At 72.1% G+C, this 343,238-nt stretch carries 282 protein-coding genes, 1 tRNA gene and 16 pseudogenes; 172 read left to right on the forward strand and 127 right to left on the reverse strand.

Annotation, left to right across the window (positions count from 1 at the left end; translation table 11 throughout):
* The 3 genes and pseudogenes from ACF1ED_RS20670 to ACF1ED_RS20680 all read right to left on the reverse strand — a co-directional run.
* A pseudogene (locus ACF1ED_RS20670) lies at positions 1-246 on the reverse strand (IS5/IS1182 family transposase); the annotation flags it as partial.
* Positions 247-256: 10 nt separating this feature from the next.
* The gene (locus tag ACF1ED_RS20675; RefSeq protein ID WP_391762429.1) at positions 257-691 is read right to left on the reverse strand and encodes a hypothetical protein; all 435 of its coding nucleotides are present in this window, start codon (positions 689-691) and stop codon (positions 257-259) included.
* Between the two features lie 292 nt (positions 692-983).
* Positions 984-1,349, reverse strand: coding sequence for a DoxX family protein (locus ACF1ED_RS20680; protein ID WP_391762431.1), 366 nt, complete (start codon positions 1,347-1,349; stop codon positions 984-986).
* 60 nt (positions 1,350-1,409) lie between these two features.
* Here ACF1ED_RS20680 and ACF1ED_RS20685 point away from each other — a divergent pair, with 60 nt between their 5' ends.
* Together ACF1ED_RS20685 and ACF1ED_RS20690 are read left to right on the forward strand one after the other, a co-directional pair.
* On the forward strand, positions 1,410-2,291 hold the full coding sequence (locus ACF1ED_RS20685) for a LysR family transcriptional regulator (protein ID WP_391762433.1): 882 nt from the start codon (positions 1,410-1,412) through the stop codon (positions 2,289-2,291).
* A gap of 1,769 nt (positions 2,292-4,060) precedes the next feature.
* A complete protein-coding gene (locus ACF1ED_RS20690) occupies positions 4,061-4,516 on the forward strand; it encodes a hypothetical protein (protein ID WP_391762435.1) in 456 nt (151 codons plus the stop codon).
* 191 nt (positions 4,517-4,707) lie between these two features.
* On the opposite strand, the gene ACF1ED_RS20695 is transcribed toward ACF1ED_RS20690, so the two are convergent.
* Positions 4,708-5,010: a hypothetical protein gene (locus tag ACF1ED_RS20695; RefSeq protein WP_391762437.1), complete on the reverse strand. Its 303-nt coding sequence runs from the start codon at positions 5,008-5,010 to the stop codon at positions 4,708-4,710.
* A gap of 307 nt (positions 5,011-5,317) precedes the next feature.
* On the opposite strand from ACF1ED_RS20695, the gene ACF1ED_RS20700 reads away from it, so the two are divergent.
* Both ACF1ED_RS20700 and ACF1ED_RS20705 read left to right on the forward strand, forming a co-directional pair.
* Positions 5,318-5,524, forward strand: coding sequence for a hypothetical protein (locus tag ACF1ED_RS20700; protein ID WP_391762439.1), 207 nt, complete (start codon positions 5,318-5,320; stop codon positions 5,522-5,524).
* Positions 5,517-5,774 (forward strand): hypothetical protein, encoded by a 258-nt coding sequence (locus ACF1ED_RS20705; protein ID WP_391762440.1) that lies wholly within the window; start codon positions 5,517-5,519, stop codon positions 5,772-5,774. The genes ACF1ED_RS20700 and ACF1ED_RS20705 overlap by 8 nt, the downstream gene beginning before the upstream one ends.
* Before the next feature lie 30 nt (positions 5,775-5,804).
* On the opposite strand, the gene ACF1ED_RS20710 is transcribed toward ACF1ED_RS20705, so the two are convergent.
* The 8 genes from ACF1ED_RS20710 to rhaI form a co-directional block, all read right to left on the reverse strand.
* Entirely contained in the window at positions 5,805-7,907 is a 2,103-nt protein-coding gene (locus ACF1ED_RS20710; protein ID WP_391762934.1) for a serine/threonine-protein kinase, read from the reverse strand.
* A 774-nt stretch (positions 7,908-8,681) separates the two neighbouring features.
* Entirely contained in the window at positions 8,682-9,113 is a 432-nt protein-coding gene (locus ACF1ED_RS20715; RefSeq protein WP_391762442.1) for a VOC family protein, read from the reverse strand.
* A 181-nt stretch (positions 9,114-9,294) separates the two neighbouring features.
* Positions 9,295-9,936: a lactate utilization protein C gene (locus tag ACF1ED_RS20720; protein ID WP_391762444.1), complete on the reverse strand. Its 642-nt coding sequence runs from the start codon at positions 9,934-9,936 to the stop codon at positions 9,295-9,297.
* Positions 9,933-11,381 (reverse strand): LutB/LldF family L-lactate oxidation iron-sulfur protein, encoded by a 1,449-nt coding sequence (locus ACF1ED_RS20725; protein ID WP_391762446.1) that lies wholly within the window; start codon positions 11,379-11,381, stop codon positions 9,933-9,935. Before ACF1ED_RS20725 ends, ACF1ED_RS20720 begins: the two co-directional genes overlap by 4 nt.
* Positions 11,378-12,133: a (Fe-S)-binding protein gene (locus ACF1ED_RS20730; protein WP_391762448.1), complete on the reverse strand. Its 756-nt coding sequence runs from the start codon at positions 12,131-12,133 to the stop codon at positions 11,378-11,380. The genes ACF1ED_RS20725 and ACF1ED_RS20730 overlap by 4 nt, the downstream gene beginning before the upstream one ends.
* Complete coding sequence (locus tag ACF1ED_RS20735; RefSeq protein ID WP_391762450.1) at positions 12,133-13,656, reverse strand: rhamnulokinase family protein; 1,524 nt, start codon at positions 13,654-13,656, stop codon at positions 12,133-12,135. The genes ACF1ED_RS20730 and ACF1ED_RS20735 overlap by 1 nt, the downstream gene beginning before the upstream one ends.
* Positions 13,657-13,992: 336 nt before the next feature.
* Entirely contained in the window at positions 13,993-16,032 is a 2,040-nt protein-coding gene (locus ACF1ED_RS20740) for a bifunctional aldolase/short-chain dehydrogenase (RefSeq protein WP_391762452.1), read from the reverse strand.
* A gap of 347 nt (positions 16,033-16,379) precedes the next feature.
* Positions 16,380-17,546 carry an L-rhamnose isomerase gene (gene rhaI / locus ACF1ED_RS20745; RefSeq protein ID WP_391762454.1) on the reverse strand — a complete coding sequence of 389 codons (1,167 nt, stop codon included), beginning with the start codon at positions 17,544-17,546 and terminating at the stop codon, positions 16,380-16,382.
* Between the two features lie 422 nt (positions 17,547-17,968).
* Here rhaI and ACF1ED_RS20750 point away from each other — a divergent pair, with 422 nt between their 5' ends.
* From ACF1ED_RS20750 to ACF1ED_RS20825, 16 genes and pseudogenes are all read left to right on the forward strand, one after another.
* Positions 17,969-19,498 carry a sugar ABC transporter ATP-binding protein gene (locus ACF1ED_RS20750; RefSeq protein ID WP_391762456.1) on the forward strand — a complete coding sequence of 510 codons (1,530 nt, stop codon included), beginning with the start codon at positions 17,969-17,971 and terminating at the stop codon, positions 19,496-19,498.
* A complete protein-coding gene (locus ACF1ED_RS20755) occupies positions 19,495-20,550 on the forward strand; it encodes an ABC transporter permease (RefSeq protein ID WP_391762458.1) in 1,056 nt (351 codons plus the stop codon). Before ACF1ED_RS20750 ends, ACF1ED_RS20755 begins: the two co-directional genes overlap by 4 nt.
* Positions 20,543-21,580 carry an ABC transporter permease gene (locus ACF1ED_RS20760; RefSeq protein ID WP_391762460.1) on the forward strand — a complete coding sequence of 346 codons (1,038 nt, stop codon included), beginning with the start codon at positions 20,543-20,545 and terminating at the stop codon, positions 21,578-21,580. Before ACF1ED_RS20755 ends, ACF1ED_RS20760 begins: the two co-directional genes overlap by 8 nt.
* Positions 21,581-21,721: 141 nt before the next feature.
* Positions 21,722-22,807, forward strand: coding sequence for a rhamnose ABC transporter substrate-binding protein (gene rhaS / locus ACF1ED_RS20765; protein WP_391762462.1), 1,086 nt, complete (start codon positions 21,722-21,724; stop codon positions 22,805-22,807).
* A 169-nt stretch (positions 22,808-22,976) separates the two neighbouring features.
* A complete protein-coding gene (locus ACF1ED_RS20770) occupies positions 22,977-23,297 on the forward strand; it encodes an L-rhamnose mutarotase (RefSeq protein ID WP_391762464.1) in 321 nt (106 codons plus the stop codon).
* A 71-nt stretch (positions 23,298-23,368) separates the two neighbouring features.
* Positions 23,369-24,394: a LacI family DNA-binding transcriptional regulator gene (locus tag ACF1ED_RS20775; protein ID WP_391762466.1), complete on the forward strand. Its 1,026-nt coding sequence runs from the start codon at positions 23,369-23,371 to the stop codon at positions 24,392-24,394.
* Positions 24,395-24,746: 352 nt separating this feature from the next.
* A complete protein-coding gene (rsgA, locus tag ACF1ED_RS20780) occupies positions 24,747-25,802 on the forward strand; it encodes a ribosome small subunit-dependent GTPase A (RefSeq protein WP_391762936.1) in 1,056 nt (351 codons plus the stop codon).
* Between the two features lie 17 nt (positions 25,803-25,819).
* The gene (locus ACF1ED_RS20785) at positions 25,820-26,566 is read left to right on the forward strand and encodes an SAM-dependent methyltransferase (protein WP_391762468.1); all 747 of its coding nucleotides are present in this window, start codon (positions 25,820-25,822) and stop codon (positions 26,564-26,566) included.
* 318 nt (positions 26,567-26,884) lie between these two features.
* On the forward strand, positions 26,885-27,991 hold the full coding sequence (locus ACF1ED_RS20790) for a peptidoglycan-binding protein (RefSeq protein WP_391762470.1): 1,107 nt from the start codon (positions 26,885-26,887) through the stop codon (positions 27,989-27,991).
* 544 nt (positions 27,992-28,535) lie between these two features.
* Positions 28,536-29,063 carry a GNAT family N-acetyltransferase gene (locus tag ACF1ED_RS20795; RefSeq protein WP_391762472.1) on the forward strand — a complete coding sequence of 176 codons (528 nt, stop codon included), beginning with the start codon at positions 28,536-28,538 and terminating at the stop codon, positions 29,061-29,063.
* A gap of 259 nt (positions 29,064-29,322) precedes the next feature.
* Positions 29,323-29,838 (forward strand): SMI1/KNR4 family protein, encoded by a 516-nt coding sequence (locus ACF1ED_RS20800; RefSeq protein WP_391762474.1) that lies wholly within the window; start codon positions 29,323-29,325, stop codon positions 29,836-29,838.
* Positions 29,831-29,928: pseudogene (locus ACF1ED_RS20805) on the forward strand (IS5/IS1182 family transposase); the annotation flags it as partial. The gene ACF1ED_RS20800 and the pseudogene ACF1ED_RS20805, both read left to right, overlap by 8 nt.
* A 515-nt stretch (positions 29,929-30,443) precedes the next feature.
* Entirely contained in the window at positions 30,444-30,800 is a 357-nt protein-coding gene (locus tag ACF1ED_RS20810) for a DoxX family protein (RefSeq protein WP_391762476.1), read from the forward strand.
* 340 nt (positions 30,801-31,140) lie between these two features.
* The gene (locus tag ACF1ED_RS20815) at positions 31,141-32,184 is read left to right on the forward strand and encodes a permease (protein ID WP_391762478.1); all 1,044 of its coding nucleotides are present in this window, start codon (positions 31,141-31,143) and stop codon (positions 32,182-32,184) included.
* Complete coding sequence (locus tag ACF1ED_RS20820; RefSeq protein ID WP_391762480.1) at positions 32,181-33,044, forward strand: TIGR03943 family putative permease subunit; 864 nt, start codon at positions 32,181-32,183, stop codon at positions 33,042-33,044. The genes ACF1ED_RS20815 and ACF1ED_RS20820 overlap by 4 nt, the downstream gene beginning before the upstream one ends.
* A 218-nt stretch (positions 33,045-33,262) precedes the next feature.
* Positions 33,263-33,673: a Fur family transcriptional regulator gene (locus ACF1ED_RS20825; RefSeq protein ID WP_391762482.1), complete on the forward strand. Its 411-nt coding sequence runs from the start codon at positions 33,263-33,265 to the stop codon at positions 33,671-33,673.
* A 152-nt stretch (positions 33,674-33,825) separates the two neighbouring features.
* Here the strand turns inward: ACF1ED_RS20825 and ACF1ED_RS20830 are convergent, their stop codons facing one another.
* Positions 33,826-35,025, reverse strand: a complete 1,200-nt coding sequence (locus ACF1ED_RS20830; RefSeq protein ID WP_391762484.1) for a YncE family protein — start codon at positions 35,023-35,025, stop codon at positions 33,826-33,828.
* Positions 35,026-35,119: 94 nt separating this feature from the next.
* Here ACF1ED_RS20830 and ACF1ED_RS20835 point away from each other — a divergent pair, with 94 nt between their 5' ends.
* The 12 genes from ACF1ED_RS20835 (at position 35,120) to ACF1ED_RS20890 (ending at position 48,379) form a co-directional block, all read left to right on the forward strand.
* On the forward strand, positions 35,120-36,106 hold the full coding sequence (locus ACF1ED_RS20835) for an ABC transporter substrate-binding protein (RefSeq protein WP_391762486.1): 987 nt from the start codon (positions 35,120-35,122) through the stop codon (positions 36,104-36,106).
* A 95-nt stretch (positions 36,107-36,201) separates the two neighbouring features.
* Positions 36,202-37,137 (forward strand): FecCD family ABC transporter permease, encoded by a 936-nt coding sequence (locus ACF1ED_RS20840; RefSeq protein ID WP_391762937.1) that lies wholly within the window; start codon positions 36,202-36,204, stop codon positions 37,135-37,137.
* A gap of 44 nt (positions 37,138-37,181) precedes the next feature.
* Positions 37,182-38,240 (forward strand): FecCD family ABC transporter permease, encoded by a 1,059-nt coding sequence (locus ACF1ED_RS20845; protein WP_391762488.1) that lies wholly within the window; start codon positions 37,182-37,184, stop codon positions 38,238-38,240.
* Between the two features lie 152 nt (positions 38,241-38,392).
* The gene (locus ACF1ED_RS20850) at positions 38,393-39,190 is read left to right on the forward strand and encodes an ABC transporter ATP-binding protein (RefSeq protein ID WP_391762490.1); all 798 of its coding nucleotides are present in this window, start codon (positions 38,393-38,395) and stop codon (positions 39,188-39,190) included.
* Between the two features lie 82 nt (positions 39,191-39,272).
* The gene (amiA, locus tag ACF1ED_RS20855; RefSeq protein WP_268256605.1) at positions 39,273-39,386 is read left to right on the forward strand and encodes a streptamidine family RiPP; all 114 of its coding nucleotides are present in this window, start codon (positions 39,273-39,275) and stop codon (positions 39,384-39,386) included.
* 84 nt (positions 39,387-39,470) lie between these two features.
* Positions 39,471-40,325: a hypothetical protein gene (locus ACF1ED_RS20860; protein ID WP_391762493.1), complete on the forward strand. Its 855-nt coding sequence runs from the start codon at positions 39,471-39,473 to the stop codon at positions 40,323-40,325.
* A gap of 26 nt (positions 40,326-40,351) precedes the next feature.
* Positions 40,352-41,833: a CocE/NonD family hydrolase gene (locus tag ACF1ED_RS20865; protein WP_391762939.1), complete on the forward strand. Its 1,482-nt coding sequence runs from the start codon at positions 40,352-40,354 to the stop codon at positions 41,831-41,833.
* Entirely contained in the window at positions 41,830-43,209 is a 1,380-nt protein-coding gene (locus ACF1ED_RS20870) for a YcaO-like family protein (protein WP_391762495.1), read from the forward strand. Before ACF1ED_RS20865 ends, ACF1ED_RS20870 begins: the two co-directional genes overlap by 4 nt.
* 6 nt (positions 43,210-43,215) lie before the next feature.
* A complete protein-coding gene (locus tag ACF1ED_RS20875) occupies positions 43,216-44,310 on the forward strand; it encodes a SagB/ThcOx family dehydrogenase (protein ID WP_391762497.1) in 1,095 nt (364 codons plus the stop codon).
* On the forward strand, positions 44,307-46,046 hold the full coding sequence (locus tag ACF1ED_RS20880) for an ABC transporter ATP-binding protein/permease (protein WP_391762499.1): 1,740 nt from the start codon (positions 44,307-44,309) through the stop codon (positions 46,044-46,046). The genes ACF1ED_RS20875 and ACF1ED_RS20880 overlap by 4 nt, the downstream gene beginning before the upstream one ends.
* Entirely contained in the window at positions 46,043-47,788 is a 1,746-nt protein-coding gene (locus tag ACF1ED_RS20885) for an ABC transporter ATP-binding protein (protein WP_391762501.1), read from the forward strand. Before ACF1ED_RS20880 ends, ACF1ED_RS20885 begins: the two co-directional genes overlap by 4 nt.
* Before the next feature lie 141 nt (positions 47,789-47,929).
* Positions 47,930-48,379 carry an acyl-CoA thioesterase gene (locus ACF1ED_RS20890; protein ID WP_391762503.1) on the forward strand — a complete coding sequence of 150 codons (450 nt, stop codon included), beginning with the start codon at positions 47,930-47,932 and terminating at the stop codon, positions 48,377-48,379.
* Positions 48,380-48,607: 228 nt separating this feature from the next.
* Here the strand turns inward: ACF1ED_RS20890 and ACF1ED_RS20895 are convergent, their stop codons facing one another.
* Entirely contained in the window at positions 48,608-49,078 is a 471-nt protein-coding gene (locus tag ACF1ED_RS20895; protein ID WP_391762505.1) for an SsgA family sporulation/cell division regulator, read from the reverse strand.
* 310 nt (positions 49,079-49,388) lie between these two features.
* Between ACF1ED_RS20895 and ACF1ED_RS20900 the strand changes: the two genes are divergently transcribed.
* Positions 49,389-50,198, forward strand: a complete 810-nt coding sequence (locus tag ACF1ED_RS20900) for an alpha/beta hydrolase (protein WP_391762507.1) — start codon at positions 49,389-49,391, stop codon at positions 50,196-50,198.
* A 44-nt stretch (positions 50,199-50,242) separates the two neighbouring features.
* On the opposite strand, the gene ACF1ED_RS20905 is transcribed toward ACF1ED_RS20900, so the two are convergent.
* Positions 50,243-53,005, reverse strand: a complete 2,763-nt coding sequence (locus ACF1ED_RS20905) for an AAA family ATPase (protein ID WP_391762509.1) — start codon at positions 53,003-53,005, stop codon at positions 50,243-50,245.
* A gap of 522 nt (positions 53,006-53,527) precedes the next feature.
* On the opposite strand from ACF1ED_RS20905, the gene ACF1ED_RS20910 reads away from it, so the two are divergent.
* From ACF1ED_RS20910 to ACF1ED_RS20925, 4 genes are all read left to right on the forward strand, one after another.
* Positions 53,528-54,505 (forward strand): hypothetical protein, encoded by a 978-nt coding sequence (locus tag ACF1ED_RS20910; RefSeq protein WP_391762511.1) that lies wholly within the window; start codon positions 53,528-53,530, stop codon positions 54,503-54,505.
* Positions 54,480-55,316, forward strand: a complete 837-nt coding sequence (locus tag ACF1ED_RS20915) for a prephenate dehydratase (RefSeq protein WP_391762513.1) — start codon at positions 54,480-54,482, stop codon at positions 55,314-55,316. The genes ACF1ED_RS20910 and ACF1ED_RS20915 overlap by 26 nt, the downstream gene beginning before the upstream one ends.
* A gap of 98 nt (positions 55,317-55,414) precedes the next feature.
* Positions 55,415-56,080: an HAD-IA family hydrolase gene (locus ACF1ED_RS20920; RefSeq protein ID WP_391762515.1), complete on the forward strand. Its 666-nt coding sequence runs from the start codon at positions 55,415-55,417 to the stop codon at positions 56,078-56,080.
* Positions 56,077-56,994 (forward strand): TIGR03619 family F420-dependent LLM class oxidoreductase, encoded by a 918-nt coding sequence (locus ACF1ED_RS20925; RefSeq protein ID WP_391762517.1) that lies wholly within the window; start codon positions 56,077-56,079, stop codon positions 56,992-56,994. The genes ACF1ED_RS20920 and ACF1ED_RS20925 overlap by 4 nt, the downstream gene beginning before the upstream one ends.
* 148 nt (positions 56,995-57,142) lie before the next feature.
* Here ACF1ED_RS20925 and ACF1ED_RS20930 read toward each other — a convergent pair whose 3' ends face one another.
* On the reverse strand, positions 57,143-57,631 hold the full coding sequence (locus ACF1ED_RS20930; protein ID WP_391762941.1) for a TetR/AcrR family transcriptional regulator: 489 nt from the start codon (positions 57,629-57,631) through the stop codon (positions 57,143-57,145).
* A gap of 237 nt (positions 57,632-57,868) precedes the next feature.
* Between ACF1ED_RS20930 and ACF1ED_RS20935 the strand changes: the two genes are divergently transcribed.
* The 4 genes and pseudogenes from ACF1ED_RS20935 to ACF1ED_RS20950 form a co-directional block, all read left to right on the forward strand.
* Positions 57,869-59,542: an MDR family MFS transporter gene (locus ACF1ED_RS20935; RefSeq protein WP_391762519.1), complete on the forward strand. Its 1,674-nt coding sequence runs from the start codon at positions 57,869-57,871 to the stop codon at positions 59,540-59,542.
* A 449-nt stretch (positions 59,543-59,991) separates the two neighbouring features.
* Complete coding sequence (locus ACF1ED_RS20940) at positions 59,992-61,404, forward strand: FAD-binding oxidoreductase (protein ID WP_391762521.1); 1,413 nt, start codon at positions 59,992-59,994, stop codon at positions 61,402-61,404.
* A 277-nt stretch (positions 61,405-61,681) separates the two neighbouring features.
* A complete protein-coding gene (locus ACF1ED_RS20945; RefSeq protein WP_391762523.1) occupies positions 61,682-62,575 on the forward strand; it encodes a Bax inhibitor-1/YccA family protein in 894 nt (297 codons plus the stop codon).
* Between the two features lie 163 nt (positions 62,576-62,738).
* A pseudogene (locus tag ACF1ED_RS20950) lies at positions 62,739-63,122 on the forward strand (transposase); the annotation flags it as partial.
* A gap of 22 nt (positions 63,123-63,144) precedes the next feature.
* On the opposite strand, the gene ACF1ED_RS20955 reads toward ACF1ED_RS20950, so the two are convergent.
* The 6 genes from ACF1ED_RS20955 to ACF1ED_RS20980 all read right to left on the reverse strand — a co-directional run bounded on the left by ACF1ED_RS20955 (position 63,145) and on the right by ACF1ED_RS20980 (position 69,147).
* Entirely contained in the window at positions 63,145-63,873 is a 729-nt protein-coding gene (locus ACF1ED_RS20955; protein ID WP_391762525.1) for a DUF6193 family natural product biosynthesis protein, read from the reverse strand.
* 199 nt (positions 63,874-64,072) lie between these two features.
* Positions 64,073-64,789 (reverse strand): flavodoxin family protein, encoded by a 717-nt coding sequence (locus ACF1ED_RS20960; RefSeq protein WP_391762527.1) that lies wholly within the window; start codon positions 64,787-64,789, stop codon positions 64,073-64,075.
* Between the two features lie 305 nt (positions 64,790-65,094).
* Positions 65,095-65,991 carry an alpha/beta fold hydrolase gene (locus tag ACF1ED_RS20965; RefSeq protein WP_391762529.1) on the reverse strand — a complete coding sequence of 299 codons (897 nt, stop codon included), beginning with the start codon at positions 65,989-65,991 and terminating at the stop codon, positions 65,095-65,097.
* 233 nt (positions 65,992-66,224) lie between these two features.
* Complete coding sequence (locus ACF1ED_RS20970) at positions 66,225-67,070, reverse strand: creatininase family protein (protein ID WP_391762531.1); 846 nt, start codon at positions 67,068-67,070, stop codon at positions 66,225-66,227.
* 64 nt (positions 67,071-67,134) lie between these two features.
* Complete coding sequence (locus ACF1ED_RS20975) at positions 67,135-68,202, reverse strand: alpha/beta fold hydrolase (protein WP_391762533.1); 1,068 nt, start codon at positions 68,200-68,202, stop codon at positions 67,135-67,137.
* Between the two features lie 441 nt (positions 68,203-68,643).
* Positions 68,644-69,147, reverse strand: coding sequence for a TetR/AcrR family transcriptional regulator (locus tag ACF1ED_RS20980; protein ID WP_391762943.1), 504 nt, complete (start codon positions 69,145-69,147; stop codon positions 68,644-68,646).
* Between the two features lie 192 nt (positions 69,148-69,339).
* On the opposite strand from ACF1ED_RS20980, the gene ACF1ED_RS20985 reads away from it, so the two are divergent.
* The 3 genes from ACF1ED_RS20985 (at position 69,340) to ACF1ED_RS20995 (ending at position 72,919) form a co-directional block, all read left to right on the forward strand.
* Entirely contained in the window at positions 69,340-70,782 is a 1,443-nt protein-coding gene (locus ACF1ED_RS20985) for an aldehyde dehydrogenase (RefSeq protein WP_391762535.1), read from the forward strand.
* Positions 70,783-71,223: 441 nt separating this feature from the next.
* The gene (locus ACF1ED_RS20990) at positions 71,224-72,159 is read left to right on the forward strand and encodes an SDR family NAD(P)-dependent oxidoreductase (RefSeq protein WP_391762537.1); all 936 of its coding nucleotides are present in this window, start codon (positions 71,224-71,226) and stop codon (positions 72,157-72,159) included.
* Between the two features lie 58 nt (positions 72,160-72,217).
* The gene (locus ACF1ED_RS20995) at positions 72,218-72,919 is read left to right on the forward strand and encodes an alpha/beta hydrolase (RefSeq protein WP_391762539.1); all 702 of its coding nucleotides are present in this window, start codon (positions 72,218-72,220) and stop codon (positions 72,917-72,919) included.
* 228 nt (positions 72,920-73,147) lie between these two features.
* Here the strand turns inward: ACF1ED_RS20995 and ACF1ED_RS21000 are convergent, their stop codons facing one another.
* Positions 73,148-73,945 carry a matrixin family metalloprotease gene (locus ACF1ED_RS21000; protein ID WP_391762541.1) on the reverse strand — a complete coding sequence of 266 codons (798 nt, stop codon included), beginning with the start codon at positions 73,943-73,945 and terminating at the stop codon, positions 73,148-73,150.
* A 403-nt stretch (positions 73,946-74,348) separates the two neighbouring features.
* Between ACF1ED_RS21000 and ACF1ED_RS21005 the strand changes: the two are divergent.
* Positions 74,349-74,606: pseudogene (locus ACF1ED_RS21005) on the forward strand (IS5/IS1182 family transposase); the annotation flags it as partial.
* Between the two features lie 103 nt (positions 74,607-74,709).
* Here the strand turns inward: ACF1ED_RS21005 and ACF1ED_RS21010 are convergent.
* Positions 74,710-75,060 (reverse strand): hypothetical protein, encoded by a 351-nt coding sequence (locus ACF1ED_RS21010; protein WP_391762543.1) that lies wholly within the window; start codon positions 75,058-75,060, stop codon positions 74,710-74,712.
* Between the two features lie 1,048 nt (positions 75,061-76,108).
* Here ACF1ED_RS21010 and ACF1ED_RS21015 point away from each other — a divergent pair.
* From ACF1ED_RS21015 to ACF1ED_RS21035, 5 genes are all read left to right on the forward strand, one after another.
* Positions 76,109-76,891, forward strand: coding sequence for an SDR family oxidoreductase (locus tag ACF1ED_RS21015; protein WP_391762545.1), 783 nt, complete (start codon positions 76,109-76,111; stop codon positions 76,889-76,891).
* Positions 76,892-77,138: 247 nt separating this feature from the next.
* Positions 77,139-77,564 carry an Ohr family peroxiredoxin gene (locus ACF1ED_RS21020; protein ID WP_391762546.1) on the forward strand — a complete coding sequence of 142 codons (426 nt, stop codon included), beginning with the start codon at positions 77,139-77,141 and terminating at the stop codon, positions 77,562-77,564.
* 153 nt (positions 77,565-77,717) lie between these two features.
* Positions 77,718-78,164: a VOC family protein gene (locus tag ACF1ED_RS21025; protein WP_391762548.1), complete on the forward strand. Its 447-nt coding sequence runs from the start codon at positions 77,718-77,720 to the stop codon at positions 78,162-78,164.
* Between the two features lie 108 nt (positions 78,165-78,272).
* Positions 78,273-79,712: a dihydrolipoyl dehydrogenase family protein gene (locus tag ACF1ED_RS21030; RefSeq protein WP_391762550.1), complete on the forward strand. Its 1,440-nt coding sequence runs from the start codon at positions 78,273-78,275 to the stop codon at positions 79,710-79,712.
* A 126-nt stretch (positions 79,713-79,838) separates the two neighbouring features.
* Positions 79,839-80,333 (forward strand): GPP34 family phosphoprotein, encoded by a 495-nt coding sequence (locus ACF1ED_RS21035; RefSeq protein ID WP_391762552.1) that lies wholly within the window; start codon positions 79,839-79,841, stop codon positions 80,331-80,333.
* An 80-nt stretch (positions 80,334-80,413) separates the two neighbouring features.
* On the opposite strand, the gene ACF1ED_RS21040 is transcribed toward ACF1ED_RS21035, so the two are convergent.
* The gene (locus ACF1ED_RS21040; RefSeq protein WP_391762554.1) at positions 80,414-80,971 is read right to left on the reverse strand and encodes a hypothetical protein; all 558 of its coding nucleotides are present in this window, start codon (positions 80,969-80,971) and stop codon (positions 80,414-80,416) included.
* Between the two features lie 503 nt (positions 80,972-81,474).
* On the opposite strand from ACF1ED_RS21040, the gene ACF1ED_RS21045 reads away from it, so the two are divergent.
* Positions 81,475-82,110, forward strand: coding sequence for a hypothetical protein (locus tag ACF1ED_RS21045; RefSeq protein WP_391762556.1), 636 nt, complete (start codon positions 81,475-81,477; stop codon positions 82,108-82,110).
* A 72-nt stretch (positions 82,111-82,182) separates the two neighbouring features.
* Here ACF1ED_RS21045 and ACF1ED_RS21050 read toward each other — a convergent pair whose 3' ends face one another.
* The 3 genes from ACF1ED_RS21050 to abc-f form a co-directional block, all read right to left on the reverse strand.
* Entirely contained in the window at positions 82,183-82,743 is a 561-nt protein-coding gene (locus tag ACF1ED_RS21050) for a CGNR zinc finger domain-containing protein (protein WP_391762558.1), read from the reverse strand.
* Positions 82,744-82,819: 76 nt separating this feature from the next.
* Positions 82,820-84,478, reverse strand: coding sequence for an ABC-F family ATP-binding cassette domain-containing protein (locus tag ACF1ED_RS21055; protein WP_391762560.1), 1,659 nt, complete (start codon positions 84,476-84,478; stop codon positions 82,820-82,822).
* A gap of 77 nt (positions 84,479-84,555) precedes the next feature.
* Positions 84,556-86,190, reverse strand: coding sequence for a ribosomal protection-like ABC-F family protein (abc-f, locus tag ACF1ED_RS21060; RefSeq protein WP_391762562.1), 1,635 nt, complete (start codon positions 86,188-86,190; stop codon positions 84,556-84,558).
* 815 nt (positions 86,191-87,005) lie between these two features.
* On the opposite strand from abc-f, the gene ACF1ED_RS21065 reads away from it, so the two are divergent.
* Both ACF1ED_RS21065 and ACF1ED_RS21070 read left to right on the forward strand, forming a co-directional pair.
* Positions 87,006-88,625, forward strand: a complete 1,620-nt coding sequence (locus tag ACF1ED_RS21065) for a tannase/feruloyl esterase family alpha/beta hydrolase (protein WP_391762564.1) — start codon at positions 87,006-87,008, stop codon at positions 88,623-88,625.
* A gap of 43 nt (positions 88,626-88,668) precedes the next feature.
* A complete protein-coding gene (locus ACF1ED_RS21070) occupies positions 88,669-89,274 on the forward strand; it encodes a DUF308 domain-containing protein (RefSeq protein ID WP_391762566.1) in 606 nt (201 codons plus the stop codon).
* A gap of 262 nt (positions 89,275-89,536) precedes the next feature.
* Here the strand turns inward: ACF1ED_RS21070 and ACF1ED_RS21075 are convergent, their stop codons facing one another.
* Positions 89,537-89,743, reverse strand: a complete 207-nt coding sequence (locus ACF1ED_RS21075) for a hypothetical protein (RefSeq protein WP_391762568.1) — start codon at positions 89,741-89,743, stop codon at positions 89,537-89,539.
* Positions 89,744-90,659: 916 nt separating this feature from the next.
* On the opposite strand from ACF1ED_RS21075, the gene ACF1ED_RS21080 reads away from it, so the two are divergent.
* A complete protein-coding gene (locus ACF1ED_RS21080; RefSeq protein WP_391762570.1) occupies positions 90,660-90,986 on the forward strand; it encodes a hypothetical protein in 327 nt (108 codons plus the stop codon).
* A 74-nt stretch (positions 90,987-91,060) separates the two neighbouring features.
* Here ACF1ED_RS21080 and ACF1ED_RS21085 read toward each other — a convergent pair.
* From ACF1ED_RS21085 to ACF1ED_RS21095, 3 genes and pseudogenes are all read right to left on the reverse strand, one after another.
* Positions 91,061-91,762 (reverse strand): annotated as a pseudogene (locus ACF1ED_RS21085) (IS5 family transposase).
* A 260-nt stretch (positions 91,763-92,022) separates the two neighbouring features.
* On the reverse strand, positions 92,023-92,451 hold the full coding sequence (locus ACF1ED_RS21090) for a hypothetical protein (protein ID WP_391762572.1): 429 nt from the start codon (positions 92,449-92,451) through the stop codon (positions 92,023-92,025).
* Between the two features lie 410 nt (positions 92,452-92,861).
* On the reverse strand, positions 92,862-95,666 hold the full coding sequence (locus ACF1ED_RS21095; RefSeq protein ID WP_391762574.1) for an AAA family ATPase: 2,805 nt from the start codon (positions 95,664-95,666) through the stop codon (positions 92,862-92,864).
* Between the two features lie 965 nt (positions 95,667-96,631).
* Here ACF1ED_RS21095 and ACF1ED_RS21100 point away from each other — a divergent pair.
* On the forward strand, positions 96,632-97,975 hold the full coding sequence (locus ACF1ED_RS21100; protein WP_391762576.1) for an MFS transporter: 1,344 nt from the start codon (positions 96,632-96,634) through the stop codon (positions 97,973-97,975).
* Between the two features lie 548 nt (positions 97,976-98,523).
* Here the strand turns inward: ACF1ED_RS21100 and ACF1ED_RS21105 are convergent.
* A complete protein-coding gene (locus ACF1ED_RS21105; RefSeq protein WP_391762578.1) occupies positions 98,524-99,183 on the reverse strand; it encodes a response regulator in 660 nt (219 codons plus the stop codon).
* 75 nt (positions 99,184-99,258) lie between these two features.
* Complete coding sequence (locus tag ACF1ED_RS21110) at positions 99,259-99,819, reverse strand: cysteine hydrolase family protein (protein WP_391762580.1); 561 nt, start codon at positions 99,817-99,819, stop codon at positions 99,259-99,261.
* 548 nt (positions 99,820-100,367) lie between these two features.
* Between ACF1ED_RS21110 and ACF1ED_RS21115 the strand changes: the two genes are divergently transcribed.
* Entirely contained in the window at positions 100,368-100,775 is a 408-nt protein-coding gene (locus ACF1ED_RS21115) for an SsgA family sporulation/cell division regulator (protein ID WP_391762582.1), read from the forward strand.
* 185 nt (positions 100,776-100,960) lie between these two features.
* Here ACF1ED_RS21115 and ACF1ED_RS21120 read toward each other — a convergent pair whose 3' ends face one another.
* The gene (locus ACF1ED_RS21120; protein WP_391762584.1) at positions 100,961-102,358 is read right to left on the reverse strand and encodes a CHASE3 domain-containing protein; all 1,398 of its coding nucleotides are present in this window, start codon (positions 102,356-102,358) and stop codon (positions 100,961-100,963) included.
* Between the two features lie 773 nt (positions 102,359-103,131).
* Complete coding sequence (locus ACF1ED_RS21125; protein ID WP_391762586.1) at positions 103,132-104,121, reverse strand: NAD(P)H-dependent oxidoreductase; 990 nt, start codon at positions 104,119-104,121, stop codon at positions 103,132-103,134.
* Positions 104,122-104,304: 183 nt separating this feature from the next.
* Here ACF1ED_RS21125 and ACF1ED_RS21130 point away from each other — a divergent pair.
* A pseudogene (locus ACF1ED_RS21130) lies at positions 104,305-104,630 on the forward strand (sigma factor); the annotation flags it as partial.
* Between the two features lie 144 nt (positions 104,631-104,774).
* Here the strand turns inward: ACF1ED_RS21130 and ACF1ED_RS21135 are convergent.
* The 3 genes from ACF1ED_RS21135 to ACF1ED_RS21145 form a co-directional block, all read right to left on the reverse strand.
* The gene (locus tag ACF1ED_RS21135; protein WP_391762945.1) at positions 104,775-105,125 is read right to left on the reverse strand and encodes an ankyrin repeat domain-containing protein; all 351 of its coding nucleotides are present in this window, start codon (positions 105,123-105,125) and stop codon (positions 104,775-104,777) included.
* A gap of 53 nt (positions 105,126-105,178) precedes the next feature.
* Positions 105,179-106,645 (reverse strand): catalase, encoded by a 1,467-nt coding sequence (locus ACF1ED_RS21140; protein WP_391762588.1) that lies wholly within the window; start codon positions 106,643-106,645, stop codon positions 105,179-105,181.
* 210 nt (positions 106,646-106,855) lie between these two features.
* Complete coding sequence (locus ACF1ED_RS21145; protein WP_391762590.1) at positions 106,856-107,047, reverse strand: hypothetical protein; 192 nt, start codon at positions 107,045-107,047, stop codon at positions 106,856-106,858.
* Positions 107,048-107,285: 238 nt separating this feature from the next.
* On the opposite strand from ACF1ED_RS21145, the gene ACF1ED_RS21150 reads away from it, so the two are divergent.
* From ACF1ED_RS21150 to ACF1ED_RS21160, 3 genes are all read left to right on the forward strand, one after another.
* Positions 107,286-107,435, forward strand: coding sequence for a hypothetical protein (locus ACF1ED_RS21150; RefSeq protein WP_391762592.1), 150 nt, complete (start codon positions 107,286-107,288; stop codon positions 107,433-107,435).
* Between the two features lie 420 nt (positions 107,436-107,855).
* Positions 107,856-108,029 (forward strand): 50S ribosomal protein L32, encoded by a 174-nt coding sequence (gene rpmF / locus ACF1ED_RS21155; protein ID WP_391762947.1) that lies wholly within the window; start codon positions 107,856-107,858, stop codon positions 108,027-108,029.
* 161 nt (positions 108,030-108,190) lie between these two features.
* Positions 108,191-109,138: an alpha/beta fold hydrolase gene (locus ACF1ED_RS21160; protein ID WP_391762949.1), complete on the forward strand. Its 948-nt coding sequence runs from the start codon at positions 108,191-108,193 to the stop codon at positions 109,136-109,138.
* Between the two features lie 95 nt (positions 109,139-109,233).
* Here ACF1ED_RS21160 and ACF1ED_RS21165 read toward each other — a convergent pair whose 3' ends face one another.
* Positions 109,234-109,617, reverse strand: coding sequence for a DUF6009 family protein (locus ACF1ED_RS21165; protein ID WP_391762594.1), 384 nt, complete (start codon positions 109,615-109,617; stop codon positions 109,234-109,236).
* Between the two features lie 100 nt (positions 109,618-109,717).
* Positions 109,718-111,172, reverse strand: coding sequence for a phage/plasmid primase, P4 family (locus tag ACF1ED_RS21170; RefSeq protein WP_391762596.1), 1,455 nt, complete (start codon positions 111,170-111,172; stop codon positions 109,718-109,720).
* Positions 111,173-111,631: 459 nt separating this feature from the next.
* Here ACF1ED_RS21170 and ACF1ED_RS21175 point away from each other — a divergent pair, with 459 nt between their 5' ends.
* The 5 genes from ACF1ED_RS21175 to ACF1ED_RS21195 all read left to right on the forward strand — a co-directional run bounded on the left by ACF1ED_RS21175 (position 111,632) and on the right by ACF1ED_RS21195 (position 116,041).
* The gene (locus tag ACF1ED_RS21175; RefSeq protein WP_391762546.1) at positions 111,632-112,057 is read left to right on the forward strand and encodes an Ohr family peroxiredoxin; all 426 of its coding nucleotides are present in this window, start codon (positions 111,632-111,634) and stop codon (positions 112,055-112,057) included.
* 77 nt (positions 112,058-112,134) lie between these two features.
* A complete protein-coding gene (locus tag ACF1ED_RS21180; protein ID WP_391762598.1) occupies positions 112,135-112,335 on the forward strand; it encodes a hypothetical protein in 201 nt (66 codons plus the stop codon).
* A 417-nt stretch (positions 112,336-112,752) separates the two neighbouring features.
* Entirely contained in the window at positions 112,753-113,385 is a 633-nt protein-coding gene (locus ACF1ED_RS21185; RefSeq protein WP_391762951.1) for a hypothetical protein, read from the forward strand.
* A 211-nt stretch (positions 113,386-113,596) separates the two neighbouring features.
* The gene (locus ACF1ED_RS21190) at positions 113,597-114,529 is read left to right on the forward strand and encodes a hypothetical protein (RefSeq protein ID WP_391762600.1); all 933 of its coding nucleotides are present in this window, start codon (positions 113,597-113,599) and stop codon (positions 114,527-114,529) included.
* A 349-nt stretch (positions 114,530-114,878) separates the two neighbouring features.
* Positions 114,879-116,041, forward strand: a protein-coding gene (locus ACF1ED_RS21195; protein ID WP_391762602.1) for an IS3 family transposase whose coding sequence is annotated in 2 segments (ribosomal slippage) — positions 114,879-115,163 and positions 115,166-116,041 — 1,161 coding nt in all. Because the reading frame shifts where the segments join, the coding sequence is not laid out codon by codon here.
* A gap of 265 nt (positions 116,042-116,306) precedes the next feature.
* Here the strand turns inward: ACF1ED_RS21195 and ACF1ED_RS21200 are convergent.
* The 4 genes from ACF1ED_RS21200 to ACF1ED_RS21215 all read right to left on the reverse strand — a co-directional run bounded on the left by ACF1ED_RS21200 (position 116,307) and on the right by ACF1ED_RS21215 (position 119,353).
* Positions 116,307-116,477, reverse strand: a complete 171-nt coding sequence (locus tag ACF1ED_RS21200) for a hypothetical protein (RefSeq protein WP_391762604.1) — start codon at positions 116,475-116,477, stop codon at positions 116,307-116,309.
* 254 nt (positions 116,478-116,731) lie between these two features.
* A complete protein-coding gene (locus tag ACF1ED_RS21205; RefSeq protein WP_391762606.1) occupies positions 116,732-117,316 on the reverse strand; it encodes a hypothetical protein in 585 nt (194 codons plus the stop codon).
* A 441-nt stretch (positions 117,317-117,757) separates the two neighbouring features.
* The gene (locus ACF1ED_RS21210; protein WP_391762608.1) at positions 117,758-118,312 is read right to left on the reverse strand and encodes a hypothetical protein; all 555 of its coding nucleotides are present in this window, start codon (positions 118,310-118,312) and stop codon (positions 117,758-117,760) included.
* Positions 118,313-118,582: 270 nt separating this feature from the next.
* Entirely contained in the window at positions 118,583-119,353 is a 771-nt protein-coding gene (locus ACF1ED_RS21215; protein ID WP_391762610.1) for an MBL fold metallo-hydrolase, read from the reverse strand.
* Between the two features lie 414 nt (positions 119,354-119,767).
* Here ACF1ED_RS21215 and ACF1ED_RS21220 point away from each other — a divergent pair, with 414 nt between their 5' ends.
* From ACF1ED_RS21220 to ACF1ED_RS21260, 9 genes are all read left to right on the forward strand, one after another.
* Entirely contained in the window at positions 119,768-120,301 is a 534-nt protein-coding gene (locus ACF1ED_RS21220) for a sigma-70 family RNA polymerase sigma factor (RefSeq protein ID WP_391762612.1), read from the forward strand.
* Between the two features lie 609 nt (positions 120,302-120,910).
* Positions 120,911-121,630 carry a molybdopterin-dependent oxidoreductase gene (locus ACF1ED_RS21225; protein WP_391762614.1) on the forward strand — a complete coding sequence of 240 codons (720 nt, stop codon included), beginning with the start codon at positions 120,911-120,913 and terminating at the stop codon, positions 121,628-121,630.
* Positions 121,584-122,270 carry a cytochrome b/b6 domain-containing protein gene (locus tag ACF1ED_RS21230; RefSeq protein ID WP_391762616.1) on the forward strand — a complete coding sequence of 229 codons (687 nt, stop codon included), beginning with the start codon at positions 121,584-121,586 and terminating at the stop codon, positions 122,268-122,270. Before ACF1ED_RS21225 ends, ACF1ED_RS21230 begins: the two co-directional genes overlap by 47 nt.
* Positions 122,267-122,389, forward strand: coding sequence for a hypothetical protein (locus tag ACF1ED_RS21235; protein ID WP_391762618.1), 123 nt, complete (start codon positions 122,267-122,269; stop codon positions 122,387-122,389). The genes ACF1ED_RS21230 and ACF1ED_RS21235 overlap by 4 nt, the downstream gene beginning before the upstream one ends.
* Before the next feature lie 619 nt (positions 122,390-123,008).
* Positions 123,009-125,747 (forward strand): ATP-binding protein, encoded by a 2,739-nt coding sequence (locus ACF1ED_RS21240; RefSeq protein WP_391762620.1) that lies wholly within the window; start codon positions 123,009-123,011, stop codon positions 125,745-125,747.
* 181 nt (positions 125,748-125,928) lie between these two features.
* Positions 125,929-126,762: an alpha/beta fold hydrolase gene (locus ACF1ED_RS21245; RefSeq protein WP_391762622.1), complete on the forward strand. Its 834-nt coding sequence runs from the start codon at positions 125,929-125,931 to the stop codon at positions 126,760-126,762.
* 34 nt (positions 126,763-126,796) lie between these two features.
* The gene (locus ACF1ED_RS21250) at positions 126,797-127,270 is read left to right on the forward strand and encodes a DNA starvation/stationary phase protection protein (protein ID WP_391762624.1); all 474 of its coding nucleotides are present in this window, start codon (positions 126,797-126,799) and stop codon (positions 127,268-127,270) included.
* Positions 127,271-127,315: 45 nt separating this feature from the next.
* A complete protein-coding gene (locus ACF1ED_RS21255; protein WP_391762626.1) occupies positions 127,316-128,461 on the forward strand; it encodes a serine hydrolase domain-containing protein in 1,146 nt (381 codons plus the stop codon).
* 422 nt (positions 128,462-128,883) lie between these two features.
* A complete protein-coding gene (locus ACF1ED_RS21260) occupies positions 128,884-129,723 on the forward strand; it encodes an alpha/beta fold hydrolase (RefSeq protein ID WP_391762628.1) in 840 nt (279 codons plus the stop codon).
* 346 nt (positions 129,724-130,069) lie between these two features.
* Here the strand turns inward: ACF1ED_RS21260 and ACF1ED_RS21265 are convergent, their stop codons facing one another.
* Together ACF1ED_RS21265 and ACF1ED_RS21270 are read right to left on the reverse strand one after the other, a co-directional pair.
* Positions 130,070-130,930, reverse strand: coding sequence for a Bax inhibitor-1/YccA family protein (locus ACF1ED_RS21265; RefSeq protein ID WP_391762630.1), 861 nt, complete (start codon positions 130,928-130,930; stop codon positions 130,070-130,072).
* A 224-nt stretch (positions 130,931-131,154) separates the two neighbouring features.
* The gene (locus ACF1ED_RS21270) at positions 131,155-131,622 is read right to left on the reverse strand and encodes an SsgA family sporulation/cell division regulator (RefSeq protein ID WP_391762632.1); all 468 of its coding nucleotides are present in this window, start codon (positions 131,620-131,622) and stop codon (positions 131,155-131,157) included.
* Positions 131,623-132,858: 1,236 nt separating this feature from the next.
* On the opposite strand from ACF1ED_RS21270, the gene msrA reads away from it, so the two are divergent.
* Positions 132,859-133,374 (forward strand): peptide-methionine (S)-S-oxide reductase MsrA, encoded by a 516-nt coding sequence (msrA, locus tag ACF1ED_RS21275; RefSeq protein ID WP_391762634.1) that lies wholly within the window; start codon positions 132,859-132,861, stop codon positions 133,372-133,374.
* Between the two features lie 89 nt (positions 133,375-133,463).
* Here the strand turns inward: msrA and ACF1ED_RS21280 are convergent, their stop codons facing one another.
* Entirely contained in the window at positions 133,464-133,910 is a 447-nt protein-coding gene (locus tag ACF1ED_RS21280; RefSeq protein ID WP_391762636.1) for an SsgA family sporulation/cell division regulator, read from the reverse strand.
* A 157-nt stretch (positions 133,911-134,067) separates the two neighbouring features.
* On the opposite strand from ACF1ED_RS21280, the gene ACF1ED_RS21285 reads away from it, so the two are divergent.
* Complete coding sequence (locus ACF1ED_RS21285) at positions 134,068-134,826, forward strand: TetR/AcrR family transcriptional regulator (RefSeq protein WP_391762638.1); 759 nt, start codon at positions 134,068-134,070, stop codon at positions 134,824-134,826.
* A 141-nt stretch (positions 134,827-134,967) separates the two neighbouring features.
* Here ACF1ED_RS21285 and ACF1ED_RS21290 read toward each other — a convergent pair whose 3' ends face one another.
* The gene (locus ACF1ED_RS21290) at positions 134,968-136,065 is read right to left on the reverse strand and encodes a transcriptional regulator (protein ID WP_391762640.1); all 1,098 of its coding nucleotides are present in this window, start codon (positions 136,063-136,065) and stop codon (positions 134,968-134,970) included.
* Between the two features lie 226 nt (positions 136,066-136,291).
* On the opposite strand from ACF1ED_RS21290, the gene ACF1ED_RS21295 reads away from it, so the two are divergent.
* From ACF1ED_RS21295 to ACF1ED_RS21315, 5 genes are all read left to right on the forward strand, one after another.
* Positions 136,292-139,339, forward strand: coding sequence for a S8 family serine peptidase (locus ACF1ED_RS21295; protein WP_391762642.1), 3,048 nt, complete (start codon positions 136,292-136,294; stop codon positions 139,337-139,339).
* Between the two features lie 183 nt (positions 139,340-139,522).
* Positions 139,523-139,888, forward strand: coding sequence for a response regulator (locus ACF1ED_RS21300; RefSeq protein ID WP_391762644.1), 366 nt, complete (start codon positions 139,523-139,525; stop codon positions 139,886-139,888).
* A gap of 306 nt (positions 139,889-140,194) precedes the next feature.
* Complete coding sequence (locus tag ACF1ED_RS21305) at positions 140,195-140,602, forward strand: SsgA family sporulation/cell division regulator (protein WP_391762646.1); 408 nt, start codon at positions 140,195-140,197, stop codon at positions 140,600-140,602.
* A gap of 146 nt (positions 140,603-140,748) precedes the next feature.
* A complete protein-coding gene (locus ACF1ED_RS21310; RefSeq protein ID WP_391762648.1) occupies positions 140,749-142,308 on the forward strand; it encodes a GMC family oxidoreductase in 1,560 nt (519 codons plus the stop codon).
* 941 nt (positions 142,309-143,249) lie between these two features.
* The gene (locus ACF1ED_RS21315) at positions 143,250-144,527 is read left to right on the forward strand and encodes a PQQ-binding-like beta-propeller repeat protein (protein ID WP_391762650.1); all 1,278 of its coding nucleotides are present in this window, start codon (positions 143,250-143,252) and stop codon (positions 144,525-144,527) included.
* A 656-nt stretch (positions 144,528-145,183) separates the two neighbouring features.
* Here ACF1ED_RS21315 and ACF1ED_RS21320 read toward each other — a convergent pair.
* From ACF1ED_RS21320 to ACF1ED_RS21345, 6 genes and pseudogenes are all read right to left on the reverse strand, one after another.
* Positions 145,184-145,822, reverse strand: a complete 639-nt coding sequence (locus ACF1ED_RS21320) for an SMI1/KNR4 family protein (protein ID WP_391762652.1) — start codon at positions 145,820-145,822, stop codon at positions 145,184-145,186.
* Between the two features lie 157 nt (positions 145,823-145,979).
* The gene (locus tag ACF1ED_RS21325; protein WP_391762654.1) at positions 145,980-146,549 is read right to left on the reverse strand and encodes an SMI1/KNR4 family protein; all 570 of its coding nucleotides are present in this window, start codon (positions 146,547-146,549) and stop codon (positions 145,980-145,982) included.
* Between the two features lie 624 nt (positions 146,550-147,173).
* The gene (locus tag ACF1ED_RS21330) at positions 147,174-147,593 is read right to left on the reverse strand and encodes an HIT family protein (RefSeq protein ID WP_391762656.1); all 420 of its coding nucleotides are present in this window, start codon (positions 147,591-147,593) and stop codon (positions 147,174-147,176) included.
* A 144-nt stretch (positions 147,594-147,737) separates the two neighbouring features.
* A pseudogene (locus tag ACF1ED_RS21335) lies at positions 147,738-148,010 on the reverse strand (leucine-rich repeat domain-containing protein); the annotation flags it as partial.
* Positions 148,011-148,022: 12 nt separating this feature from the next.
* A complete protein-coding gene (locus ACF1ED_RS21340) occupies positions 148,023-148,457 on the reverse strand; it encodes a leucine-rich repeat domain-containing protein (RefSeq protein ID WP_391762658.1) in 435 nt (144 codons plus the stop codon).
* A gap of 67 nt (positions 148,458-148,524) precedes the next feature.
* Positions 148,525-149,178 carry a hypothetical protein gene (locus ACF1ED_RS21345; protein WP_391762660.1) on the reverse strand — a complete coding sequence of 218 codons (654 nt, stop codon included), beginning with the start codon at positions 149,176-149,178 and terminating at the stop codon, positions 148,525-148,527.
* 105 nt (positions 149,179-149,283) lie between these two features.
* Here ACF1ED_RS21345 and ACF1ED_RS21350 point away from each other — a divergent pair, with 105 nt between their 5' ends.
* A complete protein-coding gene (locus ACF1ED_RS21350) occupies positions 149,284-150,054 on the forward strand; it encodes a transposase (RefSeq protein WP_391762662.1) in 771 nt (256 codons plus the stop codon).
* Between the two features lie 669 nt (positions 150,055-150,723).
* Here ACF1ED_RS21350 and ACF1ED_RS21355 read toward each other — a convergent pair.
* The 3 genes from ACF1ED_RS21355 to ACF1ED_RS21365 form a co-directional block, all read right to left on the reverse strand.
* On the reverse strand, positions 150,724-151,497 hold the full coding sequence (locus ACF1ED_RS21355) for a glycosyltransferase family 2 protein (protein ID WP_391762953.1): 774 nt from the start codon (positions 151,495-151,497) through the stop codon (positions 150,724-150,726).
* Positions 151,498-151,734: 237 nt separating this feature from the next.
* Positions 151,735-152,082: a hypothetical protein gene (locus ACF1ED_RS21360; protein WP_391762664.1), complete on the reverse strand. Its 348-nt coding sequence runs from the start codon at positions 152,080-152,082 to the stop codon at positions 151,735-151,737.
* 446 nt (positions 152,083-152,528) lie between these two features.
* On the reverse strand, positions 152,529-152,948 hold the full coding sequence (locus ACF1ED_RS21365; protein WP_391762666.1) for an Imm10 family immunity protein: 420 nt from the start codon (positions 152,946-152,948) through the stop codon (positions 152,529-152,531).
* A gap of 54 nt (positions 152,949-153,002) precedes the next feature.
* On the opposite strand from ACF1ED_RS21365, the gene ACF1ED_RS21370 reads away from it, so the two are divergent.
* The 5 genes and pseudogenes from ACF1ED_RS21370 to ACF1ED_RS21390 all read left to right on the forward strand — a co-directional run.
* A complete protein-coding gene (locus tag ACF1ED_RS21370; RefSeq protein WP_391762668.1) occupies positions 153,003-153,251 on the forward strand; it encodes a hypothetical protein in 249 nt (82 codons plus the stop codon).
* Positions 153,252-153,731: 480 nt separating this feature from the next.
* Complete coding sequence (locus ACF1ED_RS21375) at positions 153,732-154,454, forward strand: hypothetical protein (RefSeq protein WP_391762670.1); 723 nt, start codon at positions 153,732-153,734, stop codon at positions 154,452-154,454.
* On the forward strand, positions 154,451-155,152 hold the full coding sequence (locus tag ACF1ED_RS21380) for a DUF4166 domain-containing protein (RefSeq protein ID WP_391762672.1): 702 nt from the start codon (positions 154,451-154,453) through the stop codon (positions 155,150-155,152). The genes ACF1ED_RS21375 and ACF1ED_RS21380 overlap by 4 nt, the downstream gene beginning before the upstream one ends.
* Before the next feature lie 408 nt (positions 155,153-155,560).
* Positions 155,561-156,028: a hypothetical protein gene (locus ACF1ED_RS21385; protein ID WP_391762674.1), complete on the forward strand. Its 468-nt coding sequence runs from the start codon at positions 155,561-155,563 to the stop codon at positions 156,026-156,028.
* 46 nt (positions 156,029-156,074) lie between these two features.
* Positions 156,075-156,344, forward strand: a pseudogene (locus ACF1ED_RS21390) (transposase); the annotation flags it as partial.
* Between the two features lie 146 nt (positions 156,345-156,490).
* Here ACF1ED_RS21390 and ACF1ED_RS21395 read toward each other — a convergent pair.
* Entirely contained in the window at positions 156,491-156,661 is a 171-nt protein-coding gene (locus tag ACF1ED_RS21395; RefSeq protein ID WP_391762676.1) for a hypothetical protein, read from the reverse strand.
* A 213-nt stretch (positions 156,662-156,874) separates the two neighbouring features.
* Here ACF1ED_RS21395 and ACF1ED_RS21400 point away from each other — a divergent pair, with 213 nt between their 5' ends.
* Positions 156,875-157,738: an alpha/beta fold hydrolase gene (locus tag ACF1ED_RS21400; protein WP_391762955.1), complete on the forward strand. Its 864-nt coding sequence runs from the start codon at positions 156,875-156,877 to the stop codon at positions 157,736-157,738.
* A 23-nt stretch (positions 157,739-157,761) separates the two neighbouring features.
* Positions 157,762-158,658 carry a helix-turn-helix domain-containing protein gene (locus ACF1ED_RS21405; protein ID WP_391762678.1) on the forward strand — a complete coding sequence of 299 codons (897 nt, stop codon included), beginning with the start codon at positions 157,762-157,764 and terminating at the stop codon, positions 158,656-158,658.
* Positions 158,659-159,295: 637 nt separating this feature from the next.
* On the opposite strand, the gene ACF1ED_RS21410 is transcribed toward ACF1ED_RS21405, so the two are convergent.
* From ACF1ED_RS21410 to ACF1ED_RS21425, 4 genes are all read right to left on the reverse strand, one after another.
* The gene (locus tag ACF1ED_RS21410) at positions 159,296-159,799 is read right to left on the reverse strand and encodes a GNAT family N-acetyltransferase (RefSeq protein WP_391762680.1); all 504 of its coding nucleotides are present in this window, start codon (positions 159,797-159,799) and stop codon (positions 159,296-159,298) included.
* A 297-nt stretch (positions 159,800-160,096) separates the two neighbouring features.
* Positions 160,097-160,492 (reverse strand): hypothetical protein, encoded by a 396-nt coding sequence (locus ACF1ED_RS21415; protein ID WP_391762682.1) that lies wholly within the window; start codon positions 160,490-160,492, stop codon positions 160,097-160,099.
* A gap of 21 nt (positions 160,493-160,513) precedes the next feature.
* A complete protein-coding gene (locus ACF1ED_RS21420; RefSeq protein ID WP_391762957.1) occupies positions 160,514-160,834 on the reverse strand; it encodes a hypothetical protein in 321 nt (106 codons plus the stop codon).
* A 400-nt stretch (positions 160,835-161,234) separates the two neighbouring features.
* A complete protein-coding gene (locus tag ACF1ED_RS21425) occupies positions 161,235-161,639 on the reverse strand; it encodes a hypothetical protein (protein ID WP_391762684.1) in 405 nt (134 codons plus the stop codon).
* Between the two features lie 174 nt (positions 161,640-161,813).
* Here ACF1ED_RS21425 and ACF1ED_RS21430 point away from each other — a divergent pair.
* Positions 161,814-162,148 (forward strand): annotated as a pseudogene (locus tag ACF1ED_RS21430) (GntR family transcriptional regulator); the annotation flags it as partial.
* Between the two features lie 6 nt (positions 162,149-162,154).
* Here the strand turns inward: ACF1ED_RS21430 and ACF1ED_RS21435 are convergent.
* Together ACF1ED_RS21435 and ACF1ED_RS21440 are read right to left on the reverse strand one after the other, a co-directional pair.
* Positions 162,155-162,583 (reverse strand): hypothetical protein, encoded by a 429-nt coding sequence (locus ACF1ED_RS21435; protein WP_391762976.1) that lies wholly within the window; start codon positions 162,581-162,583, stop codon positions 162,155-162,157.
* A gap of 177 nt (positions 162,584-162,760) precedes the next feature.
* On the reverse strand, positions 162,761-163,552 hold the full coding sequence (locus ACF1ED_RS21440; RefSeq protein ID WP_391762686.1) for a hypothetical protein: 792 nt from the start codon (positions 163,550-163,552) through the stop codon (positions 162,761-162,763).
* Positions 163,553-163,580: 28 nt separating this feature from the next.
* Here ACF1ED_RS21440 and ACF1ED_RS21445 point away from each other — a divergent pair, with 28 nt between their 5' ends.
* The gene (locus tag ACF1ED_RS21445) at positions 163,581-164,051 is read left to right on the forward strand and encodes a hypothetical protein (protein WP_391762688.1); all 471 of its coding nucleotides are present in this window, start codon (positions 163,581-163,583) and stop codon (positions 164,049-164,051) included.
* Positions 164,052-164,252: 201 nt separating this feature from the next.
* Here ACF1ED_RS21445 and ACF1ED_RS21450 read toward each other — a convergent pair whose 3' ends face one another.
* Positions 164,253-165,857, reverse strand: a complete 1,605-nt coding sequence (locus ACF1ED_RS21450; protein WP_391762690.1) for an ABC-F family ATP-binding cassette domain-containing protein — start codon at positions 165,855-165,857, stop codon at positions 164,253-164,255.
* Between the two features lie 605 nt (positions 165,858-166,462).
* Here ACF1ED_RS21450 and ACF1ED_RS21455 point away from each other — a divergent pair.
* A complete protein-coding gene (locus ACF1ED_RS21455; protein WP_391762692.1) occupies positions 166,463-166,717 on the forward strand; it encodes a hypothetical protein in 255 nt (84 codons plus the stop codon).
* Positions 166,718-166,905: 188 nt separating this feature from the next.
* Here the strand turns inward: ACF1ED_RS21455 and ACF1ED_RS21460 are convergent, their stop codons facing one another.
* Positions 166,906-167,382, reverse strand: a complete 477-nt coding sequence (locus ACF1ED_RS21460) for a hypothetical protein (RefSeq protein ID WP_391762694.1) — start codon at positions 167,380-167,382, stop codon at positions 166,906-166,908.
* A gap of 819 nt (positions 167,383-168,201) precedes the next feature.
* Positions 168,202-169,647, reverse strand: a complete 1,446-nt coding sequence (locus tag ACF1ED_RS21465) for a hypothetical protein (protein ID WP_391762696.1) — start codon at positions 169,645-169,647, stop codon at positions 168,202-168,204.
* A gap of 1,018 nt (positions 169,648-170,665) precedes the next feature.
* On the opposite strand from ACF1ED_RS21465, the gene ACF1ED_RS21470 reads away from it, so the two are divergent.
* On the forward strand, positions 170,666-171,163 hold the full coding sequence (locus ACF1ED_RS21470) for a hypothetical protein (RefSeq protein WP_391762698.1): 498 nt from the start codon (positions 170,666-170,668) through the stop codon (positions 171,161-171,163).
* A 170-nt stretch (positions 171,164-171,333) separates the two neighbouring features.
* On the opposite strand, the gene ACF1ED_RS21475 is transcribed toward ACF1ED_RS21470, so the two are convergent.
* On the reverse strand, positions 171,334-171,855 hold the full coding sequence (locus ACF1ED_RS21475) for a hypothetical protein (RefSeq protein ID WP_391762699.1): 522 nt from the start codon (positions 171,853-171,855) through the stop codon (positions 171,334-171,336).
* 390 nt (positions 171,856-172,245) lie between these two features.
* On the opposite strand from ACF1ED_RS21475, the gene ACF1ED_RS21480 reads away from it, so the two are divergent.
* Positions 172,246-172,476 carry a chaplin gene (locus ACF1ED_RS21480; protein WP_391762701.1) on the forward strand — a complete coding sequence of 77 codons (231 nt, stop codon included), beginning with the start codon at positions 172,246-172,248 and terminating at the stop codon, positions 172,474-172,476.
* A gap of 173 nt (positions 172,477-172,649) precedes the next feature.
* Here the strand turns inward: ACF1ED_RS21480 and ACF1ED_RS21485 are convergent, their stop codons facing one another.
* The gene (locus ACF1ED_RS21485) at positions 172,650-173,066 is read right to left on the reverse strand and encodes an ATP-binding protein (protein WP_391762703.1); all 417 of its coding nucleotides are present in this window, start codon (positions 173,064-173,066) and stop codon (positions 172,650-172,652) included.
* 248 nt (positions 173,067-173,314) lie between these two features.
* On the opposite strand from ACF1ED_RS21485, the gene ACF1ED_RS21490 reads away from it, so the two are divergent.
* Positions 173,315-173,488: a hypothetical protein gene (locus tag ACF1ED_RS21490; protein WP_391762705.1), complete on the forward strand. Its 174-nt coding sequence runs from the start codon at positions 173,315-173,317 to the stop codon at positions 173,486-173,488.
* A gap of 178 nt (positions 173,489-173,666) precedes the next feature.
* On the opposite strand, the gene ACF1ED_RS21495 is transcribed toward ACF1ED_RS21490, so the two are convergent.
* Entirely contained in the window at positions 173,667-176,156 is a 2,490-nt protein-coding gene (locus ACF1ED_RS21495; protein WP_391762958.1) for an MMPL family transporter, read from the reverse strand.
* A gap of 175 nt (positions 176,157-176,331) precedes the next feature.
* On the opposite strand from ACF1ED_RS21495, the gene ACF1ED_RS21500 reads away from it, so the two are divergent.
* Entirely contained in the window at positions 176,332-177,504 is a 1,173-nt protein-coding gene (locus ACF1ED_RS21500; RefSeq protein WP_391762707.1) for a sensor histidine kinase, read from the forward strand.
* The gene (locus tag ACF1ED_RS21505) at positions 177,479-178,141 is read left to right on the forward strand and encodes a response regulator (RefSeq protein WP_391762709.1); all 663 of its coding nucleotides are present in this window, start codon (positions 177,479-177,481) and stop codon (positions 178,139-178,141) included. Before ACF1ED_RS21500 ends, ACF1ED_RS21505 begins: the two co-directional genes overlap by 26 nt.
* A 338-nt stretch (positions 178,142-178,479) precedes the next feature.
* On the opposite strand, the gene ACF1ED_RS21510 is transcribed toward ACF1ED_RS21505, so the two are convergent.
* Both ACF1ED_RS21510 and ACF1ED_RS21515 read right to left on the reverse strand, forming a co-directional pair.
* Entirely contained in the window at positions 178,480-178,809 is a 330-nt protein-coding gene (locus tag ACF1ED_RS21510) for a hypothetical protein (protein ID WP_391762711.1), read from the reverse strand.
* 736 nt (positions 178,810-179,545) lie between these two features.
* Complete coding sequence (locus ACF1ED_RS21515) at positions 179,546-179,785, reverse strand: hypothetical protein (protein WP_391762713.1); 240 nt, start codon at positions 179,783-179,785, stop codon at positions 179,546-179,548.
* A 296-nt stretch (positions 179,786-180,081) separates the two neighbouring features.
* Here ACF1ED_RS21515 and ACF1ED_RS21520 point away from each other — a divergent pair, with 296 nt between their 5' ends.
* From ACF1ED_RS21520 to ACF1ED_RS21540, 5 genes are all read left to right on the forward strand, one after another.
* Positions 180,082-180,717, forward strand: coding sequence for a hypothetical protein (locus ACF1ED_RS21520; RefSeq protein WP_391762715.1), 636 nt, complete (start codon positions 180,082-180,084; stop codon positions 180,715-180,717).
* 1,105 nt (positions 180,718-181,822) lie between these two features.
* Entirely contained in the window at positions 181,823-184,474 is a 2,652-nt protein-coding gene (locus tag ACF1ED_RS21525; RefSeq protein ID WP_391762717.1) for a S8 family serine peptidase, read from the forward strand.
* A complete protein-coding gene (locus tag ACF1ED_RS21530; RefSeq protein ID WP_391762719.1) occupies positions 184,474-187,437 on the forward strand; it encodes an FG-GAP repeat domain-containing protein in 2,964 nt (987 codons plus the stop codon). Before ACF1ED_RS21525 ends, ACF1ED_RS21530 begins: the two co-directional genes overlap by 1 nt.
* Before the next feature lie 545 nt (positions 187,438-187,982).
* Positions 187,983-191,462 (forward strand): ATP-binding protein, encoded by a 3,480-nt coding sequence (locus tag ACF1ED_RS21535; protein WP_391762721.1) that lies wholly within the window; start codon positions 187,983-187,985, stop codon positions 191,460-191,462.
* 208 nt (positions 191,463-191,670) lie between these two features.
* Positions 191,671-192,330 carry an MSMEG_1061 family FMN-dependent PPOX-type flavoprotein gene (locus tag ACF1ED_RS21540; protein WP_391762723.1) on the forward strand — a complete coding sequence of 220 codons (660 nt, stop codon included), beginning with the start codon at positions 191,671-191,673 and terminating at the stop codon, positions 192,328-192,330.
* A gap of 191 nt (positions 192,331-192,521) precedes the next feature.
* On the opposite strand, the gene ACF1ED_RS21545 is transcribed toward ACF1ED_RS21540, so the two are convergent.
* Genes ACF1ED_RS21545 through ACF1ED_RS21560 form a run of 4 tightly spaced genes read right to left on the reverse strand, consistent with a single transcriptional unit; the run spans position 192,522 to position 194,718 of the window.
* Complete coding sequence (locus ACF1ED_RS21545) at positions 192,522-193,337, reverse strand: ABC transporter permease (protein WP_391762725.1); 816 nt, start codon at positions 193,335-193,337, stop codon at positions 192,522-192,524.
* 34 nt (positions 193,338-193,371) lie between these two features.
* Positions 193,372-194,193 carry an ABC transporter permease gene (locus tag ACF1ED_RS21550; RefSeq protein ID WP_391762727.1) on the reverse strand — a complete coding sequence of 274 codons (822 nt, stop codon included), beginning with the start codon at positions 194,191-194,193 and terminating at the stop codon, positions 193,372-193,374.
* Positions 194,194-194,242: 49 nt separating this feature from the next.
* The gene (locus ACF1ED_RS21555) at positions 194,243-194,545 is read right to left on the reverse strand and encodes a hypothetical protein (protein WP_391762729.1); all 303 of its coding nucleotides are present in this window, start codon (positions 194,543-194,545) and stop codon (positions 194,243-194,245) included.
* Positions 194,545-194,718 (reverse strand): hypothetical protein, encoded by a 174-nt coding sequence (locus tag ACF1ED_RS21560; protein WP_391762731.1) that lies wholly within the window; start codon positions 194,716-194,718, stop codon positions 194,545-194,547. The genes ACF1ED_RS21555 and ACF1ED_RS21560 overlap by 1 nt, the downstream gene beginning before the upstream one ends.
* An 893-nt stretch (positions 194,719-195,611) precedes the next feature.
* Here ACF1ED_RS21560 and ACF1ED_RS21565 point away from each other — a divergent pair.
* The 9 genes from ACF1ED_RS21565 (at position 195,612) to ACF1ED_RS21605 (ending at position 213,799) form a co-directional block, all read left to right on the forward strand.
* On the forward strand, positions 195,612-196,946 hold the full coding sequence (locus tag ACF1ED_RS21565; RefSeq protein ID WP_391762733.1) for an ABC transporter substrate-binding protein: 1,335 nt from the start codon (positions 195,612-195,614) through the stop codon (positions 196,944-196,946).
* Positions 196,947-197,022: 76 nt separating this feature from the next.
* Complete coding sequence (locus ACF1ED_RS21570) at positions 197,023-197,967, forward strand: carbohydrate ABC transporter permease (RefSeq protein ID WP_391762735.1); 945 nt, start codon at positions 197,023-197,025, stop codon at positions 197,965-197,967.
* 4 nt (positions 197,968-197,971) lie between these two features.
* Positions 197,972-198,961, forward strand: coding sequence for a carbohydrate ABC transporter permease (locus ACF1ED_RS21575; protein ID WP_391762737.1), 990 nt, complete (start codon positions 197,972-197,974; stop codon positions 198,959-198,961).
* 121 nt (positions 198,962-199,082) lie between these two features.
* Positions 199,083-200,693: a glycoside hydrolase family 13 protein gene (locus ACF1ED_RS21580; protein WP_391762739.1), complete on the forward strand. Its 1,611-nt coding sequence runs from the start codon at positions 199,083-199,085 to the stop codon at positions 200,691-200,693.
* 299 nt (positions 200,694-200,992) lie between these two features.
* Positions 200,993-203,038, forward strand: coding sequence for a glycosyl hydrolase family 28-related protein (locus tag ACF1ED_RS21585; protein WP_391762741.1), 2,046 nt, complete (start codon positions 200,993-200,995; stop codon positions 203,036-203,038).
* A gap of 123 nt (positions 203,039-203,161) precedes the next feature.
* A complete protein-coding gene (locus ACF1ED_RS21590) occupies positions 203,162-204,172 on the forward strand; it encodes a LacI family DNA-binding transcriptional regulator (protein ID WP_391762743.1) in 1,011 nt (336 codons plus the stop codon).
* Positions 204,173-204,564: 392 nt separating this feature from the next.
* Positions 204,565-207,945 (forward strand): CARDB domain-containing protein, encoded by a 3,381-nt coding sequence (locus ACF1ED_RS21595; RefSeq protein WP_391762745.1) that lies wholly within the window; start codon positions 204,565-204,567, stop codon positions 207,943-207,945.
* Between the two features lie 80 nt (positions 207,946-208,025).
* Complete coding sequence (locus tag ACF1ED_RS21600; RefSeq protein ID WP_391762747.1) at positions 208,026-212,318, forward strand: discoidin domain-containing protein; 4,293 nt, start codon at positions 208,026-208,028, stop codon at positions 212,316-212,318.
* Positions 212,319-212,413: 95 nt separating this feature from the next.
* A complete protein-coding gene (locus ACF1ED_RS21605) occupies positions 212,414-213,799 on the forward strand; it encodes an ABC transporter substrate-binding protein (protein WP_391762749.1) in 1,386 nt (461 codons plus the stop codon).
* A gap of 200 nt (positions 213,800-213,999) precedes the next feature.
* On the opposite strand, the gene ACF1ED_RS21610 is transcribed toward ACF1ED_RS21605, so the two are convergent.
* Positions 214,000-214,671 carry a hypothetical protein gene (locus tag ACF1ED_RS21610; RefSeq protein WP_391762751.1) on the reverse strand — a complete coding sequence of 224 codons (672 nt, stop codon included), beginning with the start codon at positions 214,669-214,671 and terminating at the stop codon, positions 214,000-214,002.
* A gap of 397 nt (positions 214,672-215,068) precedes the next feature.
* Here ACF1ED_RS21610 and ACF1ED_RS21615 point away from each other — a divergent pair, with 397 nt between their 5' ends.
* Both ACF1ED_RS21615 and ACF1ED_RS21620 read left to right on the forward strand, forming a co-directional pair.
* On the forward strand, positions 215,069-216,316 hold the full coding sequence (locus ACF1ED_RS21615; protein WP_391762753.1) for an FG-GAP repeat domain-containing protein: 1,248 nt from the start codon (positions 215,069-215,071) through the stop codon (positions 216,314-216,316).
* 194 nt (positions 216,317-216,510) lie between these two features.
* Positions 216,511-216,792 (forward strand): hypothetical protein, encoded by a 282-nt coding sequence (locus ACF1ED_RS21620; RefSeq protein ID WP_391762755.1) that lies wholly within the window; start codon positions 216,511-216,513, stop codon positions 216,790-216,792.
* 371 nt (positions 216,793-217,163) lie between these two features.
* Here the strand turns inward: ACF1ED_RS21620 and ACF1ED_RS21625 are convergent, their stop codons facing one another.
* On the reverse strand, positions 217,164-218,048 hold the full coding sequence (locus ACF1ED_RS21625) for a hypothetical protein (protein WP_391762757.1): 885 nt from the start codon (positions 218,046-218,048) through the stop codon (positions 217,164-217,166).
* A 507-nt stretch (positions 218,049-218,555) separates the two neighbouring features.
* On the opposite strand from ACF1ED_RS21625, the pseudogene ACF1ED_RS21630 reads away from it, so the two are divergent.
* Positions 218,556-219,311 (forward strand): annotated as a pseudogene (locus ACF1ED_RS21630) (transposase family protein).
* Positions 219,312-219,432: 121 nt separating this feature from the next.
* Positions 219,433-220,059 carry an SUKH-4 family immunity protein gene (locus ACF1ED_RS21635; protein WP_391762960.1) on the forward strand — a complete coding sequence of 209 codons (627 nt, stop codon included), beginning with the start codon at positions 219,433-219,435 and terminating at the stop codon, positions 220,057-220,059.
* A 5-nt stretch (positions 220,060-220,064) separates the two neighbouring features.
* Here the strand turns inward: ACF1ED_RS21635 and ACF1ED_RS21640 are convergent, their stop codons facing one another.
* Together ACF1ED_RS21640 and ACF1ED_RS21645 are read right to left on the reverse strand one after the other, a co-directional pair.
* On the reverse strand, positions 220,065-220,442 hold the full coding sequence (locus tag ACF1ED_RS21640) for a hypothetical protein (protein WP_391762759.1): 378 nt from the start codon (positions 220,440-220,442) through the stop codon (positions 220,065-220,067).
* Between the two features lie 684 nt (positions 220,443-221,126).
* Complete coding sequence (locus ACF1ED_RS21645; protein WP_391762761.1) at positions 221,127-223,226, reverse strand: SpoIIE family protein phosphatase; 2,100 nt, start codon at positions 223,224-223,226, stop codon at positions 221,127-221,129.
* An 843-nt stretch (positions 223,227-224,069) separates the two neighbouring features.
* On the opposite strand from ACF1ED_RS21645, the gene ACF1ED_RS21650 reads away from it, so the two are divergent.
* The 5 genes and pseudogenes from ACF1ED_RS21650 (at position 224,070) to ACF1ED_RS21670 (ending at position 228,826) form a co-directional block, all read left to right on the forward strand.
* Positions 224,070-224,717 (forward strand): sigma factor-like helix-turn-helix DNA-binding protein, encoded by a 648-nt coding sequence (locus ACF1ED_RS21650; RefSeq protein WP_391762763.1) that lies wholly within the window; start codon positions 224,070-224,072, stop codon positions 224,715-224,717.
* A gap of 1,221 nt (positions 224,718-225,938) precedes the next feature.
* Positions 225,939-226,838, forward strand: coding sequence for a DUF2637 domain-containing protein (locus tag ACF1ED_RS21655; RefSeq protein WP_391762765.1), 900 nt, complete (start codon positions 225,939-225,941; stop codon positions 226,836-226,838).
* A gap of 333 nt (positions 226,839-227,171) precedes the next feature.
* Positions 227,172-227,885, forward strand: coding sequence for a hypothetical protein (locus tag ACF1ED_RS21660; RefSeq protein ID WP_391762767.1), 714 nt, complete (start codon positions 227,172-227,174; stop codon positions 227,883-227,885).
* A 204-nt stretch (positions 227,886-228,089) separates the two neighbouring features.
* Positions 228,090-228,275 (forward strand): annotated as a pseudogene (locus tag ACF1ED_RS21665) (ISAs1 family transposase); the annotation flags it as partial.
* Between the two features lie 170 nt (positions 228,276-228,445).
* Positions 228,446-228,826: a hypothetical protein gene (locus tag ACF1ED_RS21670; protein ID WP_391762978.1), complete on the forward strand. Its 381-nt coding sequence runs from the start codon at positions 228,446-228,448 to the stop codon at positions 228,824-228,826.
* 189 nt (positions 228,827-229,015) lie between these two features.
* Here the strand turns inward: ACF1ED_RS21670 and ACF1ED_RS21675 are convergent, their stop codons facing one another.
* Together ACF1ED_RS21675 and ACF1ED_RS21680 are read right to left on the reverse strand one after the other, a co-directional pair.
* Positions 229,016-230,098, reverse strand: coding sequence for a hypothetical protein (locus ACF1ED_RS21675; RefSeq protein WP_391762769.1), 1,083 nt, complete (start codon positions 230,096-230,098; stop codon positions 229,016-229,018).
* 712 nt (positions 230,099-230,810) lie between these two features.
* Positions 230,811-233,222 (reverse strand): ricin-type beta-trefoil lectin domain protein, encoded by a 2,412-nt coding sequence (locus tag ACF1ED_RS21680; RefSeq protein ID WP_391762771.1) that lies wholly within the window; start codon positions 233,220-233,222, stop codon positions 230,811-230,813.
* Positions 233,223-233,769: 547 nt separating this feature from the next.
* Here ACF1ED_RS21680 and ACF1ED_RS21685 point away from each other — a divergent pair.
* Positions 233,770-236,715 carry a PQQ-dependent sugar dehydrogenase gene (locus ACF1ED_RS21685; RefSeq protein WP_391762773.1) on the forward strand — a complete coding sequence of 982 codons (2,946 nt, stop codon included), beginning with the start codon at positions 233,770-233,772 and terminating at the stop codon, positions 236,713-236,715.
* Between the two features lie 188 nt (positions 236,716-236,903).
* Entirely contained in the window at positions 236,904-238,655 is a 1,752-nt protein-coding gene (locus ACF1ED_RS21690) for a ThuA domain-containing protein (RefSeq protein WP_391762775.1), read from the forward strand.
* A 355-nt stretch (positions 238,656-239,010) separates the two neighbouring features.
* Here ACF1ED_RS21690 and ACF1ED_RS21695 read toward each other — a convergent pair.
* Together ACF1ED_RS21695 and ACF1ED_RS21700 are read right to left on the reverse strand one after the other, a co-directional pair.
* Positions 239,011-239,724 (reverse strand): annotated as a pseudogene (locus ACF1ED_RS21695) (transposase).
* Between the two features lie 419 nt (positions 239,725-240,143).
* Positions 240,144-240,581: a hypothetical protein gene (locus ACF1ED_RS21700; protein WP_391762777.1), complete on the reverse strand. Its 438-nt coding sequence runs from the start codon at positions 240,579-240,581 to the stop codon at positions 240,144-240,146.
* 1,498 nt (positions 240,582-242,079) lie between these two features.
* On the opposite strand from ACF1ED_RS21700, the pseudogene ACF1ED_RS21705 reads away from it, so the two are divergent.
* Positions 242,080-242,494: pseudogene (locus tag ACF1ED_RS21705) on the forward strand (transposase); the annotation flags it as partial.
* A gap of 33 nt (positions 242,495-242,527) precedes the next feature.
* Here the strand turns inward: ACF1ED_RS21705 and ACF1ED_RS21710 are convergent.
* Together ACF1ED_RS21710 and ACF1ED_RS21715 are read right to left on the reverse strand one after the other, a co-directional pair.
* A complete protein-coding gene (locus ACF1ED_RS21710; protein ID WP_391762778.1) occupies positions 242,528-242,902 on the reverse strand; it encodes a hypothetical protein in 375 nt (124 codons plus the stop codon).
* A 133-nt stretch (positions 242,903-243,035) separates the two neighbouring features.
* Positions 243,036-243,299, reverse strand: coding sequence for a hypothetical protein (locus tag ACF1ED_RS21715; RefSeq protein ID WP_391762780.1), 264 nt, complete (start codon positions 243,297-243,299; stop codon positions 243,036-243,038).
* A 977-nt stretch (positions 243,300-244,276) separates the two neighbouring features.
* Here ACF1ED_RS21715 and ACF1ED_RS21720 point away from each other — a divergent pair.
* Entirely contained in the window at positions 244,277-245,377 is a 1,101-nt protein-coding gene (locus ACF1ED_RS21720; RefSeq protein WP_391762782.1) for a DUF5954 family protein, read from the forward strand.
* 416 nt (positions 245,378-245,793) lie between these two features.
* Here the strand turns inward: ACF1ED_RS21720 and ACF1ED_RS21725 are convergent, their stop codons facing one another.
* Both ACF1ED_RS21725 and ACF1ED_RS21730 read right to left on the reverse strand, forming a co-directional pair.
* Positions 245,794-245,961 carry a CGNR zinc finger domain-containing protein gene (locus tag ACF1ED_RS21725; RefSeq protein ID WP_391762784.1) on the reverse strand — a complete coding sequence of 56 codons (168 nt, stop codon included), beginning with the start codon at positions 245,959-245,961 and terminating at the stop codon, positions 245,794-245,796.
* Between the two features lie 414 nt (positions 245,962-246,375).
* Entirely contained in the window at positions 246,376-247,386 is a 1,011-nt protein-coding gene (locus tag ACF1ED_RS21730) for a quinone oxidoreductase family protein (protein WP_391762786.1), read from the reverse strand.
* A 210-nt stretch (positions 247,387-247,596) separates the two neighbouring features.
* Between ACF1ED_RS21730 and ACF1ED_RS21735 the strand changes: the two genes are divergently transcribed.
* Positions 247,597-248,211: a hypothetical protein gene (locus ACF1ED_RS21735; protein WP_391762788.1), complete on the forward strand. Its 615-nt coding sequence runs from the start codon at positions 247,597-247,599 to the stop codon at positions 248,209-248,211.
* Here the strand turns inward: ACF1ED_RS21735 and ACF1ED_RS21740 are convergent.
* Together ACF1ED_RS21740 and ACF1ED_RS21745 are read right to left on the reverse strand one after the other, a co-directional pair.
* Positions 248,168-248,428: a hypothetical protein gene (locus tag ACF1ED_RS21740; RefSeq protein WP_391762790.1), complete on the reverse strand. Its 261-nt coding sequence runs from the start codon at positions 248,426-248,428 to the stop codon at positions 248,168-248,170. The genes ACF1ED_RS21735 and ACF1ED_RS21740 overlap by 44 nt on opposite strands.
* Positions 248,425-248,736: a DUF6247 family protein gene (locus ACF1ED_RS21745; RefSeq protein WP_391762792.1), complete on the reverse strand. Its 312-nt coding sequence runs from the start codon at positions 248,734-248,736 to the stop codon at positions 248,425-248,427. The genes ACF1ED_RS21740 and ACF1ED_RS21745 overlap by 4 nt, the downstream gene beginning before the upstream one ends.
* A 738-nt stretch (positions 248,737-249,474) precedes the next feature.
* Between ACF1ED_RS21745 and ACF1ED_RS21750 the strand changes: the two genes are divergently transcribed.
* Positions 249,475-250,188, forward strand: coding sequence for a BTAD domain-containing putative transcriptional regulator (locus ACF1ED_RS21750; protein ID WP_391762794.1), 714 nt, complete (start codon positions 249,475-249,477; stop codon positions 250,186-250,188).
* Positions 250,189-250,382: 194 nt separating this feature from the next.
* Here ACF1ED_RS21750 and ACF1ED_RS21755 read toward each other — a convergent pair whose 3' ends face one another.
* The 4 genes from ACF1ED_RS21755 to ACF1ED_RS21770 are packed head-to-tail and all read right to left on the reverse strand — an operon-like array spanning position 250,383 to position 253,827.
* Positions 250,383-250,889 carry a S26 family signal peptidase gene (locus tag ACF1ED_RS21755; protein ID WP_391762796.1) on the reverse strand — a complete coding sequence of 169 codons (507 nt, stop codon included), beginning with the start codon at positions 250,887-250,889 and terminating at the stop codon, positions 250,383-250,385.
* Positions 250,886-252,739: an ABC transporter ATP-binding protein gene (locus ACF1ED_RS21760; protein ID WP_391762798.1), complete on the reverse strand. Its 1,854-nt coding sequence runs from the start codon at positions 252,737-252,739 to the stop codon at positions 250,886-250,888. The genes ACF1ED_RS21755 and ACF1ED_RS21760 overlap by 4 nt, the downstream gene beginning before the upstream one ends.
* The gene (locus ACF1ED_RS21765; protein WP_391762800.1) at positions 252,736-253,266 is read right to left on the reverse strand and encodes a TlpA family protein disulfide reductase; all 531 of its coding nucleotides are present in this window, start codon (positions 253,264-253,266) and stop codon (positions 252,736-252,738) included. The genes ACF1ED_RS21760 and ACF1ED_RS21765 overlap by 4 nt, the downstream gene beginning before the upstream one ends.
* A gap of 9 nt (positions 253,267-253,275) precedes the next feature.
* Positions 253,276-253,827 (reverse strand): MauE/DoxX family redox-associated membrane protein, encoded by a 552-nt coding sequence (locus ACF1ED_RS21770; protein WP_391762802.1) that lies wholly within the window; start codon positions 253,825-253,827, stop codon positions 253,276-253,278.
* Positions 253,828-254,004: 177 nt separating this feature from the next.
* Between ACF1ED_RS21770 and ACF1ED_RS21775 the strand changes: the two genes are divergently transcribed.
* The 3 genes from ACF1ED_RS21775 to ACF1ED_RS21785 all read left to right on the forward strand — a co-directional run bounded on the left by ACF1ED_RS21775 (position 254,005) and on the right by ACF1ED_RS21785 (position 257,794).
* Complete coding sequence (locus tag ACF1ED_RS21775; protein ID WP_391762804.1) at positions 254,005-254,202, forward strand: hypothetical protein; 198 nt, start codon at positions 254,005-254,007, stop codon at positions 254,200-254,202.
* Positions 254,203-254,274: 72 nt separating this feature from the next.
* The gene (locus tag ACF1ED_RS21780; RefSeq protein WP_391762806.1) at positions 254,275-257,070 is read left to right on the forward strand and encodes an FtsX-like permease family protein; all 2,796 of its coding nucleotides are present in this window, start codon (positions 254,275-254,277) and stop codon (positions 257,068-257,070) included.
* Between the two features lie 4 nt (positions 257,071-257,074).
* Positions 257,075-257,794, forward strand: coding sequence for an ABC transporter ATP-binding protein (locus ACF1ED_RS21785; RefSeq protein WP_391762808.1), 720 nt, complete (start codon positions 257,075-257,077; stop codon positions 257,792-257,794).
* Between the two features lie 259 nt (positions 257,795-258,053).
* On the opposite strand, the gene ACF1ED_RS21790 is transcribed toward ACF1ED_RS21785, so the two are convergent.
* Positions 258,054-259,226, reverse strand: coding sequence for an FAD-dependent oxidoreductase (locus ACF1ED_RS21790; protein ID WP_391762810.1), 1,173 nt, complete (start codon positions 259,224-259,226; stop codon positions 258,054-258,056).
* A gap of 256 nt (positions 259,227-259,482) precedes the next feature.
* On the opposite strand from ACF1ED_RS21790, the gene ACF1ED_RS21795 reads away from it, so the two are divergent.
* The 4 genes from ACF1ED_RS21795 (at position 259,483) to ACF1ED_RS21810 (ending at position 265,076) form a co-directional block, all read left to right on the forward strand.
* Positions 259,483-260,034, forward strand: a complete 552-nt coding sequence (locus ACF1ED_RS21795; RefSeq protein WP_391762812.1) for a TetR/AcrR family transcriptional regulator — start codon at positions 259,483-259,485, stop codon at positions 260,032-260,034.
* Positions 260,031-261,563: an MFS transporter gene (locus ACF1ED_RS21800; RefSeq protein WP_391762814.1), complete on the forward strand. Its 1,533-nt coding sequence runs from the start codon at positions 260,031-260,033 to the stop codon at positions 261,561-261,563. Before ACF1ED_RS21795 ends, ACF1ED_RS21800 begins: the two co-directional genes overlap by 4 nt.
* A gap of 318 nt (positions 261,564-261,881) precedes the next feature.
* A complete protein-coding gene (locus tag ACF1ED_RS21805; RefSeq protein ID WP_391762816.1) occupies positions 261,882-263,645 on the forward strand; it encodes a phosphatidylglycerol lysyltransferase domain-containing protein in 1,764 nt (587 codons plus the stop codon).
* A gap of 69 nt (positions 263,646-263,714) precedes the next feature.
* Positions 263,715-265,076, forward strand: a complete 1,362-nt coding sequence (locus tag ACF1ED_RS21810; RefSeq protein ID WP_391762818.1) for a cytochrome P450 — start codon at positions 263,715-263,717, stop codon at positions 265,074-265,076.
* A 175-nt stretch (positions 265,077-265,251) separates the two neighbouring features.
* On the opposite strand, the gene ACF1ED_RS21815 is transcribed toward ACF1ED_RS21810, so the two are convergent.
* Positions 265,252-266,277, reverse strand: a complete 1,026-nt coding sequence (locus tag ACF1ED_RS21815) for an alpha/beta hydrolase family protein (protein WP_391762820.1) — start codon at positions 266,275-266,277, stop codon at positions 265,252-265,254.
* A gap of 154 nt (positions 266,278-266,431) precedes the next feature.
* Here ACF1ED_RS21815 and ACF1ED_RS21820 point away from each other — a divergent pair, with 154 nt between their 5' ends.
* Together ACF1ED_RS21820 and ACF1ED_RS21825 are read left to right on the forward strand one after the other, a co-directional pair.
* Positions 266,432-267,067, forward strand: a complete 636-nt coding sequence (locus ACF1ED_RS21820; RefSeq protein WP_391762822.1) for a GNAT family N-acetyltransferase — start codon at positions 266,432-266,434, stop codon at positions 267,065-267,067.
* A 35-nt stretch (positions 267,068-267,102) separates the two neighbouring features.
* Positions 267,103-267,948, forward strand: a complete 846-nt coding sequence (locus ACF1ED_RS21825; RefSeq protein ID WP_391762962.1) for a PaaX family transcriptional regulator C-terminal domain-containing protein — start codon at positions 267,103-267,105, stop codon at positions 267,946-267,948.
* A 109-nt stretch (positions 267,949-268,057) separates the two neighbouring features.
* On the opposite strand, the gene ACF1ED_RS21830 is transcribed toward ACF1ED_RS21825, so the two are convergent.
* The 4 genes from ACF1ED_RS21830 to ACF1ED_RS21845 form a co-directional block, all read right to left on the reverse strand.
* Positions 268,058-269,464, reverse strand: coding sequence for a cation:proton antiporter (locus ACF1ED_RS21830; protein ID WP_391762824.1), 1,407 nt, complete (start codon positions 269,462-269,464; stop codon positions 268,058-268,060).
* Between the two features lie 290 nt (positions 269,465-269,754).
* On the reverse strand, positions 269,755-270,969 hold the full coding sequence (locus ACF1ED_RS21835; RefSeq protein ID WP_391762826.1) for an FAD-dependent monooxygenase: 1,215 nt from the start codon (positions 270,967-270,969) through the stop codon (positions 269,755-269,757).
* Positions 270,970-271,295: 326 nt separating this feature from the next.
* Complete coding sequence (locus ACF1ED_RS21840; protein WP_391762828.1) at positions 271,296-272,651, reverse strand: flavin monoamine oxidase family protein; 1,356 nt, start codon at positions 272,649-272,651, stop codon at positions 271,296-271,298.
* 747 nt (positions 272,652-273,398) lie between these two features.
* Positions 273,399-273,953 carry a TetR/AcrR family transcriptional regulator gene (locus ACF1ED_RS21845; protein WP_391762830.1) on the reverse strand — a complete coding sequence of 185 codons (555 nt, stop codon included), beginning with the start codon at positions 273,951-273,953 and terminating at the stop codon, positions 273,399-273,401.
* A gap of 586 nt (positions 273,954-274,539) precedes the next feature.
* Between ACF1ED_RS21845 and ACF1ED_RS21850 the strand changes: the two are divergent.
* Positions 274,540-274,764, forward strand: a pseudogene (locus ACF1ED_RS21850) (proprotein convertase P-domain-containing protein); the annotation flags it as partial.
* A 114-nt stretch (positions 274,765-274,878) separates the two neighbouring features.
* On the opposite strand, the gene ACF1ED_RS21855 reads toward ACF1ED_RS21850, so the two are convergent.
* A complete protein-coding gene (locus ACF1ED_RS21855) occupies positions 274,879-275,763 on the reverse strand; it encodes a LysR family transcriptional regulator (protein WP_391762832.1) in 885 nt (294 codons plus the stop codon).
* A gap of 159 nt (positions 275,764-275,922) precedes the next feature.
* Between ACF1ED_RS21855 and ACF1ED_RS21860 the strand changes: the two genes are divergently transcribed.
* Positions 275,923-276,915, forward strand: coding sequence for an aldo/keto reductase (locus ACF1ED_RS21860; RefSeq protein ID WP_391762834.1), 993 nt, complete (start codon positions 275,923-275,925; stop codon positions 276,913-276,915).
* Positions 276,916-276,999: 84 nt separating this feature from the next.
* Here ACF1ED_RS21860 and ACF1ED_RS21865 read toward each other — a convergent pair whose 3' ends face one another.
* Positions 277,000-278,469 carry an MFS transporter gene (locus ACF1ED_RS21865; RefSeq protein ID WP_391762836.1) on the reverse strand — a complete coding sequence of 490 codons (1,470 nt, stop codon included), beginning with the start codon at positions 278,467-278,469 and terminating at the stop codon, positions 277,000-277,002.
* 156 nt (positions 278,470-278,625) lie between these two features.
* Here ACF1ED_RS21865 and ACF1ED_RS21870 point away from each other — a divergent pair, with 156 nt between their 5' ends.
* Positions 278,626-279,273, forward strand: coding sequence for a TetR/AcrR family transcriptional regulator (locus ACF1ED_RS21870; protein ID WP_391762964.1), 648 nt, complete (start codon positions 278,626-278,628; stop codon positions 279,271-279,273).
* A gap of 391 nt (positions 279,274-279,664) precedes the next feature.
* Here the strand turns inward: ACF1ED_RS21870 and ACF1ED_RS21875 are convergent, their stop codons facing one another.
* Positions 279,665-281,533 carry a glycosyl hydrolase family 18 protein gene (locus tag ACF1ED_RS21875; protein WP_391762838.1) on the reverse strand — a complete coding sequence of 623 codons (1,869 nt, stop codon included), beginning with the start codon at positions 281,531-281,533 and terminating at the stop codon, positions 279,665-279,667.
* A gap of 626 nt (positions 281,534-282,159) precedes the next feature.
* Here ACF1ED_RS21875 and ACF1ED_RS21880 point away from each other — a divergent pair.
* From ACF1ED_RS21880 to ACF1ED_RS21920, 9 genes are all read left to right on the forward strand, one after another.
* On the forward strand, positions 282,160-285,432 hold the full coding sequence (locus tag ACF1ED_RS21880; protein WP_391762840.1) for an amino acid adenylation domain-containing protein: 3,273 nt from the start codon (positions 282,160-282,162) through the stop codon (positions 285,430-285,432).
* Positions 285,429-291,272 carry an amino acid adenylation domain-containing protein gene (locus ACF1ED_RS21885; RefSeq protein ID WP_391762842.1) on the forward strand — a complete coding sequence of 1,948 codons (5,844 nt, stop codon included), beginning with the start codon at positions 285,429-285,431 and terminating at the stop codon, positions 291,270-291,272. Before ACF1ED_RS21880 ends, ACF1ED_RS21885 begins: the two co-directional genes overlap by 4 nt.
* Entirely contained in the window at positions 291,269-292,846 is a 1,578-nt protein-coding gene (locus ACF1ED_RS21890) for an AMP-binding protein (RefSeq protein ID WP_391762844.1), read from the forward strand. The genes ACF1ED_RS21885 and ACF1ED_RS21890 overlap by 4 nt, the downstream gene beginning before the upstream one ends.
* Positions 292,843-295,956 (forward strand): amino acid adenylation domain-containing protein, encoded by a 3,114-nt coding sequence (locus ACF1ED_RS21895; RefSeq protein ID WP_391762846.1) that lies wholly within the window; start codon positions 292,843-292,845, stop codon positions 295,954-295,956. Before ACF1ED_RS21890 ends, ACF1ED_RS21895 begins: the two co-directional genes overlap by 4 nt.
* A complete protein-coding gene (locus ACF1ED_RS21900; protein ID WP_043220546.1) occupies positions 295,953-296,177 on the forward strand; it encodes an MbtH family NRPS accessory protein in 225 nt (74 codons plus the stop codon). The genes ACF1ED_RS21895 and ACF1ED_RS21900 overlap by 4 nt, the downstream gene beginning before the upstream one ends.
* Positions 296,174-296,563, forward strand: a complete 390-nt coding sequence (locus ACF1ED_RS21905) for a phosphopantetheine-binding protein (protein ID WP_391762849.1) — start codon at positions 296,174-296,176, stop codon at positions 296,561-296,563. The genes ACF1ED_RS21900 and ACF1ED_RS21905 overlap by 4 nt, the downstream gene beginning before the upstream one ends.
* 62 nt (positions 296,564-296,625) lie before the next feature.
* Positions 296,626-298,026, forward strand: a complete 1,401-nt coding sequence (locus tag ACF1ED_RS21910) for a condensation domain-containing protein (RefSeq protein WP_391762966.1) — start codon at positions 296,626-296,628, stop codon at positions 298,024-298,026.
* Positions 298,027-298,091: 65 nt separating this feature from the next.
* A complete protein-coding gene (locus ACF1ED_RS21915; RefSeq protein WP_391762968.1) occupies positions 298,092-299,933 on the forward strand; it encodes a N,N-dimethylformamidase beta subunit family domain-containing protein in 1,842 nt (613 codons plus the stop codon).
* 256 nt (positions 299,934-300,189) lie between these two features.
* The gene (locus ACF1ED_RS21920) at positions 300,190-300,393 is read left to right on the forward strand and encodes an EF-hand domain-containing protein (protein WP_391762851.1); all 204 of its coding nucleotides are present in this window, start codon (positions 300,190-300,192) and stop codon (positions 300,391-300,393) included.
* A 340-nt stretch (positions 300,394-300,733) separates the two neighbouring features.
* Here the strand turns inward: ACF1ED_RS21920 and ACF1ED_RS21925 are convergent, their stop codons facing one another.
* Complete coding sequence (locus ACF1ED_RS21925) at positions 300,734-301,498, reverse strand: transposase family protein (protein ID WP_391762853.1); 765 nt, start codon at positions 301,496-301,498, stop codon at positions 300,734-300,736.
* 493 nt (positions 301,499-301,991) lie between these two features.
* Between ACF1ED_RS21925 and ACF1ED_RS21930 the strand changes: the two genes are divergently transcribed.
* Positions 301,992-302,420 carry a peptidoglycan-binding domain-containing protein gene (locus ACF1ED_RS21930; RefSeq protein WP_391762855.1) on the forward strand — a complete coding sequence of 143 codons (429 nt, stop codon included), beginning with the start codon at positions 301,992-301,994 and terminating at the stop codon, positions 302,418-302,420.
* Between the two features lie 206 nt (positions 302,421-302,626).
* On the opposite strand, the gene ACF1ED_RS21935 is transcribed toward ACF1ED_RS21930, so the two are convergent.
* Positions 302,627-303,793, reverse strand: a complete 1,167-nt coding sequence (locus ACF1ED_RS21935; protein ID WP_391762857.1) for a helix-turn-helix domain-containing protein — start codon at positions 303,791-303,793, stop codon at positions 302,627-302,629.
* Positions 303,794-303,873: 80 nt separating this feature from the next.
* Positions 303,874-304,935, reverse strand: coding sequence for a helix-turn-helix domain-containing protein (locus tag ACF1ED_RS21940; protein WP_391762859.1), 1,062 nt, complete (start codon positions 304,933-304,935; stop codon positions 303,874-303,876).
* A gap of 262 nt (positions 304,936-305,197) precedes the next feature.
* Here ACF1ED_RS21940 and ACF1ED_RS21945 point away from each other — a divergent pair, with 262 nt between their 5' ends.
* The 5 genes from ACF1ED_RS21945 to ACF1ED_RS21965 all read left to right on the forward strand — a co-directional run bounded on the left by ACF1ED_RS21945 (position 305,198) and on the right by ACF1ED_RS21965 (position 310,470).
* The gene (locus tag ACF1ED_RS21945) at positions 305,198-305,653 is read left to right on the forward strand and encodes a peptidoglycan-binding protein (protein ID WP_391762861.1); all 456 of its coding nucleotides are present in this window, start codon (positions 305,198-305,200) and stop codon (positions 305,651-305,653) included.
* 282 nt (positions 305,654-305,935) lie between these two features.
* Complete coding sequence (locus ACF1ED_RS21950; RefSeq protein ID WP_391762863.1) at positions 305,936-308,368, forward strand: glycoside hydrolase domain-containing protein; 2,433 nt, start codon at positions 305,936-305,938, stop codon at positions 308,366-308,368.
* A 1-nt stretch (position 308,369) separates the two neighbouring features.
* On the forward strand, positions 308,370-309,050 hold the full coding sequence (locus ACF1ED_RS21955; RefSeq protein WP_391762865.1) for a hypothetical protein: 681 nt from the start codon (positions 308,370-308,372) through the stop codon (positions 309,048-309,050).
* Positions 309,051-309,234: 184 nt separating this feature from the next.
* On the forward strand, positions 309,235-309,738 hold the full coding sequence (locus ACF1ED_RS21960) for a hypothetical protein (protein WP_391762867.1): 504 nt from the start codon (positions 309,235-309,237) through the stop codon (positions 309,736-309,738).
* A 324-nt stretch (positions 309,739-310,062) separates the two neighbouring features.
* Complete coding sequence (locus ACF1ED_RS21965; RefSeq protein ID WP_391762869.1) at positions 310,063-310,470, forward strand: peptidoglycan-binding protein; 408 nt, start codon at positions 310,063-310,065, stop codon at positions 310,468-310,470.
* Positions 310,471-310,594: 124 nt separating this feature from the next.
* Here the strand turns inward: ACF1ED_RS21965 and ACF1ED_RS21970 are convergent, their stop codons facing one another.
* Entirely contained in the window at positions 310,595-311,368 is a 774-nt protein-coding gene (locus ACF1ED_RS21970) for a transposase (protein WP_391762871.1), read from the reverse strand.
* A gap of 105 nt (positions 311,369-311,473) precedes the next feature.
* Between ACF1ED_RS21970 and ACF1ED_RS21975 the strand changes: the two genes are divergently transcribed.
* The 5 genes from ACF1ED_RS21975 to ACF1ED_RS21995 all read left to right on the forward strand — a co-directional run bounded on the left by ACF1ED_RS21975 (position 311,474) and on the right by ACF1ED_RS21995 (position 313,813).
* On the forward strand, positions 311,474-312,127 hold the full coding sequence (locus ACF1ED_RS21975; protein ID WP_391762873.1) for a hypothetical protein: 654 nt from the start codon (positions 311,474-311,476) through the stop codon (positions 312,125-312,127).
* A 293-nt stretch (positions 312,128-312,420) separates the two neighbouring features.
* Complete coding sequence (locus tag ACF1ED_RS21980) at positions 312,421-312,573, forward strand: hypothetical protein (RefSeq protein ID WP_391762875.1); 153 nt, start codon at positions 312,421-312,423, stop codon at positions 312,571-312,573.
* A 16-nt stretch (positions 312,574-312,589) separates the two neighbouring features.
* A complete protein-coding gene (locus ACF1ED_RS21985) occupies positions 312,590-312,931 on the forward strand; it encodes a hypothetical protein (RefSeq protein ID WP_391762877.1) in 342 nt (113 codons plus the stop codon).
* A gap of 170 nt (positions 312,932-313,101) precedes the next feature.
* A complete protein-coding gene (locus ACF1ED_RS21990; protein ID WP_391762970.1) occupies positions 313,102-313,626 on the forward strand; it encodes a recombinase family protein in 525 nt (174 codons plus the stop codon).
* Between the two features lie 113 nt (positions 313,627-313,739).
* Positions 313,740-313,813, forward strand: a tRNA-Met gene (locus tag ACF1ED_RS21995).
* A gap of 466 nt (positions 313,814-314,279) precedes the next feature.
* On the opposite strand, the gene ACF1ED_RS22000 is transcribed toward ACF1ED_RS21995, so the two are convergent.
* Together ACF1ED_RS22000 and ACF1ED_RS22005 are read right to left on the reverse strand one after the other, a co-directional pair.
* Positions 314,280-314,510, reverse strand: a complete 231-nt coding sequence (locus ACF1ED_RS22000; RefSeq protein WP_391762879.1) for a hypothetical protein — start codon at positions 314,508-314,510, stop codon at positions 314,280-314,282.
* A gap of 225 nt (positions 314,511-314,735) precedes the next feature.
* On the reverse strand, positions 314,736-315,998 hold the full coding sequence (locus ACF1ED_RS22005; RefSeq protein WP_391762881.1) for a hypothetical protein: 1,263 nt from the start codon (positions 315,996-315,998) through the stop codon (positions 314,736-314,738).
* A gap of 47 nt (positions 315,999-316,045) precedes the next feature.
* Here ACF1ED_RS22005 and ACF1ED_RS22010 point away from each other — a divergent pair, with 47 nt between their 5' ends.
* Entirely contained in the window at positions 316,046-316,240 is a 195-nt protein-coding gene (locus tag ACF1ED_RS22010; RefSeq protein ID WP_391762883.1) for a hypothetical protein, read from the forward strand.
* Between the two features lie 30 nt (positions 316,241-316,270).
* On the opposite strand, the gene ACF1ED_RS22015 is transcribed toward ACF1ED_RS22010, so the two are convergent.
* Positions 316,271-316,669 carry a hypothetical protein gene (locus ACF1ED_RS22015; protein ID WP_391762885.1) on the reverse strand — a complete coding sequence of 133 codons (399 nt, stop codon included), beginning with the start codon at positions 316,667-316,669 and terminating at the stop codon, positions 316,271-316,273.
* A 54-nt stretch (positions 316,670-316,723) separates the two neighbouring features.
* Entirely contained in the window at positions 316,724-317,947 is a 1,224-nt protein-coding gene (locus tag ACF1ED_RS22020) for an FG-GAP-like repeat-containing protein (protein WP_391762887.1), read from the reverse strand.
* Positions 317,948-318,278: 331 nt separating this feature from the next.
* Here ACF1ED_RS22020 and ACF1ED_RS22025 point away from each other — a divergent pair, with 331 nt between their 5' ends.
* From ACF1ED_RS22025 to ACF1ED_RS22035, 3 genes are all read left to right on the forward strand, one after another.
* A complete protein-coding gene (locus tag ACF1ED_RS22025) occupies positions 318,279-318,536 on the forward strand; it encodes a transposase (RefSeq protein WP_391762888.1) in 258 nt (85 codons plus the stop codon).
* Positions 318,537-318,829: 293 nt separating this feature from the next.
* On the forward strand, positions 318,830-319,444 hold the full coding sequence (locus ACF1ED_RS22030; protein WP_391762890.1) for a hypothetical protein: 615 nt from the start codon (positions 318,830-318,832) through the stop codon (positions 319,442-319,444).
* 171 nt (positions 319,445-319,615) lie between these two features.
* Positions 319,616-320,110: a DUF6301 family protein gene (locus tag ACF1ED_RS22035; protein ID WP_391762892.1), complete on the forward strand. Its 495-nt coding sequence runs from the start codon at positions 319,616-319,618 to the stop codon at positions 320,108-320,110.
* A gap of 60 nt (positions 320,111-320,170) precedes the next feature.
* On the opposite strand, the gene ACF1ED_RS22040 is transcribed toward ACF1ED_RS22035, so the two are convergent.
* The 5 genes from ACF1ED_RS22040 to ACF1ED_RS22060 form a co-directional block, all read right to left on the reverse strand.
* A complete protein-coding gene (locus ACF1ED_RS22040) occupies positions 320,171-322,336 on the reverse strand; it encodes a pentapeptide repeat-containing protein (RefSeq protein ID WP_391762894.1) in 2,166 nt (721 codons plus the stop codon).
* A 720-nt stretch (positions 322,337-323,056) separates the two neighbouring features.
* A complete protein-coding gene (locus tag ACF1ED_RS22045; protein WP_391762896.1) occupies positions 323,057-323,293 on the reverse strand; it encodes a hypothetical protein in 237 nt (78 codons plus the stop codon).
* Between the two features lie 84 nt (positions 323,294-323,377).
* Entirely contained in the window at positions 323,378-323,500 is a 123-nt protein-coding gene (locus tag ACF1ED_RS22050; protein WP_391762898.1) for a hypothetical protein, read from the reverse strand.
* A gap of 62 nt (positions 323,501-323,562) precedes the next feature.
* The gene (locus ACF1ED_RS22055; protein WP_391762900.1) at positions 323,563-323,997 is read right to left on the reverse strand and encodes a hypothetical protein; all 435 of its coding nucleotides are present in this window, start codon (positions 323,995-323,997) and stop codon (positions 323,563-323,565) included.
* Between the two features lie 607 nt (positions 323,998-324,604).
* Positions 324,605-324,997: a hypothetical protein gene (locus ACF1ED_RS22060; RefSeq protein WP_391762902.1), complete on the reverse strand. Its 393-nt coding sequence runs from the start codon at positions 324,995-324,997 to the stop codon at positions 324,605-324,607.
* 427 nt (positions 324,998-325,424) lie between these two features.
* On the opposite strand from ACF1ED_RS22060, the gene ACF1ED_RS22065 reads away from it, so the two are divergent.
* Positions 325,425-326,219 (forward strand): TIGR04222 domain-containing membrane protein, encoded by a 795-nt coding sequence (locus ACF1ED_RS22065; RefSeq protein ID WP_391762972.1) that lies wholly within the window; start codon positions 325,425-325,427, stop codon positions 326,217-326,219.
* Between the two features lie 538 nt (positions 326,220-326,757).
* On the opposite strand, the gene ACF1ED_RS22070 is transcribed toward ACF1ED_RS22065, so the two are convergent.
* Positions 326,758-327,909 carry an ISL3 family transposase gene (locus tag ACF1ED_RS22070; RefSeq protein ID WP_391762904.1) on the reverse strand — a complete coding sequence of 384 codons (1,152 nt, stop codon included), beginning with the start codon at positions 327,907-327,909 and terminating at the stop codon, positions 326,758-326,760.
* Between the two features lie 250 nt (positions 327,910-328,159).
* Positions 328,160-328,360, reverse strand: a pseudogene (locus tag ACF1ED_RS22075) (ISL3 family transposase); the annotation flags it as partial.
* 672 nt (positions 328,361-329,032) lie between these two features.
* Between ACF1ED_RS22075 and ACF1ED_RS22080 the strand changes: the two are divergent.
* From ACF1ED_RS22080 to ACF1ED_RS22095, 4 genes are all read left to right on the forward strand, one after another.
* A complete protein-coding gene (locus ACF1ED_RS22080) occupies positions 329,033-329,416 on the forward strand; it encodes a VOC family protein (RefSeq protein ID WP_030229414.1) in 384 nt (127 codons plus the stop codon).
* Positions 329,413-330,288 (forward strand): sigma-70 family RNA polymerase sigma factor, encoded by an 876-nt coding sequence (locus ACF1ED_RS22085; protein WP_391762906.1) that lies wholly within the window; start codon positions 329,413-329,415, stop codon positions 330,286-330,288. The genes ACF1ED_RS22080 and ACF1ED_RS22085 overlap by 4 nt, the downstream gene beginning before the upstream one ends.
* Before the next feature lie 115 nt (positions 330,289-330,403).
* Positions 330,404-331,651, forward strand: coding sequence for a helix-turn-helix domain-containing protein (locus ACF1ED_RS22090; protein WP_391762908.1), 1,248 nt, complete (start codon positions 330,404-330,406; stop codon positions 331,649-331,651).
* A 245-nt stretch (positions 331,652-331,896) separates the two neighbouring features.
* Positions 331,897-332,775, forward strand: coding sequence for a barstar family protein (locus tag ACF1ED_RS22095; RefSeq protein ID WP_391762910.1), 879 nt, complete (start codon positions 331,897-331,899; stop codon positions 332,773-332,775).
* 39 nt (positions 332,776-332,814) lie between these two features.
* Here ACF1ED_RS22095 and ACF1ED_RS22100 read toward each other — a convergent pair whose 3' ends face one another.
* Positions 332,815-333,303, reverse strand: coding sequence for a DUF4265 domain-containing protein (locus ACF1ED_RS22100; protein WP_391762912.1), 489 nt, complete (start codon positions 333,301-333,303; stop codon positions 332,815-332,817).
* The gene (locus ACF1ED_RS22105) at positions 333,300-333,872 is read right to left on the reverse strand and encodes a hypothetical protein (protein WP_391762914.1); all 573 of its coding nucleotides are present in this window, start codon (positions 333,870-333,872) and stop codon (positions 333,300-333,302) included. Before ACF1ED_RS22105 ends, ACF1ED_RS22100 begins: the two co-directional genes overlap by 4 nt.
* 33 nt (positions 333,873-333,905) lie before the next feature.
* Between ACF1ED_RS22105 and ACF1ED_RS22110 the strand changes: the two genes are divergently transcribed.
* From ACF1ED_RS22110 to ACF1ED_RS22120, 3 genes are all read left to right on the forward strand, one after another.
* Positions 333,906-334,742 (forward strand): S1 RNA-binding domain-containing protein, encoded by an 837-nt coding sequence (locus ACF1ED_RS22110; RefSeq protein WP_391762916.1) that lies wholly within the window; start codon positions 333,906-333,908, stop codon positions 334,740-334,742.
* A gap of 309 nt (positions 334,743-335,051) precedes the next feature.
* Positions 335,052-335,279, forward strand: a complete 228-nt coding sequence (locus ACF1ED_RS22115; RefSeq protein ID WP_391762918.1) for a hypothetical protein — start codon at positions 335,052-335,054, stop codon at positions 335,277-335,279.
* 154 nt (positions 335,280-335,433) lie between these two features.
* Entirely contained in the window at positions 335,434-336,240 is an 807-nt protein-coding gene (locus ACF1ED_RS22120; RefSeq protein WP_391762920.1) for a transposase family protein, read from the forward strand.
* A gap of 217 nt (positions 336,241-336,457) precedes the next feature.
* On the opposite strand, the gene ACF1ED_RS22125 is transcribed toward ACF1ED_RS22120, so the two are convergent.
* On the reverse strand, positions 336,458-337,456 hold the full coding sequence (locus ACF1ED_RS22125) for a methyltransferase domain-containing protein (RefSeq protein WP_391762922.1): 999 nt from the start codon (positions 337,454-337,456) through the stop codon (positions 336,458-336,460).
* A gap of 136 nt (positions 337,457-337,592) precedes the next feature.
* Here ACF1ED_RS22125 and ACF1ED_RS22130 point away from each other — a divergent pair, with 136 nt between their 5' ends.
* Positions 337,593-338,024 carry a peptidoglycan-binding protein gene (locus tag ACF1ED_RS22130; RefSeq protein WP_391762924.1) on the forward strand — a complete coding sequence of 144 codons (432 nt, stop codon included), beginning with the start codon at positions 337,593-337,595 and terminating at the stop codon, positions 338,022-338,024.
* A gap of 142 nt (positions 338,025-338,166) precedes the next feature.
* Positions 338,167-338,922 (forward strand): annotated as a pseudogene (locus tag ACF1ED_RS22135) (transposase family protein).
* Between the two features lie 58 nt (positions 338,923-338,980).
* Here the strand turns inward: ACF1ED_RS22135 and ACF1ED_RS22140 are convergent.
* From ACF1ED_RS22140 to ACF1ED_RS22160, 5 genes are all read right to left on the reverse strand, one after another.
* Positions 338,981-339,904 (reverse strand): class I SAM-dependent methyltransferase, encoded by a 924-nt coding sequence (locus ACF1ED_RS22140; protein WP_391762974.1) that lies wholly within the window; start codon positions 339,902-339,904, stop codon positions 338,981-338,983.
* A gap of 8 nt (positions 339,905-339,912) precedes the next feature.
* Positions 339,913-340,557, reverse strand: a complete 645-nt coding sequence (locus ACF1ED_RS22145) for a cysteine hydrolase family protein (protein WP_391762926.1) — start codon at positions 340,555-340,557, stop codon at positions 339,913-339,915.
* Positions 340,554-341,687, reverse strand: a complete 1,134-nt coding sequence (locus ACF1ED_RS22150; protein WP_391762928.1) for an isocitrate/isopropylmalate family dehydrogenase — start codon at positions 341,685-341,687, stop codon at positions 340,554-340,556. The genes ACF1ED_RS22145 and ACF1ED_RS22150 overlap by 4 nt, the downstream gene beginning before the upstream one ends.
* A complete protein-coding gene (locus ACF1ED_RS22155; protein ID WP_391762930.1) occupies positions 341,684-342,220 on the reverse strand; it encodes an EF-hand domain-containing protein in 537 nt (178 codons plus the stop codon). The genes ACF1ED_RS22150 and ACF1ED_RS22155 overlap by 4 nt, the downstream gene beginning before the upstream one ends.
* Before the next feature lie 427 nt (positions 342,221-342,647).
* The coding region (locus ACF1ED_RS22160; RefSeq protein ID WP_391762932.1) for a transposase at positions 342,648-343,238 on the reverse strand (591 nt) is incomplete at its 5' end.

The raw sequence follows: 343,238 nt of genomic DNA on the forward strand, positions 1-343,238 counted from the left end.
ATGCTCCGGTCCGCCGCCGACTTCGAGACCGCTGAAAAGCGGGGGGAGCCGGCGCATCGTGAGGTTCGTCCGCGACCAGGCCGCGACCAGAAGGGGCCGGTTCTCCAGCGGCAGGCTCCACAGCCGGCCCCTGCGGACCGCGCCCCCACACAGCAGAACCCTCACCAGCCTCCCGAACTACCCCGGACCCAGCCCGAAGACCGGGACTATCCAGAACGGCTCCAACGCCACGACCACACCAGCCACCACAAGATCATCACATCAGGGTCAGACGGAGGTCTCCAGCCCAGCTCTCGCAGCGGATGCGACCGCGGGGAAATGAGAACTCCAGGGCAACGCGTCCGGTGTTCGGTTCGTGCTCTTCCCGCACCGCCAGAATGCTTTCCCCGATGTGATCCGCGAACGGTGTCTCGTTGCCGATCGCTCCCACAGTGACGCGTCCCGAATCGCCCATGTCGTAGCCGGTGTGGGGCCCCGACTCCTCGGCGATCAGGCACCCGTCCGATCCAGTCGTTACGTGAACGGCTGCACCCAGGTCATCGATCAGCCACACGTCCAGCGGCGCCGCGAGATCACCGCCGCCATATATGTGCCGCGAAGCGACGACCTCCCCGAGCAGGCGTCCCACGAGACTCTGGGCATCCGCCCCACCGCCGTGAAGCGGGCATTCGTTCGGCTTCTCCGACTCCATCGGCCGACAGTACCCCCAGCCGACCTACCAGCTCACAGCCTCATACGGGGCAGCCCTTAGCACTGGTCTCCGGTGCTGAGGGGGTGAATCGGGGAGTCAGAGGGGCGTGGGGGTGTGGGGTGTTCGGTCGGTGGGTGGGGGTTTTCAAAACCGGGTTTTGAAGACAGGCGTCGATTGCCGTCTTCGGTACGAGCGTGAGGACTGGATGTCCTGGCTTCGCGAAGCTCAGTGGGCCGAGGCAGCGGGTGGTTCGTTCGTCGCAGGGAGGGGCGGGTGGGGAGTGGGGGCGTTCTCAGGAGGACGCGGTCAGTGCCAGGGTGGCGAGGGCGGTGGCGAAGTAGAAGCCGGGGAAGGCGAGGTTGTAGAACACGCGGGCGCGCAGGTGGAAGGTGAGTGCGCCCAGGTAGAGCAGGACGAGACCGGTGGCCGCAGCGGTCCCCAGCAGGGGCGGCGCGGCGTCCGAGAGGCCGAGGAGGAGGCCTGCCGCGCCGGCCGCTTTGAGCGCGGCCAGCCGGGGCAGCCAGGACGGGGGGACGCCCACCTCCGCTGAGTTGGCCAGCACGAAGCGCGCCCGAGCGAGGTCGGCGGCGGCCATGGCGATGTTGATGGCGGCCGTGAGCAGCGTGACGATGAGGAGCGTGAGCGGAGTATCGGTCATGCCTTCAGGTTCTGCGGGCGCTGTGGCACTGTCCAATACCTCCTTCTATAACCTGAGGGCATGGACGTGGACACGCGTTTGCTTCGGTACTTCGCCGTGGTGGCGGAGGAGGGCAGTCTGACGGGGGCGGCGGAGAGGCTGTTCGTCTCGCAGCCTGCGCTGACCAAGCAGATCCGGCGCCTGGAGGACGGGCTCGGGGTACGGCTCTTCGTGCGTTCGCGGTCGGGGATGGCGCTGACCGAGGCCGGTCGTGAGCTCGCCGCGCGGGTGGTTGTACTGCTGGACGGCTGGGACGAGGCGGTGGGGGCGGTCGGCCGGGCGGCGCGGGTGCTGTGCCTGGGGTTCCTGGATGCGGGCGCGGTGGGTGACGTTCCCGAGGGCATCGCGGAGTTCCGGCGGGCGCGGCCGGAGTGGCGGGTGGAGTTGCGGCAGTTCGACTGGTCGGACCCGAGCGCCGGTCTGGCGCGGGGTGAGGTGGACGCGGCGGTGGTGCGTTTGCCGTTTCCGGGGCAGGAGAAGTTCTCGGTTCGGGAGCTGTTCGTCGAGGAGCGTGGGGTGCTGCTGCCGGTCCGGCATCCACTGGCGAACAGCGAGACGGTGGAGTTCCGGGAGTTGTTGGACGAGCCGTTCGTCTCGGCGGGGGCCGCAACCGGCGCCTGGAGGGAGCACTGGCTGGCGGTGGAGGAGCGCGACGGGCGCCCCGTGCGGGTCGGTGCCGTCACCAGCCGCCCCGACGAGTGGATCGGAGCGGTGGCCGGCGGCTGCGTGGCGCTGGCTCCCGCGTCGGCGGCTCGCTTCTACTCCCACCCGGATGTGGTGTTCCGTTCCGTCCGGGGGGTCTCGCCCAGCCGGGTGGGACTGGCCCGGCCTCGGGAGCGGACGCAGGCGGTGGTGTTGGACGAGCTGCTGGAGGCCCTCACTCGGCGGTTGAGCCGGAGCTGACGGTGTGGTTGGCGAACCTTTGGCGGCTGGCTGGGTGGATCTCGACGCTCTGGCTTTTGGGGGCGGTGGTGTCGGACTGCTTGCTCAATACGAGCGAGAGGTGGGGTGACCGCGTCGGCCGGGGCAAGGCGGGGCGCAGGGTGGGGAGGACAGAGGGAAGGCTGCGGCTGGTTTGGACGGCCTGCTTCCCGTCCGTGTTGTGGGGTCGGCGCTGGGGCGGGCTTGTCGAGGCCGTCGTTCGGTGGGGTGCTGAGCTGGAGTTCCTTTCGGGTTTGGGTGCGGGTGCGAATGGGGGTGCGGGTTTGGGGTCGGGGTCGTAACGCGACTCGACGAAGAAACATGCGTGGGGTGGGCATGTATAGGGCTTCAAAACCCGGTTTTGAAGCTGCCTTGTGTCCTGTGCGCTGTCGCTTCAAAACCGGGTTTTGAAGCTGGCCCCCCTCCCGCGCGCCGTTGCTTCAAAACCCGGTTTTGAAACCGGCCCCCCTCCTGTGCGCCGTGGTTTCAAAACCGGGTTTTGATGTCCCGTCTCAGCCGGGGGAGTCGCACGGGGAGCACCTGCCGACCTCTCTCGTGGGATGGTCCGCGACTCCTCCCTCCGTGCTCCTGGATCCGGAATCGCAGGACGTGGTTGCAGCCTTGGCGTGGCAGCCTTGGTGCTCTTCGGGGCGAAGGTGCTGCGGCGGTCGCCTCAAGTGCGGCACCCTGCAGCTCGCTTTCGGTACCAGATAGCCTGCGAAGGAAGCAGGTCGCCAGCCGTCGGGCTGTCACCAGAGAGGTGCTGCGGTTGTCACGCATGGGCGACCCCTGGGTCGTACGGGTACCGGTGCGGAGCATTCCTCGCGAGGAGCTCATCGCCATGCTTCGCGAACAGACGCCGGCTTGTGGACCTGCCCGCGACGTCTTGGCGGCCGGAGGCGTCTTCGAAGTCTTCGACGGTCTGGTCCCCGCCAGTCGGCACGCGGGGGTGTTCGCGATTCGTATGCGCACCGCCGCTCGGCGCGGGCGCACGGTCGGGGGCCTTGCCGCCTCTGTCGACATCCTCCGGCAGACCGGGGGAGAGCTTGTGCGTACCGGTCTCATCTACACAGCGGACAGGTCGTCCGTGTTCACGGTCTTCCTGAACTCCTCGGCGACAGAGGTGTTGGCCTGCGCGGGCGGACTCCGGCCCGGACCCCCGCAGCTGCCGGCAGCTGCCCTCGAGTGACAACACGTCGGCCGTTGTGCCGTCCATCGTGCTTCGGCTCAGCACGAGACCTGCGATCCGTTTCGGCGAAGTGGGTCCACGTGGCCCACGCGATCCGGTCCACGCAGGGCAGGGGCATGCTGACGACCGACTTCGTTGAGACGGGACATTTGAAGCGACGGATGTGGTGCTGAAGATCGCCGGGACGGGTGTTCAGGGGGAGGCGAGCCCTTTCGGCGGCAGAACGGCATTGCGGCCGGCACCTAGGGGTGGGGCGAGGTGGTGGGTGGAGGGCGGTCGGCTGGGTGTGGGGACGGGAAGGGAAGGGGGCGGGGGGGTCCGCAGCGTGGTGAGGACGCCGTTCCATGGGCGTGTAGATCGGGGTAGGCGTCGGGGAATCAAGCCGGCCTTGGGGCGGGGGAGAAGCGTGAGGAGTCCTGGGCTTGGCTCGTCGCGTGGATAGGTACTGTCTGTGGTCATTGAGCGCCGCTCAGGATGACAGGTCCGGCGGGGCGGTTGGGGATGTCCGGTCTGGCGTCGCGGCTGGGGAGCGGGCGGTGCGTCGGTGAGGGGGGCGGGGAGAGTGTCCGAGGCGGATGTCCTGCGGCAGGAGCCGGTGTTGTTGGTGGCGGCGAACGTGGTGGCCTGGCGTCGGTGCGGAGTCGGCGGCCAGGAACTGCGGCCGGGGACGAAGTTCTTCAAGGGCGGCGCGAAGGTCTACGTGGCCGATGTGTACTGGGGCCCGGGAGGTGAGCGGCTCACGGTGGTCGGACGTGAGCGGCACACCAGCCGGTGGATCGTCATCGACACGGCGACACGGCACCTCTACGGCTTCCGGCCGAAACTCGTCCACACCCCGCGCCTCTTGGAGCGGCTGCGTGAGACGGGACGCGGAGGCGGGCTCAACGCGGACTACGCGGCGGACGTCTCCGCGACGCTGGAACGGTACGCACGTCAGTACCGCGCCCAGGTCGCGCCGCGCTCCCCCCACCCGGACCGATGCCTGTGCCACGCCTGCCTCACCGGCGAAGCAGGGTGAAGCGTGCCCCCCGAACCGGCCCGGGCGGGCGCCGGAGCAGGCCCACCGCTGTTCTTCGCCGGCCGCGCCTCCTCCTCGCGTGTCGTCCGGTCGCAACTCCGGCGTTCCCGGGGGACCTTCGCCAGGGTCGACCAGGTGCAGGGGAGGGCGGGGCCAGTCGATTGCCCTGTGTCTTTTCCGGGGCGGGGTGGTCAGGTGGTGCTGTGGAAGCGGTTCATGTGGTTGTTGATGCTCTCCCTCGCTCCGCGGTAGCCGCAGCCTTGAGGGCACTCCTGCCACATTCCTTCCTCGACCGCCTTCTTGGTCACGGACTTGTCGCCGCTGGAGTCGTAGCCGTGGGCGTGGAGCATCTGCGCGACGCTGCCGTCGTGGTGGAGGGCGAGGAAGGCTGCCTCCGCCGTCTTGTCGTGGCCGGCGGCGAAGAAGCGGCCGTATCCGATGGCCTTGCCGCATCCGCAGTAGCAGTGTCCTGTGGGCTGCACGGTGTCCGTCATGCCGTCACGGTAGTGATTCGGCGGGCCTCAAGGCAATCCTTGGATGCCCAAGGACTTCCTTGGATAGCCATGGGTTTCCAAGGATTTCGCTTCCGTGGGCCGCGAGTGCGGCGATCCGGGGCCGGATCTTAGGATCGTTCCTGGAGAAGTTGTTGATTGTTGAATCAGTGGTGGATCGGTGTGCTCGGAGACCGCCAGGACAGCGTCTTCTACGACTTGGCTCTCCGGGCGGTTTTCTCGTGGCCGCTCCGGGAGCTGTGCGGCTGCGCTAGCCTCGGAGTCGTACCCGACTCGCAAGGGGGCCGTTGTGGCGCACCTGGTCTTCAACGAGGCTGAGCAGCGTGAGCTGCGGGAGGCCGCGCGTGCCGAATTCGCCGGCAACCCGGCGCTGGCGTACGTCCTCGAGAACCTTGCCTCCGAGGGCATCGACCTGGACCGCTGCCGGGACTGGGACGACATCCGCGTCGAGCGGGGCGTACCCGAACCGAGCGGGGAGACCCCGCACGTTGCCTAGGCACTCCCGCGGCAGGCGTCCCCGCATCGTCTTCATCGAGCCCGCCGGGACTCAGACCCGCGGCCTCACCGTCGAGCAGACCCTTCGACTCGACGCCGCCCTCGACGCGGTTGCCGCCGCCCCGGACGAGGTCAAGCCGCATGCCACGGCTTCCGCCCTGCGCGACTACCGGCACGACGGCATTCGCGTGATCTTCTACGCCACGGCCTTGGGCAGCATCCTCATCGTCACGTACGTCGAGGTCGGCTGAACCGCACGCGCTGTGCCGGGGATCCGGGGATCAGCCCCCGGGGCAGGTTCCGGAGTCGAGGATCTGCTTCTCGCCCTCGTCTCCCCAGTACAGGGCGACGACGTAGCGGTCGTACTGCCAGCCGCTGTTCTTCTCCGCCTCCGCCAGCAGCTTTCCGCAGCCGGTCTTCTCGACGATGTCCGTCAGATGCGACTGCTGTGCGCGCCCGCCGAGAGGTCCGTAACCGTCCTCGTGCGCCCAGACGTACATCGCGTGCTCCACGGGATCGAACCCGAGCTGGACGGCGCCCGCGTCGAGCGGCTCCAGTCCCGCCTCGCCCGCCCTCGCGTCCCACGCGGTCTGGAAGGCCTTCACCGTGCTGTCCGCGACCCGGATCTCGTCTCCGGCGCTGCTGGGGATGCCGGCGGTCACCAGGCCGAAGGTGTCGCCCGTCCAACGGCCGGCGGTCTCGCGGGAGCAGCCGTCGGCGGCGTCCCCGAAACCCAGCACCGGCGCGTCGCCCGCCTGCTCGCCGTACAGCCAGTGGACGGAGAACCGCCCGTACGGCCAGGTGGCGGGGTGTTCCCTCAGGTGGCGGGAGGCCACCGTGCAGGCGGCCATCTCGCCGATGCGGCGGAACATGTCCTGGTGGTCTTCGGGGATCTGCGGGACGGGGCCCGAGGTCACCACGATGGTCTGCGCCTCGTGGTGGAAGGTGACCTCGGGTGTCGACTGCTGCCAGCCCTTGGTGGAGAGCATCGCCTGGGCGAGGTCCCGGATCTCCCGCGCCGCCGCCGTCTCCTCCGGGGTCTCGGCACGCGTGCTGGCCGCCCATTCGCCGGGCAGGGGCTGGGTCTCGTCCTCGGCGCGGGTGTAGGCCGGATCGGGGACGGACGCCAGCGCCTCCCGGACGGACCGGGGGGTGAGGGGAGCGTCGGTTTGAGCGGTGGGGGTGGGGGTGGTGGCGGTGTCGGTGCTGGTGCCGGGGGCGGTGTCGTTGCTGGGCGTGAGTGTACGGCCAGGGGGTGTCGGGGTCGGGGTCGGCGTCGGGGTCGGCGTCGGGGAGCTGGTTGCGCTGCTCCTGTTCTTGTCCGTGCTGCCGCTGTCGGGGGAGAGGGCGAGGGCTCCGCCCACGGCTCCGCCGATGAGGCTTCCCACGGCGATCGCGGCGATGGTCACCCGTTTGCGGGAAGCGGAGTGCCGGCCGTGCCAGGCGGGGTCGTCCAGCGCGGGTATGTGCCACTCGGCCTCGATGAGACTGCCGACCAGGGTCGGTTCCGTGGCCGCTGCCGTGCCCGTGGCCACGGGCAGGACGCGCGTGGTCTGGGCGGCCAGGAGCGCGACGCATCGCTCTGCCGCCTCGGGGGCGGAGGGCCGCTCGTCCGGATCCTTGGCGAGGGCCTGCCCCACCAGCTCCCGCAAGGGGTGAGGGACGCCCGCGAGTTCAGGCGCCTCGGACATGACGCGGTACGCGACGACGTCCGGGGTGCCGGTGCCGAACGGGAGCCGTCCGGTGGCCGCGTACGCGACGAGCGCGCCCCAGGCGAACACGTCCCCGGCCGGCCCGGCGGTGCCTGTGCGGTAGTGCTCGGGGCTGATCCAGCCGGGTGTCCCCGTCATCACACCGGTCCGGGTGACGGAGGTGCCGTCGGCCGCGTGCGCGATTCCGAAGTCCAGGACGCGCGGGCCGGCGGGGGCGAGGATGACGTTCTGCGGCTTCACGTCCCGGTGCACCACTCCGGCCTGGTGGATCGCGGCCAGGGCCTGGGCGGTACCCGCCGCGAAGGCGTGCAGGCTTCCGTCGGCGAGGGGGCCGTGGGCGGCCAGGTGCTGGTTCAGGGTCGGCCCCGGCGCGTACGCGGTGGCCAGCCAGGGGGAATCGGCCTCTGTGTCAGCCGCCAGGAGCGGGATCAGGCACGGGCCCGTGACGCGGGAGGAAAGGGCGACCTCGCGGCGGAACCGGGCCCGGAACTCCGGGTCCTCGGCTTGTGCCGGGTGGATGACCTTCACGGCGACCCGCATCCCATGGGGGTCGAGTGCGGCGTGGACGGTCCCCATGCCACCTGTGCCGAGACGGCCGACGACCCGGTACGGGCCCACCTTCTTGGGGTCGCCCGGGCGGGCGGGGAGGATCCGTACGCCGGAGCCGGCCATGGTCACGGGGTTGGTTCCTCCGGCGTCGTCGAACTGTGGAGAGGGGCGGGAGAGGCGGGAGGGCGCGTTCGGTGGTGGACCCCGCTCGTCCCTCCGGCCTCAGGGCGGATGCTATCCGGGGATCGCCCTCGTGGGACGGCTGATCGCAAGAAGAAGGGGGCGGCGCCCAGGGGCAGTTCTGCGGGGCCGGTGACGACGCGTCCGCGTGTGTGGCCGTTTCCCGCGCACGTGCGGGGACGCGGGAAGCGGCGTCACACGGAGCGGCCCGTCCTGTGGGCGTCCGTCATGACCGTACGGCCCCGCACGGCCGCGCGCAGGTTTTGTTGCCCCGTCTGGTCGGACGCTGTCCGGGTGGGCTCTGACCGGCCGTGGGACTCCGCCCGGTCCTGGGCGTACCGCGGATCGTTGGTGTCTCCGCCACCGCCACCGCCACCGCCACCGCCACCGCCACCGCCACCGCCACCGTCACCCTCAACCTGCGCACCGGTTTCGCCGGTTCCGGCGCGTCCTTCACCCCCGGCGGGCACCAGGGCCCCGTCCTCGCCCAGTTGCTCGACCAACTGCTCGCCCGGGCCGGGGCACTCGCCCGGATCCGTGCCGTCGGGGCCGTAGTCATCGCCGACCGCGAGGCGGGCGTTGGTGGAGCGGGCGTTGATGGAGCGGGCGTTGGCCAGGCGGGCCTCGGCGGGGCGGTGATCGGGGCAGCCGACAGCGGCTGCCCCGATGTTCCCCGCGGGCGGAGGCGGCTCCCCGCCTCGCGGTCTCGGGGGAGACTCAGGCGAGGCAGAACTCGTTGCCCTCGATGTCCTGCATCGTGATGCACGACTCGTTGACGCCGTCGGCGCGCTGCGTGAGCACGTGTTTCCCGCCGAGCGCCATCAGCCGCGCGCATTCGGCCTCGAGCGTGGCGAGCCGCTCCTCGCCCACGAGCCCGGCGCCGGCCCGCACGTCGAGATGCACCCGGTTCTTGACGACCTTGCCTTCGGGAACTCGCTGGAAGAGCAGGCGCGGGGCCGCACCCGAGGGGTCGGTGCACGCGAAGTAGATCTCGTCCTCGGGCGGCAGCGAGCGGTGGTGCTCCTCCCACGTGGCGAAGCCCTCCGGGACCGCCGGCATGACGTACCCCAGCACCTCGCACCAGAAGGCGGCGAGGCGTGCGGGCTCCGCGCAGTCGAAGGTCACCTGGAACTGTTTGATCGTTGACATCGGCGCACGATAACAGGGCCCTGCTCGTCTTCCCAGGTCGGGAGGCCCACACGCGGTCGGGAGGCCCACACGCGGCCGGGAGGAGGCGTCTGCTCCCCACTGCCGTGCCGTGCTGACGCAGCTCGGCCGAGGGACGCCCCTGACGAGCCGGTGCGTGAGGGCGGAACGGACGGACGTGGTCTCAGCCCCGGGTCAGCAGCACCACCTGGAGCACGCGTGGACCGTGCACGCCCTCGACCCGGTCGAGTTCGATGTCGCTGGTGGCCGACGGGCCCGAGATCCACGTCAGGGGGCGGGCCGGGTCGATCCGGGGCAGTGCTCGGGGCACGGAGGCCACGATCCGGTCGGCGGCGTGGACGACGCAGATGTGCACGTCGGGCACGAGGGTGAGGGCGCGGCGGCCCTGGCCCGGGCCGCCGTCCAGGACGATCGTGCCGGTCTCGGCGATGGCCAGGGCGCAGCCGGTGACCACGGCGTCCGTGGTGTCCAGGTCGTGCGGGGTGAGGGGGGTCTCCTCGTCGTGGCGCTGTTCCGCGGTCGTCCCGGACAGCCAGGGGGACGGGAGTCCGGGCGGGACGGCGACCGTGCGGGCGCCGTGCCGGTCGAGGATTTCCGCGATCAGGGCGGGGAGTTCGCTCTCCGTGGCGCGGTGCACGATCGCGCGGTAGTCGGCGAGGTTCTCGTGGAGGAGGTCCAGGAGCGCGGCGGGGTCCTCCGGGGCGTGGGAGGTGAGGTAGTCGCGGGCGGGTTCCGCCGCGCGGGGGGTGTCGGCGAGGGCCCGGCGGATGCGGCCCAGGACGCGTTCGCGGGAGTTCTGGCTCACGGACGGTCTCCTGTGGGATCTCCCGCGCGGTTCTTCTTCCACCAGTCGCGGAACGGTTCGGCGGGCATCTCGGGAAGGTCGCGGCTCTCGGTCCACTGGCGGGCGCCGGGGCCGGGCAGCTTCTTCGGGTGCAGGGCGCGGGTCTTCGACGCGACGCGTTCGCCCGCCGCGAGGGCGGCGGGGTGGTCGAGGATCCAGCCGGCCGCCTTGATGGCGGCCTTCTCCAGGCGGTGGCCCGGCCCGCCCTGGTCGGCGACCTTCTCGCGGAGGTGGACGAGGACTTCGGGGATGTCGATGGCGACGGGGCAGACGTCGTAGCAGGCGCCGCACAGGGAGGAGGCGTACGGGAGGGAGGCGTCGACCTCGCTCTGCGTTCCGCGCAGCTGCGGGGTGAGGATCGCGCCGATCGGGCCGGGGTAGACGGAGCCGTACGCGTGCCCGCCGGCGCGTTCGTACACCGGGCAGACGTTGAGGCAGGCGGAGCAGCGGATGCAGCGCAGCGCCTGCCGGCCGACCTCGTCGGCGAGGGTGTCGGTGCGGCCGTTGTCGAGGAGGACGAGGTGGAAGGCGCTCGGGCCGTCGCCGTCGGTGGTGCCGGTCCACATGCTCGTGTACGGGTTCATGCGCTCGGCGGTGGAGGAGCGGGGGAGGGTCTGGAGGAAGACCTCCAGGTCGCGCCAGGTGGGCACGACCTTCTCGATGCCGACGACGGAGATCAGGGTCTCGGGGAGGGTGAGGCACATGCGGCCGTTGCCCTCGGATTCGACGACGACGAGGGTGCCGGTCTCGGCGACCATGAAGTTGGCGCCGGAGATGCCGACCTTGGCGCGCAGGAACTTCTCCCGGAGGTGGAGGCGGGCCGCTTCGGCGAGTTCGGCGGGGGTGTCGGTGAGGCCGTCGGGGGCCCCGCGGCCCCACTTGGCCATCTCGGAGGCGAAGATGTCGCGGATCTCGCCGCGGTTGCGGTGGATGGCGGGGACGAGGATGTGGGAGGGCCGGTCCTCGCCGAGCTGGACGATGAGCTCGGCGAGGTCGGTCTCGTAGGCGCGGATGCCCTCGGCCTCCAGGTGCTCGTTGAGGCCGATCTCCTGCGTGGCCATCGACTTGACCTTGACGACCTCGGTCTCGCCGGTGGCCTTGACCAGGTCGGTGACGATCCGGTTGGCCTCGTCCGCGTCCGCCGCCCAGTGCACGGTGCCGCCGGCGGCCGTGACCGCCTCCTCCAGCTGGACCAGGTAGTGGTCGAGGCCGCTCAGGGTGAGGTCCTTGATGCGCTTCCCGGCCTCGCGCAGTTCGGCCCAGTCGTCGAGTTCGGAGACGGCCACCGCCCGCTTGTCGCGGATGGTGTGGGTGGCGTGGCGCAGGTTCGCGCGCAGGGTGGTGTTCCGTACGGCGTCGTGCGCGGCCTTCGGGAAGGCCGGCATGCCGATGAAGGTCCCGCTCATACGAAGGGCTCCTCTTCCGTGCTCGCGAGGATCTCGGCGAGGTGCAGGGCGCGCTGCGGGGCGTCCTGGCGGCGCAGCATGCCGCCGAGGTGCATCAGGCAGGAGTTGTCGGCGCCGCACAGGACCTCGGCGCCGGTGGACAGGGAGTTGCGGATCTTGTCGGCGCCCATCGCGGCCGACACGTCCGGGTTCTTCACCGCGAAGGTGCCGCCGAAACCGCAGCACTCCTCCGCCCCCGGCAGGTCCACCAGTCTCAGGCCCTTCACCGCTTCCAGGAGGCGGCGCGGGCGGTCGCCCAGGCCGAGCATCCGCAGGCCGTGGCAGGACGGGTGGTAGGTCACCTCGTGGGGGAAGTACGCGCCCACGTCCGTCACGCCGAGGACGTCGACGAGGAACTCCGTCAGCTCGTACGTCCGCGGGACGAGGGAGTCGGACGCCCGGACCAGCGCGTCGCCGCGACCCTCGGCGCGCGCCTTCGCCCCGATCCTGGGGTAGTTGTCGCGGACCATGGCCACGCAGGAGCCGGACGGGGTGACCACGTGGTCGTAGCCCTCGAAGGCGCGGGCCATGCGGTGGACCAGGGGTTCGGTCTCGCGGCGGTAGCCGGTGTTGTACTGGGGCTGGCCGCAGCAGGTCTGGGCGGCGGGGAAGTCCACCTCGACGCCGAGGCGTTCGAGGAGCTTCACGGTGGCGACGGCCGTGGACGGGTACACGGCGTCGTTGACGCAGGTGGCGAAGAGGGCGACGCGCATCAGGAGTTCCTCGGGGCGGAGTCGAGTCGGGCGGCGGCCGCGTCCCAGGCGGCGGCGTCGCCCCGGGGGGCGTAGTGCCGCAGGTGCTGGGTGGAGGCGACCAGCCGGCGCATGTCGGCCAGGTCCCCGACCAGGCCGGCTGCGCGGGCCTGCACGAGGATATTGCCCAGCGCGGTGGCCTCGGTGGGGCCCGCGACGACGGGAAGGCCGGTGGCGTCGGCGGTGAGCTGGCACAGCAGGTCGTTGCGCGAGCCGCCGCCGACGAGATGGATCCGGCCGATGTCGCGGCCGGCCAGTTCGGCGGCCTGCCGCAGCGTACGGCGGTGGGCGAGGGCCAGGCTCTCCAGGATGCAGCGGACGACCGCGCCCTGGCCGCCGGGCACGCGCTGGCCGGTGCGGGCGCAGTGGTCGCGGATGCGGGCCGGCATGTCGCCGGGGGCGAGGAACTCCGGGGCGTCCGGGTCGACGAGGGAGGCGAAGGGTTCGGCGCGGGCGGCGTCGGCGAGGAGGGCGGGGAGGTGGGTGGGCAGGTTCTCCTGCTCCCAGGTGCGCCGGCACTCCTCCAGGAGCCACATGCCCATGATGTTGCGCAGGTAGCGGATCGTGCCGTCGACGCCGCGCTCGTTGGTGAAGTTCGCCGCCCGGGACTCCTCGCTCAGCACCGGGGCGTCCAGTTCGAGACCCGCCAGCGACCAGGTGCCGCACGAGATGTAGGCGAAGTCCGGCTCGGTCGCGGGCACGGCGACGACCGCGGAGGCGGTGTCGTGCGAGGCGACCGTCGTCACCGGCGTCCGGGGGTCGAGCCCCGTGTACGCGGCTACGTGGGGCAGCAGGGTGCCGGCCGGGTCGCCGGGGGCGCGCAGCGGCGGGAAGAGGCCGGGGTCGAGGGAGAGCCGGCTCAGGAGTTCGTGGGACCAGGTGCCGGTGCGGGCGTCGAAGAGGCCGGTGGTGGAGGCGTTGGTCTCCTCGGCGCCGATCGAGCCGGTCAGCCAGTGGATCAGCAGGTCGGGGACGAGGAGCAGGGTGCGGGCGGCGTCCCGCTGGACGGTTCCTCGGCTGGACGCCAGCTGGAAGACCGTGTTGAACGGCAGGTGCTGCAGGCCCGTGATGCCGTACAGCTTCTCGCGGCCGATCTCGGCCCGGACGCGTTCGGCGACTTCGTCGGTCCGCTCGTCGCGGTAGTGGAAGGGGTGGCCGAGCAGGGCGCCGTCCGCGTCGAGGAGACCGTAGTCGACGGCCCAGGTGTCCACGCCGATGGAGGCGACGCCGCCGGAGCGGGCTGCCTCGCACAGTCCGTCGAGGACGCCCTGGAAGAGGGCCAGGACGTCCCAGCGGAGCCCGTCGGGCAGACGCACGGGGGTGTTGGGGAAGCGGTGGGCCTCGGTCAGGTCGAGGTTGTCCGGGCCGACCCGGCCGAGGATCACGCGCCCGCTGGTGGCGCCGAGGTCGACCGCGGCGAACGCGGAGGAGAAGGCGGAGGAGGGGGAGGAGGGGGAGGCGGAGGTCGGGGGAGTGGTGGTCACGGGGGCTTCCTCCGCGGGGCGGGTGGTTCGTCGGGGTGGGAGAAGGAGGGAGGGGGAGGGAGGGCTAGGGGGGTGGAGGGGGAGGAACGGGGAGGGAGGGCGAGAGGGAGGAGCGGGGAGGGAGGGGGGAGCGGGAATCGGGGAGGACGGGTGGCGGACCGGCGGCGAGGGGCACGGCGTCAGGGCGCCGGAGTGTTGGCCGTGCCCGTGCGGATCGCGCCGTCGGGCCGCTACCCGTGCGGATCGCGCCGCCGGGCCGCCACCCGTGCGCCTGGGACCGGCGGGGTGGTTCCGGGGCGGGTGCGTCAGTCACCCGCCCCGAAACGATCAGGGGCCTCAGCGCAGGAAGGCCGCCGCCACGCCGGCGTCGACGGGGATGTGGAGGCCGGTGGTGTGGGTGAGGTCGCCGCCGGTGAGGGCGAAGACCGCGTTGGCGACGTGCTCGGGGAGGACCTCGCGCTTGAGGAGGGTGCGCTGGGCGTAGAACTCGCCGAGCTTCTCCTCCTCGATGCCGTAGGTGGCGGCGCGCTGGGCGCCCCAGCCGGCGGCGAAGATGCCGGAGCCGCGGACGACGCCGTCGGGGTTGACGCCGTTGACGCGGATGCCGTGCTCGCCCAACTCCGCTGCCAGCAAACGTACTTGGTGGGCCTGGTCGGCCTTGGTGGCGGAGTAGGCGATGTTGTTCGGTCCGGCGAAGACCGCGTTTTTGGAAGCGATGTAGACGATGTCGCCGCCCAGGTTCTGCGCGGTCATGATCCGGGCGGCCTCGCGGGAGACGAGGAAGGAGCCGCGGGCCATGATGTCGTGCTGGAGGTCCCAGTCGCGGGCGGTGGTCTCCAGGAGCGGCTTGGAGATCGAGATGCCGGCGTTGTTGACGACGAGGTCGACGCCGCCGAAGGCGAGGACGGCCTCCCGGAACGCGGCGCCGATCTGCTCCTCGTCCGTCACGTCCACGGTCACCGCGACGGCCTTGTCCGGGCCGCCCAGCTCCTCGGCCACGGCGCCGGCGTTCTCGCCGTTCAGGTCGGCGACGACGACGCAGGCGCCCTCGGAGACCAGCCGGTGGGCGATGGCCTTTCCGATGCCGGAGCCCGCGCCGGTCACCAGGGCGACGCGGGTGGCGAGGGGCTTCGGCTTCGGCATGCGCCGCAGCTTGGCCTCCTCCAGCTCCCAGTACTCGATGCGGAACTTCTCCGCCTCCTCGATGGGGGCGTAGGCGGAGACGGCCTCGGCGCCGCGCATGACGTTGATGGCGTTGACGTAGAACTCGCCCGCGACGCGCGCGGTCTGCTTGTCCTTGCCGAAGGAGAACATGCCGACGCCGGGCACCAGCACGATCGCCGGGTCCGCGCCGCGCATCGCGGGGGAGTCGGCGGTGGCGTGCCGCGCGTAGTAGGCGGCGTACTCCTCCCGGTACTCCGCGTGCAGCTCCTTCAGCCGGGTCACGGCCTCGTCCAGCGGGGCCGTGGGCGGCAGGTCCAGGACGAGCGGCCGGACCTTGGTGCGCAGGAAGTGGTCGGGGCACGAGGTGCCCAGGGCGGCCAGGCGCGGGTGCTGGTCGTGGGCGAGGAAGTCCAGGACGACGCCGGAGTCGGTGAAGTGGCCGACCTGCGGGCGGTCCTGCGAGGCCAGGGAACGGATGGCGGGGGCGAGCGCGGCGGCCCGCTCCCGGCGCTCGCTGCCGTCCAGCGCCGCGTACCCCTCCAGCGGCGCGCCGAACGGCTGCTCCTTGCCACGCTCGGCGAGGAAGGTCTCGGCCGTGCGGATCATCCACAGGGCGTTGGCCCCGCATTCCTCGGAGGTGGCGCCCCAGGCGGTGATGCCGTGCCCGCCGAGGACGACGCCGACGGCCTCCGGGTGGGCTTCCTTGATCGCCGCGATGTCCAGGCCGAGCTGGAAGCCCGGGCGGCGCCACGGCACCCACGCCACCTTCCCGCCGTAGCACTCCGCCGTCAGCTTCTCGCCGTCGGCGGCGCAGGCCAGCGCGATGCCGGAGTCGGGGTGCAGGTGGTCGACGTGGGCCGCGTCGACCAGGCCGTGCATCGCGGTGTCGATGGACGGGGCCGCGCCGCCCTTGCCGTGCAGGCAGTAGTCGAACGCGGTGACCATCTCGTCCTCGCGCTCCACCCCCGGGTACACGTCCTTGAGCGCCCGCAGCCGGTCCAGACGCAGCACGGCGAGGCCGTCCTCGGTCAGCGTGCCGAGGTCGCCGCCGGACCCCTTCACCCACATCAGCTCGGTGTCCGAGCCGGTGACCGGGTCGGTGACGGTGCCCTTCGCGGAGGCGTTGCCGCCGGCGTAGTTGGTGTTGCGCGGGTCGGAGCCCAGCCGGTGCGCGCGGTCGAGGAGCGCGGCGACTTCGGGGTGGGTGGCCATGTGCGATCAGTCCTTCGGGGGTCGAAGAGTCAGGGGGAGGGAGCGTCCTCGGGGGCGGGGCCCTGTCGGGGCGCGGGCCTCGTCAGGTGCGGTCCCGACGGGGCGCGGGGCCCGGCACGGAGCAGGCCCCGCCAGGGCGCGGACTTCGTCGGGCGCGCCCCCGTCGGAGTGCGGGCCTCGCCAGGGCGCGGGGCCTCGTCGGGCGGGGTCCCGACGGGGTGCAGGCTCCGACGGGACGTGGGCTTCGTCGGGCGAGGCCCCGACGGGGCGCGGGGTCTCGTCAGGGCGCGGCCCCCCGACGGGACGCGGGGCCTCGCCAGGGCGCGGTGCCCCGTCGGCCGCGTAGGTCAGGCGCCCCAGCCGGCCTGCTCGCCGCCGACGCGTTCGGCCGCGATCCGGTCCTGCCAGCCGGAGGCGGCGTACGCGGCGACGGGGTCGGGGTGCAGGCCCCGCTCCTCGCGGACCTCCCGCAGGAGCGGGCGCACGTCGGTGTTGTACGCGTCCATCAGCACGGCGTTGGCGGCGAGCACGTCGCCGTCGCGCTGGGCGGCGGCGAGGGCGTCGGTGTCGACGAGGAGGGCCTTGGCGGTGGCCTCCTGGACGTTCATCACGGAGCGGATGACGGCCGGGATCTTCGCCTCGATGTTGTGGCACTGGTCGAGCATGAAGGCCACGTCCGTGGCCGGGTCCAGACCGCCGTTCTTGGCGACCTCGTGCATGATCCGGAAGAGCTGGAAGGGGTCCGCGGAGCCGACCATCAGGTCGTCGTCGGCGTAGAAGCGGGAGTTGAAGTCGAAGCCGCCGAGCTTCCCCTCCCGCAGGAGGAAGGCCACGATGAACTCGATGTTGGTGCCCGGCGCGTGGTGGCCGGTGTCCACGACGACCTGGGCCCTGGGGCCGAGCCTGAGGCAGTGGGCGTACGAGGTGCCCCAGTCCGGCACGTCGGTGGTGTAGAAGGCCGGCTCGAAGAACTTGTACTCAAGGAGCAGACGCTGCTCGTCGCCGAGCCGCGCGTACACCTCGGCCAGTGCCTCCGCCAGCCGCTCCTGGCGGCCGGCGATGTCGTCCTGCCCGGGATAGTTGGTCCCGTCGGCGAACCACAGCTTCAGGTCCGTCGAACCGGTGGCGTCCATGATGTCGACGCACTCCAGGAGGTGGTCGACGGCCTTGCGGCGGACCTTCGCCTCGGGGTGGCAGACGCTGCCGAGCCGGTAGTCGTCGTCCTGGAAGGTGTTGGAGTTGATCGCGCCCAGCTCCAGGCCGCGGTCCTTCGCGTAGGCGCCCAGCGCCGCGTAGTCGTCGACCTTGTCCCACGGGATGTGCAGCGACACCTTCGGCGCGACGCCGGTGAAGGCGTGCACCTGGGCGGCGTCGTCCAGCTTCTCGTACGGATCCCGGGGCACGCCCTCCCGCGCGAACACCTTGAACCGGGTGCCGGAGTTTCCGTAGCCCCAGGACGGAGTCTCGATCCGCTGGCCGGAGAGTGCGGCCTTCGCGGCGGCGATGTCGGACATGGGTCACCTCGGGATGACTGGGAAGGCGGGGAGCCCCGGGGGTGGGGTCGGCGGGCACGGAACCGGTCGAGTGAATCGATTCATTCCGAAGAGGAAGCTAACCCCCGTGAAGGTGTCCGTCAAGGTGCCGCACAAGGTGCGATCCGTGCCCCGATCCGCGTTATCGAATCGTGCCGTTCGGGCTTCACCTGCCCTGAACTGCCCGATCTTCACGCAGTTCAATGGCGATCGAAGCGCGCCCGGAGGGCCTGGAGGGCGCACCCGGCGGCCGGGGGCTCTTGACCGGCGCGGCGGGCGGGGTTAGCTTCCGGGCAACCCGAATGAAACATTTCACCCCGGGTGACTACTTCGGCGCCTTCCTTCGCGCCCCGCCGACGCGCCCACCCCCTCCCGCAGTCCCTGCCACACCCATGGAGAACGCAATGACGCACTCTGAGCCGGAGAGCACTCCGGTGCTCGCGCTGGAGGGGGTGAGCAAGTCCTTCGGCGCCGTCCGGGCGCTACGCGGCGTCTCGCTGCGGCTGTACGCCGGAGAGGCCCACGCCCTCGCCGGCGAGAACGGCGCCGGCAAGTCGACCCTGATCAAGACCCTCGCGGGCGTACACCGCCCCGACACGGGCACCGTGCTGCTCGACGGCCAGCCCGTCGACTTCCACAGCCCGGCCGACTCCCGCGACGCGGGCGTGGCCGTGATCTACCAGGAGCCGACCCTCTTCCCCGACCTGTCGGTGGCGGAGAACATCTTCGTGGGGCGCCAGCCCCGCCGCTCGCTCCGCCGCGTCGACCACAAGGCCGTCAGGCAGGCCGCGGCCGGCCTCTTCGCCCGCCTCGGCGTCGCCCTCGACCCCGACCAGCCCGCCCGCGGCCTGTCCATCGCGGACCAGCAGCTCGTCGAGATCGCCAAGGCGCTCTCCTTCGACGCGCGGGTCCTGATCATGGACGAGCCGACGGCCGCGCTCACCGGCAGCGAGGTCGCCCGCCTCTTCCGCGTCGTCAAGACGCTGCGCGAGCAGGGCGCGGCGGTGCTCTTCATCTCCCACCGCCTGGAGGAGATCTTCGACCTCTGCCAGCGCGTCACCACCCTGCGGGACGGCGCCTACGTCGCCAGCGAGCCCATCGAGGGCCTCGGCGAGGACGACCTGGTGCGCCGCATGGTCGGCCGCGACCTCGACGAGCTGTACCCCAAGCAGGAGGCCGAGATCGGCGAGGTCGCGCTCAGCGTCCGCCGCCTCACCCGGGAGGGCGTCTTCACCGACGTCTCCTTCGAGGTCCGCCGCGGCGAGATCGTCGGCCTCGCGGGCCTGGTCGGGGCCGGCCGCAGCGAGGTGGCCCGGGCCGTCTTCGGCGTCGACCGCTTCGACGGCGGCGAGGTCGAGGTGCTGGGGAAGAAGCTGACGCCGGGCGCGCCGAGCCTGGCCATGGCGGCCGGCATCGCGCTCGTCCCCGAGGACCGCAGGGCCCAGGGCCTGGTGATGGACATGTCCATCGAGCGGAACATCGGACTCACCGGCTTCGCCGACACCTCCCGGGCCGGACTGATGGACCGCCGCGCCGAGCGCAGCCGGGCGGTGGACTGGGCGGTGAGGCTCCAGGTCAAGTACGCCCGCATGGCCGACGTCGTCGGCACGCTCTCCGGCGGCAACCAGCAGAAGGTCGTGCTCGCCAAGTGGCTGGCGACCGCCCCGGACGTCCTGATCGTGGACGAGCCGACCCGCGGCATCGACGTGGGCACCAAGGCCGAGGTGCACCGGCTGCTCTCCTCGCTCGCCGCCGACGGCGTCGCGGTGCTGATGATCTCCTCCGACCTCCCCGAGATCCTCGGCATGGCCGACCGGGTCCTCGTGATGCACGAGGGCCGGCTGACCGCCGAGATCCCGAGGCCGGAGGCGACCGAGGAGACCGTGATGGCAGCGGCGACCGGCCGCGGCGACCGAGGAAGGGAAGCGGCATGACGACGACCGCAGGCCCGGTGCGGGCCGAGACCGCACCCGCCCCCACCGCCTCGCGCGGCCTGGTCGGCAAGGTGCTCAAGGCCCGCGAGCTGGCCGTGGCAGCCGTCCTCGTCGTGATGCTCGGCGCCACCCAGCTGGCCAACGGCGAGTTCCTCTCCGAGCAGGGCGTCAAGGACCTGATGCTCAACGCGACCATCCTGGTCCTGGTCGCCACCGGCCAGGCCGTCGTGGTCATCACCAGGAACGTCGACCTCTCCGTCGGCTCCGTGCTCGGCATCTCCGCCTTCGCCGCGGGCCTCTACCTCCAGGACGGCGGCGACCCGGTCGTCGCGCTCCTCCTGGCGACCGCCCTCGGCGCCCTCTTCGGCCTGCTCAACGGAGCGCTCGTCAGCCTCGGCAAGGTACCCGCCCTGGTCGTGACCCTGGGCACCCTCTACATCATCCGCGGCATCGACTCGATCTGGGTCGGCTCCCGCCAGATCACCGCCGACGCCCTGCCGCAGGGCTTCGTCGACTTCGGCCACGACGGGATCGGGGTGGTGCCCCACCTCGCCCTGCTCGCCGGCGCCGTCCTCGCCGCCGTCGCCTACTACCTGCGCAACTACCACAGCGGACGCGACATGTACGCGCTCGGCTCCAGCCCCGAGGCGGCCCGCCTCGCCGGCGTCCCGGTCACGAAGCGGATCACCACCGCGTACGTGCTCTGCGGCGCCCTCGCCGGTCTCGCCGGCGCGCTCTACCTCGCGCGCTTCGGCAACGTCGACTCCGCCACCGGCACCGGCTACGACCTCACCGTCGTCAGCGCCGTCGTCGTCGGCGGCGTCGCCTTCACCGGCGGCTCCGGCACCGTCTACGGCGCCGCCCTCGGCGCCCTGCTGCTGACCTCCATCAACAGCGTCCTGCCCGCCCTCGGCGTCAGCTCGGTGTGGGTCACCGCGATCAACGGCGTCCTGCTGCTGCTCGCCATCGCCGTCGACCGGATCCTGGCCCTGCGGGTGGCCGCGTCCCTGCGCAAGAAGGCCGCACAGATGAGGAGTGCCCGCCATGCCTGACACCATCCAGCAGCCCCCGCCGCTCGCCCGGCTCCAGGGCGCGCTGCGCTGGGACACCGTCGTCGCGGCCCTCCTGCTGACGCTGCTGATCTGCTCCTTCTCCTTCGTCGACAACTTCGGCAACGCGCTGAACCTGTCGTTCCTCATCGGCAACACCCTGCCGATCGCCCTGATCGCCCTGCCCATGACCATGCTCGTGGTCTCCGGCGAGATCGACCTGTCGGTCGGTTCCACCGCCGGACTCTCCGGGGCCGTGATGGGCGCCCTGTGGAACGCGGGCATGGCGATCGAGACGATCATCCCGATCTGCCTGCTCCTCGGCGTCGTCTGCGGCCTGGTCAACGGCCTGCTCGTCACCCGCCTCGGCCTGCCGTCCCTCGCCGTCACCATCGGCACCATGGCCGCCTACCGAGGCATCGCGCAGATCGTGCTCGGCTCCGACTCGGTCACCGACTTCCCCGCCCAGTACCTGGACTTCGGCGCCGGACGGATCGGCGACACCTTCATCCCGTACGCCGCCGTTCCCTTCACCGTCCTCCTCGCCGTCGCCGTCGTCGTCCTGCACGCGACCCCCGTCGGGCGGTCGCTGTTCGCGACCGGCGCCGGCGAGGAAGCCGCCCGCTTCGCCGGCATCCGGGTCAAGCGGCTCAAGCTGTCGATGTTCGTCACCACCGGCGTGCTCTCCGCGCTCACCGGCGTCTTCTGGGCCCTGCACTACGCCAGCGCCCGGTACGACAACGCCACCGGCCTGGAGATGGCCGTCATCGCCGCCGTCCTCCTCGGCGGCGTCGACTTCGACGGCGGCAAGGGCACCCTCGGCGGCGCCGTCGCCGGCGTCTTCCTCCTCGGCACCCTCCAGAACGTCATGAGCCTGGTGAACGTCTCCGCCCAGTCGCAGACCATCGTCACCGGCGTCCTCCTCGTCGTCTCCGTGCTCGCCCCCCGCGTCGGCCGCCGGATCTCCCGGGCCCGGGCACGCGGGAAGACGACCGCGCCGCCGCCACCGGGCGCCGCCGTCACCACCACCTGACGCCGCGAGAGCCCGTACCGCCCCGGCGCTCCTCGGAGGCCCCTCCGGAGCCGCTCCGCGCAACCCCGCACACCCCCTCCACCCCGGGCGTCCGCCCGGCCGTGCCCCGCTGCCCCCGCAGCGAGAGGAAGAGAGAGCACCATGTACGCCACCTCCGCCAGAAGCCGCCGCCTCACCGCCGCGCTGGCCGTCACCGCCACCCTCGTCCTCGGCGCCACCGCCTGCTCGGGCACCACGAAGGACTCCGCGAAGACGGAGTCGGGCCCGGCCGCCACCGGCAAGGCGGACGCCGGCGCGGCGACCAAGAAGGGCCTGACGGTCGCCTTCCTGCCCAAGCAGGTCAACAACCCGTACTTCACCACCTCCGACAACGGCGGCAAGAAGGCCCTGGAGCAGCTCGGCTCCACCTACAAGGAGGTCGGCACCAGCAGCGGCACCGACACCGCCGGCCAGGTCTCCTACGTCAACACCCTCACCCAGCAGCAGGTCGACGGCATCGCCGTCTCCGCGCAGGACCCCGGCGCCCTGTGCACCGCCCTCAAGCAGGCCATGAAGAACGGCATCAGCGTCGTCACCTACGACTCCGACACCCAGGCCGACTGCCGCCAGGTGTACGTCTCGCAGGCCAGCACCGAGGACCTCGGCCGCACCCAGGTCCAGCTGCTCGCGAAGCAGATCGGCGGCAAGGGCGAGATCGCGATCCTCTCGGCGGCCCAGACGGCCACCAACCAGAACACCTGGATCGACTTCATGAAGAAGGAGCTGGAGAAGCCGGAGTACAAGGACATCAAGCTCGTCAAGATCGCCTACGGCGACGACGACGCCCAGAAGTCCTTCCAGCAGACCCAGGGCCTGCTCCAGGAGCACCCGAACCTGAAGGGGATCATCTCGCCCACCACGGTCGGCATCAAGGCGGCCGCCCAGTACCTGTCCGGCTCGCAGTACAAGGGCAAGGTCAAGCTGACCGGCCTGGGCACCCCCAACGACATGCGCGCCTACGTCAAGGACGGCACGGTCGAGGGCTTCGAGCTGTGGGACCCGGCCAAGCTCGGCGCGCTCGCCGCCCACGCGGCCGTCGCCCTGGAGTCCGGCCAGATCACCGGCGCCGAGGGCGAGACCCTCAAGGCCGGCGACCTGGGCACCTTCACCATCGGTGCCGACGGCGTGGTCTCCCTCGGCAAGCCGACCGTCTTCGACGGGACCAACATCGACCAGTTCCACTTCTGACCGGTCACGCCGGGCCGGGGCCGCACCACGAGCACGAGGTGCGGCCCCCCCACGTCCCCCACCCCCGTCCCCACTCCCGCCCCCGTCCCCACTCCCGCCCCCGTCCCCACTCCCGCCCCCGTCCCCACCCCCGCCCCCACTCCCACCCCCACCACGAGCGAGGTCGTCCGTGCAGCGCGTCTGCTTCCTGCTGAAGGTCCGGGCCGAGAAGGTCACGGAGTACCGCGAACGCCACCGGGCCGTCTGGGCCGAGATGCTCGACGCGCTGTCCGCGGCCGGCTGGCACAACTACTCCCTGTTCCTGCGCGAGGACGGTCTGCTCGTCGGGTACCTGGAGACCCCGGACTTCGACCGGGCGCGTGCCACGATGGACGCCACCGGGGTGAACGCGCGCTGGCAGGCGGAGATGGCCGGCTTCTTCGAGGAGCTGGACGGCCGGGCGCCCGACGCGGCCATGCGCCCGCTCACCGAGGTCTTCCACCTCGCATGACGCATAGGATGACGCCTCCCGGCGGCGCCGCGCTCGGACGAGCACAGAGCAGGACGGACCAGGTGGGACGGATGAGGGATTCGGCACGGACGGTCAGCATCAAGGACGTGGCGCGCGAGGCCGGGGTCTCCGTCGGCACGGTGTCGAACGTGATCAACCGGCCCGACCGCGTCTCCGACGAGACCCGCCGCCAGGTGCGGGGCGCCATCTCCCGCCTCGGCTACGTGCGCAGCGAGTACGCCCGCCAGCTCCGGGCCGGCAGCAGCCGCATCGTGGCCCTGCTCGTCCTCGACATGGGCAACCCCTTCTTCGTCGACATCGCCCGGGGCGCCGAGCGCGCCGCCCGCGCGGCCGGCCTCGGCGTCATGGTCTGCAACAGCGCCCAGGACCCCCGGGAGGAGGCCGACTACCTGTCCCTCTTCGCCGAACAGCGGGTGCGGGGCGTCCTCGTCACCCCGGCCGACCCGGGCGGCCCCGGCCTCAGGGAGTTCCGCCGCCAGGGCATCCCCTACGTCCTCGTCGACCGGGTGGCGGCCGACGAGGACGCCTGCTCGGTCTCCGTCGACGACGTCGTCGGCGGTTCCCTGGCGGTCCGGCACCTGACCGCGGCGGGCCACCGCTCGATCGCCTACGTCAGCGGCCCCGCCCATCTCCAGCAGGTGCGGGACCGGCGGGAAGGCGCCCTCATCGCCCTCGCGGAGGCCGGGCTTCCGGCCGACGCCCTCCAGGAGGTGCCCGCCGAGCGGCTCGACGTCGCGGCCGGCCGGGACGCGGGCGCCCGGCTCCTCGGCCTGTCCACCCGCCCCACCGCCGTGTTCTGTGCCAACGACCTGCTGGCCCTCGGCGTCCTCCAGTCCCTCTACGCGGCCGGCGTCCGGGTCCCCGACGACATGGCGATCGTCGGCTACGACGACATCGAGTTCGCCGCGGCGGCCACCGTCCCGCTGACCTCGGTGCGCCAGCCCGCCCTCACCATCGGGTCCATCGCCGCCGGCCTGCTCCTCCAGGAGACCGGCGAGAACGCCCACCTCCACGAGCACGAACGCGTCATCCTCCAGCCGGAACTGGTGGTCCGTCAGTCCAGCCTCGCCCGCTGAGCGCGCCGAAGCGGCGCAGCCGGCAGGCGAGCGTCCGGATCAAGCACGTCACGACCGCCCGGTGGCCCGTCGTGTTATCGTCGGATCCGGAGTGATGATCATTTCGCTCATGGAGACCGAAGGAGGTGTGTTGATGACTGTCGTGGAGACGCACGCTGTGCGCGGTGCCCGGTTCATCCTCACCTCCCGGGCCTCGTCCTGACCTTCGCCTGCCTTCCTCCCCCGGAGGAGTGGTTCCGGCACGCATGCCGTCCGGCGAGGCCCCTGTTCAAGGGTCTCCACGTTGTTTCGTCAACCCCTGTCCTTCCCGTCTCCTTCGTCCCTCCTCCCCCCTTCCGCGCGCGTCGTGACACTGGCCGGTTACGGCTGGGACACCGCACGTGAGCGCTCCTTCACCCCGTCGCGTGCCGCCGGACTCGTTCCGGGCCGCGTCGTGCGGGCCGAGCGCGGCCGGTGCGACGTCGTCGCCGAAACCGGCCCCGTCCGCGCGGTGGTCGTGCCCTCCGCCGGCGCCGGTGACGGACCGGCGCCGCACACCGGCGACTGGGTGGCCGTCCGGCCGGCCGGCGCGACCACCTCCGCGGCGGTGGTCGAGGTGCTGGAGCGCAGGACCGTCGTGGTCCGCTCCACCGTCTCGCGTACCTCCCACGTCCAGGTGCTGGCCGCGAACGTCGACACCGTGGCGGTGGCCGTCAGCCTCGCCGACCCGCTCAAGCTCGGGCGCGTCGAACGGATGCTCGCCCTGGCCTGGGAGAGCGGCGCCACGCCCGTGGTCGTCCTCACCAAGGCCGACCTGTGCGCCGACCCCGCCTCGGCGTCCGCCGAGGTGGCCCGGGCCGCCCCGGGAGTGGAGGTGCTGGTCACCAGCGCCGCCACGGGCGAGGGCGTGGACGTCCTCGCCGCCGCCCTGTCGGGCACGGTCGTCCTGCTCGGCCCCTCGGGCGCGGGCAAATCCACCCTCGGCAACCGCCTGCTGGGCGAGGACCGCCTGGCCACCGGCGCGGTGCGCGACAGCGACGGCAAGGGCCGGCACACCACGGCCTGGCGGGAGCTGCTGCCGCTGCCCCGGGGCGGGGTCCTGCTGGACACCCCGGGCCTGCGTGCCGTGGGCCTGCACGACGCCGAGGACGGGCTGGAACAGACCTTCGCCGACATCACCGCACTCGCGGAGGACTGCCGCTTCGCGGACTGCGCCCACACCACCGAACCGGACTGCGCCGTTTCGGCCGCCGTCGAGGACGGCTCCCTCACCCGGCGGCGCCTCGACAGCTACCACCGGCTCCACCGCGAGAACGACCACGCCCTCGCGCGCACCGACGCGCGGCTGCGCGCCGAACTGGAACGGCCCAAGAAGCAGATCGCGCGCCACGCGCGCGCCCTCAAGCAGTCCCCCCACTTCAAGGCATGACGGAAAGGAACCCGGTCATGGACCTTCCCCGCATCTTCACCGTCCGCGAGAGCGGCCACCGCATCCACAACCCGCTGACCGCCGACCAGTTGGCCACCCTGGGCGCGTCACTCCGCCTCCCCGCCGGCACCCGGGTGCTCGACCTGGCCAGCGGTTCGGGCGAAATGCTGTGCACCTGGGCACGCGACCTGGCCTTCACCGGCACCGGGGTCGACATCAGCACGCTCTTCACCGGGCAGGCCCGGGCCCGCGCCGCCGAACTCGGCGTGGCCGACGAGGTCGAGTTCCTCCACGGCGACGCCACCGGCCACGTCTCGGACGAGCCCGTCGACCTCGCCGCCTGCGTCGGCGCCACCTGGATCGGCGGCGGCGTCGCAGGAACGGTCGAACTGCTCCAGCGCAGCCTCCGCCCCGGAGGACTGATGCTGATCGGCGAGCCGTACTGGCGGCGGACGCCCGCCGACGACGAGACCGCCAAGGCCTGCCACGCCACCTCCACCGCCGACTTCCTGGAACTCCACGACCTGATCGGACAGTTCCAGGACCTCGGGTACGACGTCGTGGAGATGGTGCTCGCGGACCAGAACAGCTGGGACCGCTACGTCGCGGCCCAGTGGCTCAGCATGCGCCGCTGGCTCGACCAGAACCCGGACGACGAACTCGCCGCCGAAGTAAGGGAAGAACTCACCACCGAGCCCGCCCGCTACGCGCGCCACGGACGCGAGCACCTCGGCTGGGGAGTCTTCGCCCTCATGAAGCGCTGACCCCCCGTCCGGTGCGGGGTCCCGGCGTGATCACGCCGGGACCCCGCACCGGACACCCTCCCCCGCACGCACCGCTCGGACCTCGGCGGGAGAGAGCGGCGTCCGCAGGCGTCGTCGAACAGACACACACTCCCGAAGATGTCGAGAACACGTCACCGACTGATGCCGCTTTCCCACGACGCTGGGCGACGGCCGGAATGCCTGGCAACGTGATGCCGCGCCGGGAGCCGCAGCAGGCTCCCGGCCAACAACCCACGACGCAGGCCCTGTTCGACCCATCCGGCCCGCGCTCCACACCAGAGCCACTACGGGGGAAGCATGTCTTTTCGCAGCCGACTCACCCGCCGCGCCCAGCTCACCGTCATGGGCGTCACCGCGGGCGGCGTCGCCGCCGCCGCGATCGCGGTCGTACCGTCGCTCGTCGGCAGCACCTCCCCGGCGCCCGTGCCCGTCGCCGCCGAGACCGCCTACGGACCCGAGCCCGAGGCCGACGGCAAGCTGGTCACCCGGCCGAACGAGCTGACGACCATGGCCACGGCCGCGCTCTCGCCCGACACGATGATCAACCGGGCGCGCGCCTGGCTCACCGCCAACAACGGCAAGCCCGTCCCGTACAGCATGGAGCGCGTCTGGAAGGACGGCTACCGCCAGGACTGCTCCGGCTACGTCTCCATGGCGCTCGGCCTGGGCAAGCCCGGCCTGAACACCGTCGGCCTGGCCGACTCCCGAAGCGGCGTCACCAAGCGCCTCGGCAGCGTGAGCCAGCTCCAGAAGGGCGACCTGCTGATCGACCACCGCACGGACGACGGCGACTTCCGGCACGTCGTGATCTTCGAGAAGTGGGCGAACTCGTCGCACAGCGCCTACTGGGCCTACGAACAGCGCGGCACCTACGGCACGACCCACCGGCAGCTCAGATACGGACTCGGCAACGACAACTACGACCCCTTCCGCCCGGTCAAGCTGGGCGGCGGCAGCGGTGGCGGTGGCGGTGGCGGCGGGCAGCTGCCGGCCCCCAGCGTCTCCTGGCCGGTCCTCAAGAGCGGCTCGCAGGGCGCCGACGTACGGACCGCCCAGCACCTGCTGTCCTCGCGGGGCCACGCGCTCGACGCCGACGGCGCCTTCGGCACCAAGACCCGCGCCGCCGTGATCGCGTTCCAGAAGTCCCGCTCCCTGGCCGCCGACGGCGTCATCGGCCCGAACACCTGGTCCCAGCTGGTCAAGACGGTCCAGTACGGCTCCTCCGGCCAGGCCGTGAAGGCGGCACAGGCGCAGCTGAACGTCTATGGCTACGGCCTCAAGGTCGACGGTGCCTTCGGCGCGAACACCAAGGCGGCCGTGATCGCCTTCCAGAAGAAGCATCGCCTCCAGGTCGACGGCGTCGTCGGCCCGCAGACCTGGCGCACCCTCCTCGGCAGCCGCTGACCGGCCGCTCCCCCCGCCACCACGCCCGACGGCCCCTCCCGCACGGCCCCCTCCCGCACGGCGCACGGCGGGAGGGGGCCGTCGGACGCGGCCGCCCTGGGCCGTCGCCTCGGAGGCGCTGGTCGGTCGTCGCACCACTCAGGAGCCTTCTGGGCCGTCGTGGTCGGGGCCGTCGACGACGAAGCGGTCACCGAACGACGAAAGACCCCGCTCCGAGGAGGGGCGAGGGAAACGGGGACACGCGGCGAACGGCAACAACGAGAACGAGCCGCACGTCCGGTCCGTCCGCGGGACGGGCGCAAGCTTCGTCTTGCCCGCCGAGATGAACTCCGCTGGGGCCCTACCCCACGACGAACCGATGAGGGGCGCGGTGCTCCTCGGCGCGATGCTTGGCGTCGGGTGGCTGTTCGGGGTGCTCGGTGAGCACTTGCCCAACGGGCCACGATCAGCACGGTGTCCTTGCGGACCCGCTTGCGCACCGGGTTCGCACCCTGTCCCGCAGAATCCGATGGTGCGACGCGCTTCCGGCGTCAAGAATCACCGGATGCGTGAAGTGAAGCTGTCCGACGGGATCGTCACTCTGTCGCCCCTGCGCCTGGACGACGTGGAGGCGCATCTCACGGGGGAGGACGAGCAGCTCGTTCGCTGGCTCAACGGCGGCCCCGGCACGCGCGAGGGCGTCGAAGCCTACATCCGGCACTGCCGGGAACAGTGGGACACCGCAGGGCCGCTCCGCGCCTTCGGTATCCGGGTGGGTGCCGACGACGTGCTCGTCGGGACGGTCGACCTGCGGTTCACAGGAGAAGGCCTGTCCCCCGGCCAGGTGAATGTCGCCTACGGCCTCTATCCGTCCTGGCGGGGGCGCGGTCTGGCTACTCGCGCGGTCCTCTTGGCGACCCGGTACGCGGCGGGTGAGGGCGGGACGGAGGCGGTCATCCAGGTGGAGCCGGAGAATCCCGCGTCTGCCGCAGTCGCGTGGCGGGCAGGGTTCACCCCCGGCCAGCAGACACACAGCAAGGACGGCACACACTTCGACCGGTACACCCGGGACCTGCGCGCCGCCGCCCAGTGAACCTCTTTCATGAAGAGGTTCGGCAGACGCCGCGTTCTCGGCATGGGCGGGGCTTGTCGGCGGTCGCCTCGTCCGTGTGACGCCCCCACCCTCGTGTGTCAGCGGCAGGCCGTACACTCCGAACGCATCCAAAGGAAAGATCGCAGCGAGTCCGTGCCTGGGCCCTGGACGAGCACGACGGGTTGCAATTCTGCCGACACGGAACTTCAGCAGGGGCTGTTCGGACGGGCTGGTGCATCGGCACGTAAATGGGGAGAGAATGGCGACACTCGAGGAAATCAAGGCACTGCTGGGGGAACCCTGTTTCGGTTGGTCCGATCCTGCCCCTTGGGTCCAACTGGAGCAGGAACTCGGGATTTCTTTTCCCGACGACTTCCGGGCCATAGCCGATGCCTATGGTCCGGTGGTGATCAACAAGGGATTGCGCCTCTACCACCCTGGGCATTCGATCAGGAACCTGGGGGAAGAGATCAAGGATTCGATCGAGTTCTGGCTTGAAGAAGATTCCGCGGATTTCCTTCCCCGTGGGGCAGGGTCTCGCCCCGGAGAGCTGTTGCCGGTTGCGACGGGCACATCAGCAGAGACTGTCTTCCTGCAAGTGCCGTACGAGCCCTCGGCCCCATGGGCCGTATGCGTGCAGGAAATGGACAGCGGGGAATTTGTGTCCTACGAGATGACGTTCGGCGACTGGTTGCTGGCGTACCTTAAGGGCGATGATGTGATGGCGGGTTCCTCTGTCCCGGATCACCCGTCCTATGAACCCCTGGATTGCTGAGCCTCTTTCATCTGGCACACCGCTGTGGTTCACCCGCGCCGCTCCAGGCAGGACTCACGAGCTGACCGCGGCCGGGCCCACGGCGTCGTCGTGAGGAGGGGGCGGGTCACCCTCCGTGCCGGGAGGCGCCGGGGGCGGGGGTGGCGGTGAGCTCGGAGGTCCACCGGCGTACCACCGGCCAGGAGGTCCGGCAGGACGCCGACGGGTGGGGCGACGTCTTCGTGGCGGGTGTCGGTACCGGCGGCGCGCTCATCGGAGTCGGGCAGATCCTCAAGGAGAAGAACCGCGTCCTTCCCGTCTCGGTCGAGGGAGTCCGTTCGTGCGGGAGTTCCGGCACGAGGGCGCCGTCGTCGTGGTGATCGTGCCCGGCACCGGCGGGCGCGCCGCCCTGGATCGCGGTGCCGGCGGTTCCGCTGACGTCGTGGCGCACGGCGGGGACGGTGGGCGCGGTCCGAAGGGGCGCGGCCTCGCGTTCACCGGATCTGACCGGGGCGCCCGGTCGTGTCCCGGAGGGCTCCTGTGGGCGGACGTGTCACATCGTGAGGCGCTGTGCGGTCAAGGAGGCGGACACCCGTCATCGTTCTTGAACAGGAGAAGGAGCCTCCGTGTTCGCCACCTACGTCGTCGTCACCGTCCTGACCTCGGTCGTCAACGGTCTCGCCGCCATCGCCAACCTCATCGGCCACGACCATCCCAAGAGCCAGGCGGACAAGATGGACGTTCCCCGGTCCTGGATGCCTCTGCTGGGCGTGCTGCTGGGCTCGGGGGCGGTGGGGCTGGTGGCCGGGTTCGCCGTGCCGCTGTTGGGGGTGGCCGCCGCCATCGGCCTGCTGCTGTACTTCCTGGGTGCGCTGTGGGTCCATCTGCGGGTCGGTGACTACCAGCTGGGTGCTTGGGCCGTGTTCTTCTGTCTGCCCGCGGCCGCTCTCGTCCTGAACCTGGCCCACCACGGCGCCTGGTGACCGGAGTGCGACGGAAGCCGGAAGCGGGGGCTCGCCCTTTCCGTGGGCCGTGCCCCGGGGCGGAACCCGCGCCCGGGTGCGGGGGAGCCCTCCGCGAACACGGGGCGGCGGAGCGCGTCGTACCGCCGGCCGGGCCGCCCGCCAGGTCCGCGAGCACGCTGCCCTGCGACCCGGACGGGAAGCGGACCGCGACCTGACCCCGTGTCCCCGGCCCGCCGCAGGACGGTCTAGATGAAGATGATTATCATCGGCTAGTGTGTGCCCGCTCGCGCCGGGTGACCTCCGGGGCGGGCTCGATCGTTCCGCCGGACCCTGGCGGACTGGAGCGAGGGGGCGCGGTATGGCCGAGGTCTCGGCGAAGGCGACGACGGCACCACCGCGACACCTCGGGCCTCCGGTCGGAGGCGGCGCGCGCGGGAAGCCGCACCCGCGCGGCGGCCGGCCGGGTGCGGTGCTGGTCGCGGTGACGGTGGTCGCGGTACTCGCGGGGCCGTGGCTGGAGGGGCTGTTCGGGATCGCGGCGCTCGGCGCCTGGCGGACGCTGCTCATCGCCGTCGTCGTCCAAGGCGTACCGTTTCTCCTTCTCGGTACCGTCGTCTCGGCGGCCATCGGCGCCTTCGTCCCCGCCCGGGTCTTCTCCAAGGTGCTGCCCCGCAACCCCGCTCTCGCGGTTCCGGTCGCCGGGGCCGCAGGGGTGGTCCTCCCCGGGTGCGAGTGCGCCTCGGTGCCGGTCGCGGGAAGTCTGATGCGGCGAGGGGTGGCCCCTGCCGCCGCTCTGACCTTCCTGCTCGCCGCGCCCGCCGTGAACCCGGTGGTCCTCGTCTCGACGGCCATCGCGTTCCCCGGCAGCCCGGAGATGGTGGCCGCTCGGTTCGGCGCCTCGCTCGTCACGGCGGTCGCCATGGGCTGGCTGTGGCTCAGGCTGGGGCGCGAGGAGTGGCTGCGGCTGCCGACGGGCGAGGCGGACCGTGCTCCGGGTACGAGCCGGCTGGCGGCCTTCCGGCGCGGGCTGCAGCACGACTTCCTGCACGCGGGCGGGTTCCTGGTGGTCGGCGCCATGGCGGCGGCGACGTTCAACGTGCTCGTGCCGCCCTCCGTTCTCGAGGTCTTCTCGGGCTCGCCCTGGCTGGGCGTCCTCGTGGCGGCGGTGCTCGCCGTCCTCCTGTCGGTGTGCTCGGAGGCGGACGCGTTCGTGGCCGCCTCGTTCACCGGCTTCTCGCCCACCGCCCGCCTCGCGTTCATGGTCGTGGGGCCGATGGTCGACATGAAGCTCATCGCCCTGCAGTCGGGAGCCTTCGGGCGGGCGTTCGCGGTGCGCTTCTGTGCCGCCACGTTCGTCGTGGCTGTCCTGTGCTGCGTATGCGTCGGAGGCGTGTTCCTGTGACCGGACGACCCATCCCCGCGCGCGCCCCGCGTCCGCCGGCCGAACTCGCCCTGCCCGTCCTCCTGGTGCTCACCGGCGCGGCCCTGCTGCGTGCCACCGTCCGCAGCGACGTGTATCTCCGGTACGTCAAGGAGGGGTTGTGGCCCTACCTCGTCGCCTCCGGCGTCCTGCTGGTCCTGCTGGGCCTCGCCGGCACCGGTGCCGAGGTGGCGCGTCGCCTCCGCCAGCCCGTGCTGAGGAGGGACGCCTCCGGCCGCGGGTACTGGCACGACCCGTCCGACGGCCACGCGCAGGCGCACGGAGGACACGGAAGCGGAGACGGACACGGAAGCGGAGGCGGACACGGGCACGGGCACGGCGGTGCGCCGCGGGTCGCCTGGCTCCTCGCCGTTCCTGCCCTCACCCTGCTCTTCGTCGCCCCGCCGGCGCTCGGTTCGTACACGGCCTCGCGTGACGGCGCGGGGGCCCGCGTCGAACGCTCCGTCTATGAGGAGCTGGCGGACGGGCCGACCACGCCCATGGCGCTGGAGGAGTTCATCGGACGCTCTGCGTACGACTCGATGGCGCTGCGGGGGCGCAAGATCCGGCTCCTCGGGTTCGTCACCGCCGGTGAGAGCCCGGGCACCTGGCACCTCAACCGCCTGAAGGTCGGCTGCTGCGCGGGCGACGCCCGGACCCTCCGCGTGGAGATGCGCGGAGCGCGGGCGCCCGGCGAGGACGTCTGGGTCGAGGTCACCGGTGTCTGGCGCCCCGGTGACGTCGATCCCGACCGGCCCGTCCCGGCCATGGACGTCGGCGAGCTGAAGCTCGTCGCCAAGCCCCGCAACCCTTACCAGGACGCTCCGCCCGCGGGCGACTGAGCCGGGCCTCGGGGGCGCGTCCGGCCTCGTCGCCCGGGGCCGCCCGGATCGGTTGGGCGTGGCTTCGTCGTGCCCCGTATCCCGTACCCCGTGACCCGCTTCCGCGCCGATCCCCTCGATGGGGCCCGGCGATCAGGAAGCGTCACGTTGTGAACATGGACATGAATTTCATGAGCATCTACGCTCTGTGTCGTCACGTGTGAGAGGAGTGGTCCGAGGTGACCGAGAGGTCGACACGGCAGCGGGCGGCGGTCGTCGCCGCCTTGACGGAGTCCCTGAGGTTCGTCTCCGCCCGGCATCTGCACGGCTTGCTCTCGGAGGCCGGGGCAGGGGTGGGCCGCACGACGGTCTACCGCGTGCTCCGGCACCTGGAGGTCACGGGCCGCGTCGATGTCGTCCAGGTCCAGGGCGGGGAGCGGTTGTTCAGGCTGCGCGGCAGGGAAGGCCACCGGCACCACCTCATCTGCCGGCTCTGCCGCGTCAGCAGGGCCGTCGACGCGCGTTCCGTCGAGCGCTGGGCGGTCGAGGTGGCCGGCGAGCGGGGCTTCACGGCGGTGGAGCACACGGTCGAGCTCGTCGGTGTCTGCGGTCCCTGCCACGCGCGCCGTCCGCGGGTGGCGTCCCCGTAGGCGCGTTCGGCCCCGCCCCGATTGCCGACCGTTGGCCGCCGACCATGGGCCGTTGGCCGCCGACTGCCGACGGCCAGCCGCCAGCCGCCGACCGCCGACCGCGCGACGCGCGCCCGGTCAGCGGTCGGCGGTCGGCTGGTGGTCGGGTGGGGTCAGCGTCCCACGGCGTCGCGGTCCGGGCCACCGGGCTGGGGGAGGAGGACCGCGTGGCCGCCGTGGTGGAGGGGCGTGTCCAGTACGACCCGGTGTGCTTCCTCCCCGGTCCCGGCGTCGATGAGGTGCACCTCGCCGTGGCCGCCCCGGGTCACGGCCACCCAGTCCGCCTCGGGGGAAGCGGCCACCGCGCGGCGCTGTACGCCCTCCCAGGGGGTGTGGCCGCGGCCGGGTGCCCCCTCCATGGCCGGAAGGGGGACCTGACGGAGCGTCGAGTCGTCGTCCAGGAGGAGCAGTTCGTCGCCGTCGGGGTGGATGCGGGCGAACGCGGTGGCGGCGCGGGAGAGGGCCAGCCGGAAGACGAGTCCCGGTCCGAGCTCCGTCAGGGTCGTGGTGCCGGCGTCCAGCCGGTGGCACCATGCCCGGTTGGTCCACTCCGGCCAGCGCAGCGGATCCGTCGGCCCGCCGCGCAGGGTGGACCACAGGGCGCGCCTGCGGGGATCCAGCCGCAGGTACCAGCCGCGCGCGGCGGTGACCCCCCACGGGATCGGCTTCTCCATGACGAGGCCCTCGCCCTCCCGGCGTGCCCGGTGGACGCCCTCGGCGGTGGCCGCGAACACCCGCTGGGCCGACGGGTCCTGGGCGTCGCCGTGTCCGTCGTCCGGCAGGGGGTGGGACGCGATCGGCGCGACCGGGGGGCAGCCGGGCGGTGCGTCGAGGAGCTCGGCGAAGCGGTGGACGGCCAGGGCCCCCGGTTCGCGGTGCCGCAGGACGACGAGGGGGGCGTCGGAGCCCAGCACCGTGACGCCGGGCTCTCCCGGCCGGGTGCGGACCCGCGCCGCGTCCCCCGTCGCCAGGTCCACGACGGTGATCAGGTCGGACCACGGGGAGCTGTTCTTGCCGAGGCCCGTCGTGACGGCCACCCACCGGCCGGAGGGGTCGCTCGCCAGGTGTTCGGCCGGCACGGCCACGGGGATCGCGGACTCCACCGGCTCCCGGCCGTACGGGGCGAGCACGAGCAGCTCGCCGCGCCGGTCGTCGACGCAGGCCACCCGGCCTCCCGGCAGGGGCAGGAAGCCGGCGTGCTCGGAGAGGTGGCGGCCCGGTATCCGTCCGACCACCGTGCCGTCCGGCACGGTCACGAGGTGGACGGCGCCGTCCACGTGGTCGGAGACCAGGAGCAGGGGGTCGGTGGTCATCGGGGTTCCTCCGTGGGCATCTTGGAGCATGATGAAAATGATTATCATGTATGGTCGGTGCGTTTTCCGACCCCTACACGAAACGAGGGCACCGATGCCGCGTTCACTCCGCAGACGTACACGAGGCGGACTTGCCGCACTGATCATGGGATCCGTCCTGCTGGGATGCGGTACGGCCGCGGAGTCCCCGGCCGAGGGGGCCGGGGCCGAAGGGACCGGCGCCGCCGTCACCGAGGTCACGGTGAAGCCCATCGAGGAGACGCTCCGGCTGACGGATGCCAGAGGCGTCGAGGTCGCGCCGAAGCGGAAGCCCGAGCGCATCGTCTGCCTCGTGGCGCTCTGCGACGACATCCTGACCGAGCTGGGCATCGTCCCCGTGGCCACCAACAGCAAACTCCTCGCCCACCCGGGCTTCCTGGGGAAGGAGAAGGCCGGGAAGGTGGCGGTCGTCCCCGGTGGCTTCATAGCCCCTGAGGTGGAGGCGGTCCTCTCCCACCGGCCCGACCTCGTCATCGGGCTCCAGGACACCCATGGCAAGCTCGCCCCCGCCCTCGAGGGAGTGACCACCTTCTGGCCCGTGCAGCCCACCACGTGGGAGGAGAGCGTCGGTTACCTTCGGGACGTCGCCGCCCTCACCGGCCGCACGGCACAGGGAGAGAAGGCGGAGCGGACCTTCCGTACCAAGCTGGCCGAGGCCGAGCGGACCAGGAGCGACAGGACGGCGCTGATCGTCTACGGCAGCGACGAGAACTTCGGAGTCGCCACCCCCGGCACCGACGTGGTCGCGGGTCTGTTCCCCAAGCTCGCCGACTACCCCTGGAAGTCCCGTGGGGTGGAGGGCAGTTACAGCCTGGAGGAGATCCTCGCGCAGGGCGTGGACGTGCTGTTCGTCGAGACGATGAGCTTCGGCCCGCCGGACGGGCAGCTGTCGGAGAAGCTGGCGAAGAACCCGCTCTGGGGCAAGATCCCGGCCGTCCGGAACGGAGACGTCCACGAGGTCGACCCCGAGGTGTGGGCCAAGGGACGCGGCACGCGTTCGATGGGTCTGGTCCTCGACGAGGCCACGGCCGCGCTGAGGTGAGCGGGCCCGTCGAGACCGCGGCGCCGGCAGGCCGCTCTCCCTCCGCTCCGGGGGAGGGGCGGGCCGCGGTACGGGTCTGGGCGCAGCCGGCGGCGCTGGTGGCCCTCCTCGTCGGCGCCGCGTGGTGCGCCCTGTGCCTCGGCACGCCGTACGTCCCGCCGCACCGGCTCTTCGGCGGCGGGGACGAGATCGCCAGGGTCGTCGTCACCGAGCTCAGGGTCCCGCGGCTGGTGCTCGCGCTCGTCGCCGGAGCCTGTCTCGGGGCCGCCGGACTCGTCCTGCAGGAGGCCCTGCGCAATCCCCTGGCCGTGCCCGAGATGCTCGGCGTGTCCTCGGGCGCCGCCCTCGGAGTGGCGGCCCCGCTGGTCCTCGCCGTGTCGGTGCCCGCCGCCGTCGAGCCGCTGCTGGCCCTCGGCGGGGCGGCCCTCGGCGGCGGGCTGACCCTGCTCGCCGCCGGTCTCGGCCGCAGCCCGTCCGCCGTCCTGCTCACCGGGGCGGCGGTCGCCGCGGCGCTGCAGGCCGCCCTCCTCGTGCTCATGGTGATGGCCGACCAGCTCGACCTCCAGCTGATCTACCGGTACCTCCTCGGTTCGCTCTCCGCGCGCACGTGGGAGGACGTGACGGGGCTGTGGCCGTGGCTGCTCGTCGCGGTCCCCGCCCTCGTCCTGTGCGCACCGGTGCTGGCGGTGCTGCGCCTCGGCGACGACGACGCGGAGGCGCTCGGCGTGCGCGTGCGGCGGGCGCGGTTCACCGCTCTCGCCGTCGCCGTCGTCCTCATCGCCCCGGTGACCGCCGTGTGCGGCCCCGTGGCGTGGGTCGGGTTCCTCGCCCCGCACCTGGTCCGTCGCCTCAACCCCCGTTCCGACGCGGTGGGCTGGCTTCCCTGGTCGGCGGCGTGGGGCGCGGCCGTGGTGGCCGTCGCCGACGTGCCGGCCCGGCTCGCCCTGGCGCCGGTGGAGACGCCGGCCGGTGCCTGGACGGCGTTGCTCGGTGTCCCGGCCGGGGTGGCGCTCCTGCGGAGGCGGCGATGACGGAGAGTTCGAGATCCGCGACGACGGAGATTCCGAGGACCGGGATGACGGAGAACCCGAGGAGCGCGACGACGCCGCGGCGGCCTGCGAAGACGGTGCGCCGGTACGCGGTGCTGGGCGCGCTGCTCGTCCTGGCGGCGGGCGCCTCGCTGCTCGCGGGCCGCGCCCTCTCGCTGGGCGCGGTCGTGGACGTGCTGTCGGGCGGGGGGGACGCGCTGGCCCGTCACGTCTTCCTCCGGCTGCGGTTGCCGCGCATGCTGGTGGCCCTCGGCGCGGGGGCCTGCCTCGGTGCGGCCGGGCTGGTCCTCCAGTCGGCCCTGCGCAATCCGCTGGCCGGCCCGGAGGTCACCGGAGTGACCCCGGGCGCGGTGCTCGGGGCGGTCGCCGCCACCGGGCTCGGGCTCGCGGGGTGGCAGTCGCCGTTCGCCGTGGTCGTCGCGGCGTACGCGGGCGGCTGCGCGGGAGCGGGGCTGCTGTGGCTGCTCGGCGGACGGGGCGGGGGCGACCCCGCGCAGACCGTGGTGCACGGCGTGCTGGTCTCCGCGGTTCTCGGCGGGCTCACCGCGATGGTGCTCCTGGTCGCGCCCGGTGAACTCGGCAGCGTCGTGCAGTGGCTCGTCGGCAGCACCGAGGGACGGGTGTGGGAGCACTGGCACCTGCTCTGGCCCTGGGCACTGCCCTGGCTCCTCGGCGCGTGGCTGATGACGGGGCCGCTGACCCTGCTGCGCTGCGGCGACGAACTCGCCTCGGCGGCCGGCCTGTCGGTCGCCCGGGCGCGGACGCTCGCCCTGGCGTGCGCGGTGGCGCTGACGGCGGGGGCCGTCGCCTCGGTGGGCGCGCTGGGGTTCGTGGGGCTGCTCGTCCCGCACCTCGCGGTGGCGCTCTTCGGCGCCGACCTCCGGCTCGCGTTGCCCGGCGCCGCGCTGCTGGGCGCGGTCGTGGTGTGCGGGGCGGACGCGGTGGCCCAGGCGGCCTCGCGGCTGCTCGCGCTGGCCGGGGGCGAGGCGGACCGGATCACGCTGCCCGTCGGAGCGCTGACCACGTGCGCCGGCGCCGTACTGCTGCTGGTCGTGGTGCGCCGGACGGCGGACCGGAGTTCCTAGGGCTGCCCGGCGGACCGGGGTTCCTGGGGCTGCCCGGTGGACCGGGGTTCCTGGGGCTGCCCGGTGGACCGGGGTTCCTGGGGCTGCCCGTCGGATCGTGCCGGGTCCGCTCCCGGGTGGTGTTTCCCGAATTCGGATGTGAAGGACAGATGATGAGCGAACCCGTCGGCGTCCATGTCGAGGGCGTCCACTTCGGATACGCCGGGCGGCCCGTGCTGCGCGGTGTCGACCTGACCGTCGGGCCGGGTGAGCTCACCGCACTGGTGGGCTTGAACGGTTGCGGCAAGTCGACCCTGCTGAGGCTCGCGGCCGGGCTGCTGCGACCCGGGGAGGGGCGGGTGCTGCTGGGCCCGCACGACCTGGCCCGGCTCTCCCGCCGGGCCGCCGCCCGGCTCGTGGCGCTGCTCCACCAGTCCGCGCCCGCGGTACCCGGCATGACGGTGCGTCAACTCGTGCGGCAGGGGCGTTACGCGGCCCGCGGCCCGCTCGGCATGCTGCGGGAGGGCGACGACGCCGTGGTGCGCCGGGCGCTGGAGGACGTCGGGGTGGGGGACTGGGCGGAGCGGCCCGTGGAGGCGCTCTCCGGCGGGGAGCGGCAGCGGGTGCGGCTCGCCATGGCGCTGGCGCAGGACACCCGCGTCCTGCTCCTCGACGAGCCGACCACCTATCTGGACCTGCACCACCAACTCGATGTGCTGCGCACGGTGGTGCGCCTGCGCGAGGAGCGCGGGCTGACCGTCGTCATGGTGTTGCACGACCTCGCCCACGCCGCCCGGTTCGCCGAACGGATCGTGGCGCTGCGGGACGGCCGGGTGGTGGCCGACGGGACGCCGAAGGACGTGGTCACGCCGGCGTTCCTGGCCGACGTGCTGAAGGTCTCCGGCCGGGTCGGCAGGGACCCCGAGGGCGGCTGGCCGGTGTGTTACCCAGATCACCCTCTGGCCCACTAGTAAAACGATAATCATATTCATTAGCGTTCAGGTCGTGGCGCTCGACCGAACGCCGCAACTCCCTTGCGAAGGAGGAACGTTCATGGAGAACGAGCAGGTCTTCTCTCCGATCGTCGACCCGGGCCAGCTGGCCCACGACTCGGCGTCCCACTCCAACGCCCTCGTCGAGAACCCGTTCGAGGACACCGAGGAGTAGTCGAGGGTCCGCCCTCGCTCGCGGGCCCGTCCTCCGGGGCGGGCCCGCGCCCCCGTTCCCCACCCCGACCCGTAGGAGAACCCCGTGTCCCGCACCCAGCTCGCACCCGGCGTCGAGGTCATCGCCGTCGACGAGGGCGGACTCGCCGTCCGCACCGCGGACGGCGAGTTCCTCCGGGTCCACACGGGCGACGCGGACGGGAACGCCCTCCGCTCCCGTCTGGCCGGGGCGGCCGCGACCCGCGCGGACGCCGGAGTGGACCGGCTCGTCTCGGCCTTCGACGCGGCCGGCTACCTGACCGGGAGCGGCCGGCGGACCGCGGAGGGAGGGGCCTTCGACGCGGCCCCGGCGTGGCCCGCGGAGCGCCGCGACGTCCTGCTCCTCGGCGACCCCGCCCTCACCGGGCCGCTCGCCCGGCAGCTGCGGGCCGCTGGGGCGTCCCCCCGGCCCGGCACGCCCGGGGACACGACGGCGCGACTGGACGCCGCCGCCGTCGTCTGGTGCCTCGACGGCCCCGTGCCCGACGGCCTGTGGGACGAGGCGGACCGGCTGCCCGAACGGGGAACCGCCTGGCTGCGGTGCCACCGCGAGGGCTGGCAGGCGTACCTGGAACCGGTCGCGGCCGCCCCCGGAGACGTCACCTCCGCCCACGTCCGCGCCCGCCGCCTCGCCGTCACCCCCGCCCACCGCGAACTCGCCGCCTACTGGAGGGGACCGCGCACCCGCGGCGTCCCCGTCCCCCTCACCACGCCCGCGGCCGGCCTGCTCGCCGCACTCCTCGCCGACGACCTCGCCCGGTGGGCCACCGACGTGCCCGACACCGGGGAGCTCCCCGCCCGGCGCCGGCTGCGCCGCGTCGACCTGCGCACCCTGACCGTCACCGAACACCCGGTCCTGCCCGTCCCCGACGTCGCGCGGACACCGACGGGCACCCCGTGACCACCCCCACCGCCCCCACCACCCCCATGACCACCCGCACCACCTCCGTGAACGGCCTGGCCACCGACGTCCGCCTCCCCGAAGGCCCCGGCCCCTTCCCGACCGTGCTCATCCGCACCCCCTACGACCGCCGGGCACACGGCGCCGAACTGCGAAGCTGGGCGCGCAGGGGATTCGCCGCCGTGGCACAGGACGTCCGCGGCCGCCACGCCTCACCGGGGGAGTGGCGGCCCTACACCCACGAGACCGCCGACGGCGCGGACACCGCCCGCTGGATCCGGGACCGGCCGTGGAGCGACGGCCGCCTGGTGGCCGTCGGCTCCTCCTACGCCGCCCACTGCGCCCTCGCCCTCGCCCTGGAGGCGCCCGGGGACGCACGCCCCGACGCCGTCATCGCCGCCGTGCCCGCCCTCGGCATCGCCGACACCGCCCGCGAACCCGCGGGAGTGGAAAGGCTGCTGACCCGGGCCGGCTGGTGGGCGGCGCACGGCGACCGCGCCGACTCCGACGACGCGGCGCTGGCGAACGCCCTCGCCGCGGACCCCGGGGCACTGGCCCGTCTCCCCCTGCTCGACCTGCCGCGGCGGCTCGGCCGCCCCCTGCCCTCCTGGCCGGAGGTGTGGCGCCGCCACGACCGGGGACGCCTCCTCGCCCGCGCCCCGGGAGCGGGGATGCCGCTGCTCGCCGTCGGCGGCCACCACGACCACTTCGCCGAGGAGACGGCCGGCCTGTGGCGCCGTTGGGGCGGCCCCTCGGCGCGCCTGGTGATGGGGCCGTGGGGGCACGGCCTCACCGCGGCCCCCGGCCCGGACGCCGCCCCCGCCCATCACGTGCGCCTCGGCGACCTCTACGCCCGCTGGACGACCGCCGCGCTCGCCGGAGCCCTCCGGCCGGGCCGGGCAGGAGCGGTGGCCCTCGGAGGCAGTCCGCTGTGGACGGCGGCGGGCGTCGAGGGCGACCCGTGGGCGCCACGCCTGTTCCCGCTGGGCGACCCCGTCTTCACCGCCGATCCGGAACGCCCGGTCTCCTCGGCCGGGCTGACCGTGCCGGCCGACGGGGAGCGCGACCGCTGCGTCCTGGTCTCCGCGCCCCTGCCCCGGCCGCTCGACCTCCTCGGCCCCGCCAGGCTGCGGCTGCGCGCCCGCGCCGACACCCCGTCCGCCGACTGGTTCGCACGCCTGGTCGCCCTCGGCCCCGACGGGCGTGCCGAGCGGCTCGCCGTCGGCGCCGCCCGCCGCACGGGACCGCCCGGGCACACCGCGGAGCTCACCGTCCCCCTGGGCCGGCCGGCCCGACGCCTGGCGGCGGGCACCCGGCTCCGGCTGGAGATCACCGGCCACCACTTCCCGGCGCACGCCCGCAACCCGCACACCGGCGAGGACCCGGTCACCGCGACCCGGCTCCTCGCCTCCCGTCGGGAAGTCGATCCCGCGTCCGCCCAACTCGTGCTGAGCGCGCTCCGCACCCGACCCGTCCCCATCGATCCCGCGGAGGAGATCCTGCGATGACACCGCTGCCCATGGAAGCCCTGGTGGATCCCGTCTGCGGGATCATCCGCAAGGTCAAGCCCGTCGAACACCCCGAAGGCGCGCCCCCCCGCTACACGGCGATGACGGCCGAGGTCGCCGACGCCCGCAGGCTCGGCCTCTGGCCCGCCGACCGCGTCTCCCTCGGCACCTCCTTCGGCGACCCCCGGACCGCCCGCGTCGCGGCCATAGCCGAGGGCGTCGAACGCTACTGCGGCAACCGGGTCCCCCCGTCCGGGCACCCCGACGCGCCCCTGCGCGCCACCGCCGCCGAGCTCACCGCCCGGGGCCTGCGGACCTACGGACCCGACCGGCTCCCCGCGTACGCCGACTGGCAGTACACCCGCCCGGGATTCCCCTACCGCCCCCTCACCGACGACACCCCCGCCCTGTGGGCCCGGGGAACCGAGCGGCTGCCCGGCGGGGCGAGCGCCGAGGTGTGGGCCCCCGTCGCGCTCACCCACCTCAACTGGCGGCAGGGCGAACTCCGCTCCCTGCCCCGCACCCACCACCTCAACTACGCGGGCATCGCCACCGGCCAGGGCCTCGACGACGCCGTCGAACGGGGCCTGCTCGAGATCGCCGAACGCGACGCCCTGGAACTTTGGTGGCACCTCGACGGCCCCGCCCGCGGCATCGACCCGCGGACCGTGCCCGGGCTCGCCGACGACCTCGCCGGATCCGGACTCCGCGTGTGGCTCGTCGAGATGCCCTCCGAGTTCGCCCCCTGCGTGGCCGCCCTCGTCCACGACCCGCGCCTCGACCTGTACGCGGCGGGCTTCGCCTGCAAGTACGACCCGGCCGAAGCCGCCCGCAAGGCCGTCCTCGAAGCCGTGCACACCTGGGTCTTCACCCAGGGACTCACCGACCCGGACGGCTGGGTCTTCCAGGCCGTCGAAGCCGGGCTGCTCGCCAAGGGGCTCTACCTCGACCACCGCGAGGACCGCCGCTACCTCGACGCGTGCGGGGACCGCTTCGAGCACGTCAGGGACCTGGGCGCACACGTACAGGTGTGGCTCGACCCCCGGATGGCGGCCGAGGCACGGCGGTTCACCGACCCCGCCCTCGGCACCGTCGCGCTCGACGCCGTCCCGCCCGGCAGCCGGGAGCGGATGGACCACGCCCTGGAACGGGGCGGCCACCGGGTCATGACCTTCGACCTCACCACGGAGGACGTCGCCGAGACCGCCCTCCGGGTCGCCCGCGTCCTCGTCTCCGGGCTGATCCCCAACGCCCCCTCCGCCTTCGGGTACTTCGGCTGCCCCCGCCTCGCCGACGCCGCCGTGGCCCGCGGCTGGCGTCCCACGGCGCCGCACGCCCCCGAGGACTTCACGCTCGCCCCGCCGCCCCACATGTGAGCCCCCATGGACCTCGTCACCGCCCTCGCCCGCGCCCGCGGGGCCGAACCGCCGGGCCCCGACACCCCCGCCGGCCCCCCGGTCCCCGACTGGCCCGGCCCCGGACGCGCACTGCCCCCGGCCGGCCCCGGACTGCTCGACCTGGACGGCCTGCTGCGCCTGTCACTGGCCGCCGCCGACCCCACCGGACGCCTCCGCCCGACCCCGTCGGCGGGCGCGCTCCACCCGGTCGACACCACCCTCCTCGTCGGCGACGGCTGCTCCCTGCCACCCGGCCGGTACGGCTACGACCCCCTGCGCCACCGCGTCCACCGCCTGTCTCCCGCACCCCACGCCGCCGCCGGGGCGACCGTCGAACTCACCGTCACCCCCCGGCGAACCCTCAGCCACTACGGCCACCGCGCCTGGCCCCTGATCCTCCTCGACACCGGACACGCCGTCGCGGCGCTGCACCTGGCCGCCCTCGCCCTGGCGTCCGGCCCGGTCGCCCTCCGCCTCGACGGCACCACCGGCGGGCCGCAGGCCTCTCTGCGCATCCCGCCGCCGGCCACCGGCGCCACCCCACCGGACCCGGACACCGCCACGGCCTCCGACCTCCTGTCCCGCCGCAGCGCCCGGCCGCCGCTGACCGGCACACCCGCGCCGAAGGACCTGCACGACCTCCTGTCCGTCGCCCGCAGGGCAGGCGACGGACACCTCAACTGGTGCGCCGCCGTCGGCGGGCCCGCACCGGCCATCGTCGAAGCCGGGACCGACGGCACCCTCCGGCGGCTCGCCGCCGGAGACGCCCGGCCCGCCCTCGCCGCCTGGGCGGCCGGACAGGGCTGGATCGCCGGCGCGGGCGCCGTCCTCCTCGCGTACGGCTGCCCCTCCGACGCCGACGCCCGGCGCGTCCGCCGGGACCACCTGCACGCCGGCTACGCCGTCGGACGCGCCCAGACGACGGCCGTCCGGCGCGGCCTCGCCGCCCGGGCGGTCGGCTCCTGGCAGCGGGCCGACCTGGGGGCGGCGCTGGGCGGCGAACCCGAACGGAACTGGATCGTCCACGGCCTGGCACTCGGCACCGAGTCCGCGGGCCCACCCGGGAAGGGGAACTCGTGATCATCCACCCGGAGTTGCGCCGCGCCGCCGGCCACGCGCGCCGCACGCTCCTCGCGGCCACCTGCCTCCAGGGCGCCGTCACGCTCGGCTGGCTCGCCCAAGCCGTACTGCTCGCCCTCGCCCTCGCCGCCCTCGCCCGCGGCGAGACCGGCTCCCTCCCCGCCCTCCTGGCGGCGGCCGCCGCCGTCGTGGTCGTCCGCGCCGCGTTCGGCCTCGCCCAGCGCCGTACCGCCGCCCGCGCCGGCGCCCGCGCCCGGATCCGGCTGCGCGACGAACTCCTGACCCACCTCGGCCGGCTCGGCCCCGCACACCTGACCACCGCCCGGACCGGAGCCGTCCGCACCACCCTCGTCGACGGCGTGGAGGGCGTCGACGCCTATGTCTCCCGCTACCTCCCCCAGCTGGCCGTCACCCTCGTGGTACCGCCCCTGCTCCTCGTCGTGGTGGCGTTCGTCGAGCCCACCGCCCTGCTCGGACTCGTCCCCGCCCTCCTGCTGGCCCTCGCCGGCCCGCGGGCCTGGGACCGGCTGCTCGCCCAGCGCGGCAAGGAGCACTGGGACACCTACGAAGGACTCGGCGCCGACTACCTCGAAGCGCTCCAGGGCATGCCCGCGCTGCGCGCGGCCGGCGCCGTCGGCCGCACCCGGCGACGCCTCCAGGAACGCTCGGCGCACCTGCACCGCGCGACCGTCGCCAAACTCCGCGTCTCACTGGTCGACACGGGCATCACCGACCTCGCCGTCCAGGGCGGCACCACCGCCGCCGCACTGCTGGCCTGCTGGTCCGCGGCGACCGGATCCACCACCCCGACCGGCGCCTACCTCACCCTCCTCCTCGCCGGCGAGTGCTTCCGACCCGTCCGCGACCTGGCGCGCGAATGGCACGCCGGGTACCTCGGCGTCTCCGCCGCCGACGGCATCGCGGCCCTCCGCACCGCCACCCCCGCCGTCGCCGACACGGGAACGGAGCCGGCCGACTGGGGCCGGGCCCCCGAAATCCGCTTCCAGGACGTCGGATTCGCCCATCCCGGCGCCGCGGAACCCACGCTCCGGGGAGTCACCTTCACCGCCGAGGCCGGCCGGACCACCGCCATCGTCGGACCCTCCGGCGCCGGCAAATCCACTCTCCTCGCGCTGCTGCTGCGCCACCACGACCCCGGGCACGGCCAGGTCACCGTCGACGGGCGGAAGACGGCGGCCTACGCCCTCGACTCCCTCCGGCGCGGCGTCGCCGTCGTCTCCCAGGAGACGTACCTCTTCCACGCCCCCATAGCGGAGAACCTGCGCCTGGCACGCCCCGGCGCCACCGACGGAGAACTGGAGCGCGCCGCCCGCGCGGCGGGGATCCACGACGAGATCGCCGCCCTTCCCGACGGCTACGCCACCGTCCTCGGCGAACGCGGCGCCACCCTCTCCGGCGGCCAGCGCCAGCGGCTCGCCCTGGCCCGCGCCCTGCTCGCGGACGCCCCCGTCCTCGTCCTGGACGAGGCCACCAGCTCCGTCGACGAACGCAGGGAGGCGGACATCGTCCGTGACCTGACGGCGGCCGCACGGGGCCGGACCGTCCTCGTCGTCGCCCACCGGCTCGCGGCCGTCCGGCACGCCGACCGGATCGTCGTCCTCGACCAGGGACGCGTCGACGCCGTCGGCGACCACCGCGGCCTCCTCGCCGCGGGCGGACTCTACGCCGAGCTCGCCGCGGCGGGCCGCACCGATCAGGAAGGTCTCGCCGCGTGAACCCCACCGACACCACGCTCCCCGGCAGGGGCGCGCTGCGCGCCCTGCTCCCCGCGCTCACCGGGCACCGCGTCATGATCGCGCGGACCTGCGCCGCCGCCCTCGTCGAACAGGGCTCCCTGGTCGCCCTCGTCACCCTGGCGGCCCACGCGGTCGGCACCGCGATCACCACCGGACGCGCGCCCTCCGCCACGACCGTCGCCGCCCTCTGCCTCCTCGTCCTCCTCCGCGCCCTGATGACGTGGCGGGAGATGGACCTCTCGCACGACCTGGCCTACCGGGTCCTCGCCGAGCTGCGCGTACGCGTCTTCGACGGGTTCGCGCGCAGCGCCCCCGCCCGGGTCGCCGGCCGGCGCAGCGGTGACCTGGCCGCGACGGCGATGGCCGACGTCGAAGCCCTGGAGTTCTTCTACGCGCACACCACGGCCCAACTCCTCGCGTCGGCCACGGTCTTCACCAGCGGTACGGTCGTCCTGGCCCGGCTGGAGCCCTGGCTCCTCGCCGCCCTCCTGCCGGTCGCCCTCCTGCTGGTCGTCGCCCCCTTCGCCGAGGCGGCCGGCCGCACGGCCCGGGGCGCGCGCACCCGGCGCGCGGCCGCCGAACTGTCCGCCGACACCGTCGAGACGGTCGACGGCCTGCGGGAACTGCTGGCCTTCGACGCCCTGACCGAGCGCAGGAACCGGCTCCGCACCAAGGGCGGACACCTCGGGGAGGCCCAGCGGGCGGAGGTCACCCGGGAGTCCCTCGCCGCCTCGCTGCGCGAACTGCTCATCGTCCTCGCCGTCCTCGCCGTGGTGGCCGCCACCGCCCGGGCCGTCCACGCGGGGCGCCTCGACGCCGTCTGGGCCCCGGCCGTGATGACCCTCGCCCTGTCGGTACTCGGCCCGGTCGCCGAATCGGCCAGGTCGCTGAGCCAGGCGATGGGCCTGCGCGCCGCCGCCGCGAGGGTCGACGCGGGCATCAGGGCTCCCGCCCTCGCCCCGGAACCCGCCACGGCCCGTCCGCTGCCCCCCGGCCCGCTCGGCGTCCGGCTGCACGACCTGAGCTTCGGCTACGACGACCGCCCGGTCCTGCGGAACGTCGCCCTCGACCTCCCGGCGGGCCACACCCTCGCCCTGGTCGGCGCCTCGGGCGCGGGCAAGTCCACCTGCGCCCACCTGCTGGCCCGGTTCTGGGACCCCCACGAGGGCGCGATCCAGCTCGTTCCGGGCTCGGGCGACCCCGTGGACCTGCGCGAGCTCACCGACGCCGATCTGCGCCGTGCCGTCGCCGTCGTCGGCCAGGACACCCCCCTCTTCCACGGCACCCTCGCGGAGAACCTCCGCCTGGCCGCCCCCGGCGCGGACGACGGCCGACTGGCGGAAGCGGCGGAGCTGTGCGGACTCGACCGCTTCGCCTCGCTCGACACCGTGCTCGGCGAACGCGGCGCCACCCTCTCCGGGGGCCAGCGCGCCCGCGTCGCCCTGGCCCGCGCCCTGCTCGCCGACCCCCGCGTCCTGGTCCTCGACGAGACCACCGCCCACCTGGACAACACCGGCGACGCCGAACTCGCCGCCGTCCTGGCGAGGACCCGGGCGCAGCGCACCACTCTCCTGATCGCCCACCGGCCCGTCACCATCCGCAGGGCGGACCGGATAGCGGTCCTGGAATCAGGCCGAGTGGCCGAGACGGGCACCTGGGAGGAACTCACCGCCCGCCCGGGAAGCGCCTTCACCCGCCTCCTGGGCGCCGACGCGGCGTGAGCGGACGACGGACCGGCCCGCCTCCGCCAGGGCGGCCGCCCCTCGCTCGACTTCCGGAGTGAACCCCAGCCGTGTCGCGGCTCGTGCAGGGAGCAGAGCGGCGATGGGACGATGACCACGGCGCGGAAAGGGTGATCCTCCATGTCCGAAGTGTCGGCGAGATCGTTCGAAGTCCGTTGGGACGACGTGGACGTCAACGGCCATCTGCGCAACACGCGGTACCTGGAGTACGCGTCCACGGCCCGGCTCGCCTTCCTCGTCGGGGCCGGGTGGACGCCGAAGGACCTCATGAAGGCGGGGGTCGCCGCCGTGTCGCTGGGGGAGGAAGCGCGCTACCTGCGCGAGGTGCTCCCCCTGCAGACGGTGACCGTCACCTCCCGTGTCGTCGGGCTGAGCCCGGACGGGGCGCGGTGGAGGTTCGAGCACGGCTTCACGCGCGAGAGCGGGGAGGAGGCCGCCGTCGTACGGACGCTGGGAGCCTGGATCGACATCGGCGCCCGCAGGATCGCCGCCCCGCCGGCCGGTGTGCTGGCCGCCCTCGAAGCGGTCCGGAGCGTCGACTGCGAGGTGCTTGCGCCGGCGAGGGCCTGAGCCGCCGTGCCCCGGGCCCGGAGGGGGCGGGGCGGGAAGACGCGGGCGACGAGGCGCCGGCCGGGGAACTCGCCGCTTCCGGCCGCAGACAACACACTCCGTCTGTGGGAGCATGGGTATGAGCACATGTGTGAAAGAGAAAGAAACATGTTTCGCACGGACGCCGCTTCGGAGCCTTCATGTCCACACCGCCTTCCAGGACGCCGGGCCGTGCCGCGTACCAGCCGCTCAGTCGCACTGTGCGCGGCGGCGGGCGGGCAGCGGATCGGCGGTGGCGACGCCCCAGTCCACCCCGGCCAGCTCACGGGCCGCGGGGACCAGCCCGTAGGTACGCTCCAGCCAGGCCGCGAGCGGTGGTACGGGCAGCTCGAACAGGGCCGCCATGTCACCCGAGCACAGCTGGAGCCACGACGTCGCCCGCTCCTCCAGGTTCGACGGCCACATCTGGACGTCGCCGAGGCCGCTCATCGAGTGCAGCCCCTGCTGGAGCAGCTCCCGTCCGATGCGCCACCGCGTGCGCGGACCGCCTGCCACGAGAAGCTCCACGGACACGGCCCAGGGAGCTTCCGGACTGAACCGGAACTCCGCCCTGACCGCCTGCCGGGCGGAGACGCCCAGCACGCGCTCGATGCCCAGGCTCAGGACGAGACCGCCGTTCGGCGCCGTGGGGTGCTGGACGTCGGAGTGGTTGCGCTTCATGGCGGGTCGGTCCTTCCCGGTGGCATGCGGTGGCGGGCTCCACTCTCGTCGCCGCGACGGTGACGTACATAAGTAACTTGACCGTCGGTCTTCGCCCGTCATGACGGTGGCCTACGGGCGCGCCCGGCGGTATGCCCGCTCCTGCCCGCTTTCGCGGTGCCCCCGCGGCGCCCTCCGCGCGCGTCCGTGCCGCCGCCCGCCGGTGAACATTCAGTCATTCGACTGTCGTCCGGGGCCCCTGGCCGAACGACCCTGGAACAGTCGCCCGTGTGCCGGTGCCGGGTGGTCGTCGTGCTCGGAGGAACCAGCCGTGAACCGTACTCCCGTCGTCTTCATCCACGGCGCGTGGCTGCACGCGCTTTCCTGGGAGGCGTGGGCGGAACGCTTCGCCGGCCGGGGGTTCCTCGCCCTCGCGCCGGGGTGGCCGGGGGAAGCGGCCACCGCCCGGGACACGCGCCTGTCTCCCGGGCCGCTCGCGGACCTCGACCTGGACACGCTGACGGACCACTACGCCGGCATCGTGCGGTCGCTCGGCGTACCGCCGGTGATCATCGGGCACTCCGTCGGCGGACTCGTCGCGCAGCGCCTCCTCGCCGACGAGGCCGGGCGGGCGGCCGTGGCCATCGCGCCGGCCCCGATCAACCAGGTGCCGCTGCCCGGGGCGCCGGTCACCGCGCGGACGCCCGGCGGTGACGGCGCCGACGGTCCGTTCGCCGCCCTGTCGCCGGAGCGGTTCCACGAGGTGCTCGCGAACACCGTGTCCGCGGAGGAGGCCGGCCGGCTCTTCGAGCGCTACGCCGTGCCCGTGCCGCGCCGTCTGCTGGCCGGTCTCGGCTGCGACGGAGCGGCCCGCAGCCCGCTCGCCCGGGTGGACACCGGCAACGCGCGCCGCGGGCCGCTCCTGCTGATCTCCGGGCAGGAGGACCTGCTGGTCCCCGACGCCGTCACCCGCGCCGTCTACAAGGAGTACGGCGACTCGACGGCCGTGACCGATCTGAAGCAGTTCGCGGACCGCGCCCACTCACTGGTCGTCGACGCCGGATGGCGTTTCGTCGCCGACTACGTGCTCGGCTGGCTGGACGAGCACGGCGTCCGCCCCCTCACCGGGGAGACCGGCTGACACCCCAGGGGCTGAGGCGCCCAGGAGCTCAGGTGGTCCGGAGCTCAGGCGTTCCGGTCGCTGGGGAGCCTGCCCAGCGCGTCGCGGAGCGCGGCCCGGGAGGTGATGCCGAGCTTGGGGAAGACGCGGTAGAGGTGGGAGCTGACGGTACGGGGGGACAGGTGCATCCGCTCGCCGATCTCCTTGTTGGTCAGGCCGCCGGCGGCGAGGTCCGCGATCCGGCGTTCCTGCCAGGTGAGGGCCGACAGGTGGGCCGAGGGGGCGGCGGGGGCGCCGGCCGTGCGCAGTTCGGCCTGGGCGCGTTCGGCCCAGGTGGGGGCGCCGAGCCGGCGGAAGGTGTCGGAGGCGAGGGTGAGGGGATGGCGGGCGGCTTTCCGTCCCCGGGCGTGCCGCAGGCGGATGCCGTGGGCGAGGTGGACGCGGGCGAGTTCGAAGGGGAAGTGGGCGGCGTCCGGGTGGGTTTCGGCCCGGCGGTACATCTCGTCGGCCTCGGTCTGGTCGGTCGCGGTCATGGCGAGGGCGCCGTAGGTGGTGAGGGCGAGGCGGGGGGAGACCTCGGGCAGGCCGGCGTCGCGTGCGGCGAGGGCGTGGGCGCGGGCCTGTTCGGCGCGGCCGGTGTGGAGGGCCGCTTCGACGAGGTCGAGGAGGGTGCGGCTGGCCTGGTGCGCGTAGGGACGGAAGGTGCCGGGGGGCGTGATGCCGATGGCGTGGAGGTACGCGGCCTCGTAGTCGCCCTCCGCGAGGGCCGCGGTGGTGCCGACGGCGTCGGTGATCTGCGTGAGGAAGCCGACGCCGCGGGGACGGGCCCAGGCGTCGACGGACGCCTGGAGCTCCCGGGCGCGTTCGGTCCGGCCGCGCAGGGCGGCGAGCAGGCCCAGGTAGGCCCGGGTGTGCTGGACGAACAGGCCGTGCCCGTGCGCCGCCGTCAGCTCCAGGCTGCGCTGCCCGGTCCGCTCGGCCTCGTCCCACTCGCCGACCGCGATCTGGTCCAGCATGACCAGGTGCTGCATCGTCATGGCGTCGGCCAGGGCGCCCGTCTCCATCTCGCGGTCCATGGTGCGCTGGATGAGCGGCCGGTACTGGCTGAGTACGTCCACGTGGTAGGCGGCGGCACCCAGCCGCGTGATGTCCCACGGTTCGAGCCGGCGGAGGTCGGAGAAGGCCCGTTCCACGCGCAGGCGCACGCCCGCGCCGCGCCGCACCACGTCGCCCCACGCGTCCTGGTAGACGCGCGAGTACGGGGACACCAGGTCGCCCAGGGGGGCCAGCAGCTCGTGCGTCCGCTCCCAGGCGCCCGCGTCACCGGCGTACTGGTTGATGGCCAGCAGCAGGTCGATCAGCCTGGTGAGGGTCTCGTCCGGCTCGCGCACCCCCTCGGCGCGCATGTTCTCGATCGTCGTGAACACCTGGCGCCGCGAGGAGCGCACGTCCCCGTCCTCGAAGAACGCGACGTAGCCCGAGGCGATCACCGACGCGGGGGATTCGTGGCCGCCCGGGCCGGTGTCCGAGTGGACCAGCTGCCGGGCCTGCCCGAGCAGGCCGGAGTGTCCGGCGACGTAGGCGGCGCTGCCCAGCCGCCGGGACCGCTCCGCGGGGCTCTCGCTGAGTTCGGCGGCCCGGGTCAGCCAGGCCACGGCGGCCATCGCGCCGCCCTGGAGGGTGGCGGAGTCCGCCGCCGCCTCCAGCGTGGCGGCGACCTCCTCGTCGGGGTCGACCGTCGACGCCGCCAGGTGGGTGGCACGGCGTTCCAGGTCGTCGTGGTGGACGCGGGCGAGCGCGGCGTGTGCCGCGCGCCGTTCGTTGGGGGTCGCCATCTGGACGACCGTCGAGCGCACCAGGGGGTGGCGGAAGACGAAGGTGCCGCCGGCCGGGTCGAGGTCCAGGAGCCCGCGGGCCGCCGCCTCGTCGACGTCCGACATGCGGTAGCGCGTACCCCTGGTGTGACCGGAGGCGGAGCCCGCCTCGACGCCGTCCAGGGCGCCGCGCAGCAACTCCGCGCGCACGCCGGCCTCCAGGCCCTCGATGCGCGAGCCGTACACCTGCTGGAGGCGCTGGGGCAGGGTGACGCCGCGGATGCCGAGTGCCGCCTCGGGTCCGCGTGCCCGCTGGGCGCCGCGCACGTACGGCGGCAGTTCCAGCAGGGCCAGCGCGTTGCCCCGGGCCTCGTCCAGCACCAGACGGCGGGTCCGGGGGTCGAGGTCCGGGTGGCGCGTGTGCAGGAGTTCTTCCGAGGCACGCGCCGACAGCGCGGGCACGGTCAGCTCGGACAGCGCGGCGGTGTCGAAGCCCGACGGCACGTCCGAGCGCAGTCCGACGACGAGCCTCACGGAGCTGCCGGTGAGCCGGCGCCCCACGAAGCCGCACACCTCCGTACTGGAGGAGTCCAGCCACTGACCGTCGTCGAGGACCAGCAGGAGGGGTTTCTCCGAGGCCGCGAGCGAGAGCAGGTCGAGCACCGCGATGCCGAGGGTCATGACGGAGGGGGGTGAGCTCTCGCTCCTGCCGAAGACGACGTCGAACACCCGCCGGTGCACGTCGTCCAGCCGGTCGATGTGGGAGAGCAGCGGGTACAGGAACTGGTGCAGGCCGGCGAACGGGAGTTCCGACTCGGCCTCGACGCCGGCCGCCCGCACCACCCGGTGCCCGTGGGTGTGCGCGAGACCGGCTACGTGTTCCAGCAGGGTGCTCTTGCCCACGCCGGCCTCGCCCCGCAGGACGAGGGCCTGGCCTCCTGGCGCCGTGACGAACTCGGAGAGCACCTTCTGCTCCGGTTCACGGCCGATCATGGTCCTGCCGGTCGACTCCATGGTCCCCCACTCCCTTCACCGCCGAGCCGGTACCCGGCCCGGACGCCGCACCGGTGCACGTGGATCGCCGGCGCCATGGGGAGGGTACGTCGTCGTTCCGCCGCGCCGTGGTGGCGGGTTGCTCCGGGCCGGCCGTGTGTGTGGAGCCGTGTCCGTGGAGCCGTGCCACCATCGCGGCCCACTCGACCAGCAGACTAAGCGCCAGGGACATTCCCGTCACCCGGAATGGCTCAAAAGCTTCTTGTTGCGCACTCTTTCGCGAGGACGAGCGTACTGCGGCACCATCGACACATGTGTGCCGGATGACATACATATATGCTTTGTGTGTTTCTGGCGGCGCGGCAGGCGGAGCCCGGTGGGCGGGACACGCGGAAGCGGCCTGAACCCGTCCGGCCGCGGGCCGGCCCTTCGGCGCCCGCCCACGCGGCACCGAACCACAAGAACCGGAAGAAGTTGATGCACGATGCAGGACGGCGGCAGGACCGTCTCGCTTCCCGTGTCCGACGGCCAGCCGGCCTGAGGATGCCGACCCCCACGCACGGCGTCCCGCCGCGGACGCTCGGACCCGAGAGCGGACTCGCGCAGGTGCTCGAGTCCGGTGAACGGCAGGGCCACCGCGACCCCGCGGCGGCCTGGCAGACCTTCACCCGCACCTGGAACTGGGCCGCGCCCCTCACCACGGCCCTCCCCCTCACCACGGCCGTCCCCCGCACCGGCCTCCCCGGCCTCTCCCGGACGCCCGCGGCCCGCCCGGCCGCCGAGGGCTTCGCGCTGTCCGGACAGTGGCGGCTTCCCCGGCGCGGGACACCCGCGAACTGGGTGGCCCTGCCCCTGGCCGACGGCTCACGGGCGCACGCCCACGGCGCCGCCGGCCCGGACCTGTTCGTGGTGACGGGCGGCAGCCTCACCGGCGCGGCCCCGGCCGGCGGGGACGACCGCTCCGCTCCCTCCGGGCCGGTGCTGCGGCTGGCCGGCGCGCACGTGCCCGCCGGGTTCGTCACGTACACGGCCGCCACCCCGCTGACGGGCGGGGACGCCCCCTTCCTCTGGACGTCGGTCGCCGCCCTGGCGCTGGGCGCGGCCCGGCGCGTCACCGACGAGCTCCCGGGCGCCACGGGCGCCGGCGGGCCGTGGGAGACGGGCGCGGCCGGCGCCCTGCGCGCGGAACTGGCCGGGATGCTGCACGACGAGCGGCTGGGTCTGGCAGCGGCCCTGCACGGCGCCCCGGCCGCGCGAGCGGGTCTGCCCGCGGGCCTGGAGGAGCGGCTGGCCGCACGGGCCGGCCAGGTGGCCAAGGTCGTCCACCACGTCCTGGCGGCGGCGTACCAGCAGGTGCTGGCGGAGAGCGGCGGCGCGGGCGGGCACCCCCTGGTGAGCGTCATCGAGGCGAGCACACCGATACTTCAACAGGCGCGGTACGCAACGGAGCTTCTGCCGCCCGACGACAGAAACCCCCGCAGGAAGGCAGGACACGGTGACGACCGTCGCATACCAGGGTGAGCCCGGATCCAACTCGGCGACCGCCGCGCGCGCTCTCCGTCCCGGGAGCCGCGAGCTGCCCTGTACCAATTTCGAGCAGGCTCTGGACGCCGTGACGCTCGGGGACGCCGACGTCGCCGTCATCCCGGTGGACAACTCCGCGGCCGGACGCGTCGCCGACGTCCACCACCTGCTGCCGGAGTCGGGGCTGTTCATCGTCGCGGAGTACTTCCTCGCCATCCGGTTCGACCTGATGGGCGTGCCCGGCACCACCGAGGACCAGGTGGAGTGGGTCCGCAGTCACGTGCACGCCCTCGGACAGTGCCGGAAGGTGCTGCGGGAGGGCGGCTGGCGCACGCTGGTCTGCGACGACACCGCCGGAGCCGCGCGCGAGGTGGCGGAGCTCGGCGACCCGCGGCACGCGGCCCTCGCCCCGCCCGCCGCCGCGGCCCTCCACGGCCTCGACGTCCTGCGGGCCGGGGTCGAGGACGACCCGGACAACACCACGCGGTTCGTGGTCCTGTCCCGGGACCCCGCCCCGGCCCCGGACGCGGCGGAGCCCACGATGACGAGCCTGTTCTTCACCGTGCGGAACATCCCGAGCGCGCTGTACAAGGCGCTCGGCGGCTTCGCCAGCAGCGGGGTGAACCTCACCAAGATCGAGAGCTACCAGATGGGCGCCGGGCTGGGCGCCAGCCGCTTCTACGTCGAGATCGAGGGCCACCCCGACGACGAGCGCGTCGGCCTGGCCCTGGACGAGCTGCGGTTCTTCTCCTCCGAGGTGCGCGTCCTGGGGGTGTACCCGGCACATCCGCACCGGCTGGGCGGCTGATCCGCGCGGCGGCCGCTCTGGGGGAGCACGCACACGTGCGGCGAGAAACATGTCGACCTGGTGTGCGGCCGGAATCAGACACCTTCTAAGGTGTGAGCATGACTCAGTACCGCAAGGGCCTCGTCCTCGACTTCGGCGGTGTGCTGACGACTCCTCTGCTCCCCGCCGCCCTCGCCTTCGAGAAGCGCGAGGGGCTGGCCGAGGGGACGCTGCTCGCCGGTCTCCACCTGGACCCCGAGGGAGTCCGGCTCACCGAGGAGCTGGAACGCGGCACACTCACGCAGACCGAGTGGAACGAGGCGGCCGGCCGTCTCCTCGGCATCCCGCCGGACGGCCTGATGGGCCGGATATTCGCCGGCCTGCGCCCCGAACCCGCCCTGATCGCCGCGGCGGCGGCCGCACGCCGGGCCGGGGTGAAGGTCGGGATCCTCTCCAACTCCGTCGGCCTGGCCCCGTGGAACCTGTACGACGGGTACGAGCTGGAACGGCTCTACGACGCCGTGGTGGTGTCGGAGGTCCACGGCACGCGCAAGCCCGAACCCGGGATGTACCGGCTGGTGCTGGACGGACTCGGCCTGCGGGCCGAGGAGTGCGTGTTCGTCGACGACACCGAGCAGTACCTGCCGCCCGCGGCGGAGCTGGGGTTCGCCACCGTCCACGCCGTCGACCCGGCCCGGACGGTCGCCGCCCTGGAGGCCCTGCTCGGCATCCCGCTGACCGTCGACGGCCCGCACCGGGTCACGGCCCGAAGGAGAGACGCATGAGACTGGGACTGGCCCTGCCGACCTTCGGACCCGACGCCGGCCCGGAAGGCATCCTGCGTGTCTCCCGCACAGCGGAGGACATGGGATACGACTCGCTGTGGACGGGGGACAGGGTCCTCGCCCCGCTGGTGCCCGGAGCGCCCTACCCGAGCGCCGACGGCCTGATGCCGCGCGCCTACGAGAACCACCTCGACCCCCTGGTCGCCCTGACGTTCGCCGCGTCCCACACGACCCGGGTCCACCTGGGCACCAGCACACTGAACGGTCTGTGGCAGCCGCCCCTCATGCTGGCCCGTTCGCTGACCACCCTGGAACTGCTCAGCCGGGGACGTCTGGTGGTGGGGCTCGGCCTGGGCTGGATGCCGGAGGAGTACACGGCCGTCTCCGTGCCCTGGAAGGGCCGGGGCGCACGCCTCGACGAGACGCTGGAGATCCTGGAGAAGTACTGGGCGCACGACGTCTTCTCCCACGAGGGTCCGCTGTTCACCATCCCGGAGACCGTGGTGGGGCTCAAGCCGAGCCGGCGGCCCGGCCCGCCCGTGCTGCTGGCCGCTTTCACGCCCAGCGGTCTGCGGCGGATCGGGCGCCGGTTCGACGGCTGGCTGCCCGTGGCGCTGCCGCTTCCGCAGCTCCTGGGCCTGTGGGACGTCATCCTGAAGGAAGCGGTCGGGGCGGGGCGCGATCCGTCCGCCCTGCGGATGGCGCTGCGCGTCAACCCGGAGCTGACCGGCACGAGGACCGGCGCGGACCGCATGCCGTGGGCGGGCACGCTGGGACAGTACGTCGACTACGCGCGGACCGCCGCCGAGGCGGGGGTGCACGAGCTCTTCGTGGACTTCGGGCAGACGCCCGCCACCCTGGAGGAGCGGATCGACCTGGCCGGCCGGTTCCTCGAAGGCGTCCGCCGCGGCTGACGGCCCGGGCGCCGGGTCCTGACGGCGGGGAGCCGGGTCCTGACGGCGGGGAGCCGGAGGACGGAAGGCCGGAAGACCGGAAGGCCGGAAGGCGCGGATCCCCCTGGGGAGCACACGGATCGTGTGCTCCCCAGGGGGATCTTCCGCGTCAGGGGGTCCCGAGGCCGCGCAGCAGGGTGTCGACGACGACGTCCGCCGCCCGGGCGGCGGACAGCTCCGGGAGCTGTCGTGCCACCAGGTGCATGAGCTGGGGCAGCAGGGCGCTCGCCCAGCCCTCCGGGAGTCCGGAGCGCAGCAGGCCCTCGTCCGTGGCGCGGCCGAGGAAGACGTCGACCTCGTGGGCCAGGGCGTCGCGGCGGGCCCGCACGGTGTCGTCGGCGAGCATGTGGGCGAGGTCCACGGGCCAGGTGCGGTTGACGCCGATGATGTTCTCGACGTAGCGGTGCAGGGCGACGGCGACGGGCGCCTCGCGCAGCCGGGCGTCCTCGATCGCCTCCTCGATGGCGGCGAGACGCGCCGCGTAGACGGCGGCGAGGAGATCCTCGCGGGAGGCGAAGCGCCGGTAGACGGTGCGCCGGTCCACGCCCGCCTCGGCGGCGATGCTCGCGATGCTCACCCCGGGGTCGGCGGCGAGCATGCGCGCCCCGGTGGTCAGTACGGCTTCGAGATTGCGTGCTGCGTCGGCTCTCACCTCACCGATCCTACCCGCGGGCTGTGACCCCTCCTCCATTTAATGCCCCCTCGAAGGGGATGGTCTCCCTCTAAGTGCTACATTGAAGTGACAAATAAGGAAGTTAGTGGCAGTGGAGTGTGGCGCCGGCGCGAGGCGCGTCCGGCGCGGCACTCCCGCCGCGTCGAAGGGAAAGGCACGTCGATGCCGAAGACACCGCCCGCGTCACCGCCGGAGGGCCGGGTCGCCGCCGCGATGAGCGCGCTGATCCTCGCGGTCCTGCTGGCGTCCCTGGACCAGACGATCGTCTCCACCGCGTTGCCCCGGATGGCCGAGGACCTCGACGGGTTCGACGACATCGCGTGGGTCAGCGCCGCGTACCTGCTCGCGTCCACGGCCGTGACGCCGCTGTGGGGCAAGCTCGGCGACATGTTCGGCCGCAAGCGCCTCTACCTCGCCTCGACGACGGTCTTCCTGATCGCCTCGGTGGCCTGCGGACTGGCGCGGAACCTCCCCGAACTGATCGGCGCGCGGGTGCTCCAGGGCGTGGGCGGCGGCGGCATGATCGTGCTGACCTTCGCGCTGGTCGGCGACATCGCCGCCCCGGCCCGGCGCGGCCGGTACCAGGGCATGTTCGGCTCGGTCTACGGCGTCGCCAGCATCGTCGGCCCGCTGCTGGGCGGCGTCTTCACCGACCAGCTCTCCTGGCGCTGGGCCTTCCTGATCAACCTGCCCGTCGGCGCCGTCGCCCTCGTCATCGCCGCCCGCGCCCTGCCCCCCGCCACCCGGGGCGCCAAGGCCCGGATCGACTACGCCGGCGCCACCGTCCTGGCGGCCGTCGCCACCGGCCTGGTCCTGGTCACGTCCTTCGGCGAGCGCTGGGGCTGGGGCTCGCCCGCCATCGTCGGCCTGATCGCCGCCACCCTCGCCCTGGCCGTCCTGCTGGTACCCGTCGAGCGCCGCGCCGCGGCCCCCGTCCTGCCGCCGGCCCTGCTCGGCTCGCGGACCGTGGTCTTCTCCTCGCTCATCGGATTCTTCGCCAACGCCGCGATGTTCGCCGTCCTGGTCTACCTGCCGACCTACCTCCAGACCGTCCACGGCGTCTCGGCCACCCTGTCCGGCATCCACATGCTGCCGCTGGTCGCCGGCCTGGTCGTCAGCCAGTCCCTGGCCGGACGGTGGGCCGCCCACGCCGAGCGGCGGCGGACGGTCCTGCTCGGCGGGCTGGCCGCCAACCTCGCCGGACTGCTCCTGCTCGGCACCCTCGGGAGCGGCCCCGGCACCCTGACGCTGAGCGTCTGCTTCCTGATCACCGGCGTCGGCATCGGCATGGTCCCCATGGTCGTGCTGACCACCGTCCAGAACAGCGTCCCCGCCGCCGACCTGGGGGCCGCGAGCGCCGTGGTGACCTTCGCCCGCTCCATCGGCGCCGCGTTCGGGGTCGCCGTCTTCGGCACCCTGCTCAACACCGGCTTCGCCGACCGCGCCCGTGCCCTGCCGACGGGCGGCGGCTTCGACCCCGCCCGCCCCGACACCATCGGCCACCTGCCCGCCGCCCCGCGCGACGCCGCCCTGGACGCCTTCGCCCACGCGACGGCCTCCGGCTACCTCTGGATCGCCCCGGCCCTCGCCGCCGGCATCCTCCTCGCACTCTTCCTGAAGCCGTCGGGCGAGAACGGTAAGAACGTCAAGAACGGCGAGAACGTCAAGAGCGGCGGAAACGTCAAGAGCGGCGAGAACGGCCAGAACGGCCAGAACGGCCAGAACGGCCAGAACGGCCAGAACGGCCAGAACGGCCAGAACGGCGAGAGCGGCCTCCCCGGGAGCACCACCCGCCCCACCGCCCCCCGCGCCGAGGAATCCGCCCCCGCCGCCTGAGACGGGCCACCGGCGTCAGGGCTACCCGGCCGCCGGCGTCAGCCCCGCCCGGCCACCGGCATCTGCTCGGCACCGGGAAGGGACAGCGCCCGCTCGAAGAGGACCACGGACTCCTCCCCCCCCCCCCCCGCGTGGTCAGCGCCTCGCCGGCCAGCACCGGCAGCTCCAGCCGGGGCGACAGCTCGGGCATCGCCGCCGCCCGCATCGACGCGGCGTGGGCCGCGGCCTCGGCCTCCCGGCCGGTGCGCACGGCCGCCTCGTCCGATGCACGTCCGACGTACGTCCGAAGGTGAACGTCCGAACGTGAACGTCCGGGCGGGGCCGGCTCGTATCAGAGACGTCAGAGGTCGCCGCCCCGCCCCGCCGTCCGCGTCACACCGCGTCACACCGTGCCGCGGACGGCGGGGCGCGGAGGCGTCCCACGGGTGCGAGCGAAGTGGTGTGACAGCGTGAGTGCGGACGAACCCGTGAGGGACGGGAAGCTGCGTGCCGAGGACGTCGCCGCTCTGCGGCGGGCCGTGTCGGGACCGGTCCTGGAGCCGGGAGCGCGGGAGTACGGGGCGGAGTGCGCCACGTACAACCTGACCTGCGGACTGAGGCCGGCCGTGGTGGTCGGCGCGACCGACGAGCGGGACGTACGGGAGGCGGTCCGGTTCGCCGCGGACCACGGCCTGCCCGTCGCCGTGAAGTCGGCCGCCCACCAGGTGGTCGCGCCGGCCGAGGGCGGGCTGCTGATCACGACCCGGCGGATGCGGGGCCTGGTCGTCGACGCCGGGAACCGAACCGTGCGGTGCGAGCCGGGCCTGCGGTGGAGCGACGTGATGGCGAGGACGGCGGAGCACGGTCTCGCCCCGATCGTGGGATCGGCACCGGACGTCGGCGTCGTCGGCTACACCCTGGGAGGCGGGCAGAGCCCGCTGCTCGGCCGCGGTCTGGGGTACGCGGCGGACCACGTGCGGCGGCTGAACCTGGTCACGGCCGACGGAGAGCTGCGCCGCGTGACCCCCCGGAGCGAGCCCGACCTGTTCTGGGCGGTGCTCGGCGGCAAGGGCAACTTCGGCGTGGTGACCGAGATCGAATTCGACGTGTTCCCGGTCACCCGCTTCTACGGTGGCGGCGTCTACTTCCCCGGCGAGCACCTGGCCGAGGTGCTGGAGGCATGGCGGACCTGGCTCCCGACGGTCGGCGAGGACATGACCTCCTCCGTCGCCGTCCAGCGCCTGCCCGACGTACCGGCCCTGCCCGAACCGCTGCGCGGCGCCTTCGTGGTCCACCTGAGGATCGGGTACCTGGGAACGGCGGACGACGGCGCCGCACTGATCGCGCCGCTGCGCGCGGCCGCACCCGTGCTGATCGACCTGGTGGAGGAGAAGCCCTTCACCGCGATCGGGGAGATCCACCGGGATCCGGTGGACCCGATGCCGTACTTCGACCGCAGCCTGTGCCTGGAGTCGTTCGACGAGAAGACGGCCGAGGCGCTCGTGGACCTCACGGGCCCGGGGTCGGGGTGCACGCTCGCGAACGTCGAGATCCGCGCGCTCGGCGGCGCCTTCGACCGCGAACCGGAGGTGCCGAACGCGGTGCCCAGCCGTGGCCTGCCGTTCGTGGTCTTCGGCTTCGCGGTGGGCGCCCCCGAACAGGCCGGGACGCTGCGGGCCGAGCTGGCCCGCCTCGTCGACGGACTGGCGCCGTGGACGGCGGGGAGGAACATGGTGAACTTCCTGTCGCCGGACGAGGCCACCGACCCGGCGGGGGTGCGGGAGGCGTACGGCGCGGAGCGCTACGACAGGCTCGCCGCCGTCAAGAGGCGGTACGACCCCGCCAACGTCTTCCGCCTCAACCACAACATCGCGCCCGCCTGAGCCCCCGGGGACCCGGCCCGCGTGCGCACACGCCGCACGCGGGCGCTGGGGGGCGACCCGGGGGGCGACCCGGTGGTGCCCCGAGGGCGCCCCGGTGGTGCCCCGGTGGTGACTGCCGTCGGCGCCCGCGGAGCCCCCCGGTCCCACCGTCAAGTGACTGATGCGCGCGGTTTGTCCGCCGGGGCACGGTGGAAGCGTCGTCCGACACCTCCGGCGGGCCCATCAGCACCGGGCACACGAGAACGCCGGTACGTCCGCCCGGAGAAGAGGAACTGGCGTGGCACTGGTCGAACAGCCGACGCTCAAGAGCAGCAACCCGATACTTTCCCGGCCCCAGTTCGGGCGGAAAGGCGGACAGAAGACGGCGGTCAGGGACCCGCGCACCGGAATCCCCGTCGCGCGCGACCGGATCGCCGCGGGCAAGGAGCCGCCGGAGCAGGACCACCGGGACGGCACCACCGCGCTGCCGTTCCTCGTCGGCGACCTCCTCACCCTGGACGCCGTCCTGCCCCGCGCGGCGGCCTCGCTCGGCGTCACCGCCCTGACGGCCGTACTGGCGTGGACGGTGCCGCCGTTCACCCGGATCGGCGCGGCCGCGTCGTACGGAATCGCCGCCGCGGCGGCCGTCCTCGCCACGGTACTGGTGGTGACGCAGCGCCGCCGGAACCTGCCGTCCCCGTCCCGCACCCTCGGCTTCGCCGCGGCCCAGGGCCTGTTCCTCGGCACGCTCTCCGCGACCGTGTCCGGCCACCTGTCGCCCGGCGTCCTCGTCCAGACGGTGCTCGGGACGATCGCGGCCTCAGCGGGCGTCCTCCTCGCCTGCCGGCTGCGCTGGATCCGGGCCGGCCGCCGCTTCCCGGCCTTCGCCGGCGCCGCGCTGCTCGGCCTCGGCCTGCTGGCCCTGGCCGACTGGCTGCTGCTCCCCCTCATGGGCCCGGACGGCCTGGGCCTGCGCCCCTTCGGCCTCGGCGTCTTCACCGGGCTGGTGGGCATCACCCTCGGCGCCTCCTTCCTCCCCCTGCACCTGCGACAGGTCGAGAGGGCCGTCACCTACGGCGTTCCCCGCGACCAGTCCTGGCCCGCCGCCTTCGGCCTCACCCTGACCCTCGTATGGCTCTACGTGGAGACCGCCCGGCTCCTCACCCTCTACCAGGGCGACGAGTTCTACTGACCCCACCGGCACGCGCCCCGCACCCAGAGGAACACCCCACAGGGCCTGCGCGCCCGCTCCCGCCGACCGGACGCAGCCCGTGGAGTACGCCCCAGGCCAGGCCAGGCCATGAACCTCTTCACCGGCGCCCGCGAGCGAAAGAGGTGAGACTTCGACTGGGGGGATACGTCCGCAGGGCGGTGGCCGGCACCGGGCGGGTGACCGTGAGGCCCTGGCCGCGATCATCTTCGTGGCGACGACGGACTGCACCTGACGGCAGCTGCCGCCGGTGTCCGGCCCGGCCTGGCCCACGGTCTACCGCAGGTTCGCCCGGTGGAGCCGGGACCGGGCCGGGGCCAGGCTCTACCGTGCGATCTTCGACGAACCCGGGGCACGGGGCGAGCTGGACCGACACCACTGGGCGGTCGAGAGAACCGTGCCCTGGCCGGCCGGCTGCCGAAGGCCCCACCGCCGCTACGAGCGCAAGGCAGAACACTTCCTCGCCTTTGTCGGCATGGCCGCAACCCTCATCGCCTGCCGTCGGCTCACCGACCAGACCAGTGTCTGACCCCTTGAGATGCCAGACCCCGTCACCGGGCGTCGTCAGGTCCGGCGACGGCAGGGCCGAGCCCCGCTGGAAGGTGAGCAGTTGCCAGAGCGACAGCCTCATCAGCCGTCCGGGCCTCACCGATCACGCGGCCGTCGTGAAGGAACTCCTGAACCCGGTAGGGGCGGCCGCCGCACGCGGGGACGACGGCGACCTCCACCTTGGACGAACGGCCAGTGCTGGCGCTGAAGCCCAGCGTCCAGTGACTGGAGAACGCCGACAGCCGCCTGAGCCGCGGCTCGGCATACGCCGCTTCCACCAGCAGGCCGAACTCCGGGAACCCGGGCTCACCCGCTGCCTGTTCCTTCAACAGCCGCCACTGGAGGTCCACCACCGCCGCCGGACCGCGTTCATGCGCCTTCGCGCGCTCGTCCGAGGACATGAAGGGAAAGAGCTCGTGCAGCTCGCTCAGGCTCCTGCCCTCTCCCCAGGCCACTGCCGCCAGCACCACGTCCCTGAGGTCTGTCGTCGACCCTCTGATGAGTTCGACCCCTCGGCTCCTGCCCCACAGCAGGAACATGCGCTCCTTCGCTCCGAGAGCAACGGCCAGGGGCCGGCGGAAGGGCACGGGGGGCGGACTGATCGCCGAGACGGACGCCCCCCAGCCCTCGGGCACCACTTTCACGTCCACGGCCAGTTCGACTGCCACGCGTTCCAGAGCGGCGGCCAAGGTGCCCGCAGCGGCCAGGTCGGGATAAAGGTCGGGGTTCACCTCAGCAGTGTGGCGCCTCGGGACAACGAAAAGAAACGGTGTCTCGAGGCACCCGCCAAGGGTGCGTCACCCAGTCCGAAGCGAACGCCCGGGCATGGGGGCAGGGGATACACGCGCACCAGGGAGGGTTCCAGGAGCGGGGAGGGCCGCCGCTCGCCTGTGACGGGGCCCAAAGACCTTCGGCCGCTCCGGCCCGCCCTCAACGGTGCTCGGGGTTCTCGAAGTCGAACCGGCAGCCGGCGTCCCACTCGGAGCGCTGGTTTCCGTGGGCGGGGATGCCACCGGCGTCCCTGAGCATCTTCGCCAGGTGGAGCTGGTTCCAGGTCATGAAGGTCGTGTTGCGGTTCGTGAAGTCGTTGTCCGGCCCGCCGGAGCCGGGGTCGAGGTACGACGGGCCTGGGCCGGCCTCGCCGACCCAGCCCGCGTCCGCCTGCGGCGGGATGACGTATCCGAGATGCTGGAGGCTGTAGAGGACGTTCATCGCGCAGTGCTTGGCGCCGTCCTCGTTACCGGTGATCAGGCAGCCGCCCACGCGGCCGTAGTAGGCGTACTGGCCCTGCTCGTTGAGGATCGACGAGCAGGCATACAGACGCTCGATCACCTTCTTCATGACGGAAGAGTTGTCGCCCAGCCATACGGGTCCGGCCAAGGTGAGGATGTCCGCGGCCATCACCTTCGAGTAGACGACGGGCCATTCGTCGGTCTCCCAGCCGTGCTCCGTCATGTCGGGCCACACACCGGTCGCGATGTCGAGATCCACCGCGCGCAGCACCTCGACCTCGACGCCCTGGCGCTCCATGATCCCGCTGTTGATGTCGATCAGCCCCTGAGTGTGGCTCCGCTCCGGCGAACGCTTGAGCGTGCAATTGATCACCAGGGCGCGGAGACCGCGGTAGGACGTGCCGGTGTCGGTCATGGTTGCGTTCCCCTGCGGACGAGTGGGCGGGCGGGCGGCGGAACGCGCCCGGCTGCCGACGTCGACAGGGCTCCGGGTCGGGCCGGCCGAATGTCCCGCCTACTCTCTCGCCTCGTTCGGACGGAATGACCGAACGCCACTCCCGCGCTGACGAAGTCGTCCATCCGATCACCCGCGCGGCCTCACAGCCATGACACGTATCGCCGGATCAGGCGGGGCCGGCCCCTGCCGGAATGTTCGGGGTCTCCGGGGTCGCCGGGGTGGGGAGGTGGGGGGGACGGCGTGTCCGCGTGCCCGCCAGGGGGTCAGTGGGCGGTGGTGTGGGCGGCTTGTTCGATGATGTCGGCGACGAGGTGGGGGTGGGAGACGGCGACGGAGTGGGAGGCGGCCACCTCGGTGGTGCGGGCGTGGGCGCGTTCGGCCATGAAGCGCTGGGCGGCGGCGGGGATGTTGAGGTCGCGCGTGGTGACGACGGCCCAGGAGGGCTTCGTCTTCCAGGCGGCGGAGGTGGCCTTCTCCTCCAGGGCGGCCTGGGCGATCGGGCGCTGCGCGGCGGCCATGAGGGCGGCCTGCTTCGCGGGGACGTCGGCGGCGAACTGCCGGCGGAACTTGTCCTGCTGGATGTACAGGTCGGTGGCGGCGGAGCCGTCGGCCTGCTGGTAGGTGACCGGGTCGAGGGCGTCGGGGAGGGTGGAGCCGGGGAACTTGCCGGTGAGTTCCAGCGCGCTCTCGCCGGGGGCGGGGAGGAAGGCGGCGACGTAGACGAGGGCCTTGACGTCGGGGTCGTCGGTGGCGGCCTGGCTGATGACGTTGCCGCCGTAGGAGTGGCCGACGAGGATCTTGGGGCCCGCGACGTGGTCGAGGACCGTGCGCAGGGCGGCGGCGTCGGCCGAGGGGCCGCGCAGGGGGTTCGCGGCGGCGACGACCGGGTAGCCGTCGGCGCGCAGTTCGGCGATGACACCGTTCCAGCTGGAGCCGTCGGCGAAGGCGCCGTGCTCCAGGACGATGGTCGGCTTGTTCTTGTTCTTGGTCTTGTTCTTGGCCTTGGCGTGCTGGACGGTGTCCACCGCCTCGGTGGCGGTGTCGGCGGACGCGCCGTTGGCGGTGCCGCTGAGGGCGAACGCGCCGAGCGCGAGCCCTGCCGTGAGCGTCGAGACCACGCCCGTCACCAGTCGCTTGCGTCCACCCTTGTTGCTGACCACGGTGTTTTTCCTTCCAGTGCTTCGACAACGGGTACGGAGCGGCTTCGCCGCCCCTTCGTCACCGTTCTGACTGGTGACGAATTTGTCAGGCGATTCGTCACCTGTCAAGGTGGTGACGAGATTGGGGGGTGCGGGATCGGGGTCCGGCGTCGGGCCGCCGGCCGCCCTCCCCGCACCGGGGATCCCTCGTGGGGCGGCCGACGAGGTGTGTTCCTGGTGGGGGCGAGGTGCGTTCAGCGCGTCGTCGGGGCCCCTATCCCCGCCCGGGCCCCTGCCCCCGCCCCGGCCCAGGCTCCGGCCCCCGCTCCGGCTCCGGCCTCGTCCTTCGTCCACGGGTCCCGCACGATGATGTCGGCCAGTGCCCGCGCGCAGCCGGACAGGAGGCGTTCGCCCTTCTCGGGGCTCGCCGTCCGGGCGTCCCCCGCGACACCGGAGCCGGTGACGCGGTCGAAGGTCACGGCCATGAACACCGGCTCGGTGGACTCGGCCGGGAGGACGATCCGCGGCCCGTGCGCCTCGGGCAGGTGCTCGGTGCGGATCAGCTCGGGGAAGACGGCCATCATCATGGACGTCTCGCCCTCGCAGGCGTGCATCAGGCCGTCCTGCGCCTCCAGGGCGTCCCGGACCGCCTCCCGGCCGGCGCCGAAATAGCTGGCGAAGGCGATCGGCGTCCCCAGCTCCACGGTCAGTTCCGTGGTGAGGGCGTTCAGCGCGGTCATGTTCCCGCCGTGTCCGTTGACGATCAGGATCCGGGAGAAGCCCGCCCGCGTGACGGACCGGCAGATGTCCCGCAGCAGGGCGTGCAGCGTGGGCAGGCCGAGGGTGAGCGTGCCGCCGAACGGCATGTGGTGCTCCGACAGCCCGATCGGGACCGAGGGGGTGACCACCACGCCCGTGTGCCCGGACGCCAGCGCCGCCGCCCTTCCGCACACCTCCGACGCCAGGAAGTCGTCCACGCCGGTCGGCAGGTGCGGGCCGTGCTGTTCCGTGGCTCCCACCGGCAGCAGCACCACCGCGTCCCGCGCCGCGAGCTCGCGCAGTTCTGCGGCGGTGAGACGGTTCCACTGGACTTCGCTCATCTGGGACTCCTCCTGGAGGTGCCGGCGCCGACACGGGGCGGCGGGCCGGTGTCGGGCGCGGGGATCAGAGGCGGTCGGCGTCGACGACCGCCTGCGCGAAGGCGGTGGGCGCCTCCTGCGGCAGGTTGTGGCCGATGTCCGCGATGGTGCGGTGCGCGTAGGGGCCGGTGAAGTGGTCGCGGTAGCCCGTACCGTCGCCGGGCGCGGTGAAGGGGTCGAGGGCCGCGTCGAGGGTGACGGTGGGAACGTGGATGGAGGGCCGGGCGGACAGCGCCCGCTCGTAGCGGTCGTAGCGGGCCTCCCCGTCGACCAGCCCGATGCGCCAGCGGTAGTTGAACAGCACGATCGACGCGTAGTCGGGGTTCGTGAACGCCTCGGCGGTGCGCTGGTACGTGGCGTCGTCGAAGTTCCAGTTGGGGGAGACCAGGGTCCACACGTAGCGGCACAGCGCGAGACGGTCCTCGACGCTCTCCATGGCCTTCTTGCCGCGGTCGGTGGCGAAGTACCACTGGTACCACCAGTTGTGCTCGACGGCCGCGGCCGCCGGCTCCAGTTGCGCCTTGCGGTCGGTGATCAGGTAACCGCTGGTGGAGACCAGGGCCTTGACGCGTTCGGGCCGCAGGGCGGCGATGATGTCGGCGGTGCGCGAACCCCAGTCGAAGCCCGCCAGGACCGCCTTGTCGATCTTCAGGGCGTCCATCAGGGCGATGACGTCGAGCGCGATGGCCGACTGCTCCGCCGTACGGGGGGTGCGGCGGGACAGGAAGCGGGTGCTGCCGTGACCGCGCAGGTAGGGGACGATGACGCGGTAGCCCAGGCCGGCGAGGAGCGGGGCGACGTCGACGAAGCTGTGGATGTCGTACGGCCAGCCGTGCAGGCAGAGGACGACCGGCCCGTGGGCGGGGCCCGCCTCGGCGTAGCCGACGTCGAGGACGCCCGCCTTGACGTGCTTGAGCCTGCCGAAACCGGTGTGGGTGCCGGGTGCGATGTCCGGCACCGTGGGCACCGGCGCGCCGCCCGGCCGGTGTGAGGGGGCGGCCGCCGCCGCGCTGCTCCGCAGCCCGGTCAGCGAGGCCGCTGCCGCGCCCGTGCCCAGGCCGACGGCCATGTTGAAGGTGCGCCTGTTGATCATGTGAAGCCCTCCGTCGCGTGGTTGCGGTGGCCGGCTCGCGTCCGGGGCCCGCCGCGCACAGCCGCGGTACGAGAGGGCCGCGGCGTGTCAGCGCGTCAGCACGTCAGCGTGTCAGCGCTTCGACACTTCGACACTTCGGCGCTTCGGCGCTTCGGCGCTTCGGCGCTTCGGCGCTTCGGTGTGATGACGCTCGCTCACACGTGGTCCCGCCGCACAGGTGGCGGGCTGATGTGCCGTACGAGTCCCGGACGCGGTCCGGCGTCGGCGCGGGTCTGCCCGACACCGTGCCGGCGCCGGGCCGACGCCCACATTCTGGATCGCGGCGAAAGCGGACACATCCGTCAGATGACGGTCCGGGCCGAGCGGTCCGGGGGAGGGCCGCGCCCCTCGGCGGCTTGGGTCATTCGACTGATCCGCCGGTCCGTGACGCGGACGGGTCCCTCACCGGCCTTCGGCGGGGGCGGCTCCCACCCCGTGCAGGAAGGTCTCCACCACGACGTCGGCGGCCTCGCCGGGGGAGAGGTGGGCCTGCCGGTGCGACGCCAGTCTCATCAGTTCGGGCAGCAGCGGCCCCGCCCAGCCCTCCGGCCGGTCCTGGCGCAGGAGGCCCTCGTCGGTGGCCCGCCGCAGGAAGGCGTCGACCTCGGCGGCGCAGGCGTCGCGGCGCCGGCGGACGCCGTCGTCGGCGAGCATGCGCGCCAGGTCGACCGGCCAGGTCCGGTTCACGGTGACGATCCGCTCGACGTAGCGGTGCAGGGCGACGGCCACGGGCGCCTCGCGCAGCCGGGCCTCCGCGATGGCCGCTTCGATCGCGGAGACACGTGCTTCGTGGACGGCGGCGAGGAGGTCCTCGCGGCGGGCGAAGCGCCGGTGGACGGTGCGCCGGTTCACGCCCGCCTCGGCGGCGATGCTCGCGACGCTCGCGCGCGGGTCGGTGGCGAGCATGCGCGCCCCGGTGGTCAGCACGGCTTCGAGGTTGCGCGCGGCGTCGGCTCTCATGCCTTAAGCGTACCTAGAGTGAGAAGGAAAGGAGATTGAGAAGTCTCGCTTATGCGAAGTTAACCAACACAAGTGCTACATTGAAGTGACAGTTTGGTAAGGGGTCCGCACGACCGCAGCAGGGAAGAGAGAAAGCGCATGATCACCTACGACAGGCTTTTCATCGGTGGATCCTGGACCCGGCCGAGCAGCCCGGAGCTCCTCGACATCACGTCGCCGCACGACCGGTCGGTGGTCGCCCGGGCCGCCCAGGCGCGGCCCGCGGACATCGACCGCGCCGTCGCCGCGGCCCGCGAGTCCTTCGACCGGGGCGCGTGGCGGCTGACCCCGCCCGCCGAACGCGTCGCGGTCCTGCGCCGGTTCAACGCGCTGCGCGAGGAGAACGCGGAGAAGATCGCGCACCTGATCTCGCTGGAGAACGGCTCGGCGGGGTGGTTCACCCGGGCCGGCCAGCCCGGGCTCTCCCGGCAGGCCAACGCCTACCTGAAGGCCGCGGAGGAGTTCGGCTGGGAGGAGACCCTGGTGCCGTCCGACCCGTCGGCGACGGTGCGCAGCGTGGTCCGCCGCGAGGCGGTCGGCGTCGTGGCCGCGGTGATCCCGTGGAACTCGCCCTTCTCCTCCGCCACCTCGAAGATCATCCCCGCCCTCGTCGCCGGGAACTCCGTGGTCCTCAAGGTCTCTCCCGAGAACTCGCCGAGCATGGGCTTCCTGGCCGAGCTGCTGGAGCGCACCGGTCTGCCCGAGGGCGTCGTCAGCGTCCTGCCCGCGGACCGCGAGACCAGCGAGTACCTGGTGTCCCACCAGGACGTCGACAAGATCGCCTTCACCGGTTCGACGCGCGCCGGACGACGCATCGCCGCCATCGCGGGCGAGCAGCTCAAGCGCGTCAGCCTGGAGCTGGGCGGCAAGTCCGCCGCGATCATCCTGCCCGACGCCGACATCGCGAAGGCCGTCGCGGGCGTCAAGTTCGGCTCGCTGCTCAACAACGGCGAGTCCTGCATCGCCCAGACCCGCATCCTCGCCCCGCGCAGCCGGTACGAGGAGGTCGTGGCCGGGCTGAAGGAACTGGTCGAGTCGCTCAAGGTCGGCGACCCGGCCGACCCCGACACCTTCATCGGCCCGATGATCCGCCCCGACCAGCAGGAGCGGGTGCGTGACTACATCCGGCTCGGCATCGAGGAGGGCGCCCGCCTGGTCACCGGCGGCCCGCAGGTCCCCGAGGGCCTGGAGAAGGGCAACTACGTCACGCCCACCGTCTTCGCGGACGTCGACAACTCCATGCGGATCGCCCAGGAGGAGATCTTCGGCCCGGTCCTGGTCGTCATCGCCTACGACGACGAGGACGACGCCGTCCGCATCGCCAACGACTCCGAGTACGGCCTCTCCGGCGGCGTCTGGTCCGCCGACGAGGAGCACGCCCTCGCCGTCGCCCGCCGCGTGCGCACCGGCACCGTCACGGTCAACGGCGCCTCCGTCGCCTTCGACGGCCCGTTCGGCGGCTTCAAGGCCAGCGGCATCGGCCGCGAGTACGGCGCGGTCGGCCTCGGCACCTACACCGAGTACAAGACCATCACCCTCTGACGGGCAGGGCGCAGGTGTGCGCCCGGCTTCCCGCGCGCGGGCGTCCGGGTCAGGCACCCGAAGGAGACTGCCCCTCACGCCCGCCCCCCCCGCACATGTATTCCCCGGAGGAGGGGCGCCCCCTCACACACCTCGGGTCTCCCGGCGAGGGCGACATGTATGAACACGTTGTATGGTTGCCGCAGCACGGCCCCCGGCCGCCGCGGGCCCCCGGGGCGTCGCGGGCCCCGGGGCGTCGCGAGCCCCCAGCCCCGTCGCGGCCCCGTCGCAGCCCCCGCACCCGTCCCTCCCGGCCCCGCCCGGGCCCCACCCCCATCCGTCCCGGCCCCGCCGGGTCGGCACCCGTCCCTCCCGGCCCCGACCCGGGCCCCATTCCCATCCGTCCCGGCCCCGACCCGACCCGGGCCGGCACCCCGTCCCTTCGCGAAGACAGGCGCAGGCATGACACTGAAGACCACGCCGTTCGGCACGCGGACCACCGCCGCCGAGGTGCTCCGGGGAGTCGACCTCCGAGGGCGACGGATGATCGTCACCGGAGGGTCCTCCGGTCTCGGCACCGAGACGGTGCGCGCGCTCGCCGGAGCGGGGGCCGAGGTGACCATCGCCACCCGCGACCCGGCCGCGGCCGACGCGCTGGTCGGGGAACTCCCGGGAACCCGGGCGGTCGCACTCGACCTCGCGGACCTGGCCTCGGTCCGGGCCTTCTGCGCAGGCTGGCGCGGGCCGCTCGACGCCCTCGTCGCCAACGCAGGCGTCATGATGCTCCCCGCCCGGCGGCTCACCGCCGAAGGCTGGGAGGCACAACTCGCCACCAACTACCTCGGCCACTTCGCGCTGGCCGTCGGCCTGCGCGACGCGCTCCAGCGGGCGGAGCGGCCGCGCGTGGTCACGCTCAGCTCCGGTGCCCAGCTCAGGGCGGGCTTCGACTTCGAGGACCCGCAGTTCGAGCGCCGGCCCTACGACCCCTTCCTCGCCTACGCGCGGTCGAAGACCGCCATGGCGCTGTTCGCGGTGGGGATCAGCCGCCGCTGGGCGGAGTACGGCATCGTGGCCAACTCCTGCGCCCCCGGATGGATCCACACCAACCTGACGCGCCACCTCGACAGGGCGACCATGCAGGCCCTCGGAGCCATGGACGCGGACGGCGGGCTCCTCACCCCCGACCACTACAAGACCCCGGCCCAGGGCGCCGCCACCACCGTGCTGCTGGCCGCCTCCCCGCTCCTCGACGGGGTGAGCGGGAGGTACTTCGAGGACAACCAGGAGGCCGAGGTCGTCGACGGCGGCCCCGACCCGATGGCGGGCGTCGCCCGGTGGTCGGTCGACCCCGCCGCCGCGGACCGGCTGTGGGACCTCTCGCTCCCCGTGGCGCGCTGACGCCCGCCGGCCACGGGGCACCACCGCGCGTCACCGAACGACAGGACGAGGAAAGACGATGAACGACACCGGACGCACCCCCGAGTTCCTCCTGGTGCACGGCGCCTGGCACCGCTCGTGGTGCTGGCGCGAGCTCCAGGGCGCCCTTTCGGCGCGCGGCTGGACCAGCCACACCGTCGACTTGCCGAGCGTCGTCGACGAAGGGGCCCAGGGCCGTCTGCCCGGCCTCCTCGACGACGCGCGGGTGATCCGCGAGAAGATCGCCGCCATCGGGGGTCCCGTCGTGGTCGTCGGCCACTCCTACGGCGGCGCGCCGGTCACCCAGGCCACCGCGGGGGCCGCGAACGTCGCCCACGTCGTCTACGTGGCCGCCTTCGTCCTGGACGAAGGCGAGAGCCTGATGACCTGTTTCGGTGGCGAGCAGCCGGACCTCGCGACCGTGGAGGGCGTCATCCCCGTACGGGAGAACCCAGCGGAGACCCTCTACAACGACGTGCCCGGGGACGAGCGGGACGCGGCCCTCGCCCGTCTGCTGCCGCAGAGCGCGCTCTCGTTCGCCGAGCCGGTGAACCGGGCCGGCTGGAAGGCCCTCCCCACCAGCTACGTCCTGTGCGACGACGACCAGAGCCTGCCCCCGTCGTACCAGCAGCCGTTCGCCGAGCGGACCGGCGCCACGTACCACCTGGCCAGCGGCCACAGCCCGCTGCTCTCCATGCCCGGGGAACTGGCCGGACTGCTGGACCGGATCGCGCGGCGGTGAGGCACGGGGCGCGGGACGGACCGCCGAGCGGGCCCGCACGCGGACCGGAGGCGCCGCCGAGCCCCGTGCCCCGACGCCGGACGGCCCGTCACGCCGCGCGTCCCCCGCGCCACGTCCTACGCGCGCTCCACCGGCGAGCCGGACGTGCTGGTGCGGCTCACCGGCGAGCCGAGGGAGTCCCCGCCGCCCCCGGCCCGGCACCGGGCCGGGGGCGGCGGGCCGGGTCCGTCAGGTGCCGGCCTTCGGGTAGAGCAGGTTCAGCACCGAGTAGTCCTGGGACGACGGGTGCTGCGGGAACTCGGGAACCGACATGCAGCTGTTGGTCGACCCGTTGTGGTCCAGCCCCAGCGCGTGGCCCATCTCGTGGCACGCGACGCTGCGCCGCGCCGCGTAGGTGTTCGGCGTGACCTGGTCGTTGAGCCTCACGACGACCGAACCGTCCACGAAGTACCCGCCGGAGGTGGTGTACGAGGTCTGGCCGTACCAGTCGGTTCCGTAGCTGCCGCTGTAGGTGTGCACGCAGTGGCGGCCGCTGGGGCAGCCGGCTGTGTACCAGCGGTAGTAGGCGTCGATGCCGGGCGACTGGTACCAGTCGACCTGTGCGTCGCTCACCGGCCAGCTGTCGCTGGTGTGGTCGAGGAAGTACACCTGCGGGTCGTTGTAGGCCCCGTAGGACCACTTGGCGCCGCACAGCGCGGACGCGGTCCCGACGACCGGGGAACAGCCGAGCGTCCCGATGCCGGCCGTGGCCGCCGGTTCCGCGTCCTGCACGCCTCGGACGCCTTGGCGCCGCAGTGACGCCCTCAGCTCGTCGGGCGTGACGCCCGCCGCGGGCTCGTAGATGGAGGTGTGGACGGTGCCGTCCTCTCGTTCCTGCACGACGTACACCGCTTCGTCGTGCTGGACGGCGGCGGGCCTGGGGTCCGCGCCGCGCGACGGGCCGGCGGCGGCTTGTGGCGCCGCCAGTCCCGCCAGCATCAGTACGAGGCCGGCCAGTCCGACCATGGATCTGGTTGCTCGGAACATGTGGGTCCCCCCATTTCGACGCCCTCGACCGCGTCCGCGATCGAAGACACGGCGCCGCAGGGAGCAGGCTGGCATGTATGCGTCAGGGGTGGGGACCCCATTTTCGGGCGATCGGTCGCAGAGTGGCCCAAGGGGCGGTTGTCGCCGGTGTTGTGCGTGCCGCCGTGCCCGGTGGAAGGGGACAGGCGGTCGGCGGCCCTGGGCGAAGCACGACAAGCGGAACGCCCCAGGGCCCGGCGGGTCGGCCGGTTCCCTGGGGCCGGTGGGGGCCTTCCGACCGGGCTGCCGGGCGGGTCTGCCGGTGGGGCCGGCGGACAGGCGAAGCCGCTGGTGGAGGGGGTCCCGACCAAGGAATCCGCCCCCACCGGCGGCTTCGTACGCTCGTCACCCGTCCGGCTTCGGGGTGTCCAGTTCTGCCCCACGCCCCCTGCCGGACCGGCTCGGCCGGCGCCGCGAGGAGCTCGGTACCGGGCGGAGACGGCTGTACGCGGGGCGGCAGGCCCTGCTCGCACTCGCACACCTCCGCGAGGCACGCCCGTATGCCCGGCTCGCGGGCGGACAGGGCGCCGGGACCACCATCACCCGGCGGTACGCCACCGAGGCCGCGGCCCTCCTGACCGCCCTCGCCCCGACCCGCGCGGAGGCGGGTATGGCCGTGGCCCGCTCGCCGTGGGGCCGTCAGCGCCCCGAGACGCCTTGCCTGCCCGGCACGTGAGGCCCGGCGTCGGCGTCGTCCCCGACGGTGCCGTGGGTGCGGCCGGCGGTCAGACGCCGACCACCCGGTAGCTCGGCTCGGGGAAGGGGAGGTTGCTCTGGGCGAGGGATCCGCTCGCCCAGGCCTGACCGGTGCAGCCGGCTCCGGAGTACAGGACCACGGCCGCGGAGCCGTTGACGACCTGCAGGGAACGGGCCGGCCGCGTCAGGTCGTGGCAGGTGCCGACGTCGGCGAGGTCGACCTTCGTCACGGTGCCCGTTCCGTTCGCGCCGGAGTAGAGGTGGGCGCCCTCCGACAGCGGGGGCCAGCCGGTGGCGCTCGCCGTCCCGGCGCCGAGGGCGGTCAGGGCCGCCGTCATGGCCGCGGCAGCGGTGCGGAGCGTGGCCGAGCGGGTGAACATACGGTCCGCCTCTCGTCTGGTGTGCCGGCGCCCGAGGGGCGGCGGTATGAATCGGTCGACAGATTATTTCGTGTTCAACCATTCTGGGGGAGGTCGAAATCGAGCCACATTGGTACGTGTGGGGGGGAGCGGGGCGCTCGCCCGCGTCACACGTGTGGCCCTTGACGGTGTGTGCCGCCCCGTCGATCCTCGTGACCTGTCGGAGCGGTGACGAATCGGGTGTGCGGGTCTCCGCACGGCCCCACCCGAACGCGGGGAACGGCATGCTCAGCAGGCGGAGGCTGGCCGGGAGCATCACGGCGGCGGTGGCGGGAGCCTCCGTCCTCCACGGGGCCGGCGGGGCGACGGCGCACACCGGCGCCAGCTCGCCCGGACCGGCCGCGCGGGGCCTCGGACCGGTGCGCCGGGTGCGTACCGACGTGCTGGAGATCGCCCACCACGACGTCGGGCCGGCCCACGGCACGCCCGTGGTCCTCCTGCACGGCTGGCCCTTCGACCCCGTCGGCTCCTACGCCGAGGTGGTCGCGGAACTCGCCCCGCGCGGCTACCGCTGTTACGTCCCCTACCTGCGCGGCCACGGCGGGACCCTGTTCCCGGAGGCCGGTTCCCCCCGGTCCGGACAGCAGGCGGCGCTCGGCGCGGATCTGGTCGCGTTCATGGACGCGCTCCGCGTCCCCCGGGCGCTGTTCGCCGGGCGCCGGACACAACCTGCCCCAGGAGAAGCCCGGAGCCTTCGCCGCGGCGGTGGCCGAGGCCGACGGCATGGGGTGACCGGCCGGCCCGCCGGCGCCGCCCGCGTCAGACACGTGTGCCAGCCGAGGGGCACGTGGCTGCGTGGGTCACGTCGGTGCGTCGGTGCGTCGGTGCGTCGGTGCGTGGGCGCGTGGGCGCGTGGGGTACGTGTGAGTTCGGGGGGGTCCGGTAGTACGGTTGAGCGGCACGGCGGCTCGGACCCCGCCCCTCGTGGGTCCTCGTAGCGCCGCGGCACCGGAAGCGCCCGGTTCCACGGGCGCGCGCGGCACGGCCGCGCGAGGCAGAAGGGCCCACCATGGACTTGCGTTTGTCCGGCCGCACCGCTCTCGTCACCGGGGCTTCCCGGGGCATCGGGGCGGCGGTCGCGGAAGTACTGGCCGAGGAGCAGTGCGACCTCCACCTCGCCGCCCGTGGCGGTCCGCTCCTGGAGGAGACGGCCGCCCGGCTCCGCTCGGCCCACCACGTCAAGGTGACCACCAGCGTCGTGGACCTCAGGGATCCCGGTGACCTGGCCGGGCTGGCGGCGAAGGCCGCGGACGTCGACATCCTCGTGAACAACGCGGGAGACGTCCCGGGCGGCACGCTCGACGCCACCACCGAGGAGAGCTGGCGCCACGGCTGGGAGCTGAAGGTGTACGGCTACGTCAACCTCACCCGCCTGCTGTACGCGGAGATGAAGCGGCGCGGCAGGGGCGTCGTCGTCAACATCATCGGCAACGCGGGGGAGAGCGTCGACAGCCGCTACCTGGCGGGGAGCACCGGGAACGCCGCCCTCATGGCGTTCTCACGCGCCCTCGGAGGCACCAGTCTCGCCGACGGCGTCCGCGTGGTGGGAGTCAACCCGGGCCCGGTGGCCACGGAAAGGATGGTCCAGCACCTGAAGAACGCGGCGCGGACCGCCCTGTCGGACGAGAGCAGGTACGCCGAACTCACCGCCCACTACCCGCTCGGCCGGCCGGCCGAGCCGCGGGAGATCGCCGACCTCGTCGCCTTCCTGGCCTCGGACCGGTCGAGCTACACCAGCGGGACCGTCTTCACCGTGGACGGAGGAGCCACGTCCGCCACGTCGCTCTACTGAAGGCGCGGCCGGTCCGGGCCTGCCACGCGGAACGTGTCACTCGATGCCGTGGCGCGTCCGGGCGCGTCACAAGAGCGACGGCGCGGCGGGTGGGCGTGTGCCGACGAGCAGCCCGGCACACGTGCGTCACCGTCTTGACGGGTGACGCGTGAGGCTGCCATGCTTGCGTCACCGCCTCAACCGGTGACGACAGGTCCCGGTGGGAAGGCGTTCCACGATCCTTCGACCCCGATGGGGAGCACCCGCCATGGCAGTCACCTACACCGCCGTTGTCGACGTCGACGGGGAGGGCCGCAACGGCGGCCGTGTCCGCTCCTCCGACGGCCTGCTGGAGACCAGCCTCGCCCTGCCCGAGGAGCTGGGCGGTTCCGGCGCCGCGACCAATCCCGAACAGCTCCTGGCCGCCGGCTGGGCCGCCTGCTTCCTCGGCGCGCTGCGCCGCGCCGCGTCCCTGCGCAAGGTCCGGCTGACCAGCACCACCATCACCGCCGAGATCACCCTCACGCACGGCGACGACGACCAGTTCTCCCTCTCGGCCGTCCTGCGTCCCGTCCTCGGCGGCGTCGACCGGACCACCGCACAGGAACTGGCCGACGCCGCCCACCAGATCTGCCCCTACTCCAAGGCCACGCGCGACAACGTCCCCGTCGTCATCGTGGCCGACGCCGCCTGACGGCCCCACAGACCGCGGGCCCCGTGCTCTCCACACCCCCCCGCGGGCGACGTGGTCCGTCCGGTGTCCGCGCCGCACTGCCGTGTCCGCCCCCGGAAGCCGGCATCCACATCACGGTCCGAACCCGGACCACCGACCAGCAGGAGCACAACCATGGACATGAAGCTCGAAGTCGTCGTTCTGCCGGTGTCCGACGTGGACCGCGCCAAGGACTTCTACGCCGGACGCCTCGGGTGGCGTCTCGACGCGGACTTCCCGATCCACGACGGTTACCGGATCGTGCAGGTCACCCCGCCGGGCTCCGAGTGCTCGGTCATCTTCGGGGAGGGCGTCACCCTGCAGGAGCCGGGCACGCTCCACGGCCTGCAGCTGACCGTCACCGACGTCGTCGAGGCGCGGAAGGAGCTGGAGTCCCGCGGCCTGGCGGTCTCCGGGCCGTTCCGCGACGAGACCGGCGCCTTCCGCCACGCCGGGGGCTCCCACCGGGTTCCCGGCCCCCACCCCGAGCGGGCCAGCTACGGCACCTTCGCCGCGTTCACCGACCCCGACGGCAACGAGTGGTTCCTCCAGGAGGTCACCGAGCGCGCCCCCGGCCGCTGAGACCCGGTCCCGGCGCGGCACCGTCCGGCCCCGCCGCGCCGGGACCGCCCCTTCCGGCGGGCGCCGCCACCCGCCCGCCGGCCCCTTCCCACCCCCTGGAGGAGACCCGTGACGACCGAGGACACCCGCACGTACGACGTCATCGTGATCGGCGCCGGACCCGTCGGCGAGAACGTGGCGGACCGCACCGCCGCCGCCGGCCTGAGCACCGTCATCGTGGAGAGCGAACTGGTGGGCGGAGAGTGCTCGTACTGGGCGTGCGAACCCAGCAAGGCCCTGCTGCGCCCGGCGCTGCTCCGCGCCGACGCCCTGCGGGTCCCGGGCATCGACCCCGCCGTCGGGAACCCGCTGGACGTCGACGCCGTCCTCGCCCACCGCGACCGCATGTCGGCCGGCTGGCAGGACGACGACCAGGTCGCGTGGGTCGCGTCGGCCGGCATCGACCTGCTGCGCGGCCACGGCCGTCTCGCGGGGGAGCGCGAGGTGTCGGTGCGGACCCCGGACGGCGACACGGTACGCCTGCGGGCCCGGCACGCCGTCGCGGTGTGCACCGGCAGCCGCGCGGCCCTGCCCCCGCTGCCCGGCATCGCGGAGCTCAGGCCCTGGACCAGCCGGGAGGCGACCAGCGCCCGGAAGCCGCCCGGCCGCCTGGCGGTCGTCGGCGCGGGCGTGGTGGGCGTCGAGATGGCCACCGCCTGGCAGGCGCTGGGCAGCCGGGTGGTGCTGCTCGCCCCTGGGGAGGGCCTGCTGCCCCGCATGGAGCCCTTCGCGGGGGAGCTGGTCACCGAACGGCTGGGGGAAGCGGGTGCCGACGTACGCTTCGGCGTCTCGGTCGTGGCGGCGGAGCGCGTACCCGACGGAGCGGCCCGCCTCACCCTGTCGGACGGCACCGGCGTCGTCGCCGACGAGGTCCTCTTCGCCACCGGCCGCGCCCCGCGCACCGAGGACCTCGGGCTGGACGCCCTGGGGCTGGTTCCGGGGGAGTGGCTCGCGACCGACGACAGCCTGACGGTCACCGGGGCCCCCGGGGAGTGGCTGTACGCCGTCGGCGACGTCAACCGCCGCGCCCTCTTCACCCACCAGGGCAAGTACCAGGCCCGCATCGCCGGTTCCGTCATCGCCGCCCGGGCGCGCGGCGAGCGGCCCGACCCGGGACGCTGGACGCCGTACAGCAGTACCGCCGACACCGAGGCCGTACCCGGTGTGGTGTTCACCGACCCCGAGATCGCCACCGTGGGCCTGACCACCGCGGAGGCCGAGCGCACCGGCCGGGACGTCGAGGTCGTCGACTACGAGCTCGGCCGGCTCGCGGGCGCCGTCCAGTACCGTCCCGACTACCGGGGCAGGGCCCGCGTCCTGATCGACCGCGACCGGCAGGTCGTCGTCGGAGCCACCTTCGCCGGGCCGGGCGTCGCCGAACTGCTGTACTCGACGACCGTCGCCATCACCGGAGAGGTGCCCGTCGAACGCCTCTGGCACGCGGTGCCCGCCTTCCCCACGATCAGCGAGGTGTGGCTGCGCCTGCTGGAGACCCGGAGGGACTCGTGACCACGGCACGCGATCTCGCGCTCATCGCCCCGGGCCTGCCCGCCGGCCGGGCCGTGGAGCGGGACGGCCTCTCCCTCGCGCTGGCCGGGGCCGCCGACCTGCTGGCCACCGGGGCACTGACCCTGGATGGCGACCGGCCGCCGGACGGCCCCCGGCGACCGCCTGCTCGCCCGGGCACTCGCCTCCGCCGTCGCCGGAGGGCCCGGGGAGACGGTCCGGGACTGGCTGTGGCGCCGGGGCGAGGAGCTCGCCGCCGCCTACGCCCTGGAACTGCAACGGGCCGGCCCCACCGCCCGCCCGCGCGGGTACGGGCCGCTGCCGCGGTCCGTACCGACCGCGCCGGCCGACCCGCCGGAGTACTTCCGTGCCCGGGAGCGCCTCGCCTCCGGTGACCCGGTCCTCATGACCCTGGCGGCCGTCCTGGCGATCGGCGGCCTCCCGCCGGACACCGGCGGGGGGAACGGCCCGGACGGGTACGGCCCGGACGGGTACGGGCCGGACGGGGACGACGCCGTCGCCACGGTGCCGGCGGCGGTGGGGGAGGCGGTGACGGAGCCGGAGGCCGTACGACTGCGCCGGAGCGTCGAGACCGACGCGTTCGACAACACGTGGCGCGGCTGACCGCCGCCCCACGGCGCCGGGCCCGCCACGCGGGCACAGCGCTCACACGTATCGCGACGGAGGAAGGGACGAGGGAGGCGTCAGCCCTCCGAGCGACCGCCGATCACGGTGTACATCACGGAACGCTGCTCCTTGTGGCGCCGGACCCGGCCCTTGGCGACCAGCGACTCAAGGGTGTTGCGCACCACCTGCGGGGTCGGGTCGCGGTCCGGGTGCTTCGCCATCAGCTCGTCCCGCAGCTCCTTCGCGGGCCGGGGCCCGTCGTGCCGGCCGAGCAGTTCCAGCAGGAGGTCACCGAGCAGGATCCGGCGCGACTTCCCCTTCGCGCCCGCCTTCGACGAGGCGCCCGCCGGAGCGGTCCGGGCCGTCCCCGCGCGTCGCGCCGCCGTACCGGCGGACGCGCGCTTCGCCTTCGGGAGGACGGGCTCGTCCTGCAGCTGCTCGGGCAGCCGGGACGGGTCCGCGAAGCCCTCGTACCGCTGGGCGAGGTCCAGAATGCCCGTCAGGAGGGCTTCCTCCTGCCGCAGCACCGCGATCCGCTCCGTCAGTTCCTGCTGACGGCGGCGGTTCTCCTCCAGGTCCGACGCGGCTTGGTCCACCAGCCGCGACCGGAGCGTGCCGGTCGACTCGTCTGTCACAACCGTTTCACTCCCTCGATATGGATGTCGCTGCGCATGGTACTCACGGTGAGCCCCCTGTGCAGATAAGTGTCGACGCCGGACGGTACGCCGGGCATGTTCACCTTTCACGATAAGCGCCGGTGTGCCCGCGCACGCAGCCGATGGCGGCATTCGTTCGTCCGTGCGGGGCGTGCGACCTGTGCCGCCCGGTCGGGGACGCGGCCCCACCGTGCGCCCGGGAGCCAGGGCGCGTCGCGGTCGCCGGGCCCCCGCCCGCCCGGGGCCCCGGCGGACAGGGCCGCCATATGCCACATGTATGTCAACTCATCGCACGCGTGGTGTGCCACGGGCCGGCCTGGCCTGCCGGGCCGGCCGCCATGTGTCTGCAAACCGCCCGACAGGGCTTTGACAGGCGACATGTGTGCCGGGATGCTGAGAGCGTCGGGCGGGCGGGGAGGAACCCGCGGCCGACCGGACGACTCGCCGCCACGAGCCGCCGTACTGGTGAGGGGAGGAGTCCGGTGTACGCGTTGGTCCCCGACGATCCCGTGTTCTCCGCGAAGTTCCAGAGCCTTGAGGAACCGCTTCTCCGTCATCTCCACCGGCTCCACGCCGCCGGGCTGGAAACCGACGACGGACGGATCATCTCGGACGCCTACGACAGCTGGGTGCAGGTCCTGCTGAAACTGCCCCTGTGGCAGGAACGGCACACGGGCAGGACCGGCCCCGCGTCCGGCGGGCCCGCCGGGTACGTGCTGTACGGCACGCGGGGCGAGCGGCTCACGAGCCTGTACCCGATCGAGGTGACGGCGGTCGAACTGGCGCATCTGACGGCCTGCCTCGACCTGTTCGCAGCGCGCGACCGCGCGCTGCCCGCGACGCCGGGCCGGGCAGCGGCCCGGCCGGGCGCCGGGCAGCCGGACCGGGACCGGGGGCCGGCCGACGTCTTCCGCCGCGTCCTGCAGGTGCTGTTGCTGCCGCCGCCGCGAAGACTCCTCGCCGCGCTGCGGCACGTCGCGCTCCCGGCGGCCGACGGGCCCGTGACCCTGCCCGCCGAGCGGGAGCGGGAGTACCGGCGCTTCTGCGAGGACATCGTCACCGTCCTCAGCTCGGGCGACGCCTCCGCCCACCGCGGCCCCTGGGCCCCGTGCCCCTGAACGCCTCCGGACCGTCCGCCGCCGGCACTCGGGCGGCGGGACCGGGACGGCGCATCCGGGGTCAGGCCGTCGTCACGCGCCCGCGCCCGCCGTGGTCTTCTTGCGGGCGCGGTAGGCGGCGGCCTTGTGCTTGTTGCCGCAGGACTCCATGCCGCACCACTGGCGCCGCATGCCGCGGGACCGGTCGATGTAGACGCGGGTGCACTCGGGGTTGCCGCACTCCTTCAGCAGGGGCACGTCCGGGCCGCTGAGCAGCTCGACGGCCTGCCGGGCGACGGTCGCCAGCGCCTGCTCGGGAGTGGCCTCGGTGTGCCGGCCCGTCACGGTGAGCTGCGGCGTCACGGGGATCCTGCGCGCCGCTCCGTTGAGCAGGGCGAGCGCCTCGCGGTCGTAGTCCTCGCCGAGGCGGCGGTCGGTGATCAGCCGGTAGAGGGCCTCGCGTACCGTGATCGCCTCCCGGACGTCCTTCTCGTCGCCGGGGGTGATGGCGTCCACGAGTCCGGACTCCAGGTACCAGGCGTTCAGCCGCTCCGGGGTCACGAACATCTCGAACCGGGTCGACCGCCGGGCCCGGAGGGTGGCCGCGAAGTCGAGCGCCGGGTGTCCACAGACGAAGGCATGGTCAAGATTCACGTCACCATCTTGACAGGTGACTCCCTCGGGGCGCAAGGGACGGGCCGGGGCCCGTGCCTCCCGGGGCGCACGGGCGTCAGGACCGGGCCGGTGCCTCCTCCTGCCGGGGGGCGCGGACCGGCTCCAGCCGGAGCTCGCGGCCCTGCCAGCCGCGGCGCAGCCACCGGTCGTGGCTGGCCACCACGATCGCGCCCGAACCGGTGCCCAGCGCCTCCTCCAGTTCGTCGCACAGGCGGGGCGAGAGATGGTTGGTCGGCTCGTCGAGCAGCAGGAGCTGGGGCGGGCGGGCCACGAGCAGCGCCAGTGCCAGCCGGCGCCGCTGCCCCACCGACAGGTGCCCGACCGGCCTGCCCAGGTCCGCCTCGTGGAGCAGTCCGAGGGAGGCCAGCGGCACCCGCTCGGCCCTCGCCGCGCCCACCGACAGCTCGTAGGTGTCGCGCACGGTGCGTTCGGGGCGGTCGAACACGGTGTCCTGGGTGAGCAGCCCCACCGTCAGCCCGCGCCGCCGGCGCACCTCGCCCCCAGCCGGGAGACGGTCGGCGAGCACGCCGAGCAGCGTCGACTTGCCCGCCCCGTTGCCTCCCGTGACCAGCAGCCGGTCGGCCGCCGCCACCTCCAGGCCGTCCAGTGCCAGCCGGCCCGGGACCCGTACGTCGCGCAGGGCCACCAGCGGCCGCGGGCCCTCCTCCGACCCGGCCGCCAGGTCACCGCCGGCGAACCGCAGGGGGCGCGGCGGCTCGGGCACCTGGGCCCGCTCCAGTTCTTCGAGGCGCCGGGTGGCGTTGCGCACCCGGCGGGAGATCTGGCTCTGCACCCGGCCCGCCCGGTGGCCGTAGCCCATCTTCTCGTTGTCGACGCGGCCCCGGTCCGGTGCGAGCCGGTGCGCGGTCACGCCCGCCGACCGCCGCAGTTCCTCCAGTTCCTCCTGCTCCTCGGCGTACCGCCGTTCCCAGCGCTCCCGTTCGGCGCGCTTCCCGGACAGGTAGGCGCTGTAGTTCCCGCCGTAGCGGACCGGGCCGTCCACCGCCGGGTCGAGGTCGACCAGGTCGGTGCAGACGGCGTCGAGGAACGCCCGGTCGTGGCTGGCGACCACCACGGCGCCGGGCAGCGAGCGGACCTGCTCCTCCAGGAACGCGGCGGCCCCGTCGTCGAGGTGGTTGGTGGGTTCGTCGAGGAGCAGGGCGGAGGGGCGCCGGACGAGCAGCGCGGCCAGGGCGAGCCGGCCGCGCTGCCCGCCGGAGAGGGACCCGAGCGGGCGGTCGTGCGCCACCGCGCCGAGACCGAGGCCGTCCAGCACCAGGGCGGCGCGGCGGTCGGCGTCCCAGGACTCCCGGTCCTGGGTCCGCTCCAGCCGCCTGCCGTAGGCGTCGAGGAGTTCCCGGTGGCCGGGGTCGTCCTCCGGGGCCCGGGCGAGTTCCCCGCCGAGCCGGTCCAGCTCCGCGAGGTCCTCGCGGGCTTCGCGGAGTGCCTCGTCGAGCACGGCGGCGAGGGTCGAGGCGGCGTCGAACGGCATCTCCTGGTGGAGGAGGCCGAGGTCCGCCGGGCGGGTGACGCTTCCCGCGTCGGGTTCGTCGACGCCGGCGAGCACCCGCAGGAGGGTGGACTTGCCGACGCCGTTCTCCCCGATCAGGCCGATCCGGTGGCCCGGGGAGGCGGTCAGGGAGACGCCGTCGAGGACGCGTCGGCCGCCGAGGCTGCGGACGAGGTCGTGGGCGAGCAGGGCGGGTGGGGGCACGGGAGTCCGTCCGGGGTGGTCGGTGGTCGGCCCGCCGGGCGCGGAGCCTCGGGCGGGCCAGGTCGCACGCCGGCGGCTCACACCGCCGGGGCTCCCGTCTCCTTCAGCACCCCGTCGGCCAGCCGCAGCCAGCGGTCGATCCCGATCTCGGCGAGGAACCGCTCGTCGTGGCTGATGACGATGAAGGCGCCCTGGTAGGAGTTGAGGGCGCTCTCCAGCTGGCCCGCGCTGACGAGGTCGAGGTTGTTCGTGGGCTCGTCGAGCAGCAGGAGGTGCGGGGCCGGTTCGGCGCACAGCACGCAGGCCAGGGTGGCGCGCAGCCGCTCGCCGCCGGAGAGGACGCCGACCGGGAGGTGGGCGCGGGGCCCTCGGAAGAGGAAGCGGGCGAGGAGGTTCATGCGCTCCGCCTCGGGCCGTTCGGGGGCGAACGCGGCGAAGTTCTCCGCGACGGTGAGGTTCAGGTCCAGCAGGTCGAGACGCTGGGAGAGATAGGCGACGCGGCCGTCGTTCCGCTTGATCTCCCCGCCGTCCGGGGCGAGGTCACCGGTGATCAGCCGCAGGAGGGTGGTCTTCCCGGCGCCGTTGGGGCCGGTCAGCGCGATGCGCTCCGGGCCGCGGACCGACAGGTCGACGCCGCCCGCGGCGAACACGTCCGCGTCACCGAGCCGGACCCGCATCCGCTCGCCGGTGAACAGGTTGCGGCCGGCGGGCACGTGGGTGTCCGGCAGTTCCAGGGTGAGGCGCGCCTCCTCGCGCAGCGCGCGCCCCGCCTCGTCCAGGCGGGCCTTGGCCTCGCCGACCCGGGCGGCGTGCATCGTGTTCGACTTGCCCGCCGCCTCCTGCGCGCCCCGCTTCATGTTGCCGGCGAAGATGCGCGGCAGGCCGGCGTTCTTGAGGTTCTTCGAGGCGTTGCTGGCCCTGCGGTCGGCGCGCTCGCGGGCCTGCTGGGCCTCGCGCTTCTCGCGCTTGAGTTCCTGTTCGGCGTTGCGGACGTTCTTCTCGGCGATCTCCTTCTCGGCGCGGACGGCCTCTTCGTACGCGGTGAAGTCGCCGCCGTAGAGGCGGAGTTCGTCGCTGCCGAGTTCGGCGATGCGTTCCATGCGGTCGAGCAGCGCGCGGTCGTGGCTGACGAGGAGCAGGCAGCCGTTGAAGTCCGACAGGGCGTCGTAGAGGTGGTGGCGGGCCTGCGCGTCGAGGTTGTTGGTGGGCTCGTCGAGGAGGAGGACGTCGGGGCGCTTGAGCAGCTGGGCGGCGAGGCCGAGGGAGACGACCTGGCCGCCGCTGAGGGTGCCCAGGCTGCGGTCCAGGGTGAGGTCGGCCAGGCCCAGCCGGTCGAGCTGGGCGCGGGTGCGCTCCTCGACGTCCCAGTCGTCGCCGATGGTGGTGAAGTGCTTCTCGTCGACGTCGCCGGACTCGACGGCGTCCAGGGCGCGGATCACCTCGGCGATGCCGAGGACCTCGGCGACGGTGAGGTCCCCGGTCAGGGGCAGGCTCTGCGGGAGGTAGCCGAGGACGCCGCTGACGTGCACGGATCCAGTGGTGGGCTTGAGTTCGCCGGCGATCAGCCTGAGCAGGGTGGACTTGCCGGAGCCGTTGGGCGCGACCAGGCCGGTGCGGCCGGGGGTGACGCTGAAGGACAGGTCGTGGAAGACCGGGGTGTCGTCGGGCCAGACGAAGGAGAGGTTCGAACAGACGATGGCTGCGTCGGACATGAGAGACCTCGAAGGAGCTGAGGGCAGAGCTTGGGCCCCTGCCCTGGGAAGACGGTGGAAAAGGGGTACGACGAAACGGACCACTTCGGCGGCAGCGCTTCCGAGCGCCGGCCGGTGGCCGTCAGATCCGGATCTCACCCGGAGATGTCGTCTTCACCCACCACGTCTGTGACTCCTCGATCGACAACCTGTCTCCCTTTCACCGTACCAGCCCGGCGGAGCCGGGCGGGCGGAACACGGGCGGGCCGTGCCGGGAACCACGAAGAAGTGTGGAGCGGGTGTGCGGGCGTCCGGCCCGTTGCGGGCGACGGGATACGTGTCGTACGTGTCAGGGGAGTCGCCCGTCGGACCGGTGGTGGACGCCGGTGCCCTGTGGCCGTGGACCGCGAGCGGGGCCCGAACCCGGCGCACGGCTTAACACGTTTCACGCATGACGGGTGCCGTGCGCGCCTGGAGCCGACCGTCAACTGACTGTTCTCCCGCGCTCGGCGAGGCGCCAGGCTGGGCTTGCCCGTCGCCGTGGCGGGTGGAACCGGAGGGGTGACCGGATGGGTCCACCTCCCTCTTTCGTCACCGGTCTAACCGGTGATAAGGTTCCGATCAGTCTTCGGCGCACCGCGAGTTCCGATCTTTTGGGCTCCATTTCCGAGCCCGAGCTCCGAGTTCGGAGTTTCGAGCTTCGAGTTCGGAGTTCAGAGTTCGAAGTTCCGACTTCGAGCTTCGAGCTCCGGTCCACGCCTCCTCGCCTCCTCGCCTTTCGTTCACACGTGTCGCGACGCGACCAAGTGCACTCCTACCTCCTGGACGGACTTTCAATGAGACGACGACTTCTGGTTGCTGTCGCGGCCGGTGTGCCGCTCGCCGCGGCCGTGTACCTCCCGACCGCCTCGGCGGAGACCGAGACCTCCACCGCCTCCACGCCCCTCGACTGCCGGACCGTGCCGGTGAAGGCCCCGGCCGGCACCGAGGTGGAGTCCGTGACGGCGGTCCGACAGGCGGGCGGCACCATCAAGGGCTCCGGTCTCCTCGGCGGCGAGGTCAGCGGCGTGCCGGCCTTCTGCGAGGTGACCGTCACCCTCACCCACCCGGGCGACGGCGACCACGCCAAGATCAGGACCTGGCTGCCCGAGCAGGGCTGGAACGGGCGCTTCCAGGCACTCGGCGGCAGCGCCTACCTCGCCGGGGACAACGGCGTCGGGCTCGGCACCGCCGTGAAGAACGGCTACGCCGCCACCACGACGGACGCCGGAGTCGGAGACGTCCTCGACGTGAGCTGGGCGCTGGACGGCGACGGCGGGGTCGACAAGGCGCCGCTGGAGAACTTCGCCTCCCGCTCCCAGCACGAGGCCGCCGTCGTCGGCAAGGCCGTCGTCGCCTCGGTCTACGGCAAGCGCGCCTCGTACGCCTACTTCACCGGCTGCTCCACCGGCGGCCGCCAGGGCTACATGGAGGCGCAGCGCTACCCGGACGACTACGACGGCATCCTCGCCGACGCGCCGGCCATCAGCTGGGACGAGTACGAGGTCGCCACCCTGTGGCCGCAGGTCGTCATGAACAACGAGAAGACCTACCCGACCGGCTGTGAGCTGGACGCCTTCACCGACGCCGCCGTCAAGGCGTGCGACAAGCTCGACGGGGCCCGGGACGGGCTGGTCAACGACGCCTCCCGCTGCGACTTCGACCCGCGCCGGCTGATCGGCACGAAGGTCGTGTGCGAGGGCGAGGAGCTGACCATCTCCGCCGCCGACGCGGCCGTCGTCCGCAAGATCTGGGACGGCCCGCGCACCACGACCGGCAAGAAGCTGTGGCCCGGCGTCCCCGTCGGCGCGGACCTGAAGGGCCTGGCCGGCACCGTCGTCGACACCGACGGCACCGTCAAGGGCGCGCCCTTCCCGGTGCCCGCCTACTGGCTCACCCACTGGGTGAAGAAGGACCCGTCCTTCGACCTCTCGACCGTCACGTACAGCCGGTTCACCGAGCTGTTCCGGCAGTCCCGGGCCGAGTACGACGAGATCATCGGCACCGACGACGCCGACCTGTCCGCCTTCCGCGACTCCGGCGGCAAGCTGCTGACCTGGCACGGCGGCGCCGACCAGTTCATCCCCACCCAGGGCACCGTGAAGTACCGCCAGCAGGTCGAGCGGAAGACGGGCGGCGCCGGGAACGTCGACGACTTCTACCGCCTGTTCCTCGCCCCGGGCACCGACCACTGCGGCCTGAACGGCCAGGACGGCTCCACCGACGGCCTCGCCGCCCTCACCGCCTGGGTCGAGCGGGGCAAGGCGCCCAGGACACTGCCCGCCACGCTGGTGAACGCCGACGGCGAGCAGGTCGAGCGCAACCTGTGCCGCTACCCCCAGGTGTCCCACTACAAGGGCTACGGCGACCTCGCCGAGGCGACCAGCTTCCGCTGCGTCTCCCCGTCCCGGTACTGAACCCGCGGCCTGATCCGCCGAACCGAGAAAGGCCGGACCCCTCATGAGCACGCAGACCCCGACCGCCCCGACCCCGACCGCCCCGACCTCGGCGGCGGCCGGTGAACGCTCCTCCCTGCTGAGGCTGTACCTGGGCCGTGGCGTCCTCGCCGTGGCGTGGGCCCTCGCGTTCGCCGGAGCCCACGAGGACGTCGACGCCGTGGCGATCACGCTGCTGGTCGCCTACCCGCTGATCGACGCGGTGTCCTCGCTGATCGACCACTGCGCCGTCCCCGACGGCCCCGAGCGCCGGGTCACCGCCTTCAACGGCGTACTGAGCACGCTGGCCGCCGTCGCGATCGGCCTCGCGGGGGCGGGGGGCGAGGCGCCCGTGCTCCACGTGTTCGGTGCCTGGGCCGTCGTCTCCGGGGCGGCCCAGGTGATCGTCGGAGTGCGGCGGCGCGGCCCCGAACTGGGCGGGCAGTGGCCGACCCTCATCTCGGGCGGACTGTCCTTCGTCGTCGGCGTTTTCTACAACATCCAGGCCGCGGGCGCCGATCCCTCGCTCGACGTGCTCTCGGTGTACGCCACCGGCGGCGGAGTCTGGTTCATCCTCCAGGCCCTGCTGCTGGGCCGGAAGTCCCGCCAGGCGCGCACCCGGCCCGCCTGACCCGCACCGCACCACGCCGCGCCCCGGCCCCCGACGAAGGACGCCGCAGGCCGGTCCCGCCCCCGCCGGACGACATCCGGCGGGGGCGGAGCGCGCGGTACCGCCGGCACCTGGGGAACGGTCCGCGCGGCAGGTGCCGCAGGCCGGCCCGCCGGTCTGTCGTCACGGTGACACCGCCCGCGCCGCGACGGAAGAACTCCCGCCCGCCGTGGACGGGGGACGTGACACCGCGGGCGGGGGAGCGGGTGGGGCGCCGGGGCCGTCAGGTCACCGGGGCGAGGCCGGGGCCGGTGAGGCCGGGGCCGGTGGTGCCGAGCCGCTCGCGGGCCGCCACCGGGGGACCGGCCAGGTCACGCCCGGCGGCGGCCGGCAACGAGGCCGGAGGCCCGTACAGCGGGGGCTGGGTGCCGTCCGGGATCATCGAGGCCCACGCGACGCCCTCGGTACGGTCCTTGAACTCCTGCTTCATCGCGTCCAGCGGTTCCGCCTGCTCGATCAGGCAGATCGCGCCCGCCGCCAGGCAGCGCGCGGCGGACGGCGTCGCCTGGTGGCCGACGTGGGTGCCCGCCGTCGCGGTGGCGCCCCTGGTGTGGTTCGGGATGCCGGGGGCGGGCAGGCCGCGGAGAGCAGCACGGCGGTGGGAGCCTGCCGGCTGATGCCGGCGGTGTAGGCCGCCAGGCCGCCGGTGCAGGCCGTCGGCGGGTGAGGCCGGTCGGCATGCCCACCTCGGCGCACCCCACGATCTTGTCGCAGAGGACTTTGGCGCGGGCCGGGCTGCCTCCGCGGACGAAGAACCAGATGGAGCACATGTCGGGGGTCACGTCGGGCGCGCCGCCGCCGTGCCCGGAGGCGCCGAGAAAGGCGTCGACGCCGTCGTACACGCCTTCCTTCACCGCGTAGGCCTTGCCGACGAGCTGTTCCTCGCCCGCGCCGAGGCAGTTGTGCGCGTCGCCGTGGCCGGTGCCGCAGGTGGGTCCGTAGGCGTCGTAGTGGTGCACGAGGGGATCGTGGACGGCCATGCCCTTCTTCTGCGACAGACCGGGGAGGGCGTCGTACTGGGCGTCGAGGCCCATGACGGGGCCGTACGTGCCGTGCGTGCCGTACGTGGCGACGAACGCGGCCGGGAGGCCGGCCGGGCCCCACCGGACCGTGAAGCCGTGCTGCTCCAGCAGCCTGGCGTGGGCGGGGGACGGCTTCCACTCGCGCAACGACAGCTCCGCGTGCTGCCACACCTCGTCGCTCACTGATGGTTTCGGAGTGAGGTCCGGAGTCGGCAAGGACCTGCCCGGGCTGCCCCATGCAGCTTTGTCTCGCGGCCTGACCCACGACGACCGGTGGCCGTACAGGCTCGCCCGTTCGGCCTACGCGCCGTGCATAGTGTGCTCATGGATCGATTCGTGGGTCAGGGCCGCCTCGAATGGTGGGCCAATCACTCGACTTGCCTTGAGATGTACGACATCGACATCACCGTCACTGTCGACGCGGTCGGCAAGTGGCGGGCAGCCGGTCGGCATGTCAACGTCCTGGACACGACCCAGCGCGAGGGCTGGGACTTCCTCATGGAGATGGATCCCCACTTCTCCCTTGCGTTTCCCGGCGAGGATCGCGGCGCCATCATGGTGCGAGTCGGCGAGGCAGAGGATGGAACCCTCACGCTCACGGAGGCACCAGGCTGGGACGGCTCTGGGAGCGTCACCTTCGACCTCACCTGAGTTCAGCGTCCGAAGGCGAGGAGCCTACTCGCTGCCCTGCCACCGACTCCGGCGTGTCGCCCCTTACTGATCTTTCAGAACGAGGTTCGTAGGCGACGCAAGCAGATGATGCTGCAGGCGAGTTGGAGCAGTCCGAGGTGGAGGTCCGCTCGACGACCCAGCGTGTCCTGCCCAGTCCGGAACCGTGTGGGACGCCGCGTCGGGCGATCTTCGGTGCGATGCCGCGAACTCGGAGGATGCGGCGGTACTTGCCGTAGTCGTAGCCGCGGTCGGCGAACAGCCGGCCTGGCCGGTGCCGAGGCCGCGCGCGAAGTCCTCGGATGCGGGGGATCAAGTCCAGCAGCGGCGTCAGCTGCGTGACGTCGTGCCTGTTTCCGCCGGTCGGGGGCACGGCGAGGGGTGTGCCCTGGCGGTCGACGATCAGGTGGTGCTTGCTGCCCGGCCGGGCGCGGTCGACCGGCGAAGGTCCGGTGTGAGCCCCCCTTGAGGGCCCGGATGTGCGAGCCGTCGATCGCGCAGTCGTCCATGTCGAGCAGGCCTGCCTTGCGCAGCTCGGTCAGGAGGACTTCGTGCGGGCGTGGCCAGACGCCGGCCTCGGTCCGGTCCCGTGGCCGCCGCCAAGCGGTCACCCCGCTGCAGCCGGTCCGTTCGGCGGGTACGTCTCTCCAGCTCACGTTCTTGCACAGCACGTACGTGATGCCCCGCAAAGCAGCACGGTCGTCCGCCGGCAGACGCCCCGGATACCGGTGTCGCCTCGGCGGTCGGGGCGGCAGCAGTCGAGCATCTTCAGCAGACGTCTGCGGCCGGGGTGTAACTCGTTCACGTCGGTTCCGTGCTCGGGGCGTGAGGGAGAGCCGGACGTGGACGTCGGCTCGATGACATGTCGTCAGACGCGTCGTTGGAGAGCGTACGTGTCGAAGCGCGAGCAGGCGTGGGTTTCTGGTGGATCAGGAGTACGGGGGCGTGCTTAGGTGTGAGCGGGGCGCTCAGGGCCCGGGTGCGGCCGGAGGCCGGCGGGCGGGGCCGCCGGTCCGGTTCACTTGCCCCGTAGGGGCGCCGCGAACGACTTGCGCAGGGACGACGGCGCCACCAGCGGCAGCAGCGAGGCGAGCATCTTGCCCTTTACCGTGCTGGGCCGCCGCGTCAGCTCGACGTCGACCCGGGTGCCGCCGTCCTCGGGGGTCATCCTGAAGACCCAGCCGCCACCCGCGCCGAAGAGCTTGGAGTCGAGGGTGGTGATGGTGACGGTGTCGCCGCCCGGCGTCCACTCGTAACGCGCGCGTTCCCAGGCGGCGGCGGTGCCCTCGGTGACCTCCGCCCAGGTGTCGCCCAGCTCGTGGATCTGGAAGTGCTCCGCGTCGATGGTGGGCCAGGCGTCCGCGCGGGAGGGGCCGAAGTCGGTCAGCACCCCCAGCACGTCCTGCGGGCTGAGCTGGGAGACGAGATGGAACCGCACGACTGTCATGGGACTTCCCTCATTAGTGGGTAACCGTTCTGACCGGTGACGGGAGGCTCCCATGTGTCATCGTCACCTGTCAAGGCGGTTACGTGGAGCGGCGCCCCCGGTGAAGAGGCTGCGGCCCGGGGATGCCCGAGCCGCCGGGAAGAAGGTTCCGCCCCGTGAACCCGGGCGGGGGTGCCGTCCGTTACCTGCTCGGGAAGCACCTTCGGCCGCCGCTGACCGGCGCCGGCCGAGGTGAGGGCCCGGTTCTCCGCTCATGTCGTGGGGGCGGGGAACCGGGCCCGGCGGGCGGTTCGGGGGATTTGGGCGGTCCCGGCGGTCACGCGTCCCCGGCCGTCGTCCGGGCTTCCCCCGGGACGCTCCCGCGAACGCACCCCTCGGGCCCGCAGGGCGGGGCCACGGCGCCCGTCGCCTCAGGGGTCCAGCCGTCGCAGGGCGTCCCGCAGGGCCACCCGGGACGCGATGCCGAGCTTGGGGTAGATCTGGTACAGGTGCGCGCCGACGGTCCGGTGCGAGATGAACAGCCGTTCCGCGATCTGCTTGTTCGTCAGGCCGGTGGCGGCCAGCTCCGCGATCTCGCGTTCCTGCGCGGTGAGTGCGGCCCCCGTCCCGCCCTCACCGTGCGGCACGACCCGGCCGGCCGCGCGCAGTTCCTTGCGCGCGCGCTCCGCCCAGGCGGTGGACCCGAGGTGCTCGAAGGTCTTCAGCGCGGCCGTCAGCGGCGCCTTGCAGTCGGACAGCGCCCGGGACCGGCGCAGCCGCTCCCCCTGGGCGAGGCGCACCCGGGCCACCGTGAACGGCCACCGCTCCGCGTCGGCGGCGGCCGGAGCACCTGCGAACAGGCGGGCCGCCTCGGCGTCGTCGCTCGTGACGAGCGCCTCGGCGGCGTCCGCGAGCAGGCCCAGCCGGGGCGAGAGCCCGCCGATGCCGGTCTCCTCGCGCAGGGCGCGCACGTGTGCCACCGCGGCCTCCCGCCGGCCGGTGCGCACGGCCGACTCCACCAGCTCGAAGAACACCCACGACGCGTGCGCGACGTACGGGGGGAACTCGCCGGCCGGGCTGATGGCGGTCACCCGGCCGAACGCCGCGTCGAAGTCGCCGTCGGCGATGTCCGCGAGGGCGTGCACGTGCAGGGCGCAGTGGGCGGCCTCCCGGATGCCGCGGGGAGCCGCCCAGTTGATCATCGCCTCGGCGAGCGCGTGCGCCGTCCCGGTGTCCCCGCGCGACGCGGTCACCAGGCCCTTGGTGTACTGGAAGAACCAGGTGCACACGGTGTACCCGGACTCCGCGCACTGCGTCAGCCCCTCCTCGGACAGCTCCAGGACCGAGTCCCACTTCCCCCGGTGGTAGTCCTCCAGGCACAGGTGCAGCAGGGCGCCGATGTGCCGGCGCACCGCACCGCCGTCCCGGCCCTGCCGCACCAGCCGCCAGGCCGCCTCGCGCACCCCCGCCAGCCGGTCCGGGTACAGCGCGGCGGTCCCCACCCGGACGATCCGGGCCGGGTCGGTCTCGTCGGCCGCGCCGGCGACGATCCCGTCCAGCTCCCGCAGGGTCGCCGCGTCGGCGTGCGCCGGGTCGCCCCAGGTGCGGGCGGCCACCAGCAGCAGCGGCGGGGGAGCGGGCCGCAGCCTGGCGACGGCGGCGTAGTACGGGACCCACAGCTCCTCGCGGGCCCCGTAGTTGCACAGCAGCAGCAGGAAGTGCAGCGCGTCGACCAGCGCCGGGTCCTCGGCGTCGAAGCCGTGGTCGCCCTCCTCGATGGCGCCGACCAGCAGCCGGTGCGCGGTCGCCAGGTCACCGTCGCTGTTCAGCACGAGCTGCACCGCCGCGGTCGCGGACCGCAGCGAGGCGCCGTGCCGGGGATCGGCCCGCCGGGCGTCCTCCAGCAGTGCCGACGCGCTGCTCAGCGCGCCGATCGCCTCGGCGCCCACGTACGCGGCCTCCGCCAGCCGCCGCGCGCGGTCGGTGTCCAGCGGGCTGAGGTCCGCGGCCCGGGTGAGCGCGGCGATCGCGGCGACGGCGTCCCCGCGGTCCTGGATGCGCCGCGCCGTCCGCTCCAGCAGGAGGGCGACCTCCTCGTCGGGTTCGAGCGTGGCCTCCCCCAGGTGCCAGGCCCGCCGCTCCGGTTTGTCGGCCAGCACTCCCGCCAGGGCGCGGTGGGCCGCGCGCCGGGCTCTGCTGGTGGCCTCCCCGACGACGGCCGACTTGATCAGCGGGTGGCGGAACACCAGCCGGCGCGGGGAGTCCTCCACCCGTACGAGCCCGTCCACCTCGGCCGCGTCCAGGTCGCCCAGGTCCGCGTCCCGGTCCGTGGCGCGCGCGGCGGCGGACAGCACGCCGAGGTCGCCCGTGTCGTCCAGGGCGGCGAGCAGGAGCAGGGTGCGGGTCGCGGCGGGCAGGGAGCGGACCCGGGTGGCGAACAGCGACCGCAGGCGTTCGCCCAGCGGCAGGACGGCCGGGAGGACCTCCCGGGCCCGGCGCTGGTCCGCGCGCAGGGCCCCGGGGAGTTCGAGGAGTGCCAGCGGATTGCCCTGCGCGTCCTCCAGGAGCCGCCGGCGCACCGGCTGCGCGAGGTCCGGGAAGCGGAGGTCCACGAGACGGGCGGCGGCCTCACGGTCCAGGGCGGGCAGCTCGTAGGACGGCAGCCCGTTGCCGTCGAAGAAGCTGCCCACGCCGGTGCGCGAGGCGGCGAGGAACCGGACGGGGAGGCCGGACAGCCGCCGCGCGAGGAAGCCGAACACGGCGGCGCTGGCCCGGTCCACCCACGGAAGGTCGTCCACGACGAGCAGGACGGGCCCGTCCTCGGCCGCCGACCGCAGCAGGGCGAGCGCGGCGTTGCAGACCACCAGACGCCCGGGCGCCGCCCCGGCGCCGAAGCCCAGGGCGACGCCCAGGGCGTCCCGGCCGGGGGCGGCGAGCCGGTCGAGGACGCCGTGCAGCGGGAGGAGGATCTGGTTCAGGGCCGCGTAGGCGACGTCGGCCTCGAACTCGGCGCCGGCGGCGCGCAGCACCCGGACGCCGTCCCGCGCGGCGGCCCCCGCCAGGGCGTCCAGCACCGCGGACTTGCCGACGCCGGGCTCCCCGGACAGCAGCAGCGTGCCGTCCGAACGCCGCCCCAGCAGTTCACGGACGCGGTCCAGGTCCTGTTCGCGCCCCACCAGGGAGGCGGTGGGGTCCGGGCGGGCGGTGTCCCGCGGGGAATCAACGACGTAGCGCACCGGGCACCCCCTTCTCCAGACCGCCTCCGACAGCCGAGACGGCACCACGTACGGCTCCGCACGGCACGCTTCCCGGCGCCCCGCGAGGCGCCCCGGGAGGCGGCACCGGGGCGGGGGCGCGTCGCACCGGACCGGTCGTCCGTGTCCTCGCGAAACGTGCCATCTGCGTCCTCCGTCGGTGCCGGGCCATTGTAGGAGCGCCCGATCAACGGTGCGTGCGCACCGCTTCGTCCCCGGTGCGCACGGCGCCGGACGCGCTCGCCGAAGCGGAGGGGGATGCCGCGGGGCTCGTCGAGGGGGGGCGCGGTCCGGTCCGCCGAGGAGGCGTCGTCGGGCCGTACGCGACGTCGCCCGGGCCGTAGCCGCCGGTGCCCGCGAGCGCCGGCTCCCGGCCGTCCCGCCCCCGGTCGCCATGGCCGGAGACGCGGAGGTCCCCGGGTAGCCCGGCCCGGCGCGCGGCCTGGCCGCCCTTGGCTGACGGTGGGTAGGCGGGACCGAAGCCGACGGTCGTAGGCGGGACCGACGCCGACCGTCGCGGGTGGGTCCGACGCCGACTGTCGCGGGCGGGTCCGAGCGAACGGACGAGGACGTGCCGAGGACGTGCCGAGGGCGGTGGCGGCACTGCCGGAGGCCGGCCACAAGGCGCAGGGCGTACCGTTCGGCCCGGGCCGGTGGACTCTCACGAGCGCCGGGCGGACGCGTTGCCCAGGTGCGCGCGGTGGTCGCGCACCTGTCCGGGGTCGGGGATCTCCGGCGGGCGATGTGGCCGGCACACCTGCCACCGGCATACCGGCCACCGGCATACCGGCCATCTGCCACCGGCACACCAGCCGCATCGAGATCAGCTGGCCCATCCGGCCCCTTCTGTTCCGGCCCGTGGTCGACAATCCTGCAATGACCGAAGGCGACCGCCGCGAGGCACCCCCGCGTTCCTTCCCCGCACGTGCGGCCGGACGGACGTGACCATGGCGACCGAGGACACCACGCCGGTGGCGGAGCCGGCGCCGGCCGTGACGTCCAAGCGCCGTTGGCGCGGGCTGCTGACGAACCGCGACTTCATGATCGTCTGGGGCGGGTTCACCGTCTCGTCGGTGGGCACGGCACTGTCCAACCTGGCCGTGCCGGTCCTCGCGCTCGGCCTCTCCGGTTCCCCCGTCATGGCCGGCCTCGTGGGGGCGGCCCGGCTCGCTCCGTACCTGCTGCTGAACCTCCTGGCCGGCGTGTTCATCGACCGGTGGGACCGCCGCCGCGTCATGCTCGTCGCCGACCTCGGCCGTTTCGCCGCACTGGCGACGGTCCCGGTCGCCTACGCCTTCGGCAGCCTGACGATCGCGCACCTGGCGGCGGTCGCCTTCCTGGAGGGCGTCGGGCACGTCTTCTCGGCCGTCGCCCACCTCTCCGCCCTGTCGAAACTGGTCCCCGAGGAGCAGCTGGCCTCCGCCAACGCCCTCAACGAGGTGGCCGACTCGGCGGCCGGCGTCGGTGGATCCGCCCTCTCCGGCGTCCTGATCGGCCTCGCCAGGAACTCCACGCTCGGTGCCGTCTGGAGCTATGCCGTCGACGCGGTCACCTACCTGCTCTCGGGGGCCTCGCTGCTGTTCGTGCGCGGGTCGTTCCAGGAAGAGCGGCCGGCCGACGGGCGGCGCTCCGTGACGGCCGACCTCAAGGAGGGGATGTCGTTCCTCTGGAGGCAGCGCCTGCTGCGCCTGCTCATGCTGATGGTCACCTCGATCAACTTCCTCCAGGCGCCGCTCCATCTGGCCACCATCGTGCTGGCCACCGAGGACCTCGGCGTCAACGCCGGGCTGATCGGCCTCCTCCTCGCGGGGGTCGGTCTCGGCACGGTGGTCAGCGCGTTCGCCGCGTCATGGCTGCGCGAGCGCGTCAGCCTGCGCACCCTGGCGCTCGGCTCCGTCGCCCTGTGGGCCGTCGCGGCCGCCGCGACGGCCGCCGCGCAGTCGGTCCTCCTCCTCGCCGTCGGCGTCCTGCTCACGAACCTCCTGTGGCCGGTCTTCGCGGTGTCCCTGGTGACCTACCGCCTGTCGGTCACACCGGACCACCTTCAGGGCCGCGTCAACAGCGCCTTCCGTACCCTGTCGTTCGGCGTGGAACCCCTGGGACTGGCCCTCGGCGGTGCCCTGATCGCCTCCCTGGGCCCCCGTTCCCTGTTCTGGGGGGCGGCAGCCGGTCAGTTCGTGATCCTTCTGGGCAGCGCCGTGGCGTGGCGGAGGAAGCAGGTACCGAGAACGGGCGCCGCCCCACTGGAGGACGCCCGAGGGCCCGGCCGGAGAGCCGACGGCGGTCCCTGAACACATGTGCCGGTGGTCCGGCCGGTATCAGTCCTTGCGTGTGTTTGTTCACACGTGTTTGCGTAAGGGGGCAGTGCCGTCATTCCGCTCCGCATGGAAGGAACCGAGACGATCGACAGGCGTCCCGTCCTCCGTACCGGTGGTGTCGCGGCGGCCGGCGCACTCGCCGCCGTCCTGCCGGCCCCCCCGCCGCCTTCGCGGAGCCTTCGCGGAGCCGTCCCGTCCCGGCCGGCGGGACCACCCGTACCCTGCTCCAGGAACACCCCTCGCCCGCCGAGGGATGGGAGCCCGTACGGACACTGGTCCGGATCCCGGTGCACAAGGAGTCCGGCCGGCACAGCCGTCCCGGCGTGGAGGCCGGCTCCATCGTCCGGGGCGACGCCCTCATGGAGTTCGACGACCGGCCGCCCCCGCGCCTGCGCCCGGGCGACCCGTTCTTCATCCCGAGCGGCGTGATCCCCAACGCCCGCAACGTCGGCGGGGTGACGACGGTGATGCTCTCCCCGTACGTGGCCGACGAGACCGAACCCCTGGTGACCGCCTCCCCGTCACTGCCCGAGGTAGCGCAGCACCGCCAGCACCCGCCGGTGCTGGCCGGACGCCGCCTGGTTGAGGCCCAGCTTCATGAAGATGCCGGTCACGTGCCGCTCCACGGCGGCGACGCTGACGAAGAGCTGTTCGGCGATCCCGGTGTTGGAGTGGCCCTCGGCCATCAGCGCGAGTACCTGCCGCTCCTTCGGCGTCAGACCGGCCAACGGGTCCTCGGGACGCTTGCGGCCCAGCAGCGCCGAGATCACGTCAGGGTCGAGGGCGGAGTCCCGGGCGACGACCCGTTCGACGGCGTCGATGAGGAGCTGGGGGTGGGCCACCTTCTCCTTCAGGAGGTAGCCCACCCCGCTCGGATCGTCTCCGACCAGGTCGAGCGCGTAGGAGGCGTCGAGGAACTGGGACAGGACGATGACGGCCGTCTCCGGACGCGCGGCACGGATCTTCCGCACGGCGTCCAGGCCGTCCGCCTCCAGGGCCGGCGGCATGCGGATGTCGGTGATCACCACGTCGGGGCGGTGCTCATCGGCCGCGCGCACGAGGTCGACCGCGTTGTCCACCGCCGCGACCACGTCGATGCCCGCCGTGCGCAGAATGGTCGCGATGCCTTCGCGGACGATCGGCTGGTCCTCACCGAGTACCGCCCGACGTGGTTGCTTCATGCCGGCATCCTAACGCGCACACGTATGGCGGTCGTTCGAAGCCGGGACACCGGCCGGCCCGCCCCGTGGGGCGCGTCACCTCGAGACGGCGAGAGCGCCCAGGACTTCCTTGGTGCCGCCCGTCTCGGCGAGGCGCGGATAGACCTTCGCGACGGTGTGGTCGTGGGCGGCGCCGTCCGTGTCGGTCACGGCGTCGAGCGCCACCGTGACGTTGTACCCCCGTTCGTGGGCGTCGCGGACGGTGGACTCCACGCCGCCGCTGGTGGCGATGCCGGAGACGACGAGCTGGGTGACGTCCCGCTCGCGCAGCCACCCGTCCAGGCCGGTCCCGGTGAAGGCGCTGCGCGCGTGCTTGGTCACGAGGTGGTCGCCCTCACCGGCGTTCAGCTCGGGGACCAGCTCGGTCCGTCCGGCGCCCGCCTCGGGGAAGCCCGCGCCGAGGTCGTTGCGTCCGGTCGGTCCGCCCGCGACGTTCACGAGCACCACGGGCAGGCCCCGGCGGCGGAACGCCGCCAGCAACTCGGCGTTGCGGGCGAGGACATCGGCGGCCGGGTGCGCGAGGGGCAGCCCGACGACGCCCTCCTGGAGGTCGACGACGATCAGGGCGGTCTTCCGGTCCACAGCGGTGACGGACACGTCTCTCCTTGATGGCTGAACCCCCGTGCGGGCGCGAGGGGGACGGCAGGGGTGAAGGGGACAGGCGGCTCGGCGCGGGCACCCTCCCCCCAAGCGGGCCCGGCTCCCTCGTGCGCGAGGCCGCCCAGGGTCCGCGGGCCGGTCGGGAGCGTCACGGGAGGGCGTGCCCTCCGGCCGGTCCGCGGCCGTGACCGATGCCCTCAAACTAACACGTATGAAGGTAATCGACTGGATAGGTGTGTAATCGGTGATGGATCGCCGTGCGACGGCCCGGGATGGGCGGGGCGGACGGGGCGGACGGGACGGGTGCTCCGGCGGCTGGTCCGCCCGCGGGACGGCGTGGGGTGTGCCCTACGCCGGCGCGGGGGAGCCCCGAGGAAGGCCGAGGGGGCACACGACAGACCCCGCCCCGGCCCCGGGCCGAAACTTGGCGCCAGGACGAGGACGCCCCGCGCGTACCGCCCACCCGCGCCGACGAACGGATGTGGTCATGGAACGGCTGGAAGCCGTCCGGGCCGGCAGACCGGCTGAGCCCCTTGGAGGCGACCGTGAAGAAGTGCCACCTCACCCTGGCGATCACCCACTGGGTGACGTCCGAACTCGCCCTGGACCTGAACTGCGAGCTCGGCTACGACACCGGCGACCCGCTGGCCGTCACCCTGGTCCTGGACAGCGACGGGGAACGGCCGGTGCGGTGGTTCCTCTGCCGTGAGCTCCTGGCCGACGGCCTGGCCGCCCGCGCCGGCGAGGGCGAGGTCGTGCTCTGGCCGCTGTTCGACAGTGACGGCGAGCGGTCCTCCTTCTGCGTGCGGGTGGGAGGAGGCGACCGTACGGCGCTCTTCGAGATCCCCGCCGAGCCGGTCGGCCGGTGGCTCGCCCGCACCTGGGAGATGGTGCCCCGGGGGACCGAACTGGAGGGCGTCGACTGGGACGAGCTCGTCCAGCTGGCGGAGTGACGCGAGGCGTTCCCGGTCACCGGTTCACGGTCATCGGTTCACGGCTTACAGCCATCGGTTCCCGGTCCCCGGTCCACGCTGACCTGTCCATGCTGACCGGTCCACAGTGACCGGTCCACGCCGACCGGTCCTACGCCCGTCCGCCCGGGCCCGCGAGACCGCGCCGCCCCGGGCACCGCCCCCCCTCAGTCCCGTACCGGGATCTGGATCAGCAGGGTGGTGCCCCGGCCGGGCGGGGAGTCGATGGTCAGCTTGCCGTCGAAGGCCGCCACGCGGTCCGCGAGGCCGGTCATCCCGCTGCCCGCGGTCGCCTTGCCGACGCCGCCGATCCCGTCGTCGGCGACCTTGAGCCGCAGCACCTCCCCGAACTCCACGAAGACGTCGATCCGGGACGCCTGGGCGTGCTTGACCGCGTTGGTCACGGCCTCGGCCACCACGAAGTACGCGTTCGACTCGACCGTGGAGGGGATCCTGCGTTCGTCCCCGCACTCGACGACCGTGGGCACCGGGCACCGGGCCGCCAGGTCCCTGACCGCCGGCACCAGCCCCTTGACCGTGAGCACCAGCGGATAGATCCCCGAGGCGAGCTCCCGCAGCTCGTTGATCGCGGTCTGCGCGTTGTCGATCGACTGGTCGAGCAGGTCGGTCGCGGCCTTCTCCGTCCCGGGGACGAGCTCTCGCGCCAGCCGCAGGCCGATCATCAGGCTGACCAGTCGCTGCTGCGCCCCGTCATGCAGGTCCCGGGCGGTGCGCCGGTGGACTGCCTCGGTGCTCTCCATGATCCGCCGGCGACTGTCCTGGAGGGAGGCGGCCATGCTGTTGAAGGAGCCTCCCAGCGCCCCGATCTCCGCGATCCTGCTGGGGGCGACCCGCACGCTCAGGTCGCCCCCCGCCAGCTCCTGCGCCGCTGCCGCCGCCCCGCGCACGGGCCGTACCACCGCACGGTGCTGGAGCACCGTGAAGACGGCGAACAGCGCCATGGACGCCGCGAGGCCGACCGCGGCGGCGGTCACCGCCTGGTGGCTGTTCGCCCCCGCGGCGTCGGTGCGCTCGGCGAGATGGACGCGCTCGTCGGACACGTACTCGTCGAACTGCGCCCGCAACGCGTCCACCCGCCGCTTGCCCTCGGCCGCCACCTCCAGCGAGCCGGCCGTGGGGTCGCCGCCGCGGACCTTCGCGATCAGCGGGACCGAGTAGTCGTCGAGGAAGGACCGGACCCCCAGCGTGATCCGCTCGGCGGTACGCCGCTGCTCCCGGGAGGTCGTGCTGTCGGTGAACTGCCGGGACTCCAGCGGCAGCGCCTTCCGCGCCGCCTGCCACGGTTCGAGGAACTCCTCGTTCCTGGTGATCACGAAACCGCGCTGGCCCGTCTCCAGGTCGATGAGGAGCTGCTCCATGCTCCCGGCCCTGACCAGGGCCGTGCGCGAGGCGCGTCTGGCCGAGATCGAGTTGTTCGCGTCGTTGATCGCCCACAGGAGCACGGCGAACGCGACACCGATCAGCAGGGCGAGCAGGCCGCTCGCCGCGACCGTGAGGCTCGTCAGGCCCAGTGTCCGACGCCTGTGGTCACGCTCAGCACCCATGGATCCGCCCTGCCCCCGCGAAGAAATGTGACAGGCAAAGTGTGCAACGTATCCTGGCCCGGCAGAAGACATGTCCGGAAAGTGAACGCCGGGAGGGCGCCGGACCGTGCCCATGCGGCGAGGGGCCCGGAGTTCACATGTGACCGGACCCGGCCGGTCCGCACCTCACACCTGCCGACAGCGGCCGCCCAGGCGGGGAACGGCGCGGTCCCCCCGCCAGACTGCCGGTGGACGCGTGCGGCGCCTCCACGGCCCCGGGGCACGTAGTTCCGTGCGGCGCGGGCCCCGGCGGACCGGCCCCCCGCCGATGACAGGAAACTCCCGACGGCGGCCAGCCGCACCCCCGCGAAGTCGAAGCGGTCGGCCGATCGGCCGGTGAGCCACTCGTAGAAGGGAACGGCCGCTTCGAGGTCGTCGACGCGCTGTCGTGCGATCACGGAGTCGATCTTCACTGCCATGCCGAGGTACCTCTCTCCGGTGGTCGGGCGGCGTCAGCCATGAGGACAGGGGTGGTCGTGACGACACGGACGGCCGCCCGCGGCACGCGGCCCGCCCACATGGCACGAGGCCCACCCACACGGCACCCGGTCTGCCCTCGCCACACGGTCTGCCCGTGGCACGCGGCCCGCCCACACGCCACGCGGCCCGCCCACACGCCACGCGGCCCGCCCACACGCCACACGGCCCGCCCACACGCCACACGGCCCGCCCACGCCACACGGCCCGCCCACGCCACACGGCCCGGGCGGCGCGGGCGCACGGCTCCGCCGGTGTCACGGTTCGAGGTCGACGAGCCCTTTGCCGCCCGGGATGTCCAGCGGCACGGAGACCTGGTCGTGCGTGATCAGCCATGCGCCGTCGGTCTTCCGGAAGCAGAAGGTGGCCCGGACCCACATGCCCCCCGCCGCGGTCCCGTCGGGCAGCGTGCCGCCGAGGCGGCCGAAGCCGTGCGTGAACGCCAGGTCCTCGCCCACCGTGGGCACCAGGTCGCGCACCTCGTAGGACACCTCCTGGAAGTGAGCGAACACCTTCGCCCAGTTCTTGAGCTTCGCGTCGATCCCCACGTGCTGGAGCGGCGGATCGATGTCGAAGGACACGACGTCCGGCGAGTAGAACCGCCTCAGGCCCTCGATGTCCTTGGCCCGGATCGCCTCCTGGATCCCGTCGACCTGGCGGCGGACGGCGGCTTCGTCCGTCTCGCGCCGCGCGGGCGTCTCCGTCGGTCCCTCCCCGCTCCGGGCGACGACGTGGTCCAGCAGGGTGTCCAGAGCGCCGGCGTGGTGGGCGCCCGGCGTGAACGTCGCCTGGTCCTCGAAATCGGTGTGCAGGGACAGCGACACCTGCGGGGTCACCACCCCCATCCGCAGGAGTTCGCACAGGGTCCGCAGCTGCCGGGCCGCGCGGACGCCGCCGGCGGATCCGTAGGACACCAGCCCGACGGCCTTGTGGGTCCACTCCGCGTGCAGGTAGTCGATCGCGTTCTTGAGCACGCCGGGGACGGACGCGTTGTACTCGGGGGTGACCATGACGAATCCGTCGAAGCGGGCGATGGTCTCCGCCCAGGACCGGGTGTGACCGTGCCGGTACCGCCCGGTGAGCGCGGGCAGCGGCTCGTCCAGGTGCGGCAGCGGGTGGTCGAGCAGGTCGATCACCTCGAAGGCGGCGTCGCCCCGGCGGGCCGCCCGTTCGTGCACCCAGCGGGCGACCTGCTCGCCCTTGCGGCCGGGGCGGGTGCTGCCGATGAGTATTCCGATCCTGGTCATCACTGTCTCCTGAGGTGTCCCGCCCGGGTGCTCCGGGCCGATCGCGTCGGTGGGGATGTGCCGGTGAGAGACATGACGAGGTGACCCCGCGAAACGTCAGGGCGGGCCGAGGACCTGACGATCGGACGTGCTGTTCCGTCGGACCGGCGAGGGACGATCCGACACCAGGGAGCCACCGGAACCATGACCGACCACACGGAGGCGCGGCACGACGCGTCCGACGCGGGCCTGGACGCGATCGTCCGCGAGCGGCGGCGGCTGGTCGGTCTCGCCTACCGGCTCCTCGGTTCCCTGACCGAGGACGAGGACGCGGTCCAGGAGGGCCGCACCCGCTGGTACGCCATGTACTGGCAGCAGCGGGACGCCATCGAGTTTTTTTTGGCGCCTGGCTGACGACGGTCGCCCCGCGCGCGTGCCTGGACCTGCTCCGTTAGGCACGGGCGCGGCGCGAGCGCTACGTGGGCGAATGGATCCCCGAGCCGCTGCCCGGGCGGACCGGCTGGATCACGTGCGTCTGGGCGATGCGCCCCCCCCGCAGACTTCGCCCGTGGACGGCGGCCTCACATTGGTGATCACTCACCGGACGGACCCTTCCCATCAGGGAGGGGACCGCGGCGCCCGGCCTTCCCCGCCCCGCAGGGCGACCGGGCGGGTCAGGGCCGGCCGGCGAGCAGGTGCGCGCGGCCGAAGAGGGCCGCGGCGGCGCGGGCGGTCGGCGTGCCGGCGTCCGGATCGGCGCCCGCGTCCCGCAGGACCGTCACCACCTCGTCCGCGCCCTTGAACAGGGCGCCGGCGAGGGGCGACTGGTCGCGCGCGTTGCGGGCGTCGGGGTCGGCGCCGAGCGCCAGCAGGGCCCGCACGGTGTCGGCACGGCCGTGGTAGGCGGCGAGCATGAGGAGGGTGTTGGCGCCCGGGTCGGCCGCCTCCACCGGCAGCCCGTGCCGTACGAACTCCACCAGCTCCCCGGTCCTGCCCTCCCGGGCCAGGTCCAGGGCGATCTCCACGACGCGGGCCCGCTGCCCGGCGCTCGGCCCGCCGCCGTCGCGGCCCGACGGCTTCACGAGGGATCGCCGGCGGCCAGGGCCTCGATCGCCTCGCGGACGCCCTCGCCGTAGGCCGGGTCGGCCCGGGTGCAGTTCTCGATGTGCCGTTCGACGGTCCGGTGCGAGGCGCCGCGGATGGCGCGCGCCGTGTTCTCGAAGAGGGCCTGCCGCTGACCGGGGCTCATCAGCCGGAACAGGTCGCCGGGCTGCTCGAAGTAGTTGTCGTCGTCCTCGCGGAAGTCGAAGCGGCCGGCGAGGGCCCCCACCGCCTGGACCGGCTCGCGGTAGGCCGGCTGCTCCTGCCAGCGGCCGTACGAGTTGGGTTCGATTCCCGGGACCGCGCCCTGGTTGCCGTCGACCCGCATGGCGCCGTCGCGGTGGTAGGAGTGCGCGGCGTTCCTGGGGGCGTTGACGGGGATCTGGTGGTGGTTCACGCCGAGGCGGTAGCGCTGGGCGTCCCCGTAGGCGAAGAGCCTGCCCTGGAGCATCCGGTCGGGGGAGAAACCGATGCCCGGCACCACGTTGGCGGGGGAGAAGGCGGCCTGCTCGACCTCCGCGAAGTGGTTCGCGACGTTGCGGTTCAGCTCCCACTCGCCGACCTCGATCAGCGGGTAGTCCTTCTTCGACCAGACCTTGGTGAGGTCGAAGGGATGGAAGCGGTAGCCGTCCGCGTCGGCCTCCGGCATGACCTGGACGAACAGCTTCCACCTGGGGAGGTCGCCGTTCTCGATCGCGTCGAACAGGTCGCGCTGGTGGGATTCGCGGTCCTTGCCGATCAGGGCCTCGGCCTCGGCGTCCGTCAGGTTCCTGACGCCCTGCTGGGTGCGGTGGTGGAACTTCACCCAGAACCGCTCGCCCTCGGCGTTGACCATGCTGTAGGTGTGCGAACCGAAGCCGTGCATGTGCCGGTACGAGGCGGGGATGCCGCGGTCCGACATGATGATCGTGACCTGGTGCAGCGACTCGGGGAGGCCGGTCCAGAAGTCCCAGTTGTTCTCGGCGTCGCGGAGGTTGGTGCGCGGGTCGCGCTTCACCGCGTGGTTGAGGTCGGGGAACTTCAGCGGGTCGCGGAAGAAGAAGACCGGGGTGTTGTTCCCCACCAGGTCCCAGTTGCCCTCCTCGGTGTAGAACTTCACGGCGAAGCCGCGGATGTCGCGCTCGGCGTCGGCGGCGCCGCGTTCGCCCGCGACGGTGGAGAAGCGCGCGAACAGCTCGGTCCTCTTGCCGACCTCGGAGAACATCGTCGCCCGGGTGTACCGGGTGATGTCGTGCGTCACCGTGAAGGTGCCGTACGCCCCCGAGCCCTTGGCGTGCATCCGGCGCTCCGGGATGACCTCCCGGTCGAAGTGCGCGAGCTTCTCCAGGAACCAGACGTCCTGCAGGAGCATCGGCCCGCGCGCGCCCGCGGTCAGCGAGTTCTGGTTGTCGGGCACGGGGGCGCCGGCCGCGGTGGTGAGCCGCCCAGGGGAATTCTCGGACAAGGTCGTCTCCTCGGTGGGTCTTCGATGGGGCCGTGGTGGGGACGCGGCGGGTCCTCGGTAGGTCCTCGGTAGGTCCTCGGTACGTGTGTGCCGCCGCGTCGCGAGCGGTCCGGCCGCGCGGCGGCGCCGCGCCCCGTGCGGCCGGTCACGCCCCTCGTGCTTCCGTTCCACGGCGGCCGGCGACAGCCCGCTCCGTGGCGGACCGGGCCGCTACAGGCCCAGGTCGAGGGCGACGCACGAGTAGAACTTCCACGCGCTCTCGGGGTTGTAGCCGCCGTTCGCGCCGGCCGGGTCGACCTCGGTCTCCAGGGTCATGTCCTCGGGGCGGACGCGCTCGGGCAGGGTGCCGAAGCGGGCGAGGCGGGCGAGCGCGTCGGGGTCCGTGGCGGGGCTGTCGTTCATGGCCATGCTCCACTTCGTCGGTCGTGGATCGCGTCATGCGGTCGTCCTCGGACGACCGGTATCAGCGTGCATCGCCTAGCGTCACCTGTCAAGGCGGTGACGAATGGCGGGCGTGACGGCCGGGGGAGCCGCTCATGTGTGAGTCGATGAGATATGTGTGCAGCTTATGCGTGATCGGCGGAGTGCGGAGTGCGGAGCGCGCAGTACGGAGAGTGGAGAGTGGAGAGTGGAGTGCGCAGTGCGCAGTGCGCAGTGCGCGGTCTGGAAGGTGCCGGTGCCCGTCGTGGTGACCTGCGCCAACACCGCCTGCGGTCTGAGGATCCCGCCCCCCGCTGCCTGCCGGCACTGCGGGACGCTCCGGGGCGGCCAGGTGCCGCCCCGGGCCTGACGCCCCGCCACAGTGTGCTTGCCCCCTCACGTGTGTGCGCGAGGAACACGTGGCGGTGACGAAGTGCGTTGCGGCCACCTCCGGCAGTTGCCGGCCTCCTGGGCGTGCTGATCGAAGTCGACAGAGCCTAGCCTGAGCCCCGCCGCCCGTCGGCCCCGGTCCAGGCGTATCTGACGAACCCCTCACCCGGACTCCGGCGGGGCGGACGTGTGCTCACCGCGCTCCAGCCCAGCGGCTCCGACCTTCATCGGCCTTCATCGACCTTCATCGGCCTTCTTCCGTCGGCCCCCGCACCAGGCGGCAGGACCCTGTGTCCGCCCCCCGGAACACCGGTGTGTTCCCTCTGCGTGCCCTTCCGTCGGCCTGTGCCGTGCCCGTGAGGTCGGAGCGATGTCCCACGGAAACGGATCCATCGCCATGATGCACAAGAAGTCCCGCGCGCGGACGCGCCACCGCCGAGCCCATGGGAAGGCCGCGGCGCCCCTGTTGGCGGCGTGCGCCAACCCGGCCTGCGGTCTGCCTGCCACGCCCCACACCGCCTGCCGGCACTGCGGCACGTACCGGGGCCGTCAGGTGCTGCCTCCGGCGGTCTGACGCCAGGACGGCGCCCCTGTTCACCGGATCCCGCCGCCCGCCGCCCGCCGGCTTCCGTGGCGGCGGGATCCGGCCCTCCACCCCCGGCACCAGCACGTGAGGCGGATCACGGGCGGAAGCGTGAACTCCACCGCCCGCCGGGCCGCGTGTCGGTGTCAGGAATCCGTACGTCGCAAGGAGCTCCAGATGGACACGTCGAGCACGCACACCACCCCCTCGCCCCCGGCACACACGTCTACCGGCTCGCCGGTCTCGCTCAGCGGTACCACGTCCACGGCAGCGGACCGGTCTGCCTGGCACTCTCCGGGGGGCCCGGCATCTTCTGGGAGTACCTGCGCATGCCGGCCCTCGAAGCGCACCTGACCATGGTGTACGTCGAGCTCATCGGCATCGCGGAGGACAGCCGTCTGCCGTCGCACCCGCACGGCTACACCCGGGAGCGGTACAGCGGCTTCCTGGAGATCCTCATCGGCCGGCTCGGCGTCCCGGAGGTCCATCTGCTGGGGCACTCGCACGGCGCGTTCATCGCCGCGTACCACGCCCTGAACTGCTCCGAGCAGCTGGCGGGCGTCGTGCTGTACGAGGGCTCCCCGGTGACCGGGCCGGAACACGGCGAGGAGGCGGGCCGCCTGGTCGAGGCGTTCGCGGCCAGGCACGCCGGCCACCCGGGCCTGCCCGATGTGCTCGCCGCGTTCGGCGCGATGCCGGGCATCTCCGACGACGAGCAGACCGAGGCGGTCGCCAAGGGTGTGCTGCCCTCGTACTTCGCCGACTTCTGGAACCACGAGGAGCGGTACGCCCCGCTGCGCGACGCGATCCGGGCCACGTACATCTCGGGGCTGGACGAGCACCGCGTGCCCGAGACCATCGACGACCGCGCCGCCCTCAAGGAACTGGCGGTACCCGCGCTGGTGATCGTGGGCCGGCACGACGTCATCTGCGGGGTGCGCTGGGGCACCGAGCTGAGCGAGCTGATCCCCGACGCGCGGCTGCTGGTCCTCGAGAACAGCGGTCACTTCGGGCACGTGGAGGAACCCGAGCCGTTCGCCGACGCGGTGAGCCGCTTCGTACGGGAGACCGCCCGCCCCTTCCGGGCCCGCACCCCGTAGCCCCGTAGCCCCGTGGCCCCGTAACCCGTAGCCGGTAGCCCTGTGGGGGAGGTCCCCGCTCACCGGGGTTAGCGGGCGGGCACGTACGCAGGGATTCAGGGGGCCGGCGTCCCAGCCGCCGCGGAGCCCCGCTGCGACCGGGGGGTCTTCGTCCCCGGCTTCCCCGGGGCGATCGTGCGCGGGTCGACGGCCTCCCCCGGGGCGCCCTCGCGGTACAGGCCGTCGGGCAGGCTGTCCCGGTCGTGCGACAGCAGGAAGAACACCCGGCGCCGGTAGAGACCGCTGTCCGGGTCCGGGGCGGCCCCCACGTCCAGGAGCGCGAAGCCCACCATGCGGCCGTCCCGCGCGTAGGGCGGTGTGGTGTCGCGTCGTTTCGTCTTGTCCAGCGCCTGACGCACGTAATCGAGCCGTTCGTGGTTCTCCAGCCACACCACCCCGGCCTCGTGGACCAGGTCGCTCTCCGCCAGCAGGGAACTCATGGCAGCATCCTCTCCTTCGTCTGCGCACGCTCCGGCTGCCCGGCTGCCCGGCTGCCCAGCCGCCCGGCTGCCCAGCCGTCCGACCGGAACGACGGCGCCCTCAGGGACAGCTCGTGAGCAGCGCGATGCGCGGGTAGTACTTCCGGCCGTTCGACTTGAGCATCTCGTCCGCCGATGCCACGCCCACTTCCTGCCGGACGCGGTGCGCGAAGGCGCGGGGAGTCGCGGGCCGCACCCCCTCGCCCGTACGGCACCAGGCGCTGTACTCCGCGTAGAGCAGCCCCTGCTCCACCCTCAGGTCCCGCATCCCGGCGTCGCCCCGGGTGCAGCGCTCGCCCAGGAAGCGGCCGATGTGGTCCTCGGTCGCGGCGTAGGCCGTGGTGGCCATCCGGACCCTCGCGGGGCCTTCCAGCGGGTCCCTCGTCCGCAGGTAGTGCCGCGCCCCGTCGACGAGCCACTGGAGGATGCCCGGCCCCTCGTCGCGGACCAGCTCGAAGGCCAGGTTGTCGATCCTCCGGTGCGCCGGAACCGTGCGCGTGAAGGGCAGCAGACGGATGCGCCGCCAGAACGCGAAGCCGCCCGTGGAGACCTCGGGGTGGTGGTTGCCCAGCAGCCACAGGTGGTGGGTGGGGGTGAACGAGAAGTAGTCCTGCCGCATGCGCCGGGCCTTGATCCGGTCGCCACCCGTCAGCAGCCGGACGCGGGCCTCGTCGAACTTGTCGCTCGGCTTCAGCTCGCTGCACACGACCAGGCGGCGCCCGTGCAGTTCGGCCAGCTCCGTGGAGTGTTCCGGGACGGCGCCGCGGTCCATCAGGAAACCGGGCGGGGCGGCGTCCGCGTAGTCCCCCAGGATCTGGATCATGAGGTCGAGCAGCACGGACTTGCCGTTCCTGCCCGCGCCGTGGAGGAAGGGCAGCACCTGGGCGCCCACGTCGCCCGTGATCGAGTAGCCGAGCAGCAGGTGCAGGAAGCCGATCATCTCCCGGCCCTCGTCGTCGTCCCCGAAGGTGTCGGTGAGGAACCGGTGCCAGCGGGGCGTCTCCATCGCCAGGGGAGCCACGCGGGTGGCGCGGGAGTGGAGGTCACGGGCGGGGTCGGGCTCCTGGACGCGTCCGCTGCGCAGGTCGACCACACCGGCGGGAGTGCACAGGGCGTACGGATCCCCGTCGAGCCTGTCGGGGGTCGTGGAGAGGTCCGGTGACGCCTTGGCCTGGGCCAGGAGGGCCTTCAACCCGGAGGTCGACAGGGAGCGTTGCCTGTGCCGCGCGAGTTCGCGGTCGCTGTAGAGCCCCGTCGGGTCCGTGGAGGGAACGGCCTCGGCCATGGCCCCCGCGGCCCACAGCGCGGACTCCTCCGCCCCGGTGCGTCTCCACCGGTGCCCGTTCCAGGAGAACCAGCCCAGCCCCTCCACGTGGCGGAACCGGTTCCGGTGCCGTTCCGCGAAGAGGCGCGCGTTTCCCCGGTCCGAGAGGGACGGCGGCAGCGACGAGGAGGAACGCCACGGCGGTGAGGGGGCCGGCGCGCGGTGCGGCGCCGATGCCTCGACGCCGCTCATATGAGACCGACGGGGGAGCGGCGGGCGAGAGAGCGCAGGGCGAGAGGGTAGAGGGTGAGGGGGTGGAGGGCGAGGGAGCGCGGGACGAGGGGAGTCACGGGCCCGGCCGTGCGGGGTGCCGGGACGGTGCCCTGCCGCCGGCCGTCGCCCACCCCACCGTGTTTCACATGTCTACGCAGCACGGAGATCGTCCTCGTCGCTTCTTCCGCCCGGTCAACTCGTGTACCTGACCTGGGGATTCATTCAGACCAGGGACTGAAGGGACCCTGATGCGAGATGAGTGTAGAGCCCGAAACGTAAAACATGTATCTCGTGACCGTAAACATGTTTCTGTTACGTCACCGCCTTGACGGGTGACGCGTGAGGCTGCCATGCTTGCGTCACCGCCTCAACCGGTGACGACAGGTCCCGGTGGGAAGGCGTTCCACGATCCTTCGACCCCGATGGGGAGCACCCGCCATGGCAGTCACCTACACCGCCGTTGTCGACGTCGACGGGGAGGGCCGCAACGGCGGCCGTGTCCGCTCCTCCGACGGCCTGCTGGAGACCAGCCTCGCCCTGCCCGAGGAGCTGGGCGGTTCCGGCGCCGCGACCAATCCCGAACAGCTCCTGGCCGCCGGCTGGGCCGCCTGCTTCCTCGGCGCGCTGCGCCGCGCCGCGTCCCTGCGCAAGGTCCGGCTGACCAGCACCACCATCACCGCCGAGATCACCCTCACGCACGGCGACGACGACCAGTTCTCCCTCTCGGCCGTCCTGCGTCCCGTCCTCGGCGGCGTCGACCGGACCACCGCACAGGAACTGGCCGACGCCGCCCACCAGATCTGCCCCTACTCCAAGGCCACGCGCGACAACGTCCCCGTCGTCATCGTGGCCGACGCCGCCTGACGGCCCCACAGACCGCGGGCCCCGCGTCCCCCCGCGCGGGACCCGCGTCCCTCCCCACCGGAGAGCGAGGACAGACCATGGAACCCGGAACGCGCACACCTTCCGACGGGTACGGCCGTCCGGCCCCCCGCCGCGCCCCCGAGGCGGCCGGCGAGCCCACCTCCCCGGTCGCGGAAGGCCCCGCCGAGCGGGCGTGGCCCACGGACACACAGGTGTGGGACTGGGCGCGGGGCGTGGCCTTCGCCGGGTACGGCCCGTCCCCCTCCGACTTCCTGTGACCGGTGGACCCCGGCAGGACCGCGAGAAGACCCGCACCCCGCAACCGGCCCCGGGACACATGACACGACCGTCGGCGCCGAGAACGACCACGGACCGATCGGCGCCATCGCGCTGACGGCACGCCGACGGCGTGGCGGGGCGGGCAGCCGGGGACGGCCGTGCGGACGGTGCCGCTGCTGACGTGGTGGTCGCGGACGGGAGCGGCGATGGACCGGCCTTTCGAGTATCGGCAAGATTCGAGTATTCGACTGTGCGGAATAGCGTCCGTGAACTCACCGCAGGGTGGTGTCGGCGTACACCAGCACCTGTTCAGGACGGTATGAAGGTGCTCAGCTCCCATGGCAGAGACGAGGTGCTCGGCGTAATCGGGGGGCGGTACGGGCGCGGGATGCGGAACACTTCGCCGGGTGATCGTGATGCAGCCCGTCCTGGAGACGTACGCACCTGACGGCTTCGACCTCTGGCCTGTCGCCAAGGTCCAGTCGTTTGCCTTCCTGCCTCTCAGCGGTGAGCTCTCGCCCGCGGAGGTCGGGACGGCCCTGATGCGCATCGCCGACTGCAACGACATCGACCCCGACGGCGATCGGCCGCCTCGTCCGGCCAACCCACTCGACTCGTTCCTTCACGGACTGCTGACGTTCGACAACCTCTTCGCGGCCGGCGGTCTGCGGGTCACCGACAATTCCACAGGCGTCACCTTCATGCCTGGTTGCTGCGATGGGCTGGAGGACTGGCGCGACTGGCACCAGTTCGTCGACGAGGGCAGTCTGCTCGGATTCGGCCACGATCCCGTGTCACCGATCGCGGAGCGCTTCGGCGACACCGTCCGGCTCACTGTCAACGCCGAGCAGAGCGACAGTCCGGTGATCGAGCTGTCCGTCGCCGAGCTCCGCCACCTGCTCGCCGGTGCCGAGCGCGACCTGGCCGACTTCCTAGCGCTGGCTGTCGATTGGGCCTCCAAGCTCCTGCCTGGCCACTGTGCTGCCGTCACAGCCGCCCTTGCCCGCGTTCTCGACCTTCCCGCGTCGGCCATGTCGCCGGAACCGTAGGACGGCACCGGCTTTGTCGACCACGACGGCGGGCCCCTGGATTGTCATCGTGTGCGACGCGGTGAGCTTGTGCGTATGCACCTGCCTGGGCACCGACGTGTACGCCGGCAGGTGGCTGTGCGACGCCGGGGCGATGCCTGTTCTGGCATCAATACACTCCTCTCATCAGCGCTTACGTTCGGGTGCTGCGGTCCGAAAGCAGGGGGATGTGGTGTCGACGGTCAACGTGCAGAGGATCTGGAAGCCATCCGTAACGGACCTCTGGGCGGGACGACGCCCTCTGTGGTGGAGCGTTGGCCCGGCAGGGGAGCTGGCTGTTCTGCTCGTCCATCGGCAGTACCTACGCCGAAGCCGCTACGTGAAGGGTTGGGTGGGATGGGGCCCGCAGGTCCCCTTCGATGCGGTGCTCGTGATTCGCCAGGTTGACGGGTCGCTTCAACGTCGACTGATCAAGGACGTTCCGGTCAGGCCGAGCCACATCGCTCTTCTCCCGGTGGCCCGGCTTCTCATCGCAAGCGGTCGAGCGGGCAAGGAAGAGTCGGGAGCATGGAGCCCGAACGCCGTGGTGTTCTCTCTGGAAAGTGGTGACCAAGAAGCCACCTTCTGCATCGGCGACGACATCCCTGCTCTGGTGACCGATCGCGGGGGATCGATCTGGACGGCTTACGGAGACGAAGGCATCTACGGAGGGCATCCGGAGTCCGCGGCCGGTCTTGCCGGCTGGAGTGCAGATGGTCGGGCAACCTGGGCTCCGGGAGGTCGCCTTCCTGACGTGCCTTTGGAGGGATGCGCCGCTGCCACCGAAGGGGACCGGGTCTGGCTGATCTGGTATTCAGGCAGTCGGCGGGGAGGCACGTTCTTGACGCGGATCACCCCGTCGACCGGCGAGGTGACCAGTTGGCCCAGCCCCGTACGTGACCCGGACGGGTTTGCCGTGCGTGACCATCGAGCGGTCCTGACCAAGCGCGTTCACAACCAGCGGTCAACCGAAGTGGTGCGAGCCGAGCTGGATGGTGATGCCTGGAGTGTGACCGAGCGGCGCAAGATTCGAGTGCCCGGACGGGTGGTCATGCGCTGCGGTCAGGGTCGCGACGGTCTTCTATGGCTTCGCGCTGGCGACACGTGGCTTCGCATCGAAGCCTGATAGCGGCCGAGAGCGGGCAGCTCCCGACCGACGGGCCACCTCGGCTGCGAAGGCCATTCTGACCGCGCCGGCAGACCATCGTTCGGCCGCCATAGGGCTGATACCGAGCAGCCGTTGCAGCACGGCCGGTGGCATCTGTGTGCAAAGGTCGAGCAGGGCGGCGCATCGGCCGGCTTCGGACGGAAGGCCGATGTTCCGCAGACGGGTCGCGAGCCGGCTGCTGGTCAGTGCGCGGCCAGGACGCTGGGTCGGGAACAGCCAGGGCGCGTTTGTCTCGTTGGGGTCTGATGCACGATCGGGTGACATCTGAACTGGCTTGCCCTGTGGGGCAGGTGGGAAGGATGTCGCTGTGCCCAAGCCCTATCCGGAAGAGTTCCGCCAGGACGTCGTGCGGGTTGCGAGGAACCGTGGCCTGGGTGTGACGGTCGAGCAGGCGGCCACCGACTTCGGGGTCCACCCGATGACGTTGTGGAAGGGGATGCGCCGGGCGGACATCGATGACGGCTCCAAGCCCGGGACCTCCAGTCAGGAGAGCGCGGAGCTGCGGGAGGCGCGTCGGCGGATCAAGCTGCTGGAGCAGGAGAACGAGGTCCTGCGCCGGGCCGCGGCCTATCTGTCGCAGGCGCATCTGCCGGGAAAAGGATCTACCCGCTCGTGAAGGAGCTGGCCAGGGACGGGGTGCTCGTCACGGTGACGTGCCGGGTGCTCAAGCTCGCCAGACAGCCCTGCTACCGCTGGCTCGACAAGCCGGTGGCCGACGCTGTTCTCGAGGAGGCGTATCGCGCGAACGCGTTGTTCGGTGCCCACCGTGAGGACCCTGAGTTCGGCTACCGCTTCCTGGCCGACGAGGCCCGCAGCATCGGGGCCGCGATGGCTGATCGGACCGCGTGGCGGATCTGCCGGGACAACCGCTGGTGGAGCGTGTTCGGCAAGAAGCGAGGCCGGGGCAGGAAGGCCGGCCCGCCGGGGCACGACGATCTCGTGCGTCGTGACTTCACCGCGGCCGGCCCGAACCGGCTCTGGCTCGCCGACATCACCGAACACGCCACCGGCGACGGCAAGCTGTATCTCTGCGCGATCAAGGATGTCTTCAGCAACCGGATCGTGGGCTGCTCCATCGATACGCGGATGAAGTCCCGTCTGGCCGTGACCGCCCTGGACGACGCCGTGGCCCGGCGTGAAAACGTCGACGGGTGCATCCTGCACACCGGTCGCGGCTCGCAATTCCGGTCCCGGAAGTTCGTCCGGGCGCTCGACCGCTACCGGATGGCCGGGTCGATAGGGAGGGTCGGGGCAGCCGGTGACAACGCGGCCATGGAGTCCTTCTTCAGCCTGCTGCAGAAGAACGTCCTCGACCGCAGGAAGTGGGCCACCTGCGAGGAACTACGGATCGCCGTCGTGACCTGGATCGAGCGGACCTACCACCGCCGTCGCCGGCAAGCCGCACTCGGCCGACTGACCCTCGTCGAATTCGAGACCGTCATGACCACACCGGCCCTCCAGGCCGCGTGACTCAACCTGTCACCCGAACCTGCATCAGACCCAATGACACTGATCAAATCAGCAGGTCAGAGCATCTAGCGAAGCGGGCTCCGGCAGCAGAGACCCTGGCTACACTTCCTCCAGCACTAAGGGATTCGGCGCCTGCTCCTCGCGCATCTGATGCAATTCCCCGGGGTCTACGCGGCACGCACGTCGGCGGTCTTCGCGGCCACCACGGCGGGCCTGCGCTCGCCCTTGCGGCCCTTGGCCTCGGCGGCGCGCGGTCCGGCCCGGCTCAGAGCGGCTCGCGGAACTCCGGCCTCTGGAGCGGGCGGAGGCGGCCGGAGGTGTCCGGGTCCTCCTCGGAGACGGCTGGGCCCTCGATGCCGGTCCCGTCCAGGACGAGGACCTGCCGGGCGGTGGGCCGCCGGTCGGTCGAGACCCGCTGGTAGACCAGGTTCGCCACTCGCGGGGCCCCTTCCGTACGGAGGACCGGGCCCTGTCTGTCGTCGCCGTCGTGTGACGACAGACAGCTGACCGTCGCATCCGGCTGGGTCCGGCCGCATCTGGCCGCATCCGGCCGGTCCGGTTGCTGTGCCCCCGGGGCCCGCCGCCCTGGCGGGTGAGGCGGGCCTGCGGGGCCGCGACCGGCGTCGGCGGTGAGACCATGCCGGGTTCGGGCGAGGCCATGGAGTTGGCCGAAGGGGCTGACCAGCGGCTTCACGCCTCGACGACGATGGTGCCTATGGCCGATTCAGGGCCGGGCCCTTCCGGACGGTCGACCTTCCACCAGCCCAGCACGTCCTGGTACTCCGGCTGCGGGACCGCACGTCCCTCGGCAGTCATCAGGCGCCCCTGATACGCCTGAGCGTAACGTGCCCGAACCGAGTAGACGCCGGGCTCGTCGGGAACGACGAGGTCACACGACACGCTCACCCACTCCGCCGGACCCGGGTTGTCTTCCGCCAGCGCCTCGACGTGCGTGCCGGCATTGACCACCTTCACGCCGCCCCCGCTGCGCTGCTTGCCGTTCCACACCGATGCCTGGGCCCGATCCTGGCCCGCCAGACCGACGATCACCTGGTTGACGGCGTTGCCGCACTCCGAGCAATCGTGCAGCACGTCGAAACTGACCTCGTGCGAACCCCCTCCGCGGACGTGTGCCACGGCGGCCCGGCCATCGATCTTCACGTTGCGGATCTTGAACCGAAATCCCGTCCCGCCTCCGTACGGCTCGACCATCTCGGCGCCGGGAGCGAGAGCCATGGCTCGGTGGACATCGCTGTGACTCGTCTTGTCGGTCATATGACAAGTAAACAGGTGGCCACTGACAAGGGCGGGGCCGCCGTGCGACGAGGTCGACACGTGAACGCCGGAACACGGCTTCTGAGCCGTCGCACGGGACATCCCGCTCGGGCCCGACATGTACCGCGTGATGCCCCTGGACCCGTGCACGGCCTGGGGCGGTGTCCGCGAGGCGGTGACGCCGTCCGCGACGCCGTCCGCGACGGCGACACCGTACTGCTACGGCTCGGAGAGTCACCCTCACCGATGCCCGCCCGGCAGCCGGCCTGCTGCCGGCGCACGTCGCACCCCGCGACGGGGGCCACGGAAGGCCGCCAGCCGGCTTGACCCCTCGGGAACCGGCGACAGACCGGCGACAGCCGGTCAGGCGAACCCACCAGGACCGGGGCCGGGGATGTGCGGCGAGCGCGGTCCCGGCACCGTGTGGATCACCCCGTGACCTCAGGTGGCGGAGCCCGGCTCGACGAGCGTGTACATGACGGAGCGCTGCTGCTTGTGCCGCCGGATACGCCCCTTCGCGACCAGGGCCTCAAGCGTGTTCCGCACCACCTGCGGGGTCGGGTTGCGGTCGGGGTGCTGCGCGAGGAGCTCGTCCCGCAACTCCTTCGCGAGACGGGGTTCCTCGTACGCGCCGAGCAGTTCCATCAGAAGGTCGCCGAGCAGCGGCCCGCGGGCCTTCGTCTTCGTGCCGGCCTTGCGCGTGTGACCCGCAGCGGCGGTCCGGGCCGGGGCCGAACGGCGGGCGCCGGCACCGGTGGACGCCCGCTTCGCCTTCGTGGCGGCGGCGCCGGGCTCGTCCTGCAGCTGCTCCGGCAGCCGGGACGAGTCGGTGAAACCTTCGTACTGCTGGGCGAGGTTCAGGATGTCCGTCAGGAGGGCTTCCTCCTGCTGCAGCACCGTGATCCGGTCCGTCAGCTTCTGCTGCAGCCGGCGGTTCGCCTCCAGGTCCGACGCGGCTTGGTCCACCAGCCGGGTGGCGGTTGACTGGGTGGTCACAAGGCTTCACTCCCTCGGTACGGACGTTGCTCCGCATGCTACCCAGGCCCGGAGTCCCCGTGCAGATAAGTGTCGGCGCGCGAGGCCGGGACGGATCGTGTGTCCTCTCACGATAAGCGCCGACGCGGCCGCGCACACGCGGGACCGCGACCGTTCCTGGTGCGGGAGGCGGACGCCCGCCACCGGGACGTCCCGTCGTGACGTCCCGTCGGGAGGCCGCCGGACAGGTGTGTCGTCGAAGCCCCGCCCCGTCACCACCCCGCTCGCCCGTCAGGTGTGGGCCGGGGCGCGGTCGCGGGCCGTGGCCGCGGCCTCCTTCGCGGTGCCGTGGTGCACGGGGCCGTGGCCGGGGAGCAGGACCTCGGCGTCCACGCCCTCCAGTACGGCCAACGACGCGAGGGCCCGCGGACGGTCGGCGTGGAACATGCCCGGAAGGAGCTGCGGTCCACCGGTCCGGGAGGTGGGGTGCGCGGTGACCAGGGCGTCGCCCGTGATCAGGATCCCGCTGTGCGGCAGGTGGTAGGCACAGTGGCCGCGGGTGTGTCCCGGCGTGTGCAGGGGCACGGGGCGGCCGGGGAGGTCGAGCGGCCCCGCCGAGGGGAAGGGCCGGGGTTCCGGGACCGGGACGTGGGCGGTGCCGCCGGCCCGCAGGGCGCGGACGGCCCAGGGGAGCACACCGGGCCGCCACGCCCGCGCCAGGACCTGACCGGCGGAGACCTGGTCGAGGAAGTCACGACGGGCGTGGGGCACCTCCTCCCCGTGCATCAGCACGGGCACGCCGTACGCGGTGCGCAGGTGCCCGGCCGCGCCGATGTGGTCGTTGTGCGCGTGCGTGACCAGGAGGGCCGTCACCGCCCCGGGGCCCAGCCCCACGGCCCGCAGCGAGGCCAGCACGGCCTCGCGGTCACCGGGATAGCCGGCGTCGACGAGCGTGCAGCTGTCGCCGTCCTTCACTATCACCCAGTTGGTGTCGCTGCCGGACACCGAGTAGACGTCGCCCGCGACGCGGACGATGTCGTCGTCGCGCAGAACCTTCGCCATGACCGTGCTGATCCTCTCCCGCACGCGGACCACGGGGCTCTCCCGCCGGGGCTCCGGTGACTCCGGCCCATGCTGCCATGTGTGTACGAGAGAGAGGAACGTGTGCCCATCGGACCGCTCCGCCCGTGATCCTGGCCCCGCCCGGGGCGGCCTCCGCAGCCGGGACCGCCAGGCGGCGACCTCTCACACAGCGGTGACCCACTCACACGTATGTCACTATGGGCACATGCGAAGACGGCTCGGCGCATGTGATATGTGACTCATGAGTGTGTGCCGGAGGGAGAAAACGCGTCACACTGGACAACACGGAACGAGCGGTCTTCCGGCGCTCTCCGCGCCCGCGGTTCCCGTGCGGCGGCCGCATCCGGCCTTCCGTCACCCACATGACAGAGAACCAGGATGGTTCAGAACACTATGGCTACGCCCCTCACGGCCGCGCCCCTCACGGCCACGTCCCGATCAGAGCTGCTCGGCGCGATCATGAGGGAACACCGGAACGCCCTCGTCTCGTACGCCGAGAAGATGCTGGGCGACCGAGGACTCGCCGAGGACATCGTGCAGGAGACCGCCATCCGCGCCTGGCGGAACATCGACCGCCTGATAGGCATGGAGGGATCGGTCCGGGGCTGGCTCTTCACCGTCACCCGGCACCTGGTCATCGACTGGGTGCGCAAGCCCCATGCCCGGAGGGAGGCCATCGGAGTCACCTACACCGACCCCGCCTCGGGCTCCGACGACCCCGAGGCGGTGCACGACGTCCTGGTGGTCGCACGGCTGCTGCGCGGGCTGTCCCCCGAGCACCGCGCCGTCCTGGCCCACATCTATCTCTGCGACCGCAGCATCCAGGAGACCGCGGGCATCCTCGGAGTGCCGACGGGCACCGTCAAGAGCCGCCATCACAACGCCCTGCGCAAACTGCGCGCGGCCGCGGTGCCCGAGGCGGCGTAGGGGGAAGGGCGCGACGGATCCGAGCCGGAGGCTGAACCTTTCCCCGCGCCGTCCCGTTGTCCTGGTGGAGGGGCCGCCGCTTCTGACCGGCGGCGGAACCGGGACGGGACTTCCGGGAGTTCGGCACCACGCCGTGACCGGACCCCGTCCCCGCGCCGGCGGTCGGATTCCCCGTATCGCGGACCGCCGGCGCGCTCACACGCCCTGTCCGCCGGGCGGCGAAGGACTCCTCCTCGCCGGGCGTGACCGTGCCCACGGGCCCGGGCCCCAGGCACCGGACGTCGAGCCGGGCCGGGCCAGCCGGGCCAGGCTAGGCCAGGTCGCGAGCATGAACATCCCGCACCGAATCACCCTTCTGCCCGGTGATTTCAGCTTGCCGAAGAAAACTGCCGTCCGTAAGGACCCGCGTCCGCTCGCGCCAATGTCCGCCTCTCCTCCGCTGGGTGCGCGGTATCCGCGTCGTTGACAGTCCATGAACCGCATGTCACGATCGTCACCAGTTGAATAGGTGATTCTGGCGGGCTCGGAGACACTCTCACACGTGTCGACGACATCGCGCGCGTCCGCCCATCGCCGGGGATTCCGCACCACGTGAGGAGCACACGGACCATGGCACGAAAGTCGAAACCCGATGCCGGGGGCGGCGCGCCGATGGGGCGGCGGGCGATGCTGGGCATGCTGGGAGCGGGAGCCGCCTCGCTCGCCCTCGCGCCCCCGCTGCAGCGCGGCTGGGAGAAGTTCCTCGCCACGGCCTCCCAGGCCGACTCGACCGGACTGACCGGTCTGCTGCCCAACCCGGGCGGCTTCCGCTACTACAGCGTCGTCGGATCGGTCCCGCGCAAGGGCGAGACCGACTACGCCCTCACGGTCGGCGGCCTCGTGGAGAAGCCGAAGACCTACACGCTCGCCGACCTGCGCGCGATGCCCCAGACCCGGGTCGTCGCCGACGTCCTGTGCACGGACGGATGGCGCGTGGACGACACCCCCTTCGAGGGCGTGAAGCTGGCGGACCTCCTCGACGCCTCCGGGGTGCGCTCCCCGGGCGCGGCGGTCCACTTCACGTGCTTCGACGGTGCCTACACCGAGAGCCTCACCCTGGAACAGGCGCGCCGCTCCGACGTGCTGGTGGCACTGAACATGCAGGACAAGCCCCTCACCCACGAACACGGCGGCCCCGTCCGCCTCTACGTGGCGCCCATGTACTTCTACAAGTCGGCCAAGTGGCTGTCCGGCATCTCGGTCACGGACGAGGTCGTCCCCGGGTTCTGGGAGGAGCGTGGATATGCGATCGACGGCTGGCTCGACGGCGCCGACCGCGGCGCGGCCTGACCCCTCGGGCCGCGTCCGGCGCTTCAGCACCGCCGAACGCATGGTCCACCGCGCCACCGGCTACCTGATGCTGGTGTGTCTGACCACCGCCGCCTGCCTCTACCTCGGTCCGATCGCCCAGCTCGTCGGACGCCGGCACCTGATGGCCACGCTGCACGAGTGGTCCGGCATCCTGCTCCCGGCGCCCCTTCTGCTCGGTCTGTTCTCGGCGGACTTCCGCGCGGACCTGCGCAGGCTGAACCGGTCCGCCCCGTACGACCGGCAGTGGCTGGCGGCCGCACGCGGGCGCCGGACCTCGCCGGAGGACCGGCCGGCCGGCAAGTTCAACGCGGGGCAGAAGCTCTACGCGGGCTGGATCGCCGGCGCGGTCCTGGTGATGATGTCCACCGGTCTGCTGATGTGGTTCATGGGGCTGCTGCCCTTCGTCTCGCGCACCAGCGCGATCTTCGTCCACGACCTGGTGGCCTGGCTGATCACCTTCGTCGTCATCGGGCACATCCGCAAGGCCCTGGAGGATCCGGAATCGCGGCTCGGGATGCGTACCGGGTACGTCAGCCGGTCCTGGGCCGAGCGGCACCACTCCCACTGGCTGCGGGAGGAAGGCGACGCCGGCACGGCCGGAAGAGCGGACGGGACGTGACACGTCCCCCGCGACGGGGCGATGCCGGCACGTACGACGGCGAGGACGGCCGACGGCTCACCCGGATCGATGACCGGCTGGCCACCTCGCCGACCGGTCTGCGGGCCGCCGGCGCGTAATCGATCTGCCCCGGCTGTCGAATTGGCTGTCGGACAGCGCTCGGACAGCGCTCGGACGGCGATCGGACAGCGCTCGGACAGCGCTCGGATGGCGGTCGCACGTCGCGAGCACGCGGAGACGGCCGTTCCCCGCGGCCCTGGCCGGAGTCTCTTGACGTCACGGATGAGGACCCGCGGGCCGGACCGAGCAGGCCCTGGACGCGGGGGCCGGACGCGCGGCCCGCCCCGTGCCGGTAGAGACGCCGCGGGAGCCGAGCGGCGTCGCCACCGGTGGCCAGGATCGTGGGCGTGGGCGTGGGCGTGGGCTTGGGCTGGGTTTGGTGGGGTTCTCGCCCAGGCGTCCCAGGCGTCCCAGGCGTCCCAGCCGGGCCAGCCGGGCCAGGCGGCCCAGCCGGCCGCAGCGGTGCCCCCCGTCCCGGCGGCGGCTCGGTTTCGCGCATGCGGACCGCGGTCATTCCCGCTCGCCAGCGTGCATACCATTGCATGAACGGCATCCAGGCCAGGCTTTCAAGCCGCCCACCAGCGGAGATGCCGCCAGGTCGTCTGGTTCCGCGAGGACGCGGAGCCGTCGGGTGCTGGGGAGGTACAGAGAAACGGGGGGTGCGGCATGCATCGGCGGGTGCTATTGGGTCGCGATACGGAGCGCCGCACGCTGGCTGCCCTGGTCGAGCAGGGGGCCGCCGGTTCGGGCGGGGCCACGGTGATCACCGGGGCGCCGGGGATCGGCAAGTCGGCGCTGGTCGCGGAGGCCGCGGGCGCGGCAGCACGCGGCGGGACCCGTGTGATCACCGCTGTGGGGGTCCAGTCGGAGGAAGACCTGCCCTGTGCGGGCCTGCACCAGTTGGTTCACCAGCTGAGGGACGGAATCGACGACTTGCCGGGACGTCAGCGCACCGCGCTGCTCGCGGCCGTCGGGCTCGTCGACGAGGCCGTACCCGATCTGTACCTCGTGGGCCTGGCCGCGCTGACCCTGCTGACGGACGCGGCGGCGAAGGCGCCCCTGCTGGTGGTCGTCGAGGACGCCCACTGGATGGACCGTGCCAGCATCGATGTGCTCGGGTTCGTGGCGCGGCGGATCGAATCCGACCCCCTCGTTCTGGTCGCCGTCACCCGGCGCCTCGACGACCGCCTCAGCAGTGCCGGCCTGCCCGTGCTGCACCTGGGCCCGCTGACGGACGAGGTGTCGGGGGAGGTGCTGGACGCGGTGGCCCCCGGACTGGGACAGCAGGTCAGACGGCGGCTGTTGGAGGAGGCCGCCGGGAACCCGCTGGCGCTGACCGAGTTGCCGGTCGCGCTGCGGTCGGTCGGCGGGGCGTACGCGCTCAATCCGGGTCCGCTGCCGCTGACCGCACGGCTGGAGCGGACGTTCACGGCACGGGTCTCCCGCCTGCCGGCCGACACCCGCGCGGTCCTGCTCCTCTCGGCCCTCAACGGTGACGGGACGATGGAGGAATGCCTCGACGCGGCGACCCGGATGCTCGGGACGGCGGTCGACGTCGGTGCTTTCGAGGCGGCGATCGGCGCGGGCCTGGTGGAGGCCCAGGGGCTGGCCTTCAGACACCCCCTCGTCCGCTCGGCGATGCACCACGCCGCCACCGCCGTGGAACGCCAGGCCGCGCACGCCGCACTGGCCGCCGCGCTCCACGGGCAGCCCGATCGGCAGGCGTGGCACCGTGCCGCCGCCACCGCCGGTCTCGACGAGCGAGTGGCACGGGATCTGGACTCCACCGCCGGCAGAGCCCTGCGGCGAGGCGGTGTCGCCGCGGCCCTCGCCGCGCTGAGGCGGGCGGCGGAGCTGACGAAGGACCCCTCCGCGCGGGCGGACCGGCTGCTCCGGGCGGCGGAGCTCGCGCTGGAGTCGGGCCAAGGAGACGTCGCGACGCACCTGCTGACCCAGGCGCGCTCGCTGGACCTTTCGGCCCGGGACCGAGGCCGCGCGGCCTGGGTCAGCATCGCTCTGGCCGAGGGGACGCGGGGCGAGGGCGCCGCGACCGCCGAGCTGGCCGAGCTGGCGGTCGAGATCGCCGCCGGCGGCGAGTCGACCCTGGGGCTGCGCATGCTGTGGGGCGCGGTCCTGCAGTGCTTCTGGGGAGAGCCGGGCCCGGCCGCCCGCGAGCGGGTCGCCGCCGCTGCCGACCGGATGCCGGTGCCCGCCGACAACGCCGACCTGGTCGCTCTGCGGGCGTACTCGGTGCCGGTCGAGCGCGGGGAAGGGGCTGTGGAGGGCCTGGCGGGTCAGCTGGAGCGCTCCTCGGAGAACGCGGAGGGGGACCAGCTCCTGGGTGCCGCCGCCGTGACGGTGGGCGCTCCCGCCCTGGCGAGCCGGTTGACGGCGAGGTCGCTGGACGCCCTGCGAGCGCAGGGCAGGCTGTCGATGCTGGCCCGCGCCCTCTGCGTCCAGGCGGGGAGCGCCGCACGGCTGGGTGACGTGCGCGCTGGTTCTCTCGCCGCGGAGGAGGCCGCGTCGCTCGCCCGCGAGACCGGTCAGCCTCTCGTGCACGCGATGGTGAACGCGATCCGCGCGCAGCTGGCCGCCGTCAGCGGCGACCCGGCGGCAGAGGCGTGGGCGGCGGAAGCCGAACGCGAGGCCCTTCCCAGCGGGGGGCGCCCGGTGCTGGCCATCATGCAGATGGCCCGCGGGCAGGCGGCCCTCTGCCAGGGCCGCTACGGCGACGCGTTCGGCCACCTGCACCGCGTCTTCGACCCGGCCGACCCCGCCTTCCACTCCTGGCTGCGCTTCTACGCGGTCGCGGAGCTGGTCGAGGCGGCGGTGCGCAGCGAATCCGCGGAGGTGGCACGCGACATCGTGCGGGAGCTGACCCCGCTCGGGGAATCGACGTCTTCGCCCGCCCTGCTCTGCGGGTTGCGGCTGGGCCGGGCCCTGCTGAGCCCGCAGGACGCCGCCGAGCCGCTGTACAGGGAGGCCCTCGACGCCGTCCCCGCGGACTGGCCGTTCGAGGGGGCGCGGGCGCGCCTCGCCCTGGGCGAGTGGCTGCGGCGCCACCGGCGGCCCGCGGAGTCCCGCGTCGCCCTCCAGGCCGCACGCGAGATCTTCGACGCCCTCGGCGCGTCGGCCTGGGCGGAGCGGGCCCGGCAGGAGCTGCGCGCCGCGGGCGCGTCGTCCCCGCGCCAGGATCCGGCCGCGGCCGATCGGCTGACCTCGACCGAGCTGCACGTCGCCCAGCTCGCCGCGCAGGGTCTGACGAACCGGGAGATCGGCGAGCGCTTGTACGTCTCGCCCCGGACGGTGAGCACCCACCTCCAGCGGATGTTCCCCAAACTGGGGGTCACGTCCCGCGGCGAACTCGCCGCGGTGCTCGGCGGCACGACGACGTACCCCGAAAGCGCGGCGCCATGACGTACGCGGAAGATGCAGCCTCATGACGTACGCGGAAGACGCAGCATCATGACGTACGCGGAAGACGCGGCCCGATGACGTACGGCGAAACCGTAGTCCGACGGACGCGGCCCGACCCGCTTGATTCCTAGGTTTGTGCCATGCCCGGTCCGCACACGGCGGACGGGCGGGAAGGCACACCATGGGAACCATCACCGTCGGCACCGAGGGCTCGACCGGCATCGACCTCTACTACGAGGACCACGGGACGGGGCAGCCGGTCGTCCTGATCCACGGTTACCCGCTGGACGGGCAGTCGTGGGAGAAGCAGACCGATGCGCTGGTCAAGGCCGGCTACCGCGTCATCACCTACGACCGCCGTGGCTTCGGCCGGTCGAGCAAGACCATGACGGGCTACGACTACGACACCTTCGCCGCCGACCTGGACACCGTACTGACCCGGCTGGACCTGCGGGACGTGGTTCTCGTCGGGTTCTCGATGGGCTCGGGCGAGGTCGCCCGCTACCTCGGTACCTACGGCTCGGAGCGGGTGGCGAAGGCGGCGTTCCTCGGTTCGCTCCAGCCGTTCCTGCTGCAGACGCCGGACAACCCCACCGGTGTGCCGCAGAGCGTCTTCGACGGCATCGCGGAGCAGGCGGAGGCCGACCGCTACGCCTGGTACGAGAGCTTCTTCGTCGACTTCTTCAACACCGACGAGACGCTCGGGTCGCGGCTCAGCGAGGCCGCGCTGCGGGCGAACTGGGCCACCGCCATCGACTCGGCGCCCATGGCGGCCTACGCCTGCGTCCCGGCGTGGCTGACGGACTTCCGGTCCGACGTGGAGCGCATCGACGTGCCGTCGCTCATCCTGCACGGGACCGCCGACCGCATCCTGCCGATCGACGCCACGGCCCGCGAGTTCCGCCGCCGCCTGCCCGAAGCGCGGTACGTCGAGATCGACGGCGCTCCGCACGGCCTGCTGCTCACCCACGCGGCCGAGGTCAACGCCGCCCTGCTCGACTTCCTCGCCGCCTGAGAGCCGGCGCTCCTCACGAAAGGACCGCACTCCTGTGCCGGTTGTCAACCACCCTCTGCCCGAGCGCGACCGCGAGACCGCGGGTGCGGCGCTTCAGGCGACCCTGACCGACCTCCTCGACCTGTCCCTGGTGGCCAAGCAGGCCCACTGGAACGTGTACGGCCCGCGCTTCCGCTCGGTCCACGTCCAGCTCGACGAGGCCGCCACCGTCGCCCGGAACCACGCCGACACGGTGGCCGAACGCGCGGCCGCCCTGGGCGTCAGTCCGGACGGGCGGGCCGGGACCATCGCGGGAGCCAGTGGCGTGCCCGGCCTTCCCCCGGGCTGGACCAAGGACAGCGACGCCGTCGAGGCCTTGGTGCACGCGCTCTCCGCCGTGACCGCAAGGCTGCGTGAGCGCATCGTCGCGATGGGCCCGGTGGATGTCGTCACCGAGGACCTCCTCGTCGGACTGACGGCCGATCTGGAGAAGCAGAGCTGGATGTTCCAGGCGGCGAACCGGGCCTGATCAGGGGCCGGAGCCCCACAGTTGTCGTCCGAAGTGGAGAAGAGCATGGGTGTCGAGGGAACGAGCACAGACCGATTCGAACCGGTACGGGAGGTGTTGGGGGCGCACCTCGAAGCCGGCGAGGAGTTGGGGGCGTCGATCGCCGTCGACGTGGACGGGGTCATGGAAGTCGACCTGTGGGGTGGCCACGCGGACGAAGCACGGACCGTTCCGTGGCACCGGGACACGTTGGTGAACATGTGGTCGACGACGAAGACCCTCACCAACCTCGCGGCCCTCATCCTCGTCGACCGGGGCGCGCTGGATCTGCGCCGCCCGGTCGCGCACTACTGGCCCGAGTTCGCCGCCCGGGGAAAGGAGCACGTCGAGGTGCGTCACGTCCTGGCTCACACCTCGGGACTCTCCGGCTGGGAGCAGCCCTTCTCCATGGAGGACCTCTACGACCGGCCCACCGCGAGCGCCCGGCTGGCCGCGCAGGCACCCTGGTGGGAGCCGGGCTCCGCCTCCGGCTACCACGTCCAGACCCAGGGGCAGTTGGTGGGAGAGCTCGTCCGGCGGGTCAGCGGCCGCAGCCTGACGGAGTTCGTCGCCACCGAGATCGCCGAACCGACGCAAGCCGATGTCCAGATCGGCGCGCGACGGGCCGACTGGCCGCGCATCGCCGATCTGGTGACCCCCTCGCAGCCGGGCGGCATACCCACGGGTCCCGATCCCGAGGGGATCTTCACCAGGACGCTGCTCGGAAGCCCCGCGCGCGACGAGCACGTCGACACCCCGCGGTGGCGCTCCGCCGAACTCGGAGCCGTCAACGGACACGGCAACGCACGTGGCCTGGCCCGGGCGCTCTCCGTCATCTCGCGGCGCGGCCGGGTCAACGGCCGCCGGCTTCTCTCCGAGGAGACGGTGGACAAGGTGTTCGACGTACAGGCCGACGGAGTCGACCTGTTCCTGGGCGTCCCCGTCCGCTGGGGCATGGGCTACGCGCTCGCCGATCCGAGGACGATGCCGCACATGCCCACCGGGAGAATCTGCTTCTGGGTCGGCCGGGGCGGGTCGATCGTCATGATGGACCTCGACCGGCGCGTCACGTTCTCGTACACGATGAACCGGGTGGGCGACGGGCTCCTCGGCTCGGAGCGCACGCACCTCTACCTCAGGCACGTCTACGAAGTCCTGGAGGGCACCGGCTGAGATGTGGCCGTGGGCTCCGCGCGGGAGAGCCCACGGCACGCCGCCGAACGGGCCGCCCACCGCGCACCGCCCTCCACGTCCGCGAACGAGCGGTCCGCCGGCGGCTGAACCGGTCCGGTCGCCCCAGGACGACGGCGCTCCTCGCCCGCTGGAAGGGCGAGGCCGAAGCCTCAGGACCACCCCCGGGCCGCAGCCCGGGCCACCCCCGGGCCGCAGCCCGGCAGCCGCTCTCCGGGCCGCTGCCGGCCGCTGCCCACCAGCGCTCCGATCCGCGCTGCCCACCAGCGCTGCCCACGCGGCGCGGACGGACGCCCGTCCATCACGCACCGGCGAGACGAGCCGGTACCCGTTCCTCGACGCACCCGGCGGCCTCGCCTTTCGGTCCGTCGAGCACCATTCATCGAACAAGAGGGATTCCACCCATGCGCAACACCCGCCTCGCCCGTCCGGGCGGCAGATCCGTACTGATCGGTGTCGCCGCGGCCGTCGGCCTGTCCGTGGCCGCCGTCACCCTGCCGGCCGCGGCCGACGCCACGCCCCGCCACCCCGTACGTCCGACGATCGTGCTGGAACACGGAGCGTTCGCCGACGCCGCGAGCTGGGACGGTGTCGTCGCCCGGCTGCAGCGCGCGGGCTACCCGGTGGTGTCCGCCGCCAACCCGCTGCGTGGTCCGGCGAGCGATGCCGCTTACCTGCGCAGCGTCCTCGACCACATCGACGGGCCCGTGGTCCTGGTCGGCCACTCCTACGGCGGCACCGTCATCAGCCAGGCCGCTGCGGGCCTCGAAGACAAGGTGAAGGCACTGGTCTACATCGCGGCGTTCCTGCCGGACGAGGGCGAGAGCTCGATCGGCCTGACGGACAAGTTCCCCGGCAGCACCCTCGGCCAAGCCGTCGAGTCCGTCCGCTACGCCCTGCCTGACGGTGATCAGGGCGCGGACGTGTACATCAAGCCGGAGAAGTTCCGCAGCCAGTTCGCCGCAGACGTGCCCAAGGAGAAGGCCGGGCTCATGGCCGCGGGGCAACGTCCGATCGCCGCCGCCGCTCTGGAGGAGAAGTCCACCCGGGCCGCCTGGAAGACGATCCCCTCCTGGTCACTGGTGACCACGGAGGACCGCAACATCCCGGTGGCTGCCCAGCGCTTCATGTCGGCCCGCGCCCATGCCCGCACGACGACCGTCGACGCCTCACACGCGGTATCCGTGTCCCGCCCCGAGGCCGTCACCCGCATCGTCGAGGAGGCGGCCCGCACGGTCCGGTGACCGAGGGCCCCGCCCCGTCGCCCCTCGCACGTTCCCGCACGGCGGGTCTGACGCACCACCTGCCCGTCCTCATCGAAGACCGGCCGGGGGACGACGCCCCGACTCGGGGTGTCTTCCCGTAGCCCGGTCGACGACCCGGTGCCGGCCGCCCACTCGCCGGCCGAGGAGGGCCGAGCGGGGCGAGCGCGGGGCGAGCGAGAGGCGAGCTTCGGCGGCTGGAGCGGAGTCCTCGGGTGCCGGGTGCCGGGTGCCGGGTGCCGGGTGCCGGGGGACGGGGGCCGGGTGCCCGGTGCGGACGTGCCGCAGGGGCACGCGTGCGGCGCGTGCCCCTGCGGCGTCGGTGGACTCAGTTGTCGCTGTTGAAGATCGTCAGCAGGTTGAGCACCTCCAGGTAGATCCACACCAGCGTCAGGGTGAGGCCGAAGGCGGCCAGCCACGCCTCCTCGCGCGGGGCGCCGTAGGCGACCGCGTCCTCGACCTGCTTGAGGTCCAGGGCCAGGAAGGCGGCGCCGAGCAGGATGCCGACGACGCCGAAGGCGATGCCGAGTGCCCCGCTGCGGAAGCCGAGGCCGTTGCCGGCGCCGAACGCGGCGAAGAGGGCGTTGGCGACCACCAGCAGCAGGAAGCCCGTCGCGGCGACGAGCACGAAGCCGGTGAACCGCCGGGTGACCCGGATCCACCGCATCCGGTACGCGAGGAGCGTGGCCCCGGAGACCGCGAAGGTGCCGAGCACCGCCTGGACGACCACGCCCGGCGCGATGTACGTCGACAGCGTGCTGGACAGCACCCCGAGGAACACGCCCTCCAGCGCCGCGTACCCGAGGACGAGGGCCGGGGACGGCTTCCGCCGGAACGTCTGCGCGAGCGACAGGACGAAGGCGCCGAGCGCGGCGCCCAGGGCGATGCCGTAGGACCGGCCGAGGTTCGCCTCGTCGACGGGCAGCAGGACCCAGGAGAGGACGGCGGCCAGCACCACGGTGCCGAGGGTCGTGGCCGTGCGGACGACGACGTCGTCCATGGTCATCGCGTTCGGGCCGGCCTGGTGGGCGGTGCCGGCGGGGGAGGCGTAGGGGTTGGTCGCGTAGTCGTTCCCCGTCCGGCCGCCGGCCGCGGCTCCCACCGGTTCGCGCTCGTACGCGCCTGCCGGACCGGCGTCACGCGTCGCGCCCCAGCGGGAGAAGATCGGGTTGCTGGTCCTGGTCCTCACGTCATTCCTCCTCGTCCGCCGCGGGTGCGGCCTGCCGCGAAGGGGTGTGGCGGGGCCCGCATCGGCACATGTGTGCCGATGCCGCCGGCGTACCGGACGACACCTTCGCGTCACCACTTTGACAGGTGACGCCGGGGAGGGCAAGTGCCGCCGGGCGGATCGAGTGGATCGAGTGGATCGAGCGGGTCGAGCGGGTCGAGCGGGTCGGTCAGCGGGTCGGCCGGTCAGCCCGCCGGTGCCTCCGGACCGCCGAGGAGGCCCCGGAGGAACCCGTCCCAGTTCAGGCCGTCCATCTCCACGTCGGCCGCGACGATGCGGTACGTGGCGTCCAGCCACTCCGCCAACGGCTCGGCCGGCACCTCGAACAGGGCCTCCACCTCCTCGGACTCCAGGAGCAGCCACGACGAGGGGCGTTCGCGGTCCAGCGTCGGCCACATCCGTACCTCGCCGGTCCCGCTCATCGACGTGACGCCCAGGTGGAGCAGTTCACGCCCGATGTGCCAGATGAGGCCGGGGCCGCGTTCCGCGAGGAACTCGACCGTGATCACCGCGGCCATCTCCGGGTCGAAGAGGAACTTCGCGCGCATCGGCACCCGCGTGAACTCGTCGAGCATCTGGTCGAGGCCCAGGAGCAGCGGCGGCACGAGTTCGGGCGCCGAGCGCGCACGCAGGGACGGCTGGTCACGATGCATGGTGGGTTTCCCTCCGTGGGGCGAATTCTGCGTCTCCCACTCTTCGCCGGAGGCGGACACCCCGCATCGGTCAGTTGACGGTCGACGGGCCTTCCCGCTCCCGGCGCTCGACGGCACCGGAAGGCGCGGCCCCCGCCGCGCCGGCCGTGTCGTCAGTCAATCTTCTGTACCCCCCGGAGGCGGGTGGACCGCGCCGCCGCACCAGGCCGGGGTCATCGTGCCCCCGTCGACCTGACCATCGCACGTCACCCGTCAGAGCGGTCAGCGTAGCGAGTCGACCCGACCGGCCGACTCGCCAGGGGGGCAGTGTGAGACACATGTTTTCCCTGCGGGGGCGCCGCCCTCGACTTCGCCGGCGCCTTCCGGCGGGGCTGGCCGGCGCGCGGCCCCGGGGAGACGGGCCCTTCCGGCGTGAACCCGGAGGGGGTGCCGCACCGTTCACCGGTGGGAAGCGTCCGACGCCGAGCGCACAGCGGCGTCGGACGGGGCGGGGAACCGGTCTTCGTTCGAGTGAGGCGAAGACCTGGCCCAGCCGTCGGCGCGGCGACCACACACGTCGTGCCGACGGCGCTTCCCTCTCCGGAGGTCCTGTCTCGTTCCCCCGTGCGAGACAGGACCTCCCGCGAACGCGTGTCTGCAGTGGGCGGAGCGGGGCCGATCGAGCCGACCTGACCTGACCCGGCCCGACCCGACCCGGTGGGGTCCGGTCCGGTCCGGTCCGACTCGGTCCCCTCGCCGCCCGAGCGCCGACCTCACCCGCTCTGATCCCAGGGCAGCCTGTCCAACGCGTCGCGGAGCGCGGCCCGGGAGGTGGTGCCAGCTTCGACGGCGGGCTGAGGGCCACCTGGGCGCCGTCGCGGGGGCCGTCCCGCGTCCCGCGCGGACGGATCCTGCTGTCCTGGGCGCAGGCGGCCTTCGGCCGCACGGACGTCACGGCCCGCCCGGGCTTCGCGGGGACCCCGGTCCTGATCACGTTCTGGCCCGGACTGCGCGGCGAGTGGTCCGGCGTCGTCCGTCCCACGGTCGTGGAGGTGACCGAACCGCGCACGGCGCTCCGCCTGCCGACCAGAGCCCGCGACCACCGGCCCGGCCTAACGACCGGCCCGGCTGAGCCGGCAGCGCAGCCGAAGGGCCGGTCCGGCCGAGCGACCGGCCCGAGACCCGCCAAGCCATTCGTCACCTGTCAAGACGGTGACTATACTGGGGGTCGGTCATCGAGAAGAGGAGCGCGCGAACATGAGCACAGCCGAGGAGAGGGCCCTGCTGGCGGGCGGATGCTTCTGGGGCATGCAGGAGCTCATCCGGTCGCTGCCCGGAGTGGTGCGCACCCGGGTCGGCTACACGGGAGATGACACGAAGCCCCACCCCACCTACCGCGACCACGGACGGCACGCGGAGTCGATCGAGATCGTCTTCGACCCCTCGGTCACCGACTACCGCACGATCCTGGAGTACTTCTTCCAGATCCACGACCCGAGCACCCGCGACCGGCAGGGCAACGACGTGGGGGCCGACTACCGCTCCGCCATCTACTACACCGACGACGAGCAGCTCCGCGTGGCCCGGGAAACCATCGCCGACGTCGACGCGTCCGGTCTGTGGCCCGGCCCGGTGGTGACGGAGGTCGAGCCGGCCGGCGCCTTCTGGGAGGCGGAGCCGGAACACCAGGACTACCTCCAGCGCTACCCGGACGGCTACACCTGCCACTTCCCGCGCCCGAACTGGCGGCTGCCCCGGCGCGAGGCGTCCTGAGACCGGCGTGAGACCGCGAGCGGCCGGAAGGAGCGAGGCTCCTCCCGGCCGCTCGGCGTCCCCGCTTCCCCGCGCTCGCCGACCGGACGTCACCCGCCGCCCCGGACGGCGGCGTCCCAGTCGACGCCGGTGAACTCGGAGCCGGCGGGGACCAGCCGGTACGTGCGGTCCAGCCACGCGGCCAGCGGCGGCGCGGGCAGCTCGAACAGGGCCGCCATGTCGCCGGAGGCCAACTGGAGCCACGCGGCGGCCCGTTCCCCGGCGCTGGACGGCCACATCCGTACGCTGCCGAGGCCGCTCATCGAGCTGAGCCCTTGCCGGAGCAGGTCACGTCCGATCCGCCACGAGGCGCGGGGACCACCTTCGACGAGGAACTCCACGCACACGGCCGAAGGGGACTCCGGGTCGAACCGGAACTCCGCCCGGACCGGCTGGCGGGCGGCGACGCCCAGCACGCGCTCGATGTCCAGAGTCAGCGGGAGCGGACCGTGCGCCGCGCCGCGGCGGGCCTGTGCTCCAGATCGTTTGCCGCTCATGTACGGAGGGATCCTTCGCTGTGGTCGGGTGGGCGCGACGACGAACCGGCCGAACGGAAGGGCTCGTTGACGGACCTCCCGTGCGGCGAATCATCGATCCATGATGGAAGATACCACCGGAACTATCAATGATTCGCCAGACTGATATCGTTGATTCATGGTCATGGAGAGGGAGCAGGAAGAGGGGGGACCGACGCCGCGGCAGAAGATCGTCCTCGCCGCCGCGGAGCTGCTGGAGAGCGAGGGACTGGAAGCGCTGTCGACCCGGGCGGTCGCCGCGCGCGCCGGCGTGCCGGCGCCCACCATCTTCCGGCTCTTCGGGGACAAGTACGGCCTGCTCGAAGAGCTGGCACAGCACGGCTTCGAACGGTACCTCGGCAGGAAGGCCCGGTTCTTCACCGCCGGCGACCCGGTGCAGAACCTCCGGGACGCCTGGGACCTGCACGTCGACTTCGGGCTGAGGCACCCGGAGTACTACTCCCTCGTCTACTGCCAGGTCCGCCCCGGCTACATGCCGCAGGCCGGGCACGCGGCCGCCGCCGGTCTGCGGCACATGATGACCAAGGTGGCCGCCGCCGGCCGCCTGCGGATGGGCGTGACGAGGTCGGCCGAAGTGATGCACTCCGCCGGAATGGGCACGGTCCTCACCCTCACGGCCCTTCCCGAGGACGAACGGGACCTCCGGACCTCCCACGTCGCCCGGGACATGGTCATCGACGCCTTGACCCTCCCGGCCGAGAAGCAGAACGGGGGAGCCGCTTCGAACGGCCTCCCTTCGACCGGCCTCGCACACAGGGCCGTCGCCCTGCTCGCGACGCTCGAACAGGGCGATGACGCCGCCGTGCTCAGCCCTGGCGAGCGCACCCTGCTGTGCGAGTGGCTCAACCGGCTGGCCGACTCCGGCCAGAGCGCCTGAACCCGGCACACGTACGCGTCACATACGCATACACATGCACATACACATACGCGCAGTCGCAGTCGCAGTCGCAGCCCGGGTCCGCGCCGCCACGGTGTGAAAGCGGACCGGCTGCGGGTGCGACCGGGCCCGGACGCCGGTTCAGAGCAGGCCCCGGGCGGCGGCCCTGGCCCCCGCCTGGAATCGGGTGCCGGCACCCAGCTTGGCCAGGACCGCCGCGACGCGCCGGCTGGCGGTCCGGGTGCTGCATCCCAGCTGCCGTGCGATGGCCCGGTCCTTCAGCCCCGCCTTGAGCATGCCGAGGAGCGCCATGTCGTCCGCGTCGAAGGAGCCTTCCCCGGCGGCCTCGACGGACCCGATCGGCCCGGCTGGCCCTGCGGTCCCGGCTCCCCCCTCGGCCCCCTCGGACCCGGCTGCCCCCGCGGACCCGGCGGCCCCCGCGGTCCCCGGGGCCCCCGCGGCGACGGGCCCGAGGGGCACGGCGCGCGCCCAGTAGGCCTCGTACAGCTCCATCAGCGCGTTCAGCATGCCGGACGGGTGGATGACGACGAGGTCGTCGTAGACCGGCCCGGACAGCGGGACCAGGGCCACCTGCCGGTCGATGATGTGCAGCTTGAACGGCAGGGAGGGCAGCACCCGGGACCGCTCGCCCCGCTCGGCGAGGCCGAGGAGCGCCGCGAACCGGCCGGGGCGCTCCATCGACTGCGGACAGTAGATCGACCGCACGTCCACGCCGCGCTCCAGCCACGCGCTCGTGATCGCCACCTCGTCCTCGTTGCTGTGCTGCAGGCCGTCGGACCGCCCCATGTAGGGCGGACGGTCCAGCGCCCACACGTGGCTGCTCGCCGACCTGGTGAGCTGGTCGACCCGCTCGATGACCGCCTCGCGGTCCGACAGCACCTCCACGAGATTGCGCGGATCGGCGCGGAGCCGCCCCTCCCGGTGCCGTTCGGCGATCCGGGCGATCTCCGCCCCCGCCGAGGAGAGCGCGCTCTCGGCCTCGAACCGCCGCCTGGCGAGCAGGGGGACGAGCGCCGACTGGGGGTCCGTCGGCCGGTAGGCGCCGTCCCCGGCCGGGCGCAGCAGCCCCAGCTCTTCGAGGCGGGCCACGGACCGGTGGACGTCCCGCTCCGGCACGCCGAGAGCCGCGGCGACGTCCGGGACGGCTGCCCTGTCCCGGTCCAGGAAGCGCCGGTAGACGCGTTCCTCGCCCCCGGATATGCCCAAGGCCGTGAGCACGTGTGCGTACCTCCATCGCCTGATGCGCGGCATGTTGCCACGTGAGTCGTGGGTGTCATCAGTGTCATGTGCGTCATGTGCGCCATGCGCGTCATGTGTGGCGTGGACGGCCACGCGTCCAAACACGCCAACAGAGTATCTGGACACCTTTCCGGAGAACAGCGTTCACTTTGCTCGCCGCGACGCCCGGTCGCGTACTCGTCGCTCTCTTCCCACGGAGGAACGTGTGAGAACCACGCTCCGCAGATCCACCGCCTCCTGGGCGGCGGTGGTCTGCGCCGTCTCCCTGAGCGTCGTCTGTTCCGGACCACCCGCACAGGCGGGCCCCGGCCAGTCGATCCCCGCCCCCGCCCCCACTCCCACTCCCGCTCCCGCCCCCCTTCCCGTCCCCGTCCACACGACCGGAAACGCTCCGGCCGCCCGCTACATCGTCACCCTCGCCGACGCACCCGTCGCCCTCTACCGGGGCGGTACGGACGACCTGGCCGCCACCGCCCCCGCACCGGGCGCCAAGGTCGACGCGGGCAGCCGCGCCGCGCGCCGGTACCGGGACCACCTCCAGGAGCGGCAGAGCGAGGCCGCCACCTCCGTCGGCGCCAGGATCCGGGGGCGCTACACCGTGGCCGTCAACGGGTTCACCGCGGACCTGACCGTGGCTCAGGCCGCCCGCCTCAAGGGCAGCCCCGGCGTCCTCGACGTCAGCCCGGACGGGCGGGTCGAGGCGACGGACGACTCCCGGTCGACCGACTTCCTCGGCCTGCCGGGCCCGCGGGGGCTGTGGGCGAGGCTCGGCGGCACGGAGAAGTCAGGCGAGGGCGTGGTGGTCGGCGTGATCGACTCCGGGATCTGGCCCGAGAGCGCGTCGTTCGCCGGCGCCGCCCTGGGCACCGCGCCCCCCACCGCGAAGGACCCCCACCGCCCGTACCGCGACGGCGACGCGATCGTCATGCGGAAGGCCGACGGCTCCACCTTCACCGGCGCCTGCCAGGCCGGCGAGCGGTTCACCGCCGACGACTGCAACACCAAGCTCGTCAGCGCCCGTTACTACAACGAGGGCTGGCTCGCCGCGACGCCCGAACCGCAGCGGGGCGACTTCCTCTCCGCCCGCGACAGCAGCGGCCACGGCACCCACACCGCCTCCACCGCGGCGGGCGACGCGGGCGTGAGGGTCTCCGTCGACGGACACGACCTGGGGGAGACCTCCGGAGTGGCCCCGGGCGCCGTCGTCGCCGCGTACAAGGCGCTCTGGACCGAGAAGGGCACCACCAGCGCGAGCGGCTACGACTCCGACATCGTCGCGGCCGTCGACCAGGCCGTCGCGGACGGCGTCGACGTCCTCAACTTCTCGGCGGGCAAGGACCGGGAGTCGAAGCTCGACATGCCGGTGCAGCAGGCGTTCCTGGCCGCCGCCCGGGCCGGCGTGTTCGTGTCGGCGGCAGCCGGCAACTCCGGCGCCTCGACCGAGACCATCGACAACACCGCGCCCTGGACCACCACCGTCGCGGCCTCCACGATGGCGCCCACCGAGGCCACCGTGGAACTGGGCGACGGCCGTGCCCACGTCGGCGCCAGCAACACCGTACGGACGGTCTCCGGACCCGTGCCCCTGGTCCGCGCCCAGGACGTGCGGGCGGCCGGCGCCTCGGAGGACGACGCCCGGCTGTGCCGGGACGGAAGCCTCGACCCGGCCAGGACGACCGGCAAGGCCGTGGTGTGCGACCGCGGCGTCACGCTCCGCCCGACGAAGTCGGCCGAGGTGGCCAGGGCCGGCGGCGTCGCCATGGTGCTGGTGAACACCGAGGACCTCGACGTCGACAGCGACCTCCACGCCGTGCCCACCGTGCACCTGAACGTTCCGGGAGCCTCGGAGGTACGCGCCTACGCGGCCGCGCCCGGCGCGACCGTGACGCTGCGCACGGGCGGGTCCACGGGCACCCCGTACCCGCAGATAGCGCCCTTCTCCTCGCGCGGCCCCTCGGTGGAGAACAAGGGCGCCCTGATCAAGCCGGACATCGCCGCGCCCGGCGTCAGCGTCCTCGCGGCCGTCTCGCCGCCCGGCGACTACGGCCGCGAGTTCGACTTCATGACCGGCACCTCGATGGCCGCGCCCCAGATCGCGGGTCTCGCCGCGCTCCACTTCGGCGTCCACCCCGCCTGGTCGCCGATGGCGGTGAAGTCCGCCATGATGACCACCGCCGTCGCCACCAGGACCGCCTCGGGCGGCGTGAACACCGACGTGAACCAGCAGGGTTCCGGCCAGGTGAATCCCGCCGCGATGCTCGACCCCGGTCTGGTCTACGACTCGACGGCCGAGGACTGGCTCGCCTACGAGGAGGGGCTCGGCATCGACACCGGCACGGGCGTCGCCCCCATCGCCCCCAGCGACCTGAACTACCCCTCCCTCTCCGTGGACCGGCTCCTCGGCTCGCGGACCCTCACCCGCACGCTGACCGCGACCCGCCCGGGCGCGTACCGGGCCTCGGCGGAACTGCCCGGGTTCCGCGTCGAGGTGACACCGTCCACCCTGCGGTTCAGCCGCGCCGGACAGAGCGCGAAGGTCACGGTGAAGCTCACGCGCACCACCGCGCCCTCCGGCGTCCCCGTCACCGGGAACCTGACGTGGACCGGCCACGGCCACCTCACCGTGCGCAGCCCCCTCGCGGTCACCCCCCGGATGCTGGAGGCTCCCGGCCGGATCGCCGCCGCGGCCACGGAGGAGGGAAGCCTCGCCTACTCCGTGACCCCGGGCACGGAGAAGCTCGCGCTGACCGCCTACGCCCCCGTCGCGGGCCCGCCGGTCACCGGCGAACTGGCCACGGCCCGGGGCGACGTGCAGGAGTACGCCGTCACGGTTCCCGAGGGGAACAAGGCGACCGAGTTCTTCGTCAGGACGGACGCCCCCGACGCCCGGACGTGGATGTACGTGGCCTCGCTCTCGGCCGACGGCCAGCCCGAGACACTGCTGGACTGGTCCTCGACGGGTTCGACCACCAGCCTCAGCCCGAAGCTCGCCCCGGGCCGGTACCTCCTCACCGTCGTGGCCTCGGCCCACAGCCCGGGCACCTCCTCCACCGGCTTCACCCTGCGCACCAACCTGGTCAACGCGGACTCGCCCGTGACCGGAAGCTTCGACGTGTCGCCGGCACGGCCCGAGGCGACGCCCTATGAACCCTTCTCGGTCACCGGCAGGTGGTCCGGCGTGACGCAGACCCCGGCCACCGCGTACGTCGAGTACCCGGACGGCACCGGCACCGTGGTCAGCATCGGCGGCTGACCGCGCACTTCCCTTCCCCCTTCCTCCCCCTCTCCCTTCTCTCCCCTCCCTCCGGCGTCCCCTCCTCGCGAGGAGGGGACGCCGGAGCGGCCACGTGGGGGGACCTGTCCATACGTGAGTGGTACACAAACCGTAGGGCTCCCCCTATGGTCCACTCGCGCGACCGTTGTGCATGCTGAGATCATGTGCATCAACATCGTCGTCGTCGACGACGACCCCGAGTTCCGCCGCATCGTCACGACGCTGCTGACGGCACGGGGCCTGCGTGTCGTGGCGGAGGCCGGGGACGGTGCCTCGGCCCTGACCGTGGTGCGGGCACATCGCCCCCATGGACTGCTGCTCGATCTGCACCTTCCCGACATGAACGGCCTGAGCGTGGCCCAGCGGCTCACCGAAGGCGAGGTCCGGCCGCGGATCGTGCTGACCTCCACCGACGGGGCGTTGTGGTCCCAGGAGGAACTGGAGGCGGCGGGCGTCGCGGGCTTCGTGGCCAAGGACAAGCTCTTCGACGCCGACCTGCGGAGCCTGTTCGCCTCCTCAGCTCCCTGACGGGCCGGGACGCCGCCGCCCACGGTCGTGAGGGTGTCTCCCACGGCCGTGACGGTGTCTCCCACGGCCGTGACGGTGTCTCCCACGGCCGTGACGGTGTCTCCCACGACCGTGACGGTGTCGCCCACGACCGTGACCGTGTCTCCCACGGCCGCCGGGACGTGGGGCAGACCCCACAGAAGGGTGGGGGAGCCCCGAGGAAGGCGGAGGGAGCGCACGACAGACCACCGGACCGCCCCCGGCCGAGACTTGCCTCCCGGGCCGGATCCGCCGGCCCGGGACCGGCCGAGTCACCAGGAGGCGTCCATGAAGAAGTGCCCTCTCTCCCTGGAGATCACCCACTGGGTCACGTCCGCACTCTCCCGGCGGCTGAAGTGCGAGTTCTCCTACGACACCGGTGACCCCCTGGCCGTCACCCTGACCCTGGACACCGACGGGGAGCGTCCGGTGCGGTGGAACCTCTGCCGGGAACTGCTGGCCGACGGCATGGTGGCCGAGGCCGGCGAGGGCGAGGTCGTGCTCTGGCCGCTGTCCGACGGCGAGAGCGGGTACTCCTCCTTCTGCCTGCGGGTGGGCGGGGGAGACCGCACGGCGCTCTTCGAGATCCCCGCGGAACCGGTCGGCGAGTGGCTCGCCCGCACCTGGGCCGCGGTCCCCCGGGGAACCGAACTGGACGGCGTCGACTGGGACGAGCTGCTCCAGCCGGCGGAGTGAGGGAGACGGACGACGAAAGCACCGCCCCCAGGGGCCACGGCGCTCGGTCTCCTCCACGGCGGAACGACAGATATGTTTCCATGTGAATCCGAGATACATATCTAGGGAGCCCTTGAAACATGGATCACCGGCGCACACCCCACCCGATGCCTTCCGTCGACCCGGAGCGCGCGGAAGACCGGGGCTACGACGTCATCCTGGTCGGAGGCGGCTCGGCCGGCTGCGTCCTCGCGGCCCGGCTCACCGACGACCCCGACCTGCGCGTCCTGCTCCTGGAGGCGGGAACGGCGGCCCCGGACCTGCCGGACGCCGTGGCGGTTCCGCCGGCCTGGCCCGCCCTCGCCGCGACGGAGGCGAACTGGGGCGACACGACGGTCCCCCAGAACGGCGGTTCCCCGTCCGCCCGGACCGGACCCGGCATCGCGCTGCCGCGCGGCCGCGGCATCGGCGGTTCCTCCGCCATCAACGCCATGGTCTTCGCCCGCGGCCACCGCACCAGCTACGACAGGTGGGCCGGCCACGGAGCCGGGGGCTGGGGCTTCGACGACCTCCTCCCCTACTTCCGGCGCAGCGAGACCGCCGTCAGCGGCGGCCCCGGCCGGGGTACGTCAGGCCCGCTCACCGTCGGCCCGACGACCGACCCCAACGAGGTGCTGCTCGCCTGTCTCGCCGGAGCGGTCGAGACCGGACAGCGCCGGGCGACGGACATCAGCGGCGGTCTGGAGGAGGGCTTCGCACCGGTCGACCTCAACATCGTCGGAGGCCGGCGCCAGAGCGCCGCCGACGCCTACCTCACCCCGGTGCTGAACCGTCCCCGCCTCGACGTCGTCACCGGCGCCACCGCCCACCGGCTGCTCTTCGAGGGCACACGCTGCGTCGGCGTGGAGTACGGCGTCCAGGGCCGCGTCCACACCGCGAGGGCCGCCCGTGAGGTCGTCCTGACCGCCGGCACCCTCGGCAGCGCACAGCTCCTGCTGCGCTCCGGGATCGGCCCCGGGCGGGAGCTGCGCGAGGCCGGGGTGGAGCCGTTCCACGCGCTGCCCGGCGTGGGCCGCAACCTCCACGACCACCCGCTGGTCAACCTCGTCCACCGCACCCGCCGCACCGTGCCGGCGGCCCGGGGCAACCACGGCGAGATCATCGGCCTGCTGCGCAGCACGCCCGGACTGGACGGCCCCGACCTCCAGATCCTCTTCGTCGACGTCCCGTTCCCCAACCCGGTCGCCCCGGTGGACAACGGCTTCACCATCGGCGTCTCCCCGATGCTCCCGTTCAGCCGCGGCACCCTGAGGATCGCCTCGGCCGACCCGTACGCGGCGCCGGTGATCGACCCGGCCTACTTCACGGACGAACGCGACGTGCGGGCCGTCCTGTCCGGCATCGCCACCGCGCGCGACATCGCCCGCTCCTCGGCGCTCGCCCCCTGGGGCGTCGAGGAGGTCGCCCCCGGCCCCGACGTCACGGACCGGGAGTCGCTGGGCCGGTACGCCCGTACGGTCTTCCAGTCCTACTGCCACCCCGTCGGCACCTGCGCGCTCGGCGAGGACGAGGACTCCGTGGTCGACTCCGAACTGCGGGTCCGGGGACTCGCGGGCCTGCGCGTCGCCGACGCCTCCGTCATCCCCTCGATCCCGTCGAACAACACCAACGCGACGGTGTACGCCCTCGCGGAACGAGCCGCCGCCCTCCTCCACGACGCTTCCTGAGGGGAGCTGCGGGGCCGGGGAACGCTCGGTTCCGCAGCCGCCGACAGGTGACCACCATCGCCGCCGGTGCCCCGGGCGGCCCGACCCCATGGCCGGCCCGGCCGCACAGCCCGTCGTCGAGTCCGCCTTCATCCCCCTCCAAACCTCAGGCCACATCGCGCACCGCACATCGCGCACCGCACATCGCGTACCGCCTGCTCACCCACCCCAGCGCCCAGCGTGACGCACGGGCCGCCCTCCTCACCCGATACGCGCAAGCCCTGACCGATCACCATCGGGGGGTCCGGCCCGGTCCTGGCACGGAGCCCACCGCGCTGCCGCTCTCCAGCAACCTGCCAACGACATCGCGTCGGGCAGCCCTGCCTGCCCGACGCGCCGCCCCCGACGGCCGCCGCGAGGCACCTCGTTTCCATCGGCACCGGGCCGCCCCCCCCGAGAAGGAAGCGACGCGCTCGTCCGAGCCCTGGTGAGGCATGGCATTGCCACTGATCCTGCGCGGAGTTCCGCCCTCCGGCGGATGAGCCCGGCCGTCACAGGCGACGAGGCACGCGGCGCTCTCCGGCGCGCGGGACCGACGGTCGGAACGGGGGGCGCGGCCCATGCCGGCCGGCATCGCGGCGAACTCCACCGGGATCGCCGCCATCGGCGACGAGCTCGTACGCGACGTCGCGTACGACACCGAGCGCGGCAGGACACGGAACCACCAGGCCCCTGCCCCCTCACCACCCCGACTGACCGGCCCCTCCCACCCTCCAGCACAGGATGAAAGAGCCTCGGTGGTGTCCCGATCGGTTCACGAAGCCGTCCCGATCGGTCACCGGCGGTGCCTCCGGCCCCTGACGGCGGATAACGTTCCGGGCCGCGGGGCCGTACGTCTGTACGGAGTGGCGCCGGCCCGCGACGCATCTTTCGGATCGACGACTCCACGGAGGTACAGCGACATGACCACGCGACGCGACGACGTGCTGGACGGCGGATTCTCCCGGCGGCGCGCACTGCGGCTGGCCGGCGGCGGGGGCGCGCTGGCCGTGCTGGCGGCGGGCGCGGTCGGCTGCCGCGATGACGGCGCTGCCACCGGCGGCCCCAGCCACCCGGGCAGCACCGATGAGCCCGGCGGCTCCGGTCCCGACGAACCGGCCGGCGGCGACACGCCCGCCGAGGGCGGCGGCAAGGACGGTGGGGCGCCCGAGCCGCTGTGGACGAAGACGACAACCGCCCAGACCTACGGTGACAACGACGAACTCGTGGCCACGAGCGGCGTGGTGATCGCCAGCGGTGAACCGCTGGCCGCCCTGGACGCCGCGACGGGCGGGGAGCGGTGGTCGCTGGAGGACGGCGCGGTCCCCGGAGCACCGATGCTGCTCGGCAACGGCACGCTGTACCTGGCGAGCGCCCGGTACGACGGCACCGTCTCCGGCTACGACCCGGCTTCGGGCAAGGAGACGTGGCGCAGCCACCTGGGCAAGGGCTACCGGCAGCCGAGACCGATCGCGGTGGACGACCGGCAGGTGTACGTCATCGCCGAGATCCTGGAGGCCGACGGCTCGTCCAAGACCAATGTGATCGCCGCCCTGCACAGCGGTACGGGCAAGCTCGCGTGGAAGGAACGGCGCGACTTCGGCACCGAGGGGAACGGCATACACGCCCACGCCGGGGGCCGCTACCTCGTCTACACCGACTTCAAGAAGAACCTCACGGTCCGCGACACCGCCACCGGCAAGCAGGTGTGGACGCACAAGACCACCAAGACCAACTACGGCTTCTTCGCCGTGCACGAGAGCCTGGTGATCGTTCCCCAGGGGCCGAAGCTCCAGGCCTTCAGCCTGGCCGACGGATCGCTGAAGTGGTCGGTGCAGACGGCCGAGAGCTACGTCGGCTTCAAGGAACCGGCCATCCTGGACGACGTGCTCTACATCGCCGACAGCGGCCGCACCCTGTGGGCCCTCGACCCCCGTACCGGCAAAGAGGTCTGGAAGTCGGAGGCGCTCGCCGACGCGGACCTCACGGTGCCCCGGCAGTACGTGAAGGCGGGCGGTGTCCTGTACGCGGCCACGGACCTGGACAAGCGGGGCGGTGTGATCGCCATCGACGCGAAGAACGGTGCCGTGCGCTGGACCTTCAACGACGGATCCGGTGACTACCACTCCTGGCTGGTGGCCACGGACGGGAAGAGGGTGTTCGCCCTGCACGGCAAGAAGCTTCACGCGCTGCCCGTCTGACACCTGCGCACGAAGGGCGTTCCGTCGCGAACTGTCAGGGAGGAGGGGGCTCGTGCCCGAGAAGACCGGCGCGGTCCTCCGTAGCCGGGCTGTACGTCCGGTGACAGAGCACCGCGCGGAGTACTCCTCCTCGAAACAGACGGGGCTGAAGGCCGCGGCACGAACCTCGCGGGCCGGGTGCGCTCCGGCAGGCCCGTCCCACGTGTCCGCGGCCCGCACCGCGACCGACGCCCTGGCCGAGGACGAAGATCGTGAGCCGGCACGCCCCGGTCAAGCGAGACGTGGAGCTGGTCGACGCACCACAGGGACGGCCTTGTGACGCCGAACCCGCGAAGGCAACCCCGTGGGGCGCGACCAGCCCCTCCACCACTCTCCTCCACCACTCCCATCCACCGCTCGGATGCCGGCTCGCCGACATCGGCGCCTCCGCGTCGGCGCATCCGCGTCGGACAGTTCGTGACCTGGGCGGACGACCGCCTCCGGACGACCCTGCGAACCGCCTCCCGCCCTCGCGGCGCGAAGGAATCAGTCGTCCCGCCCCGCAGCCGGAAGGCGAGCGAACGACCGGCCGGATCATGAACGTCCCCTGCGACGTCCGCGAAGGCATCCGCACGACGTGGTGGTGAGGGGTGGGGGAAAGGCACAGCTCGCCACGATCAGCGTCGGATCTCCCACTCGACACAGTGACGACCTGACGCGTCTTCGTGGCTCGTGGGCGTGTACTGCAGGAAGGGGCGACCCGACTCCAGGGCGTCGGCCAGTGCCTGGAAGAGTTCTGTCAGGCTGGTCGCCCAGAGCGTTCCGCTCAGGTCTCCCGACCCGATGCCCATCTCGTACACGTGCCCGTACGAAGCGCCGGGACGATGGTCGACGAAGGCGACACCGCCGTCGTTGGGAAGGGCGAACGGCACACACCGGTGCAGGTTCACAGCCAGCGCGTCTTCCTCCCAGAGGTCGGCTTCGATGTTGTCCTCGCCGACGTCCACGAGCACGTCGTACATCATCACGATGTCGTCCACACCACTGAGCCGGTGTCCCGAGGGTAGGAACTTGCCCGCAGGCAGGACCGTGCGGGAACCCGGATCGGCAACAGGCTCGGCGGCCCCGTCGTGCAGTTCCAGGAGCGCCTTGAGCTCTGGATGCAGGGCGAAGCCCAGCCGTGACTCCAGGCCGGCGAGCTGCTCATGCCCCGCCGGCCCCCGCAAGGCCGCGTGATCTGCAGGCGAGTGCGACGCGAGCCACGAATCAAGACGAGCCCACGCAGGGCCGAACGCCGCACCATCTATCTGGGTCATACACCGAAGATAGACGGCCGCACTGACAGCCAGGTCCCGCACCCAGCAGGGCTCGATTTGCGGGGTCAAGAACACCCACGGAAGAACCCCCGGGCCGTCACGCCGTCACGCCGTCATGCCGTCATGCGGTCATGCCGTCATCCGGTGGGGAGCCGTCTCACGACCAGACGAGCCGGCCTTCGACGAACCGACTGGTCCGGGAGCTTCCACCGGCGATCCTCGTCAGCGTCTCCGCCACGGAGTCGAAATACCGGGCCATCGATTCGTACTCGCCCGTGACCGTGGGGTCACCCACGAACCAGCTGCCGACGCGTCCGTCCCGCACATCGACGAACTTTCCCATCCAGCCGTCCTGGTCCGACAGGAACGGGATCCACTCGTTACGCCAGAACGGATCGTCCGGCTGGTCCGGAGGATCGAATCCGCAGGACGTGAAGCGGTTCGTGTAGAGCCTCTCCATCGCCCGTATGCCCAGAAAGAAGCTTCCCTCGTCAGGGAACCCGTCGAAGCCGCAGCACATCACGTCGTCGTCGAAATCCTCCTCCGGCGGATCCAGATCGTTCTGCAACAGCCAGGCCCGCAGGTCCCCATGAAGGGAGATCCCCATCCGTTCCTCGGCTGCCGCGAGCATCTCCTCCGTAGCGGGCCCCGGCAGATCCGCGTGATCGGCCGGCGCGTGCTCCTGAAGAAGACTCATCACACGCGACCAACTCTCAGCCACACTCATCCCCTCATCCCCCCTCATCCCCATCTACCCTCTCTGCATAAATGCCTCCATCCGACCGCGCCACAACGAAGGTTGCGAAGCGCCCACCGGAGAACCTTGCGGGGATGCTACTTCGAGCATGCCTCCCCGCCCCCACGCCCGGCTTCCGCTCCCCCACGCCCGGCTTCCGCCCCGAAGCACAGGGCCAGCCCTCAAAGAGTTGGCCGCCCGCCGCCCTTCCCAGACACCCCGCTGTGCCCGGCGGGCCGGCCGAGGAACCTCCAGTACACCAGCGAGGGCCACGACGACCAGCACGAGAACCCGCGACGGCCGCGTAGCGAGGCCGTCGCGTCCCCAGACCGAGCCGCCCTGATCTCCGGACGACCGAACACCAGGCCACCCCACGGGCCGCGCCGACGCCCACGCACGGCCCAGCCGGCACCTGCCTCCAACCGGTCGGCGGGAGGACCCGCGAGGCGCCTCCCGTTTTCTGCCCCTGACACGACTTCAGCGGCAGACGCGAGCCGCGGCGGATTCGTTCACGTTCAGCGACAGCATTCGTTGACGGGTTTCAGCAGCGTTTGATGATCAACTCGCTCGTGCTTGTTCACGAGAAATGGCTCTGGCGTAACTTCTGTGGAGTGGTTACGTCTCGTGAGTGGCCGACATGGCGTTGGCGAGCTGTGTGACAGGGTCGCCGGCGATCTGGTGTCGGGACTGCTGCGTGGGCCAGGTGGAGAAGGCGTCGTCCGACCAGCGCGGAACCACGTGGAAGTGCAGATGGGGCACTGACTGCTCCGAGCCGGGGCCGCTGGCGCTCAGGATGTTCACGCCTTCGGCCTTCAGTACGCTCCGCATCGTCCCAGCAAGGCGCTGGACCAGCGTCATGACGTGCGCCAAAACCTCCGGTGGAGTGTCGAAGATGTCCGTCCGGTGGGACGTGGGAATGACCAGGGTGTGCCCTGGCGCGAGGGGATCCAGCGGAGCGAACGCGCTGACCACGGGCCCGCGCGTCACCCACCGGCCGGCGCCGTCCCGTACCAGTCGGCAGAAGGTGCAGTCCATGAGGTCAGACCTTGTCAGAACCATCACGGTGCCGACCAATCGTTTCGGGAGCAGCGGGAATCCGCAGCAACCACTTGTGAGCGCTCCACAGAAGTTGTGCCAGAACCCGAGAAATAGCAGCACTGACGCGGCGGGTCGTCGCTGTCAGGTCAGGACGACGCACCCCAGCCCCTCCAGCTTGCTGAGGAGCGGTAGGGAGGGATCGATCTTGTTCCAGCGCAGGTCCAGTTTCTCCAGCGAGGGCATCAGGGCGAGCCAGTCGGGCAGCCGGCCGAGGTTGTTGCTCCGCAGGTCGATCTGACGCAGTCGCGGGAGGCCGGAGAGTGAATCCGGCACTTCGGCTAGGGAGTTCTCGCGTAGGTCCAGGTGACGCAGTTCGTGCAGGTTGGCCGTTGACGGCGGCAGGTGCTCGATCGCGTTTCCCCGGAGTCATAGCTCACGCAGGCTGTGGAGCCGGCCGATGGCGTCGGGCAGGGTGGTGAGCTGGCTGTGCTGCGCTCTGAGCTCGATGAGGCCGCTCATCCCGCCGATGGTCTCCGGCAGGGAGGCGAGGGGGTTCTCGCCGACGTTGAGGTAGCGCAGACGGGCCAGGTTTCCCAGAGAGTCGGGGAGCCGGGACAGCTGGTTGTCGTGCAGGTAGAGGCAGTCGCTGAGCTCGGTCAGCTCGCCGAGTTCTTCGGGCACCGACGTCAGCGCGTTATGGCCGAGGTCCAGGGTTTTCAGCCGGCGGAGCTGCCTGATGTCCGGCGGGAGGGCCGTGAGTCCGTTGTCCGCGAGGATCAGCACGTCGAGCTCGGTCTGTCGCCAGACCGACTCGGGCACCTCTCCGAGATCTTGACGCCACAGGTCCAGTGTGTGCCTCACGGCCATCTCCCCTTCATCAGCGGACTGAGGGCTGTCCCGTAACTGCCAGGGGAGTTAAGCGTCGTGCTCAGACTCCCTTGTGGTCTGCTGCTGCGGCCCAGCGACGGATGTGCGGGTCGGGATGGACCCGGGCGGATGCGAGTGTGCTTTCAAGTAGTTCGTGCAGGGGTGGCGGGTATGCCTCGCGGGCGGTGGGCAGGTCCAGCAGGGCGCGGTGGCGCATCTTCAGGTCGGTGGTTTCGGCGAACACCCGCAGGGATGCCTCCAGCCAGGCGTCCTTGATGTCTTGTGACTCGTCCAGCGCGGGATCACGTATCCCGCCGGGTCCGTACGCCGGAGACCGATCTGCACGCAGCGGCACATGGGCGCTGTACCAGGCCCGCACGGCACCGGCTCGCTCGGCATTCGTGCCGACCTGCAGGTAGTCGACCAATGCCGCCATCACACGGCGGCGTCCGAATGCGTAGACCGCCGGCTCGACGAACCAGCGGCAGAAGCTGGGATCCGGGTCGTACACGGCTGCCGCCATCAGCGGGACGAACCACTCATCGGGCAGACTTGCACGTTCGAGCAGGGGCTTGCGCACCGCATGGGCAAGGTGGCGGGCACGCCGGTCCGTCTGCTCCACACCGACGTCTCCGACGCCCAGCAGCCGGGCCACTTCTGTCACGCATGTCAGGAATGAACGCGGTTCTATGCCGCTCTGCTCGTCTTCGGCCACGGCAGCATTCTGGACTGCCCGGATCGGCAAGCACAGATCCGATGGCCGCTGGTACTTGGACGGAAGAGCGCTTGCTCGGCCTTCCCCGGGTGGAACGATCATGGTGTGGCTGGTGTGATCACGGCGTCGGAGCCGTCCTGGATAGCCCCATTCTCCGGGCTGAGCCCTCGCGCTTTCGGGAAGCTGGTGACCGTGCTGCGACGTGAAGGTGCGGATGTGGTCCGCAAGGGCCGGCCGTGGAGCCTCCCGCTGGAGGACCGGGCCCTGCTGGTGGCCGCGTACTGGCGCACGAACCTGACCATGCGCCAGCTCGCCCCGCTGTTCGGGGTGTCGAAGTCGGCGGTGGACCGGATCATCGACCGCCTCGGCCCGATGTTCGCGCTCCAGCCCCGCAAGCGGTTCGCGAAGGACACCGTGCTCATCGTGGATGGGACCTTGGTTCCCACCCGGGACCACACCATCGCCGAGCGGTCGAAGAACTACCGGTACTCCACCAACCATCAGGTCGTCATCGACGCCGACACCCGGCGCGTCGTCGTGGTCGGCCGACCGCTCGCCGGGAACCGCAACGATTGCAAGGCATGGGCGGAATCCGGCGCCAAGTCCGCCGTCGGCAAAACTCTCGTGATCGCCGACGGCGGCTACCCAGGCACCGGCCTCGTCATCCCACACCGCCGGCAGCGCGGCCAGATCGAACTGTCCGCCTGGAAAGAAGAACACAACAAGTCCCACAAGCAAGTCCGAGCCCGCGTCGAGCACGTCTTCGCCCGCATGAAGACCTGGAAGATCCTCCGCGACTGCCGCCTCAAGGGCGACGGTGTCCACCAGGCCATGCTCGGCATCGCCCGGATGCACAACTTCGCTCTCAGCGGATAGACCAACGGGCTCCACCGGGATCAACCATGCCCGAGGCGACCCGAAGATCATTTACGGGACAGCCCTTGGGCTCCGATTCTCGTCCGGGACCTTCCTCGTCACCCGGACTCTGGCACACATTCCGTGAAGCCCTACCGCTCCTCGGTCTCCGAGGTCCGCGACCCTGGTGAAACAGCAGGTCAGCAGCTCGCCCAGAAGCCTCCGCGAGCCGCGGCCTGCGTGGATTCACGGAAGTCGTGCCAGAAACCGAAGCGAGCGTGTATTGATTCTTCAGTCGCTTCAGTCGCTTCAGTCGCTTCAGTCGCTTCAGTCGCTTGGGGCCGCTGCCGGCCGTGGAGGCGTGATGAGGCGGCGGCGGGCGGGTTGCGTGAGCGGCTTGCGGCTGTGCGCCGCTCCCCGCGCACGTGGGGCCGACCCTCCGGCGGAAGGAAGCCGAAGGCGCGCGTCCTCGACGAGGGGGCCGGCGTCGGCGGGGTCCGCAGCCGGACGACTCTGCTGATCCACATCTCGCGGTCAACGGCGAAGCCGCCTACGACTGGGCCGGCAAGCTCCGCCACGACATGGCGATCAGGATGATGGATCGGTTCGGCACCCGCCAGACCGAGCTGAAAGCCCGATCCAGAAGTATCCGCCGACGGAGGCTTCCGCCGGCGGCCGGCCGGACAGACCCTAGATCCGCGAGTTGCGCAGCGACTGCCACGCCGCGCCGGCCAGCGCCCGCGCCGACCGGGGGACCGACAGGTGCTCGTGCTCGCGGTACAGCTCCCAGTTGTACTTGACCAGGGACGCCTTGTTGGAGGACAGGGAGTTCGCCTGATGGGCCCGGTACACCGCGAGCGGTTCGGCCAGACCGCGGGCGTCCGCGCCGTCCCGCATGATCGACAGCCAGAGGGCGTAGTCCTGGCGCTTGCGCATCTCCGGCATCAGCCTCGTGCCCAGCACCTTGCGGTCGTACATGGCGGTGAGCGCACCGATGTAGTCCCGGACCAGCATCGCGCGGTAGTCCACGTGCTCGCGCGCGTGGATGATCCGGCCGTTCGGGACCCAGTCGGTGCTCTCGCCGGCGTGGTCGGCGTCCATCTTGAAGTAGGAGGTGAACGTCAGCGGTGCCGTGCCCTCGGCGGCGAAGGCGAGCTGCTTCTCGGTCTTCTCCGGGAGCCACATGTCGTCGCTGTCGAGGAAGGCCACGTAGTCCCCGCGGGCCCGCTCGATGGCGAGGTTACGGGCCCGGCCCGCGCCGCCCCGCTCGGGCGCCGACCGCGGCAGGACGCGCTCGTCCTGCTCGGCGAACTCGCGGAGCAGGTCCATGGAGCCGTCGGAGGACTGGTCGTCGGTGACCAGCAGCTCCAGATCGGCATGGGTCTGCGTAAGCACTGACCGGACGGCCGCGCCGAGGGTGGCTGCCGAGTTGTACACGGGCATCACGACCGACACCAGGGGCACAGCGCTTCTCCTTACAAGACCAGGAACGACGGTCCATTCAAACATCACCATCGAGCGGCAACCGCCACGCAGACTGTTGTCGCTGGTCAGAGCCACGTAGTACGTCCGCCGGCTGTACGTCCCGCGGGGGCGGACCGCGACGGCGCGGGGGAAGCGGCCCTCCTCCTGGGGGTGGCGGATCGCCGGCTGTCCGGGCGCGGTGGAATCCTTCGATCGCATGGCCCGGGAGCTGAACGGTCATGCCTTCGGCGTGCTGCTCGCTGACGCCGGGCCGTGCTCGTTCTCGGCGGGGGAGTCGTGATGGCCGGCAAGGCCGCCACGAAACGCCTCGATCCGGCCGATCGCGCCGTGCTGCACGTTCTCGCCGGTGACCTGCCGGGCCGTCCCCGGCTCTGGAGCCTCGATCGCGTACTGGCTTCCGGGCGCCCCGCGTCCGTCGTTCTGGAGGCGGTGGCCGGCACGGGCGGCGTACTCGTGACCATCGACGTGGGGGATGGGCCGGGGCCGCCGGTGCCGCGCGAGCCGGTGGCCGTGCCGTCCGTCGAACGGGAGCGCGTCGGTGAAGGAGAACGGTGCCGGACGCATTGTGGTGTCGGCCCTTCGTGCGCTCAGAGGGCAGCGAGCGGATCTCTATTGCCTGGCACGGGCGGGTGCTGACGGCAACGGTGCCACTGCCACTGCCACTGCCACCGCCACCGCCCCGCCACCGTCGACGGTGGCGCCGACGGCACGGACCACGTCCGCGTCCTGCGCGACAACAGCCTGCAGAACCCGCGCCGTGATCGTTCTCGCTCCGCGCCCACCCACGGGCGGACAGCGGCGGTGGCGCACCCGGCTGTCACACCTGCCCGAGGTCTCCGCCGTCCGGCCTCCGGCCTCGGTCACGTGCCACGGTGGTGCCGGGCTCTTCGCCCTTGCCGCCCTCTGCGACGGCCGGCTGTTCCTGCACCCCGAACCGACCCCTGTCCGCCTCCTCCTCGACGGCCCTCGCTCCGGAGCGCCAACGCTGAGAACGCTCCGGGTCCGGGGCTTCAGAGGCCGGTCATGACCGGCAGCGCGTCGGCGCGGCCGTAGGTGAGGATGCGCCGGAGTGCCTCTCTCATGCGGGCTATGTCATCGGCCGGCGCCTGCAGGACCGCTTCGACCACTGGGTCGCCCAAGCCCAGGTCGTCCAGGTGGGCGGGGTCGAACGTCACCCGCAGGAGATTGCCTTCCAGCTCGACCGCGCGCAGACATCCGTAGGCGGTGTTCTGGTCGGGAGTGACGACGCAGTACGAGTCCATGCCAAGGCGAATGTTCTGCTCGTCCGGTTCTTCCGAGTCGCCCTGGAACTCGAGCGCGAAGCCTCTCTCGTCCTCCGACTCGGCGACTCCGGCGAGCGGGACGTAGACGCCCGGCGGAAAGTTCTCGTGCCATCCGTAAGCGATGGTCGCAACAAACCTGTAGGTCACACGCGCGTTCTATCAGACCTGCCGCGGCCGACGATGTCCGGCCGGTGCGTCAGCTTGGTCGACCAGTGCTTTCTCGGCACCCGGCCAGAGCGCGACCGGGGCGTGGTGGAGATCATGAGCGGCGGTTGCTTCACGAGCGTGTGTGCGGACCTTCTCGACCCGGCCGCCCCCGTCTTGTTCTTCGACTGCGACATCGCCTCGGCAGACCCCGACGCCGCGTGGACGGTGCGGGCACACGTCCCGAAGCCGAAGCCGAAGCCGAAGCCGAAGCCGAAGCCCTGTGGCCGGGTGCCCGCACCCTGATCACCTGCCCCGCCGGCATCGACCGCTGCACAACCGGCCACCTCGTAGAGGCGTCATCCGCTCGGCCGACTACGACCTCGACGGCGCCTGTCTGCCCGCGGTGGCGGAAGCATTCGATCGCGCGGCCGTTCACCGGGCTTCCCACCCGTCGGAAGGGCCGGCGGATGCTGACGGGGCGGCCCACCCGCGGTAACCGTCAGGGACGTCCGTCCCGCCGCCGGTCGGTTCCGCGCCGGGGCGGGGCATCCGGGTACGGCGGGGGTGCAGGCGGTTGCGGCTGCTGGTCCTGGCGGTGCTGCAGCGAGTGATCTCGGCGGTCGTGGAGTGCTGGGGCTCGGGGCGGGTGCCGCGGACCGGCGACGCTCGCAGAGCCGTTCGAAACCTTCGCCAAGAGGTTCTTGAGCGACTGCTCAAGAATAGGTACTCTCCCCGTGGGGGCCATTTTGAGCGATCGCTCAAAAAGGGAGAGGGGGCGAGGTCGTGGGGCTCTACGTCGAGGCACGTATCCGCGGCGACCTGGATACGCTGTGGGGGCGGACCCAGGACCCCGTCGAGCACCAGCGGTGGGACCTCAGGTTCACCGAGATCGTGTATCTGCCGTCCGCTCCAGGGGAACCCCGGCGGTTCCGGTACGCCGTCCGCCTCCTGCCCTTCCTGGCTGTCGCCGGCACCGGTGTCTGCGCGGGGGAGCGCCACCGGGCCGGTGGCGAGCGGGTCTCCGCCCTGCGCTTCGCCTCCCCGGACCCGCTGTCGCTCCTCGCGGAGGGCAGCGGCTACTGGCGCTACGTGCCGGAGCGGGACGGCATCCGCTTCCTCACGGGTTACGACTACCGGCCCCGCTGGGGCCGCTTCGGGCAGGTCGTCGACCGCCTCCTCTTCCGACCCCTGATGCTCTGGGCCACGGCCTGGTCCTTCGACAGGCTGCGGCTGTGGTGCGAGAACGGGACCACGCCCGAGCACGCCCGCACCCGCTGGCTGCTCGAACTGGGCGCCCGGCTGCTGCTCGCGGGAGTCCCGTTCTCCACGGCCCCGCTGCTGCCGGGGGCGGCCTCGCTCGCGGCGGCCCCCTTCGCGGTCCTCGGTCTCTTCGCCGCCTTCTTCCTGCCGCCGGCGCCTGGCACCCCCGCCGCCCGCCGCTGTCTGCGCACTCCGCCCCGCCGGAGCCGAGCACCCCGCCTTCTCGCCACCCTGGAGCAGCCGTGACCTCGATCTTCCGCACCGCCATGGGCGACGCCGCCTTCGGACGGCTGCATCCGGAACTGCGACGGCGCTTCTCCGTCGGGCTCGACAGCGGCGAGTTGTGCGTCGGACGCGGGGTGATGGACCGCATCTGGCACGGCAGGGGACCGGTCGGTCCGCTCATCCGGCCGTTCCTCGCGCTCGGCGGCACCCGCAACATCCTGCTTCCGCGCACCGGCCGGAACATCCCCTTCACCATCGAGAACGTTCCGTACCGCGACTCGTACGGGCGCGAGACCGTCACCTTCGTACGGACCTTCCAACTGCCCGACGGCCCACGCCGCTTCGACGCGACGATGGTGCACAGCCCCGACCGCGGCTGCGTGCTCGACTACCTCGGGACCCACCAGCACCTGGCGAGCGAACTGCGCCTGACGGCCGAACCCGACGGCTCGCTGCTCATCCGTTCGGGCGAACACCGCTTCCGTGAGGGCCCGCTGGACCTCCGGGTGCCCGATCTGGCCGGCGCCGACGCCGAGGTGCGCGAGACCTTCGACGAGGACACCGGCCGCTTCCGCTTCCGCATTCGGGTCCGAGTCGTCAACCGCTACGTGGGGCCGCTGTTCGGCTACGAAGGCTCCTTCACCGCTTCGTACGCCTCCGTCCAGGAGTGCGGGATCCGGCCGGGGCTGCGCCCCGTGCGCGAGGAGGCGAGGGCGTGAGCGTGGAGGACGCCCGGCGCGGTCTTGTTCCCGTACCTGTCGACCATGCCGGGGGATAAGCCGAGTCCATAGGCGTCCAGGCCCAGTTCGTGCGGCCTGTCCGTCAGATGCCCGGCCCGCACCCGACGTGCGCTGTCCGCTGTCCGCGGGTTGCCCGTCACCGACCGGCGATCTCGACGGTCCACCGGCGATCCGCAGGGACCTGGTTCCGACGCGGCGGTCGGCCTGGCAAGTGGTGAAGGGGCGGCACGTCGGCATGATGTGTTTCTGCTCCGGTCCGTCGAAATTTCCCCTTCAACCGTGGAGCGGCTCGCAGGGTGCGAGCCGCTGCACTCGGACGTCATCCCATTCGGTGAGTCCGTGCGACGATGCGTCGGCCGGTGGGAAGTCGTGAGGGGGTGGAGGTCGATGGAGTACGTCGATCTCGATGCGCAGGTCGGTGACCTGTCAGGGGTCCTGGACCCGGCTCGCTATCTGAGCCGCCTGCCCTCGATCTCCGGTGACCTGCCGCCGGGCGCCAGGGCTTTCGCCACGGACGCGGACCACTACGACTTCCGCAGCAGGCGATGCGTGAAGGATCTGACGCTTCGGGCCGTCCGGGGCGCCGGCGGTGAGGAGACGGAGGTCGAGTTCCGGCACAACTGCTGGAAGCACGACCAGGACCTGCTGATCCGCTACGTAGGGGTGTCCAGTTTCATCATCGATCCCGCCGACGAGGACCGAGGAACGGACCTCGGGACTGTGATCCTCGACGAGATCCTGCCGCACGGGGACGGTTGCAGCCACGAGATCACCTGCTGGGACGGCACCCTCCTCGTTGTCTGCCGCGACTTCCAGGCGACCTGGATCGGGACCGACTGCTCCACCAAGCCGTAGGCGCGACAGTCACGGGGGTCGTCGAGCGGCTGGTGCTGGATGAGCTGTGGAGCTGTGGGAGCTGTTCCAGCGGGTGGTGCCGCAGGCGCCGTCGCGACCTCGGGGCGGTGGTCGGCGTCGGCACGGTGACAGGGAGGTGCGGGGCAGCGATCGTGTTCGTGGCCACGTCGGCCTGTACGTGGCAGCAGCTGCCGACAGCGTCGTTCGGGCTGCCAGGGCGACTGCGCATCGGCGGTTCGCCGAGTGGTCGAAGGCCCGGGTGGGGACCAGGCTCCACCGTGCGGTGCTCGACGAGTTCGGTGCCCGCTACTCCCTCGCCCCGACCGCCTCGGCCGGATCGCCACCGCCCTCCTCACCCTCGCCCCCCAGGCCCGAGTCCTGATCCTGATCCTGATCGAACGCCGCTGCGAGCCCCCGCGGGCGTCGCCAGAGGCACGACGTGCGTCGGCGAAGAAGGCGCCCTCATGCGGCGGTGGCACCGCCGGCGTCGTTGCCCGGCATGGCGAATACGGTCGCGGCCTGTGCGGCGAGCGCGGTGAGCGCGGTGATCGCGGTGATCGCGGCGGCGAGGAACGCCGGCGTGGCGATCGCGACCAGCGGGGCGGCCGTCGGCAGCTGTGCGCAAGGAAGCAAAGCCGGATGGCGTCGATCGTGAATTGTTCGCCGCGGTTCCAGGAAGACGGCCGGGTGACGAACGTCGGGCTCGCCGAACGCGTCGGGCTGACACCACCACGCGTTGACGGCCGCGACCCGGAAGGTCGCCTCGTGGCGAACGGCGAGCTCGTCGTACCGCGTGACGACATTCGTACAAGACCGAGGGGCGGCAGCCCAGGCATTCTCCCGCGCATGGGTATCTACGACGGTAAGCACCCGCACGGGATGCACGGGATGCACGGGATGCAGGGGATGCAGGGGATGGACGGGATGCAGGGGATGCACGTGGTCCACGACGGCCCCCGGGAGGCGCCGCCGCTGGTGCTCATCCACGGATCGGGGGCCTCGGGCAGTTCCTGGGGTCCGGTGGTGCCGGCACTGGCAGGCCGGTATCACGTCGTCCGGATCGACCTACCGGGCCACGGCCGGTCCGCGCCCGCCCGGTCGTACGACGTGTCTGAGCAGGCAGCCGGCCTGGCCGCGGTGCTCGATGAGCTCGGCCTCCGTCCGGTCACCGTGGCCGGGCACTCCAGCGGCGGATACATCGCCACCGCGCTCGCCGAACAGCGCCCGGACCTGGTGGGTTCGCTCGCACTGATCAGCAGTGGCCCGAGTCCCGACGCGCTCCTTCCGCAGCCCGCCCTCCTTCGGGCCCTGCTGGCCCCGCCGCTCGGCCCGTTCCTGTGGAGAGTCCGCTCCGACGCGATGCTCCGCCGAGGGGTGACCGCGGTGTGCAACCGGCCGGTGGACGTCCCGGACGACCTGGTCGCCGACGTACGCGGCATGGGCTACCGCACGTTCAGGACGGTGCTGCGCGAGAACGGCGCGTACATCGCCGAGCGGAGCGTACCCGCGCGCCTGACCGCACTCGACGTCCCGGTCCTGGTGGTCTTCGGCGCTGCCGACCCCCGCTGGGACCCGTCTTCGGCACACCACTACGACACGGTGCCGAACGCGCGGGTCGAGCAGCTGCCCGGCGTCGGGCACTTCCCCATGCTCGAAGCACCCGAGCCGACCGGCGAGTTGCTGCTGCGCTTCGCGGCGACGACCCGCTGACCCCCACCGTCTACCCTGCTGCCGTGAGGTCCACCGAACCACCACACGACTGGGCGACGGTGGAGGTCGCCGTGCCCCGGCGGCCGGGCCGGCTGCCGGGGGTCACCATGGCCGGGTTCCGCCAGCGTGTTCCGGCGAGCGCGGACATCACCATGGTCGCGCATCCCTCGGTCACCCTGTTCGTGGACCTGAGCGACGGAGACGGCCTCGTCTACGACTCCCACTCCCACGGCTGGCGCGAACGCGGCAGCACGGCCGTGGGACTGGCACCGGGCGGCCTCCGGCTCGGAGGCCTGGCTTCCGGGGGGATCGAATGCCTCCAGATCCGGCTGTCACCGGTCCTGGCGGTCGCGCTGCTCGGCGGATCGGCCGACCTCAGCGGGACGGTGGTCTCCCTGACGGATCTCTGGGGCCGCGACGCCGGGCGAGCCGAGGAAAGGCTGCGGGCCGCCGCGTCGTGGGACGAGCGGTTCACGATCGCAGAGGACGCCCTCGGCCGGCGGATGAGCGCCCGCCCGTCGCTCGACCCGGAGGTGGCCGCCGCCTGGGGCATGATGCTGACCAGCCGGGGACGGGTGCGCGTCGACAGCCTGGCGAACGAGCTGGGATGGAGCCGTAAACGCCTGTGGTCCCGCTTCCGGGCCCAGATCGGCCTCACCCCCAAGCACGCCGCCCGGCTGGTGCGCTTCGACCACGCCGCCCACCTCCTCGCCGCGGGTGACCCCGCCGCCCGGGTGGCGGCAGCGAGCGGCTACGCCGACCAGGCCCACCTCCACCGCGAGGTCAAAGCGTTCACCGGGGTGACACCCACCGCGGTAGCCGCTGCGCCGTGGCTCGCCATTGATGACGTCGCGTGGCCGGCCTCGCTCGCGGGCCCGGCACCGTCTACGTCCCCGATCCACCAGGTTCGGGCGAAGTGAGCCGTCCCGTCGAAGTCACCGGGCGGATGGCGAGCCGTTGACCTGCTGGGACGCCAGGTCGTTCGGGAGAACGGAGGCGCGGGGGTTTTCGGACGACCTTGCTTCCACGGAAGCCGTGGTCTCGCTAGATGGAGGCAGAACCTCCGGTAGAGGGCGTCCTGGGTTCCGAGCACGGTGCCGATCCGCGCGAACCGCCGGCTCAGCCTGATGGCCGCCGCCATGCCGAGGACGTGTCTGATCTGCTGGTGATGGCGGGGGAGCCGGTCGAGTCGCCGCTGCCTCTGAGCAAAGCCGTTCTTGTGGTCCTATCACCGCCTCTGCGAGCGCATCTGCGTCCGAGTTTGCGATTGCCTCTACGATCGCCTCTGCATCTGCCTCCGCGACCGCCTGGAGGGCGTTCCGCTCCTGGGGCATCAATCCGCACGACACGGCGGGCGACGGGCGACGGGCGAGCGGAAGCCGACGCGCCCGGGCACGTACGACAAAGACAGCAGCGCCGCCGGGAACCACTCGCAACGGGGCCGCACCCCCGAGCCACCAGGAGGCCCTGCTTCCACGTGCGGAAACCGCCGCGGTCACCCGGTCGGGACTCCCGCCCGCACCGACGGCCTTCGCGATCGGTACGGGCGAGGACCGCTTACGCGCCGGGGTGCTGCGGCAGGGCGAGCCAGTCCGACCAGGAGATCTCATTGCCGAGGAAGCGCGGCTGCTCGAACGGCCAGTCGGCGGCGATCCACTGCGGCACCAGCGCGTCGAGGGCCTGCTCGACCTCGCTGCCCACCAGCTCGTCCACCACCCACCAGGAGATCTCGCCGTCCGCGCCGGCCCTCTCCGGCGGGTCGATGTAGACACAGCCGAGCAGAGCGGTCTCCGCCGCGTCGAACAGCGCGTAGTTGAAGGACTGGTGCGCGGCGATCTCCTTCTCGTGCCGCAAGAGGTCGGCCCGGTCGGCCTCGTAGGTCATGGTGTCCGCGGGCCAGCCCCAGACCGGCCCGAAAATGGTCCACAGCCGCTCGCGCGAACCCATCACGGCCGGATAGTCGAGCGGGGCGTCCGCCTCCCGGATCGGCCGCAGGTGATGACCACCGCCCGGCAGCGGTACCAGGACGGGGTGGACGAAGTCATCGGGAAGCCAGCTCATGGAGCCCGACCGTAGCAGCGCACGGCCGTCCGCTCCCTTGGATTTCCCCCGCACACCGTCAGGCCCTGCTCTCCTGCCGGACAAGGCCCACGATCACCCGGCCGAGACCCCCGTCCGACCGGCGGACTCCACGATCGGCATGGCAACGGCTTCTCAGGCGGAGGTCCCTCGCGCGTGCGGGGACGGTGTCGGCCGACGGCGGTCTCAGGTCTGTGTCGTTCCCCCGGGCTGCCCCTCGGGCTGTCCCGCGGCCTGTTCAGCGGGCCGTCCAGCAGGCTGCACCGATGCCCGGGGACGTCAGAGACCTGCTTCCGGGCCCCTCCGCTCCACCCACTCGCGCACGGTTACCGCCCGCTCGATGCGGCTGACGACGTCCTTCTTGGAGACCTGGTCCAGGGTCTCCGGGATCTTGTCGAAGGTGTCGGGAAGAACGTCGAGCAGGCCCCAGATCTGTTCGCCGGTGCTGACGGTCAGCAGTTGCTGACACCGCCACTGCAGCGGTGTCTCGGGACGGTGCGTAAGCCGGTGCACGAGCGTCGGGAACAGGTAGTGCGTCGCCTCGACGGCGAGGTGCTCTCGGAGCCAGTTGACCGGGAGCCGCTGGCTGAAGCCGTGCGTTGCGGCCTCCTGGGCCAGGGCCAGGAGATGAGCTGTGTCGACGGCTCGGACGGTACGGGGAAGGGCCGGGGTCATGCAGCGATGATGCCAAGACGCCTATGCGGCGCCGAGAGGCCGGCTGGGCCGGGACGCGATCCGCTGGCGAGCGGGACCCCAGACTTCCTCGAACTCCTCGGAGGTGAGGGGTTCGGGGTTGTGGCCTTCCCATTCCGAGACGGGCAGCTCGGCTGTGATCCCGAAGCTGCTGTCGTACTCTTCGAGGCGGCCGGCGTCGTGGGCCCGCTGCCGTTCATCGAGGGAGGCCGCTGCGACCGGGGTCCGCTCAGGCCCTTCGAGTTCGACCTGCCGGACCACCCAGCCTGCGGCATCAACCTCGAAGTAGAACCAGATGTCTTCCTCATCCCAGTGGCAGCGCATCCATGTGGTCACCAGGCCATGATGCCGGGCCAGTCTCACGGCGATGTCGTATCCGACGTAGTTCTGGCGCCGTTCCGGCACCGCTCCGGCATCGGCCATGAGATTCCGCCACGGAAACTGAGATCCCACAGCTCGGAAGGCCTCCCGGACGCGTGGACGGCCCCCCGGCCGCACTCGCCTTCGAGCGCGGCGCGGAAAACCCCCTGCGGGCACGGGAAGGCCCCGCGCGCGGAGGCGCCTCACGGCCGGACCCGTGGCGCCCAAGCCGCCGAGGGGGGCCCCTGCGCGTGGGACCCCACTCGTATGGGGACCCCCGCTCGTGCGGGGACCACGTGGCCGGTCCGTGCGGGATCCCTGGACCCGGCAGGTGGGACCGGCCCTCTGGCGCGGGCGGAAGCTTTCAGCGTGCGTCGAACGCTTCCCGCATCGCCCCGGCCGAGGGGGCGATGACAACCGCGTCCTCTCGAAGGTCCGCAGGAAGGTGTCGGCGCTCCTTCTCGTGGAAGATCAGCGCCCCGCCGCTCTGGGGGATGATCGAGGCTCCGAGGGCTGCCCCCAGCCGGGCGAGCACGCCGAGCATCGCGCCACAGGCGAAGTGCGTCGCTGTCACGCACCTCATCCCGTGTTCGTCATGGGTCTCGTGGTAGACGTCCGCTTCGCCCCCGTCCTCCGCGCGGAGCATCGAGAAGCCCTCCTCCGAACCGCCTGCCACGACGTACGGCTCCGTGACCTGCCGAAACCGTTCGGCGTCCAATCCGACGACCTCACCGTCGACGAATCGGAGCAGGAAGATGCTGTAACTCACGGCCCCACTCTGCCACCGTCATGATCCGCTGGACAGGACCTCGCCGTGGCCGTGGCCGTGGCCGTGCCCGCATCCGTGGCCGTGGCCGTGGCTGTGGCCGTGCCTGCATCCGTGGCCCAGTACTGCTGCCCGCGCCGGCGGATTGGCCCTGCGGCCAGGATTTCGGTGTTCGTGGAGGGGCGGTCGACGCAGTTGTCGAAGAGCTGGGAGCCGTACGCCCCACCGGCGGGACTCTCGACCTTCTTCCCGAGGGCGGTCCGCATGCCGAGGCAGGCGTCATGAACCGCGTGGCGGGGATCGGGGGCGCGGCCAGTCATCCCGCCGAGCAGCCGGAGCCGCGGCAGGCGACCGCTGCGGGAACGTCACCCCTCGGGACCCAGAAGGCCGCGCTCGCCACGCACGCCCAGCGGACCTACTGCAGCGACCAGAGCCGGCCCGTGGAGCCGGCGGACGTCGTCATCCCCTCCGCCCACTGCGAGATCGTCCACGAGATCCCGATCAACTGGTGACGGGGCTCAGCCCTGCGGCTCTGGCCAGCCGTCCCGGTGGGAGCAGCTCTCGAAGCAGTACAGGGTCGAGCGGTCCCACTTCTCGTCGAGGGCCAGCTCGTACGCCCTGCCCGGTACGTACAGGAGCCATTCACCGTCATGCTCGCTCGAGGCGTACGGGGCGAACTTGTCGACGTCGAAGAAGACGCTCTCCCACTGGTTCTGCGCGGTGTCGTGCAGCGGCAGATTGCGCAGGCCGGTGGCCCGCGCGGCCCGGTTTCGGTCCTCGGCTCGGGTCCGTTGGCAGTGTCGCGGCACGCGTGCTGCGGTCGACATGTCGGGGGTGTCGGTGGTGTCGGGGGCGTTGGTGGTGTCGGGGTGTTGGTGGCGAAGCAGGTAGGCGACGAGGGGAGTCAGACAGATTTCCAGGACGGCGTCGAACAGTTCCCGAGGCACGGGCACGTACCCGGGCCGCGCCCGGCGAAGCGCCTGGGTCGGGGAAGGTGCCTTCGCTGATGCGCGAGCTCGCGGCGAGCTTTGCGTAGGTGGTGTGCTCGCGCGGGTGGACGAGGGCGATGAGGCCGGGCTGCGAAGGTCGCGGCTTGCGTCGGCGGTCGCCCTCGCGGGTGACGGTCAGCATCGTGACCCACTCCACGCGCGCGTGTGTGCGCGTGGCAGGTCGAGTGGGGCAGGATGGATGATCAACGTGGGCTTCTGGCACGGTGGTTGAGCGTCAGAATCCTCGGGCCACTGCCCGAAGGCCCCGCCCGCTGTCCGCCCCCGGCCGTCACTCGACCGGTGACCGCGCTGAAGATCCTCAGTGGGTGTCAGGGGATGACGAGCGGCTCGGTTCGGGTGGCCTCGTCTGATGCCCGGGCCAGTACCGCGCGGGCGAAGAGGTCGCCGACGTCGTGGGCGTCCGGCGGAAGCCCGGGAAGCGGGGGGACAGGTCGGTGCAGCCGATGAGCAGGGAGACCCCTTTCGTGGTCCACGGCTGGTGGGGGAGGCCGGCCGGGAGTGCTCGTGCCTTCGCCGTTCGGTGTGATTTGACGAGGTCGACGCAGCCCTGGACGCGGCGCTGGGTCGGTGGGTTGGGAGATGTGGGGCGCAGCCCGTGGGCGGTCGCGCCCGGTGCAGTAGCCCGGTCCGTCTCGTCCCGTCGGTGACCGCGAGTGCGGGCCGTCGTACTCCCGCGGCGTGGAGCCGGTGGGACACGGCGGTGAGGAGGTCCACGACCGACACCTCCACCGCGGCGGCGACCTCGGTGTGATGCGCCTGTGAGGTCACCGAGGGTACGGCGATCACCTCCGAGCCCGCGGCCTCCAGGCGGCGTGCCACGTCTCGGAGTCCGGGGGCCGGGTTCGGTCCGTCCGAGAGCAGGTGTGCGAGCCTGCCGGGCAGAGTGGGGTCCGAGAGCAGGATCACCTCGGGGTGGCCCTGGTCCGCCGCGTCCGTGGCCGACCTGGTGGAGCATCAGGCGGCGGAAGAGCGCGGGAAGTTCTGGGACCTGCCGTTCAGCGAGCGCCGGGCCGCGATGTTCCGCCACCGGCTGACCGAGCCCGAGCTGGTCAGACTGGAGGCGCTGCTCGCACTCGACGGCGACGAGGGCGTGAGCCCGCTCCCCCGCTTCACCGAGACGTGCCACAGCCTGGAGCGCGACCAGCGCGAGGGCGCCCTGCCGGCCGACGCCGACGCGGTGGCGGCCCACGTGATGGCGGCCGCGGCGGTCGTCGGGTACGTGATCTTCCGCGAGGCCTACGCCCGCGACACCGGGATCCCGCCGGAGGAACTCGACGCTCGCGCCGAGCAGGCGTACGCCCGCATGATCGCCGGTCTCGCGGACAGCAGGTCCACGGCGGTCGGGGAAGGCCCGGTCGGGGAAAGCCGGGACGGGGAAGGCACGGAGGAGGGAAGCCGGAACTAGGGAGGCCGGGACAGGGAAGGCCGGAACGGGGAAAGCTGAGCGGCCCCCCACGAGTGGCCCCGCCCACGCGCGGCCCCCACGGCTACCCTCCGCGGCGGCCCCCCGCGGCGGCGCCCCGCCCCAGACGCCGGGTGGGTGGGGGGCGGCGCAGGTTCCGTACGGGCTGCGCCGCCCCCCGTGGGAGGGCGGTCAGAAGGGGAGTCAGGCGAGGGAGACCAGGCTTCGGTAGTCCTCGCTCCACAGGTCCTCGTCCGCGTCCGGCAGCAGCAGAACGCGGTCCGGGCGCAGGGCGTCGATGGCGCCCTCGTCGTGGCTGACCATCACGATCGCGCCGGGGTAGGAGCCGACTGCCGCCAGGACCTCGCCGCGGGAGGCCGGGTCCAGGTTGTTGGTCGGCTCGTCCAGCAGCAGGACGTTCGCGCCGGAGTGGACCAGCCCGGCCAGCGCCAGACGGGTCTTCTCGCCGCCCGAGAGGACCCCGGCCCGCTTGTCGGCATCGTCTCCGGCGAAGAGGAACGCGCCCAGGACGCGCCGGACTTCGCCGTCGGTGAGGTGCGGCGCGGCGGCGGCGAGGTTCTCCCGGACGGTACGGGTGGTGTCGAGGGTGTCGTGCTCCTGGGCGAAGTAGCCCAGCCGCAGCCCGTGCCCGTGCACCACCCGGCCGGCGTCCGGCCGCTCCTGTCCGGCCAGGATGCGCAGCAGGGTGGTCTTGCCCGAGCCGTTGAGGCCGAGGACGACCAGTCGGGTGCCCCGGTCCACGGCCAGGTCCACCCCCGTGAGGACCCGGTGGTCGCCGTAGGACTTGGCCAGGCCGACCGCGCCCAGCGGCATCCGGCCGCACGGCTCAGGCTCGGGCAGCCGGATCTTGGCGATCTTCTCCGTCCGCCGGGCCGGCTCCAGGTCGGCGAGCATCCGGTCGGCCCGGCGGGCCATGCTCTTGGCCATGACGGCGGTGGCGGAGCGGGCCTTCATCCTGTCGGCCTGTGCGTGCAGGGTGGCGGCCTTGCGCTCGGCGTTCGCCCGCTCGCGGACCCGGCGTCGCGCGTCGCTCTCCCGCTGGGCCAGGTACGCGACCCAGCCGGTGTTGTGGAGGTCGATGGTGGCGCGGGTGGCGTCCAGGTGAAAGACCCGGTTGACGGTGTGGGCGAGCAGGCCGGTGTCGTGGCTGATCACCACGAGTCCGCCTTGGTGACCGCTCAGGAACGAGCGCAGCCAGGCGACGGAGTCGGCGTCCAGGTGGTTGGTCGGCTCGTCCAGCAGCAGCGTCCGGTCATGGCCGGCGAAGAGGACGCGGGCCAGTTCGACGCGGCGCCGCTGGCCGCCGGACAGGGTGCCGACGGGCTGGTGCATGACCCGGTCGGGCAGGCCCAGGCCGGCGGCGACCCGCGCCGCCTCGGCCTCGGCCGCGTACCCGCCGCCGGCCTGGAAGGCGGCCTCCGCGCGGGCGTAGGCGCGCATCGCCCGCTCCAGCGCGACGGGGCCCACCGCGTCGGCCATCGCGGTCTCGGCGGCCCGCAACCGCTGCGGTGCGCGGTCCAGGCCGCGGGCCGACAGGATGCGGTCCGTGACCGTGACGGCGGGCTCGGCCGCCCGGGACTCCTGCGCGAGGAACCCGACCGGACCGGTGTGAGTGATCGTTCCGGCGGCGGGCGCGGACTGTCCCGCGAGGGCGGTCATGAGCGTGGTCTTGCCCGCACCGTTACGGCCGACCAGGCCGATCCGGTCGCCGGGGGAGACGGTGAAGAAGATGTCGGACAGCAGCAGGCGGGCGCCCGCACGCAGCTCGACACCACGAACGGTAATCATGGAATGACGCTCCGAAAAAGCAAAAGGGCACACTTCTGGCGTGGAAGCGGGTCCTCAGCTAGGAAACTCGGGGCGTAGACATGTCACCACCATAACCGGTTCTGGCTCGCTTCCGTGGTGCGCGCACACGGAGTGACGTCCGGAGTGAGGTCCGCAGTGACGTCCGCAGTGAGGTCCGCCGCCCCCGATCGGGCTACGGGAAGTTGCCTGAAAATGGTCAGGACCGACCTCGATGCGGTCGACGGCGGGGCGCCGTGGAAGGGACGCCGTCCCGGCCGGAGGACCTGCGGTTACCGCCCCTCGCGGACGTGTCGGTGCTGTCGCCGGACGGAAGTCACGAGGCGATACGCGTCGGCGTCTGCGGTACGGCGGCCGGCGCGGCATGCCCGGACCGGGGGAGCGGGCCGACCCGGGTGCACGGCTCCTCCCCGCGGTTTCCTGCGGCCGTGTCGAGTGGGGGGACGTCCGGCGGTCCTGCAACTGCGAGTTCGGCGGTTCTTCCGTCCGGAGTCCCGTGTGCTCGGCGGACGTTCGCTGAGCACACGCCGGGACTGCCCCGGCGGCACGGCCGGTGGACGGAGCGGTTGCGGTCGGCTCCCGCCACGGTGGGTCCTGCCCTCGCCGGCCGGGCCGGCGCCCGGATGGTCCGGGCCTTCGGGTTGTCCGTCAGCAGCGGCGCGGTGTTGCGGCTGCTCGACGCTCTGCCCGGACCCGAAGTCCCGGCCCCGCGGGTGGTCGGTGCCGATGAGTACGCCACACGGAAAGGACGGGGCTACGGCACGGCGCTCGTCGACGTCGAGCCCGGGCGGCGGCCGGTGGATCTGCTGCTCGACCGGGAGGCGTCCGGCCTGGCCGCTTGACCGGCGAAGCGACCCGGGACCGGGACGGACAGTACGTCCCGCTCGGGGAGGGGGAGCAGATGTCCGGGCCGGGCACCGGCCAGCACCTCGGCGTGTGACGACCACCAGGGGAACCTCTGCCGTGGCCGGGGCCGGCTGGTTGCCCCACCGCCCCACCGCCCCACCGCCCCGCCGGTCCCGTCGCACGATCACTTCTTGCGCGTGCCCTTGAGGACCAAATTGCCGTCGTTGAACGAAAGCCGCAGCTCCGTGCCGTCATAGGCGGCCTGGACCTCGCCGAACTCGCCGCTGCACGCGAGGGTCTTGGTCAGCTCGGACGGGACTTCTCCGGGAACCTCCAGGAGCTTCAGGTAACTGCCTTGGCCTTCGTTGAGGACGTCGATGGTGCCGCCGTTGTAGGTCCAGGTTCCGGACATCCCCGGCAGGGACCAGGTGCCGTTCCCGATGGTGATGCTGCCGGAGGAGGCGCGCTCCCCGACGTCAAGGTCTCGGTTGGCCCGCCACTCCCAGGTTCCCTCAAGGAAAGCCCGCAGGGCCTGCGTACGCACTCCGCCGGCGGATCCGTTGCCGCTGCAGGCCGACACCACGACCGAGCCCACCCCCACGGCTAAGCAGCGCAGCAGCTTGCGCCGCCCGATCGCACCGGCCAGCACTCGAACGGACATCGCGCCCCCATCACCCTGCATGCTCGCGTCAAGTTGAAAGCATGAGATTCTTGCTCGCGGTCAGGCCCGTCAGCAAGGTCTCGCAACTCATTCCTCCCAGCCGTTCGGAGCCTTACCGAACCGGCGGACTCCCCGGTCGCCGAGGGCGGCGGACCCGTGGTGGGGGAGCTGTGACCGGGCCAGGGAAGCATCGACGTACGCCACCGTGTGCGGGGCCCTCTGCAAGTCCACGGCAGTGGGCCACGGGGTGAACTCCGCCCCCGAGCACGACGGGCGCACCGTCACGTACCCGGTCTTGGCCGGCGTCCGCCGGCCGCTCCAGCGCGGTCCCCGCGCCCCGCACCGCGAGCACACCCGTGCCCGCTCGGAAAGTTTCTCCTCGGGCGCTTCCCCACCGGTCCAGGAGGTCGGCGTGGGCGCGGGAAAGCCGCCAGCGGCCCTCGTCCCGGCCGAGCAGCTCCAGGGGGCGGGTGCCGGCGACCGTCGAAGCGGTCCGCACGGAGACGAACTCCTCCCGCGTCAGATCGCCCGGTAGGCCGTTCCCCCCGATCAGCTCCCACCCCCCTTGTCCGGGGAGCACGACCTCGACCAGATCGTCGTGGGCGGGAGGGTCACGGCGGCCAGGCCCCGAGCGGCCCGGCATACGTCCCGCTCGTCGTACTGCCACGGTCCCTCGCGTTCGTACGGACTGCGAGAGATGGACCGGGTTCTCGACACACGCCCAGGGCTGAGCCGGAGTTCAGTCCGTCGGCCGCCTGAGCGCACAACCCCTACCCGTCCCGTCGCCCCCGGTCCTCCCCGGCGGATCGGGCTGCCCGGTCAAGGGGCATCGTCCTCCTCAGCCGGCGGCGAGGGCCGGAGGGGCTGCGACGAGTTCACGGACGCGGCTGGCTCCTCGGGCTGTGACGATTCCTCGGACTGTGACGATTCTTCGGGCTGTGACGATTCTTCGGGCTGTGAGGATTCCTCGGACTCTGCGGAGTCGGCTCTCTCTGCCGGTCCGTCTTCGTCGGGCGGCAGGACCTGAAGCATCTGGCCGGAAGGCATCACGACGTAGCTGATCTCGGTGTCGCCGTCGGGCCCGGGCGGAGAGATACGGGCGCGGAGGCGTTCCTGCCTCGCCTCCACCGACTTGTCGGAGTCGTACCAGCGGCCCTTGAGCTCGACCAGGGCGAGGCGTTCGGTCAGGTCGGTCACCATCGCGTCGGCGTCCGCCAGCTGATGGGCCCTCGCCTCCAGGAACCTTCGCAGCGCGGTGTAGGGGTTCGTGGGATCCACGAGGGCGACCGCCGCCGCTTCAGCGATCAGCGCCTTGCGCCGGAGCGCGATCGCCGCCCGCGCCAGGTGGAGGTCCCGGAAGAAGTAGTCCTCCTCCTTCGTCGCGCCGCCCAGCGCCTCCTCCAGCTTGCGGTAGTCGACCTTGCCGTCGTCGTCCGCCAGCCCGTCGACGACACCGCGGTACTTCTCCAGGAACTGCTGGGAACGGTAGAACTCGTCGTCCGCGCTCTTCAACGCGAGGTCGAGACCCGGCCGGTGGCCGTCGAGCATCAGACTGATCTTGCGGGTCAGCTGAGCATCGGCCGACCTCTGCGCCGTGATCCGCTCGTCGTAGTGACGCTCCTCCTGGCGCCCGAGGGCGGCCTCGACCCGGCGCAAGTGCGCCCGCTGTTCGCGCTGCGCCACCATGTCCATCGCCAGGACGGTCCCGGCGACGGCCAGCATCGGCCAGCCCGCCACGATCGCCCCACCCGCGGCGACAGGCTTCAGCACGGCGTGCGCCGTCGTGCCCCCGGTGCGGGAGAAACCTCTGAAGCCGGAGGTTCCGGCGGCCTTGACGAGCTCCGCGCCCTTGGGCAGCACCACCCGGAACAGCGTCGGGCCCTTCGGGCTCAGGGCCTCCAGGATCCCGGACAGCGCCTGCTGGGCCGCCGCGTTCACGGGAACCGTCCGGAGCGTGGCGAGCTCCGCGTCACTTACAGGGTGGTACGCGACGGCCACCGGCGTCGCGGCCGCTTCGAGCGCGTCCCACAGCGCGGCCGACGTCGATCCGGCCGAGCGGAGAACGTCCTCGGGAACGAGAAGCCCCTCCGGAGGAAACTCCGGCCGCAGGTCGGCCTCCGGCACGGCGATCGCCCCAGAGCGCTCCTTCGGAGCCGGGGCCTGGCTGCGTGGGAATCGCCTGAGCAGCAGCATGGTGACGGCCACAGCGAGGACGACAGCGGCTACGAGAAGAGCGGCGACCAGCGCCACGGGCAGGTGCGTCAAGCCGAGTCACGTCCTCCGACAGGCTGCGACGGTGCGATCGGACCGCCGCCCGAGCATAGCGGGGGTCGCCGTCTCGACGGGACCGGTGCGGACGGGCCCTCACAGCGGCGGAGCCACACCAGGCCGAACCGTTCTGGCTTCTCTGCCGCTCCGTCATGAGTCATGAGTCATGAGTCATGAGTCATGAGTCATGAGTCATGAGTCATGAGAAGGACGGGGACCCGTGCCCAGGGAGATCGCCCCCGCGCTTCGGAGCCAGGCTGCGCGTTCGATGACTCGGCACCGCTCGGAGCACTCCACCGAGCGTGCTGTCCATGGACAGGTCGCCGAATCTCACGGTGTCTCGCGTGAGCCCGTCCGGCGCCGGGAGGCCCAGCAGAGACCCGCACCGGCGTCGCCGCAGGTGTGACCAGCGACGAACGCGAGGAGCTGCGCCGTCTGCTGGCGTGACTCGGCTTGACGCACCTGCCCGTGGCGCTGGTCGCCGCCCTTACGGAAAGCTCGTGCCGGGTGAGAACACCGACGTGGCCGTCGCGGCCGTCGCGGCCGTCTTGGCCTTCACGGCCTTCACGGCCTTCGCGGATGTTTCGGGTGGCGGCCGGGTCCGACACGTCCGACCTCCTCGGTGCCTCTGCTCGGTGCGGCCCCACGGTGTCCCTCCTCGCTCCAGTCGTGCGAGGAGGGGCACCGCCGCTCCGGCGGGCAGCTTCCCACCTCACGTTCGGCCGGGACTTCGGCTCCTCCCATCGCGAACCGTCCTATGGCCACCACCGCGCCTACCGGGCGGGCGGCACGGGGCCCAGAGGTCCTGATGCTCCGTCGGGAACATCGGCCGCATCCCGGGTTGCCCTCCGGGGATTCCTCGCCTCCACAGTCCGCTCGGCCAGACCAGGGCCTGCGCGTGGGGGAGCCGATGCGGTGGGAGGGGAGACGGGACCTGACCGAGCGCCACTCCGATGACAGAGAGGTACTCGTCACTTCGCCGTGGCTTCGGGAGAGCGGGGTCGCCCGGGCGCCCGTGACGTTCGCCCTGCTGGTGGTCAGGTGGCTCATCGCGCTCGGCTCGCATGGACAGCCGCCCGGCCGCGTGACCCGCGCCGCGCCGTTACTCACTACCGGCCTCGCCGTGCGGGCCTTGACCTCGCCGGGTCGTCATGCCACGCACCTGCGCATGCGTACCTCCGTCGGCCTGGCGGTGGCCACCGCGCGGGCCCGGTGGTTCGTCTTGTGGCTCCTGCTTTTCGGCCCGGTCCGTTCTCTGGCGGCCGTCCGCTGCCGCCGGTTTCCCCGACAGGAGGCCACGCTCCTGCGCGCCCGCTCGCACAGCGTCTTCGCCGTGGGCATCGCCACGGCCGACCAACCCGTGCACGGGGAGGCCACGGCACGGACCATGGCAGCCGGGTACGCGGGGCGCGCGGGCTCCCTCCATCACGCGGCCGATGCCTTCCGCGGTCCCCGCCGGGCCGGGGCGGAGGCGGTCCGCCGGCTCTACGGCGAGCCGGCGCGGCCGCCGTGAGTGCCGTGTTCTCGGGGTTCGCCGTGCCGGGGACGGAGCCGGGTGTCAGGTCGTGCGGAGTCCGGTCCTTTCGGAGGGACTTCCGCCGGTGCCGCTCGCTTTTGGGCACCTCGCGCGTGCCTGCCGCGCACCGGCACGGGCGGTGTCGCCGGTGCGCGGCAGGGTTCTCGTCAGGGTGTGTCGCTCCACCAGTCCCCGCACCAGGTGGTGCGCTTGGTGTCGGTCGTGGTGCGCGCGCAGGCACGGATCACGCGGTTCTTGATGGTGCCTCCGGAGTGGGCGTACCACTTCGAGTAGAACTTCTTGTCCTTCTTGTCCGTGGTGACGCCTCCGCAGCCCTTCCAGTTCTTGCCCTCGTCGTGGCTGATGTCGACCCAGACGCGGTCGCCCTTCTTCACCTCGCCGCTGAGCCGGGCCGCGGAGTTGTCGGGAGTCTTGGCGGTGCCGGTCGACAGGATGAGTACGCGACCGTCCTTCTTGGTCTCGCCGTTGCCCTTGCCGCCCTTGCCCTTGTGACTGAGAAAGGCGGGCTTTCCCTGCTCCTTGTACGTACACGTGCCGCCCTGCGCCATCGATCCGATGCCGTCGTCGGCGGTCGCGGACACCGGCTCCGGCTTTCCGGACGAGCAGGCCGAGAGCGCCAGAACGGACGCCACCGTGGCCGCCGTGAGCGGGACCATGCGGAACTTCATTCGCTTCCCCCTACGTTGCCGGGTCCACCCCCGTATGGGGACCCGCCGCAGCCATGGAACCAGCACGACCCGTAGGGGGCACGGGGGCGCGAGGGGGCCGTACGTGAAGATTCGAGTGGTTCTGTGTCGGGTTCACGTGTCCCCTGGCACATGCGGAGCCTCCGCCTCGGCGCCCCGAGGAAGGGGGTCTCGGGCGGAGCGGGCACCGTTTCGTCACCTTCGGGGCCTGCGACTGACCCGATCGAGGGAACGTGAGCGTGGAGACCCAGCCGGACCCGGGACCGCCGCGAAGCCGTCAGTGAGAGCGGGCGCGTTCGCCCGTTCTCGCCGTCCGCGGGATCTTCGTGCGGGCGGCCGGATCCTCGTCCTGGAGGTAGTGCGATGGCGCGCATGCGCAGCAGTCTGACCGTGGCCCTGGCGGCCGGTGCCGTAGTGATGGGAGGAGCCTCGTGGGCGGCCGCCGACGCGGGCGCGCAGGGCTGGGCCGCCCACTCGCCCGGTGTCGGGTCGGGCAACCTCGTTCAGGTCCCCGTTCACGTGCCGGTCAACGCCTGCGGCAACACCGTCAGTGTCATCGGCCTGCTGAACCCCACGTTCGGCAACACCTGCGTGAACGCCTGACCATCGGCGCGGGACTCCGGCCCGTGATCCATGGGGGCGGGACGGGCCGGTGACCCGACCGGGCACGGGTGGAAACGGCACCGGGCTGTTTCCGCACGCAGAGCCGTGACCCGGGAAGGGTCGGCTGCGGATGGCTGACGCCACAGCCGTCCGCGGCCTTCTTCCGTGGTCCGTCACGGCGGCCAGGTGAGTACGGCGATGACCTGCTTGCCGTGGTCGGACCGGCTGACGTACAGGTCCGCGCCGAGACCCCTGACGATCTCCAGCCCCCGTCCGTGCGAGGGCAGCCCTTCCGGCCTGCCGGTACGACCGGGCAGCCGGTCGGAAGCGTCGCTGACGGCGACACAGGCGTACCCCTCGTCCACGCCGACGGTGAGGGCGTAGGGCGGGGCGGCGTGGAGACAAGCGTTGGTGGCGAGCTCGGAGACGATGAGCAGGATGTCCGCCGCGACGGCGTCAGGGCAGAGCCCGCCGCAGGCGGCGAGCAGCCGCTGGGCGGTCAGCCGGGCGTGCCGGGCGGCGGACGGGCCGGCGGGAAGCCCGCGGTGCGTGGTCAGCGGCCGACCGGGGGCGAAGGGAGCGCTGTTCATGGTGATCCTGGCGGCGGAACGGTCCTGCTTCTGTGGAAGCCTTGAAGAGAATTCGGAGCGGACCAGCAGAAGGACTGCCCGGGCCGGGCGCCCGTTCGCCTGCGGCGACGTGAAGACTTCCCACGTCTACGTCTACGTCGCCGGCACCGTACCCGTACCCGTGGCCGTCCCGTCCCCGGGTGACAACCGGCTGGGGACCCGCGGGAAGCCCGGTCTCCCCGGCGAAAGCCGCCCAGACCGGCGTACGCGTGGTGACGCCACCGCGCCGCACGTTCAAGAAGAACGCCCCGGACCGGTACGAGGAGACGCACGAGCGCCGGTGCAAGGCGCATTCTTCCCGGCGCATCCGGGTCGAGCACGGCATCGCCCACCTCAAGCACTGGTGGGCACCGGTCCGCCACCCGGCCGTCGCGAGCACATGAGCGACAGCGTCCAGGCCGTCGCCGGCCTGCTCTGCCACCAGCAGACCGCGGATCTGGGTCCTCGACGGCAGAGGTGAGCACCGGTGCTGACGAAGCCTTCGACGTCTCACCGCTTGCCCTGCACGAGCTCGTCAGGCCAGGCGCCGGAAGCCCAGGGGCAGGCAGGGCCGGGGTTGAGTCAGCGGTCAGCCAGCGGTGGACGCGGGGCCTCGCCCGTGGGTTCCGCGTCGGTGTCTTCCGTGTCGTGGGTGTCGTGGGTGTCGTGAGTGTCGTCGGTGTCGTCGGTGTCGTGGGTGTCGACCGGGCCGCGGGGAAGTGTCCGGTCCAGCCATTTCGGCAGCCACCAGTTGGCCCGGCCGAGGAGCGTCATGGTCGCCGGTACCAGCACCATGCGTACGACCGTGGCGTCGATGAGGATCGCGGTGGCCAGGCCGAGCCCGAACATCTTGGTGGAGGGGTCCTCGGCGACGGCGAAGGACAGGAAGACCGCCACCATGATGAGGGCGGCCGAGGTGATGATCCGGGCGGTGCGCGAGACGCCCTCGACGATCGCCGTGCCGTTGTCGCCGGTGCGGAGGTACTCCTCGCGTACGCGGGAGAGGAGGAACACCTCGTAGTCCATCGATAGGCCGAACAGGATGGCGAAGAGGAACATCGGGATGAACGACACGATCGGGACCGTCGCTTCCAGCCCGATGAGCGCGCTTCCCCAGCCCCATTGGAAGACCGCGACCATGATGCCGTAGGCCGCGCTGATGCTCAGCAGATTCAGCAGCACCGCCTTGAGCGGTACGAGTACCGAGCGGAAGACCAGCATCAGCAGCAGGAACGACATCGCCAGCACGGCGGCGACGAACACCGGCAGGCGCTGGCTGGTGCGCCGGCCCACATCGGACAGGCTCGCGGCGGCGCCGCCGACGTGGGCCCTGGCCGGGCCGTGCCCGATCGCCGTGGGCAGCACGTCGGTGCGCAGCCGGACGATGGTGTCGGCCGTGGCCTCGTCCTGGGGGCTGGTGGTCGGGAAGACCACGAGGGTCGCGATGCCGGTGGCCCGGTCGATGTGCGCCGGCGCGACGGACGCGATGCCCGGATCCGCCGCGACCGTCGCGACGAGCCGGTCCAGCACGCCCGGGTCACCGGCGGGGTCCGCGGCGATGACGAGGGGGCCGTTGGTGCCCGGCCCGAACCCCTCGGCGACGAGGTCGTAGGCCCGGCGCTCGGTACGGCTGGGGGGCAGCGAGCCGTCGTCGGGCAGGCCGACGCGCAGGCCGAGCACGGGCAGCGTCGCGGTCAGCAACAGCCCCGCCGCGCCGGCGGCGTACGGCACCGGGTGCCGGCTGACGTGCCCGATCCAGCGGCGCCACCCGGCGGCATGGGCGGCGCCCGCCGCCGGACCCTGCCGCCGTGCGGGCCGGCCCGGTCGGGCGAGTCGGCCCGGCCGGCCCGGCTTCCTCGTCTGCAGAGCCCGGCCGATCCGGCCTGCGCCTGGCCCGCTCCGGCCCGCGCCTGGCCCGCTCCGGCCCGCGCCTGGCCCGCTCCGGCCCGCGCCTGGCTCTATCCGCCCTATCCGCCCTATCCGCCTGATCCACCCGATCCGGCCGATCCGCCCGATCCGGCCCGTCCCGGCCAGGCGCGGGCCGGCGGCGCCGAGGAAGGCCGGCAGCAGCGTCACCGAGGCGACGACCATGATCAGGACGACGATCGAGACGGCGAGCCCGCCCACCGTCATGAACGGCACGTTCGCGACCGCCAGCCCGAGGATCGACACGACGACGGTGCCGCCGGCGAAGACCACGGGCCTCCCCGCCGTCGCCACCGCCCGCCCCGCCGCCTCGCGGGGACCGAGCCCGCGCGCGAGGTACTCCCGGTGCCTGGCGAGCACGAACAGCGCGTAGTCGATGCCCACTCCGAGCCCGACCATGCTGCCCAGGACCGGTGCGAAGGCCGGGACGTCCGTCGCCCCCGCCAGTACCGTCATCGTGGCGATCCCGACGGTCAGCCCGAAGACCGCCATGCCGATCGGCAGCGCGGCGGCGACCAGCGAACCGAACGCCAGGAACAGGACCGCGGCTGCGGCGAGGAGGCCGATCAGCTCGCTCACGCCGCCGGCGGGCTCGGAGAAGGCGTAGAAGAGGTCCCCGCCCATCTCGATGCGCAGCGGCAGTTCGGCGCGCAGCCGGTCGCCGAGACCGACGAGGGCGTCGAGGTCTTCGGCCGACAGCCGGCTCTGGTCGGGGTACTGGACCCGGACGACGGCGATCCGCCCGTCGGCCGAGACGAGGCCGCCGCGCACGGCGGTGTCCCCGCCCGCGTCGAGCGCCCCCGCGGGGTCGCTCGTGCCGAGTACGTGCGGCAGCCGCCGCACCTCGGCCCGCAGCCGCGCGAGAGCGGTGCGCGCGCCGTCGTCGCCGAAGAACGTCGCACCGTCGTCGAGGGGGGTGACGACCACTTGGGCCGTCATCCCCTCCTGGCCGGTGCCGGCCCGCTCGATCAGTTCCGCGGCCCGTCGGGAGTCCAGTCCCGGAACGGTCATCGAGTCCGCGGTCCGCCCGCCGAAGGCGACGGCGCCGAGCACGGCGAGCACGGCGACGACCAGCCATGCCGCGATCACCCGCCAGGGATGGCGGGCGGCGCCTGCGCCCAGGCGCAACAGGGCTTTCGAGAGCATCGGGTCCTCCAACCACTTCACCGGCCTTCCTCGTACGGCCGCCGATGCCGAGGTTCGTCGCCACGGCGCTTCGCGGCATCGGCCCGCGGGCCGCGGATCCCTCGGCCCCGGGGCGGAGCGACGACCCGTCCTTTCGGCCGATGCGCCCCGCGCCGCGGTCCCTAGGCTGAGAACCGTGCTCCGAGACGACCTGCGAACCCTGTGGACCGAACCCCGGCCGCCCGACGCGCCCGCCCGGGTGTGGCGGGACTGGGCGCTGCTCGCCGCCGGCCTCGCCGGTGTGGCGCTGGAGGCCGCCCTGCGCGAGGACGTCGTGTGGAGGCCGGTGGCGGTGGTGCTCGCCGTGTGGCTGTGCCTGCTGCCGCCGTGGCGGCGGACCCGCCCGCTGGCGGTGGTGACGCTGGCGTTCGGCGCGGTGGCCCTGCTTCCGCTGGCCTCGCTCGTCGCCGCACCGCGCGAGCCCGTCGGCCTGTCCACCGGAGCGGTCGTGCTCGTGCTGGTGTACGCGCTGCCCCGATGGGGATCGGGGCGGGAGATCGTGCTGGGCGGCGCGGTGATCGTCGCGGTCGGCGCGCTGTGTGCCCTCACGGACGGGACCCCGGTCGTCGAGAAGGTCGTGGGCTTCGTCTTCCTGCTGCTGCCCGGCGTGCTCGGGGCCGCCGTGCGGTTCCGGGTGACCGCTCGCGAGCGGCAGTTGGACCAGGTGCGCTCCCGCGAGCGCGAACAGCTCGCCCGGGAACTGCACGACACGGTGGCCCACCACGTGTCGGCCATGGTGATCATCGCCCAGGCCGGCCGGGTGCTCGCGGGCACCGACCCGTCCGCCGCCGTCGAGGCGCTGGAGGGGGTCGAGGAGGAAGGGGCACGCACGCTGGAGGAAATGCGCGCCATGGTCGCCGCGCTGCGCGACCACGGGGTCGGCGCCGAGCTGGCGCCCCCCGCCGGGGTCGCGGACCTGGAGCGCCTAGCGCGCACCCCGCGCGGCCGCCTCAGGGTCGACCTGGGGCTCGACGGCGAACTGGACGCGCTGCCCCCGGCCGTGGACGCGGCCGTCTACCGGATCGTGCAGGAGTCGGTGACCAACGCGCTGCGCCACGCGGTCGACGCGACCGAGCTCGTCGTCCGGGTCGCCGCGGAAGGGCACACGGTACGGGTGAGCGTGCGCGACGACGGCCGGCGCACCGGTCGGGGCCGCGACGGATACGGACTTACCGGACTGCGCGAGCGCGCGGCCCTGCTCGGCGGCACACTACGAGCCGGCCCCGGTACCGACCGGGGCTGGCACGTCGAAGCCGAACTGCCGAGAGCGAGGAGCCGGAGCGGTGTCCATTCGCGTCCTCGTCGCTGACGACCAGACGATCATCCGCACGGGGTTGCGGATCATGCTGAACGCCCAGCCCGGCATCGAGGTGGTCGGCGAGGCCGCCGACGGGCGGGAAGCGGTGCGCCTGGCCCGCGAACTACGCCCCGACGTCTGCCTGTTCGACATCCGCATGCCCGTACTCGACGGGCTGGAGGCCACCCGGCTGCTCGCCGGCCCGGGCGTCGCCGACCCGCTGGCCGTCGTCGTCATCACCACCTTCGACCTCGACGAGTACGTCTACGGCTCACTGCGTGCAGGCGCCCGCGGATTCCTCCTCAAGGACACGGGACCGGACCTCCTGGCGCAGGCCGTACGGTCGGCGTCCGACGGCGAGGCGCTCATCGCGCCCAGCGTCACCGTCCGTCTGCTCCGGACGTTCGCGGACCTGCCTCCCGGCCGGCCGGCGGCCCAGCCGGTCTCCCCCGTCACCGCCCGCGAGGAGCAGGTGCTCCTCGCCGTCGCCCGGGGCCTGACCAACACCGAGATCGCCGACGCGCTGCACATCAGCCTCAGCACGGTGAAGACGCACCTGGCCAGCCTGATGGCCAAACTCGGCGCCCGCAACCGGGTCGAGATCGCGATGTGGGCCTACGAAACGCGCCGCATCCTCCCCGGAACCTGAACCGGACGCCGGGGCGTGCCCCTCTGCCTCTCCGCCCCTCTGCCTCTCTGCCCCTCTGCCTCTCTGCCTCTCCGCCCCTCTGCCCCCGGCCCCCTGCCCCCTGTCCTTCTGCTCCCCGGCCCCATGCCCCCGCCTGGACATCAGCGCACCGCCCGGCCCGAACCGGGACGGCGAGACACCCGATACGACAAGACCCCCGATACGACAAGACCCCCGGCTGCCCCGCCGGCCGAGTCCGTACCGCCGTCCGCCGTCCGCCGTCCGTCGCCCGCCGCCCGCCGCCAGACCTCACCGAACTCCCCCGCCCGTACTGCCCGCTCCCCATGTGCCCGGGTCGATCAGGCGATGTGGTTGTACGTCACCCCCGGGTGCTCGTCCGTGAGGGTCCTCTTGGCGAAGGGGCGGCGCCAGTCGCCGGTCCCGGCGTGGAGGTAGACCCGCTTGGTGACCTGGTCGTGGGCGAGGAGGTCGGCCCGGCCGTCGTGGTCCACGTCTCCGGCGCCGGTGATCTGGCCGTAGACCTGCCAGCCGCCCCCGATGAGCTTGCGGGCCGTGTAGGTGCCGTCGCTGCCGCCGGCGATCTTGTCGTAGGTCTGCCAGCCGGTGCCGGCCGACGCCCGGTGCCGGCCGACGCCGGGGGGCGGCCGTCCGCGGCGTTGTCCCGCCACAGCGTCCCGGCGGAGTCCCGGCCCAGGAGGTCGGGGTAGCCGTCGGCGTCGATGTCGTGGGCGAGGCCGCCCGGGGTGGTGCTCCGGGCCACGAACGACACGACGGGCCTGCCGTCGGTACCGAGCGCGACGCGGTGGATGCCGGTGTTCCGGCCCCTGGCGCCCTGGGCGACGACGGCCGTGCCGTCAGCGACGGTGACCAGCTCGTTGACCCGGTCGAAGAGGGTGACCGTCTCCCCGGTCACCAGGTGCCGGGCCTGGCCATCGAACAGCAGCCAGTCACCGAGCAGCTCCACCGCGAGGGGGCCGGTGCCCGCCACCGGGACGACGGTGTACTTGCCGGTCGCTCGCTCCCGGACCACCACGTCACGCCCGGAGGTCGAGCTCGCCTCCTCGGTCCGCACGACCCGGCTCGCCGAGACCGCCTGCACCCTCCGATACGTATCCGAGACGGTGGCGGTGGCCAGATCGATCAGGCCCACCCGCTGTTCGCCCCCGGCGGTACGGAAATCCAGCAGGCCCACCGTCGCGGTGGCCGGCCGCACCTCCAGATAGCTGGTCCCCGCGGGCAGCCCCCGGATCTCGCGGGGCGCCGCGTCCTTCGTGTCCAGCCACAGGGGACTCTTCCCCCCCCGACTGTCGTCAGGCCTCAGGGCGGTGGCCTACCCGGCGGCACCCGCGTAGAGGGCATCGTTCACATCGGGCAGCTGTTCGGTGCGCCAGGTCTCCCCGGTCGTCAGGTCGTAGCCCTTATGTAGTCCCGGTTCCCGGTGGGGACGTACCGGAGGACGTAACCCCGCGCCCCCGCGCTGAGCAGACTCGTCCCGGGCAGGAGCGAGGGGAAGGGCACCGCGGTCGAGCCGGCGGAGGAGGCCGCCGCCGGGGGCGCGGCGAGCAGGCCCGTGCCGGCGGTCAGCGCAAGAACCGCCGCGACGGAGGAGACCAGACGGACGGATCCGGTGGTGTGGAACCGCAAGGAAACCCTCCAGGAGGGATCGGGCATGGTCACGCCATGCCCGGTCAGCCGCCTGGCCGGCGCGAAAAGTTGTGCGCACACCCGTGCCGAAGGTGGACCGGGGGCACCGGCGGGGTTCGCCGCTGCCCTGGCCGGCCCGTGTACTGCCCTGGTCGTCGAGGACCGCCCGCCGCCGTTCAGCTCCGCGAGGGCGCCTTGGGCCTCGTCGTGGTCACGGCCCCCATGGACACGAGCCCCGTCCATAGCCGCCCGAAAATGCGGTGACCTGCGGTGACGGACCGTGGCACAGTCCCCTCATGTCCAACGACATCGCCTATCCCGTCTTCCGCGGCCCCGACCCCGTACTCGCCCTGGGCATGGCGCGCCGCCTCATGGAGTTCGGCCGTTGCGAGCACACCGACGTCTCCCTCTACGCGGAGCTCCGCTCGGTCGACGAGGTGCGGCGGGGGGCGAAGGAGCTGCCCGAGGGGTGGTTCCGAGGGCAGGAGCACTACGGGGAGTTCGACGATCGGGTGCCGCTCGAGGACCTTCCCGCATGGCTCGTAGGCGTCAGGGGGGCGGGCCTGCCGACCGAACCGACGGTGTACGAAGGGCGGCTGCCGGTGGACTACGAGTTGCTCGGCCAGCCGGTCGGCAGCGTCGAGGACGCCTTCACGGCCGCGATCGGTCCGAGCGCGGGCGAGATCAACTGGCAGGGCCTGTGCTGGCCGGACGCGCCTGAGGTGGGTTTTCACGGCGAGTGCAAGCACGCGGAGGTGACCCTCCTCCTCAACACCAGCACCCGCGGGTACGACGAGCCTGCCGACGACCACACCGTCCTCGTCCACGTTCGCAGCGTCGGCGTCGACGGCCGTGAGATGAGGGAGCCGTACGCGCACTGGCTCGCCGGGCAGGTGGGACTCGCGGTCATCGGGCCCGGACAGCGGTGCTGAAGCCTGGCGGCGGCCGCGATGGGTCGTGGGGGGAGCGGGCGGGCCGGCGGCGTAGGTCCGCAGGGGCGTGAAGCCGCTGACGGGCCGAGACGGGTGAGGGCTTCCCGCTCAACTGGGCGACAGAAGCACTCGGGCAGGGGTACGGAGCGGCTCGGCGGAAGCCGCGGGCAGGTTGACGACGGGCAGGTGACGACGGACAGGTGACGACGGACAGGTGACGACGGGCTGGGGACGGTGACGACCCGGGACTGCGGGGCGCTCGTCGAGCCGACGCTGTCGGTGGAGCACTGCGCGTTCCGTATGGTCCAGGCCGAGGAGTACGCGGCGATGGCCTTCCCGGAGACCTACCGGCGGCAGGGCTCGAAGCGGGACCGCGTCCGGATGGCCGGGAACGCGGTGCCCTGCAACATGGCGCGCGACTTCGTCGCGTGCGGAGCCGAATCGATCCCGAATCGATCCCGTGGACGTGGACGTGGACGTGGACGTGGACGTGGACGTGGACGTGGACCTTGGGCAGAGGGCTGCTGGGCGGGGCCACGGTCCGCGGAGGCCGATCACCGGGCGCGACCGGTTTACCCGCCTCCCCCCCCCGCGCCCAGAGCGCTCACCCCCCGCGGGTGAAGCGCGGAGAAGCGTGCGCCGCCGTGACCGAGGCGGCCGCAACGGCTCAGACCCGCACCGCCGAACACCTCTTCGCTGTACGGCTGGAGCAGCGGCGCGCCCGAGCCCGTCCTACGCCCGCCCCGAGCCCGCCCCGAGCCGGTCCGGCACGCGCCGTGAGAGCGGCGGCTGCCCGGCCTCGCCGGCCTCGCCGCCCGCGAAGTGCCGACCAGGGCCTCGTCTTCGGCACGTTGCCCGCGAGCAGCGGCCTCGTCGGGAGCCTTCGGCTGCTTCCTGCCGGCACCGACTGAGCGGTGCCCGGCGCGCGTCAGGTCGGTGAAACCGCGTCCTGTACGGGACGGGGGAGGGATCCTGCGAGTTTTCTCGCCGACGGCGGGAGCGGCCGCCGTGGTTCCCGTACGGGTGCGAATGGGCCGTAATTCCTCAGTAACGGCTGCCGTCTACTGTCCGGGCTACCCCATCCCGTTCGTCGAGGAGCATCCCGATGTACCCGCCCCGTCCTGCTGGTCGCAGACCCGCCATGTGGGCGACGACCGCTCTCACGGTCGCCGCGTTGATATCCGCGCCGCTGTCCGCCGCTGCCGCCGATGCGACAGTCCCGTCCCAGGCCGGCTCGTCCCAGGCCGGCTCGTCCAAGGCCGGCTCGTCCAAGGCCGGCTCGTCCAAGGCCGGCTCGTCCAAGGTCGACACCAGCCTTCGGGCTGCCGTCGACGAGGGGCGCGCGGCGTCGTTCTTCGTCGTTCTGAAGGACCGGGCGGATCTGTCCGCCGCCAAGGGCAGGAAGAACCACGCCGAGAAGGTGACCGCCGCGTACCAGCAGCTGCGCGCGAAGGCAGGGGAGAGCCAGCGCTCGATCAACGCCTTCCTCGACAAGAAGAAGGTCGACCACCGGAACTTCTGGATCGCGAACGCGGTCCACGTCACCGGTGACGAGCGGCTCGTCGACGAGCTCGCCGCCCGTCCGGACGTCGCGAGGATCGTCAAGGAGCAGACCTACGAGCTCGACGACCTGGAGGGCTCGACGGCGAACGTCGAGCCGGCGCGGTCGGCAGCGAAGACCGCCGCGAAGACCGCCGCGGACGACGCGGCGACCGGCGAGGCCGTCCCCGAGTGGGGCGTCAAGGACGTCAAGGCCGATCAGGTGTGGAACGAGTACGGCGACCGCGGCGAGGGCATCGTCATCGCCAACATCGACTCGGGCGTCCAGTTCGACCATCCGGACCTCGCCGGCAACTACCGCGGCAACAACGGCGACGGCTCGTTCTCGCACGACTACAACTGGTTCGACGCCAGCGGCGAGTGCCCGACGGACACGCCGTGCGACAACAACGGCCACGGCACCCACACCATGGGCACCATGGTCGGCGCGGGTGGCCTCGGCGTCGCCCCGAACGCGACCTGGATCGCCGCCAAGGGCTGCGAGTCGGAATCCTGCTCGGACGCCGCGCTGCTCGGCGCCGGCCAGTGGATCCTCGCGCCGACCGACCACGAGGGGCGGAACCCCCGCCCCGACCTCGCCCCGCACATCGTCAACAACTCGTGGGGCGGCGGAAACACGACGTTCTACCAGGACATCGTCGAGGCGTGGAACGCGGCCGGCATCTTCGAGGCGTTCGCCTCGGGCAACGACGGCGACGGCTACACCTGCTCCACCAGCCACGCGCCCGGCGCGCAGGCCCCCGCCTACGGAGTCGGCGCCCACGCCGTCAACGGCAGGATCGCCTCGTTCTCCGGCTTCGGCCCCTCGCTGGTCGACGGCTCCACCAAGCCGAACATCTCGGCCCCGGGCGTCGACGTCCGCTCCGCGTGGCCGGGCAGTACGTACAACACCATCTCCGGCACGTCGATGGCGACCCCGCACGTCGCCGGCGCGGTGGCCCTGCTCTGGTCGGCCGCCCCGTCGCTCATCGGTGACGTCGACGCCACCCGTGCCCTGCTGAACGAGGGCGCGATCGACGTCGACGACACGCACTGCGGCGGCACCACCGGCTTCAACAACGTCTGGGGCGAGGGCAAGCTCGACATCCTCGCCTCGATCGAGAAGGCCCCGCACACGGCGGCGACCGTGACCGGCAAGGTCACCGACCGGGCCACCGGCGCCGCGCTGTCCGGCGTCACCGTCACGGCCACCGACGCGGCCGGCACGGCGCGCTCCGTGCACGCCGACGCGGCCGGTTCCTACCGCCTCACCCTCGCCCCGGGCACGTACGACTTCACGCTGACCGGCTACGGCTACGAGGCGTCCACCGTCTCCGGCGTCACGCTCGGCGAGAGCCAGGGCCTCGGCCAGGACTTCTCGCTCGACGCGCTCCCCGCGCACCGGGTCTCCGGCACCGTCCTCGACGTCACCGGCAAGCCGCTGGCGAAGGCGAAGGTCGAGGTCGGCGGCACCCCGGTCGGCTCCGTGACCACCGCCGCCGACGGCACGTTCGCCTTCCCGAAGGTCGCCGAGGGCTCCTACACCCTGTCCGTGACGCCGGCCGCCCCCGTGCTGTGCAACGGCACCTACCGCGGCGCCCTGGCGGTCGACGGCGACGAGACGCGGAGCGTCCGGCTGCCGGCGCTCTCCGACGCCTCCGGCAACAGCTGCGTCCCGGCCGCGTACTCCTGGATCAAGGGCACCACGAAGGTGGCGCTCACCGGTGACGAGGACGTCAGGACGATCGCGCTGCCGTTCCCGGTGAAGCTGTACGGCGTGTCGTACTCCAGCGCCGCCGTCACCACCAACGGTCTGGTCAACTTCCTGGAGCCGCGCGTCGGCGACTACGCCAACACCGCGCTGCCCTCGGCCGCCAGGCCCAACGGCACCGTCGCCGCCCTCTGGGACGACCTGGTCCTGGACAAGCGCTCCAGCGTCCAGACCGCCACCACCGGCACCGCCGGCGACCGCAGGTTCGCCATCGTGTGGAACAACGCCGCCACCGCCGGCGGCTCCGGGGACCGCGCGACCTTCGAGGCCGTCTTCGACGAGGCCACCGGCGCGATCACGCTCCAGTACCAGTCCGTCGGCGACCTCGGCGCGGGCGCCACGGTCGGCATCGAGAACCAGACCGGCACGGACGCGCTCCAGTACTCCTTCGACCAGCCCGTGCTGACCGCCGGTTCGGCCGTCCGCATCGCGCAGGGGACCAAGTGATGACGACCCACACCTCCCGGCGGGCCCTGCGGCTCGCCACCATGCTGGTCGCGGCCGGCCTCTCGCTGACCGCCGCCCCGCACGCCGCCCTCGCCGACGGCACGGACGCCTCGTCCGGCATGCGGCTGACGAGTGCCCAGGCCGACGACCTGGCGAGCCGCGTCCAGACCGACGTGTACGGCGACGGGGCGCTCGCGGCCGACACCGAGAAGACGGAAGGCCCCGGCACGGACGCCTCCGCCGCCTCCGCCGCCTCCGCCGAGGGCACGGCGTCCGACGGCACGGCGTCCGGCGACACGGCCTCCGACGGCACGTCCTCCGGCGCCACGACCGCCGCCTCGTCCATCACCGTCACCAAGAAGTCGTCGATCGAGGGCGTCCGGGGCACGGCGGTCACGCTGCCCGCCGGCGGCGCGAAGGGCGACCACTTCACCCTGCACAGCCTCGCCCACGTGGCCCGCAGCTCCGCCGACGGCACCACGCGGTGGGACCGCGACGGCGCCTCGCTGATGGCGGACTGGGGGGTCAGGACGCTGCGGCCGTGGGACACCGAGCTGTACCCGGCGCGCGTCCTGATGGGCTACAACGCCGTCACGGCGTTCTCGCCCACCAACGGACAGGGCTACGACACCGGCGACCTGACCGGCGACGGCGTCCCCGACGTCGCCCTGTCGGCGAGCGTGGGCGTGGTCCCGGCCATCGGCGTCCGCCTTCCGGGCACGACGCGGACGTCCGGCACGATCGTGAGCGTCCTGGACGGCGCCACCGGCAAGACCCTGTACTCGAAGGTGTACGCGTACGCCTCCACCATCAAGATCGTCGGCGACGTCCTGATCGTCGGCGACGAGCCGTGGGAGGCGACGACCACCGGCAAGCTGACCGGCACCCGCTTCACCTACGCCGACGGCAAGCTGACCGAGGCCGGCTCGTGGACCCACGACACCGGTGACACGGGCGCCGCCAACTGGGGCGCCGCCCAGGACCTGGGCGACGGCAGGATCGCCGTCTCCTGGAACCTGCGCAAGACGTCCGCCTCGCCCGGCCGCGGCCGCACCCTCGTGCTCGACACGAACGACGGCTCCGTGGTGTGGCAGACGGACAGCCCCCTGTACGGGCGTCAGCTGGGCCTGGACTCCCGGCGCGGCTGGCTCGTCGCCGTGGAGCAGAGCGACAGCGGCGACGGCGTGCGCTACGAGGTGGCCGCGTACGACCTGGGCGACGGCACGCGCACCACCCTGGACAGCCGCGTCAACGTCCTGCCGACCGCCTTCACGGTCGGCGACCTGACCGGCTCCCCCGACGCGGAGTACGTCGTCGGCGAGTCCTCGCTGACGGAGTACCGGAGGGTGAACGCGAACACGATCCGCGTGCTCGACGGCGCCGACGCGGCGACCCCCCTGTGGCAGTACACCACCAAGCGCGCCGCCGCCAACGACCAGGACGGCCCCAGCACCTGGAACCTCGCCGTGACGGACCGCAGCCTGGTGGCCTCGGGCCAGGACGACACGGAGATCGGCCGGGCCGCCAACACCGGCGGCCGCTACGCGTCCCTGACGGTCTTCTCCGGCCGGGGCAAGGTCCGCTGGCAGACGAAGGGCGCCACCGCGTCGCCGTACTTCCAGGAGGTCTTCAAGGACGGCGACGGCCGGCACGTGCGGATCGTCGACAGCGACCAGAACGTCCGTACGTACGACTTCGCGGACGGCACCCAGGAGCGGCTGACCCCGCTCCAGGCCGACATGGCGTTCGCGCAGCTCGTCGACGTCGACGGCGACCGGAAGGCCGACCTGGTCGAGGCCGGCCAGTCGCACGGCGTGTGGGCCTACAGGGGCACCTCGCTCCTCGACGGCACGCCGCAGAAGCTGTGGCAGACCACCGTCCCGGGCTCGGTGCACCGGATGCGGGCCGCGGACGTGACCGGTGACGAGACGCCGGAGATCATCGTGGCGGCGGACAGCGCCGTCGTCGTGCTCGACTCGAAGACCGGCTCGGTCCTGAGCACCATCGACGGCGGCGGCCAGTACGTCCGCTCCGTCTCGGTGGCCGACGTCGACGGCGACGGCAAGGAGGACGTCCTCGTCCCGACCGACGCGCTGCGCGTCTACCGGGGCGACGGCACGCCGCTGTGGTCGTACGCCGCCCCCGCGGACGCCGGCAAGGTCTACTTCTCGGACCCGTCGGTGAACGACCGCAAGGTGTACGTGCAGTACACCAGCGCCGACTCCCTCATGGCCGACGCCCCGGCGATGAAGGCCCTCCAGCTCGACGCGAAGACCGGCGCCTTCGGCTGGGAGATGACGCCGAAGGCCCCCGCGAACGCCCTGGGCGGGAAGCTGCACGGCGGCATCCTGGACAACGCGGTCCACGCCTCGCCGAACATCCCGTACGCCGACGGCCACGCCGTCGCCTACACCTGGGTCGCCTGGACGCCCAGCGGAATCGGCGGCGCCGACGCCTTCGGTCCGGCCAACATCATGGAGATCCGCGACGGCCGGACCGGCGAACTGCTGCACACCTCGGAGACGGGCGGCCTGTGGACCCACACCAACTACCTCGACGGTGACCAGGTCCTGATGGCCGGCGGAGCCTCCTCCGTGCGTTCCTACGGCGCCGACGGCCAGGACACCGCCGTCTTCCTGAGCCCGCCGACCCACGGCATGAACTGGCTGACGGCTCCGGGCGGCAGGAAGGTCGGCGCGACCGGCGGCACCGGCGGCGTCTACCTGTGGGACCCGGCCGTGCTGTCCGGCGAGATCCCCTACCCGGACTACATCGGCAGGGCGCCGAGCGAGGGCGGTGCCGACAACATGATCAACGGCGACCTCGACGGTGACGGCGTGGACGAGGTCGTCGAGCTCAACTACGACCACCGCGGCGTGAACCAGACGGCCGAGCTCCTCGGCGGCGGCTTCCTGGTCACCAACAACAGCAAGCACAACACGGTCACGCTCAAGCTGTCCTGACCGCATGCCGCGGCGCGCACAGGGGGCGCGCCGCGACCGCGTGACCGAGGCCCCCGGGCGATGCCCGGGGGCCTCCGTGTCGTGCGGTGGCCGGGTGACGTCACGTCAGGGAGCGCTTCGGAGTCGGGCAGGCTCCAAGGCTTGTCGGGGTCGGGCAGGCTCCAAGGCTTGTCGGGGTCGGGCAGGCCCCACGGCTGGTCGGAGAACGGCCGCGTCGGCGCGCAGCAGCCGGCCCTGGCTGTTCCGCTCGGCCGTCAGGCGGATTTGGCCGGCCCCGGGCCCGGTGGACCGATCCCTTGGTGCCCGCCACCGTTGCCTTCGTCCGGTCCGGTCCGGTCCGGTCCGGCCCGGTCCGATCTGATCCGATCGGGTCCGGTCCGGCCGAGGCCGGTCACCGGTCGCTGCCAGAAGTCCAGGGCCCCTCCGGCGGTGGGGCCCGCCGGGCGGCCGACGAGGGCCGGGCCGTCCGCCGGGCAGTCGCCCGGCGTCGGCGGAGGAGGGGCCCCGGGGCACGCTCAGGTCGGCGCGCTAAAGTGGCCCCCCTCATGAGCACGGCACGACGGGACGAAGACGTCCGCCCAGACCACCAGGACGATGTCCCCCTCCTGCGCCTGCGCCTGCTCGGAGGGTTCCGGGCCGAGCGGGACGGCGGTCCCCCGCCGCCCGGGCGCTGGCCCCGGCCCAGTGCCCAGAACCTGGTCAAGCTGCTCGCCGTCACCCCCGGGCACAGCCTCCACCGCGAGCAGGTGCGGGAGCTCTGCTGGCCCGACGCGACGCCGGAGACCGCGGCCGGCAGCCTGCGCGTGGCCCTCCACGCCGCCCGGCGCGCCCTCGAACCGGAGCTCGCGCCCCGGTCGCCGTCCTCGTACCTGCTCACCGACGGCACGCTGCTGCGCCTGCACCCGCGGCGCGTCCGGATCGACGCGAACGAGGCGGAGCGGCTCGCCGTCGCGGCACTGGCCCGGCCCGGCAACGGCCCCCACGCGGCCGACGCCCTGACCGCCGCGCTGGCGCTCCATACCGGCGAACTCCTGCCGGAGGACCGCTACGCCCCGTGGGCGGAGCCGCGCCGCGAGCGGCTGAGCGCCCTCAGGCTCCGGCTCTTCGTCGCCTTGGCGGAGACCCGGCTTGCCGGGGGCGAGGCCCAGGCGGCCGCCGAAACGATGCGCGAGGCCCTGGCCGTGGCCCCCGTCGACGAGCGTCTTCACCAGTTGCTCATGTCCGCGTACCTCGCCCAGGGGCTCCGCGCGCAAGCCGTACGCCAGTACGAGCGCTGCCGCGACAGCCTCGCCTCGGTCCTCGGTGTCGCGCCTGCCGAGGAGACCGAACGGCTGCGCGGGCTCGCCGTCGGCGCACCCGCCGTACGGACCGCCGGTACGACGCCCCGGGAGCCCGCCCCCCTGCCGGCCGCCGTCCAGGCCGCGGCGGGCGAGTCCCTGTACGGGCGGGACACCGTCCTGGAGCGACTCGCGGCACCCTGGGACCGCCCGGTGACCGTGCTGATCGGCGAGGCCGGGGTGGGCAAGACCCGACTGGCCGCACAGGCGGCGCGGCGACTGGCGGACTCGGGCGCCACGGTGCTGTGGGGCGCGGCACACGACGCCGAGGGGCACTCGCCGTACGGACCGTTCGTCGAGGCCCTCGAAGGTCTCCTCGCTCACCGTCCCGCCGAGGAGCGCGCCCGTCTGGCCTCGGAACATCCCGGGCTCGCCGCCCTCCTGCCGTCCCTCGCCCCGGGCCCGGGCCCAGTCCCGGCCCAGGCCTCGGCCCCGGGGCAGTCTTCCGGGGCCGACGGCCCGGTCGCGTCCGAGGAGCGAGAGGGCCTGTCCGTCTCGAAGGCCCGGCTCTTCCACGGAGTCGAGACGCTGCTCACGGACGTCATGTCCGGTGCCGATCTGCTGGTCGTACTGGACGATCTGCACGCCGCGGACATCGGCACGTACCACCTCCTCGCCCGGCTGGCGCGGCGTGCCTCGGAGTCCGGTGGGAGGCCGGCCTGGCGTTTCCTCGTCACCTGCCGCGACGACGAGCCCGACACCGAGGCCGGGCAGCTGCGCCTGGGCGAGCTCGTGCGCAGTGGGCTGGCGAGGCGGCTGGCCGTGCCGCGCCTGGAGCGGCGGGACTCGCTCGCCCTGCTCGCCGACGCGTTCGCGGCGGGCGGCCACCGCGCCGACGCCGTCCAGCTGGACCGTGTCTGGCGGCTTTCGCTCGGCAACCCGCTGTTCGCCGTCGAGCTGGCCCGCGCCCTTCCCGAACAGGGGGCCGAGGACACGGAAGCCGCCGTCGCCCCGTACGGCGTACGCCAGTTGGTGGCCCAACGGCTGGCCCGGGTGGGCAAGCGGGCGCGGCTCATGACGGAGGTGGTGGCGGCGGCCGGGGGAATCGCTCCGCTCTCCGAAGTGCTGGAAGTGGCCCGGGAGGGCCTGTACCCCCCGCTCACGGCCGAGGAGGCGTCCACCGCTCTGGAGGAGGCCGTCGAGTCCGCGCTGCTCACCGAACAGCGGATCACCGCGGCCGGCCGGCCCACCACGGGGCTCGCCTTCCGTCACCCGCTGCTCCGGCTCACGTGTTACGGACTGCTGGGCGCCGTGCGCGGCAGGCGACTGCACACCGCGTGGGGTGAGACGCTGCTGCGGCACCGTCCCGACGACGTGGACGCCCTGGCTTCCCACTTCGCCCGCGCCGAGGACCCCAGGGCCGCCCACCACCTGCGGCTGGCGGCCGAACGCGCCGCGGCGCTGTACGCCAACGAGGCGGCGGCCGGCTACTACGAACGGCTGGCACCGCTGGTGGCCGGTGATCCCCGGCTCGCCGCCGCCGTCGCTCTCGACCACGGCGTCGTCCTGCACCGGATGTCCCGTTACGACGCGGCCGCCGTGGTCCTGCGAGCGGCGTACGGGACCGCGACGGCCCACGGTGATCACGCGACCGCGGTGGCGGCCACCGCCCGCCTGGCCGAGGCGCTGATCCGGGCGGGCCGGACCCAGGAGGCGCGGCGCGTCCTCGACGCGTGCCGGCCCGGCCCCGCCACCCCCGCGGGCGCGCTGGCCGCCCATCACCTGGCCGAGTCCATCCTGCTGTTCCAGCGGGGAGGCCACGGCGAGTCGGCCGCGTCCGCCGCGGCCTCGGCACGGGCCGCCGAGGATCTGGCGGGCCGCCCGGGCGCGAGCGCGCGTGCCCGGGCACTGGCCCAGCAGGCGGCGGCCCTCGGCCTGGCCGGACGTCTCGACCAGGCGCAGGCCGTCGCGGAGCGGGCCCTGTCCCAGGCGGTCATGGCGGAGGACGTCGCGACGGAGGGGCTCGTCCTGTCGATCCTCCGGGAGAACCTCCGCCGCACGGGCCGGCTGTCGGAGGCCCTCTCCGCCGGTGAGCGGGCCTGCCGGCTCGCCGACCGTACGGGCAGCCCCGAGGCGGGCGCGTTCGAGCGCTCGAATCTGGCGGAGCTCCTCGACCTGCTCGACCGCGCCGACTCGGCGGAGGAACTCGCCACGGCCGCGGAGCGCACCGCACGCGAACAGGCACCGTCCGCCCTCCCCTACGCCCTGGCCGCCCTGGCCCAGGTGAGGATGCCCGAGCGGTTGGACGAGGCCCGCGCCCTGCTCACGCGCGGGGAGATCGCCTCCGAGCGGGCCGCCGACCGCCAGGCGCTCGAAGAGGTCAGGCTGGCCCTCACCCGCCTCGCTCTGCACCGCGGCCGCCCCGGGGAGGCGCTCCGGCTCCTCGAAGACCTCGACGCGTCGCCCCGCGCGTCCTGCCTGCGGGGCTGGGCCCTGGCACGGACGGGACGCCACGAGGACGCCGTGGAGCTGATGGAGCGGGAGACCACCCGGGCGGAGGCGGCCGGGGAGCGGCTCCTCGTCGTGGAGTCGACCACCGTCCTCGCGCTCGCCCTCGGCCTCTCCGGGAAGCCGGCCCGCGCCGAGACGGCGTTCGCGTCGGCGGAGCGTGCGGCCCGGGCCCTGCCCTACCCGGCGGGCCTGCGCCGGATCCGCCGGGCCCGCGCGGAGCTCGCGGCCTCGTACTGACCGGGCGGATGCCCGCAGCGCGGGTCGGTCCTGTTCTCGTACAGCTGAGGCGAGCGGACACGGGGCGCTGTGCGACCGCCCTGGCCGTCGTTTCCTCTCGTCCGCCGCCCCGTCCTCACCCCCGTCCTCACCCCCGTCCTCACCGCCCCCGTCCTCACCGCCCCCGCCCGGCGCCGCTCGTGGACGGCCGGCCCGCTACGTTCGAGGCATGACGACACCCCTCACCGGCAGCGCCTTCGACTCGCTCCTCCTCGACGCCGTGACCGACCAGCAGGCGTTGCGCCAGGTCTACGAACTCCCCAAAGCGACGGCCGTGCGGAAACAGCTGACCGAACTCACCCATCAGGCGCAACAGTTGATCGGATGCTCGTCCCTGGTCCTGGTCGCCAGCGTGGACGCCGAGGGCAACTGCGACGTCTCCCCGCGCGGAGGCCCCGCCGGATTCGTCGCCGTCCTGGACGAACGGACGGTGGCGATACCGGACGCGACGGGCAACAAGCGCCTGGACACCCTGCGGAACGTCATCGCCACCGGCCGGGCCGGGCTGCTGTTCGTCGTCCCGGGGCGCACCACGACGCTCAGGGTGAACGGCCGGGCCTGCGTCTCCACCCGCCCGGAGCTGCTCCGGCAGCTGACCGCGGTGGGCAAGCCGCCGGCCAGCGCGCTGGTGGTGGGGATCGAGGAGGTGTACCCCCACTGCCCCAAGTCGCTGCTGCGCGGCGGGGCCTGGAAGCCGGAGCGGTGGCTGCCGGCGGACGCCCAGCCGACCTCGGCCGAGGTGACACTGGCCCAGCTGCGGATGCCGGGACTGACGATCGCCGACATCGAGCGGGCGGAGGAGGAGTCGCTGAAGTACCGGTACGAGTGACGGGCCGGACGACGGTGGCCGGCGAGCCGGCGAGGCGGGCGGTGCGGGCCGCACCGGCCCCCCGACGACGGCGCCCCCGACGACGGCGCCCGCGCCGTCGGTGCGGCGGAGGGCGGTTCCTCGGTCACCGTCCGCCACGCGGGGAGCGGGGGCGGGGAGGCGCGGCGGGCCTGCCCGGAGGGAGACGTCACTCAGCTGCGCAGGGTCCGGCTCAGCCGGCGGAACGCGAGCATGAGGGAGAGGCCGCCCAGTACCAGGAGATAGACGGCCGGGATCAGCAGTCCGACGCCGAACTCCCCCAAGGAGGGCTGCCGGACGAGCTCGATGCTCTGGTACAGCGGCAGGCACTCCACCAGCAGCCGGACCGGACGGGGGTAGACCTCCAGCGGGTAGAAGGTGGTGGCGAACAGGAACATCGGCAGCATGGCCAACTGGACGTACTGGAAGTCCTGCCAGTCCCGCAAGTAGGTCACCACGGCCAGGCCCAGCGCGGCGAAGGCGAACCCGACGAGGAGCGCCCCGGGTACCACGAGCAGCACCAGCGGGCTGTGCACCAGGCCGAAGACGGTCACGGCCACGAGGAACCCGACCGTCACCAGGGCACCGCGCAGCAGAGCCCAGCAGACCTCGCCCAGTGCCACGCCGCGCACCGTCATCGGCGTCGTCAGGATCGACTCGTAGGTGTGGTTCGTCTTCAACTTGCTGAACAGGTTGAACGTCGTCTCGTTCATCGCGCCGTTCATCGCCGTGGTGGCGAGGAGAGCGGGAGCGACGAACTCGGCGTAGGGCACATCGGTGTCGGCGAGGCCCGGTACGTTGCCGACCAGCCCGCCGATGCCGACGCCGAAGGCGAGGAGGTAGAGCACCGGCTCGAAGATCTCGGCCACGAGCAGCGGCCAGCTGTGCCGGTAGATCATCAGATTGCGCTCGACCATCGCCAGGGCGCCGCCGGAGCGCAGGGCCGGAGCGGAACGGGCGGAGAGGTGCGGGCCCAGCACGGCCGGCATGGGATCCCTGCCTTTCAGGGGTGGGTGCTGGTGGTCAGGAGTGCAGGTGCCGCTGATAGGTGCGCCGGCCGAGCAGCAGACCGACGGCGGTCAGCACGGCCAGGTAGCCGACGTGGACGGCGGTGCCGGTCGCGGTACCGGTGCCGAGCGCCGCCGTACGGCACAACTCGACCCCGTGCCAGAGCGGCGTCGCCTGCACCACCGGCTGGAGCCAGCCGGGCAGTTGCGTCAGGGGGAAGAAGGTGCCGGAGAACATGAACATCGGCATCACGCCGAACCGGAGGACCGCGAGCACCGTCGGCTGGCGCTTCGCGGTCACCGCCCAGGCGGCGGACGGCGTGGCGAACGCGGCCCCGACCAGCAGCGTCGCCACCACCACGAGGGGGGCCCGGAGCGCGTCGACGGCGCCGAAGGCCGCCGCCACCGCCGTGAAGGCCGTGGCGGAGAGCCCCACCTTGAAGAGGTTGAACAGCAGCTGACCGTAGTAGATGTCGACGGGAGAGAGCGGTGTGGCGCTCGCCGCCCGGTAGTGGCCTCTGGACTGCGTCGACTGGTGGACGGGGTGGGCCGAATCGATGTAGGCGGTCTGCATGGCCGAGGCGGCGAGCAGGCCGGGAGTGAGGAAGGCCAGGTACGACAGGCCGCCCAGGCCGGCACTGCCGTTCTGGTTGACCAGGGTGCCCAGTCCCGCGCCGATGCCGGTCAGGAACAGCAGCGGGTTGGCCACGTTCAGCACCACGGTCCCGCGCCAGGTGCGGCGGTAGCGGTGCAGCCAGTACGCGAACTCGCGCACGGCGGGCGGGACGGTGCGGGCACGGCCGGGTGGGAGGAAGGAGCGGGAGGCGTGCGTGGTCATCGGTACTCTCCGTGGCGGCGCCTGGACGGTGGGCGGGGGCGGCGGCGCTTCAGTCGGCCAGGCTGCGGCCCGTCAGGGTGAGGAAGACGTCCTCCAGGCTCGCCCTGCGGGTCAGGGCGGTCAGCGGGACGATGCCCCGCGCGTGGGCGGCCGCCATGGTGGCCTCCGCCTCGTCGGTGTAGAGGAGGACGCGGTCGGGCAGTTCCTCGATCCGCTCCACCAGGCCACGCGCCCTGTCGGTCATGGCCTCGCGCTCGCCCGGGCCGAAGCGCAGTTCGAGCACCTCCCGGGTGCAGTACCGCTCGATCAGTCCGCCGGGGGAGCCCTCGGCGACGATCAGACCGCCGTCCATCACCACGAGCCGGTCGCACAGCTGCTCGGCCTCGTCGCCGTCAGTTCGACGTCCACGGTGTCGTCCCGCGGGACCGCGCCGATCCGGGCGCGGATCCGGGCGCCCTCGGTCCGTGCGTCGAGTCCGAGTACCCGGAGGCTTCCGCCGGTGGCCGGCGAGGTGCACGCGATCATGCGCGTGGTCGAGGACTTCCCGGACCTCGTGGTGTGCGCGGGGGAGGAACCGGCCCGCTGCCGGCTCGTCGACGACGTCTGCGCCGAGGCGGGCATCCCCTTCGTGTGGGGGCTCCACGGGGGCCACCGGAGGACGCGTGCCGGTCTTCTGGGACCGGCACGGCCCGGGGAACCGGGACCTTTCCCGACCGCCTCCCGTCCCCCTTCCGCGGAGTGTCCGGCGCGCTGAAGGTGGCCGGCGTCTGGCTGGGGCCGCCCTGGCCACCGAGGCGGTGAAGCTGCTCACTGGTCGGGGCGAGCCGCTGGCCGGCCGGGGGATGGAGTACGACGCCATGGCCGGCACGTGCGCGACCGTACCGCTGCACCCGCGGGCGCGCCGCGCGCCCGGCCGAGCCCTCCGCTGCCAAGTCCTTCTGCGGACTGCTCACGTCCGCGGCGACCGAGGCCGTGCGGGAGTCCACCGTCTCCGTGGAGCAGCTTAAGGAGCGGATCGACCCGGAGATGCCCACCTACCGAGACATTGAGGCCATCCGGACTCACTGTGTCAAGTAGGCGTAGCAATTTTTCAACAGAGAGAAGAAAATTATTACGACTGGCGAGTCGTGCGGCGACTGGCCGATGTGTCCGCTCCCGCCGCCCGCCGTCGGCTGCGTTGGCGGCGGCTTTCCAGGTCGCGCGGGCGCGGAGTTGATGGTCGCACCCCGTCGCGCACCCCGGCGGAGCCGTCCACGGCTCCGCCGGGGTGCGCCTGCCGAGGCCCCGCAGTCCAGGACGCTCGTGACACAGTCGTAATCATGCAATGCTGGGTCGAAATCTTGCGTAGCTCTGTTTCGCGTCCTAGTGTGACGCTCCGATCAGGGCAGTGCCCTGGGGACCACCTCGGAGGAGCCGTAATGAAGCCCCGCAACCTCGCGATCTTTCTGATCTCTTCAGGTCTTGTCCTGTCAGCCACGGCCTGCGGTGGTGACGCGGACACCGGAGCCAAGGGGGACGTCACGATCACCGTGGCCTGCCAGCCGGCGAGATCGGCGCCCAAGCAGCGCCAGGCATGGGACGACGACGTCAAGGCGTTCGAGAAGGCGCACCCGGGCGTCAAGGTCAAGAGCACGGACCAGCAGCCGTGCTTCGACCCGAAGACCTTCGCCGCGAAGCTGGCCGGCGGCCAGATGGAGACGGTCTTCATGGCCCCCGTCACCAACTACGCCGATGTCATGGCCAAGGGGCAGGCGAAGGACATCACCGCCTCCACGGACCTCGTGAAGAACTTCGGAAGCATCAGCCAGAACGTCCGTGACATGGTGACCAAGGACGGCAAGATCTACGGCGTCCCCAACGTCAGCTACACCGTCGGGCTGGTCTACAACCGCGAGCTCTTCCAGAAGGCGGGCCTCGACCCCAACTCCCCGCCGAAGACCTGGGACGAGGTCCGCGCCGCGGCCAAGAAGATCGCCGGTCTGGGCGACGGCTACGTCGGATACGGAGAGTACGGCGGCGGCAACGTCGGCGGCTGGCACTTCGCGCAGTCCATCTTCAGCCGCGGCGGCGAGATGGTCGTCGACGGCAAGGCGGCCTTCAACAGCGCCGAGGGCAAGGCTGTCCTGCAGACGCTGCACGACATGCGCTGGAAGGACGACAGCGTCGGCAAGAAGGTGCTGATCGGCTGGGAGGCGCTGATGCAGCAGATGGCGGCCGGCAAGACGGGCATGATGCTCGGCGCCCCGGACGTCGTCACCGACCTGGTGCAGAAGTTCCAGGGAAGCAAGGAGCAGTACGGCATCGCCCCCGTCCCCGAGGGCAAGGCGTCGCTCTCCGGCGGCGAGGCCTACATGATCAACCCGAAGGCGAGCGCCGCCGAGACCGAGGCCGGCCTGCAGTGGATCGACTTCCAGTTCAACACGCCGGGCAAGGGCCGTCACGACTACGCGCGCGGCAAGGCCAACGGCGAGGCCGTGGGCGTGCCGAACAACGACTACATGGGTGACTCGTCGACGGGCCGGGAGATCGCCGCGCTCCGCGAGAAGAACGCGGTCCTGCCGGTCGAGTACTACCAGCCCTACGTCGAGGGATCGAAGAACGTCGAGCTCAAGCTGGAGCCCGCGAAGGCGCAGGAGCTCTACGCGGTGCTGGACGTCCCCATGTCCGCGGTCCTGACCCGCCAGGACGCCGACATCGACAAGCTGCTCGCCGACGCCGAGGGCAAGGCGAACACGATTCTGGCGAAGAGCTGACCGCCGTGGGACGGGTGCCGCCTCCGTTTCCGACGGAGTGCGGCACCCCGACCGCGGCGCGGAACGGGAGATCACCATGGACACACCCACCGTGCAGGAGAAACGGCCCCCGAAGGCGCGGCGCCGGCCACCCGCACATCCCTCACGCCGGAGAAGGACTCTTCGCACCAACATCACCGCCTACGGGTTCCTGTGCGCGGCCCTGTTCTGCTTCGCGCTCTTCGCCTGGTGGCCGATCATCCGACAGGTCGTGCTCAGCTTCCAGGAGACGAACCTCGTCGACGAGCCCACGTGGGTGGGGCTGGACAACTTCCGCTCGGTGGTGGAGGACCCGGCGTTCGGCCAGGCGTGGAAGAACACCTTCTCCTTCACCTTCCTCGCCCTGCTGTGCGGCTACCTGATCCCCTTCGCGGTGGCGATCGTCCTCAACGAACTGCGGCACGCACGCGGATACCTGCGCTTCGTCGTGTACCTGCCGGTGATGCTGCCTCCGATCGTCTCGGTGCTGCTCTTCCGCTGGTTCTACGATCCCGGACCCGGCCTGTTCAACCAGCTGCTCGACTTCGTGGGCCTGCCCGGCCTGTCCTGGCTGGACTCCACGGACACCGCGCTGATCTCCCTGGTCATCGTCTCGACCTGGATGAACATGGGCTCCGGCGTCCTGATCTACCTCGCCGCACTGCAGAACATCCCCGGCGACCTCTACGAGGCGGCCGAACTCGACGGGGCCGGCATCTTCAGGCGGATCTGGAACGTCACCATCCCGCAGACCCGGCTGATCCTGCTGCTCATGCTGATGCTCCAGGTCGTCGCCACCATGCAGGTGTTCATCGAGCCCTACATGCTCACCGGCGGAGGACCGGAGAACGCGACGGTCACCGTCGCCTTCCTCATGTACCAGTACGCCTTCGTCTACGGCGGCAACTACGGCGCCGGCAGCGCGCTCGGAGTCATGCTCATGATCGTTCTCCTTGCGGTCGCCGCAGTCCAGCTCAGGCTGACCCGCGACGAGAAGAGGTAGTCCCGTGGCCCACACCGTTGACCTGACATCCCACCCGGAATCCGCCGGGGACACCCGGAAGGAACCGCCGCCGGCCGGGTCCCGCCCGCGCGAGCGGCGCCGCGCCCACTGGGCCGAAGGCCACTCCCGCACCATCGTCTCGCCCCTGGAGCTCAAGTCCCGCTGGGGTTCGAGGATCTACTGGACGGTGCTCGCCGCCATCCTGGCCGTCTTCACGCTCGTGTTCGTCTTCCCGCTGTACTGGATGGTCACGGGCGCGATGAAATCGGGCGAGGAGATCGCCCAGATGCCCCCGACGCTGTGGCCGAAGGACCCGGACTTCTCGGTGTTCACCGACGCGTGGGAGCTCTTCGACGTCGGGCTGCTCCTGAAGAACACGCTCTTCTACTCGGTCGGCGCCTGGCTGTTCGCCCTCGCGGTGGACGTGACGGCCGCGTACGCGCTGTCCAAGCTGCGCCCGATGTTCGGCAACGTGATCCTCGGGGCGATGTTCGCGACCCTGATGATCCCGCCGATCGTCGTCATGATCCCGGCCTACATCACCGTCACGGACGTGCCGGTCTTCGGGTGGAACCTGCTCAACACGCCCTGGGCGATCTGGTTCCCCGTGGCGGCCAACGGGTTCAACATCTTCCTGCTCAAACGGTTCTTCGACTCGATTCCCGACGAGATCCTCGAAGCGGCGGAGATCGACGGAGTGCCCCCGTGGCGCGTGCTCGTCTCGATCATCCTGCCGATCTCGCGGCCCATCCTCGGCGTGGTGTCCATCTTCACCATCGTGATGGTGTTCAAGGACTTCGTCTGGCCGCTGCTCGTGCTGCCGGACAGCGAGAAGATGACGATCAGCGTGGGCCTCTCCCAGACCGCGGGACAGGTGACGCAGAACCAGATCATGGCGGGTCTGGTGATGGCGAGCATCCCGATGATCATCGTGTTCGTCTTCTTCCAGCGGAGCATCATGGCGGGCCTCACCGCCGGCAGCGTCAAGGGCTGACCCGCGCCCCGCACCCCCACCTCCCCCCGCTCCACCACCCACACGCCTCCGCCGCCGGCCGGCACCTTCCATGCCCCGTCCCGGCCGGCGGCGGAGTCCCACCTGCCCGAAAGGACCTCCTGTGGCAGCCGTGCACCCCTCCCGCACCCATGATTGGTGGCGCGACGCCGTCATCTACCAGGTCTATCCCCGCAGCTTCGCGGACGGCGACGGGGACGGCACGGGCGACCTCGCGGGTGTCCGGGCGAACCTGCCCTACCTCCGCGAACTGGGCGTGGACGCCGTGTGGTTCACCCCCTGGTACCTCTCGCCGCTCGTCGACGGCGGCTACGACGTGGCCGACTACCGCACCATCGACCCCGCCTTCGGCACCCTCGACGACGCCGAGAAGCTGATCGCCGAGGCCACCGAGCACGGCATCAAGGTCATCGTCGACATCGTGCCCAACCACGTCTCCGACCAGCACGCCTGGTTCCGGGCCGCCCTCGCCGCCGGGCCCGGCAGCCCCGAGCGCGAGCGGTTCCACTTCCGCCCCGGCCGCGGCGAGAACGGCGAACTCCCGCCGAACAACTGGCCCTCCCAGTTCGCCGGTGACACCTGGACCCGGGTGCCCGACGGCGAGTGGTACCTGCACCTGTTCACCCCCGAACAGCCCGACCTCAACTGGAACCACCCCGACGTCCGCCGCGAACACGAGGACGTGCTGCGCTTCTGGTTCGAGCGCGGCGTCGCCGGCGTCCGCATCGACTCCGCCGCCCTGCTCACCAAGCACCCGGACCTGCCCGACTTCACCGAGGGCGTCGACCCCCACCCCTACCTCGACCAGGACGAGATCCACGACGTCTACCGCTCCTGGCGGGCCATCGCCGACGAGTACGGCGGCGTCTTCGTCGGCGAGGTCTGGCTCCCCGACGCCGAACGCTTCGCCCGCTACCTGCGCCCGGACGAGCTCCACACCGCCTTCAACTTCAACTTCCTCGCCTGCCCCTGGGAACCGGACCGGCTGCGCCGCACCATCGACGACACCCTCGCCGAGCACGCCCCCGTCCACGCCCCCGCCACCTGGGTCCTCTGCAACCACGACGTCACCCGCACCGCCACCCGCTACGGCCGCGAGGACACCGGCTTCGACTTCGCCAAGAAGCGCTTCGGCACCCCCACCGACCCGGACCTCGGCACCCGCCGGGCCCGCGCGGCCGCCCTGCTGACCCTCGCCCTGCCCGGCTCGGTCTACCTGTACCAGGGCGAGGAGCTCGGCCTCCCCGAGGCCGACATCCCCCGCGACCGCATCCAGGACCCCATGCACTTCCGCTCCGGCGGCACCGACCCGGGCCGCGACGGCTGCCGCGTCCCCCTGCCGTGGAAGGCCGAAGCGCCCTCCTCCGGTTTCGGCACCCGGCCCGGTACGGAACCCTGGCTGCCGCAGCCCGCCGACTGGGACCGCTACGCCGTCGACCGGCAGCGGGCCGACGCCGGTTCCATGCTCACCCTCTACCGCACCGCGCTCGGACTGCGCCGCACCCTCCCCGGCTTCGGCGACGGACCGATGCGCTGGCTCCCCGCCGGGGACGGCGTCCTCGCCTTCGCCCGCGAGCACGGTCTGATCTGCGTGGTCAACCTCTCGCCCGCCCCCGTGGAGCTCCCGGCCCACTCCGCGCTCCTGCTCACGAGCGGTCCCCTCGACCCCGCCGGCACCCTCCCCCCGGACACCGCCGCCTGGCTCCAGGCCTGACCCCCCCGGGCCGCCCCGACAGCGCCGTCCGCGCACGCGACCGCCGGCGGCGGGCCCGGGAGAAGACCCCGTCGTGCGGCCGAGGCCGCTCAGCGCCGACCCCGTCGGCCGCGGCGCACGACGGCCGAGGCCGGGACCCTGACCCGGCCGTGGCGGAAGTCCCGTTCCCGTTCCGTGGGGGGTCGGGGGCGGGGCTTCCGCGCGTGCGGCTCGCCCTCCGCTCGCAGCCGACGCGCAGTCCGCCCGCCGCCGCGAAGCCCGTTCGCCGCGGTTCCACACCGTCAGAGAAGCGAGCTCAGATGATCCCCAACCGCGTTCGTCCGCGCGTGCGCGCCGGTGCCAGAGCCACCGCCGTCGCCTGCGCGCTCCTCTGCCTCGGCCAGGTGGCCGCCACCGCGGCGACCGCCTCGCCCGCCGGACCGTCCCGTCCGTCGGCCCCCTCGGCCCCCGCCGTCACCCGCGCCGGCCTCGACCCGGCGCTCGTGGCCGGCCGGGGCGCCGACGTCGCCTTCGACGAGCAGGAGGCGGAGCACGCCCGCACCACCGGCACCGTCATCGGCCCGGACCGCACCCCGTACACCCTCCCCTCGGAGGCATCCGGCCGGAAGGCCGTCCGGCTCGTCCCCGGCCAGTACGTCGAGTTCACCCTGCCCCGCGCCGCGAACGCCCTGACCGTGCGCTACAGCATCCCGGACGCCGCCGCGGGCGGCGGCATCACCGCGCCCCTGGACGTCTCCGTCGACGGCCGCCACCGCAAGACGATGACGCTGACCTCGCAGTACTCCTGGCTCTACAACCAGTACCCCTTCACCAACGACCCCGGCGCCGACCTGCTCCACCCCGACTGGTGGCTCGCCGAGTGCGCCTGCGTCCCGTCCGCCACCACGCCGGCGCCCGCCTTCGACAAGCCCTTCCGGCCCACCCACTTCTACGACGAGCAGCGCCTGCCGCTCGGCAAGACCTTCCGGGCGGGGGAGAAGGTACGGCTGACGGTGCCGGCCGGCAGCCCCGCCGCCTGGACCGTCATCGACCTCCTCGACACCGAGCTGGTGGCGCCGCCGCACGTCGAGCGCGGCGCGGTCGACGTACGGCTCCTGGGCGCCGACCCGGCCGGCCGCCGGGACGCCGCCCCCGCCATCGAACGGGCCATCGCGCTCGCCCGCCGCCTCGACCGGCCGGTCTACCTGCCGCCGGGCACCTTCCGCGTGGACCGGCACATCGAGGTCGACGACGTCACCATCGTCGGAGCCGGCAACTGGCACACCGTCCTCAAGGGCCGCCAGGTCGCCCTGGACGAGCCCGCCTCCGACGGCTCCCGGCACACCGGTGTCGGCCTCTACGGCAGGTCCGCGGCGGAAGGCGGCAGCCAGAACGTGCACCTGTCCGGCTTCGCGATCGAGGGCGACGTCCGCGAACGGATCGACACCGACCAGGTCAACGCCATCGGCGGTGCCATGAGCGACTCCACCATCGACGGCCTGTACCTGCACCACACCAAGGTCGGCCTCTGGTTCGACGGCCCCATGCGGAACGTGAAGGTCACGAACAACGTCATCACCGACCAGATCGCCGACGGCCTCAACTTCCACACCGGCGTCACCGACTCGCTCGTCCGCAACAACTTCATCCGCAACACCGGCGACGACGGCATCGCGCTGTGGTCGGAGAAGACCGCCGACGCCCGCAACACCGTCGCCCGCAACACCGTCCAGTCACCCACCCTCGCCAACGGCATCGCGGTCTACGGCGGTGAGGACACCACCGTCACCGGCAACCTCGTCGCCGACCCGGTCCGCGAGGGCAGCGGGCTCCACGCAGGCGCCCGCTTCGGCGCCGAACCCTTCACCGGCGCCCTCCGCTTCACCGACAACACCACCGTCCGCGCCGGCACCCTCGACCTCAACTGGAGGATCGGCCTCGGCGCGCTCTGGTTCTACGCCCTGGACGGCTCGATCGACGCCGACGTGCGGGTCACCGGGGACCACTACCTCGACTCCACCCACAACGCGATCATGCTGGTCAGCGAGTACGGGGTGAAGGACCGGTACGACATCCCGGCCGTCCACTTCAAGGACGTCCGCGTCGACGGTGCCGGGAACTCCGTCCTCAGCGCCCGGACCAAGGGCTCCGCCACCTTCGAGAACGTCGACGCCCGCAACATCGGGGCCGTCGGCGTCAACAACTGCGGCTCCTTCAACTTCCCCGCCACGGGGTCCGAGTTCGCGCTGACCGACCGGGGCGGCAACGACGGCGGCTGGCTCGCCCCCCGGCTGCTGCCGAACACCCTCACGTGCGACGACCGCCCTCCGGTCGTCACGCCCCCGGCGCCCACTCCCTGGCCCTGAAACGCACGTCGCCCCTCCTGAACGAGGGAGCGGTGCACCTTTCGATTCTTTTACGTCAGGAAGGTCACCCGAGTTAGCAAGATGAAGAAATTCGCTTGCGTTGTTTGCGCTATACTTGCGTGTATGACGCGACGACTTGCTCAGGTGGCGAAAAAGGTGGGGGTCAGCGAGGCCACGGTGAGCCGTGTCCTCAACGGCAAGCCCGGGGTCTCCGAGACGACCCGGCAGTCCGTGCTGACGGCACTCGACGTGCTCGGCTACGAACGGCCGACGCAGTTGCGCGGAGAGAGGGCCAGGCTCGTCGGCCTGGTCCTCCCCGAACTCCAGAACCCCATCTTCCCGGCGTTCGCCGAGGTCATCGGCGGTGCGCTCGCCCAGCAGGGACTCACCCCGGTGCTCTGCACGCAGACCAAGGGCGGCGTCTCCGAGGCCGACTACGTGGAGCTCCTGCTCCAGCAGCACGTCTCCGGCGTCGTCTTCGCCGGCGGACTCTTCGCGCAGGCCGACGCCCCGCACGACCACTACTACCGGCTGGCCGAGCGCAACATCCCGGTCGTCCTGATCAACGCGTCCATCGAAGGGCTCGACTTCCCCTGCGTGTCCTGCGACGACGCCGTCGCCATCGAGCAGGCGTGGCGCCACCTCGCCTCACTGGGGCACGAGCGGATCGGGCTCGTGCTCGGCCCCGAGGACCACGTCCCCTCCCGGCGCAAGCTGGAAGCCGCCCACGTGGCCGCCGCGGCGGCCGGCATGGAGTGGAACGACACCTTCGTGGAGCGGTCGATCTTCTCCCTGGAGGGCGGTCAGGCCGCCGCCGCGCGGCTGCTGGACCGGGGGATCACCGGCATCGTCTGCGGCAGCGACCCCCTGGCGCTGGGCGCGATCAGGGCCGCCAGGCGGCGCGGCCTGTCGGTTCCCGCCGACGTGTCGGTCGTGGGCTTCGACGACTCCGCGTTCATGACGTGCACGGAACCGCCGCTGTCGACGGTGCGGCAGCCCATCGAGGCCATGGGGCGCGCCGCGGTGGACCTCTTGATCACGCAGGTCCAGGGGACCCAGCAGCACTCGGGGGAACTGCTCTTCGAGCCCGAGCTCGTGGTCCGCGGCTCGACGGCCCCGCCGCCCGCTGCCTGAGCCCCGGTCCGGAGCCCGGATTCCCGAAGGGTTTCCGGGCCTCGCCGTCCGATAACTGAATGATTCCTGCCCACCGGCACCGGTGTCCCCGCCCCTGGCGGCGTCGACACCGGTGCCGTTGGCGTTTCCGGCACCGTCTCCTGCTGGAGATCGAACGGGAACCGTTGACAAAGTCGTCATCCGGTAGAAACCTTGCGGGCTGACAGCGTAAATGAGCCACAGAGCAACTCAAGAACCCGGCTGGCTGTCATCCGATCCTTGTCAGAGCCATGTTGGGCTCTTGGTGCGTGTTCCTGCCGAGCTCCTTGAGCTCCCCTGCGCGTCCGTCGGTGAGAGTGCTCCACGGACAGGGGGACAGGCCACGGACCCTGCCCGCATGCGGAGAGGTCACCATGAGAGGCACACACCCGAGCAGGCGGCTGGGGGTCGGTCTGCTGACAGCGGGCCTGATCTCCGTAGGACTGCTCCCCGTCCCCGCGCACGCCGCGGCGGACACCAACCTCGCGCTCGGCCGAGCCGCGACGGCCGGCGGCGCCAACGGCGGCTACCCGGCGTCCAACGTCACCGACGGAAGCCAACAGTCCTACTGGGAAGGCCCCTTGGGCTCCTTCCCGCAGTGGGTGCAGGTCGACCTGGGCACCCAGGTCGACCTCGACCGCCTCGCGCTCAAGCTGCCGACCGGCTGGGAGGCGCGCAACCAGTCCCTCGCCGTCCTCGGCAGCGCCGACGGCACCGCGTTCAGCACCCTCACCGCCGCCCAGGCACGCGCGTTCAACCCCTCCGCCGCCAACACGGTGAACATCGACCTGCCGGCGGCCACCGCCCGCTACGTCCGCGTCCAGGTGGGGAACAACTCCGCCTGGAACGCCGCCCAGCTCTCCGAACTGGAGGTCTACGGCGAGACCGGCGGAGGCGAGGACCCGGGCGACCCGCCCCCGGTCACCGGCACCAACCTGGCCCGGAACAAGCCCATCGAGGCCACCTCCACCACCCAGAACTACGCGGCCGGCAACGCCAACGACGACAGCACGTCCACCTACTGGGAGTCCGCCGGCTTCCCCGCCTCGCTCACCGTCAAGCTGGGCTCCGACGCGGACGTCACCGGCGTCGTCGTCAAACTGAACCCCGACGCCGCCTGGGGCCCGCGCACCCAGTCCTTCGAAGTGCTCGGCCGGGCCTCCGACGCCTCGGGCTTCACCACCCTGAAGGCGCGCGCCGACTACGCCTTCAACCCGGCATCGGCCCAGAACACGGTCACCATCCCGGTGACCGGCCGGGTCTCCGACCTCCGCCTGACCGGCTTCTCCAACAACGGCGCCCCCGGCGCGCAGGTCGCGGAGATCCAGGTCCTCGGCACGGCCGCCCCGGCCCCCGACTTCGTCGTCAACGAGCTCACCTGGGAGCCGGCCACCCCCTCCGAGGCCGACGACGTGACCGCCAAGGTCACGGTCCGCAACGCCGGCACCGCCGCGGCCCCGGCCACGACGGTGAACGTCAGCGCCGAGGGCACCGTCGCGGGCTCCGCCGCGGTCCCCGCGCTCGCCGCCGGCCAGTCGACCACCGTGAACGTCCCCATCGGCAAGCGCCCGATGGGCGCCTACACGGTCTCGGCGGCCGTCGACCCGACCGACACGGTCCCCGAGCTCGACAACGGCAACAACAGCCGCACCGCGACGGCCAAGCTGAACGTCACGCAGACCCCGGGCCCCGACCTGACGGTCACCGGCATCACCCCGAACCCGGCCACCCCCGCGGTCGGCGCGCCGGTCTCCTTCACGGTCGCGGTCAAGAACCGCGGCACCTCCGCCGTACCGGCCGGCAGCGTCACGCGGCTCACGGTCGGCTCCACCACCCTGAACGGCACCACCCCGGCCATCGCCGCCGGAGGCACGGCCGACGTCGCGGTGACCGGCACCTGGACGGCCACCGACGGCGGCGTCACGCTGACCGCGACCGCCGACGCCACCGCCACCGTCACGGAGACGAACGAGAACAACAACGTCTTCTCCCGCTCCATCGTCGTCGGGCGCGGCGCCGCCGTCCCGTACACCGAGTACGAGGCCGAGGACGCCGCCTACCGCGGCACGCTCCTCCAGACCGACTCCACCCGCCCGTTCGGCCACACCAACTTCGCCACCGAGTCCTCGGGCCGCGAGTCGGTGCGCCTCAACACCCAGGGCGACTACGTGGAGTTCACCTCCACCAACGCCGCCAACTCCGTCGTCGTGCGCAACTCGATCCCGGACGCGCCGGGCGGCGGCGGCCAGGAGGCCACCCTCAGCCTCTACGCGGACGGACAGTTCGTGCGGAAGCTGACGCTGTCCTCCAAGCACAGCTGGCTGTACGGCACCACCGACCAGCCGGAGGGCCTCACCAACACCCCGGGCGGCGACGCACGGCGCCTCTTCGACGAGTCCAACGCGCTGCTGACCCAGTCCTACCCGGCCGGCACCAAGTTCCGCCTCCAGCGCGACGCCGGTGACACCGCCGCCTTCTACGTCGTCGACCTGATCGACCTGGAGCAGGTCGCCCCGCCGGCCGCCAAGCCCGCCGAGTGCGTCTCCATCACCCAGTACGGAGCCGTGCCCAACGACGGCATCGACGACACCGACGCCCTCCAGCGCGCCGTCACCGCCGACCAGAAGGGCGAGATCCCCTGCGTCTGGATCCCGGCCGGCCAGTGGCGCCAGGAGCAGAAGATCCTCACCGACGACCCGCTGAACCGGGGCGTGTACAACCAGGTCGGCATCCGCGACGTCACCATCCGCGGCGCCGGCATGTGGCACTCCCAGCTCTACACGCTGACCCCGCCGCACCTCGCCAACGGGATCAACCACCCGCACGAGGGCAACTTCGGCTTCGACATCGACGACAACACCAAGATCTCGGACATAGCCATCTTCGGCTCCGGCACCATCCGCGGCAACAACGCCCAGGAAGAGGGCGGCGTCGGCCTCAACGGCCGCTTCGGCAAGGGCACGAAGATCAGCAACGTCTGGATCGAGCACGCCAACGTCGGCGTCTGGGCGGGCCGCGACTACGCCAACATCCCCGAGCTGTGGGGCCCGGGCGACGGCCTGGAGTTCACCGGCATGCGGATCCGCAACACCTACGCCGACGGCATCAACTTCGCCAACGGCACCCGCAACTCCACCGTCTACAACTCGTCCTTCCGCAACACCGGCGACGACGCCCTCGCCGTGTGGGCCAGCAAGTACGTCAAGGACACCTCGGTGGACGTCGGCCACGACAACCACTTCCGCAACAACACCGTCCAGCTCCCCTGGCGGGCCAACGGCATCGCCGTCTACGGCGGGTACGGCAACACCATCGAGAACAACGTCATCTCCGACACCATGAACTACCCGGGGATCATGCTGGCCACCGACCACGACCCGCTCCCCTTCTCCGGGCAGACCCTGATCGCCAACAACGCCCTGCACCGCACCGGCGGCGCCTTCTGGAACGAGGACCAGGAGTTCGGCGCCATCACCCTCTTCGCACAGGGCCCCGACATCCCGGGCGTCACCATCCGGGACACCGACATCCACGACTCGACCTACGACGGCATCCAGTTCAAGACCGGCGGCGGCGCCATGCCGAACGTCAAGGTCACGAACGTGACGATCGACAAGTCGCGCAACGGCTGCGGAATCCTCGCGATGGGCGGCGCGCGCGGCAGCGCCACGCTGACGAACGTCACCATCACGAACTCCGCCAAGGGCGACGTCTGCTCACAGCCCGGCACGCAGTTCGTCCTCAACCAGGGCTGACGCCCTGACACCGGCGGAGGCGCCCGGCACCGCGCCCGGGCGCCCCCGCCGCACCTCCCCCTCCCACGAAGCGAGGAACGATGAGAACCCCCACCTGGCGATCACGGTGCCTGAGCGCCGCGATCGCGACGAGCCTGCTGGCCCTGGGCGGCCCCCTGGTGGCCGCCCACGCCGCCGGCGGACCCAACATCGCGCTCGGCGACGCCGCCTCGGCCGGCAGCGCCCAGTCCGGCTACGGCGCCGGCAACATCACCGACGGCAACCAGGGCACGTACTGGGAGAGCACCGGCGGCTCCCTGCCCCAGTGGGTGCAGGCCGACCTCGGCACCACCACCCGCGTCGACGAGGTGGTCCTGAAGCTGCCCGCCGGCTGGGAGACCCGCAACCAGACCCTCTCCCTCCAGGGCAGCGCCGACGGCACCAGCTTCACCACCCTGAAGGCCTCCGCCACCTACACCTTCAGCCCCGGCTCCGCCAACACCGTCACCGTCGCCTTCCCGGCCACGCTGACCCGCTTCGTCCGGGTGAACGTCACCGCCAACACCGGCTGGCAGGCCGCCCAGCTCTCCGAGCTGGAGGTGCACGCGGCCGAGGGCTCCTCCGCGAACCTCGCCGCCGGCAAGACGCTCACGGCGAGCAGCCACACCGAGGCGTACGCCGCGCCCAACGCCAACGACGGCAACCGGGCCAGCTACTGGGAGAGCACCAACAACGCGCTGCCCCAATGGCTCCAGGCCGACCTCGGCGCCTCGGTGGCGGTGAACCGGGTGGTCCTCAAGCTGCCGGCCGGCTGGGGCGCCCGCAGCCAGACGCTGAAGATCCAGGGCAGCGGCAACGGCACCGACTTCACCGACCTGTCGGCCTCCCGGGCGTACGCCTTCGACGCGGGCAACGACAACACCGCGACGATCAGCCTGGACTCCACCACCACCCGCTACGTGCGGGTCCTGGTCACGGCGAACACCGTCCAGCCCGCGGCCCAGATATCCGAACTGGAGGTGTACGGCCCGGACACGGGGGACACCCAGGCGCCGTCCGCCCCCGCGAACCTCGCCTACACCCAGCCGGCCACCGGGCAGATCAAGCTCACCTGGAACGCCTCCACCGACAACGTGGGCGTGTCCGGCTACGACATCTACGCCAATAACGTCCTGCTGACCTCCGTGGCGGGCGACGTCACGACCTTCACCGACACCCGGCCGGCCGACCAGACGGTCTCCTACCGGGTCCGGGCCAAGGACGCGGCCGGCAACCAGTCCGGGGACAGCAACACCGTCACCCGCACCGGCGACGGCGGCGACACCCAGGCCCCCACCGCCCCCGCGAACCTCGGCTTCACCGAGCCCGCGAGCGGCCAGGTGAAGCTGACCTGGACGGCCGCCACCGACAACCGGGGCGTCACCGCCTACGACGTCTACGCCGACAACGTCCTGCGCGGCAGCGTCGCGGGCGGCCTCACCACCTACACCGACACCCAGCCGGCCAGCGCCACCGTCACCTACCACGTGGTCGCCAAGGACGCGGCGGGCAACACCTCCGTCGCCTCCAACAGCGTCACCCGCAACGGCAGCGGCGGCACCGGATCCAACCTGTCCGTCGGCAAGCCGATCGAGGCGTCCTCGACCACGGGCGCCTTCGCCGCGGGCAACGCCAACGACAACGACACCGCCACCTACTGGGAGGGCGGGGGCGGCGCCTACCCCCAGACCCTCACCGTGAAGCTCGGCGCCAACGCCGACCTCGACAGGCTCGTGCTGAAGCTCAACCCGGCCCAGGCGTGGCAGGCCCGCAACCAGACCATCGAGGTCCTCGGCCGCGAACAGAGCGCCACCGGCTTCACCAGCAAGATCGCGGCGAAGAGCTACTCCTTCGACCCCGCGAGCGCCAACACGGTCACCATCCCGCTGACCGCGCGGCTCGCGGACGTCCAGCTCAGGTTCACCGCCAACACCGGCGCCCCCGGCGGCCAGATCGCCGAGTTCCAGGCCGTCGGCGTGCCCGCGCCCAACCCCGACCTCACCGTCACCGGCCTCACCACGACGCCCGCCGCGCCCGAGGAGGACGACGAGATCACCGTCTCCGCCGTCGTGCGGAACGAGGGCACCGTCCCGGCGGCCGCCAGCAAGATCGCCGTCCGGCTCGGCGGCACCAAGGCCGCGACCGGACAGGTCCCGGCTCTCGCCGCCGGCGCCCAGGCCACCGTCCCCGTCTCCATCGGCGCGCGCGCCGCCGGCTCGTACGACCTCAGCGCGGTCGCGGACGAGGCCGGCGAGGTCCTGGAGCAGAACGAGACCAACAACACCTACACCCGGCCCACCGCGCTCGTGGTCAAGCCGGTCGCCAGCTCCGACCTGCTCGCCACCTCGGTGACGACCAGCCCGTCGAGCCCGACCGCCGGCGACGCCGTGACCTTCAAGGTCGCGGTGAAGAACCAGGGTACGGAACCGACCGCGGCCGGCGACCGCGCGGTCACGCTGGAGCTCGTCAACGCGCAGGGCGGCGTGGTCAAGACGCTGACGGGCGCGCAGAGCGGCGTACTGGCCCCCGGGGCCTCGGCCGTCGTGAGCCTCGGCACCTGGACGGCCGCCAACGGCTCGTACACCGTCAGGACGGTCATCGCGGCCGACGCGAACGAGCTGCCCGTCAAGCGCGAGAACAACACGCAGTCGCAGCCGCTGTTCGTCGGACGCGGCGCCAACATGCCGTACACGATGTACGAGGCGGAGGACGGCACCGCCGGCGGCGGAGCCACCGTGGCCGGCCCCAACCGCACCGTCGGCGACATCGCGGGCGAGGCCTCCGGCCGCAAGGCCGTCACCCTCGACGCGACCGGCGAGTACGTCGAGTTCACCACCCGCGCCGCCACCAACACCCTCGTCACCCGCTTCTCCGTCCCGGACGCCCCGGGCGGCGGCGGCATCGACACCACCCTCAACGTCTACGTCGACGGCGTGTTCAAGAAGGCCCTGCCGCTCACCTCGAAGTACGCCTGGCTGTACGGCGCCGAGGCCGGCCCCGGCAACGACCCGGGCTCCGGCGCCCCGCGCCACATCTACGACGAGGCCAACCTGATGTTCGGGGAGACCATCCCCGCGGGCAGCAGGATCCGCCTCCAGAAGGACTCGGCGAACTCGGCCGCGCACTACGCGATCGACTTCGTGAACCTGGAGCAGGTCGCGCCGGTCGCGAACCCGGACCCGGCCGCGTACACGGTGCCGGCCGGCTTCACGCACCAGGACGTGCAGAACGCCCTCGACAAGGTCCGCATGGACACCACCGGGAAGCTCGTCGGCGTCTACCTCCCGGCTGGTGACTACCAGACCTCCAGCAAGTTCCAGGTCTACGGCAAGGCGGTCAAGGTCGTCGGCGCCGGCCCGTGGTACACCAAGTTCCACGCGCCGACCACGCAGGACAACACCGACATCGGCTTCCGCGCCGAGGCCACGGCGAACGGTTCGCTCTTCAAGGGCTTCGCCTACTTCGGCAACTACACCTCGCGGATCGACGGACCGGGCAAGGTCTTCGACTTCGCGAACGTCGCCGACATCGTCATCGACGACATCTGGAACGAGCACATGGTCTGCCTCTACTGGGGCGCCAACACCGACCGGGTCACGATCAAGAACTCCCGGATCCGCGACATGTTCGCCGACGGCGTCAACATGACCAACGGCTCGACGGACAACCACGTCGTCAACAACGACGCCCGGGCCACCGGCGACGACAGCTTCGCGCTGTTCTCCGCGATCGACGCCGGCGGCGCCGACATGAAGAACAACGTCTACGAGAACCTCACCACCACCCTGACCTGGCGGGCGGCGGGCGTGGCCGTCTACGGCGGCTACGACAACACCTTCCGCAACATCCACATCGCCGACACCCTCGTCTACTCCGGCATCACCATCTCGTCGCTGGACTTCGGCTACCCGATGAACGGCTTCGGGACCATCCCGACCAACTTCGAGAACATCTCGGTCGTCCGGTCCGGCGGACACTTCTGGGGCAGCCAGACCTTCCCGGGCATCTGGATCTTCTCCGCCTCGAAGGTCTTCCAGGGCATCCGCGTCAGCCACGTGGACATCGTCGACCCCACCTACAGCGGCATCATGTTCCAGACCAAGTACAACGGCTCCCAGCCCGAGAACCCGGTGAAGGACACCGTCTTCACCGACATCTCCATCACCGGCGCGCGCAAGTCCGGCGACGCCTTCGACGCGAAGTCCGGCTTCGGCGTCTGGGCCAACGAGATGCCCGAACCCGGCCAGGGACCGGCCGTCGGCGAGGTCACCTTCAACTGCCTGCGCATGCGGGACAACGCCCAGGACATCCGGAACACCACCTCCACCTTCAAGATCAACGTCAACCCCTGCTGACCCCGCCCCGCCCCACGGCGGGAGCACCGGCGCCCACCGCACCCGGCGGTGGGCGCCGCCGCGCTCCAGCACGAACTGCCCGAAGGGAACCACCGATGAAGAACGCCCCGCTCCGCCGCGGCCATCACGCCCTCGCCGTCCTCGTGACCTGCTCGCTCACCGCCTGCGGCGCGGGAGGCTGGGGCGCGCGGGACACCGGTTCCTCCGATCCGAGCACCGTGCTCGACCCGAAGACGAAGGTGACGATCACCATCGACTGCATGCCGCCGGCCACCAGGGAGGCCGAGGTGAAGGAGTGGAAGGAGGACGTCGCCGAGTTCAACGAGACGTACCCGAACGTGACCGTCGAGGGCCGGTCCACCCCGGGGCAGTGCATGGAGCCCTCGCGCTTCACCGCGATGCTCAGGGCGAAGTCACAGCCCGACGTCTTCTTCACCTACTTCACCGACCTGCCCCAAGTCCTCTCGGAGGACGGCGCCGAGGACATCTCCGCGTACGTGAACCCCTGGTCGGTGCCCCTCCTCCAGGACATCAACCCCGACGTCCTCGACTCCCTCAGACACCGGGGCAGGCTGTACGGCCTGCCGACGAGCAACTACACGATGGGCCTGCTGATCAACCGCGGGCTCTTCGAGGACGCCGGCCTGGACCCGGACGACCCGCCGCGCACCTGGGAGGAGGTCCGTGCCGCGGCGAAGAAGATCGCCGCGCTCGGTGACGGCGTCGCCGGCTTCGGCGAGTACTCCGCCGGCAACACCGGCGGCTGGCACTTCACCGCCCAGATGTACAGCCTCGGCGGCGACGTCGTCGACGCGAGCGGCACCAAGGCCGCCTTCAACAGCGACCTGGGCAAGCAGGTCGCGAAGAACCTCCACGCCATGCGCTGGGAGGACGGCTCCATGGGCGAGACCCAGCTGCTGAAGTGGGGCGACCTCCAGAAGCGGGCCGCCGACGACAAGCTCGGCATGTTCCTCGCCGCCCCCGACGACATCACTTACATGGTCCAGCAACTCGGCGCGAAGTACGAGAACTTCGGCATGGGCCCCATCCCCGGCGGCAGGAACACCCTGGCCGGCGGCAACACCTACATGGTCAAGAAGGGCATCTCGCCCGACAAGATCAAGGCCGCGATCGCCTGGCTGAACTTCAAGAGCCTCACCGTCGGCGAGGGCCAGTTCGACTGGGCCCGCACCAAGGCCGACGGCCTCCCGGTCGGCATCCCGCAGCCCAACCTCTGGCTGAACGGGTCCAAGACCGAGGACGACGCCGCCCGCCTGGCGAACGCCACCATGCCCGTCGCCAACTTCAAGACCTTCATGGACAACCCCGTCCCCGGCAAGGCCGAGCCGCCGAAGGCCCAGGAGGTCTACGAGGTCCTCGACGACGTCATGGCCGGCGTCCTCACCGACGAGGACGCCGACATCGACGAGCTCCTCGCGACGGCGGAGGCCCAGGTCGACCAGGTCCTCGCCGGCCAGTGAGCACACCGGGCGGAAACCGAACGCACTCCCCTGGTCGACCCCGCGGCGGCGAGGCCGACCAGGGGGCGGACCGCCGTCCGCCGGCCCCGCGCGCCGCGACCCCAGCAGGACCACAACGGTCCGCTCCCGCAGACCGCACGGCGCTCATGCAGGTGCGGAGAACGACGGCCTCGGTCCTGCCGGGGCCGACGCGGCGCGGATCAGACGCCGGCCGGTGCGGCCTCCTCGGCCTTCGCCTCGTCCTCGGGAGCGGGGGCGGCCGCCGGCCAGGTGTAGAAGACCGTGTTCTGCTGCTTGCTCTTCTCGAGCCCGCTCGTCACGGTGAGCTTCTCCAGAGCGTTGCGGACCGTCTGCGCCGATGTCGCCCGGCCGGGGTGCGCGAGTTCCATCTCGCTCTGGATCTCGCCGGCCTTCTTCGGCTCGCCGGGCTGCTTCGACAGGAGCGCGACGAGGAGTTCGCCGAGGGTGGGCTCGGCCGCGGCGCCCTGCTTGGTTGTCGCCGGGGTCTTCTTGGGGGCCGCTTTCTTGCCGGTCGCGGTCTTCACGGAGGCCGCCGCGGCCTTTCGGGCCGCGCCCTTTCGGGCGGCCCTCTTCGCCGTCGGAGCCGGGGCGGGGACCGTGTTCTCCGCCCTGGGCAGGGGCACCGCCGCCGTGTCCTCGACGACCGCGGCCACGGCATCGGCCGGCACCGGCACGGCGCTGACGGCCGACGGCGTGTCCGCCAGCGCCGCAGTGATCCACTTCTCCTCCGCACGGAGTTTGTCCAGGCGAGCGGCGATGGTCGCCTGCTCGGCCTGGTTGGCTTCGAGGGCGGCGGCCAGGCGCGCCTCGTACTCGGTCTGGACCGGGGTGTTGATCGGCTCGTTGGCCATGGCGTCCACGCTCCTTCTACAGGGATGTGCGTCGGGGCCGGATGCTACTCGCCGCACGCCGGGGCAGGTTGGCACATCTCACCCGCTCCTGCCCAAGTCGAACCCGATTCACCCGTCGTCGTGGCCGCACGACGACTTTCGCCACCCCCGCGGGTGATCGCGGCCGGGCACCCGGTCGGCCCGACTCGCCCGTGTCGTCGCGCACCGGGCGGCCCGTCCCTCCCGGACGTCCCGCCGCACACCGGGGAGGGCGAGCCGGCGCCCGGGCACGCCGGCGACGTACGGGTCGCGCCTCGCGGCACCGCACCACCGGCAGAAGTCCCGGCCCGGCTGCCGCGGCCCCGTCCCGGTAGCGCGGCAGTCCGAGTTCAAGCTGCTCGACACCTTCGCGGCCGCGGTGCGGGAGCCGGGCGGCACGCTTCTCGTGCAGGGCGGGACGCTCGCCCGGGGCGAGGGGCTGTTCCGGATCCGGGCCGGGGCGGACGGCAGGCCCGTCGCGACCATGATCGCGACGAACGAGGTGCCCGTGAAGCTCGTCCTGGCGCCCCCGGCCCTCCCCTCCGCCGTCGACCTCGACAAGAACGGCGGCACGGCGAACCTGGACTGGACCCTGTACCGGCTCAACGTGGAGGCCAAGGTCACCCTGCGGCACCGGCGCACGGGCAAGACCCTCACCACGACGTTCTCCCCGCCGCACGACGGCCGCCTCACCGGCCCCCACACCGCCCGCTTCCACTGGGACGGCTCCTACGGCTCCGAGCGCGCCTTCAACGGCGCGTACGACTGGCAGTTCACCGCCACCCCGCTGGACGGGCTCGGCCCCGCCGTCAGCTCCTCCGGCTCCTTCACGGTCACCCGCAAGGTCAACCCGCGCGACCTGGGCGACAACGGCTCGCCCGACCTGCTGGTGCGCGACCGCACGGGCACCCTCACCCGCCTCGACACCTACCACATCCCGGCCGACCGACGGATCTTCGGCCAGCTCGATTCCACCGTCGGCGGCGGCTGGCAGGCGTACGACCGCATCGAGACGACCGGCGACCTCGGCGGGACGCCCGTCGGCGACCTCGTCGCCCGCGACAGGGCCGGCGTCCTCTGGCTCTACCAGGGCAACGGCCGCGGCAACTTCCTCGGCCGGGTCGGCATCGGCGGCGGCTGGCAGACGTACGACAAGCTCACGGGCGGCTCCGACGTGACCGGCGACGGCCGCAACGACCTCCTCGCCACCGACAGGTCCGGCGTCCTGTGGCTCTACCCCGGCACCGGCAGCGCCACACGGCCCTTCGCCACCCGCAAGCGGATCGGTGGCGGCTGGCAGGCCTACGACAGGATCGCCGCCACCGGCAACCTCGCCGGAGCCACGGCCGGAGACCTCGTCGCCCGCGACCGCACCGGCGTGCTCTGGCTGTACCTCGGCAAGGGCGACGGCACCTTCGCCCCGCGCACGAAGATCGGCGGCGGCTGGAACGCGTACACCGACATCACCGGCGCGGCGGACATGAACAGCGACGGCCGCAACGACCTCACCGCGATGGACAGCCGCGGCGAGACCTTCGTCCACCAGGGCACGGGCAGCTGGAAGGCTCCCTTCCAGCGGGCCCACCAAGCCGGCGGCAGCCAGTACGAGCACGACCTCATGTCCTGACCCGACCCCCGTCCACACCCCTGAGAGGCACGACTCCGTGGCCCACGCCGGATCCACCGCCCCCGCTTCCTCACCGCCTCCGTGGCCGTTGCCCCCACGGCGACCGGCGGCCCCCTGACCGCCCCGGCGACGGCGACGGCCGCTCCCGCCGACGCCCGGCCGCCGATCCCGCTGATCCAGGACGGCGGGACCCTTTGGGGGGCCGGGCGTCGGGCTTCCTGACCCCCTACCGCACCGACGGCGTCTACTCCTCCGCCTGGACGCGGTACGCGGACGGCGTGACGACCACCCTCCCCGGCAACACCGTTTCCCGGCCGGCCCGGAGGACCGACCTCGTCGCACAGGTCGACGGGTCGGCCCACACGATCCGGCTGGTGGACCCGGACGCCGAGCCCGTCGTGCTGGACCTGGCCACCCTCAAGGCCGGCCACCAGACCGGGCAGCCCGCCGGGACCGACTCGCTCGTCACCGTCTGAACCGATCCGGTCGGCGGTGAGGAGCCGCACGCCGCACCGACCTCCTCGCCGCCGACAAGGCGGGCGTCCTGTGGCTGTACAAGGGCACCGGCAGCGCGTCCGCGCCCTTCGCCAAGCGGACCAAGCTCGGCAGCGGTTGGGGCGTCTACAACGACCTCGCCGCCGTCGGGAACGTCGCCGGTGCCGCGCCCGGCGACCTGGTCGCCCGTGACCGCAGCGGCGTCCTGTGGCTCCACCTCGGCAAGGGCGACGGCACCTTCACCGCCCGCACCCGCGTCGGCGGCGGCCGGCAGGTCTACGACCACGTCTTCGGCCATCCCGTCGCACACCAGCGAGCCCCGGAACGGCCACCTGCGTTCTCGTCGAGACGGCTACAGCTCGGGCATGTCGTGCAACGCCTGGCGAGCGGCGAGGCGAAACCGCTGCATGGCTTCCTCAAGAGGACGCCACCCGCTGATGCCGGCGCCACCTTGCGGTAGGACTCTCCCGGACCGTACGAGGGAGTCGAGTAATGTCGGCGCGGCAGTGGCGAAGACGCCCGCACCATGTGCGGCCATGGCACCGTTCTGAACGCGGGTCAGCGCGGCGTCGAACGCGGCCGTGACTTCCGGTGAGGGCCACGTATAGCCGGAGAACCGCTCCATGAGCTCGCGGCCACGGAACGGCGCCTGAAACGAGTTGGCCACCAGGAGGAGGCGCCATTGCTGCCACTCCTGGAAGGCGCCCTGAGCGCGTGCGTCCGCGATCACCACTTCTGCGGCAGAGATGGCCGCGGACAGCTCCCGGGCAGCCGTACGCTGCCGCTCCGACCATGAGGGGTCGGGGCGGCCCAACGCCGCGACGTCCTGCGCGAGACGGTCGGCGAGCAGGCGGGCGAAGTGCCATGCTGTCAGCTCGCGCCTGACGGAGATGGCGGCCTCCTGGACCTCGTCCGGGCCCTCGATCTCCACCTGGGCCAGCGCTTCGTTGAGCACTCGTTCTGCCTCGAGGTTCTCCTGCTCCGGCCGGGTCCGGATCCCCTGCTCCAGTTCCCGCACCGCGTCCAGGAACCCGCTGTAGACGTTACGACGCGCCTGCCTGGCCTGCTCGTCCATCACCGCCCGGTACTGACTTCTGGCGGCATGCTCAGCGGCGGCAACCGTCGCACTCGCCTGCTCGCTCGCTCCCCGCGCCTGAATGCGGGCGGACACGAGCGGCCCCACCAACCCGATACCGACACCGATCAGAACCCCACCAGTGCCTATCAGCGCGGACATGACCTCAGGCTGCACTACCGCCTACCCCCGTAGATCTCCGATCGACCGCTGAACGCCCCGGTCCTTACCGCTTCGCGCAGCGCCCCCTCACCGGAGAGCAAAGCACCCGTCCACGGTTCATCCCCCGAGGAAGACACAACCACGCCTGATCGACCGAGACGCACCCTGCTCAACCGGGAAGGGCGCAGACCCATGACACGGACCACGCCACCCGCTCGCTCCCAGCCGCGCCCATGCTCCTGAACCGTCGTCCCAGGGCAGCTTCCGCACAGGCTGCTTGCCGCGCGTGACCCCTGGCGCCGGTCTGGACGCCGGCGTGTTCGTCGATGGTGAGAACCTTTGAAGTCGGCCAGGGCTGCCCATCGCCTCACGTGCTCCGTTTTCAGCTGAGTAAGGATCTTCCGGGTGGTCACCGGTCAGGTGACGGCCGGGGGCGGACAGCAGGCGAGGCCTTCGGGCAGTGGTCCGAGATGCCTGACGTCTCAACCGCCTTGAATGGCGGCCTCGTTGGTCATCCATCTTGCTGCACTCGACCTGCCACACACACGCGCGCGTGGAGTGGGTCACGATGCTGATCGTCCCGGTGAGGGCGGCCGCCGGTGCAAACTACGGCCCTCGGAACGCGCCCTCACCACCCTCGTCCACCTGCGCGAGCACACCACCTGCGGGTAGCTCGCCGCGGGCTTCCGGATCAGCGAAGGCACCGCCCACGCCTACGTACAGAGCGTGATCAAACTCCTCGCTGCGGGAGCGCCCTCCCTCACGCGGGCGCTCCGCCGGGCCTGGCCCGCGTACGCGCTGGTGGACGGCACCATCGCCGAGTGCGACCGGGCCGGCGACCAGGAGCGGGACTACTCGGGCAAGGCCCGACGGCACGGAGTGAACATCCGGACCGTCACCGATCCCGCGGGCGGGCTGATCCGGCAGTCGCCGGCACTGCCGGGTCGCACGGTCGACACCACCACCACCCGCGCTCACCAAATCGTCACGACCTGCGAGCGACTGCGGATCCCGGTGCTTGCCGGCAAGGCTTACGCCGGGGCCGGCGGCACGTTCCAGATGCCGTTCGAGCGCCACCTCAGAAGGCCCCTCACCACCAGATAGGCAGCCGTCGACCGAGCAGGCGCACGACTCCGCTTCTTTCTCGTCGAGCGGACCTTCGCCCGGCTCAAGGCCTGGCGGATCCTTTGTGAGGCCCGGATCGGCCCCAACCGGCTCACGTCCATCACCAAGGCCGTCCTCACCCTCGACAGACGACGCTGAAGATCCTTAATGGAGCCCGTGAGGCGCCGGCCACCGGCCGTGGGCGCGGACGTATGGTTCACGCGACGCACCACCGTGCAGGGTGATCGTGGTGCACGTCGTGCCGGGTCTGCTGTCTGTCATGGAGGTCACTCTTCACCAGGAAGGGCAATGCTCACCCCTCTCACCCCCCTCCCAGGCCACCCGTCAGTTCGGCCTCAGGGCTGTCACGTACCACCCCCGCGTTCCGGGCGCGCACCTGCATGCGGCCACAGCCGAGTTTCTGGCTTCCGTGGGACTGCCCGGGAACAAGTTCTTCTCGCCTCGCCTGGACCTCGAGACCGGAGTTCTCCCCCGGCTCGACCACGGAGCGAGCCTCACGGCGTCCCTGGCCGGGGACGGTATCGGCTGCCCGCCTGGGGCTGAACGCTGGGAAGTGGTCGGCGGGTTCGTCTTCTCCATGGTCGCGCTCGATCCCGAGAGCGGCATGGTGTACGCCCTCTCCGAGGGCGAGCCGGAACCGCTGCTCATGCACGCGGACGTGTCATCGCTCGTGTACGCGCTCATGGTCCTGGAACGCGGCAAGGCTGACTACCAAGGCATCCACGCCGACGCCGACACCGAGTCGCACAAGCAGCGCAATGCCGTCGAACGGCGCATCAACAGGATCAAGCAGTGGCGCGGCCTGCTCATGCGTACCGACGAGCTCGCCAGCCCCTACCCGGCCGCACTTCACCTCGCCGCCCTCCTCATCCGGACCCGGCGGTAGACCGCTCAGCGATCGGCCATCCACTGGGCGTCCGAGGGCCAGGATCCCGTGGCAACGATCTGCTTCACGAGCCGGAACGCCTCACGGAGGGGGACGGTGTCCTCATCCGGATACTCATCGTCCTGTCCGTTGGAGAGGACGAACCCGTCGCTCGACCCCTGAGCGCCGGGCTCCACGGCATGCTCGCCGGGATCGCCCTCGTCTTCGAGCAGCATCACCATCGCGCGCTCGGTATTCGTCACGAAGGCCAACGACCGTCCGGACGAACTGGTCAGCCACGTCTCCAGCTGCCCGCCGTCGACCCTCGATTGCAGAGCCTCCAGCACCGCCTCGGACGACACAGGCAGAGGGCTGTCGTCACTGATCACCCACGACTCGATCACGAGCGCGACGATCTCACGGACGGTTCGAAAGAGTCAGTCCCTAGGCGTATTGAGCTGCACCGCATGACTGAAGTCCTGTACGAGTGCCATGGCGCCCCCTTGCGACGTAGGAGCTCTCCTGGTCCGAGCACCGCCGGCGGTGGGGTTTCGAAGGCTCACGGTTGGTGCGGTGAGGCTGAGGGGCAGTCGAGCATCCCGTTCTGCCCGGCGGGTGCAGCCAGAGTGATGACGACGCCGCCCGGCTACGCCTCGCCGCTACGGCGATCGGTGCGGCGGCAGCCGCAGGCCTCGCCTGCGGCGGAGTTCTACGGCCTGTACGCAGGAGCCTTCTGCGGCACCGTCACGTGTCACGACGTCCGTTGTGATCACGAGGTGGCTCGACGCGGCTGAGACGACCCGTGAAGGAAAGGGGAACGGCCCGTACTCGGGTCTGGACGAGTGTCTCTACGACCAGCCTGATCAAGGGCCTTTCTGCCGGTTCTTGCGCTTCCCGGTCTGGGGCGGGGGATCCGGCGGTCGGGGAGGCGAGGGTTGCTCGGGCCGCCCCGTACGGGGGCACAGGCCGCTTGCCCATCAGGCCCATTCACCTGTGGATCTTGTAGATCCTGTAGACCCCGTGAATCTCGTGGCTCCTGTGGGTCTCTGTTCCTGTGCCGCTCCGGTTCCTGTGCCGCTCGGTTCCTGTCACGTCGTGTTGAGGTCGGCGGGGGTGAGGGGCCGGGTCTGGGCGACGAGGAGGGCGACGTCGTCGTGGTCGTCCGGGTGCCTCAGCGTGTCCAGGAGCCACTGGCAGAGGTCCTGCAGGGGGCGGTGCGGCGCGTCGAGGCTTTCGAGCAGGGTTTCCAGGCGTTCGTCGATGTGGTGGTGGCGGGTCTCGACCAGGCCGTCGGTGTAGAGCACGAGCCGGTCGCCGGGGCCCAGATCGACGGAGGTGGTGCGGAACGGCACCCCGCCGACGCCCAGGGGCGCACCGGTAGGCAGGTCGAGGAGTTCGGGGGGTCGTCCCGCGCGGACGACGGCGGGCGGGAGGTGACCGGCGTTGGCGATGTCGCACTGGCCCCGATGCGGATCGTAGACGGCGTAGAGGCAGGTCGCGATGTAGTGCTCCAGTCCGCTGGTGATCTTGTCGAGGTGGCGCAGGAGCTGGTCGGGCGCGAGGTCGAGGTCGGCGTAGGCGCAGGTCGCGGTCCGCAGCCGTCCCATGGCGGCGGCCGCGTCGATGCCGCTGCCCATCACGTCGCCGACCACCAGGGCCGTACGGTCTGCGCTCAGCGGGATGATGTCGTACCAGTCGCCACCCACCTCGCTGGAGGCCTGGGCCGGCTGGTAGTGCGAGGCCACGTCCAGCCCGGCGAGCTGGGGGTGACGGCCGGGCAGCAGGCTTCGTTGCAGTGTCTCGGCGGAGTTGCGCACGCTCTGGTACCAGCGTGCGTTGTCGATCGCGACCGCGGCACGGGCGGCCAGTTCGCCGGCGAGGATCACGTCGTCGTCGTCGAAGGGGAGGGGGTTTCGGGTGCGCATCAGGTCGAAGGCGCCGAGGACCTCGTGGTGGGCGATCAGAGGCACCGCCAGGTAGGAATGCACCCCGGCCCGGGCGAAGGCGTCGGCGGCTTCCGGGTCGCGGGCTATGCGCAGCAGATCGCCCGGTCCCGCGTGGGCGACGACGACGGGCTGGCCGGTGTGGACGCACTGGGTGATGAGCCGGTCGGCGCCGTAGGCGGCGAGGTCTCCGACCGTGTCCGCCGCGGCGAGGGCCTCGGTGGGGTAGGCGGAGACGACGGCGAGGGCCTTGAACAGCTCCGGCCCGTCACGGGGGCCGGTCCTGCGCCGGAAGGCGAGGACGGCGTCGAGGACGTCGACCGCCGCGAGGTCGGCCAGCTCCGGTACGGCGACCTGGGCCAGCTCCTGTGCGGTCCGTTCCACCTCCAGAGTGGTTCCGACGCGGGCGGAAGCCTCCGCGATCAGCGTCAGGCGCCGTCGGGCCCGGTCCGCCTCGAGGGTGGCCCGGTGGCGCTCGGTGACGTCGACGACCGAGTTCGCCACGCCCAGCACCCGCCCGCCCGCTCCTTCCAGCCGGTAGTACGACACCGACCAGGCGCGATCGTGATCCGGATCCGCCCGGGTGCGGCCGACGACGTACTGGTCGATCAGGGGCGTGCCGGACAGCAGCACCTGTCGCAAGGCGGACTCGATCGTGTCGATGCCGTCGAACGGATGGACGTCCCTGGGCCGGCGGCCGATGTGGTCGGCGGCGGATACGCCGTTGATGCGCTCCAGCGCGGGGTTGACCATCGAGTAGCGCAGGTCGGCGTCCAGGAAAGCGACGCCGATCGGCGCCTGGAACACCAGCCGGTCCGAGAGCGCCAGCCGGGCTTCGACCCCCTCCAAAGTCACGCGGTCAGCGGCGATGCCCAGGGCGTACACATCGCCGAGGTCGTCCGTCAGGCGCATGTTGCGGAATTCCACCAGCCGCGTGCCGCCGTCCTTGTGCCGGATCGGGAACGCCCCCGCCCAGCTCGCCCCGGTGCCCATCACCTCGGCGAACAGCCTGGTCACCACCTCGCTGTGCTCCTCGTGGACCAGCAGTCGGGCCGCGTGCCGGCCCAGCGCCTCCTCGGCGGTGTAGCCGAAGACGTCGTTGGCCTGCGGGCTCCAGAACACGATGCGCCCGGTGCTGTCCAGTACCACCGCGGACACGCTCAGCAGATCCAGCAGGCCGCCCGGCGGCAGCGGTCCAGTCTCCCGGGCCTGCTGTTCCGACTCGTCCGATGCATTCGGCTCCATCACCGAGCTCCCTCCGCGGTGCTCCCCGAGGACTGGCCCTTCCATGGTGCCCTCGCCGTGGTGGGACCCACGAGCCGGGGCACCCGCCCAGGGCCGGTGCCCCGGCCGGCCAGCGGACGGAGGATCCCTGTGGTGTCGGCGACGGCGGAAGGCGTTCAACGCCGCGCGCGGAGGAGGCCCGTGGTCCACAAGGGTGACCAAGCTCTTGCAGCATCGTTTCATCGGTGGTGAATCCTGTGACCGCACGTCCTCCCCGGCCGTAAACGAAGCGCGCCTTCGTGAATCTCCCCTCTGCTTCGATCTCCCCTCTGCTTCCAGCACGCGCGCCTGTGGTTCGGCGGTGGACGGCTCGTCCCCGGCCGGCGGGAGGCCAGGCCGAGAGCTCCCGGGGAACGGGCCCTCGCCCGGTTGGAGTCCCGGCGACCGCTCCGGCGAGCCAGATGCCCCACCCGCCGCGTCAGCACCCTCTTCCAGGCCGCGCACACGCTCCTGACCTGCGGCTATTCAGGGTGAAAACGGCTCAGTAACTCATTCATGGACTCCGAACGCCCGAACACCCGATCACCCGATCGCCGGACGTCCCGATCTCGGATTCGTTCGTTATCCGGATACGAAGGGCCCGCAGATGGGTTCGAAGAAAGGTTTCCCTCGCCGGTTCTCGGAACGCTCCGACCAACACGACGCCCCCAGGGACTCAACCCCATGTACCGCAACCCCGCCAGTCGCCCGGGACCGCCACCCGCGACGGTCCCACCGCCCCTCACGACGGTTCCACCGCCCCTCACGACGGTCCCACCACCCCTCACGGCCGAGTCGGCCTTCGACGCGCTGTACCTCTCCACCGTGCCCGGCCTCATCCAGCAGGCCTACGTCCTGGCCGGGTGCCGCCGCCTCGCCGTCGAGTCGGCCGAGCAGGCCTTCCAGCAGGTCTGGGAACGCTGGCCCGAAGTCGCGTGTGACCCCGACCCGGCGGGGTTGGCGCGTGCGCGGACCCATGACTACGCCCTGTCTCCCTGGCATCGACTGCGACCCAGGCGGAGCGACCCGGACCCGCTGCCCGCCGACCCCGTCGTCCAGGCACTCCTCGGACTCCCGCCCTGGCAGCGCCGAACTCTGCTGCTGTGCGACGGCCTGGACCTGAGCCTGGCGGAAGCCGCGACCGAGACGCAGGCGACCCTCGCCGCCACTGCCGCCAGGCTTCAGAACGCCCGTGCCACCCTCAGCCGACAGGTTCCCGACCTCACCGCAGGCGCCTCGCGACAGGCCCTGGGCAAGCGCGTCAAGGACGTTCCGGTCGTCACGATCGCCCGCCCCTGGTCCGTCCGAACCGCCGGCGAACGCCGCGCCCGTACCCTCACCCGCAGCGTCTTCGGAGCCACGTCGGCTCTTGTCGCTCTCGTCTCCGTCATCAGCGCCGTCGCCCCGACGGCCGGCGACCCCGTCGACGACCGCCGCTCTCACCGTCACACGGCCCGGACGCCCGGCGAGTGACGCAGGACGAAGCTCACGAGCGACTCCGTACTCGAAGACCACCGCGCGTCAGCCGCGCGGATCCTCATGCGGACCGAAAGCTGCCGGTGCCAGCACCGCTGCCAGTGCCAGTACCAGTGCCAGTGCTGGCACCGGCGCCGAAAGCAGTCGCAACGAAACTCTCGCTCGGGCTGGTGGACGCCGAGCCGATGACGTCGGACGCCACCACCCCCGGTACGGCGGGATCGCCTCTCGGCCCACGCTGACCTCGGCGTCTCCCGCCGACGATGCGGGGTCCCTGCGAAGCAGGCCGCCGGACGGTACCGGCAGCCTCACGAGACGGCCCGGCCGGCAGACCCCTTCTCTCCTTGCGGGGGCCGAGACAGGAGAGCGAAGCGATCAGGGGCATCGGTGTGATGCCACACCCCTTCGAGTTCCCCCTGGGTCAGCGGCGGTCCTCCTCGCCTCCAGCCCGCTGTTCCCTGCGGGAGGCAGGGATGAGCTCCAGCCGTCCGGGCCTGACGGGATCGGCCGCCGCCGCGCAGACGTGGCCGGCCGGTCCGGGGACGAATCGCCCCCTGTCGAACCACAGACGGGCGAGCAGAGCGTAGATCGGGGATTCTCGAAGAACCGTTTCGTCTACAGCCGGGAAAGCCACGCAATCACAGGAATCCATGACTGATGAAACGATGCTGCAAGATCCCAGTAACTCCTGCGGTCAACGTTGCTTGACGTCCGGGTTCGACTTCCCGGTGTTGCCGCGGCGGTGGCGCTGCGGCGATGGCGCCCGTGCCGGACCCCGGCATCGCGAGGCGCACACCGCAGCCGTCTGTCTGGATACCGCCTTCCGACCCCGCATCGGAATCGCTCGCGCGTTCGTCCATATGACGCCCGCAACGGGCTTCGCATAAACGTTTGAGGGTAAAGTTCCGCGTAACTCATTCGTGTGGCTCTATCACCCTTTAGAGATGTAGCCATGTCGCCGCGTTGGGTCGTTAGGTGGGCGTGAAGATCGGCGGAGGAGCTAGGAGAAAGGGTTCTTCAACGCACCTCGGTAACCCGTGCGAGTTACCCGTCGAGGGAGAGGCTTCACTCCGATCAAAGGATTTTCAGAACGAGAGCGGGCCGGTGGAGAATGGTTTCCCTTATCGGTCTGACAGGTTCCGGTCGGCTGTTCAGATATAGATCTGATGAAACAAAGCCTCTAATGGAACGATCTGAAACAAGGGCACAGAGGGACGGATGGACCGGTACGGAGACAGGTCGAACTTCAACGGCCGGCAGTACCCCATGCAGCCAAGGGAAGAAATGCCGGAGTACCCGGTGACGGGGCGCGATGTTCCGCTGTCCCCCGCAGACTTCGGGTGGGGTGCGCGGGGGTATCCGGAAGCGGTGCGTGATGTTCCGTTGCGCCATCCCGGCCCGGAGCAGGAGCTGTCGGACTACGGGGGAACGGGACACGGCGTTCCGCTTTACACCACGCGCTCAGGGCGTGAGGAACGAGATCTTTACAGCAGCGGTCCCATCCCCGCACAGCCGTACTGGGACGATTCGGCGCTGGACCCCACGATGAATCACCAGGACCTTGAGGACGAGCTGGCTCATCTGCTGTCCACTCAGCCGGGGACGCCGCCGGACGCCGCCTCGATGGATCGACAGCCGCCGAGGATTGACAGACGGCGTGCTCGTCCGAAGCCTCAATTCCTCAGCATCTATCAAAAAATCACTCAAGTGACGGCACTTTTCGCCGCCATCGCGGTGTGTGCGGCGTGCTTGCTCGTCTGGTCCATCGCCTACACGTATGGCCAGCTTTCCGAGACTGCAGAATCGGTACTGCCGACGAACCTCGCACGCTGGTGGCCGCTCACGCTTTATGGACCGTGGTCTGTTGCGGCTCTTTCGATCCTGCGAGCCGCTGTGCAGCGACAGCCCGCAAAGCGATCTTGGGGAGTTCTCCTGGTGACCTCGGCCATGGCGGTGGCCCTGTGCGTCAGTCACTCCTCGCACTCCGCGCTGGCGCTGGTCACCCTTGGAATCCCTCCCATCACCTCTCTGGTGTGCTTCTGGGAACTTGTCGGCCAGTTTTCGTCTAAACAGAGGATCGGGCGGAGAGGCCGCCTTCAGCATCCTTCCAAGGCCTGAAGGAACTCCCTCCAAGGCATGGAAGGGCTCCCGCGGGCGTCCCGATCGTATGGAGACCTTTCGTTCCCGGCTCCGAGAGGCGATGAAGACCTGACGCGGTGAGGCGCAGAGCCCCCGATCGTCGGCGGTGTCGGAGTCGGCCGGCACCGTCGGCAGACCGGGGGCTCTGCCAGGGCCTCGGCGTAGTCGGTGGACACCCCTTTCATGATCATTCGAGATGAAGAGAGGGCGAGCGGGCGGTTCCCGCTCACTTCCGTTGCGCCCCGGAACCCTTGCGTCTCGCCCGCGCCGTCGGGGGGAGCGAGCCGACTGCGCCAGGAGATGATCCCGTGCGTGGCTGAAGGAATAGGTGAAGACGCGGATGACGCTTGTGGATGGGCTGAGCGGCTGGGCTGGGCGTTCGGACTCATAGCGGAGGATCCGGCTGTGAGGGGTGCGGCGCTCGTCCATCTGGCGGAGGCCCAGAGGAAGGTCACGGACGTGCTCGTCCGGTCTAACGAGCTGTGGCTGCTGACACGGCCCCTGGGAGTGGACGAGCAGTACCGGGAGCCGGCCTTTCTGCAGGCGCGCCGGAGGCACCAGCAAGCCCAGAGGTGTTCGCTGCCTGATGGGGTGTGGGGTGGTCCTGTGGGCGGGGATCTGGCGGCGTGGCCGGGGCTGCCCTATGTGTTGCTCTTCCTGGAGTGGGAGGCGAAGTACCCGCTGGAGTGGACGCAGCATGCGAAGGCGTGGGGCACGAAGCAGAGCCTCGTCCGGAAGGTGGCCCGTGCCCGCCACGAGGAGGCGGTCAAGGCGAAGCTCACCGACCTGGTCGAGATCGTCGTCCAGCGGGCGTATCGCTGCAAGGACCGCGAATACGTGCGGGTTGCCCGGGCTGTCGACAGCGCTGATCTTCGGGGCAGGCTCGATCGGGCAGCCGATTCGGACAGTCCGTGGGCCCGGTGCCATGCCGGGTACGTGCTCTGGCTCCTTGACCACCCCGACCTGCCGAACACCCGTCGTGTCTGGCAGACCTGGGTGGCAGGCGGGGCCGCGGCGTTGAGGTGACCGGGGCGAAGCAGGGAAGGTCCCCGTGATCATGGAGTGCTCCGCACCCCGTGACCTGCCTGGAAGACCGTGCCTGCCGACGCGTCGTCCCTGGTTCCGCCCGCCCTTGACCGACTTCGCGAGCAGTCCGACGCCGGGCCCGGGGAGGTGCTCGGCCTGCTGGAGCGGCTGGCTCAGGTGCCCGATCCACGCGATCCGCGCGGCGTGCGCCCTGCCCTGGCCGTCGTGCTCACCCGACCGCGTGCGCGGTGCTGGCCGGTGCTGGCCGGTGCGACCTCGCTGCTGGTGGCCGGCGAGTGGGACGCGGACGCGCCGCCGCACGTACTGGAGCGACTCGGCGTGCGCCCCGATCCGGTAACGCCCCGAAGGCTCGTGCGCTCGCAGGCGACGGTCCGCCGGCTGCTCGACCGCACCGACGGTGACGCCCTGGACCGGGCGGACGGCGGATGGCTTGCCGGCCGCCGGCCCGAGAGCACCGAGCCGCGCGGACTGCCCGTGGACGGCAAGTCCCTGCGCGGCGCGGCGAAGGCCCAGGGCGGAGGATCCGCCTGCTCGCCGCGGTGGAGCACACCACCGGGCTGGTCCTGGCCCGGCTCGACGCCGGCGAGAAGGCCGATGAGGTCACCCGCTTCCAGCCGCTGCTCGACACCGCCGCCGACCCGGCCGCAACCGTGGTCACCAGCGACGCGCTCCCTACGCAACGCGAGCACGCCGCCTACCTCCTGGGCCGCGGTGCTCATCACATCGCGATCGTCGAGGGCCATCACATGAAGCGGGCCGGGAGACGCCGCAGGTCACTGGCCTGCCCGGTGTGGGTGGGCGGCCTGGCGCAACCTCGCCGTCGGTGCCCTCCGGCTGAGCGGCGTCAAGAACGTCGCCGCCGGCCCCGCCGCGACGCACGCGACGCCCGTCGGCCCCTCGCGCTCCTCGGCCTCGCGTGATCACAAAACGGGCGCCCGCCGACTACGCCGAAGCCCTGGGGGTTCTGCTGGTTCCGTCTCCTTCCAGGGGCGACGTCTCGCGCGAGCTGGAGGAGTTGACCGTGGAGCTGCGCGGCGGCCCCGGAAGACGTCCGCGGGGCGCGGAGGCGGCTCGCTCGGCGAACGCCGGGGCCCGCGTCGTCCTTCCGGTCAGCCGAGGGGCGAGTTGTCGGGAATCCTTCCCCCTTTGATCACGGCGACCTGCTGCGCTGTGAAGGGCGGCTGGAAGAGGCGCCCCTCCTGCTGCCGCGCGCGGAAGAGGTCCGCCACGAAGTTCATGCGGTCGCCCAGGTTCACCCAGTTGTCAGCGGCGCTGCCGAGGAGCGTGTTCGGGGTGCGATCGATGTCGTACAGGAGCGCCTTGAGCTCGATGTTCTGCAGGTGGGTGAGTGCCGCCGGGAAGCGGGCGCCGCCTCGCGCCTTGCCGATGTCGGATCCGATGCGCTGGGAGACGAGGCGCCGTGTCACCGAGAAATCGGCGGCGGGGAGCCTGAGTTCCATCAACTGCCGGGTCACCATGTTCTCCCAGGACCGCTGCACCTGCCGGCGTAGTGGCAGCGGGGCGAGTCGTGTGCCCGCGGGCCAGGAGAGCGCCTGGGCGATCGGCTGCTGGAGCCTGATCTGCTCGTGCAGGCCGACGTACAGGTTGGCGAGCAGCACGTGTTCGGCACGTTCGCCGGGTTGGTGGGCGAGGAATGCCCTGCCGTAACTGCGGACCGCGGAGATCAGCAGGTCCTGACCGCCTTCCTCCGCGGGGCCCGCCCTGAGCGACGCGACGCAGCGGTCCACCGCCGCGGCCGCAGAGTCCGCTCCTGTCGCCGCTCCTGCGGCTCGCGCCGCCAGCAGGTCGTCCGGGTGCGGGCCGCCTAAAGTCTCGATCAGGTGGACGAAGAGCGGTCCGAGGTCCTGGAAGACGAGCAGGTTGCCCCGGGCCACGTTCTCGCTGACCTGCTGAACGACCTTGTCGACGGAGGCGCCGATCGGCCGGAACCGCGGCGGGACCCGTTGGGCGAAGGCGAGGGCGGTCCTGACGATCGCCGGGGTGCTCTCCCCCCGGATGGAGAGACCGGCGGTACGCGATGCCCACGTCCCGAAAGCGCACCAGCTCGCGTTCTCCTGGCCGAGCAGCTTCGCCATGGCCATGGTCAGTTCGTGATACGCCTGGGTGATCCGCAGATTGCGCAGCACCGGGTCGGCGAGGGCGGAGATCTCCTCGATCTCCTGGACGGACACCCCGCCCCCCTCATTTCGCCCGCTCGCTCGATCGCGCGTCTTCGGCATCCCTGAACTCCACATTCCACTTGTCGAAACGGAGGGAAGGCTGCCCGCCCCCGCCTCCGGGAAACCCCACCGCACAGGAGGTTCGGGCCGCTCGCCCCCCGCCGCCCGCGCGGCAGGACATGGCGGGCGAGCACTTCACCGGCCGGATGACCCTCTCGACCGGCCGGATCTCGTCGTCCCCCACGTCCTGCGCCGCAACGGGCTCGCCCCCTTCGACCCTGGTGCGGAGGCGAAGGTGCCGTCGCCCTTGCCGAGGTAGAGCCACAGGACGCCGCACGTACACGCGGCCAGAGAGGAAGCCCGGCACCGACACTCATCCAGGCTGATCACCGTCGAGCACGCACTCGCCGACCACAGACGCTGGAAGCGGCTGACCCGCTGGACCCACCGGCGCGAGACCCTGCCCGGACACCTACCGGGCCATCGCCTGCCTCGTCTCCGACCGCAACACCAACGCCTGACCACGGCATCGAGCAGGCGATCACGCCTCCACCACGATCACGCACCAGCTCGTAGGCAGCCGATCCCAGGATGAAAAGCCGGACGGAAGTGGCCTCTTGCGCACGGATTCGGCTTTCCTGGTGAGAGCCGGGGGTGAGGGCCGGGGGGTTCCCGGCCCTCACCGTCACCGCGGGCGCCGTTCCGTGTCGACGGGCCGTGTCGGTCAGGGCAGGGTCCACTTCTGGTTGGGGCCGGTGTGGCAGGTCCACAGGTGGACGGCGGTGCCGTCGTTCCAGGTGCCGCCCGAGGCGTCCAGGCACTTGCCGGACCGCGGGTTGCGCAGCGTCCCGTCCGGCTGCGGGGCCCACGTCTGGGCGCCCGTCCCGTTGCACGTCCACAGCTGGACCTTCGTCCCGTCCGCGCTGCCGCCGTCGGAGACGTCCAGGCACTTGCCGAGGACCTTCATCGTCCCGTCGCCGGCCACCGTCCACTCCTGCGCAGCGGTGCCGTTGCAGGTCCAGAGCTGGATCTTCGTGCCGTCGGCGGTCTGGGAGTTGTCGACGTCGAGGCACTTGCCGGCCACGCCCTTCACCGCGCCCGTCGCCGAGGTTCCGCCGGGCAGTCGGTTGAGGGTGTACCACGCCTCGGTGCTCCATAGGGACTCGCCGCCGGCCGAGCTGAAGGGGCGGGGCGAGCGGATGTGGACCACGCGGTCGGCTTTGAGACCGGGGACGGCCAGGGTGACGGTCTTGCCGTCGGCGGAGAGGTCGGCCGATCGCGCGGTGAGGGTCTCCTCGTCGACTTTCGGCCCGCCGTAGTCCGCGGTCGGCACGTAGCGCCATTGCTTGATCTTGTAGTGGCCGACCAGGTCGGAGGCGGTCTGGGCCGACAGCGGCTGGGTGTACTCGAGGGCGAAGCCGCCCGGCACGGCGCGCACGGCGCGGATGTCGAAGGCGTGGGAACCGTTCGGCGTCAGCTTCTGCAGACCGTACGTGAGCTTGCCCTCCTGGCCCCAGTTCCCGCCGGCGCCCAGTCCGCCCGCGTACAGCGCGCCGTCCGGGCCGACGCTGATCCGGGTCACACCCGCTTCCAGGCCCTGGGTGAGCCGGAAGACCGCGCCCTGGTACTCGCCGCCGACCTTCTCGAGGAAGCCGCGCTGGATGCCGCCGTACGTCACGTCGCCGAACAGCATCTGTCCGGCGAACGGGCCTTCGGTCAGCTGGAGGGGGGTGCTGGGCGAGTTGGCTATCTCGTTCTGCGGCAGCCAGAGGACGGGCTTGGTCACCGGCTGGGAGTCGAACGGCCCGTCCGGGTTGGTGTGGTGGTTGAAGAACCGTCCTTGCTTGATGTGCACCAGCTTCGACGAGGGCAGCCAGCCGCCCTGGTTGTCGGTCACGAAGATGTCGCCGTCCGGGCCCCACCCGATGCCGTTCGGGGTGCGTAGTCCGCCGGCGACGTAGGAGACCTCTCCGGTCTGCTTGTTCACCTTGATGGTGGTGCCCCGGTTCGGTGCCGGCTGCGGGTCCGTGGTCGCTCCGCCGTAGTTGATGGAGACCGACAGGTTGAGGTAGAAGAACCCCTCCTTGTAGAGCAGCCCGAAGGCGAACTCGTGGAAGTTGCCGCCGAAGGGCCAGGTGGCGACACGCCGGTACTGGTCGGTGACCTCGTCCCCGTCGGTGTCGTTCAGCTCGGTCAGTTCGTGTTTCTGGGAGACGTACAGCTTGCCGTCGACGTACTTGACGCCCATGGGCTCCTTCAGGCCCGACGCCACCTTCTTCGCGGTGACCTTGTCGGGTCCGGTGCTGCCCGTGACGTGGGAGAGGAGGTAGACCTCTCCCGCCGTGTTGTCGCTGCCGCCCCAGGTGGTCACGGCCAGGCGTCCGTCCGGCAGCCAGTCCATCGCGGAGACCTGCGGCCGGAAGCCGTCGGGCCGGAGGTCGGTGAGGGTGTAGTCGGGGTGCACGCCGGTCAGCGGCAGGCCGTCGCCGGGCGAGTCGGTACCGCCCTCGCACTCCTTGCGGCCCGGTGCGGTGACCCGGACGACACCGGCGTCCGTGCTCAGGGCCGTGTTCGGTACGACGGCGAAGGCGGAGGCGCCGGGCGGCTTCCACGCCAGCGTCACCTGCTGGCCCCCGTCCCGTTCGAAGTGCTCGATGCGCAGGGAGTGGTGACCTTGGGAGAGCTCGACCACTGCGTCCTTGGGCTCGGGGCCGTGCAGGCCGTCGTGGTCGATCACCAGCTTGTCGTCGATCCGGAGGCGGGAGCCGTCGTCGCTGGTCAGGCGGAAGGTGTAGCTGCCCGTCCGCGGAGCGGCGAGGTTGCCGATGACGTGGGTGACGAAGTTGCTCTCCAGGCCGAAGTCACCGGACGAGGTCCAGTCGATCACCGGCATGCGCTTGTCGATGTTGGGCGTCTGCCCCGCCTTCAGCGTGCAGATGCCGCTCAGCGGGGCCTGGACGTCGAAGACGCGGAGCGTCACGCCCGCTTCCTGCGGGGGCAGGTCGGCGGATTCGGCGGCGCCCGCGGGAGCCGGAACGGCCGCCAGGCCGAGGGTGAGGAGCGAGGCGAGGAGCGTTCCGGCCAGGCGTCCGCGTAAGCGGCGGGCGGAGTGGGGGTACGGCCGTGGGGGGTGCACGAGACCTCCTGACGGCCCCTCGGTGCCGAGGGGTCAGGTCGGGGCGGGCGGGGGGTCCACTGCTGCCGGGGCGCGCCGGCGTCCCGGGCAGGGAGGTGTGACGGGCGGGGAGGTGTGACGGGCAGGGAGGCGTCCGGGCAGGGAGGCGTGACGGGCGGGGGTTCGCGACACACCGTCGCGTCGGTCACAGTAGGGACTTCCTCCGGCGCCGTCCACGCTTTGTCCTGAACGCAGACAAAGAATTCCCACACCCTCGACGGACGGCAACTCCCTTGCTATGAACCCCTGTTGATGTTCAGCGAGCAGGCCCCGGACTCCGCCCCCTCGGTTGCGGCGACCACTTTGTCTCGCGCAGGGAGAAAGTGGCGACAACTTGCGCGCAGCGGGTTACGGACTCCGACAAAGCCCGCTAGCTTCCTTGAAATGACCCGGTCACACCGACCTACGGCCGGGCCCCTACCGCGTGACGGCGCGCGCCGGTAGACGCATCCGGCAGACCGACGAGGCTGCCGCCGTACCCCCCTCACCTCGGGAGAGCTCTGTGCCCATGAGAACGCTCCGACAACAGCGCGTCCGCATCCTCCTCACCGCCGTGGCCTGCACCGTCGGCTGTCTCCTGCCCGTGTCCACGGCCACGGCCTCGGTCCCCGGCGCGGCCCCGTCCTCGACCCCCGGCACAGCCACGGCCCCGGCCATCACGATGGCCACGGCCCCGGCCACCACGATGGCCACGGCCCCGCCCGCGCCCGCCCGCCACGACGGCGCGCACGCAGCGGCCGCACCGGAGTTCCAGCAGGTCACCCTCGCCAAGGGGGTGGCCGAGACGGGCGAGCCCATGACGCTGGCGGTGCTGCCGGACCGCTCCGTCCTGCACACCTCGCGGGACGGCACGCTGCGGCTGACGAACGCCGCGGGCACTACCACCGTGGCGGGCAAGCTCGACGTGTACAGCCACGACGAGGAGGGCCTGCAAGGCGTCGCCGCCGACCCCGGCTTCTCGTCCAACCGGCACGTCTACCTCTACTACGCGCCCAAGCTCACCACGCCCGGCGGCGACGCCCCGGCGGACGGCTCGACCGCCGCCTTCACCCCGTTCGACGGAGTCAACCGGCTCTCCCGGTTCGTCCTGCGGACCGACGGCACCCTCGACCTCGGCAGCGAGAAGAAGATCCTCGACGTACCCGCCTCCCGCGGCCTGTGCTGCCACGTGGGCGGCGACATCGACTTCGACGCCGCCGGCAACCTGTACCTGTCGACGGGCGACGACACCAACCCGTTCGCCTCGGACAGCTACACCCCCATCGACGAACGCCCCACCCGCAACCCCGCCTACGACGCCCAGCGTTCCTCGGGCAACACCAACGACCTGCGCGGCAAGGTCCTGAGGATCAAGGTCAACGCCGACGGCTCGTACGCGATCCCCAGCGGCAACCTCTTCGCGCCCGGCACCGCGAAGACCCGTCCCGAGATCTACGCGATGGGCTTCCGCAACCCGTTCCGGATGAGCGTCGACAAGGCCACGGGGACCGTCTACCTCGGCGACTACGGCCCCGACGCCGGCAGCGCCAGCCCCACCCGCGGCCCGGCCGGCCAGGTGGAGTTCAACCGGATCACCAAGGCGGGCAACTTCGGCTGGCCGTACTGCACCGGCGACAACGACGCCTACGTCGACTACGACTTCGCCACGGGCGCCTCCGGCTCCGCGTTCGACTGCGCCGCCCCGAAGAACACCTCACCGCGCAACACCGGCCTCACCGATCTGCCGCCCGCCCAGCCCGCCTGGATCCCCTACGACGGCGGCTCCGTACCGGAGTTCGGCAACGGCTCGGAGTCCCCGATGGGCGGCCCGGTCTACCGCTACGACGCCGGCTCCACCTCCGAGGTGAAGTTCCCGCAGGAGTACGACGGCGACTACTTCGCCGGCGAGTTCGGCCGCCGCTGGATCAAGCGCGTCGAGACCGCCGCCGACGGCACCGTGCAGTCCATCAGCCCCTTCCCCTGGAGCGGCACCCAGGTGATGGACATGGCCTTCGGCCCCGACGGCGCCCTGTACGTCCTCGACTACGGCACCGGCTACTTCAGCGGCGACGCGAACTCCGCCCTGTACCGCATCGAGCACGTCACCGGCGGGCTCGCGCCGACCGCGCAGGCCAAGGCGAGCGTCACCTCCGGCACCGCCCCCCTCGCCGTCTCCTTCTCCTCGGCCGGCAGTGCCGACCCGGACGGCGGAACCCTCTCCCACGCCTGGACCTTCGGCGACGGCGCCACCTCCACCGCCGCCAACCCCACCCACACGTACACGACCAACGGCCAGTACACCGCCACCCTGAAGGTGACGGACCCCACCGGCGCCTCCGCGACGGCCTCGGTCCAGATCACCGTCGGCAACACCGCGCCCACGGTCAAGCTGGAAACGCCCGTGGACGGACGGGTCTACGACTTCGGCGCCGCGATCCCCTTCAAGGTGACGGTCACCGACCCGGAGGACGGCACCGTCGACTGCTCCAAGGTGAAGATCACCTTCATCGTCGGCCACGACAGCCACGGCCACCCGCAGACCTCGGCCACCGGCTGCACCGGAACGCTCCAGACCCTCGCGGACGGCGAGCACGACCCCAACGCGAACATCTTCGGCGTCGTCGACGCCGAGTACACCGACAAGGGAGCCAACGGCCAGCCCGCGCTGACCGCGCACGACCAGCACGTCACCCAGCCCACCCACCGGCAGGCCGAGCACTTCGGCGGCTCCTCCGGCGTCCAGGTGGTCACCCACGCGCCCGCCCACGGCGGCAGGACCGTCGGCTACATCGACAACGGCGACTGGATCTCCTTCACGCCGTACGCCCTCGACAACGTCACGCGCTTCACCGCCCGGGTCTCCTCCGCCGGCGCGGGCGGGACCATCGAGGTGCGGGCAGGATCCCCGACGGGCACCCTGCTCGGCACGGCGACCGTGCCGGTCACCGGCGGCTGGGAGACCTTCCAGGACGTGACGACCGCGCTCACCGACCGGCCGGCCGGCCCGACGACGCTCCACCTCGTCTTCAAGGGCGGCAGCGGCTCCCTGTTCGACCTCGACGAGTTCTCCTTCACCACCTCCGGCGACGGCCCCCGCTCGGGTGCGGTGAAGGGCGTGAACGGCAAGTGCCTCGACGTGGACAACGCCCAGACCGCCGACGGTACGAAGATCCAGTTGTGGACGTGCAACGGCAGCGGGGCGCAGACGTGGACGGTCGGGGGTGACGGCACCGTGAAGGCCCTCGGCAAGTGCCTGGACGTGTCCGGCGGTGGCAGCGCCGACGGTACGAAGATCCAGCTGTGGACGTGCAACGGCTCCGGCGCCCAGAAGTGGGCCCCGCAGTCCGATGGCACGGTCCGCAACCCGCAGTCCGGCAAGTGCCTGGACGCGTCGGGCGGCACCTGGAACGACGGCACCGCGGTCCACCTGTGGACCTGCCACACCGGCCCCAACCAGAAGTGGACCCTGCCGTGACGCGCACGCCGCGATCCGTGGGCCCGTGGATCCGCGAGCCCATGGAGACGTGGGCCCGTGGAGACGTGGGCCCGTGGAGACGTGGGCCCATGGAGACGTGGGCCCGTGCGTCCACAGTCTGTAGCCCCGTAGCCCCGTAGCCCCGTACTCCCGTAGCCCCGTAGATCTGTAGAAAGGAGGCGACCCCGATGCGTACCCCCCTCAAGTCGGTCGTCGGCCTGCTCGCCGGCGTCGCGCTCGCCCTGGCCCCCCAGGCCGCGGCGACGCCCCCGCCGGCGAGCGTTCCCGTCACCGCGGAAGCGCGCGCGGCGGCCGACCCCGCGTACAAGATCCTCGTCTTCTCCAAGACGGCCGGCTTCCGGCACTCCTCGATCGACGACGGCGTCGCGGCCCTGCGCGACCTCGGCACGACGCACAACTTCACCGTCGACGCCACGGAGGACGCCCGGTCCTTCACGGCCGGCAACCTCTCCCAGTACAAGACGATCGTCTTCCTGTCTACGACCGGCGACGTGCTGGACGCCGCGCAGCAGACCGCGTTCGAGCAGTACGTCCGGGGCGGCGGCGGATACGTCGGCATCCACGCCGCCGCCGACACCGAGTACGACTGGCCCTTCTACGAAGGGCTGGCCGGCGCCCTCTTCCACTCCCACCCCGCCATCCAGTCCGCCACCGTCGAGGTGGAGGACCGGGCCCACGACGCCACCGCCCATCTGGGCGGAGCCTGGCAGCGCACCGACGAGTGGTACAACTACCGCACCAACCCCCGCACCACCGCCCACGTGCTCGCCTCGCTCGACGAGTCCAGCTACTCTGGCGGGAACATGGCGGGTGACCATCCGATCGCCTGGTGCAAGGACTACCAGGGCGGCCGGGCCTTCTACACCGGCGGCGGTCACACCGACGAGTCGTACACCGACCCCGCCTTCCGTCGGCACCTCCTCGGCGGGATCCGCTGGGCCGCCGGCATGACCGACGCCGACTGCCGCCCGGAGACCGGCTACAGGCCCCTGTTCGACGGCTCGTCCACCGCCGGGTGGAAGCAGGCCGGCCCCGGGGGCTTCACCCTCGCGGACGGCACCCTCACCTCCCACGGCGGCCTCGGGATGTTCTGGCACTCCGCCGAGGAGTTCACCGGCGACTACTCCCTCAAGCTCGACTGGAAGGCCGCCGGGGACGACAACTCCGGTGTGTTCCTGGGCTTCCCGGCCTCCGACGACCCCTGGTCGGCGGTGAACAACGGCTACGAGATCCAGATCGACGCCACGGACGCCGCCGATCGCACCACGGGCGCCGTATACGGCTTCCGCTCCGCCGACATCGCCGCGCGGGACGCCGTGCTGAACCCGCCGGGGGAGTGGAACACCTACGAACTCCGGGTGACCGGCGAGCGGCTGGAGATCTTCCTCAACGGCCGCAAGATCAACGACTTCACCAACACCGACCCCGCCAGAAGCCTGCGCCAGGGCCACATCGGCATCCAGAACCACGGCGACGGCGACGAGGTCTCCTTCCGCGACATCCGGATCAAGCAGGCCGGGGGCCAGGAGCCGGGCCCCCGCTCGGGACCGGTCAAGGGCGTGAACGGCAAGTGCCTCGACGTCGACAACGCCCAGACCGCCGACGGTACGAAGATCCAGTTGTGGACGTGCAACGGCAGCGGGGCACAGACGTGGACGGTCGGGGGTGACGGCACCGTGAAGGCCCTCGGCAAGTGCCTGGACGTGTCCGGCGGTGGCAGCGCCGACGGTACGAAGATCCAGCTGTGGACGTGCAACGGCTCCGGCGCCCAGAAGTGGGCCCCGCAGTCCGATGGCACGGTCCGCAACCCGCAGTCCGGCAAGTGCCTGGACGCGTCGGGCGGCACCTGGAACGACGGCACCGCGGTCCACCTGTGGACCTGCCACACCGGCCCCAACCAGAAGTGGACCCTGCCCTGACCCGCAGAGGGATGATGAGCCACCCGTGCTTCGTGCGACCACCGGCGTAGCCGCGGGGATGCCCGTGGGGGTGCCCGTGGGGGTGCTCGTGGGGGGGCGAGGCTTCCTGCCCGCACCCCCACGGCCGCTGCCCCCTCCGCGCCGGATCGCTGCCCGAGTCCCCACGAGGACGTGGTCGGGTGACCTCCGCGAACGGCGTGTCGCCCGTGTCAGCCTGGCGGCGCGGGCGACACGCACCGGGGGACACGGACGGTCGCCGGGGAGATCCGAAGTTCCTTCGCGGTCACCGTCGACAGCGAGCCTTTCTCACCCTCCAGCACAGATGAAAGAGGCTAGCTGAGGACAAGACCTCGTTTCACTTGGTGAGTCGCCGGTAGTTGATGAGGCTGGTGGCGATGGCCGTGAAGGCGAGGAAGTGCTCGGGTTCGCGCTCGTAGCGGCGGCGGAGCCGGCGACAGCCTGCCAGCCAGGACATGGGCCGCTCGACGACCCATCGGTGACGTCCCAGCCGCTGCGATGTCTCGATCCCCCGACGGGCCATCCGAGGTGCGATGCCCCGACCGCGGAGCCATCGCCGCAGGTGGGGGTAGTCGCGGCCCTTGTCCCCATGGAGCTTGTCCGGCCGTCGGCGGCGGGGGCCCCGACGGCTGCGGACCGGCGGTGTGGATCTTCGATCCCGTCTTGCCGCGATCGGTCGGATGCGGTCCGGTCAGAAGCCCCCGTTGAGAGCCCGGACACTCACCGAGTCGATAGCGAAACGCGACCAGTCCAGCTCTCCTTGGGCGCCGAGCTCATCCAGGACGACCCGGTGCAGACGGGCCCAGACCCTGTCCTTGCTCCAGCGGGCGAACCGCCGGTAGACCGTCGGCCAGGCCGGCCCGAACAACGGCGGCACCTGCCGCCACGTGCAGTCCGACGTCGCCACGAACACGATCGCGGCCAGACACTCACGATCCCCGGCCCTCCGGCGACCGCCTCCCTGCGGCCGCACCACCACCGTCTCGGGCACCACCCTGCGGAACAACTCCCACAACTCATCCGGCACCAGCCGCTCGGCAAGACTCGCCATGCCCAGCACAACGAGCCAAACCACCAAAGGAAACGACGTCTTTGCCCGCCCCGCCCCCCGTCCCCGTCCCCGTCCCCGATCTGACCCGGCCCGCATGAGTCCGGCAGGCGGGGGCAGACGGGGTCGTGGAGTGAGTGGAACCTCTCCTTCGGCCGGGCCTGCCGCGGACTTCCCCCACCGTGTGCTGCCGGCCGTGCAGCAGTCCCGCCCGGGCCTTCCGGGCGGGACTGCTCTCGTACGCCCCCGAAGCGGCACGTCGGCGCTTTCCGTGCCCTCGGGGGACATACGACGGCAGCGGACGGCGGCGGCCCGACCGCAGACGGCTGTGAATGCAGCGACCGTGCGGCCCTCGGGGGAGTACGCCGCCAGCCTCGCGGCAGAAGAGCCTCGCCTACGCACACCGGAGCCGATGAGCTCCGCTACGCAACGGGTTCGGCCGAAGCCGGGTCGCGGTCCTGCCGCCCCGCAGGCCCCTGGGAAGCACTCCAGCCGCCACCCGCTTCCTGGACGGCCAGTCCGTGTGCGGCCAGGCCCTCCAGGTGCCTGGCCACCGTGCGTGGGGTGAACCCCACGGCTTCGCACAGCTCCTCCACGCGGCTCTCCCGCGCTCGCGCCGACTTCAGCGCGTTCCAGGTGCGCTGCGCGGGATGGCCGAGGCCGCCCTCCGCTCTCCTCGCGAACAACGACGCCTCCCACCCGGATGCCGCATCCCCTTGCCTGGGCAACACCACGGCATCGCCCGCGCCGCCTACGGCTTGCGGCGGCAGTTGGCCGGAAAGGCCCACGCCGGGCCTGCTCACCGGCCGGGGCGTTCGGTTCACACGCCGGTGCCTGCGGCCCTTCTTGCGCTTGCCCACCTCAGATCCTTTCCTCGCTGGCTTTCAGCGCCTGCCCTAACGAGCATCCGGCCCGGAAGAACCGCCCCGGACCAGCCGGGCCGGGACAATCACTGACACGGCGCAGCGCCGCGGGCGGTCACATCGTGATGCCTTGTGAAGCCCTCCGCAACACCCGCGCCGCCATCGCGGCCCCCGGTGCCGTGCCCGTCGGGGTGCCGGGTGTGCTCATCGTGTCTTCCCGGCACCGGGGCGCGGGGACAGGCCGGGCTGCCGGCCGATCTGCGTGGCGACCTGTTCGATCTCCTTCGCCGGATCTGGGCGGTGACGGCTTCCTTCTGCTTCCTGAGGTCCGTCCACCACCGGCAGCAGCGGATCGACGCCCAGCCCCTCCACCTCGCCCACCCCTTCTACGGCTGCCCGTCGAGGACGGTTTTCTTTGGCCCCGGGGAACGGTTTCGTTCGGCCCCACCGAGGAACGGTGTGAAGTGGCCCCACCTGGATGTCGGCGCGACTGGGTGCGCTCGTTTGGAGCAGCACGACATTGTGCCGGGATCATCCGGTGTTGACGACTACTGCAAGGGCTACGCTGACGCCACGTCACCGTCAGGCTGGACACGCCTTACCGAAGCGGGCGGGATGCGGCGCCGACTGGCCATCGTGGGCGGACATGTCATCAGGCGCCCCTTCCTGATCCTTGCCCTCGTGGGTCTGGCGTTCCTCATCAACCGATACGGCAAGGACTTCCCCCCCGCTCTACGGAACGGCCCCCCCTGGGGGCCGTCCTGATCCTCGGAAGCATGGGCCGCTACCGCCCGGCCGGTCCTGCCGCAGACAGTGGCGACGAACCCCTGCCGCAGGACCCCAAGGCGCACTGACCGCCGGCCGGCGCCACGGCCGAGAGTCCCCCTGACAACCGGCGCCCATTGGCGGGCGCACGCTGGGCATCCCTGTCCGCGTTCCTCACACGATCGGGGGAGCGGGGCCACTCCCAACCGTTCCTCTCCGGCACCGCCCGGGCCCGTCACCCACACGGCCCGGAAGTGGGGCCAGATCACACCGTCGAAAACAGCTGCCCCTGCAGACGCGGACCGCGCCTTCTGGAGGGCGACAGGCCGCTACCACCCATGGGACACCGGCAATGTCGGCCATGGGGTCGTTACGCGGCCGGGAGGCCCCTGTCCTGGAGATGAGAGGGCTGCCGTCCCCCACACCATCCAACCGCCCGCGCCGCGCACCGGCCGGCGTCCGCTCAAGGACGGTCCTGCCGATCCCGGCGCCGTACCCGCCCTGCCTGGATAGGGTCGGTCCCAGCCCGCGCCGATAGGGCGTGCGCGGGCGAGGCCCGGTGCCCAGATGCGCTCTGGGGGGCAGTACCACCGGGCCGCCCTGCGCGTCGTTCCGACGGCTCCTCCTCCCCGCCCGGGTTCTCCTGGGGCGGGGAGGAGTCTGTTCGGGCGCCTGGCGGCGTTCTTGCCGTACGGCCACGGGTTACCGGTCACAGCCCGGCGGGAGTGTTCGGTTCGCCGTTGCCGGGCGGATCGGGGAACTGCTGGAGGCCCACCCTCTTTCGAAGGTCCTGACGTCCATGCCGGCACCGGCGTCAGGACCGGAGCCCGCATACTGATCGAGGTCGGTGACGGCAGCACCTTCCCGACCGCCGGCCACCCCGCCGCCTACGCCGGTCCCGCCCCCGCCACCCGCAGTCCCGGGTCCTCCATCCGCGGCGAACAGCCCTCTAGGCACGGGCCTCCTTCCTCTCCGCGTCCGCCGTGCTGGGCGACCCGGCATCGCGGGCCTACTACGACAAGAAGATCGCCCAGGGCAAGCACCACACCCAGGCCCTGCTCTGCCTCGCCCGCCCCAGGGCCGACGTCCTGTTCGCCATGCTCCGCGACGGCACCTTCTGCGAACCGCGACCGGCCAGTTCCTGACCGCTTACTCCGGCATCCGGCATCCGGCATCCGTCATGCGTCGCGCGGTGACCGGATGGAGTCCGCCTCCAGAACAGCCAGCAACTCAGCGAACCGGCCCTCCTGCGAGCTTCCCGAAGCCAGCTCGCTCAGCGCATACGCCGTGGTCCTGAAGCCGTCCGCGTGGTGGAACTCCGCACCCCACGCACCAAGCCTCACCGAGGTCACCTCATCCAGCCCCAGGCGGTGTGTCCCCCACGGATTGACCGCCACGATCCCGTCAGGACCCACCTGAAGCCGGACCCGGAGAATCGCCCACCAGAAGAACAACGTCATGCCGACGGCCAGCCCCATCCACGGCCCGGCCGACCGCGCGCCGTCCATTCCAGGAGAGGAAACCCACCCTGCCCAGCCGATGAACGCCTTCACCCCTACGACTCCCGGGATCACGAGGCCGGCCACACGAGCCGCCTACGACGAGCGCGCCTATGTCTTCCACGGCACCGTCACCGCAGCAGCAGTCCGCCACTGGCTCAAGCCGTGAACTACCGGGGCCGATCTCTCAGAATCCCGGGACGGGGATGAAGCTCGGCCACCACGAAGGCACGCCGCCGGGGCACGGAGGAGTGAGGGCGCCCTCCCAGAAGATCGAGAGGACGCACCAGACAACACCGAGGAGCGTCACCGCGAGGGCAAAGGCATGGAGGAGGGGACGGTTCCCAAGCAGGGCGCCCACCGCGACCCAGACCAGCAGCAGGACCGTCCAGAGGCCCGGGATGAACAGCCACAGCAGGAAACCGCTGTTGGCCGCGTTGTTTATCCCCACGTCACATGCGGTCCATGACCTGCCCAGAAGCATGGCAGCGGACATCGCAAGAAGCAGCGCCACCGCCGCCCCGAGCCCCCCATGCAGCCGTCGACTCCCCACAGGCCCCCCGTTCACCATCCGCTGCGGGAAGCACCGGATCCGCATCGCTCATCACTGCCGCATCCACCCAGCCTCCGGCACTGACCAACGGGGAACGGGCGTCCCTGGATCCTAGTAATCGCATGATCCGCCGGACAGTGCCTACGGATACCTGACCCACCTGCAGCTGTCTCTCACGCCGCTGTCCTGCGCGCCGGACCTGCCGCCGGCGGACGACACCGACGCCTTGAACCGGTGGATCACCGCCCACGTCGCCTGGTGATCCCACCGCCGACGACAGAGCCGGCTCCCTGACCGCTCCCCGCCCGCCGGCGACGCGGACCTCGTCGACCAGCTCACCACTGACCGCAGCAGGCTTCACCACTGGCGGTGACAGGGGAAGAGGAACAGGCGGTCCGCCAGACCCGCGTGCGAAGGGCCACGGAGAGGCCCCGGTCCTGATTCCCCTGGCCGGCCGCCTGGACGCCGCCGACAGGCCGCAGCCTTCTCCGGAGCCCACCGTGAGGACCGTACGAATGCCCGCCCCACCGCGCCTGGCACGCCCTGCCAGGTCTGCTGGGGTGCCGGCTTCTGGGGCAAGGAGAGCTGGTAGAAGAACCGGGCGTCCGCGTAGGCCGCCTCCTTCGGTGATCCACGAACCCAACTCCTGCACGTGTGGGGGCGAACCGGCCGCCGACGGCCGGATGGGACACGGCGGGGAGGGACGGGGCGGGCCTGTCGCCGGAGGCAGGCAGTACGGGGACAGCTCTGAACGCCGCTCGCGGGAGCGGCTACCACCCCCCATCCCCCACCCCCACATGTCCCGTCGGCCAGGGACCGGGTGGAGATTTGAGGAATCGGCGATGCGAACCCACCGGGGCCGCGACGATGGTGACATGAGCGAACACGACACGGGGCCGGGGGAGTGGCCGACGGTGAGGGTTCCGGTGGAGCCGGTCCAGGCCGTGATGGAGGCTGACGCCCTCGACGCCGCGGCACGCCACAGCGGCCTGGCGGTACGAGGGCCCCTGTTCGGTGTCGCCGCGCAAGATCAGGACGCCGGGCGGCGCTGGCAGGTGACTGTCGAGGTCACCCACGGCTGTCCGCAGCAGGCCCGGGACGCGCTGAACTCTCTGTTCTGGTTCCGGGCGAAGGACGAGGCCAAGAGCCGCCAGGAGCGCCGCGCGCTGCTGGCGGCGGTCGCCCGGCTGGAGAAGGAACCCGTCGACGAGCTCACCGTCCTCGGCACCCGTTACCGTGTCGTGCGGGCCGAGGAGTACGCGGCCGTCGACAGTCGCGGCGGCATCGAAACACCACGGCCCACCGACCCCGAACCCCTCACCCCCGACTGGAGCCCCGCCGCCCGCGGCCCGCTGGTCGACGACGGCCTCGCCCTGGACCCGGACGCACCCCTGTCCCCGCTCCAGGCGGCGGAACGCGTCGCCCTGCGCCCCCTGGCCTACAGCGGCACCCGCTTCCCCGCCCCCGTCCTTGCCGACTCCGCACGGGCCGTGGAAAGCCATCCGGACGTCCTGCTGATGCCGGCGGCGTTCCTCATCGTAGAGCGGACCGAAGACGGCCCCTGGTCCCCGGGCAGCGGCCTGCAGGCCACCGCCCACGACGCCCGCCGCACCCTGGACTTCGCCCTGACGTGGATGGAACCGCGCCTCCGCGGCCTGATCCCCCACGACGCCGACCGCACCGTCGACGCCCGCCGCCCGCCCGCCGGCACCACCGACGAGGCAGCCACCGCGCTCAAGGCGTTCGCGAAGGCCGCGGACAGGCTGCGCGCCGGCCGATGCGACGAGGTCGAGGCGCACGGCACCATCTACCGCATCGCCCGCTCCCGCCGCCTGCTGCGCTGGGGCCCCGACGGACCGGAAGGCCCGCGCCCCTCCGACACCAGCGCGCACACCCCCACGGCGCTCCACCCGCCGCTCGACGAGGACGGCGCCGTCCGCTTCGACCGGTCCCCGGATGACGACCCCGCCTCCTGACACGGGGAGGGCTACCGGCGGATGCGGTCCGTGAGGCCGGGTCCCTGGAGCCCGATGGTGCGGGCGCGGCGGAGACGCGGGCTTTCGTGGATCCTTCCGACGAGGAGGTCGTCCGGCAGGTCTTCCGGGCGGTCGAGAAGGCCTGTTGTCGCGGTGACGGTCGAACTCGTCGGTGAGGGTCTCGATCTCCTCACGGGGGGGCGGTCGGCGAGATCCCCGGCCTGACGCTGCTTCTCCCGTGCCCGGCGCAGCGTCGACTCTGCTGTCGGCTTCAGATCCGCTGGGGCCGGCGGACAGCGCGGCGGGCGATCACCCGGTGCCGGGGCCGGACCTCGCCCCCGGTCCAGACGGGACTCGGGCGCCCGCGGCCAGTGAAAGCCGTCGCCGCACGAGCGGCGTTTCCCCTTCCGCTGGGGTCATCCTCCGGCCGTGGGCGGCGGGGACGGGCTCTCGCCGCAGGTGGAGAGGGAGCACCAGCGGCGGCGGCCCGTCGCGTCCTGGAAGAGCCAGCCGCACTCGGCGCCGGGGCAGGCGCGGAGGGTGAGGCGGGCGGGGGGCATGATCAACGCCGCGGAGACCGACATCCCCCCGGTGTGTGGGGTGACCTCGACGAACCGCTGCACTCAGGCCCTGCCTCGGCTCTCGTCCCGATCCTCCTTCCCCTCGTCGACAGAGGAGGGATCGAAGTGTGCCGGGTCATTCCCTGGACAGCACCGGATGGCTCTCCCGGTCTGCAGCCCGGGAGAGCCATCCGGAAGCAGGACGTTCCCGCAGTCCTGGCGGACGCCGAGAACTGGAAGTATCCGCAATCCGGTGAGTTGCTGGGGTGCCTCACCCTGACCCTCGCCGAAGCGGGACAGAGCATCCCCCGCTGACACTCGGTCTCGACGGCACCCCTCCGCTCTCTACAGGACCCTCCGCGACTACCGCCTCAGAGACGAAGGCGTTCACCATGCCGTGCTCGGCATCGCCCGCCCGTACCGGCCTCGTCCCCGCGATCAGCTCTGCGTCTCCTCGCGGCGTCCCACAGCGGCCGCATCGGGTATGACGAGCAGCTTGCCGGTGGTGCGCCGGGCCTCCAGGTCGCTGTGGGCCCGGGCGGCCTCGGACAAGGCGTAGCGGCCCGTCACGGTGACCTCGAGCGCCTTGGAGCGCACCCACTCGAACACGTCGGCGGCCCGTCGGAGCAGTTCGGGCCGGTCGGCGACGTAGTCCCCGAGGCTGGGCCGGATCAGGGTCAGCGAACCGCCGTGGGCGAGCCGGATCGGATCGAACGGCGGCACGGCCCCACTTGCCGCGCCGAAGAGCACGAGGTGGCCGCGGGGTCGCAGGCTGGCGAGGCTCGCGTCGAAGGTGTGCGCGCCGACGCCGTCGAAGACGACCGGCAGTCCCTGGCCGCCGTTGAGGCGCCTCACTTCGGCCGCGAGGTCGTCGACCACGGAGGAGAGGACCACTTCGGCGGCCCCGGCGCGCTTCGCCAGCTCGGCCTTCGCCGTGGTCGACGTCGTGCCGATCACCCTGCCGCCGAGATGGGTGATGAGCTGGGTCAGGAGCAGCCCCATGCCACCGGCGGCCGCGTGCACGAGCACCGTGTCGCCCTCCTGGACCGGGTAGGCGTCCGTGACGAGGTAGTGCGCGGTCATGCCTTGGAGGAGCACGGCGGCGGCTGTCTCGAAGTCGATGTCGTCGGGCAGCGGCACCAGCCGGGAGGAGTCCACGACGGCCCGCTCGGCGTACGTGCCGGGGATCTCCACCCAGCCGACCCGGTCCCCGACCGCGACGTCGGCGACGCCGGGTCCGACTTCGACGACCGTGCCGGCGCCCTCGGCGCCCGGGGTGAAGGGCAGCGGGAGGCTGTACCGGCCCTCGCGGTGGTAGACGTCGAGGAAGTTGACCCCGGACGCGGCGACCTCCACGAACGCCTCGCCCGGACCCGGCCGCGGCTGGTCCACCTCGGCCTCCCGCAGCACCTCGGGACCGCCCACTTCGTACACCTGAATCGCTCGCATGACCCTCCCATGATCGGCTCGTCTCCCCACCAACCCCGTTGACGGCGATCCGATTCCCGGCGAGCAGACCGGCCCGCCGCCCCCGCCGGGAGCTGAGACGCCTGCCGTGCACCGGGGTCCGGGGCAGGAGGCCGAGGCCGTCCAGGGGCGACGAATGCACCACCCGCCGCTTCCGCACCCAGCCGGAGGGAGAGCGCCGAGGCCGGCCGGATGCCGCTCCACCGGTTCTCCGTGATCTGCTCGATCGCCGACGTCTGCGACGTCGAACCGGTGTGGGTCCCGGGCCAGTTCTACCGGCTGCGCAATGACGGAGGCACCTCCGGACACGCCTGCGTTCCCGCCCTGCGTACCGTGCTGCGCCGCTCGGGCCCGATCCTGTCCGGGCGTCCCGGGCTGGTGCCGACGTCCCGGCCCAGCGACCTGGCCCGGATGCGCGCACAGACCGGTGCCGTCAACCGCGCCCTGCCGGGCGCCGCCCTGTCGGGCGTGGGCTCGGTCCTCCCGGGGCTTTCGGAAGAGTTGAACACGGCGCTGCTCGCCCACGACTTCGGCATCGAACGCGAGCAGGCCCCGCGGCTGATGGCCGACGCGAGCCGCAACGCCCGCCAGACCCTCAACCAGCTCGGTCACCCCGATCTCGCAGGGGTCGCCGCCGATGTCGCCGCGCACGCCGCGCGGGAGCCGGACGACCCGACCAGCCGGGCGGCCGTGGCCCGGGGCCGGTGGGGCGCGATGCTCCACCAGGGTTCCTCGCGGGAGACCGAGCCGATCGGGCCGGGGACTATCCGAGCCAGACGATGCTCAGGACCGACAGGCGGTGGGTGAGGCGGTTGACCGTGTAGACGACGGAGAGCTGTCCGACGGATGCCGCGCGGATGTCCTCGCCCTCCGGGTCGCCGGGGTTCCACTGTGGCCAGCCCCACGGAGAGCGGACCGCGATGTCCAGCAGGTCGCGGACCATCTCCCGCGCGGGATCGGGGAGCGCGGTGAGCGACTTGGCCGCCTGGGGGGACAGGCGTACCGCCCACGGCCGTTCGGTCACGGGCGGCCGCCGAGGACGTCGTCGAGGTCCATGAAGTCGGAGTCGTCCTGTCCTGAGTCCATGAAGGCGTCGACGTCACCGGCGGCGGCGGCGCGCAGCTGCCAGGTGCGTACGACCTCGTGCAGGGGGGTGAGACTGAAGGTGTGCCGCGCGTCCTCCAGGGCTTTGGCCCAGTCCCGCTCGAACGCCGGGACCCACGTCTTCGCCCGGCGGTCCGCGCGCAGCCGGGCCCGAAGTTCGGCCGGCGCACCGGGTGCGGGCGCGGGAGCGTGCGGCAGGGGGGGTGCGTGGTCGGGCTGGGCACTCATGGGCTGTTCCTCCCGGCGGCGAGTCGTACCGCAACGGTACGCGCGTCGGGGCGCCGTGCACGCGGGCATGGACCAGATCCCTTCTACCGGACCGGCGGGCGAGCGACGGGCCGGGCGTGCCGGAGAGGCGGCAGGTCCTGCCTGCTCCAGGCGGCCGCCGCGTGGCTGAGCGGTGCGGCTGTCGTCCGCTCCTCGCCGGTCGGGCGCCGCATGCGGACTGCCCGGCGACCTGAGGAGGACGTCCAGCGGCACCCCGGTTCTCCTGGAACGCAGCGACCTCGTCGTTCCGCTGACCGCGGCCGGCATCCCGGCCCGCTACCGCCGGGTCCCGGTCGGGCACCTCGACACGATCCGGCTGCCCGGAGGCGCCGGTCTTGAGACGGTGTGTCAGGTCGAGCACCGGCTCGTCCGTCCTGCCGGCGACCGGGGCCTCCCTCTTCTCTCTTTCCTCGGCCCGACTGCGCGAGCGGCGCCGGCTCAACGGGGACCGCCGGCTTGAAGGTCAGCCCCGAAGGCCGGCGGCGTGGGCGGTCGCTCGTGGACCGGGCCGGCCTCACCGGCCGGCTTCGGAGAGCCGGAACCGGACGGGGGCGGGAGTTTTCCGTGTCGCAACCCTTGACCCGGGTGACACCACCTCCTAATTTGATCGACATTTCTGCAACTTTCAGCAACAGATTGCATATCGTGCGTCGCCCTGGGGGATCGATGGTACGGAAAGCCGGAGAAGTGTTATTCCGGATGCTGGGCAGGGTGCGGCTCCACGACGGAGAGGTCGGGGGCGCCAGGAGGCGCACCCTGCTCGTGGCGCTCCTGCTGGACGCCAACCGCATGGTGACGGTCGATCAGCTGGTCGACGCCCTGTGGGACGAACGGCCGCCCCCCTCGGCGGTGGCGAACGTCCGTACCCACGTCTGCGCCCTGCGGCAGCTGATGGGCGACGCGGTCAGTCTGGTCTCCCACCCAGGGGGGTACGAGCTGGTGACGCCCGAGGACGCCTGCGACAGCCACCTGTTCGCCCTCGCCGCCGACGAGGGACGGACGGCGCTCGCCGAGGGGGCTTTCGACCGAGCCGCCGGACTGCTCGACCACGCCCTCGGCCTGTGGGACGCCGACCGGGCCGCCGCGGACGTCCCCCGCAACGGCCGGCTCGCCGCCCGCCTCGCCCACCTCGACGAGGAACGGCTGCGCACGGCCGAGGACTTCGCGGAGGCGTGCCTGGGGCTGGGGGAGCCGAGGGCCGCGCTCCGGGGTCTCGCCGCCCTCCTGGCGGCGGACCCCCTGCGGACCCGGAGCTGGGCGCTGCGGATGCGCGCCCACCACCTGCTGGGGGAGCGGGGAGGGGTCAGCGAGACCGTGCGGGAGGCCGCCGACGTGTTCCGCGAGCACCTCGGCTCACCGCTCGACCGGGAACTCGTCCACCTCCACCAGGACCTCTCCCGGAGCCGCCCGTGACCCTGCCGCCCCCTCAGGCTTCGTGAGCCTCGAAGCGCACCCTGGCCCCTTCCGCCCGTACCAGGCGCCGCGGCCTTCGAACCCGCGTCAGGCGTCGTGGGCGTCGAAGTCGCGTCAGGGTCGCCGCCTTCGAAGCCGCGTCAGGCCTCGCCGCCTTCGAAGCCGCGTCAGCCGTCGTGGCCTTCGAAGCCGCGTCAGGCCTCGTGGCCGGGCACGTGCGCGACGATCCGGTCGAGCGGCACCAGGCCGAAAGCGCGCGAGTCGACGCTCGCGGCGGTGTTGTCGCCCAGTACGGCGGCGTGCCCCGGCGGGACGGTGGTCTCCCCGTCCCGCCGGCCCGGTACTCCCGGTGGCAGCGGGTCGCCCGGCAGCGCCGCGAGGCGCTTCACGAGCAGGGGCTGCCGGTGCGGTCGGCCCGTGGGCCGGGGCCACTCCCAGGCGCCAGGCGCGGTCGGCTTGAGGAGGACCACGATCTGGCCCGTACGCAGTCGGCCGGTGGCCCCCCGGCGGGCGACGACCGTCTGCCCCGGTGCCAGGGCCGGCGCCATGCTGCCGCCGTCGACGGTGACCCTGATCCGGCGCCGCGCCTGGACGACGGCCATCGCGGCCGGGACGAGCAGCAGGCCGGCGCCGATTCCGAGGCCGAGGGCGACGGCTGGACCGGGGGCGGCGCCGGGGCCGGAGCCCGCCCCCCGGTTCACGCGCTCACCCCCGGTCCCGGGACGTCCGCCCGGCCGGCCGGCCCCGCCGCCGGAGCGTCCGCGTACCCGGCGGCCTGGCGCGCGAAGAGATCCGCGTACCGCCCGTCCGCCGCGATCAGCGTGTCGTGGTCGCCCTGCTCCACCACCCGGCCGCCCCGCAGCACCGCGATGCGGTCCGCGCCCCGGGCCGCGGAGAGCCGGTGGGAGATGAGCAGGCTGGTACGGCCCCGCCGGTGCCGGGCCAGCACCTCCTGGACCTCCTGCTCCGCCTCCGGATCGAGACCCGAGGTCGGCTCGTCCAGGATCAGCAGGTCCGCCTCCGTGTCCACCAGGGACCGCGCGAGCGCGACCCGCTGCCACTGGCCCCCGGACAGCTCCACCCCGTCGTCGGGATCGTCGCCCGGCCCGGAGAACGAACGGCCCAGCATCGTGTCGTAGCCGCGCGGCAGCCCCTCGACCAGCGCGTCCGCGCCCGCCCGGACGGCGGCGGCCCGCACCCGCGCCGGATCGCCGTCCGCGTCCGGGGCCCCGAGAGCGATGTTCTCCCCGGCGGTCAGGTCGTAGCGCATGAAGTCCTGGAAGACCGCGCTGATCCTGCGACGCAGCTCCTCGGGGGCGAAGGTGCGGATGTCCCGGCCGTCCCACAGCACCGTGCCGTGGGTCGGGTCGTAGAACCGGCACAGGAGCTTGACCAGCGTGGACTTCCCCGCGCCGTTGTCCCCGACCACGGCGAGCGACGTCCCGGCGGGCAGCGTCAGGTTCACGTCCCGCAGTGCCCAGTCGTGCCGGTCGGAGTACCGGAAGGAGACGCCGCGCAGCTCGATGCCGTGGCGCAGCGGCGCCGGCCGGTCCTGCGGTGCGGGGGCCGGCAGGTCCGGGGACTGCCCGACGACCTCCGTGAAGTGCCCGAACAGCACGAGGCTGCGCCTGACCACGGCGAGCTGCGCCGCGGCGGTCCCCAGACCGCCCTGCACCGCCGCGGTCGCCGCCACGGCGAGGGTCACGTCCCCCACCGTCAGCCGGCCGTGCGCCGCCTCCCGCACCGCCCACAGCAGCCCGGCCGCCGAGACCGCCGCCGAGACCGCCGCCGGCACCGCCTGGGCGACCGCGTTGCGCCGCTCGTCCCCCCGGTGCGCGGCGTCGATGGCCCGCCGGTCCGCGCGCATCCGGGCCCGCAGACGGTCCCCCGTGCCGAACAGCCGGATCTCCTTGGCCGCCTGGACGTCGGCGAGGAGCTGCCCGTAGAAGAGTTCCCGCCGCTCCAGCGGTGTCACCCGCAGCACCGTCCGCGCCCACACCCGCGCCATCCGCAGCTCCACCACCAGCGCCGGCACGGCCGACAGCACGACCGCCGCCACCAGCCACCAGCTCACCACGGCCAGCGACACCAGGAACCCCGCCACCGTGACGGCCGCCCGCAGCAGGCCGATGCCGCCGGTCACGATCTGCGGCGGCGCCTCCTGCCCGCAGCCCTGCGCCAGCCGCAGCCGGTCGAGCTGCGCCGGGTCCTCGAACCGGCCCAGGCCGGCGAAGGAGTTGACGACCGCGTACAGCCGGTCCTGGGCGTGGAGCGCGACCGCGCGGGACAGCTCCCCGCGCAGCAGCTCGTCCAGATGGGGCAGGAGCGCCGTCGCCGTCCCCGCCCCCGCCAGCAGGGCCGCCGGCGCCACCACCCCCGACGGCTCGTCCCCGGCGGCCACCACGTCCAGGACCACGGCCGTCGCCCAGGCCGCCGCCACCGGCAGCTGGGCCACGACCAGCGCGGCCACCAGCACCCCCACCAGCGGGCCCGGCGCCGCCCGCCACGCCAGCCCCAGCACCACGGGCACGGCGGCCAGAGGCCGGCTCACCCCGCCGCCCCGGCACCCAGCAGGTCCCGCAGGTCCCGGTCCACCACGGTGACGGCACCGTCGGAGCCGAGCCGGCACACCACCGGATAACCGGTGATGCCGAACGCCTCCGCCACCGCGACCGCCTCCTCACCGGCCACCACCCGGGCGATCCCCTCCAGCGCCCGCGTGTACGGCCCCGGGTCCTCGGTGCCCGGCCCGACGACGGCCAGGACACGGGCGGGCGGCAGCCGCAGCTCACGCACGGCGGAGGCGAAACGGGGAAGCAGCTCGGTGCACGGCTCGCAGCCGGGCGAGAAGAAGCCCACCAGCGCCCCGTCCGGCAGGTCCCCGCGCGAGAGCCCCGCCCCGTCCGTGGCGCGGACCGCGAACTCCCCGGCCGAGGCACCGACGCTGCCCGCGTCGATCGGCCCCGGCGGACGGACCGGACCCAGCGCCCCCACCCTGCGGACGAGGCCGTACGTGAGCACCAGATTGAGGACGGTCAGGGCGCCCAGCAGGGCGACGGCCGAACCGAGAACGGCCACGGTCAACTCCTAGAGAGATCGGTCCCGGAGAGAGCGGGAAGAGACGTCGGGAAGGGGAGAGAACAGGCCGGCGACGTCGTCCAGCGTCGTCACCAGCAGGGCGCCCAGCGCGCCCGCGCCGACCGCCACCACCAGCGCCGCCGCCCCCACCGGCCCCGCCGCCGGCAGCGACGCGACGGCGACGGCGCCCACGAGGAAGAAGTTGCGCACCACGTGCCGCCGCCCCAGCACCGTGGCCGTGCGGCCGAAGCACGCGCAGCGCGCCGCCGTGCCCCGCCGCCGCGTCACCACGATGCCCGCCGTCAGCGCCACCAGCAGGAGCCCGGCGACCGCCAGCCCCGGACGGGCCGTCACCGGCACCACCAGCAGGACCGGCAGGGCCGCCTCCACGCCGGCGACGCCCACCGCGACCCCGCGCACCGCCCCGGCCGGGACGAGCCGCCAGGCCCGCACCTCCGCGACGAAGCCGGCGAACGCCCCGTGTCCGCGCAGTTTGCCCGCCGCCGAGACCAGGAAGACCAGCACCAGCAGAGCCCGGCAGGCCACCACCACGTGCACCACGCCGCACACCCCCTCCGCTCCCGCACGTCCGGCGCGAGTGCCGGCGGCGCCGCGGCAGCCTAGGAGGACGGCATACACGTCACGTACCGGCGGGCAGGACGGGACCTGTACGCCCGGCCGCTACCTTCTCCACCGCTCGACCGCACCCGGCGGTCGACCGGCGAAAGGGACCACCCGATGAGCACCCTGAAGCGACTCGCGGACAAGATGGCCGACCGGATGGCGCCCGCCGCCCGGGCCGAGGCCACCTGGTGGGTCAAGGACACCCGCTGCGTCGCCTCCAGCAGCTGCTCCAGCAGGGCCAAGCGGCAGCAGTACATGTGCTGGGACAGCTCGTTCTGCTCGGGCTGGCAGGACTCGGGCTGCTGCTCCTGACCTTCTCCACCCAGCCGGTGCGCGGCGGGGCGCCCGCCCCGCCGCGCACCGGTCTTCCGCGAAAGGGATTCCGTGCTGCGCCTCGCCGCCCACCAGATCCGCCACCGTGCCCTGCGCAGCCTCGCCCTGCTCCTCGGCGTCCTCGCCGCGACCTCGGGCTTCACCCTGCTGACCGCCGGCGCCCGGACCTCCCAGCTGCACACCACCGGCACGGTCGACGACAACTACCGGGGCGCGTACGACATCCTGGTCCGCCCGCACGGGGCCCGCAGCGCCCTGGAGGACCGGGAGGGCCTGGTGCGGCCGAACTTCCTCTCCGGACAGTTCGGCGGCATCACCACCGACCAGCAGACGAAGATCGCCCGCCTCACGGGCGTGGACGTCGCCGCCCCCGTCGCCATGGTCGGATACGTCGTCAGCGACAACCCCGTGCGGGTCGACGTCACCGACCAGGTCGACCGGAACCGGACCCAACAGGTCCTGACCGCCCGCCAGGTCTGGTCGGGCGACCGCGGCCTGAGCCGGCTCACCGACGAAGCCCCCTCCTGGGTCTACGTGACCAAGAACCGCCTGCTGTGGCCGCGCGTGCCCATGGTCGGCAGCGGCGACTCGCTCTCCTACGCGGACGGCACCGACCCCGCCCGCGTCCAGGCCCAGTGCGGCAACGACCACGCCCCCGTCCTGGAGGTCCTGCCCGGCGGCCGCCGCGTCCCCCTCTGCCAGCCCACCCACTCCGCGCTCTCCGACGGCCGCGGCTGGCTGATCGCCGCACAGCTCACCGACGACGGCCGCTTCGTCGTCGGCGAACACGACCGCGGCCGCGCCCCCCTCGTGGAGCGCCGCCTGACCGTGAACGTCTCCTGGCCGATGGCCCTCCTGCTCGCCGCCGTCGACCCGCGGCAGGAGGCCCGCCTGGTCGGCCTGGACAAGGCCGTCACCACCGGCCGCTACCTGCGGCAGGACGAGACCGTCGAGGACGGCGTCGACGAACTGGGCAGCCACCACCGCTACCTGCCGCTGCTGACCTCGACCACCCCGCAGATCGACGAGCGGGTCACCGTCGGCGTCGCGCGCTCGCACCCCGGCGACCCGGGCATCGGCGGCCTGTCCACCGAGAGGATCACCCGGCGGCTCAAGGCCCTCTCCGGCACCGTCCTGACCACCCGGACCTTCACCGCCGACCAGGCCTACGGCGCGCGCGAGGGCACCACCGCCCACCTCACCCGGATCATCCAGTCCGGCCCTCCCCGCTACGAGGGCGACTCCCCCCTCAGCCCCGCCCGGGTCCCCGTCGACCAGGAGGCCCTGTGGCACAGCGAGCACTTCGCCGGCCTCTCCATCCCCCGCTTCACCCAGGACACCGCCTACCGCCCCCTGCGCCGCGTCCCCCCGTACCGCTCGCCCGAAGCCCTCGCCGGCACCTGGGGCGAGGACGCGATCGCCGTGGGCCGCTTCGACCCCGCCCGCCTCACCGAGTTCTCCTCCCTCTCCCGGGTCCCCCTGGAGACCTACCGGCCCGTCGAGGCCGCCGGCGCCGACGCCGCCTCCCGCCGCCTCCTCGGCGACCGCCCCCTCCTCCCCGACAGCAACCCCGGCGGCTACCTCGCCACCCCGCCCCAGCTGCTCACCACGCTCGCCGCCCTCGGCCGCGTCCTCGACCCCGCCTCCGAGCAGGCCCGCGCCCCGATCTCGGCCGTCCGGGTCCGCGTCGCCGGAGTCACCGGCACCGACGCCGCCTCCCGCGAACGCGTCCGCGCCGTCGCCGAGGAGATCACCCGCACCACCGGACTCGACGTCGACCTCACCATGGGCTCCTCGCCCTCCCCCCGCACCGTCGCCCTCGGCCCGGGGGCGTTCGGACGGCCGCCGCTCTCCCTCACCGAGGGCTGGTCCGTCAAGGGCGTCGCCGTCGCCGTCGTCGAGGCCGCCGACCGCAAGAGCGTCCTCATCTCCGGTCTCGTCCTCGTCGTCTGCGCCCTGTTCCTCCTCAACGCGGTCGGCGCCGGGGTCCGCGACCGCCGCAAGGAACTCGCCGTCCTCGGCTGCCTCGGCTGGTCCCGCCCCCGCATCGCCTCCCTGATCCTCACCGAGACCGCCCTCGTCGGCACCGTCGCCGGTGTCCTCGGCGCCGTCCTCGCCCGCCTCCTCGGCCCGCCGCTCGGCATCGGCGTGACGACCGGACGCGCCGCCCTCGCCCTCCCCCTCGCCCTCGCCGTCTGCCTCCTCGCCGCCCTGCCCCCGGCCCTGCGCGCCACCACCCGGCACCCCGCGCAGGCCCTCCGCCCCGCCGTGCGGCCCGCCCGCAGGCCCCGCGACCGCCGCACCCTCGCCGGACTCGCCGCCGCCAACCTGGCCCGCGTCCCCGCCCGCACCGCCCTCGGCGCGCTCTCCCTCGCCGTCGGCGTGTGCGCCGTCACCGCCGTCGCCGCGATCCTCACCGCCTTCGGCGACCGGGTCGTCGGCACGGCCCTGGGGGACGCCGTCGCCCTGGAGGTACGCGGCGTCGACATCGCCGCCGCGACCGGCACCGCCCTGCTCGGCGCCCTCGCCGTCGCCGACGTCGTCTTCCTCGGCATCCGCGAACGCGCCCCGGAATTCGCCCTCCTGCGGGCGACGGGCTGGTCGGAGGCCCACCTCGTCCGCCTCGTCCTCCACGAGGCGGTCCTGCTCGGCCTCCTGGGCGCCGTGGCGGGCTCCGCCGCCGGAGCGGCGGCGGTGACCTGGCTCACCGGCGCCTTCACCCCCGCCCTGGCCGCCACCGCCGCGGCCGCCGCAGCGGGCGGGGTGCTCCTGACCGCCGCCGCCGCGGCCGGCCCCGTCGCCGCGCTCCTCCGGCTGCCCACCGCCCCCCTTCTCGCGGAGGACTGAACCCATGCACGCCAACGCCACCGGAGCGGCCCTGGAGATCACGGGCCTGACCCGCGTCTTCGGACGCGGCGAGGCCCGGATCACCGCCGCGGACGCCATCACCCTGAGCGTCCCGGCCGGCCAGAGCGTCGCCGTCACCGGCCGCTCCGGGTCCGGCAAGTCGACCCTCCTGCACCTCCTGGGCGCGATCGAACGCGCCGACGCCGGCACCGTCCTCGTCGACGGCGACGACATCACCGCGCTGCGGCGCAAGCGCCTCACCGACTACCGCAGGAGCGTCGGCTTCGTCTTCCAGCGCTTCCACCTCCTGCCCGCCCTCACGGTCCTCGACAACGTCCTGGCACCGGTCCTGCCCCGCCGCACCGCCTACGACAAGCGGGAACGCGCCCGGGAACTGCTGCGCGCCGTCGGCCTGGACGGCCGCGAACACGCCCACCCCGGCCAGCTCTCCGGCGGCCAGCAGCAGCGCGTCGCCCTCGCCCGCGCCCTCGTCGACACCCCGCGCCTGCTCCTCGCGGACGAACCCACCGGCGCCCTCGACTCCGCCACCGGCGCCGAGGTGATGGACCTGATCGTCCGCCTCGGCCGCGAGCACGGCACCACCGTCCTCATCGCCACCCACGAGGCGGCGGTCGCCGACGGCTGCGACCGCCGCCTCCGCATGAGCGACGGCCGCGTCGTCGAGGACTCCGCCGTCACCGGCGACGGGCGATGGCCCCGGTGACGCCCGCAGGGGGTTTGCTGGTACACGGGGTGGTGGCTGACCCGGCGTGTCGCGGGTCCATCGGGGGGCGCCCGCGTTCCCTGGGGCACGACGACGCCCCTCGCGGCATCGAGGACCAACCGCTCGGTGGTTCTCCGGCCCCGCCCTGCTGTGCGCCCCCTCGCTCTCTTTCACGTGCGGCAGCGGCATCGCCTGGCGACCGGCGTGCCCGGCTGTCGCGCGACCCGACGACGACCGGTGGCCTGCCGGGGGCCGGAACTCATGCCCGGAGGGCGGCCCGCCTCCTGTTGCCGCGCCTCGTCAGCGTCGCCGGGATGGTGGCCAACAGGTCACCGATCCCTCCGGCGAGGGTGGCCACGCGGCTGCGTCCCTCCGCTCTGGTGCTGAACTCCACGGTCCGTGCCGTGATGCTCTGTGCCGTCCTGGCGAAGGGCCGGATCTCGGCCTCGAACCGTGCGAAGGCGAGAGTGACGTCATCGGTGTCCCGCAGGGCTTCGGCCAGCACCTTGGCGCCGGGCAACGAGGCGTGCGCCCCCATGCCGGACACCGGGTCGACGCAGTGCGCGGAGTCGCCGAGGAGCACGACGCGGCGGGTGTACCAGCGGGGCAGCCGCACCTGCGAGAACCGGGTCAGTTTGGTGTCCGCGGACTGCCGCGCCGCGGCTGCGACCGCGCGCAGGTCAGGGCCCAGGCGTTCGACCATGTCACAGACCCGTCCGACCAGCATCGGCTCGTCGGGGCGGGCCGAGGCCGGCACGGGAACAACCGCCATGACCGACGTCTGGCCGGTGTCCGGGAACGGGTAGATCAGCGCCGGCATCCCCTCGCGGGAAGCGATCACCGCACGCCCGTCGGGCAGGGGCGCGTCGGCGTTGATCCACACGTGCGTCAGGCCGTTGCGGTACACGCTGTGCGCTTCGGACGCCAGCGTCAGCCGGCGCACCGTCGAGTGCAGCCCGTCCGCCCCGACCACCATGTCGAACGGCTCCGCCGAACCGTCGCTGAACCTGGCCAGGACGTCGTCGCCACGGTGCTCCAGCGTTTCGAGGCCAACGCCCAGTCTCTTGTGGACCGTGGCCGGCAGGTGCGCGAACAGCCTCGACAACAGCACCGAACGGCGGGCGAGGCGCCACTCGCCGTCGCCGTCGATCTTGAGTTCGCGGACCTTGCGCGTGCCCCACCGCACCGACATCGCCGGCGCCGCGAAGGTCACCTGGTCGATGATCTCCTCGCCGCCCATGAGCCGCAGGACCCGCGTCGCCTCGGCGTCCAACTGCAGGAGATAGCTGCTCGGGTAGGGCTCGACCTCCTTGTCGACGAGCACGACCTCCCATCCCTCGTGAGCCAGCCACCACGCCGCTGCGCACCCGGCCATCCCGCAGCCCACCACAAGGGCGCGCCGGCGAGCCGGCCCCACGGCCTCGGACGCCATCCACCCCTCCAAAACTAGTCTGACCTGTCAGTACAGTAAATGACGTGGGTGAGGGCGTGTCAATGCCGGTGGGAGGCCTCGGTCGGAGGTGGGGCTCCCGGGTTGGGTCGGGTCGGGTCGGCGGGCCCCCGCCGGATCCGGCGCGGGCCCCGATCGCGGCGGCGCGGATCGTGCGGGCCGTTCGCGTCTCCTCGTCGAGGGAGGCATTCGTGTAGCAGGTGAGACATCCGTGTCTCGCATGAGTTAGTGTTGACTCATGAGCTTTGATCGTGATCATGTACTACGGGCTGCGGCCGATCTGTTGACACGCAAGGCCACGGCGACCACGGAAGAGGTCGCCCGAGCCGCCGGCATCAGCCGCGCGACCCTGAACCGGTATTTCCCCGGCCGTGACGCTCTCGTACGGGCCTTGGAGGAATTCGGCCTCGCCGAGTGCGAGGCGGCATTGGACGAGGCCCGCCTGGACGAAGGCGCGGCCGACCAGGCGGTGCACCGTCTGGTGCGTGCGATGGAGCCCTGCGCGGGCCTCGTCTCCTTCCTCTACTCCGAGAACCAGCTTTTCGAGGGGGAGGGGCAGCACGCGGGCTGGTCGCGCATCGACGAGCGGCTCAACGCCCTGTTCCGGCGCGGCCAGGAGAGCGGTGCGTTCCGCCTCGACCTGAGCGCCGTGTGGCTCACCGAGGCGCTCTACGGTCTGCTGACCGCCGGCAGCTGGGCCGTCACGGAGGGCCGGGTGGCCCGCAACGACATCACTCACATGATCGTCGAGCTGCTGCTCGGCGGCGCGACGCGGAGGGACGCGACGTGACCCACTCCCCGCAGGCTGTCGAACGGGACGGCACGCAACGCGCTCCGGGACGCTGGGTCGCCCTGGGCGTCCTGGTCCTGGCCGTGCTCCTCATCGCGGTGGACGCCACCGTTCTCGGTCTGGCCACCCCCTACCTCAGCGAGGACCTCCAGCCTTCCGGCACCCAGCTGCTGTGGATCGGCGACGCCTACTCGTTCGTGATCGCCGGCCTGCTCATCTCCATGGGCAGTCTGGGCGACCGCATCGGCCGCAAGCGGCTGCTGCTGATCGGGGCGACGGGGTTCGGACTGGTCTCGGTACTGAACGCCTACGCCTCCACCCCCGAGATGATGATCGTCGCGCGGGCGCTGCTCGGTGTCGCCGGTGCCACTCTGATGCCCTCCACCCTGGCCCTGATCCGCAACCTCTTCCAGGACCCGCGGGAGCGCAGCCTCGCCATCGGCATCTGGAGCGCCGCCGCCTCGGCGGGCATGGCGGTCGGGCCGATCGTCGGCGGGGTGCTGCTGGAGCACTTCTGGTGGGGATCGGTCTTCCTGATCAACCTGCCGGTCATGGCGCTGCTGGTCGTCGTCGGGATCAAGACGCTTCCGGAGTCGCGCAACCCCTCTCCCGGGCCGTGGGACCTGCCGAGTGTCTTCCTGTCGCTGGTCGGCATGGTCGGCGTGGTGTACGCGATCAAGGAAGTGGCCGCTGAAGGGTTCGCCCCGCCCTCCGTCGCGGCGGGCGCGCTCGGTGCGGCCGCTCTCTACGGCTTCGTCCGGCGCCAGCGCACTCTGCCTGTCCCGCTGGTGGATGTCCGGCTGTTCCGCAACAGCGGCTTCAGCGGTGCCGTCCTGGCGAACATGCTGACCATCCTCGGGCTGTCCGGTCTGCTGTTCTTCCTGTCCCAGTACCTCCAGCTGGTCCAGGACCGGCGGCCCATCGAAGCGGGCATCGCCGAGCTGCCGGCCGCCGCGGGCGCGGTCGTGGCCGGACTGATCGCCGGTGCGGCGGCGCGACGCTTCTCCGTGCGCGCGGTCGTCTCCAGCGGCCTCGCCGTCATCGGCCTGTCCCTGGCCGCACTGACCACGATCACCCAGTCCACCGGCTACCCCCTGATCGGCACCACCCTGCTGCTCGTGGGCTTCGGCGCGGGACTGTCGTTCACCGTCACCTCGGACATCGTCCTGACCGCCGTCCCCAAGGAACAGGCCGGTGCCGCCTCCGCGGTCTCCGAGACCGCGTACGAACTGGGCACCGCCCTGGGCATCGCCCTGCTGGGCTCCGTCGTCACCAACATCTACCAGGACTTCACCGGACCGGCCGGAACGCCCGAAGCGGCCCGTGAATCCCTGGCCGGAGCCGTCATATCGGCCGCGCAGATGCCGGCGGACACCGCCGCCGCGCTGCTGCAGACGGCGCGTGAGTCCTTCGTCGACGGCGTGGCACTCGCCGCCGCGGTCGGTGCGGGCCTGCTGATCCTTGCCTCTGCTGTCGCCTGGTTCCTGCTGCGCGGCCAGAAGCCGGCCAACGAACCCGTCCAGCACTGAGGAACCCGTCCAGCACTGAGGAACCCGTCCAGCACTGAGGAAGAAGAGCACGGAGAGAAGCGCATCTGCCGCCGCAGACCACGCCGGCACGCAGACCCTGGGTCTCCAGGCACGCGTTCCCGCCGCTTGCGGCGGCCAGATGCTGTCACCTTTCACAGCCGGCCCGGACCCCCGCCCAAGGACCGGACAGCTCCCCTGGCCGACCGCCCGAGCACCTCATGCGCGGCACCGCGCCGTACCCGGCACCCGAGCTGGTCCCGCACCCCGCAGTGGACCGCTTCGGTGCCCTGACCCTGACAGCACGCCCTGGAAGTGACGATGAGCGACCGCACCCCACAGCAACCGACAGCCGTAGCCCACAAGCCTTCGCTCTCGCAGCGCGCGGCCGCCTGCGCTGTGTGGTACCTGCGGATCGTCGCCTTCGTCAACTTCCTCAGCGTCCTGTGGGTTTCCCTCGGCCAGGACGTGCGTCAGCACAACCAGCAGAACCTGTTCACGCCCTACCTGCTGTCCGCCGGCTTCGCCTCCGGTGTGATCACCGCGTTCCTCGCGGTGACGATGCGGCGGCGCAAACGAGCCGCCTGGATTCTGAACCTGGCGCTCAGCGGGCTGTTCATGGTGTTCGTCTGTGTCGCCATGTTCTTCCCCCAGATGCGCCAGCACCCCCAGAACTGGATATCCGCACTCCTCACCGCCACGTTCTTCACCGCCCTGCTGCTGGGCCGGCGAGAGTTCTCCGCCAAGGGAGACCGCTCCAACCCCAGGCTCGCCGCCGTGGTGGCCGTCGGCGGCCTGCTGGCCTCGTCGCTGCTCGCCCTGCTGCTGGTGACCGTCACCAACCAGACGTCCGGCGCACCCACGCTCGTGGAGCGCTGGCTGTACGGAAGCCTGCGGCTCGTCACCATCACCGTGGACGCGTCACGCTTCCCGGCCATCGCTGTGCCCCACTGGGCCGACGTCACCATCAACACCCTGGGCACCGCGCTCGTCATCGCCATCGCCTACGCCGCCTTCCGGGCCCGCCGCGCCGTCGATCCGCTCACCGAGGACGACGACACGCGGCTGCGTTCCCTGCTGGAGCAGCACGGAGAGCGCGACTCCCTCGGCTACTTCTCCCTGCGCCAGGACAAGAGCGTGATGTGGTCACCGACGCGGAAGGCGGCCGTGGCCTACCGCGTGGTGGGCGGCGTGTCCCTGGCATCCGGGGACCCGATCGGTGACCCGGAAGCCTGGCCGGGAGCCATCGCGCCGTGGCTCGCCGAAGCGCACGCGCACGGCTGGACGCCCGCGGTCATGGGAGCGAGCGAGGAAGCGGGCGTCATCTACGCCCGGCACGGACTGGACGCGCTCGAACTGGGTGACGAGGCGATCGTCGAGGCCTCCGCGTTCACCCTGGAGGGCCGTGCCATGCGCACGGTCAGGCAGGCGCACAACCGCGTGCGGCGGGCCGGATACACCGTGCGCATCCGGCGTCACGAGGACATCGCCGCCGACGAGATGCGGCACCTCGTCCAGCGGGCGGACCACTGGCGCGACGGCGCCACCGAGCGCGGCTTCAGCATGGCCCTGGGCCGGCTCGGAACGCCGCAGGACGGTCGGTGCGTGATGCTCGAATGCCATGACTCCGACGGGGTACCGCGGGCACTGCTGTCCTTCGTTCCGTGGGGCCCCGAGGGGCTCTCCCTCGACCTGATGCGCCGCGACCGCGACGGCGACAACGGCCTGATGGAGTTCATGGTCATCGAGATGCTGCTGCACGCGAGCGAGATCGGCATCAGCCGTGTATCGCTGAACTTCGCGATGTTCCGCTCGGTCTTCGCACGCGGAGCCCGGCTCGGCGCCGGACCGGTCCTGCGGCTGTGGCGATCGCTGCTGAGCTTCTTCTCCCGCTGGTGGCAGATCGAGTCCCTCTACCGGGCCAACGCGAAGTACCGCCCGCTGTGGGAACCGCGCTTCCTGCTCTTCGGAAAGGCCTCGGACCTGCCCCGCATAGGACTGGCAGCGGCCCGGGCGGAGGGCTTCCTGAACGCTCCGCGAGTACCGACATGGCTCCATCGCCGGCGCCCGCACACCCACCCCTGACCGGGGCCGGCCACCAAGCCCCCACGCGTACACCACAAACGGATCCAGCACCCCACCGAGGGGAACACGATGAGCGACCGTCCCGCCCCGATCACGCGGCCCCGCACCGGACGCACCCGACCGCACCGCCTGCGGTGGTGGTTCCTGGCACGCACCGGCGACCCCGTGGCGAAGCTCCTCGCGCCAGGCTTCCGCGGCGACCCCTACGCGCTGTACGAGCACATGCGCGCTCACGGACCCCTCCACCACAGCCGCACGGGGCTGAGGGCCGTCATGTCCTACGACGACTGCGGCGAAGCCCTCCAGAACCCGCACCTCAAGGCGACGGAGCCGTCCCCCCGCCCCCTCGGTGAACGTGCGCCCACCCTGTGGGTGCCAGGTCTCGGCGGAACGCGTGCGACCGCCTCCGATCATGCCCAGGCGGTCGCCTCCCCCCTGCTGCGGCCGGTACTCCACTCATCGCTGCCTCGCATCGAGGCCGTCGCGCACGGCCTGCTCCGCCAACGCGCCGGTGCCGGCTTCGTGGACGTCGTCGACCACTTCGCCTTCCCGCTGGCCGTCGCTTGCCTCGGCGAACTGCTGGGAGTGCCGGCAGCCCACTCGGCCCGCTTCACGGAGATGTGCCACACCTTGGGGCGCCCACTCCACGGGACGCCTTCCGGCGCCGAGGCCGAAGCACGGCACGATGCGAAAGAGAACCTGGCGGCGCTGGTCATCCGGCTGGAACACGAACGAGGGCGAAGTCCGGGTGACGACCTGATCAGCAGACTCAGCGCTCCGCGCCACGGCAACCAGGCGGGGGACGACGTGACGCGCCTGCTTCAGCGCGTTCGTCGGAGGGATCCCCGGAAGGGTTCGAACCCAGGTGTGCCACGGACGCCAGGCACCACCGCGGGGCAGCTGACCCTGGAAGAAGTCGCCGCGGTGTGCGAGACGTTGACGGTCTTCGGCCTGGACACGGCGGTCTGTCTGATCGGCAACGCGATCGCTGCGCTCGGCGCCCGCCCGGAGCAATGGCAGTTGCTCCGGTCAGCGCCCCAGCTTGCGGGTGAGGCGATGGAAGAGACCTTGCGCTTCGATCCTCCCCGCCCGTTCGCCCTCCGTTTCGCCGGTGAGCACGTGCGGGTGGCCGGCCGCACCCTGCCACGCGGCAGTGGACTTCTCGTCGTGCTGGCCGCGGCCCGACGCGACCCCGCCCGGTTTCACGCCCCTGACCAATTCGACCTCACACGCGGTTCCGGGCCTCACCTCGCCGCTGACGGCGACATGACGCTCGCCACCTCATGGGCCCGTCTGACGGCTGAGACGGCTCTTCGAGTTCTGGCGGACGGACTGCCCCGCCTGCGCCTCGCGGGGCAGGCGGTCCGTCGGCCCGGAGGGGTCGTCCGCGGCTTCACCCGTCTGCCGGTGCACGCGTCGCCGACGGCATGAAGCCGTCCTGCCCGCCCAGCCGGCCGCAGCGAGCCGGGCCCACCGGGCTCCTGCGACGGAGGGACGGGTTCTGGACCGAGGCGGACAGGACCGGCTGTCGGCGGAGACGGCGCCGGGGCGCCCGGGGCTCCCGTCGGATCTCGCTTCCTGGTCCGGCGGTCGTCATCGTCCGGGGTCACGGAGTGGCGCTGCCGCCTCGGTCGAGTTCCTTGAGGAACTGTCGTTGGCCGTCCAGGAATCCGTCCGCGAAGAGCGAGCGGGGCGAGAAGAGCGCGGTGAGCGTGACCTTGAGGTCCGACCGCTCGACGGACCGCTTGAGGAACGAATGGGTCGCGTCCGGGAAGCGCTTGGCCGTCAACGCGCCGCCGCCGTCCAGAACCTCGCGGTAGACGCGCTCCGTCTCGGCGGTGTCGACGTTGAGGTCGTGCCCCGCGAGGGCCAGCAGCACCGGTACTCCGCGCAGGGCGTGAAGGTCCCGCGTGGCGTTCGCGGTGTGGTTCTTGGAGATGAAGCGCCAGCGATCGGCGGTCATGCCGTCCGGGTCGCCGCCCGTGGCCTTGACGTACTCCTCGAAGGTCGCCCGGCGTTCCAGCAGCCGCCGGACGGCGTCGCTCTTGGCGATCGCCGCGCTGGTGCGGCTCGCTGACGCGCCGTCGGCGCGCAGCTCGGCGAGGAGGTTGTAGCGGCCCTGCCGGAGCCAGTCGACCGCGGGCGAGACGGCGATGACGAAGCTCACGGGCGTCTTGGCCGCGACCTTCGGCAGGACCCAGCCCGCCTGGCTGGCGCCCCAGAGCCCGATCCGGTGGCCGTCGATGTCCGGCCGGGCGCGTGCCCAGGCGATGGCGGCGGCCGTCTCGTCGGCCCGGTCGTCCATGGACTGGTCGAGCCAGTTCCCCGGCGCGCCCGCGACGCCGGGCTTGTCCCAGGACAGGGAGGCGTAGCCGGCCTCGGCGTTCGCCTCCCACAGGGGCTTGTACCCGTCGTCGTGGGTGGCGTCGACGGGGCCGTCTCCGTGGACGTACACGACCAGGCCGTGGCGCTTGCGGCCGTCCCTGGGGGTGGTCAGCACTCCGTTGAGGGTGTGGCCGCCGTGGCGGATCGAGACCCGCTGCTCGTCCATGGCGTAGGAGTGCTGCCACAGCACCACGCCGACGAGGCCGGCGGTCACGGCCAGGGCCGTGACGAGTGACCACACGGCCATGCGGAGGCCGCGCCGTGGGAGTTGGATCTTTGGACGCATGGGATCTGACCGCCTCTGTTCGGGTGAGGGCACCAGAAACTATCAGTACGTGAACGGTCGTTGGAAGAATGATAGTTTCGAGTCCAGGGTCGCAGCGAGGAAAAGGGGACGCGGTATGGGACGGGAAACGACGGACACCGGTACCGGGCCGGTGACGATCCGCCGGGGCCTTCCGGCCGGCGCCGAGCGACGGGCGGCCGAGATGTACTGGGACGCCTTCGGCCGCAAACTCGGCCCGGCGCTGAACCCGCCGGACAAGGCGGTGGCCTTCATCGCCGCCCACCTGAACGCCGACCGCGCCGTGTGCGCGCTCCTCGACGGGCGGCTCGTCGGCCTCGCCGGCTACCAGCTCGGCGGCCGTGCCCTCACGGGAGGATCGGCCTCCGCCGTGCTGCGCGCGTACGGACGCCTGCGGGGGCTGCCCAAGCTCCTGCTCCTCGCCCTGTTCGAACGCCACCCGGCCCCCGGACAGCTCGTCATGGACGGCATCGCCGTGGACCCGGAGACGCGCGGGCGCGGCGTCGGGAGCCTGCTCATCGACGAAGTGACCGCCGTGGCGGCGGAGCAGCACTGCCGGGAGGTCAGACTGGATGTGATCGACACCAATCCGCGCGCCAGGGCCCTGTACGAGCGGCGCGGCTTCACGGCCGTGAGGACCGAGCACACGCCCTACCTGCGCGGGCTGCTGGGATTCGGCGCGGTGACCACCATGCGGCGCGCCGTCGGAACGAGGGGGACGGAAGAACTGTGAGCGCCGAGACGGACCACGTCGAGGTCCCCACCCGCATGCTCGTCCACGCGCTGATCCGCGAGGACGGCACCGTCGGCGCGGACGAGCTCTACACCGTCGCCAACACGCTGGGCATGAGCGACCAGCAGGTACGGCTGTGCGTCAAACGCCTCGTGGCCGAGGGCCGGTTCACCCACGAGGGCCGTGGCCGCAAGGCGCGGTTGCACGCGACGGCGGACACCACGCGTGCCCTGGCCCCCAACGCGGACTTCCTCCGGCACGCGTTCCAGCAGGACGCCGGGCTCGCGCCCTGGGACGGGGTCTGGCACCTGGCCGCCTTCGCCGTGCCCGAATCGGCGCGCACGGCCCGGGACGCCCTGCGCGAGACGCTCGTCCACCTCGGCGGCGCCCCGCTCCAGGGCGGACTGTACGTCTGCGCCAACGCCTGGGAACCGTACGTCGAAGAAGCGGCCCACCGCCTCGGCGCCCACCGTGCGCTCACCCTCCTCACCACGACCGACCTGCGCAAGGGCGACACCCGAGAGCCTGCCGAACTCGCCCGCGGCCTGTGGCCCCTGCGGGAGACCGCCGATCGCTACCACCGCCTCGGCCGCGTCGCCCGGCCCCGCCTGGCCCGGCTCACCGACCCCGCCGAACTCTCCCCGTCCGCGCTCCTCACCATCGCGGTCGAGCTCGCCGCCGAACTCACCCGCGCCATGGAGCCCGACCCGCTGCTGCCGCCCCAGCTCCTGCCCCAGCCCTGGCCCGGCACCCGGGCCCGGGAGCTCGTCGCCCGGTGCTGGGCGGCCCTGCACGAACGGGGAGCCGACGAAACCCGCCCGACCCTCTTCCGTCTCTACGCCGACATCACCCGGGAGGCCGCGGACCGGGCCGCGCGCTGAAGACGGCGCGGAGGGCGCGCACTTCGACCCGTACCGACAGCGCGCCGGCGTCCCGGACGGGAGTGAACGGCGGTTCCCGTGGAGGGGAGGGTCCGGCGGCCGGGCGGTCTCACTCGCGGGGCGGGTCGGCCGCCGGGCGGCGGGCGGCCCGGCCGTCGCCCCCGTCCGTCCCGGCTGCGGGCACGGCGCCATCGGCGGCTCCGGGCGCCACCGCTTCGCCGGCGCTCGAAGGGGCGTGACGGGGGGTGGTCTCCGCCGCGGGCCCGGTGCCGGAAGCGAGGACCGTGCGCTGCCCCGGCTCGCCGCGCAGCAGGCGGGCGATGGCCATCGACCCCCCGCCGTGCAGCAGGAGGCTGCCGAGCACGACGAGCACCGTGGCTTCGAGCGCCCTGTCGGCTCCCGGTCCGTCCGGGAGGGCGTTGAAGGCGAGCAGGCCGAACACGATCGAGGTGGTGCCGCGTGGTCCGAGCGCGCCGACCATCAGCCGGTCGCGCCGACCGAGCCGGGAGCCGAGCAGGGCCAGGAGGACCGGCACGATCCGCAGCACGGTGAGCGCGGCCGCGCACAGCAGCAGGACCGACCGGTCGAGGCCGACGACGAAGGTGAGCACGACCGCGTTGCCGAAGAAGAACCACATGACCATGGTCATCAGGGCACTGGTGTCCTCGACCAGCTGGAGGTCGGAGCCGGCCGGAGCGGCGCCGCCGTGGCGCTGGCGGGCCCGCCGGACGTACCGGAAGGCGACACCGGCCACGAACGCGGCGACGAAGCCGTTGCCGTGTACCGCGACCGTCGAGGTGTAGGTCAGCAGCGGGACGACCAGCCCGATGATCCGCCGGGACTGGTCGGTCATGAAGTCCGCGCGCTGGGCGAGGTTCATCAGCCAGGCGAGCAGCGCGCCGACCAGGGTCCCGATGGCGAGGGCCTTGAGCGCGAACGGCACGGTGGTGGCCAGTGCCTCCCACGGTGTGCGCTTCTCGGTCGTGGACCCGGCGAGCACCAGTGCGAACAGGAAGACCGGTGAGACGATGCCGTCGTTGTAGCCGCTCTCCACGTTGAGCACGTTGCGCACCCGTGCCGGGATCCGCCGGTCGCGGACCAGGCTCTCGGCCGGAGCGAAGTCGGTCGGGACGACGACGCAGGCGATCAGCAGCAGCACCCCGACCGAAAGCTCGGGCAGCAGCAGCCCGCCGAGCAGGACCGTCGCGCCGAGGCTGAGCGGCAGGGCCACCAGCAGCAGGCGGGCGGCGGAGCCCGGGTCCCGGCCGAACAGCCGCCCGCCCCGCAGCTCGGTGGCGTCCACGAACAGCAGTACGGCCAGGATGATCTCGGCCACGTGCTGGGCGACCTCGGAGTTCAGCGCGACGGCGATCTCGCTGTGCGTGAACAGACCGGTGGCCACGCCCGCGAGCACCAGCACCAGCGGTGCCCTCACGTGCAGTCGCTCCAGCCGCCCGGCGAGGAGCGACCAGCCGGCCATCACGGCGGTGATCACGATCAGGACGGGGATCAGCAAAGGAATGTCGCCTTCGAAGGGGGGCGGGCCGCGGACACCCTGTCGACCCGCTGGGCGAGGGGTTTCCGTCGGCGTCCAGTACATCTTGAGCACGGCCCGGACGGCCGCAGGCGCCGCCGTGCGCCCGTTCGTGTTGGGGCTGGCCGACCGTCCTCGTCTAACGGGCGGTGCGCGCCGGAGCACTCCACTGACGGGCGGTGCGCGCCGGGCCGCTCCACCGACCGTCGGTCACGGCCCCCCGGGTGGCCGGGCCGCGGAGGCGGGTGCCGGTCCGCTCGCCAAGGGGACGGTCAGACAGCGGCGATGTCGACGGACATCTCCTCGAACGTCTTGGCCAGCAGGGCCGACATGACCTTCTTGCCGGTCCGGTGCGCCAGTACCCTCTGCAGGGCGGTGCGCACCACCTTGTCCTTACGGGTCTGGGGTACGAACGTCGTCAGGCCCTCGGTGCGAGCGGACTCTTGCTGCATGGTCATGAAGGGGCGCAGTTTCTGGTCCCATTCGCGCAGGGCGCGGGTGGTGCTGCCGGGGTTGCGCTGGAGCAGGCTGCCCAGGAGGTCGGCGCCGGCCAGGGCGGTGGAGGCGCCCATGCCGGAGTAGAGGGTGAGGCACCAGGCGGCGTCACCGAGCAGGACGATCCGGTCGGTGTGCCAGGTGGCCATCTCCACCTGGTGGGCGGAGTCGAAGATGTAGTCGTCGGCCTGCTCGAACTGCTGGAGCAGGTGCTCCAGGACGGGGCCGGTGGGCTCCGGTCCGAAGGCGGCGCGCAAGGACTCCATGGGAGGGCGGCGGAACTGGGCGTCTTCGTCGTCGGTGCGGTAGTTGAACAGCAGCCCGGGACGGTGGTCGGTGAAGGGGAAGGTCCATACCGATCGCCCGGGTTCGGCCAGGACGACGCCGTCCTGGGGCCGGTAGCCGGGGACGGGTTCTTTCATGACGGTGGCGGCGACGATGTGGTTGAGGGGGCGCAGGAACTGGCTGTCGGGGCCGAACACGAGGCGGCGGACGGTGGAGCGCATGCCGTCGGCGCCGACCACGAGGTCGAAGTGCTCGGTGGTCTCCGAGGCGTCCTCACCGGTGGTGCGCAAGGTGACGTCGACTCCCGTGGAGTGTTCGTCGAAGGCCGTGGGTGTGGTGCCGTAGCGGATTTCGGTGCGCGGGGCGACGGCGTCGTAGAGGGCGGTCTCGATGTCGCCGCGCAGGATCAGGCGAGGGCCTCCGGGCAGGTCGCCGTACCCCATGCCGGGGCGCCGGCGTCCGTCCCGCTCCACGTCGTAGGTGATGCTGGTGAGGTCGGTGCGGTTGCCGATGGCGTCGAGGACGCCCATGCGCTGTGCGGTGGCGCGGCCGGTCTCGAAGAGGCCGATGAAGTAGCCGGCGGCGCGGCGCGCGGGCGCGCGCTCGACGATGACGGGCTCCCAGCCGATCTCGTTGAGGCGCATGGCGGTGGCGAGGCCGCCGATGCCCATGCCGACGATGAGGGCGCGGGGTGTGCGGGTGTTCAAGGAGTGTCTCCTCGTGCGTGCAGTTTCGTGTCTGCGGGGTCGCTGTGGGAGGGGCACGGCGGGTGCGGCGCCTGGGCCGGCTCGGTGGGCGCGGGCGAGGGCGCCGGAACGAAACGCCGGGCGGGCGGGGGGGCTTCTCTGAGCGTGCCCGTCACGCCGGAGCGTTCTGAGCGAGCGGGGTGCGCAGGGCGACCGGGCGGTGGCCGTCCCCGGCCACCGCCCGGTCGAAGAGTTGCCGTACGGGACGGGCCCGCGGGGCCGTCCCGGCGCCGTGCGTACGGTTGAGGGCCGGGGCCCGCCCTTGAGGCTGATGCGGGTGGGTGCCGTCACCGCCCCGCGTCGAGGAGGGCCGCCACTTCGGCCGCTGCGCGCCGGCCGGACAGCATCGCGCCGTTCATGCTGCCCGAGGTCTCGTCGGCCGTCTCGCTGCCGGCCCAGTGCACCAGGCCGACCGGCTCGCGCAGGTACGGGCCGAAGGTCGTCCATGCCTTCGGGCCGACTGCCGGGTTGGGCCCGCCCGGGGCGAAGACGTCGTTGCCCCAGGAGAAGTCGGTGTAGTCGACCGCGTGCCGCGCACGCTCCCCGAACAGGTGGACGAGGTGCTTGACGACCCGGCGCCGGCGCTCGTCCTCGTCGTGGGCGTCGAACCCGCGTGCGTCGCAGAACACCATGAGGATGCCGGGGCCGTCGGCGCTGGGGCTGACGTCGAAGGTGAGGAAGACGGTCTCGTCGTCGGACATCCCCTCTCCCGACAGCCCTTCGTCCCTCCAGAACGGGCGGTCGTAGGCGACGAATGCCTTGCTGAGCGCGCCGAGCCGCCAGCTGCGGGAGAGGCCGTAGTGACGTTCCGGGAGTGCGGGCGTGAACTTGATCGTCGAACGATGGGTGGGGGACGCCGTCACGACGACGTACCGGGCTTCGATGGCGTGCCTGCCGGTCTCGACCGTCGCGCGGTCGCCGACCGTGGTGACGCGCTCGACCGGGGAGCCGACGATCACGCGGTCCTCCAGCGTGTCGGCGAGCTTGCCGACCAGCGAGTGCGTGGTTCCCAGCACTCGGTCCTGCTGGTCGCCGCCCTCGACGGTGAGCATGAACTCGATGCCGCCCAGGTTCTTGATGTAGCGCAGGGCGTTGAAGAGCGACACGTCGCTGACGGGCGCACCCCACTGCACCAGGCTGAACATGGTCAGGAATTTCCGGGTGTCCTTCAGGGCGTGCTTCGCGGTGAGCCATTCGCCGAGCGACATCGAATCGAGCTGTGCGGCTTCAGGGTGCTTCCAGGGAGCCGAGACGGGAAGGCCGTTGACCATCTTCTGCAGGTCGTTCAGGATCCGCGTGATGTCGAGCATTCCCCAGGGCGCCATGGAAGTGGCGCTCTCGATCTTGCGCTTGCCTCCGAAGGACATGACTCCCTTGCCCTGGTGGAACTGGGGCACGAACTCGCCGCCGAACCGGCTCACGAGATCGCGTACCGCCGCGTGATGCGGTGCGACCCAGGTCGCTCCGGCATCGACGGGGACGCCCGCGACCTCGACCGTGTGGACCCGTCCGCCGACACGGTCACGGCCCTCGATCACGACGACGTCGTGCCCGGCTCGGGAGAGCTCGTCCGCCGCCGTGAGTCCTGCGAGTCCGGCGCCGACGACGACGACGTCGACTTGGCGGGTGGGGGGAGTGTTCATGATTGCGCTCCGTTCCTCGCGGCTGATCAGCCGCTTGTCCCATCACGAATACTGTACTGACACGTCAGTGCAGTTTCAAGCGGGTGGAACTCCGCGACGGAGCGGTCGCCGCGGGCGGCCGCGCAGGGGAAGGGGAGGCGTGGCGATCGGAACGGGCGGGCGGCGCGGAACCCTCGATCCCGCGCGAATGCTCCGTGGAGGCCGGAGCGCCGCGCCTTTCGGCGGTCGGTCCTGGCCGGTCGGGCCGTAGGACGATCAGGCCGGGCGTGATCGTTCAGGCGGGACCGGCGGATGCTCGTAGCCGAGCGCGAGGAACGCGCGCCCACCCCGAAGACCTGAACCGCGCGAGATCCAGGAAGGCCGCTCGACGCATCGGCGCGTCCCGTCGGCCGGCGGAGTGACCTCGGACGGGGGTGGGCTGGGTTCGACAGGCGTGACGAGATCGCCTCCCGGCGGACTCTCGTCGGACAGCGCCCCATGGCCGGGGCCGCAGTGCGCATGCGCCCGGTTGCGCAAGGATCCTTCACTGTGGCCGGCGCGCCACCGGGCGGCGGCGACCGACGGCCAGGCCCATGAGGGCGGCGGCCAGGCGTGACGGCCTCGGCGCCGAAGCCGTGCTGTTCTCTCGGAACCTCTGCGACCCGTGGCACCGTGCGGGACGCCCCCCTTCCGGTGGGGTCTCCTGCCGGCGCCGACGCGCAGCCGGCTCAAGACGCGGCGCGGCCGCCCGTCCGTGCTGCCGGAGCGCTAGGAACCCGGGGTGGTGAGGCGCTCCAGTTCGGCGCGCAGGGCGACGAGCTCGGTGCGGTCGTACTTCAGCCCCCACCCGGCCATCATGCCGGCGCCGTCGACAGCGTTGAGGATGACGGTCCGCGCCCCGACGGAAATCCCGTCCTCGGCCATCTCGGCCTTCCAGCGGTACCCGTCTTCGGCCACGATCTCGGACACGCCGGGGGTGACGGCGAGGGCGGCCAACAGGAAGAGCCGCTCGCCGACGGCCTCGATCGCGTCGCCCTCGAGTGACGCGCGGATGAAGGCCCGCGCCAGACGTCCGGGCGCCCGGCCGTCCTCGAGGAGCTCGTGCACGGTCCGCCAGAACTGCTCAAGTACATCGCGGGCCAGAGCCACCCACAACGCGTTCTTCGAGCTGTAGTGATAGATCACCGCTCCCCGGGTCACGCCCGCCGCGGCGGCGACGTCATCCAGGGTCGCCCGGGCTCCCTGCGCCACGACGACGTCTCGCGCGGCGTCCAGAAGCAGCCGCTTCGTGTCCTCGGCCCCTCGCCCTGCTGTGCGTCCCATGATCTCTCTTACGTCTTCGCCGTACCGGATGGCGGCCGGTGTGCCCGACCGCCACACACCGTAAGGCAGTCGGTGACCGACCGGCGCGGAAGCCCGCTCTGGGCAGAAACCCGCCCCGGGTGGTGAACCCCACCGGCGCCCGGCGGTGCCGTCATCACCCGGTCGCGCTGCCGCCGACCAAAACTACACTGACTCGTCAGCCTAGTACATATCGTCGGCCGGTGGCGTCCTCCCCGGCATCCCGCAGCGGGAGGCCGGCGACGAACCCGCCGTCGGCTCCTCCTCCTCGATGCCTGACGGCCTTGAGGTGGGACGCTCCCGCGCAACGACGAAGCTCCTGCCGGACGGTGTCACGACCAAGATCCTCCGTGCTGCCAGGAGCCTCGCGTGCTTGTCCACCTGCGGCGCGGTGACACCTACGGGGGAAGCACAAGCGCCACGGCGTGGACGTCCAGGTCCTGACCGGTCCGTCCGGACGGGTCAGCAGGACGGTTCGGGTGACCGTGCGGACGACGGGGCGGCTGGTCAGAGGATCTGTTCCAGGCCCCTCAGGTGAGCGCCGGGCGGCTCGGTGGCGGGGAAAGGAGTCCGCCACACCTACCGCGGCGACGTGAGGCTGGAGCTGGTCGCCCCCGACGGCACCGCCTTCCTCCTCAAGGACCACAACCCCGTCGACAGCGCCGACAACATCCAGGGCACCTTCACCGTCAACGCCTCCGGCGAGGCCGCCGACGGCACCCGGAAGCTCCGCGTCACCGACAACTGGACCAACGACACCGGCTACATCAACGCCTGGTCGCTCCAGTTCTGACCCACCGGGCGCCCGCGTGACGCCGGCGCCCCGCCCGGGGGACGGCCCCGTTCCCGGCGCACTCCGCCGGGTACGGGGCCGTCGCGCCGCGTCCCCGGATCGGGGCCCCCGCCCTCACCGCGTGCCTCGCTCCAGCAGCTCCATCAGCGCGCGGGCCGCCGGACTGGCGGCCCGCGGTGGTGGCAGCAGGGCCGCCGTCTCGTACACCGCGTCACCGGTGCCGGTGAGGGGGACCGCGTGCAGGGACGCCCGCTTGTGCCGGAAATGACGGGGCACGGCAGCGACGCCGAGGTCCTCCTCGACCAGGTCCAGGAGGCTGTGCACGTCGTTCACCTCCAGGCTCACGGACCGCGGCACGCCCGCGCCGGCGAAGGCGGCGTCCGTGGCCCGGCGCGGCCCCCAGCCCGGGTGGAAGTCGACGAAGACCTCCTCGGCGAGGTCCCGGAGCGAGAGGGCCGGGCCGGCCGAGGCGAGCGGGTGCTCCGGGTGGCACAGAAGGATCATCGGCTCGGCCGCCAGCGGCACCGAGCGCAGCCGATCGGAGTCCGCCGGGGTGCGGTAGGCGAAGGCCAGATCGAGACGCCCGGCGGCCACGTCCTCGGCCAGGACGAGCCCGCCCTCCTGCCGCAGCCGTATCTCCACCTCCGGGTGCCGCCGCCTGAACGCCGCCAGCAGCCCCGCCACGTGCACTCCGGCGACGCACTGCTCGGTCCCCAGGGAGAGCGTGCCGCGCACCACACCCTGCACGGCCGCCACCGCCTCCTGCGCGGCCCGCACCTGCGCCAGGACGCGCTCCGCCTCGACCAGCAGCGCCCGTCCCGCCTCCGTCAGCGTCACCCGGCGGGTGCTCCGTACGAACAGCGGCGCCTTCAGGTCCCGCTCCAGGGCGCGGATCGATGCCGAGAGACCGGACTGGGAGACCATCAGCCGCTCCGCGGCCCGGGTGAAGTGCCGGTCCTCGGCGACGGCGACGAAGTGCTGGAGGTGGCGCAGTTCCATGACTCGGAAGCCTATGCGCCATTCAGAAGCCCCTGCGCTGAATCCCATCGGATTCTCCTGTTGGATTCATGCCCCGGGGACGGGAGAGATTGGGTCACGCCACGACAGCCCACCGCGCACCACCTCACCGTGCGCCGGTTCCCACGCCATGGAGTCGCGTTGTACACCGCACCTTCCGACCGTTACGACGACATGCCCTACCGGCGCTCCGGACACAGCGGACTCAAGCTCCCCGCCCTCTCCCTGGGGCTCTGGCACAACTTCGGCCCGGACCGCACGGCCCAGTCCCAGCGCGCCATCCTGCGCCGCGCCTTCGACCTCGGGATCACCCACTTCGACCTGGCGAACAACTACGGCCCGCCGCCCGGCTCGGCCGAGTCCGCCCTCGGAGCCTTCCTGCGGACGGATTTCGCGCCCTACCGCGACGAGCTGGTCATCTCCACGAAGGCCGGCTACCTGATGTGGCCCGGACCGTACGGTGAGTGGGGTTCCCGCAAGTACCTCCTCTCGTCGCTGGACCAGAGCCTGCGCCGGCTCGGCCTCGACCACGTCGACGTCTTCTACTCGCACCGCTTCGACCCGCACACGCCCCTGGAGGAGACCATGGGCGCCCTGCACACCGCCGTCCAGCAGGGCAAGGCGCTCTACGCCGGAGTCTCCAACTACTCGGCCGAACAGACCCGCGAGGCCGCCCGCATCCTCGGCGAACTCGGCACCCCGCTCACCCTGCACCAGCCCCGCTACTCGATGCTCGACCGGCGTCCGGAGGACGAGGGCCTGCTCGACGCCCTCGACGACCTGCGGGTCGGCTCCATCGCCTACTCCCCGCTGGAGCAGGGCCTGCTGACCGCGCGCTACCTGGACGGCATCCCCGAGGACTCCCGAGCCGCAAGCGACAGCCCCTTCCTGAACCGCGACGCCGTCACCGAGGACCTGGTGACCCGGCTGCGCGCCCTGAACGACATCGCCGCGTCCCGGGGCCAGACCCTGGCCCAGCTGGCCCTCGCCTGGGTCCTGCGCGGAGGCCGCGTCACCTCCGCCCTGGTGGGAGCGAGCAGCGCACGACAGGTCGAGGACAGCGTGGCCGCCCTGCGCCACCTCGACTTCGACGCCGAGGAGCTGGCCCTCGTCGACGCGCTGGTCCGCCCCTGAGCCTCCGGCGCCGCCCGGCCGCCCACGGCGGACCGGGCATCCACCGGCGGCCCCCTCCGCGATCGTCCGTGGCGGCCCGGGGCCTCAGGCGGCCGTCTCCTCCGGGTGCTCCTCCACCGAGCGGGAGTCGGTGAGACCCAGCGCACCGCCGGCGGCGAGCAGGCCGACGACCACGGCGAGGAGGGCGTAGGTGAGGCGTTCGCCGTGGAAGAAGGACGCCACGAGGTCGGTGTTCCAGGCCCCGGCGGGGAGCCGCGTGGTGACCAGGACGGCGATGAGGGTGCCGACGACGGCCGTGCCGACGCTGGAGCCGACCTCCTGGGCGGTGTCGTTGAGGGCGGCGCCGATGGAGGTCCGGTTGCCCGGCACGGCTTCGACGAGGGCGACCGCGCAGATGGTCATGACGGTGCGCAGGCCGATGGTCATCAGGACCATGCAGACCGCGATGGCGGCGTATCCGTGCCCGACGCCCCAGGCGAGTCCGGCCAGCGAGCCCGCGAGGAAGCAGGCGCCGACCAGGCAGGCGACGCGGTGCCCGAAGCGACGGGCGAGCCACTCGGAGAGCGGCGTCGCCAGGAGCATCGTCACGATGATCGGCAGGTTGGCGAGGCCGGCCCGGACGGGGCTCCATCCGTAGGCGTACTGGAAGTGCAGGATCAGGCCGAACATCACGCTCGCCATGGCGATGGACGTGCCGATCTGGGCGACGGCGGCGCCCCGGACCGTCCCGCGGGAGAACAGGCGCAGGTCGAGCATGGGCGCGGCCGCGCGGCGCTCGTGCCGGACGAACCAGATCGCCGAGCCCAGGGCGCCGATGACCGAGGCCAGGGTGATCGTGGAGAGCCAGCCGTGCTCGACGCCGCTGGTCAGCGAGTAGCAGGCGAGACCGATGGCGGCGACGCTCAGGACGGCGCCCGGTACGTCGAGGGAGTCCTCGGTCAGGTCCTCCGGGCGGTCGGCCGGGACGCCGCGCCGTACGCCGGCACAGGCGATCACCGCGAGGGGAGCGTTCACGAGGAGCAGCCACTCCCACGACACGTGCGCCAGCGCCGTGCCGCCAAGCAGCGGGCCGAGGACGAATCCGGACATGCCCACGACGATCATCACCGTCATGGCGCGCATGCGCAGCGCCTTGTCGTCGAAAAGGCGGAAGACCAGGGAGTTCGTGATCGGCGCCATCGCCGCGGCGGCTATGCCGAGCGCCGCGCGCAACGCGATGAGCCCGCCCGCGGAGCTGACGAGGAGCACGCCGAGGCTGAGCGTGCCGAAGACCCCGAGTCCGATCAGGAGCACGCGGCGGCGCCCGAACCGGTCCGCGACCGACCCGGCGGTGAGCAGCAGCCCGCCGAAGGTGAGCGAGTAGGCCCCCGTCACCCACTGCAGGGCGGTCGTGCCCGCGCCGAGGTCGCGGCCGATGGTCGGGAGCGCGATCGACAGCAGGGTGTTGTCGACCATCTCGACGAAGAAGGCCAGGCAGAGCGCGGCCAGGGGGATCCAGGCCGCGCGCAGCGACGGGTAGGTGCGGGGCGGTTTCGTGAGCGTGGCGGTGGTCATGGCGCACTCCTTTCGATCGAACGCGGTTCGAGTATCGAACGCTGTTCCATCCGGTACGATAGAACAACGTTCGATACGAGGCAAAAGTGAGGAGCCCACGCCATGGCACGCCAGCCGGCCCGCTCAGTCGGGGGGCGCCGACGCGCTTCGCACTCGATGGAGTCCGTCCTCGGCGAGGCGGTCGCCCTGCTCGACGAGGCGGGAGCCCCCGCCCTGACCTTCCGCGCCCTGGCCCAGCGCCTCGGGGGAGGCGTCGCCAGCATCTACTGGTACGTCGCGAACAAGGACGAGCTGCTGGATCTGGCCACGGACCACGTGATGGGCGGCGTCCTCTCCGACCTCGAGAAGCTGCCGCCCGGCGAGGACGCGATCGACGACCTGCGCGCGATGGCCCTCACCCTCTTCGACGCCGTCGTCCGCCGTCCCTGGCTCGGCGCCTACTTCATGCGCAACACCGACGTGCAGAGCAATTCCCTGCGCATCTACGAGATGCTCGGCCGGCAGACCCTGCGCCTGGACCTCAGCGCCCGCCAGCGCTTCCACGCCGTGTCGGCGGTCATCGGCGTCGTCGTCGGCTCGGCCGTCGACATGGGCCAGGAACCTCCCCAGGAGATCCTCGACGGCGCGGTGGGCCGCGACGAGTTCCTCGGCCGCTTCGCCCGGGCCTGGCGCGAGCTCGCCCCCGACGAGTTCCCGTTCGTCCACGAGATCGTCGACGAGTTCGACGGCCACGACGACGTCGACCAGTTCCGTTCCGCCCTGGACCTCACCCTGGCGGGCCTGCGCATCCAAGCCGGCCTCTGACCTCCACGGCAGGGCCGGACCCGGTGGCCGGGCCGCGGGCCCGAATCCTCGGGCCGCACGCGGGCCGGAACCGGCCGGCGGGCGCCTCGGCGTCCGCGCCTCGCCACCCCCGGACGCGCCCTCGCCGGCCGGACCGGGCGCGGGGCCGTTCGAGCGGCCCGCTCCACCGTCCCGGGCGTCGTCCTCACCCGCGTGTCCACCGCGGTGCTCCCCCCGGTCCACGCCCTGCTCGCACCCCGGCGCCCGTGCACCCGCACCGGTTCCGGGGGGCCGACGCCCCCGTGTCCGGAGGGCCGCCCGAGGGCGCCGGGACCGGTCTCGGGTGCCGGGGACGTGCGGCGGCCCGCCCGTCCCCGGTGGGGACGGGCGGGCCGGTTGTTCGCTCCGCGGGTTACTTCAGGCCGTTGCTGATCGCGTTCACGAGTTCGCCGTCGGCGGTGTCGCCGTTGAACTCCCAGAAGAACGCGCCGCCCAGGCCCTGGTTCTTGGCCCACGTCATCTTGGTGCCGACGGTGGCGGGGGTGTCGTAGCTCCACCAGTCGGTGCCGCAGTGGGCGTAGGCGGTGCCGCCGACGGTGCCGGTGGCGGGGCAGGTGGTCTTGAGGACCTTGTAGTACTGGTTGCCCGGCTCGACTCCGGCGGCGGGGCCGGTGGCGGTGCCGCCGGGGGCGGACTGGGTGACGCCGGTCCAGCCGCGGCCGTAGAAGCCGATGCCGAGGAGCAGCTTGGAGGCCGGGACGCCCTTGGCCTTCAGCTTGGCGATCGCGTCGGCGGAGTTGAAGCCCTGTGCGGGGATGCCGGGGTACGAGGTCAGCGGGGAGTGCGGGGCGGTCGGACCCTGCGCGGCCCAGGAGCCGAAGTAGTCGTACGTCATCACGTCGTACCAGTTGATGTACGGGGCGGCGCCGCCGTAGTCGGCGGCGTCGATCTTGCCGCCGGTGGAGCCGTCGGCGGTGATGGCGGCGGTGAGCAGGTTGTTCGGGCCGAACTTGGCGCGCATGGCCTGCATCATGTTCTTGAAGGCGGCCGGGCCGCTGGTGTCGCAGGTGAGGCCGCAGGCGTTCGGGTACTCCCAGTCGAGGTCGATGCCGTCGAAGACGTCGGCCCAGCGCGGGTCCTCGACCAGGTCGTAGCAGGACTGGGCGAAGGCGGTCGGGTTCTGCGCTGCCTGGCCGAAGCCGCCGGACCAGGTCCAGCCGCCGAAGGACCAGAGGACCTTGATGTGCGGGTAGGCCTTCTTCAGCTTGCGCAGCTGGTTGAAGTGGCCGCTCAGCGGCTGGTCCCAGGTGTCGGCGACGCCGTCGACGGACTGGGCGGCGGTGTAGGACTTCTGGTGGTCCTCGTAGGGGTCGCCGATGGTGCACTTGCCGTTCTGCACGTTGCCGAAGGCGTAGTTGATGTGCGTGATCTTCGAGGCGGAGCCCGAGGTCACGAGGTTCTTCACCGTGTAGGAGCCCCAGTTGGTGAAGTAGCCCAGGTTGACCTTGCCGTTGCCGCCGGGGTTCTCGCCGCCGCCCCCGCCGCCGGTGGTGCGGACCGGGGTGGCGCCGGAGGCGGGGCCGGTCTGGTCGGCGGTGTCACGGGCGACGACGGTGTAGCTGTAGGAGGTGCCGGCGGCCAGGCCGGTGTGGGTGTAGGTGGTGCCGGTGACGGTGGCGACGGTGGTGCCGTCGCGCTTGACGTCGTAGTTCTTGACGCCCTTGTCGTCGGTGGCGGCCGCCCAGGTGAGCTTCACCGAGGTGTCGGTGATGTCGGAGGCGACCGGGGTGCCGGGGGCGGAGGGGGCGTTGTCGCCGGGGTTGGTGGTGCCGCCGTCGCAGGAGGCGCCGTTGAGCTTGCAGCCGGAGGGGGCGCCGGCCCCGCTGCCGTTGAAGCCGAAGGAGATCGAGGCGCCGGGGGCGAGCGTGCCGTTCCAGCCGAGGTTCTTGGCCGTCCAGTGGTTCGCCGAGTTGGTGACCGTGGCGTCCCAGGCGGAGGTGACCTTGGTGTCGGAGGGGAAGTCCCACTCGACGGTCCAGGAGGTGAGGGTGGTGGTGCCGGTGTTCTTCACCGTCCACCTGCCCTCGAAGCCGGAGCCCCAGTCGGACGCCTTGGCGTACGTGGCGGTGGCCGAGGTCGCCGCCTCCGCGGGCGCGGCGAGGCCGACCATGGCGGCCAGCGGGAGGAGCAGCGCGGTGGCGCCCGCGAGGGCTTTGGACCGCGTGCGGGGGACGTTGCTCCGTGGCGTTCCGGTACCGCGCCGCCGCGTGAGAGTGCTCAAGGGTGCTCCTCGGGAGGGGTTCGGCGGACAGGGGTGGTCCCTGACCTGTCGACCCTGCGGGTCCCTGGGTGCGTGGTGTCCCTCCTTTGCACCCACCGCAGTGTTGCCGCGACCTTAGGAAGGACTAGACCAATCGTCAAGTGGTATGGACCAAGAGGCTGTTGGGGGGCAGGATGTCCGCGTCGACGGCGATCGCCCGTTCCGTGCGCCTCTGTCCGTGCGTTCGGCGGGGAAGTGGTTCCGGCCACGGTGCGGGCCCCTCGGTGCGCGGCCCGGCGCCGGCTCCGCGTCCCGCGCGACGGAAGGGGCCCCTGGGGGCGGGCGCCGGGAAGGAGGTCGCCGGCGACGGGGTGGCGGGCGGAGCCGGCGATCCGTCCGGCGCCCTCAACTGCGGCTACCGGCTTCCGCGGGCGGGGGCCGCCGCGATCGTCTGGTCCAGACCATTGACCTCGCCTCGGGCCGCTCCCTAGCATCGGTGCCGTCGCGGCGGCCGCCCCACGAGGGCTCCTGTTCCCCCGGACACCCCCTCTCTCCATGTCCGGAACCGTTCCTTTCGGGTACGCCCGGTTCCTCTCGTGTGGCGCCCTCGGCGGCGCCCCGCCCCGCGTCGAACAGGAGTCCATGCAGTGACCTCGGGAATCGAGCCACCGGCCGGTGTCGTGGACGGGAACACCGGGGTGCTGTCCGTCGGGCAGGAACGGCTCTGGTTCCTGGACCAGTTGGAGCCGGGAGACCCCGCGTACAACATTCCCTGCGTGCTGCGGCTCGGCGGCGCGCTCGACGCCGTGGCGCTGGGCCGGGCGCTCGACGGCGTGGTGGCCCGCCACGAGGCCCTGCGCACGCGGTTTCCCGCCGCGGACGGACGGCCGTCGGCGGTCGTGGACGAGCCCGGGCCCGTCCCCCTCCACCGGCTCGACCTGCGGGGCGCCGGCACGCGGGAGACCGCCGGGACGCTGGCCTCGCTCACCAACGCGGGATTCGACCTGGCCCGGGGACCGGTGCTCAGGGCGACGCTGCTGCGCACCGGCGAGGAGGAGCACCTGCTCTGCCTCGTCCTGCACCACATCGTCGCGGACGGATGGTCGCTCGGGCTGCTCCGCACCGAACTCGCCGACCGCTACGCGGCCCACCGGGAAGGCCGCGACCCCTCTCTCCCCGCCGTGCCCTCCTACCGGGCGCACGCCGCCGCCGAACGCGCCTGGCTCGACGGCCCCGAGGCCGCCGGCGCACTGGCCCACTGGCGCGAACACCTGGCCGGGGCGCCCGCGCTGGAGCTGCCGCTCGACCTGCCCCGGCCGGCCGCGCCCAGCAGTTCCGGCGCGTACCACACCCGGGTGCTGCGCGGGGCCGGTCCCGCCCTGGACGCCTTCGCCCGCGCCCACCGCGTCACCCCGTTCATGGTGCTCGCCACCGCCTACGCGAGCCTGCTCCACCGGACCACCGGGCAGGACGACTTCTGCGTCGGCGTGCCCACCGCCGCCCGCGACACCGTCGACAGCGAGCGGACGATCGGCTACTTCTCCTCCGCCCTCGTCCTGCGGGCCGACTTCGCCGGAACCCCCACCTTCCTCGCGGCGCTGCGCAAGACGCGGTCCGACTGGCTGCGCGCGCTCACCCACCGGCGCATCCCCTTCGAGCGCCTGACCGAAGAGCTGGGGCCCGACCGCGACGCGAGCCGCACGCCCGTCTTCCAGACCCTGCTCGCCGTCCACACCCACGAGGGCGGCGCGCTCGGCGAGGGGAGCTTCGCCGACCTGACGTGCGTCGAGACCGACGGCGGGCACACCGCGGCCAAGTTCGAACTGGGCCTGGACATCAGGCCGGACGGGGACGACCTGCACGCCGTCTTCGGCTACCGCACCGACCTGCTGCACGCGCGCACCGCCGCCGCGTTCGCGTCCCGCTTCGAGACGCTGCTCCGGGCCGCGCTCGCCGCCCCCGAGACGCCGGTCCACCGGCTCCCCCTTCTCGACGCGGACGAACTCCGTCTCCTCGCCGACGGGTCCCGCGGTCCCGCCCTCGACGGGCCGGCCCCCTCGACCGTCCTGCGGGCCGTCGACCTGGCGGCGGCCGAGCGGCCCGACGCCCCCGCCGTCGTCGGGCCCGAAGAGACCCTGACCCGCGGCGCGCTCGCCGACGCGTCCCGGGCCCTCGCCGCCCGGATGGCCGCGCGCGGCGTCAGCCGCGGCGACCTGGTCGCGCTCTGCCTGCCCCGGGGCCCGCGGGCCGTCGTCGCCATGCTCGCGGCCTGGCGCCTCGGCGCGGGCTACCTCCCGCTCGACCCCGCGTACCCCGCCTCCCGGCTCGCCCTCATGCTCACCGACAGCCGCGCCGCGCTGCTCGTCACCCCGGACGGGACCCTGCCCGCCGGCCTCTCCGACAGCTCCGCCGACGGGGTCCCCGGCGGGATGCCGGTCCTGCCCTCGCTCCCCGGCCCGGCGGAGCCCGTACCCGGCGCGCCGTCCGAACCGCCCGCCGGCGACGAAGCCGGTCCCGACGACCCGGCGTACCTCATCTACACGTCCGGCTCGACGGGAACGCCCAAGGGCGTGCTCGTGCCCCACCGGGCGCTCGCCGCGCGCGTCGCCTGGATGCGCGAGGGATACGGCCTCACCGGCGACGACCGCGTGCTGCAGTACGCCACGCTCTCCTTCGACACCAGCGCCGAGGAACTGTTCCCCGCGCTGGCCGCCGGTGCCGTCCTCGTCACCGCCCGGCCCGACACCACCCTGCCCGAGCAGCTGGCCGAGCCGTACGCCGCCGGCGTCACCGTGCTCGACCTGCCCACGCCCTACTGGCACCACCTGGTCGCCGACCTGGACGAGACTCCCTGGCCGGACCGGCTGCGCCTGCTGATCCTCGGCGCCGACCAGGTCCAGCCGCACGCCGTCGCGGCCTGGCGGACGCGGTTCGGCGACCGGGTGCGGCTCGTCAACTCCTACGGCCCCACCGAGACGACGATCATCGCCACCACGGCCGTCCTCGGCGCCGAGGACGGCACCACGCGTCCGCCGATCGGACGTCCGATCGGGGCGACCACCGTCGCGGTCCTCGACCGGCACGGCGGACCGGTGCCCCCCGGAACCCCCGGGGAGCTCGTCATCGGCGGTGCCGGAGTGACCGACGGCTACCTGGGCCGGCCCGGCGCGACCGCCCGCGCGTTCGTGCCCGACCCCGACGGGCCGCCGGGCGCCCGCCGCTACCGCACCGGCGACCTGGTGCGGCGCCGGGCCGACGGGGCGCTGGAGTTCCTGGGGCGCGTCGACGACCAGGTCAAGGTGCGCGGCTACCGGGTGGAGCCCGGCGAGGTGGAGGCCGCGCTCCTCGCGCTGCCGGGCGTGGCACGGGCGGTGGTCACCGCGCGCGGGGACGTCCTCGTCGCCCACGTGGTCCCCGCCCCGGACGCTCCCGCACCCGACGCGGACGCCCTGCGCGGCGGACTCGCCGCCGTGCTCCCCCCGCACGCGGTGCCCCACGCCTTCGTCCTCCTGGACGCGCTGCCGCTCACCCCGAACGGGAAGCTCGACCGGGCCGCGCTGCCGGCGCCCGACGCGGCTGCCGCGCCCCGGGCCGTGCGGGTGCCGCCGCGCACGGAGGCCGAGGAACTCGTCGCCGACGTCTGGGGAGAGGTCCTGGGCGTCGACGGCATCGGCGCGCACGACGACTTCTTCGCCCTGGGCGGGCACTCCCTCCTCGCCACCCGGGTCGTCGCCCGCGTCCGCGCCGCGGTCGACCTGGCCGTCCCGCTCCGCGCGCTCTTCACCCACCGCACCGTGGCCGCCTTCGCCGAGGCCGTCGAAGCCGCCCTGGCCGCCGAGATCGACACCCTGTCCGAGGCCGCCGCCGTCGAACTCCTGGCCGCCCAGGACGCCCTGGAAGGAAGCCGACCGACCCCATGAGCTCCACCGACACCACGGCACCGGCCGACCCGCCCCCGGCCCCCCGGCCCGCCCCGGCGACCGGGCCGGTCCCCGGCGCCACGACTCCGGCCGGCCGGCCCCCGGCACCCGGTTCCGCCGCGCCCGCCCTCTCCGACGCCAAGCGCGAGCTGCTCCGGCGGCGCCTGGCGTCCCGGCCGAAGCCCACGGCCGTCGTGCCGCGCCGCGCTCCCGGAACGCCCGTCCCGCTCTCCTTCGCGCAGGAACGCCTCTGGTTCATGGAGCAGTTCGCGCCCGGGACCGCCGCGTACAACATTCCCGTCGTACGGCGGCTGCGCGGCTCCTTGGACACCGACGCCCTCCGGGCCGCGCTCGACGCGAGCGTCGCCCGCCACGAGACGCTCCGGTCCCGCTACCCGGCGACCGGGGACGGGCGCCCGCTGCTCGTCGTCGACCCGCCGGGACCGGCCGCCTTCACCCTGAGCGAGGCGGCCGACGAAGCCGCCGCCGAACGGATCGTGGACGAGGCCGCCGCCGTTCCCTTCGACCTGGAGGAAGGGCCGCTGCTCCGGTCGCTGCTGGTGCGGCTCGCCGACGACGACCACGTCCTCCTGCTGCTCGTCCACCACAGCGTGAGCGACGGCTGGTCGAGCGAGGTGCTGCTCGGGGAGGTGCTGCGCGGCTACGCGGCACGGGTGACCGGCGCGCCGGACCCCACCCCGGAACTGGCCGTGCGCTACGGCGACTTCGCGCTCTGGCAGCGCGAGCGCCTGAGCGGTGAGCGGCTCGCCGCCGAACTCGCCCACTGGGGACGCGAGCTCGGCGGGGTCGAGCCGCTGGAGCTGGCCTTCTCCCGGCCCCGGCCGCCCCGGCAGACCTTCGAGGGCGCCGGGTACGCCTTCTCCGTGGACCGGCCGCTCCTCGACCGGCTGACCGCCCTCGGCGACCGGCACGACGCCACCCCCCACATGGTGCTCCTGGCCGCGTTCCAGGTCCTGCTGTACCGCTACGGCGGGCGGCGCGACTTCGCCGTCGGCTCGCCCGTCGCCGGCCGCACCGAGCCCGAACTGGAGCCGCTGGTCGGCATGTTCGTGAACGTGCTCGCACTGCCCGCGCGGCTGGAGGGCGATCCGTCCTTCGCCGAGCTGGTCCGCCGCACCCGCGAGACCTGCCTCGACGCGTACGCCCACCAGGAGCTGCCGTTCGCCCAGCTGGTCAGCGAGCTGAACGTGCCCCGGGACGTCTCGCGGCCCCCGGTCTTCCAGGCCGTCCTCGCCGTGCAGAACTACGCCGTCCAGCGCGACGACACCGCCCTCGAACTCCCCGTGGAGGTCGAGCCGTTCGGCGTCCGTGCGAGCGGCACCCGGTTCGACCTCGAACTCTTCCTCCAGGAGTGGCCGGAGGGCCTGTACGGCTCCTTCAACTACAACACCGACCTCTTCGCCGAGGAGGACGTCGCCCTCCTCGCCTCCCACCTCGGACGACTGCTCGACGCCGTCGCCACCGCGCCCGACGTCCCCCTCTCCGGCCTCGACGCCCTCACCGACGAGCAGCGGGCGTTCGAGACCGAGCGGTTCAACGACACCGCCGCCGACCGGCCGGCCACCACCCTGACCGCCCTCTTCGCCGAACAGGCCGCCCGCACCCCGGACGCCGTGGCGGTCGCCGTCGAGGACCGCCCCGCCCTGACGTACCGCGCCCTGGACGCCCTGGCCGACCGGATCGCCGCCCGCCTCGCCGCGGAGGGCGTCGGCCCCGGCGACCTGGTCGCCGTCAGCGCCGAGCGCTCGCCGGAGCTCGTCGCCGGACTCCTCGGCGTGCTGCGCACCGGAGCCGCGTACACCCCCCTCGAACCGGACTACCCCGCCGAGCGCCTGGCCTTCCTGCTCGCCGACAGCGACGCCCCCGTCCTGCTCACCCAGCGGGGGCTCGCCACCCCCGACGGCTGCACCGCCCGCGTCCTGCTCCTCGACGACCCCGCCGAGTGGCCCCGGCCGCGCGCCGTACCCGCCGGCCCGCGGCCGGACGACACCGCCTACCTCATCTACACCTCCGGCTCCACCGGCCGTCCGAAGGGCGTGCCCAACACCCACCGGGCCATCGCCAACCGCGTCCAATGGATGCAGGAGGCGTACCGGATCGGACCCGACGACGCCGTCCTCCAGAAGACCCCGACCGGATTCGACGTGTCGGTCTGGGAGTTCTTCTGGCCGCTCACCACCGGCGCCCGGATCGTGCTCGCCAAACCCGGCGGACAGAAGGACAGCGGCTACCTGCGCGACCTCATCGTCGCCGCGGGCGTCACCGTCGCCCACTTCGTGCCCGCCATGCTCACCGCCTTCCTCACCGAGGAGGGCGTGGAGCGCTGCGCGGGACTGCGGCGCGTGGTGTGCAGCGGCGAGGCGCTGCCCCCGGACGCCGCCCGCGAGCTGACCTCACGGCTGCCCGGCCTGTCCCTGGCCAACCTGTACGGACCCACCGAAGCCGCCGTGGACGTCTCCGCGTGGGAGTGCGCGGGACCGATGGAGACCGTGCCGATCGGCCTCCCCATCGACAACACGCGCCTCTACGTGCTCGACGAGCGGCTGCGCCCGGTGCCGCCCGGCGCCCCCGGGGAACTCCACATCGGCGGGACCGCCGTCGCCCTCGGCTACCACCGGCGCCCGGGACTCACCGCCACCCGCTTCGTCCCCGACCCCTACGGCCCGCCCGGCTCCCGGCTCTACCGCACCGGCGACCTCGCGCGCCGGCGCCCGGACGGCACGCTCGAACACCTCGGCCGGATCGACCAGCAGATCAAGCTCCGCGGCCTGCGGATCGAACCCGGCGAGACCGAGGCCGCGCTCCGCGCCCAGCCCGGCATCGCCGACGCCGCCGTCGTGCTCCGCGAGGACCGCCCCGGCGACAAGCGCCTCGTCGGCTACCTCGTCCCCGCCGCGGGCGCGGACGAGCCCGACCCGTCCGCGCTGCGCGCCACGCTCCGACGGAGCCTGCCCGACCACCAGGTGCCGACCGCCTTCACCGTCGTGCCCGCGCTGCCGCTCACCCCGAACGGCAAGCTGGACCGTCGCGCCCTGCCCGCCCCGACGGTCCACCGCGCGGCCGGAGCGGCCGAGCCGGAGACGCCGGCCGAGACCGTCCTCGCCGAGATCTGGGCCGAGGTCCTGGGGCTGCCCCGGGTGGGCGCCGACGAGAACTTCTTCGACCTCGGCGGCCATTCGCTCCTCGCCACCCAGGTCGTGGCCAAGGCCCGCAAGCGGCTGACGGAGACCGGGGCCCGCCCCATCAGCGTGATGGACCTGTTCACCCACCGCACGGTCCGCGAGCTCGCCGCCGTCGCCTCCCGGGACGAGCGGGACAGCGGACCGCGGTCCCTGCTGCACCGGCTCACCCGCGCGGTCCCCGCCGAGCGGCGGCGGCTCACCCTCGTCTGCGTCCCGTACGGGGGCGGCAGCGCCGTCGTCTACCAGCCCGTCGCCGACGCGCTGCCGCCCGACACCGAACTGTGGGCCGTCGCCATCCCCGGGCACGACCTCGGGGTGACCGAGCAGCGCCTCTCCTTCGACGACCTCGCCGAGGGCATCGCGGCGGAGGTCCGGGAGCGGGTGGAGGGCCCGCTCGTCGTCTACGGCCACTGCGCCGTCGGCACGGCCCTCGCCGTCGCCGTCGCGCGCTCCCTGGAGGCGTCCGGCCGGGAGCTGGAGGGCGTGTACGCCGGCGCCCAGTACCCCTTCGCGAAACCGCGCAGCCGCGTCCTCACCGCCCTCGGGAAGCTCGCCTCGCTGGAGCCGCTGGTCGGCGACCGGACGTACGCCAACTGGCTGACCGGCATGGGCGTCGACACCTCCGAGCTCGACGAGGAGCAGGTCCGCTTCGTCATCGGCAACATGCGCCGGGACACCAGGGCCGCGGAGGACTGGTTCACCCGGGCCATCGCGGAGGTCGCCGACGGCGCGCCCCGGCTCCGCGCACCGCTGGTCTCGCTGGTCGGCGACCGGGACCCGGCCGCCGACTTCTACCAGGAGCGCTACCGGGAATGGCTGCTCCTCGCCGAGCGCTCGGCCGTGGCCGTGCTGGACGAGGGCGGGCACTTCTTCATCACCTACCGGGCCGTCGAGGTCGCGGAGGCCGTCACGCGCGTGCACCGGGCCGTGCTGGACGGCACCACCGACGCGCTGCCCGCCGCGGAACCGGAGAACTCCTGGTGGTTCCACGGCGAGACCGGACCCGTCGCCTCCCCCGTCGCCTCCGTGACGGGCCCCGCCGAGGGCACGGGGCCCGCACCCGGCCGCGCCACCGCGAACGGCGACGGCCCGGCCCCCGGCACGGAGCCGGACGACGGCCCGCAGCCCGGCATGAGGCGCTTCCTGCTGGTCGCGGGAGGCCAGCTCGCCTCCATCACCGGCTCCGCGCTCACCGAGTTCGCCCTGCCGGTATGGATCCTCCTGGAGACCGGCTCGATGGCCCGGTACGCGCTGTACGCGGTCGTCGCCATGCTCCCCGGCATCCTCGTCGGCCCGCTCGCCGGGGCGCTCGTCGACCGGACGGACCGGCGCCGGGTGATGCTCGTCGGCGACGTCGCCGCCGGCGCCACCCAGGCCGGGCTGCTCGTCCTGCTCCTCACCGGTCAGCTGCGGTCGTGGGAGGTGTACGTCCTGCTCGGAGTGCTCTCCGTCGCGCTGACCTTCCAGCGGCTCGCGTACGCCTCGGCAGTGCCGCAGCTCGTGCCCAAGCGCTACCTGGGCCACGCCAACGGCATCGTCCAGCTCGCCTTCGGCACGGCGCAGTTCGTCGTGCCGCTGGCCGCCGTCGCGCTGATGGCGGCGATCGGGCTGCGCGGCATCCTCGTCATCGACGTGATCAGTTACGCCGTGGCCATCGGGATCCTCCTCGTGGTGCGGTTCCCCCGCACGCTGCCCTGGACCCGGCGCGAGTCCCTCGGCACGGAGATCCGCAACGGCTTCGCCCACGCCTGGCGGCACCGCGGCTTCCGCTCGATGCTCCTGTGGTTCGCCGGGCTCAACGTCTTCCTCTCGCCGCTCTTCCTCCTCACCACCCCGCTGGTCCTCGCCTTCGACGACCTCGGGGGAGCGGCCCGGGTCGCGGTCGCGGGCGGCGCGGGCGCGCTCCTGGGCGGTGTGGCCATGGGCTTCTGGGGCGGGCCGCGCCGCCACCGGCTGCGCGGCATGCTCGCCCTCGCCGGGCTCCTCGCCCTGGCGGGTGCCGTCACGGGGCTGCGCGCGAACCTCTGGGTGGTCGCCCTCGGGGCCTTCGGGATGTCCTTCGCCCTCGCCCTCGTCAACGGCATCTACGCGACGATCGTCCAGACGAAGGTGGCGCAGCGGTTCCACGGACGGGTGCTCGCCCTCAACACGCTGGTCGCCTGGTCCACGATCCCGCTGGGCCACGGTGTCGTCGCCCCGCTCGGCTCCGGCTTCTTCGGGCCGCTCATGGAGCCCGGCGGCGCCCTCGCCCCGGTCTTCGGGCCGCTCATCGGCACGGGCCCCGGCCGGGGCATCGCCCTGATGTACGTGCTGTTCGGGCTGGCGATGGCGGGCCTGGTCGCCCTCGGTCTCCGGCTGCCGTCGCTGGCGCGCTTCGACCGCGACGTCCCCGACGCGGAGCCGGACGACCTGGTCGGCCTGCGGGAGCGGGCCCGCGCCGCGGCGGACCGCCGGGCGAGGACGAGCGCCACCCAGCGCGGGGCGACGACGGGCACCGGCACCGGCCGGCCGGAGACGAGTGCCACGGAGCCCGGGGCGACGACCGGCGTCCCCGCCCGCGCGGCCGGGGCGAGTGCCGCTGACCGCGGCGAGGAGCCGGACGCCGCCGGCCGCCGGGCGAAGGCGGGTGCCCCGTGATCCGCCGTCGCCCCGGACCCGGCGGCTCCGCCCCCGGCCCCGCCCCGGCCCCGCCCGCCACCCTGCCGGCGCTGCTCGCCCATCGGGCCGCCGCCCACGGAGACCGTACGGCGATCGTCAACGGACCGGCCCGACTGGGCTTCGCCGACTGGCAGGACCGAAGCGGTGCCCTGGCCGCCGCCCTGCGCGCGGCCGGGCTCGCCGCCGGGGACCGGGTGGGGCTGTGGTTCGGCACGGACCGGTGGACCGAGTACGCGGTGGCGTTCCTCGCCGTCCTGCGGGCCGGCGGCGTCGCCGTCCCGCTCTCCGACCGGATGCCGCCCGCCGGCCTGGAACACGCCCTGACGGACTCGGGAACCCGCCTCCTCGTGCACGCCGGCCCCGGCCTGCCGGCCGGTACGCCGCCGGGCGTGCGCGGGCTCACCGAGGAGGACGCGGCCGGGCATCCCCCCGACCCGTGCCTTCCCGAGCCCGACCCGGCGGCCCCGGCCCAGATCCTGTACACCTCCGGCACCACCGGAGTGCCCAAGGGCGTGGTGGCCGCGCACGCGAACCTGGCCCACGGCTGCACGCGCGACGAGCGGCGCCGGCCGCTCCGGCACTCCCGCACCTTCCTGCACGCCTTCCCCGTGGGCGGCAACGCGGGCCAGACCATGCTCGTCAACGCGCTCGACGCGCACGCGACCTGTGTCACCGCGCCGCAGTTCACCCCGGCGCGGTTCCTCCGGGCGATCGCCGAACACGGCGTCGGCAGCGTCTTCGTGGTGCCCGCCATGGCGATCGAACTCCTCGCCTCACCCGCCCTGGCGGCCGCCGCCGAGACCGGCGCCCTCGGCACCGTCCGCCTCGTCGGCTCGACCGCCGCGGCCCTGCCCCACCAGGTGGCGCTCGGGCTCAGCCGGGCCTTCGCCCCGGCCCGGATCGTCAACTACTACACGTCGACGGAGGCCGCCCCCGCCCAGATCACGCTGCTCTTCGACCCCGCCCGGCCGTGGTCGCCCGGCCGGCCGGCCTCACTGGCCGACCTGCGCGTCACCGACGAGTCGGGACGCCCGCTGCCGCCCGGCGACCCCGGCGAGCTGTGGCTCCGCTCACCCGGTGCCCCGCGCGCCTACCTGGGGGACGGCGACGCCGGGGTGTTCCACGGCGGCTGGACCCGGATGGGCGACCTCGGCCGCGTCGACGAGGACGGCTTCCTGCACCTCCTCGACCGCGAGCGGGACGTCGTCAAGTCCGGCGCCCACAAGGTCTCCACGCTCCAGGTCGAGAACGCGCTGCACGCCCACCCGGACGTCGCCGACGCCGCCGCCGTCGGCGTCCCGCACCCCGTCCTGGGGAGCGTCGTCGCCGCCGCCGTCGTCCCGCGCGGCGCGGACCCGGCCGGCAGCGGCGGCGACCGCGACCGCCTGACCGCGACCGCCCTGCGGGCCTTCCTGCTCGACCTGCTGGCCGTCCACGAACTCCCCGCGACCGTCCTGTTCCTCGACGAGCTCCCCCGAAACGAGGGCGGCAAGGTCCTCAAGCGGGAGCTGCGCCGGATCCTCACCCACGACCCACGCGAGGCCACCCCATGACCCAGCTCAGCCCGGCCCAGCACGGCATCTGGCTCACCGAGCGCACGCGCGACACCGGCGGCGCCTACCACCTGGCCGTCACCCTCGACCTCGTCGGCCCGCTCGACACCGACGCTCTCGACCACGCCTGCCGGGCGGTGACCGCGCACCACCCGGCACTCGCGAGCCGGCCGAGGCCGGACGGCTCCGTCCACCGCTGCGAGGTCCCGGCCCCCCGGCGCGCCGACTGCGCGCCCGAAGAGCTGGAAGCCGCCCTGGCCCGGGAGCGCGCGGCACCGTTCGACGCCGACGCCGGTCCCCTCTGCCGCTTCACCCTGTTCCGTACGGGCCCCGAACGCCACGTCCTCCTGGTCGTCGCCCACCACCTCGTCCTCGACGGCGAGTCCAAGGACCGCCTCGTCGCCGACCTCGCCGCCGGCTACCGGGGCGAACCCCTGCCGCCCGCCGCCGGGACCCCGGCGGACCCGCCCGCACCGGAGGCCGTCGCCGCCGCCCGCGCGTACTGGGAGGAGCACGGGTACGCGCCGGACGCGCCCGTCCTGCCCGGCCTGGTGCCGCCCGCGGACGGCGGTCTGGTGGCCGCGCCCGGCGCCGAGGTGCCGTTCCGGCTCGACGGCGAACGCTGCGCCGCGCTCGCGGAGGCCGCCCGCAAGCTCGACGTCACCCGCTTCGAACTCCTCCTCTCCGCCTGGCACGCGCTCCTCGTCCGCTACGGGGACCCCGCCCCCTCCACGGCGATCGAGCTGTCCCTGCGGACGCCCGGCGCACCGGTGGGCGTCGGACTCGCCGTCAACGAACTGCCCCTGCGGATACGGCCCGTCGACGGCCGGCACCCCGGACGCCTGCCGTTCGAGGACTGGACGCGCGCGGTGCGCGGCGAACTGCGCGCGCTGTACCCGCACCGGGCCGTCCCGCTCGGGCAGGCGGTCGGCGGCCTCACCCCCCGGACGGCGCTCACCCCGCTGTCGGTCAGCTACCGGCGCCGCCCCGCCGCGCCCGCGCCGGGCTTCGGGGCCGTGACCGCCCGGGTGCGCTGGATCGGCTTCCCCGACGCGGTCCGCAACCTCCTCCACCTCCAGCTCGTGGACAGCGGGGACGAGATCCACGGCAGCGCGCAGTTCCGCACCGCGCCGCCCTTCGGGACCGCCCCCGGAGAGGACGGCGGACCGACCTCGGACGGCCCCGGCCCCGGGACCACGGACGGCGGCGGGTGTCTCACCGCCGACACCGTCCACCGGATCGTCGGCCACTGGACGCGCCTGCTCGACGCCGCCCTCGCCGACCCCACGACCCTCCTCGGGGAACTGCCGCTGCTCGACGCGGACGAGCTGCGCGACCAGCTCGCCGCGCCGGCCCCGCGCCCGGACCTCACCGCCCGCACGGTCCCCGCGCTGCTCGCCGCCCGGGCGGCGGAACGCCCGGACGCGGTCGCCGTCGTCGCGGACGGCGCGCACGTCACGTACGCCGAGCTGACCCGCCGGGTCGCGCACGCCGCGGCGGCGCTCGCCCGGCACGGCGCCGGACCGGGCACCCTCGTCGGCATCGCGCTGCCGCGCGGCCTCGACCAGCTCGTCGCCGTCCTCGGCACGCTGGCCGCCGGGGCGGCCCACCTGCCGCTGGACCCCGCCCATCCGGCGGAGCGGCTGGCCTTCGTCCGTGCGGACGCCGCCCTCGCCCTGTGCGTCACCCGCGCCCCGGAGGACGCCGGCGACCTCACCCCCGCGGACCTCGCCCCGGCGGCCGGCGCCACCCCGCCGCCCCTCCCGCTCCCCGATCCGTCCCTCCCCGCGTACGTGCTCTACACCTCGGGCTCCACCGGCCTCCCCAAGGGCGTCGAGGTGCCGCACTCCGCCCTCGCGAACGTCCTCGGCAGCCTCGCCGAGCACCTCGGCTCGCGCCCGGAGGACCGCTGGCTGGGACTGACCTCGCTGTCGTTCGACATCTCCGCCGTCGAGCTGCTGCTGCCCCTGACGACCGGCGGGCGCGTCGTCCTCGTCCCCGAGGCCGCCCACCGCGACGGGCCCGCGCTGCTCGACCTGATCCGCCGCGAGGGCGTCACCCACGTGCAGGCGACGCCCAGCGGCTGGCGACTGCTCCTCGACGCCGGCCTCGACGGAACCGTCCCCGTGCCGACCGCGCTCACCGGGGGCGAGGCCCTGCCCGCGCCGCTCGCCGCCCGGCTCACGGCCGCGACCACACGGCTCGTCAACGTCTACGGCCCCACCGAGACCACCATCTGGTCCACGCTCGCCGAGCCCGCCCTCACCGCCGGGGGCTCCGTCTCCCTCGGCTCCCCGCTCGCCAACACCCGCGTCTACGTGCTCGGCCCCGACGCGGGGCCGGTGCCGTACGGGGTCGCCGGCGAGCTGTACCTGGGCGGCGCCGGGGTCGCGCACGGCTATCGGGGACGTCCAGGGCTCACCGCCACCCGCTTCCTGCCCGACCCGTACGGGCCTCCCGGCAGCCGCATGTACCGCACCGGCGACCTGGTCCGGCGCGGCGCCGACGGAACCCTGGAGTTCCTCGGCCGCTCCGACGACCAGGTGAAGCTGCGCGGCCACCGGATCGAACTGGGCGAGATCGAGGCCCGGCTGGCCCGGCACCCCGCGGTCGCCGAGACCGCCGCGGCCCTGCGCGGCCCGGAGGGCGACCGCCGCCTCACCGCCTACGTCGTCCCGTCCGGCACGGCGCCGCACCCCGACGCGCTGCGCGCCTTCCTCGCCGGCTCCCTCCCTGCGGCCGTGCTCCCGGGGGCGTACGTCGTCCTGGACGCCTTCCCGCTGACGCCCAACGGCAAGCTGGACCGCGCCGCCCTGCCGGAGCCGGAGGCCGTCCGCCCCGAGCCGGCCTCCGTACCGGCGTCGGACGAGGCGCTCGATCCGGTCGGCGCCGCCGTGCTGGCCGTCTGGCGCGAGGTGCTGGAGCTCGACGACCTCACACCGGACGAGGACCTCTTCGACCTGGGCGGCCACTCACTGACCATCACGGCCATCGCCGCCCGGATCCACGAGCGCCTCGGCGCCGTCGTCCCGCTGGACGTCTTCTTCGACACACCCACCGCACGCGACGTCGCCGACGCCGTCCGTGCCCTGCGCGAGGAGCAGCCATGAGCAACGAGACCCGGTACGCCGTCGTCGTCAACGACGAGGAGCAGCACGCCGTCTGGCCCGAGGGGGCCCCGCTGCCCGAGGGCTGGCGGCCCGAGGGCTTCGCCGGCACCGAGGAGGAGTGCGTCGCCCACGTCGACCGCGTCTGGTCCGACATCCGCCCGCTGAGCCTGCGCCGGCGGCTCGCCGCCGAGCGCTCCGGCGGTCGGACGGAGGCCCGATGAGCACGCCGGAGCACACGGGGGCCGCGTCGCCGGACGCGCTGCCGCCGGACGAGAGGGTGCCGGACGAGAGGGCGCCGGACGTCCCGCCGCCCGCCGTCCTGCCGTCGCCCGCCCTCCCCTCCGACGGCGCGGAGGCGCTCGTCGCGCAGGTGGCCGCACTCGTGTCGCGGTCCACCGACGGGCTCATCGGCGTACGCGAACTCCTCGGCTCCACCGAGCCGCTCGCCGCCCTCGGCGTCAGCTCGCTCTCCCTGCTGCGTCTGGTCGACGCCGTGGAGGAGACGTACGGCGTCTTCGTCGACCTCGGCGACCGCACCCTGCACACCGAGGGCCTGCGCGGGCTCACGGAGCGCCTGATACGGCTCGGGGCGGAGGCCACCCCGTGAGCCCCTCCGCCGCCCCGGAGCGGGAGACCCCGACGGGGGAGGGCCGGCTCCCCGACGAGGTCCTGGACGTCCCCTTCGCCGGCGGCCGGTCGGGCGACGCGCCCCTCACCTGGGGACAGCGCGCCATCTGGCACGCGATCGGCCGGACCGCCCCCAACGACCACTACTTCAACCTCGGCAGGATCCTGCCCCTCGCCGACCGGGGCGCCCCGGTGGACACCGTCCGCCTCGGCACGGCGCTCTCCGCGCTGCTGGCGCGGCACGAGGCGCTGCGCACACGGGTGGTGGCCGAGGACGGAGGGCCGGCCCAGCGGCTCCACGCGGAGGGGCGGGCCGCGCTCGTCGTCCGGGACGAGCCCGACCCGGAGCGGACAGGGGAGACGGCCGAGGCGCTGCTGGCGGAGCTGTCCGGCCACCGCTTCGACTACGCGGGGGAGTGGCCGGTGCGGCTGGGCGCGGTGCGCAGCGGGGGGCGGATCACCCACGCGGTGCTCGCCCTGTGCCACCTCGCCGCCGACGGGCACGCCGCGGAGGTCCTGGTACGGGACCTCCGGCTGCTGGTCCGGCGAGGGGCGGCCGGACCGGTCTGTCCGGAGACCCCGCTGGACCTCGCCCTGCACCAGCACGGTCCGGCCGGGCGCCGGGCGAGCGACGCGGCGCTCGCGCACTGGGAGCGCGGGCTGGCGCAGGTGCCCCCGACGATGTTCGCGGAGCGGGCGGCGGAGCCGCTCCGACCGCGCTTCTGGACGGGCCGGCTGGTCTCCGAGGCCCTGCCGCGCGCCGTGGACGCGGTGGCGGTCGCCCACGGGGTGAGCGGATCCACGGTGCTGCTGACCGCGGCCGCGGCCCTGGTCGCGGCCGGCCAGGGGCACCGGGCCGCGGCGGTGATGCCGATCGCGGGCAACCGGGCGGCGGAACGGCGGCGGACCCTGGTCAGCACCCTGTCGCAGGACGCGCTGTTCGTCCTGGCGCTGCCGGAGGACGCCACCGGCGAGGCGGTCTTCACGGACCTGCTGGCCGGTGCGTGGCCCGCCGCGCTGGCCGGGTACCACGCCGCCGCCTACGACCCGGTCGGCTGGGACGCGCTGCTGCGGCGGGTGTCCCGCGACCGGGGCACCGAGGTCCACCCGTACTGCTGCTTCAACGACATGCGCCTGGTGGACCGGGCCGCGGCCGCCGGCCCGGCACCCGCGGCCGCGGAGCTGGCGGAGCTGCGCCGCCGCACCGTCCTCGACTTCCCGGCGACGCAGGAGCGGGTGGCCTGCCGCTACTGCCTCCACCTGACCGGCGACGCGGCGGCGCTGACCGTCACCCTCACCGCCGACACGGCCTACCTGCCGCCGGAGGCGGTCCACGCCCACCTGCGGGGCATCGAGGAGGTCGTGGTCGCTTCCGCCGCCGGCACACCGCCGCGGCTCTCCCGGCTGGCCGGGCTCCTCGCGGGACCGGAGGCCCACCGGTGAGCGGCGGGCGGGTGCCCCGGCCGCTCGCCCACGCCGACACGACCTCCTGCGCGCAGGGCGGGCGGATGCGGTTCCACGTGGCGGCCGGAGACGGAGGCCGCTTCCGGGGCCGGGTGGTCGTCACGGACGTGGTGGCGGAGCGGGTCGCGGCGGAAGCCGAGGTCACGGGGCCGGACTGGACCCTCGACGTGCCGCGGGCGTGGCCGAGTTCGCTCTACCGCGCGTCCTTCCACGACGCCCGCCCCGAGACTCCCGCGCCGGAGCGGGACGCCGAGCACGAGGTGTGGTTCGTCGTACGGGCCGCGCGGCCGGGCGGCTCCTCCTCCGTCCTCGTCTCCGTCCCCTTCCCGACCTGGCGGGCGTACCACCGGGCGGGCGAGCCGGGCCGGAGCGTCTACTACGCGGAGCAGCCCACCCGGGCGGCCCGGGTGCCCCTCGCCGCGCCGGGCGGCGGGCCGCCGCCGGAGCGGTGGGAGGAGCCGCTGCTGCGCTGGCTGCACCGGACCGGGCGCCCCGCCGAGTACTGCTCCGGCTTCGACCTGCACGAAGGGTCCGGACTCCTCGCCCCGTACCGGCTCCTGGTCGTGAACGGGCACGACGAGTACTGGACGGCGGAGATGCGCGACTCCGTCGAGGGGTTCGTGCGGCGCGGAGGCAACCTCGCCGTCTTCGCCGGCAACACCGCCTGGTGGCAGATCCGGCTGGAGGACGGGGGCCGCACGATGGTCTGCCACCGCGACGCCGCCGCCGATCCCGTCACCGCCGTGGACCCGGCGCGGGCGACCGTCGAGTGGTCCAGCGCCCCCGTCGACCGGCCGGAGAACACGATGACCGGCGTCAGCTTCCGGCAGGGCGCCGGGGCGTGGGGCGACGGCATGGCGCGCATCGGCCGCGAGGCGTACACGGTCCGCTTCGCCGACCACTGGGTCTTCGAGGGCACCGGACTGCGCGACGGCGACACCTTCGCGCGCGGGGCGCTCGGGTACGAGACGGACGCGGCGGAGCTGGACTGGTCGGCCGGGGCGCCGCGGGCCACCGGCCGCGACGGGACGCCCCGGTCCTTCGCCGTGCTCGCCACCGCGGACCTGCGGCACTGGCGGACGTACGGGCAGGGCGGCTGGGCGACCATGGGCGTCTTCCGCGCCGGGGCGGGCACCGTCTTCAACGCCGCCACCATCAACTGGGGCCGCGCGCTGCACGATCCCGCGGTCGACCGCGTCACGCGCAACGTCCTCGACCGGCTCTCGGGCGCCGTCCCCGCCCCGCGCTGGCATATCATCGGCCCGGCACCCCGGCTGCGGGCGCTCGCCGCGTGCGAGGGACTGCTCTTCGCCGTGACCGAGGACGGCCGGACGCTGCTCCACCGCGAGCCGTCCGAGCAGAACCTCCCGTGGACGCCGTGCCCGCCCGTCGACGACTCCCCGGCACCCGAACTGCGCTGCCTGACCGCACCGCGCGAGGCCTCCCACCCGATGCCGCTGGCCCTGCTCGCCGTCACCGGGGACGACCGGCTCGTGCACCGGGCCCCGGTGCCGGGCCCCGCCCCGTGGCTCCCGGCGGGGCGCGTCCCGCCGGGGACCACCGCCCTGGCGATGTGCGACAACACCCTGTTCGCGGTGACGCCGCACGACGACACCCTCCACGAGCGCCCGGCAGGCGCCTTCGACGCGCCGTGGCGACGCCTGGGCCCAGCGGCCAAGGCGTCCGCGCTGACCGTCCTGGGCGCCCGCCTCCACGCGGTGACCCCCGAAGGCCTCCTCACCCGCCCACCCGTCCTCGACGGCACGCCCTTCGCCCCCGCCACGCCCCCGGTCCCCTTCCCCCCGGCACGAGCCCTCGCGGCGTACGCGGGACGCCTCCTCGCGGCGACCGAGGACGACCGGCTGATCAGCCACCCCGGCACGTGAGGAAGAAGAGACGGCCCCCAGCCCACCAGCCGCGCACGCCGGGGGTGCACCGGCTGCCGGCATCACCCTCGCCGGAGCCACCCTCTCCGGAGCCACCCTCTCCGGTGGCCCCCACGGCTTCGGAGTTCGCTGGCCCGGGGCGGTGGTCGCCGAGGCGGTCCGGTCCGAAGGCTTGGCCGTCAGCGGGCTGCCGATGGTGTGGCAGGGTGGTGGGCATGTGGGCCTTCGAGGCCCGTGAACGTGAGAGAGGTATGCCGTGAACGAGGCCGAGCTCAGGGCGCTGTTCGACGAGATCGACACGGATGGCGACGGGCGGATCAATATCGTCGAGTTGGCGGAGGGCTTCAAGGCCGAGGGCGCCCATGGGCACCTCGCGGAAGAGGTCAAGAAGGCCATGGCGGCCGACGCGAACCACGACGGGGTCCTCGACTTCGAGGAGTTCCGCACCCTGCTGAAGTAGCGTCAGGTCTGACCGCGCGGGCGCCCGGAGCCTGTCCCGGGCGCCCGCGCCCTGCGCGCCGGATTCACCGTGGCCCCGGCGCATCAGCGGGTCCCGGCCCGCTGGCGGGCTGATCGCGACGCGGCCCGGCTCCCGGCCCCGGCTGTGCCACCGCCCGCGCACCTGCTCCGTCGGCAGCAGTACGTGTCGCGGCACGGGCGAGCGGGACTTCATCGCGCTGGTCGACGGCTTTCACCAGCTCGTCGAGGCGCCGACCGTCCTCGTGCGGGACCGACTCCCCACCCACGCTTCCCGTGCCACGCGTGAGCTGATCGCCGCGTGTGAGTGAGCCTTTCCATCCTCACTCTGAGCTGGTCAGATGCAGGGTGAGAACGGCCTGCACGAGGCTGGTGATGCGGGTGGTCGGGCATCGTGGTTTGCGCAGGAGCCGCCAGGACTTGAGGGTGGCGACGGCCTGTTCGACGAGGGCCCGGATCTTCGCGTGGGACCGGTTGACCGCCTGCCGGCCTGTGGAGAGGGTCTCCCACCGTCCCCAGTACGGGATGCGGACCGTGCCGCCGGCACCTCGGTAGCCCTTGTCGGCCCAGCACCGGATGTCTGCCTCGGCGAGGGCGTCGATGATGCCGTGTTCGCGGGCCGCGCGGACGTCGTGGACGGCGCCGGGCAGCGCCGGTGACACCCACAGCAGCCGGCCGAAGGGGTCGGCGAGGATCTGCACGTTCATCCCGTGCCTCTTGTGCTTGCCTGAGCAGAAAGGCCGGTCCGCGGCGATACGGTCGATGGGCAGGAGTGTGCCGCCGAGGAGGAGATAAGCCTTCGCCGACGCGGTCCGCACCGCTTCGGCCAGGCTGGGGGCGAGAGCGGCCAGGAGCTCGATCGCCTCGGTGACGTAGCGGTAGGCCGTCGTGGTGCCGATGCCGAATCCGGCCGCGAGCTGGGCATAGGTGTGTCCCATTTGCAGATGGGCGAGGGTGAGCAGGGCCTGGCGGCCGGCGCTCAGGCGCCGCCGGCGGGAGCCGATCGCGCGGCGGTGGCGCCGCGGCTGCTGCGTGAGGAAACGGAGGGCGGAGCTGGACGCGTCGACGCCCGACGGGTAGACAAGCACGTGAAGCCTCTGGTGGAGACGGTTCTCTTGGTCGAAAACCCATCTACCAGGGGCTTCACCACGTTGTCAGACCAACTGCCGTACCTCGGACCCAAGTTGGAAAGGGCTCAGTGCAACCAGCGGATTTTTCCAGGCCGCCGCGCCACTGCTGGGCATGACCCTCGGATCTCCTCCGAGCCAGCCACTGGGCATCGTCGCGACGCTGAACCTCGCCTGTGCGGTCGTCGCCCTGGCGGCATGCGCAGCGCTGCTCATCGGTCGAGCCAGGACGCCATGGCCGCTCGCCGCCGAAGGCGCCCGGCGAGGCATCTGCCGTCCCGTTTCTGTCCCAGATGCCGGGAAAAGTACAGGTCACAGACGTGATGCTGTCTCGCCGTCCCATTCGACCTCGTTCCCTTGAGCGAGTCCGAGTGCGCTGCCAGCATCACTCCCGATGTCAGGAACGAATGATCGAAGGGAAGAACTTGTGCGACCGAGTGCGATGAAGAGGTTCATGGCCGGTGCGACCGCTGTGGTCGGGCTGGTGGTCGGGACCCTCGTGGGTGCCGGCGCCGGCTTCGCGGCGTCCGTACCTGCAGAGCGGCAGGAGACGAGCGTTGGGACGTTCGGTGCCCTGGCGACGAACAACCTGGGCCTGAGCAGCGGGCAGGCCAAGAACCTCCAGTTGTGGCTGTCCGTGCATTACGGCTACACGGGCCCCATCGACGGTCTGCTGGGCACCAACAGCTGGAAGGCACTGCAGCGCCACCTGCAGAACTGGGACTACAACGACCCGATCGACGGGATCCCCGGTCCCAACACGATCAGGGCGCTGCAGCGGTACCTGAAGGACGTCTGGGACTACAGAGGCCCGATCGACGGTATCGCCGGACCTGACACCAGGGCCGAGTTCGCGAAGTTCGCCGGCTCCGTCGGCGACTGACCTGCGCGCGCCGGCCCCACCTCTTCACACGCGGGGGAGGTGTGACCGGCACGCTCGTCCTCAGCGTGACGCGGGCTTGTGGACGGGAACGGCGCGGCCGCCGTCAGGCCGCCCCCGCGGGCCACACGCAGTCCACCCCATTCGGGATTCTTCACGTGGGGCCTTCCCACAGGCGCCGGGGAGCGGGCGACTGCGGGGTGCGGTCGTCAGGGGGTGGCGGTGTGGGGCTGTGGTGTTGCTTCGCGGGCTGCGGCCAGGCAGTTCGGCCAGTCGTCGAAGGTCTTGTTCCGGGCCCAGAGCCGGTGCGCCGCTGTGATGTTCCATTCCGGGTCCAGGGCGTCGCGGGGGGTGCCGCGCAGGTCGCGGAGTCTGGCGTCGGATATCTGGAAGACTCCCCAGTTCCGGCTGCCGTCGGTGTTGGGGAGGATATGGAGGGGGTCCAGGAACGACTGGCAGTCGGCGATGCGTACAGCGAGTTCCGGTGTCTCGGCGAAGACCTGTCGGATGCGTTCGGTGACCTGCTTTGGGGTCCAAGTGGTCATAGTGACGTCGGAGGTGTAAAGGGCCTCCTTCGTCCGGGGGCCCACCAGTCCGTCGGCATCCAGGCCGGCGAGTACTTGGAAGGCGGTGACCCTGCGAAGCGTTTCCGGGCCGAACTGTCCGTCGACGCCTATCTTCGCGCCGTGGTCGGCGAGGAGTTGCTGGACCTCGACCACGCAGTCGTCGTGCTGTCCCATGGTGGGGGCGTCACCGCACTCGGGGCCGAACAGCTTTCGGCCGGACCCGGGACGTTCGGTGACGGAGGTCGTGGCGGGGGCTGGTGCGGCCTGCTGCTCCCGGGCGTCGACCATCCCGCGTATGTTCCAGGTGATCACGGCGGTCAGCAGTACGGCCACGGCCAAGCCCGCCGAGATCCAGGGGCCACGGCGCCACAGCTCCATGACCGGGGCAGGGGTGGCCGTCCGCGGCCCCACATCCTCGGCGATGACGACCGGAGCGGTCGGGGCGGCGTCGGTGGGCGTGTCGGCGAGTGACGCCTGGTCGTGGGGCTGCGCCGCCTCGTCGTCGACGGCGGGGCTTTCCGGCCCTTGTGCCGTGGGGCTCTCGGCGGCCGGCCGGCTCTCGCGGGCCAGATCCCACTTGCGGTACAGGTCGGAGATCTCCCGGCCCTGGGCGTTCGCGTGCCTCGCCAGCAGTTCGACGACCTGGAAATCGGGCGGTACCGCCCTCCCGGTGCAGTAGCGGTGCAGCGCGGAACGGCTGACGTTCAGTTGGGAGGCGAGTGTGTCGTAGCTTTGCGGTGTGCGTTCCTTGAGCTCTCGCAGTGCCTCCGCCAGAGCATGCACAGGATCGTCGAGTCGCTTGCCGGGCATCTCGTTTCCTCCCTGATCGGTCCGCCGTACGGATGTTCGGGGAACCCTATCCCGGGCGGGTACCCGCCTTTCCGTGGCATTCAGGGGATGGACACCAGGCAGTCCGGCCATGCGGAGAAGTCCCGCGTTCTGGACCAGATGCGCCGGGCCGCTTCGATGTTCCAGGCGGGTCTCATGGCCTGCGCGGGCGTGCCGCCGAGCTGACCGATCTGTGTCTCGGTCAGCTGGAAGACCCCCCATGTGCGGGACGTGCTCCCGTCGGACATCACGTACAGGGGATCGAGGAGCGAGCGGCAGTCGGCGATTCGTACGGCTTGCTCCGGTTCTTCCGGGAAGGTTGCCCGGATGTGCCGGGCGACCTGGTCAGGGCTCCAGGTGGTCAGGGAGACGCCGCCCCGGTACAGGGCTCGGGCAGTGGCCTCCTCCACCACGCCGTTGGACGGCACACCGGCGAGAGCCTGGAAGGCCAGGACCCGGCGGCGGACGTCATGCGTGTAGCGGCCGTGGCTCTCGGTGCCGGCGGCACCGGCGGACCGCAGCAGGCGCTGGACCTCCTTGACGCACTCGCTCTGCTGACCCAGACCGACCGAGCGCGGGCAGGCTTCGGAGAGCAGTAGTCCCCGCTCGGTGCCGGTGTCCGGGGAGGAGAGCAGCGGCGCCATGATCAGCGCCGTGACGGTCAGGAGCGCGGCAAGGGATGTGGCCGTTCCGCGGAACCCTCGTCGTTCGGCCGGTGAGGGGAGGGCCGGCTCGGGTGCCGGCACGGCGAGGACAGGGGTCTCCCGGGCGGAGACCGGGGGAGGGGCCTCCCTGTCGGTTCCCGCTGTCAGTGGCGGAACGGGAGCGGGGGCTGCGGTCGGGTCGGGGGCGGGAACCGGGGCGGTCGCCCGAGACGGCTCCTCGGTCGCCCGCACCCAGAGGGCGTGCAAGGCCAGCAACAGCTGCCGGTCGGCGCCGCAGACCTTGGCGATGCGCTCCACCACGGCGAACTCCGTGGGCACGGCCGTGCCCGTGCAGTACCGGTGGAGTGAGGACCGGCTGATGCCGGTACGGGTCGCGAGCGCCTCGAAGGTGAGCCTCGAACCGTTCTTCAACGCGCTCAGTTCGCGGGCCAGCTCTCTTCCCTGGCCGTCGCCCTCCACGCGTATCCGTCCTTCCGCACCGTTCTGAGCCCCCGGCAGATGTTACCGGGCACGACTGTGGGGCGGTCGTGTCTATTCTCATCCCGCCGCCGTCCCATCACGCCGGATCACCGCAGGTCGAAGCGGGTTTCGCGTCCCTGCGTCCCGTTGCTCTCCCAGGACGTTGACCTGGCGGCCGCGCGGCTGGAAGAACTGCCCCCGGCTTGCTTTCTCCGGGGGCGAGACAGCGACGACAGACGCGACACGACAGGACGAGGCGTCCATGAAGATCCAGCGCATGCTCCGCACCAGAGCGGCTCTCGCCGTGGGGGTGGCCCTGCTGTCCGACGCCGTCGTGGCCGGCACCGCCGGGCTGGCCAGGGCGGCGAGTGGCTGCAACTCGACGTACACCAGCTCCAAGAGCTTCATCGAGTGGCGCGGGGACGTGCGCATCCCCGCCTGGAGCGATGGCACCTATCTGAGCCTGAACTGCTTGATGCGGCTCGGGTCCTCCGGCGCCGGCATGAGGGCCCTGCAGACGTCACTCGACGAGTGCTACGGCGAGTCGCTCGACGTGGACGGGGACTTCGGGCCGCGGACGCGGGACGCGCTCAAGCGGGCCCAGGCCGAGGAGGACATCTCGGTGGACGGAGGTTACGGACCGCAGACGCGCAACGCCCTCTCCTGGTACTACAAGCCAGTCACCCCCATGGGCTCCGACGAGTGCAGTCGGCTCTGACGCGCCGGCGCTCCGAGCGCGGCGACGACCGCGCACGCGGGGAGCGGGCCCGGAACGAATAAGCCTCTTCAGCGCTGCCGTGAACGGGGGTGCAGCGCTGCTGAGGGCGAGGGATCGCGTTCCGTCACGGGCTCCCGCGCCGCGAGGACCGGAGGCGGGAGGTCCGTGCCTCCGGTCCCCGCTCCCCCCGAAGCCGAGACGCAGCCGAACCGCTCCCCGCGTCTCCCCACCGGCACACCGCCCATCGAGCTGGGCGACGGACTCGAACCATGGAGGATGTGCATGTCAATAGACCCCAACATTCTGGCCGCCCAGAAATGGGTCAACGCGACCTATGCGAACGCGCCCGGGTACGTTCGGTGCCCGGAGGACGGCAGCACGGGCTGGGCGACGGTGGACTGCCTCACCCAGGCGCTCCAGCACGAGCTGGGAATCTCCCCGACCGTCAAGATGTTCGGGCCGACCACGCTCGACGCGGTGAGGAAGCGCTACCGGTTCCCCGCCCAGGAGACCAATGCGAACATCGTCCGTATCTACAACGCGGCGCTGTGGTGCAAGGGGTTCTACGGCTCGCCCGATCCCGCCGTCTGGGATGCGAGGGGCCAGGTCTCCCTGTCCGACGCCGTGGCTCACCTCGGACTCATTTTTGACTCGAACATCGACGCCGACCTGTGGGCCCGTATCACCCGCTCGCTGCTGCGCATGGACCAGTTCCTCACCGTGCCGGGTGGCGAGTACACCACCAAACTCATCCAGCAGCACCTCAACCGGCGCTACGTCAAGGACGTCCGGATTCCCGCCATGAACCTGGTGCCGTCCGACGGCATCTACTCGCGCGACGTACAGCAGGGGCTGATGCTGGCCATCCAGTACGAGCTCGGTCTGGACAAGGCCACCATCAACGGAAACTTCGGGGACGGCACGAAGCAGGCCCTGAAGACCAAGGGCACCGGCATGAGCCTGCCCGAGGACCTGGCCCGGCTGTTCCGTGCCGCGTGCTGGTTCAACTCCCCCACTTGGGACAGCAGTGGCAATGCCGTCCACTACGACGGCGATCACGTGTTCAGCGACAATGCCTGGAACGCCACCGCAACCTGGGTGAACGCCTTCCAGGCGTTCTCGCAGCTCCCCACCGGACCGCTGGAAGCCGACACGTACAACTTCCAGACGTGGGCCCAGCTGCTCGTCTCCTGCGGCGACACCACCCGTCCCGCTCAGGGCTGCGACACCGCCGCCTACACCAGCCCCGAGCGGGCCCGTGCCCTGTGGGCCGAGGACTACCGGATCATCGGCCGCTACCTGGACGAGCATCTCGCCCCCGACGACCCGTACTACCTGGGCAAGGCCCTCAAGCCCGGCGAGGCCCAGGCCATCATCGACAGCGGCATGTGTCTGTTCCCGCTGTTCCAGTACAACGGTACCCAACTGGCCAACTTCACCTATGAGAAGGGGTACGACCAGGGGGTCAAGGCCGACACCAAGGCCAGGGAGCACGGCATACCCCACGGCTCCTGCATCTACTTCGCCGTGGACTACGACGCCCAGGACCACGACATCACCTCGAACGTCGTGCCCTACTTCAACGGCGTCCGCAACGCGCTCGAGAAGAGCGGCGCCCGCTACATCTTCGGCGTGTACGGCACCCGCAACGTCTGCGAGCGCGTTTCCCGCGAGGCCGGCGCCCGCTGGTCGTTCGTCGCGGGCATGTCCTGGGGGTACTCCGGCAACCTCGGCTACCCGATGCCGCACAACTGGTCGCTCAACCAGATCCGTCAGTATGTGTTCCAGCCCGGGTACGACCTGGACCACAACGTCTGGCGGACGAACAGTGACCGCGGGGTGTTCCGCCTCGCCACGACCGACAAGAACGACGAGAACCTCCGCGAGTACATCGAGTTCGTGAAGCGGATCGAGAACGTCATCTCCGACATCGCCCCTGGAGGGTCACCCCGGCGCGACGTGATCGACGGAACGCTCGCGTTCCTGCGCTCGGCCGAGCCCAACTACCACGACTGGAAGTGGAGCGCCATCCTCGGCGACATCTCGGATGACATAGCGGCCGCCTGCGCGGACAACGGCATCGAGCCCGACGACATGCTCACTTACTACGACCCGCGGGCGCACCACGACATCACACTCGCACACTTCGGCGCCGCCACCGAAGGCCAGTACACCTACGGTGGCAGTGGCACCGATGCGACAGTGGGTGAAGGCTGCGGTTGGGCGGGGGACATCCTGAATGCCTACACGCAGTGGCGGGAGAACCACCGGGAGCTGACCGGCAAGGACTTCTGCGTCCAGGTCGTCGGATCCGCGACCGTGGAATCCCGCTTCGGCAGTGACAACCTCATCGCCGACATCGACGCCTGCAACATCACGCGCTTGCTGCACAACTACGACGGCGAGATCAGCAGCGACGACAGGCTGTTGTCCGACGCCCTTCACACCTATCACTTCAGCGGCGGAGCGATTCGTTCGAGCAAGCGGTTCACCAACTTCTACGACAACCGGTTCGGCGGGAACCGCAGCACATTCCAGGCGACTGTGCGGAACATCCTGCTGGACTTCGACGTCTTCTCCGCCTTCGACTGGGGCAAGAAGTTCTTCCTGCCCGCCGACGAGGCCCAGTGGCCCGACAAGATCTCCTCGGCCGCACTCGACTCGTTCATCGACGGGCTGCACACCGTCATCACCCGCCGCATGGAAGGGGAATAGCGTGAGCCTCACCGTCACACGCCGGGGCATCCTCGCCGCCGGCGTCGGCACCGCCGTGGCCGCCTGGTTCGCCACTGCCACGCCGGCCACCGCCGCACCGGCCGGGAGGCACGTCGCATGGACCCGGGACAGGTCCGCGAACGGCTGGCCCATCACCCCCGGCACCGTCAGCCCCCATCCGGTGGAGGGCTCGGCGGCCACCGTGGACCTGAGGGACGGCCCGGTGGCGACCGTACTCCTGCACGTCGCCCGCCGCTGGCACTACGAGATCGCGCCCCTCGACACCGGCCAGGGCGGCGGCATCAGCGGCCACACGACCAACCGCGCCGTCGCCGCGGCATACGAGTCGAACTACCTCTCCGGCACCGCCCTCTGCCTGCACCCCGCCGCCTACCCCCTCGGCGGCTCCGAAGGGCTGTGGCCCCACCACGAACTGATCGTGCGGGACATCCTCCTGGACTGCGAAGGCACGGTCGTGTGGGGTGGCGACCTCGATCCGGTGAAGCGGTCGCACTTCCACATCGCCGCGACGCAGGACAGCGACGCCCTGGCACGTGCCGCCGAACGCCTCTCCCCACCACCCGGCGCCACGCGGCACCCCACAGCAGGTGCAGCCGAAGACCCCGCCCGACCTGCGCGGCGAGTCAAGGCACGCCGTCTCGAACGCGCCCAGAGAAGTTGACCCGCGCCCGGCCAAGGCGGGCACGTACGGACAGGGGACGTGTGAGGGTCCGAAGGCGGACCCTCACCGGTTCGAGTGCCGTCCGCCTGGCGCGCGTGTTGCCGGCGTGTCCGGTCTGGGGCCGGGACACCACCCTGAAGCGTTCCGGTTTCCCTTCCGGAATCCCTTGCGAAAGGTCGTTCACATGAAATTCCGCAGACTCTTCTCGACGCTTGCTGCCTGTGCGGGGCTGACCATGCTCTTCTCCACCGGCACGGCTCAGGCGTACGCGGGGGACCCCGAGGTGTACAACCTCGCGCAGAACACCACCAACTGTCCCTGCACGCACTACGACAACGTGGACGGCACGTACTTCCTGAACGACGCCGGGGGCATCGGTCTGCGCAGCCTCATCTACCACGGCGGAAAGCTCGTCGGGAAGGTGGAGTTCCACCCCTACGGCGAGAAGCTGTGGGTCTACGACACGGCCAACGACGGAGACTCCTTCCACGTCAGCTTCTTCGTCGAGCGTGAGGTGGCGTCCAAGGGCTTCGAGCTCAGGGGGAGTTACGCGCCGCCCGGTACCTCGCAGGAAGTCGAGTACCGCGTCGTCGAGTTCGACATCCCGGAAGGCAGAAGGGTCTTCTACCAGCTGCACGACGCAGCGGGCAGCGACTACTTCGGCAGTTCGAAGGACGGCATTGCGTAAGAACCGAGCCGAGTCCGCAGGCAGCCAGGGACTCTCCTCCCGTGATCGAGGGCGCCGCGTACTCCGCACGGCCTTGCCCATCCCACGGCAGCCCCGCGGCGACGACGGCATCGTCGTCCCGAGAACGTGATCGGCCGGAAGGAGCCGACTTGAGCCGGTCTCCTCGGGCTCCGCCACCACGATCTACGGAGCCTCGACAGTGCGAGCCGGATTATCGGAGCAGGCAGGAAAGTGCCTGCTCCCTCCTGCCACGGATTACTGCGGTTCCGGCAGCCGCGTGTACCTCAACCATTCCTGACAACGAGCCCACGATGGATACCACTCATGAGACTCACCACTGCACGCCGGCGGATCATCGGATTCGCCATCGCCTCGCTCGTCGCCTTGAGCAGCACCGTCACCGTTACCGGTGACGCCGAGGCGGCAACGTATCCGTGCTCCGTTTACCACGACGACACGGGCCGTCACTACAGCGGCTACTACATCGGCAGCACCGTTCAGCCGTCCTCGACTCAGGTGACGGCCGCAGGCAAGGAGGCGCAGTGCCTGCTCAAGTACTACGGCCACGACCCGGGCACCGTTGACGGGATCTTCGGTTCCAAGTCCCGGGCCGCCGCGAAGAGGGCTCAGGAGGTCGCCAACTCCAAGTGCCGCGCAGGCCTCGTCGTGGATGGGCTGATCGGCCCGAAGAGCTGGCCGTACCTGCGCTTCGAGGCGTGTTCCAGGGGGTAACTTCCCGACCTCGCCCCGTTGGGTTTTCCCGGGCCGAATCGTATCGTCCTCTCGCCTAAGGGCTGTCCCGTAAATGATCTTCGGGTCGGCTCGGGCATGGTTGATCGCGGTGGAGCCCGTTGGTCTATCCGGCCAGAGCGAGGTTGTGCATCCGGGCGATGCCGAGCATCGCGTGGTGGACACCCTCTTTCTTGAGGCGGCAGTCGCGGAGGATCTTCCAGGTCTTCATGCGGGCGAAGACGTGCTCGACCCGGGCCTGGACCTGCTTGTGGGACCGGTTGCGCTCTTCTTTCCAGTCCGGCAGTTCGGTCTGGCCGCGCCGCCGGCGATGAGGGATGACGAGTCCGGTGCCCGGGTAGCCGCCGTCGGCGATCACGAGAGTTTTGCCGACGGCGGCTTTGGCGCCGGATTCCGCCCATGCCTTGCAGTCGTTGCGGTTCCCGGCGAGCGGTCGGCCGACCACGATGACGACGCGCCGGGTGTCGGCGTCGATGACGACCTGGTGGTTGGTGGAGTGCCGGTAGTTCTTCGACCGCTCGGCGATGGTGTGGTCCCGGGTGGGAACCAAGGTCCCATCCACGATGAGCACGGCGTCTTTGGCAAACCGTCTGTGGGGCTGGAGCGCGAGCATCGGCCCGAGGTGGTCGATGATCCGGTCCACCGCCGACCTGGACACCCCGAACAGCGGGGCGAGCTGGCGCGTGGTCAGGTTCGTGCGCCAGTAAGCGGCCACCAGCAGGGCCCGGTCTTCCAGTGGGAGGCTCCACGGTCGGCCCTTGCGGACCACATCCGCACCTTCACGTCGCAGCACGGTCACCAGCTTCCCGAAAGCGCGAGGGCTCAGCCCTGAGAGCGGGGTTATCCAGGACGGCTCCGACGCCGTGATCACACCAGTCACACCATGATCGTTCCACCCGAGGGAGGCTGCGCGAGTCCTCTTCCGCCCCAGCTCCGACGGCCATCGGGCCTGTGCCCGCCGACGTGGCCGGTCCAGAATGCTGCCGTGGCCGAAGACGAGCAGAGCAGCATAGAACCGCGTTCATTCCTGACATGCGTGACAGAGCTGGCCCAGCTGCTGGGCGTCGGAGACGTCGGTGTGGAGCCGGAGGACCGGCATGCCCGCCACCTTGCCCATGCGGTGCGCAAGCCCCTGCTCGGACGCGCAAGTCTGCCCGATGAGTGGTTCGTCCCGCTGATGGCGGCAGCCGTGTACGACCCGGATCCCAGCTTCTGCCGCTGGTTCGTCGAGCCGGCGGTCTACGCATTCGGACGCCGCCGTGTGATGGCGGCATTGGTCGACTACCTGCAGGTCGGCACGGACGCCGAGCGAGCCGGTGCCGTGCGGGCCTGGTACAGCGCCCATGTGCCGTTGCGTGCAGATCGGTCTCCGGCGTACGGACCCGGCGGGATACGTGATCCCGCGCTGGACGAGTCACAAGACATCAAGGACGCCTGGCTGGAGGCATCCCTGCGGGTGTTCGCCGAAACCACCGACCTGAAGATGCGCCACCGCGTCCTGCCGGACCTGCCCACCGCCCGCGAGGCATACCCGCCACCCCTGCACGAACTACTTGAAAGCACGCTCGTATCCGCCCGTGCCCATCCCGACCCGCGCATCCGCCGCTGGGCCGCAGCAGCAGACCGCAAGGGAGTCTGAGCCCGACGCTAACCCCCCCGGACAGTTACGGGACAGCTCTTAGGGATACTTGGATTCCTCCCGTTCTTTGGCGATGCGGCAAAATTCTCCAAGCAATTGGAGCGACTTGAGGACGCGCTTGAGGCAAGTGGAGATCTCGCCAACGGTGCACGTGAGATCAACCGCTCATTCAGTGATCCGAATCGCTGAGAGGGGAAACTCCGCAGGAGCTGGATGTCCTCTTGAAGGGCATGAAGCGCGAGGATACCCACTCGGCAACGGGTGGTGGATTAAGGGTCCGAATTCCTGGTGGCGTGACCGTCTTCGAAGCTGGAAATAATACCATTGAAAATGGTCAGTATGAGATGCGTGACGTCCTCCACCGAGGGCGCCGTATGAAGATTCAGCAAGGGAAGAAGGTGACCCCGACCCCATCGGCCGGTAATCCGGCTCTGGAGCTGGACTGAAGGGCGGAGAATCGGTATGAAAGATATGACCCGCGAAGAGTACTGTCTCTACGTAAATATGCGAGAAGGGTCAAGCCTTTGGGAAATCCTCGCCGATTTCACGCAGAGCGAGAATGAAGACGTCTGGGTAAGTTGCATTCCGGAATTCTCTCGACTTATTCTGAAGTGGCAACGCCTTGGATTTTTGAAGATTGCACAAAGCGTGAAATGGCCTGCGGTCACCTATGGGGATGAGGTTTCAGGTGAAAAGCTAGACGCGCTCATTCGGGACTTCCGGTCCTGGGGGTATGCGGAAGAGCCGGAATTGTATGTCGAAGTGACTCTCGGGGCGCGTAATATCTCCGAGCTCGACGAATAGCGGTTCATGCTAGCGGATTAGATTCTCAAAGCCGGGCCATTCCGTTCTGTCGGCACAGAATGAACAAGGTTCATTCTGTGCCGACAGAACGGAATGGCCCGGTAGGGCTCGTAGCTGCTGATCCCGCGAAATAGTTCGTCGCGCCTCAAGTTGCGGCCTTCGGCGACACTATTCGGATGACCGACGCCTCGTGGCTCTTCCGGTTCGTCGCCAACGTACTGGCCCTGCGGCCGATGCTCGCGCGGCCGGACCGGCACCTGCGGGTCGAGTCCGGCTTGCTCTCCGGGATCGATTTCGCCGCGGAGGACTCCGCCACGACCATGGTCGTGCAGGTCCTCGCCGCGGTTCTGGAGTTCCAGCGGTCGATGATCAGCGAGAATACCCACGAGGGAATGGCGGCCGTGGTCGCGTCCGGCAAGACCCTAGGGCGACTGGCTGCGCTCGGCGCGGACCAGGCCGCCGCCCTCGACCCGACCCCCGCGCTCGACGTTCCCGGCCTGTTTGCCGAGCAGCTGCACGACACCGAGCACCAGACCGTCCGCCAGGCCCTCGCCGCTGGGCGGGGGATCCGCCGGGGACAGGGCTACTCGGTACGGGGCACGGCGCCGCTGTCGGTCCACCAGGCCGCGCTCGACCTGAGCGCCGGCGCGATGCGCCAGGTCTCCGAGGTGTGCTCTCCGCGCAGGCGGAGGTGAGTCGGCCGAGGCCGCGCCGGTTCAGCACGGGCTCGCAGCATCACGGAGGCGCGGACGGCTTCATCGGCCTGGTCTTGGACGGTGCCGGGGTGGCGTACAGTTGGTCCTTCCGACGCGGGGTGGAGCAGCTCGGTAGCTCGCTGGGCTCATAACCCAGAGGTCGCAGGTTCAAATCCTGTCCCCGCTACTGAAGTGACGTGAGGCCCGGATCCTGTGGATCCGGGCCTCACGTCACGCTGAGGAACCCGCATCGCACAAGGCTGCCCATCCACCTTTTGGTCGATGAGCGGCTCCACGCGAGGCGACTGCACAGCCTGGCGGTGCGCCTCGAGCGCGCGGCGGTAGCCGGCCGACGGAGCGGAACGCGGCGCGGGCGCGAGCCTGGCAGGCGCGGGTGCAGGTGAGGCCGGGGCTGCGGCCGCCCTGACGGGTCCGGGTTGCCCGGGCGCGGGTGGCAGGACGCGCAGGGAGCGCACGCCCGCATTGGGTACCCGCTCGTTGGCCGCCGTGATCAGCTTCGGCGCGGTCCAGCGCACCTTCGTGCCGTACGCGGGGGCCTCGGGGGTGACGCCCACGCGTCCGGGCTCCGCGTCGAACTTCACCGCCTGGACGTGCCCGATGAGTTCGGGCGCGGCCGAGGTGAGGATGGTCTCCTACTGGGCCAGGACGCTGCCGTCGGCGACCGGGGCGACCAGGCCGCGCTCGGTCATCATCAGGCTGATCGCCGTGCCCAGGCCGAGCGGGTCGCGGCCGTCGCGCGGCACGATCCGGGTCCGGCGCCGGGGCTTGTCCTGCTGGGCGGTGCTGTTCTTGGCTGCCGCGCGGGCGGCGAGGAGCGCCTGGCGGGTGAGGTCGACGTCGGAGGGCTGTGGGGTGCTGGTCATCAGGCCACCACCCCGGCGAGCTGCTGGACCATGTGCCGTCGGCAGAGCCGGCGCAGCGGCAGGGCCTCGCGCGTGCATGGCGCGCCGCCCTCCTGGCCCTGGCAGGGCCTCGGCGCGGTCTTCTCGACCGGCTCGACCGGGGCTGGCGTTGTGGTGTGGGGCTGAGGGGGCGTAGGAATGGCTGCGACTTCCCGGAGCGCGGGGGTGGTGCCGGGGTGGAGTTCCTCACGGCAGGGCTTGCACAGGCTGTTCTCCAGAGCGCGGCCGGATCATGAAGATCCGCGCGCCGCACTCGCCGCAGGTGCCCCGTTCCGGGCCTTCCACGGTCCGCTGGGCCGGGACGTCGGCGGCCCGTGCGGCCGCGGCCTCGAGGTCGCAGTCGGTGCACCTGCCGGATGGGCCCGGGCGGGTGCCGTGCTGAAGGCACAGGCCAGCGGCGGCACGGCGGGCGCGCTCGTGGACGGCGGCCTTGTCCTGGGCGATCTCGACACACAGCTCGCAGGCCGTCTGGGTGCGCCAGATGGTGCCAGACTCGCAATCGGCGTAGCCGCAGCCCCAGCGGGGCAGGGCGACCCCGAGCAGCCACCGCCCCGGGTCACGGATCTCGTCCGACATCGTCCCGGCCAGCCGGGCGGTCAACCGGTACTGGAGACGCTCGGGGCAGGTGGCGGCGGCGATCTGGCGGCCGACCTCCCGGGCGATCTGCCGGGAAACGAACACGTTGGTGACCCGGGCCAGGAGGTGGTGCACCGGCTCCGGCACGGCGTAGATCTCGGCGCTCATCGCCGGCTGCGGACCGGTGTACGACGAGCCGCAGCCGCCCTCGGCCCTGCTGCCGTGCCTTTCGACTACCGACTTCTCCGGCGAGGGCTCGTTCTTCTCACCCGCGCGAAGCGCGAGACCAGCCTCGCCCCGGCCAGCGGCGGCTTCGTCGCCGGCCGGGTTTTCCACAGGCTCGGCCTCCTTATGGACCTGTACCTCGCCTACGGCGGATGAGAAGAGCGCTCGCCCGTCCTCCGGTGAGTCAGTCCTAGGTGATTCCTCATTCGCGAGGGATCCCTCACCAACCGGGGAACCCGATCCCTCACCAACTTGGGAACTGCCCGACCCCTCAGAACCGCTGCCCACAGCCGTCTCAGCGACCTCCGCAGCAGCCCCGCACCCGTCGGCCGAGACGACCGCACGGGCCTCCGGAGCGAGGTCGTGCGCGATGAACCGGTGACGGCCCCGCGCCCCCGCACGCCGCTGCACCGTCATCCAGCGCGCCGCTTCCACCTCATCCACGACCGCCGACGCCGCCGTCACCGACGGCGCCTGGCCTGCCTTCTTGCCCAAGTAGTGCCGAAGAGACGACGCGAGCTCCGCCTCCGTCAGCGCGATCCCCCGCGCTTGCGCGTATGCCACCAGCGCGAACACCCGCAGCTGCCGCGGCGTCAGGTCCTCCGCGGCCGCCACCGGCAACCACACGAACGCCTCCGTCCGCGACATCGACCGCACCGTGCGCACCGCCGACTGCCCCGGACCGGTACGAGGAGATGTACGAGCGACAGCGCAAGGCGCACTCTCCCCACCGTGTCCGGGTCGAACACGGCATCGTCCACCTCAAGAACTGGCGGGCCCTGGCCCGCCACCTCGACCGCCGCGAGCACATGAGCCACATGGTCCAGGCCATGGCCGGCCTGCTCTCCCACCAGCAGACGGCAGACCTGTCGCTCGCACGGCAGATGTGAACACCAAGCCTCGCTGGGAACCTTGACGTTTCACCGCTGACCGTGCTGACCGTGCACGAGCTGGTTAGCAACTGCCGTCATCCAGTCGGGAACCGTCTCACCACCAGACAAGTCGACCTTCGGTGAATCGACAGACCGGGAACTTCCACGGGCGATCCTCGTCAGCGTCTCCGCTACAGAGTCCAAGTAGTGGGCCATCGATTCGTACTCGCCCGTGACCGTGATCTCCCCCACGAACCAGCTGCCGACGTGCCCGTCCCGCACGGCGATGAACTTTCCCGTCCACCCGTCCTGGTCCGACAGGAAGGAGATCCACCCGTTACTCCAGAACGGGTTGTCCGGCTGGTCCGGAGGGTCGAACCCGCCGGGCATGGAGCGTTTCGCGTAGAGCCTCTCCATCGCCCGGATGCCCAGGAAGAAGCTTCCCACGCGACCAACTCTCAGCCACACTCATCGCCCTCTGCCCTCTGCCCTCTGCCGGGGTCAGAAGGTGAAGGTGTCGGAGCGGAGTCCTTCGGCGAACCGTGTGGGGGTGCGCAGGTTCCCGTCGCCGGTGCCGGAATAGACCTTCAGCCAGGGGTAGAAGGGGTCGTGGGGTGCCGTGGTGTGGGCGATCAGGTCCGGGTGGCCGTCGCCGGTCACGTCGCCAAGGCCGAGGAGCTCTTTGTGGGCGTTCCAGCCGCTGGTGCCGATGAGCTTGCGGGTGGTGAAGGTGCCGCGACGGTTGCCGGGGTAGAGCCAGAGACGGCCCGTGGTGTCGCGGGCGACGAGGTCGGCTTTTCCGTCGGCGTTCATGTCGCCGGCGCCGACGAGTTCGTTGATCGTCTTCCAGCCCTCGCCGACTTTCCCGCGGGTGGCGAAGCCGCCGCGGCCGGTGCCCGGGTATGTCCACAGCACGCCGTTGACGTCCGAGGCGAGGAGGTCGCCCTTGCCGTCTCCGGTCAGGTCGCCGGCCGCGGCCAGGTCCGTCATGCTGTTCCATCCGCCGCCGACCTGACGGCGGGGCTTGAACGCTCCTTTGCCGTCGCCGGGGTAGAGCCAGAGGACGCCCGCACGGTCACGGGCGTAGAGGTCCTCGAGCTCGTCTCCGTCTTGGTCGCCATGACGGGTCAGTTTTGTCATCGCGTCCCAGCCGCCGCCCACGAGACGGGAGGCACGGGCGGATGCCGGGTCATGGGCGGACCACAGCTGGCCGAACGGGTTGCGGGCGATGACATCCGCGTATCCGTCGCGGTCGATGTCGCCGAAGGCGCCCGCGGCGGACACAGGGGCCAGACGCGGTTTTGATGCGTGGACGCGCGGGTGGCGGGTCTCCGAGCCGCAGTAGGCGGACGCCTCCTGGCCGATGTCGATGGAGCTCACGGCAAGTTCGAGTTCCGGGTACTCGCTCGAGGCAAGGGACGGTGCCGAGCTGTAGAAGCGTCGGGCGCCCGCGGGATCGAGCCCGGGCTTCGGGTGGAGGCAGACGCTCGGCAGCGGGACGACGTACTCCGGTTCGAACACGAAGGACCGGACGCGGTTGTCCCAGGAGCCGAGCGACAGCCGCGGCTGGGTGACGATGAGCATCTCGCCCTGATACTGCGGCTCGCTGAACAGGCACAGACGCCCTACGGGGCAACGGTCCGCCCCGGTCGCCGCGCCGGCCGGCGCGGCCAGCGCGGTGGTTGAAAGCCCCAGCGCCAGTGGCAGGACGAACGCGCCGCGCATCAGACGCGCGGAAGAGGAACGACGCACCAAACCCCCCAGGTGTGTATGCAGCAGTTGGCCGGATCCTACGGGTCCGGTGGTCTCACGTCGGCGACGGGATCCGCTTCTCCGTCACATGCGGAGACGCTTCGGTTGTGCCCCCGCGAGCAAGTACGTCAAGCGGTCTCTGCTCTCTTGCCAGGTGAGCCGGCGGCGTCGCACGTTCTTGGCCCGAGGGGTGGCCGGACGCTCATGAGAACCGGGTGACAGGGTGGTGGCGACGATCGTATCGTCCGACCGATCCGCGGTGTGCCCGGCTGCATGCCAGGTGTGGGCTTGCTGGAGCCGTGCGATGCGGGCCCGGGTCGCCGAGCAGGACTGGCTCACCCCCGAGCGATTACCGGCCTACGCACCCGAGCTCAACCCGGTGGAACTGCTGTGGTCCTCGCTGAAGAAACGTGAGCTCGCCAACCTCGCCGGCGACCATCTCGCCGATGTCGCCGACGCCACCGAACAAGGGATCCACCGCATCAACACCAACCCCCAACTGCCCTGGTCCTTCCTCGCCCACACCGGCCTCACCCTCCACCCACCAGACCCACAGAACTAATGAAAAGATCAGTAGGGCAGAAGCAGAAGCAGAAACGGAAACTCGGTGTCCCCGCATCGATGATGCGGGGACACCGACGCGTATCAGCACCCCAGGAGCGTACGGGTTCCCTCGGCATGCGGGCGCGATCTCACCACCGGGTAGCCGCGACGGGCATCGGACGGCGCGGGGCCCGACCGGGGCGGGGGTCAGGCCCAGGTAACGCCGAGGGCTGCGAGGGCGGCGCGCTGGGCGGGGTTGAGGTTGGCGCGGCGCTGATGGGTGTTGGCGTACCAGATGCCGAGCTTGTGCTCGTGCTCCTCACCGTCGCCGGGAAGGCGCTCGATGTGGTCACGCGCGGGGGCCGCGCCGGTACCCTCGCGGGCGGTGAACTGGGCGAGCGCCTCGACACCACGCAGGAAGGCCGCCGACAGCTTCCCCTTCGCCGCTCCCTGGGCGGACGGTGGGGCGGGGGCGGGAGCGGTCAGGCCCAGGGCGGTCAGACGGGCGCGCTGTTCGCCGGTGAGCGTGTCCCAGGCGCGCTGCTGGCGGGTGATCCAGACGCCGAGGTCGTCGCCGTCGTGGACGACGCCGGGGGCGATGTCGGGCAGCCGGCCGTCGGGTTCGTCGGCGGCGAGGCGGGCCAGGACACGGTGGTGACGCTGCCGGTCCGGCGGCCAGGAGCAGTTCCAGTCCTCGTCGATCGCCGCCAGCTGAGCGGCACGGGTCGCGGCCCGGTCGGGGTCCTTGCCCAGGGCGCCGGGACGGCGAAGGTTGGCGAGCAGCCGGCCGATCGCGATCGTGTCCTGGTCGCTCTCGCCGCATGGAGCCGGCGTAGGCCGCAGGTCACCATCGTGTACCTGTGCCTCATCGGCCCGCTCGCCACCGTCTTCGCCGTCACCTTCCTGTCAGGCCGGTGGACGGGGTAGCCACACGTCCCCCTCGACGCCACGACGTACGCGGGTCAGCCCGACGAGGAGACCCGCACCATGCCGCGCCGCACACCCCTCTCCGCCCCGCCCCCTGAGCCCCGAAGCGACCTCACCCCGTGCCCCTCCTCCGCTCCCCACGCCTCACCAGGAGTTCCTAGACTGATGACCATGGATCGCAGGCGTGCCTTGACCGACGACGAACTCACCGACCTCGCCACCCGTCTGCGCGCGCTCGAGGGTGCGCGCCCCATGGACACCTTGCCGGAACTGGCGGCGGAGCTCGGCTGGAAGGTGCTCCGGACACATCCGGACCGGGCAAGGCTCGACAGTGGATACGGTCCTACCAGCTGCCGGGTCTTCGCCGAACAGGGGCTGATCGTCGACATCACCACGTGGCTCACGAAGGGTGTCCCCGACGACGCCGAGGGGCGAGCCTGGGCGCAGGACGTCTTCGTGCGGATGGGCGCCGCGCTGAGCGCGGCTTTCGGTGAACCGTCCCGGCGGATCTCCGACGATGTCGCCTCGCTCAGGTGGGCGGGTGAGGCGAACACGCTGATCCTGCGCAATGTGGCCGGTTCGCTTCAGCTGACGCTGATGGACAACACCTGGTTGGACCTGGGGGACAGAGCGGACGCCCTCGACGTACGGCATTCGCTGCTCTAGACCTCGGTGAACGGTCCGGTCCCCGCCGTGGCGGCAAGGTCGTGCGCGTGCCGTGTCCGGTCAGCGTCTGACCCGGTTGCGGACGGCCAGGACCGTCAGGCCCAGCAAGAGGGGCTGGCTCACCCCGGCGGCCAGTTCGACATAGCCGCCGGCTGTGGTCAGGGGCTGTTCCGAGGAGCGGAAGAGCAGGGAACCGATCGCGACGTCCAGGGACTTCGCGAAGCGCTCACCGGTGAACCGGTCCTCCCCCGCAGGGCCTCCGGGGTCGGGCCCGCCGGTCCCGGAGGTGACCGCGACCGCACCGGCCGGTGCGCCGCCGGTGGTCTCCCGTTCCGGTGAAGCCTGCGGGGTCCCGGCCCACATCAGCAACAGCACCGTAAGGGTCGTGGAGACGGCGAGCCAGCCCACGGTGCGGGAGGCGCGCAGCCCGTACCCGGAGAGCAGCCAGTACGCGTGGAGCAGTGACCGTTCGGCGCGGGTGGTACCGGTGCGGGCGTGGCGGCGCATCTCTCGCTCTCCGTAGGCGAAGTCCGCCGCCCACGGCCGGTTCCCCGCGGCCTCCTGCGCCCTCCGCAGCGCCCGGTACACCGGCTCCAGTTGCGCCGGGCCGACCTGCCCGGCGTCTCGCCCAGCCTTTTTCCAGCCCTGCGCCGCCCGCGGCAGGCTCGCGCGCCAGTGGTGCTCCTCGGCCAGGGTGCGGCGCGGGGTGTAACGCGGGCCGTTGCCCGGTCGGCGCGGGCGGGGCGGGGTCGTGTCGAAGGCGCAGACGCCTTCCAGCCGTATCCGGTCCAGGTGCACCGCCCCGACGAACAGGCATTCGGAGAGATCGACGTCGGCCAGGACGAGATGCGTGGTGTCCGTCCCGCGCAAGGAGAGCAGACGCATCCTGGCGTCGGCGGCGTCCTCGAAGGCCCCTTCCCCCAGTGCACTGCCGTCGGGGAGGGAGAAGGGAGCGTTTTCCGTGACGAGGGCGAGGGGGGAAGTGATGAGCGCTCGGGAGAGGTCGGCCGTGGCGTAGCGCACGCGCATCTCGGCCGGCGCCGCCCAGCGAGTACGCGTGCATTCCAGCCGGTGTGCGGCGAACGACAGGGTGGCCTGCCCGCCGAACGCCGCCCCGGACAGGCTCACCGTCCCGGCGCACACGAACGGACCCAGGTCGTGCCGCCCCTCGAAGGTCGCCCGGTCGAACCTGACGTCGCACGCGAAGGAGGTCCCCTCGAACCCGGCGGTGTCGTGGAAGGCCGCCGAGGAGAACGAGGCGCGGCTCTGGAACGCGGCCGCCTTGAAGCGTGCTTCATCCGTGAAGGTCGCGCCGTCGAACATGGCCACGTGCCCGAAGACCGCCGCCTCGAAGACGGCCTTCCCCTGGAAGGCCACGGTGTCGAACCAGACGGGCTCCCGGAAAGCCGCCCCGCGGAAATAGGCTTGGCGTGCGAAGGACGCCGAGGAGAACTTGGTGCCGCCCTCGAAGACCGCGTATCCGAAGTCCGCGTCGCCCTTGAAGGCGACCGCGTCCTCGAAGGCAGTGGCGTCCTTGAACGTCGCGTGCTCGAACCATGCGTCGTCCTCGAAGGTCGCCGAGTCGAACAGCGCGAACTCCTCGAAGACCGACCGCTCGAACCTGGCCCGGTCCCTGAAGCGAGACGCCCGGAACCCGGCATCGCCTTTGAAGCACGTCGAATGGAACAGGGCAACGCCCCGGAATTCCGCCTGCTCGAAGGAGGCGTCCCCCTCGAAGACCGCTGCGTCGAACCTGACGTCGCTCTCGAAGACCGCCGAACCGAAATCGGCGGAACCGAGACGAAGGGCCCCGGCAGGAGTGCGCAGGGCGTCGAGGAGCGCCGCGAGGAGGGGCGCGGTGAAGGTGGTGCCGCGGTGGTCGACACGGCTGCCGGGGCCCAGACCGGCCAGGTAGGCGTCACGGTCGGCCGCGGTCAGGTGGGCAAGGCACACCGTGTGGCCGGCGACGTGGACTCCACGGCATCCCACCGGATTCGCCGCGGTGGCGTCACGGCCGCAGTACGGCCACTCCAACGGCTCCGAGGGCGTGCAGGAAGGCGGCGGTGCCAGACTCATGCCCCAGGGGACGAGTGACCGCATGCGAATGGTTGCGCTTCCCTGGCCCGGCCCGCTGGTTGCCGGTGCTGCCGGGAGGGAACCCTTCCAGTCGTCTTGCCGCGGAGCCGGCGCAGACCCGCCGGTGGACCCGCCGGTCGATTGCCGCACCGGCGGAGCGCTGCGGGCCCCGGTCGAAGGCCGTCGCGGCCCAGCCGCACCGTCTCGTACGCGGTGCAAGCGCGTCGAGCGGGGTGTCGCGCCCTTGCCCGAGGGGCGAGTGGCGGGCGTGGCCCACGCGGCTGCCCGCCGGGCAGGCAGGGGGCACCCCAAGGCGGCCCGGAGGATGCGGACCCCCGGTCTGGCTCACCGAGGACCCCTACGACGATGACGACCCGGAGACGATCCTCGAAGCGGAACCCCTCAGCCGCTTCCTTCTCCAGTTCACCCTCAAACAGGCTTCCGGCATCGCACCCTTCAACGCCTGGACCTACGTCATGCCCACCGAACGCCTCGAACCGCTGTGGAGCTCCCTGCGCCCGGTCCCCCTCCGCCCCTACATGCCCGCCTACGGGGGCCACCTGTTCTACGCGGCCCCTGCCTGCTGACGAGCATCAGCGCCGACGAGAACGAAGCAGACGCCGCGTTCGGAGCACGCCACCGCGAGAGCCTCGCCCCGCTGAAGGCCTACGACTTCCCCTGGAGCCGCTTCGACGCATAGCCCTCGTGGACCGGACTGCGCCGCTGCCCGACGGGATCTTGTGCGGGAGTACGCGGGACCGCTCGAAGATGCGCTCATCGGGGGCGGTCGACCAACGTAACCGCCCGGGCCCGTAGCGGCCCGCCGAAGGCCTCCTCCGGTCGGGCGTGCGGCGCAAGGCCCGACCAGGCTCAGGGGGCGGTCAGGACGGCCCCCTGCACAGCTTCCTCCAGCGCGCGCAGCCAGCGCGCGAAGTCGTCGTCCCGAAGCCCCGCCCGTACCGCCTCCAGCGGGCGGGCCGCCCACTCGACCGCACACGGGACCTGGTGGTCCTGCTCCCTGGCCTCGACGGGGGCGAGCTCGTCGTACAGACAGGCCAGGTACCCGACGGACGGGTACTCCTGGTAGCTCTCGTACGCCCTCACCATCGCGCGCACCAGCTCCGCGGCCTGCTCGACCGACGCCGAGGTGCGGCCACCGGCGTAGTTGGAGCAGGCCGTCTCGAACAGGCGTCAGGCCGCCAGCCACCGGCCCTCCAGCCGAGAGCTGACGCGGCGCGGCTGCGGCTCGATTCCGAGCTTCAGGGCCATCTCGCTGACGATCTCGACCCGTAGGAAGGCATCGCTCACATCCATGGCGCACCCGTACCGCGTGCTCGGCGATCCTGCCGGGCGAAACGCCGCCGGGCCGGTGGAGTTCACCGGCCCGGCCCAGCTGCGGGTCGTGCCCAGGCTTCCTGGGTGAACCTCTTCTCCCAGTCGCCGCACATGATCTTGCAGCACTCCAGGGTCTTCGGGGACACGCGGATCACCGTCGGCGGCTCGCACGCGCACACGGCCTTGACGTAGTCGCGGTCCTCCTTCTCCGGTCGGGGCGGGGTCCCTTCGCCGTCCTGCCCGGGCTCCTCCGTGCCGTCGGCCTCCGCCTCGGCGCCGGCGCTGGTGCCGGTCTTCTTGCGCGTGCGGCCCCCGCCGGTGCCGAGCAGGAGCCAGGAGGGGACCCGTTCGGCCTGGGTGGCCATGTCCAGGGCGGCGATCTGGGCAACGTAGGCGCTCTTCGTCTCGCCCATCATGGCGGTGAAGGCGAAGCCATACTTCTTCTTCTCGTAGGCGCCGACGCCGGGCTTGGGCATGAGGCCCAGCTCTTCGGAGGTGCCGCGGGCCGGTCCGCCCGGGCGTCATCACCCGGGGCCTCATGCTGTCGGCGGCGGCTCCGCCCGGACATGGCGCGGGCCTGCAACGCGAGGTGTAACACCGATTCCACAAGACTCTATTCGAGGCCTCACCGCAGGTCGGAGCGCGATGCGTAGCGGCGTTGCACTGGCCGCTTTCGACGCTGCGGCCGCTCCGTGACGTGAGGTCCTCGAGGCCCTGGAGAAGGACGCCCTCGCCGGCGGCTGCGCCGAAGCGCGGGCCTTTGGCGCTGGCCTGGCGGTCGCCGTCGACGAGCTGGTGCGCGGCTGCTCGGGCAGGTGGCTGAATGACAGCAGTCGATCGGCGGGCTGGGCCGTACGCTCACCACGGCAACTGAACGCCGACCGCTACCCGGCTGGTCCATCGCCGCCGGCCGCACCAAGGACATCGGGTGGTGCCAGGCCCGCACTACGCTGCTCGGGACCGTCGCATGCCGCCACCACGCTCACCTGCTTGCCGTCATTGTCGGGCTCGGCGGTGAGCTGGAACTCTCAGCTACCTGTAGGGGGCGCTTCAGGGACGCGACCATCCCAGAGAGCTGCGGGGTCAGCGGCGGCGGCCGCCGCCGATGCGGCGGTCGTCGGCCAGTGCGGTAAGCGGGCCGAACTCGCAGGCAAGCTCGTTCCACGTCAGGACCTCGCCACAGCGGTCCGGGAACTCCTTCGGGTTGAACTCGGGCATGGTCCAGGTGCCAGTGCCCCGATCCCGCAGCCACAGATCCCCGTCACCGTCGACCACGGTCGGCGGAACCGGTACGGGCTCGGCCTGCTCGGTGGGCTCCCAGGTGACCCGGCCCGGATGGGAAGCGCGGCGCAGCTCGGTGGTGGCCAGCCGGGCGGCCAAGTCACGGGTGCACTCTTCGGCGTCCTTGACCGACTCGAGTCGGAACGCGTCGTCAAGTACGGGCAGGGCTGGATTCTTGCTGCGCTTTGAACTCATACGCTGACTACCTCCGGTGGGGAGCGCCACATCCGTAATGGCACCCCGTAGAGCAACACGGTATCCGAGGCGGGAGCCGGATCAGGCTGTGAGCAGGCGCGCCCGTGGCAGCCGGTCATCCCCACGATGGGCATCCGGCGGCAGCAACCTGGTCACTACGCGACAGTCATGATCACTACTGCGGTGCACTCTGAGCAGGGGCCCTCCCCCCTGCTGACGCCCGTCCGATGCCACCGGCGCACCCCTTCACGGAGAAGCCAGCCGCCCCATTGGAAAGGGATCCGCGTATGCGAGGGGAGCCAGCCTGGCCGACGAAATTTCCGGAAGGCTTCGCACCAGGCTGCCGCCCGGGAACCGAACGAGCCGTCCCGGCCTCTCAGCACATGTGACTTCTTGGCTTGCCTTCGGTGGGTACTGCGTCGCGGTGGTGTGGGCGGGATGGTCCGCGTGGCGTGTCCGGGCCGCTGTGGCGAACCCTCCCGTTCCCGAGCGCGAGCTCGACGTCTACGAGCTGGGCTATCTGCGAGGGGGTGAGACCGGAGCGGTGGCGGCCAGCGTGGGCTTGCTGCTCATGCACGAGGCACTCCTGGCCCGCGAGAGGGGCATCGCCGTCAACCGCATCGCCGTCAGAGGCGGTGACATCGTCGCTCCCGAGCCGCTCCCCGACACGCTGCTGAGGCCGCTGGACCGTTCGGTGATGGCCGCGGCACGGGCGTACCAGCAGGCCCCTCGCGGGCGGTGGGACGTCCGGCCCGAGCAGTCGATCCACTCGCTGGCCGAGACGCGTCCCGTCCGGGCGGAGCTGGCGCAGATCCGCGACGCGCTGGACCGGGACGGTTTGCTCGACGGCCCCGCAGCGCGAGCGCGGTTCCGGAGGGGCCTGCTCCCCCTCAAGATTCTGATCGGGGTGGGGGCCGTCGCTGCGTTCACGATCGGGCTGGGCAATCCGATCCCGCTGGTCCTCGCCACGGCGGTCGCCGCGGTGACTGCCGTGGCGTTCACCCCGCCCTCGGTCAAGACCTCGGAGCGCCTGGTCAGGCAGGCAGCCGAGAAGCATCCGGCCTACCGGCCACGGATGAACCCGTCCGGGGACACCGACGATGCCGACGCGTTCGCGCGGGGCATCGCCCTGCACGGAGTATCCGTGCTCCACAGCCGCTATCCGCAGCTTGCCCCGCCCCCACCGACACCTGTTGATCTGTCCCACGCACTCCGACAGTGATCAGGCGATGGTGATGTCTCGTGCATGGACCCGTGCCGGGTCAAGGTGGAGTTCGTACGCGGTGTAGCACTCGCTGATTTCTGTTCCCACTGCAGTGCCGCAAGGGCACCGTCGATTCAGCCCGCCTTGGCCGTGCAGCCCGCAGCAGCCTCCGTGGTCCCCTTCGAGGTCGGGCAGCAGGTCCGGCGCATCGTTGGGATGGAGAACGATCGTATTTCGGGGGCCGGCGGACGTGAGGAACCCGTTTCCGTCGGGATCGGCAACAGCCGGACCTCCGGGAAATACCGCGACGCATTCGTCCGTGGGAAGGAACGGGGCACCCCATGGCTCGGGCTCCAGAGCGTAGAATCCCTGGTTCATGGTGGCCGGGGCCCGGCGGGACCCGTCGGGCCCGATCCGTCCGTCGAACTCAGACCTGACCAGCGTCTCGGACAGCTGCACAGCCCTGGTCAGAGGGCGAGCACAGGCGGCACACACAAAAGTGATCACATGAAGTTCTAGCCCGCCGAACCCGCATCAGCAAGAGTCCGCTTCCGGACTACTGCAGCAGGATCATCTTGCGGAGGAGTTCGAATCCGGCTCGGCCGTAGAGCTGTCTCTTGATCTTCTTGACGCGGTTGACGGCGCCCTCGATGCTGCCCGAGCTCCAGCCCAGGGTGAGGCCGGCGGTCACGGCGTCGAGGTCTCGGAGCAGGTGAAGTGTGAAACCGGTGAGCCGGGGCGGCCGGCTGGCTTCGACGGCGTAGATCCAGGCAGGGAGCGTGGCGCCGAGGCGGCCGGTGAGCATCTCGCCGAAGTCCCGGAGATGTCCGGCCGCCGTGTCCAGTTCTGGGCAGCGGGCCAGGACGCCTTTCAGGCAGGCCCGGTCGTCCTCGCTCAGGATCGTGGGATGCCGGGTGAGCCAGCCGGTCACCTGCCGCACCGTCGGCGGCCGCGGCGGTGCTGCGGAAGGAGCCCCGCGCAAGGTAGCGATGTGGGCTCGGACCACGCCGTAGGTGACCGGGGCGTGCTCGGCGATCAGCTCGCCGTGGAGCCGGGTGACGCTGGTGCATCCCTCCGTAAATCGTCGTTCCAGGTAGGGCTTGTAGGGGTCCAGCCTGCTGGACCGGGGCCTGTTCTCGCGGATGGTGTCCTGCCAGCGTGCGGCGTTCGCGTACCGGAGCACGGTGTTGAGGCCCCGGCCCAGGTGCCGGGCGATCGCCCGGCGTGAGTGGCCCTGGGCGAGCATCTCGTGGACCAGGGCGTGTGCGGCCTTCTTCCGCTCGGCCCGCCGGCCGACCGGCTCCGCGTCGTCCTGCGGCCAATCGGAAGCCGGTTGAGCGTCGCGCGGCAGGAGACCGCTGGGCGAGGGCCCACGCAGACAGTCGCGATGGGCGGCGACGCAGGTCTCCACGGCCCGGCCCAGGCCCTGCCACAAGTGGAACCGGTCGGCTACCTGCACAGCATCGGGAGCACCGCGCCGGGCGCCCTCGGCGTAGGCGCCCGCCCGGTCCCGGCAGATGATCTCCACGCCGGGGTGGCGGTCCAGCCAGGCGGCCAGCGGCCCGGCTTCACGGGTGGGGAGTACATCGACCACCCGATGGTCTTCGATGCTGGTCAAGACGGTGGAGTAGGTCTGGCCGCGACGGATCGCGAAGTCGTCCACGCCCAGCACCCGCGGAGTACTGAACTGCGGATCGGGCAGTGCCATGACCCTGCGTAACAAGGTCATCCGTCCCGCACCGAAGCCCAGCTGGGCAGCCAGCCTCGCCGGCTCGTCCCGCCCGGGCGAGTCCCACCCGTTCCAGGACGCGGTTGAGCCGCGTGGTGAACCGCGCGTGCGGGGCGGTCAGCCGGGAGAACGGCTCGGCGAACGTTCGGCGTCGGCAGCCGGCCGACCCGCAGATGAAGCGCCGGACCGTCAGCCGGATCACGAAGCCCTGCTCAGCGAGTGGAAGGTCCTTCAGCCTGCGCCGGTAACGGTCGTGGACCCGGTCCGAGAAGCCGCCGCAGTCCGGACATGCCGCCCCGGCCGCTCGGCCTTTCGCCATCACCTCGACCGTACCGAACACGGTCGTCACCGCCTCGACCTCCACCTCTTCGCTCCCGTCGAACACCAGCGAATCCCAGAACGGTGCATCGGTCTGCATGACCAGCACCATCACCGTCCACCGCCGACCCGAGCAGCGAACGGAATGCACCTGAGGGGCCGTCACTTCCGGCCGTCAGACGCCAAGGCGTACGCCGTCTCACGCGAGCCAGTCACTCGCAATCGAACACCGAGGTAACGCTCCGCAACGGCTCCCCAAGATCTGTACAGAACCCACGACTCGTGATCAAAGCCAGGCGGCGGTGGAACGGGCACGGGTCAGGTGTGGGAGTGCCGGACGTAGTCGATGCCTTCGGCCATGTGGTGGAGGGCGATCAGGGCGCCGGAGTCGTCGATCCGGTCGCGGAGCTTGTCGAGGCGGGCCCAGGCGGCACGGAGCTGTCCAGCGAGCCAGGCGGTGTCGCTGACGGTGTCCTCGCCAAGGCCGGCCTCGATCGTGGTGAGGCGGTGGGTGTCCTGCTCGCTGGCCGCGAGGTACGCCAGCGCGCGGCGTACTCGCCCTCGGTGAGGAGTTGCTGGGGGCGGCGCAGGAGATCGGCCTCGGGGTCGGCGTCGTACTTCCAGAGCGAGACGAAGCCCGCACGATGCTTGTCAGGCACCAGCGGTGAGGCGTATTCCGTTTCCGCTCCCGCGCACCGGTCTTGTTACCTTCTCCCGTCGGCACTCGTCATGAGAACGACGACCGCACACGAACGGTCGCATCAACGAGTGAATCGAGAGCAGGATGCTGACCAACATCATGTACGTGACGATCTACGTCACCGATCAGGACCGCGCGCTGGAGTTCTACACCGAGGGACTGGGCCTGGAAAAGCGGCTCGACTTCCCGGGACCCGACGGACGGTTCCTCACCGTCGGGGTTCCCGACAGCCCGGTGCAGATCATCCTGTGGTCACATGCGGCGGCCGCGGGGCAGCCGGGGGAAGCGGGCGCCCCCGGTCCGCTGATCCTCGAATCCGACGATCTGCGAAAGGATTTCGAGATCATGCGTCAGCGCGGCGTCGTCTTCGAAGAGTCCGAGCCCGAGGACTATCCGTTCGGGGTCCGCATCGAGGCAGTGGACCCGGACGGCAACCGGGTCTCGCTCCGTCAGCAGCGCAAGCCGTGACCGCCCACCCGTCCGGCCTTGTGACCGAGGCGTTCGAAGCCCAGCGCGATCGGCTGCGCGCCGTCGCGTACCGCGTGCTGGGCTCGCACGCCGACGCCGAGGACGTGGTCCAGGAAGCCTGGATGCGCCTCGTCCGTCAGGACACGGCGACCATCGGCAACCTGGCGGGCTGGCTGACCACGGTGGTCGGCCGAATCAGCCTGGACCTCCTGAGATCCCGCCGAGCCCACCCTGAAATCGCCTACGAGCAGGAGTTCGCGAACCTCGTGGTGATACCCGACGATGACCCCGCGCCGGACGAGCAGGCGGCGCTGGCCGATTCGGTCGGCCTCGCCCTGCTCGTCGTGCTCGACTCGCTTACCCCGAGTGAGCGCCTGGCGTTCGTCCTGCACGACATGTTCGCAGTCTCGTTCCAGGAAATCGGCCGGATCCTGGGCAAGTCCACCGCCGCCACCAAGATGGTCGCCAGCCGCGCCCGCCGCAAGGTCCATGCCACGGACCGACCGGCGGGCTCCGGCCGCGAGCACCGAGAGGCCGTCCAGGCATTCGGCGCCGCCGCCCGCAGCGGCGACTTCGAAGCACTGCTTCGTGTCCTCGACCCCAACGTGGAACTGACCGTCGACACTCCCGACGGCGTGGTCGTCACCCTCGGCGCCACCAAGGTCGCCTCCGGGGCCCGAATGTTCTCCGGCGAGGTCGCCCGCCAGCGGCCCGTGCTGGTCAACGGCATCCCTGGCCACATGTCCTGGCGCCCCGACGGAACCCCTCTCTCCCTCATCGCCTTCACCGTCACCGGAGGCCGGATCATTGGCATCTACATCGTCGTCGACCCGGCCAAACTCGCCTCGATCCAGCTGCCCGTCGAGACTTGAGCCGGTTTCGGGCAACCGCGGTCGGCCGCGCGGGGGTGCGTTCGGACCAGCCGGGCGCCACAGCGGGGGGCCATTAAGGTCTCGCGCTACGACGACACGGCGAGAGGCGGTCACGATGTTCCCGTACGGGATCGGCGCGTTACTGCGCACCATCCGCGAGGCCGCGGGCCTGACCCGCGAGGAGCAGGCCCGGCGGATGGAGGCGGCACTGGGCGGTCGGTGCTTCGACCCGGAGAACCTCAAGCGGTGGGAGACGGAGCGGCGCCTGCCGGCGGCCTTCTGGCACGAGACCATCGCCGACGCCTATGGCATCGCGCCGGTGGACGTGCGCCAGGCGGTGGCCGCTTCCCGGCGGCACCGGCGAGAGCGGAGCAAGGAGGAAACGGACGTGGACAGGCCGCGGTTCATCGGAGCGGTGGCGACGACGGCGGGGCTGTCGGTTCTCCCCGGTATCGCGCAGGCCAGACAGGGCATCGACGGCGGACTGGCAGGCGACGGGAGCGGGGATCTGGAGTACCTGTCGGCGGCGTTCGAGCGGCACCGGGGCGGCTACCACGGCCGCGCACCGGGGCTGGTCCTGGGCGAGATGCGCCAGGACCTCGATCTGCTGGGCGAGGTCCTGAACCGGCCGCATACCGCACGGGACCGGACGGAGCTTGCCCGCACAGCGGCCGGGATCGCCGGACTCGTCGCCATCGTCCAGCACGGCCGGAGCGACCAGGTCGACGCGCACCGCTGGTTCTCCACCGCCACCCGGGCCGCACGCGAGTCGAGCGACCGCCGGATGACGGCCTGGGGCCTGACCCGGCACGCCATGGTCCCGCTCAACTACGGCGCCGCCGGGCAGGCCGCCCGCCTCGCCTCGCTCGCCCGCCGCGAAGCCGGCGCCGTCCCCAGCGCGGCGGCCGCGCTGGCCACCGCGGTCTCGGCCCGCGCGCTCGCCGCCCTCGGCGACACCGAGGGCGCCCGGCAGGCCGTGAACGACGTCCGCGACCTGGCCGAGGCCCTGGACGGCCCCGACACCGCGGACACCTGGTTCGGCTACCCCCGGCAGAAACATCACGTCCACCTGTCGCAGGCCTATGTCCTCCTCGGCGACACGCGCTCCGCGTACGGGGCACAGGATTCAGCCCTCGCCCTGACGACGTCCCCGTCCGTGATGACCCGGGCCCTGCTCGTGCTGGACACCGCCGCTTGCCTGAACACCGACGGCGACCCGGCCGGAGCCGCCTCGATGGCGGCCGCCGTCCTGGACCGGCTCCCCGCCGGCTACCGGCAGGGACTCGTCCGGTCCCGGGCTGAGGACCTCCACCGGCGGCTCGCCGGTGGACCCCGCGACCACTTGGGCCAGGCTCTGGCGTAGCCGCGTGGCCTGAGGAGGCAAGGAACCGCTGCTCCTGTCGGTCCATCAGAACCTGCGCGCGGTCTCAGGGACCCGTACGGTCTCTGGAGGAGCGGCGCACAGTGCCAGCCTACCGACCACGTGCAGCAGCCGCTCCACGTCATAGGGCACGGCTGTCACAGCCGCGGCGACGACCGCATGTGATCGCCTCGCGCTCACGCCCCTCCGACCGACGACAGCACCCGTTCGCACCGTAGGGTCGGAACATGCCGACCGAAGACATCCCGGGGCCCACCGCCAAGCACTGGCAGGACTGCACGGACGTGTACGACTTCCTGGACCAGATCCGTCTCCGGCCCGGCATGTGGCTGCCCGGCGGCTCGCTCCAGCACCTGCAGTCCATGCTCACCGGCTACCGGGTCGCACTCGGCGTGCACGGCGTCGACGAACCCTGGGCTTTCTGGCCTGAGGACGACTTCAGCCGCTGGCTCCGTGAGTATCACGGTATCCACAGCTCTCTGACCTGGGCAGCCGAGATTGAGCGCAACACCCCCGACGGCTCAACTCCCGTCGAGGAGTTCTTCCGTCTCCTCGACGCCTACCGGAGCGACGCGGCGCAGAATCCGGCGCCAACCGCCACCACTCGGCTTCCGGGCATCGAGTACATGATCAACACCTTCGTCACCCTCTTCTGGCGCAAGCGTCTCCTCACACAGGCGACCGAACGTCTCGAAGAGCGCGGCTTCCGCGTGATCCGGCTGGGAGCCGGCCAATGGAACACGGAGCGAGACATGCACCGTGCCGTAGCCGCGGCCCTGGACTTCCCCGACTACTACGGGCACAACCTGGACGCGCTCAACGACTGCCTAGGCGACGTGGCCTGCTACGGCGGCTACGACAATGCTCCCGAGGGCGCCGGACTGGTCCTCGTCTTCACTGACTATGACCGGTTCGCGGCGACCTGCCCCAGGGCGGCGCAGGTCGCCCTGGACATCATCGCCGACCAGGCCCGCCAAGCAGCCGTACTACAACGACGCTTCTTCAGCCTGGTCCACAGCAACGACGCCAACATCAAGTTCGAACCTGTCGGTGCCATGCCCGTCACGTGGAACAGCGAGGAGTGGCTCGACGCGAACCGTCACTGAGGCCAAGCATCGGAGTGCAAGCGCCCGCTGCGGCAGTCATCACCCCGTCGCCGTAGCCCTCCAAGCAGCAGTGACGCACCCTTCTTCCCAGTGCCACCACTCCTTCGCCTCACCGTGCTCCAGGAGCTTGCGGATCCGCAGCAGGTCCGCCTGCGGCGGGACATCGAGTGCCACCATCCCGTACCGCTCGATACCCTCGCCCGTCGTGCCGAGCTTGTGGAAGATCTCCAGGACGCTTTGCCTAGCAGCAGCTGATCCGCTGTCCTTCAACACGATCAGCCGGATCGTGCAGTTCTCCGAGGCTCGGACCGTCTCTCCTGCCCAGAGGAGACCTTCGCTGTCGAGCTCCACCTTGATGATGTCCCCGCTGGCAACTCCACGTACGAACCACGGCGTGTTATCCAACCGCACCGTGCCGTCGCCGAGATCCACCGCCCACAGACTCTCGACGCTGGCCGGCGGCCAGCCGTCCTCGTCTATGTCTATTCGGAAGTGGACCTTCACGTGGTCGTCACTGATGCTCGTCACCGCACCATTTTCCTTGCTGCACCGCAGGTGCCCCGCTCCTGCTCCCGAGGGGGAAGGCTCGCCTGGGATCTCCAGAACTCAGGGTCCCGTGGTCCGGCGAGCCACTGGATGAGCCGATCTGCTGCAGTCTCGAAAGCGTCAGCCAGCGAAGTTGTTCCGACGACAGTCCGTTCGACGGGGTCGATGTGGTGAGCGTTGTGGTCCGCCTCGCACCAGCAGGCCACGTTGATGGCCGACCAGACACTGAGAAGGCCTTTCTCGGTCCACTCCACGTCGAGTGAGACCTCGACCCAGTCACCGCCTTCGTCGTAGAGTGAGACCTCAGCCAACAGGATCTCCAGGGTGCCGGCCTTGGCCCGTCCCGGGAACGTGACGTGCTGCGGGAACCACTGCCAGACCTGGGGCTTTCCCGATACCTGGACACCATCGATCTCATGCGCCGAACGCCGAATGCGGTCGAGATCGGCGACGCCGGTGTCTGGGAAGAGGACCTCCAGGGGCACGGCATCGAAGGTCCCGCTTGGCGTGTTCATGGGGCTGAGCATGAGGAACATCAGCTTCAGGGGCAAGGCCCAAAGCGGCCCTGACCTAGAGTCGTGGCCGTGACCGAACCCCTGCCGAGCGAGACCCTGAAGGACTTCCTGAACACCATACGAGCCGGCGAAGTCCGTACCGGCCGCGTCATCAGCGTCGAGGACCGGGAGGTGCTCGTCGAACTGGACGGGTTCCCCGGCCCCGGCAAAGCGGTGGGGTGTATCCCCCATGGTGATCTGACCCGTAAGGCGACCGGGCATCCATCCGAAGCTGTGAGCATCGGGCAGCAGCTCACCTTCGAAGTGATAGCGGTCGACTGGCAGCAGGAGCGCGTCTGGGCCTCCGCTTCAGCGTGCGAGGACCCGACTCTGCGAGCATTCCTTCTCGGCCTTCGACGCGGCGCAACACACCAAGGCCAGGTGCAGAGCGTCCACAACTTCGGTGTGTTCGTGAACCTCGACGGCGAACCGGTCGATCAGTGCACCGGTTTCATCAGGGGCCCCGAACTGAGCTGGCGGTGGATCGACCATCCCGCAGACGCCGTCACGGCGGGCCAGCGGGTCGTAGGCGAGATCATCGACGTAGACACCCGGCGTGGACAGGTTCAGCTGTCACTGAAGGCTCTCCAAGAGGACCCGCTCCTTCCCTTCGCGGACCAAGCAGGCCTTGTCACCACCGGCCAGGTCACCAAGCTGATCCCGTTCGGAGCCTTCGTCCGTATCGCCGACGGCATCGAGGGCCTTGTACATAACACCGAGTTCCGAGACGAGCCCGTCGAGCACCCCGACCAGATCGTGAGCGAGGGCGAAGAGATCACCGTACGGATCGTCGAGGTCGACCTCGTGCGCCGTCGCCTCACCTTGTCCGCCAGAAATCTGCCGCAGAACGGGAAACGATCTACCTGAGGACGGGAAGCGATCTCCAGGTGCCCTGTACCGCACCAGGTCACCCCTACTCGTGAACACCCCGGCCTGGCACCCTCCGGCACCCGGCCACCGCAGTGCTGCCCTCATGAACGGCCTCGGGCAACATCGGTACACCGGCGGCCCGGGGAGGAGTACCGGGAGCCCACCGCGCAGGAGTGGCAGGACTTCCTGGCCCACTTCGAACTGCGGAAGGTCGCCCTCGGCATCTGCGCACGGGACTTCGGGACTCCCTGCGTCCACGAGCACGACTGCATCCGCTGCCCTGTCCTACGGCCCGATCCCGAGCAGATGCCCCGCCTGGAGGAGATCCACGCGAACCTGCTCGACCGGCTCCGGGAGGCCAAGGAGCAGGGATGGCTCGGCGAGGTCGCCGCGCTCGAAGCCAGCCTTACCGCCGCCGAGCAGAAACTCGCCGCCATGCGCGACATCGTGGTCCGGCACAACACCGTTCACCTCGGCATGCCCGACTTCCGCACCAGCGCCGGTCGATTCACCGCAAGCCCCGGCAGCGACTGACAGGCATCGGCCCCGGGCCGCCTCGCACCTGGTCGCCCACGAGATGGGCTCAGCTGCGAGGCGGCAGGACCTCGATAACCATGGCAGTGAGCCTTTTCCAACCTGGTTCTGGTGTCCGGCTGTTGGGCTGACAACGTGGTGAAGCCCCTGGTAGATGGGTTTTCGACCAAGAGAACCGGATCCACAAGAAGCTTCACGTGCTTGTCTACCGTCGGGCGTCGACGTGTCCAGCTCCGCCCTTCGCTTCCTCACGCAGCAGCTGCGGCGCCACCGCCGCGCGATCGGCTCCCGGTGGAGGCGCCTGAGCGCCGGCCGCCAAGCCCTGCTCACTCTCGCCCATCTGCGCGTGGGACACACCTATGTCCAGCTCGGAGCCGGGTTCGGCATCGGCACCACGACGGCCTACCGCTACGTCACCGAAGCGGTCGAGCTCCTGGCCGCTCTCGCTCCCGGCCTGACCGACGTGGTGCGAACCGCGTCGGCGAAGGCGTACCTGATCCTGGACGGCACCCTTCTGCCCATCGACCGCATCGCAGCGGACCGGCCGTTCTACTCCGGCAAACACAAGAAGCACGGGATGAACGTGCAGGTCCTCACCGACCCCTTCGGCCGGCTGCTATGGGCCTCAGCGGCCCTGCCCGGCGCCGTCCACGACACCCGCGCGGCTCGCGAACACGGCATCATCTACGCCCTCGCCGAGGCAGACATCCCATGCTGGGCCGACAAGGCATACCGAGGCGCCGACGGCACCGTCCGCACCCCGTGCTGGGGACGATGGGACACCCTCTCCGCAGGCCAGCAGGCGGTCAACCGGTCCCACGCAAAGATCCGGGCCCTCTTCGAGAAGGCCGTCGCCACCCTCAAGTCCTGGCGGCTCCTCCGCAAACTCCGCTGCTCGACCACCCGGATCACCAGCATCGTCCAAGCCGTCCTCACCCTTCATCTGAACAGCTCACAGTGAGGTTGGAAAAGGCTCATGGCGTACACCGATGTGGTGACCAGGCAGATTTCGTTCGCCCGTACCTACCAGCGCGTCGCCCTCCTCCTTTCCGATCTTGAGAGCGAACAGGCGGCGTCAGAGGACTGTACTCCGGTGTCACCCCCGTGGGCCGCTCCGCGCCGCGGGCCGGCCTGCCCGGTCGTGCGCCGCAGGAGCGGCGGGGCAGGCCGACGGTGTTTCAAGCGGCCGGACGGCTACGGCCTGGTGGCGATGACGGCTTCGATGGGGACGGTGCTGGCGAAGGTGCCGGTCGGGCTGAACGCGGTGAGTTCGCGGCGTAGACGCTCGTCGAAGGCGGCCTGCCGGGTGCCGAAGACGGCGGGGCTGGAATAGGAGAAGGAGTACTGCAGGCCGACGAGCTCGTCCAGGGCGCGGGTGAAGGTCTGGTCCCAGCGGGCGGTCTCGATGTGGGAGAACGCGGAGCGGGTGAGGGCGTCGTCCCGGCCTTCGGCGGGGTGGGCGACGGGCCCATACTCCTGACGGTAGTCGGGGCCGATGACGTCGGTGCAGACGCTCTCGATGATGTCGAGCCACTCCGGCCCGGGCGTGCTGGTCGGGGGCCGGTGGAGACGAGGGCGATCCCGCCTCCGGGACGGATGAGGGTGTCGAGGTCGGCCAGGAGGCGGTCCTGGTTCATCCACTGGAAGGACTTGCCCATCGTGCACAGGTCAAGCGGGGGCAGGCCCATGCCGGTGAGACCGGCGGCGTCGTTGCACGCCCAGGTGATGTTCCCGGCGCCGTGCGAGGCCGCGGCCTTACGGCCCTCGCGGATCATCGCCGGTTCGATGTCGACGGCGTGGACGTGGCCAGCCAGTGAGGCGAGGGGGAGGGTTATGGTGCCCGGTCCGCAGCCGAGGTCGAGGGCCGTCTGGGTCCCGTCGAGGCCGAAGCGGTCGATGAGGAAGGTGAAGAACTCCTCGGGGTAATGGGGGCGGAAGGCGGCGTAGTGGTGTGCGGCAGAGGCGAAGGTCGTCACGAGGTGCTCCTTCGGTCGGGGCCGGTGGCGATGAGGACTTCGGTGTGGATCACCTCGGCACAGCTCCACCACCGAGTCACCCTCGACATCATCGGCTGAACATTCCGGTCGGACCTGGCGTTCTATTCGAGATTTCGAACGAATCTCCCGCCGCCTGCCTGTCAAGAGTGGCGTTTTCGTCAATGACTGACAGGAAAGCACCGAAGGGGGCGGTGGTAGCCTACTTTCGACCTAGGCTTCCCCCGCAAGGGGCCACTATGGGGATGGTTCAAACAGACCTGCCGAAATCACCGCCCGGACCGTCTACTCCCAAATTCCGTACAGGAAGAGGCAGAACGTGCAATTTCGATCGAAGATTGCCATGACCGTCGGGGCCGCTGCACTCAGCCTGTCAGGCGCTTCGGCTGTTCCCGCAGCAGCCACCGACGTCAGCGTCCAGGCATTCTCGTGCAATGTCACGTACACAAGAGAAGGGACCGACGACAGTAAGTACTACGCCGGTTACTACAGCGGGGAGACCATCCAGCCATCCTCCACGTCCGTAACTGCAGCGGGCAAGGAAGCCCAGTGCATTCTCAAGTACAAGGGCTACAACCCGGGCACGATCGACGGCGTCTTCGGAAGTAATTCGCAGACGGCCGCGAAGAATTTCCAGGCAAGCGTCAACAGGCTGTGCAAAAGGCAGGTCCTGGCCGTTGACGGCAAGATCGGTCCCGCAACTTGGCCCTATCTGCGGCAAGTTTACGTCTGCTGGGACGAAAACAACTGAACGTTTTCAATTTCACACCTGAGGGACTGAGCTCTTTCCAAGCTGGCGGTGATGACCGCGAGTTGGACGGGCCTGCGTAACGGCGAAGCTCCTGGTAGACGGGTTCTCGACCAAGATCACCCGTGTCTGCCGGGAGCTTCGCGTGCTTGCCTACCCGTCGGCGATTGATCTGTCCAGCCGCACTCTGCTGTTCCTGACCGGGCGACTGAAGGCCAGGCGGCAGGAGATCGGTACGCGTTGGCGGCGCCTTCCCGCCTCGCGACAGGCCCTGCTCGCCCTGGCTCGCCTGCGATGCGGTGACACCTATGCCCAGCTGGCCGCCGGGTTCGGCGTCGGGATCGCGACCGTCTACCGCTCCATACGCGAAGCCGTCGAGGCCATGGCAAGCCTTGTCCCGTCCCTGGCCGAGGCGATGCGGACGATCCAGGAGAAGGCGTTCGTCATCCTCGACGGCACCCTGCCGCCGATCGACCGCATCGCCGCCGACACCCCCTCCTACTCCGGGAAGCACAAGCGCCACGGCATGAACGTGCAGGTCCTCACCGATCCGTTCGGACGGCTGCTCTAGGTCTCGCCGGCTCTGCCCGGCTCGATTCACGACCTGACCACCGCGCAACACCACGGGATCGCCGAAGCCCTCACCGAAGCAGGCCTCAGGTGCTGGGCGGACAAGGCCTACCAAGGCGCCGGCAACCCCGTCCGCGTACCGTTTCGGGGCCGGCTCCTCAAGCAGTGGAAGCGCCGCCACAACACCACCCACGCCAATATCCGCTGCCTCGGCGAGCAGGCCATGGCCACCCTCAAAGGGTGGCGCCTCCTACGGAACCTCCGCCGCGGCACCACCCGCATCACAGCGATCGTCCAGGCCGGCCTCGTCCTTCACCACGCGACAGCGTGAGGTTGGAAAAGGCTCACTTCCCTGCGGTCAGGATGCTGAGCTGGTAGGCACTTGATCGCTAGGTCCTGGCCGCCGAAGCTCCGGCGATCGACGTGCTCCGCCTTTGCCCCCCGCAGTGCCACCCGAGGGCCGAGGCGAAGACCCAGCGGTTGGCCGCCAGGGCGTCGTTCGGCTCTGGGCGGGGACCGCGGCCGTGCAGGGCGGTGAAGTCGTACGGGGTGTGGAGGGCCACCGTCCAGCCCCGTTGGGCGAGGACGCCCGCCGAGTCGGGGCGTGGCTCGCTGTCGAACAGGGCGAGCAGATCGATGCCGATCCGCTGCCTCGCTGCGGTGTAGACCGGGCTGGCCCGCACCTGCGGTGACTCGGCGATGTCCTTGATCTCATACGCCAGGGAACTACCCGTCGGGCTCAGCCGGTTGATCGTGGCAATGAGGTGGCGTTCGGCCGCCGCCGGGAGGTAGAGCAGCAGGCCCTCGGCGAGCCATGCGGTGGGTGCTGCGGGGTCGAAGCCCGCGGCCAGCAGTGCCTCACCCCAGTCGAGCCGGAGGTCGGCCGCAAGGATCTGGCGCCGGGCCGTGGGGGTGGCCCCGGTCCGGTCGAGCACCGCCTGTTTGAACGCCAGCACCTCGGCGGTGTCCACTTCGTGGACCACGCAGCCCGGCGGCCAGTCGAGCCGGAACGCCCGGCAGTCCAGGCCCGCTCCCAGCAGCACCACCTGCCGGACGCCCCGGCGCGCCGAGCGGAGCAGGTGGTCGTCCAGGACACGGGTGCGCAGGCCGAAGTACCGGGCGAGCCGGCCCCACAGCGGGTCGGCCTCACCGGCGGGCACCTGATCCGGGCGGACCGGCCAGCCGGCCGAGGCGGGTGCCGCGCGCACGAAGTGCTCGGCGAACGGGTCCCGGGCCAGGGCATCGGGGCGGTGGCTCTCGATGGCACGGGCCGCGGCCACCAGGAGGGCGGTGCGGCCCACGCCCTCGGCCACACCGGCGTTCAATCCGGCGGAAGGACGCACGACTCCTCCTCGGCTCGCAGCATGGGTGCGGTCCATGCCTGCGGGTCGTCCGCGGTGATGGTCCGGGCGCCGTAGACGGCGCGCATGAACCGCAGCACAGCGTCGTACGGCAGGTGCAGCGCGGTGGTGCAGTCCGTCAGGACAGTCACGTGGAAGCCCTTCTGGAACGCCGTGCGGGCGGTGGAGTCCACGCACACGTCCGCGTACAGTCCGGCGAAGACCAGGTGGTCCACACCCCGCGCGGCGAGGTACTCCTCAAAGCCTTCAGCCAGGAAGGCGTCGAAGCAAGCACGTTTGGTGAAGACCCGCTCGCCCGGGGCCGGGGCGACGGCGTGGAACTCCGCGCCCCATGAGCCCTCCAGGCACTTGGGCTGCTTCCCGAGTGCTCGGTCCCGCAGCCGCCAGCTGGCCCCCTGAAACTCTGGGTCGCCGACGAACCGTACGTAGAGCACCTCCACTCCGCGCTCGCGGGCCCTGGCCACCGCGCGGACACAGCCGGCGACAGATGCGTCCAGGACGGCGGGGTCCTTGCCGAAGCGGGCCAGGGCCGTCGGGCCGGTGCAGAAGTCGTTCTGCAGGTCCACGACGACCAGGGCCGTCCCGTCCGGTTCCCCACTGGTCATGACCCGCCGACCAGGGCGGCGTCCTTCGGCGCCCCCTCGGCGTCGGGCGCCTCGAGCACGTCGAGCAGGGCGTCGACCACGGCGGCGGTGGAGTGCCGCCCGCCGAGGTCCGAGGTGCGCACGCCCCGCTCGTCCAGAGTTCGCAGGGCCTGCTCAGTGGCGCGTACCGCTCCGGGGCATCCGGCGTGGCGTTCCGCGACGAGCGCCGCCGCGCGAATCGTCGCCACCGGGTTGACCCGGTCCTGCCCCGCAAGGTCGTCGGCCGAACCGTGCACCGTCTGGTACTCGACCAGGCCGGCCAGCCCGGGGTCGAGGCAGACGTTCTCGGTACAGCGGTTCTCCTGCCGATCGGAGCCGAACCGGTCGAGCAGCATGACGTGCATGATGTCGGCCCACTCGTTCCCGGCGACGATCAGGGTGCGGTCGGGCAGGCCGTGCGTGAGCAGGTTGCGGTTGACCGTGTCCGGCTGGAAGAGGTCGATGCGGATGCCGAGCCGGTCCGCGAGTTCGGACACCCAGGCGTCGAGGGCGCCGTCCAACAGATGGAACTTGTAGGCCATGACGATGCGGTCGAGCTGTCCGTCCGGCCACTCGTGCTGGGCTCGCCGCAGGGCGTAGGTGACCACGGCCTCGGTGATCTCCTGGCTGAAGGTCATGGTGCGGGTGACCTCGCCGGGCGTGTGCCGGTTGTCCCCGGTGTAGAAACCCTGGGCCTGATCCCGCACCAGCAGCAGGGAGCGCCCGGCGTCGGCGAGGAGGTCGACCTTCACAGCGCGAAGCCGTTGCCGGACGAGGTACAGGGACTGGGCGTTGATAGCGGTGCGGAAGATCGCCGCAGTGCCTTGCCCGGCCACGGTGCGGCAGAACCGCTCGTAATGGTCCGCGTCCTGCGCGGTCAGCGCACGGATCCTGTGCACGTCCCGTTCGGCGCGGAGCGAAACGTATGAGTGGTAGAGGCGGGGGGAACGCTCGATCGCCAGGCCGTGCGGATGCCTTGCGGTCAGCGCGCCGAGCACTCGCTCGAAGACGTCCGCGAGCTCCGGGCCGGTACCCCGCCCGACCGCCAGACCGATGACGGGCTTCGCGTTACGTAATGGGGCTCCCAGTCCGGGAACTTGGGTGCGGGTCATCGTGCCGTTCCCGCGGTGAGGCGGTCGCCGGGGATGCCTGCCTTCTCCGGGCTGTAGTAGTCCCGAATGCCGTCCGCCCAGGTGCTCACGGGGATACGGTCGCCGTCGACCGGCACGAAGGCGTCGAACAGGGCGTCAATGTTGGGACGCTGGAAGCCGATGGCCGTCATCAGGGCAGTGAAGTGCGGACGCTCGACGAAGCCGTCGCCATCCGGGTCGCCCATGGCCACCAAGGCTTCCGCGAACTCGTCGACCGTGGCGTCGAACCGCAGGGGGTCGAGCACGATCGCGGTGAACTCCTCGGGACTGATCCGACCGTCGCCGTTGGCGTCCAGCTCGCGGACGAGCGTCTCCCAGTAGCGGCGGAAGGCGTCGAGCATCCTGCTCTTCGCCTTGTCGCCGGCCTCGGGCACCGCCGCGACAACCCGCTTGCCCATCAGATCGAAGTCCGCCGACTCCAAAACGCCGTTCCCGTCGGCGTCGAACAGTGAGAAGACGAGCTCGACGCGGTCGTTCGCCTGGGTGGTGGGCATGGTGTGTCACCTCTGCTGTAGCGCTGTTCGGTCGGGACGCCGCCGGCACCCAGGCCGGCGGTGCAACCACTATCGGCTCGCCACCGAGGCCTTGGCGGAGAAAGCCGGGCACGTCCACACGAAAGAAGGAGATCGCTGCTTGGCGCATAAAGCGGCACGCCCCTGGAAAGCGCCGCCGTCCAGGAGCGCCGCAGGCGTTCTGGTGGTCGCGGCGCTGAACGTGCCAGCCACTGATCTAACGCCCACACCAGACGAACAAGCAGATACGGCGAGGCGTCCACAAGACTGTCCAGGCCCTGGATCAGGAGATCCGGACCTGGATCGCCGCCTGGAACACCGACCTCAAACTCTACATCTGGACCAAGTCCGCGGACGAGATCCTCGAACGCCCCGCCTCATATCTGAACAGAATTCCTGACTCAGAAGACTACTGATCTTTTCGTTGGTTCTGTGGGGCTGGTGGGTGGAGGGTGAGGCCGGTGTGGGCGAGGAAGGGCCAGGGCAGTTGGGGGTTGGTGTTGATGCGGTGGGTCCCTTGTTCGGTGGTGTCGGTGACATCGGCGAGGTGGTCGTCGGCGAGGTTGGCGAGTTCGCGTTTCTTCAGTGAGGACCACAGCAGTTCCACCGGGTTGAGCTCGGGTGCGTAGGCCGGTAATCGCTCGGGGGTGAGCCAGTCCTGTTCGGCGATCCGGGCCCGTATCGCCCGGCTCCAGTGAGCGGACAGTCCGTCCCGGACCAGCACCACCCGTTCATCGTGGTGGAACGCCTTCATTTGCTCCAGGACCTCGATGAGTCCGGCGGTGTCGTAGCTGCCGGGCTTGAGGTGGAAGCACAGCCGAGGGCCTCGGTCGGGGTCGGCGGCGTGGTAGCCGAGGGCGCCGGCCATCGAGGCGCGTTTCCAGTTCAGCCGGTGCCGCAGGAGAGGGGTGCGGCCGCGGGGCGCGTAGGTGCGGCGGACCTGCGGCAGCAGCGACACTCCTGATTCGTCGAGGAACACGATCCAGGCACGTGTGTTCAC

This window comes from Streptomyces sp. NPDC014656, assembly GCF_043084305.1.
Classification (GTDB): domain Bacteria; phylum Actinomycetota; class Actinomycetes; order Streptomycetales; family Streptomycetaceae; genus Streptomyces.

Coding starts and splice junctions, on each gene's coding strand:
- ACF1ED_RS20675 (WP_391762429.1), bottom strand. CDS start 691: ATGGAGTCGGAGAAGCCGAACGAATGCCCGCTTCACGGCGGTGGGGCG.
- ACF1ED_RS20680 (WP_391762431.1), bottom strand. CDS start 1,349: ATGACCGATACTCCGCTCACGCTCCTCATCGTCACGCTGCTCACGGCC.
- ACF1ED_RS20685 (WP_391762433.1), top strand. CDS start 1,410: ATGGACGTGGACACGCGTTTGCTTCGGTACTTCGCCGTGGTGGCGGAG.
- ACF1ED_RS20695 (WP_391762437.1), bottom strand. CDS start 5,010: ATGACGGACACCGTGCAGCCCACAGGACACTGCTACTGCGGATGCGGC.
- ACF1ED_RS20710 (WP_391762934.1), bottom strand. CDS start 7,907: ATGGCCGGCTCCGGCGTACGGATCCTCCCCGCCCGCCCGGGCGACCCC.
- ACF1ED_RS20715 (WP_391762442.1), bottom strand. CDS start 9,113: ATGTCAACGATCAAACAGTTCCAGGTGACCTTCGACTGCGCGGAGCCC.
- ACF1ED_RS20725 (WP_391762446.1), bottom strand. CDS start 11,381: ATGAGCGGGACCTTCATCGGCATGCCGGCCTTCCCGAAGGCCGCGCAC.
- ACF1ED_RS20730 (WP_391762448.1), bottom strand. CDS start 12,133: ATGCGCGTCGCCCTCTTCGCCACCTGCGTCAACGACGCCGTGTACCCG.
- ACF1ED_RS20740 (WP_391762452.1), bottom strand. CDS start 16,032: ATGGCCACCCACCCCGAAGTCGCCGCGCTCCTCGACCGCGCGCACCGG.
- rhaI (WP_391762454.1), bottom strand. CDS start 17,546: ATGTCCGACATCGCCGCCGCGAAGGCCGCACTCTCCGGCCAGCGGATC.
- ACF1ED_RS20750 (WP_391762456.1), top strand. CDS start 17,969: ATGACGCACTCTGAGCCGGAGAGCACTCCGGTGCTCGCGCTGGAGGGG.
- ACF1ED_RS20755 (WP_391762458.1), top strand. CDS start 19,495: ATGACGACGACCGCAGGCCCGGTGCGGGCCGAGACCGCACCCGCCCCC.
- ACF1ED_RS20760 (WP_391762460.1), top strand. CDS start 20,543: ATGCCTGACACCATCCAGCAGCCCCCGCCGCTCGCCCGGCTCCAGGGC.
- rhaS (WP_391762462.1), top strand. CDS start 21,722: ATGTACGCCACCTCCGCCAGAAGCCGCCGCCTCACCGCCGCGCTGGCC.
- ACF1ED_RS20775 (WP_391762466.1), top strand. CDS start 23,369: ATGAGGGATTCGGCACGGACGGTCAGCATCAAGGACGTGGCGCGCGAG.
- ACF1ED_RS20785 (WP_391762468.1), top strand. CDS start 25,820: ATGGACCTTCCCCGCATCTTCACCGTCCGCGAGAGCGGCCACCGCATC.
- ACF1ED_RS20790 (WP_391762470.1), top strand. CDS start 26,885: ATGTCTTTTCGCAGCCGACTCACCCGCCGCGCCCAGCTCACCGTCATG.
- ACF1ED_RS20795 (WP_391762472.1), top strand. CDS start 28,536: ATGCGTGAAGTGAAGCTGTCCGACGGGATCGTCACTCTGTCGCCCCTG.
- ACF1ED_RS20800 (WP_391762474.1), top strand. CDS start 29,323: ATGGCGACACTCGAGGAAATCAAGGCACTGCTGGGGGAACCCTGTTTC.
- ACF1ED_RS20815 (WP_391762478.1), top strand. CDS start 31,141: ATGGCCGAGGTCTCGGCGAAGGCGACGACGGCACCACCGCGACACCTC.
- ACF1ED_RS20830 (WP_391762484.1), bottom strand. CDS start 35,025: ATGACCACCGACCCCCTGCTCCTGGTCTCCGACCACGTGGACGGCGCC.
- ACF1ED_RS20835 (WP_391762486.1), top strand. CDS start 35,120: ATGCCGCGTTCACTCCGCAGACGTACACGAGGCGGACTTGCCGCACTG.
- ACF1ED_RS20845 (WP_391762488.1), top strand. CDS start 37,182: ATGACGGAGAACCCGAGGAGCGCGACGACGCCGCGGCGGCCTGCGAAG.
- ACF1ED_RS20850 (WP_391762490.1), top strand. CDS start 38,393: ATGAGCGAACCCGTCGGCGTCCATGTCGAGGGCGTCCACTTCGGATAC.
- amiA (WP_268256605.1), top strand. CDS start 39,273: ATGGAGAACGAGCAGGTCTTCTCTCCGATCGTCGACCCGGGCCAGCTG.
- ACF1ED_RS20865 (WP_391762939.1), top strand. CDS start 40,352: ATGACCACCCGCACCACCTCCGTGAACGGCCTGGCCACCGACGTCCGC.
- ACF1ED_RS20870 (WP_391762495.1), top strand. CDS start 41,830: ATGACACCGCTGCCCATGGAAGCCCTGGTGGATCCCGTCTGCGGGATC.
- ACF1ED_RS20875 (WP_391762497.1), top strand. CDS start 43,216: ATGGACCTCGTCACCGCCCTCGCCCGCGCCCGCGGGGCCGAACCGCCG.
- ACF1ED_RS20890 (WP_391762503.1), top strand. CDS start 47,930: ATGTCCGAAGTGTCGGCGAGATCGTTCGAAGTCCGTTGGGACGACGTG.
- ACF1ED_RS20895 (WP_391762505.1), bottom strand. CDS start 49,078: ATGAAGCGCAACCACTCCGACGTCCAGCACCCCACGGCGCCGAACGGC.
- ACF1ED_RS20905 (WP_391762509.1), bottom strand. CDS start 53,005: ATGGAGTCGACCGGCAGGACCATGATCGGCCGTGAACCGGAGCAGAAG.
- ACF1ED_RS20910 (WP_391762511.1), top strand. CDS start 53,528: ATGCCGACCCCCACGCACGGCGTCCCGCCGCGGACGCTCGGACCCGAG.
- ACF1ED_RS20920 (WP_391762515.1), top strand. CDS start 55,415: ATGACTCAGTACCGCAAGGGCCTCGTCCTCGACTTCGGCGGTGTGCTG.
- ACF1ED_RS20925 (WP_391762517.1), top strand. CDS start 56,077: ATGAGACTGGGACTGGCCCTGCCGACCTTCGGACCCGACGCCGGCCCG.
- ACF1ED_RS20930 (WP_391762941.1), bottom strand. CDS start 57,631: ATGCTCGCCGCCGACCCCGGGGTGAGCATCGCGAGCATCGCCGCCGAG.
- ACF1ED_RS20935 (WP_391762519.1), top strand. CDS start 57,869: ATGCCGAAGACACCGCCCGCGTCACCGCCGGAGGGCCGGGTCGCCGCC.
- ACF1ED_RS20960 (WP_391762527.1), bottom strand. CDS start 64,789: ATGACCGACACCGGCACGTCCTACCGCGGTCTCCGCGCCCTGGTGATC.
- ACF1ED_RS20970 (WP_391762531.1), bottom strand. CDS start 67,070: ATGAGCGAAGTCCAGTGGAACCGTCTCACCGCCGCAGAACTGCGCGAG.
- ACF1ED_RS20975 (WP_391762533.1), bottom strand. CDS start 68,202: ATGATCAACAGGCGCACCTTCAACATGGCCGTCGGCCTGGGCACGGGC.
- ACF1ED_RS20980 (WP_391762943.1), bottom strand. CDS start 69,147: ATGCTCGCCACCGACCCGCGCGCGAGCGTCGCGAGCATCGCCGCCGAG.
- ACF1ED_RS20985 (WP_391762535.1), top strand. CDS start 69,340: ATGATCACCTACGACAGGCTTTTCATCGGTGGATCCTGGACCCGGCCG.
- ACF1ED_RS20990 (WP_391762537.1), top strand. CDS start 71,224: ATGACACTGAAGACCACGCCGTTCGGCACGCGGACCACCGCCGCCGAG.
- ACF1ED_RS20995 (WP_391762539.1), top strand. CDS start 72,218: ATGAACGACACCGGACGCACCCCCGAGTTCCTCCTGGTGCACGGCGCC.
- ACF1ED_RS21000 (WP_391762541.1), bottom strand. CDS start 73,945: ATGTTCCGAGCAACCAGATCCATGGTCGGACTGGCCGGCCTCGTACTG.
- ACF1ED_RS21010 (WP_391762543.1), bottom strand. CDS start 75,060: ATGTTCACCCGCTCGGCCACGCTCCGCACCGCTGCCGCGGCCATGACG.
- ACF1ED_RS21015 (WP_391762545.1), top strand. CDS start 76,109: ATGGACTTGCGTTTGTCCGGCCGCACCGCTCTCGTCACCGGGGCTTCC.
- ACF1ED_RS21020 (WP_391762546.1), top strand. CDS start 77,139: ATGGCAGTCACCTACACCGCCGTTGTCGACGTCGACGGGGAGGGCCGC.
- ACF1ED_RS21025 (WP_391762548.1), top strand. CDS start 77,718: ATGGACATGAAGCTCGAAGTCGTCGTTCTGCCGGTGTCCGACGTGGAC.
- ACF1ED_RS21035 (WP_391762552.1), top strand. CDS start 79,839: ATGGCGACCGGCCGCCGGACGGCCCCCGGCGACCGCCTGCTCGCCCGG.
- abc-f (WP_391762562.1), bottom strand. CDS start 86,190: ATGTCCGACGCAGCCATCGTCTGTTCGAACCTCTCCTTCGTCTGGCCC.
- ACF1ED_RS21065 (WP_391762564.1), top strand. CDS start 87,006: ATGAGACGACGACTTCTGGTTGCTGTCGCGGCCGGTGTGCCGCTCGCC.
- ACF1ED_RS21070 (WP_391762566.1), top strand. CDS start 88,669: ATGAGCACGCAGACCCCGACCGCCCCGACCCCGACCGCCCCGACCTCG.
- ACF1ED_RS21075 (WP_391762568.1), bottom strand. CDS start 89,743: ATGAAGCAGGAGTTCAAGGACCGTACCGAGGGCGTCGCGTGGGCCTCG.
- ACF1ED_RS21080 (WP_391762570.1), top strand. CDS start 90,660: ATGGATCGATTCGTGGGTCAGGGCCGCCTCGAATGGTGGGCCAATCAC.
- ACF1ED_RS21090 (WP_391762572.1), bottom strand. CDS start 92,451: ATGACAGTCGTGCGGTTCCATCTCGTCTCCCAGCTCAGCCCGCAGGAC.
- ACF1ED_RS21100 (WP_391762576.1), top strand. CDS start 96,632: ATGGCGACCGAGGACACCACGCCGGTGGCGGAGCCGGCGCCGGCCGTG.
- ACF1ED_RS21105 (WP_391762578.1), bottom strand. CDS start 99,183: ATGAAGCAACCACGTCGGGCGGTACTCGGTGAGGACCAGCCGATCGTC.
- ACF1ED_RS21120 (WP_391762584.1), bottom strand. CDS start 102,358: ATGGGTGCTGAGCGTGACCACAGGCGTCGGACACTGGGCCTGACGAGC.
- ACF1ED_RS21125 (WP_391762586.1), bottom strand. CDS start 104,121: ATGACCAGGATCGGAATACTCATCGGCAGCACCCGCCCCGGCCGCAAG.
- ACF1ED_RS21145 (WP_391762590.1), bottom strand. CDS start 107,047: ATGAACGACAGCCCCGCCACGGACCCCGACGCGCTCGCCCGCCTCGCC.
- rpmF (WP_391762947.1), top strand. CDS start 107,856: ATGCACAAGAAGTCCCGCGCGCGGACGCGCCACCGCCGAGCCCATGGG.
- ACF1ED_RS21165 (WP_391762594.1), bottom strand. CDS start 109,617: ATGAGTTCCCTGCTGGCGGAGAGCGACCTGGTCCACGAGGCCGGGGTG.
- ACF1ED_RS21170 (WP_391762596.1), bottom strand. CDS start 111,172: ATGAGCGGCGTCGAGGCATCGGCGCCGCACCGCGCGCCGGCCCCCTCA.
- ACF1ED_RS21175 (WP_391762546.1), top strand. CDS start 111,632: ATGGCAGTCACCTACACCGCCGTTGTCGACGTCGACGGGGAGGGCCGC.
- ACF1ED_RS21180 (WP_391762598.1), top strand. CDS start 112,135: ATGGAACCCGGAACGCGCACACCTTCCGACGGGTACGGCCGTCCGGCC.
- ACF1ED_RS21185 (WP_391762951.1), top strand. CDS start 112,753: ATGCAGCCCGTCCTGGAGACGTACGCACCTGACGGCTTCGACCTCTGG.
- ACF1ED_RS21205 (WP_391762606.1), bottom strand. CDS start 117,316: ATGACCGACAAGACGAGTCACAGCGATGTCCACCGAGCCATGGCTCTC.
- ACF1ED_RS21215 (WP_391762610.1), bottom strand. CDS start 119,353: ATGGCGAAGGTTCTGCGCGACGACGACATCGTCCGCGTCGCGGGCGAC.
- ACF1ED_RS21220 (WP_391762612.1), top strand. CDS start 119,768: ATGGCTACGCCCCTCACGGCCGCGCCCCTCACGGCCACGTCCCGATCA.
- ACF1ED_RS21225 (WP_391762614.1), top strand. CDS start 120,911: ATGGCACGAAAGTCGAAACCCGATGCCGGGGGCGGCGCGCCGATGGGG.
- ACF1ED_RS21230 (WP_391762616.1), top strand. CDS start 121,584: ATGCGATCGACGGCTGGCTCGACGGCGCCGACCGCGGCGCGGCCTGAC.
- ACF1ED_RS21245 (WP_391762622.1), top strand. CDS start 125,929: ATGGGAACCATCACCGTCGGCACCGAGGGCTCGACCGGCATCGACCTC.
- ACF1ED_RS21255 (WP_391762626.1), top strand. CDS start 127,316: ATGGGTGTCGAGGGAACGAGCACAGACCGATTCGAACCGGTACGGGAG.
- ACF1ED_RS21260 (WP_391762628.1), top strand. CDS start 128,884: ATGCGCAACACCCGCCTCGCCCGTCCGGGCGGCAGATCCGTACTGATC.
- ACF1ED_RS21270 (WP_391762632.1), bottom strand. CDS start 131,622: ATGCATCGTGACCAGCCGTCCCTGCGTGCGCGCTCGGCGCCCGAACTC.
- msrA (WP_391762634.1), top strand. CDS start 132,859: ATGAGCACAGCCGAGGAGAGGGCCCTGCTGGCGGGCGGATGCTTCTGG.
- ACF1ED_RS21280 (WP_391762636.1), bottom strand. CDS start 133,910: ATGAGCGGCAAACGATCTGGAGCACAGGCCCGCCGCGGCGCGGCGCAC.
- ACF1ED_RS21285 (WP_391762638.1), top strand. CDS start 134,068: ATGGTCATGGAGAGGGAGCAGGAAGAGGGGGGACCGACGCCGCGGCAG.
- ACF1ED_RS21300 (WP_391762644.1), top strand. CDS start 139,523: ATGTGCATCAACATCGTCGTCGTCGACGACGACCCCGAGTTCCGCCGC.
- ACF1ED_RS21305 (WP_391762646.1), top strand. CDS start 140,195: ATGAAGAAGTGCCCTCTCTCCCTGGAGATCACCCACTGGGTCACGTCC.
- ACF1ED_RS21310 (WP_391762648.1), top strand. CDS start 140,749: ATGCCTTCCGTCGACCCGGAGCGCGCGGAAGACCGGGGCTACGACGTC.
- ACF1ED_RS21315 (WP_391762650.1), top strand. CDS start 143,250: ATGACCACGCGACGCGACGACGTGCTGGACGGCGGATTCTCCCGGCGG.
- ACF1ED_RS21320 (WP_391762652.1), bottom strand. CDS start 145,822: ATGACCCAGATAGATGGTGCGGCGTTCGGCCCTGCGTGGGCTCGTCTT.
- ACF1ED_RS21325 (WP_391762654.1), bottom strand. CDS start 146,549: ATGAGTGTGGCTGAGAGTTGGTCGCGTGTGATGAGTCTTCTTCAGGAG.
- ACF1ED_RS21330 (WP_391762656.1), bottom strand. CDS start 147,593: ATGGACTGCACCTTCTGCCGACTGGTACGGGACGGCGCCGGCCGGTGG.
- ACF1ED_RS21360 (WP_391762664.1), bottom strand. CDS start 152,082: ATGCGTCCGGCACCGTTCTCCTTCACCGACGCGCTCCCGTTCGACGGA.
- ACF1ED_RS21385 (WP_391762674.1), top strand. CDS start 155,561: ATGGAGTACGTCGATCTCGATGCGCAGGTCGGTGACCTGTCAGGGGTC.
- ACF1ED_RS21400 (WP_391762955.1), top strand. CDS start 156,875: ATGGGTATCTACGACGGTAAGCACCCGCACGGGATGCACGGGATGCAC.
- ACF1ED_RS21410 (WP_391762680.1), bottom strand. CDS start 159,799: ATGAGCTGGCTTCCCGATGACTTCGTCCACCCCGTCCTGGTACCGCTG.
- ACF1ED_RS21415 (WP_391762682.1), bottom strand. CDS start 160,492: ATGACCCCGGCCCTTCCCCGTACCGTCCGAGCCGTCGACACAGCTCAT.
- ACF1ED_RS21420 (WP_391762957.1), bottom strand. CDS start 160,834: ATGCGCTGCCACTGGGATGAGGAAGACATCTGGTTCTACTTCGAGGTT.
- ACF1ED_RS21450 (WP_391762690.1), bottom strand. CDS start 165,857: ATGATTACCGTTCGTGGTGTCGAGCTGCGTGCGGGCGCCCGCCTGCTG.
- ACF1ED_RS21460 (WP_391762694.1), bottom strand. CDS start 167,382: ATGTCCGTTCGAGTGCTGGCCGGTGCGATCGGGCGGCGCAAGCTGCTG.
- ACF1ED_RS21475 (WP_391762699.1), bottom strand. CDS start 171,855: ATGAAGTTCCGCATGGTCCCGCTCACGGCGGCCACGGTGGCGTCCGTT.
- ACF1ED_RS21480 (WP_391762701.1), top strand. CDS start 172,246: ATGCGCAGCAGTCTGACCGTGGCCCTGGCGGCCGGTGCCGTAGTGATG.
- ACF1ED_RS21485 (WP_391762703.1), bottom strand. CDS start 173,066: ATGAACAGCGCTCCCTTCGCCCCCGGTCGGCCGCTGACCACGCACCGC.
- ACF1ED_RS21495 (WP_391762958.1), bottom strand. CDS start 176,156: ATGCTCTCGAAAGCCCTGTTGCGCCTGGGCGCAGGCGCCGCCCGCCAT.
- ACF1ED_RS21520 (WP_391762715.1), top strand. CDS start 180,082: ATGTCCAACGACATCGCCTATCCCGTCTTCCGCGGCCCCGACCCCGTA.
- ACF1ED_RS21525 (WP_391762717.1), top strand. CDS start 181,823: ATGTACCCGCCCCGTCCTGCTGGTCGCAGACCCGCCATGTGGGCGACG.
- ACF1ED_RS21530 (WP_391762719.1), top strand. CDS start 184,474: ATGACGACCCACACCTCCCGGCGGGCCCTGCGGCTCGCCACCATGCTG.
- ACF1ED_RS21535 (WP_391762721.1), top strand. CDS start 187,983: ATGAGCACGGCACGACGGGACGAAGACGTCCGCCCAGACCACCAGGAC.
- ACF1ED_RS21540 (WP_391762723.1), top strand. CDS start 191,671: ATGACGACACCCCTCACCGGCAGCGCCTTCGACTCGCTCCTCCTCGAC.
- ACF1ED_RS21545 (WP_391762725.1), bottom strand. CDS start 193,337: ATGCCGGCCGTGCTGGGCCCGCACCTCTCCGCCCGTTCCGCTCCGGCC.
- ACF1ED_RS21550 (WP_391762727.1), bottom strand. CDS start 194,193: ATGACCACGCACGCCTCCCGCTCCTTCCTCCCACCCGGCCGTGCCCGC.
- ACF1ED_RS21555 (WP_391762729.1), bottom strand. CDS start 194,545: ATGGACGGCGGTCTGATCGTCGCCGAGGGCTCCCCCGGCGGACTGATC.
- ACF1ED_RS21560 (WP_391762731.1), bottom strand. CDS start 194,718: ATGATCGCGTGCACCTCGCCGGCCACCGGCGGAAGCCTCCGGGTACTC.
- ACF1ED_RS21565 (WP_391762733.1), top strand. CDS start 195,612: ATGAAGCCCCGCAACCTCGCGATCTTTCTGATCTCTTCAGGTCTTGTC.
- ACF1ED_RS21570 (WP_391762735.1), top strand. CDS start 197,023: ATGGACACACCCACCGTGCAGGAGAAACGGCCCCCGAAGGCGCGGCGC.
- ACF1ED_RS21585 (WP_391762741.1), top strand. CDS start 200,993: ATGATCCCCAACCGCGTTCGTCCGCGCGTGCGCGCCGGTGCCAGAGCC.
- ACF1ED_RS21590 (WP_391762743.1), top strand. CDS start 203,162: ATGACGCGACGACTTGCTCAGGTGGCGAAAAAGGTGGGGGTCAGCGAG.
- ACF1ED_RS21595 (WP_391762745.1), top strand. CDS start 204,565: ATGAGAGGCACACACCCGAGCAGGCGGCTGGGGGTCGGTCTGCTGACA.
- ACF1ED_RS21600 (WP_391762747.1), top strand. CDS start 208,026: ATGAGAACCCCCACCTGGCGATCACGGTGCCTGAGCGCCGCGATCGCG.
- ACF1ED_RS21605 (WP_391762749.1), top strand. CDS start 212,414: ATGAAGAACGCCCCGCTCCGCCGCGGCCATCACGCCCTCGCCGTCCTC.
- ACF1ED_RS21610 (WP_391762751.1), bottom strand. CDS start 214,671: ATGGCCAACGAGCCGATCAACACCCCGGTCCAGACCGAGTACGAGGCG.
- ACF1ED_RS21625 (WP_391762757.1), bottom strand. CDS start 218,048: ATGTCCGCGCTGATAGGCACTGGTGGGGTTCTGATCGGTGTCGGTATC.
- ACF1ED_RS21635 (WP_391762960.1), top strand. CDS start 219,433: ATGGAGGTCACTCTTCACCAGGAAGGGCAATGCTCACCCCTCTCACCC.
- ACF1ED_RS21645 (WP_391762761.1), bottom strand. CDS start 223,226: ATGGAGCCGAATGCATCGGACGAGTCGGAACAGCAGGCCCGGGAGACT.
- ACF1ED_RS21655 (WP_391762765.1), top strand. CDS start 225,939: ATGGACCGGTACGGAGACAGGTCGAACTTCAACGGCCGGCAGTACCCC.
- ACF1ED_RS21685 (WP_391762773.1), top strand. CDS start 233,770: ATGAGAACGCTCCGACAACAGCGCGTCCGCATCCTCCTCACCGCCGTG.
- ACF1ED_RS21690 (WP_391762775.1), top strand. CDS start 236,904: ATGCGTACCCCCCTCAAGTCGGTCGTCGGCCTGCTCGCCGGCGTCGCG.
- ACF1ED_RS21720 (WP_391762782.1), top strand. CDS start 244,277: ATGAGCGAACACGACACGGGGCCGGGGGAGTGGCCGACGGTGAGGGTT.
- ACF1ED_RS21725 (WP_391762784.1), bottom strand. CDS start 245,961: ATGTCGGTCTCCGCGGCGTTGATCATGCCCCCCGCCCGCCTCACCCTC.
- ACF1ED_RS21730 (WP_391762786.1), bottom strand. CDS start 247,386: ATGCGAGCGATTCAGGTGTACGAAGTGGGCGGTCCCGAGGTGCTGCGG.
- ACF1ED_RS21735 (WP_391762788.1), top strand. CDS start 247,597: ATGCCGCTCCACCGGTTCTCCGTGATCTGCTCGATCGCCGACGTCTGC.
- ACF1ED_RS21745 (WP_391762792.1), bottom strand. CDS start 248,736: ATGAGTGCCCAGCCCGACCACGCACCCCCCCTGCCGCACGCTCCCGCG.
- ACF1ED_RS21750 (WP_391762794.1), top strand. CDS start 249,475: ATGCTGGGCAGGGTGCGGCTCCACGACGGAGAGGTCGGGGGCGCCAGG.
- ACF1ED_RS21775 (WP_391762804.1), top strand. CDS start 254,005: ATGAGCACCCTGAAGCGACTCGCGGACAAGATGGCCGACCGGATGGCG.
- ACF1ED_RS21785 (WP_391762808.1), top strand. CDS start 257,075: ATGCACGCCAACGCCACCGGAGCGGCCCTGGAGATCACGGGCCTGACC.
- ACF1ED_RS21790 (WP_391762810.1), bottom strand. CDS start 259,226: ATGGCGTCCGAGGCCGTGGGGCCGGCTCGCCGGCGCGCCCTTGTGGTG.
- ACF1ED_RS21795 (WP_391762812.1), top strand. CDS start 259,483: ATGAGCTTTGATCGTGATCATGTACTACGGGCTGCGGCCGATCTGTTG.
- ACF1ED_RS21805 (WP_391762816.1), top strand. CDS start 261,882: ATGAGCGACCGCACCCCACAGCAACCGACAGCCGTAGCCCACAAGCCT.
- ACF1ED_RS21810 (WP_391762818.1), top strand. CDS start 263,715: ATGAGCGACCGTCCCGCCCCGATCACGCGGCCCCGCACCGGACGCACC.
- ACF1ED_RS21815 (WP_391762820.1), bottom strand. CDS start 266,277: ATGGCCGTGTGGTCACTCGTCACGGCCCTGGCCGTGACCGCCGGCCTC.
- ACF1ED_RS21820 (WP_391762822.1), top strand. CDS start 266,432: ATGGGACGGGAAACGACGGACACCGGTACCGGGCCGGTGACGATCCGC.
- ACF1ED_RS21825 (WP_391762962.1), top strand. CDS start 267,103: ATGCTCGTCCACGCGCTGATCCGCGAGGACGGCACCGTCGGCGCGGAC.
- ACF1ED_RS21840 (WP_391762828.1), bottom strand. CDS start 272,651: ATGAACACTCCCCCCACCCGCCAAGTCGACGTCGTCGTCGTCGGCGCC.
- ACF1ED_RS21845 (WP_391762830.1), bottom strand. CDS start 273,953: ATGGGACGCACAGCAGGGCGAGGGGCCGAGGACACGAAGCGGCTGCTT.
- ACF1ED_RS21855 (WP_391762832.1), bottom strand. CDS start 275,763: ATGGAACTGCGCCACCTCCAGCACTTCGTCGCCGTCGCCGAGGACCGG.
- ACF1ED_RS21865 (WP_391762836.1), bottom strand. CDS start 278,469: ATGACCACCGCCACGCTCACGAAACCGCCCCGCACCTACCCGTCGCTG.
- ACF1ED_RS21870 (WP_391762964.1), top strand. CDS start 278,626: ATGGAGTCCGTCCTCGGCGAGGCGGTCGCCCTGCTCGACGAGGCGGGA.
- ACF1ED_RS21885 (WP_391762842.1), top strand. CDS start 285,429: ATGAGCTCCACCGACACCACGGCACCGGCCGACCCGCCCCCGGCCCCC.
- ACF1ED_RS21895 (WP_391762846.1), top strand. CDS start 292,843: ATGACCCAGCTCAGCCCGGCCCAGCACGGCATCTGGCTCACCGAGCGC.
- ACF1ED_RS21900 (WP_043220546.1), top strand. CDS start 295,953: ATGAGCAACGAGACCCGGTACGCCGTCGTCGTCAACGACGAGGAGCAG.
- ACF1ED_RS21905 (WP_391762849.1), top strand. CDS start 296,174: ATGAGCACGCCGGAGCACACGGGGGCCGCGTCGCCGGACGCGCTGCCG.
- ACF1ED_RS21915 (WP_391762968.1), top strand. CDS start 298,092: ATGCGGTTCCACGTGGCGGCCGGAGACGGAGGCCGCTTCCGGGGCCGG.
- ACF1ED_RS21930 (WP_391762855.1), top strand. CDS start 301,992: ATGGCCGGTGCGACCGCTGTGGTCGGGCTGGTGGTCGGGACCCTCGTG.
- ACF1ED_RS21935 (WP_391762857.1), bottom strand. CDS start 303,793: ATGCCCGGCAAGCGACTCGACGATCCTGTGCATGCTCTGGCGGAGGCA.
- ACF1ED_RS21945 (WP_391762861.1), top strand. CDS start 305,198: ATGAAGATCCAGCGCATGCTCCGCACCAGAGCGGCTCTCGCCGTGGGG.
- ACF1ED_RS21950 (WP_391762863.1), top strand. CDS start 305,936: ATGTCAATAGACCCCAACATTCTGGCCGCCCAGAAATGGGTCAACGCG.
- ACF1ED_RS21960 (WP_391762867.1), top strand. CDS start 309,235: ATGAAATTCCGCAGACTCTTCTCGACGCTTGCTGCCTGTGCGGGGCTG.
- ACF1ED_RS21965 (WP_391762869.1), top strand. CDS start 310,063: ATGAGACTCACCACTGCACGCCGGCGGATCATCGGATTCGCCATCGCC.
- ACF1ED_RS21985 (WP_391762877.1), top strand. CDS start 312,590: ATGAAAGATATGACCCGCGAAGAGTACTGTCTCTACGTAAATATGCGA.
- ACF1ED_RS22000 (WP_391762879.1), bottom strand. CDS start 314,510: ATGACCAGCACCCCACAGCCCTCCGACGTCGACCTCACCCGCCAGGCG.
- ACF1ED_RS22005 (WP_391762881.1), bottom strand. CDS start 315,998: ATGTCGCGGACGGAGGCGTTCGTGTGGTTGCCGGTGGCGGCCGCGGAG.
- ACF1ED_RS22010 (WP_391762883.1), top strand. CDS start 316,046: ATGTACGAGCGACAGCGCAAGGCGCACTCTCCCCACCGTGTCCGGGTC.
- ACF1ED_RS22020 (WP_391762887.1), bottom strand. CDS start 317,947: ATGCGCGGCGCGTTCGTCCTGCCACTGGCGCTGGGGCTTTCAACCACC.
- ACF1ED_RS22025 (WP_391762888.1), top strand. CDS start 318,279: ATGCGGGCCCGGGTCGCCGAGCAGGACTGGCTCACCCCCGAGCGATTA.
- ACF1ED_RS22035 (WP_391762892.1), top strand. CDS start 319,616: ATGGATCGCAGGCGTGCCTTGACCGACGACGAACTCACCGACCTCGCC.
- ACF1ED_RS22045 (WP_391762896.1), bottom strand. CDS start 323,293: ATGGTGAGGGCGTACGAGAGCTACCAGGAGTACCCGTCCGTCGGGTAC.
- ACF1ED_RS22050 (WP_391762898.1), bottom strand. CDS start 323,500: ATGGATGTGAGCGATGCCTTCCTACGGGTCGAGATCGTCAGCGAGATG.
- ACF1ED_RS22055 (WP_391762900.1), bottom strand. CDS start 323,997: ATGCCCAAGCCCGGCGTCGGCGCCTACGAGAAGAAGAAGTATGGCTTC.
- ACF1ED_RS22060 (WP_391762902.1), bottom strand. CDS start 324,997: ATGAGTTCAAAGCGCAGCAAGAATCCAGCCCTGCCCGTACTTGACGAC.
- ACF1ED_RS22070 (WP_391762904.1), bottom strand. CDS start 327,909: ATGGCACTGCCCGATCCGCAGTTCAGTACTCCGCGGGTGCTGGGCGTG.
- ACF1ED_RS22080 (WP_030229414.1), top strand. CDS start 329,033: ATGCTGACCAACATCATGTACGTGACGATCTACGTCACCGATCAGGAC.
- ACF1ED_RS22090 (WP_391762908.1), top strand. CDS start 330,404: ATGTTCCCGTACGGGATCGGCGCGTTACTGCGCACCATCCGCGAGGCC.
- ACF1ED_RS22095 (WP_391762910.1), top strand. CDS start 331,897: ATGCCGACCGAAGACATCCCGGGGCCCACCGCCAAGCACTGGCAGGAC.
- ACF1ED_RS22115 (WP_391762918.1), top strand. CDS start 335,052: ATGCCCCGCCTGGAGGAGATCCACGCGAACCTGCTCGACCGGCTCCGG.
- ACF1ED_RS22120 (WP_391762920.1), top strand. CDS start 335,434: ATGGGTTTTCGACCAAGAGAACCGGATCCACAAGAAGCTTCACGTGCT.
- ACF1ED_RS22145 (WP_391762926.1), bottom strand. CDS start 340,557: ATGACCAGTGGGGAACCGGACGGGACGGCCCTGGTCGTCGTGGACCTG.
- ACF1ED_RS22150 (WP_391762928.1), bottom strand. CDS start 341,687: ATGACCCGCACCCAAGTTCCCGGACTGGGAGCCCCATTACGTAACGCG.
- ACF1ED_RS22155 (WP_391762930.1), bottom strand. CDS start 342,220: ATGCCCACCACCCAGGCGAACGACCGCGTCGAGCTCGTCTTCTCACTG.